Below are 457686 nucleotides of genomic sequence, written 5' to 3'. Positions count from 1 at the left end.
GTGACTCTGGTGTTCCAGCCCGAATCGGCAGTTGCACGCTTTGGCAAGTTGCCGCCGGAAGCAGTCAAGGCCTTCATGGCCGACCGCGCCGCGTTGTTCAGTGGCGGCAGCGCCAGCCGTCTGCCCCTGGAAGTGGCCAAGCATCAATGGCCAACCATCATGACGCGTCTGGAGCAGCAACTGCAGCGCGAGCCGGGGGACTTCCTGTTTGGCGAACCCTCGATTGCCGATATCGCCCTGGCTCACCCGCTGTGGTTTCTCAAGGGCACGCCGGTGACGGCGCCGCTGGTGGACGCGTATCCGGCGGTGGCCGCCTGGTTGGCGCGGGTGCTGGGCTTTGGTCACGGCTCTTTCACCGAAATGAGCGCCGAAGAGGCGCTTGAGGTGTCACGCAGCGCTACCCCGGCAGCCCTGCCTGATGAGCCGTTTGTCGATCCCAACGGCTTCGCGGCGGGGCAGCAGGTGGTGATTGCCGCCACCGATTATGGTGTTGATCCTGTAGCGGGAGAGTTGCTGTTCGCCGGCACTGAAGAGTTGATCCTGCGTCGCGAAGACTCCCGTGCCGGTGTGGTGCATGTGCACTTCCCGCGGTTGGGTTTCCGTATCCAGGCGCAGTGATCGAGGAGAAGCAGGCTGGTGTAGGAGCTGGCTTGCCAGCGAAGGCGCCCTCAAGATCGGTGCACGATCTGCTGGCCGCGCCGCCCAGCTCCTACTGACGTTGCAGCGCAGCCATGATGGCCTCGGGGTCGTAGGTGCGCAGCAGGGTTCCATTCACATCCAGGATCGGAATCCCGGCACCGCCCAGTTCGGTATAGGCCTTGCGCGCCTCGGCATCTTTCTCGATGTCGAACTCCTGATAGGGAATGCCCTTCTGATCGAGAAAACGCCGGGTGGCCTTGCAGTAGCCGCACCAGTCGGTGGCGTAGAGCACGACCCGGGCCTGGCTACGGATCTCTTCGCTGACCACCGCCGAAGGGTTGAACAGTCGTTCGATCTTGCCCCAGTTCTGATAGACCACCACCACCAGCAGGATCAGCAGGAACTTCTTCAGTACTCCCTGGAGCATCAGTTGCGGCGCTTGAGCTGGTCAGTCAGTTGGGTCGGCAGGCCCTTGATGATCAGGGTTCCGGCTTCTTCGTCGTACTCGATCTTCGAGCCCAGCAGGTGGGCCTCGAAGCTGATGGATAGGCCTTCGGCGCGACCGGTGAAGCGGCGGAACTGGTTGAGGGTGCGCTTGTCTGCGGGAATCTCCGGCGACAGGCCGTAATCCTTGTTGCGGATGTGATCGTAGAACGCCTTGGGACGGTCCTCGTCGATCAGTTCCGAGAGTTCTTCCAGGCCCATGGGTTCGCCGAGTTTGGCCTGGCTGCTGGCGTAGTCCACCAGGGTCTTGGTCTTTTCCCGGGCCGAATCTTCCGGCAGGTCTTCGCTTTCGACGAAGTCGCTGAAGGCCTTGAGCAGGGTACGGGTCTCGCCCGGGCCGTCGACGCCTTCCTGGCAGCCGATGAAGTCGCGGAAGTACTCCGAGACCTTCTTGCCGTTCTTGCCCTTGATAAAGGAGATGTACTGCTTGGACTGCTTGTTGTTCTGCCACTCGGAGATGTTGATCCGCGCGGCGAGGTGCAGTTGGCCCAGATCCAGGTGGCGGGACGGGGTCACGTCCAGCTGGTCGGTCACGGCCACACCTTCGCTGTGGTGCAGCAGGGCGATGGCCAGGTAATCGGTCATGCCTTGTTGGTAATGGGCAAACAGCACGTGCCCACCCACCGACAGGTTGGACTCTTCCATCAGCTTCTGCAGATGCTCCACCGCCACCCGACTGAAAGCGGTGAAGTCCTGGCCGCCGTCCAGGTACTCCTTCAGCCAGCCGCTGAAGGGGAAAGCGCCGGACTCGGGATGGAACAGGCCCCAGGCTTTGCCCTGTTTGGCGTTATAGCTTTCATTGAGATCGGCGAGCATGTTTTCGATGGCCGCGGACTCTGCCAGTTCGGAGTCTCGGGCATGAAGAACTGCGGGGCTGCCGTCGGGTTTTTTGTCGATCAGGTGGACGATGCAATGACGGATCGGCATGGGCTTCTCGGCTGATTGAAGGGGGAGGGCGGGCTCCCCGAAAAAGTGCCCAGTGTACCGCACCCGCTGGTTTTGGCGTGGTTTGCCAGGCGATGAACGGCCTGTGGGTAAGGCTTATGCATTTTTTTACCGATTTAGAGCAATAAAGCTGACCAAATGGCTAGGTAGAGGCGGATATTTCCCCGTCTGTGTGCTAGTTTTGCCCCGTCTTACGCGATGTCTCAGCGTTAAGCGTGCATTCAGCATTTGTCGGGTCGAACCAAACCCTGATTTCGGTATCTATAACCCCGATCTGTCGTGGTTGTAACCGGGGTGCCAGATTCACAAGATCTGGCTCGATGGCTGACACTGCACTCTGCAATCCAAATGAATTTGATAGGGAAGGAACACCACAATGGCTATTACTAAAGACCAACTGATCGCTGATATCGCTGAAGCTATCGACGCGCCGAAAACCACCGCGCGTAACGCCCTGGACCAACTGGCCCAGATCGTTGCTGATCAATTGGAAAATGGCGGCGAAATCACTCTGCCAGGTATCGGCAAACTGAAAGTGACCGAGCGTCCTGCCCGTACTGGCCGTAACCCATCGACTGGCGCTGCCATCGAAATCGCTGCCAAGAAAGTTATCAAGCTGGTTGTGGCTAAAGGCCTGACCGACGCTGTTAACAAGTAATACTTGCAGTGAAACCGTGCTCAGAAGTCTTCCGGGCACGGTTTGTGTGACACCGATTCACGCAAGGTGAATCGTCTTTGAATCCCCCGCCTCTTTAGCTCTTCCTAACCCAGCGTTCCTGACCCCAGGCCTGTTGCTGTGCCTTGTCCTTGAAGGTCCAGGCGACGAAGCGGCTCTGTTTCTGTCCCTGGGACATTTCCACCACTTGGCTTTCCAGTACTCCGGCTTTTTTCAGTGCGCTTTCAATGGCTGGCAGGTTTGAAGCCTTTGACACCAGGGTGCTGAACCACAGCACTTGCTGGCCGACGCCTGCGCTCTCGCTGATCAACTGACTGACGAAACGGATCTCACCGCCCTCGCACCAGAGTTCCCGTGCCTGGCCGCCGAAGTTCAGCACTGGCAGCTTGCGCTTGGGATCGGCCTTGCCCAGGGCTCGCCACTTGCGCTGGCTGCCGCGTGTCGCTTCGTCCAGGGAGGCATGGAAGGGTGGGTTGCACATCGTCAGGTCGAAGCGCTCGGTACTTTCCAGCAGGCCGGTGAGGATCTGCCTGGGATTGCCTTGCTGGCGCAGGCTGATGGCCTTGTTCAAGCCGTTGGCCTGGACGATGGCCTTGGCCGCAGCCAGGGCGGTGCTGTCGATGTCCGAACCGAGGAATTGCCAGCGGTAGTCGCTGTAGCCGATCAGGGGGTAGATGCAGTTGGCGCCGACGCCGACATCCAGCACCCGCACGGCCGCGCCACGAGGGATTTCACCCTGGTTGTGGCTGGCCAGCAGATCGGCGAGGAAATGCACATAGTCGGCGCGGCCGGGCACTGGGGGGCAGAGAAAGTCCGCCGGAATGTCCCAGTGGGCAATGCCGTAGAAGGCCTTGAGCAGGGCCCGGTTGAACACCCGCACGGCTGCCGGGTCGGCGAAGTCGATGCTTTCCTTGCCATAGGGGTTGAAGATCACGAATTGCCCCAGCTCCGGGGTGCTCTTGATCAGTTGTGGGAAGTCGTAGCGCCCCTGGTGGCGATTGCGCGGGTGCAGGCTGGCTTTTTCCCGGGGGGCGGCGGCTTTGGCTGGGGAGGCAGGCTTGGGTTTTTTGCGCGCAGGCTTGGGAGTGTTGGGGGCGGTCATGGGGGGATCGATTCGGGGCTGGTTCAAAGTGGCGGGCATTGTCCCATATCTTGCGGCATTGGGGCGGGAGGCTTCGCCGCCGGCAAGCCGGCCCCTGCCAAAGCACCGTCTACTGGTAGGAGCTGGCTGGCCAGCGAAAGCGATCTGCCGCCAATAAAAAAGGGAGGCCTTTGCGGGCCTCCCTCTTTCACGCTGCGCGAATCGCCGTTACAGGCTGGAGATCCGTGCGTGCTGCTCTGCCAGCTTGCCCAGAGCCTGTTCGGCTTCGGCCAGTTTGGCGCGCTCCTTCTCGATCACTTCGGCCGGAGCCTTGTCGACGAAGGAGGCGTTGGACAGCTTGCCGCCCACTCGCTGCACTTCGCCTTGCAGGCGCTGGATTTCCTTGTCCAGGCGCGCCAGTTCGGCGCCCTTGTCGATCAGGCCGGCCATGGGTACCAGCACTTCCATCTCGCCCACCAGAGCCGTGGCGGACAGCGGCGCTTCGTCGCCGGCACCCAGCACAGTGATGGATTCGAGTCGGGCCAGCTTCTTCAGCAAGGCTTCGTTCTCGGTCAGGCGACGCTGGTCTTCGGCGCTGACATTCTTCAGGAACAGGGCCAGGGGCTTGCCCGGGCCGATGTTCATCTCCGCGCGAATGTTGCGAGTGCCGAGCATCAGGCCTTTGAGCCATTCGATGTCGTCTTCGGCGGCCTGGTCGATGCGTGCTTCATTGGCCACCGGCCAAGGCTGCAGCATGATGGTCTTGCCTTCGGCGCCGGCCAACGGTGCCAGGCGCTGCCAGATTTCCTCGGTGATGAACGGCATGAACGGATGCGCCAGGCGCAGGGCCACTTCCAGCACGCGCACCAGGGTGCGACGGGTGCCGCGCTGGCGTTCAACCGGCGAGTTCTCGTCCCACAGCACGGGCTTGGACAGCTCCAGGTACCAGTCGCAGTACTGGTTCCAGATGAACTCGTACAGGGCCTGGGCGGCCAGGTCGAAACGGAACTGGTCGAGCTGACGGGTCACTTCAGCTTCGGTGCGCTGCAGTTGCGAGATGATCCAGCGGTCCGCCAGGGACAGCTCGTAAGCCTCGCCGTTCTGACCGCAGTCTTCGCCCTTGTCCAGTACGTAGCGCGCGGCGTTCCAGATCTTGTTGCAGAAGTTGCGGTAACCCTCGACGCGGCCCATGTCGAACTTGATGTCGCGACCGGTGGTGGCCAGGGAGCAGAAAGTGAAGCGCAGGGCGTCGGTGCCGTAGCTGGCGATGCCGTCGGCGAATTCGGCGCGGGTCTGTTTCTCGATGGCTTTCTGTAGTTTTGGCTGCATCAGGCCGGTGGTGCGTTTCTGTACCAGAGTTTCGAGGTCGATGCCGTCGATGATGTCCAGCGGGTCGAGGACGTTGCCCTTGGACTTGGACATCTTCTGGCCCTGGCCATCGCGGACCAGGCCATGGACGTACACCGTCTTGAACGGAACCTGCGGCGTGCCATCCTCGTTCTTCACCAGATGCATGGTGAGCATGATCATCCGGGCGACCCAGAAGAAAATGATGTCGAAGCCGGTGACCAGCACGTCGGTCGGGTGGAAGGTCTTGAGGAAGTCGGTCTGTTCCGGCCAGCCCAGGGTGGAGAAGGTCCACAGGCCCGAGCTGAACCAGGTGTCGAGCACGTCGTTGTCTTGTTGCAGGGCAACGTCCGGACCGAGGTTGTGCTTGGCGCGGACTTCGGCTTCATCGCGGCCGACATAGACCTTGCCCGACTCGTCGTACCAGGCCGGAATCCGGTGGCCCCACCACAGCTGGCGGCTGATGCACCAGTCCTGGATGTCGCGCATCCAGGAGAAGTACATGTTTTCGTACTGCTTGGGCACGAAGGCGATGCGACCGTCTTCCACGGCAGCAATGGCAGGTTCTGCCAGCGGCTTGGTGGAGACGTACCACTGGTCGGTAAGCCATGGCTCGATGATGGTGCCGGAGCGGTCGCCCTTCGGCACTTTCAGGGCGTGGTCGTCGACGCTGACCAGCAGGCCGGCGGCGTCGAAGGCGGCAACGATCTGCTTGCGCGCCTCGAAGCGATCCAGGCCCACGTACTCGGCCGGGATCTTGCCGTCGATGGTTTCGTTGAGGCTGCCGTCCAGGTTGAACACCTGGCAGGCCGGCAGTACGGCGGCGTTCTTGTCGAAGATGTTGAGCAGCGGCAGGTTGTGGCGCTTGCCGACTTCGTAGTCGTTGAAATCGTGGGCCGGGGTGATTTTCACGCAGCCGGTGCCGAACTCAGGGTCGCAGTAGTCATCGGCGATGATCGGGATGCGACGGCCGACCAGGGGCAGTTCGACGAACTTGCCGATCAGCGCCTTGTAGCGCTCGTCTTCAGGGTTCACCGCGACGGCGGAGTCGCCGAGCATGGTTTCCGGACGGGTGGTGGCGACGATCAGGTAGTCGTTGCCTTCAGCGGTCTTGGCGCCGTCGGCCAGCGGGTAGCGCAGGTTCCACAGGAAGCCTTTCTCGTCGTGGTTTTCCACTTCCAGATCGGAAATCGCTGTGTGCAGTTTGGTATCCCAGTTCACCAGGCGTTTGCCGCGGTAGATCAGGCCGTCTTCGTGCAGGCGGACGAAGGCTTCCTTCACCGCTTCCGACAGGCCGTCGTCCATGGTGAAGCGCTCGCGGCTCCAGTCCACGGAGGAGCCCAGGCGACGGATCTGGCGGCTGATGTTGCCCCCGGACTGATCCTTCCACTCCCAGACTTTTTCGAGGAATTTTTCCCGACCCAGATCGTGGCGATTCTGGCCCTGGGCTTCGATCTGACGCTCCACCAGCATCTGTGTGGCGATACCGGCGTGGTCGGTACCCGGCTGCCACAGGGTGTTGCGACCCTGCATGCGGCGGAAGCGGATCAGGGCGTCCATGATTGCGTTGTTGAAGCCATGGCCCATGTGCAGGCTGCCGGTGACGTTCGGCGGCGGGATCATGATGGTGTAGGAGTCGCCCGCGCCTTGCGGGGCGAAGTAGTTCTCGGACTCCCAGGTCTGGTACCAGGAAGTTTCAATGGCGTGCGGCTGGTAGGTCTTATCCATGCGCGGCGGGACCCTATTGGCATTTATTCAGGAAAAGCCGGGAAGTATAGCGGAGGGGGGCAGTTGCAAGCCACTGGACAGCAGTCCAAGTGGCAAGCTTTAAGTCGCAAGGAACGCCTGGCCGTATTTTTCCGGCAGCTTGGGGGGGGGAGGCGCAGCTTGTCGCTGCGGCTACGGCTTGCCGTTGGTGGCTGCTGCGAGCAGGCGTTCCAGGCGGGCGTCGAGGCGGCGCTTGATTTCGGTTTCGATGTGCGGAGCGAAATCGTCGATCACGTCTTGCATGATCAGCTGTGCGGCGGCGCGCAGTTCGGTATCCAGATGCAGCAGGGCATCGGCACTGTTGCTGGTAGGGGCGGATTTGGCTACGGGAGCCGGTGCTGGAGCAGGGGCTGGTGCCGCCACTTGAACTGGGGCAGGGGCCGGTGCAGCTTGCGGTTTGGCTTGCGCTGCGGGAGCGGCTTCGGTTTCGGCAGGTTGCTGGCTGCCCACCATGTCGAACAGCAGGGGGATTTGCACTTCGCCGCTCACAGTCTCGGTAAGCAGCGGCGGTTGCAGATTGTCATCGCCGAGCAGTTGGCGGATCGACTCGAGATCGTCCAGCAGATGCGCGGGCTTTTGCAGCGGGTTGGGAGTGTCCATCGGGTGCTCAGAGTCGCTGTAAACGGTGATCTTGCAGAGGATAGCCCTGTTCGCGATAGAAACGGAAACTCTCGCGGGCCGCCTGACGAATAGTCGGATCTTCCACCACCACTTCGGCAATTCGGGCAAAGCGCGGTGCGAAGGTCGGTACTTTCAGGTCCAGGTTCACCAGCAGGTCGTTGTGGTCGCCGGGGTCCTGGCCCAGGCCGAGCACGATCAGGCCGTCGGCTTCGCTTTCCGCCGGGCCGTGGGGAACAAAGGCTTCGCCCTTGAAGCGCCACAGGCGGGCATCGAGCTCGTCCCGTTGTTGCGCGTCGCTGCAATGCAGGTAGATGCGATGGCCCATGCGCCAGGCCTTGTCGGTGAGTTTGCAGGCAAAATCCAGGCGCGCAGCAGGGTCCGCGCTGGGAAGAATATAGAAGTCGACTTTGGTCATTGAGATTCCTGAGCCGGGGAGGGCGCTGCCTTCAAGCGACGCCCTCCGCAGTCATGGTTTTCAGGCTTTGGCGCGGTCCAGCAGGTATTGGGTCAGCAGGGGCACGGGACGGCCGGTGGCGCCCTTGTCCTTGCCGCCGCTGGTCCAGGCGGTGCCGGCGATATCCAGGTGCGCCCAGTTCAGGTTCTTGGTGAAGCGCGAGAGGAAGCACGCGGCAGTGATGGTCCCGGCTTTCGGCCCGCCAATGTTGGCGATGTCGGCGAACGGGCTGTCCAGTTGCTCCTGGTACTCATCGAACAGCGGCAATTGCCAGGCGCGGTCGTCGGCTTGCTGGCCGGCGCTGAGCAGTTGGCCGATCAACTCGTCGTTGTTGCCCAGCAGGCCGGACGTATGGGCGCCCAGGGCGACCACGCAGGCACCGGTCAGGGTGGCGATGTCGATCACGGCCTGGGGTTTGAAGCGTTCGGCGTAGGTCAGGGCGTCGCACAGCACCAGGCGGCCTTCGGCGTCGGTGTTGAGGATTTCCACGGTCTGGCCGCTCATGGTGGTGACGATATCGCCAGGCCGTGCAGCGCCGCCGCTGGGCATGTTCTCGGCGCAGGCCAGGATGCAGACCAGGTTGATCGGCAGTTGCAGTTCGAGCACGGCACGCAGGGTGCCGAACACGCTGGCGGCGCCGCCCATGTCGTATTTCATTTCGTCCATGCCGGCGCCCGGCTTGAGGCTGATGCCGCCGGTGTCGAAAGTGATGCCCTTGCCCACCAGGGCAAACGGCTTCTCGGACTTCTTGCCGCCGTTGTACTGCATGACGATCAGGCGTGGCGGCTGGTCGCTGCCCTGGCCTACGGCATAGAACGAGCCCATGCCCAGTTCCTTGATCTTCTTCTCGTCGAGGACTTCGACTTTCAGACCCTTGAACTCCTTGCCCAGGGCCTTGGCCTGTTCACCCAGGAACGTCGGGTGGCAGACGTTTGGCGGCTGGTTGCCTAGGTCGCGGGTAAAAGCCATGCCGTTGGCGATGGCCTGGGCGTGGGTCACGCCGCGCTCGACTTCAGCCTGGGCGGCCTTGATCGTCAGCAGGGTGATTTTCTTCAGGGCGCGGGGTTCTGCTTTCTGGCTCTTGTAGCGGTCGAATACGTAGCCGCCGTCCACCAGGGTTTCCGCCAGCAGACGGGTCTTGCCGTAGCTGTCGCGACCTTTGACCACGACTTCATCCAGAGCCAGCACGGCATCGCTGCCACCCAGCCCCTTGAGGGTGGCGAGTACACCACTGATGATCTTGCGGAACGGGCGGTCGCCCAGTTCCTCATCCTTGCCGACGCCCACCAGCAGCAGGCGTTCCGCCTTGAGCTTGGCCACACCGTGCAACAGCAGGCTCTGACCGACCTTGCCGGCCAGGTCGCCGCGCTTGAGCACGGCGCTGATGGCGCCGCCGCTGAGTTCGTCGAGTTGCTTGGCTACGTTGCCGAGTTTGCGGCCTTCGCCGACGGCGACCACCAGGGTGGCGGTCTTCAACGTTTCCGGGCTAGCGCTTTTTACAACCAGTTCCATGTCTGGGTCCCTGAATGAATGGTCAAAGAGCGCAGGAAAGACTCCGGCGCGGGGCTTATCTATATAGAAGAAGACGTCGCGTGCTGCCGACGACAAAGCCGCCAGTTTGAACCTCGCCGCTTGCGGCTGACAACCCTCGTCTTGGCCAAGTTCGCCGCTTTAGAGCGCCGGGTGAGCATCCTCCGTGACAGGCGCGCGCAATCACAGGATAATGCGCCATCTTTTTTCGGCGGCCCTGCATTTGGGGTCGGCTCGATACGTTTGCTTGTTCGGCCGCCTTAGCCTGACAACCCTGGAGTGTCTGGTTTGATCGTCTTTCGTTATCTATCCCGCGAAATCCTGCTGACCCTGAGTGCCGTGAGTGCGGTGCTGCTGGTCATCATCATGAGCGGGCGCTTCGTCAAGTTCCTCGCACAAGCCGCCTCGGGCGCCCTGGACCCGGGCTCGCTGTTCCTGATCATGGGCTTTCGCCTGCCGGGTTTTTTGCAGCTGATCCTGCCATTGGGGCTGTTCCTGGGCATTCTCCTGGCTTACGGCCGGCTCTATCTCGAAAGCGAGATGACCGTGTTGTCGGCTACCGGCATGAGCCAGCAGCGTCTGCTAGGCATGACCATGATCCCGGCGGCCCTGGTGGCCTTGCTGGTGGCCTGGTTGAGCCTGAGCCTGGCGCCGCAGGGGGCCAACCAGTTCCAGTTGCTGCTGAACAAGCAGGACGCCCTGACCGAGTTCGACACCCTGGTGGCCGGGCGCTTCCAGGCGCTCAATGATGGCACTCGGGTGACCTATACCGAGCAGCTGTCCGAGGATCGCACCAATCTTTCCGGGGTGTTCATCTCCGAAAAGCGTCTGAGCCGGGAGAAAAAGGACCAGGGCATTTCGGTGCTGGTGGCCGAGAAGGGGCACCAGGACATTCGTCCCGACGGTAATCGCTACCTGATCCTGGAAAACGGCTATCGCTATGACGGCAATCCAGGTGAGGCCAACTATCGGGTGATCAAGTACGACACCTACGGCGTGCTGCTGGAGCGACCGGATGTCAGCGACGAAGTCACCGATCGCGATGCCATGCCCACTGCTGACCTGATCGGCAAGAATGACCTGCGGGCCCGTGCCGAGCTGCAATGGCGTCTGTCCCTGCCGTTGCTGGTGTTTATCGTGACCTTGATGGCGGTGCCGTTGTCCCGGGTCAACCCGCGCCAGGGCCGCTTCCTCAAGCTGATCCCGGCCATCCTGCTGTATATGGCGTACCTGACCATCCTGATCGCGGTACGTGGCGCCATGGAGAAAGGCAAGATCTCGCCAACCCTGGGGCTGTGGTGGGTTCACCTGCTGTTCCTGGGCATTGGCCTGGGCTTGATGTACTGGGAACCGTTGCGTTTGAAAATGGCGAGTCGTCGCAGTATGAAGGAGATGGCTCGTGGTTAAGCTCGATCGCTACATCGGTAGCAGTGTGTTCATGGCTATTCTTGCGGTCCTGGGGATCATCCTCGGGCTGGCTTCGCTGTTTGCCTTCATCGATGAGATGGGCAGTGTCAGCGATACCTACACCGTGATGGACGTGATGAGCTACGTGGTCCTCACCGCCCCGCGCCGGGTTTATGAAATGTTGCCGATGGCCGGCCTCATCGGCTGCCTGATCGGTCTTGGCTCCCTGGCCAGCAACAGCGAACTGACCATCATGCGTGCTGCCGGCGTCTCTGTCGGTCGTATCGTCTGGGCGGTGATGAAACCGATGCTGGTGCTGATGCTGGTGGGCGTGCTGGTGGGTGAATACGTAGCGCCGGCCACCGAGACCCAAGCTCAGGCCAGTCGCGCCCTGGCCCAGGGTTCCGGTGATGCCCAGAGTTCCAAGCACGGCCTGTGGCACCGTCAGGGCGAGGAGTTCATCCATATCAACGCAGTGCAGCCCAATGGCCTGCTGTATGGCGTGACTCGCTACCACTTCGATGACAATCACCATATGTTGTCGTCGAGTTTTGCTCGTCAGGCACGTTTCCACGAAAACTACTGGCAGCTGACGGATGTCACCACCACCTATTTCCGTGAAGGTCACACCGAGGTCATCAGCGTTCCCGACGAGCGTTGGGACGTGGCTCTGAGCCCGCAACTGCTGAGCACCGTGGTCATGGCGCCGGAGTCTCTGTCTATCAGTGGTCTGTGGGGCTATATCCATTATCTGGCCGACCAGGGCTTGAACAATGGTCGTTACTGGCTGGCGTTCTGGGTCAAGGTGCTGCAGCCGCTGGTGACGGCGGCCCTGGTGCTGATGGCGATTTCCTTCATTTTCGGACCGCTGCGTTCGGTGACCCTGGGTCAGCGAGTGTTCACGGGCGTATTGGTGGGTTTCACCTTCCGCATCGCTCAGGACCTGCTGGGGCCTTCGAGCCTGGTGTTCGGTTTCTCGCCGCTGTTCGCGGTGCTGGTGCCGGCGGGTATCTGTGCCATTGCAGGCTTCTGGCTATTGCGCCGGGCCGGCTGATTCAGCGGCTCTGTCAGGTTTTTAGCGCAACGCCCCGGTCCCTGGATCGGGGCGTTTTTGCATTTGACAAACGCTGACAGGCGAGCGTGACGCTCGTGCCGAGTATCAGGTACAATTCCCGGCTATTTTTCGGCGGGCCCTGCCTGCAGCCTTTTTGAGTGTTCATCCGTGAGTGATTTGAGTCATATCCGCAATTTCTCCATCATCGCCCACATTGACCATGGCAAGTCGACTCTGGCCGATCGCTTCATCCAGATGTGCGGCGGCCTGGCCGAGCGCGAAATGGAAGCCCAGGTTCTGGACTCCATGGACCTTGAGCGTGAGCGCGGGATCACCATCAAGGCCCACAGCGTCACCCTCTATTACAAAGCCAAAGATGGCATTACCTACCAGCTGAACTTCATCGATACCCCGGGCCACGTGGACTTCACCTATGAAGTCAGTCGCTCCCTGGCGGCCTGTGAAGGTGCACTGCTGGTGGTGGACGCTGGCCAGGGCGTTGAAGCCCAGTCGGTTGCCAACTGCTACACCGCCATCGAGCAAGGTCTGGAAGTGATGCCGGTGCTGAACAAGATCGACCTGCCCCAGGCCGATCCTGAGCGGGTCAAGGAAGAGATCGAGAAAATCATCGGTATCGATGCCACTGACGCCGTGACTTGCAGCGCCAAGACCGGCCTGGGCGTGGACGAGGTGCTCGAGCGCCTGGTGACCACCATTCCGGCACCGACCGGCAATATCGAAGACCCGCTGCAAGCGCTGATCATCGACTCCTGGTTCGACAACTACCTGGGCGTTGTGTCCCTGGTGCGTGTGCGTCACGGCCGGGTGAAGAAGGGTGACAAGATCCTGGTGAAATCCACCGGCAAGATCCACCTGGTGGACAGCGTCGGCGTCTTCAACCCCAAACACACCGCCACCACTGACCTCAAGGCCGGTGAAGTGGGCTTCATCATCGCCGGCATCAAGGACATTCACGGTGCGCCGGTGGGTGACACCCTGACCCTGAGCTCGACCCCGGACGTGGAAGTGCTGCCAGGCTTCAAGCGCATCCAGCCGCAGGTCTACGCCGGCCTGTTCCCGGTCAGCTCCGACGACTTCGAGGATTTCCGCGAAGCGTTGCAGAAGCTCACCCTCAACGACTCGTCGCTGCAGTACACCCCGGAAAGCTCCGACGCCTTGGGCTTCGGTTTCCGTTGTGGCTTCCTCGGCATGCTGCACATGGAGATCATCCAGGAGCGCCTGGAGCGCGAATACGACCTGGACCTGATCACCACAGCGCCGACGGTGATCTTCGAGCTGCTGCTGAAGAACGGTGAAACGATTTATGTCGACAACCCGTCCAAACTTCCGGATCTGTCGGCGATTGAAGACATGCGCGAGCCGATCGTGCGGGCCAACATTCTTGTGCCGCAAGAGCACCTGGGCAACGTCATAACCCTGTGCATCGAGAAGCGCGGCGTGCAGCACGACATGCTGTTCCTCGGTAGCCAGGTCCAGGTGACCTACGATCTGCCGATGAACGAAGTGGTACTGGACTTCTTTGACCGCCTGAAATCCACCAGCCGCGGCTATGCTTCGCTGGACTACCATTTCGACCGTTATCAATCGGCTAATCTGGTCAAGTTGGATGTGCTGATCAACGGTGAGAAAGTCGACGCCCTGGCGTTGATCGTCCACCGTGACAACGCCCATTACAAAGGGCGTGCGTTGACCGAGAAGATGAAGGAACTGATTCCTCGGCAGATGTTTGACGTGGCAATTCAGGCCGCCATTGGCGGGCAGATTGTGGCGCGGACAACCGTCAAGGCTCTCAGAAAGAACGTACTGGCCAAATGCTACGGCGGCGACGTCAGCCGTAAGCGCAAGCTGTTGGAAAAGCAGAAGGCCGGTAAGAAACGCATGAAGCAAGTGGGCAACGTGGAAATTCCACAAGAAGCCTTCCTTGCTGTGCTCAGGTTGGATAGTTAGGTCCTATGTCACTAAATTTCCCGCTGTTGCTGGTCATCGCTGTCTTTGTCTGCGGTCTCTTGGCGTTGCTCGACCTGGTGTTTCTGGCACCGCGTCGGCGCTCGGCCATCGCCAACTATCAGGGCAGCGTCAGCCAGCCGGATGGGCTGGTGGTCGAAAAGCTGAGCAAGGAACCGCTGCTGGTTGAATACGGCAAGTCGTTCTTTCCGGTGCTGTTCATTGTCCTGGTGCTGCGTTCGTTCCTGGTGGAACCGTTCCAGATTCCATCGGGCTCGATGAAGCCGACCCTGGATGTGGGCGACTTTATCCTGGTGAACAAGTTTTCTTACGGGATCCGCCTGCCGGTGATCGACAAGAAAGTCATCGAAGTCGGTGATCCGCAGCGCGGCGATGTCATGGTGTTCCGCTATCCAAGCGACCCCAACGTCAACTACATCAAGCGTGTAGTCGGCCTGCCGGGTGATGAAGTGCGCTACACCAGCGACAAGCACCTGTTCGTCAACGGCCAGTCGGTGGCAGAGCAGTTGGTTGGGGCTGAACCCGGCACCTTGGGCAGCGCCGAGCTGTACAAGGAAAAGCTCGGTGCCGTCGAGCACTTGATCCGCAAGGAAATGAGTCGCTACCGGCCCGCGCCGGACGGGCGTTGGGTGGTGCCTGCCGGGCATTACTTCATGATGGGCGACAACCGCGACAACTCCAACGACAGTCGCTACTGGGACGATCCGAGTATTCCCAAAGACCTGCTGGGCATGGTTCCCGACAAGAATATCGTCGGCAAGGCCTTCGCAGTCTGGATGAGCTGGCCCGAACCGAAACTCAGCCACCTGCCGAATTTCTCGCGGGTTGGCCTGATCAAGTAATCACACACGGCGCTGTTGAACACAGCGCCGAATGCTTTTCTGGCTCTTGTATAAAACGCCCTTGCCCTCGGGCATCGCGTAACAGCCTTATGGCCAGAAGCATGCAGTCAACGATATTCAGGATGTGGATTTGAACACAGCGTTAATTGCCACCCGCACCTCGTGCGCGGCCCATAGGATGGCGAGTTTCGGCAACGAAATCAGCGTGGGTAAACCGTGAGCGTTTCTTTGAGCCGTCTCGAGCGTCAGCTCGGTTATACCTTCAAGGATCAGGAGCTGATGCTCCTGGCACTCACCCATCGCAGCTTTGCCGGGCGTAACAACGAACGCCTGGAGTTCCTCGGTGATGCCATTCTCAACTTCGTGGCCGGCGAGGCGTTGTTCGAGCGCTTCCCCCAGGCCCGCGAAGGCCAGCTGTCGCGTTTGCGCGCACGCCTGGTGAAAGGTGAAACACTGGCGGTACTGGCCCGTGGTTTCGACCTGGGTGAATACCTGCGCCTGGGCTCCGGCGAGTTGAAGAGCGGCGGTTTCCGTCGTGAATCGATCCTCGCCGATGCCCTGGAAGCCCTGATCGGTGCGATCTACCTGGACGCCGGCATGGAAACGGCCCGTGACCGCGTGTTGTCCTGGCTGGCCTCGGAGTTCGAGAGCCTGACCCTGGTAGACACCAACAAGGACCCCAAGACCCGGCTGCAGGAGTTCCTCCAGTCTCGTGCCTGTGAACTGCCGCGCTATGAAGTGGTGGATATCCAGGGCGAACCGCACTGCCGGACATTCTTCGTTGAATGTGAAGTCACCTTATTGAATGAAAAAAGCCGAGGTCAGGGTGTGAGCCGTCGTATTGCCGAACAGGTAGCGGCCGCCGCAGCACTGATTGCCCTGGGCGTGGAGAATGGCCATGACTGATTCAACCGCAACACGCTGTGGCTATGTCGCCATCGTCGGCCGCCCCAACGTGGGCAAGTCGACGCTGCTCAACCACATCCTCGGCCAGAAGCTGGCGATCACTTCGCGCAAGCCTCAGACCACACGCCACAACATGCTCGGGATCAAGACCGAAGGCGCCATCCAGGCGATCTACGTCGACACCCCCGGCATGCACAAGAGCAACGAAAAAGCCCTCAACCGCTACATGAACAAGACCGCTTCGGCGGCCTTGAAAGATGTGGACGTGGTGATCTTCGTGGTTGACCGCACCAAGTGGACCGACGAGGACCAGTTGGTCCTGGAGCGTGTCCAGTACGTGCAGGGTCCGGTGATCCTGGCGATCAACAAGACCGACCGCATCGAGGACAAGGCCGAGCTGATGCCGCACCTGACCTGGCTGCAGGAGCAACTGCCGAACGCCGAGATCGTGCCGGTTTCCGCGCAGCAGGGGCATAACCTCGAAGCCCTGGAAGGCCTGATCGCCAAGCACCTGCCGGAGAACGAGCACTTCTTCCCGGAAGATCAGATCACCGACCGCAGCTCGCGTTTCCTGGCTGCCGAACTGGTGCGCGAGAAGATCATGCGCCAGTTGGGTGCCGAGCTGCCGTACCAGATCACCGTGGAAATCGAAGAGTTCAAGCAGCAGGGCAAGACCCTGCATATTCACGCCTTGATCCTCGTCGAGCGCGACGGTCAGAAGAAAATCATCATTGGCGACAAGGGTGAGCGGATCAAGCGCATCGGCATGGAGGCGCGCAAGGACATGGAGCTGCTGTTCGACTCCAAGGTCATGCTCAACCTCTGGGTCAAGGTCAAGGGCGGCTGGTCCGACGACGAGCGCGCCTTGCGCTCCCTGGGCTACGGCGACCTCTGATGCACTTCGCCGGCAAGCCGGCTCCTACACCTTCCTGTAGGAGCCGGCTTGCCGGCGAACAGCTGCAACCCCTTCTCCGGACCCGGTTCCCTCTCTTCCCCTGAGATCCCCCGCAACCATGTCCAGCAACGCCCCAGTCGGCCAGCTCGCCTACGTCCTGCACAGCCGCGCCTACCGCGAAAGCAGTGCCCTGGTGGATTTCCTTACCCCCCAAGGTCGCCTGCGTGCTGTCCTGCGTAATGCACGGGGCAAGGCCGGTACCCTGGCGCGACCCTTCGTCCCTCTGGAAGTCGAGTTTCGCGGCCGTGGCGAGCTGAAGAACGTCGGACGTATGGAAAGTGCCGGCATTGCATCCTGGCTCAATGGCGAAGCGCTGTTCAGTGGTCTGTACCTGAATGAACTGCTGATCCGCCTGCTGCCGGCGGAAGATCCCCATCCGGCCGTATTCGACCACTACGCGGCAACCTTGCTGGCCCTGGCTGAAGGGCGGCCCCTGGAGCCGCTGCTGCGGGCCTTCGAGTGGCGTTTGCTGGATGATCTGGGTTACGGCTTCGCCCTGGACAGTGACATCCACGGGGCACCCATTGCTGCCGATGGCCTGTATCGCCTGCAGGTGGATGCCGGCCTGGAGCAGGTGTTCCTGCTGCAACCGGGTCTGTTCAACGGCACCGAGCTGTTGGCCATGGCCGAGGCCGACTGGAGTGCTCCTGGCGCGTTGTCGGCAGCCAAGCGCCTGATGCGCCAGGCCCTGGCAGTGCATCTGGGCGGGCGTCCTCTGGTCAGTCGCGAGCTGTTTCGCAAGCCCTAGGCGTGGCTGCCGTTTTGGCCGCTCGCCGCGATAGCCCAGCTGGCGCCGTCATTCTGCGTTCGAGCAAATGGCAACAGACCCTGTTCTCCCCGTATGCTGTGCGCCGAATCTTCATTCATTCAGGAGCGCTTTCGTGACCACCAGCAATCGCATTCTTCTTGGCGTGAACATTGATCACGTTGCCACCCTGCGCCAGGCCCGCGGCACTCGTTACCCTGATCCGGTCAAGGCCGCGCTGGACGCGGAAGAGGCGGGCGCCGACGGCATCACTGTGCACCTGCGCGAAGACCGTCGGCATATCCAGGAGCGCGACGTGTTGCTGCTCAAGGACGTGCTGCAGACCCGCATGAATTTCGAGATGGGCGTCACCGAAGAAATGATGGCTTTTGCCGAGCGCATCCGCCCGGCGCATATCTGCCTGGTGCCGGAAACCCGTCAGGAGCTGACCACCGAAGGCGGTCTGGATGTGGCGGGTCAGGAGGCGCGGATCAAGGCGGCGGTGGAGCGGCTGTCGAAAATCGGGTCCGAAGTGTCCCTGTTCATCGACGCCGACGAGCGTCAGATCGAGGCCTCCAAGCGCGTCGGAGCGCCGGCCATCGAGTTGCACACGGGCCGCTATGCCGACGCCCAGACGCCGAGTGAAGTGGCCGATGAGTTGCAGCGTATCGTCGACGGGGTTGCCGTGGGTCTGGCACAGGGGCTGATCGTCAATGCCGGTCATGGCCTGCATTACCACAACGTTGAAGCGGTGGCAGCGATCAAGGGCATCAATGAACTGAACATCGGCCATGCCCTGGTGGCTCATGCCCTGTTCGTCGGTTTCAAGGGCGCGGTGGCCGAGATGAAAGCGCTGATCCTGGCGGCTGCGGCCAAGGCCTGAATGGACTTCGCCGGCAGGCCGACGCCTACACAACCTCTGTAGGCGCCGGCCTGCCGGCGAATGCTTTTAGAGCGGCGGATTCTCTTCCGTCGGCTTGGTCTTGTTGACCCCCGGTACATGCAGGTTGCCCTCGGCAACCTGATCGCCTTCCAGCTGCGGCTGGGTCACCCAGGTCAGGATGTCGTAGTAGCGGCGGATGTTGGCCACGAAATGCACCGGCTCGCCGCCTCGGGCATAGCCGTAGCGGGTCTTGCTGTACCACTGCTTCTGTGACAGCCGCGGCAGCATCTTCTTCACATCCAGCCACTTGTTCGGGTTCAGGCCTTCCTTCTCCGCCAGCTTGCGGGCGTCGTCCAGGTGGCCGGTGCCGACGTTGTAGGCCGCGAGGGCGAACCAGGTGCGATCCGGCTCCTCGATCTTGTCGTCCAGTTGTTCCTTGATATAGGCCAGGTACTTGGCGCCGCCGCTGATGCTCTGCTTGGGGTCCAGACGGTTGGACACACCCATGGCCTGGGCGGTGTTCTGGGTCAGCATCATCAAACCGCGTACGCCGGTCTTGGAGGTCACCTCGGCCTGCCACATGGATTCCTGGTAACCCACGGCCGCCAGTAGTCGCCAGTCGACCTTTTCCTGCTTGGCCGAGGCCTTGAAGTGCTTTTCGTACTTGGGCAGGCGCTGCTGCAGGTGCTGGGCGAAGGTGTAGGCGCCGACATAGCCGAGCACGTCCACGTGACCGTAATAGCGGTCCTTGAGGCGTTGCAGGGTGCCGTTCTTCTCGACCTTGTCGAGGAAGCTATTGATCTCGTTGAGCAGGCTGTTGTCGTCGCCGGCGGCCACCGCCCAGCTCTGGCTGCGGGCGTCCCCAAGGTCGAAGGCCACCCGCACATTGGGGAAGTACACCTGGTTCATCGCCAATTCATTGGAGTCCACCAGGGTCAGGTCGATCTGTCCCTCGTCCACCATGCGCAGTAGGTCCACGACTTCCACGGCGTCGGACTCTTCGTATTCGATACCGGGGTACTTGAGCTTGAGCTCCGCCAGTTGCTCGGCGTGGCTGCTGCCCTTGAGCACCATGATGCGCTTGCCCAGCAGATTTTGTGCGCTGGTGGGGCGGGACTGGCCATTGCGATAGATGACTTGCGGGGTGACTTGCAGATACGGATGGGAAAACCGGACTTGCTGCTTGCGCTGTTCGCTGCTCACCAGGCCGGCGGCGGCCAGCACCGGACCCTTGGGTTGGCCCAGCTGGTTGAACAGATCGTCGAGGTTGTCGGCGGTCTCGATCTTCAGCTCCACCCCCAGATCGTCGGCGAAGCGCTTCACCAGCTCGTACTCGAAGCCGGTTTCGCCGTTGCGGTCCTGAAAGTAGGTGGCGGGGCTGTTACGGGTGATCACCCGCAGCACACCATCCTCCTTTACGCGCTCAAGGGTGCTGGGTTTCTCAACACAGGCGCCGAGCATCAGGAAGAGTCCGGTTACGATGAGCCACTTGGCGCAGCGCGGACGTAAAGCCATAGGGGAAAACATTGGCGCAGTATACGCAAAGGATAACGGCCGCCATATCTCGACAGCGAAGGGCTTGTCTGCTAGCGCTGGGCGGCCTGGGCTGGAGGCCTCAAGAATGGGGCTTCGGCCGTCAATGTGACGATTAAAATAACCCACGGTAATGACCTTGATGAGCCTTTGTTATAGGCCGTCGGGGCCGGACCGACGTCCGGGGGCGCCCCGGTTTGCGTTTCGAGTGCCGATGCCAACGGTTTACGTTAGAATGCACGGCCTCAAAGCACACCCCCTTCCCGAGGCTGTCCCGAAGATGTTGATCCTGCGCGGCGCTCCTGCCCTTTCTGCCTTTCGCCACAGCAAACTCCTTGAGCAACTGAGCCAGAAGGTTCCGGCTGTCAGTGGCTTGTATGCTGAATTCGCTCACTTCGCCGAAGTCACCGGCGTCCTGACCGGCGACGAACAGCAGGTGCTTGCGCGCCTTCTGAAGTACGGCCCCAGCGTTCCGGTACAAGAGCCGACTGGTCGTCTGTTCCTGGTCCTGCCACGTTTCGGCACCATTTCTCCGTGGTCGAGCAAGGCCAGTGATATCGCCCGCAACTGTGGCCTGGCGAAGATCCAGCGCCTGGAGCGCGGCATTGCTTTCTACGTCGCCGGTGAATTCAGCGACGCTGACGCACAGTTGATCGCCGAAGCGCTGCACGATCGCATGACCCAGATCGTCCTGGGTAACCTGGAGCAGGCTGCCGGCCTGTTCAGCCACGCCGAACCCAAGCCGCTGACGGCCATCGACATTCTCGGCGGCGGTCGCGCAGCGTTGGAAAATGCCAACAGTGAGCTGGGCCTGGCCCTGGCCGAAGACGAAATCGATTACCTGATGAGCGCCTTTCAGGGCCTCAAGCGCAATCCCCACGACATCGAACTGATGATGTTCGCCCAGGCCAACTCCGAGCATTGCCGCCACAAGATCTTCAACGCCAGTTGGGATATCGACGGCCAGAGCCAGGAAAAAAGCCTGTTCGGCATGATCAAGAACACCTACCAGATGCACAGCGAAGGTGTGCTGTCTGCTTATAAGGACAACGCGGCGGTCATCGTCGGTTCCGTTGCCGGGCGTTTCTACCCGAACCCTGATACCCGCCAATACGGTGCGGTGCAGGAGCCGGTGCACATCCTGATGAAGGTCGAGACCCACAACCACCCGACCGCCATTGCTCCATTCCCCGGCGCTTCCACCGGTTCCGGCGGCGAAATCCGTGACGAAGGCGCCACCGGTCGCGGCGCCAAGCCGAAAGCCGGCCTCACCGGCTTTACCGTGTCCAACCTGCAGATCCCGGGCTTCGAACAGCCTTGGGAAGTGCCGTATGGCAAGCCAGAGCGCATCGTCACCGCCCTCGACATCATGATCGAAGGCCCACTGGGTGGCGCGGCGTTCAACAACGAATTCGGCCGTCCGGCCCTGACCGGTTATTTCCGTACCTTCGAGCAATCCATTACCACGCCTCGTGGCGATGAAGTTCGTGGTTACCACAAGCCGATCATGCTGGCGGGCGGCATGGGCAACATCCGTGACGAGCACGTACAGAAAGGCGAGATCACCGTCGGCTCCAAGCTGATCGTTCTCGGCGGCCCGGCCATGCTCATCGGCCTGGGCGGCGGCGCCGCATCTTCCATGGCCACCGGCACCAGCTCGGCGGACCTGGATTTTGCTTCGGTACAACGTGAAAACCCGGAAATGGAACGCCGTTGCCAGGAAGTCATCGACCGTTGCTGGCAGCTGGGGGACAACAACCCCATCAGCTTCATCCACGACGTGGGCGCCGGAGGCCTGTCCAACGCCTTCCCGGAACTGGTCAACGACGGTGGCCGCGGCGGTCGCTTCGAACTGCGCAACATCCCCAACGACGAGCCGGGCATGGCCCCGCACGAAATCTGGTCCAACGAATCCCAGGAACGTTATGTTCTGGCGGTGGGCGCGGCAGACTTCGAACGCTTCAAGGCCATCTGCGAGCGCGAGCGCTGCCCATTTGCGGTGGTCGGCGAAGCCACTGCCGAGCCACAGCTGACCGTGACCGACAGCCACTTCGGCAACAGCCCGGTGGACATGCCTCTGGAAGTGCTGCTGGGCAAGGCCCCGCGCATGCACCGTTCGGCGGTTCGGGAAACCGAGTTGGGTGACGATTTCGATCCGAGCACCTTGGACATCGCCGAGAGCATCGAGCGCGTCCTGCATCACCCGGCCGTGGCCAGCAAGAGCTTCCTGATCACCATCGGTGACCGCACCATCACCGGCCTTGTGGCTCGCGACCAGATGGTCGGCCCGTGGCAGGTGCCGGTGGCTGACGTGGCCGTGACCGCCACCAGCTTCGACGTCTACACCGGTGAAGCCATGGCCATGGGTGAGCGCACTCCGCTGGCCCTGCTGGATGCCCCAGCGTCCGGCCGCATGGCCATCGGCGAGACCCTGACCAACATCGCGGCGTCGCGCATCAACAAGATCAGCGACATCAAGCTCTCGGCCAACTGGATGTCCGCTGCCGGCCACCCGGGTGAAGACGCGCGTCTGTACGACACCGTCAAGGCGGTGGGTATGGAGCTGTGCCCAGAGCTGGGCATCACCATCCCGGTGGGCAAGGACTCCATGTCCATGGCCACCCGCTGGAACGAAGAGGGCGTGGACAAGAGCGTCACCTCGCCGCTGTCGCTGATCGTCACTGGCTTCGCACCGGTCGCGGACATTCGTCAGACCCTGACCCCGCAACTGCGCATGGACAAGGGCACCACCGATCTGATCCTGATCGACCTCGGTCGCGGTCAGAACCGCATGGGCGCCTCGATCCTTGCCCAGACCCACGGCAAGCTCGGCAGCCAGGCGCCGGACGTTGATGACGCCGAGGACCTGAAAGCTTTCTTCGCCGTGATCCAGGGCCTCAATGCCGACGGTCACCTGCTGGCTTACCACGACCGTTCCGACGGTGGTCTGCTGGTCAGCGCCGTGGAAATGGCCTTCGCCGGTCACTGTGGCCTGAACCTGAGCCTCGACGCTGTAGCGGAAAACGCTGCGGAAATCGCCGCCATCCTGTTCAACGAAGAGCTGGGTGCGGTGATCCAGGTGCGCCAGGATGCCACTCCTGATGTGCTGGCCCAGTTCAGCGCCGCCGGTCTGGGCGACTGCGTGGCCGTGATCGGCCAGCCGATCAACAACGGTGAAGTGAGCATCTCCTACAACGGCGAAAGCGTATTCACCGGCCAGCGTCGTCTGCTGCAGCGTCAGTGGGCAGAAACCAGCTACCAGATTCAGCGCCTGCGGGACAACGCCGAGTGCGCCGAGCAGGAATTCGACGTCCTGCTGGAAGAAGACAACCCGGGCCTGAGCGTCAAGCTGGGCTTCGACGTCAACCAGGACATCGCCGCGCCTTACATCAAGAAGGGCGTGCGTCCACAGGTGGCGGTACTGCGTGAGCAGGGCGTCAACGGCCAGGTGGAAATGGCAGCGGCCTTTGACCGCGCCGGCTTCAACGCCATCGACGTGCACATGAGCGATATCCTCGCTGGTCGTGTCGACCTCAACGACTTCAAGGGCATGGTTGCCTGCGGCGGCTTCTCCTACGGCGACGTACTGGGCGCCGGTGAAGGCTGGGCCAAGTCGGCGCTGTTCAACAGCCGCGCACGGGATGCCTTCCAGGGCTTCTTCGAACGTACCGACAGCTTCACTCTGGGTGTGTGCAACGGTTGCCAGATGATGTCCAACCTGCACGAGCTGATCCCGGGTAGCGAGTTCTGGCCGCACTTCGTGCGCAACCGCTCCGAGCAGTTCGAAGCCCGGGTGGCCATGGTCCAGGTCCAGGAGTCGAACTCGATCTTCCTGCAGGGCATGGCGGGTTCGCGGATGCCGATCGCCATCGCCCACGGTGAAGGCCATGCGGAGTTCGAAAGCGAAGAAGCGCTGCTGGAAGCCGATCTGTCCGGTTGCGTGGCCCTGCGCTTCGTCGACAACCACGGCAAGGTCACCGAGCGTTACCCGGCCAACCCGAACGGTTCGCCGCGCGGGATCACCGGTCTTACCAGCCGCGACGGTCGCGTCACCATCATGATGCCGCACCCTGAGCGGGTATTCCGTGCCGTGCAGAACTCCTGGCGTCCGGATGACTGGAACGAAGATGCGGCGTGGATGCGCATGTTCCGCAACGCTCGCGCCTGGGTGAACTGAGGCTGATGTACAAGCTCAGCTTCTTCGTGCCTCCCAGCCATGTGGAGCCGGTCAAGAGCGCCGTATTTGCCGCCGGTGGCGGACGTATCGGCGCCTATGACCAGTGCGCCTGGCAGGTGCTCGGCCAAGGCCAGTTTCGCCCGTTGGATGGCAGCCAGCCGTTTCTCGGGCAGACCGGTCAGGTGGAGCGAGTGGAGGAATGGAAAGTCGAGCTGGTGGTGGCCGATGAACTGATTGCTGATGCAGTGGCGGCCCTCAAGCAGAGCCATCCCTACGAGACGCCGGCTTATGAAGTCTGGCGCCTGGAAGCGTTCTGAGGTTATCCACCGATAAAAAGCCCGCTGAACCGGAGACGGTCAGCGGGCTTTTTTGTGGGTCTTTGCCTGTAGGAGCCGGCTTGCCGGCGAAGGCGTCTTCAGGCTCCCGCCTCCACCTTCCTGTGCAACAGCGTTTGCAGAGCCGCTTGCAATCCCCCGGCCTTCTCGCCAATCACCACGTGCCAGATATCTCCCTCCATGCGCCGCATACCCTGGCAGCCCAGGCTCTTGAGCGCCGACTCCGACAGGCTGCGGCTGTCACTCAGTTGCACCCGCAACCGGGTCAGGGCCACGCAATCCATCTGTAGCAGGTTGTCCCGGCCTCCCAGAGCGCTGAGCCACTGCTGGGCTTCCTGGGTGGAAATGTCGATCTGCTGTGGTGCTTCTACGGGCGACGGCGTCACCGTGACGTTGGCCGAGGCTGGCAACGCCAGGCGGATCTGGTCGGCAATGCTGTCGGCCATCGGTCCCACCACCACCTGCAAACTGCCACCCTTGCCGGGGCGTACCACGGCCATGGCGCCCAAGGTTTTCAGTTCGGCGTCCACGGCCAGGTTGCGATCCGCCAGTTCCAGGCGCAGGCGAGTGGTGCAGGCGCCAACGGTGATCAGGTTGCGCGCACCGCCCAGGGCCTTGATGTAGGCCGCGGCGCGCTGATCGGCGTTGAGTTCGGACTTCTCGCCGGAGGGGCTGTCCTCGCGTCCCGGCGTTTTCAGGTTGAAGCGGCGGATACAGAAGTCGAACACCAGGTAGTACACCACCGCATACAGCAGCCCCACCGGAAACACCTTCCAGCCATTGGTGGAACGGCCCCAGCCCAGGGCCATGTCAATGGCGCCTCCGGAGAAGGTAAATCCCAGGTGGATGTTCAGCAGATTGGTCAGGGCCATGGCCAGCCCCGTCAGCAGTGCATGCACCAGGTACAACAGTGGTGCGAGGAACATGAAGGCGAATTCGATGGGCTCGGTGACCCCGGTGAGGAAGGAGGTCAGGGCCATGGACAGGAAGATCCCGCCCATCACCTTGCGCCGCTCCGGCACGGTGTTGCGGTACATCGCCAGGCAAGCGGCTGGCAGGCCGAACAGCATCATCGGGAACATCCCGGTCATGAACTGGCCGCCCTTGGGATCGCCGGCGAAATAGCGGGTCAGGTCGCCAGTGACCACCGCACCGGTGCTCGGGTCGGTGAAGCTGCCGAAGATGAACCAGGCCATGTTGTTGAGGATGTGGTGCAGGCCGGTGACGATCAGCAGGCGATTGAACACACCGAAGACAAAGGCACCGAAGCTGCCGCTTTCCAGCAGCAATTGGCCGAAGCTGTTGATGCCGTGCTGGATCGGCGGCCAGATCAGACCGAACGCCACCCCCAGGCCCACGGCGGTAAAGCCGGTGGCGATGGGCACGAAGCGGCGGCCGCCGAAGAACGCCAGGTACTCCGGCAGTTTGATGTCCTTGAAGCGGTTGTACAGCGCGCCGGCCATCAGCCCGCTGATGATCCCGGCGAGCATGCCCATGTTGATGCTGGCATCCAGCACCTTGAGGGTCGAGATCATCACCAGGTAGCCAATGGCCCCGGCGAGTCCGGCGGTGCCGTTGTTGTCCTTGGCAAAGCCCACGGCGATGCCGATGGCGAAGATCAGCGCCAGGTTGCCGAAGATCGATTGCCCGGCATCGTGAATGATGGCGATGTTCAGCAGGTCGGTATCACCCAGGCGCAGCAACAGGCCGGCAATGGGCAGGATGGCAATGGGTAGCATCAGCGCCCGGCCGAGGCGTTGCAGGCCCTCGATGAAATACTGGTACATGGCGTCTCTCCTGGAATTCTTGTTATGAGTGCAGAGGCCAAAGCCGTTCGCAGGCCTGACGGACTGCGGCGGCGCCGGGCAGGTTGAGCAGCGGTTGGCTGAGGTGGCGGCATTGGCCGGCGTCCAGTTGGCGCACCCGGTCCTTGATCTCGCCGACCTGAGGCGGGCTGACCGACAGCTCGCTGACCCCCAGGCCAATCAGGACGGGGGTGGCCAGCGGATCGGAAGCCAGTGCACCGCAAACCCCGACCCAGCGACCATGGCGCTTGGCGCCGGCACAGGTCTGGGCGATCAGCCGCAGCAGGGCGGGGTGCAGGGCGTCGACCCGCGCCGCCAACCCGGCATGATCGCGGTCCATGGCCAGGGTGTACTGGGACAGGTCGTTGGTGCCGATGGACAGGAAGTCGGCATGCTCCGCCAGTTGCTCGGCCATCAGCGCGGCAGCCGGTACTTCGATCATGACTCCCAGCTCCGGGCGCTGGCTCAGGCCCAGTTCCACCGCGAGCTGATCCAGGCGCTGACGGATATGCAGCAGTTCGGCCACTTCGGTGACCATCGGCAGCATGATCCGGCAGCGCTGCACGGGGCTGACCTGGAGCAGCGCCCGCAGTTGCTGGTCCAGCAGTTCTGGGCGGGCCTGGGCCAGGCGGATGCCCCGCAGGCCCAGCACCGGGTTGGCCTCCACTGGCAGTGGCAGGTAGTCCAGTTGCTTGTCGCCGCCGACATCGATGGTGCGGATGATCACTGGCTTGTCGCCCATGGCATCCAGTACCGCCTGATAGGCCTGTAGCTGTTCGGCTTCATCCGGAGCGGTCAGGCGATCGACGAACAGGAACTCGGTGCGCAGCAGGCCGACGCCATCGGCACCACCCTGGTGGGCGTCCCGGGCTTCATCGCTGGAAGCCACATTGGCCGCCACCTCGATCTGCTGGCCGTCCTGGGTCAGGGCGGACTCATGGGCATGTTGCTGTTGCAGTGCACGGCGCTGGCGCTGGGTTTCACCAGCCTGTTGCACCTGTGCGATGCGCTGCTGGCCGGGCGCCAGTTCCAGGCGCCCGCCGTTGGCATCCAGCACCACCTGGCGGCCAGCGTCGATGCACAGCACCTCCGGACCCAGGGCCACCAGGCAGGGCAGGCCTTTGCCCCGGGCGAGGATCGCCACATGGGAGGTGGCGCCGCCGGCGGCCATGCACAGTCCGGCCACGCCCTGGGCGCTAAGTTGCAGAAGATCGGAAGGGGTCAACTCCTCGGCGGCGACGATCGCCCCGGGCGGCAGATCGTAGTGCCAGGCCTCCCCCAGCAGGGCGCGCAGTACACGTTGCTGCAGATCCCGCAGGTCGTTGGCGCGTTCGGCCAGCAGTGCGCTGCCCAGTTGCTGGAGGATTTGGCATTGCTCGGCAATCGCCGCGCTCCAGGCATGGGTGGCTGCGCGCCCCCGGGCAATGGCGGCTTCGGCGGCGTCCAGCAGGGTTGGGTCTTCGAGCAGGGCCAGGTGGGCGCTGAAGATGTCCTGTTCCTGCTGGTCGCGGCGTTGTCGGGCCTGCTCCAGGGTGTGGCGGATTTCCTCGCGCACCTGGTGCAGGGCTGCGCTCAATGCTTGCCGTTGGGGCTCGGGCGGATGCTGACCGTGATCGTCAGCCAGGACCATGGCGTTGAGTCGCACCAATGGCCCGCACACCAGGCCTGGCGCGGCGCAGACGCCCGGCAGCACGCCATCTTCCACGGGGCGTTGGACGACTGGGGCCGGTGCCGGGATTTCGCCATGGGCATCTGCGGCCATCGCGGTACCGAGGGTCTGCAGCATTGCCTGCAAGGCATCCTGGCAATCGGCGCCCTGGCAATTGACCAGCACTTCATCCTGCTCACCGATGCCCAGGCTCATCAGGGCGATCAGGCTGGTGCAGGGGGCGCTCTTGTCCTTGAAGGTCAACTGCGAATGGCTGTTGAAACTCAGGGCGGTCTGGCGCACCAGGGCGGCTGGGCGGGCATGCAGGCCGCCGCGATGGGCAACCTTGATTCGGGCGCTGGCCTGCTGCTCGGATTGCTCTGGCGCCAGCGGTTGCGGGTCAGCGTTGGCACGGCGGCTGATGTGCAGCAACGGCTTGCCCACCTTGACCGCGGACAGGGTCAGCGGGCGCAGGTCGAAGCCCTCGCCGTTGGTCAGGATCAACAGGCTGATCAGGCTTCGGCAATGCTGCGCCACATGGTCCAGGTCAACCCGCAGCAGGGGCTGGCCGGCGCTGACCTGCTGGCCTTGCTCCACCAGCAGGGCAAACCCTTCACCTTGCAGTTCGACGGTGTCCAGGCCCAGGTGCAGCAGCAGTTCAGCGCCGTTGGCCGCCCGCAGGGTCACGGCGTGCCCGGTGCGAGCCACTTGGATCACTTCACCGGCGCAAGGCGCGTGCAGGGTGTCGTTGAGCGGGTCGATGGCAATCCCGTCGCCCATGGCGCCGCTGGCGAACACCGGGTCGGGGACGTTGCGCAAGGGCACTACAGGCCCGCTTAACGGGGCACTGAGCGTCAGGTCGTTATTGTTGTTGTGCATGGCGCAGTACTCATCGATCAAAGGGGCTTAGTGCGTGCGGGTCACTTTGCTCAGGTGCCGCGGCTGGTCCGGGTCCATGCTGCGGGCCTCGGCCAGGCCGGCGGCCATCACATAGAAACTCTGGATCGCCAGGATCGGGTCCAGCGCCGGGTGTTCGGCGCGGCTCAGGGTCAGGTCGCGTTCGCCGATGTCATCCGGTGCCGCCAGCAGCACCTTGGCGCCGCGCTGGCGCATGTCGGCAGCGAGGCTCAGCAAGCCGCCCTGTTCCGCGCCACGTGGGGCAAACACCAGCAACGGATAGTCGTGGTCGATCAAGGCCATCGGGCCGTGACGGACTTCGGCGCTGCTGAAGGCTTCGGCCTGAATCGCTGAGGTCTCCTTGAGCTTGAGCGCGGCTTCCTGGGCGATGGCAAAGCCGGCGCCGCGGCCGATGACCATCAGCCGCTGGCAATCGCGCAGGGCGTTGATCGCCAGGTCCCAGTCCTGGGTCGCGGCTTGCTGCAAACCTTCGGGCAATGCCAGGCCGGCTTCCAGCAACTGGTTGTCCTCGTTCCAGTGACCGATCAGGCGGGCGCTGGCGCTCAGGGTGGCGATGAAGCTCTTGGTGGCGGCCACGCTCTGCTCGGCACCGGCGTACAGCGGCAGGGAGAATTCGCTGGCGGCTTCCAGAGGGCTGTTTTGCGCATTGACCATGGCCACGCTCAGGGCGCCGCGTTTGCGCAGTAGGCGCACGCTGTTCACCAGGTCCGGGCTCTGTCCCGATTGCGAGAAGGCAAACACCGCCTGGCCGCTGACCCGCAGGGGCGCCTGTTGCATGGTCACCACCGACATCGGCAGCGAGGCCACCGGGATGCCCACCTGTTGCATGGTCAGGTAGGCAAAGTAGCTGGCGGCATGGTCGGAACTGCCCCGGGCCACGGTCATTGCCACTTGTGGTGGCTGGCGGCGCAGGCGGCCGGCGACTTCGATCAGCGACGGATCCAGGTGCTTCAATTGGCTGCTCACGGCAGCGTGTGAGGACAGCGCCTCTTCAAGCATTTTTGAAGTCAATGTCTTCTCCTTCGACCATGACGGCGGTCAGTGTGAGTGCGCGGTCCAGGCGCACGCTGTCGGCCCAGCTGCCAGGTTGCAGGCGGCCGCGTTCAGGGATGCCGAGGTAATCGGCGGGAAATTGCGACAGGCGCTGGGAGGCTTCGGCCAGGGGCAAACCGATTTTCACCAGATTGCGCAGGGCCTGGTCCATGGTCAGGGTGCTGCCGGCCAGGGTGCCGTCGGCCAGGCGTACACCCCCCAGGCACTTGGTCACGGTGTGGCTGCCCAGCTTGTACTCACCGTCGGGCATGCCGGCGGCCGCGGTGGAGTCGGTGACGCAGTACAGGCAGGGGATCGAGCGCAGGGCCACGCGCATGGCGCCGGGATGCACGTGCAGCAGGTCGGGGATCAGTTCGGCGTACTGGGCATGAGCCAGGGCCGCACCGACGATGCCCGGTTCGCGGTGATGCAGTGGGCTCATGGCGTTGTACAGGTGGGTGAAGCTGGTGGCACCGGCGGCAAGGGCGGCCACGCCTTCTTCGTAGCTGCCCAGGGTGTGGCCGATCTGCATGCGCACGCCGCGGGCGCTGAGGGCGCGGATCAGTGCGTCATGGCCGGCGATTTCCGGGGCGATGGTGATCACCCGGATGGGCGCCAGTTGCAGGTACTTCTCCACTTCCGCCATGAGCGCGGTGTGGGCGAAGTTGGGTTGTGCACCGAGCTTGCCGGGGTTGATGTAGGGGCCTTCCAGGTGCACCCCGAGGACCCGGGCACAGCCATGGGGGCGCTGCTCGGCGTAGGTTCCAAGCTCAGCCAGAACCTGGCTGATTTCTTCGCTGGGGGCGGTCATGGTGGTGGCCAGCAGCGAGGTGGTGCCGAAACGCACATGGGTACGGGTGATGGTCTCGAAGGCTGTGCGGCCTTGCATGACGTCCTTGCCGCCGCCGCCGTGTACGTGCAGGTCGATGAAGCCCGGCAGCAGGTAGGGCAGGTCGTTGTCCGCCGGGTCGCAGGGGCTGCCTTCGATGGCGCTGACCTTGCCGTCCCGATGAATCAGGCGGCCACGGACCCAGCCTTGGGGCGTGAGGATATTGTCTTCGGACATGGGCGTTTCTCTGGCTCCAGGGGGCGGATTCAGCGTCGCAGTTCAGCGACGAAGTCGTAGTAGTCGTTGCGGCAGTAGGTGTCGGTGACTTCGATCGGTGTGTTGTCTTCCAGGTAGCCGACCCGGGTCATCAGCAGCATCGCGGTGCCGGGGGCGATGCCCACCAGGGCGGCGAATTCGTCCGAGGCATTGATCGCCTGGATGTGCTGCAGGGCTCGGACCACGGGACGGCCGATGCTGTCGAGGTACTCGTAGAGCGAATCGCCGACGGCCTCGGGCTGGGCAATGATGCTGGCCGGCAAGGTACTCATCTCGATCGCCATGACCGCATCGTCGGCTTTGCGCAGGCGCTTGAGGCGCGCCACCTTGTCGTTGGGCGACAGGCCGAGGCGGATCAGCTCTTCGTGGGTCGGCGGGGTCAGTGTGCGTTCCAGCCATTGCGAGCCGGGGACGAAACCTTTCAGGCGCAGCATTTCGCTGAACCCGGAAAGGCGCGACAGCGGTTGCTCAAGGCGCGGGGTGATGAAAGTGCCGGAGCCCTGGCTGCGCCGAATCAGGCCCCGTTCGAAGAGGACTTCCAGGGCCTTGCGCGCAGTCACCCGGGAGATGCCCAGCAGTTCGCTGAGGTTGCGTTCCGAAGGCAGTGCCTGCTCGGCTTTCCATTGGCCGGAGTGAATCGCGGCTTCCAGGTTGCGCGCCAGTTGCAGGTACAGCGGGGTCGGCTGAGTGTCGTCGGGACGCAGGGTCAGGAGGTGGTTCATCTGTAGGTTTTCCGATGCGGTTATTAGGTTGTTGTCGCCCGGTAATGCCGAAAAACTAATACCACTTAAATACCATGTCAACGCCACTGATCGGGTGTGGGCGCCGTAAATCGGGCACTTTCGGGGTGCTTTAGAGGATAAAGGATTGAAGTGGTATTAGGCAGGTCTGGCAGCGATGGCCAAAACCTCAGGCGGCGACCCGCAGCGGATCGCCAAGTGGTATGCGCGCTCTCGGGGCGCGGCAGGGAGGAAAATATTTTTTGCGCAGGAGGGATTAAGGGCGGATTTCGATCATGGTGCCGTCTTTGACCAGGCCCCAGACTTCGCGCATGTCGACATTGCGCATGGCGATGCAGCCGTCGGTCCAGTCGAGAGTGTGAAAGTACTGCTCGGGAAACTCTTCGGTGTCCGGGGTGCCATGGATCATGATCATGCCACCGGGGTTGACCCCTTCACGGCGCGAGCGCGCGGAGTCGGTGATGTTCGGGTAGGAGATGTGCATGGCCAGGTTGTAGCGATCACTGGTCTTGCGCCAGTCGAGCCAGTAAAGGCCTTCCGGGGTGCGTTTATCGCCTTCCATGAGCTTGGGGCCCTTGGGTTTCTTGCCCAGGGAAATCCGGTAGGTTTTCAGTGGTTTGCCGCCATTGATCAATTGCAGTTGATGGGCGGATTTGAGCACCAGGACTTTTTCGATGACCTTGCCGTCCAGGGTTTCCACCGTGGAGGCTTGAGACAGAGCGACGAAGGAACAGCACAGCAGGGCAAGCAACCAGCGCATTGACACGATATCCCCAGGCGCGCACAGGTTCCGTGCACGTTTTTATTGTTTAACTGATGGCAGGCTGAGAGAGCGGCGGAATGGATTCGGAGCGCACGGCAAATGCCTGTGTCCGCCGGTCAGCGAAGAAGCATTCTAAGGTACGGCCGACGGTGCGGAAAGCCAGCTCGGACCAAGGGATATCGGCTTCGTCGAACAGCTGCACTTCCAGGCTCTCGGGGCCGGCGGCGAAGTCCAGGTCGGCCAGTTCCGCGCGAAAGAACACGTGCACCTGGCTGATGTGCGGTACGTCGATCAGGGTGTAGATGTTCAGGTTGCGTACCCGGGCGCAGGCCTCCTCGCAGGTTTCGCGGATGGCCGCCTGTTCCACGGTCTCGCCGTTCTCCATGAAGCCTGCCGGCAGGGTCCAGTAGCCCAGACGCGGCTCGATGGCGCGCCGGCAGAGCAATACCTTGCCCTCCCAGGTGGCCAGGCACCCGGCGACGATGTTGGGGTTCTGGTAGTGAATGGTCTGGCAGTGATCGCAGACGAAACGCAGGCGCGAGTCGCCTTCGGGAATGCGCTGGGTCACCGGGTTGCCGCACTGGCTGCAAAATTTCATGTGGGGTATCCGAAAAGGCTGGGGCTATCTTGGCGCGCCGCCCGGTTGTCGGCAAGTTGTCGTTACAGGTGCGGGGGTTGGGCCTCTGATTGGATTGGTGCATGATGCACGGTAGCCAACAGATCGAGATGCCTCATGCTGGACGAGCTACTTCATCGGGTAAGCCATTACACGCCAAGAACGCTGGAGACCGACCGTCGTTTTCCCGAGGCTGCGGTGCTGGTGCCCATCACCCGCAGCGATGAACCGGAGCTGGTGCTGACCCTTCGCGCCAGCGGGCTTTCGACCCATGGTGGTGAAGTGGCCTTTCCCGGTGGCCGGCGCGATCCGGAAGACCCGGACCTGATCTTCACCGCGCTACGGGAGGCCGAGGAAGAGATCGGCCTGCCGCCGGGATTGGTGGAAGTCATCGGGCCCTTGAGTCCGCTGATTTCCCTGCACGGGATCAAGGTCACGCCTTACGTCGGGGTGATTCCCGACTATGTCGAATACCAGGCCAATGATGCCGAGATCGCCGCCGTTTTCAGCGTCCCCCTGGAGTTCTTTCGCCAGGACCCCCGTGAACACACCCATCGCATCGACTATCAGGGTCGCAGTTGGTACGTCCCCAGCTACCGCTTCGGCGAGTACAAGATCTGGGGCCTGACCGCGATCATGGTCGTCGAACTGGTCAACCTGCTGTACGACGCCAAGATCAGCCTGCATCACCCGCCGAAAACCTTTATCGATACCTGAAGCCATCGCCTCGCATGGCATAAACCCGCGGCTGCCTGAGCCATGAGGACAATAAGATGAAATACCGCCTGGGCGATGCCCGAGTCGACACCCATCCACAGAGCTGGGTGGCCCCGAATGCCACACTGGTGGGCAAGGTCAAGCTGGAGGAGGGGGCCAGCGTGTGGTTCAACGCTGTGCTGCGTGGCGACAACGAGTTGATCCTGATCGGCAAGCACAGCAACGTCCAGGACGGCGCCGTGATGCATACCGACATGGGGTTTCCGCTGACTCTGGGCACCGGCGTGACCATTGGTCATAACGCCATGCTGCATGGCTGCACCGTGGGCGACTACAGCCTGATTGGCATCAACGCGGTGATTCTCAATGGCGCGAAGATCGGCAAGAACTGCATCATCGGCGCCAACTCGTTGATCGGCGAAGGCAAGGAAATACCTGACGGTTCGTTGGTCATGGGCTCGCCGGGCAAGGTGGTACGCGAACTGACCGAACCCCAGAAGAAAATGCTCGAAGCCAGCGCTGCCCACTACGTTCATAATGCTCAACGTTATGCCCGAGACCTGGTTGAGCAAGAACAATGACAACCCCTGAAAGACCCGTTGCCTCGCCTTGCGTGAGCATCTGCGCCCTGGATGAACAAGACATCTGTACCGGTTGCCAGCGCACCGTGGATGAAATCACCAGCTGGAGCCGCATGGACAATACCGAGCGCCGTGCGGTCCTGGCCCTGTGCCATGAACGGGCCAAGTCCAGCGGACTGCTGTGGATGGTCGGCTCCAGTTCGGCGAGCTGATCCGCCCTTGTCGCCGGCAAGCCTGGTGTGGGTGGCTTGCCGGCGAAAGGGTTTCTTGGCCCAAACCCGCGCCTGCAGTAACCTGTTCACCTTCCTGACAGGTACTTTTCGCCCTCATGCTCTTCCTGATCACCTATATCAGCAGTGTCGTGCTGATCAACTATGCCTTTTCCGTTGCCCCGCACCTGGACATCATCTGGTCGGCTTGGGGCGGGCTGGTCTTCGTCCTGCGCGACATGGTGCAGACCCGCTTTGGCCACGGCGCCATCATCGCCATGCTGGCGGCCCTGGTGCTGTCCTACGTGACCTCCGACCCCACCATCGCCCTGGCCAGTGCCACCGCCTTTGCCGTTTCGGAATGCATCGACTGGCTGGTGTTCAGCATCACCAAGCGACCCCTGCACGATCGTCTGTGGATAAGCTCGGCCCTGAGCATTCCCCTGGATACTTTCATCTTCTTCGGCATGATCGATGCCCTGACCCCGGGGGTGATCTTCACCGCCCTGGGTTCGAAATTCGCCGGGGTCACCGTGGTCTGGTTGGCCATGGCTTGGCGTTTGCGCAAAGCGGCGTGCGCCGGCTGAGCCAAAGGCTGCGGTTCATGTAAAATGCCGCGCTCTTTCCCCATGGGTCGCCCGCCTGGCGCTCGGCCCTCGATGATCCGCTCCTTTGAGGACCTTCAGATGACTCGTATCGGAACTCCATTGTCGCCAACCGCGACCCGCGTCTTGCTTTGTGGTTGTGGTGAGTTGGGCAAGGAAGTGGTGATCGAGCTGCAACGCCTGGGTGTCGAGGTGATTGCCGTGGACCGCTATGCCAATGCGCCGGCGATGCAGGTGGCCCATCGCAGCCACGTGATCAACATGCTCGACGGTGCGGCCCTGCGGGCGGTGATCGAGGCCGAGAAGCCGCACTTTATCGTTCCTGAAATCGAAGCCATCGCCACCGCGACCCTGGTGGAATTGGAGGCGGAAGGCTTCACCGTAATCCCCACCGCCCGGGCGACTTCGTTGACCATGAACCGTGAAGGCATTCGTCGTCTGGCGGCTGAAGAACTGGACCTGCCGACCTCGCCTTACCACTTCGCCGATACCTTCGAAGACTATCGCCAGGCTGTGCAAGACCTGGGTTTCCCTTGCGTGGTCAAGCCGGTCATGAGCTCCTCGGGCAAGGGCCAGAGCCTGCTGCGCAGTGTCGATGACGTACAGAAAGCCTGGGACTACGCCCAGGAAGGCGGGCGTGCCGGCAAGGGGCGGGTGATCATCGAGGGCTTTATCGACTTCGACTACGAAATCACTCTGCTGACCGTGCGCCACGTTGGCGGCACCACCTTCTGTGCCCCGGTCGGCCATCGTCAGGAAAAGGGCGACTACCAGGAATCCTGGCAGCCCCAGGCCATGAGCCCGAAAGCTCTGGCCGAGTCCGAGCGCGTGGCCAAGGCGGTGACCGAAGCCTTGGGCGGCCGTGGTCTGTTCGGCGTGGAGCTGTTCATCAAAGGTGATCAGGTGTGGTTCAGCGAAGTGTCACCGCGTCCCCATGACACCGGCCTGGTGACCCTGATTTCCCAGGATCTGTCGCAGTTCGCCCTGCATGCGCGGGCGATCCTCGGCTTGCCGATTCCGCTGATCCGCCAGTTCGGGCCATCGGCTTCGGCGGTGATTCTGGTGGAAGGCAAATCCACTCAGACCGCCTTCGCCAATCTGGGGGCTGCCCTGAGCGAGCCGGACACTGCGTTGCGTCTGTTCGGCAAGCCGGAAGTCAACGGTCAGCGGCGCATGGGCGTGGCCCTGGCCCGTGATGAGTCCATCGAAGCCGCCCGGGCCAAGGCGACCCGCGCTGCGCAAGCGGTAGTGGTCGAACTCTGAGAAGCATCGCGAGCGAGGTCGCTCCCACAAGGTTTGCATTGAACCTGTAGGAGCGAGCTCGCTCGCGAAGCGGCCGCTCAGGCAATCCGATTCAGATCGTTATTGCGCGTTTCCTTCAAGCACAGCACCGCGATCAAGCTCAGGATCGCCGCCCCCGAAACATAGCCACCCACCCAGCTCAACCCGCCCATCGCCACCAGTTTCTGGGCGAAGAAGGGTGCCGCCGAAGCACCGACAATGCCCCCCAGGTTATAAGCCGCCGAAGCGCCGGTATAACGCACGTGGGTCGGAAACAGTTCCGGCAGCAGCGCGCCCATCGGGGCGAAGGTCACCCCCATCAGGAACAGCTCGATGCACAGGAACAGCGCCACGCCGGCGGTGGAGCCCTGAGTCAGCAAGGGTTCCATGGTGAAGCCGGAGAGAATCGCCAGCACGGCACCGACAATCAGCACCGGTTTGCGCCCGAAGCGGTCACTGGCCCAGGCCGACAGTGGAGTGGCCGCAGCCATGAACAGCACTGCGAAACACAGTAGGCCGAGGAAGGTTTCCCGGCTGTAGCCCAGGGTCGAGACGCCGTAGCTCAGGGAAAATACCGTGGAGATGTAGAACAGCGCGTAGCACACCACCATCGACGCGGCGCCCAGCAGTACTGGCAGCCAGTACTGGCTGAAGAGCTCCACCAGCGGCATCTTTACCCGTTCCTGGCGTGCCACGGCGTTGGCGAATACCGGGGTTTCGTGCAGCTTCAGGCGCACATACAGGCCCACCATTACCAGCGCGGCACTGAGCAGAAACGGAATACGCCAGCCCCAGGAGCGGAACTGCTCGTCATCCAGGCCCATGGCCAGGGCCAGGAACAGGCCGTTGGCGGCGAGAAAGCCGATGGAGGGCCCCAGTTGCGGGAACATGCCGAACCAGGCGCGCTTGCCTTGCGGAGCGTTCTCGGTGGCCAGCAGGGCAGCCCCACCCCATTCGCCTCCCAGCCCCAGTCCCTGGCCGAAGCGCAGTACGCAGAGCAGGATCGGCGCCCAGGCGCCGATGCTGGCATAACCCGGTAGCACGCCGATCAGGGTGGTGCACACCCCCATCAGCAGAAGGGAGGCCACCAGGGTCGATTTGCGTCCGATCCGGTCGCCAAAGTGGCCGAACAACGCCGAACCCAGGGGGCGGGCGAGGAAGGCGATGCCAAAGGTCAGAAAGGCCGAGAGCATCTGCGCGGTGCCGGAGGTCTGGGGAAAGAATACCGGCCCTATCACCAGTGCGGCGGCGGTGGCGTAGACGTAGAAGTCGTAGAACTCGATGGCGGTGCCGATAAAGCTGGCAGTGGCCACCCGGGTTGTAGAGTTGCTCGGTTGAGCAGGCGCGCAAGCGCTGTAGGCGGTGTCGGTCGTCATGCGGATATCCCTGACAGTCTGTGCTCCAGTGGAGCGAATTATTATGGTCGAGTACCCAGGGATGTGGGTTTGGCGCGGTCGCTGCTCGGGATGGGAGCCGCGTCGAACAGTGGCGGATGATGGCTGCAGGATCTCGCTGAGTGCGGGTAGCACGCGGGGCTGCGGAGCTTGGGTAAGCCGCCCGATTATAGAAAGGCCCCTAACGATTCAACAAGGGCTTCAGGGACGGGGGAACGTCAGGCGATGACGGGGGTGCTGCTGGTGTGCCAGATCAGCACGCGGCTGACACGATTTTCCTCGGTTTCGAGGATCTCCAGGCGGTAGCGGCCGATCTTCAGGCACACGGCGCTGTCGGGGATGGTCTCCAGTGCTTCGGTGACCAGGCCGTTGAGGGTCTTGGGGCCGTCGCTGGGCAGGTGCCAGCCCAGGCTCTTGTTGAGTTCACGGATCGAGGCGGCGCCTTCCACCACATAGCGGCCGTCGGCCTGGGGGTGGATGTGGGGGTTGTCCAGGCTGTGCTCGCTTTCGAACTCGCCAACGATTTCTTCGAGGATGTCTTCCAGGGTGACGATGCCCAATACCTCACCGTATTCATCCACCACCATGCCCAGGCGCCGTTGCTGCTTGTGGAAGTTGAGCAGTTGCAACTGCAAAGGGGTGCTTTCGGGGACGAAGTAGGGTTCGTGGCAGGCCGCCAGCAGGGCTTCTTTGGTCAGGCTGGCGTCGGGCAGCAGGTGGCGGATCTGCCGGGTATTGAGTACCGCCTCCACCTGGTTGATATCGCTGTGGAACACTGGCAGGCGCGTACGTTTGTTCAGGCGCAACTGGGCGATGATCTCGTCGATGGAGTCGTCCAGGTTGATGCCGTCGACTTCGCTGCGAGGCACCAGGATGTCATTGACGGTGATGTTGTCCAGGGCATGGATGCCGGACAGCGGGTGATGTTCCTGGGGGGCGGGTTCTTCATCCTGCAGGGCCGGGTCGTCGTCGCTGTGTTTGACCGCGCCGGTCTTGGTGGCGAAAGGGCGCAATAGCAGTTGGCCGATGGCCTGGAGCAGCCAGGCCAGGGGATAGACGATCTTCATGGGGATGGCGAGCAGGCTGTTGCCAAAGCTCAGGGTGCTTTCCGGGTAGCGCAGTGCCAGGGTGCGGGGCAGGTATTCGGCCAGCACCAGCAAACCACAGGTGCTGATCAGGCAGGCCAGCCAGGGGCCGTTTTCCGCCCAGTAGAACAGTGCCACCAAGGTGCTGATGATCACTGCCAGGACTCGGCACAGGGTGTTGCACAGGATCAGGCTTTCCTTGGGAAAGGCCAGTCGCGCCGTCGGCTTGTCGCCCGGGCGCGAGCCGTTGCGTTGGGTCAGCAGGTGCTGCTGGGCGGCATCGATAGCGGTGAACAGGCCCGACCAGACGATGAGCAGGGCGATTACCGCAAGCATGGGCCCGGAGGGCAGGGAGTCGGTCATGGCCGGTCGTCAGATGTGCAGGATGTATTCACGAACCAGCTTGCTGCCGAAGTACGCCAGCATCAGCAGGCAGAAACCTGCCAGGGTCCAGCGAATCGCCTTGTGTCCGCGCCAGCCCAGACGGTTGCGGCCCCACAGCAGTACGCTGAACACCACCCAGGCCAGGCAGGCCAGCAGGGTCTTGTGCACCAGGTGCTGGGCGAACAGGTTCTCGACGAACAGCCAGCCGGAGATCAGCGACAGCGAGAGCAGGGTCCAGCCGGCCCAGAGAAAGCCGAACAGCAGGCTTTCCATGGTTTGCAGGGGTGGGAAGTTCCTGATCAGTCCGGAGGGGTGCTTGTTTTTCAGCTGATGGTCCTGCACCAGCAGTAACAGGGACTGGAACACCGCGATGGTGAACATGCCGTAGGCCAGGATCGACAGCAGGATATGGGCGAGAATCCCCGGTTCCTCATCGATCACAGGCACGGTGCCGGTAGGCACGAACTGCGCCAGTAGCGCAGTCAGGGCGCCGAGGGGGAACAGCAGTACCAGCAGGTTTTCCACGGGAATCCGCCAGCAGGCCAGCAGGGTCAGGGCGATGACCGCTGCGGCGATCAGGCTGGCGGCGCTGAAGAAGTCCAGGCCCAGGCCGACCGGGGTCAGCAAATGGGTCAGCAGGCTGATGCCGTGGGCGAGCAGGGCCAGGATGCCCAGCATAACCAGCAGGCGCTTGTTCGCCTTGGCGCCTGTGGCCAGGCGAGAGCCTTGATAGAAGGTCGCAGCGGCATAAAGGACGGCGGCGGCGAGAGTGGGTAGCAAACTGGGTGACAAGGGGAGCATAAATCCTGTTAGGCAGGCCCGAAAGTCGCTGAGTTTGGCATAGAACCCACAGCCCTGAAAGACCACGCAAGCAGACGGCGAGGTGTCCGCCACGCACAGTCTTCGCTATAATCCGCGACCTGCCCACGCCGCAGGCTCATCGAGCTCTTGTTTATTAAGCTCTGGGCCGCCATTACCCCGGTCTACCTTGGGCCTGAAAGGATCGAGCATGTTTGAAAACCTAACCGACCGTCTCTCGCAGACGCTGCGCCATGTCACTGGCAAGGCCAAGCTGACCGAGGACAACATCAAAGACACCTTGCGTGAAGTGCGCATGGCGTTGCTCGAGGCTGACGTCGCATTGCCGGTGGTCAAAGACTTCGTCAACTCGGTGAAGGAGCGTGCGGTCGGCACCGAAGTGTCCCGTAGCCTGACCCCGGGCCAGGCCTTTGTGAAGATTGTCCAGGCCGAGCTGGAAAGCCTGATGGGCGCGGCCAACGAAGACCTGAACCTCAGCGCCGTGCCTCCGGCAGTGGTGCTGATGGCCGGTCTGCAAGGTGCGGGTAAGACCACCACTGCCGGCAAGCTCGCGCGCTTCCTTAAAGAGCGCAAGAAAAAGAGCGTGATGGTGGTGTCTGCTGACGTATACCGTCCGGCAGCGATCAAACAGCTGGAAACCCTGGCCAATGATATTGGCGTGACCTTCTTTCCTTCTGATCTTAGCCAGAAGCCGGTGGCCATTGCCGAGGCGGCTATAAAGGAGGCGAAGCTCAAGTTCATCGACGTGGTGATTGTCGATACCGCCGGTCGCCTGCACGTCGACAGCGAGATGATGGACGAGATCCAGGCGTTGCACGCGGCCATCAAGCCGGTGGAAACCCTGTTCGTGGTCGACGCCATGACTGGCCAGGACGCCGCCAACACCGCCAAGGCCTTTGGCGACGCGCTGCCGCTGACCGGTGTGATCCTGACCAAGGTCGACGGTGACGCCCGCGGTGGTGCCGCGCTGTCGGTACGGGCCATCACCGGCAAACCGATCAAGTTCATCGGTATGGGTGAGAAGACCGAGGCCCTGGAGCCGTTCCACCCTGAGCGTATTGCTTCGCGAATTCTCGGCATGGGCGACGTGCTCAGCCTGATCGAGCAGGCCGAGCAGACTCTCGACAAGGAAAAGGCCGACAAACTGGCCAAGAAGCTGAAGAAGGGCAAGGGCTTCGACCTCGAAGACTTCCGCGATCAGTTGCAGCAGATGAAGAACATGGGCGGCCTTGGTGGTCTGATGGATAAGCTGCCGAATATCGGTGGGGTTAACCTGTCGCAGATGGGCAACGCACAGAACGCCGCTGAAAAGCAGTTCAAGCAGATGGAAGCCATCATCAACTCCATGACCCCGGCCGAGCGCCGCGACCCTGAGCTGATCAGCGGTTCGCGCAAGCGTCGGATCGCCATGGGCTCTGGCACCCAGGTGCAGGACATCGGTCGCTTGATCAAGCAGCACAAGCAGATGCAGAAGATGATGAAGAAGTTCTCCGCCAAGGGCGGGATGGCCAAAATGATGCGCGGCATGGGCGGAATGTTGCCCGGCGGCGGCATGCCGAAAATGTGAAGAATCCGCGCCGGCAGTCATGTCGGCGCTTTTCCACGGGGACGTGGAATCTCGAGCAAACCCTCGATTGGGGCGCGCTCACTCGCTGCCGCTTGCGGCGGCTCCATAGCAAATCTGAGTGGCAGCCGATAGGCGCCGGAAAAAGTCATTTGCAAAAGTCCGGATATTCCTTAGAATATGCGGCCTTTCGGGCACCCATGCCCGCTGTGCATTTAGATTTGCAGCACCGACTACAGGAACGATGTTCACATGCTAACAATCCGTCTTGCCCTTGGCGGCTCCAAAAAGCGCCCGTTTTACCACTTGACCGTGACCGACAGCCGTAACCCACGCGACGGTTCGCACAAAGAACAAGTTGGCTTCTTCAACCCGATCGCTCGTGGTCAAGAAGTCCGCCTGTCCGTGAACCAAGAGCGCGTAGCCTACTGGCTGAGCGTTGGTGCACAGCCTTCTGAGCGCGTTGCTCAGTTGCTGAAGGAATCGGCTAAGGCTGCAGCCTGAACCCTATGAACGCGACGCCAGCTCCTGCTGATGATTTGATCGTTATCGGCAAAATCTACTCTGTTCATGGCGTTCGCGGCGAAGTGAAGGTCTTTTCCTTTACTGATCCGATTAAAAACCTGTTGGACTACAAAACCTGGACGCTCAAGCGCGAAGGTAGCGTGAAACAGGTTGAGCTGGTCAGCGGACGCGGGAACGACAAGTTCCTGGTCGCAAAGCTCAAGGGTCTTGATGATCGCGAAGAAGCTCGTCTTCTGGCCGGTTACGAGATCTGCGTGCCGCGCAACCTGTTCCCTGAACTGACCGACGGCGAGTACTACTGGTACCAGCTACAAGGTCTCAAGGTTATCGACACCCTCGGGCAACTGCTCGGGCAGATCGATCACCTGCTGGAGACCGGCTCGAACGATGTAATGGTGGTCAAGCCTTGCGTTGGCAGCCTGGATGATCGTGAACGCTTGTTGCCCTATACCGAGCAATGTGTGTTGAGCGTCGACCTGGCGGCAGGCGAGATGAAGGTGGAATGGGATGCGGACTTCTAAGCGTGGCTAACTTGCGCGTAGAAGTGATCAGTTTGTTTCCCGAGATGTTTTCCGCCATCAGCGAATACGGCATAACCAGCCGCGCGGTGAAACAGGGGCTCTTGCAGCTCACCTGTTGGAATCCGCGGGACTACACCACGGATCGACATCACACTGTGGACGATCGCCCGTTTGGCGGTGGCCCTGGCATGGTGATGAAGATCAAGCCCCTGGAGGATGCACTGGTTCAGGCCAGAAACGCAGCCGGGGAGGGTGCGAAGGTGATTTACCTGTCGCCCCAAGGCCGTCAACTGAATCAGTCGGCGGTACGCGAGTTGGCGAATGAGGATGCATTGATCCTGATTGCTGGTCGTTATGAAGGCATTGACGAGCGTTTTATTGAAGCTCATGTCGATGAAGAGTGGTCGATTGGCGACTATGTACTCTCCGGTGGCGAGCTGCCGGCGATGGTCCTGATTGATGCGGTTACGCGACTGCTGCCCGGAGCTTTAGGGCATGTGGATTCCGCGGAGGAAGATTCCTTCACGGACGGTCTGCTGGATTGCCCGCACTACACCCGACCGGAGGTGTATGCGGATCAGCGTGTTCCCGACGTGTTGCTAAGTGGCAACCACGCACACATCCGGCGTTGGCGTTTACAGCAGTCCCTTGGTCGGACCTATGAACGACGCGCCGATCTTCTGGAAAGCCGCTCGCTTTCTGGAGAAGAGAAGAAGCTGCTCGAGGAATATCTCCGCGAGCGGGACGATAGTTAACAACGTATCGATGGTAGATCCGACGATTTACCTTAGGAGCACAGCATGACCAACAAAATCATCCTTGCACTCGAAGCAGAGCAGATGACCAAAGAGATCCCAGCCTTTGCCCCGGGCGACACCATTGTCGTTCAGGTGAAAGTGAAGGAAGGCGATCGTTCCCGTCTGCAGGCGTTCGAAGGCGTAGTTATCGCCAAGCGCAACCGCGGTGTGAACAGCGCGTTCACCGTACGTAAAATCTCCAACGGTGTTGGCGTAGAGCGTACTTTCCAGACCTACAGCCCGCAGATCGACAGCATGGCTGTTAAGCGTCGCGGTGACGTGCGTAAAGCCAAGCTGTACTACCTGCGCGACCTGTCGGGTAAAGCAGCTCGCATCAAGGAAAAACTGGTTTAAGTCCAGCTTCCGATGCAGAAAAAAGCAGCCTACGGGCTGCTTTTTTGTTGCCTGTCATTTAGTGCCCGGAGCGGTTCAGCAGGGCGCAGACGGTGTTGGCGATCCGTTCCAGCAGTACCTCGTCATAAGGCAGCCAGGGCAGGGCGGTCAATTTGCCACTTTGTGCCGCCAGGGCCACTTCCACGGGTTCTCCATCGCGCGTCACGCGCCCGGTGACCAGATGCACCGCATGCTCGCCGACGCGGACATGGCGCCCCTCCATCGACAACACCCCCTCCTCGATAAGCGTGGCGAAAGCCGTGCTCAGTACGTGTTGGCGCATCAGCGTCATCTGGGTGAGATTGTGCTCGGCCAACAGATTCAGGCGTTGCTCGCGCTTGGCCGCTGGCATTTGCGGCAAGGATTGGCCGGTGGCAGTCTGTGCCAGTTCTTCGATGGCGAAACTGCTGACGCTGACCAGTAGGTCGATGGCCCGGCAGGCCTCTGAAAACACCTGCGGCGGCACATCCAGCAGCAGTATTGGCTGCCAGTATTTATCGACGCGTCGAGCGAAGCTTGCGCTACCGGACAGGCAGTGCCCCTGCAGCCCCGGATAGAGTGCTGCGTCCACCGCAAAACTCACCCGGATATCACCCAGGTTGCGGCTCAGGCCGCTGTCCCTGTCGATCTTCCAGCCTTCGCGGCGGGCCAGGCCGATCAGTGGGCGGATGGACAGGCTGTAGCCGGCGAATGCCTGGCAGGTATGGCTTTCCCGCTCTTGCTGGGACGGCAGGTAGTACTCGCGAAACACCTGGCGCAGCGGCTGTTTGATCCGGCGTTCGCTGATCAGGTTTTGCCAGGCGTGGCGCTCTGCGGCGTTGGCTGACAGCGGGTGCCACAGTGAAATCCTGCACCCGGCATCCAGGCTTAGCGGCTGGCCCCAGGGGTCTACCGCTTGCGCATCCGCGTTCAGCAGGAAGCTGCGGCGTTGGCCATGCCCGCAATGGGCAACCCAGACCAATGAGCGGGCAAAGGGCGAGCCCACGGCGGAGTCCGCCAATTGCTTTCGCCAGTCGCTGAAAGACAGCTCAAAGGCTTGCCACAGTCCGGACTCCAGGCAACTGGCCAGAAGCCCGTGCTGGGCCTTGCTCGGCGTGCTGGTGGGGGCCAGACGCAGGGCGATTTCGGGGCGTTGGGCCAGGCCGCGTTCGGCAGGTTTGAGGTTGCGTGTGAGTTTTTTCTGGATACTGGCATGCCGCACCAGGCTCAGGGCGTTGCGCAGGGCCTGCACGCTTTCCGGGGTTGGCACCTGCTCGATGCAGTGCCCCAGTGCAATGGCCAGGGACTGTGACGGGGCGGTCTTGGCCTGGGTCGGGGCGACGCAGGCCTTGGGCAGCAAAATGTCCATTAGCGGTGGCAGCCAGGAGGCATCGCGCAGCAGGGCGACCCGGGCGGCGCGGGCGATCACCGGGGTGTCATGGGTGGTGAAGGCGCCATCGGCCACATAGGGTGTGGCGCCGCTGTGGATAGCGTCCAGGCGCTGGGCTGCGGTGCTGAGGATCTGCTGTGAGAATTCGACGTAGGCCGCGTCATCCACCAGCACCCTGGCCGGGTCAGCACTCAGGTGATGATGGCCGGTCCAGTACTCGCTGCCGGCCAGGACCTGCTGTGAGCGGGGTTCCAGTTGCCCAAGCCGTTCGAACTCCTGCCGGGCGTAGGGTGCATCGGCGTAGTGCTGTTCCACGCAACGCCGCAGCGCCGCCTGAGCCTCTTCATCCACCCATTGCGCCAGCACGTACGCCTGGTGGTAATTCGCCGCCCACTGTGTGCAGGGTTCATCGAGGATCCTGCGCAGTTCCTCGGCCAGGGCGGCGTTCGGTGTACCGCTGAAACAGGCGAGTTGCTCCACCGCCTCCTGCCAATTCAGGCAGGTGCGCAGCGCCTCTAGCAGGGTGGTTTGATCGAGGGCTGGGCTCAGTTCCAGTTGTGTGGCCTGCTGCACAATCGAGGTCGCCAGTTGCTGCGCAGCCGGGTTGGCAGGGTCGCGCAGGGCTCGGCGGATAGCCGGCCACAGGCTGCCCAGTTGAGCGGGTGTCAGTGGGCTGATGTCGAGCGGCGGGCCCAAGAAATTCGGATGATCCACTCTGTCGGCGTTCAGGCGTTGCTGCAGGTGCGCGACGAGCGAAGGCGTGGGCAGGGCATCCATGGCGGCGAGTCTCCGTTTTCAGTGCGCGGATGATCGCATTTTTTATCGCCGATCGTGGCCTCTGACCCCAGCCGGGTTCTTTCGGCCCCTGCCGGGCGGCGATATACTCGCCGACCCAATAAAGTGTGATCGCCCGCGCCGTGCAGCCAGCACGGGACACCTAGGGTGAGTCACGCACTCCCGGCGCTCCTGGTCTGTTGTTATCCACAGGCAGGCGGCCCCCGATTGTTCCCATCAAGCCTTTGGTCGCTGCCTTGCAGCGCTCATCGGTGTTCCATGCCCGCAGCGTGCCCCTGCGCGGATCTATCCATTCAGGCAGTAGTCCGATGACCCTTCGTGAGCAAGAAATTCAGCGCCGCACCGAGCTCTCGGTGACCCGCGTGACCAAGGCGGTATTCCCGTCCACCACCAATCACCACAACACCCTGTTCGGTGGCACTGCCCTGGCATGGATGGACGAAGTTTCGTTCATTGCTGCCACGCGTTTCTGTCGCTTGCCGCTGGTGACGGTGTCCACTGATCGGATCGACTTCAATCATCCGATTGCTGCTGGTTCGATCGTTGAGCTGGTAGGTCGGGTAGTAAAGGTGGGCAACACCAGCCTCAAGGTCGAGGTGGAGGTGTTTGTCGAGAGCATGAGCTGCGACGGAAGGGAGAAGGCCATTCATGGCCTGTTCAGTTTCGTCGCCATCGATGACGACAAGCGTCCGGTGCCGGTGCTTCCAGGATTCGCAGCGTAGGAGCCGGCTTGCCGGCGAAGGCGTTCTTGCGGGCCTCTTCGCTGGCAAGCCAGATCCTACAGGGGAGCTCGGTTACAGGGACTCGGGCAGGATCAGGGCCAGCAGGGTCCAGCCAGCCGTCGGCTTGAGGTCGCTTTCTGGGGTGACTACATGCACCCAGCCGTTGCTGTCGCGGGCGAACAGCAGGGTCGCGCGTTCGCCGTGCAAAGTCTGGTAGTCGCCCCAGCCAAAGGCTTCGGTCAGGTGCGTGCTGTATAGCTCGGCGCCCTGGCCCAGCAGGCTCGCCAGTTTGGTGTAGGTCAAGGCTTCGCTGCCCAGAAGCTGGCCGCGATGTTCGTGGCTGGCGCGGTGCTTGTCGGTGCGTCGGCTTTCCTGGCTGTTGGCCAGGGCGTAAAGGCGCTGATGGCCAAAGTCGTGACGAAAGCGCATGGCCGCCAGGGTGTTGAGTTCGCCTGAAGGTGAGAGCGCCAGCAAATGCCCCAATCCCACCAGATCCAGATGCGCGTCGGCGTGCTGCGAGGCCGGATTGCCGAAATAGGTGGGCAGGCCTTCCATGCGTGCTGCACGGATATTCTCCCAACTGGAGTCGGTCAGCAGCACTCGGCTGCCCAGCTGCTGCAAGGCCTTGCCAATGGTGCGTGCCGGGCCGTTGGCGCCGACAATCAGGAAGCCGCTGGGGGCCGGTTCGGCCACTTTCAACAGGCGCGCCAAGGGCCGGGCAGTAGCGCTTTGCAGGACCACGGTACCGATGATCACGGCAAAGGTCAGTGGCACCAGCAGCAACGCCCCCTCGTGACCGGCTTCATCCAGGCGGATGGCGAAGATGGCCGACACCGCTGCTGCGACAATCCCCCTTGGTGCAATCCAGGCCAGCAAGGCGCGTTCACGCCAGTTGAGGCTGGAACCGGCAGTGGACAGCAACACGTTCAGCGGGCGAGCGATGAACTGGATCACCAGCAGCAGTATCAGCACCAGCGGCCCCAGGGCGATCAGTGCCTTCAGATCCAGGCGCGCTGCCAGCAGGATGAATAGCCCGGAGATCAGCAGCACGCTGAGGTTTTCCTTGAAGTGCAGGATGTGTCGCACGTCCACGCCCTTCATATTGGCCATCCACATGCCCATCAGGGTCACCGCCAGCAGCCCGGATTCGTGCATCACCTGGTTGGAGGCGATGAAGATTCCCAGGACTGCGGCCAGGGTCGCCAGGTTGTGCAGGTACTCCGGTAGCCACTGGCGACGCATGATGGTGCCCAGGACCCAGCCGCCGGCGATGCCGAACAGGCTGCCGCACAGAATCACTCCGCCAAAGGTCAGCAGGCTGTGGCTCAGGCCCTCACCGGCGGCACTGGCGATGATGAAGCTGTAGACCACCACTGCCAGCAGGGCGCCGATAGGGTCGATGACGATGCCCTCCCAGCGCAGGATATTGGCGATCGAGGCCTTGGGCCGAACCACTCGCAACATGGGCACGATCACTGTTGGTCCGGTGACCAGCGTCAGGGTGCCGAACAGCAGCGCCAGCATCCAGTCGAAGCCCAGCAGCCAGTGAGTGGCGAGGGTGATCACCGCCCAGGTGGACAGCGCGCCGATGGTCACTAGCCGGTGCACCACGCTGCCGATTTCACGCCATTCCGAGAGGTGCAGGGTCAGGCTGCCTTCGAACAGGATCAGCGCCACCGCCAGGGATACCAGAGGCATCAACAGCGGGCCGAACATCTCCTGGGGGTCGAGCCAGCCCAGCACGGGGCCTGCGAGAATGCCGCTCAGCAGCAGGAACAGAATGGCCGGCAGTTTCAGTCTCCAGGCCAGCCATTGGCAACCCAGTGCCGCCGCGCCGATGCCGCCGAAGGCCAGCAGAATCTGTTGTTCACTCATCAATGCACCCTGTTCCTTGAAATGGCTGGCTATGAAAGACTAGCGACCCTCTGCGCAGTTCACTATTTTTTACGCGTGGCCCCTGGGCCGTGCCTTTCGAGTCTTTATGCCCGCCATCGACCACCCCCTGATCGACCGTTTTCTCGATGCCCTGTGGCTGGAGAAAGGCCTGTCCGACAACACCCGCCATGCCTATCGCAGTGACCTGGCGCTGTTCAACGGCTGGTTGCAGGAGCAGGGGCTGGAGTTGCCGCGGGCCGGACGCGAACTGATCCTCGATCATCTGGCCTGGCGCGTGGAGCAGGCCTACAAGCCCCGGTCCACGGCCAGATTCCTCTCGGGGGTGCGTGGCTTCTATCGCTATTTGCTGCGAGAAAAGCTGATCGAGATCGACCCGACTTTGCAGATCGACATGCCGCAACTGGGGCGTCCGCTGCCCAAGTCCCTGTCGGAGGCCGATGTCGAGGCGTTGCTGGCGGCGCCGGACTTGAGCGAGGCCATCGGCCAGCGCGACCGCGCCATGCTGGAGGTGCTCTACGCCTGCGGCCTGCGGGTGACCGAGCTGATCAGCCTGACCCTGGAGCAGGTGAACCTGCGCCAGGGTGTGTTGCGGGTCATGGGCAAGGGCAGCAAGGAGCGCCTGGTGCCCATGGGCGAGGAAGCGATTGTCTGGGTCGAGCGATACATGCGTGATGCCCGGGCCGAGCTGCTGGGCGGGCGGCCCAGCGATGTGCTGTTTCCCAGCTCGCGTGGCGAGCAGATGACGCGGCAGACCTTCTGGCACCGGATCAAGCACCAGGCCAAGGTGGCCGGGATCGGCAAGGCGCTGTCGCCTCACACCCTGCGCCACGCCTTCGCCACGCACTTGCTCAATCACGGTGCCGATCTGCGAGTGGTGCAGATGTTGCTGGGCCACAGTGATCTGTCCACCACCCAGATCTATACCCATGTGGCCCGTGCCCGTCTCCAGGATCTGCACGCCAAGCATCACCCGCGGGGTTGATTTGGCTCCCGGGCGGCGCTTTGCGTCGCCCGTAGTCGGTGCCGGCAAACAGATGTGGTAGGCTTTGCCGGTTTGCAAAACGGGTGTTTGCGGGCCGTTGCCATTGCGACCGCTCCAAGTTGCCCATTTGCCCGCCTTCAGGAGTTCCCATGCGTTTGACCCAGATTTTTGCCGCCGCCTCCCTGGCGTTGCTCAGCACCTTCGCCATGGCCGATGACAGTGCCGAGAAAGCCATTCGCAAAAGCCTCGAGACCCTGCAGCTCGAAGTGCCGGTGGAGAGCATTACCGCCAGTCCCCTGGCCGGTCTGTACGAGGTCAAGCTCAAGGGCAGTCGCGTACTCTATGCCAGTGCCGACGGCCAGTTCGTGGTCCAGGGCTATCTGTTCCAGCTCAAGGACGGCAAGCCGGTGAACCTGACGGAAAAAACCGAACGCCTGGGCATTTCCAAGTTGATCAACGGTATTCCGGTCGCTGAAACTGTGGTCTATCCGGCTATCGGCGAGACCAAGACCCACATCACCGTGTTCACCGACACCACCTGCCCGTATTGCCACAAGCTGCACGCTGAAATACCGGCGCTGAACAAGCTGGGTGTCGAAGTGCGCTACGTCGCCTTCCCGCGTCAGGGCCTGGGTTCGCCGGGTGATGAACAACTGCAAGCGGTCTGGTGCTCGGCGGACAAGAAAGCCGCCCTGGACAAAATGGTCGACGGCAAGGAAATCAAGGCCGCCAAGTGCGAGAACCCGGTTTCCAAGCAATTCGCCCTGGGCCAGTCGATCGGCGTCAATGGCACGCCGGCCATCGTCCTGGCTGATGGCCAAGTCATTCCCGGCTACCAGCCGGCACCACAGATCGCCAAACTGGCCCTGGGTGCGAAATAATCCTGCATCGTCACGCTAGCCTTTGACGATCATGGCCCGCCGGTGAATGCCGACGGGCCATTAATAGAGAGCCGCGCTGTTTGCGGCTGTTTTCCACGGCCGGCCTAGAGTCGGCCGTTTTATGGGGAGTTAAGAGTGAATCCGGTCAAAGTAGGCATCTGTGGGCTGGGTACTGTCGGTGGCGGTACCCTAAACGTACTTCAGCGCAACGCCGAGGAGATTGCCCGCCGTGCCGGGCGTGGAATCGAAGTAGCGCAGATTGCTACCCGTACGCCAAAGCCGCAGTTCCAGACGACCGGTATTGCGATTACCCACGATGTCTTCGCCGTCGCCACCAACCCTGAAATCGATATCGTCATCGAGCTGGTGGGCGGCTACACCGTGGCCCGTGAGCTGGTGCTCAAGGCCATCGAGAACGGCAAGCACGTGGTCACCGCAAACAAGGCGCTGATCGCCGTCCACGGTAACGAGATTTTCGCCAAGGCCCAGGAGAAGGGCGTGATCGTGGCCTTCGAAGCCGCTGTGGCCGGTGGCATTCCGGTGATCAAGGCGATCCGTGAAGGGCTGTCGGCCAACCGCATCAACTGGCTGGCGGGGATCATCAACGGCACCGGTAACTTCATCCTCTCGGAAATGCGCGAGAAGGGCCGCACCTTCGAAGACGTGCTGGCTGAAGCCCAGGCCCTGGGTTACGCCGAAGCCGATCCGACCTTCGACGTTGAAGGCATCGACGCTGCCCACAAGCTGACTATCCTGGCGTCCATCGCCTTTGGTATCCCGCTGCAGTTCGACAAGGCCTACACCGAAGGCATCACCAAGCTGACCACGGCCGACGTGAACTACGCCGAAGCCCTGGGCTACCGCATCAAGCACCTGGGTGTGGCGCGCCGCACCGAGGCCGGCATCGAGCTGCGGGTACACCCGACCCTGATCCCGGCTGACCGCCTGATCGCCAACGTCAACGGCGTGATGAACGCGGTGATGGTCAATGGCGATGCTGCCGGTTCGACTCTGTTCTACGGTGCTGGCGCGGGTATGGAGCCGACCGCTTCGTCGGTGGTGGCCGATCTGGTGGACGTGGTTCGCGCCATGACCAGCGACCCGGAAAACCGCGTGCCGCACCTGGCCTTCCAGCCTGATTCCCTGTCCGATCACCCGATCCTGCCGATCGAGTCCTGCGAGAGCGCCTACTACCTGCGCATCCAGGCCAAGGATCACCCGGGCGTACTGGCTCAGGTGGCGAGCATTCTTTCCGAGCGCGGCATCAACATCGAATCGATCATGCAGAAGGAAGTGGAAGAGCAGGATGGCCTGGTGCCGATGATCCTGCTGACCCACCGTGTTCTGGAGCAGCACATCAACGATGCGATTACCGCGCTGGAGGCCCTGCAGGGCGTCGTCGGCCCAGTGGTCCGTATCCGCGTCGAACATTTGAATTAATGAAGCAGCCGCAAGTGGCAAGCGGCAAGCGCCAAGTCAGAAGCTGATCGGCTTTGACTTGAGGCTTGAAGCTTGCGGCTTGAGGCTCAAACCGAAGGTTTGTCCCCATGCGCTATATCAGTACTCGTGGCCAGGCACCGGCCCTGAATTTCGAAGATGTGCTGCTGGCAGGTCTGGCCAGTGATGGCGGTCTCTATGTGCCAGAGAACCTGCCGCGCTTTACCCAGGAAGAAATCGCTTCCTGGGCCGGCCTGCCGTATCACGAGCTGGCGTTCCGTGTCATGCGCCCGTTCGTCACCGGCAGCATTCCGGATGCCGTATTCAAGAAAATCCTGGAAGAAACCTATGCGTCGTCAGAGCAGGGCGCCTTCTCCCACGGCGCCATTGCCCCGCTGCGTCAGCTCAACGGCAATGAGTGGGTGCTGGAGCTGTTCCACGGCCCGACCCTGGCGTTCAAGGACTTCGCCCTGCAACTGCTGGGTCGCCTGCTGGACTATGTGCTGGAGAAGCGCGGCGAGCGCGTGGTGATCATTGGTGCCACTTCCGGTGACACCGGTTCGGCGGCCATCGAAGGTTGCAAGCGTTGCGACAACGTCGACATCTTCATCCTGCATCCGCACAACCGCGTCTCGGAAGTGCAGCGCCGGCAGATGACCACCATCCTCGGCGAGAACATCCACAACATCGCCATCGACGGCAACTTCGACGACTGCCAGGAAATGGTCAAGGCCAGCTTCGCCGACCAGGGCTTCCTCAAGGGCACCCGTCTGGTGGCAGTGAACTCGATCAACTGGGCGCGGATCATGGCCCAGATCGTCTACTACTTCCACGCGGCCCTGCAGCTGGGTGGTCCGGCGCGCTCCATCGCGTTCTCGGTGCCCACCGGCAACTTCGGCGACATCTTCGCCGGTTACCTGGCACGCAACATGGGCCTGCCCATCAGCCAGCTGATCGTCGCCACCAACCGCAACGACATCCTGCACCGCTTCATGAGCGGTAATCAGTACGTCAAGGAAACCCTGCACGCGACCTTGTCGCCGTCCATGGACATCATGGTTTCGTCGAATTTCGAGCGCCTGCTGTTCGACCTCCACGGTCGCAATGGCGCGGCACTGGCCGGTCTGATGGACAGCTTCAAGCAGGGCGGCGGTTTCAGCGTCGAAGAAGATCGCTGGACCGAGGCGCGCAAGCTGTTCGACTCCCTGGCGGTGAACGACGAGCAGACCTGCGAGACCATCGCCGAAGTCTTCGAGCAGACCGGCGAGGTGCTCGACCCGCATACCGCGATTGGCGTCAAGGCCGCCCGTGAGTGCCGACGCAGCCTGGATACGCCGATGGTGATCCTGGGCACCGCGCACCCGGTCAAGTTCCCGGAAGCGGTGGAGAAGGCCGGTGTCGGCAAGGCTCTGGAGCTGCCGGCGCACCTGTCCGACCTGTTCCAGCGCGAAGAACGCTGCACGGTCCTGGCCAATGACCTGAAAGCGGTGCAGGCTTTTGTCAGCCAGCACGGCAATCGTGGCAAGCCACTCTGATCCCTTGGTCTTGTCGTCCACGAAGCCCGTCTCCTGACGGGCTTTGTTTTTTCATCTACAAGCTTGGCCCGTCAGGGGCAGGGAGGCCCGGATGATGCTTCGTCTAACTTACAGGGTACGGCGTGTCCTGGGCCTGCTCGTGGCGGGCCTGCTGAGCTGGGCCGTACTCTGGGGTGTCGCGCTGGCCGGCACGGCGAAGAACCTGCCTTTCAAACTGGTGCCGGCGTTCGTCGAGCTGGAACCCCTGACCCTGGCGCCCAACGAGCGCCAATGGCTGGCGACGCATCCACGCCTGAGGGTGGGGATTGCCATCGACGACTACCAGCCCATCGACATCACCCGGGACCGCAATCGCTATCAGGGCATCAGCGCCGATTACCTCAGCCTGGTGGGCGAGCGATTGGACGTGACAATGGAAGTCCTGGGGTTTTCCGAGCGTGAGCAGGCGGTTGAAGCGCTGCGCAACGGCACCATCGATGTGCTGACCAGTGCCAATGGCTATGAGCGCGGCCTCTCGGGGCTGCGCTTCACCAGCGACTACATGCCCGACAGGGCCGTGGTGGTGGTGCGCCGCGACGGGTCGAGCCCCAGTGATGATCTGGCCGGCAAGAAACTGGTGCTATTGGACGGCTATGCCAACGCCGAACAGGTTCATGCGGCGTATCCGAACAGTCAGATCATGCTCTCGCCTAACCTCTACAGTGGCCTGGAAGCATTGAACCAGGGGGACGCCGACGCCTTCATCGGCAATGAGATCATCGTCCGAGCCTACAAGGCCTTGCGCCCTTATCTGGCGGTGCATATTCAGGATGAAAGCCGCTTGCCGCCGACCGGCTTCGCCTTTGCCACCCGTGACGACAACGCCCTGTTGGCAGGCATGCTGGAGCAGGCGCTACAGAGCATCGACGAATCCTTGCAGCGGGAAATACAGGCCCGCTGGACCACCGGCCTGGGGGCGAACATCTCCGGCGAGCGTATCGAGCTCAGCGCCGAGGAGCAGGCCTGGATTCTCCAGCATCCCCATGTGATGGTGGCGTCCCAGCAGTACCCGCCCCATGTGTTCAAGGACAAGGAGGGGCGCTGGGCCGGCCTGAACATCGATCTGCTCAACCGCATTTCGCGCATGACCGGCCTGCATTTTGTGCACAAGGAGAGCCTGTCCACAGCGCAGACCCTGGAGTGGCTGGAGAGTGGACAGGCGCAGATGAACTCTACCCTCACGGCCAGTGAGGACCGGCGGTTGTTCCTGAATTTCTCCCATGCCTTTGGTGGTGCTGCCTGGGTCTTTGTCGTGCGCCCCGAGGATCGCCGCCTCAGCAGCCTGGAGCAGATGGCCGGTGAGGTACTGGCGTTGCCGGCGCGGCACACCCTTGAGAGCTACATCCGGCGCTACTATCCCGATATTCGGCTGCGCAGCGTTGCCAGCTATGAGGAGGCTCGGGCTCTGGTCAGCAGTGGTGAAGCCATGGCCACCATTCAGAACGAGGTCCAGGTCCAGGCGCTGGGGTTGGGGCCCGCTGACGATGGGTTGCGGGTGGGGCGCAGCGTTGAAGGTACCTGGTCCGCCGACGAGTTTTCCGTGCGCAAGGATCAGCCCGAGCTGCTGAGTATCCTCAACAAGTCGCTGGAGGCGCTGCCGGTGGCGGAGCTCAGTGCTATCCGTCTCAAATGGCTGGGGGCCACGCCGGTGCCGATGCCGGTCTGGCAGCGGGTGCCGACCTGGGTGTACTGGGCCATTTCCACCGCATTGCTGTTCGGTCTGATTTCCCTGGCCTGGAGCAGTCGGCTCAAGCTGCAGATTCAGCAGCGATTGCAAGCCGAGCAGCGGCTCAACGATCAGTTGGTGTTCATGCGGGCCCTGCTTGACGGCATTCCCAACCCGATCTTTGTCCGTGATCTGCAGGGGCGCCTGATCACCTGCAACAAGAGTTATGAACAGCAGTTGGGGACGAGCCTGGAGCTGATTCAGGGGCGCCAACTGACGGAGCTGGATCTGTTGCCCGCGGCCACCGCTCGCCAGCTGCATGGCGAGATCATGCAGTTGCTGGCGTCCGAGGAGTCGGTGTTTGCCGACCGTCAGGTGGAGACGCGCAACGGATCGATCCACGCCTATCAATGGACGGTCCCGTTCTACAGCGCCGAAGGCCGTCTGCAGGGCTTGCTGGGTGGCTGGATCGATATCACCGAGCGCAAGCGCCTGGAGAACCAGTTGGTGGAGGCACGTCAGTCCGCCGACCAGGCCAATGCCGCGAAGAGCGCTTTTCTCTCCACCATGAGTCATGAGATCCGCACGCCGATGACCGCCATCATTGGCTTGCTGGAGCTGGAGAAAGAGCAGGCCAGGGTGCGTGGCGCGCCATTCTCCGAGGCCCTGCGGGTGGCCTATCAGTCTGCCCAGGAATTGATCAGCCTGATGGGTGACAGCCTTGATCTGGCCAAGATCGAGGCCGGCCATATGCAGTTGGTGCCGCAGGTCACCGCCCTCAAGCCCTTTTTCGACAGTGTCCGGCAGCTCTTCGAGGTGACCGCGCGCAACCAGGGAGTGCACCTGCAACTGGTCTTCAACGAGGAAGCCCGGGGGCGTTACCTCTTTGATCCGTTGCGCCTGCGCCAGGTCCTGCACAACCTGTTGAGCAACGCCTTGAAGTTCACCGCTGAAGGTGAGGTACGGGTGACGGTGGAGCGCCAGCCCGATGAGTCCGGTGTCCCGTGTCTGCGTATCAGCGTCGCGGATACCGGCCCGGGGATCAGCGCCGAGCAGCAGGCGAAGATATTCACGCCCTTTGTCCAGGCGGATGCCATGACCTCTTCGACCTATGGCGGCACCGGGCTGGGGCTGAGCATCTGCCGGCAGTTGATCGAGTTGATGGGCGGGCGCATTCACCTGCTGAGTGAGCCTGGGGCCGGGACCGTTGTTGTCATCGAGCTGTATCTGGAACGGGTCAGCGAGGATCTCGATCCGCAAGTTTCGCCGCCTGCCGAGCGTCCGCCGAGCCGCAGCATCGAAGTGCTGGTGGTGGATGACTTGAGCGCCAATCGCATGGTCCTGAGCCAGCAACTGATGTTTCTCGGGCATCGGGTCGTGGCCTGTGGCGATGCCCGTGAGGCGCTGCAGCGGTGGCGCTCCGGGACCTTTGATGTGCTGATGACCGACTGCAACATGCCGGGCATGAGTGGCTACGCCCTGACCGAGGCCATCCGCCAGATCGAGGCGCAGGAAGGGCGCTTGCCCTGTCCGGTGATCGGTTGCACGGCCAATGCGTTCGAAGACGAGCGAGAGCGTTGCGAGCGTGCGGGGATGGACCAGTTACTGGTCAAGCCGGTGACCCTGGATCAGTTGGCCCAATCTCTGGCCCGATTCCTGCCGTCGCCGTCATTCAACATCCAGACCTTGCGCGGCATGACCCAGGCCGACGAACACGTGTTGCAGCGCATGTTGCAGGAGTTGTTGCGCAACCTTGGCGAAGAGCAGCAGGCGCTGGAAGAGGCCTTGGCGGTGCAGGATTGGGGGCGCCTGGGAGGCACCCTGCACCGGCTCAAGGGTGTGTGTTGCCTGATCGACGCCTTGCCCCTGGCCAAGGCCTGTATCGAGCTGGAGGTACTGGTCAAGGAGCGGCGAGAGCAGGCACTGGGCAGCCAATGGCCGCTGCTGCTTGAGGTCATTGGTATTTTGCGCAGCGATATTCAGACGGCTCTGGACGAATAAGACTTGTCCTATGTGTGATTGGGACTTGTCTGATTACCGTGTCGGCCCGTAGTGGACTGTTCCCACCTGCGCCGTATCGGAGGTTGCCCCCATGCATTCGCTTAAAGTGCTGATTCTCGAAGACAACTCGTTCCAGTTGATGGCCTTGCACCAGATGCTCAACGCCAATGGCGTTTTCAACGTGCTGACCGCCGAGAACCAGGAGTCCGCACGGCGTTCGCTGGACAGCAAGGGACCGGTGGATATCGCCATCTGCGATCTGTACCTGGAGCAGACCGATGGCCTGGAGCTGATCCGCGAACTGGCCCTGCAGCAGCAGGCCAAGGCCTTGATCATTCTCAGCGACGCAGAGCCGGATGTGCTCGAAGGCACGGCCGGCATGGCCCGTGAGCTGGGGTTGAAAGTGCTCGCGTGCCTGCCCAAGCCGGCTTCGGCGGCGGTGATCGGCGACTTGCTCTGTGCCTATCAGCAGCACTCCAGGTCAGACGGCCTCGAATTGAACCAGACATTGCTCCGGGACTTGCTGGGCCTTGAGCCTTTTGTCTTCGAGGCTGTGACTCAGGACGAGGGGCTGGCAGCGGTGCTGGGTTGTGGTGTTGCACATTTTCAGCCGGTCATTCACCAACACGGCGGTCTTCAAGGCGTCGAGGCGCTGGCTCGCTGGCAGCACCCCGAGCGGGGCTTGCTGATGCCTGGCGAATTTCTTCCGCTGATCGAGTTCGCCGGCCTGCAAGAGGTTTTCACCTGGCACATGCTGGAGCAGTCACTCGAGCTGGTGGCCGGAGTGAAACTGGTGCTGGGCTACTGGCTGCCGATTGCCGTGAACATTCCCATCGGCATCCTCGAGCGGCCGTTGTTCCCTCGTCAGTTGGAGGCATTGCTGAGGCGCTTCGAAGTGCCGGCGCGGATGCTGACCCTGGAAGTCATCGATACCACGCAACTGCAGACCGATACCGCCCATGTCGAGGCGCTGCTGCGCCTGCGGATGATCGGCTGCAAGTTGTCCATCGGCGATTTCGGTACCGGTGGAACCAGCCTGCAGCGCTTGCTGGAGCTGCCTTTCACCGAGCTGAAGATCCCTCCGGTGTTTGTCGCAGGCATGGCCGCCGATGAGCGCAAGCGGGCGCTGGTCGGCGGTGCGATGAGCATGGCGCGACGCATGTCCCTGGGGGTGGTGGTGACCGGTATCGAGACCGAGTCCGACTGTGTGGCGGCCAGGGGCTTGGGGGCGGCTCATCTGCAGGGGTGTTTTATCGCCCCGCCGATGGGCGCCGCCGAGATGCGCCAATGGCTGGCCGAGACCCCGGGGCTGGGCTGCAACGGCCTTGATGAGCAGACCACCGGTTTGTGTGCCTAGGACAGTCCGTGTTCCTGGACGTAGATATACAGCGCGGCTTCGCTGGCCAGGCCCAGTTTGCGCATGGCGCTGACTTTCTGCGCGCTGACAGTCTGTTTGCTGCGGTTGAGCTGAGCGGCGATGGTTCCCACCGCATGGCCGGCGGCCAACAGGCGGATCACTTCCAGCTCCCGGGGCGACAACTGATCCTTGGAGACCAGTCGATCCGGCCCCACTTCGCCGGCAAGGCTCAATGCCCGCTTGATGGCCTGGGCCACATAGCGTTTGTGCTGTCGCGCATGGGCAATGGCTGACGGCAGTTCATCGGCCAGGCTGGCCTTGCTCAGCAACCCCGTCACCCCCAGGTCGAGGATCGAACGAAACAGCCCGGCGTGGTTGAGCATGGTCACCACCACGATGGGCAGATCGGGATGATGCCGGCGCAGTTGTTCGATCAGGCGCAGGCCGTCGTTCTGCTGCTCCTCGGGCATCATGAAATCCGTGACCAACACATCGCATTCGGTCTCCTGCATCAGCTGGCTCAGGGCGGAAGGCGAACTGGCCTCGCCGACAATGGCCAGGCTGTCGTCCTGCTCCAGCACGGCGCGCAAGCCGATCAGGAAGATCGGGTGGTCGTCGGCAAGGATGATGCGCAATTTGTTGTTCGACATTGCTTTCAAAGCTTGGGCTCCAATGCAACGGCGGCGTGGTTTGCGCCTGGTCGGCCGTTTTATATCTGTCATGTTACCCGTGCATGCTCGAATGACTCAGGTCGGCAGCAGTAGGCGTGGCGAACTTTCTTCTCTGAGCGATGGTCACTTGAATGTCAGAAAGCTACCGGCATTTTTGTTTTCGAACCTCTAATTCGAGCTATTGAGTGGTGATCTAGATGGAAAGTATCAGTCTTTTGTTGAGTGAGTCGCTGAGTCCCTACCAGGTCACACTGACGCCTTGCGGCGCTTATGGCGAATGTCTGGTGAGCCTGAAGAACGCTGCAGGCGCGATCGTCGTGGAGCGTGAGGTCAATCAGGCCCAGCTCACCGACAAGCGTTTGCTCACCGATGTAGTCGATGGCTTGCACCGTGATGTGCTGATCGCCGAAGGCCGGCTGGAGCCTTGTGTGATCGCCGCGTTGCGCCATGTCGCTGAAGGCAAGGTGTTCGATCAGCGCAGTTGATGCAAATTTTTACGGAACCTTCCCGTCACCCGGTCAGTCAGACTCAGTATCAGCAGGATCAGGCATTGTGCTCCGGTGCTTGTAACCTGCTGGTACGGGTCGTAAAAGACCACGTTTAACCCCGAGTCGTCTCCCCACTTCTCGGGGTTTCTTTTTGCCCGGGATTTGTCAGTGGTCGTGCAGATCGTGGAAATAGGCCTGGGCGTCGGCACGGTACTGGTCACGCATCTCGGGCTCCAGCCAGGTGGCGTACAGCTCAACCAGTCGATCCTCACGCAACTTGAGCAGGGCCTGGTTGATCCGGGCGATGGCTTGTCGCCCTTGGGCGGTCTTGCTGCAGCCGATATGGATCTCCTGATACTTCTGGGTGCCCTGGATCGGATAGAACTCAAGCTCCTGCGGATCTATGCCTTGCTGCATCGCCTGGTAGCGAATCTCTGGCCAGTAGCCCAGCAACAAGCGCAGGCGACCCAGGCGTTGCATCTGCAACAGGCTGCCCAGGGCGTCGTTGCCGTGGTGGGCATTGACCGATTCCGCGGGTGCTTCTTGCAGCAGGTTGTCGACTTGCTGGCCATAGCTGCGCTCGGCGACCACTCCGACTTTTTCCTGGCCGCTGGCGAGCAGGGCGCGCAGATCGACCTTGCCCTGCTGGAGGAAGTGGGCCAGGTGTTCATGGTCGGCGCGGCGGATCACCAAGCCATTGCTCAGGACCCGGAAGCTGGTGATGGAGAAGATCACCCACTGTTCGCGTTCCTTGTTCATGATCAGCGACGGGTCGCAGACGAAGGTCGGCTCGCGCAGCATCTGCATGCCCCGGGCGCGATTGACCCGGACTATCTGTTGTTGGTACTCCGGCAGGCTGGCGATCAGTTGCGGCATCAGCAGGTCGATGACCCCGTGTCCTTTCTGTTCACCCTCGAAAATGCTCAGGGGCGGCAGGTCTCGCAGCAGCCAGAGCAGTGTCTCCTTGGGTTCGCTGGAGGCGTTCGGCAGCCACAGCAGGGCGAGCAGAAACATCACGCAGCGCCGAAAGCGACCGCGTAGCAAGGGGTGTTTTGCGCCGGACAGGGCGCTGATGGAGAACCGGTTTTTCAGCTTAGATCGCCCCAGAGTTGCGCAAGTGTTGAATCTGTTCGCTGCTGTAGCCCAGGCTCGCCAGGACTTCTGTCGAATGCTCACCGAGCTCGGGTCCGACCCAGTCCGCGGAGCCGGGCGTCTCAGAGAGTTTCGGCACGATGCCCGGCATCTTGAAGGCCTTGCCGTCGGGCAGCTTGGCCTGGAGGAACATTTCCCGAGCGAGGAACTGCGGGTCGTGGAACATGTCTTCGGCACTGAAGATCCGGCTCGCCGGGACGTCAGCCTGATTCAGCCGCTGCAGTACCTGGTCCAGGGGCAGGGATGCCACCCAGCGGTCGATCACGCCATAGAGTTCATCGCGGCGGGTATCCCGTCCATCGTTGCTGGCCAGGGCCGGATCGTTGGCCAGATCGTCGCGGCCAATGAGCAGCATGAAGCGCTTGAAGATCGCATCGCCGTTGGCGCCAATCTGCACATGCTTGCCGTCCAGGCTGGTATGGATCGAGGAGGGGGTGATGCCGGGCATGATATTGCCGCTGCGCTCGCGGATAAAACCGAACACATCGAACTCCGGGACCATGCTTTCCATCATGGCGAAGATCGCCTCGTACAGCGCCACGTCCACCACTTGTCCCTGGCCGCCGTTGACCTCGCGATGACGCAGGGCCATCAGCGCGCCGATCACGCCCCAGAGGGCAGCGATGGAGTCGCCAATGGAAATCCCGGTGCGTACCGGCGGACGATCCTCGAAGCCGGTGATGTAGCGCAGGCCGCCCATGGATTCGCCTACCGCACCGAAACCGGGCTGGTCCTTCATCGGTCCGGTCTGGCCGAATCCGGATAGGCGCACCATCACCAGTTTCGGGTTGAGGGCGTGCAACACGTCCCAGCCCAGGCCGAGCTTTTCCAGGACCCCGGGGCGGAAGTTTTCGATCAGGATGTCGGCCTCGGCCAGCAGCTGCTTGAGCACCGCCAGGCCGTCCGGGTGCTTGAGGTTCAGGGTCAGGGATTTTTTGTTGCGGGCCTGGACGAACCACCACAGCGAGGTGCCTTCATAGAGCTTGCGCCACTTGCGCAGCGGATCACCGCCGTCCGGAGACTCGACCTTGATCACCTCGGCACCGAACTCGGCGCAGATGCGCGAGGCGAAGGGGCCGGCGATCAGGGTGCCGAGTTCGATCACTTTCAATCCGGCGAGGGGCTTGCTGAGGCTATTCATGGGGCATCCGCTGGGCAGGAAAATCCGCCTAGCCTAGACCATTGGTTGCCATTAAGGCAGCGCTGGGCGGTGGCCTTCCTTCATTATTTCCAGGTCGATGCCGGGATAATTGTGCTTCTCATTCTCTTGGGTGGCGGGTTTAATGGCGCGGTTCATGAGAAAGGCGGTTGCAAATCGCTCAATGTGGTCTACGTCCCGTCACGGGGCCGGCGGTTTGTTTCGAGCGAATCGATAGAAAACTCTTGTTACAAATACCCCTTTAAAAAATTACATGTGATGAATTGAAAACCTTACATGTGATGCTCTAGTCTGTGCGCCATGGAAAACAAATCCTCAGCCCATTACCAACGTTTATTCCGCCAGCGCCTGCGTGATCAGGGTCTGGTGAAAAAGGAAGTCTGGATACTGCCCGAGAACGCCCAGGCGTTGCTGGCGGTTGAACGCAAACTGCGTCAGCCCTTCGAAGGGCTGGCTCCTGTGGAAAAGGATGGAGAAATGAGCATGCCGCAGATCTGGAATGCCCGATCGTTGTGCCAGGCCCTGGCAGCCACCGAGCTGTTCAATAGCGGCGAAGCCAGCGTTGAGCTGCTCGAGGGTGCCGAACCGAGCTTGCACGTGACCATGCGCGAATACGGTGACCTGCCGTTGTTCGTCGCCTTGTCCGGCGAGCAGATCCTGGTAGAGGGGCTGCTCTGGCCGCAAAGCGAAGTCACCGATGTGCAGGCCTTCAACGAAGAAGTGCTGCTCAGCCGACAGTTGTTCCCGCTGTCGAGCATCGGCCTGGAAACCCGTCTTGGCGGCGAGCGCTTCTACATGATGTTCGGTGCGCTCAGCGCCACCTCGATCCTCTCCAACGTGCTCTACGAGATCGAAACCCTGGCCAGCAACGTGATCAGGGCTACCGAGGCCTATGAAGGCTACTTGAAGGCTCAGGCCTGACCTGGAGGAATGCACATGAACGTATGGAGCAAGTTGCTTACCGCCCTGCGCGGTGGCGCCAATGAAGCGGGCGAAGCCCTGGTGGACAGCCAGGCCCTGAGGATTCTCGATCAGGAAATCCGCGACGCCGACCAGGAACTGCGCAAGTCCAAGGAAGCCCTGGCCGAGATCATGGCCCGGCAGAAACTCGCTGCCGAGCGTGCCAATGGCAGCGCGGCGAAGATCGCCGAGTATGAAAGCTATGCCCTCAAGGCCCTGGAAGCGGGTAATGAACATCTTGCCCAGGAAGTAGCGCAGAAGATCGCCAACCTGGAAAATGACCTGGCGGTCGAGCGTGAGCAGGCCGATGGTTTTGCCGCCAGCGTGGCCCAATTGCGCAAGGCCGTGACCCAGGCCGAAGGCAATATCAAACATTTGAAACAGCAGGTGGATACCGTCAAGGCCACCGAGAGCGTGCAGAAAGCCCAGCAGGCCGTGGCTCAGCGCTACGGTGGTTCCCAGAGCAAGCTGCACACCGCGGTGGAATCTCTGGAGCGGATCAAGCAGAAGCAGGCCGAGCGTGCGGCGAAGATGGAAGCCGCAGCCGAACTGGCCAGCACCAGCAACCCGGACGATGCCCTGGATGCCAAGTTGCGTGAAGCCGGGATCGTTGCCGGCAACACCAGCGCCGACAGCGTGCTGGCGCGCCTCAAGGACCGTAGCAAGTCCTGATTCACCGTTGTTGTAGGGGCGGGGCCGATTGGCCTTGCCCGGCTTTTTCAGGGATAGGAAAGCAATGGAAATCTTCCTGCAGACAGTGTTGTCGTTCCCCACAGTGCTGTTCAGCTTCATGCTCTGCCTGGCAGTGATCTACTGGGCCGTGGTGGCCATGGGCATGCTTGAGGTCGACCTGCTGGACTTCGAGGCCGACTCGCTGCTCGAAGGCGCTCACGCCACTGAAGGTCTGGCCGGGCTGCTGATCAAGTTCAAGCTCAACGGGGTGCCGGTCACCCTGGTGCTGACCCTGCTGATGTTCTTCAGCTGGTTCCTGACCTATTTCGCCGAACTCTATGTTCTCAGCCACCTGCCCCTGGGTTGGCTGCGTTATCCCCTGGGCTTGTTGCTGGCAGTGGTTGCACTGTTCCTGGCGGCGCCCATCAGCGCGGCAATCTGCAGCCCGCTGCGTCCGCTGTTTCACAAGATGGAAGCCACCAGCAGCCAGTCGGTGCTGGGGCAGACGGCTGTGGTGCGTAGCGGCAGAGTCACCCTGGAACACGGCGAAGCCGTGCTCGAGAACGGCGGCGCGGGCCTGATCCTGCGTGTGCGTGCCGATGAGGCGCGAGCTTTCAAACGCGGCGATCGCGTCGTGTTACTGGAGTATCTGGAGGCGCAACACGCCTATCGGGTCATTACCGAGGACGAGTTTCGCGGCCTCTGAGCCCGGACTTCCTCAGAATCAAAGGAGATTGATTGCATGAATTTACCGTCGCTGCTGCCCATCCTGCTCGGGATCGGCCTCGTCGTTCTGGTGGTCTTCGGCCTGCTGGCCCTGTTCAAGGCCTTCTACATCAAGGTCCCCCAAGGCACGGCGCTGATCGTCAACGACATGTCCTCGACCCCCAAGGTGCACTTCACTGGCGCCCTGGTGTACCCGGTCATCCACCTCAAGGAGTTCATGCGCATCTCGCTGATCACCCTGGAAGTCGACCGTCGGGCCAAGGATGGTCTGATCTGCCGCGACAACATGCGCGCCGACATCACCGTGGCCTTCTACCTGCGGGTCAATGAAACCCAGGAAGACGTGCTCAAGGTGGCCAAGGCCATCGGTGTCGACCGTGCCTCCGACCGCGCTGCGGTCAACGAGCTGTTCAACGCCAAGTTCTCCGAAGCGCTGAAGACCGTGGGCAAGCAGTTCGACTTCGTCCAGCTGTTCGAGAACCGCCAGGACTTCCGCGACCGCATCATCGAGATCATCGGCAACGACCTCAACGGCTATGTGCTGGAAGACGTAGCCATCGACTACCTGGAGCAGACCGCCAAGCACTCTCTGGACCCGAGCAACATTCTCGACGCTGAAGGTATCCGCAAGATCACCGAGTTGACTGCGGCGCAGAACGTAATCACCAACGAACTGGAGCGCAACCAGGAGCTGGCGATCCAGAAGAAGAACGTCGAGACCCGCGAAGCCTCGCTGTCCCTCGAACGCCAGCAGGCCGACGCCGAAGCCCGGCAGAAGCGCGAGATCGAAACCATCCGCGCCCGCGAGGAAGCCGAGACCGCCAAGGTCAAGGAAGAGGAACGCCTGAAGGCCGAGCAAGCACGTATTCAGTCCCAGCAGGAAATCGACGTTCGCACCGAGAACCATCATCGCGAAGTCGAAGTGGCCCAGCAGAACCGTCAGCGTGCGGTGGTCATCGAAGTTGAGAAAGTCACCCGCGCCAAGGACCTGGAAGTGGTGGCCCGCGAGCGTGAAGTGGAACTGCAACGCATCGAGAAAGAAAAGGCTCTGGAAGAGCAGCGCAAGAACATCGCCACAGTGATCCGTGAGCGGGTAGCGGTCGAGAAGACCGTGGCCCAGGAAGAAGAGCGGATCAAGGAAGTGCGCGAAGTGTCCGAAGCCGAGCGCGCCAAGCAAGTGGTGGTGATCCAGGCTCAGGCCGAAGCCGAGCAGGATCTGGTGCGCCAGGTCAAGCAGGCTGAAGCCGACGAGACCCGCTCCAAGCACAAGGCTGTGGAAATCAACAACCTGGCCCAAGCCGAACTGGAAGCGGCGGCCAAACAGGCCGAAGCCAAAAAGCGCCTGGCCGAAGGCCTGGAAGCCGAGCGCGCTGCGCCTGGCCTGGCGGATGCCCGCGTGCTGGAAATCACCGCAGCAGCCCAGGAAAAAGAAGGCCTGGCTCAAGCCCGCGTACGCACCGAGCAGTTGATTGCCGAAGCCCGTGGCGAGCAGGAAAAAGGCCTGGCCGATGCCCGCATCATGGAAGCCCAGGCGGCTGCCAAAGAGAAGGACGGCCTGGCAGAAGCCAAGGTCATGGAAGAGAAGCTCGGGGCTCAGGCCCGTGGCGAAGAGCAACTGGGCGCGGCCAAGGCCAAGGCCACCAAGGACCTGGGTTCGGCTGAAGCCGAAGTGCTGCTGCAGCGTCTGAACGCCGAAGCCGAAGGCCTGGGCAAGAAGTTCGGTGCCCTGGACTCCCTCAGCGACAGCGCACGTCAGCACGAAGAGTTCCGCATGCAATTGGAGAAGAACTTCGAGGAAGCGATGGCCGCCATCGCCGCCAACAAGGAAATCGCCAAGGACCAGGCCGAAGTGCTGTCCGCCGCCCTCAGCAAGGCCAAGATCGAGATCGTTGGTGGCGAAGGCGACTTCTTCAACTCCTTCGCCAAGTCGCTGTCGGTGGGCAAGGCCATCGAGGGCGTGGTGGGCAAGAGCCCGGTGGTCCAGGACGTCCTGGCACGCCTGCTCAATGGCAAGGGCGCTCCGGCCGTAGCCGCTGAGCTGGCCGCCGCTGCCGTTACGCGCAAGGCCGACGCTCCGTCTGCCGAAGCCTGAAATGCCTGACCACAGCTGATTCGCCAGCCCTCACCTGATCCTGTAGCTACCGTTTTTATCGACGGCTGCAGGGCGGGTGTCAGGCTGCGGGTTTCAGCTTGCTGGTTTCAGGTGCTGGGCTCCAGGTTTGAGGAGCCCGCTTTTTTGCACACCGCCGTAGATCCAGGAAGGCCACGATGTCGGACGCTCAAGTCGCAACTCCCCCACAGGACGTATTGGACAAGGCAGTCGCCGAAGGCGGCGCCTATGAGGTGCTGCAAAAGCGCCTGCTGGACCAGGGCCAGCGCCTGCGGGCCACCACTGACGACCTCAACCAGAGGCGTCTCGACGAGTTCGGCAACAGCCGCATGGAAGTGGTCGGGCGGGTGCGCATCCGTACCGAGAACAACTGCATCGCCCGGGACATCGTCCAGGTCGGCGACTGCCTGTTGTTTGGCTACAACGTCTTTATCGGCCTGAAGAAGGAAACCAGCGTCGCCGACGTGTTTTCCCTCTACCGCCTGGTGGAAGAGGGCGAAGGCTACGAAGCCGAGCCCGTGCCCCTGGAAGGCAGTTTCCTGGCGGCCCAGGGCTTCCTCAACGATTTCAACGAGCTCTACACCTATTACAAGAACACCCGCTTGCTGCAACTGGCGATCCGTGACGGCAAGTTGCTGGCGAGTTTCCAGATCGGCGAGCGCGTCACCGATGTGCGGGTGTTCCGTTGGTCGATCTCGGTGGACGGACGGGACGTCCGTTACATCGACAATCGCGGCGAGCGAGATATCGCCCTGCCGGCGCCCTTCGACTTCGAATGGAAGAAGGCCACCCGCGAGATGGTGGTCGAAGGCCGCTTCCCGCACCTGAACATCCTCGACACGGTGTTCGTCGAAACCATCGGCGGCGACCTGACCATCAAGGTCGAGAACAACACCGAGTCGGGTCTGGGCATCTACCGTGAAGAGGTGCTGGACAAGACCCAGTCCCTGGACGACTCGCAGATCGAATTCGCCCGCCTGGGCAGCCTGATCCTGCTCAAGGTTTTGCCGTACCGCGAAGAGCAGTGGCGCTATCTGGTGTTCAACAGCCTGACTCGCCAGGTGGAGCGCATCGACGCCATCGGCCTGGCCTGCGTGCAGCTGCCGGAAGACCACGGGATCATCTTCCCCGGCGGCTATTACCTGCAGAGCGGCGAGTACAAGACCTTCGAACAGTCCATGGAAGGCATGCGCTTCAAGCGCTCGGTGCGCTCGCCCAACGGTGAAGATGTGCAGTACATCTTCTACCACCCGGAGCAGGGCCGCTCGGTGCTGCTGACCTACAACATGATCAACCGCCAGTTGCAGAACCCGCTGTTCGGCCACGGCTACGCGCGCCTGGAAGACGGGCGCATGGTGATCTTCGCTGCCGAAGGCGACGAGCCGACCCGGGTGCATCCGATGCAGGTCTGGCAGACGCCGTTCTTCACCGAGGAATACGCCGCGCGGCAACCGACCCGCAGCGGTTTTCTCGGACGCATCGGCAATGCCGAACTGGTGCGCAGCGTGTCCGATCTCTACGACCTGTGCCGCGAGATCGATACCCCGGCGGTGTCGGTGCAGCGCTATTCGCTGCTGTGTCAGAACACCCGGCGCCTGTTCGACGTGTACCACTGGCTGGGCAGCGCCGAGCTCGACGGCCTGGCGCCGCTGCTGCGGGAAGTGGCCTCCACCTCGGAGCTGGTGCTCGACGAATACGAGAAAGTCGAAAGCATCCGTCGCCAGTCGGACCAGGCCATGGTGGCCGCCGAGGCCAAGCAGAAAGCCCTGCTGGACAGCCTGCTGGTGGACAGCTGGGATCAGGTGCAAAGCTTCGTCGATGCTCTGAACGGCATTACCGCCCAGCGCGGGCTGCTGCTGACCATTCGCGACTACCGCTACATCGACGTGGCGCGCATCGATGCCATGGAAGCCGACCTGCTCAAGGCCCAGGAGCGCACCGCCGCCGGCACTGCGACCTTCCTCGCCAGCGATCAGGCCTTGCAGCCTTTTGTGACCCAGCTCGAAGCCCTGGACGCCCAGGCGCAGAAAGCCGAAACCGTGGCCCAGCTCAGCGAGCCCTTGGGCGCCCTGCAAGCCATGGCCGGCGACCTGGACATGTTGTCGAGCCTGATGGCCTCGCTACAGATCGACGACGCCACCCAGCGCACCCGGATCATTGAATCCATCTCGCAGATCTACGCCCGCCTGAACCAGGCCAAGGCCCGTGCCGAACAGCGGCGCAAGGGGCTGGGTTCGACCGAGACCGTGGCGCAGTTCGGGGCCCAGTTCAAACTCTTCAGCCAGGGCATCACCAATGCCTTGGCCCAGGCCCAGGACCCCGAACGTTGCGACGAGCAGCTGTCGCGGTTGCTGGTGCAGCTGGAGGAGCTGGAAAGCCGCTTCGGCGATCACGAACAGTTCCTCGGCGACATCCTCGGCAAGCGCGAGGAGTTGCTGGAAACCTTCGAGGCCCACAAGCAATCCCTGCTCGACGAGCGTCAGCGCAAGGCCCAGGGCCTGCTGGACGCGGCGCGGCGGATTCTCGACAGCCTCGGCCGGCGCACCGCCAAGTTCACCCAGGCCGAGGAGCTCAATGCGTTCTTCGCCGCCGACCCGCTGATCCTCAAGCTGCGGGAACTGGCCGAGCGCCTGCGCGAGCTCAAGGACAGCGTCAAGGCCGACGATGTCGAGTCGCGCCTCAAGGGCGCCCGGGATCAGGCCGTGCGTGCCTTGCGCGACAAGACCGAGCTGTTCGAAGAGGGCGGCAACGTCATCAAGCTGGGGCCGCGCCACCGTTTCAGCGTCAACACCCAGGAGCTGGACCTGACCCTGATGCCCCGGGGCGACGAACTGCACCTGCACCTCACCGGCACGGACTTCCTCGAACCTCTGCGCGACCCCGAGCTGGAGGCCCTGCGCGACTTCTGGCAGGTGGCCCTGGAGTCGGAATCGGCCCAGTTGTACCGTGCCGAATACCTCGCCGGGCAAGTGCTGGACGCTGCCGATCGAGGCGTGGAAGGCCTGAGCCTGGAAAGCCTGAAACCCTTGCTGGCGCACCCTGAAGAACTGGCGCGGGTGATCCGCGACTTTGCCGCGCCGCGCTACAAGGAAGGCTACGAGAAGGGCATCCACGACCACGACGCCGCAGCGATCCTCCTGCAACTGCTGCCCCTGCGCGACAGTGCCGGCCTGTTGCGTTTCGGCGCCACGGCCCGTGCCTTTGCCAGCCTCTACTGGGATCGCCAGCAGGAACAGCCGCAACCCCGGCAATGGGTGGAACGTGCCCGTACCAGCCGGCATATCCAGCAACTGTTCGGGCGTCGCGAAGGCTTGCAGCAGTTGCAGGAGGAAATCCTCGTGGCACTGGGTGACTGGCATCAGCAGCACGCCTTCACCCTGGCCGTGGAGCTGCTGCCCGAGGCTGCCGAGTACCTGGTCCAGGAGCTGGCCGCCGAACGCATTGAATTCACCTTCAGCAAATACGCCAAGCAGCTGCAGGAAGCCCTGACCCTGCGCCTGCAGGGCGCGCGGATGTGGGACGACTACCAGCAGGCCCTGGCGCGGCTGGTGGAGCGCCCCGCTGCGCAGTGGGCACTGACCGAGAACTGGCTCTCGGCCCTGTGCGCCGAGGGCGAGTTCGCCGAGTGGGCCGACTACGTGCCTGAGGCGGTGGCCCTGTCGCTGCTGCGGGAAGACTTTGCCAAGCGCATCACCGAAGTCGATCTGCGGTTCAAGGTCGACAACCTGATGGGCGAACACCCGCGCATCCAGGAGCGCAGCCTGTCCCTCACCGTGGACGGCTTCTTCGCTCGCCTACGGGCCCACCGCGAACAATTCCTGCCTGGCCTGCAGCGTTACCAGAGTTTGCGCCAGGGCATCATCGGCCGTGAACGCTCGGCCCTGCGCCTGAGCGAATTCAAGCCGCGGCCGCTGAGCTCCTTCGTGCGCAACAAGCTGATCAACGATGTGTACCTGGGCTTTATCGGCGACAACCTGGCCAAGCAGATGGGCACTGTGGGCGAGAACAAGCGCACCGACCTGATGGGCCTGTTGATGCTGATTTCGCCACCGGGCTACGGCAAGACCACCTTGATGGAATACGTGGCGCACCGCCTGGGGCTGATCTTCATGAAGATTAACGGCCCGGCCCTGGGGCACCAGGTACGTTCCCTGGACCCGGCCCAGGCACCGGACGCCACTTCGCGCCAGGAACTGGAGAAACTCAACCTGGCCCTGGAGATGGGCAATAACGTGATGCTCTATGTCGACGACATCCAGCACACTCACCCGGAATTCCTGCAGAAATTCATCTCGCTGTGCGACGGCACCCGGCGCATCGAAGGCGTGTGGAAAGGCCGCACCAAGACCTACGACATGCGCGGCAAAAAGTTCTGCGTGGTGATGTCGGGCAACCCGTACACCGAGTCCGGCGAGGTGTTCAAGATCCCCGACATGCTGGCCAACCGGGCCGACATCTATAACCTCGGCGACACCCTGGGTGGCATGCAAGAGGCCTTCTCCCTGAGCTACATCGAGAACGGCCTGACCTCCAACCCGGTCCTGGCGCCATTGGCCACCCGCGACATGGCGGACGTCTACCGCTTCGTCGCCAAGGCCGAGGGCAAGGCCTTCTCCAGCAACGAACTGAGCCACAGCTACAGCGGTGCCGAGATCAACGAGATCACCACCACCCTGCAACGCCTGATGCAGGTGCGCGACGTGGTGCTGCGGGTCAACCAGCAGTACATCGCCAGCGCCGCCCAGGCCGACCAGTACCGCAGCGAGCCGCCGTTCAAGCTGCAAGGCAGCTACCGCAACATGAACAAGATGGCGGAGAAGATCTCGGCGGTGATGAACGACGCCGAGCTCCTGCAACTGCTGGCCGACCACTACCAGGGCGAATCCCAGTTGCTGACCACCGGCGCCGAGGAAAACCTGCTCAAGCTCGCCGAGCTGCGCGGTAACCAGACCCCGGAGCAGAGCGAGCGCTGGACCCAGATCAAGCGCGACTTCGTGCGCAACCGCTCCATGGGCGGCAGCGACAGCGATGTCGGTACCCGCGTGGTGGCCCAGCTCAACGATCTGGTGGAAGGCGTACGCGGCCTGGCCCGACCCGCGCAGCAGCACGAACTGCGCGACGTGCTGGAAAACCTCTCCGAGCACCTGGAGAACAGCTTCCTGCCGCTGATCAAGGTCATGCACAAGAAGATCGACGTCGACCTGCACAGCCACCAGCGCATCGGCGACATCGCCACGCGTGTGGATGAGTTGAGCCGCATGCTTAGCAACGGTGATGTGCCCACCCTCAAGGACCCCCAACCGTAGGAGCCGGCTTGCCGGCGAACAGCCAAGGATCACGACATGGATTTTGCCCACCTGGACCAGCAGCTGCGCGACAGCCTGCTGGACCTGAAACTGAGCAACGAAGAGCGCGACGAGCTGCGTCAACTGGGCAGCGAACTGGGCCAGGACCAGGTGCGCTACATGCGTAACCGCGCCTTTGATCTGGTGCGCGAACTGGCGCTGACAGACAGCGCCAATGTGCTGCCGGCGTTGAAATGGCTGGAGCAGGTGGTCAAGACCCTGGACGCCAACAGCGCCCCGGTGCGCGACATGGCCAGCGCCCACTTCAGCCCCGGTGAAGACTGCCGGCGCAAGATCCGCGACCTGTGCCGCCAGGCGCGAATCTCGGTGGATATCTGCGTGTTCACCATTTCCGACGATCAACTGAGCGACGAAATCCGCGCCTGCCACCAGCGCGGCGTGGCCGTGCGGGTGATCAGCGACAGTGAAAAGCAATTCGATGTCGGCAGCGATATCGCCGCGTTACGCGAGGCCGGCGTGCCGGTGCGGATCGACGACACGCCGTTCCACATGCACCACAAGTTCGCTGTGTTCGATGGCCGGACCCTGCTCAACGGCAGCTTCAACTGGACCCGCAGCGCCACCACCGGCAATGAGGAAAACCTGCTGGTGATCGACCACCCGCAACTGGTGGCCAGTTATCTCAAGGAGTTCAACGAGCTGTGGAGCCGCTACGCGCCGCGTTAAGGCGTGCAGCGGCGGGCCTCAATACGGCCTCAGGCGGCGTTCGGGTAACCCCAGGCGCTCTCGGCGGCCAGGCTGTCGATCAGCTTCTGGCGCAGCTCATGGGCTTTTTCCGGGGCACTCTGGCGCAGGGTTTCCAGGGCCAGGTGCAACTGCTGCACCGGGTTTTCGCCAATAAACAGGTTGCGCAGTTCCAGGCCGGCAATCGCCTCCTCGAAGCGTTGCTGGCGGATATGGTTCAGCACCATGGCCTGGCTCAATTGGCTGGCATAGGCCGCCCGCTGTTCCAGGCGACTCTTTAGCTCGGCGGCTTTTGCCTGATCGTCGATGTAGACGTAGCTCAGCGCCAGCTGTTCCAGGAAGAAGGCTTTTTCCGCTGGGTCCAGCGTCGCATTTTGACTGTCGTCGTCGAGCGCTTGCACAGCCTGATCCAGCAGTTCGCCGGCTTGCCGGGTTTGTTCCAGGTCGTGGAGCAGCTTGGCCTGCAACGCCAGTTTCATCGGACGATCGGCGTATTCGAGCTGGGTGTTGAGATGCGCCATTTCCTCCAGGTTATTGCGGATCAGCCAGCTGTCGCGGCGCAGGCGCGGCAGGGCGGCCTGCACCCGCAGTTGGGTTTCCAGGATCAGCAGGCGCAACCACGGCCATTGCTCATCGCCACGCAAGGTCTCCAGTGCCAGCAAGGCTTGCTCCAGCAGATGGGCGCACCATTGCGAGTGTTCCTCGACGTAGTTGCCCCACAGACAGATCAGGCACCAGATACGCTGCGGGGTCGAGACGGCGCCGGCCTGCAAGGCCGCCTCGGCCTCGGCCATCTCGTTGCGCGCGACATGCCAGTTCAACAGGCTCAACAGCAGCTCGCTGGCGTCCGACTCCGGCACCTGGGCGATCAGCTGTGTAGCCAGATCCGGGCGCTTGGCGTCCAGAATCAGCTTGAGTAACGGTGGGTAGCCGAAGTAGTCGTCGGGCTCGGGGTTTTGCGCCAGCAGTTCGAATCCGGCGTCGAATTCCCCGGCTTGCATCAGCAGGGTCACGACGATGATTTGGGCCGACTCGGGCAATTGCGCGGCCATGGCCGGGAACTGCGCGTCCTGCCCCTGGGCACGGTACTCGAGCAGGGTCTGTTCCAGTTCATGCAGGTCCAGTTTGTTGGCCGGCTGTTTGAGTAGCAGTTGCCAGGCCAGGCCGATGCTGATGGCGGCTTTGTCGGCCAGGCCCAAGCTGCGTTGCAGGGCAGCCAACTGCCGATGCTCGCTGGCGGAGTCCTGGCTCAACTGCTCGACACCGAAGGTCACCAGCAAGGCGCGGGCCTGCTCGTGTTCACCGCTGGCCACCAGCAGTGGGATGCGCAGCATGGGCGCTGAGGGCAGGGGTTGATGCAGGCGCTCCAACAGGCTTAGCACCGCCTGTGGGCCGTCCTTGTCGAGCAAGGTTTCGAGCAGTTGGTCCAGGGCCATGGGCTGGTAGGTTTCATCGAGTTCGGCCAGTACTTCCAGGGCCTGTTCCTGGTCGCCTTGTCGGTACAGCGCCGCAGGCATCTGCATCAGCCCCAGTTGCCGGGCTTTGCCCGTCAGGCGCTGGGCCAGTTGCAAGCCCACTTGCGGTTCGATGGCGCTCAGGTGCGCCGCGCGATTGATCTGCGCTGCCTCGTCCAGGGTGATACCCAGGTCATTGCCGCTGCTGCTCTTGTTGGCATACACCACCAGCAGCGAGATCACGCCGGTAATGACCAGCAGGATGATAAGCACTTCCATGATTCGGTTTTCCTTTGGTGCGGGTCGGGGCCTGGCGCGTTGCATGGGGGCGCCCTGGACAACGGGTTGCAGCCAGGCGGGTGTCGGTCCGGGAGGCGGTCAGTTCGCCTGAGAGGTGCGCCAGGCCATGCCGCTGCTAAAGCTCTCCATCAGTTGCTGCTGAAGTTCGCTGGCCCGCTCGGGGGCCCGTGTGTGCAGCTCCTCCAGGGCCTGATACAGACGCGACAGAGGCTTCTTGTCGCTGAGCAAGACGCTCAGGTTCAGGGCTTCGATGGCCTGGGCGAAGCGCTGGTGCTCGATGTGATTGAGCAGCAGGTCCTCTTCCAGGTCGCGACTGCCGGCCTCCAGGCTGTGCAATCGATCCTGCAGGACCTGGGCCTGCTGCGCCTCGTCGATGCTCAGGTAGGCGCTGGCGATGTCCTCCAGGTAGAAGGTTTTGTCCATCTCATCGACCTCCGGCAGGGTGTCGCTGTCCAGCAACGCCAGGGCCTGCTCCAGCAGGGTCCTGGCCTGGGCCGTCTGCCCCAGGTCGTGCAGTAGCTTGGTCTGCTCGCGAATGCACAGCAATTGCTGTTCGCCGTCCTCCTGCTGGTGCAGGCTGTGCAATTCCTCAAGGCCGCTGCGTACCAGCCAGCTGTCCCGGCGATGGGCCGGCAGCCGGCTTTGCAGCTGTAGCTGGGTTCGCAGGGCCTGCATGCGCATGCCGCTCCAGAACTCATGGTCATTCTTGTACCCGTCGATCTGTTGCAGCGCCTTGGCCAGCAGTGCCTCGGCCCATTGCGGGTGCGTGGCGTGGTGCTGTTCACAGAGGCTGAGCATCAGGCCCGGATGCTGGCTCGGTTCAGTTTCCAGGGTCAGTAACAGAGCCTCGGCTTCTGCGGTCTGCCCTTGTGTCGCCATGTGGCTCAGCAGGCTCAGCAGCAGGCTGTAGCGATGCATGTCGGGGGCCTTGTCCAGCAGGCGCAGGGCGTTATCGATCGGCGGCAGGGCCAGGGCCAGGTCCAGCAGTTCGCTGTGCGTTGTGTAGTAGAGGTCTTCGCTGATGGGGGCCAGCAGACTGAGGGCAGAGTCCAGTTGACCGGCCTTGATCAGGGCGGCGACTGCCTGGGCCTGTTCTTCTGCCGGCAGTGGCGCGGCCCGGGTGAGGATCGAGTCGAACTGACCCAGGGTCGCGCAGGCCTCGAACAGCCTGCGCAGAATCGACTGGCGATGGCTTTCCTCGGATGCCTCAAACGTCGACCAGGCGTGCTCGACGCTGGCCAGTGCCGCGTCCTGCATCCCGGCCTGATGTTGCAGGTGCGCCAGGATCAGCAGGTTGCCGATGCTCTGGCGTTCCTGGGCGGCCTGCTGTTGCGGGTCACTCAGTTCGCCCAGCACAGCCAGGGCCCGGTCCTGTTCGCCACGGGCCTGGAGGATACGCACTTGCAGCAGCGGCCAGCTGGGCAGGGATTGCCCCCAGTTCTCCAGGAGTTCCAGGCAGGCTTGGGTATCGTCGGTGTCGAGCAGTGTTTCGATCAGGGTATTGAGCACGTACTCCCGGGCGTGGGGCGGCAGTTGCTGGTAGATCGCCTGGGCCTGGGCCTTGTGTCCGGCCAGGTAGAGCTCGCTGGCCACCAGCTGCAAGGCCAGTTCCCGGGCCTCGCCGGGTAGCGTCTCTGCCAGTTTCAGCGCCAGCAGCGGCTCGGCCTTGCTCAGCAGCAGGGTCTGATTGATCTGGGCGGTGAGGTTGCTGGTCAGCTCCAGACCCTCGTTCCGATCGGCGGTTTTCTGGCGGGAGTACAAAATCAGTGCGATGAACACCAGCACGATGACAAGCAGGGTGACAAAGAGGGTCATGGACGTCCTTTTCTATTGCACAGCGGCTCTGGTGCGGTGCGCGCCAGCCGGTTTGCGCGGGGTTATAAAGCCATGGCTACAGGCTGGCAACCGACTTTACCCAGCCAATGCGTTTCAGCGGATGTCATCCAGGGCAGGGGTGGCCCGGTCAGTGGTCGGGCAGGGCGGCAGGTTTCGGGTTAGACTTGCCGCCTTTTCGCACACTCAAGAAGCCCGCACATGGCCCAGCCGTCCACCACCTACAAATTCGAACTGAACCTGACCGACCTCGACCGCGGGGTCTACGAAAGCGTCAAGCAGACCATCGCCCGTCACCCTTCGGAAACCGAAGAGCGCATGACAGTGCGACTGCTGGCCTACGCCTTCTGGTACAACGAGCACCTGTCGTTCGGTCGGGGTCTGTCGGATGTGGATGAACCGGCCCTGTGGGAAAAGAGCCTGGACGATCGCGTACTGCACTGGATCGAAGTCGGCCAGCCGGACGCTGATCGCCTGACCTGGTGCTCGCGCCGCACCGAGCGCACCAGCCTGCTGGCCTACGGCAGCCTGCGGGTCTGGCAGACCCGGGTGGTGGACGCGGTGAAGAACCTGAAGAACCTCAACATCGCCGGCGTGCCCCAGGACGTCCTCGAGACCCTGGCCAAGGACATGCCGCGCGTCATCAAGTGGGACGTGATGATCAGCGAAGGCACGATCTTCGTCACCGACGATCGCGGTCAGCACGAAGTCCAGTTGGAATGGCTGCTGGGCGAGCGCGGCTGATCGCCCGCTCCGCACCTGAACGATCCACCGTCCCCCAAGAGAAGTTGCTGTTAGCCCATGCGTATCGAACCCCGTGAGTTGCCCGCCGTCCTGCCCTTTCTCGGCGATCTGCCGCCACTGCTGACCCGCCTTTATGCCGCCCGTGGCGTGCAGTCGGTGGAGGAGCTGGACAAGAGCCTGGCGCGGCTGATCCCGTATCAGCAGCTCAAGGGCATCGACGCCGCGGTGGACCTGCTGGTGACCGCTCTGGACCAGCGCCAGCGCATCCTCATCGTCGGCGACTTCGACGCCGACGGCGCCACCGCCAGCACCGTGGGCTTGCTGGGCCTGCGCCTGCTGGGCGCGGCCCATGTCGATTATCTGGTGCCCAACCGTTTCGAATACGGCTACGGCCTGACCCCGGAAATCGTTGCCGTGGCCCTGCAGCGCGAGCCGCAGCTTTTGATCACCGTAGACAACGGCATCTCCAGCGTCGAAGGCGTGGCGGCGGCCAAGGCAGCAGGCTTGCAGGTATTGGTCACCGACCACCACTTGCCCGGCCATGAACTGCCGGCGGCGGACGCCATCGTCAACCCCAACCAGCCGGGCTGCGAGTTCCCCAGCAAGGCCCTGGCCGGGGTCGGGGTGATCTTCTATGTGCTGATGGCCCTGCGCGCACGCCTGCGCAGCCTGGGTCGCTATGAAACCCGGCCGCAGCCGAACATTGGCGAGCTGCTGGATCTGGTGGCCCTGGGCAGCGTGGCGGACGTGGTGCCCCTGGACGCCAACAACCGCATCCTGGTGCATCAGGGCCTGGAGCGGATTCGTGCCGGTCGCGCGCGGCCGGGGCTCAAGGCGATTCTCGAAGTGGCCAAGCGCGATCACTCGCGTATTACCTCCACCGACCTGGGTTTTATCCTTGGTCCACGGCTCAACGCCGCCGGACGCCTGGACGACATGAGCCTGGGTATCGAGTGCCTGCTCAGCGACGACGTTTCCGCCGCTCGGGCCATGGCCGCTCAGCTGGACGAACTGAACCAGGACCGCAAATCCATCGAGCAGGGCATGCAGCGCGAAGCCCTGGCCCAGCTCAAGGAATTGCCGGTGGAGTCGATGCCGTTCGGCCTGTGCCTGTTCGATGCCGACTGGCACCAGGGCGTGATCGGGATTCTCGCCTCGCGCCTGAAAGAGCGTTACCACCGCCCGACCATCGCCTTTGCCGATGCTGGCGACGGCATGCTCAAGGGCTCGGCCCGTTCGGTGCCGGGCTTCCATATACGTGACGCCCTGGACGCGGTGGCCGCGCGCCATCCGCAACTGATCAGCAAGTTCGGTGGCCACGCCATGGCCGCCGGTCTGTCCCTGCCGGAGCAGAACTTCCCGGCCTTCGCCGAGGCTTTCGACGAAGAAGTGCGGCGCCAGCTGCGCGAAGAAGACCTCACCGGGCGCCTGCTGTCGGACGGCAGCCTGGCCGTGGAAGAGTTCCACCTGGAACTGGCCCGCGCCCTGCGCCATGCCGGGCCCTGGGGCCAGCACTTCCCCGAGCCGATGTTCCATGGCGTGTTTGAACTGGTGGAGCAGCGCATCGTTGGCGAACGCCACCTGAAAGTGGTGCTGCGCAGCGAATGCGGCTCGCTGAAACTGGACGGCATCGCCTTCGGCATCGACCGCGAAGTCTGGCCCAACCCCACCATCCGCTGGGTGGAACTGGCCTACAAGCTCGACCTCAACGAGTTCCGGGGCCAGGAAACCGTGCAGTTGATGATTGCCCATATTGAACCGCGTTAAGGGACGCTGTGGCTGGTTTCGCCAGACTTTGGGGAAACGGGATGGCGGAATGTCTCTTTCTTTTGTAAGGGGTTTCCGAGCGCACTCCCGGGTGCTTGTGGCGATCTACTCAGCTGACTAGTCTCGGTTCATCACTGCCTATCAGTGATCGGGAATAGCAGCCCGGGTCGAACGCAAGCGATGCCATCAGCACTGCAATTCATATTTGCAGTGTGCTGTTATGGCGGCTGTGCGTGGGGGCGCTTTCGGGCGCACCGGTTCCTCGACCCGGTCTGCTAGCCCGCGTACAGCCGCCACCTTTTTAAACGTCTAGCAGCGTTAGGTGTGGAGGCTTCATCGTCGAGGAACTGCACCATGAAAAAGATCGTCCCGATCCGCCTGTTTCCCCTCCTTCTTCCCGTCGTAATCCTGCCCACGATCTGGCCAATGAAAGGGTTCGCCATGCCCTGGCCATTATCGGCGTAGAGGGTTCGCTGATCGCGACGCTGCAACCCACCGCCGCTGGTCCTGCGGGCCCCGATAACCCCTTCACTGTGCGCCCCGGTATCAGTGCCGAAGAAGCACTGCTCCACGTTTTCATGCTGCTCAAGTCCGCCGAGGAGGTGTCCGACGAGATCACCGAGCAGGCCAGTGGCGTAGAGCGCGGGTTGATCTGGTCGCTGGTGCATTCGGTGGAGATGGCCCGTGGCGTGGTGGAGGCCTTGCTCGATGGCAATCGCCGGGGCCCTGCGATTTGACGCTCCGCCAGCCGCTGTCCCGCCGCAGCGGCTGGCGTTTGTGCCGCCCGGGCGCAAGGTTTTTGCCCGGGCAATCATCAGGAACCCTGCTGGCGGCAGTGTTGTCGACTAGTCTCTAAGCACTGTCTGATTGGCCTTGTGACCTTTTGTCATTCTTCTACCCGCGGGGGCGGGCGCTTCACTTCGCAGTCACTCGTCGACCGTTCAAACAGAACCCTGGAGCCTGACCATTGACCGAGAGGTGCCCCATGAGTCTGCTGCTTGAACCCTATACCCTGCGTCAACTGACCCTTCTCAACCGCATCGCGGTGTCGCCCATGTGCCAGTACTCGTCGGTGGACGGGCTGGCCAACGACTGGCATCTGGTGCACCTGGGCAGCCGCGCCGTCGGCGGCGCCGGGTTGATCTTCACCGAGGCCACGGCGGTCACCGCCGAGGGCCGGATCACCGCCCAGGACCTGGGCTTGTGGAACGACGCGCAGATCGAACCCTTGCAACGCATCACCCGTTTCATCACCGCCCAAGGCGCCGTGGCTGGCATCCAGCTGGCCCATGCCGGGCGCAAGGCCAGTACTCATCGGCCCTGGCTGGGCAAGTCCGGCAGCGTCAAACCCGAGGACGGCGGCTGGGTGCCGGTGGGGCCGTCACGGATTGCCTTCGACCCGCAGCACACGCCGCCCACCCAGTTGGATGAGGGGCAGATTGGCGAGATCATCCAGGCCTTCGTTGCGGCCGCCAAACGTGCGCTGGAGGCCGGTTTCAAAGTGGTGGAAGTGCATGCCGCCCATGGCTATCTGCTGCATCAGTTCCTCTCGCCCTTGAGTAATCAGCGCCAGGATCAATACGGCGGTTCGTTCGAAAACCGCATTCGCCTGGTGTTGCAGGTGACCGAGGCGGTGCGCGCGGTGTGGCCCGAGGAACTGCCGCTGTTTGTGCGGGTGTCGGCCACCGACTGGGTGGAAGACGGCTGGAACCCGGACGAGACCGTGGAGCTGGCGCGGCGGCTTAAGGACCTGGGGGTGGATTTGATCGATGTGTCGTCCGGAGGCACCGCGGCCAATGCCGAGATTCCCACCGGGCCGGGTTATCAGACGCGCTTTGCCGAGCGAGTGCGCAAGGAGTCGGGGATTGCCACCGGGACCGTGGGGCTGATCACCGAACCGGCCCAGGCGGAGCATATTTTGCGTACCTGTCAGGCGGACATCATCTTTCTCGCCCGGGAGCTGTTGCGTGATCCTTACTGGCCGCTGCATGCCGATGATGACCTGGGCGGGCGCAAGGCGATCTGGCCGGCGCAGTATCAGCGGGCAACCCACAGGGATCAGCCGATTCATGAGTCGGACTTGCGTGATTAAGGTCCTGCCGATGTAAAAAAACCGGCCCGTGTGGGCCGGTTTTTTTTGTGCCTGGCTTCAGGACGCCTGCGCTGGCCAGCCAGCTCCTACGGAGGCGGTGCGGTCTGTAGGAGCCGGCTTGCCGGCGAAGAGGCCCTTGAGGCAGGCGCTGTAAGTACCGACGCCTGCGCTGGCCAGCCAGCTCCTACGGAGGCGGTGTGGTCTGTAGGAGCCGGCTTGCCGGCGAAGAGGCCCTTGAGGCAGGCGCTGTAAGTACCGGCGCCTGCGCTGGCAAGCCAGCTCCTACAGGGGCAGTGCGGTCTGTAGGCGCCGGCTCGCCGGCGAAGGGGCCCGTAGGGCGGGCCAGGGGCCGTCAGCCGATCACGGGTATTTGCGTTTGTCCGGTGCCGGCGGGAAGTACTGGTACAGCCAGGTCTCGCTCAGGGTGCGGTCGTGGGTGCGGATGAACAGCCGCAGTTCCACCGGTTCGACGCTGTCGTTGGTTGGGTACCAGTCGAAGAGAATGCGGTAGCCCTTGATCTCGTCCAGTACCAGGATGCTGAAATCCTTAACCTCACCGTTGGAGGCGCTGATTACCGGTTCGATGCCGGTGCCGGCTGGCAGGCGATCCAGGCCGCCACCGGTGAAGTCCACGGCAAAGCGCCGCGCCCAGACTTCCGGGTAGTGCTCGCCCGGGGCCCAGCCTTCGACGAAGCCGCCCATGCCGGAACGGGTGGCGTGTACTCGTGCCAGGGGCGTGCCTACCGGCGGCAGGGCGCTCCAGTAGAGCTTGTAGCCGTAGTTCAGGGAGTCGCCGGCGGCCACCGGTTTTTTCGGGGTCCAGAAGGCCACGATGTTGTCCATGGTTTCGCCGGTGGTGGGGATTTCCAGCAGGTCGACGCTGCCTTCGCCCCAGGCTGTGGTGGGTTCGACCCACAGGCTCGGGCGGCGGCTGTACCAGTCCACGGTGTCCTGGTAGCTGGCGAACTCGTGGTCGGTCTGCACCAGGCCGAAGCCTTTCGGGTCCTTGTCGGCGAAGGCGTTGAACTGCAGGTTCGCCGGGTTGTTCAACGGCCGGCAGATCCATTCGCCGTTGCCGCGCCACATGGCCAGGCGGTCGGAGTCGTGGATCTGCGGGTGGATGGTGTCGCACATGCGCCGTTCATGGGTGCCGCAGCTGAACATGCTGGTCATCGGTGCGATGCCCAGTTGTTCGATGGCGGTACGGGCATTGATGTGGGCGTCGACGTCCATCACCACGCGCTCGGCCTGACAGTCGATGTCGAAGCGGTAGGCACCGGTGGCGCTCGGTGAATCCAGCAGGGCGTAGACCACGAAGCGAGTGCTGTCCTTGTCCGGGGTCTCGAACCAAAACTGGGTGAAATCGGGGAACTCCTCGCGGCGTTTGGCGTAGGTGTCGATGGCCAGGCCCCGGGCCGACAGGCCGTACTGGCCGGTGGCGTCCACCGCACGGAAGTAGCTGGCGCCGAGGAAGGACACCACGTCATGCCTGTCCAGTTCCGGTGCCTTGAACAGCTTGAAGCCGGCAAAGCCCAGGTCGCCCTTGAGCTGGGCGGTGTCGACGCTGGTGTTCTGGTAGTTGAACAGCGCGGGACGGAAGTGCACTTCCCGCGCCTGGCGAGTCTTGGGATCGACGCTGTGCATGCGCACCGGCTGCTTGAAGCCCATGCCCACATGGAAGAACTGCACATCCAGCTGGCCGTTCAGGTCATTCCACAGCGAGTGCTGGCTGTCGTACTGGATGGCGTTGAAGTTCTGCGGCGTCATCTTCGCCAGGGTCGGTGGCAGCACCTGCTTGGTGTCTACGTACTTGCTGGCGGCCAGTTGCTTGGCCTGGGCCTTGAGCTGATCGAAGTCGAATGCCTGGGCTTGGCCGTCAGCGGCGCCGGCCCAGGCCCTGGCTGCCAGCAGACCGCTGGCCGAGAGGCCGGTGTAGGCCGCCAGGGCCATGGAGGCTTTGAGGAGATTCCTGCGGTGCATAGGTGAACCTTGTACGGGGAAAGATCCCCAGCCGTTCCTGGCTGCATGAGGGGATCGCGAGGTGAGGTTCGGTCATGCCATCGGCCAAACGCAACGGACTGTAAACAGACGCCGGATAGAATAAACGGTTCGCCAGGGGCAGAAAAATGATTAGCTTGTGTCCATTGGTAACCACCGATCAGCTCCAGGAACCCCGCCCATGCTGCACCCGCGCTTGCTCATCGAAGACGATATCCAACGGCTCAAATTGATCGACCGCTCAGAGGTCATCGATGAGTTCTACCGTCTTCAGGATGGCGTTCTGCTGCGCTATGCCCAGCATGAAGTGGTGGAGGGTTGGCCGCAGGGCGAGGCTGAGCATGACGCGCTGATCTTGCAGCAGTGTTACCAGCGCGGCGGCTGGTTGCATGGGGTGTTCGATGGCTCGGCGCTGGTGGCGGCAGCGGTGGTCGATTGCCTGCCCATCGAGGGCGCCGGGCTGGACTTGCGGCAGTTGAAGTTCCTGCATGTGAGCCGGGCATATCGCGGCCTTGGCCTGGGTCGGCAACTCTTCGCCCTGGCCCGGGAGCAGGCCCTGATCATGGGCGCCCAGGGCTTGTACGTGTCGGCCACGCCGTCGCGGCACACCGTGGATTTTTACACCAGCCTGGGCTGTGAGCCATTGGCCGTCCCGGACCCGGAGCTGCTGCGCCTCGAGCCCGAGGACATCCACCTCTATCTGCGTCTGGTTTAAGCCTGGAGGGGCTTGCGCCAGTTTGGCCAGGCACCGATGGTCACCGCCCGCAGCAGCCACTCGCAAGGACCGTACTGATGAGTGCGCAGCCACAGGGTGCTGAGCTGCATCTGCAGCAGGTAGATGGCGATCACCAGGACGGGCATCCACAGCGGCGACAGATGGTTGATCAGCCCCAGTCCGTAGCCGGTGAACAGCAGGCAGAGGATCAGCGATTGCAGCAGGTAGTTGCTCAGTGACATCCGTCCCAGAGGGGCCAGGCGTTGGCACAGGCGCTGGCCCAGAGGGGCGTGAAAGGCCCTGAGCAGTAGCATGGCGTAACTGGCCGAGAGCAGCGGCGCGGTCAGTTGGCTGATGCCGTAGCCGATGACTTCCAGACCGCCACCAGGGGCGTAGGCTGCCCAGTATCCGTAGAGCAGGGCGCTACCCAGGCCGAGGGGCAGGGTCACGGCCAGCAGCCCTGGCAGTTTGCGCTCAAAGCGGTAAGGCGCCACCAGCAGGCCTTTGCGCCCGGCTACATAGCCCAGCAGGAACATCGCCAGGGTGCTGGGGCCCTGCAGCAGCCACAGGGCAGAAGCGGTCTCCAGCAGATGAGAGGCGTTGTAGGCCAGGGTGTCCAGGGCATCGCCGCCCAGGGCCATGTCCTTGAGCACCGGTTCGCCGTCGGCGACGCCGGTGTAGAGGCCAGCGTTCAGCAGTTGCACACCGAACAGCAGGATCAGCACGGCGGTTCCCGTGATCAGCACTATCGCCAGGGTCGCCGCCCATCTTGCCGACAATCCGCGCAGCGCCAGCAGCACCAGGCCCAGCAGGGCGTACAGCGAGAGGATCTCGCCGTAGAACAACAGCGCCCCATGCGCCAGGCCGATGGCCAGCAAGGCCAGTTGCCGACGCAACATGCGCGGCACGAAGCGTTCCCCCGAGCGTTCGGCGGAGGCCATCTGCAGGGTGAAGCTGTAGCCGAACAGAAAGGAGAACAGCAGGTAGAACTTGGCCTCGAAGAGGACCGACACCAGCCAGCGGATCAGGTGATCGAGGCTGCCGGCATAGGCTGGATTGCTCACCGGCGAGGTGTAGTACGGGTCGGCGAAGGACCAGATGTTCACCGCCAGGATGCCCAGCAGAGCAAAGCCGCGCAGGGCGTCCACGTGCTGCAGGCGTGCTGCCTGGACGGGCACCAGCGCACTCATCTCCAGGGCCTTGGTAGCAGGGTGGGTTCTTGGGGGGCGGGAAGCATGGGACGGCCTTTGGGTACTTGAGTGAACGCTCAATTAACGCGATCAGGCCGTGTGCGGGCAATCAAACTCTTGTGAAAAAGAGTCAAAAAGCGTGATGCCCATCTTCCACGCCTTGGGGGCAGACCACAGGGGCCTTAGCTCCCCACTGGAGCCTGGGCATCCAGGCACTGGGCTTCGCCGGCGGGCGTTTCGCCTTTTTTTGTCCACCAGGTCAGGTGCCGGAGGCTGTTCAGGTCGCCACGCTTGATCGCTTCCCGGTAGCAGGCCAGGGCCCGCGGGCCATCGGTGGTGCCCCACTTGCCCTCGGCGTAGCCGCTGCCCAGGTAGTAGTAGGCGTTGGCCGAGTCCAGTTCCCGGGCAGTGCGCAGCACCAACTCTTCGGACTTGCGCGGTTGCTGGCATTGCGTGACGGAGCCATCGCCGAGCGGATCGCAGTAGTACATGGATAGCATCAACGCCGCCTCGGCATCGGTCTGGGCGTAAGGCAGCAGCAGTTCTTCCGGCTCCCCGGGCTTGAGCTCCGGCGCCATGCCCGAGTAACCCAGGCTCACCGCCTGCACCGCTGCCTTGGCCGAGCCATGCCGGGCGGCGTCCAGCAGAATCTGCTGACCCAGCTCGAAGAAGTACTTGGTCAACAGGTACTGCTCCCGACCGCCGTAGCCCAGGAACAGATCGGCCTTGCGCATCTGCCGCTGTAGTGCAGTTTCATCGGCCGGAGCGTCCTGATTGAGCAGGCCGTCCATGGACCACTGTTCCACCCGTACCAGCTGCCAGCAGGCGCCCTGTTGAAAGACGAAGGCCTGGACCACGTCGCCCAGTGGGTCATGCACCACCAGGGTCTGGCTCTCCCAGAAGGTTTGCAGCCCGGCCCGAGCCTGGGCCTCTGGATCGAGCAGGGTCAGCAGGTGGCGGGTATCGCCCGTCAGCTTGTGCCGGGTGGTGATCTCGCGTCCGTACTCGTCATGGGTCGGTCGCTGTTCGATCAACGGCGAGTCGCTGAACGCCTGCTGCAGCTCCGGGCTGCTGGCAAAGGCCTTGGCGAAGGTCGGCAGGTCGCTGGACGGGCAAGCGGGCGCAGCGGCCTGGGCCGCCTGGGTGGCGGCGCCGAGCAGCAGGACGGTGAACAGCGGGCGCAAGAGATGACGAAGGGCGGGCATCGGCGAACTCATTGAGGTTGGAGGCGGAGCGTCGGTCATGGTCTGCCCGGCGGAGGTGCCGGTACGAAGCAGCGGCACAGCCACTGCGCCAGCCAGATCGCCAGCAGCGGCGGTACGCTCATCAGGAAGCAATAGACGTAGCCGCGTATCGGATGGTCGGGAAACATCGCCCAGGCGGTGAACAGCACCAGGGCGCCGACCAGGCCCAGCTTGACCTTCAGGTTGGGCACCAGGGCCACTAGCACGCTGACGATGATCAGCAGATGGAGCAGGAGTTCGACCATCACTCCCATGCCGTAGCCCTTGGCGATGGAACCGAAGTGGCTGCGATACACCGATATGCCCCAGAAATGGGCCAGATAGAACAGCGGCGCCGGCAGCGAAAGGGGCACCAGGCCGGTGATGATGCGTATCAGGTGATAACGGCCTACGGCGTCCAGGCTCATGGGCGGCACTCGTGGGCGGTGGCGGGGTTCTGTCGGGGCATGGGCGCATCCTTGCTGCCGGAAGGTCTTCAGCGATTCCGGGCGATGGCGCCGGGGCTTTTTCTGGCGGCGGATAGTGCCGTAACTCGGGGCGCTAATCCAGTCTGGCGGCCTGGGTGGGGGCTGATGGAGGGCCTTTGATGCAGGCATTTCCGGCGCAGGGCCCCTTCGCTGGCAAGCCAGCTCCTACAAGGGGGGGGCTGCCCGTGGGAAAGCAACATTCAGAAGCACTATCGTCCCCCTGAACCTGGGCACTTCTCTCTAGGCTTACGGCCTTATGTGTCGATGTGACACCTAATTTTCCGGAGGCGGCAGATGAACACCCGTGGATTGCTCGATCAATTACTCAGGTCCGGTCAGGAGTTGCTGCAGAACAAGACCGGCGCGGCGCCAACGGACAAGCCCCGAGCCGATTCCGCTGGCCTCGGCGGCTTGCTCGGCGGCAAGGCCGGCGGGCTGGGCGGACTGCTGTCCGGAGCGGGCGGCGGGGCCCTGGCGGCCGGCGCCATGGGCTTGCTGCTGGGTAACAAGAAGGCCCGCAAGTTTGGCGGCAAGGCCCTGACCTATGGCGGCCTGGCAGCCCTCGGAGTGCTGGCCTACAAGGCCTATGGCAACTGGCAGGCACAACAGGGCAGCGCCCCAGGCAACGAGCCGCAGACCCTCGACCGGCTCCCGGCGCAGCAGGTGGAGCAGCACAGCCAGGCGATCCTCAAGGCCCTGGTGGCGGCGGCCAAGGCCGATGGTCATGTGGACGAGCGTGAGCGGGCGCTGATCGAGGGCGAGTTCCGCAAGCTGGACAACGACCCGCAATTGCAAAACTGGCTGCACAGCGAGTTGAACAAACCCCTGGACCCGGCGGATGTGGCCCGTGCCGCCAGCACCCCGGAGATGGCGGCCGAGATGTACCTGGCCAGCGTGATGCTGGTGGATGAAGAACACTTCATGGAAAAGGCCTATCTGGACGAGCTGGCGCGTCAGTTGCAGCTGGCGCCGGGGCTCAAGGCCGAATTGGAAAACCAGGTGCGCCAGAGCGGTCTCTGAAGCACCTGGGAGTTGCCCTTTGCCAAGGATGGCGGTTCTGCCGGAAGGAATTGCCGAAATGCCCTTCAGTGGCCTGGAAATGCCCGCTGAACCGCCATCCAGAGCGGGTGCACAAAGATGCCGAAAGTGCCATTCGGTTTGCTAAACCACCCATAAAACCTGCATCGTCCTCGGCTATACTCCTCCCATTTTTGAATGGCCTCGAGGACTGACTGTGAAGAACTGGACGTTGCGCCAACGCATTTTGGCGAGCTTTGCGGTGATTATCGCCATCATGTTGTTGATGGTCGTCGTCTCGTACTCGCGCCTGTTGAAGATCGAGGCCGGTGAAGAGCGCATGCGCAATGACGCGGTGCCCGGGGTCTATTTCAGCTCGATGATCCGCAGCGCCTGGGTCGACACCTACCTGCAGACCCAGGAAATCATCGGCCTCAAGCAGAATCAGGACATCAGCTCCGAAGACAAGGCGGACTTCAAGGCCTTCGAAGAGCGCCTGCAGACCCAGATGGGCAATTACAAACAGACCATCAACAGCCGCGAAGACCAGAGCGAGTTCGACGCGTTCGAGAAAGACCATCAGGAATTCAATCGCGTCCAGGCGGCGGTGCTCGACCTGCATCAACGTCGCCAGGAAGCCGAGGCGATCCGCCTGTTCAACGAACAGCTGACCCCGGCCTGGATTGCCGGCCGCATGAAACTCAATGACATCATCAGCGAGAACAAGGCCGTGGCCGATTCCGCCACCGCCGCCATCGATGATGCGGTGGCCGCGGCCAAGGTCAGCATGGGCGTGTCGCTGCTGCTGGCGGTGCTCGCCGCCGGCCTGTGTGGCCTGCTGCTGATGCGAGCGATCATGGCGCCGATGAACCGCATCGTGAGCATTCTCGAGATCATGCGCACCGGTGACCTCAGTGGCCGCTTGAACCTGGAGCGCAAGGACGAGTTCGGCGCGGTGGAAACCGGCTTCAACGACATGATGACCGAGCTCACCGCACTGGTATCGCAGGCCCAGCGTTCGTCGGTGCAGGTCACCACATCGGTGACCGAGATTGCCGCCACCTCCAAGCAGCAACAGGCCACCGCCACCGAGACCGCTGCCACCACCACGGAAATTGGCGCCACCTCGCGGGAAATCGCTGCCACCTCCCGGGATCTGGTGCGCACCATGACTGAAGTGTCCAGCGCGGCCGATCAGGCCTCGGTGCTGGCCGGTTCCGGCCAGCAGGGCCTGGCGCGCATGGAAGACACCATGCACTCGGTGATGGGCGCCGCAGATCTGGTGAACGCCAAGCTGGCGATCCTCAACGAGAAGGCCGGCAACATCAATCAGGTGGTGGTGACCATCGTCAAGGTTGCCGACCAGACCAACCTGCTGTCGCTGAACGCCGCCATCGAGGCGGAGAAAGCCGGTGAGTACGGTCGCGGCTTTGCCGTGGTGGCCACTGAAGTGCGACGTCTGGCGGACCAGACTGCCGTCGCCACCTACGACATCGAACAGATGGTCCGCGAGATCCAGTCGGCGGTGTCGGCAGGAGTCATGGGCATGGACAAGTTTTCCGAAGAGGTGCGTCGCGGCATGGCCGAGGTGCAGCAGGTGGGCGAGCAGCTGTCGCAGATCATTCATCAGGTCCAGGCCCTGGCGCCGCGGGTGCTGATGGTCAATGAGGGGATGCAGGCCCAGGCCACAGGCGCCGAGCAGATCAACCACGCCCTGGTGCAACTGGGGGACGCCAGCAGCCAGACCGTCGAGTCCCTGCGTCAGGCCAGCTTTGCTATCGATGAGCTGAGCCAGGTGGCCGTGGGCCTGCGCAGCGGCGTCTCGCGTTTCAAAGTCTGATGGATGAGCTCGCGCACAAGCGCGGCGCCGCAGCCGGGGCGCGCAGTGCTCTGTTCCTGGTGTTTCGCATCGGTCAGGAGCGCTATGCGCTACAGGCCACCGACGTGGTGGAAGTGTTGCCGCGCCTGCAGCTCAAGCCCATTGCCCAGGCACCGTCCTGGGTCGCTGGGGTCTTTGCCTATCGCGGGGTGGTAGTGCCGGTCATCGACCTGTGCGAGCTGACGTTTGGGCGCGCGGCGCAGCTGCGTACCAGTACCCGACTGGTGCTGGTGCACTACCGGGGCGACGTCGCCCAGCCGCCGCGGGTGCTTGGACTGCTGCTGGAGCAGGCCAACGACACGCTGCGCTGCGACCCCGAGGAGTTCCAGCCTTATGGCCTGGACAACCGCCAGGCGCCGTATCTGGGGCCGGTGCGTGAAGACGCCCAGGGGCTTTTGCAATGGGTGCGGGTCGATGACTTGCTGGGTGCTCAGGTGCGTGAGTTGCTGTTTCCTGCCGAGCCTCTGGACCCGGCGTCGCTTGAGGAGCCTCGATGAGCGACGAACAACGGTTTTTCGACTTTCTCAAGGAGCGAATCGGCCTGGATGTCGCTTCGGTGGGCCCGGCGATCATCGAGCGTGCGGTGCGCCAGCGTTGCAACGCCCTGGATGCCCTCAGCAGCGACGAATACTGGCAAAAGCTGCAAGGTTCCCGGGATGAGCAGCAGGCACTGATCGAGGCCGTGATCGTTCCGGAAACCTGGTTTTTCCGTTATCCGGAATCCTTCGCCACCCTGGTCAAGCTGGCCAAGGAACGTCTGTCACAGATCAAGGGCATGCGCGCCTTGCGCCTGTTGAGCCTGCCGTGCTCCACCGGCGAGGAGCCCTACTCGATTGCCATGGCCCTGCTGGATGGCGGCCTGGCTCCCCACCAGTTCAAGGTCGACGGCCTGGACGTCAGTCCGTTGTCGGTGGAGCGGGCCCGGGGGGCGGTCTATGGCAAGAATTCCTTTCGTGGCCAGAACACCGAGTTCCGTGAGCGGCACTTTTGTGCCGAGGGCGACCGTTATCGCTTGAGCGAGCGGGTTCGCGAGCAGGTCCGGCTGCAAGTGGGCAATGTCCTGGAACCGGGGTTGCTGGCCAGCGAGCCGCCTTTCGATTTCGTCTTCTGTCGCAACCTGCTGATCTATTTCGACCAGCCGACCCAGCACCAGGTGTTCGAGGTGCTCAAGCGCCTGACCCATGAAGAAGGGGTGCTGTTCATCGGGCCTGCCGAGGGCAGCCTGCTGGGGCGTCTGGGCATGCGTTCCATCGGTATTCCCCAGTCCTTTGCCTTCAGCCGGCACACTGAGCCCGAGCCTGCACCGGTTCCGGTGGCCTTGCCCCAGCCCTTGTCCTTGCCGCTGCCGCCGCGCAATCCGCTGCCTGCGGCACCGCGCCAGCGCCCCTTTGCCGCCCGCGCGGCCCAGGCCCCGGTGGCCGGGAACACGCCGGCGGTCAGCGATGCCGCGAGCCTGCTGGCCAGCATTGCCGCCTTGGCCAACGAGGGCAAGAGCGCGCAGGCCCGTGCCGCCTGCGAGCGTTATCTGCAACAGCACGAGCCTGTGGCCCAGGTGTTCTACTGGCTGGGGCTGCTCAGTGATGTGGCCGGCAACGCCATGGAAGCCCAGGGCTTCTATCGCAAGGCCCTGTACCTGGCTCCCCAGCACCCTGAAGCCCTGGCGCACCTGGCGGCGCTGTTGGCATCCCAGGGCGATGTCGCCGGAGCCCAACGATTGCAGGAGCGCGCTGCCCGCAGCACTCGCACTGCCGACAGTGAGTTGAAACGATGAGCCATTCCTACTCATTGGACGTGACCCGTGAAGATGCGCAGGCCATCGACGATTGCTGGAACCGTATCGGCATCCACGGCGACAAGTCCTGCCCATTGCTCGCCGAGCATATCCATTGCCGCAACTGCGCGGTCTACTCCGCCGCCGCCACGCGCCTGCTGGATCGCTATTCGTTGCGCCAGGAGGACCGGGAGCACGCGGTGGTCCTGGAGGCCGACAGCGATGTGGTAACCCGTTCGCTGCTGATGTTCCGTCTCGGCGAAGAGTGGCTGGGGCTGGCGACCCGCTGCCTGCTGGAAGTGGCACCGTTGCAAGAGATCCACTCCTTGCCTCACCAGCGTTCACGGGCATTGCTGGGGGTGGCCAACGTGCGCGGGGCCCTGGTGGCCTGCCTGTCATTGACTGAGCTGCTGGGCCTGGATGGCACACCGGTGGTCGCTGCTACGGGGCGGGTCATGCCGCGGATGTTGATCATTGGGGCCGAGGGCGGCCCGGTGGTGGTGCCGGTGGATGAGGTGCACGGTATCCATGCCATCGATGAACGCATTCTCAACGGTGCCTCGCTCTCCGGAGAACAGGCCAATGCCAAGTACACCCGTGGCGTGTTGCAATGGCAGGGACGCAGCCTGCGTTTGCTGGACGAAGAGCAACTGCTCTCGGCCGTGACCCGGAGCCTGACATGACCCCCGATCAAATGCGCGATGCCTCGTTGCTGGAGCTGTTCAGCCTGGAAGCCGAGGCCCAGACCCAGGTACTCAGTACCGGGCTGCTGGCCCTGGAGCGCAATCCAACCCAGGCCGATCAGTTGGAAGCCTGCATGCGCGCCGCCCACTCGCTCAAGGGCGCGGCGCGGATTGTCGGGGTCGATGCCGGGGTCAGCGTTGCCCACGTGATGGAGGATTGCCTGGTCAGTGCCCAGGAAGGGCGACTGTATCTGCAACCCGAGCATATCGACGCCCTGTTGCAGGGCACTGACCTGTTGATGCGTATTGCCAGTCCCGGGGGCGTCGAGACAGTGGCGCCGGATATTCCGGGCTATGTGGCGTTGATGGAGCAGTTGCTGGCGCATGGACCGGGAGCGCCAAGCGTGCCGGCCCAGGCAAGCGCCGCGCCAGAGCCGGAGTTCGAAGCACCAGTGGCGCCCATGGCGCAGTTGCCGAGGGAGCTGGAGCCCTTGTCGCCGCCGAGCGAACCGGCCCTGGAACCGGCAGTGAGCAACGGGCGCCCGGGCAAACGCATGACCGAAGGTGGCGAGCGGGTGCTGCGGGTGACCGCCGAGCGCCTCAACAGCTTGCTGGACCTTTCGAGCAAATCCCTGGTGGAAACCCAGCGGCTCAAGCCTTACCTGGCGACGATGCAGCGCCTCAAGCGGATCCAGAGCAACAGCCTGACCGCCCTGGAAAACCTCAACCTGCACCTCAAGGAACACGCGCTGAGCCTGGAGGCTCAGGAGGCCCTGGAGGATGCGCGGCGCTTGCTGGCCGAGTCCCAGCAATTGTTGGCGGAGAAGACCGCCGAGCTTGATGAGTTCGGCTGGCAGGCCAGCCAGCGGGCCCAGGTGCTTTATGACACGGCCCTGGCCTGTCGCATGCGGCCCTTTGCCGATGTCCTCACCGGTCAGGTCCGCATGGTCCGCGATCTGGGGCGCAGCCTGGGCAAACAGGTACGCCTGGAGATCGAGGGTGAGAAAACCCAGGTCGATCGCGATGTGTTGGAGAAACTCGAAGCACCGCTGACTCACCTGCTGCGCAATGCCGTCGACCACGGCATCGAGCTGCCCGAGCAGCGCCTGCTGGCGGGCAAGTCGGCGGAGGGGGTGATTCGTCTGCGGGCCTCGCACCAGGCCGGTCTTCTGGTGCTGGAGCTCAGTGATGACGGCAATGGCGTGGATCTTGAGCGCTTGCGCCAGAGCATTGTCGAGCGTCAGCTGTCGCCGGCCCAGACCGCCGCTCAGCTCAGCGAGGAAGAACTGCTGACTTTCCTGTTCCTGCCGGGCTTCAGTCTGCGGGACAAGGTCACCGAGGTTTCCGGACGCGGTGTCGGCCTGGATGCGGTGCAGCATATGGTGCGGCAACTGCGTGGTGCGGTAGTGCTGGAGCAGACCAGCGGCCAGGGCAGCCGTTTTCACCTGGAAGTGCCCTTGACCCTGTCGGTGGTGCGCAGCCTGGTGGTGGAGGTCGGCGACGAGGCCTACGCCTTCCCGTTGGCCCATATCGAACGTATGTGCGACTTGGAACCCGAGGCCATAGTCCAGGTGGAAGGGCGTCAGCATTTCTGGCACGAAGGGCGGCATGTGGGCCTGGTGGCGGCCAGTCAGCTGTTGCAGCGGCCGGCGACCGAGACCGACGCGCCAACCCTGAAGGTGGTGGTGATTCGCGAGCGCGACGCGGTGTACGGGATCGCCGTGGAGCGCTTTATCGGCGAGCGTACCCTGGTGGTGCTGCCGCTGGACGACCGCCTGGGCAAGATCCAGGATATTTCCGCCGGGGCCTTGCTCGATGACGGCCGGGTGGCACTGATCGTGGATGTCGAGGACATGCTGCGTTCGGTGGACAAGCTGCTCAATACCGGCCGCCTGGAGCGCATCGCACGCCATCACCAGCAGCATGCACAGGCCGCGCGCAAGCGTATTCTGGTGGTGGATGACTCACTCACGGTGCGTGAACTGCAGCGCAAGCTATTGATCAATCGCGGCTACGATGTGGCCGTTGCCGTGGACGGCATGGATGGCTGGAATGCCTTGCGTTCGGAAAGCTTCGACCTGCTGATCACCGATATCGACATGCCGCGAATGGATGGAATTGAATTGGTCACACTCTTGCGTCGCGACAATCGCCTGCAGTCCCTGCCGGTGATGGTGGTGTCCTACAAGGATCGTGAGGAAGACCGGCGCCGTGGACTGGATGCCGGTGCCGACTATTATCTAGCCAAAGCCAGTTTCCATGACGACGCCCTGCTCGATGCGGTGGTGGAGCTGATTGGAGGAGCGCGGGCATGAAGATAGCGATAGTCAACGACATGCCCATGGCTGTGGAGGCCTTGCGTCGGGCCCTGGCCTTCGATCCCAGCCATGAGGTGGTGTGGGTCGCCACCAATGGCGCCGAGGCGGTGAAATATTGCGCCGAACTGACGCCGGACCTGATTCTCATGGACCTGATCATGCCGGTCATGGATGGCGTCGAGGCCACGCGGCGGATCATGGCCGAGTCGCCTTGCGCCATTGTGATCGTCACCGTCGACCGCCAGCAGAATGTGCACAGAGTGTTCGAGGCCATGGGCCACGGCGCGCTGGACGTGGTGGACACCCCGGCGCTGGGCGCGGGCAATGCCCAGGAGGCGGCGGCGCCGCTGCTGCGCAAGATCCTCAATATCGGCTGGCTGATCGGCCAGCGTGGCAGTCGGGTGCGTTCGGCGCCGGTGCCGCTGCGCAGCGGGGCGCCACGCCAGAGCCTGGTGGCCATTGGCTCCTCCGCCGGTGGCCCAGCGGCCCTGGAAGTGCTGCTCAAGGGCTTGCCAAAGGACTTTCCCGCCGCCATCGTGCTGGTCCAGCATGTTGACCAGGTGTTCGCCGCGGGTATGGCCGAGTGGCTCAGCAGCGCCTCCGGCCTGCAGGTACGGCTGGCTCGGGAAGGTGAGCCGCCGCAAAGCGGCACGGTACTGCTGGCAGGCACCAACCACCATATCCGCTTGTTGAAGAACGGCACCCTGGCCTATACCGCCGAACCGGTGAATGAAATCTACCGGCCCTCCATCGACGTGTTTTTCGAGAGTGTCGCCAGCTATTGGAATGGCGATGCGGTGGGGGTGCTGCTGACCGGCATGGGCCGCGATGGTGCCCAGGGCTTGAAGTTGATGCGCGATCAGGGTTATTTGACCATCGCTCAAGACCAGAACAGTAGCGCGGTGTATGGCATGCCCAAGGCGGCCGCTGCCATCGGTGCCGCCGCAGAGATTCGCCCACTGGACAAGATCGCTCCACGTTTGCTGGAGATATTTGCCAAATGACTGATAAACGCAGCTGTCCTGGCCAGGTAGTAACTCAGGTGACAACCCATGAATGATTTACAGCTCGACGAATTCAAGACCGACGAAAACGCTGCGATGGTGTTGCTGGTGGATGACCAGGCCATGATCGGCGAGGCCGTGCGGCGTGGGTTGGCGAATGAGGAAAACATCGACTTCCACTTCTGCGCCGATCCTCACCAGGCCATCGCCCAGGCCATCCGCATCAAGCCCACGGTGATCCTCCAGGATCTGGTAATGCCGGGGCTGGACGGCCTGACCCTGGTGCGCGAATACCGTAACCATCCGGCGACCCAGAACATCCCGATCATTGTCCTCTCCACCAAGGAAGACCCGCTGATCAAGAGCGCGGCCTTTGCCGCCGGGGCCAACGACTACCTGGTCAAGCTGCCGGACAACATCGAGCTGGTGGCGCGCATCCGCTATCACTCCCGCTCCTACATGACCCTGTTGCAGCGCGATGCCGCCTACCGTGCGTTGCGGGTCAGTCAGCAGCAGTTGCTGGACACCAACCTGGTGCTGCAGCGGCTGATGAACTCCGACGGCCTGACTGGGCTGTCCAACCGCCGGCACTTCGACGAATACCTGGAGCTGGAATGGCGTCGGGCAATGCGTGAGCAGAGCCAGCTGTCGTTGCTGATGATCGACGTCGACTACTTCAAGACCTACAACGATACCTTCGGCCACCTGGAGGGGGATGAAGCCCTGCGCAAGGTGGCCACGGCGATTCGCGAGGCCAGCAGCCGGCCTTCCGACCTGCCGGCGCGTTACGGTGGCGAAGAGTTCGTGCTGGTGCTGCCCAACACTTCGCCGGGCGGGGCGCGACTGGTGGCGGAGAAGCTGCGCCAGACCGTGGAAGCCCTGAAAATCCCCCATATCGCGCCGGTGGAGGGCGCCAGCCTGACCATCAGCATCGGGCTCTCCACCATAACGCCGCAGCCCAACAGCCATTGCCGGCAGTTGATTTCGGCCGCGGACAAGGGGTTGTACCTGGCGAAAAACAATGGCCGCAATCAGGTCGGGATCGAGTAGGCGGGTTCGGCGTGCGCTCTAGGCGTCAGCCATTTGCGTGGCCGGCGCCTGATCCTGTGGGACCTCCACCAGGGTGTCTCTGAACAGGTAGTAGCTGTGGCTCGCGGTGTGCCGACAAGTGAGCTTTACCGCTTCGATGCGATAGGTGGTGTAGGTGTTGAGTGTCTTGTCGATGAACCAGTTGTTCAGCAGGTTGCCAGGGGCGATCGGGTAGTCGCCAAAGCGGTAGTCCATGTAGCCGCCCCTATGGACGTGGACCCAGCGACAGCTGAACCTGGCCTGCAGCCATTGGGTTCGCTCACCGACCTCATCCACCAGCATTCTCGTGCGGTAGTAGATCCACCACCACAAAAAGATCAGCCAGGGCACTACCAGGGCGCAGGCCAGCGCCGGTGAGACCATCAGCCAGATTCCCATCAATGGCATAAAGGCCAGTGCGCTGAAGAGCGCGGCGAAAAACGCCTGGACGCCTCTCCCGTTTCGGCGCTCCCTGCGCTGGATCTTTTCTATTTCTGCGCTGTTGAGTGTGCGTCCCATGAGCCTACTGCTTGCGTGTCATTTCAGGTGGGATTGTATAGCGTCGGCCGGTCTCAAGGGCGCCATGGTTGTACATCGCGGCCTGTGAGTATCGAAGGCGGTGTGCCTTGCCGAACAGGGCTTGCAGGTAAGGGAGGGCAATGAAATTCAGTGTGCACTTGGATTTCAGTGGGGCTGTCGCTGAAATTAGATGGCTGATTGGCCTCTAAAGCCGCTAAGCGGGCTGCCGTGATTCGGTGATTCCGTTATAATCTTCGGCTTTCAAAAGTTCGCCAACGAGTGCCGCCCCCCATGGAAATCAACCCGATCCTTAACACCATCAAGGACCTGTCCGAGCGCTCCGAAACTATTCGGGGGTATCTTTGACTACGATCAAAAGCATGAGCGTCTGACCGAGGTCAATCGCGAGCTTGAAGATCCGAGTGTCTGGAACAAACCCGAATACGCCCAGGAACTGGGCCGCGAGCGCGCTGCGCTGGCGCAGATCGTCGATACCCTGGACGAATTGAATGGTGGCCTGGCCGATTGCCGCGATCTGCTGGACATGGCCGTCGAAGAAAACGACGAAGGTGCAGTGGGCGATGTCGTCGCCGAGCTGGCCCGTCTCGAGGAAAACCTCGCCAAGCTAGAATTCCGCCGCATGTTCAGCCACGAAATGGACCCGAACAACGCCTACCTGGACATTCAGGCCGGCTCCGGCGGTACCGAGGCCCAGGACTGGGCCAACATCCTGCTGCGCATGTACCTGCGCTGGGCCGACAAACGCGGTTTCGACGCGACCATCATGGAGCTGTCGGCCGGTGAAGTGGCCGGGATCAAGGGCGCGACCGTGCACATCAAGGGCGAATACGCCTTCGGCTGGCTGCGCACCGAGATCGGCGTACACCGCCTGGTGCGCAAGAGCCCGTTCGACTCCGGCAACCGTCGCCACACCTCGTTCTCCGCGGTGTTCGTCTCGCCAGAAATCGACGACAAGGTGGAAATCGAAATCAACCCGGCAGACCTGCGGATCGATACCTATCGTTCTTCCGGTGCCGGTGGTCAGCACGTAAACACCACTGACTCGGCCGTGCGTATTACCCACGTACCGACCAACACCGTGGTCAGCTGCCAGAACGAACGTTCCCAGCACGCCAACAAGGACACCGCCATGAAAATGCTGCGGGCCAAGTTGTACGAGCAGGAAATGCAGAAGCGCAACGCGGCTTCCCAGGCCTTGGAAGACACCAAGTCGGACATCGGCTGGGGTCATCAGATTCGTTCGTACGTGCTCGACGCGTCGCGGATCAAGGACCTGCGCACCAACATCGAACGCAGCGACTGCGACAAGGTGCTCGACGGCGACATCGACGAGTACCTGGAAGCCAGCCTGAAATCCGGACTGTAAAAAGACGCGATACAGGATCGGCTGATTCAACGCGATCCCTGTAGGAGCCAGCTCTGCTGGCGATCCCCGGGCCGCAAGGCCCGGGGGCAACGAACCTGATGGAATATCTAAAGACATGAGCGACCAACAACTCGACCCGCAAGCCCTGCAACAGGAAGAAAACTCCCTGATCGCCCTGCGCAAGGAAAAGCTTGCTGCCGAGCGCGCCAAGGGCAATGCCTTCCCGAACGACTTCCGCCGCGAAAACTACTGCGAAGATCTGCAGAAGAAGTACGCCGACAAGACCAAGGAAGAGCTGGCAGAGGCGGCGATCCCGGTCAAGGTTGCTGGTCGCATCATGCTCAACCGTGGCTCGTTCATGGTCATCCAGGACATGACTGGGCGGATTCAGGTCTACGTCAACCGCAAGACCCTGTCCGAAGAAACCCTGGCCGCGGTGAAAACCTGGGACATGGGCGACATCATTGCCGCCGAAGGCACCCTGGCCCGTTCCGGCAAGGGTGACCTGTACGTTGAAATGACCCACGTGCGCCTGCTGACCAAATCCCTGCGCCCGCTGCCGGACAAGCACCACGGCCTGACCGACACCGAGCAGCGCTACCGCCAGCGCTACGTTGACCTGATCGTCAACGAAGACGTGCGTCAGACCTTCCGCGTACGTTCGCAAGTCATTGCCCACATCCGCAGCTTCCTGATGAAGCGCGACTTCCTCGAAGTCGAAACGCCGATGCTGCAGACCATTCCTGGCGGCGCCGCGGCCAAGCCGTTTGAAACCCACCACAACGCGCTGGACATGGAAATGTTCCTGCGTATCGCGCCTGAGCTGTACCTCAAGCGTCTGGTGGTTGGTGGTTTCGAGAAAGTGTTCGAGATCAACCGCAACTTCCGTAACGAAGGCGTTTCGACTCGTCACAACCCTGAATTCACCATGTTGGAGTTCTACCAGGCCTACGCCGACTACGAAGACAACATGGACCTGACCGAAGAACTGTTCCGTGAACTGGCGCAGCTGGTGCTGGGCAGCACCGACGTGCCGTACGGCGACAAGGTGTTCCACTTCGGTGAGCCGTTCGCCCGTCTGTCGGTGTTCGACTCGATCCTCAAGTACAACCCTGATCTGACTGCCGATGACCTGAACGACATCGACAAGGCGCGTGCCATCGCCAAGAAGGCCGGCGCCAAGGTGCTGGGCTTCGAAGGTCTGGGCAAGCTGCAGGTGATGATTTTCGAAGAGCTGGTCGAGCACAAGCTGGAGCAGCCGCACTTCATTACCCAGTACCCGTTCGAAGTGTCGCCGCTGGCCCGTCGCAACGACGAGAACCCCAACGTCACCGACCGTTTCGAGCTGTTCATCGGCGGCCGCGAGATCGCCAACGCCTATTCCGAGCTCAATGACGCGGAAGACCAGGCCGAGCGCTTCATGGCCCAGGTGGCGGACAAGGACGCCGGCGACGACGAAGCCATGCACTACGACGCCGACTTCGTCCGTGCCCTGGAATACGGCATGCCGCCAACGGCCGGTGAAGGTATCGGCATCGACCGTCTGGTGATGCTGCTGACCAACTCGCCGTCGATTCGCGACGTGATCCTGTTCCCGCACATGCGGCCACAAGCTTAAGCGTTGTGAATAAGAAGCCGCCTTCAACAGGCGGCTTTTTATTGTCTGGCTGCAACTGACGTACCGCTTCTAATTCTGTGTGATTTTTAAGAGGGAATACCTGTCGTGAACCGCGCAATTGCTCAAGAAGGTGCAGCCGGCATCGCCACTGCGGTGGCTGAAAGTGTCCAGTACCAGGGTCGCAAGGCCAGCCGGCAGGGCAGTGAGCAGCGTAGACAGGAGATTCTTGATGCCGCCATGCGCATTGTGGTGCGTGACGGTGTGCGGGCCGTGCGCCATCGTGCGGTGGCTGCCGAAGCCGGTGTGCCCTTGTCGGCCACCACCTATTACTTCAAGGATATCGATGACCTGCTCACCGATACCTTCGCCCAGTACGTGGAACGCAGCGCGGCGTTCATGGCCAAGCTGTGGGCCAGCAATGAAGGCCTGCTGCGGGAAATGGTGGCCTACGGCGACGGCAGCGCCGCGTCCCGTTCGCAGCTGGCCGATGATATCGCCCGACTGACCGCCGATTATGTGCAGCGCCAGTTGCACAATCGTCGCGAGCACCTGATGGCCGAACAGGCCTTCCGCCAAGAGGCACTGCTCAACCCGCGCCTGGCGCAGCTGGTGCGCTCGCACCAGCAGATCCTGCTCCAGGGCACCTGCCAGTTCTTCCAGGTCCTGGGCTCCCGGGAGCCGCAGCAGGATGCCAAAGTGTTGACGTCTATAATCGGCCGGATGGAATATCAGGGCCTGCTCAACGGCACCGAGCCGCTGGCCGAGGAAGAGATGCTCGGCATTCTCACGCGCTACATGCATCTGGTTCTGGCTTCGGTCTGATGCGCCTGGCACGGCTGACCGGCTGCGGCCTGTCGGTCGTAGCCCGCGCCAGCGGCTAGAGTCATTCTGGAGTTCATAGGAGAGTTGCATGCAAGCCTGGCGCATTCTGATTGCCCTGTCGTTCCTGCTGCTCAGTGGTTGCCTGGTTGCCTTCAAGGACCCGCTGCCGGCTGAACAGGCGGCGCCTGTCCAATTGCTGGGCAAGTGGGCCAGCAAGAATGCCTGGGGCGAGCCGCTGAATATCCAGCTCAGCCAGATCGGCGCCAACCGCTACCGCGCTTCGAGTTACCCCGGTGGCACGGCGCGCCCGCGCGACGCCTATGACTTCACCGTGTCCCGGCACGGTAACCGCTGGTACCTGTCGGCCGCAGTGCCCCAGGCTTTTGGCGGGCACTACAGCATTGCCGGGTTCGAGCTGACGGCAAAACACGAACTGGTGCTCTATACCCTGGATCTGGAACAGATTCGCCAGGCCCTGGGTCAAAAGGCCTTGAGCGGCGAAGCCATGACCACGGCCGAGGGGGATGGGGTGCTGATCAGCAGCCCGTTGCCCGAGGTCTTCGCCTACCTTGATAACCCCGCCAATTCCGACCTGTTCGTCGAGGCGGCGCGCTTCAAGCGCGTGGGCAAGTGACCCTGCGCTACAGACCCATTCAATAGGAGTTTCGGGTGGACGATTACCAGCAGACGATACGCACTTTGTCCGATCGCATAGTGCTGGCACAGACACCGATCCGTGTGCTGGATGCGGTGAAGTGGGACGAGAACATCCGCAAGGGCTTTCTCAAGGCCAAGGGCAAGGAAATGCCGGCGGTGGATCGCGCCTATTACGAAGGGCGGCCGCTGTCCTTCGATTCGGGCGCGGTGAAGCTGGAGTTCCAGAACATCGAGCGCGACATCACCCGCCAGTTGGGCCAGTTCAATCCGGTGGGCCAGATCATGCGCCGCATGTGCAAGGAATACCGCATGGTGGTGCGCATGCTCGAAGCGCGGGGGACCGCTGATTTCGGGCTGATTTCCCAAGAGCTTTACGGCGCCGCGTCCGATGCCTTCCACGCTGGTGATCCGACCCTGGCGGACCTCGGGCTGATGATGTCCGACTACCTGAACAACATCGACGGCCGCGGCGATCTCAAGGACGAACCCAAGGTTCTCAGTGCCAAGGAGGCGGTGAGCCTGCTGCAAAGCCGGTTGAACAAAGTGTTCGGCGAGGCCGAGGAAACCATCCGCGTATTCGAGTCCGACGGCATTGTCGCCGACGCGGCGGCGGGTGCCGACTACATCAAGATCCGCAGCGATGCGATGTTCAACGAACGTGATGTGCGGGCTTTGGAAGTCCATGAGGGGCTGGTGCATGTGGGCACCACCTTGAACGGTCTCAACCAGCCCATCTGCACCTTCCTGGCCAAGGGCCCGCCGTCGTCCACGGTGACCCAGGAAGGCCTGGCGATCCTGATGGAGATCATCACCTTCGCCTCCTACCCGAGCCGCCTGCGCAAGCTGACCAACCGCACCCGAGCCATTCACATGGTGGAGGAGGGCGCTGACTTTCTGCAGGTGTTCGAGTTCTTCCGCGAACAGGGTTTCGAGATGGCCGAGAGCTACGGCAACGCCAGCCGGGTGTTCCGCGGTTCGGTGCCCAACGGGCTGCCGTTTACCAAAGACTTGTCCTATCTCAAGGGCTTCATCATGGTTTACAACTACATTCAGCTGGCTGTGCGCAAGGGCAAGCTGGAGCAGATCCCCTTGCTGTTCTGCGGCAAGACCACCCTGGAAGACATGCGAACCTTGCGCCAACTGGTGGATGAAGGCCTGGTGGTGCCACCCAAGTACCTGCCCGACCAGTTCCGCGACATGAATGCGCTGTCGGCGTGGATGTGTTTCTCCAACTTCCTCAACCACCTGAGCCTGGACCGGATCGAGGCGGACTACTCCAATATCCTTTGAATTTTTCCGGGGGCGCACATGGACGTATTCATAGATACACGGAGTGGCCGATGATGCGTTTGTTGGCCGCACTGACGTTGCTGCTGTGCCTCACTGGCTGCAGCTCGCTGCTGTTCTATCCCGAGCCAGGACTGCCCTTCACCCCCGAACGGGCCAAGCTTGAATACCGTGACATTACCCTGACCACCGCCGACGGCCTCAAGCTGCATGGTTGGTGGCTGCCGGCCAAGCCGGGCGTGGCCGTCAAGGGCACGGTGCTGCACTTGCACGGCAACGGCGGCAACCTGGCCTGGCATCTGGGGGGCAGTTGGTGGCTGCCGGAGCAGGGCTATCAGGTATTGCTGCTGGACTACCGCGGATATGGCTTGTCCGAAGGTGCGCCGAGCCTGCCGGCGATCTACCAGGATGTCGACGCCGCGTTCAAATGGCTGGACCAGGCGCCGGAGGTTCAAGGCAAACCCTTGATCGTCCTCGGACAAAGCCTTGGGGGCGCCCTGGCCATTCACTATCTGGTTGAGCACCCCGAGCGTCAGGCCCAGCTCAAGGCCATCGTCCTTGACGGTGTGCCGGCCAGCTACCGTGATGTCGGGCGTTATGCCCTGAGCACGTCCTGGCTGACCTGGCCGTTGCAGGTGCCTTTGTCGTGGCTGGTGCCGGACGCCGACAGCGCGGTTCACCTCCTGCCGCGCCTGACTGGCGTGCCGAAACTGATCTATCACAGCATCGACGATCCGATCGTGCCCCTTTCCAATGGCATCCGGGTGTATCAAGCTGCGCCGCCACCGCGGGTCCTGCAGCTGACCCGCGGTGGCCACGTGCAAACCTTTGCCGATCCGACCTGGCGCCGCGTGATGCTGCGCTACCTCGACGATCCGCAGCATTTCGACGGGTTGCGCCGCCTGGGGGAAATCCCCAACTACCCGGCGACCCCGAATTCAGCAGTTGAACCTCCAGAGAGTCCGCAATGAGTGAAGAACGCAACGCCATTCCAATGATCATCACCGGTATCTGCAGCATCATCGTTACCGTGGGTAGCCTGTGGTACTACGGCTACCTGCACTTCGCCAAGCCGGAGGACGCGTTGTTGCTCAGCGACTTCACCATGCTCAAGACCGTGCCCGGCGAAGACTACAAGATCTCCCTGCAACCGGCCGATGAAGTGGCCCAGTGCATCGATGGCGTGCTGGTGCTGTTCGACACCCAGCAGAAGGGGCTGACCGGGGTGCTGGTGAACAAGAAGAAGCAAGCCGTGCGCTGCATGGGCCAGGAAACCCCGCAGTTGGAGCAGTGATCGGTTCGCCGGCAAGCCGGCTCCTACAGGGGTAATCGCATAAAAAAACGCCGCCGACCTGAAGAGGTCGGCGGCGTTTTGTTTGACCTGCCTATAAAGGCAGGGTGCCCCGTCAGTTGCGGCTGATGGCCGAACGTGGCGCTACCGGCTGGTTGTCGTTGGAAATGGTCACTTCCACGCGACGGTTCATGGCGCGGCCGGAAACACTGCCGTTATCGGCTACCGGATACTCCTTGCCATAACCCTGGCTGACGATACGCGCCGGGTCGACGCCCATGCGGATCAGGGCCATCTGCACCGAGCCGGCACGGCGCTCGGACAGAGACTGGTTGTAGGAATCGCTACCGGTGCTGTCGGTGTAGCCTTCGACGATCACCTTGCGGTCCGGGTTCTCCTGGAGGAATTGCGACAACTTGTTGATGTTCACCAGGCCGTTGGATTTCAAGTCGGACTTGTTGGTGGCGAACAGCACGTCACCGAAGGTCACCAGGGTGCCGCGATCGGTCTGCTTGGCGTTGAGGCTGTCCTGCAGTTGCTTGATCTGCGCGTTACGGGCATCGAGGATGGCGCGGGCGCGCTGGTCGCCGGCGTCCTTGAGCTTGGCTTCGGCGGTCCGCAGAGCGATGGTTTCCTTGGCCACTTCAACCCGCTGGTTGGTCAGGTAGGCCAGTTGGTCGACCTTCTTCTCGTCATCCTTGTTCAGGTACGCCTTGTCGGCCTTGTCCATCCAGTCGGCGGCGTCCTTGGTTTCCAGGGCCGCGACTTTGCTGGCCTGCGGGTTGGCCTGCAGGGCGGAGAAGTTGGTCCGGGCGTTTTCCAGGTTGGCGTTAGGCGGGGTGGAGCAGGCCGCCAGGGCTACGCTCATGGCCAACAGGGCAGGGATCATCAGTTGTTTGCGCATAATGGTTCGTCCTTTCAATCAAATACGAGTACGTGGGAATCGGCGGCGGCTTACTGCACGCTGCGCATACCTTCCTGACGCAGTTCCTGAACGCCTTTCTGCGAGTCTTTCAGCGCTTGCTCAGCCTTGGCTGCCTGGGCCTTGCGCTCTGCTACGCGGGCATCCCACTCGGCTTGTTCAGCCAGGCGACGGGCTTCGTCGTACTTCTTGTCGTGCATGGCAATCTCGGCTTGCTTGAGCTTGTCCTGGGCCGACTTCATTTCCACGGCGGCGAACTCGGTACCACCGGCGCTCACTGCGCTGTTGACCGCAGATTGCGTGACCGCGTACTGCTCGGAAGGCGGGTTACCGGCACAACCGGCCAGTACCATGCTGCTACCGAGGGCCAGCGCGGCCAGCTTCAGCCCGCGCAGAGAGGTGAACGAGGATTTGGCAGTGCTGATCTTCATGGTCTTCAACTCCATTGGGTAACTCCTGAAAACATCAATATCCATCCCGGTCCTGGCGCCGTGACGCTGAGCGACGACGAGCGCTGATGGCAAAATTTGAAACGGCCGTTCCAGTGATGGCTAATGGGTGTGACCCGAGGCTTTTTTGAATAGTTCAGAGAAAGATGGCGATTGGCCGGAAAAAAATCTGACGCCTTGGTCAAGGCTCTAAATCCGGAACTTTTGCCGTGCGCAGGGGTATCCCCGGCCCTTTTCAGGACCGGGAACGATGGTTTTCAACAGGGAAACGAGCGACGGCGGACTCAGTGTTTCGGCTTGTCGGTCTGGCTCGACATCAGTTGCAGATGCTGGCGTGACAAGGCCAGGAAGCGAGGGGTGGGGCCGATATCTTCGTACAGCGGATCGCCTTCCTCGTCGGTGGCCACCACGTGCTGACCCTGGATGTAGGGGAAGCTTGCCTCGAGCTCTTCCAGGGCGGCGCCGATCAGCTCGCCAAGGAGCTCTTCGGTATGGCGTTTGGGGTACATCTCGGAGAGGGCGGCCAGGCGTGCGGCGGCTTCCACATCCAGGTGAATCCGGTAGCCGGTCTTGGTCAGGCGACCCTTGGCGTTTTCTTCCCAATGTTGCGCGAGTTCACGGATTTTCATGATGACCTCAATGAACACCTGCTCGTGGCAGGTTGGGTTGAGTGACCGGCCCGGGCCGGTGCGTGGCCCTTGTGCGGCCTACTGTTGAGACTAGCTCCATCGCCGAAGGTTGGGCGCCGGTTTGCCACGTGCTTGCTAAGGGACGCGTGCAAGCGGCACTCTTGAGCCTTCCGTGCCGCCTTGAGTCTGCTGGAGAACACCTCGATGACCGATATTGATGCGCGCTTGCGCGAAGACGTTCACCTCTTGGGAGAACTGTTGGGCAATACCATCCGTGACCAGTACGGGGAGGCTTTCCTCGACAAGATCGAGCAGATTCGCAAGGGCGCCAAGGCCGATCGCCGGGGTTCACCGGGGGCCGAATTGAGCGCCAGCCTTGACCAGTTGAGCGAGGACGAACTGCTGCCGGTGGCCAGGGCCTTCAACCAGTTCCTCAACCTGGCGAACATCGCCGAGCAGTATCAGTTGATCCACCGTCGCGACGAGTCGCAGCCGGCGCCGTTCGAAGCCCGGGTGCTACCGGAGCTGCTGGCGCGTCTGCGGGCCGCAGGGCATTCCGCCGACGCCCTGGCCCGGCAGTTGGGGCGCCTGGAGATCGAGCTGGTGCTGACCGCTCACCCCACCGAAGTGGCGCGCCGTACCCTGATCCAGAAATACGATGCCATTGCCGGGCAACTGGCGGCCCAGGACCATCGCGATCTCACCAGCGCCGAGCGCGGGCAGATCCAGGAACGCCTGCAGCGCTTGATTGCCGAAGCCTGGCACACCGAGGAAATCCGCCGTACTCGGCCGACGCCCGTGGATGAGGCCAAATGGGGGTTCGCTGTGATCGAGCACTCCCTGTGGCAGGCCATTCCCAACTACCTGCGCAAGGCCGACAAGGCGCTGTTCGAGGCTACCGGGCTGCACCTGCCGCTGGAGTCGGCGCCGATCCGCTTCGCTTCGTGGATGGGCGGCGACCGTGACGGCAACCCCAATGTCACCGCCAGCGTGACCCGGGAGGTGTTGTTGCTGGCGCGCTGGATGGCTGCCGACCTGTATCTGCGGGACGTCGATCACCTGGCCGCCGAACTGTCCATGCAGCAGGCCAGCGCGGCCTTGCTGGCCAGGGCCGGGGACAGTGCCGAGCCGTATCGGGCACTGCTCAAGCAATTGCGCGAGCGTCTGCGGGCTACCCGTAACTGGGCGCATGCGGCGCTTGGCGCTCCGGTACCGGCGGGGCCCGAGGTCTTGCAGAACAACCGTGATCTGCTGGAGCCGCTGCAGCTGTGCTACCAGTCGCTGCATGAATGCGGAATGGGGGTGATCGCCGATGGTCCGTTGCTCGATTGCCTGCGGCGGGCAGTGACGTTCGGCCTGTTCCTGGTGCGTCTCGATGTGCGTCAGGACTCCAGTCGGCACACCTCGGCCATGACCGAGATCACCGACTATCTGGGCCTGGGCCGCTATGAAGACTGGAGCGAGGAAGACCGCATCACCTTCCTGATGCGTGAACTGAGCAGTCGCCGCCCCTTGCTGCCGGGTTATTTCAAACCCTCGGCAGACACGGCGGAGGTGCTCGCTACCTGTCGCGAGATCGCCGTCGCCCCAGCGGCTTCCCTGGGTTCCTACGTGATTTCCATGGCAGGCGCGGCCTCCGATGTGCTGGCGGTGCAGTTGCTGCTCAAGGAGTCCGGAGTGTTGCGGCCGATGCGTGTGGTGCCGCTGTTCGAGACCCTGGCGGACCTGGACAACGCCGGTCCCGTGATGGAGAAACTGTTGCACATGCCGGGCTATCGCTCACGCCTGCAAGGGCCCCAGGAAGTGATGATCGGCTATTCCGACTCGGCCAAGGATGCCGGGACCACCGCCGCGGCCTGGGCGCAGTACCGGGCTCAGGAACGGTTGGTGGATATCTGCCGTGAACAGCAGGTGGAACTGCTGTTGTTCCATGGTCGCGGCGGTACTGTCGGGCGCGGCGGCGGTCCGGCCCACGCGGCGATCCTGTCGCAGCCTCCGGGTTCGGTGGCCGGGCGCTTCCGCACCACCGAGCAGGGGGAAATGATCCGTTTCAAATTCGGCCTGCCGGACATCGCCGAGCAGAACCTCAACCTCTATCTGGCGGCGGTACTGGAAGCCACCTTGCTGCCGCCGCCCCCTCCGGAGCCGGCCTGGCGCCACCTGATGGACGAACTGGCCAGCGACGGGGTCCAGGCCTATCGCGCGGTGGTGCGGGACAACCCGCAGTTTGTCGAGTACTTCCGTCAGTCCACCCCGGAGCAGGAGCTGGGACGCCTGCCCCTGGGCAGTCGGCCGGCCAAGCGCCGCGCCGGTGGCATTGAAAGCCTGCGGGCCATTCCATGGATCTTCGGCTGGACCCAGACGCGCCTGATGCTGCCGGCGTGGCTTGGCTGGGAGGCGGCCTTGAGCAAGGCGCTGGCCCGGGGCGAGGGTGAGTTGCTGGGGCAGATGCGTGAGCAATGGCCGTTTTTCCGCACCCGTATCGACATGCTGGAGATGGTCCTGGCCAAGGCCGATGCTGACATTGCGCGCTCTTATGACGAGCGCTTGGTTGAGGCGGAACTGCTGCCATTGGGTGCGCATTTACGCGACCTATTGTCGCAGGCCTGCGCGGTGGTCCTGGGCCTGACCGGGCAGTCGCAACTGCTGGCCCACAGCCCCGACACCCTGGAGTTCATCCGCCTGCGCAATACCTACCTCGACCCGCTGCATCTGTTGCAGGCGGAGTTGCTGGCGCGCTCGCGCAAACAGGAGGCGCCGCAAGGAAGCCCCGTGGAACAGGCGCTGCTGGTCTCCGTGGCGGGTATTGCCGCCGGTTTGCGCAATACCGGCTGAGGCTGCAGAGGGCGGCGGGGCTGCTTTGGCACAGCCCTGGTCGGGACAATCCCAAGGTGTCGTGCAGATTCATCTGGCGACACTTTGTTATGGGGTTGCGACTTGTTCTACCGTGCCGATGGGGCACAAAAGGGCCGGGTTCCTCCGACTTTCGACTGCTTGTGTGCGCTGTGTCGGCTGTGTATCTTGATCAGCCTTTGGCCGTTTGGGCGGTCACTATCCTATTTTTGAGATTGGCCCCACGAGGCGAATCCGAGCGTTTCTAAATAAAAAATTGAGGAGCACATCGATGCGCGTAATTCTGCTGGGAGCTCCCGGGGCCGGTAAAGGTACTCAGGCAAAGTTCATCACCGAAAAGTTCGGCATTCCACAGATCTCCACCGGCGACATGCTGCGTGCTGCGGTCAAGGCCGGCACCGAGCTGGGCCTCAAGGCCAAGAGCGTGATGGACAGCGGTGGCCTGGTGTCTGATGACCTGATCATCAATCTGGTCAAGGAACGCATCAGCCAGGCCGACTGCGCCAATGGGTTCCTGTTCGACGGCTTCCCGCGCACCATTCCTCAGGCTGAAGCACTGGTCAAAGCCGGTGTGGAGCTGGACAACGTAGTGGAAATCGCTGTTGACGACGAAGAGATCGTCCAGCGTATCGCCGGTCGTCGTGTGCATGAGGCTTCGGGCCGGGTGTACCACACCGTCTATAACCCACCGAAGATCGCTGGCAAGGACGACATCACCGGTGAAGACCTGGTGCAGCGCAAGGACGACACCGAAGAAACTGTGCGTCATCGCCTGTCGGTCTACCATTCCCAGACCAAGCCACTGGTGGAGTTCTACCAGCAGCTGGCCGCCGCTCAGGGCAAGCCGAAGTACAGCCATATCCCTGGCGTAGGTTCGGTGGAAGTGATCACCGCCAAGGTGCTCGAAGCCCTGAGCTGAGTTGCCTGATCGTTTGATCGTTCAACGGCCCGCTTGCGGGCCGTTGCTGTTTATAATGCGTCACTTTTTTCAATGCCGATGGAACCCCCGATGAGCACCTTGCTGGCCCTGGACACCGCGACTGAAGCTTGCTCCGTTGCTTTGCTGCATGACGGCAAGGTTACGAGCCATTACGAGGTGATCCCCCGCCTGCATGCGCAGAAGCTGTTACCGATGATCAAGGAACTGCTGGCCAATGCCGGTACCACCTTGCAAGCGGTGGATGCCATTGCCTTTGGCCGTGGACCTGGCGCCTTCACCGGCGTGCGGATTGCCATTGGCGTGGTGCAGGGGCTGGCCTTCGCCCTGGAACGTCCGGTGCTGCCGGTGTCCAACCTGGCGGTGCTGGCCCAGCGCGCCTTGCGTGAGCACGGTGCGACCCAGGTTGCCTCGGCCATCGATGCGCGCATGGATGAGGTCTACTGGGGTTGCTATCGGGAAACGGCCGGCGAAATGCGTCTGGTGGGGGCCGAGGCGGTGTTGCCGCCAGAAGTCGCCGCCTTGCCGGAAGACGCCGCTGGAGACTGGTTTGGTGCGGGCACCGGCTGGGGTTATGGCGAGCGCATCGCGGTCACGCTCAGTGGTCAGGATGCGGGCATGCTGCCCCACGCTGAAGACCTGTTGACCCTGGCTAAATTCGCCTGGGAGCGGGGCGAGGCGATAGTCGCTGACGACGCGCAACCGGTCTATCTGCGCGACAAAGTGGCCACGCCCAAAGCCCGTTGAGGGTTGTCCAAGTGTCTGCGGGGGTTCAGATTTCTTCGGTGTAAAACGGCCAATCGTCTGGTTTTCAGAGTCGATCCTGCGCGGTTTTAAACCTTTTGGCTTTTCTGTGTTCTAGTTATCACTTGGGCATTTGCTAAGTCGAAGCAGTGCCGCTAAATTGCCATCATTGACCCCGGGCTTTTCAGTATGCGCATAGACGGCATCTCCTCTCAGTCCTACCCCATCAAGCGCAAGCCTCGTAAAGGCTTGGCGTTGGTAGATGAGTCTCTGGACGATGCCGAGGCCATTGAAGTCCAGTCCGAACCTTCGGCCCAAAGCCGTTCCCAGGCTTCTGCTCCCCGCACCGGTAATCTCCCCGCCCGTCCACAGGACATGGTCTTTCAGCGCGCGATGAAAAGGAGCGTGGCCAATGCCCTGGCCAGCTACCTGACCACCGCCGGTTTTGTCGATTGGGATCTGGAAGTGGTGGGGCTCGATCTGCATATCTGATGCTGCCTTATTTCCTGGGTTGTCCTTCCTGGAGCGAAAACGCCTGGCGTGAGTACCTGTACCCGGAGGACGCACGACCCAATGATTTCCTCGGCCTGTATTCCCAGGTCTTCAATGCCGTGGAAGGCAACACCACCTTCTATGCACGGCCCGCGCCCGGCACCGTGCAGCGCTGGGCCCAGATCATGCCCGAGCACTTTCGTTTCACCGCCAAGTTTCCCGGTGATATCAGCCACGGCGGTGACCTGCGGGAACAACTGAGCGCTGCCGAGACCTTTATCCAGTTGCTCAGTCCCCTTGGGGAACGCGTGTCGCCCTTGTGGCTGCAGTTGCCGGCCACCTTCTCCCCGCAGCGCCTGGCGGAATTGGCGGGCTTTATCGAGGGTCTGGAGCGGCCGCTGGCGGTGGAGGTCCGGCATCCGGAGTTCTTTGCCAAGGGCGATGCGGAGCGCATGCTCAACCGACTGTTGCGTGAGCGTGGCGTCGAGCGGATCTGCCTCGATCCGCGGGCCCTGTTCAGTTGCACATCCACCACTCCCGCAGTGCTGCACGCCCAATCGAAAAAGCCCAAGGTGCCACCGCGTCCTGCGGCGTTCACCCAATTTCCCCAGGTGCGCTTCATTGGCCATCCGGAGCTTGAGGCCAACGATCCGTTTCTCGTGCCCTGGATCGACAAGGTCGCCGGCTGGATCGAAGAGGGGCGTACCCCTTATGTCTTCCTGCACACCTCGGACAATCGACTGGCTGCTGAACTGGCCCGCCGTTTTCATGGCCAGCTGATGCAACGTTTGCCTGGCTTGCCCGCCTTGCCTGAGTTATACAGAGAGCCCGCCGCGGAGCAGCTCGGCTTGCTCTGAGGCGGTTTCATTGCCTTCTTCTGGAGCGAGCAAATGGACGCGCAAACCCTTCGAGCCAATGCCTTCAAGGCCCTGCATGAACGTGCCGGCGCCTTTGTCATTCCCAACCCCTGGGATGCCGGTTCCGCGAAGATGCTGGCCGGTCTCGGGTTCGAGGCTCTGGCCACCACCAGCGCCGGTTATGCCTTCTCCCTGGGGCGTCCGGATGCCGAGGGCGCCGTCAGCCTGGAAGACACCCTGGACAATGTGCGCGCAATAGTCGGTGCCAGCAGCCTGCCGGTGGCGGTGGACTTGGAAAACGGCTTTTCCGACAGCCCTGAAGGTTGCGCCCAGGCGCTGCTGTTGGCGGCAGCCAGTGGTGTGGTCGGAGGTTCGATCGAGGACGTCAGCGGTCGCGCCGACGACCCTATCTATGAATTCAACCTGGCCGTGGAGCGTATCGAGGCCTGTGCTGCCGCCGTGCGCAGCTTGCCATTTCCCTTCATCCTGACTGCCCGGGCGGAGAACCTGCTCCATGGCCGTGATGATCTGCCTGACACCATTCGCCGCTTGCAGGCCTTTGCCGAAGCCGGTGCCGATGTACTCTATGCGCCAGCCCTGCGCAGCGCCGAGGAGATTTTGCAGGTGGTGCGGGCTGTAGCGCCCAAGCCGGTAAACGTGCTGATGTCCGGTGGCCTCAACCTGAGCGTGGCGCAATTGGCGGAACTGGGGGTCAAGCGCATCAGTGTCGGTTCGGCCCTGGCCCGGGCCGCCTACGGGGCTTTCTACCGGGCTGCGGAAGATATCCGTGAGCACGGTCGCTTCGATTTTGCCGACCGCGCGATGCCGTTCCGGCAGATCAATCAATTATTCAAGCAGCCATAAAACGGGACATTCTGTGCGGGTGGTGAAAATTCTGGGCGTCCTGTTGTTGCTGGGCGCCTTGTTGTTGATCGGCATACGCCTGGGCTGGGTGCCGCTGGCGGATGCCTGGAACCCTTGGGCGCCGCTGGATCTAATGGCCAAGCCGAATCTGTTGACCCGCTTCAAGTTGGCGCGACTGCGGGACGATCCGCAGTTGTGCGACGAGGTGCTTGGCCGCTCCGGCCTGCGCACCAGCCGCCAGCCTGACAGTCGGGGCGATGTGGCCTGCCCATTGAGCAACACCTTGCGCGTGCAAGGTGGCGATGTTGCCTTGAGCAGCAGCTTTCTCGCCAGCTGCCCGCTGGCGGTGGCCTTTGCCCTGTATGAGCGCCATGGGCTGCAGCCCGCGGCGCAGGCGGTGTATGGACAGCGCGTGGCGCGGGTCGATCATCTGGGCAGTTTTGCCTGCCGCAATATGTACAGCCGTGAGAATGGTGCTCGCAGTCAGCACGCCAGTGCCAATGCCCTGGACATTGCCGGTTTTCGACTGGCGGACGGGCGCAGCATCAGCGTGCTCAGGGATTGGCCGAAGGACAGTGATGCGGGACGCTTTTTGCGGCTGGCCCGGGACGGTGCCTGCGGTGCATTCAATGTGGTGCTGGGGCCGGACTACAACAGTGCCCATCACAACCATTTTCATCTGGATGTAGGGCCTTGGTGGATATGTCGCTGAGGAGGGGGCTCAGGCGGCGATGCGCAGGTTCTGCAGAATCAGCGGACGCGCCCAGCCGATGTCGAAGTCCATCTGCCGTTGTTGTTCGATAAGCTCCTGCGCTGGGAATGGCTCGGCCGGTTTATCCAGCAGGTCCAGTTCGAATTCGGCGATGGGCAGGTGCAGTGGACGCGGTTCCGGCGCCGGGCCGGGAGTCGGTAGCGGTTGGCCGGCATTGAGCACGATCGGGCGAACCCAGCCACTCTCAAAGTCCTGCTGACGTTGCTGGGCAACGATTTCTTCTGGAGGGAAGGGCGGAGCCGGCTTGTCCAGCAGGTCCATTTCGAATTCGGCGATCGGCAGGAACAGCGGCTCAGGGGGGCGAACCTCGGTGTCCTGAACATCGCAATGGCGCTGGTTGACGATCTGCGTCAGTACATCGGTGCCGCCAACCGGCTCCACGGGACCATCGATGGCCACCGCAGGCAGCCCTTCAACGTTCGCGCCTTCCCCCTGTTGCTCGGCCAGGGCCTGGGCAAAGAAATCCTGCCACAGATGGCTGACGCCGCTCAGTGCCTGGGAATTGCGCAGGCCATAGTCGCCGTGGGGCGAGATATAACCTATCGATGTGCGTTGAATGTCTGACATTGCTCTCGGTCGACGCTGAGCTCTGGCAAAATGGCCGATAGTTCTGTTATCGGCAGTTTTTGCCGATCATTAATTTTTTGAGTGTGTTTTCAGATGAATGAGCAACCCGCGGCCTGCCGCATCAAAGTCGAGGCCTTGGACGCTGGATTCGCGCCGCAGGCTCAGCAATGGGCACAACGCCTGGGACTGCCGTTGCAGATCGAGGAGGCCGAGTTTGCCCTGCAGGTGGGCGAGCTGGGGCTGCAATTGCAGCAGCTGGGCGCCGATGCGCCAGGGCCGGTGCGGGTTGACTTCGTTGAAGGCGGCGCGGCCCATCGGCGGCTCTACGGTGGCGGCAGCGGGCAGATGATTGCCAAGGCGGTGGGCGTTGCTCAGGGCGTGCGGCCACGGGTGCTGGATGCCACGGCAGGCTTGGGCAAGGATGGGTTTGTCCTGGCGACCCTGGGCTGCGAGATGAGCCTGATCGAGCGCCAGCCATTAATTGGTGCGCTGCTGGAGGACGGGCTGGCCCGTGGTGCGCTGGACGCCGAGGTGGCGCCTATCGTTGCCCGCATGCACTTGCTCAAGGGCAATTCCATCGAACTGATGCGCAACTGGGAGGGCGAGCCGCCCCAGGTGATCTACCTCGATCCGATGTTTCCCCATCGGGAGAAAAGCGCCTTGGTGAAAAAGGAAATGCGTCTGTTCCGGCCGCTGGTGGGGGACGACAATGACGCTCCGGCACTGCTGGCCGCCGCCTTGGCCCTGGCCAGCCATCGGGTGGTGGTCAAGCGCCCGCGCAAGGCACCGTGCATTGAAGGGCCGAAGCCAAGCCATGGACTGGAAGGGAAATCCAGTCGCTACGACATCTACCCGAAGAAGGCCCTCAAGGCCTGAATCCGATGCAGGCGCCGGCTTGCTGGCAAAAGCGGTTTCAGGGGAGGGTTCCTGGTTGTAGGAGCCGGCTTGCCGGCGAAGGCGATCTCAGGGCCTCTTCGCTGGCAAGCCAGCTCCTGCACCAGCCAGTTCCCGCACAGGCCGGTTTCTATGGCCGATAGGCGCGCATGAACAGATCCACCACTTCCTGCACGTGCTCTTCTGCAGCCGCGCCTCTCAAGGGCTCGCCGCAACCATAGAGCAGGCGGAAGTTCGCCCCGCCCTTGAGCATGCAGAAGAAATGCTCGGCGGCATTGCGCGGCTTGTCGATGTGCAAGGTGCCCAGCTGATTGATTCGCCCCAGCAGCCGTTCCATACCCTGCAGAACGCGCTCGGGGCCGGCCTCAATGAACATTTGCGAGAGCTTGGGGTCCTGGTTGCCCAGGGCCATGATCAAGCGATGCAGGTTCACCGACTCATCGCTGTTGATCAACTGATGAAAGCCTCGTGCGATGTTCAACAGGACGCCTCGCACCGGTGTGTCGGGCGTCAGTTCGTAGATCAGCGTGGGCAGCTGCTCTTCGCACTTGGCCACCACGGCGGCAGTGAACAGGGTCTCTTTGTCGTTGAAATGGCTATAGACCGTGAGCTTTGAAACGCCGGCTTCGGCGGCGACCGCATCCATGCTGGTACTGGCGTAGCCATTGCTCAGAAACAGGGCTTTCGCTGCTTCGAGAATGGCCTGACGTTTGGCCAGATCCTTGGGCCTGCCTGGCCCAACGTTTGCGGAGTGATTGTCGGACATTTTTTTCGCTGTTAATACTGGACTGGTGAGTTTGCTATTAATAACATACCGGCCAGTATAATTATTCCAAGCACCATTAGCGAAAGGTCGCCGCCATGTTCCGCTATGCCTTGCCAGTCAGCCTGGCTTTTTTTCTGTCTGCTTGTGGGCACGAAGAGCCCGTTCAAATTGGCGTCCGACCGGCCATGGTGGTCCAGCCAGAGCCTTCGGCACGGGCCTCGGACAGTTATCCGGGCGAGGTGCGAGCCCGCTACGAACCCGACCTGGCGTTCCGTATCGGCGGCAAGGTCAGTCGACGACTGGTGGAGGAAGGCGAGCGGGTCAAGGCCAATCAGCCCCTGGCCGAACTCGATCCCCAGGATGTACGCCTGCAACTGGAGGCCACTCGGGCCCAGGTTACGGCGGCCACCGCCAACCTCAATCTGGTGCGTGCCGAGCGTGATCGCTACAAGACCCTGCTGGAGCGGCAGATGGTCAGCCATTCCCAGTACGACAACGCCGAAAACCTCTACCGTGCCGGTGAAGCCCGCCTGAAGCAGATCAAGGCCGAGTTCGACGTGGCCAACAACCAGGCCGGTTATGCCGTGCTGCGTGCCCCGCAGGATGGCGTGGTGGCCAAGCGCGCAGTGGAAGTGGGTCAAGTGGTGGCGGCCGGGCAGACAGTCTTTACGCTCGCCACTGACGGTGAGCGCGAGGTGCTGATCAGCTTCCCCGAGCAGAACTACGGTCGCTTCAAGGTCGGCCAGCCTGTCTCGGTTGAGCTCTGGACCCAGCCGGGCCAACGCTTCGATGGGCGCATCCGTGAGTTGTCCCCGGCTGCCGATCCCAAGTCCCGGACCTTTGCTGCACGCATTGCCTTCAGTGCCGGCAAGGTTCCGGCGGAATTGGGCCAGAGCGCCCGGGTGTTCATCCAGAGCGCTGATGCGCTGTCGCTGTCGGTGCCGTTGTCGGCGCTGACTGCCGAAGGTGGCGCGACATACGTTTGGCGAGTCGATGCCAACAACACCTTGCACAAGACGCCGGTACGGGTCGGTGCTTTCGGTGAGAAGACAGTGCCGGTGCTCGAAGGCTTGAGCGCCAGCGATTGGGTGGTGGCAGCCGGGGTGCATGTGCTCCATGAGGGCTTGCAGGTGCGCCCGGTGGATCGCTCCAACCGTGTGGTCAATCTGGCGGTCAAGGAGTAGTCCCCGATGGGTTTCAACCTTTCCGCATGGGCGTTGCGCAATCGTCAGATCGTCCTGTTCCTGATGCTGTTGCTGGCGATTGTCGGTGCGCTGTCCTACACCAAGCTGGGCCAGAGCGAAGACCCGCCTTTCACCTTCAAGGCCATGGTGATCCGCACCAACTGGCCGGGGGCCACGGCCCAGGAAGTCTCGCGCCAGGTCACCGAGCGCATTGAAAAGAAACTCATGGAAACCGGCGAGTACGATCGCATCGTTTCCTTCTCCCGCCCCGGGGAATCCCAGGTGACCTTCATTGCCCGGGATTCGATGCACTCCAACGAGATTCCCGAACTCTGGTATCAGGTTCGCAAGAAGATCAGCGACATCCGCCAGACCCTGCCGCCGGGTATCCAGGGGCCGTTCTTCAACGATGAGTTCGGCACTACCTTCGGCAATATCTATGCGCTGACCGGACAGGGCTTCGACTACGCCGTGCTCAAGGACTACGCCGACCGTATCCAGATCCAGCTGCAGCGGGTCAAGGACGTGGGCAAGGTCGATCTGCTGGGCCTGCAGGACGAAAAGATCTGGATCGAGCTGTCCAACGTCAAGCTGGCAACCCTGGGCCTGCCCCTGGCAGCGGTGCAAAAGGCGCTGGAGGAACAGAACGCGGTGTCCACTGCGGGGTTCTTCGAGACCCCCAGCGAGCGGGTGCAATTGCGGGTATCCGGCAATTTCCAGACGGTGGAGCAGATCCGCAATTTCCCGATTCGGGTCGCCGACCGCACCTTTCGCATCGGTGATGTGGCGGATGTGCGCCGGGGCTTCAATGATCCACCGGCACCGCGCATGCGCTTCATGGGTGATGACGCCATTGGCCTGGCTGTGGCGATGAAGGACGGCGGCGACATCCTGGTGTTGGGCAAGGCCCTGGAGGGCGAGTTCTCCCGCCTGCAGAAAAGCCTGCCGGCGGGGATGGAACTGCGCAAGGTGTCCGACCAGCCGGCGGCGGTGAAGACCGGGGTCGGCGAGTTTGTCCGGGTGCTGGCCGAGGCCCTGATTATCGTCCTGCTGGTGAGTTTCTTCTCCCTGGGCGTGCGTACCGGCATGGTGGTGGCCCTGGCGATTCCCCTGGTGCTGGCGATCACGTTCGCCACCATGTACTACCTGGGGATAGGCCTGCACAAGATTTCCCTGGGCGCCCTGGTGCTGGCGCTGGGCCTGTTGGTGGACGACGCGATCATTGCGGTGGAAATGATGGCGATCAAGATGGAGCAGGGTTTCGACCGGATCAAGGCCGCCAGCTTTGCCTGGACCAGCACCGCCTTTCCCATGCTCACCGGTACCCTGATTACCGCAGCGGGCTTTTTGCCGATTGCCACGGCCCAGTCCGGCACCGGCGAGTACACCCGCTCGATCTTCCAGGTGGTGACCATTGCCCTGGTGGCGTCGTGGATTGCTGCCGTGGTGTTTGTTCCCTATCTGGGGGAAAAGCTTCTGCCGGACCTGGCCAAGATCCACGCCGCCAAGCACGGCGCCGAGTCCAATCCCCATGGCACGCCTTTCTACCAGCGCGTGCGCCGGGTGGTGGGTTGGTGCGTGGAGCGGCGCAAGACCGTGATCGTCCTGACCATCCTGGCGTTCGTCGGCTCGGTGATGCTGTTCCGTTTTGTTCCGCAGCAGTTTTTCCCGGCCTCCGGCCGCCTGGAGTTGATGGTCGACCTGAAACTGGCGGAAGGCGCTTCCCTGAGCAACACCGCCGATGAGGTCAAGCGCCTGGAGGCGATGCTCAAGGATCACCCGGGCATCGATAACTATGTGGCCTACGTGGGTATCGGCTCGCCGCGTTTCTATCTGCCGCTGGACCAGCAACTGCCGGCCACCAGCTTTGCCCAGTTCGTGGTGCTGGCCAAGACCATCGAAGAGCGGGAGAGCCTGCGGGGTTGGCTGATCGCCACCCTCAATGAACAGTTCCCGGCCCTGCGCTCCCGGGTCACGCGCCTGGAGAACGGTCCGCCAGTGGGTTACCCGGTGCAGTTCCGGGTCACGGGTGAGCACATCGAAGAGGTTCGCGCCCTGGCGCGCAAGGTGGCGGCCAAGGTGCGGGAGAACCCCCACGTGGTCAACGTTCACCTGGACTGGGAGGAGCCGAGCAAGGTGGTCTACCTGAATATCGATCAGGACCGGGCCCGGGCGCTGGGTGTCAGCACCGCCAACCTGTCGAAGTTCCTGCAGAGCTCGCTGATCGGTTCCACCGTCAGTCAGTACCGTGAGGACAACGAACTGATCGAGATTCTCCTGCGTGGAACCCAGCAGGAGCGCACAGAGCTGGCACTGCTGCCAAGCCTGGCAGTGCCTACCGATAACGGTCAGAGCGTGTCGCTGTCCCAGGTCGCGACCCTGGAGTACGGCTTCGAGGAAGGGGTGATCTGGCACCGTAATCGCCTGCCCAACGTTACCGTGCGTGCCGATATCTACGGCAAGGAACAGCCGGCGACGTTGGTGCAGCAGATTCTGCCCACCCTGGAGCCGATCCGTGCCGAACTGCCGGACGGCTTCTTGCTGGAGGTGGGCGGCACTGTCGAGGACTCGACCCGTGGCCAGAACTCGGTGAAGGCTGGCGTACCCCTGTTCATCGTGGTGGTGCTGACCTTGCTGATGATTCAGCTGCGCAGCTTTTCGCGCACGGCCATGGTGTTTCTCACCGCGCCCCTGGGGCTGATCGGGGTCACCCTGTTCCTCCTGGTGTTCCGCCAGCCTTTCGGCTTTGTGGCCATGCTCGGCACCATTGCCCTGTCCGGGATGATCATGCGCAACTCGGTGATCCTGGTGGACCAGATCGAACAGGACATCAAGGCCGGCCTGCGTCCCTGGGATGCGATCATCGAAGCCACTGTGCGGCGTTTCCGTCCTATCGTGCTCACCGCCCTGGCGGCGGTACTGGCGATGATTCCGCTGTCGCGCAGTGTGTTCTTCGGGCCGATGGCGGTGGCCATCATGGGCGGCCTGATTGTTGCCACGGTCTTGACCCTGCTGTTCCTGCCGGCGCTGTATGCGGCCTGGTTCCGGGTCAGGAAGGACTGAGCCGGGCAACTCACAAGGCATCAACCAGGGCCGGGTAGAGATTGCCCGGCCTGGTTTTTGCGGGGCACAGGCTTCCCAGCCATTGGGTAACGCGCTTCTCGAACATCCGCTGCCAGGGTTCCAGGACCAGCAGGCTTGGGTCGCGGAGTCGTCAATGGACTGCAGGCCGTTGAGGGCACCATGATCGGAGCGCCAGCTCCGGCATTTCATCCAGGGGCCCTGGCCCCTTTCCAGGGAACCTGATCTCAGCAGGAGGCGCCCATGCAGCACGCGACCCAGGTACAGCTACTCAAGAAAGCCCTGGCGCTGGCCGAGCAGGGCATTTCCGATGGCGCCGAAGCGGCGAGTGCCTTGCCCGCCAGGATCTACCTCGATGAACAGCGTTATCAGCGCGAACGCCAGCTGCTGTTCCGGGAACCCCTGCTGGTGGCGCGCTCGACGGAAATTGCCGCCGGGCATTTTCTCACCCGCGACCTGCTGGCTCCCTTGTTGCTGAGCCGCGATCCCTCGGGGCGGCTGCGGGCCTTCCTGAATGTCTGCAAGCACCGTGGTACGCAATTGGTGAGCGATGTTGCCGGTGCCAATCGGGTGTTTGTCTGTCCTTATCATGGTTGGTCCTATAACCCCGACGGACAACTGCGAGGCATTCCCCATGCCTATGGTTTTGCCGATATCCAGAGGGCTTGCCTGAACCTGACCGAGGTGCCGGTAGCCGAGCGCTTCGGCACGGTCTGGGTGCGTCATTCAGCAGGACCGGCCCTGGACCTTGCGGCCTTCTTCGGTGAACAGATCCTGGCAGATTTCGACAGTTTCGCCATAGACCGCCATGTCCTGTTCGACCCCCAGGACATTCGCCGCCCGGTGAACTGGAAGCTGACCATCGACACCTTCCTGGAGAACTACCACGTCGCCAAGGCCCATCAGGCGACCATCGATCATCTGTTCTGGCCCAACCTGGGACTGTTCGAGCGCCATGGCCGGCATATCCGCAACTTCTATGTGAAGCGCAATCTGCAGGAACTGCGGGACTTGCCCGAGAGCCAGTGGGACCTGCGCCGCCACGGCAACCTGCTGTATTTTCTCTGGCCCAATACCCTGGTGCTGGTGGAGCCCGATCACCTGGATTTCTCCACGGTCTTTCCTGACGGGCCGCTGGCCACACGAGTCCTCGGGCATACCTTGTTGCAGCAGGAGCCGGCCAGTGACCAGGCGCTGCGCTATTTCCAGAAGAACAATCAGATTCTCTACAGCGCCCTGGAGGAAGACTTCGCCATGGCGGCACAGGTACAGGCAGGGATTCGCGCCGGAGCCAGCGAGCAGCTGTGGCACGGACGATTTGAAGTGGCGTTGAAGTGGTTTCACCAGGCGCTGGATGTTGCGCTGGACGATCCACAGGTGCGGGAAGGGGCGAGTCTGCAAGTACACGGCGAGCGCTGAGCGCTCGCCGGCAACTTGTGGCCTTGCCCGCTAGGCAGTGGGCAAGGCCGCAGGACGGATCAGAGGGTGCCGAAGACCTTCTTGGCCAGGCTGGTAGCTGCAGCCGCCGGGTTCTGGCGAATGGTCTCTTCCTGCTTGCCGATCATTTCGAACAGGCCATTGAGGGCCTGCTCGGTCACGTAACCCTCGATATTGGCGCTCTTGGCATCCAGCACACCCAGGGTCGCGGCCTGGCCGGCGAAGGAGTTGTATTGCTTGGCCAGGCCAACCTGATCGGTGGCTTGCTTGACGATAGGCAGGAACTTGGCGCGGATCTGCTCGCGGCTGCTCTTGTCCAGATACTGGGTGGCGGAGTCCTTGCCACCGGCGAGAATGCCCTTGGCGTCAGCCACGGTCATCTTCTTCACCGCATCCACCAGCAGTGCTTGCGCTTGCGGCACGGCAGCCTCTGCGGCCTTGTTCATGCTGGTTTCCAGTTGATCGACCTGATCACCCATGCCGAACTGTTTCATTTTCTTCGCGACTTTGCCGAGGTTGCCCGGCAGTTCGATGCGCACATCGGGGTTGTTGCTGAACCCACCGGGCGTCCCCAGCTGTTTGACGGCGATCTGTGCGCCTTGGGTCAGGGCATCCTTGAGGCCACCGCTGGCGTCACCCTGGGACAGGTCGCTCAGGGACAGGGCCAGGGCACTGGCGGAGATCAGCAGGCCAGCGCATAGGCTGGTGAAACGGAGCGAGGTACGGAGCATGGCGGCTTCCTTGGGCAATGAAAATTAACGTACAGCGTCGACACGGAGTTTCAACGGCTGGGGATCCTTGCCGTCGAGGTTGACCCCGTTGTGTTCGGTGGTGATGAACATCAGCTTGCCGTCCAGTTCGATCCGCGCGCTGACCGCATAGCGGTGGCCGGGCTTGACCTGGGCCGGGTCGTAGCTGAGGTGGAAGGGCAGCGGCACCTGGCCTTTGACCGGACCATTCTGCTCGGCCAGGACCACCGCCGGAGCGTCCGCCAGGGATACGTCCTGCAGGCTCACGCTCAAGGTGGCGGCAGGCGGCAGGGCGATGCGTTGCAGATAGAAGACTTCGCCGTCGAGGCTGGCTCTGGCTGCGGGGTGCATGGCTTGGCAGGCTCCAAGCAGCGCAGTGGCTGCCAGCAGGGTGAGTTTTTTCATGACGGATCTCCGTATCGAGGGCGCCGCAGGTTCTGCGGCGCCGATAAGAATCTAGTCGTTTTGCGCCGGTGCCGCGAGCTGGTCGGCGGCATCTTCGCTGCGGTGCAGGGCGACCTGGCGGATCGACAGGCGAATCTCCGCCGGCAGCACCCGTTTGGCTGCGCCTTCGGCCAGTTCCCCCAGCAGTGGGTGGTAGCTCAGCTTGCCGGCTTCGTCGCGGCGCAGCACGCCTTGATCCAGCAGGGTCTGGATGAAGTGGCGGAACAGGCTCTTGTCGAAGAACTCCGGGGCATTGAGGCCATGGAGGATCGACAGGCGCTGGGCCATGACGGTGCACAGGTCTTCCAGTTCTTCGGCGCTGATACTGTTCTGGCCGCTGTTGAGCAACAGGGAAATGGCCATGTAGAAGCGCTGCAGGGTCTGGGCGATGCTCTTGGAGAGCAGGGTCAGCAAAACAAAATGCCGCGAGCTGGGCGCCGGGCGCAGGTACAGGTCTTTCTCGAAGCGCAGCAGGCCCTGTTCGACGAAGGCCTCCAGCCATTGATCCACCACCGCATCCAGTTCTTCCAGGGGCCAGCGGATGAACAGCTCCGCCTGCAGGTAGGGATACAGCGCACGGGTGTAGCGCAGAATCTGTTCGCGGCTCATGCGCGATGAACTCTGGAAGAAGCTCGCCAGCAGCGCCGGCAGGGCGAAGATGTGCAGCACGTTGTTGCGGTAGTAGGTCATCAGGACGGCGTTCTGCTCGTCCAGGTAGAGGATCTTGCCCAGGGCGTCGCTCTGCTCGGCCAGCAGATTCATGTCCTTGACGTGCTGGATCAGCGCCTGGCCGTCGCCTTCCGGCAAGGTGGTGTGGGGCGAGTAGGGCACGCGCCGCAACAGTGCCAGGTACAGGTCCAGGACCCGGGCCATGGCCCGGTCGTCCAGGGCCAGGCGGCTGGTGGACAGCAGGGCCAGGGCTACCAGGTTTACCGGGTTGATCGCCGCAGCTTCATTGAGGTGCTGGGCCACCCGCTCGCCCAGACGGTTGGTGGTTTCGTTGAGCCAGGCCGGGCGGTATTGCGGGCCCAGTTCCTGGGTGCGCCAGTCCGGTTGTTCCTGGTCGAGGAATTCCGCCAGTTTGATCGGTTCGCCGAAGTTCACCGCCACCTGGCCAAAGCGCTGTTTGAGGGCACCGATGACTTTGAAGATGTCGAAGATCGACTCCTTCTTCTTGCTTGCGCCGCGCAGTTCGCCCAGGTAGGTGCGGCCTTCCAGAACCCGCTCGTAGCCGATGTACACCGGCACGAAAACGATGGGCATGCGTGAGGAACGCAGGAAGCTGCGCAGGGTGATGGCGAGCATCCCGGTCTTGGGCTGCAGCATGCGCCCGGTGCGCGAGCGGCCGCCCTCGACGAAGTACTCCACCGGGAAGCCCTTGGTGAACAGGGTGTGCAGGTACTCGTTGAACACCGAGGTGTACAACGGATTGCCCTTGAAGGTGCGGCGCATGAAGAAGGCCCCGCCGCGGCGCAGCAGGCTGCCGATCACCGGCATGTTGAGGTTGATCCCGGCGGCGATGTGCGGCGGGGTCAGGCCGTTGCGGAACAGCAGGTAGGACAGCAGCAGGTAGTCGATATGGCTGCGGTGGCAGGGCACGTAGATCACTTCGTGGCCCTGGGCGATTTTCTGCACGCCTTCGAGGTGGTTGACCTTGATCCCGTCGTAGATCTTGTTCCAGAACCAGCTCAGCACCACTTCCAGGAAGCGGATCGCGGTGTAGGTGTAGTCCGAGGCGATCTCGTTGCCGTAGCGCAGGGCCTGGGCCTTGGCCTTTTCCGGGGAGATCTTCTCGCGCTCGGCTTCGTCGAGGATCGCCTGTTTCACCAGAGGCTGGTTGAGCAGGCCCTTGACCAGGTTGCGCCTGTGGGAGATGTCCGGGCCGATGACCGCGGCCTTGAGGTTGCGAAAGTGCACCCGCAGGATGCGCTGGGCCATGCGCACGGTGCGCTCGTGACCCTTGTTGTGCTCGATCAGCTCCCGCAGGTTGATCGGGGCCGAGAACTGCACCCGGGTCTTGCGCCCCAGGATCATGATGCTCAGCAGCCGACGCAGGCGTCCGGTGACCGCCCAACTGTCGGCAAACAGCAGCTTCCAGGGGCTGGACTCGCTGTCCGGGGACTGGCCCCAGAACACGCTGACCGGAATGATCTGCGCATCTTCGGCTGCGTTCTGGGTCAGGGCGCTGACCAGCCGGGTCAGGGTCGGTGGTGCGCCGCGCTTGTCCTGGCGGCCGAGCCAGTCGGGTTCCGGGGTCAGGTAGAAGAACGCCGCGGGCTCCAGCAGGTTGCCCACCGACACCGGCAGCACCGGGCGTGGCAGCCCGGCCTTGGTGCATTCGGTATCGACCACGGCGAGGTCGGTCAGGGATGGGTTTTGCAGGACGTAGAACACCGGCCGGCTGCGGTCGAGGTCGAGGGTGAAGGACGACTGGTTGATGGTTTCCGAGCGGACCCAGAGGTACAGCAGTCGGCGCAAGGTGCCAAACACAAGACGGCGGATCGGGGAGCGGGTCATACGGCTTCTGCGTGAGTGAGTAGAAAACCGAGCAACTGCTCGGGAGCGGTAGTGTGCCGGATTCGTCGAAAATCGGCAAAAAAGCGCCGAAACAAGATTGAGTTGAGAGTTTTTACGCCTGTCATATACTCGGCCGACTCTCCCGCGGCCGTATTGCCTCCAGTCATAGAGAGGCAGGTTGAGGGAAAGTTCTCAAGGTTTGGTAGCAGTGCACCAATCCAATAATAAAAAAATGAGGTATGGATTCATGACTACTCGTGAGACCGGCAACGTGAAGTGGTTCAACGACGCCAAGGGCTACGGTTTTATCCAGCGTGAAGGTGGGGCGGACGTGTTTGTCCACTATCGGGCGATCCGTGGCGAAGGCCACCGCTCGCTGACCGAAGGCCAGCAGGTGGAATACGCCGTGGTCGAAGGCCAGAAAGGTCTGCAAGCCGAAGACGTCGTCGGCTTGTAACCAACCTTGTAGGAGCTGGCTTGCCAGCGAAGGCGCCCGTCTATCGAACGCAAGTCTTGAAGGCCTCTTCGCCGGCAAGCCGGCTCCTACGGGTATGCGGTGTTCAGGCGGTGCGCCAGGTAATCTCTTCTTCGCCGTCGGTGCTGATGCGAATCCAGCGATCGGCGGTCTCTTCACCTTCTTCCTCGACCCAACTGCCCGGTGCGCAGCGCACTTCCACATTCAGCGCGGCAAAGGCGGCGCGGGCACAGGCAATGTCGTCGTCCCACGGGGTCTGGTCGCTTTCCAGGTACAGGCTGTTCCACTTGCCAACGGCCTTGGGCAGCCAGGTCACGGGTACTGTGCCTGCTGTGCATTTGTAGGTCTGACCTTTCTGTACCCACTCGCTGCAAGGGCCGAGCACGGCGCCGAGCCAGGTGGCGATGGCCTTGTAGTCGACGTCGGCGTCTTTCAGGTAAATCTCGATATCGGGCTGGCGCATGGATGTCCTCATTGCCGGTCTGAAAAATCCATTCGCGGATTTCTTCGACCCCGGGCCCATGCCCGCGGTCGTTGGGTTAAGTGGGGTTATTGCAGCACGAAGTAATCGTAGCGCATCGACACGCTGACCTCGAAAGGCTCGGCCTGCTCGATCACTGCGGCCCGTCGTTCGGCGCTGGCGCGCCAGCCGTGGGGCGTCATGGCCAGTAGATTGGCGCGATCTTCCGGGCGTTCCAGGCGCAGCTTGAACTCCAGGGTTTCGCTGTGAGCCAGGGCCATGCCAGGCGGCACCAGGGCCAGGTGCTTGTCGTCGGTGTATTCGCGCACTTCGTCGTACAGGCGTTCACGCAGTTCCATCAGGTGGCCGCTGGTAGGACCGACTTTCATCAGGCCGCCGCCGGGGCTCAACAGGCGCTTGGCCTCCAGCCAGTCGAGGGGGCTGAAGACGCTGGCGAGAAACTGGCAGCTGGCATCGGCCAGGGGAATGCGCGCCATGCTGGCGACCATCCAGGTCAGTTGCGGGGCGCGACGGCAAGCGCGTTTCACTGCCTCCCGGGAAATATCCAGAGCGTAACCATCGGCACCGGGCAGGGACTCGGCCAGTTGCGCGGTGTAGTAACCCTCGCCACAGCCGATGTCGACCCAGCGCTGGGGCGCGCGTTCTGCCGCCAGTTCTGCCAGGCGTCTGGCCACCGGGGCGTAATGCCCGGCGTTGAGGAAATCGCGGCGGGCCTCGACCATGGCCTGGTTGTCGCCCGGGTCACGGCTGTTCTTGTGCTGCACCGGCAGCAGGTTCAGGTAACCCTGGCGAGCACGGTCGAAGCGATGCCCGGCCGGGCAGACCACGCCATTGTCCACGGCGTTCAGCGGGGCGCTGCAAAGAGGACAGGCAAGCATCAGGCAAGCAACTTGATCAGGGTCTGGTAGTAGATCTCGGTCAGCACATCCAGGTCACTGGCCAGGATGCGCTCATTGACCTGATGGATGGTGGCGTTGACCGGGCCCAACTCCACCACCTGGGTGCCCAGGGTGGCGATGAAACGCCCGTCGGAAGTGCCGCCGCTGGTGGACGCCTTAGTCTCGCGACCGGTGATCTGCTTGATGCTGGCCGAGACCGCGTCCAGCAGGGCGCCGGGTTCGGTGAGGAACGGCAGGCCGGACAGGGCCCAGTCCACGTGCCAGTCCAGGCCGTGCTTGTCGAGGATCGCAGCAACCCGTTGTTGCAGGCCTTCAACGGTGGATTCGGTGGAGAAGCGGAAGTTGAACACCGCCACCAGATCACCTGGGATCACGTTGGTGGCGCCGGTGCCGGAGTTGAGGTTGGAGATCTGGAAGCTGGTGGGCGGGAAGAACGCATTGCCGTCGTCCCAGTGCTCGGCCGCCAATTCCGCCAGGGCCGGCGCCGCCAGGTGGATCGGGTTCTTGGCCAGGTGCGGGTAGGCCACGTGGCCCTGTACCCCACGCACCGTGAGCTTGGCGCCAAGGGAGCCGCGGCGGCCGTTCTTGACCACGTCGCCCACCAGGCTGGTGCTCGAAGGCTCACCGACGATGCACCAGTCCAGGCGCTCCTTGCGTGCTGCCAGACGCTCCACCACCGCCTTGGTGCCGTGGTGCGCCGGGCCTTCTTCGTCGCTGGTGATCAGGAAGGCCACCGAGCCCTTGTGGTCTGGGTAGTCGGCGACGAAACGCTCGGCGGCCACCAGCATGGCGGCCAGGCTGCCTTTCATGTCCGCCGCGCCGCGACCGCAAAGCATGCCGTGTTCGTCGATCAGGGCTTCGAACGGGTCGTTCTGCCAGGCCTGGACCGGGCCGGTGGGCACCACGTCGGTGTGGCCGGCAAAACACAGCACTGGGCCTTCATGTTGGCCATGAGTGGCCCAGAAGTTGTCCACGTCCTCGATGCGCATCGGTTCCAGCTTGAAGCCGGCGTCGCCCAGGCGCTGCATCATCAGCTTCTGGCAGTCGGCGTCGATCGGCGTCACGGAAGGGCGGCGGATCAGATCACAGGCAAGTTGCAGGGTCGGCGAAAGCTCGGCATGGGCCGTCATGGGTCACTCCGGTGCAAGGCATTGTGTAGGAGCCGGCTGTGCGGCGATGGCGGTTGGGCAGAAATACCGTGGCGCTCTGTTCGCTGGCAAGCCAGCTCCTACAAGGGGTGGGCGGGGCGCGCAAAATGGCGGGTATCTTAAAGCAAAACGGCGGCCTGAGGCCGCCGTTTAGTGCTTTGGATCGATTTAGGCTGCAGGAGCCGGCTCGGGTTGTTCCGAAGGTTTTGGCAGTGACGACAGGAACGCCATGACCAGTGCCGCCACATAGGGCAGCGACTGCACCAGGAGCATGGTCACCCAGAAGCGCATGTCGTTGCTTGGTAGGCCCTTTTGTACCAGGAAGATCCCCAGTGCCGCGCCCCACAACAGCAGCATGATGAACAACTCTTCCCGTGCTTCCGAGATTGCCACCCAGAAACCGTGGTTGTCGGCGTTCTTCGGTGTGCGGAAGAACGGGATGCTGCTGGTGAAGAAGCCGTAAAGCACTGCCTTGGCAATGGTGTGGGACAAGGCCAGGCCCGCCAGGGCCGCGCAGAACGCGTCCTTGAGGTTGACCCCTACTGCTCGGCGGTAGAGGAAGATGATCTTGCCGACTTTGAACACGAACAGCGCCAGGGGCGGGATGGCGAAAATCAGCAGCGGCGGGTCGACCCGTTGCGGCACGATGATCATCGCCGCCGACCACAGCAGGGCGCCGAGGGTGAAGAAGATGTTCATGCCGTCCGCGACCCACGGCAGCCAGCCCGCGAGGAAGTGGTAACGCTGGCCACGGGTCAGCTCGGTGTCCTTGCCGCGCAGCAGGCTGGCGGTATGGCGCTTGATGATCTGGATCGCGCCGTAGGCCCAGCGGAAACGCTGCTTCTTGAAGTCGATGAAGGTATCGGGCATCAGGCCCTTGCCGTAGCTTTCGTGGTGGTACGCCGCCGACAGGCCTTTCTCGAACACCCGCAGACCCAGCTCGGCATCTTCGCAGATGCACCAGTCGGCCCAGCCCAGTTCTTCGAGCACCGAGCGCCGGGTCATGGTCATGGTGCCGTGCTGGATGATCGCGTCGCGGTCATTGCGAGTGACCATGCCGATATGGAAGAAGCCCTTGTATTCCGCATAGCAGAGCTTCTTGAAGGTGCTTTCGTTCTGGTCGCGATAGTCCTGGGGCGATTGCACGATGGCGATCTTCGGATCGGCGAAGTGCGGCACCATGTGCTTGAGCCAGTTGCGGTCGACGCAGTAGTCGGAGTCGATCACCGCGATCACTTCGGCATCCTTGGCGGTGTGCGGCAGCAGGTAGTTCAGCGCCCCGCCCTTGAAACCGGCCAATGGCGCGACGTGGAAGAACTTGAAGCGCGGGCCCAGGGTTTCGCAATAGGCCTGCACCGGCTCCCAGACCGCCGGGTCCTTGGTGTTGTTGTCGATGATCAGGACTTCGAAGTCCGGGTAATCGAGGTTGGCCAGGGCGTTGAGGGTCTGTTTGACCATCTCCGGCGGCTCGTTGTAGCAGGGCACGTGAATCGAGACTTTCGGCCGATAGTTGGAGTCGCCTTCCACCGGCAGGAACTCGCGCCGGCGCTTGTGGATCCACACCGCCTCGGCCAGTTCATGGGCTTCGGTGAGCAGTACGATAAATACCCCCAGCGCGCCGAGGGCCAGCAGGAAGCCCACCGTCAGGCTGAACCAGGTGCTGTATTGCTGGCTGTAGTCGTAGCCGATCCATACCAGCACCGAGCCGCAAAGGAAGGCGATGAAGGTCAGGAAGGTCCGGCCACGCTGGCGCAGGGCCGAGCCGTCGATCATCAGCAGGGTCAGAGACAGCAGCGCCAGTACCACCGAACCGATAGCCAGTACCCGCCATTGCGGGATCGCCACCACTGGGCCTTCGAAGTTGAACTTCTGCTGGCGCGCGGCGTTGAACACGCCCCAATAGGCGCCTACCGAACCTTCGTCACTGGCCTTCCACGGCTGGTCGAAGGCTTCGATGACGAAGTAGTTGTAGCCCTGGCGGTTGAGCTTGTTGACCAGGGTGCGCAGGTAGATCGCCTGGTCTGCCGGGCTGGCGTCAGCCCCACCGCGCATGCGGCCGTTGCTCGGCCAGCCCACTTCGGACAGCAGCAGCGGTTTTTTCGGAAACATCTTCTTCAGGTCACGGGCGCGGTCGAGGACGAACTGTCCGGCCTTGTCCACCGGGATGAACTCCCAGTAGGGCAGGATGTGCGCGGCGATCAGGTCGACGTGCTTGGCCAGTTCCGGGTGTTCTTCCCAGACGTGCCACTGCTCAGAAGTGGTGACCGGGACTTTCACCGCGGCGCGGACCCGGTCGAGAAGCACCGACAACTGGTCGGCGGTGATTTCCTTGCGGAAGATCGCTTCGTTGCCCACCACTACGCGGACTACGCTGCGGGAGCTGTTGGCCAGCTCGATGGCGCGCATGATTTCCCGCTCGTTGCGCTCCAGGTCCGGGCTGATCCAGATCCCCAGGGTGACCCGCAGGCCGAACTCTTCCGCCAGCTTGGGAATGTCTTGCAGGCTGCCGTCCACCGAATAGGTACGGATGTTGTCGGTCAGCTTGCTCATGATCTCCAGGTCGCGACGCATTTCATCGTCGGACGGGAACTGGTCCTTCTGCGGGAACTGGCCCTGCTGGAAAGGCGAGTAGGAAAAACCGGAGATCTGTTCCGGCCAGTCGGGGGCCGAGACCGGGCGATTGATCAGCGCCCAGAAACCGGTGAACAGGGCGGCAATGGCCAGCACTATCACCAGATTGAGTCCAAATTTACGCGATGACATAGCTATTTCGGGTTCCAAAAGGTGTGGAACGAGGGAAGGGTTGGCAGGCGCCAAACGGCGGGCATCCTACACCGGCCCTCAACTGAGCGTACAGCGCACAGAGGAAAGCCAGACCTTGGGCACTGTATTCGGGTTTAAGTTCTTTACTTGTAGCTTCAAGGTTAAAACTTGTCGCCTTGAGGCCCTATAATGCGCGCCGGTTTTTTAGGTGATGGTCATGAGTACAGAAGATCCACGGTTTGCCGGCGTCGCCCGTTTGTATGGCATTGAAGGCCTGGAGCGGCTGCGGGCGGCCCATGTGGCGATCGTCGGGGTCGGCGGGGTCGGTTCTTGGGCGGCGGAAGCCATCGCTCGTTGCGGGGTGGGCGAAATTTCGCTGTTCGACCTCGACGATGTCTGCGTCAGCAACAGCAACCGGCAACTGCATGCCCTGGACAGCACCGTGGGCAAGCCCAAGGTCGAAGTCATGGCCGAGCGCCTGCGGGGCATCAACCCGGACTGCACCGTGCACGCGGTGGCGGATTTCGTCACCCGGGACACCATGGCCGAGTACATCACCCCGGACATTGATTGCGTGATCGACTGCATCGACAGCGTGAATGCCAAGGCGGCGCTGATCGCCTGGTGCAAGCGGCGCAAGATCCAGATCATCACCACCGGCGGCGCCGGCGGGCAGATCGACCCGACCCTGATTCAAGTCTGCGACCTGAACCGCACCTTCAACGACCCATTGGCCTCCAAAGTGCGTTCCACCCTGCGTCGTGACTACGGTTTCTCGCGTACCGTGACCCGGCATTACAGCGTGCCCTGCGTGTTTTCCACCGAGCAGCTGCGTTATCCGAAGCCGGACGGCAGCATCTGCCTGCAAAAGAGTTTTGTCGGCGATGGGGTCAAGCTCGACTGCGCCGGTGGCTTTGGCGCGGTGATGATGGTCACCGCGACCTTCGGCATGGTGGCGGCGACCAAGGCGGTAGACAAGATCGTTGCCGGCGTGCGCCGCCCATCTGAACGCAGCAAGCCCGGCGCATAAGGCCGGATTGCACAGACGCTGGTTGTTGTAGGAGCTGGCTTGCCAGCGAAAGGGAACCAGAGGGCGATGCTCGGCTTGAGGCCCTGTTCGCCGGCAAGCCGGCTCCTGCGGTGCAGAGGGTGGGCGGCTCCTATAGAGCCAGTTCGCCCATGCGCTGCAGTACGGCATTCAAGCCGTTGCTGCGCGATGGCGAGAGTTGACGTGACAGGCCCAACTGGTTGAACCAGTCGGCCAGGTCCACTTCCTGCAACTGCTGCGCCGTCAGGCCATTGACCCGGGCCAGCAGCAAGGCCACCAAACCGCGAATCAGCCGCGCGTCGCTGGCGGCGGCGAACTGCCAGCGCCCCTCATGCAGGCTTGCCACCAGCCAGACCTGGCTCTCACAACCCAGCACCCGATTGGCTTCGATCTTGTCCGCTTCGTCCAGGGCCGGCAGGCGCTCGCCCCATTGCATCAGCAAGCGCGCACGCTGCTCCCAGCCTGGGGCTTGCTGAAAGACCTCCAGGGCGGCAACGGCATCGTCCGGCAGGCTCATCGCAGCAGCTCCAAGGCCTGATCCAGAGCCTCGAAGAAGCGCTCCAGGTCCTCGGAATCGTTGTACAGCGCCAGGGATACGCGAATCGCCCCGGCGAGGCCGAAGCTCTTCATCAGCGGCATGGCGCAATGGTGACCGGCACGTACGGCAATGCCCTGTTCGGTCAGCAGGTGCGCCAGGTCGGCGTTGTGCACGCCGTCCACGACGAAGCTGACCAGAGCCAGTTGCGGTGTGCCCAGCAGGCGGATGCCGTTGCGTGCCTGCAAGCCCTGCAACAGATAGGCGTGCAGCGCGGCTTCATGTGCGGTGACTGCTTGCTGATCCAGGGCGCCAAGATAGTCCAAGGTAGCCCCCAAGCCGATAACCCCGGCAATTGGTGGTGTGCCGGCCTCGAACCCCAGGGGCGCCGGTCGAAAGCTGGCGTGCTGGTAGTCGGCGTCCTGGACCATTTCTCCGCCGAACTGCCAATGACGCAGGCGCTTGAGCGCGGCATGGCGGCCGAACAGCACGCCGACGCCGTCCGGACCATAGAGTTTATGGCTGGAGAACACATAGAAGTCGCAGCCCAGGGCCTGCACATCGTGACGGCCATGAACCACGCCCTGGGCGCCGTCGATCACCGTCAGTGCGCCCTGGGCCTTGGCCATGGCCAGCAGTGGCGTCAAGGGTTGCCAGGCGCCAAGCACATTGGACAACTGGCTCACCGCCAGCAGGCGAGTGCGCGGGCCAATCAGGCGGCTTGCCGCATCGATGTCGATCAGACCGTCGGCATCCAGGGGCAGGATCAGCAGCTTGAGATCGCGACGTTGGGCCAACTGTTGCCAGGGCAGCAGGTTGGCATGGTGCTCAAGGGCGCTGATGACGATCTCATCGCCGCTTTCAAATTGATGCTCCAGGCCATAAGCCAGGAGGTTCAGCGCGCAAGTGGCGCCGTGGGTGAAGACGATCTGCCCGCTGTCACCGGCATTCAGCCATTGGCCGACCTTGCGGCGACTGTCCTCGAAAGCCTGGGTAGCGTGGGCACCGGGCAGGTGCTGCGCGCGATGCACGTTGGCCGCGCCATTGGCGTAGTAGTGGGCCAGGGCGTCCAGCAGGGCTTGGGGTTTTTGCGTGGTGGCGGCGTTGTCCAGGTACGTCTGGTCCTGGCGATGCAGGGCGGCGATGGCCGGGAAGTCGGCGCGCCAGGGGGAGGGTACAAGCATGGTGGCAGAACTCGTTTGAACAGGCCGGGCGCCGATGATAAGCGCCCGGCCGGTTCCAGTGAAACCGAATCGCTGCTTAGTTGTGAGCGTGCAGCGCTTCGTTCAGCTCGATGGCCGACTTGTGGGTCTTGCACTCCACGGCGCCGGTTTCCGAGTTGCGACGGAACAGCAGGTCCGGCTGGCCGGCCAATTCACGGGCCTTGAGCACTTTGACCAACTGGTTGTTCTCGTCCAGCAGCGCCACCTTGGTGCCGGCGGTCACGTACAGGCCCGACTCCACGGTGTTGCGGTCGCCCAACGGAATGCCGATACCGGCGTTGGCGCCGATCAGGCAGCCTTCGCCGACCTTGATCACGATGTTGCCGCCACCCGACAGGGTGCCCATGGTGGAGCAACCGCCGCCCAGGTCCGAACCTTTGCCGACGAACACGCCAGCCGATACGCGGCCTTCGATCATGCCCGGGCCTTCGGTGCCAGCGTTGAAGTTGACGAAGCCTTCGTGCATGACGGTGGTGCCTTCGCCGATGTAGGCGCCCAGGCGGATCCGCGCGCTGTCAGCGATACGCACGCCGCTCGGCACCACGTAGTCGGTCATTTTCGGGAACTTGTCCACGGAGAACACTTCCAGCAGCTCGCCGCGCAGGCGCGCTTCCAGTTGGCGCTCGGCCAACTCGCCCAGATCGATCGCGCCCTGGCTGGTCCAGGCCACGTTCGGCAGCAGCGGGAACACCCCAGCCAGGCTCAGGCCGTGCGGCTTGACCAGACGGTGGGACAGCAGATGCAGCTTCAGGTAGGCCTCTGGAGTGGAGGTCAGCTGGGCGTCTTCGGCCAGCAGGGTGGCGACCAGCGGCTTGTGGCTTTCGGCCAGGCGGGTCAGCAGGGCGGCCTGGGTGGCGTCGATGCTCTTCAGCGCGTCGGCCATTTGCGCGGCCTGGGCAGTGGTGAAGGTGATGGCCTGGTTGCCTTCGCTGTAACCGAGGATCGGTGCGACAGCGGCAACGATTTCGGCGGCAGGGTTGAGCAGTGGCGATGCGTAGAACACTTCCAGCCAGGCGCCTTGACGATTTTGGGTGCCGACACCGAATGCCAGGCTGAACAGAGTAGTGGACATGCAGTTACCTCTTGCGAAATAGAGTGAGCAGGCTTACTTGAGCGCCGCTGCGTAAAGGTCTGGCTTGAAGCCAACCAGGGTCTTGTCTCCGAGGTCGAGCACCGGGCGCTTGATCATCGAAGGTTGCGCGAGCATCAGTTCAACGGCTTTCGCCTGGTCGAGATCGGCTTTGCTTTCGTCATCGAGTTTGCGAAAGGTCGTGCCCGCGCGGTTCAACACCACCTGCCAGCCGTGCTCGTCGCACCACTGATTCAGGTGCTCACGGTCAATGCCGGAGGTTTTGTAATCATGGAAGTCATAGCTGACAGCGTGTTCATCGAGCCAGGTGCGCGCCTTTTTCATGGTGTCACAGGCTTTGATGCCGAAAAGGTGCAACGTTTTGCTTGAAGCGGTCAAGGAATTGCCCCCTTTGGAGATGCTGGAGATGAAAGGTCACGGATTATGCCACGACCGCAGCGCTTCGGCGTCGGCCTGAAATCGGCTTTGTCGCAGGTTGTTGCACAGCAGATCATGGGGGTTGCGACTTTTGTGCAGCGGTCAGTACCGAGTTTAAGCGGCTAATATGGCACTTCGTCGGCGATTCTCAGCTGAGATGAGTACGATTTTTCTTGTTGAGCCTTGGATTTTCGCTTTATGCAAACTGCCTATACCGTCCTCATCCTGCTGATGCTGGTGAGCCTCTCACGATTGGTCGGACGGGTGATTCCGCTGCCCTTGCCTCTGGTGCAGATTGCCGCCGGCGCCTTGCTGGCCTGGCCGACCCTGGGTTTGCACGTGGCCCTGGATCCGGAACTGTTCCTTTTCCTGTTCCTGCCGCCCCTGTTGTTTTCCGACGGTTGGCGCATGCCCAAGCGCGAGTTCTGGCGCTTGCGAGGCCCGATCCTGACCCTGGCGGTGGGCCTGGTGCTGTTCACCGTGGTCGGGGCCGGGTATTTCATTCACTGGCTGCTGCCGACCATCCCGTTGCCGGTGGCTTTCGCTCTGGCCGCGGTGCTGTCGCCCACCGACGCTGTAGCGGTGTCGGCCATCTCCCAGAACCGCCTGCCAACCCCGCTGATGCACATGCTCCAGGGCGAGGCCCTGATGAACGATGCCTCGGGCCTGGTGACTTTCAAGTTCGCCCTGGTGGCCGCCGTTACCGGAGTGTTTTCTCTGGCCAATGCCAGCCTGACCTTTGTGCTGGTGGCGGTGGGTGGCTTGGCGGTCGGTGTGGCCCTGAGCTGGCTGGTCGGGCGCCTGCGGGCCTGGATGATCGCCCGAGGCTGGGACGATCCGGCGACCCATGTGGTGTTCATGTTGCTATTGCCGTTTGCGGCTTATGTGCTGGCCGAGCGCCTGGGGGCCTCGGGCATTCTCTCGGCGGTGGCGGCGGGAATGATGCAGAGCTGGCTCGACCTGCTGCCGCGCCAGACCAGCACCCGACTGCTCAATCGCAGCGTCTGGTCGCTGCTGGAGTTCGCCTTCAATGGCCTGATCTTTCTACTGTTGGGGCTGCAGTTGCCTGACATCATCAAGGCTGTGGTCAGCCATGAGACTTCGCTCTGGCCGACCCTGTTCTATCGCTGCCTGGATGTGCTGGCGATCTTCCTGGTGCTGTTGGTGTTGCGCTTTATCTGGGTGCAGAGCATCTGGCGTCTGTCCGGGCTGCTGCGGCGCTGGCGCGGCAAGGGCGAGCTGACCCTGGTGCCCACGGCGCGCTCCTGCTGGTTGCTGACTGTGGGTGGGGTACGTGGGGCGGTGACCTTGGCCGGTGTGATGTCGGTGCCCTTGTTCCTGGGCGTCGGGGAGGCATTTCCCGAGCGTGACCTGCTGATCTTTATCGCCGCCGGAGTGATTCTGCTGTCCCTGGTGGCGGCCTGCATTGCCCTGCCGCTGCTGTTGCGCGGTATCGTCAAAAGCCCGGACGACAAACGCCGTGGGGAAGTCCGCGATGCCTGGCGCAAGACCGCCGAGGCGGCGATCCATGCCCTGGAAGCCGAGGAAGTGGCTGAAACCAATGAGGCCCCCGATGCGGCCCAGGCGGCACTGGCCACCGAGCTCAAGGGCCGTTTGATGGCTGAGTACCGGCATCAGTTGGAGGTCTACAACGATTCCGCGGAGGCTCAGGCCCTGGCATTGCAGATGGACTTGCTGGAACGGCGCCTGCGGCTCAAGGCCCTGCGGGCGCAACGGCTGGAGTTGTACCGCCTGAGCCGACATCACCAGATCGGTGACGATGTACTGCGCGAGGTGTTGGCGGACCTGGATTTGAGCGAGGCGAATCTGGGGCAGGTGAAGTGAGCGAATAACGCTTTCGCCGGCCAGCCGGCTCCTACCAGGAGGGGGTAGGAGCCGGCTGGCCGGCGAAGGGTCTCAAGCGCGACGCAGAACGAAATCGCGAATCCGTTCCGCTGCTTCCACGCACTCCGCCAGCGGCGCGACCAGCGCCATGCGCACACGCCCAGCGCCTGGGTTAGTACCGTCCACATCCCGCGACAGGTAGGAACCCGGGACCACGGTCACGTGCTCTTGCTCGAACAGGTCGCGGCAGAAGGCAGCGTCATCCCCGGCCACGTTCGGCCACAGATAGAAGCTGCCATCCGGGCGCTGTACGTCCATCACGGGCGAGAGAATCGCCAGCACTGCATCGAACTTCTCGCGGTACAAGGCGCGGTTGGCGCGTACGTGCACTTCATCGTTCCAGGCGGCGACGCTGGCCAACTGGGTTTGCACCGGCATGGCGCAGCCGTGGTAGGTGCGGTACAGCAGGAAACCCTTGAGGATGTCCGCGTCGCCGGCGACGAAACCGGAGCGCAGGCCCGGCAGGTTGGAGCGCTTGGACAGGCTGTGGAACACCACGCAGCGCTTGAAGTCCTTGCGGCCCAGCTCGACGCAGGCGCTGAGCAGGCCCGGCGGCGGGGTCTGTTCGTCGAAGTACAGCTCGCTGTAGCACTCGTCGGCGGCAATCACGAAGTCGTGCTCATCGGCCAGGGCGATCAGTTTCTTCAGGGTGTCCAGCGGGATCAGCGCGCCGGTGGGGTTGCCTGGGGAGCACAGGAAGAGGATCTGGCAGCGCTGCCAGATTTCGGCCGGCACGGCGTCGAAGTCCGGGTTGAAGCCGTTTTCGTCGAGGCACGGCAGGTAGTGCGGCTTGGCCCCGGCGAGGAAGGCTGCGCCTTCGTAGATCTGATAGAAGGGGTTGGGGCTGACCACCAGCGCGTCGTCGCCGCGGTTGACCACGGTCTGGGTGAAGGCGAACAGCGCTTCGCGGGTGCCGTTGACCGGCAGGACGTTACGCGTCGGGTCGATCCAGCCGGTCGGCACGCCGAAGCGTCGCTCGCACCAGCCGCCGATGGCTTCACGCAGGACGGGGATGCCCAGGGTGGTGGGGTAGACCGCCATCTGGTCGAGATTGCTGGCCAGGGCCTCGGCGACAAAGCTGGGCGAGCGATGTTTGGGTTCGCCGATGGACAGGGCGATGGGGCGCTTGTCCGGATTGGGGGTCACTGTGCCGAGCAAGGCGCGCAGCTTTTCGAACGGGTAGGGTTGCAGCTGGTTCAGAGCGTTGTTCATTGGTGCGTTTTCTCACTCAAAGCGGCGGTTCAGACCTGTCAGATGCTCAGGCGGGTCATTTCGATAGTCGGTTCGTGGCTGACACTCAACTGTTCGACGATCGCATCCTGCAAGCGGCTGCACAGCTGTGGGTCGGAAAGAGGCTGGTTGTGTGCGTCGGTAATGAAGAACACGTCTTCCACGCGCTCGCCCAAGGTGGCGATCTTGGCGTTTTGCAGCGACAGGTCGAACTCCAGGAAGATCTTGCCGATCCGCGCCAGCAGGCCCGGACGATCCGGGGCGCTGAGCTCCAGCACGGTGACCGGGCGCTGGGCGTCGTTGTGGATGGTCACCTCAGGGGCGAAGGCAAAATGCTTGAGCTGGCGCGGCACCCGGCGCTGGATGATGGTCGGGTAGTCGTCGGGGTTGCGCAGGGCGTCGGTCAGTCCCTTGCGGATCTGCTCGACCCGCTGCGGGTTGTTGCCGATGGACTCGCCGTCGTTGTCCAGGACGATGTAGGTGTCGAGGGTGAACTGGCTGCTGGAGGTAATGATGCGCGCGTCATGGATGTTCAGGTTGAGCTGGTCCATGGCGGCCACGGTCACGGCGAAGAAGTCGTGCTGGTCCGGGGCGTAGATGAAGATCTGGGTGCCACCCTCGAACTCGCGCTGGGTGATTTCCTTGATTAGCACCAGTGGCCCGCCATCGGCCGGTTGCTGGAGGATCGCGTCGCTATGCCAGGCCACATCGCCGGCGGTGTGACGCAGGAAGTAGTCGTCTCCCAGTTGCGACCAGAGCTGCTCGACTTCGTCCGGATCGGTGCCGTTGCGCACCAGAATGTCCAGGGCGGCGCTTTGGGTCTGGCGGATCTGCTCTTCGCGGTCCACCGGGTTTTCCAGGCCGCGCCGCAGGGCGCGCTTGGTTTCGGTGTAGAGCTGGCGCAACAGGCTGGCGCGCCAGGAGTTCCACAGGGTCGGGTTGGTGGCGTAGATGTCGGCGACCGTGAGTACGTAGAGGTAGTCGAGACGGGTCTGGTCGACCACGCTCTGGGCGAAGTCGTGGATCACCTGCGGGTCGGACAGGTCCTTGCGCTGGGCGGTGGTGGACATCACCAGGTGGTTCTGCACCAGCCAGACGATCAACCGGGTGTCCCAGAGAGGCAGCTGGTGGCGCACGCAGAAGGCTTCGGCATCCACTGCACCGATTTCCGAGTGGTCACCGTGGCGGCCCTTGCCGATGTCGTGGTACAGGCCGGCCAGATAGATCAGCTCGGGCTTGGGCAGCTTGCCCATGAGCTTGCTGGCCAGCGGGAATTTCTCGGAGATCGGCGTGTACTGCATCTTGCGCAGGTGCTTGATCAGATTCAGCGTGTGGGCGTCCACCGTATAGATGTGGAACAGATCGTGCTGCATCTGCCCGACGATGAAGCCGAATTCCGGCAGGTAACGCCCGAGGATGCCGTAGCGGTTCATCCGTCGCAGGTTCCTGTGAATCCCGATCTCGCATTTGAACAGTTCGATGAACAGGCTGGTGTTGCGGATATCGTGACGAAAATCGTCGTCGATCAGGTGCCGGTGTTCCCGCAGCAGGCGGATGGTGTCGGCCCGTACGCCCTTGATTTCCGGGTGCTGGGCCATCAGCACAAAGATTTCCAGCATGGCGAACGGCGTGCGCTTGAACACGTTGTCGTTGATCGCCTCGATGTAGCCGTCGTGCAGTTGGAAGCGGGCGTTGATCGGCTGCGGCGCAGCTTCGTCCTCGGGGGCGAGGATCACTTCTTCGAAGTGCTGGATGATCAGGTCGCTCAGCTGGGCGATGCTCATCACCACCCGGTAGTACTGCTGCATGAAGCTTTCGATGGATTGCTTGGCGTCTTCACCGCTGAAGCCCAGCAGTTCGGCGATGGAGCGCTGGTGGTCCAGCAGCAGGCGGTCTTCGGCGCGGCCGGCGAGCATGTGCAGGGCGTAGCGGACCTTCCACAGGAACTCTTGGGAGGAGGCCAGCAAGGCGTTCTCGCTTTCCACCAGGAAGCCTTCGCCGGCCAGGGCTCGCAGATTCAGGGTCCCGTACTGACGGCGGGCGACCCAGAGAATGGTCTGGATATCCCGCAGGCCGCCGGGGGAGCCTTTGACGTTTGGCTCCAGGTTGTATTCGGTGTCGTTGTACTTGTGGTGGCGGGCTTTCTGCTCGGTGTGCTTGGCCAGGAAGAAGTCCTTGCTCGGCCACATATGTGCGGTGCTGGTGACGTCCAGCATGCGCTGGCGCAGTTGCTCGGGGCCGGCAATGGTGCGGCTTTCCATCAGGTTGGTGATTACCGTCAGGTCGGCCCGGGCCTCTTCGGCGCATTCGTCCACCGAACGCACGCTTTGCCCGACTTCCAGGCCAATGTCCCAGAGGAGGGTAAGAAAGCGTTCGATGGAGTCGCGAAAGATCTCGTGATCGGCACTGTCCAGAAGGATCAGCAGGTCGATATCGGAATAGGGGTGAAGCTCGCCGCGGCCGTAGCCGCCGACCGCCACCAGGGCAATGTCGGCGTCTTCGCTCCAGCTGAACTGGTCCCAGGCCTTTTGCAGGATGTTATCGATGAACCAGGCGCGGTCTTCGATCAGCCGACGGATTTCCCGTCCGCTGCGAAAGCGGTTGTCGAGCACTTCTCGTGCCTGACGGATGGCTTTCTTGAAAGCGGCGATGGGGCTGGCCTTCAGTGCCAGTTCCGCCTGGAACTGGCCACGGTCGAAGAGTTCGGGGTCCACCTGCGGCATCGATTGGCTTTCCTGTCTATCTATAAGGTCGGGATGCGGCGTTGTGGATCAGGCAGACACCCGGGCGATGGTGTCATCGCTGCGCAGGGTGAAGATCTCATAGCCGGTTTCGGTGACCAGCAGGGTGTGCTCCCACTGTGCCGAGAGCTTGCGGTCCTTGGTGATGGCGGTCCAGCCGTCGCCCAGTACCTTGGTGTCAGCCTTGCCCTGGTTGATCATCGGCTCGATGGTGAAGGTCATGCCGGCCTTGAGTTCCATGCCGGTGCCCGCGCGACCGTAGTGCAGGATCTGCGGCTCTTCGTGGAACACCTTGCCGATGCCGTGGCCGCAGAACTCGCGAACCACCGAGAAGCCGTTCTTTTCCGCGTGTTTCTGGATCACTTCGCCGATGTCGCCCAGGCGGCAGCCCGGTTTCACCAGTTCGATGGCTTTGTACATGCATTCCTGGGTGATCTGCGACAGGCGCTCGGCCCAGACCGGGACGGTGCCGACGTGGAACATGCGGCTGGTGTCACCGTGGTAGCCATCCTTGATGACGGTGACGTCGATGTTCAGGGTGTCGCCATCCTTCAGCGGCTTCTCGTTGGGAATGCCGTGGCACACCACATGATTGATCGAGGTGCAGATGGACTTGGGGAAGCCCTTGTAGTTCAGCGGTGCCGGGATCGCACCCTGCACATTGACGATGTAGTCATGGCAGATGCGGTCCAGTTCTTCGGTGGTGACACCGGGTTTGACATGCTCGGCAATCATTTCCAGGACTTCGGCGGCCAGTTTGCCGGCGACACGCATTTTGGCGATGTCCTCGGGAGTTTTGAGGGTGACGGTCATACAGGCTCTCTTGACGCTCAATGGCGCGGTAAACACGGAATGGCTTGAAAACCTGCCCCTGCAAGGCTGGAACCGGGATGGAACCGGTGAGGTTTTCAGAAGCCGCAAAGGTGCGATTCTAACAGAGGCTCAGCGCAAATCTGAGGTTCTGCTGGCGCTTGTCTCTATACAATGGTGCATTCTGGGCTGAATCCAAGAGCAGGGCAAAAACTGCACGGAGCGGAGGATGTGAATCCGGGTTCCGTTTTGGCCCACGCTGTGGTATAAAATGCGCCGCTTTCCGGGGATGCCCCGAAAAGCTCAAACCCACACACGTGTCGACACGATGACCTGGGTGCCCTCAGCACATGCTGTTGGTTGGTCATTGGGATACGTGGAGGCCTAACCCGACTTATTAAGGAACTATCATGTCCCAAGTCAACATGCGCGATATGCTGAAGGCCGGTGTGCACTTCGGTCACCAAACTCGTTACTGGAACCCGAAAATGGGTAAGTACATTTTCGGTGCGCGCAACAAGATTCACATCATCAACCTTGAAAAAACCCTGCCAATGTTCAACGAAGCTCTGACTTTCGTAGAGCGTCTGGCCCAGGGCAAAAACAAGATTCTGTTCGTCGGCACCAAGCGTTCCGCTGGCAAGATCGTTGCTGAAGAAGCAGCACGTTGCGGTTCGCCGTACGTCGATCACCGCTGGTTGGGCGGCATGCTGACCAACTACAAAACCATCCGTGCTTCCATCAAGCGTCTGCGTGACCTTGAAGTGCAAGCAGAAGACGGCACCTTCGCCAAGCTGACCAAGAAAGAGGCGCTGATGCGCACTCGCGATCTGGAAAAGCTGGATCGTTCCCTGGGTGGTATCAAGGACATGGGCGGCCTGCCTGACGCACTGTTCGTGATCGACGTTGACCACGAGCGCATCGCGATCACCGAAGCCAACAAGCTGGGCATCCCGGTCATCGGCGTTGTCGATACCAACAGCAGCCCGGAAGGCGTTGACTACATCATCCCAGGCAACGATGACGCCATTCGCGCCATCCAGCTGTACATGGGTTCGATGGCTGACGCTGTGATCCGTGGTCGCAACAACGTTGCTGGCGGCACTGAAGTGTTCGAAGAAGCTGCAGCACCGGCGGCTGAAGCCTGAGTAACTGACGCTTAGCGTTTACTCAGTACGCAAAAAGGGGGCTTGGCCCCCTTTTTGCCAACTCGAAAATCATTTCGTCTTTGCGCCCTGACAGTTTCTGTAATGCGGGGCTGTTATGAAATGAGTTCGAGGTAGCGCCCAAGAATTGAACGCCCGTTCGATCGGGTGGAATGGTTGAAAACCTATCCAAGAGGATTTTGAAAATGGCAGAGATTACTGCAGCGTTGGTCAAAGAACTGCGCGAGCGTACCGGCGAAGGCATGATGGATTGCAAAAAGGCCTTGACCAAGGCTGGCGGCGACATCGAGAAAGCCATTGATGACATGCGTGCTTCCGGCGCCATCAAGGCTGCCAAGAAAGCAGGCAACGTAGCTGCTGAAGGCGCTATTGCCATCAAGGACGACGGTAAAGTCGCTGTCCTGCTGGAAGTGAACTCGCAGACCGACTTCCTGGCTCTGCAGGACGACTTCAAGGCATTCGTTGCTGCCAGCGTGGAAAAAGCTTTCGCTGACAAGCTGACCGACGCAGCTCCGCTGATCGAAGCTCAAGAAGCTGACCGTCTGATCCTGGTGGGCAAGACTGGCGAGAACGTCAACATCCGTCGTCTGGCTCGCGTTGAAGGTGACGTGGTCGGTACTTACCTGCACGGTAACAAGATCGGTGTTGCGGTTGTCCTGAAGGGCGGTTCCGTTGACCTGGCCAAAGACATCGCCATGCACGTAGCGGCAAGCAACCCTGAGTTCCTGCTGCCGTCGCAAGTTTCCGCCGAAGCCATCGAGCGCGAAAAAGCTGTGTTCCTGCAGCTGAACGAAGACAAGATGAAAGGCAAGCCAGCCGAAATCGTTGAAAAAATGATCGCTGGCCGTATCAGCAAGTTCCTGGCTGAAGCCAGTCTGGTTGAGCAGGCTTTCGTCAAGGATCCAGAAATCACCGTAGGTGCTCTGGCCAAGAAAGGCGGCGCTGAAATCGTTTCCTTCACCCGTTTCGCAGTAGGTGAAGGCATCGAGAAGAAAGAAGACAACTTCGCTGAAGAAGTTGCTGCACAACTGGCTGCTGCCAAGCAACAGTAAGACGGTTTTTCAACTGTCGCCCAGAAGAGGCTGCCCGCTCACGCGCGCAGCCTCTTTTCAAATGGGCAGGGTAATTTTGTTGTTTATCCTCGGAACCGGTTTACAAAGTCGTGTTCTGATGGCGCTGTGACAGCGTCAAGCTAGAGTGAACGCAGGCTGCAAACAGCCCGCAAAGAATTTTTAAAATACGCCGCAGGAGAGATTCGCAATGGCTCAGCAGGGCAGTGGTTATCAAGCTCGCTATAAACGCATTCTACTCAAGCTTAGCGGCGAGGCCCTGATGGGCTCGGAAGAGTTCGGGATCGACCCCAAGGTGCTGGACCGCATGGCGCTGGAAGTTGGCCAACTGGTCGGCATCGGTGTGCAGGTCGGTCTGGTGATCGGTGGCGGTAACCTGTTCCGCGGCGCAGCGCTGAGTGCTGCCGGGATGGACCGGGTCACAGGCGACCACATGGGCATGCTGGCCACTGTGATGAACGCCCTGGCCATGCGCGACGCGCTGGAACGTGCGAATATCTCGGCCATCGTGATGTCGGCTATTTCCATGGTGGGTGTGACCGATCACTATGACCGTCGCAAGGCAATGCGCCACCTGAACTCCAAAGAGGTGGTGATCTTCGCGGCCGGTACCGGTAATCCGTTCTTCACTACCGACTCCGCAGCCTGCCTGCGAGCCATCGAGATCGATGCCGATGTCGTGCTCAAGGCAACCAAGGTCGACGGTGTTTACACTGCAGACCCGTTCAAAGACCCGCATGCCGAGAAGTTCGATCATCTGACTTACGATGAAGTGCTGGATCGCAAGCTGGGAGTGATGGACCTGACGGCCATCTGCCTGTGTCGCGACCATAAGATGCCGCTGCGGGTATTCAACATGAACAAGCCCGGCGCCCTGCTGAACATCGTGCATGGTGGCGCTGAAGGAACCCTGATCGAGGAAGGCGAGCAATGATCAACGAAATCAAGAAAGACGCTCAAGAGCGCATGAAGAAATCCCTGGAGTCCCTGGCGCATGCATTCAGCCGCATTCGTACTGGCCAGGCTCACCCAAGCATCCTGGCGGGTGTGATGGTGCCTTACTACGGCGCTGATACGCCGATCAATCAGGTGGCAAACGTTACCGTGAAAGATGCCCGCACCCTGCAGGTCGTGGCTTTCGAACGCAACATGCTGGCGGCCGTGGACAAAGCGATCCAGAGCTCCGGCCTGGGCTTCAACCCGACCAACCTGGGCGAACTGCTGCTGATCACTATGCCGGCCCTGACTGAAGAGACCCGTAAGGGCTTCACCAAGCAGGCTCGTGAAGCGGCTGAAGACGCTCGCATTGCGGTGCGTAACGTGCGTCGTGACGCGTTGAGCCAGTTCAAGGATCTGGTCAAGGAAAAAGAGATCAGTGAAGACGACGAGCGTCGTGCTGCTGACGATATCCAGAAGCTGACCGACAAGTTCGTGGCGGAAATCGAAGTGGCCGTTAAGCAGAAAGAAGCGGACTTGATGGCCGTATAAGGGTCAGGCGTTTTCATGGAAAAGACCAAGCAGCCAGTATCGTCCTCGGTACCGCGACATGTCGCGATCATCATGGACGGTAACAACCGCTGGGCAAAAAAACGCTTTATGCCGGGTGTTGCCGGGCATAAAGCGGGTGTTGACGCGGTACGTGCAGTGATTGAAGTGTGTGCCGAGGCCAAGGTCGAAGTGCTGACCCTGTTTGCCTTTTCCAGTGAAAACTGGCAACGCCCGGCCGATGAAGTCAGTGCCTTGATGGATCTGTTCTTCAAGGCGCTGCGGCGTGAGGCCAAGCGTCTTAACGAGAACAACATCAGTCTGCGGATTATTGGCGACCGATCGCGCTTCCATCCCGAGCTACAGGCGGCGATGCGTGAGGCGGAGGCCATTACTGCGGGCAGTGATCGTTTCATTCTGCAGATTGCTGCCAACTACGGCGGCCAGTGGGATATCGCCCAGGCTGCCCAGCGCCTGGCGCGTGAGGTCCAGGCCGGGCATCTGCGTCCCGAGGACATTACTCCGGGCCTGTTGCAGACCTGTCTGGCAACCGGCGACTTGCCGTTGCCTGACCTGTGCATCCGTACCGGTGGCGAGCATCGCATCAGTAATTTCCTGCTGTGGCAGCTGGCTTATGCCGAGCTGTATTTCTCCGACCTGTTCTGGCCGGACTTCAAACACGAAGCCATGCGCAATGCGCTGGCCGATTACGCATCTCGACAGCGACGCTTCGGTAAAACGAGCGAGCAGGTCGAGGCTGGAGCCCGGGTTTAATGCTTAAACAACGAATCATTACTGCGCTGATCCTGCTGCCGATCGCCTTGTGTGGGTTTTTCCTGCTCGAGGGATCGGGTTTTGCCCTGTTCATCGGTTTAGTGGTGAGCCTGGGTGCCTGGGAGTGGGCGCGTCTGGCAGGTTTCGAGGCGCAGCCGGCTCGGGTGGCTTACGCGGTGGCGGTCGCGGCGCTGCTGTTCTTGATGCATCTGGTGCCGGGTGTTGCGCCTTGGGTGCTGGGTGCCGCGGTGCTGTGGTGGGGGCTGGCGACTTTCCTGGTGCTTACCTATCCGCGCACCAGTGAGCAATGGTCCGGGGCGGCCCCCAAGCTGCTGATCGGCCTGTTGATCCTGTTGCCGGCCTGGCAGGGCCTGGTGTTCATCAAGCAGTTGCCGCTGGGCAATTGGTTGATCATGGCGGTAATGGTGCTGGTTTGGGGGGCAGATATCGGTGCCTACTTCTCCGGCAAGGCCTTCGGCAAGCGCAAGCTGGCTCCTCAGGTGAGTCCTGGCAAGAGCTGGGAGGGCGTCTATGGCGGCCTTGCATTGAGCCTGGTGATCACCGCAGTGGTCGGGCTGGTGCGTGACTGGACCTTTGGGCAGATTCTGCTGGGGCTGTTGGGGGCTGCCATTGTGGTCTTTATTTCGGTGGTCGGTGACCTGACCGAGAGCATGTTCAAGCGTCAGTCCGGCATCAAGGACAGCAGCAATCTGTTGCCTGGGCACGGTGGTGTGCTTGATCGGATCGACAGTCTGACAGCGGCCATTCCGGTATTTGCGGTGCTGCTGTGGATGGCTGCACTGTGAGTCGTGTGCAACAGATCACGGTTCTGGGGGCTACAGGCTCCATTGGTCTGAGTACGCTGGATGTGATAGCTCGTCATCCGGACCGCTATCAGGTGTTTGCCCTTACCGGGTTCAGCCGTCTGGCTGAGCTGCTGGCATTGTGCGTGCGCCATGTGCCGCGTTTTGCGGTGGTGCCCGAGTTGGCGGCGGCGAGGGCTTTGCAGGACGATCTGCGAGCTGCTGGCCTGTCGACTCGAGTGCTGGTGGGGGAGCAGGGTTTATGTGAAGTCGCTTCGGCGCCTGAAGTCGATGCGGTAATGGCAGCAATTGTCGGGGCTGCGGGCCTGCGCCCGACCCTGGCGGCGGTGGAGGCCGGCAAAAAGATCCTCCTGGCCAATAAAGAAGCGCTGGTGATGTCCGGCGCACTATTCATGCAGGCGGTAGGCAAGAGCGGCTCGGTGCTGCTGCCTATCGACAGCGAGCACAACGCGATTTTCCAATGCATGCCCGGGGATTTTTCCCGGGGCTTGAGTCAGGTCGGGGTGCGACGGATTCTGTTGACCGCCTCGGGCGGTCCATTCCGTCAGACGCCTCTGGCCGAGCTCGAGCATGTTTCGCCGGAACAGGCTTGTGCCCATCCTAATTGGTCCATGGGGCGCAAGATCTCCGTGGATTCGGCGAGCATGATGAACAAGGGGCTGGAGCTGATCGAGGCCTGCTGGTTGTTCGATGCCAAGCCTTCCCAGGTCGAGGTGGTGGTGCATCCGCAGAGCGTGATTCATTCCCTGGTGGATTATGTCGACGGCTCAGTGCTTGCACAGTTGGGTAATCCGGATATGCGCACGCCTATCGCCAACGCCCTGGCCTGGCCGGAACGTATCGACTCCGGTGTGGCCCCGTTGGATCTGTTCGCGATTGCCCGTCTGGACTTCCAGGCGCCCGACGAGCAGCGGTTCCCTTGCCTGCGTCTGGCGCGTCAAGCTGCCGAGGCGGGTGACAGTGCTCCGGCGATGCTCAATGCGGCCAATGAAGTGGCTGTTTCGGCCTTTCTTGATCGGCGCATCCGTTACCCGGAGATCGCGAGTATCATCGACGAAGTTTTAGCCCTTGAGCCTGTAGTTGCAGTCAATGAGCTCGATGCAGTGTTTGCGGCAGATGCCAAGGCCCGAAGCCTGGCAGAACAATGGTTGCAGCGTAACGGGCGATAGGATTCGCGACCGGGCGAGTGGCGGCGAATAGGATTGCGGAGAAAGTAGATGAGCGCGCTCTATATGATTGTCGGCACCCTGGTAGCCCTGGGTGTGCTGGTCACCTTCCACGAATTCGGTCACTTCTGGGTCGCGCGTCGCTGTGGCGTCAAGGTGCTGCGTTTCTCCGTGGGCTTTGGCATGCCGTTGCTGCGCTGGCACGATCGCCGCGGTACCGAATTTGTAATCGCCGCCATCCCTCTGGGTGGCTATGTGAAAATGCTCGACGAGCGTGAAGGCGAAGTGGCCCTCGATGAGCTCGACCAGTCCTTCAATCGCAAGTCCGTACGCCAGCGTATTGCCATTGTTGCCGCTGGCCCGATCGCCAACTTCCTCCTCGCTCTGGTGTTCTTCTGGGCCCTGGCGATGCTGGGCAGCCAGCAGGTACGACCAGTCATCGGCGATGTTGAGGCGGGCAGTATCGCCGCCAAGGCTGGGCTCAGTGCCGGCGAGGAAATCGTTGCCATCGATGGTGAGCCGACTTCCGGCTGGGCGGCGGTGAATCTGCAGTTGGTGCGCCGTCTTGGTGAAAGTGGAACGCTGCAGGTGCAGGTGCGCGAGCGGGGTGCGACGGTTGATTCTCCTCGTCAATTGATGCTGGACAAGTGGCTCAAGGGCGCCGACGAGCCGGACCCGATCCGCTCTCTGGGGATTCGCCCATGGCGCCCGGCGCTGCCACCGGTGCTGGCTGAGCTCGATCCGAAAGGCCCGGCCCAGGCTGCCGGCCTGAAAACCGGCGATCGTCTGCTGGCGCTGGATGGGCAATCGCTCAATGACTGGCAGCAAGTGGTTGATTGGGTCCGTGTGCACCCTGATACGAAAATTGTGCTGCATGTCGAGCGCGATGGTGCTCAAATCGACGTCCCCGTGACCTTGGCCAGCCGCGGCGAAAGCAAAGCACCCAATGGCTACCTGGGGGCAGGGGTGAAAGCTGTCGACTGGCCAGCGGAGATGCTTCGCGAGGTCAGTTACGGCCCGCTGGAGGCGATTGGCGAAGGGGCCCGACGGACCTGGACCATGAGCGTCCTGACCCTCGAATCACTGAAGAAAATGTTGTTCGGCGAGCTCTCGGTAAAAAACTTGAGTGGACCGATAACCATTGCTAAAGTGGCGGGCGCTTCTGCCCAGTCGGGCATTGCTGATTTCTTGAATTTCCTTGCTTATCTGAGTATTAGCCTGGGTGTTCTGAATTTGTTGCCCATCCCGGTACTGGATGGGGGGCATTTGTTGTTTTATCTGATCGAGTGGGCGCGTGGTCGTCCCTTGTCGGATCGGGTGCAAGGTTGGGGGATACAGATCGGTATCAGCTTGGTGGTCGGAGTCATGCTGCTTGCTCTGGTCAACGATCTGGGTCGTCTGTAACGCTTCGCTGAATTGCGAATCTGCCGCATTTTGCGGCAGTTTGTTTATTGCCAGTTGGAATAAGAAAGGACTTCATGAAACGTCTGCTGCTAACTGCGGTTCTCACCGTATTGATGATCGCCGAAGTTCACGCCGAGTCCTTCACTATCTCCGATATCCGCGTCAACGGCCTTCAGCGCGTTTCCGCGGGTAGCGTCTTTGGTGCCTTGCCGTTGAACGTCGGCGAGCAGGCGGACGACCGTCGCCTGGTGGAATCCACTCGTGCGCTGTTCAAAACCGGTTTCTTTCAAGACATCCAGCTGGGCCGCGATGGCAACGTCCTGGTCATCACGGTAGTCGAACGGCCGTCGGTTGCCAGTATCGAGATCGAAGGCAACAAGGCGATCTCTACTGATGACCTGATGAAAGGACTCAAGCAGTCCGGCCTGGCGGAAGGTGAAATCTTCCAGCGTGCGACCCTTGAAGGCGTGCGTAACGAGCTGCAGCGTCAATATGTCGCTCAGGGCCGTTACTCGGCCACCGTTGAAACCGAAGTCGTGCCGCAGCCACGTAACCGGGTTGGCCTGAAGGTCAAGATCAACGAAGGCACAGTCGCAGCCATCCAGCACATCAACGTGGTAGGCAACACCGTCTTCCCCGATGAGGACCTGATCGGCCTGTTCGAACTCAAGACCACCAACTGGCTGTCGTTCTTCAAGAACGACGACAAGTACGCCCGTGAAAAACTCTCCGGTGACCTGGAGCGTCTGCGTTCCTACTATCTGGACCGTGGCTATATCAACATGGATATCGCTTCGACCCAGGTGTCCATCACTCCGGACAAGAAGCACGTCTACATTACCGTCAACGTCAACGAAGGCGAAAAATACAGCGTTCGTGACGTGAAGCTCAGCGGTGACCTGAAAGTCCCTGAAGATCAAGTCAAGGCGCTGTTGCTGGTGGAGAAGGGCCAGGTGTTCTCGCGCAAGCTGATGACCACCACTTCCGAACTGATCACTCGTCGTCTGGGTAACGAGGGCTACACCTTCGCCAACGTCAACGGCGTGCCTCAGCCTCATGATGAAGACCACACCGTGGACATCACCTTTGTGGTGGACCCGGGCAAGCGTGCCTACGTCAATCGCATCAACTTCCGCGGCAATACCAAGTCCGAAGACGAAGTGCTGCGTCGTGAGATGCGCCAGATGGAAGGCGGCTGGGCTTCGACCTACCTGATTGACCAATCCAAGACCCGTCTTGAGCGTCTGGGCTTCTTCAAGGAAGTCAACGTCGAGACCCCGGCTGTACCGGGTGTTGATGACCAGGTTGATGTGAACTACGCGGTTGAAGAGCAGGCTTCCGGTTCGATCACCGCCAGCGTTGGTTTTGCCCAGAGCGCCGGTCTGATCCTCGGTGGTTCGATCACCCAGAACAACTTCCTGGGTACCGGTAACAAGGTCAGCATTGGCCTGACCCGCAGTGAATACCAGAGTCGCTACAACTTCGGCTACGTTGACCCCTACTGGACCGCCGATGGCGTGAGCCTGGGTTACAACGCCTTCTATCGCACCACTGACTACAAAGACCTCGATGTCGACGTGGCCAGCTATGCGGTGGACAGCCTCGGTGCTGGCGTCAGCGTGGGCTATCCGATCAGTGAGACTTCGCGTCTGACCTTCGGCCTGACTGCGCAGCAGGACAAGATCAAGACCGGCCTGTACACCGTCGACGAAATTTTCGACTTCGTGAACAAGCAGGGCGACAGCTACCTCAACTTCAAGGCGTCGGCCGGCTGGTCCGAGTCGACTCTGAACAAAGGTGTACTGGCCACTCGTGGTCACTCGCAAAGCCTGGTTCTGGAAACCACTACTCCAGGTAGCGATCTGTCGTTCTTCAAGCTCGACTACCGTGGCCAGTTGTTCACTCCGCTGAGTGAGAACTACACCATGCGCTTCCATACCGAACTGGGTTATGGCGACGGCTTTGGTGATACCAAGGGCTTGCCGTTCTACGAGAACTACTATGCTGGTGGTTTCAACTCGGTACGTGGCTTCAAGGACAGTACGCTGGGGCCGCGCAGTACTCCTAGTCGTGGTGCTGGTGTAACCGGTAACGTCGGTACGGCTGCCGACCCAGACCAGGATCCACTGCCATTCGGCGGTAACGTATTGATCCAGGGTGGTGCCGAGTTGCTGTTCCCACTGCCTTTCGTCAAGGATCAACGCTCACTGCGTACCTCCTTGTTCTGGGATGTGGGTAACGTCTTCAACTCTCGCTGTGAAAGCACGTCCAACACCATTGCGGCGTCGAATGTGAAAACGCAGTGCAACGATATCAGCCTGAGCAATCTGGCCAGTTCGGTGGGTGTTGGTGTGACTTGGGTCACTGCTCTGGGGCCATTGAGCTTTGCCCTGGCGATGCCGATCAAGAAACCGGATGACGCTGAAACTCAGGTGTTCCAATTCTCTCTCGGTCAGACTTTCTAAGAGCTTGACCCAAGATAACGACAATGGATTTTGTAGGGGTGCATCGTGCGTAAGTTGACTCAATTGGTTCTCCTGGCCTCCGTACTGGTCGCGAGCCCGGCATTCGCCGAAATGAAAATCGCTGTTCTGAACTATCAGATGGCGCTGCTGGAATCCGATGCGGCCAAGAAGTACGCAGTGGATGCCGAGAAGAAATTCGGTCCGCAACTGACCAAGCTGAAAACCCTGGAAAGCAGTGCCAAGGGGATTCAGGACCGCCTGGTTGCCGGTGGCGACAAAATGCAGCAAGGCGAGCGTGAGCGTCTGGAGCTCGAGTTCAAGCAAAAGGCTCGGGATTTCCAGTTCCAGTCCAAGGAGCTGAACGAAGCCAAGGCTGTTGCTGACCGTGAAATGCTCAAGCAACTGAAGCCGAAGCTGGACAGCGCCGTTGAAGAAGTCATCAAGAAAGGTGCTTTCGACCTGGTTTTCGAGCGTGGCGCAGTGATCGATGTCAAGCCTCAGTACGACATCACCCGCCAGGTTATCGAGCGCATGAATCAGCTGAAGTAAGCCATGACCGCGACCATAAAACTCGGCCAGTTGGCCGAGTTCCTCGGCGCCACCCTGAGTGGTGACCCGGAGAAGGAAATCACTGGGCTAGCCACCTTGCAGGAGGCTGGCCCAGCTCAGTTGAGCTTTTTGGCAAATCCGCAATATCGCAAGTACCTGGTGGACTGCCAGGCCGGCGCGGTATTGCTGAAGGCCGCTGATGCCGAGGCTTATGCCGGCGATGCATTGGTGGTGGCCGATCCTTATCTGTCCTACGCCCGTATTTCCCATCTGTTCGATCCCAAGCCCAAGGCGCCAGTGGGTATTCATCCGTCTGCGGTGATTGCCGCCGATGCACTGGTGCACCCGGCGGCCAGCGTTGGCCCGTTTGCAGTGATCGAGAGCGGTGTGCGGATTGCGGCCGGAGTGACCATCGGTGCCCACTGCTTTATCGGTGCCCGCTGCGAAATCGGCGAAGGCGGCTGGCTGGCCCCGCGGGTGACCCTGTACCACGACGTGCGTATCGGCAAGCGGGTAGTCATCCAGTCGGGTGCGGTGCTCGGCGGTGAAGGCTTCGGCTTCGCCAATGAGAAAGGCATCTGGCAGAAGATCGCGCAGATTGGCGGTGTGACCATCGGTGACGATGTGGAAATCGGCGTCAATACGGCGATTGACCGCGGCGCCCTGGCCGATACCGTCATTGGTAACGGCGTGAAGCTGGATAACCAGATTCAGATTGCCCACAACGTCCAGGTCGGTGATCACACTGCCATGGCTGCTTGTGTGGGAATTTCCGGCAGCACCAAGATCGGCAAGCACTGTATGCTCGCCGGCGGTGTGGGCCTGGTAGGGCACATCGAGATTTGTGACAACGTATTCCTCACTGGAATGACCATGGTGACCCACTCGATTACCGAGCCGGGCGCTTACTCTTCCGGTACGGCCATGCAACCTGCTGCCGAGTGGCGCAAAAGCGCGGCACGCATCCGTCAGCTCGATGACCTTGCGCGGCGTTTGCGCCAGTTGGAAAAGCGCGTTGGGGACGTGACCCCTGACGGCAATGCTTCATCAGATGGCTGATACCATTTCCATATCAAGTGTGCACAGCCGCTAGACTGCCTCCTTGATTTGCTAGAGGGGCGTGCGTTAGTCGCGCGCTCCCACTCTTTACTACAGGCTTCCCCCCGAAATGATGGACATCAACGAGATTCGCGAATACTTGCCTCACCGTTACCCTTTCCTGTTGGTGGATCGGGTAGTGGATCTGGATGTCGAGGGCAAGTGCATTCGTGCCTACAAGAATGTCAGCATCAACGAACCATTCTTCAATGGTCACTTCCCAGCGCATCCGATCATGCCGGGCGTGCTGATTATCGAGGCCATGGCGCAGGCTGCGGGCATTCTCGGTTTCAAGATGCTCGACGTGAAGCCAGCCGACGGCACCCTTTATTACTTCGTCGGCTCCGACAAGCTGCGTTTCCGTCAGCCTGTGCTGCCGGGTGACCAGCTGATTCTTGAAGCCAAGTTCATCAGCTGCAAGCGCCAGATCTGGAAGTTCGAGTGCCAGGCGTCGGTAGACGGCAAGCCTGTCTGCTCCGCTGAAATCATCTGTGCGGAACGCAAACTATGAGTTTGATTGACCCTCGCGCAATCATCGATCCGACGGCCGTCCTGGCCGACGACGTTGAGGTTGGCCCGTGGTCGATCGTCGGCGCTGGTGTGGAAATCGGCGAGGGTACAGTGATCGGGCCCCATGTGATTCTCAAGGGCCCTACCCGGATCGGTAAGCACAACCGCATCTACCAGTTTTCCTCGGTAGGTGAGGACACGCCTGATCTCAAGTACAAGGGCGAGGAAACCCGCCTGGTTATCGGTGACCACAATGTGATCCGCGAAGGCGTGACCATTCACCGTGGCACTGTCCAGGACCGTGCCGAAACCACCCTGGGCGATCACAACCTGATCATGGCCTATGCCCACATTGGCCATGACAGTGTCATTGGCAACCACTGCATCCTGGTCAACAACACTGCGTTGGCCGGGCATGTGCACGTGGATGACTGGGCGATTCTCTCCGGCTTCACCCTGGTGCATCAGTACTGCCATATCGGCGCCCACAGCTTCTCCGGCATGGGCACGGCCATAGGCAAGGATGTGCCGGCATTCGTCACGGTGTTCGGCAACCCTGCCGAAGCCCGCAGCATGAACTTCGAAGGCATGCGCCGTCGTGGCTTCAGCGAAGATGCAATCCATGCACTGCGTCGCGCCTACAAGACGGTCTATCGTCAAGGGCTGACGGTGGAGCAGGCCTTGGCCGAGCTGGCCGAGCCAGCTGTACAGTTCCCCGAAGTCGCGGTCTTTCGTGACTCGATCCAGTCTTCGACTCGCGGCATCACCCGTTAATCATGAACACTCTGCGTATTGCGCTGGTGGCTGGCGAAGCCTCCGGCGACATTCTCGGCGCCGGTTTGATGCGGGCCCTCAAGGCTCAGCACCCGGCTGTCGAATTCATTGGCGTCGGCGGTCCGCTGATGGAGGCCGAAGGCCTCACTTCCTACTTTCCCATGGAGCGCCTGGCGGTCATGGGGCTGGTGGAGGTTCTCGGGCGCCTGCGTGAACTGTTGGCTCGGCGCAAGAAGCTGATCCAGACCCTGATCGCTGAAAAGCCGGATGTGTTCATCGGTATCGATGCCCCGGATTTCACCCTGAATATCGAACTCAAGCTGCGTCAGGCCGGGATCAAGACGGTGCACTACGTCAGCCCGTCGGTCTGGGCCTGGCGGCAGAAACGGGTACTGAAGATTCGCGAAGGCTGCGATCTGATGCTGACCCTGTTTCCCTTCGAGGCCCGCTTCTATGAAGAGAAGGGCGTACCGGTGAAGTTTGTCGGCCACTCGCTGGCCGATGCCATTCCGCTGCAAGCCGATCGCGCTGCAGCGCGTGTGGAGCTGGGCTTGCCTGATGGTCCGCTGGTGGCCTTGATGCCCGGCAGCCGTGGCGGCGAAGTAGGGCGCCTGGGTGCCTTGTTCCTCGATGCCGCCCAGCGGTTGCGAGCCATGCGCCCCGGTGTGCGCTTCATCATGCCGTGTGCCAGCGCGGAACGTCGGGTCCAGCTGGAAGAGTTGCTGGCCAGTCGTGACCTGCCGCTGACCTTGCTCGATGGTCAGTCCCACAAGGCCCTGGCCGCTTGTGATGCGGTGTTGATCGCCTCCGGTACCGCGACTCTGGAAGCCTTGCTCTACAAACGTCCTATGGTAGTGGCCTATCGCCTGGCGCCGCTGACCTTCTGGATTCTCAAGCGCATGGTCAAGAGTCCGTATATTTCCTTGCCGAACTTGCTGGCTCAGCGTTTGCTGGTGCCTGAGTTGCTGCAGGACGACGCCACTGCCGAGGCCCTGGCTCAGACGCTGTCGCCGCTGATCGATGGCGGTGAAGAGCAGACCCGCGGCTTTGACGAGATCCACCGAACCTTGCGCCGTGATGCGTCCAACCAGGCCGCACAAGCGGTGCTTGGGCTGATCGGCAAAACCCTGTGAGTAATTCAAAGATGCAGATGGGCCTGGATTTCACCCTGGTGGCGGATGCCGAGGACCTGGTGGCCGGTGTCGACGAAGTCGGCCGTGGCCCCTTGTGCGGGGCGGTTGTCACTGCTGCGGTGATTCTTGATCCACAACGGCCGATTCTCGGCCTCAACGACTCGAAGAAGCTCACTGAGGCCCGCCGCGAGAAGCTGTTCGACGAAATCTGCGAAAAGGCCCTGAGCTGGTGTATTGCTCGGGCTGAAGTCGAAGAGATCGACGAACTGAACATCCTCCATGCCACCATGCTGGCGATGCAGCGAGCGGTGGAGGGCCTGAGCGTGACGCCGAAGCTGGCGATGATCGATGGCAACCGTTGCCCGAAGCTGGCGATGCCGGCCGAAGCGGTGGTCAAGGGCGATAGCAAGGTTCCGGCGATCGCTGCAGCGTCGATTCTGGCCAAGGTCAGCCGCGACCGGGAAATGGCCGCTTTCGAGCTGATCTACCCGGGTTACGGTATTGGTGGCCACAAGGGTTATCCGACGCCGGTGCATCTGGAAGCCCTGGCCCGCCTGGGGCCGACGCCGATTCACCGGCGTTCCTTCGCCCCTGTGCGGCAAGCTTATGAAGCCCGTGAGGCGCAGGGCGAGATTCAGTCCTGAGGCTGATGTTTTAGTCGGGGCCCGGTACAATCCGGGCCTTGTTGTTTTCGCGCTTATTACAGGATCACTATGCCGGCTTCATTCGTTCACCTGCGCCTGCACACTGAGTACTCCCTGGTCGACGGTCTGGTGCGGATCAAGCCGCTGGTCAAGGCCCTCACCGGCATGGGCATGCCTGCGGTGGCGGTCACCGACCAGAACAACATGTGCTCTCTGGTCAAGTTCTACAAAAACAGCATGGGCGCCGGGATCAAGCCGATCTGCGGTGCCGACCTGTGGTTGTCGAACAAGGACCCGGATAACCCCCTGAGTCGCATCAGTCTGCTGGTGATGAACGCCATGGGTTATCGCAACCTCACCGAACTGATTTCCCGCGGCTTTATCGATGGTCAGCGCAACGGCCAGATCATCATCGAGCGTGAGTGGGTGGCGGAGGCCGCAGAAGGCCTGATCATGCTCTCGGCGGCCAAGGAGGGCGAGATCGGCATGGCCCTCATCGCCGGTGACCTTGAGGTCGCTGAAACCCTGGCTCGGGAGTGGATGGCAGTCTTCCCGGACCGTTTCTACCTCGAAGTGCAACGTACCAATCGGCCCAATGACGAAGAGCAACTGCACGCCGCGGTGGCCCTGGCAGACAAGATCGGTGCGCCGCTGGTGGCCACCAACGATGTGCGCTTTATCAAGCAGGAAGACTTCGAAGCCCACGAAACCCGAGTCTGCATCGGTGAAGGTCGGGCCCTGGACGATCCGCGTCGCTCGAAGAATTACAGCGACCAGCAGTACCTCAAGAGCGCCGAGGAAATGGCCGAGCTGTTCAGCGACCTGCCCGAGGCGCTGGAAAACACGGTCGAGATCGCCAAGCGCTGCAATATCGAGGTCAAGCTGGGCAAGCACTTCCTGCCCGACTATCCCATTCCCGATGGCATGACCATCGATGAGTACTTCCGCAAGGTTTCCTTCGACGGCCTGGACGAGCGCCTTAGCGTGCTGCTGCCCAAGGACACCACCGAAGACTACGAAGCCAAGCGCCAGGTCTACGTCGACCGGTTGAATTTCGAGCTGGATATCATCATCCAGATGGGGTTCCCCGGTTACTTCCTGATCGTTATGGACTTTATCCAGTGGGCCAAGAGCAACGGCGTTCCGGTAGGCCCTGGCCGGGGGTCGGGTGCCGGCTCCCTGGTGGCCTACGTGCAGAAGATCACCGACCTGGACCCGTTGGAATACGACCTGCTGTTCGAACGTTTCCTTAACCCGGAACGGGTTTCCATGCCCGACTTCGACGTCGACTTCTGCATGGACGGTCGCGACCGGGTGATCGACTACGTGGCCGAAAAGTACGGTCGCAATGCGGTAAGCCAGATCATCACCTTCGGTTCCATGGCGGCCAAGGCGGTGGTGCGCGACGTGGCGCGGGTTCAGGGCAAGTCCTACGGCCTGGCCGACCGTCTGTCGAAGATGATTCCCTTCGAAGTCGGCATGACCCTGGAAAAAGCCTACGAGCAGGAAGAGATCCTGCGGGACTTCATCAAGGTCGATGAAGAGGCGGCGGAAATCTGGGAGATGGCGCGCAAGCTTGAGGGCGTGGTGCGTAACGTCGGTAAACACGCCGGTGGTGTGGTAATTGCTCCGACCAAACTCACTGACTTCTCGCCGATCTATTGCGATGAAGAGGGCGGCGGCCTGGTTACCCAGTTCGACAAGGATGACGTCGAGGCTGCTGGCCTGGTGAAGTTCGACTTCCTCGGTCTGCGGACCCTGACCATCATCGACTGGGCACTGAAAACCATTAACCGCGACCGCGCCAAGGTCGGCGAGGAACCGCTGGATATCGCCTTTATCCCGCTGGACGACAAGCCGACCTATAGCCTGTTGCAGAAAGCTGAAACCACCGCGGTGTTCCAGCTTGAATCCCGGGGCATGAAGGAGCTGATCAAGAAGCTCAAGCCCGACTGTCTGGAAGACTTGATCGCACTGGTGGCCCTGTTCCGTCCGGGGCCGCTGCAATCGGGCATGGTGGATGACTTCATCAACCGTAAACACGGGCGCGCCGAGCTAGCCTACCCGCACCCGGACTATCAGTACGACGGCCTGCAGCCGGTATTGGCGCCGACCTACGGCATTATCCTGTACCAGGAACAGGTGATGCAGATCGCCCAGGTCATGGCCGGTTATACCCTCGGCGGTGCGGACATGCTGCGTCGAGCCATGGGTAAGAAAAAACCCGAGGAAATGGCCAAGCAGCGTGGCGGTTTCATTGAGGGTTGCGCCAGCAACAACATCGATGCCGACCTCGCGGGCAACATCTTCGACCTGGTGGAAAAGTTCGCCGGTTACGGTTTCAACAAATCTCACTCCGCCGCCTACGGCCTGGTGTCCTACCAGACCGCCTGGCTCAAGGCTCACTACCCGGCGCCATTCATGGCGGCGGTACTGTCTGCGGATATGCACAACACCGACAAGGTCGTGACCTTGATCGAGGAAGTGCGGACCATGAAGCTGCGCCTCGATGCGCCAGACGTGAACACTTCCGAGTTCAAGTTCACGGTGAACGATGAAGGTCGCATCGTGTATGGCCTGGGCGCGATCAAGGGCGTGGGCGAGGGACCGGTGGAAGCTATCACCGAAGCCCGTGAGGGAGGTCCCTTCAAGGATCTGTTTGATTTCTGCGCCCGAGTCGACCTCAAACGCATTAATAAACGTACCCTGGATGGTCTGATTCGCAGTGGTGCTCTGGACCGTCTTGGCCCGCATTTCTTCGATGAGCCCAAGGCGTATCAGGCCAACATCGACCAGAACCGCGCGGTGTTGCTGGCAGCCATGGAAGAGGCGATCAAGGCGGCGGAGCAAACTGCCCGTACCCACGACAGTGGCCACTCCGACCTGTTCGGTGGTGTGTTTGTCGAGGAAGACGCCGATGTTTATGCCAATCATCGCAAGGCCAAGGAACTGACCCTCAAGGAGCGCCTGAAGGGTGAGAAAGATACCCTCGGCCTGTACCTGACCGGGCACCCGATCGATGAATATGAAGGCGAGATCCGCCGCTTCGCCCGTCAGCGCATCATTGACCTGAAACCGGCCCGGGATACCCAGACGGTGGCGGGCATGATCATTGCCCTGCGGGTGATGAAGAACAAAAAGGGCGACAAGATGGGTTTCATCACCCTCGACGACCGTTCGGGACGGATCGAGGCCTCCTTGTTTGCCGACGCTTTCCACTCGGCGCAGTCGCTGTTGCAGACCGACGCCATGGTGGTAGTGGAGGGCGAGGTCAGCAACGATGACTTCTCCGGCGGCCTGCGCCTGCGGGTCAAGCGGGTAATGAGCATGGAGGATGCGCGGACCAACCTGGCGGAAAGTCTGCGCCTGAAAGTTCATACTGATGCCCTCAAGGGCGATCAGCTACGCTGGCTGGGGGACTTGTTCAAGCGCCACCGCGGTGCGTGCCCGATTACCATGGAGTACACCCGTAACGATGCCAAGGCCTTGCTGCAGTTTGGCGAGAACTGGCGGATCGACCCGGCAGACAGCTTGATTCAAGCACTGCGTGACCAGTTCGGGCGAGACAACGTCTTCCTCCAATACCGTTGACGGTGAGGTGCCATCATTGCGCCTCATCGTCACTTGAATTTTTAATCTCGACCTCAACGCGTCCGTCCCTTAAGGTAGGGCGCGAATAGACAACCGGCCGGCCCAAGCCCCCTTGGACGTCGAGCCCAGACGGACGCCTATGAACCCGAATTTTCTTGATTTCGAACAGCCGATCGCCGACCTGCAAGCCAAGATCGAAGAGTTGCGCTTGGTCGGTAATGACAATTCGCTGAATATCGGCGATGAGATTTCCCGCCTGCAGGACAAGAGCAATACCCTGACCGAAGACATCTTCGGCAAGCTCACCAGCTGGCAGATCGCACGTCTGGCGCGGCACCCGCGTCGTCCGTACACCCTGGATTACATCCAGCACATCTTCACCGAGTTCGACGAGCTGCATGGCGATCGCCACTTCTCTGACGACGCCGCGATCGTCGGCGGCGTTGCTCGCCTGGACGAGCAGCCGGTGATGATCATCGGTCACCAAAAGGGCCGCGAAGTGCGCGAGAAGGTCCGCCGCAACTTCGGCATGCCGCGTCCGGAAGGCTACCGCAAGGCCTGCCGCCTGATGGAAATGGCCGAGCGCTTCAAGATGCCGATCCTGACCTTCATCGACACCCCGGGCGCTTATCCGGGTATCGACGCTGAAGAGCGCAACCAGAGCGAAGCCATTGCCTGGAACCTGCGAGTCATGGCGCGCCTGAAGACTCCGATCATCGCCACCGTGATCGGTGAAGGTGGTTCTGGCGGTGCCTTGGCCATTGGCGTTTGCGACCAACTGAACATGCTGCAGTACTCCACTTACGCGGTGATCTCGCCGGAAGGCTGTGCCTCGATCCTGTGGAAAACCTCGGAAAAGGCCGCTGATGCCGCCGAAGCAATGGGTATCACCGCCGAGCGCCTGAAAGGCCTGGGGATTGTCGACAAGGTCATCGGCGAGCCATTGGGCGGCGCCCATCGTGATCCAGCCGCCGCGGCTGCCTCGATCCGTGCCGAACTCAGCTCGCAGCTGGCAATGCTCAAGGAAATGGACAACGACACCCTGTTGGCTCGTCGTTATGACCGCCTGATGAGCTACGGTCTCTGATCGAGCGCTGCTCCCCCTTGTAGGGGTACGCTTGCTCGCGACCCAGGCGCCGCAGTCTTTAAGATTGCGGCGTCGTCCTTTCTCGCGCACATGCTCCTACAGGGCTTGAAGCTCAATGAATTCTCTCTCCGCCAAACTTCTAAAAAGCCTGGCGCCCTGGCGTGAAGCCGCCCATTGGCGTATCGCCTTCTCCGGTGGACTTGATTCCACCGTCCTGCTGCATCTTCTTGTCGATCTGGCGCAACAACATCGCCTTCCACGGCTCACGGCTGTGCACGTTCATCACGGGCTGCAAACGGCGGCGGATGCTTGGCCGGCCCACTGTCGGGCGGTCTGCGATGCTCTGGGTGTGCCGTTGCAGGTGATTCATGTCCAGGTAAAGGCCGGTGCCAGTCTCGAAGGGGCTGCCCGGGAGGCACGTTATGGGGCGTTCGAGCGCTTGAACGCTGCCAACGAGTTGCTGCTGATGGCGCAGCATCGTGACGATCAGGCCGAAACCCTGTTGTTTCGACTGTTGCGCGGTGCCGGCGTCAGGGGGCTGTCGGCAATGCCGGAAAGCCGACCTTTGGGCGCAGGGCACCTGCTGCGGCCTTTGCTTGGCGTATCCCGTGCCGAACTTGAACGTTATGCCGCTGAGCATTGCCTGAGCTGGGTCCAGGACCCTTCAAATGCCGATCATCAATATTCGCGCAATTATCTGCGGCATCAGGTGATGCCGTCGCTGCTTGCTCGCTGGCCTCAGGCCGCGACCAGCATGAGCCGCAGCGCCGCCCACCTGAGAGAAGCGCAGGGCCTGCTCGATGAGTTGGCGATGATGGATCTGGCGACAGCCGAGGTGGAAAGCGACTTTCCCTGGCTGGACTTGCCGTCACTGGCTCTTGCTCCTCTGCAGCAGTTGTCCCCGGCCCGGCAGCGCAATGCCTTGAGCCACTGGTTGAGCAAACTTGGCCGTTTGCCGGATACCGATCATTGGACCGGCTGGGAGAACCTGCGGGATGCCAGCGCCGAGGCGCGCCCGCAATGGCGTCTGGCCGATGGCGAAGTGCATCGCGCGGGAGGGCGGATCTGGTGGCTGTCCGGCGCCTGGTTGCGGCCGGTGAAGAGTGGGATCGAATGGCCGGACCCGGGGAGCCCGTTGCAGTTGCCGGACAATGGCCAGGTGTTTTTCGTCGGACCGGCGCCACGGGGGCCGTTGCACATCCGTTACCGGCAGGGTGGGGAAGTCATGCAGGTGGCAGGACGTGGTCACCGTGACCTGAAGCGTCTGCTCAATGAAGCCGGACTACCAAGCTTCGTCCGTGGCAGATTGCCGCTGCTGTATCAGGATGAGCGGCTGCTGACGCTGGCAAACTTGCCGGAGCCCGGCGCAAAGCCCCAGGCAGGCTGGCAATTGTATTGGCGACCACTGACTAGCGATCAAGGTTTGAGCTGAAAGGGGCTTTCCGGTAGACTACGCTCCCTTCTTGATACAACTTCTGTGGATTCGCCTGAATTGCAGGAGTTGCCGATTACCAAGCAGTCTTTGCTGGGCGATTCCAAAAAATGTGTAGCGAGCAACCTACCGGTGTTTTTGCATCCGGTCTGTCACCACGCGGCGGTTTTTTTGAAAGGTGCACTGTGATTAATGCAGGTGATCGGGGGCTTCGGCCTTCCTTCGCTTTCCCCGGCGGCACTGACCGCTTTAACGCAGACTTCTAGGGTTTTTCATGACGCGCTACATATTCGTCACGGGCGGTGTTGTTTCTTCATTGGGGAAAGGCATTGCCTCGGCTTCATTGGCGGCCATCCTGGAGGCGCGGGGGCTTAAGGTCACCATGCTCAAGCTGGACCCGTACATCAACGTCGACCCGGGCACCATGAGCCCGTTCCAGCACGGTGAAGTGTTCGTCACCCACGACGGCGCCGAGACCGACCTGGACCTGGGCCACTACGAGCGGTTCATCCGCACGACCATGACCCAGAACAACAACTTCACCACCGGCCGCGTGTACGAGCACGTGCTGCGCAAGGAACGCCGTGGTGATTACCTGGGCGCCACCATCCAGGTGATTCCGCACATCACCGACGAGATCAAGCGTCGCATCATCAAGGGCGCTGGCGATGCCGACGTGGCCCTGGTGGAAATCGGCGGTACTGTGGGCGACATCGAGTCGCAACCGTTCCTCGAAGCCATCCGCCAACTGCGGGTCGAAGTCGGCTCCAAGCGCGCGATGCTGATGCACCTGACCCTGGTTCCGTACATCGCCACCGCTGGCGAGACCAAGACCAAGCCGACCCAGCACTCGGTGAAGGAACTGCGCTCCATCGGTCTGCAGCCTGACGTGCTGATCTGCCGCTCCGACCATCCGGTGGATGTGTCCTCGCGTCGCAAGATTGCCTTGTTCACCAACGTTGAAGAGCGTGCGGTGATCTCCCTGGAAGACGTCGACACCATCTACAAGATCCCAGCCGTGCTGCACGCTCAGGGTCTGGACGATTTCGTCGTCGAGCGTTTCGGCCTGCAATGCAACGGCGCCGATCTGTCCGAGTGGGAAAAGGTGGTGGACGCCAAGCTCAACCCTGAGCACGAAGTCACCATCGCCATGGTCGGCAAGTACATGGAGCTGCTGGACGCCTATAAGTCGCTGATCGAAGCGATGAGTCACGCCGGCATCACCAACCGCACCAAGGTCAACCTGCGCTACATCGATTCCGAAGACATCGAGAACCAGGGGACCGCGCTGCTGGAAGGCGTCGACGCGATCCTGGTTCCTGGCGGCTTCGGTCTGCGTGGCGTGGAAGGCAAGATCACCGCCGTGCAATACGCTCGCGAGAACAAGGTGCCGTACCTGGGTATCTGCCTGGGCATGCAAGTGGCGGTTATCGAGTTCGCCCGTAACGTCATGGGTTGGAAAGATGCCAACTCCACCGAGTTCGATCGCACCAGCGGTCATCCAGTGGTCGGCCTGATCACCGAGTGGGAAGACGCCACCGGCGCCGTCGAAGTGCGTACTGAAGCTTCCGACCTGGGCGGCACCATGCGCCTGGGCGCTCAGGACTGCCTTCTGGAGCCGGGCTCCAAGGTCCACGACTGCTACGCCAAGGACGTGATCATCGAACGTCACCGTCACCGTTATGAAGTGAACAACAAGCTGTTGCCGCAACTGATCGAGGCGGGCCTGAAGATTTCCGGTCGCTCCGGCGACGGCGCGCTGGTTGAAGTGGTCGAGGCTGCGGATCATCCATGGTTCGTCGCTTGCCAGTTCCACCCTGAGTTCACCTCGACGCCACGTGACGGTCACCCATTGTTCAGCGGTTTCGTCAAAGCTGCATTGGCTCAACACCAGAAGAAGGCTTGAACCTGATGGCGCAGAAGATCATCCGCGTAGGCAACATCGAGATCGCCAACGACAAGCCGATGGTGCTGTTCGGCGGTATGAACGTGCTGGAAAGCCGCGACATGGCGATGCAGGTCTGTGAAGAGTACGTACGGGTTACCGAGAAGCTCGGTATTCCTTACGTGTTCAAGGCCAGTTTCGACAAGGCCAACCGTTCGTCGGTGACCTCTTACCGTGGCCCCGGCCTGGAAGAGGGCATGCGGATTTTCGAAGATGTGAAGCAGGCCTTTGGCGTGCCGATCATCACCGACGTCCACGAGCCGGCCCAGGCCGCGGTGGTCGCCGAAGTCTGCGACATCATCCAACTGCCGGCGTTTCTCTCGCGGCAGACCGACCTGGTGGTGGCCATGGCCAAGACCGGCGCGGTGATCAACATCAAGAAGGCCCAGTTCCTCGCGCCTCAGGAAATGAAACACATCCTGAGCAAGTGCGAAGAGGCGGGTAATGATCAGTTGATTCTCTGCGAGCGCGGTTCCAGCTTCGGTTACAACAACCTGGTGGTGGACATGCTCGGCTTCGGCATCATGAAGCAGTTCGAATACCCGGTATTCTTCGACGTGACCCATGCCCTGCAAATGCCGGGCGGTCGCGCCGATTCTGCTGGCGGTCGCCGGGCCCAGGTCACTGACCTGGCCAAGGCCGGCATGAGCCAGTCCCTGGCTGGCCTGTTCCTGGAAGCCCACCCGGATCCGGACAACGCCAAGTGCGACGGCCCTTGCGCTCTGCGTCTGGACAAGCTCGAGCCGTTCCTGGCTCAGCTCAAGGCTCTGGACGAACTGGTCAAGAGTTTCCCCACGGTAGAAACCGCGTAAAACCGGCGACTTCCTCTGTAGGAGCCGGCTTGCCGGCGAAGGTGTCCTCGCGGACCCGTTCGCCGGCAAGCCGGCTCCTACAAGAATGCAATTTGACCCACAAGTTATAAATCGAGCGGTACTCAGCGTTTTCGTCAACTTTGGAGTGTTTACAACAATGGCAAAAATCGTCGACATCAAAGGTCGTGAAGTTCTCGACTCCCGTGGCAATCCCACCGTCGAAGCGGACGTGCTTCTCGATAACGGCATCATCGGCAGTGCTTGCGCGCCGTCCGGTGCTTCCACCGGCTCGCGCGAAGCGCTGGAGCTGCGTGATGGCGACAAGAGCCGTTACCTGGGCAAGGGTGTGCTCAAGGCGGTAGCCAACATCAACGGTCCGATCCGCGACCTGTTGCTGGGTAAAGACCCGATCGACCAGAAGGCGCTGGATCAGGCGATGATCAAGCTCGACGGTACCGAGAACAAGGCCACCCTGGGCGCCAACGCGATCCTCGCCGTGTCCCTGGCCGCTGCCAAGGCTGCCGCTCAGGACCAGGACCTGCCGCTGTATGCTCACATCGCCAACCTCAATGGCACCCCAGGCGTCTACTCGATGCCGGTTCCGATGATGAACATCATCAACGGTGGCGAGCACGCTGATAACAACGTCGACATCCAGGAGTTCATGGTGCAGCCGGTCGGCGCCAAGTCCTTCTCGGAAGGTCTGCGCATGGGCACCGAGATTTTCCATCACCTCAAAGCCGTGCTGAAGGCCCGTGGCCTGAACACCGCTGTGGGCGATGAAGGTGGTTTCGCACCCAACCTGGCTTCCAACGAAGACGCGCTGAAAGTCATCTCCGAAGCCGTGGCCAACGCCGGTTACACTCTGGGCACTGACGTGACGCTGGCCCTGGACTGCGCCGCCAGCGAGTTCTACGAAGACGGTAAATACAACCTGTCCGGCGAAGGCCAGGTGTTCACCGCCGAAGGTTTCGCCGAGTACCTGAAAGGTCTGACTCAGCGCTACCCGATCATCTCCATTGAAGATGGCCTGGACGAGTCCGACTGGGCTGGCTGGAAAATCCTTACCGACAAGATCGGCGAGAAAGTGCAACTGGTGGGTGACGACCTGTTCGTGACCAACACCAAGATCCTGAAAGAAGGCATCGACAAGAAGATCGCCAACTCGATCCTGATCAAGTTCAACCAGATCGGTACCCTGACCGAAACCCTGGAAGCCATCCAGATGGCCAAGGCTGCCGGTTACACTGCCGTGATCTCCCACCGCTCCGGTGAAACCGAAGATTCGACCATCGCCGACCTGGCTGTGGGCACCTCGGCTGGCCAGATCAAGACCGGCTCCCTGTGCCGTTCCGACCGCGTATCCAAGTACAACCAATTGCTGCGTATCGAAGAGCAATTGAATGGCAAGGCCAAGTACAACGGTCGCAGCGAGTTTCGCGGCTAAGCCGTAGATGGTAAAAAGACACCGGATTGTGTCGGGAAAATCGCTACAGCGAGTTTTTTGCCACTAATCTGATGCCTTAAGAGTACAAGCCTGGGTCTTCCAGGCTTCGTGCTATCAGTAGGTTCGAAGTTGTTGGCATGGCTGTCTTTTTTCACTGGATACCCGATATTCGATGCGCAGTCCCAATTGGTTGTTCCTGGTCTTGCTCTTGCTGCTAGCTGGCTTGCAGTACCGCCTGTGGGTGGGGAATGGCAGCTTGGCCCAGGTAGCTGACCTGACTCAGCAGATTGCCGACCAGCACGCTGAAAACGAGCGTTTGCTGGAGCGAAATCGCGTACTCGATGCGGAAGTCATGGAGTTGAAGAAGGGCATGGAGACCGTTGAAGAACGGGCTCGCCATGAGTTGGGCATGGTCAAGGAGGGTGAAACCCTCTACCAGTTGGCCCAATGAGCGATAGATTGCCGGCCTTCTGGGCCGTGATTCCTGCCGCGGGCGTCGGTGCCCGTATGGCCGCGGACCGTCCCAAGCAATACTTGCAATTGGGCGGACGCACTATTCTCGAACACAGCCTCGGCTGTTTCCTCGACCATCCTGGCCTCAAGGGGCTGGTGGTCAGCCTGGCGCTTGACGATCCTTACTGGCCAGCCCTGGCCTGTGCCCATGACTCGCGGATTCAGCGGGTCGAAGGTGGCGCCGAGCGTTCCGGGTCGGTACTCAATGCCTTGCTTCATCTGCATGCTCAGGGCGCGGCCGATGAGGATTGGGTTCTGGTCCACGATGCCGCACGACCGAACCTGTCTCGCGATGACTTGGACAAGCTGCTGGGCGAGCTGGCGGACGATCCTGTAGGCGGCCTGCTGGCGGTGCCGGCCCGTGACACCCTGAAGCGGATCGACAAGCACGGACGGGTGCTGGAAACCGTGGACCGCAGTCTGATCTGGCAGGCCTACACACCGCAGATGTTCCGCCTTGGCGCCTTGCATCGCGCCCTGGCCGACAGCCTGGTAGCGGATGTAGCCATCACCGATGAAGCATCGGCAATGGAATGGGCCGGCCAGGCACCACGCCTGATCGAAGGGCGCTCCGACAACCTCAAGGTCACTCGTCCCGAAGACCTGGAGTGGCTGCGTCAGCGCTGGTCCAATCGGCGCTGATCCGTACTGTGGCTACAGGCCCCGGTATTCCGGGCGTTCGGCCAGGCCTTGCTTTAGATAATCCACCAACTTGCGCACTTTTGGCGACAGGTGCCGTTGCTGCGGATACAGGGCCCAGACGGCGGTATTGGGCGGCTGATGGGCTTCCAGCAGGGAGATCAAGGTGCCGTTCTGTAGGTGCTCCAGAACGTAGTAGTCCGGCAGTTGGCACAGTCCGACGCCTTGCAAGGCCGCATCCAGTACGGCCTGACCGCTGTTGCAGCGCCAGTTGCCCTGTACCCGCTGTGAGAACTCGCGCCCATCCAGCTCCAATTGCCAGATATCCGAACTGCCGATCAGGCAATTATGACGGCTCAGTTCCGACAGGCTATGGGGGCGCCCGTAGCGCTCCAGATAGGAGGGCGAGGCGCACAGGTACATGCGTCGCGGTGCCAAGCGAGTGGCCACCAGGCGTGAGTCCTGCAGCCGCCCGAGCCGAATGGCCAGGTCGAGTCCTTCGTGCACCAGATCCAGAGGGCGGTTGCTCAACTCGATGTCCACCCGTAATTGCGGGTAAAGCCCCATGAAACGGGTCACCAGCGGCACGATAAAACGCTCGCCATAGGCCACGGCGCAGGTCATGCGCAGCATGCCCTTGGGCTCGCTGGCCAGGTCCCCTACGGCCCGCAGCGCTTCTTCGCGGCCGTCCTGCAGGCGTTGGCAATGCTGGAGAAAGGTCTGTCCGGCCTCGGTCAGGGTGACTCGGCGGGTACTGCGATACAGCAGACGCGTCTGCAGGCGCTCTTCGAGGCGCACCACCTGACGGCTGATATGGGAGGAGGACACTCCCAGGCGCTCGGCAGCGGCGGTGAACTGGCTGCATTCGGCTACTGCAACAAACTCGTCGATGCCTTCCCAACGGTTTTCACTCATTGATTATCCCTGTACGGCAATAATGTTTTGCTTTTACCTGGATTATTCATCGCATTGCGCTGTTTTACACTCACCTCCTCGTTTTTATTCGCTGGAGAGTCAGGATGATCAAGTCACGTGCTGCCGTAGCCTTCGAGGCCAAGAAGCCCCTGGAAATCGTCGAAGTGGATGTCGCCATGCCCAAGGCTGGCGAGGTACTGCTGCGGGTGGTTGCTTCCGGCGTCTGCCATACCGATGCCTACACCTTGTCCGGTGCTGACCCGGAAGGCATCTTTCCGGCGATTCTCGGCCATGAAGGTGGTGCAGTGGTGGAGGCGGTGGGCGAGGGTGTGACCTCGGTCGCCGTCGGTGATCATGTGATCCCGCTGTACACCCCGGAATGTGGCAAGTGCAAATTCTGTCTTTCTGGCAAGACCAACCTCTGTCAGGCAATTCGCGCTACCCAGGGCAAAGGCCTGATGCCTGATGGCACTAGCCGTTTTTCCTACAAGGGCCAGCCTATTTTCCACTACATGGGTACTTCGACGTTCTCCGAGTACACCGTGCTGCCGGAAATCTCCGTGGCCAAGATCCCCAAGGAAGCGCCTCTGGAGAAGGTCTGCCTGCTGGGTTGCGGCGTAACCACCGGTATCGGTGCGGTGATCAACACCGCCAAGGTCAAGGCGGGTGACACCGTGGCTATCTTTGGCCTGGGCGGTATTGGCCTGTCGGCGGTGATTGGTGCGGTCAAAGCCAAGGCTGGGCGCATCATTGCCATTGATATCAACCCGGCCAAGTTCGAGATCGCCAAGCAATTGGGCGCCACCGACTGCGTCAATCCGAAGGATTTCGACCGTCCGATCCAGGAGGTCATCGTCGACATGACTGACGGCGGCGTGGATTTCTCCTTCGAATGCATCGGCAACGTACAACTCATGCGCGCCGCGCTTGAGTGCTGCCACAAAGGCTGGGGCGAATCGGTGATCATCGGTGTGGCCGGTGCCGGCCAGGAAATTTCGACCCGTCCCTTCCAACTGGTGACCGGCCGCGTCTGGCGCGGTTCGGCATTCGGTGGCGTGCGTGGCCGCAGCGAGCTGCCAAGCTACGTGGAAATGTCCCAGACCGGCGAGATCCCTCTAGATACCTTCATTACCCACACCATGGGTCTGGAAGACATCAACAAGGCATTCGACTTGATGCACGAAGGCAAGAGCATTCGTTCCGTCATTCATTTCTAAGAGCAGCGGCAAGCCGTGAGTGACAAGCGGCAAACGGGAAGCACCTGTTTGTGGCTCGAAGCGTGCGGCTTGTGGCTGGGGAGATTGCCATGAGTCTGGAAAACCTTTCCTGCCAGAAGAGCTTCGGCGGCTGGCACAAACGGTACAAACATCATTCTCAGGTGTTGGGCTGCGACATGGTGTTCGCTGTGTACCTGCCGCCGCAGGCCGAACAGGGCGGCAAGCTGCCAGTGCTGTATTGGCTGTCCGGCCTGACCTGCACCGACGAGAACTTCATGCACAAGGCCGGTGCCCAGCGCATGGCTGCGGAACTCGGGCTGATTATCGTCGCTCCCGACACCAGCCCTCGTGGGGCCGGCGTCCCTGGCGATCCAGAGGGCGCCTGGGACTTCGGCCTGGGAGCGGGCTTCTACCTGAACGCCACCCAGGAGCCCTGGGCTCAGCACTACCGCATGCATGACTATGTGGTGGACGAGTTGCCAGCGTTGGTGGAAGCACACTTTCCTGCGTCGCAAAAACGCGGTATCAGCGGGCACTCCATGGGCGGGCACGGGGCATTGGTCTGTGCACTGCGTAATCCTGGTCGTTATCAGTCGGTGTCGGCTTTCGCTCCCATCAGTAATCCCATGGATTGTCCTTGGGGGCAGAAAGCCTTTTCCCGATATCTGGGAGAGGAGCGCTCTCGATGGCGCGAATGGGACGCGAGCGTGCTGCTTGCAGATGCTGGGGAGAAGCTTGCGTTGCTGGTGGACCAAGGGGATCGTGATGACTTCCTTGCGACCCAACTCAAGCCCGAAGTGTTACAGCAGGCGGCAAAGAATGCCGGTCATGAACTGACGTTGCGTTTGCAACCGGGTTACGACCATAGCTACTTTTTCATCGCCAGCTTCATAGACGACCACTTGCAGCACCATGCACGTGCTCTTAACGCCTAATGCCTGCCAAAGCAGGTAGAATCACGCCCTGACTTTTTCGGGGCGTTTTTTTATGCGTATTGGCCACGGCTACGATGTGCACCGTTTCGCTGAAGGCGACTTCATCACTTTGGGTGGTGTGCGTATCGCCCATCATTCTGGGTTGCTCGCCCATTCTGACGGTGACGTGTTGTTGCATGCACTCAGTGATGCCCTGCTGGGCGCCGCGGCGCTAGGGGATATCGGCAAGCATTTTCCGGACACCGATCCGCAATTCAAAGGTGCCGACAGCCGTGTTCTGCTGCGTCACGTTGTCGCGTTGATCCATGCCAAGGGCTGGAGGATCGGCAACGTCGACAATACCATCGTCGCCCAGGCACCGAAGATGGCGCCTCATATCGAAACCATGCGGGCCTTGATCGCCGAGGACCTGCAAGTCGAACTGGATCAAGTGAACGTGAAGGCAACCACCACCGAAAAACTCGGTTTCGTTGGCCGCGAGGAAGGTATTGCGGTGCATTCCGTGGCCTTGTTGCTGCGCCCATGAATGAACTGCAACTGTTAGGCCCGCGGGCCTATGGCGAGGCCTTGGGCAGCGCCGTACTCAAAGCTACTGCCGAAGACTTTCAAGTCGATGAGGTGCTGGATATCCCGCTGAGCGGTGAGGGCGAGCACCTGTGGCTGTGGGTGGAAAAGCGTGGCTTGAACACCGAGGAGGCGGCACGCCGGATCGCCAAGGCGGCCGGTGTGCCATTGCGCACCGTCAGTTACGCCGGGCTCAAGGATCGACAGGCGCTGACTCGTCAGTGGTTTAGTGTGCAGTTGCCCGGTAAGGCCGATCCCGATCTTGGCGCCGCGGAAAACCACACCCTGAAAATCCTCAAGGCCACCCGCCACAAGCGCAAATTGCAGCGTGGTGCCCATGCGGCCAATGGTTTTACCCTGCGTTTGACAGAGCTCAAGGCGGATCAGGCGGCTATCGATGAGCGTTTGAAACGGATCGCCCAGCAGGGGATCCCCAACTACTTCGGGGCTCAGCGTTTCGGTCATGGCGGTGGCAATCTGGTGGATGCCCGTGACTGGGCGTCCCGTCAGGCCCTGCCGGAGCAGCGCAATGTGCGTTCGCGGTTGTTGTCCACGGCCCGTAGCTACCTGTTCAATCAGGTGCTGGCGGCGCGAGTGGCGGACGGCAGCTGGCAGCAGGCGCAAGTGGGTGATCTGCTGGCGTTTACCGACAGTCGCAGCTTTTTCATGGCCGGGCAGGCCGAATGCTCGGACCCGCGCCTGGCGATTCTCGACTTGCATCCCACTGGTCCTTTGTGGGGCGAGGGCGAGTCTCCTGCGGCTGGTGCAACCCATGATCGCGAGCAAGAGCTTGCAGGCGCTGAGTCGGCACTGTGCGATTGGTTGATAAAAGCCGGCATGAGCCATGAACGACGCATTCTGCGGCTGCCCATTGGCGGTTTGACGTGGCATTATCCCGAGCCTGACATTCTGCAACTGGAATTCGTCCTGCCGGCCGGGTGTTTCGCCACCGCATTGGTGCGTGAACTCGTCGATCTGGTGCCGGTGGGGCAGACGGACAGCTCATGCGTATTCTGATTTCTAACGATGATGGGGTAACTGCACCCGGTATCGCTGCGCTGCATGCTGCGCTGGCGGATTACGCCGAGTGTGTGGTTATCGCACCGGATCAAGACAAAAGCGGCGCCAGCAGTTCGCTGACGCTCGACCGTCCGTTGCATCCGCATACCCTCGGCAATGGCTTCATCAGCATCAACGGCACACCGACCGACTGTGTTCACCTGGGGCTTAATGGCCTGTTGGAGCATGAGCCGGACATGGTGGTGTCGGGGATCAATCTGGGGGCCAACCTGGGTGATGACGTGCTGTATTCCGGAACGGTCGCCGCTGCGCTTGAAGGCCGTTTCCTGCAGCGCCCGGCGATTGCCTTTTCGCTGGTGTCGCGGCAGGTAGAAAACCTCGCCACCGCAGCCCATTTCGCGCGCAAGCTGGTGCAGGCTCAGGGCTTGCTGGATTTGCCACCACGGACGGTGTTGAACGTGAATATTCCCAACCTGCCGCTTGATCATATCCGTGGCATACAACTGACCCGCCTGGGCCATCGCGCGCGCGCGGCGGCACCCATGAAGGTCGTCGATCCCCGTGGCAAGTCGGGTTACTGGATTGCCGCCGCAGGGGACGCCGAAGATGGTGGTCCGGGTACTGACTTTCATGCGGTCATGCAAGGTTATGTGTCGATCACGCCGTTGCAGCTGGATCGCACCTTCAATGAAGCGTTCAGGAGTCTGGACGGCTGGTTGGAGGGGCTGCGCTGATGGCTCGTGAGCAAGACGATTTGCTGCGACGGGGAATCGGCATGACTTCCCAGCGTACCCGCGAGCGCCTGATCCAACGGCTTTACGATGAGGGCCTGTCCAATCCCCAGGTATTGGAGGTCATTCGTCGCACGCCACGGCATCTCTTCGTTGATGAAGCTCTGGCTCACCGTGCCTATGAAGACACGGCACTGCCCATCGGCCATAACCAGACTATCTCCCAGCCTTATATGGTGGCTCGCATGAGCGAGCTTCTGCTGGCGGCAGGTCCGCTGGACAAAGTGCTGGAGATCGGTACCGGCTCCGGCTACCAGACGGCGGTGCTGTCGCAGTTGGTGGAGCGCGTGTTTTCGGTGGAGCGGATCAAGGTCCTGCAGGATCGAGCCAAGGAGCGCCTGCAGGAACTGAACCTGCGTAATGTGGTGTTCCGCTGGGGCGATGGCTGGGAGGGCTGGCCAGCGTTGGCGCCTTACAACGGCATCATCGTCACTGCCGTTGCCACCGATATTCCTCAGGCACTGCTGGATCAACTGGCGCCTGGTGGGCGCCTGGTGATTCCTGTGGGAGCCGGAGAAGTGCAGCAGTTGATGCTGATCATTCGTGAAGAACATGGCTTTGCCCGACATGTCCTGGGCGCGGTACGGTTTGTGCCTTTGCTCAATGGGCCATTGGCCTGAGCATTTATCGACCCTGGGTGAATTCTGTCTGCTTGGCTGTGTCTTAGTGCCGTATTGATCGTCAATGAGTGGGACGGCGATCAATGGCAATCTCTTGCGACTGTGTGTTGCGCTTTGCCAGCAATAAAACGCCGGCCTCCAGTTATACTTGCGTCATTTCATGCCTGAGCCAGGTAATTAATATCGTCAACCACCATAAAGGGAGCGGCGGGTGAGTCTCACAGTCATTGCGCAGCGTATGGGTATAACAAGCTTTCAGCGACTGATGATTGGCCTTGTCTTGAGTTCCTTGTTGGTCGGCTGCTCCAGCACCAAGTCCAGCAGTGTGGGTGTGGTTGAACGCAGTAATAACGCGGCGCCTCAGCGCCCTACCGTGACCACGGGACAATATGTAGTACGTCGTGGGGATACACTGTTCTCCATCGCGTTTCGCTACGGCTGGGATTACAAGGCGCTGGCAGCGCGTAACAATATTGCCGAGCCCTATACCATCCATCCGGGGCAAACCATTCGCTTTGATGGTCGCACGGGTACTGCGCCGACAACTGTGGTTACCAGCACCCAGTCCGGTGCCTCGTCCTCCAGCAAAACCACGGTTATTCGTCGTCCGGCGGGGGCTGTCATTGCCCCGGCAACAAGTGCTGCAACGCCTCCTGCAAGCAAGCCGGCGCCCGCTCCGGTTGCGCCTGCGGGGCCTGCTCCGACGGGCTGGGGCTGGCCTTCCAACGGTGTTTTGATTGGAAAATTTTCTTCAAACGGTAGTTTGAATAAAGGCATTGATATCGCCGGAGATTTGGGACAGCCTGTTTTAGCTGCGTCTGATGGGACGGTGGTTTACGCCGGGAGTGGCTTAAGGGGCTACGGCGAATTAGTCATCATCAAACACAACGAAACCTACGTCAGTGCTTACGGCCACAACCGCAAGCTATTGGTTCGGGAGGGACAGCAGGTCAAAGTCGGACAGACAATTGCCGAGATGGGATCAACTGGTACAGACCGGGTGAAACTGCACTTTGAGATTCGCCGACAAGGTAAACCTGTAGATCCGCTGCAATTCCTGCCACGTCGTTGATCCGTTACCAGCCTGTTCCGCTCACGTAGAGGGAACAGGCTCCAGCGTTGCCAGGGATATAGGCGCCGCTTGAGCCTGAGGTCGAACTCACCAAAGGACTATAACAATGGCTCTCAGTAAAGAAGTGCCGGAGTTTGACATCGACGATGAGGTTCTCCTTATGGAGAGCAGTATCGATATGGATTCGATGTCGAATAATGAGGGGGCAACTCCACCTTCCGTTCGCGCCAAATCCAAAAGCTCCGCTTCACTTAAGCAACACAAGTACATTGATTACACGCGTGCGCTCGATGCGACGCAGTTGTACCTCAATGAAATCGGCTTTTCTCCATTGCTCTCTCCCGAAGAGGAAGTGCACTTTGCGCGTTTGTCGCAGAGTGGCGACCCAGCCGGGCGCAAGCGCATGATTGAAAGCAACTTGCGACTGGTGGTGAAAATCGCCCGGCGCTATGTCAATCGTGGGTTGTCGCTGCTGGACCTGATCGAAGAGGGCAACCTCGGCCTGATCCGGGCAGTGGAGAAGTTCGACCCGGAACGCGGCTTCCGCTTTTCGACCTACGCCACCTGGTGGATTCGCCAGACCATCGAACGGGCGATAATGAATCAGACCCGGACCATCCGGTTGCCGATTCATGTGGTCAAAGAGCTCAACGTCTACTTGCGCGCCGCCCGTGAGTTGACGCAAAAACTCGATCATGAACCCTCTCCCGAAGAAATCGCCAACCTGCTGGAGAAGCCGGTGGCTGAAGTCAAACGCATGCTCGGTCTGAATGAGCGGGTTTCTTCGGTTGATGTCTCGCTGGGACCGGATTCGGATAAAACCCTGCTGGATACCCTGACTGACGATCGTCCGACGGATCCTTGTGAACTGCTGCAGGACGATGATCTGTCGCAAAGCATCGATCAATGGCTTTCCGAACTGACCGAAAAGCAGCGTGAAGTGGTGGTTCGCCGCTTTGGCCTGCGAGGTCATGAGAGCAGCACTCTTGAGGATGTCGGCCTGGAGATTGGTCTGACCCGTGAGCGGGTTCGACAAATCCAGGTTGAAGGCCTCAAGCGCCTGCGGGAGATCCTTGAAAAGAATGGATTGTCCAGTGAGTCGTTATTTCAGTAACGTCTGGAACTGATCCGTAAGAGCCCCGATTTATTCGGGGCTTTTTATTGGGTGATTGTTTTGACTCTGAGTTCTCGGATTCTGCTCAGGGTTGGGATTACTCTCAACTTGCGTGTAAGCAATAGATTACGTTTTCGTAAGTGTTCGGTTCTCGGTTGCTTCAGACTTGCCTAAAATACTCTAGGCTGTTTTTTATATTGTTGATTTATAAGGTGTTTTTTAATTTAGTTATTCGTGTCCGACAAGTTTTTACGGGAATAGTGCGATTGCTCTTACCTGGGAACTCTCTAATATCAGCCCTGTGTCGACGGATAGACACAGCCATCAAGGACGATGGTCAGGACATCGCAGGAAGCGATTCATCAGGACGATGAAAAGGAACACAGGGACTAGGGAAAAATGTGGGCGGGTCATACCGCCCCTTTTTTTGCCTGTCGAAAAGTCCCGAGTGCAAGAACCCCGTTCCCAGAAATACAAAAAGGCCCGCAAGGGGCCTTTTCAGGAACGCGGGGGCAATCAGCGTTCGAGGTCTTTGATCTTGCCTTTGACGCCATCCCACTCTTCGGCATCCGGCAACGATTCTTTCTTTTCAGTGATGTTCGGCCAGATCTCTGCCAGCTCGACGTTCAGCTGAATGAACTCCTGCATCTCTTCCGGGACTTCATCCTCGGAGAAAATGGCTACAGCCGGGCATTCAGGCTCGCACAGCGCGCAGTCGATGCACTCATCCGGGTGAATCACCAGGAAGTTCGGCCCTTCGTAAAAGCAGTCCACCGGACAGACTTCTACGCAGTCGGTGTACTTGCACTTGATGCAGTTGTCGGTGACGACGAAGGTCATTTCTAATTCTCTCCTCAGGCGGCGGCAGCGGAGCCCCTACATGACGGGGTCGCCAGGTTTGGGAGCGATAGTCTGCGAACCAGGCTAATAGTCCGCAGCATCCCAAACCGCGCGAGATTCTAACAGCTTGAAGGCGTTCGCGTTAGATGCGTGTCTTCAATGTATAGAGCATTTCCAGTGCCCGGCGTGGCGTCAGGTCATCCAGATCCAGTTTGGCCAGTTCATCGAGGACTGGGTGCGGCAGGCTGGCAAACATATCGCTTTGCTGGGGAACCGAGGTTTTACCCGGCGCTGGAGGCGCCACTTCATGGGGCAAGCTGGTGGTTTCCAGACGGTTCAAGTGCTCCCTGGCGCGGGTGATGACAGCGCTGGGAACCCCCGCCAGCTGGGCTACCGCCAGGCCATAGCTCTGGCTGGCAGGGCCGGGCAACACATGGTGCAGGAAGACGATACGCTCGTTGTGTTCAGTGGCATTGAGGTGCACGTTCGCCACCAGCGGCTCGCTTTCCGGCAGTACGGTCAGTTCAAAATAGTGGGTGGCGAACAGGGTGTAGGCCCGCAGGTGGGCGAGACGTTCTGCCGCAGCCCAGGCCAGGGACAGTCCGTCAAAAGTACTGGTGCCACGACCCACTTCGTCCATCAGCACCAGGCTGCGTTCAGTGGCGTTGTGCAGGATGTTCGCGGTTTCACTCATTTCCACCATGAAGGTCGAGCGACCTCCGGCCAGGTCGTCACTGGAGCCGATCCGGGTAAAGATCCGATCCACCAGGGACAGCTCACAGCTCGCCGCCGGGACAAAACTGCCGATATGGGCCAGCAGTACGATCAACGCAGTCTGGCGCATATAGGTGGATTTACCGCCCATGTTCGGACCGGTGATCACCAGCATCCGGGTGTTGTCGTCCAGGTTCAGGTCGTTGGCCACAAAAGGCGTGGTCAGTACTTGCTCCACCACCGGGTGACGGCCCTGGGTGATGCGCATGCAAGGTTCGCTGACAAAACGCGGGCAATTGAGGTCCAGATTCAGCGCGCGCTCGGCCAGGTTGCTGAGCACGTCCAGCTCGGCCAGGGCGCCGGCAGTGTCCTGCAGCGGCGGCAGGTGGCTGATCAGGGTTTCCAGCAACGCGTCGTAGAGCATCTTTTCCCGGGCCAGGGCACGGCTCTTGGCCGATAGCGCCTTGTCTTCAAACTCCTTGAGTTCTGGAGTGATGAAGCGTTCGGCGCCCTTCAGGGTCTGACGACGAATGTAATCCGCCGGTGCCTGTTCGGCTTGCTTGCTTGGCAGCTCGATGAAGTAGCCATGAATACGGTTGTAGCCGACCTTGAGGTTGGCCAGACCGGTACGGGCTTTTTCCCGGGCTTCCAGGTCGATCAGGAACTGCCCGGCGTTCTCGCTCAAGGATTGCAGTTCGTCGAGCTCGGCGTCGTAGCCGGTCTTGAGCACGCCGCCGTCGCGGATCACCGCCGGCGGGTTGTCGATGATCGCCTTGGCCAGCAGCGCTGCCAGCTCCGGGTAGGTGCTGGTGGTGGCTGCCAGTTGCTTGAGGTGGTCCGCCTCCAGTTCAGTCATGGCTTCTTGCAGCTCCGGCAGCGCGGCCAGGGCATCACGCAAGCGAGCCAGGTCCCGCGGCCGGGCATTGCGCAAGCCGATTCGCGCGAGAATCCGTTCGATATCGCCGATTTCCTTCAACTGCGGCTGCAGCCGTTCGAAACGGTAGCCATCCAGCAGGCAGGTGATCGAGGACTGACGCGCCTGCAAGACCTTGAGATCCCGCAGCGGGCGGTTCAGCCAGCGAGTCAGCAGGCGGCTGCCCATGGCGGTCTGGCAGCGATCGACCACCGATTGCAGGGTGTTGTCGCGTCCGCCGGCCAGGTTGGTGTCCAGCTCCAGGTTGCGGCGACTGGCACCGTCCAGCACCACCGTGTCGTCCAGGCGTTCGTGCCGCAGGCTGCGCAAGTGGGGCAGGGCGGTGCGCTGGGTTTCCTTGGCGTAGCTCAACAGGCATCCGGCAGCGCCGATGGCCAGGGTCAGGGTCTCGCAACCAAAGCCCTTGAGGTCCTGGGTGGAGAATTGCTGGCAGAGGCTCTTGTGGGCCGAGTCGCGCTCAAAGTCCCAGGGAGCGCGACGTCGGACACCCCGGCGTTTTTCCGCCGGCAGGCCTTGTGGCCAGTCGTCGGGGATCAGCAGCTCCACTGGATTGATGCGTTCCAGCTCCGCCAGCAAATTCTCCCAGCCCTTGATTTCCAGGACGCTGAAATTGCCGCTGGTGATATCCAGCACCGCCAGGCCGAACAGGCGCTCATCGCCCAGCACGGCCGCGATCAGGTTGTCGCGGCGCTCGTCCAGCAAGGCTTCGTCACTGACAGTGCCCGGGGTGATGATGCGTACCACCTGACGTTCCACAGGGCCTTTGCTGGTGGCCGGGTCACCCACTTGCTCGCAGATGACCACCGACTCGCCGAGCTTGACCAGCTTGGCCAGGTAACCTTCGGCGGCGTGGTAGGGAATGCCACACATGGGAATCGCCTGCCCCGCCGACTGTCCGCGCGCCGTCAGGGTGATATCCAGCAGTTTGGCGGCCTTCTTCGCGTCTTCGTAGAAGATTTCGTAGAAGTCGCCCATGCGGTAGAACATCAACTGATCAGGGTGCTGGTTCTTGAGGCGCCAGTACTGCTGCATCATCGGCGTGTGGGAGGACAGATCGGAGGTATTTTTACTCATTGGTATTTAGGCGGATTCATTGAATGGGTGAAGCAAAGGAGCGCTGGGCTCGGCTTTTTGCAGATGGCGGCAAGGTTACCATGGGTGCCCTGGCCTCGCAGACACCAAGGCACTACTGTGTTTGTCCGGTAAATGCAGCACAAATATGCAAAACGGCATTTGTCATTGACTAAAAGTTCGAGCAATATGCGTTCTATGCAAATACGCAATGTTTCTACCGTCTTAAGAGAGCTGCTGGATCGCGACGGAATCTCCCCTACGGAGCTTCACCGTCGGACCGGTGTGCCTCAATCCACCCTCTCGCGGATTCTCAGCGGGAAGATCGTCGATCCTTCGGATAAACACATCTCGCGGATTGCCGAATACTTCCAGGTGAGCACCGACCAATTGCGCGGACGCGTGAATATCGCGCCAGCTCGGGCTGCTGCGCCCCGTGACGAGATTCATTCGGAACTCAAGGACATAAGCCTGTGGGACGACGATACCCCTGTCGATGACGACGAGGTGTCGGTTCCTTTTCTGCGTGAGGTTGAATTGGCTGCTGGATCAGGAAGATTCGTCATTGAGGAGAGCGAGCGCGCCAGCCTGCGGTTCGGCAAGCGCAGCCTGCGGCACAACGGCGTGCAGTTCGACCAGGCCAAGTGCGTCACGGTGCGGGGCAACAGTATGTTGCCGGTGCTGCGCGATGGCGCCACGGTCGGGGTCAATGCCGGCAAGTGCGCCATCGGCGATATCGTCGATGGCGACCTGTACGCGATCAACCACAATGGCCAACTGCGAGTGAAGCAGCTGTATCGCCTGCCCACCGGGATTCGCCTGCGCAGCTTCAACCGCGACGAGCATCCGGATGAGGACTACAGCTTCCAGGAGATCCAGGAGGAGCAGATCAGCATCCTCGGTCACGTCTTCTGGTGGGGCATGTACGCCCGCTAAGCCATCACCGTCAGACAAAGCCCGCCACTGAGCGGGCTTTTTTTCGCCCTCGAAAAATCCCCCGCCCTGCATTTATGCGGGCTCCATGCGCTCGCGCAATTCTTGCGCATAAATAAATGCAGCAACGCATTGACTGCATATGCATTAATGCATATTATCCATCTCAAGCCGTTCAACAACGGCTGCAACGACGCTCTTTAGTGGCAAAGCAAAGGCAGCGATGAACCGGCCTCGACGGTTCAGAGGGTTGGCAACTGACCCGGGTGTGCAGCGTAAAGCACCAGAAGCAGTTATCCGGCGGACAGGGTCGCGGTCGGAGGAACAATTTGAATGGGTCCGTACCGCACCAGTAGTGCCGAAAGACCAAGGTTTGCATTACTGAAAAGCCCGGGCGACCGGGCTTTTTGGAATGCCTGCCTAACGTGGGCCACCAACAGACAGGGACCCCTTGAAACATCGTTATCAGCCTTCTATCACCTGGCCATCTCGCTGGCCCCAATCCGCACGGGAGACGTGAATGACAAACGAGCAACAAGCGTTGCTGGACATGCCGATCTGGCTGGTCATCGTCCTGGCGCTGGTCGGTGGCGTTTCCGGCGAAATGTGGCGCGCCGACAAGGAGGGCGCCCGTGGCTGGTCGCTGCTGCGGCGCCTGGCGCTGCGCTCCGGAGCCTGCGTGGTCTGCGGGGTCTCGGCGATCATGCTGCTGTATGCCGCCGGCGTCTCGATCTGGACCGCCTGCGCCTTTGGCTGTCTGACCGCCATGGCCGGCGCCGACGTCGCCATCGGCCTCTATGAGCGTTGGGCGGCCAAGCGCATCGGGATTTGCGAACCGCCTTCCCGGGATTCGCATTCGGATCAGCCTTGAACCCTGATCGGCTCCGGCTCTCAACAAGGTCCACCGGCCCAGCCCTCAATGGCCGGGCCGCTTCGACCTTATTCTGGAACTAGACAATGAACGAACTGACCCAGCTAAAAGACGCCATCACGTCCACGATCAAGCTGGCGATGCCCCATCTGCATACGGTTGAGGCATTCCCCAAGGCGCTTCAGGACGCCACTGAGCCGGCGCTCTACTTTGCCGTCACGGCGCTGGACCAGGCAGCCGACCCGGGTGATGGCCGCTGCTGCATGCGTGCCACCTTGGAGGCCCGGTTGCGGGTTGATCCCGAACTTGCCCAGGCGCCGTTGCAGGCGGCCATTCTGGCGGCTCAGTTAATCGAGCTGCTGCGTTGCCAGCAGTGGGATCTGGAGTTTGTAGAAGGTGCAACGGCGGTGTGGGCCAAGCCTGCCGGCACGGTTGCGGAATCGGCTTACCGGGCCGAGTGGATCGTGCAGTGGCAGCAGCTTATCTACCTTGGCCAAGAGCAATGGTCCTGGCCGAATCAACCACCGGGCACGCTGGTGTTGGGGTTCAGCCCCGATACCGGCCCCGGTCACGAGGGCGGCTACCAGTCGCCGGAGCACATGGCGTGAGTTACGTGTCTGCAACCCACGACCGCATGATTGCCGGCCTGATCCTGCCTTGCAGCGTGGTCGGCGTGGATCTGGCTGCCGGACTGGTTCGGGTTTCCGATGGCGCCGGCTGGACTAGCGCCTGGGTGCGCTGGCACAGCCAGGCCGCGGGCAAGGCCCGACACTGGCGAGCACCGAGCCTGGGTGAGCAGGGCGTGCTGATCAGCCCCAGCGGCGAGCCGGCCCAGGGCACTTTTGTCCCCGGTCTGTATGGCAATGCCGGCCCCCAGCCGGACAACCGTGATCACGTTGAGGTCTGGCGTTTCGAGGATGGTGGTTCGCTGATCTATGACTGGCAGGCCAAGAGTTACAGCATCAGCCTGCCCAGCGGCACGGTGACCATTCAGGTCGGCGGCAGCTCGGCGGTGGTAACTGACAGCGCCCTGACCGGCAAGGCCGACAGCATCACCCTGACGGGTGCAATCACCTTGAATGGCGATGTGCAAATCAACGGTGGGAGCTTGAAGCACAACGGGGTCAATGTCGGTTCGACCCATACCCACCTGGGAGTGATGCCGGGTCCCGGTTCAACTGCAACACCGCAGTGATCCTCGCGGGTCGTCGCCCTCACGACTCCTCTCTCACCGAACACCCCATCCACCCGCCCAGAGCGGTTTTTTTGTACCCGGAGAAGCCTATGGCCACCCCTAAGAAAACTCCCGGTCGCCCTGCGGGCACCGGCACTGTGGTGTTTCGCGACACCTTGTACACCTCACGCCTGTTGATCCTGCCGGATGGTCGCCAGTTGCTGGTAGCCCAGGGGCAGTTGTCGGTAAAGGCCGGCGATCTTGCCGCCCTGGACTACCTGAACACCCACCCGGATCTGCAAGTGCAGGAGTGACGTGATGATCGGAATGGATCGCCGTACCGGCCTGTCGCTGTCCGGCATCGAACATGTGCGGCAGTCCATCGAAGACATCCTGACCACGCCGCTGGGCAGTCGGCGGATGCGCCCGGAGTACGGCAGCAACCTGCGCCGTTACGTCGACTTGCCGGTAACTGGCGGCTGGAAAAGTGCGGTGCAGGCCGAAGTGGCCCGAGCGCTGTTGCGCTGGGAGCCCCGGCTGAAGCTGGAGCGGGTCAGGGTGGTAGCGGTAGTGGGAGGTCAGATCAGCTTTCAACTGACCGGCCAGTACCTGGGCGATACCGCGGTTTTGGAGGTGACGGCATGAGTACGTTGGACTTGTCGGCGCTGCCGGCGCCGCAGGTGCTTGAGGCCCTGGATTTTGAGGCCTTGTACCAAGGCAAGCTGGACACCTTTCGCCGGCACATGGGCGACAACTGGACGGCCAGTCTTGAAAGCGATCCAGTCAGCAAACTGCTGGAACTGTCGGCTTATGGCGATATGCAGCTGCGGGCCCGGGTCAACGATGCGGCCAAGGCGCTGCTGCTGGCCCATGCCAAGGGCACGGACCTGGATCACCTGGCGGCCAACGTCAAACTGCAGCGCTTGGTGATCCAGCTCGCAGACCCGCAGGCGGTACCGCCGTTGGCAGAGGTCAAGGAGGCGGATGATGCGCTGCGCGAGCGGGTGCAGTTGGCCTACGAAGGCCTGACCACCGCCGGGCCGCGCAACAGCTACATTCTGCATGCCCGCAACGCTTCCGCGCTGGTAGCAGACGCCGAGGCCGAAAGCCCGTCGCCGGCGCGGGTGACGGTCACGGTGTTGAGCCTGGAAGGCAATGGCGCGGCCAGTCCTGACTTGCTGGCGACGGTTACCGCAGCCCTCAACGATGAGGACGTGCGACCGCTGGGGGATCGGGTCACGGTACAGAGTGCCCAGGTGTTGCCGTATCGCATCGATGCGGTGCTGCACATGAAGGGCCCCGGCCCGGAAGGTGACGTCGCCCTGGCTGAAGCCGAGCGCAAGCTGGCCGCCTGGGTCAACCCACGCCGGCGCCTGGGCATCGAGGTGGCCCGTTCGGCCATTGATGCGCAGTTGCATGTGGCCGGCGTGGCTCGGGTCGATCTGGCGAGTTGGCAAGACCTCACCCCGACCAAGGCTCAAGCGGCGTATTGCACCGGATACAGCGTCACGCTGGGGAGCTGAGATGAGCAGCCTACTGCCGATCAATAGCACGCCGCTGGAGCGCGCCCTTGAGGCGGCCAACGCCGGCGATAACGCCATCATGCTGCGCACCCTGTACAACCCGTCGACCTGCCCGGTGCATCTGTTACCGCAGCTGGCCTGGGCCTGGTCGGTTGATCGCTGGGACCCGCGCTGGTCCGAGACGGTCAAGCGCAACGCCATTCGTGCCTCGTACTTCATCCACGCTCGCAAAGGCACCGTCGGTGCGCTGCGCCGGGTGGTGGAACCGCTGGGCTACCTGATTGAAGTGGTCGAATGGTGGCAGACGGTCCCTGAAGGCGAACCGGCCACCTTTGCCCTGAAAGTCGGCGTTCTGGACTCCGGCATCACTGAAGAGATGTACCAGGAACTGACGCGCCTGATCGACGACGCCAGGCCCGTCAGCCGGCACATGACCGGCCTGGCCATCAGCCTGGAAAGCTCTGGAGTGATTGGTTTTGGTGCCTATGAATATCAGGGCGAAGAAATCGACGTTTACCCCCCGACACCCCGCGATATCGAAGTGATCGGCCGTTTTGGCCAGGTCATGTGTATTGATGAAACAGACACCCTGGATGTGTACTCATGATTGATTCCAACAGTCAGTTCTTCGCCATCCTCACGGCGGTGGGCGAGGCGAAACAGGCCAACGCCACGGCCCTGGGCACGCCCTGGACCTTCAAGGAAATGGCGGTCGGCGATGCCAACGGCACCGACCCCATCCCGAACAAGGCGCAGACCAAGCTGATCAACGAATGGCGCCGCGCCCCGGTCAACCAGGTGCGCACCGACCCGGCCAACCCCAACATCATCATCACCGAACAAGTGATCCCGCCTGATGTTGGCGGGCGCTGGATTCGTGAGATCGGCCTGTTCGATGCCGACGGCGATCTGGTGGCGGTGGCCAACTGCGCACCGAGCTTCAAGCCCCTGCTGGTTCAGGGCACCGGAAAGACCCAGGTCATCCGCATGAATTTCATCGTGGCCAATACCGCGCAGATCGTGTTGAAGATTGATCCGGCGGTGGTGCTTGCTACCCGTCAGTACGTGGACGACTCATTTGCGTCAGCACTCCCGGCGGATAAGGTGGGCGGCACTTATCGGCAAGTCACAATCGATAAGCGAGGCATAGTTGTTAGTGGTATCAACCCGACAACGCTGTCCGGCTATGGCATTACTGACGCATTTACCAAGGCAGAAACTAGTTCAGCCATACAGCTTTCGAAGGAGAGCCTCGTTGCTTCGGCGCCTGTTGCATTCGACACGCTAAAAAAGTTGGCCGACGCCTTAGGCAACGATCCTAAGTTTGCAACCACAATTGCCGCTGCCTTGGCAGAAAAGGCCAATAGTTCAACGACGCTTGTCGGGTACAGCATCAACGATGCGTATACGAAGATCGAGGTTAACGCGAAGTTACAGGCGAAGGCAGATAATGCCACCACACTCGCGGGATATGGCATAACTGACGCGTATGCCAAAACAGTGACCTACTCCAGGACTGAGGTGGATAACGCTCTTGCTAGAAAAGCTACTAGTGCGAGCACGCTAGCGGGCTATGGAATTGTTGATGCCTACAACAGATCTGAGACTAATGGGTTGTTGTTTGGGCAAGACCAGAGTTTGTACGACCTCACGGGTAGCCGCGCACTTGACACGACGTACATAAATACAACAGGTAAGCCAATCATTGTACGAGTAGCAGCTAAACAAACTACGAACTCAGGATCGGGGGTATTTATCGCAACAGTTGCGGGCAACGAATTGGGCGGTACATCAACCTTTGGCTCGGGTCAGCCTTTTTGTAACGAGTTCATCGTTGGCCCGGGTGAGACATATTCCGTCAAATTTGCAGGAACGACGTACTCGATGCTTTCTTGGAAGGAGAGACGCTAATGAAATACTTTCGTCATTTAACTACCGGTGAAGTGTTTGCTTACCATGCGGACGGCTCTCAAGATGCTTTTATCATGCCTGAACTGGTGAGGATGAACTCTCAAGAAGTCCAGGAACACCTGAGTTTTCCGCAAACCACCTTAACTCGCAACGATGTCGCTTCTCTGCGTCGTGCCGCATATGCTGATGCGCTGAACGGTAGCGATTCTCTGTTTGTTGAATACCAGCGCATGCTCGCATCTGATTCAACTCCTGAAAAAGCTAATGCGGCATGTAAGGCTTGGCTCGATAGGGCTGCTGAAATAGCAACGCAATACCCTTGGCCAGAATAACCGCATAGAGTAGGAGTAATTAGTTTTGCCTCGCTGTGTTATCAGTAGTTCGGAATGTCAAGCCTCGGTGCTAAATACGCAGCTAAGTATCTAGTGTTTAACGCCCCGCACCGCCGGGGCGTTTTCTTTCCCGCTCCCCATTAATCAAACATCCCTTACAGCCCCCTTCACCCGGGGCTTTTTCATGTCTGGAGTTTATCCATGAGTGGTTTTTTCCACGGCGTTACCGTGACTAACGTCGACACCGGCACGCGCACGATTTCGCTGCCGTCGTCTTCGATCATTGGCCTGGTGGACACCTTCACCGAAGGCCCGACCGCCGCTGCCAAGGTCAATGACCTGCTGCTGATCACCAACGAGCGCGAGGCCATTGCCGCCTGGGGGCCGGATGCGGCCATCACCAAGGCCTGCCAGGCCATCTACCAGCGGGCCAAGGCGGTGATCGTCGCTTGTGGCGTGGCCAAGATGACCGACGCGGCCGAGCAGACTTCGGCGATCATCGGCGGGGTGCTGGCCGACGGTAAGCGCACCGGCCTGCAGGCGCTGCTGGACGGCAAGAGCCGTTTCAACGCCCAGCCACGTTTGCTGGTCACCCCCAAGCACAGCGCGACCCAGGCGGTCGGTACTGCCCTGGTGGCCCTGGCTGACAAGCTGCGTGGCCTGGCCATTCTCGATGGCCCCAACACCACCGACGAAGCGGCCATGGCCTATGCCAAGAATTTCGGCGCCAAGCGCGCCTATATGGTCGACCCAGGCGTTCAGCACTGGGACAACGGCGCCAATGCCACCGTCGATGCGCCGGCCTCGGCCTGGGTCGCCGGTCTGTTCGCCTGGACCGACAACGAGTACGGCTTCTGGGCCTCGCCGTCGAACAAGGAGTTCGTCGGCATCACCGGCACCAAGCGGCCGATCGAGTTCCTCGACGGCGATGAAACCTGCCGCGCCAACCTGCTGAACAACGCCAATATCACCACCGTCATTCGTGACGCGGGCTTCCGCCTGTGGGGCAACCGCACGCTGTCCAGCGATCCGAAGTGGGCCTTCGTCACCCGAGTACGGACCATGGACATCGTCATGGACGCCATCCTCTTCGGTCACAAGTGGGCAGTGGACCGCTCGATCACCGCGACTTACGTCAAGGACGTCACCGAGGGCCTGCAGGCCTTCATGCGTGATCTGAAGAACCAGGGCGCGATCATCAATTTCGAGGTCTACGCCGACACCGAACTCAACACTGCCAGCCAGCTGGAGCAGGGCAAGGTGTACTGGAACATTCGCTTTACCGACGTCCCACCTGCCGAAAACCCCAACTTCCGGGTCGAGGTCACCAACCAGTGGTTGACCGAAGTCCTCGACCAAGCCGCTTAAGGAGCCGCAGCAATGGCAATGATTCCCGAAACCCTGGCGAACATGAACCTGTTCGTCGATGGCATCAGCTTTCAAGGCGACGTGCCGAGCCTGACCCTGCCCAAGTTGACCCTCAAGACCGAGGAGCATCGAGTCGGCGGCATGGATGTGCCGGTGGAACTGGACATGGGCATGGAGAAACAGGAAGCCGGCTTCACCACCACCGGCGTGCGCCGTGAGTCGCTGAAGCTCTTCGGCCTGGCCGATAGCAGCGGTTTCAACGGTGTGTTCCGTGGGGCGTTCAAAGGGCTCAAGGGCAAGGTCACTCCGGTGATCGTCACCCTGCGCGGCATGCTCAAGGAGGTCGACATGGGCGACTGGAAATCCGGCGACAAGGCCGAGATCAAGCACAACGTGGCCCTGACTTACTACAAGCTCGAAGTCGACGGTCGACTGATCTACGAGATCGATGCCCTGGGCATGAAACGCGTGATCAACGGCGTCGACCAGCTCGCCGCCCAACGTTCGGCCCTGGGCCTGTAAGGAAGACACCCCATGTCTCAAGCAATCGACAAGACCCCGAGCTGGATGACCCTGAGCAGCGACAGCGTGATGGTGGCGCTGAGCAAACCGGTGGAGATGAACGGCGTGGTCTGCGACAAGCTCACCCTGCGTGCGCCGACGGTTCGTGATGTGCGCGCCGCCAGTGCCGCCGGCGTTGGTGACGATGAACAGCGCGAGCTGATGCTGTTTGCCAGCCTCGCGCAAATCAGCACCAAGGACCTGGAGAGCATGGCGCTCAAGGACTATCAGCGCCTACAGGCCGGCTATTTTCGCCTGGTGCAAGACGACGAGCTTTGATCCTGCGGTGATGAAAATGGCGGCAAAGCGGCTCGCCAGCGAGCTGCATTTTTCCGCCGAGGAAATCATGACCATGGGCTTTTCCGACATGGTCTGGTGGCTCACGGATTGAGCCCGTCACCCAAGGAGCAGGAGAAACAGATGGCGAGCAAGCGGGTATCGGGGGCGGTGGTGATTGGTACAGCCCTCAGTTCGACGTGGGACGCCGCCTTCAAGACGGTGGAAGGCCGGATCAAGCAGCTGGAGCAGCAGGGCAGCAAGGCCAGGGTGCTGGAACAGACCATCGGCCAGACCCTGCGCCTACAGAAGGAATGGAAAAAGGCCCATGACACGGGCGATTCCTCGGCAGCCGGGCTGTTGCGTCGGTTGGAGAAGAGCCGGGAGGGGCTGCGCCAGCAAGGTGTTCAGGTGCACAAGCTGCGTCAGGAATATGAGGCGCTGGGTAATGTGGCCCGGGGCTCTGCTCTGCAGGCCCGGGGGCACCAGCAGATCGGCCAGGGCAAAGCCGACTTCAAGGCGGCTTATGGCTTGGCCAAGGACGGGATCGGCAAGCTGGCCATCCCGGTCAAGATCAGTGCCGATTATCAGGCACTGATCCGTGATATCGCGATCAAGGCCGGTGTGGCCAACCAGCCTCAGGAAGCGCAACTGAGCCGCACGGTCATTCAGACCTCGCGTGACACGGGAATGGCCCGCAACGAGGTGGCCGCTCTGGTGAGCCAGATGACTGCCAGCGGCATGTCACTGGCCAAGGCGCAAGGCTACGCAGGGCTGGCCGCCAAGTTCGCGGTGGGGCAGGGCGCGAGTGTCGATGACACGGCGAACCTGATGCGGGCCCTTGAGCGGCAGGCCGGTATCAGCGACCCCAAGGTCATGGAGCAGGCCCTGGAGGCCATCGCCCTGCAGGGACAGGCGGGCAACTTCGAGGCCGCCGACATGGCGCGCCTGCTCCCGGCACTGCTCAAGAGCGCGAGCCGGGAAGGACTCACCGGTATGGATGCGGTGAGTCAGTTGGGGTCGATGCTGCAAGTGCAGATGAACACCGCTGGCAGTGCTGATGAGGCCGCCGGCCAATTGCAGAACTGGATAGACAAAATTGGTTCCAGTGAGGCGGTCAAGGCTTATGAAGACGCCGGCATTGATTATCAGGCTTCGCTGAACACCGGTATCCAGAAGGGCATGTCGAGCCTGGAGGCGAGCTTTGCCCTGGCCATGCGTTACGTCAGGGCCATCGACCCGGCCAAGGCGGCGAAGATGGCCGAGGCTCAGGCGCAGATCAGCAAGGAAACGGACCCGGCGAAGGCCAAGGCCATGCTCGAGGCTTTGGAAGAGTCCCTGCGTACCGGTGATCTGTTCACCGATATGCAGATCAAGGCGGCCTTGTTGGCCCAGACCCAGGGCCGGCAGCAGTATGAGCAAGTGAAGAAGGATTCGTTGAGCGCTTCGGGGGTTCTCGCCAAGAACCTCGCCGAGCGTCGACAAGCCTCCGCGCAATTGTGGAGGGAGACCGAGCAGGCGGTCGACGATGGCATGCGTGCGGTGGGAGAGGCCCTGCGCCCGGCCACGGATCTGGTGGCCCAAAGCATCACGGTGGTGGTCGGCAAGCTGACCGAACTGGCGGAGAAGGCCCCGTCATTGGTGCTGGGGGTGACCGCCCTGGGCGCCGCTTATGTCGCGGTGAAAAAGCTGATGGCCGTCTACACCATGGGCAAGGGCCTGCTGAATGTCTTGCGGGGTGGGTTGCAGATCGATCCCAAGGTGGCGAAGCGAGTGCCTGGCCGCAACGCCGGGGGCATCGACTGTTTTGAGCCCATGGTTGACTGCGGCTTGGACAAAAAACGCCGCCAGGGCCGTGGCGGGCGCAGATCGCCCAGGCGTGAGCCTCGTTCCAGAAGCTCAGGTGGCAAAAGGTTCAAGAGCCCTCTGACGCCCAGTGGTCTGGAGAGACTGGCCAGAGGAGCGGCCGCGCCAGGCATGTCCAGCGCTGCGATGAAAGGTGCCGGCTCCTTGGCCAAGGGTTTTGCACCATTGCTCAAGGGCGGCGCGGTTCTCTCGGTGCTCGGTGCCGGTTTCCAGGTTGCGGACACCTATCTGAATGCCAAGACCCAGGATGAAAAAGCCGAAGGCTATGGCGAGGCGGCAGGCAATCTTGCAGGCGCCGCTGCCGGAGCAGCAGCAGGGGCCGCCATTGGTTCCGTGGTGCCGGTCATCGGTACTGTTATTGGTGGGCTGGTGGGCGGTGCACTGGGCGCCTGGGGCGGTTCGGCCGCTGGTGGAGCCTTGGGTAAAAAACTGTTCGGCTCCGACGACTCGCTCAAGCAAATGCCTGCAGCCGGTCCGCTGATGATGCGCAACGCCGGGCAGAACATCCCGCCGGTCATGGGCGATATCGCCAAATCCTTCCAGCCGGGGCAGACACCTCCGCTGATGGGGCAGGCCGTGCGTTCGATGGCCAGCCCGTCGCCGTCGGCATCGACCTCTTCGCTGCTCAAACCGGCGGAGCCGTTCACATCGGCAGCGCCCCCGGCGATCGAGCAGCAGTTCAGCTTCGCGCCTTACCTGTCGATCTCGGTCCAGGGTGATGTCAGAGATCCGGCGCAACTGGCCCGGGAGCTGGAACCCTATCTGCGCTTTCAGTTCGACGAATACAGCCGTCAGGCGGCGGGTCGTCAGTTGTTCGACGCGGCACACGTTTAAGGAGGTGGCATGGCCTATATGGAACAGCTGCAATCGGGGCTCACGTCCCTGGTGGCGGCAGCGGAGGCGGGGCGGCGCAGTGCCGATGAGATGCTGGGCCCCATGAATGGCGCTATCAGCGACATCACCGGCGCTGCTTCTGAGCTGGAGAACCTGCCCTGGGTCGGGCCGGTGCTGGGCGCCAAGCTGCAACGGACCCTGCGTGGCATCAGCGCTGCGCAATCGGTTGTCGGTGAAGTTGCCGCCAAGTACAGCCAGGCCGTGACCGTGGCGGGGCGGGTCCAGCAGCGTCTTGGTGCGCTGCAGGAACAAGTCGCCAAGGCCGGCGCGGCGATCAACCGCATCGGCGGGCAAATCAGCCCATCCCTGGGCAATATCTTCCCCAGCGCGGCATTTGCGGATCAGGACACGCCGGCGGCCGAGGCAGTGAAACCCTTCCCGCACCTGCTGATCCTGCAGCCTCTGGGGGCCGGTGCCGAGCCTTTCTACTTCAACCTCGACACCGCGGCCTTCGATGAGCTGCGCCGCCAGACCGGCTTTCGCTGGGCGGCCCAGGAGCGCTTGAGCCGCGGCATCGCGCAGCAGGCGGTGGGGCAGGGCGACGACAAGATCTCCCTCAAGGGCGCGATCTACCCCGGGTTCAAGGGCGGGCTGGGCCAATTGCAGACGTTGCGCAGCATTGGCCGGCGCTTGCTGCCCCTGAGCCTGACCACGGGCTACGGCGAAGTGCTGGGCACCTGGTGCCTCATCAGCATCGACGAGGACCAGAGCCACCTGCTGGCAGGCGGCATTCCCCGCAAACAAGGCTTTTCACTGGAGTTTGTCAGCTATGGCAACGACCTGCAGAACCTCTGACGGTGATCTGCTCGATACCCTGTGTCATCAGTATTACGGACACCTCAATGGCAGCGTCGAGGCGGTGCTGGACGCCAACCAGGGGCTGGCCGATGAGCCACAACCCTTTCGGGCCGGGGTACTGATCCTGTTACCGGATCTGCCGATTCGGGCCGAGGCGATGGTTCAGCTATGGGACTGACCTTGCATCCAATCAACAGACCCCGTCGTGTACGGGGTCTTCATTTTCTGGAGCACGGAGCATGACCCCAGTCTTTCGCATCCTGGCCGATGGCCGGGATATTACGGCGCAGATCAACGACCGGCTGCTGACGCTGCGCACCTCGGATAAACCGGGAATGGAGTCGGACGAGTTTGAACTGCGTATTGATGACCGTGACTCGGCGGTTGCGCTGCCCAGTCGTGGCGCCAGCATTGAAATCTTCCTCGGCTACGCCGGCCAGACACTGACCCGGCTGGGGCGCTACACGGTCGATGAAGTGGTGGTGAGCGGGCCGCCGGATTCGATCGAGATCCGCGGCAAGGCCAGCGACATGCGCGGCAGCGGCAAGACCACCCGCAGCGGCAGTTGGGAGAACGTGGCCTTGGCGCAGATTGTCCGCGACCTGGCGGCCCGCAACGGCTGGACGCCCATCTGCCCCGTCACCACCAAGGTGCTGCGGATCGATCAACTCAATGAGTCCGACTTCAACTTCATCACCCGTCTGGCCCGGCAGTACGACTGCACCGCCAAGGTGGCCGAAGGCAAGTTGCTGGTGCTGCCCCGCCAGGCCGGGTTGAGTGCCAGCGGCAAGGCTCTGGGCGTGGTCACCCTCAGCCGCAGCGACGTCAGCCGCTATCAGTTCCGCCTGAGTGACAGCAGCACCCACAAGGCGGTGCAGACCCGGCATCAGGACAAGAAGAGCGGCACGCTCAGGGTGATCGACCTGGGCAACAGCGACTCACCGGACAGCGTGCCGGCAGTGCACACCGATCGGCACCTGTACCCGAACAAGTCCGCCGCCGAGCAGGCGGCCAGTGCCCGTTTGGCCGCTTTCAATCGCAGCAATGCCAACGTCCGCCTGGAGATGCCGGGGCGCACCGACCTGTTCGCCGAGCGCCTGATCAATGCCCAGGGCTTCAAGCCCGGCCTGGATGGCCACTACCTGGTGGACTCGGTGGAGCAGATGTTCAACCCGTCCGGGTGGAGCACCACGGTCGAATGCAACGGCGGCAAGCAAGGCAAAGCCAACGCCAAGGCCAAGAAAAACAGCGCCAAAAAACCACTCAGAGTGGTGCAGCTTTAACCCTTCAACGGCGCCGCGAGCATCCTCGCGGGCGGCTCATTCGGATCGTCCCCGATCCAGCATTCACTTCCTTTCAAAGCACGCGGAAAATCCGCAGGAGTATTCATGAATCCAGGCATCAGCAGCCCGGCCTCGAAGCGAGGCATCCGGCATTTTTTTCAGGCATTGATCGCGGGCTGCACCCTGTTGCTGGCAACCGCAGCCCATGCCGAGCCCTTTGTTCTGGCCTACACCGACGGCCAGGTCGAAGCGTCCTACAGCAATCTGCAAACGTTCTACCGCAACCTTTCTGCCGTCGGTCTGGGCAGTACTTACGGGCTGACGGTCACCGGCCAGTTGCATCAGGAGGGGATGAACCAAACCACCGAAAACATCATCCGCTTCGCCCAGTCCAAGTCCCTGCCGCTGTATCCGACCGTCTCCGACTACAACGAAGGCATTGGTGATTTCGACCCGGCCATTTCCCACTCCATCGTCAACGACAAGACCTTGAGTGCCGGCAGCATCAAGCAACTGGTGACGTTGGCCAAGGACGGCGGTTTTGCCGGTATCAACCTGGACTTCGAAAAGGTCGAACCGAGGAATGCCAAGGCGTTTTCCGCCTATGTCAAAGCCCTGGGCAACGCCCTGCATGCCAGCAACAAGAAGCTGATCATCAGCATCCCGCCCAAATCCAGCGACCGCGAGCCCGAGTACCTCCAAGGCTACGACTACAAGGCCCTGGGCGCGGCGGTGGATTACTTCCAGGTCATGACCTATGACCAGGTCGGGCCTGGGTGGAGCAGCGGCGGTTTCCACGATGAAGTCTGGCCCGGCCCCGAGTCGGGCGCCGACTGGCAGCAGGCGATGCTCCGCTACGCCGTTTCGCGAGTCGCGCCGAGCAAGGTCCTGGCGGGGCTCCCGGCTTATGGTCAGGACTACAGCATTGGCAATCGGGTGCACTGGTCGGCTTACCAGGAAGTGATTACCGAGCATCGCGCCGCTACCCATCTGGACGCCGCTTCGGCAACGCCTTACGCCACCTGGGGCCCGGTCAAGCGCTTCGCCGATGGCGTGGAATGGACCCCGGAGCGGGCGCAACCGGTGCTCTGGTACGACGATGCCAAGAGCATCAAGACCAAGACTGCATTGGTCGCCAAGCTGGGGCTGGGCGGTACCAGTGTCTGGGCCATGGGCTATGAAAATGCCGAGTTCTGGACGGCGGTTCAGGCGGGGCTCAAAGGTGGTCAGGCGTTGTTGCCGGCGGGGCTGGAGTGATCCTGGCCGGTGTCCTTCGAGCTTGCATGCACCGAAAATCAGGAGCCTCTCTATGAAACTCACCGCTGTTCTCACTCAGTTGCAAACCCGGTGTCCCAGCCTTGCTGAGCGCATCATTGTCGGCATCAACCTCGACACCCTGAGCAGCACTTCGCCTGCTGTTCCCGCCGCCTACGTCGCTCCGCTGAACGATCTGGCCACCGCCAATACGGCCCAGAACGCCCACCGCCAGATCATCCGCGACCGCTTCGAAGTCGCCTTGCTCCTCGACGCCAGCAACCCACAACAAGCCCTCGACCAACTCCATGACCTGCGCGCCGAACTCTGGCGCGCCCTGGTCGGCTTCAAGCCCGGTGCTGAGTACAACCCGATCCAATACGACGGTGGCGAACTGGTGTCGCTCAACGCCACCCGACTGCTCTACCGCCTGCGCTTTTTCGCCGAGTTCCAGCTGGGCCGCAATCTGCCCAGTCAGCCGGCGGAGACCTGGCATGAACGTGAACTCGACGGCTTGCCGTCCTTTACCGGGGTCACGGTGCGGGTCGATGCCATCGATCCGGCGGACCTCAATCTGCAACGTCCAGGCCCCGACGGGCGCCTGGAGCTGACTTTTTCAGGAGAGCTGAAGCAATGAGCAAACGCATCACTGTGCTGCCGGTCGCCGGCCGCGCTGTACCGGACCCGGAAGCAGGCGATCTGCTGCCCACCTCCGGCCGTGAAGTGCCGGACAACGCCTGGTGGCGCCGACGTCTGGCCGATGGCGATATCACTAGCAAGGCCGTGAAAGCGGCGAAATCTCAAGGAGCCAAATAATGGCGATCGGTTTCAGCAATATCCCGGCGGACATCCGTGTTCCGCTGTTCTACGCCGAGATGGACAACTCGGCGGCCAATAGCGCGTCTTCGGCCATGCGCCGTCTGATCGTTGCCCAAGTCAATGACAACCAGACTGGCGATGACATCGGCAAGCTGGTGCTGGTGTCCAGCGTGGCCCTGGCCAAGAGTATCGGTGGGCAAGGTTCGATGCTCGCTTCGATGTATGAAACCTGGCGCAAGACCGACCCGGTGGGCGAGATCTGGTGCTTGGCGCTGCACAGCACTGAAGGCAGTGTGGCCAAGGCTGAGGTGAAGATCACTGGCGCCGCCAGCGAAAGCGGCCTGCTCAACCTTTACGTCGGTGGCGTGCGGGTGCAGGCATCCATCGTCAGCGGCGCCACTGCCGCTCAGGCGGCCAGCGCCCTGGCGTTGAAGGTCAATGCGGCGGTGGATCTGCCGGTGACCGCGGCAGCCGTCGACGGCACTGTGACCCTGAGCGCCAAGTGGACCGGCGACAGCGGCAACGACATCAGTCTGCAACTCAACCGTCTGGGCAAGAGCAATGGCGAACAGACCCCGGCGGGCCTGACCCTGGTGCTGGGCAAGATGGCCGGTGGCACCGGTGTGCCGGATCAGGTGGCTGCGCTGGCGGCCCTGGGCGACGAGCCTTTCGAGTTCATCTGCATGCCCTGGACCGATACGGCCAGCCTCAACACCTGGCAAGCCGTCATGGATGACAGCACCGGTCGCTGGTCCTGGGCCAAGCAGTTGTTCGGTCACGTCTACAGCGCCAAGCGCGGCACCGTCGGTACCCTGGTGGCGGCCGGTCAGGCGCGCAACGATCAGCACATCACCATCCAGGCCCTGGAAACCGGCGTGCCACAACCGGTCTGGGTTCAGGCCGCAGCCCTGGCGGCGCGGACTTCGGTGTTCATCTCCGCTGACGCCAGCCGTCCGACCCAGAGCGGCAGCCTGCCGGGGATCGATCCGGCGCCGGCCAGCGAACGCTTTACCCTGACCGAGCGCCAGTCGCTGCTGAGCTACGGCATCGCCACCGCCTACTACGAAGGCGGCTACATGCGCATTCAGCGGGCGATCACCACCTACCAGAAAAACGCCTACGGCCAGGCCGACAACTCCTACCTGGACAGCGAAACCATGCACCAGTCGGCGTTCATCGTGCGCCGCCTGCAAAGCGTGATCACCAGCAAGTACGGGCGCCACAAGCTGGCCGCCGACGGCACCCGCTTCGGCGCCGGCCAGCCGATCGTCACCCCGAGCACCATTCGCGGTGAGCTGATTGCCCAGTACGCCAAGCTGGAGCTGGAAGGCCATGTGGAGAACGCCGAACTGTTTGCCGAGCACCTGATCGTCGAACGCGACGTGCAGGACCCGAGCCGGGTCAACGTGCTGTTCCCGCCGGACTACATCAACGGCCTGCGAGTGTTCGCGCTGCTCAATCAATTCCGTCTGCAGTACGACGCCGCGGCCTGAGCCGGACCTGCATCACTGCGCTTTTTCAGCCCGCCTTGAGCGGGCTTATTTTTTGGGAGAAACATCATGGGTCAACTGATTGCGGGCACCTGCTACGTCAAAGTGGACGGCGCTCAACTGACCATCAGCGGCGGCTGCGAAGCACCGCTGATGGCCGTCAAGCGGGAAACCGTGGTTCCGGGTTTCTACAAGGAAACCGACCTCACCCCGTCGTTCAAAGTCACCGCGCTGCACACCCCGGACTTTCCGCTCAAGCAGCTGATTGCCGGTTCCGACATGACCGTCACCTGCGAGTTCGCCAACGGCAAGGTCTACGTGCTGGCCGGTGCCTACCTGGTGGACGAGCCTATTGCCAAGGGCGACGACGCCAGCATCGAACTGAACTTCGAAGGGCAGAAGGGGACCTGGCAATGAGCAATGCGGTGAAGCTGCAGGTGCCCATCGAGGCCCACGGCGAGCCTCTGGCCGAACTCACCCTGCGCCGTCCGACGGTGCAGGAAGTGCGAGCGATCAAGGCACTGCCGTACAAGATCGACAAGAGCGAAGAAGTCAGCCTCGACATGGATGTCGCGGCCAAGTACATCGCGGTCTGCGCCGGTATTCCACCGTCTTCGGTGAACCAGCTGGACCTGGTGGACCTCAACGCCCTGAGCTGGGCGGTGGCGAGTTTTTTCATGAGTGCGGCATCGCAGCCATCGCCGACCTGATCGCTGTCGTCTATGACCTGGCCTGGTTCTGGAAGGTCGACCCCGAACAGATGATGGCCAGGCCACTGGATGTGCTCCGGGAATCCCTGGAGCACGCGCAACGGATCAATGCGATGCAGCAGGTGCAGTGATGGCAGACACACAAACCGTAGAGAGGAAGTCGGTGCTGTTGACCGGCATCGACGAACTGTCACCCAAACTCGTCGCCCTTCAAGGCAAGGTCGACTCTTTCAAGAAAAACCTTGAACAGGCCGGGCTGGGCAAGCTGAACATCAGCGGCCTGTTCAAGGGCGGCAGCCTGATCACCCCGTTTCTGGATGGGATCAAGGCCTGCGACGCGTTCCAGGGCAAACTGGCCGAGGTCGGCGACTCCAGTGCGTCCGCCGATGCAGCCAAAGGCATGAATGTATTCAGTCAGTCCATGGCCAAGGTGTCCTCGGCCATTGATGCGGCGCTGGCGCCGGCGGTGGGGGCGCTGGTGGTCGGTCTGGAACCCATGCTCAACAGCGTTGGAACACTGCTCGATGACAACCCCAAGTTGGTTGAGGGGCTGGCGATGGGTGCCATTGCCTTCTCGGCGATGCAAACCGCCGTGACCGGGGCGACCCAGGTGCTTGACCTGATGGGCACGGTGGCCAAGGCCAACCCGGTGATGTTGATAGCCCTGGGCATCGCTCTGGCAGCCGGGGTAATCATTGCCAACTGGACGCCGATCTCGGCATTTTTCGTCAGCCTCTGGGAGGGCGCAAAGAGTCTTGCGGCGCAGGCGCTGGAGGGGCTGAAAACTCTGTTCAGCTGGACGCCTCTGGGCATGCTGATTGGCAATTGGGGGGCTGTCACGGCGTTCTTTGCCGGGCTCTGGGAAAGTATCAAGGCGATGACGGCCTCGGTGGTCGGCTTCCTCAAGGAGGTGTTCTCCTGGTCGCCTCTGGGACTGATCATCGATAACTGGGCTGGGCTGACGGGCCTGTTCGCGTCGATCTGGGAATCGCTCAAGGCGTTGACGGTGCCGGCGATGGCCTTTCTAAAAGGCCTGTTCGACTGGGTGCCGATGGACATGATCACCAAGAGTTGGGGCGCGGTCACCGGCTTCTTCGCGTCTATATGGGGAGCGTTGCAAACGGGTATTCAGGGGATCAAGACGGTGCTTCAGACGCTGTTCGACTTTTCTCCGTTGGTGATCCTCTACAACAACTGGGGCGCGGTCACGGGCTTTTTCGGCTCGATCTGGGCCGAGTTGCAACCGGGTATCGACTCGATCAGGAAGGCCATTGAGGCCCTGTTCGACTGGTCGCCGATGGAGCTGATCATGACGAATTGGGCCCCCATCGCCGATTGGTTTTCCGGGCTGTGGAGCCAGCTTCAAGCGCTGATGGTGCCGATCAAGGAGCTGTTCGAGGGCGGTTTCGGAGGGCTGATTGCCACGGTCACCGGCAAGGTCGAAGGCTTTACCGAGGCGCAAAGGCAAATCAACGCCGAGGGTAAAGGCGGGCTGGCATCACCCTTTGCCGCAACCCAGGGCAGCTCGCTGACCCACAACTCCCGTGCCCTGATCCAGCAGAACGCCGCCAACAACCGCACGCAACTCGAAGGCGGTTTGACCCTGCGTTTCGAAAACGCCCCGGCGGGCCTGCGTGCCGAACAGGCCAAGACCAATCAACCGGGGTTGAACGTGGCTTCGACCCTGGGCTATCGCTCACTTTCCCTAGGAGGTTCTGATGCCTGATTCCTGGCGTGATCGTTTGTTGCCCGCCTCGTTTCGCGGCGTGCCCTTCTGGGTCGACCAGGCGAAAACCCCGGTGGGGCAGAAAGGCCAGTTGCATGAGTACCCGCAGCGTGACCAGCCCTTCTTCGAGGGGCTGGGACAGCAGGCGAAAATCCACGATCTGACGGCCTTTATCGTCGGTGCCGATTGCCTGGAGCAGCGCGACAAACTGCTCAAGGCTCTGGAGGAGGGCAGCGGCGAGCTGGTGCACCCCTGGCTCGGGCGGATGCAGGTCAAGGTCGGTGAATGCGAGATGACCCAGAGCCGCCAGGACGGCGGTCTGGTGACCTTCAGCCTGAAGTTCTACCCGGACCAGCCGCTGCGCTTTCCCTCGGCGGTGGTCAATACCCAGCAGCAGGTGTTGGTGGCCAGCGATACCTTGCTGGGAGCGGCGGTGCTGCGGTTCGAGTTTGCCACCAACCTCATCAAGCAGGCGCGGATTGGCGTGGCGTCTTTGCGCCAGGGGTTGGCGGACGTGTATCAGGTCATCGAGCACGAGTTCAAACCGCTGATCGAGTTCTATGGCGACCTCAACACCCTGGTCAAGGCGGTCAAGGAAATACCCAAGGAGCTGAGCACGGAGTTCAAGGGGTTGCTGGAGGATGTGCGCGGGCTCAAGGACTTTGCCCGTACCGGCTATCGGCAGATGCTCGCCGATATTTCCCAGCAGGTGGAGGCGGCCAGGCGCATCGATGCGCCGAAGCTGACCACCGGCAAGGACACCACGGCGGCGGCCGAAGCCGTGGCGAACCTGGTCCAGGATGCGCTGCTGGTGCAGATCGCCCGGCTGGTGTCGGCGTTGCCGGTGGCCACACCAGTGGTGAAGCTCAAGAACACACCGCCCCTGGCGCAGCAGGCCAGCCGTCCGGTGCAGCGCCTGGAGGTGCCGGTGGCCGACGATGTGCTGGCGCTGCGCGATCAGTTCAATGAGCTGATCTGGCAAGCCGCGCTCAAGGCCGATGCGGTGCATTACCAGGCGCTTAACACCCTGCGCCAGCAGGTGCAGGGGCACCTCAATGCGGTGGCGTCCTCGGGGGTGTGGCTAGTCAGCCTCAGCCCCAAGAGCAGCCTGCCGGCGCTGGTGCTGGCCTATCAGCGGTTTGCCGATGCGACGCGGGTCGGCGAAGTGGTGCAGCGCAATCGGGTGGCCCATCCGGGCTTCCTGCCGCCGGCCAACCTGCAAATCGCTCGGGAGTGACCCATGGACGAACTGGCAAATATTGTCACTCTGACGGTGGACGGACTGGATTACAGCGGCTGGAAAAACGTCGAGATCAGTGCGGACCTGGAGCGTCAGTTCCGCACCTTCAGCCTCAACATCACCTGGCAATGGCCGGGGCAGGATGCGCAGGTGCGCATCCGCCCGGGCGCTCGCTGCCAGGTACGCATCGGCTGCGACCTGGTGCTCACCGGGCATGTCTACAAGGCGCCGATCAGTTACGACGGCAAGCAGATCAGCCTGAGCGTCCAGGGCAGCTCGCTGACCCAGGACCTGGTGGATTGCGCGGCCATCAACCGGCCGAGCCAGTGGCGCCAGCAGGATGTGCTGAGCATCGTCCGCGCCCTGGCCGGGTCCTACGGGGTTGGAGTCCGCAGCGAGATTGCCCCGACCAGCAAGCTGCACACCCACAGCATCGTGCCGGGGGAGACGGTGTTCGCCTCCATCGACCGTTTGCTGACCCTGTACCGGGTGTTCTCCACCGATGACGCCGACGGTTACCTGTTGTTGGCGGCGCCTGGAAGCGGCGGGCGCGCCAGCGATGCCCTGGAGCTGGGCAAGAACATCCTCTCGGCCAATGCCGCAATGGATTTTTCCGCAGTGTTTTCCGAGTACCGGGTGATCGGCCAGCACAAGGGCAGCGACCAAAGCAGCGGTGCTGCGGTCAGCGAGGTGTCGGGTCAGGCCAACGACGCCAGGGTGTCCCGCAAGCGCGTGACCGTGATCAACGAAGCCGCGCAACTGAGTGCCGAACTGGCTCAGCAGCGGGCCGACTGGGAGTGCGGTACCCGCACCGGCAAGGCCCTGACCACCACCTACCAGGTGCAGGGCTGGCGCCAGAGCAACGGCGACTTGTGGAGGCACAACACGTTGGTGCGGGTGATCGATCCGGTGCTGGATGTTGACCGGGACATGCTGATCTCCAAGGTCACCTGGTCGCTGTCCGAGCAGGGATCGATCACGACTTTGCAGGTGGCGCCGCCCCACACCTTCGATGCCAACCCGGCACCCGCGAAAACCTGATACCCGCGTCCATCCGTAGGAGCCGGCTTGCCGGCGAAAGCGCCCTCACAGACAACGCCGAAGACCTGTTCACCGGCAAGCCGGCTCCTACCTCCCAAGGAACTCAGCATGAGCCTACTGACACGCCTGTTGGCGCGGGGCACCGTGGTGCTCGCCAACTCGGCCAACAAACTGCAATCGCTGCAAATGCGCCTCACCGCCGGCGAGGTCAACGACGACATGGAGCATTTCGAGCCTTACGGGTTCACCAGCAATCCCCTGGCCGGCGCCGAAGGCATTGCCACCTTCCTCGGTGGCGACCGTTCCCACGCGGTGGTGCTGGTGGTGGCGGACCGGCGCTATCGCCTGCAGGCCCTGGCCGCCGGCGAAGTGGCGATCTACACCGACGAGGGCGACAAGATCCACTTCAAGCGCGGCCGCATCATCGACATCGACACCGCGACCCTGAATATCCGCGCCAGCAGCGGCGTCAACATCGATACACCGACCCTGACCCAGAGCGGCAAGATCGTCTCCCAAGGGGATCAGATTGCCGCCGGCATCAGCCAGATCAACCACGTCCACAGCGGCGTGCAACCCGGCCCGGGGCAGACCGGCGTACCGGTGGGAGGTTAAGCATGTTTGCCACCTATGACCTGAAGAACGCCCTGACCCGGGCCGTGGAAATCAGCCTGTTCACCTGGCGCCGTGCCGCCGATGACGACGCCCTGGACGACGACCAGCGCTATGGCTGGTGGGGCGACAGCTTTCCCACGGTGGCCGACGACCGCATCGGCTCGCGTCTGTGGCTGCTGCGGCGGGTCAAGCTCAGCCGGCAGACCCAGCTCGACGCCGAGTTCTATGCCCGCGAGGCCCTGCAATGGCTGATCGACGATGGCCACTGCAACGCCGTGGAGATCATTACCGAGCGCCTCGACGCCCAGCGCCTGAACCTGCGCACGGTGCTGATCCTGGCCGACGGTGAGCGCCTGGACATCAACCCCATTCACAGTTGGCAGGTGACCTATGCCGTTTGAAACCCCTTCGCTGCCGGTGCTGATTCAGCGCACCCAAAGCGACCTGGCCAGCGATTCGCTGCGCCAGTCCGATGCCCAAGTCCTGGCCCGGACCTTGAGCGGTGCCGCCTTTGGCCTGTATGGCTACCTGGACTGGATCGCTGAGCAGATCCTCCCGGACAAGGCCGATGAGTCGACCCTGGAGCGCATCGCTGCGCTGCGTCTGAACCAGCCACGCAAGGCGGCTCAGGCCGCCCGTGGCAGCGTCAGCTTCAACGCCGCGGCCGGTGCCGTGCTGGATGTCGACACCCTGTTGCAGAGCAGCGACGGTCGCAGCTACAAGGTGACCGCCGCCCGCACCACCAGCGCCGGGCTCAACAGCATCACGATCCAGGCCGTGGATGCTGGCACCCTGGGCAATGCCGATGCTGGTCTGAGCCTGATCGCGGTGCAGCCGGTGCAAGGCATCAGCAATCCCTTCACCGTTCTGGCCCCGGGTCTGAGCGGTGGTGTGGCCGAAGAAAGCCTCGAGTCGCTGCGGGCTCGAGTGATCCGTTCATACCGGATCATTCCCCACGGCGGCTCAGCGGACGACTACGAAACCTGGGCCCTGGAGTGCCCGGGGATCACCCGCGCCTGGTCCCGGCGCAATTACCTGGGGCCGGGCACTGTGGGCCTGTTTGTCATGCGTGACGACGACCCGCAGCCGATCCCCAATGCCGAGCAACTGGCGCTGGTTCAGGCCTATATCGAGCCGCTGCGCCCGGTCACCGCCGAGGTGCATGTACTGGCCCCGGTGATGCTGCCGGTGACCTACAAACTGCGCTTGACCCCCGACACCAGCGCGGTGCGCGCCGCCGTCGAGGACCAACTGCGCGACCTGCACAGCCGCGAGGCCGGCCTGGGCCAGACGCTGTTGCTGAGCCATATCCGCGAAGCCATCAGCAGCGCCACCGGTGAGCAGGATCACCGCCTGTTGGCGCCTTCGGCCGATGTCCCGGCGGCGAACAACCAACTGCTGGTCTTTGGAGGTTGTGAATGGCTGCCATAAGAAATGCCGCCCAGTACCAGGGCCAACTGCGCAGCTTGCTGCCCAGCGGCCCGGCCTGGGACCCGGAGCGGGTGCCGGAGCTCGAACGGGTACTGCAGGGCGTGTCCCAGGAGCTGGCGCGCATCGACGCCCGGGCCGTGGACCTGCAAAACGAAATGGACCCGGCCAGCGTCAGCGAACTGGTGACCGATTGGGAAAAGGTCATGAACCTGCCCGATCCCTGCCTGGGCCTGACCCCGCTGTTCGAAGACCGGCGCCTGGCCGTGCGCCGCCGTCTGTTGGCAGTGGGCAGCCAGCGCGCCGCCTACTTCGTCGAAATCGCCCGCAGCCAGGGCTACCCCAATGCCAGCGTCACCGAACTGAGCACCCCGCGCATGGGCCGCTCACGTTTTGGTCACGCCCATTTCGGCACCTGGCGGGCGAATTTCATGTGGACCCTCAATACCGGCGGCCGCCTGCAACTGGGCCGGCGCTTTGGCGCGAGCTATTGGGGCGAGCGTTTTGGCATGAACCCGGGCAGCGCCCTGGAATGCCTGATCCATCGCAGTACACCGGCGCATACCCAGGTGTACATCAACTATGACTAGAGAAGACAAGAACAAGTGGATTATCCGAAAAGTGTTCCCAGCGTAGGGCTGGTGAACGGCAAGTTTGTCGACGAGAACCCGGTGACCGGGCAAGTCGGCTCACTGATTTCCTCGGAATGGGGAAACGCGGTTACCGACGAATTGCTCAATGTGATTCGTGCGGGTGGGAAGGCGCCGGCCGAGGCCGAGCATGATCAGTTGCTGGCGGCGATCAAGGCGATCGTCCGGGATTCGATTCCGCCAGAAAAGATTCGCACCACTTTGGCCGAGTACGGCATCACCGACGCCTACACCAAATCGGTGACCTACACCAAGGTGGAGATCGAGGCGCTGCTGAAGAACATGTCGGCCTTGCCAGTGGGGGCCATGGTGCCGTTTCCCAAGGGTACGGTGCCGGCGGGGTTCCTGGAAGTGGATGGCAGTGTGCAGAGCGCTGCGACCTATCCGGATCTGGCGGCTTACCTGGGGACGACCTTTAACACCGGGGGCGAGGGCGCGGGCAATTTCCGTTTGCCGGAATCGCGGGGGGAGTTTCTGCGGGGTTGGGATCATGGGCGTGGGGTGGATGCGGGGCGGGCACTCGGTAGCGAACAGCAGGATGCGTTGCAGAACATCACGGGTGAATCGTCAACGTTTCCCACAGGAAACACCGCGCCGCTAAACAGTTCGGGGGTGTTCAAAACGAATGCTCGATCTGGTGTGCCTACTGGTATTGCAGGAGGCGGGGCTTGGAGTTCTGCATCCTTGGACTTTGATGCAAGCCGAGTGGCTAGAACTGCTGCAGAAACCCGTCCTCGCAACCTGGCGGTCATGTGGTGCCTCAAGGCTTGGAACGCACCGGTCAACCAGGGAAACATTGATGTCGCTGCTCTAGCTGCCGAAGTTCAGAAGCTCAAGGCGCTATCGGGTAGCAGCTATCAGGGACTCTACGTTTCTGCGTCAGGCACCAATGCATTGATTTCCGTGAAGGCACGCAGCCTGATTGTCGGCAAAGGGAGTGCGGCACAGGCATTGAGTGCAGTGGACCTGAGCATCAACCTGCAAACCACAGGTCTGAACGGCCTTGATAGCGGGGTGGTTGCGGCTTCCAGTTGGTATAGCGCTTGGGTTGTCTCCAATGGCACTCAGGTCGCCGGTAGTGCTGCGTTGATGCCGACAGTCCAGTGTTCGACCATCGTGGGTTCGGCAGTCGTGACCGGTATTACCAGCACTACGTCAATGCGTGTTGGAATGCCGTTTGGTGGGGCAAGCTTTCCGCCAGGAACCTTCATCAAGTCTGTCGACTCGTCGAGTCAGGTCACGGCGAGCGTGCCAGCGACCGTGACCGCCGTAGATACAACGCTGAGGTTTGTGTTTGAACCGATTATCCCCGCAGGTTTCATTGCGACGCGCGTGAGCGCATTTTTTACAGACGCTACGGCAAACAGATACCCACTGTCTTATGTACAGTTCGGCCGGAGCAGTCGTTACAAAGTTGCGTCAGGTTCGAATCTGGCATCCCTTCCAATGATGGCGTCGGGGGCGATGGGGGCAGCCACAGCTCTTGTTGGTGTTAGCATTTTTCAGTTTGTGCCACCAACGGCCACAGGTATCTGTCTTCAACTACTGGGGGCGACCAACAGCAACTCTTCAGCTGCACCAAACGCAAGTTACATCGGTGGTTATATTGGGCCCAATAGTCCACCGCTCAATAGTACCGGCTCTACTAATACGCAGCACAATACTCAGGGACGATTTCTGCTGGAAGAGCCAAGAGTTTACTACTGGGGAGCAGGCGCCGCAGGGCTGATGTGTTATGGCTGGGAGGACGATGTATGAGTTGGGCTGTACGAAATGATGGTGTTCAGGGATGGCGAGCGATAGGGACTGTTGATGAGCTATTTTCGAATGAAATTTATTCAGAGTTTGAGCCTGCACAGGTGATGCCTTCCCCACGCAGTATTGAAGAACTTTCTGTTCTAGCGAAGGTTCGACGAAGTGAATTGCTAATGTTTGCAACGCACAGAATGGGCCCATTACAGGATGCAATGGATATCGGTTGCATTACAGACGTAGAAGCCAAACAACTTTTATTGTGGAAAAACTATCGAATCAGCCTTAATCGAATTGAGGAGCAGGATTTCGTTTCGAGTGATTTTCAGTGGCCTCTGTCTCCAGATGAAATTTTGACTCAATAAACGCCCCGCCTCGCCGGGGCGTTTTCTTTTCCAGTTTTCTAACTATGTCCACACCGAACTCCGTCGGTGTGGATGAATGACAACGAGAGGACAGACGAGTGGATTATCCAAAGAGTGTGCCAAGTGTTGGGTTGGTTAATGGGAAGTTTGTCGACGAAAACCCGGTCACGGGGCAAGTGGGCTCACTGATTTCTTCCGATTGGGGAAATGCAGTGACCGACGAATTGCTCAACGTGATTCGTGCGGGTGGGAAGGAGCCGGCTGAGGCCGAGCATGATCAGTTGCTGGCGGCGATCAAGGCGATCGTTCGGGATTCGATTCCACCGGAGAGGATTCGCAGCACCTTGGCCGAGTATGGGATCACCGATGCGTATACCAAGTCGGTGACCTACACCAAGGCCGAGATCGAGGCGCTGCTGAAGAACATGTCGGCCTTGCCGGTGGGGGCCATGGTGCCGTTTCCCAAGGGTACGGTGCCGGCGGGGTTTCTGGAGGTGGATGGCAGTGTGCAGAGCGCTGCGACTTATCCGGATCTGGCGGCTTATTTGGGGCCGACGTTCAATACGGGGAGCGAAGGAGCAGGTAACTTCCGCTTGCCTGAGTCGCGAGGGGAGTTTTTGCGCGGGTGGGATCATGGGCGTGGTGCTGATAGCGGGCGGGTTCTAGGTAGCCTTCAACTTGATGCACTACAGAACATAGTCGGGGTGATACTAACTGATGGAGTAAACGGAAATCCTACAGGTGCTTTTCTATCTGAACCTGGAATTCCTCAGGCCGCAGCTCCTACGATTCCTGGAAACTCGAGTAAGCTCACATTCGATGCGTCTCGTGTTGTTCGTACGGCTGTCGAGACTCGTCCGCGCAACCTGGCAGTAATGTGGTGCATCAAAGCCTGGAGCGCCCCCGTGAATCAGGGAAACATCGACGTCGCTGGCTTGGCTGCAAACGTTTCAGCATTAGACGCCAGGCCCCGTGGTCTGGGTGATGGGCAGACCTGGCAGAACGTCACGGCTAACCGTGTTTCTGGCACTGTTTACACAAACACAACGGGTCGGCCAATTCAGGTACATGTGGCGATCTCGTCCAACAGCAGCAGCATTTATGCCAAGGTTGGTGCCATAGACTTATCTTTCTCGGCCTATCACGCAGCATTTGTAGTGCCTGCTGGAGCCACTTATACAGTCACACTTGTCAGTCCTATTAATTTGTGCTGGTCGGAGTTGCGCGCATGAAGTACTTCTACAACTCCGAAACGAACGAAGTCCATGCTTACGATGAGGACGCCCCTGAGCACTTCATCCCGAGCAGCTTATTGCCAATGTCCGAAACGCAGATAAAAGCCTATATCGACAGTGCGACATCTGCGTTGCCTACCAAAGAAGATACGGAGCGCAACTGGCGTGATATCGAACTGACTTCGTTGAAGTGGCTGCGCGAGCGTCATCGCGATCAGCTTGAAATTCAAACCCCGACCAGCATTGATAGGGAGCAATTCAACGAACTGCTGGTGTATATGCAGGCGCTGCGTGACTGGCCGCAATCGGCGAGCTTTCCCGATGCAAATTTCCGTCCGATGGCGCCGTCCTGGGTGACCCAGCAGATTCAATAAACGCCCCGCACCGCCGGGGCGTTTTCTTATCCGACTTACAAACACCGACCATGCCAATCACTGAACAACAACTGCAAAAAATCATGCCTAACGCCCGCCGCCAAGCGGGCGTTTTTGTTTCTCCACTCAACACCGCCATGGCCCATCGGCAGATCGATACACCGAAGCGCCAGGCGGCCTTTCTCGCCCAGATCGGTCACGAATCCGGGCAACTGCTATATGTGCGCGAGCTGGGCAGTGATCAATACCTGAGCAAGTACGACACCGGCACGCTCGCGGCACGCTTGGGCAACACACCGGAGGCTGACGGCGACGGCCAGCGTTATCGCGGGCGTGGTCTGATCCAGATCACCGGGCGCAGCAACTATCGCCAGTGCAGCCTCGGGCTGTTTGGCGATGAGCGCCTGTTGGAGTTGCCGCAGTTGCTGGAGCAACCGCAATGGGCCGCCGAGTCGGCGGCTTGGTTCTGGGAGCGCGGCGGGCTCAATGCCCTGGCTGATCGCGATGAGTTCAACAGCATTACCCGCCGCATCAATGGTGGTTTGAACGGCTTGCAGGATCGCCTGCAACTCTGGGCCAGGGCGCGGGCGGTGCTTTGCCTGCCCGTGGTCTGAATCCCCTGCCTGATTGGGGGCTGATGGCCGCGGATCGGCAGGCCCATTTCTTTCACGGATAGCAGGAGTGGTTTGATGAACTTCAGCGGTTGGCTGGCCGTAGCCCTGGCGGCTGCGTTGCTTTATGCCCTTGGTTTTGTCAGCGGCGCCGGCAGTGAACGCAGTAAACACCAGCGCCTCGACGAGGCTCGGCTGCAGCAATCCTTCGAACAAGGCCAGGCCCTGGGCACGGTCAAGGAGAAGGTGGTGGTCGAGTACGTCGATCGCGTAGTCAAGGTCTATCAGGCGGGCGCCACTCTCACCAAGGAGGTTCCTATCTATGTCTCGAAAGCGGCTGATAACGCCTGCGTTGTGCCTGATGGTTTTGTCCGGGTGCACGACGCCGGCGCCGCCAACCTGCCCGTGGCCGCAGGCCCCAGCGTCGCTGATGGCGCCGCCTCGGGCCTTGCACTCTCTACCGTTGCCGCCAGCGTCGTCGACAACTACAGCCAATGCCACGCCAACGCCGAGCAACTGAAGGCGTTGCAGCAGTGGGTGCGTGAGTCTCAGGCGTTGTTGCAAGGCGCCTCGGCGATGCACTGATGGCCTTGAGGCTGGTATGAAAAATGGATCGCTGCCGCGGTTTGTGTCGGCACGTGGTGTGACTGAAATCAAATGGACTTGTCGATGTTAAAAGAATGCAGATGCGGTCATTGCAAACGACTTCTCGCCCGTGTGGGTGAGTTTACCGAGCTCCAGATCAAATGTTCCCGCTGCGGAACCTTGAACCATGTGAAGGCCTCGAGCCTCGAGCAATCGCCTATGAGCGACATGAGAGCGGACTTTTCCGCGACTGATCATTCGACTCAATAGGTATCAACATGGCTTGGATTCGATACGACTTTACCGATAACGGTTCTTCTATACTGCCTGCGCGCTATTACATGGCGCCGAACCAGTATCTGCAGTCCCCCAATAAGCGCTTCAAGTTGCTCTTTCAGCCTGATGGCAACCTCGCGCTTTATGACGGTGCTCAGTTGGCGTGGGTCGCCGATCAGAACACGCCCTTCACTAATGTGAGCAAGGGCAACAAAAAAGACCCCATGATGGTCTTCATGAACTATGGCTTCGTACTGGATGACCCACTGCGTGGCCGTATCTGGTCGACGACACCCAGCGACCCCACCATGGGCTCTCGCGAAGATGCGTCCTTGCGAGCGTTCACTCAGGTTCAGGATGACGGGAACATCGTCACCGTCGACACCATCCCTCACTGGTATGCGCCCAACGGTCGCGTGTTCACTCCGGCTGTCGGGGCGGCCATGATCATTGGTGGTACTACGGAGTTGGTACCGGGGCAGTTCTACAGTGCGGGCGATCACTCCCTGGTTTTCCAGGGTGACGGCAATCTGGTGGTTTACGGCCCGAACTCCAGCGTCGTCTGGGCGACCTACACCCAGAACAAAGGCGGCGTGAGATGCGTGATGCAGGATGACGGTAACCTGGTGATCTACGCAGCGAACAATGCCGTCGTGTGGCAAAGCGGCACCGCCGGCCGTCCCGGCGCCACTATCCGCTTGCAGGCCAACGGCAGCTTCACGATCGTGACCGAGCGGCCGATCTGGGCTCGCTTCGGGTACACCCCGACCATCAAGCCGCCCCGTGTCTTCTACCCGGACCACAAGTGGAAAACCGGTAGCTACACCTGGGACAACGTGTTCTAAAAAACAGCAATGAGCCCCGTGATAAGGCGGGGCTTTTGCATCTCTTCTTCGAGACTTCAGTGGGTTTGCTTATGTAGCTCGCCCATTGAGAAAGCCATGAGCTTCGACCCCATCGCCTTTGAGCGACATGAAAGCGGCACTCTCCGTGACCGACCATTCCATTCAAAGGTGAAAAATATGAACGCAGTAACCATGGGCAAGCACTTCATTACCGTATTCCCAAAAGGGATTGTGGAGATCGTTTCGGCTGCTCAAAACACGGGTGGCCTGATCATCCAGACGGGTTTGATCAAGACCTCGACAGGTGTCGTCGATCTGTATGTGGGACCGACCGGTTCTTCCATCTCCAATGCGGCGATCATCTTCTCTGGCAATGGCTCTACCATTTCCGGCAGCGACTCCGAGATTGTCATGCCGTACCCGATCCGTATTCCCGCGGGCCAGGCATTGTGGGCATATGCATCCACTCCAGGCGGTGCAATCGCATTGACCTGGGACTTGCTGGCCTGACCTTTCTGCGCAGGGAAGGCTGGTGAATAGTCATCGGTGCTTTTGTTCATTCCGGCAGGCTTGGGTAGCGGGGTGCCAGCGCCAGCTTCGTGGCTGGCGCTGTTCCTGGCGCGGGGCGGGACTGTTCGAGACCACCTCATCTGAAGCAGTGTTCCAGAGCCGTCCGGTTTCCTGACAGCTTGTCACTTGCAAGCCATCTTGCCTGGTGTACGGTAGGTGCACGCCAGCCCCATCAGGAGAGGATCGTGAAAGAAATTACCCAGCTTGCCGCTGAACTCGGCCGGCGTTTGCAGGTTCTGAATACCCACGTCACCACTGCGGAGTCCTGCACCGGCGGTGGGATTGCCGAGGCGATCACGCGGATCCCGGGCAGCTCGGCCTGGTTTGAGGCCGGTTATGTCACCTACTCCAACCGCCAGAAGACCCTGCAATTGAATGTGCCGGCCGATTTGTTCAATTCGGTCGGTGCGGTCAGTCGAGAAGTAGTGGAGGCCATGGTCCGGGGCGCGCAGGCCAAGAGTCATGCGCATTTTGCGGTGGCGGTCAGTGGTATCGCCGGGCCGGATGGCGGTTCTGCGCAGAAGCCGGTAGGTACGGTGTGGCTGGCCTGGGGCGCGGGAGAGACGTTGACCACCGAGTGCCGACACTTCCCCGGGAATCGCGATGAGGTTCGCCGACAAACGGTGAAGGCCGCGCTAGAGGGGTTGCTGCAACACGCTGCAGCAGAAATCGCAAATCAGGGGTAGGCGATCCTCGAGCGCTGTGGAATAATACTGGCTACTTATACAGGTGTTGGCCGTCAGGCCTTATTGATTACGTGAGGACTTTAATGGACGACAACAAGAAGAAAGCCTTGGCTGCGGCCCTGGGTCAGATCGAACGTCAATTCGGCAAGGGTGCCGTAATGCGTATGGGCGATCACGACCGTCAGGCGATCCCGGCCATTTCCACTGGCTCTCTGGGTCTGGACATTGCTCTGGGCATTGGCGGTCTGCCAAAAGGCCGTATCGTTGAAATCTACGGCCCTGAGTCGTCCGGTAAGACCACTCTGACCCTGTCGGTCATTGCCCAGGCGCAGAAAGCCGGTGCCACTTGTGCCTTCGTCGACGCCGAGCACGCGCTGGATCCGGAATACGCCGGCAAGCTGGGTGTCAACGTCGATGACCTGCTGGTTTCTCAGCCGGATACCGGCGAGCAGGCCCTGGAAATCACCGACATGCTGGTGCGTTCCAACGCGGTTGACGTGATCATCGTCGACTCCGTGGCGGCCCTGGTGCCCAAGGCTGAAATCGAAGGCGAGATGGGCGACATGCACGTGGGCCTGCAAGCCCGCCTGATGTCCCAGGCGCTGCGTAAAATCACCGGTAACATCAAGAATGCCAACTGCCTGGTGATCTTCATCAACCAGATCCGTATGAAGATCGGTGTGATGTTCGGCAGCCCGGAAACCACCACCGGTGGTAACGCGCTGAAGTTCTACGCTTCGGTTCGTCTGGACATTCGTCGTACCGGCGCGGTGAAGGAAGGCGACGAAGTGGTCGGTAGCGAAACCCGAGTCAAGATCGTCAAGAACAAGGTGGCTCCGCCGTTCCGTCAGGCCGAGTTCCAGATTCTTTACGGCAAGGGTATCTACCTCAACGGCGAGATCATCGACCTGGGCGTGCTGCACGGCTTCCTGGAAAAATCCGGTGCCTGGTACAGCTATCAGGGCAACAAGATCGGTCAGGGCAAGGCCAACTCGGCCAAGTTCCTGCAGGACAACCCGGAAATCGGCAACGCGCTGGAGAAGCAGATCCGCGAGAAGCTGCTGACCGCTTCGCCAGACGTCAAAGCCAATCCGGTCAAAGAGACCGAAGACGATATGGCCGACGCTGATATCTGATTGATCCAATGACCGCCGTACTCGATACCCTCGTCGCGGTGCGGCGAACTGCAATGGACCTGCTCGCGCGACGCGAGCACGGTCGAGTCGAGCTGACGCGTAAACTGCGTCAGCGCGGCGCCTCTCCTGAAATGATCGAAGCCGCCCTGGACCGTTTGACGGAAGAGGGTCTGCTTTCCGAATCCCGTTATCTCGAAAGTTTTGTTTCCTATCGTGCCCGCTCAGGTTACGGGCCGATGCGTATTCGCGAAGAGCTCAGCCAGCGTGGCTTGCAGCGAGGTGATATCGATCTTGCTCTGCGTGAGTGCGGTATCGACTGGCAGGAGCAGTTGCGAGACGTCTGGCAGCGCAAGTTTGCCGGGCAGCTTCCTGTGGATGCCCGAGAACGGGCCAAGCAAGGGCGCTTTCTGAGTTACCGCGGGTATTCCATGGACATGATCGGCCGCCTGTTGAGCGGCCGAGGGGTGGATGACTGAGGTTATACCCGCTGCATGATGCAGCGGGCGACGGTGCTTATCAGCTGACTTTGCTGGTTTCTCGCACGCGTTGGCGGGTCTCGGTTTGTTGCTTGGTCCAGTTCTCGGGCAGGTTGATAAAGTCGATCAGTTCCCGCAGACGGCCGTTGTCACGAGCGTTGAAAACGAACGATAGCCGCGCCAGATGGCTGAACTGAACTTCGTCGTGCTCCTCTCCTCTGTAGGCATGTTGCTGAAACTGGCCGCTCAAGCACAGGTCGGCGAATGCTGTCTGCATGTGTTCCAGCGCCTGTTCATTGAGGCTGTGGTTCATGCGGATGACAAACTCCTGCTTCAGCCAACGGCTGGAGTGGAAGTTGGCGTAGAACTGCTGGATTTCCTTAACTGCCTCTTCTGTACTGTGTACCAGGCGCACCAGCTTCATGTCGCTGGGCAGGATGTAGCGATTGGCCTCCAACTGGTTATGGATGAAGTCCAGGGCGCCTTGCCAGAACTGTCCGCCAGGTGCGTCCAGTAACACCACCGGTACCAGAGGGCTTTTGCCGGTCTGGATCAGGGTCAGTACTTCCAGGGCTTCATCCAGGGTGCCGAAACCGCCTGGGCAGAGCACCAGGGCATCGGCTTCCTTGACGAAGAACAGCTTGCGGGTGAAGAAGAAGTGGAACGACAGCAGGTTCTCCGTACCGCCGACGGTGGGGTTGGCATGTTGCTCGAAGGGCAGGGTGATGTTGAAGCCCAGGCTGTGTTCCAGGCCCGCGCCGTCATGGGCCGCGGCCATGATGCCGCCACCGGCGCCGGTGATAACCATCAGGTCCGAACGGGCCAGAGCGGCTCCCAGTTCCTTGGCCATGGCATAAAGCGGATGCTCGCTGGGCGTTCGCGCCGAGCCGAATACCGTCACTTTGCGCCGGCCCTTGAACTGTTCCAGTACCCGGAAGGCATGTTCCAGCTCGCGTAGCGCTTGCAGGGTAATCTTGGCGTTCCAGCGGTTGAGGTCGTCCTCGGCCATGCGCAGGACGGTGAGAACCATGTCGCGATAGAGGGGGATATTCGGGCTGTTGGGGGCAATCTGGTTGAGTTGCGCTTCGACCTGGCTTGTGAGGTCGACGCCCTTGCTTTGGAAATGACGAGTTAACAGGTCATTCGATTGGTAAGGCATTCAGCTTCTCCTTCTGCGCAGAACCTTGTGCACGACCGAAGTATTCGAACGTGCCACGACACAGCCTGTGTCGCTGCCTGCTCAGCCCAGCGTGTGAGCAATTCTCCTGTCCCGATCACCGCTGACCGTCGCTGGGCCGCAATCGAGGTATCCACAGAGGTTCTGCTTTCCTTTATTAAGAAAAAATTGCACTGCAAGACGTACAAGAACGGCCTCCTGAACCGTCCTGGAACAATCGATGGGAACCTTCGGACATGACTTGATCATGTGCCCATAAAGTCTTGGCTGGCAACCGCTTCTTGGTGAATTTACCAGCCTTGGCACCATTGGTCAGGCGCCAAGGCAAGGGCTCGTGGCTCTGATTTACTAAAGTGCAGCGCTGGGTTCAGGAGCCGGGCCCAGGAAGGGGTCGCGGCCATTCGTCCGTGCAAGCCGAGGGCAGGGAGGCAAGGGATGACCACTGTCGTGCTGGAAGTCGATCCGCAGTTGTACCAGCTGTTGCAAGCTGCTGCGGCGGCCCATCATTTGAGCCTTGAGGAAGAATGCCGACGCCGGTTGGCGGGGGAGGAGCGGCCTTCGCGATATCTGCAGGCCCTGGTGGCGGAGTTGCGCGCCGATGATCAGCAGCGGCGCGCGTCCCGTTCTTGATTCACTTCTTCTTTGGCGCTTTCTGAGAAGGGCAATCCGATTCCTGGAAGCGCGCCGAGGCTACAGGGCGATTGGTGCGGTTTTCGGTGAACTCGTAGCGCATGACTGCGCCTTTGGCCATCAGCTTGCGGTAGTTGGGGTTGCGGCAGACGCTGGCGCCCAGTTGCAAGTAGACGGCCTTGGGGTTGGCACGCATCTGTTCGGCGTGGCCGGCCTGGACGCTGAGGTGGTTGATCAGTTCCTTGCCTTCAACGGTATAACCCTGATCGAGAATGTTCTCGTTGACTTCCCGGGGAGTGCCGACGTTGCTTTCCGCAGCGACCTTCTCCAGCATTTTGCTCAGTTCGAACTCTTGCAAGGACGCAGCCTGGACACCCAGGGGCAAGGCCAGCAGAAGGGCGACGGTAGGGATGGTAAAGCGCAACATGAAACTCTCCTGGTGCAGTGACTGATGCTTCGACCAGCCACTCGACTGTGCGTTCAGTGGCGACGAATTATAGGGGGAGAGCTAGGAAGGCGGTACAGGTTTGAACAGATAGCTCTGATAAACTTGTCCCACTTTTTACCCCTTCGAGTTATTTTCGTGTCGATTCCTGTCCTTTGCCGGTGTGCTCAGCGATGAGCCATGCGGTATCCCGTTTACGTGATCTGCGCATGGCTCGTGCGGTCAAACCCTTTTTTGCACGGGGCTCACGGGCTGAGCGCTGCCCGCGTTGCCGAGTGATTCCCAGTCATTGCCTGTGTGCCTGGCGGCCCAAGGTCAGCGCCGAGTCGGCCATGTGCCTGGTGATGCACGATGTGGAGCCGCTCAAACCGAGTAATACCGGCTGGTTGATCGCCGATGTGATTGCCGATACCTGGGCGTTTCACTGGTCTCGTACCGAGGTCGATCCGCAATTGCTGGCTTTGCTTGCCGATCCGCAGTGGCAACCCTATATCGTCTTTCCCGGAGAGTTCGTGGCCCCCGAGCGAGTGGTCAGCGAGGTCCGGCGGCAGGAAGGCAAGCGCCCGCTGTTCATTCTGCTGGATGCCACCTGGAGCGAAGCCCGCAAGATGTTTCGCAAGAGCCCCTATCTTGAGCACTTGCCGGTGCTGAGCCTGTCTTCCGAGAAGCTCTCGCGCTACAAGTTGCGGCGCTCCAAGCGTGATGATCATTTCTGTACCGCCGAGGTAGCCGCTCTATGCCTGGAGTTGGCGGGGGACGAGCAGGTCAGCCAGGTAATGGATGCCTATCTTGACGTATTCAGCACTCATTACCTGTCGGCGAAGTTCCAGAAGGCCATCGATCCGCAGGATGAAGTGCATTCCCGGCTCAAGCCCTTTGTGTAGTGGTAGCCGTTGCCTGGGATTTTTGCGGCCATAGTTGGGCCACTAGCATGCCGCTGAGCATGAGTGCACAGCCGAAGTAACCGCGCAGTTGCAGTGATTCATTCAGCAGCCAGGCACCGGCAATCGCGGCAAACACGGCTTCGAGGGACAGAATGATCGCCGCATGGGAGGCGATCGCGTCTTTCTGGGCAATCACTTGCAGGGTGTAGCCGACGCCGACAGCAATCACGCCCCCGTAAAGAATGGCCGGGCCGGCGGCGACAATCGCGTTCCAGTGAATCGGCTCCAGGCACAGCGCCAGGGCCAGGCTCACCACCGAACAGGTGGCAAATTGCAGGAAGGCCAGGCGAATCGGGTCGTGTCGGCTGGCGAATACTCCCACCAGGATTACGTGTGCGCCCCAGACAAAGGCGCCGATCAGTTGCAGCCAGTCGCCAGATGCAACGTGAAAGCTGTCGCTGACGCTCAACAGGAACATGCCCACCACGGCCAGCATCGCGCCGAGCCAAGTACCCAGGCCTGTCTTGTGGCCAATCAGCAGTCCCAGCAGCGGCACTACAATGACGTAGAGTCCGGTGATGAACCCGGCATTGGTTACGCTGGTAAACATCAGGCCGACCTGCTGCAGGTTGATCCCTAGGGCAAGGGCCAGGCCCATGAGCACGCCGCCCAACAACAGGCCACGATTGAGCAGGGGTTCGGCTTGGCGGTCAGCGGGCGTTTTGCGCAGTACCAGCGGTAGTAGGCAGAGTGAGCCCAGGGCGAAACGCAGGCCGGAATAGAGGAAGGGGCCGATATGATCCATGCCGGAGGTTTGTGCGACAAACGCTGAGCCCCAGATGACGGCGGTGATCAGCATCAGGACATCGGCACGCAATGCTTGGCTTCGCATGAGGGCTCTCTTATTAGTTAGCTGGCTAAGATGCCGCAAAGCTTCAAGCTTGACCACCCCAGCTTCGCTGGGCATGCTTGGCGCCGATTAGGGCGCCAGCGCTGTTTGAACCATCGTTTTGCTCAGGCTTTTCGCGGCGTTCGTGTTCTTTGGGTGTCGCACTCTGGCGAGCCCCCGTGTTGCTTGGGTGAGGGCTGAATGCATCAGTCCTGCCATGAAAAACAGGATCATTTGAAAAATGGCCACATACGAAATCCTGATTGCCGATGACCACCCGCTTTTTCGCAGTGCACTGCATCAAGCCGTCACTCTGGGCTTGGGCCCTGATGTGCGTCTGGTGGAAGTGGCGAGCATCGCCGAGCTGGAAACCCGCCTCACCGAAAAAGCTGACTGGGATCTGGTGCTGCTGGACCTGAACATGCCCGGTGCCTACGGTTTCTCAGGCCTGGTGTTGTTGCGCGGGCAGTATCCGCAGATTCCAGTGGTGATGGTTTCGGCGCAGGAAGAAGCGTCCGTCATGGTTCGTTCCCGCGAGTTCGGGGCCAGCGGTTTCATTCCCAAGTCCAGTTCTCTGGAAGTCATTCAGCAGGCGGTGCGCAGCGTCCTTGATGGCGACGTCTGGTGGCCGCCGCAAGCCTTTGAAGAAGTCAGTGTCTCGGCGGAAGCCAAGGCTGCCAGCGAAGGCCTGGCAAGCCTGACGCCTCAGCAGTTTCGGGTTCTGACCATGGTCTGCGAGGGGTTGCTGAACAAACAGATCGCTTATGAGCTGAGTGTTTCCGAGGCGACGATCAAGGCTCACGTGACGGCAATTTTCCGCAAACTCGGGGTTCGCACCCGCACCCAGGCGGCCTTGCTCTTGCAACAACTTGAGTCAATTTCCAGCCATTAACCGGCTGCTTGTTCACGCTTTTTTGACTTTGGTTGAACTAGCTTCCCCACTCCTTTTTCTTCAGTTGCTCAGCTTATGTCGCCTTTCAAAGGTCAAACCGGTCTTAAACGCATCCTCAACGCCGCGGGCTATTCGTTCGATGGCTTGCGCGCCGCCTTCACCGGCGAGGCAGCATTTCGTCAGTTGGTGTTGCTCAACGTGATCCTGATTCCCTTGAGCTTCCTGCTCAACGTCAGCCGGGTCGAGCGCGCGCTGCTGATTGCCGTGTGTCTGCTGGCGTTGATCGTCGAGTTGCTCAATTCGGCGGTGGAGGCAGCGATCGATCGCATTTCCCTGGATCGTCACCCGTTGTCGAAGAACGCCAAGGACATGGGCAGCGCAGCGCAGTTTATTGCCTTGAGCATGATCACTATCGTTTGGGCAGTGATCCTGATCTAAGGAATGCTCGGCAGGACGATTTCGTCGCTGCGCTGTACCCCGGCGGTAAAGGAACGGCACAGTTCGAGGAACTCGCGCATGGCTGAAGTCTGATACTTCTGTTTATGCCAGATGAAGTAGAACTGCCGGGCCAGATCCAGGCCCGGTGTTTCCACTGGCACCAGGCTGCCACGACGAAAGGCATCCCTCAGCGCCAGTCTGGAGATGCAACCAATCCCCAATCCCGACTCCACGGCACGCTTGATGGCTTCGGTGTGCTCCAGCTCCAGGCGGATATTCAGCGCGCTGCGGTGGTGACGCATGGCCTGGTCGAAGGTCAGTCGGGTTCCGGAACCCTGCTCGCGGAGGATCCAGGCTTCGTGGGTCAGCTCTTCCATGCTGGCGTGGCCGCGTTTGGCCATAGGGTGCTGGGGCGCGCAAAACACCACCAGCTCATCCTCGACCCAGGTTTGCACCTCGATATCCGGATGACTGCAGTCGCCTTCGATTAGACCCAGATCAATTTCGTAGTGGGCCACCTGTTGCACGATATGCGCAGTGTTTTGCACATGGAGCTTCACCTGGCTTTCCGGATGCACCTGCATGAAGCTGCCGATCAGCAGGGTCGCCAGGTAATTGCCAATGGTCAGGGTGGCGCCCACCGAGAGCGAGCCGAATCCGGACTTGCCATTGAGCAGGTCCTCGATCTCCTTGGCCTGGTCCAGCAGTGCCACCGCTTGTGGCAAAAGCTGTTTGCCCAGGGCGTTGAGGCTCAGGCGCTTGCCGGCGCGATCAAACAGCTGGCAACTGGATTGGCGCTCGAGTTCGGTGATCGAGGTGCTGGCCGCTGATTGCGACAGGGCCAGAAGCCCGGCAGCCCGAGAAACGCTCTCTTGCTGGGCGACGGCGACGAAGACTTGCAGTTGACGGAGAGTAAATCGCATATCGATATAACCGATAACCCTTATCTTAATAATCCAGTTAACAGATATTGTCGCCGCCATTAGAATGCTGTGCAATTGCGCTCATGGTCAGCGCAGGCAATTTCTAGGAGCCCCCGTACATGAGCAACATGAACCACGAGCGTGTCCTCAGTGTTCATCACTGGAATGACACTCTGTTCAGCTTCAAGTGCACCCGCGATCCGGGTTTGCGCTTCGAGAACGGTCAGTTCGTGATGATCGGCCTGCAACAGCCCAATGGCCGTCCGCTTATGCGTGCCTACTCCATTGCCAGCCCGAACTGGGAAGAGCATCTCGAATTTTTCAGCATCAAGGTTCCAGACGGTCCGTTGACTTCCCAATTGCAGCATTTGAAGGAAGGCGACGAGATCATCATCAGCAAGAAGCCAACCGGTACCCTGGTACTGGATGACTTGAAACCGGGCAAACATCTGTACCTGCTCAGCACTGGTACCGGCCTGGCGCCATTCATGAGCGTGATCCAGGATCCGGAAACCTACGAGCGTTTCGAAAAAGTGATCCTGTGCCACGGCGTACGCTACGTCAACGAAGTCGCCTACCGCGAATTCATCACCGAGCATCTGCCGCAGAACGAGTTCTTCGGCGAAGCACTGCGTGAGAAGTTGATCTACTACCCCACCGTGACCCGTGAGCCGTTCGAGAACGAAGGCCGCCTGACCGACCTGATGCGCAGCGGCAAACTGTTCCGCGACATCGGCCTGCCGCCGATCAACCCCCAGGACGACCGCGCCATGCTGTGCGGTAGCCCGAGCATGCTGGATGAAACCAGTGAAGTGCTCAACAGCTTCGGCCTGACCGTTTCGCCGCGCATGCGCGAACCGGGTGACTACCTGATCGAGCGCGCTTTCGTCGAAAAGTAGGAACGAGCTTGCTCGCGAAGACCGCCCAGGCAGCGCATCCGTGCTGACTGGGCGGGTGCTCCCAGACACAAAAAAGCCCGCGTTGCCTGAAAAGGCAACGCGGGCTTTTTCGTTTCCAGGGTTCAGCCGGCGAGGACCACTTCCAACACCCGGATCAGCCCAGGCTCGGGGTAATGCCAGCGCACATCCAAGTCCCAGAACTGCGCACCGTATTCCCGCTCGGCAGTGGGCACCTGATAGGCCGGGCGCGGGTCCTGGGCCAGACACTGCTCGATGAGTTCTACCAAGGGCTCCTGCAGACGCTGAGCTTGGGTCTTGGCCTGTTGCAGGGCATTGTCCTGCCACTGCACTGGAATCAACTGTGGTGCAGCACTAGCGATCTCATTGCTCGCCGTGGCAATGATGTCGGCGTAGGGCACGTAGGGTTTGATATCGAGGATTGGTGTGCCGTCCAGCAGGTCGATGCCAGAGATCCACAGGCGATTGGCCTCGACCTTGTCCAGCTTGACCACCGACTGGCCAATACCGTTGGGCCTGTGGGTAGCGCGTGTGGCGAAGACCCCCATGGACTTGTTGCCCCCCAGGCGCGGTGGGCGCACCTTGAGCCGGGGTTTCTCCTCCAGGGCCTGGTGAAACAGGAACAGCAGCCAGACATGACTGACTTGCTCCAGCCCCTGCACCGCATCGCCCTGATCGAAGGGCGCCACCAATTCCACTACCCCACGGGCGGCGGGTGCCAGTTGCGGCTGGCGCGGGATGGCGAACTTCTCCTTGAAACAGGAACGCACGAAACCGATGGGAGAAACGCTGTAGGTCATGTTCTGGGGTCGAGGCTGGGAGAGGAGGAGCCATGATAACCCGTTCGCTGGCAAGCCAGCTCCTACAACGCCCAGCGCCATCCGTAGGAGCCGGCTTGCCGGCGAAGCACACGACACCGATCAGAGACTGAACCCACCATCCAGAGGAATGACATTCCCGGTCATGTAAGCCCCCGCGGTGCTCGCCAGGCTGATAGCCAGGGCCGCCATTTCTTCTTCCCGGCCCCAGCGCTTCATCGGGATCAACGCCGTATCCTCGGCCAGGGCCTGTTCATCATTGCCGATGTGCTGGGTCATCTTGCTGGGGAAACGTCCCGGAGCGATGACATTGACGTTGATGTGCTGGCTCACTAGCTCCCGGGCCAGAATGCGCGACATCTGGTGCAGGGCCGCCTTGCTCGGACCATAGGCGTAGGCCTGTTCGCCAAAGGAGCTGATCCCGGCCACCGAGCCAATGTTGATGATGCGCGCCGGATTGGCCGCCGAGCCGGCCCCGCGCAGCAGCGGCAGCAGTTGCTGGATACAACTGAACACCGAGGTCACGTTCAACTGCATGACCTTCTCCCAGCCCTTGGCCGGGTAGCTTTCCAGGGGCGCGCCCCAAGTGGTGCCAGCGTTGTTCACCAGAATGTCCAGAGCGTCCAGTTGCTGGCCCAGTGCGGCGGCGAGTTGCTGCACGCCTTCTTCGCTGGCCAGGTTGGCGGCCAGTCCCCGGCAGGCGCCAAACGCTGCCAGTTCCTCGGCGGTTTGCCGGCAGGCCTCGGGATCACGGGCACAGATATAGACCCGGGCGCCGGCCTCGACGAAGGCCTTGGCGATCATCTTGCCGATGCCACGAGTGCCACCGGTCACCAGGGCGGTGCGGCCTTGCAGGGAAAAGTAGGGATGCATGACGAGTCCTGAGGGGATGTGGGTGTGTGCCTACCCTAGTCTTCAGGCGTTCGTCGCGGAGCCACTATTGTCTTGCGCAATAGTGGCTCATCAGAGGCGCTGACGGTGTGCGTCGACGCTCAGCCGCGTACTCGCAGGGTCAGGCCCTTGAGAAAGTTGCGCAGCAACTGGTCGCCGCAGGGACGGTAGTTGGTGTGGCCGAACTTGCGAAACAGCGCGCTGAGTTCGGGCTTGGACACTGGGAAGTCGGCGGCCTTGAGCACGGCGTGCATGTCGTCTTCCTTGAGTTCGAAGGCTACGCGCAGCTTCTTCAGGATGATGTTGTTGGTCACCGGCAGTTCGATCGGCAGCGGCGGACGGCTTTCATCCTTGCCGCGCTTGAAGATCACCAGGCCGTCGAGGAAATGCGCCATGACTTCGTCCGGGCAGTGCACGAAGCCTTCTTCCTCGTCCTTCTTCAGGTAGCTGACGATGTCGTCCAGGCTGACCTTGAAACCGGTGAGCTTGATGATTTCCACGACCTTCTTGTCGCTGATATCGAGCATGTAGCGCACGCTGCGCAGTACATCGTTATGAATCATGGTTACAGTCCTGATCAATGCGCGTGGAGCGCCGCGCCAGGGCACGGCGTCTGAATGGGGGAGGTTTTAGAACTTCTCTTTGGTCGACAGGTAACGCCACTGGCCCAGTGGCACTTTGCCGATGGACACGCCGCCGATCCGGATGCGGCGAATGGCGACGACCTTGAGGCCGACGGCTTGGCAAAACAGCGCGATCACGCCTGGCTGTGGATTCTTCATGGCGAAGCGCAGGCGGTTTTCGTTCTGCCAGCTGGCCTTGACCGGTGGCAGCTCGCGGCCTTTGTAGGTCAGGCCGTGGTTCAGGCGGTTGAGGCCGTGATCGATCATCTCGCCTGCGACCTCGACCACGTATTCCTGCTCGATCTTGGCCGCATCGGCCGTCAGTTTGCGCAGCACTTTCCAGTCCTGGGTGAACACCAGCAGGCCACTGGCGTTGGGCTGCAGGTCTTCACTGGCGGTCAGGCGCAGGAAGTGCCCGCGTAGCGGACGTTTGCCGTAGCGGTGCTCATCCGACAGGCTGTCGGCGCCGATGGATGCCAGGGCGCTGTCCAGGTCCTGGCCGGCGGGCATATTGAGCAGAATGGTCACCGGCTCCGGGGCAGTGGCCTTGGCCTCGGGGTCGAGGACGACCTTTTGCGCGCCGACCTTGAACTGCGGTTCGTCGATGACTTCGCCGTCTACGGTGACCCAGCCGCCCTCGATGAACAGCTCAGCCTCCCGGCGGGAGCAGCCGACCAGTTCGATGAGGCGTTTGGAGAGACGAATCGGGTCAGTCATGACAGGGGCCGTAACAAAAGAGGGCAGCTATTGTACCTGCCTGGCGCCGGTTAATCGCGGGTCCATTTGCCCGCTGTGGCTTTTAGCCGCGTCGGGCCTGCAGTTGTGGTTGTTTCAGGCGCATGTGCAACAACGGGTAAGGCTGGCCCATACCGTCCTGCTCAGAGCGGCCGACCACTTCGAAGCCTTGCTTGAAGTAGAAGCCCAGGGCCTGGGGGTTCTGTTCATTGACGTCCAGTTGCTGAGCATTCAGGTGTTCCACTGCGTAGTGCAGCAGGTGCCGGCCCAGGCCCTGGCCGCGATGGGCCGGGTCGATGAACAGCATCTCGATCTTGCCTGCCGCCACGCCTGCGAAACCGGTGATGCGTTGCCGCTGATCCCGGGTACAGATCAGCATTACCGCATCCAGGTAGCGGGTCAGCACCAGCTTTCTCAGCAGCTCTATATAGCTTTCCGGGAGAAAGTCGTGGGTGGCGCGCACCGAGTCTTCCCAGACGCGGACCAGTTCCGGGTAGTCGCTGAGTTTCGGTGTGTGGATGACCGAGTGGTGGCGCATGCCGCTGCCCCTGATGTGATTGGCAAGGGCTAACGATAGACCGAAAAAAGCCCCGCATCTCGTCGCGAGAGCGGGGCTTGGCAGTTTTTTTACGCCTTACAGGGTTTCGGCCCAGAGGTCGTATTCGTCGGCGTCGGTGACCCGGCACCAGACCTTGTCACCCGGCTTCAGGTCGCCTGCACCGTCGATGAACACGTTGCCGTCGATTTCCGGCGCATCGAAGAAGCAGCGGCCCACGGCGCCATTCTCGTCGACTTCATCGATCAGCACTTCGATTTCCTTGCCGATGCGCTGTTGCAGGCGTGCCGAGCTGATTTCCTGCTGGTGCGCCATGAAGCGCTCCCAGCGGTCCTGCTTGACCTCGTCCGGGACCACTTCCAGGTCCAGGTCGTTGGCCGGTGCGCCTTCCACCGGCGAGTACTGGAAGCAGCCGACGCGGTCCAGCTGGGCTTCGGTCAGCCAGTTCAGCAGGTACTGGAAGTCTTCCTCGGTTTCGCCAGGGAAGCCGACGATAAAGGTCGAACGGATGATCAGCTCGGGGCAGATCTCGCGCCAGTTCTTGATTCGCGCCAGGGTCTTGTCTTCGAAGGCCGGACGTTTCATGGCCTTGAGCACTTTCGGGCTGGCGTGCTGGAACGGGATATCCAGGTACGGCAGGATCTTGCCGGCGGCCATCAGCGGGATCAGCTCGTCAACGTGCGGGTACGGGTACACGTAGTGCAGGCGCACCCAGACGCCCAGGGTGCTCAGGGCCTCGCACAGTTCGGTCATGCGGGTCTTCACCGGCGCGCCGTTCCAGAACCCGGTGCGGTATTTGACGTCGACGCCGTAGGCGCTGGTGTCTTGGGAGATCACCAGCAGTTCCTTGACCCCGGATTTAACCAGACGCTGAGCCTCGTCGAGCACATCGCCCACTGGGCGGCTGACCAGCTTGCCGCGCATCGACGGGATGATGCAGAAGCTGCAGCTGTGGTTGCAGCCTTCGGAAATCTTCAGGTAGGCGTAGTGTCGCGGGGTCAGCTTGATGCCTTGTGGCGGCACCAGATCGATCAGCGGGTTGTGGTCCTGTTTCGGTGGCACCACTTCGTGCACGGCGTTGACCACCTGCTCGTACTGTTGCGGACCGGTGACCGCCAGCACGCTAGGGTGCACGTCACGGATATTGCCTTCTTCCACGCCCATGCAGCCGGTGACGATGACCTTTCCGTTTTCCTTGATGGCTTCGCCGATCACTTCCAGGGATTCGGCCTTGGCCGAGTCGATGAAACCGCAGGTGTTGACCACCACGACATCGGCGTCCTGGTAGGTGGACACAACGTCATAGCCTTCCATGCGCAGTTGAGTAAGGATGCGCTCGGAGTCGACCAGAGCTTTTGGGCAACCCAGGGATACGAAGCCGACTTTCGGGTTGGCCGGCGCGGAGGGGGTGGACATGTCTAACCTCGGTATTGGGTGTCGAGCCACTTGGGGGGCAAGTGCGACGGTTGGGCGCTGGCTGCGCCTCTGATCAAAAAGTGCGCAATTCTAGCGATGGTCGACGCGCTTGACCAGCTTTATGCAGGGGAAATACGACCAGCGCTGGACTATGCTTCGTCCCGTTATGCCCGGTTGCTTTCATACGGCGTTAGTTGGCGCCTTAGTGGTAATAAGAATCTGCAAATTACATGGCAAACTGCGCAACTTAAGAGAATAGCGCTTGTATAACCTTGCGCTTTCTATATAAGAAGCCCCGGTCTTGAGTAGTAGGAGTCATTGATGGGTCAGGCAAGTAGTCAGGCGGCGAGTGGCGAGCACTCCGGGGGCAAGCCTCTGGGAATGCTGGTGGCGGCGGTCGGGGTGGTGTATGGCGATATCGGCACCAGTCCGCTCTACACCCTCAAGGAGGTGTTTGCCGGCCATTATGGGGTTCAGGTCAATCATGACGGGGTGTTTGGCATCCTGGCCCTGATTTTCTGGTCGTTGGTCTGGGTCGTCTCGATCAAGTACGTACTGTTCGTCCTGCGGGCCGACAACCAGGGCGAGGGCGGCATCATGGCCCTGACCGCGCTGGCCAGGCGGGCTTCCGGTTCCTATCCACGCTTGCGTTCGATGCTGGTGATTCTGGGCCTGATCGGGGCGGCGCTGTTCTATGGCGACAGCATGATCACCCCGGCGATTTCCGTGCTGTCGGCGGTCGAGGGCCTGGAGCTGGCATTCAGCGGCCTGGAACACTGGGTGGTGCCAATGGCGCTGGTGGTACTGGTGGCCTTGTTCCTGATCCAGAAACACGGCACTGATCGCATCGGCAAGCTGTTTGGCCCGGTGATGGTGGCCTGGTTCGTGGTCCTGGGCGGGCTGGGGGTCAATGGCATTCTCCAGCACCCGGAAGTGTTGCAGGCGTTGAACCCGATGTGGGGCGTGCGCTTCTTCATTGTCCATCCGGGCATGGGGGTCGCCATCCTCGGGGCGGTGGTTCTGGCATTGACCGGTGCCGAAGCCTTGTATGCCGACATGGGGCACTTCGGGCGCAAGCCCATTGCTCGGGCCTGGTTTGCCCTGGTGCTGCCGGCGCTGGTGCTGAACTACTTTGGCCAGGGCGCGCTGCTGCTGGAGAACCCTGAAGCCGCCCGCAACCCCTTCTACCTGCTGGCGCCGAGCTGGGCCCTGATTCCGCTGGTGGTGCTGGCCACTTTGGCCACAGTGATCGCGTCCCAGGCGGTGATTTCCGGGGCCTTCTCCCTGACTCGTCAGGCGATCCAGTTGGGTTACATCCCGCGGATGCACATTCAGCACACTTCCAGCGCCGAGCAGGGGCAGATCTACATCGGCGCGGTGAACTGGGCGCTGATGGTGGGTGTGATCCTGCTGGTGCTCGGTTTCGAGTCCTCCGGTGCCCTGGCTTCGGCCTACGGCGTGGCGGTGACCGGGACCATGCTGATTACCAGCATCCTGGTGTCGGCAGTGATCCTGCTGCTGTGGAAGTGGCCGCCGATGCTGGTGGTGCCGCTTCTGGTGGGATTCCTCCTGGTGGACGGGCTGTTCTTCGCTGCCAACGTGCCGAAGATCTTCCAGGGCGGTGCCTTCCCGGTACTGGCGGGGATCGTGCTGTTCATCCTCATGACCACCTGGAAGCGCGGCAAGGAATTGCTGGTGGATCGCTTGGACGAAGGTGGGCTGCCGCTGCCAATCTTTATCGGCAGCATCCGCGTACAGCCGCCACATCGGGTACAAGGCACCGCCGTGTTCCTCACCGCCCGTCCGGACGCCGTGCCCCACGCCTTGCTGCACAACCTGCTGCATAACCAGGTGCTGCACGAACAAGTGGTGCTGTTGACGGTGGTTTACGAGGATATTCCGCGTGTGCCTGCACAGCGGCGCTTCGAGGTGGATTCCTACGGCGAAGGCTTCTTCCGGGTGATCCTGCACTTTGGTTTCACCGATGAACCGGACGTCCCGGAAGCACTGAAACTGTGCCACCTGGACGAGCTGGACTTCAGCCCCATGCGCACCACGTACTTCCTCAGTCGTGAGACCGTGATCGCCTCCAAACTGGTGGGCATGGCCCGCTGGCGCGAAGCGCTGTTCGCCTTCATGTTGAAGAACGCCAACGGCAACCTGCGCTTCTTCAAGCTGCCGGTGAACCGGGTGATCGAACTGGGTACTCAGGTCGAGATGTAATCCTGACCAGACAAAAGCCCCCGTTGCCTTGCGGCAGCGGGGGCTTTTTCGTTTCACGGCCCTGTAGGAGCGAGCTTGCTCGCGATGACGGACTGGGCATCGACATCGATACTGATGCCTGAACGGTTTCTTCCAGAGCCTACTGACCGCGCGACCGCCCCGGCCTTTACGCGGCTAGCGCCTGCACCACATCGTCCACCACCGCCTTGCCCATGGCGGTCAGGTAGTGCGCTGCCCAGGCGTGGCGGTCGCTGTCCTTGCTGTAGGCAGCGTCCTCGGCAAAGGCCTTGGCCAGGGACAGCAGGCCGGGGCTGACCTGGAACAGCGGGCGTTCCGAGCAGTAAAGGAAAGTGCTTAAGACGATAGTTTTCAGATCTGACAGTTGAGGCGGGTTCGCATTGTTCATGGTCCAACTCCTGAATTTGAGGAGCTACCACGTTCGTTTCCAAGCGAATGGGTGGCAGCTGTACGCAGGTTGGAAAACCGGGAATCCAGGAAACCGGCAGACCCGAAGGTCTCCCACGCACAGCCGCCATAACAGATGGATTGCAGGTGCCAAATTCGCCTGCAATCACTATGGGGTGCTAGTTGCCCAGACTCTTCGGGTTTCCAAGCCCGGCCGCTGAATGCTCAGCGACACCCGGAGCCTAGCCCGTCGAAGCGCAGGCCAGCAAGGCAGCAAAGTGCCCAAAACGCACCCCCTACACAACTCTCGGAGTTTGCCTACAAGCTGCGCGGGAGTCATCCGCCATTACGCGCGCTTCAACGAGGCAACTAGACAGCTGATGTAAAAAAGCCCCTGCAACCTGAGGCTGCGGGGGCTTTGTCGGGCTAGGCTCAGCTCACTCTTGAGCGGTGGCCTGATCCTTGGCCTGGCGCTTTTCGATGGCGTCCACCAGGCGCTTGGCCAGCGCCGGGTAGTTCTCATCGAAGTGATGGCCGCCTGGCAGTTTCATGGCTTCACCGACCGCAGTCTTGTCGGTGCAACCGCTTTCGTCGACTTCTTCCTCACCGTAGATGCACACCACCTTGGCGGCGGGGAGCTTGGCCATTTCCGGGCCGGTGGCGGCTTCCTTGCCGGCATTGCCCAGCCAGCCTTCGACTTCGATCTCGAAGCTGCCGGTACGGGCGAAGGCCAGCAGGATAATGGCGTCGATGCGCTGCTGTTCGGCTTCCGGCAGGCGGTTGTAGATCGCTGGCAGCACGTCGGCGCCGAAGGAGTAGCCGGTCAGCACGAAGCGCTTGGTGCCCCACTTCTGCCGGTAGTGTTGCATCAGCTCGGTGAGGTCGACGGCGCTTTGCTCAGGCGTCTTGTGCTGCCAGTAGTAGCGCAGGGTGTCGATGCCCACCACCGGGTAGCCGATCTTGGCCATTTCACCCGCCACGTCACGGTCCAGGTCGCGCCAGCCGCCGTCGCCGGAGAGGAACAGGGTCACGGTGTCCTTGGTCTGGCCGGCCGGGACTTCCACCACGGGAATGTTCAGGCCGCCGTTGTCCGAGCCTACCAGCAGTTTGCGCAGCTCATTGTTCAGCACTTGCGGCAGGTGAATGTCGTAGTCGCTGATGCTGGTGGTGGCGTTGGGGGTGTCGCGGACGAAACCGGCGCTTTCATCGTCGGGGTTGTCGTTCCAGGCCACCAGCCAATGGCCGTGGGCCAGGGTCTTGGGCAACGGATCGGTGCAGCCCGGGGCCGGGTTGATGGTGAAGCCAACTGACACTGCCTGGGCCTTGTCGTCGTTCTGGGAGGCGATCCAGCGCCAGGCCAGGGCGGCGCCCGGGCCAATGCCGCTGACCAGGGTGGCTGGGCCGTTGAGCTGGGGCAGGGCACTTTGCAGGGCTTGTTCCTGCAGTTTGCAATCGTCCTTGGGCAGGATCACCTGGACGATCTGCGCCGCGCCGCTGCGGCTCAGGGCCAGCAGTTGTTTGTCGGTCAGGGTCGAATCAGGCAGCACCGCCACCACCACCCGGGCCTTGGCCTTGGTGCCTGGGGTCACTCGGGTCAGGGTCGAACCGTCGGCCTGGGTCAGTTGTTCCAGGGTGGGTTCAGGGGCGGGACGGTTCCACCACCAGTAGCCGCCACCCGCAATCAAAGCCAGCACCACCAGTGTGGCCAGCAGATACCGCCAAGAGCGTTGAATCATCAGCGTTTCACCAATCCAGTCAGGCCGCCTGCGATCAGGGCGGCGGTGTCGGCCAGTGCCACCAGCGGGTCGAGCCCGGCCGGCACGGCCATGTAACGGGGTTCCCAGTCGGGCTGGAACTTGTCTTTGAAGCGGCGCAAGCCTTGGAAGTTATACAGTTGCTCGCCGCGACGGAAGACCATCGAGCCGAGGCGTTGGGTCAGCGGCGCGCCACGGCGGGGTTGCAGGCCGGACAGCGGCACCATGCCCAGGCTGAAGCGGGCGTATCCATGATTTTTATAATGCTGGATCAGGCCGACCATCATGAACTCCATGGTCAGCTTCGGCGCGTCCGGGTGCGCGCGCATCAAGTCGAGGCTGGCCAGGTCATGGCCGTAGGTCTCGAGCAGGTTGGCGAAGGCCACCGGGCGTCCTTCAAAACGAATGATGGCGATGCGGAAGTGCTTCAAGTAGTCGTCGCTGAAACGGCCCAGGGAGAAGCCTTTCTCGCGGACATTCTTGCCGGTCAGCCAGGCGTCGGAGATCACCTTCAGCTCGTCCATCGGTGCTTGCCCGGGTTCGTGGATCTCCAGCGACAGGCCGTCGCGGGTGCCGCGGTTCCAGGTGTAGCGCAGGTCCTTCATCTCTTTGCCCTTGGCTTCGAGATCAAAGCGTTTGAGGTCAACCCGGGCTTCTTCACCAAGCTTGATCGCGGTCAGGCCGATGTCCATGTAGTAGGGCAGGTTCTCCGCCCGTACCTGGTAGAACACCGGGCGCGCGTGGTGCAGGTCGCACAGGTCGCGGAACTGCCAGATCATTTCCGCGCGCTGCTGGGTCGGGCCGATGGGGTCGTACAGCGCCACCAGGCTGCGGCCGCGGCGAGCGTACATCAGGAAGGCGTCGTCGTTGGGGTGGAACAGCAGCGCCTTGTCCCCGGTCAGGGCCAGGCCACCATCGGGTTGAGAGGAGGCCATGAGGATCTTCGCGGCCTTGTCCAGCTCGTCGCTGGTGGGCAGGTGGATGACCGGGCGTGCGGTGCGCAGCAGCCAGGTCAGGGACACCACCAGCAACAGCACCGCGGCTCCCAACAGCGAGCGCAGGCCCCGGGGGGCGTCGGCGTCGAGGGTGAACTGCCACCACAGTTGGTGGCTGTAGGGCACGTCCTGATAGGCGAATAGCAGCAGCCAAATGGAGGCACCGAGCACGCAGACGCTGGCCACCAGGTACAGCGGCGAGAAGGGCAGTTCGGTGAGGCGGCTAGGGCGATAGAACGAGCGCCGGAACACGGCCAGCAGGCTGGCGGTGAGGGTCATCAGGCAGGCTTCTTCCCAGTCAAAGCCTTTAAGCAGAGAGAGCAGGGCGCCCACCAGCAACAGAATGGTGGTGAGCATCCAGGCGGCGGACAGGCGCCGGCGCAGGCCTTGGGCCAGCAGCAGGCAGAGCACGCCGATCAGGCTGGCGCCGAAGTGCGAAGCGTCCACCAGGCGGTGGGGAATCAGGAAACCGATGTGCTGCAGGCGGGTATCGATTTCCGGGGTGGCGCCGGAGAACAGCAGCACCACGCCGGAGAGGAACACCAGCACCGCCAGGATCGGCGCCGCCAAGCCGGAAGCTACCCGCAGGGATTGCCGGGTCTGGAACAGGCGCTGGGCTTCGTTGATCAGCAGCAGGACGCAGGCCACCAGCATCGGCAGCACCACGTAGATCAGGCGATACAGCAGCAATGCTGCCGCCAGGGGCGCGGCACCGAGCTTGTCGGCGAACGCCGCCAGCAGGATGGCTTCGAACACCCCGACGCCGCCGGGCACATGGCTGAGCACACCAGCGGCCAGGGCCAGCAGGTACACCAGCAGGAAGGCGCCGAACGGCGGTGCCTCCGGCAGCAGCAGGTAGAGCACGGTGGCGGCTGCGGCGACGTCCAGGGCGGTGATGATCAGTTGCAGGAAGGTCAGGCGGCGTCCAGGCAGGCGCAGGGTGCGGCGCCCGACCCGGACCAGCAGGTTGTCGCGCAGGGGCTGCTCCGGCAGGCGTCGGCGATAGATACCGACCGCCAGTACCGCGCCCAGCAGCAGGACGGCAATGGCAATGCCGGCCAGCAGGCTTTCAGGCAGGCGCAGGGCCGCCGAGGCTGCTGGCAAGTTGCTCAGGGTGGCCAGGGCCGCCAGCGGTGGCAAGGCACAACCCAGAGAGAGGCTGGCAAACAGGGTCATGTGTGCAACGTCGGAGGCCCCCAGCCCGTGACGTGCATACAGGCGATAACGTACCGAACCGCCGGACAGCAGCGACAGACCGATGGCGTTGCCGATGGCGAAAGCGGTGAAGCCGCCCAGGGCCAGGGTGCGGCCGGGCAGGTTGACCCCGGCGTAACGGCTGGCGGACCACTCGTACCCCAGCAGAATGATGAAGCCGACGATGGTCGCGCCCAAGGCGCCGAGCAGGGCCGGCTTGGGCACCTCGAGGATCGAATCGTGCAGGGCGTAGAAGTCCAGCTCGCTGAGCAGGTGACGGCAAGCGATCAGGGCAATGGCGAACAGCAGCAGGGTTATGGCCAGGCCCAGGGGTTGGCGGTACTTGCTCAACAGGTCCAGCCAGCGCAAGCGAGTGGCTGTCACAGGTTGAGTGGCGGTAGTGGTATCGCTGTCTTGTGAATCAGACGTGTTGGCGCGCATCAATCACCTCGTGGATTGTGCGCGACAGGATGGGGGTATCCAGCCAAGTTACCAATCCCTGTAGAAAAAATAGTTTCAAATATTAACGCGTCTCACCGTGGCCCGGCGACCCTGGGCAATGGCCACCGGGTGGTCGCTCGAGACAGAGCATAGCTCGCATCTTGAAGGGTCGAAGCATCGCTAACGGCTCGCAACACTTTGCCAGGTCATTGTTGCGAAAGGACTTTTTCAACAGATACAAAAAAGGCCACTCTTTCGAGCAGCCTTTTTTGATGTTTGGTTGCGGGAGCCGGATTTGAACCGACGACCTTCGGGTTATGAGCCCGACGAGCTACCAGACTGCTCCATCCCGCGTCTGTGTGGCGGCATTCTACAGGCGAACGACTGAGTGTCAACCGTTAATGGTCCAATAGGTCAAATAAACGTCGAATGGCCAGTTCTGTCTCTTAAGTCATCGACAGCTAAAGAGTTTTGCTTGTGCCATGTTTGAGAGGGCGCAGTACAAAACAGCCACGCACAAAAAAGGCCACTCTTTCGAGTAGCCTTTTTTGATGTTTGGTTGCGGGAGCCGGATTTGAACCGACGACCTTCGGGTTATGAGCCCGACGAGCTACCAGACTGCTCCATCCCGCGTCTGTGTGGGCGAATTCTACAGCGTCGCGAGATGCTGTCAATCAATAAATTTTAAAAAAGGCTTCCGGTTCAATCGCTTAGCGTCCGGCCTGAGGTGTTTTAGGAGGCTTCGACCTAGGTAAAACGTGGCTTGTAGCTCTATTGATGAGTTTGTGGTCATTGAGAAAATAAATTCACTCCGCCGCTGTGCTCGTTGATCTGAGATGCAAGGTACTGGTGCTATATACAGGTGTCGGTAGATACTGGCTGCCCGCTTTGATTTCAACGTCGGCCTTTAATGATCTCTGCCTTTATATGATGCAGCGCAAAATCATCCACATTGACTGTGATTGCTTCTACGCCGCCATCGAAATGCGCGACGACCCGCAACTGGCCGGCAAGCCGCTGGCAGTGGGTGGTTCCGCAGATCGACGCGGGGTGATCGCCACCTGCAACTACGAGGCGCGGGCCTATGGCGTGCGCTCGGCCATGTCGTCGCGGCATGCGCTGACGCTGTGCCCGGACCTGGAGATCGTCAAGCCGCGCATGGATGCCTATCGCGAGGCATCGAAAGAGATTCATACGATCTTTCGTGACTACACCGACCTGATCGAACCCTTGTCCCTGGATGAGGCCTATCTGGATGTCTCCGATAGCCCGAACTTCGCCGGTAGCGCCACGCGCATTGCCCAGGACATTCGTCGGCGGGTCTCCAATCAGCTGCATATCACGGTGTCGGCCGGCGTCGCGCCCAACAAGTTCCTGGCCAAGATCGCCAGTGACTGGAAAAAGCCCAACGGATTGTTCGTGATTACCCCGGATCAGGTGGAGGATTTTGTCTCCGAACTGCCGGTGAGCAAATTGCATGGGGTGGGCAAGGTCACGGCGGACAAACTGGGGCGCCTGGGTATCGTCGACTGCCTGCAGTTGCGTGATTGGAACAAGCTGGCCCTGGTGCGCGAGTTTGGCAGTTTCGGCGAGCGGCTGTGGAGCCTGGCACGAGGGATCGATGATCGGCCGGTGCAGAATGACAGCCGGCGGCAGTCCATCAGCGTGGAAAACACTTACGACGTGGACCTGCCCGATCTGGATAGCTGCCTGCAGAAACTACCGGAGCTGATGGAGACTCTGGCAGGGCGCATTGCACGTATCGACAGCAGTTATCGGCCGGGCAAACCCTTCGTCAAAGTGAAGTTCCACGACTTTACCCAGACCACTCTTGAGCAGGCGGGGGCCGGACGGGATCTGGAGAGTTATCGGCAGCTGCTGACCCAGGCCTTCAAGCGTGGCGGCAAGCCAGTGCGGCTGTTGGGGATTGGAGTGCGACTGCAGGATCTACGTGGTGGTCACGAACAGCTGGAGCTGTTTCGGGGCGTGTTGTAGGCGCTGGCTGGCTGGCGAATTGGGCGTCGCGATTGATCCGCGGCGTGGTATTCGCCGGCAAGCCGGCTCCTAGTGAATCAGTGACCGGGATCGGCGACCAGACGGCCGGCGTTCTTGGTCAGGGACTTGAGAAACTCGCTCTGCAGTTCCGGATCGTTGCGGGTCAGCTCGATCAGGCTCTGCTCCAGCTCGCTGGCTTCTTCTTCCAGCCCCAGCTCCGACAGGCGCTTGACCCGGTGTACCCACTGGCTCACTTCGTCATCTTCCAGGTCGTCGTAAATCAGTGCGTGGGCTTCCAGTAGCTTGCCGCGAAGGCTGCTGCTGAGACTCAGGGATGAGTCGGAATGCACTTCGTCCTGAGCATCCTCGACGCTGATCTGCAACTTGCCGATGTGGTTCAGGTCCTGTTCGGAGAACGGGTTGTCCAGCAGGTTCAACCGCAGCACACCATTGCGATCGGTACTCAAATCGTAGGTTTGCTTGCCGGCTTTGACCTGCACTGGACGCTCGCTCCAGGGCAGGCTCGAATACTCCAGGCGCTTGTCACGCTGGACTTCATCGATGGCCGCCAGGTTCTGCTGGGCGCGACCGTGGGACGGCATGTTCATGAACGGGTTGAGCCCGGACACGCCATAGCTGACCCAGTCCTTGGTGACGCTGTCTGGCAGGTTGCCCAGAGCAAACACGTTGACCACATTGGCGCCGACGCCGGCCACCAGGGCCACCGCGCCCAGCGGGATCTCGTAGATTTCCCGCCAGGGTTGGTAGGGCGTATAGCGATCGTAGCGGCGAGTGACCTCGAACTCAGTCACTTCGAAGGTCTTCTGCTCGTGGATGCGTACCCGGCGTTGCGGCAGCTCAAGCACCTTAGGCTCACCGACATCGATCTGCAGGCTATGGTCGAGCAATTTGCGCTCGACCCGCTCCTCGTGCTCGCTGCGTTGTGACATCTGGTTGGCACAGCCGCTGACCAGCAGGGCGCCGCACAAGGCGGCGCCACCGAGGCTTAAGGTGTTTCGCTTGAACATGACTTCTCTATCTGGTTTCAGCGACGGATACGGGCTTGGAGGAAGGACAGGACATCGGCCACTGGCAGCGCTTGCGCCTGGGCTTCGGTACGGCTCTTGTATTCCAGGTTGCCTTCGGCGAGGCCGCGGTCGCTGACCACGATCCGGTGAGGAATGCCGATCAGCTCCATGTCCGCGAACTTGATGCCCGGGCTGGTCTTTTTGTCGCGATCGTCCAGCAGCACTTCGAAACCGGCGGCAGTCAGTTCTGCGTAGAGTTTGTCGGTGGCTTCGCGAACCTGCTCGGTTTCGTAGCGCAGTGGCACCAGGGCGATCTGGAACGGCGCCAGGGTGTCGCTCCAGATGATGCCGTTTTCATCGTTGTTCTGCTCGATGGCAGCGGCCACCACGCGGGACACGCCAATGCCATAGCAGCCCATTTCCAGGGTGACCGGCTTGCCGTTCTCGCCCAGCACTTCGCACTTCATCGCCTTGCTGTACTTGTTGCCCAGCTGGAAGATGTGCCCGACTTCGATGCCGCGCTTGATTTCCAGGGTGCCTTTGCCGTCCGGGCTCGGGTCGCCGGCCACCACGTTGCGCAGGTCGGCAACAGTTGGTACGGGCAGGTCACGTTCCCAGTTGACGCCGAAGTAGTGCTTGTCGTCGATGTTGGCACCGATACCGAAGTCGCTCATCAGCTCCACCGAACGGTCGATGATGATCGGCAATGGCAGGTTCAGCGGACCCAGGGAACCAGCGCCGGCACCAATGGCGTCGCGCAGTTCGGAGTCCGTGGCCATGACCAGCGGGCTGGCTACGCCAGGTTGCTGGGCGGCTTTGATTTCATTGAGCTCGTGGTCGCCACGGATCACCAGGGCGATCAGCTTGCCTTCTTCCTCGGCGCGCACGATCAGGGTCTTGATGGTCTTTTCAATCGGCAGATTGAATTTTTCCACCAGGGCCGAGATGGTCTTGGTTTCTGGGGTGTCCACCAGGCGCAGATCTTCAGTCGGCGCCGGACGGGAGGTTTCCCGTGGCACGGCTTCGGCTTTCTCGATGTTCGCCGCGTAGTCGGAACCGTTGCTGAAGACGATATCGTCTTCGCCGGACTCGGCCAGCACATGGAACTCGTGGGAGCCGGCACCGCCAATCGAGCCGTTATCGGCTTCCACCGGGCGGAAGTTCAGGCCCAGGCGGCTGAACACGTTGCAGTAGGCCTGGTGCATGCGGTCGTAGGTGACCTGCAGCGATGCCTGGTCGGCGTGGAAGGAGTAGGCGTCCTTCATGATGAACTCGCGACCGCGCATCAGACCGAAGCGTGGGCGGATCTCATCACGGAATTTGGTCTGGATCTGGTACAGGTTGAGCGGCAGTTGCTTGTAGCTGCTCAGCTCGTTGCGGGCCAGGTCGGTGATCACTTCTTCGTGGGTCGGGCCGGCGCAGAAATCGCGACCGTGACGGTCTTTGAAGCGCAGCAGCTCAGGGCCGTATTCTTCCCAGCGACCGGATTCCTGCCACAGCTCAGCCGGTTGAGTGCTCGGCATCAACACTTCAAGCGCGCCCGCGGCGTTCATTTCTTCGCGAACGATGGCTTCAACCTTGCGCATTACCCGCAAGCCCATCGGCAGCCAGGTGTACAGGCCGGAAGCCAGTTTACGGATCATGCCGGCGCGCAGCATCAGCTGATGGCTGATCACGACCGCGTCGGAAGGCGTTTCTTTCTGTGTGGCGAGCAAATATTGACTGGTGCGCATGGTAGGCCGTTGTCGGTTGCTGAAGACTGGAAGTGACGGAGCATTGTACGGGCGAGTTCCGCTGGCGTACAGGATTGCGCTTTGAGGGGGCGGGAGCCGCGGAGAAAAGCCTGCAACTCCCGGGATTTTCTAGGATTCTTCGCCCGCGACAGCGCCCTTGGCGGGCTGCTCCGACGGGTCTTTCGGTCCGGCGCGACGGCTCTCCTGGAACCAGTGAATTGCGATCAGAATCAGCGTCGGCACCCCGAGTATCGAAGTGATGAGGAAGAAGTCGTGATAGCCGAATTTTTCCACCATGACCCCGGAATAGCCGCCGATCAGGCGTGGAAGCAGCAGCATGATGGAGCTGAGCAGGGCGTATTGAGTGGCGGAGAACTTGAGGTTGGTCAGGCTCGAGAGGTACGCGACGAAGGCGGAAGTGGCCATTCCTGAACTGAAGTTGTCCAGGGAAATGGTGACAATCAGCATTTTCAGGTTCGGGCCCATGTCGGCGAGCATGAGGAACAGCAGGTTGGTGCCGGCGGACGCGGCACCACCGATGAACAGGATCGGCAGGATGCCGAAGCGCACGATCAGCAGGCCGCCCATGCCGGCACCGAGCAGGGTCATGATCAGGCCGAAGATCTTGCTGACTCCGGCAATCTGGTCCTTGGTGAAACCCTGGTCGATATAGAACACATTGGCCATCACGCCCATGACGGTATCCGACATGCGATAGGTGGCGATCAGACCGAGCAACAGAAAGGCTTGCCAGCGGTAGCGCAGGATGAAGTCGTTTACCGGGGTCAGCACCGGCGCCAGGCCCCGACGGCCCATGGCTGACAGGCACAGGGTGCTGAGCGTGATGTAGAGGATCGCCCGCAGGAAGGCCCGGTCTTCCAGCAGCAGGTCCAGCAGGCTCACGCCGTCGAAGATCACACTGGCGAAGTCGGTGTTGTAGAGCTGGGTAAAGGTGGCTGGCACCGAAACCAGGAGCACGATCAGGACGAATACCGAGATCAACTGGTGGGCGAAGCTGTAGCGCCCTGCCGACAGTTGGGTGCGCAATGGCACCGCAGGTTCACGCATCAGCAGGGTAGTGATCAGTGCTGGAATCATCAGTACGCCGAACAGCACATAGGTACCGGTCCAGGCTGAGTGCTTGTAGCTGAAGCCGGTTGAGCCAAAGCCTTCGGCGAAAAACAGGGCGCCGGCGGTGGCCAGCAGTACCGCGACCCGGTAACCGGACATATAGCTGGCGGCCAGGGCGGCCTGTCGACTGTCGTCGGCGATTTCCAGGCGGTAGGCGTCGATGGCGATGTCCTGGGTCGCCGAAGCAAAGGCAACGACCACCGCAATGGCAATCAGCCAGGAAAGGTGTTTTTGCGGGTCGCAAAAGCCCATGCCGATCAGGCCGAGAATCACCAGGACTTGGGCCAGTACCAGCCAGGAGCGACGTCGGCCGAGCTTGCCCAATAGAGGCAGGCGCCATTGGTCGAGCAGCGGCGACCACACCCATTTAAAGGCATAGGCCAAACCGATCAGGCTGGCGTAACCGATGGTTTCACGGGCCACACCGGCCTCGCGCAACCACACCGAAAGAGTCGAGAACACCAGCATGTAAGGCATGCCGGCAGCGAAACCAAGCAGCAACAGCACGAGCGTCGAGGGGCTGGCATAGGCGGCAAGTGCGGCTCGCCAGGTTTTACGGGGCATGGGCTGAAGTCTGCCTCAGATTACGGAAACAAAGCGCGCACTCTAACCGCTGTGCTCTACCGGGCGCCAGCCATGGCACTGAATATCCACGCGATTGTTCAGGATAGAGACACCTTCGTCGCGCAGTCTGGCGCGTTGCTCGTCGCCTGATGGGCTGCCGACGGGCAGGCTGATGCGGCCCCCGGCGCCGAGTACCCGGTGCCAGGGCAGGCTGGTATCGGCGGGTAACTGACTGAGGGTGCGTCCAACCCAGCGTGCGGCCCGGCCCAGACCGGCCATTTCCGCCAGTTGGCCATAGCTGACGACCTTGCCTTCGGGGACTTGGGCCAGGGTCAGGTACAGCGCCGTGCGTCGGATTTGCGCGGGGTTTTGCGAGTCTTCGCCGTGTTCGGTCACTTTCGCGGTTCCAGATAGAGGAAGGGGCGCTGGTCGGTTGTGAGGGTGAAATCTGGATGAGTATTGAACTCACTCTCGATACTCGGGTCACTCCTGACTAAGGCTTGTTCAGCAGGAATAATGCCGTTTTTTTTCGCAAGATCGAGTCCTGTATTGCTTATGTTGCCTAGAACGTTGCTGTGTTTCGCGGTGCTCAGCGCCTCCATGCCTGCCCTGGCCGATACCGTCTGGTTGAAGAATGGTGATCGGTTGAGCGGCAAGATCAAGGTTTTCGACGGCGGTAAGCTGTTGATCCAGACCGATTACGGTGGTGCTATTTCCATCGACTGGAAGCAGGTCAAGACCCTGGAAAGCGATCAGGAGTTGCTGGTCAAGCAAGATGCTTACATCGGGGAAAAGGCCAAGTCGTTGCAGGCGGCGGAGGAGGGCAAGGTCGTCCTGGCCAACGGCGAGGCGCCCAAGACCGTGGAGCTGGCCAGCATTCAGCAGATCATGAAGCCCAAGCCGCTGGTAGAGGACATGGTGTGGAAGGGTAATGTCGACGTGGCCATGGACTACAAGCGTGCAGAGAAGGACACCGATGACTATGACATTGACTTCAAGACCTCGGCGCGCCATGGCGCTTGGCGCCACAACGCCCAGGGCGAGTACAACCGCGAGTTCCAGAATCATGTGGTGACCACCGACAACTGGAGTGCCGAGTACGCTCTGGACCGCTTCATCACTGAGAAGTGGTTCTGGGAAGGACGCCTGACCTATAAGCGCGACAAGGTCGAGGATCTGGCACGGCAACGGGTGGTGGGTACGGGTCCCGGTTACCAGTTCTGGGACGATGAGCTGGGGGCATTTTCCTTGGGCTCGCTGCTCAACCGCACGGATTACGAGTACGCCGATGGCGGCAAGGACAGCTTCTATTCACTCGCGATGAAGTGGGATTACAACCGCTACCTGATCGGCAAGCGGGTGGAGTTCTTCACCAATGGTGAAGTGGGCAGGCCGCTTTCCGGGGTCGCCGACTACGCGCTGGATGCGGAGATGGGGCTGCGCTACAAGGTTACGGACTGGGCATCGCTCAACCTCAAGGCGGAAAAGGATCTGATCCGCGGTACCGAGGACAGCGACCTGGACAAGACCCGCTATACCGTGGGCTTCGGCGTGACTTGGTAACTTGGTGCTGGCCAGGTGCATTCGTCAGGATGCGCCTTGGCTGCTGGTAGCAAAAAAAATCTGCGGGCACAAAAAAGCCCCGCTGTTGAGGGCGGGGCTTTTTACTGGATCAGTACAAGTTAGATAACTTGAACTTCTTCAGCTTGCATGCCTTTCTGACCGCGGGTAGCGATGAAAGAAACCTGTTGGCCTTCTTTCAGGCTTTTGAAGCCGTCGGATTGGATAGCTTTGAAGTGTACGAACAGGTCGTCACCGGATTGTGGAGTGATGAAGCCGAAGCCTTTTTCATCGTTGAACCACTTAACGGTACCGGTTTGGCGATTAGACATGGTGTATCTCCTTGGACAAAGTTAACTGCGACTCAGGAAAAGCCCTGGCCGAGACTGAGTGCAAAGAGCAGGAAAAATTCTTGGAGATGGTTGGATCGAAATTCAACATCGTGTAGAGATTCTCAGTGACACAAGCAACACAGTGGCGCCACCTTAACCCTTTTTCCTGAACGTGCCAATGGTCAGTGCGAAGGTTTCTCGGTTTTCGTGACTGACGGCGGGTCGCTCGTCGCCGAGCCTTTGAAAAATGCGGGGTGAGGCGAGAAAAACGCCCCAGACTTTGAACCCGACCCCGCGCCCCGGTAAGATGCCGGACAGAATTTTTTCACCTCGTTATTTCAGGACACCCGCCATGAGCATCAAATCGGACAAGTGGATTCGCCGCATGGCGCAAGAGCACGGCATGATCGAGCCCTTCGTAGAGCGCCAGATGCGTGGCGAAGGCCCGGATCGGCTGATCTCCTTCGGGGTGTCGAGCTACGGCTACGACGTGCGTTGCGCCGATGAATTCAAGGTGTTCACCAACATCAATTCGGCCACTGTCGACCCCAAGAACTTCGATGAAAAGAGCTTTGTCGACATCAAGAGCGACGTCTGCATCATCCCGCCAAACTCCTTCGCCCTGGCCCGCACCGTCGAGTACTTCCGCATTCCGCGCAACGTGCTGACCATCTGCCTGGGCAAAAGCACCTATGCCCGTTGCGGCATCATCGTCAACGTGACTCCGCTGGAGCCCGAGTGGGAAGGTCACGTGACTCTGGAATTTTCCAACACCACCACCTTGCCGGCCAAGATCTACGCCAATGAAGGCGTGGCGCAGATGCTGTTCCTGGAGTCGGATGAAGAGTGCGAAGTGTCCTACAAGGACCGTGGCGGAAAATACCAGGGCCAGCGTGGTGTGACTCTGCCGCGTACCTGAGTGCGTCCGTCTGACAAATAGCGGGAATTCCTGAGCGCACCCACACTCTATTGGGTGTACTTCCGGTATGCGCAAGGCGTACCGGGCATAGCTCAGGAGTGCCCCATGAAGATAGATCCGCGAATCAGCGCCACCTTGGCCAGGCTGGAACCCAATCAGGTTGGGGTATTGGCTTGGAGCCTGCTGGCACATCCGCCTGTCAACATGGCAGGCGGCATTCCCGGTCAGCCCGACCCGGACTCTCCGCAACCCCCAGAACCCACCGAACCTGGCGAGCCCACTTTGCCGGACGAGCCGCCGCCCGCGCCTGTGGCGTGATCTCACTGGATGCCGACAGTCGCCCCGTCCGCGGCAATCCTGCGCGGACGGTGGCGTACCACGCGGGCGCTACTTCAGATTGCCACTGAGAAACTGCTGCAGGCGCTCGCTTTTCGGGTTGCCCAGCACCTCCTCAGGAGCACCTTCCTCCTCCACCAGGCCCTTGTGCAGAAACAGCACTTGACTCGACACCTTGCGGGCGAAGTTCATCTCGTGGGTGACCATGATCATGGTCCGGCCTTCCTCGGCCAGGCCCTGAATCACCTTGAGCACCTCGCCCACCAGCTCCGGGTCCAGGGCTGAAGTGGGTTCGTCGAACAACATGACTTCCGGCTCCATGGCCAATGCCCGGGCGATGGCCACCCGCTGCTGCTGACCGCCGGAGAGGAACGCCGGGTACTGACCGGCGACCCGGGCCGGCAGGCCGACCTTGTCCAGATAGCGCCGAGCGCGCTCCTCGGCGTCCCTGGTACTGACCCCCAGCACTCGGCGCGGGGCCATGGTGATGTTTTCCAGCACAGTCATGTGGCTCCACAGGTTGAAATGCTGGAACACCATCGCCAGGCGCGTACGAATCCGCTGCAGCTCGGCAGGATCGGCCACGTGCATGCCGTGGCGATCGCTGACCATGCGGATCGGCTGGCCATCCAGGCTCATGGCGCCGTTGTCCGGGGTTTCGAGAAAGTTGATGCACCGCAGGAAGGTGCTTTTGCCCGAACCGCTGGCGCCGATCAGGCTGATCACGTCACCGGTCTTGGCCTTGAGAGACACACCTTTGAGCACTTCATTGTCGCCATAGCATTTATGCAGGCCTTCAACGGTCAGTTTGTACATGGGGCTTGCATCCTCAAGGCGAAAGTAGATAGCCGCTGCGATAGGCCTCGCGGCCGGCGACATGGGCGATCACCATGCCGGCGGTGGCCATGCGCCGCAGCGAGCGGGCATACAGGAGCCCGGCATTGTTGCAATGGATAGGGGTAACCCGGTCATTGATCGGATCGATGATTTCAGCCACCAACTGCCCGGCCTCCAGGTATTCCCCCGGTAGCGCAGCGAACACCAGCAGACCGCCCACCGCTGTCGTCACCGGTTCGACCGCCGCCAGCGGCGTGGCTGGGAAGGGCAGCTCCGGCAGCGGTGGAATCTGGCCGGCGATGGCACCGAAGCGGGTCAGGTAGTCCAGCATGGCCTGGCAGTCGAGGCTGGCCAGGCCGTGGTTGACGTCACCCTGGCCACGCAGCTCGACGGTGACCGCAAAACTGCCCGCGGGAATGGCGAAGTGTTCGCCGAAGCGCTGTTGCAGTTGCCACCACAGCAGGCTGAAGCACTCGTCGAACGACCAGGCCGCGGAATCGGTGGCCAGGAGGCAGGCCTCGGCACCGAGGTAGCGGGCCAAGGGCTCTACCTGCGGCCAGGCTTCGGGGGTGGTGTACAGGTGCGCCACAGCTTCGAAATCGCAATGCAGGTCCAGCACCATGTCGGCATCGCAGGCCAGCCGTTGCAGGGTCAGTTGCAGCGACTGCAATTGCGTCTGTGGTGAGTGACGGGCCAGGGCATCGGCCAGGTGTCGGCGGATCAGGTCGAGGTTGTGCTGCGGATCGTGATTGAGCAGCCCTTCGATGGCGTTGCCGACCTCTTCACTGAGGTCGACGAAGCCGCGATTGAAGTTCTGCCCGCTTTCCAGCTGGTAGCGGCCCAGGGGCACGTCCATCAGTACCTGTTCCAGGCCCACCGGGTTGGCCACCGGCACCAGGACTATTTCATGCAACAGGCGACCGGCGGCCTCCAGTTCCGTCAGGCGCTGCTTGAGGTGCCAGGCCACCAGCATGCCGGGCATTTCATCGGCATGCAGGGAGGACTGGATGTAGACCTTGCCTTGGGCCTGGGCGGGGCCGAAATGAAAACTGTGGACCTGACGCGCGGTGCCCGGCAGCGGAGCGAGCAGGTCGTGGATCTCGTGGCGCATTGATGATTTCCCGGCAGCAAGTCCTAGTGGGTCGGTCCGAGGAAGGCCAGCCAGCGGCGTTCGGCAAGACGGAACAAGCCCACCAGGGTGAAGGTCACGCACAGGTAGATGATGGCGGCGATACCGAACGACTGAAAAGTCAGGAAGGTCGCCGAGTTGGCGTCCCGGGCGATTTTCAGGATGTCGGGAATGGTCGCGGTGAAGGCTACCGTGGTGGAGTGCAGCATCAGGATCACTTCGTTGCTGTAGTAGGGCAGCGAGCGGCGCAGGGCCGAGGGCATGATCACGTAGGCATACAGCTTCCAGCCGCTCAAACCATAGGCCTTGGCTGCCTCCACTTCGCCGTGGGCCATGCTGCGGATCGCCCCGGCGAAAATCTCCGTGGTGTAGGCGCAGGTATTCAGGGCGAAGGCGAGGATGGTGCAGTTCATCGCATCACGGAAGAACGAGTCCAGCAGCGGTTGTGCGCGGATCGCGGCGATGCTGTAGATCCCGGTGTAGCAGATCAGCAACTGGATATAGAGCGGCGTACCCCGGAACAGGTAGGTGTAGAACTGCACCGGCCAGCGGACGTAGCGCTTGGGCGAGACCCGGGCGATGGACAGCGGGATCGACACCAGGAAACCGATGCAGATTGAGGCGCTGAGCAGCCACATGGTCATGGCCAGCCCGGTCATGTGGTACCCGTCGCTGTAAAGGAAGGGACGCCAGTATTCCTGCAGGAGTTCGATCATCGCACGGCCTCCCGGGCGCCAGCGGCGTAGCGCCGTTCAAGCTTGCGCAGTACGAAGTTGGAGGCGCTGGTGATCAACAGGTAGATCAATGCTGCCAGGACCAGGAAGTAGAACAGCTGATAGGTGCTCTTGCCGGCATCCTGGGCCGCCTTGACCAGATCGGCCAGGCCGATGATCGACACCAGGGCCGTGGCCTTGAGCATCACCATCCAGTTGTTGCCGATACCCGGCAGGGCGAAGCGCATCATCTGCGGGAAGACCACGAAGCGAAAGCGCTGGCCGCGCTTGAGGCCGTAGGCGGTGGCCGCTTCCACCTGGCCCCGGGGCACGGCGAGGATCGCCCCGCGAAAGGTTTCGGTGAAATAGGCGCCATAGATGAAACCCAGGGTGATCACCCCGGCGCTGAAAGGGTTGATCTCGATGTATTCCCACTCCATGAAATCGGTGAAGGAGGTCAGCCAGGTTTGCAGGCTGTAGAAAATCAGCAGCATCAGTACCAGGTCCGGCACTCCGCGGATCAGGGTGGTGTAGAGCTGGGCCGGGACCCGCAGCAGGGCGAGGCTGGACAGTTTGGCGCTGGCGCCGAGCAGGCCGAGCAAGACGCTGACCAGAAGCGACAACACCGACAACTTGATGGTCATCCAGGTACCTTCCAGCAGCAGAGGGCCGAAACCCTTCAGGCTGAAGGCGGAAAGCCCCAGGTTTTTTAGAAGTTCTTCGAGCATTGATCAATGACCCGTGGCGATAAAAAAGGCGCCCATCGAGGATGGGCGCCGGCAGGTTATTTACCGCTGTAGAGGTTCAGGTCACCGAAGTGTTTTTTCTGGATGGTGGCGTAGGTGCCATCATCGTGTAACGCTTTGATACCTTTATCCAGGAGCGCTTTCAGCTCTTTGTTACCTTTCGAGATACCGACTGCGGTCTTCGCTGGCAGCAGTGGGTCTTCCACCGGCTTGCTGACTTCGTAGTCCGCGCCCTGCGGCGATTTGAGGAAGCCCAATTCGGCTTGGAGCATGTCCTGGATCGAGGCGTCCAGGCGCCCGGAAGTCAGGTCGGCATAGACCTGATCCTGGTTCTGATAGGCCTGGGTCTTGACCCCGGCCTTGTCCAGCACGGCCTTGGCATAGGCTTCCTGAATGGTGCCTTGCTCATAGCCCACGGTCTTGCCCTTGAGCGAGGCGGTGTCTTCGCTCAGACCCGAGCCTTTCTTGAATACGAACGAGGTGGGGCCGGAGAACAGCTCGTTGGAGAAGTCGATGACTTTTTCACGGGCCGGGGTAACGGTCATGGAAGAGATCACACCGTCGAATTTATTGGCCTTGAGGCCGGGAATCATGCCGTCGAAGTCACTTTCGACCCATTTGCACTTGACCTTCAGCTCGGCGCAGATGGCGTTGCCCAGATCAATATCGAAGCCCACCAGGCTGCCGTCGGCGGCCTTGGACTCGAAGGGGGCGTAGGACGGATCGACGCCAAAGCGCAGTTCCTTGTATTCCTTGGCCAGCGCGGAGCCGGCGGCCATGCAGAGAGCCAGTGCAGAAAGGGTCAGCAATGCTTTTTTCATTATTCAATCCCTAAGAACCAATATGAGCGCTTGTGGCGCATGAGTACTGTTACTGGAACGCATAAGACTTATTGAAAGTAGCAATTTCCGAACCAGAGTCCCGAACAGGTGTTTTAAAAGCTGCTGATCGCGCTTGCACAATGCCTGTCGTGCACTGAAAGGGGGCGTGTTGGTGGTGTGGCGCCAAGAGGGGGCGCGATGGCCGCAAGTGGGCCGCAGGCCGGAGCAGAGCGGATGTCTGCCGACTTGATCGCAACTGGAGGGATTGAACAGTGATCGTTATGGGGCAAACCCGCTGACGCAGAATGCGCCGGCGGGTTCGGTCGTGAAGGCTACTTGCCCGGGACCAGGGTCAGGCGGGTCTTGCCGTAGCTGCGCTCGAAGTTCTGCGGCTGCATCGGGAAACTCAGGTACTGGGCCTTGAGCCAGCCGTCGATGCCGTTGGCGTAGTTCGGGCTCACCGGGTTGCTGGATTGGCCACTGCTGTTGAGACCCATCAGCGGCTCGCTCAGCGCGAAGTCGACGACGAAACGCAGGGCCGGGGTCGTGGTAATGGCAAAGTCCTGTCCCCAGCGATAGCCGGCGCTGTTGACGGTGTTCTGGTCGCCACCGGCCTGCAACGGGCCGCGCATTGTCTGGCCATTGTTGTGGGTCCAGTGGTAGCTGTGCAACTTGCCCCACTGCCAGGCCTTGCGGTCCGTGCCCAGCAGTTGCTCGCCCGAACTGACGGCCGCCGCCAGGCTGCGGGCGAGAATGGCCGGCTTGTCCTCTTTTTGCCCGTTACGCGAGTCGCCCCAGAACGGGCTGTCTTCCCGGCTCAGAAGATGGTCGGCCTGGGCCGAATAGGACAGGCCCGCGTTGGCAACGAAGGCCTGCCAGGCGACGCCGGGCTCTGGGCCGAGCTGTTTGAGGAAGGTCTGCTTGGCGCTTTCCTGGAGGAACAGTTCGTAGAGTGCGGCGTCGGCGGAGCCGGCACTGAGCTTGCCGTCGAACGCCATCAGCCGGCTGTAGGCTTCCCGGGCCTTGGCGCGGTCTGCATCGGGCAGGGTGTCGATGGCGTTTTTCAGCGGCTGGGCCATGCCCGGCGCCTCGAACATCTTTTTCAACTTGGCCGCGAACAGGGTGGTCTGGTCGTACTGCAGGGCAATCAGGCTGCGGTTGTCCTGCTTGCCGCCCGACAGCCATTGGCCGATGCGCTCGGCCCGCTCCGGAGCCTCCCAGGAGTTGGAGAGCTGCATGCCATAACCGCGGGAGATCACCCGCTGGTTGGCGGTGGCGATCCAGCCTTGCGCCGGGTCCTGGTCATAAGGGTGGAGCATCGGGTCGGCGTAGCCATCCCAGTCATAGCGTCCGTCCCAGCCGGGAGAGGGCAGCAGGCCTTCGCCCTCGCGGCGGTTGGGGAAGCGCCCGGTGACCTGCCAGCCGATGTTGCTGGCATCGGCATAGACCATATTCAGGGCAATGGCGCGGATCTCGCGGCTGGCGTCGGAGGCCTTCTCCACATTCTGTGCCCGTGACAGATCGAAGAAAGCATCCAGGCTCTTGTCGTCCTTGAGCTCCGGCATTTGCAGCGCCAGGCCGTAGCCACTGGCCAGGGCATTGTTGGCGTTGATCCCCAGGGTGCTGTTGAGCAATGGGCCGTGGCGGGTTTCGTACACGGCTTCGCGAATCGGCCGCTGGCCTTTGACGAAGTAGGTCTCGTTGCGAACGATGACCGGCTGCCATTTTCCGTTGTTCTGGTAGTACAGGGCATTGCCCTGGCGCTTGAGTTTTTCCAGGAACAGGTCCTGGTTGTCGCCCATCGCCGAGCTCATGCTCCAGGCCAGCTTGCCGTTGAATCCTTGCACAATGGTCGGTAAACCGGCGATCGAGGCCCCAGCTGCCTGATATTTCGGTGCGCGGATCTGTACGTAGTACCAGGCGCTGATCTGGCTGTCGCTGGCCAGCAGGCTGCGACCGCTGCGAGTGCGCTGCGGGGCGACAGCCAGGTTGCTGCCGGCGGTGACGCCCAGTGAATTGAGGGCTGACATCTGCTTGGCAGCCAGGCTCAGTTCGCTCAAACCCGGCACATGCAGTGTCAGCCCCTTGAGCTTGTCGGCCTCGGCCATGGGCAGCGGCTCATCGGGGTAGCTCGGGGTCAGCCAGGGCAGTTTGTCGCTGCCGACCTTTTGCGCCAGTACCAGGCTGTTGATCTCTTCCAGCAGATTGGCGGACTGGCCGAAATTCAGCAGGCAGAAGATCAGTGCCGAGTCCTCGGCCTTCCAGTATTCAGGAATGTAGCCACGAGCGGCGAGGTCTGGCGGCAGCTTGTCGCGGTAGCGGAACAGATAGGCGTTGACGCCCCGTGCGTAGACCTCGAAGAAACGTTTGATCCGTGGCGACGAGGCCTTGTACAGCTCGTCGGCGCTTTTCTTCAGGTTCACCGCACGCATCAGGCGGTCGACTTCCAGCACCTCGGCGCCGGACATCTCCGCCAGGCGGCCCTGGGCCAGCAGGCGCAGGGTGACCATCTGCTCGATACGATCACTGGCGTGTACATAGCCCAGGGTGAAGAGCGCGTCGTGGAAGCTGTTGCTTTCGATCAGCGGTACACCGACGGCGCTACGTCTGACCGAAACGTTCTGCGCCAGGCCCTTGAGGGGCTGTACGCCCGAGGTGGGTGGCAGGCTGTTTTGGGTGTTCCAGGACTGGCAACCGGCCAGGCTGAGAGCACCGGCCACTGCCGCGGCAACGCCGAACCGGGGAAGAAAATGTGAGAGGGCTGGCGAGGCCATGGCAAAGCTCCTGCGGGGGGTAGCGTCGATAAAGGCGCTACGTTAGTGAGCAGGCGAGTGCCGCGCAAGCGGGGGCAGGAGGTATTTCTCGAGCGCGCCACAAATAGTTATCGCCGGCGCGTCGGTAGCTGGCCAAACCCGTAGGAGCCGGCTCGCCGGCGAAGAGGCCTTGGAGCCCGGCCTGGCCTTTGCAGGCCATTCGCTGGCAAGCCAGCACCTACAGGAGCTGGCCGGTGCAAGGCTCAAGAGGCGGGATTGACCTGCTCGACCAGAGCGTAGGCGCGCTCGGTAGCCGGCCGCCCCTGGATGCTGTTGAACCAGCGCTGCAGATGAGGGAAGTCCTCGAGTTTCTGGCTCTGTTTCTTGTACGACGCGATCCACGGATAGATCGCCATATCGGCAATGCTGTAGTCACTGCCGGCGACGAACGCCCGGTCTGCCAGGCGCCGGTCCAGCACGCCGTACAGCCGCGCCGTTTCGTCCACATAGCGTTTGATGGCGTAGGGGATCTTTTCCGGGGCGGACTGGCTGAAGTGATGGTTCTGTCCGGCCATCGGCCCCAGCCCACCCATTTGCCAGAACAGCCATTGCAGGGCTTCCTGACGCCCCCGCAGGTCCTGGGGCAGGAACTGTCCGGTTTTTTCCGCCAGGTACAAAAGGATCGCCCCGGACTCGAACAGCGACAGCGGTGCGCCGCCATCTGCCGGTTCATGGTCGACGATGGCCGGAATGCGGTTGTTGGGAGCGATCTTCAGGAATTGCGGCTTGAACTGTTCGCCCAGGCCAATGTTGACCGGGTACAGGGTGTAGGGCAGGCCGGCTTCTTCCAGGAACAGGGAGATCTTGTGGCCGTTGGGGGTGGTCCAGTAGTACAGGTCGATCATGCAGCGCTCCAAAAGGAATGGGTCCTTGTTAAACGACAGCAAACTCCGGCATTAGGTCGTCCTGTGTGCAATGGGTGGCTTGCCTGAAACAGAAGGTGATGTTGAAGTCGGCAAAATTCAATGATGCTCCAACGGAGAATGCTCAATGCCCATTCCGGCCGACACGGCGCTGATACTCATCGATCAACAGCAAGGCATCCTGCACCCCCGGCTCGGTCCACGAAACAATCCTGAGGCAGAAGAGCGGATGCTCGAGTTGCTGGCCCATTGGCGCACCCGGGGTTGGCCGGTGATCCATGTGCAGCATCTGTCGCGCTCGACGGATTCGGTGTTCTGGCCCGGGCAGTCCGGTGTGGAGTTTCAGCCGCGCTTTCGCCCGCAAACGGGGGAGGGGCTGATTCAGAAACAGGTGCCGGATGCTTTTTGTGGCACCTCGCTGGAGGCGGATCTGCGCCGACAGGGGATCGGACAGTTGGTGATAGTCGGTGTTGCCACCAACAACTCGGTGGAGTCGACGGCGAGAACCGCCGGTAACCTGGGCTTTGCGGTATGGGTAGTGGCCGACGCCTGCTTTACCTTCGACAAGCTCGACTTCGCCGGTCGCGCCCGTTCTGCCGAGGAAGTGCATGACATGTCGCTGGCCAACCTGCACGGCGAGTACGCCACGGTGTTGAACCTGGCGCAGCTTTTTTAGGAGAGGTCGGACGGCGAAGTCGCGCGGACAAGCCTCTCCCGCGATCAGATCAAGCGCCGTGGCACTTCTTGAACTTCTTGCTGCTGCCGCATGGGCAAGGATCGTTGCGGCCAACGTCTTTCAGCGCGTTGCGTACCGGCTCCTGGTGGGCGTGGTTGCAGTGCGGACCGTGAACATGGCCATGGTCATGATCATGGTCGTGGTGGTCATGATCGTGGTTGCAGTCAGGGCCATGGACATGAGGTTGCTGGGTCATTGCGGGTTACTCCGGGATAAAATCACCGGGAATTATCACGCCATTGCGCTTCAGGTGCACGTCCTGGCCGATGAATAATCCGATTTCCAGCTCGCCTTCGAGGCGATAGGGGATCGGCCGTTCGGGCTTGCGCAACAGTTTCACCACATCGCGAATCTGCGGCCACAGGTTGGTCCGCACCGGGACTTTGAAGAAGCGGCTGCTGTGGGGCGAGACGGTGAACCAGTGTTCGTGCTCGCCCTCGCTGAGCAGAAAGCGCTCCAGGTAGACCCGGTAGGTCAGGCGGCGCACCGTCAGGTCGCTGTCATTGGGGTTGTCGACCCGCAGGTGCAGGGTGAAGCGCTGCTCCAGCAGGTTGGCCTTGACCACCTCGACCTCGACCAGGTGTACCGCAGGGTCCAGGTTCTCATCGGTGAACCAGGACACGCACCCCGACAGGCTCAGCAGTCCGAGCAGGCAGACGGCCCGTAATGCGCGCAGCTCACCGATCATTGCAAGACTCCCTTTGAACCCCCTGTACCCGTCCTGGGCTTGGGGTGCCTGGCCTGCAAAGGCTCAGCGTGTGAAATAGCCGGCGCAGCACTTCTTGAATTTTTGCCCGCTGCCACAGGGGCAGGCGTCATTGCGCCCGGCATTCAGGGGCACCGTGGGGTCGATGAAGTACCAGCGTCCCTGATTCTGCACGAAGGACGAGCGTTCGCGATGGCTGTGTTCGCCCTGGCTGTCATGCCAGCGAGCAGTGAAGGTGACGAAGGCATGTTCCGGCTGACCGCCGAAGACCTCCGAGCTTTCCACCTCCAGCCCCAGCCAGGTGCTTTGTGCGCTCCAGTCACTGATGGATTGGCGATCCAGGCCTGCCTGTTGTATCGGCAGTGTGGTGGCCAGCAGGTAATCCACCTGCCCCAGTACATAGGCGCTGTAGCGCGAGCGCATCAGGGCTTCGGCGCAAGGGGCGGGATGGCCGGCATGGTAGTGGCCGCAGCAGGCATCCAGGAGGTTGCCGCTGCCACAAGGACAAATCGAGGCGCTCATTGTGTTACCACCAATACTTTCCAAAGTTTTCCGGGTTCGCCCAGAAGCGAGAGTTGAGCCAGTCGGGCACTTGTTTGTATTCAAGCAGATCGTAGGTAAACAGGGTCAGTACCTGTTCGTCCCGCTGGAAGCGTTCACTGGCCTGCAGGGCCAGGGAGAAAAAGTCGGTCTCCTGCCAGCCGCAGGCACACAGGTCGGCCAGCACGGCAATCCGGCTGGCATTGAGGTTGCGAATGCCCCCAAGCAGGTTCAGACCATCGCGCTTGGGCAGATGCTCCAGGCAGTCCACTGCCAGAGCCAGGTCGAAACGCCGAGCAGCCAGCTCCGCAGGCAAGGGGCCGGGGGCCGCCTGCGCCACCTCGGTACCGGGGTGAGCCTCCTTGAATGCGGCCAGGGCGGGGAAGTCGCTGGCGCCGATCAGCAGCAATTGTTGGGGGGCGTAACGGTCCAGTAAGGCCGCCAGAGCCTGCTGGGGAGTACGGGTAGAAATTCCGGCGCTCATTTTAGCTCCTCGATCAGAACGCCCAAGACTAGCGTGCCGGCACCCTTGGGCCTAGAGCGGTTCGCCACTAAATCGGCGAACCTCCCGTATTTACGGGGCGAAATCAGTGATAGCCCGGTGCTGGCGCAGTTGAAATGCGCAGTCTTTACTCCGTGAATCGGCCTCGAGCCGATCCCTCAGGAGAAATCAGATGAGCATCATTCGGACGGCAGTACCCTTGGTTCTGTTAACCAGTGTGTTGACTGGTTGTGCAGGTTTGCAGAAAACCGACTGGCCAATCTGCGCCGCAGTCGGCGGCGTCACGGGCGCGGCGTTGGGCGCCACCGAAAGCGCCTCGTGGGCGGGCGGTGGCGCATTGGTGGTCGGTGGTCTGGCAGGTGCCTACTGCTGGGTAAAAGGTGATGGCGATGAAGACGGCGATGGCGTGCCGGACAGCCGTGACAAGTGTCCACATACCCCCAAAGGCGTGCAGGTCGATGCCAATGGTTGCCCACCGCCGCCACCAGTGGTGGAAGAAGTCGTGGTGGTCAAGGAAGAAACCATCGTCATTCGCGATGTGTACTTCCATTTCGACTCAGCCAAGTTGACCGACGCCGACAAGACCAAGCTCAACACCGTAGTGAGCCGCCTGAAACAGGAAGCGCCGACTGCACAATTGCGCGTGACCGGCCACACCGACAGCGTCGGCAGCGATGCCTACAACCAGAAACTCTCGGACAAGCGTGCCCACTCGGTCGTGGACTACCTGATCAGCAACGGTATTCCTCGCAACAGTTTCGTGTCAGTGACCGGAGCCGGTGAAAGCAAGCCGGTGGCGGACAACAAGACTGCCGAAGGCCGGGCGATGAACCGTCGTACGGAGATCCAGATCAACCGTTGAAAGCCTATGCCTGCGCGGCTTGTGTCGCCGTCGATGGCAGTCTTTACTCCTGTGTGACCGGTCTTGCCGGTGACACAGGAGTATTCATGATGAACCTTCTCCCTCGGACCGTGTTCCCGGTCCTGTTGCTCGGCGGCCTGCTGACAGGTTGCGCAACCCACAGTGATGGTACTGCCCCCCTCAACCAACGCACCTGGCCCATCTGCAGCCTGCTCGGTGGCCTGGCCGGCGGTGGCTTGGGAGCGATCGAGAGTGGTAGCTGGGCGGCTGGAGGTGCGGCCCTGGGGCTGATCGGTGGTGGCTTGATCTGTTACGCCCAGGATGGTGATGAGGATGGCGATGGGGTATTCGATCGTCGTGATCATTGCCCGGACACCCCGTCCAACACCGCGGTGGACGATCGCGGGTGCCCGCTGCCCCAGTATCCGGCGGTGGTCAAGGCGCCGGAGCCCGAGGCTGCAGCCCCTGCGGAAGTGATCACCCTCAGTGATCAGGGCAATGTGCTGTTCGCCTTCGACTCCGCGGAGTTGACTGCCGAGGCCCGCAACCAGTTGCAGGGGCTGATGGCCAAGCTGGCCAATGCCGATGTGGTGAGCATCAAGGTGCTCGGGCATACCGACAGCCAGGGTTCCGATGCCTACAACCAGAAACTTTCGGAACGTCGAGCCAGCAGTGTCGTGGCCTTTCTTGTTGGACAGGGCTTGGCGTCGGACAAGATCAGCAGCCAGGGCCTGGGAGAAAGTCAGCCGGTAGCGGATAACGACAGTGAGCAGGGGCGAGCAAAGAATCGCCGCGTGGAACTGCATATCCAACGTTGAAACCAGGCGGCTCGGGTCGGCGATCCTCGCCGATCGGGCCGCTAAACAGACGCTTCGGGAAGAATTTTCATCGCCCTCTGGCGTATCCCCAGGGTAAGTCGTTACTGTGCGCGCAAAGAATAATTCACAAGGGGAGCGTATGAAGGTCTTATGGGGGATGGGAAAATTTCTGACCTTGGTCTTTTGGCTGGTGGTGCTGATCAATATGGTCAAGCCATTGGTCAATCCGTTGCACCTGCTGGTCAACCTGGCGGGTAGCCTGTTGCTTTTGACCCATTTGCTGGAACTGTTGCTGTTCAACGGCAGCCTCAAGGATCGTCCATATCCCTGGCGTGATCGTTTACAAATCCTGTTGGTGGGGATCTTCCACCTGCAAACCCTTCCCGCTGTTGCTCCTGTTGTCGAGACCGACCATGCGTAAGTTTTGCCTGCTGGCCCTGTTCTGCAGTCCTCTAGCCGTGGCCCAGGTGGTCCAGGTCGAAACCAACTCCTTCATGCGCCTGCCCAATACCGCCAGCACCCTGCAGCTGGAGCGTCTGGACGTGGCGGATTACGGCACCCTGCTGATCCCGGCCAATGTCACCGAGCTCAAGGTCGACGAACTGCGCCTGGGGCGTGACGCGCGGATTGCCATCGTGCCTACCGGGCAAAGCCTGCAACTGATTATCCGGCATGCGCAGTTGGAGAACGGCAGTCAGATCAGTTCCCGTGGTGCGCCGGGCACCTATGAGAAAGTGGCCAAGCCGGGGCGCAATCTGAACTTGCGAATCGAGTCCTTGAAGGCCGAGCAACTGTCCGTGGACGCCCGTGGTGGCACGGGTGCTCCCGGTTATGTCGGCCTCGACGGAGCCAATGGCCAGGAGCCGGGTTGCACCTGGGGGCAGGCCGGGCGCGGCGCCGACGGTGACAACGGCGGTGACGGCCGGCCGGGGGCTTCGGGCGCCCAGGTCCGGGTGGAGTTGCCCCGTGATTACCCCAGCGAGCAAATCAAGGTCCTGGTCGATGGCGGCGCGGGCGGCCTGGCCGGTGCCGGCGGCAAGCCGGGGGCCGGGGGCAAGTCCAAGGGCTGCCTGGTCTACCGAACCGACGGCGGCAAAAGCGGGCGTCCCGGTGCTCAGGGGCAGCCAGGGCCCGCAGGCGAGGCGGGGTCGCTGACGGTCCAGCGTTTGTAGTCAGCCTCGAAAGATGGATGCTTCCAGCCGCCCGCTCCTGTAGCGGGCGGTTGCTTTCAGAAGGTTGGCCGTGCCGCAGCCAGGGCGACCAGCAGCAGACCAATGATCAGATTGATGCCCACCAGGCGACGGATCTTCCCCAACGCCGCCGCAGCGATCGGCCAGTCCTGGGCCGCTACCGCCTTGTGCAACTCCGGCAGTTGCAGGGATTGGATACGGATGAACAGGGCGGTCATCACCAGGTAAACCCCCATCATCACTTGCACATAACGCGGTGCGGTTTCAAAACCGCTGAAGCGCAGGTGCAGCAGGCCGATACCGCTGATCGGCAACAGCACCACCGCTGCCCAGACCCAGACGAAAAAACGCGGAAACACTTGCGCCCAGAGCTGTAGTCGCGCCGGTCCCTCTAGGGCCGCCACGGCTGCCGGGCGCAGGACCATCCAGGCGAAAAACATGCCGCCCACCCAGACCAGGGCGGCCAGTACATGCAGGGTGTAGGCAAGGGCGAAAGCGGTCATTCGGGTACTCCGTTCTGCGCGACATGAATTAGCGGGGTATGATAGCGGCCGATTCGAACCACTGAAAATTTATCCAGCGTTTTGTGCGCCCGAAAAACCATGATCAGCAACGAACTCAAAACCACGATCCAGGGCGCCTACTCGCGTTTTCTCGAAGCCAAGAGCCTCAAGCCGCGTTACGGCCAGCGCCTGATGATCGCCGAAGTGGCCAAGGTCCTGGGTGATATCGACACCGACGACGAGGGCCGGCGCAGTGGCGACCCGGCGGTGGTCGCGGTGGAGGCCGGGACCGGTACCGGCAAGACCGTGGCCTACAGTCTGGCGGCCATTCCCACGGCCAAGGCCGCCGGCAAGCGCCTGGTAATCGCCACCGCCACCGTCGCCCTGCAGGAACAGATCGTCTACAAGGACCTGCCGGACCTGATGCGCAACAGCGGGCTGAACTTCAGCTTCTCCCTGGCCAAGGGCCGCGGGCGCTATATGTGCCTGTCCAAGCTCGACATGTTGCTTCAGGAAGGTCACGCCCAGACCGCCACCGCCCAGCTGTTCGAGGAAGAAGGCTTCAAGATCGAGGTCGATGAAGCCAGCCAGAAGCTGTTCACCAGCATGATCGAGAAGCTCGCCGGGAATAAATGGGACGGTGACCGCGACAGCTGGCCCACCGCCCTGGAAGATGCCGATTGGGCACGTCTGACCACCGACCACAGCCAGTGCACCAATCGACATTGCCCGAACTTCGGCCAGTGCGCCTTCTACAAGGCCCGGGAAGGCATGGGCAAGGTGGACGTGATCGTCACCAACCACGACATGGTCCTGGCCGACCTGGCCCTGGGCGGCGGCGCGGTACTGCCGGACCCGCGCGACACTCTCTATGTGTTCGACGAAGGCCACCACCTGCCGGACAAGGCCATCGGCCACTTCGCCCATTACACCCGGTTGCGCTCCACCGCCGACTGGCTGGAGCAGACCGCCAAGAACCTCACCAAGTTGCTGGCCCAGCACCCGCTGCCGGGGGACCTGGGGCGCTTGATCGAGCAAGTGCCGGAGCTGGCGCGGGAGATCAAGACCCAGCAGCAGTTCATGTTCAGCGCCTGCGAGCAGATCGCCGACTTCAAGACCGGCGAAGACATGGAAGGCCGTGAGCGGCCACGCCATCGCTTCGTCGGCGGGCTGATCCCCGACCACATGCGCGAGATGGGCATCGAGTTGAAGAAGGGGTTCTCCCGTCTCACCGATCTGTTCACCCGCCTCACCGAGCTGCTCAAGGAAGGCATGGATGGTGAGGTCAATATCGGCATCGCCAGCAACCAGGCCGAAGAGTGGTATCCGCTGTTCGGTAGCCTGCTGGCGCGGGCTTCGGGCAACTGGGAGCTGTGGACCGCGTTCACCATCGAAGACCCCGAAGACAACCCGCCCATGGCCCGTTGGCTGACCCTGGCCGAGAGCGGTTCGCTGTTCGACATCGAGGTCAATGCCAGCCCGATCCTTGCGGCGGAGATGCTCCGGCGCAATCTGTGGAACGTGGCCTACGGCGCCCTGGTGACTTCGGCGACCCTGACCGCCCTGGGCACCTTCGACCGCTTCCGCATGCGTGCCGGACTGCCGAAGAAAGCCGTGACGGCGGTGGTCCCCAGCCCGTTCCATCACGCCGATGCCGGGGTGTTGCGCGTTCCCGACCTGCGCGCCGACCCGCGGGATGCACCAGCGCATACCGCAGCAATCATCCGCGACCTGCCGGAACTGGTGGAGGGCTCCCGGGGCACCCTGGTGCTGTTCTCCTCGCGCAAGCAGATGCAGGACGTGTTCGACGGCCTGGACCGTGACTGGCGCAAGCAAGTGTTCATCCAGGGCAACCTGTCCAAGCAGGAAACCCTCAACAAGCACAAGGCCCGGGTCGACGGTGGCGATTCCAGCGTGCTGTTTGGCTTGGCGAGCTTTGCCGAAGGGGTGGACTTGCCCGGTGCCTATTGTGAACACGTGGTGATCGCCAAGATTCCGTTCTCGGTACCGGATGATCCGGTGGAAGCGGCGCTGGCGGAGTGGATCGAGGCCCGGGGCGGCAATCCATTCATGGAGATCTCGGTGCCGGATGCTTCTCTCAAGCTGGTTCAGGCCTGCGGCCGTCTGCTGCGTACCGAGCAGGACCGCGGCACCATCACCCTGCTGGACCGCCGACTGGTCACCCAGCGCTACGGCAAGGCTATCCTCAATGCCTTGCCGCCATTTCGCCGAGAAATATCTTAAGCAAGGCGCGCACCTTTGCGCGCCGTGCTGTCTATTTCATGTCACCGCTTCAGCACCGGCCGTTTATCGGTCTTTAGGGAGAGCCAGGTTCATATGATTCGCCGTTCGTTGCCCGCTGTACTTGCCCTGTTGTTTGCCGCCCCCGTCCTGGCGGCCCCTGCCGGCCAACAGACGCTGTTCAACTTTGTCCGGCCTGCCGCTGTGGTGCAGGTGGCGACACAAGATGCCAGCCTGCCACAGTCCAATGCGGAGCAAACGGCCGAAGGTGAAGTGCTGCGGCGAATCACCTTCAACCCGACCAGCCGGCCCAGCCTGAGTCTGAGCCCACAAAGCGGCGCCTGGGACTGGTCGCAGTCGGGGATGATGAGCCTACGCATCCAGAGCGCGATGAACTGGGCCTTGACCCTCTATGTGACCATTCAAAGCAACGACGGCAAGACCCTGGTCAGCCGCGTCGATCTGCCGGCGGGTCCGGCGCAGACCCTGCTGGTGCCGCTGGTGGCCAGTACTCCTCTGAGCCAGGGCATGAAGGCCGCACCGCCGATGCCGATGACCGTGGACGGCCAGCGCATCCTGCTGGCCAGCAGCGAAGGGCAATTGGACCGCAGCCAGGTGGTGTCGGTGACCTTGTCTCTGGATAGCCCCAAAGCCGCCCAGAGTATCCTCCTCGAACGCTTTGGCGTGCAGGATGGCGAGGGCGTGGTCAAGGCGGTCTACGGTTCTCTGGTGGATGGCTACGGCCAGTCGACCCGGGCCCGCTGGCCGGAAAAGATCGCCAGCGACGATCAGCTCAAGGCGGCCGATGCCAAGGAGCAGCAGCAACTCAAGGCGTGGCTTGGCGAGCGCGAGAAGACTTCCCTGGACAAGTTTGGCGGCTGGGACAAGGGCCCGAGCTTCAAGGCCAGCGGCTTCTTCCGCACGGAAAAACGTGATGGCCGCTGGTTCCTGGTAACTCCGCAAGGTCACCCGTTCTACTCCCTGGGCGTCAACACCGTGGCCCCGGACAACAGCCAGACCTATGTCGCCGGGCGTGAGTGGATGTTCAGCGCCTTGCCCAAGGACGGCGAGCCTCTGGCGAGCTACTACGGTGAGGGCGACAACCGTGGCGGCAACGGCGCCGACCAGGGACGTGGTTATAACGCCGGCCGCTGGTACGACTTCTATCGGGCCAACCTGCAACGCACCTACAGCGCCCCCTGTGCGATGGGCAGCGAAGCCCCGGCCGAAGCCTCCAGTAACGAGCCCAAGCCAGCGGCGCCTGAAGCCGCCGCAGTCCCATGTGCGACACCGGCCTTCGATGAGCGACGCTGGGTCAGCCACACCCTGGACCGCTTGCAGGCCTGGGGATTCAACACCATCGGCAACTGGAGCGCGCCGGCGCTGGGGTTGGCTGACCGGGTGCCCTACACTTTGCCGTTGTCCATCGTTGGTGACTACGCCAGCATCAGCACGGGCAGTGATTGGTGGGGCGGCATGCCGGACCCTTTCGATCCGCGCTTTGCCATGGCCACTGAACGGGCCGTGGCCATCGCCGCCCGCGACCATCGGGACGATCCCTGGCTGATCGGCTACTTTGCCGACAACGAGCTGGCCTGGGCCGGCCCCGGTGACGATCCGAAAGCCCGCTATGCCCTGGCTTACGGCACCCTGCGCCTGACCACCGATGTGCCGGCCAAACGGGCCTTCCTCAAGCAATTGCGGGACAAATACCGCAATCAAGCGGGCCTGTCGAAAGCCTGGGGCATCGATCTGCCGGCCTGGGAGTTGATGGAAGACCCGGGGTTCGTACCGCCGCAGCCAAGTCCCGAGCACCCGGAGATCGAGGCTGACTTCAAGTATTTCCAGAAAGTCTTTGCCGAGACCTATTTCAAGACCATCGCCGACTCGCTGAAGTGGCATGCCCCCAACCATCTGCTGCTGGGCGGGCGCTTTGCCGTCAGCAACCCCGAAGCGGTGGCGGCCTGTGCCCAGTACTGCGATGTGCTGAGCTTCAACATGTACACCCTCAAGCCTCAGGACGGTCAGGACTTTGCGTACCTGCGCAGCCTGGACAAGCCGGTGCTGGTGACCGAGTTCAATTTCGGCTCTCGGGACCGTGGCCCGTTCTGGGGCGGCGTGACCGAACTGGCCCGGGAGGAAGATCGTGGACCGGCCTACGTCAATTTCCTCAAGCAGGCTGTGAGCGAGCCATCGATTGTCGGTGTGCACTGGTTCCAGTATCTCGACCAGCCTGTAACCGGGCGTCTGCTGGATGGTGAAAACGGCCATTTTGGTCTGGTGGGGATTACCGATGTGCCCTTCCAGGGGTTTGTCGACAGCGTGCGCAAGAGCAACCTGCAGGCTGTGGATCAATTGGGCAAGGAGGCGCAAAAGGCCCGAGTCCAGGCACAACAGGCAGCGGCTGCCGAACACGGCTCCGGGGATGAGGGCAAGGGCCGCGGAGCCAAGGAAGCGGGCGCGCGCGCCGGTGGCCACTCCGGCAACGGCCACTGATCTGTCCAGGGCTCTGGATCAATGAGCGGAGCCCTGTCGGTTGTTCCCAAATCGGTTCAGGGCTGGAACAATGCGCGCCACGTTGTCGAGCATTGTCGTGGGGAGAGTCAGGGTGCAGATTCAAGGTCATTACGAACTTAAATTCGAGGCGGTACGCGAAGCCTTCGCGGCGCTTTTCGAAGATCCCCAGGAGCGCGGCGCGGCGCTGTGCATCCAGATCGGCGGGGAAACGGTCATTGATCTGTGGGCCGGCACCGCCGACAAGGACGGTGCCGAGGCGTGGCACAGCGATACCATTGCCAACCTGTTCTCCTGCACCAAGACGTTCACTGCGGTCACCGCCCTGCAATTGGTGGCCGAAGGCAAGCTCAAGCTGGATGCGCCGGTAGCCAATTACTGGCCGGAGTTCGCCGCGGCAGGCAAAGCCGCCATTACCCTGCGCCAATTGCTCTGTCATCAGGCGGGCTTGCCGGCCCTGCGCGAATTGCTGCCTGCCGAGGCCCTCTACGACTGGCAGACCATGGTCGATGCCCTGGCCGCCGAGCAGCCCTGGTGGACGCCGGGAGAGGGCCACGGCTACGCGGCCATCACTTATGGCTGGCTGGTCGGCGAGTTGATCCGGCGTGCCGATGGGCGCGGGGCGGGAGACTCCATCGTGGCCCGGGTCGCCACGCCTCTGGGGCTGGACTTCCATGTCGGCCTGGCTGACGAGGAATTCCATCGGGTGGCACATATCGCCCGTGGCAAAGGCAATGTCGGTGACGCCGCGGCGCAGCGCCTGCTGCAAGTGACCATGCGCGAGCCGGATGCGATGACTACCCGGGCGTTTACCAATCCACCGTCTATCCTGACCAGCACCAATAAACCCGAGTGGCGGCGCATGCAGCAACCGGCGGCCAATGGTCACGGCAATGCCCGCAGCCTCGCCGGGTTCTACAGCGGCCTGCTCGATGGCAGCTTGCTGGAAGCCGATATGCTCGAAGAGCTGACCCGAGAGCACAGCCTGGGCATGGACAAGACGTTGTTGACCCAGACCCGCTTCGGCCTGGGTTGCATGCTCGACCAGCCTCAGGTGGCCAATGCCACTTTTGGCTTGGGCGCGCGGGCATTTGGGCATCCGGGGGCCGGGGGCTCCATCGGTTTTGCTGACCCTGAGCATGATGTGGCATTCGGTTTTGTGACAAATACCCTGGGGCCTTATGTATTGATGGACCCCCGGGCACAGAAGCTGGTGCGGGTTTTGTCGGATTGTCTGTAAAAAGGTTGCTGTTAAGAACTTTTTTGCTTAAACATGCTTGGAAAGCTGCAGGACGGAACCCTGTGGCTTTTATAATTTCCAAGCGTCTGTTTGTACCGGTCATGTAGACCGAATTTTTTATCTCATTTTGTGGATATCCCATGTCGTCGAACAAGTCTCTAGCCTTGGCCATCTGCCTGACCGTCACTGGTTGTGCACAAACCCCACAAAATGAAGCGGATGGCGGCCATTGGTGGTCGTTCGGGTCCGATAAGGCCAGCAGCAAGGAAGCCCCGCAGGCCGCTGAAAAACCCGTCACAGCCGAAGCGCCAGCTCCTGCCGCTCCTGCGGGCAAGCCGGCAGTGGCGGCCAAGCCCGCTGCTCCTGCGGCCGCTGCCGGTAAAACCACCGCTTCCGCGAAGCAGGCGGCGCCGGCTGGCAAAGCTCCGGTTGCCGCCAAGCCGGCAGCAGCCGAGCCAGCTCCTGCTCCTGCCCCTGTAGCCGCAGCACCTGCCGCTCCTGCCGCCAAGGCCGAGAGCAGCAACTGGTGGTGGCCGTTCTCTTCCAAGGATTCCGCCGACAAGCCTGTGGCTGAGGCCAAAAAGGCCGAGCCGGCTCCGGCTCCAGAAGTTGCCAAGGCCGCAGACTCCGAGACCCACTGGTGGTGGCCGTTTGCCAAGAGCCAACCCAAGCCACTGAGCAAGGTCAACGTGGCGGACATCCCGATGCCCGACCCGAAAATCACCCAGGCCTGGCTGGACGACTACGAGCCACGCCTGCGTGAAGCGGTTAAGGACAGCAAGCTGCAAATAGAGCGTCGTGAAAATGTGCTGGTAGTGACTGCGCTGGTCGACGCGTCCTTCAACCCGGACCGTCCAGCCATGCTGCTGCCGGTGACCCTGGGCCCATTCACTCGCGTGGCCAAGGCCGTTGAAGGCGATCCCAAGACTGCCGTACTGATTCTCGGCCACGCCGATGCGACTGGCCCGACCCTGGCCAACCAGAAGCTGAGCCGTGATCGCGCCCAGTCTGTTGCTGCCATCTTCAGCCTCAGTGGCTTGAAACAGGACCGCCTGATGCTGCGTGGCATGGGTTCGGTCATGCCGCGTGCAGCCAATGACAGTCCTCAAGGCCGTTCGCTGAACCGTCGAGTGGAAATCATGCTGACCCAGCGCAGCACCATGCTGGGCCTGCTGAGCAAATACAACCAGCCGACGCCGTCCGAAACCGAAATGGTCGCCGTGCAGGACGCCAAGCCGCCCGTTCCTGCCGCCACCGGCAAAAAGGCCGCAGCGTCAGCGAAGAAGTCCACCGTTGCCAAGAAGCCGGCAGCCAAGAAGGCTCCAGCGAAGAAAGCCGCAGCTCCAGCGAAGAAAACTACGGCTACCGCTCAGGCTAAAAACTGATTCTCAAGGATAAGGAAGCAGGCATGACTCAGTCTCTGGCTGATATGCGCCGGGATTACACCCGCGATGGTTTGTCCGAGGCCCAGGCCCCGGGCGAACCTTTTGCGCTGTTTCACCAGTGGTTTGCCGATGCGGTGAAAACCGAGCAACCACCGGTAGAGGCCAATGCCATGACGCTGGCGACTGTCGATACCGACGGTCGTCCCCATTGCCGCATCTTGTTGCTCAAGGGGCTGGATGAACAGGGTTTCACCTTCTTCACCAACTACGAAAGCGCCAAGGGCGAGCAACTGGCCGCGCGCCCTTTTGCCGCCATGACCTTCTTCTGGCCGACCCTGGAGCGTCAGGTTCGGATCGAAGGAAGGGTGGTCAAGGTCACTCCCCAGGAGTCTGATGCCTACTATCAGGTGCGCCCTCTGGGGAGTCGGTTGGGGGCCTGGGCTTCACCGCAAAGCCGGGTGATCGCCGATCGCGACCAGTTGCAGGAGTTGCTCAAGGCCACTGAGGCGCGCTTCAGCGATAGCCAGCCCGATTGCCCGGAACATTGGGGTGGTTATCGCCTGCTGCCCGAGCGCATCGAGTTCTGGCAGGGGCGTCCCAGCCGTCTGCATGACCGTTTGAACTATCGCCTGCAGGCGGGGCAGTGGAGCCGGGAACGTTTGGCCCCCTGAAACGCGCAGATCACTCGCCGGGATAACCGGCCGCGGCGGCTTCCAGCCATTGCGGCAGGTCCCGGCGTTTTACTTTCTGGCGTTGGGCCTCGGCCAGCTGTTGCAGCATGAATTGCTTCTTCTGTTCATCGGTTCCGGCCAGGGACAAGGCCAGGTCCCGGTCCACCCAGCGCTTGATGCGCACGTAGAGCCACCAGTGAAAATACAGGCCGGCGATGGTGGTCACGATGATGATGAAGTAATCCATGAAAAATCCTTTGCTCGGTGGCGCTATGCTGGAAACCGGCGTTACCGTATTGAGAAGGTTCAGCGTTCATACAGTCTGTACTTTGGCTGAATGAAACCAATTTTATCCGGGCTGCGCCGTGACAGGCGTCAAGCTGCGGAGTCTAATGTCCATCTGTCCTTTGGAGTTGATCCTATGCGTAAGTCTGTTTTGCTGGTTGCGTCTTTCACCACGATGGCAATGTTGCTCGGCGGCTGTGCCTCAAACCTGACCGGTGACTCTTACTCCCGTGATGAAGCGCGTCGTGTGCAAACCGTACGCATGGGCACCATCGAGTCCCTGCGTCCAGTGAAAATCGAAGGTACCAAGACCCCGATCGGCGGTGCTGCCGGTGCTGTTATCGGCGGTGTGGGCGGCAGCGCCATCGGCGGCGGCCGTGGCAGCATCGTCACTGCGGTGATCGGTGCGGTAGCTGGTGGCCTGCTGGGTTCGGCCACTGAAGAAGGTCTGACCCGTACCCAGGGCGTGGAGATCACTGTCCGTGAAGACGACGGCAGCATGCGTGCCTATGTACAGCAGGTACAGGAAAACGAAGTGTTCCGTGTTGGTGATCGCGTGCGCATCATGAGTGTCAACGGCACCAGCCGCGTTACCCGCTGATATTTCTGCTACAAAACAAAACCCCGACCAGGCAACTGGTCGGGGTTTTGTGTTTTCAGGCTGGCTGATCCTGCTTGATCAGGAGGTCAGCGCCGTGTTCTTGCGGCTGGCGGCGGCGGTAACCGCATAACCGATCAGTGCGGCCAGCAACGAGCCGGTGAGAATCCCCATGCGGTCCATGCCGGCGTATTCGCTGCTACCGGGCACGAAGGCCAGGGAGCCGACGAACAGGCTCATGGTGAAGCCGATCCCGCACAGAATCGCCACACCGAGCACCTGTCCCCAGTTGGCGCCGGCAGGCAGGGAGGTGAGCCCGGTCTTGATCGCCAGCCAACTCAGGCCGAACACGCCGATGGTCTTGCCCAGCAACAGGCCGATGGCGATCCCCATAGGTACATGGTGGGTGAAGCTCTCAAGCGTTACGCCGCTCAGGGACAAGCCGGCGTTGGCGAAGGCGAACAGCGGCAAGATGCCAAACGCCACCCAAGGATGCAGTGCATGTTCCAGTGCCTGGGCCGGCGAGGGTTCGGCATTGCGGGTACGCAGGGGAATACAGAAGGCCAGGGTCACGCCGGCCAGCGTCGCGTGGACCCCGCTCTTGAGCACGCAGACCCAGAGGATCAGGCCGATGATCATGTAGGGCCCAAGTTTCACCACCCCCATTCGGTTCATCGCCACCAACGCAGCGATACAGGCGGCCGCCAGCATCAGCGACAGGGTCGACAGGGCGCCGGAGTAGAAGATCGCGATGATCACGATGGCTCCCAGGTCATCGATGATCGCCAGGGTCATCAGAAACAGCTTCAGCGACGTGGGGACACGCTTGCCCAGCAGGGCCAGAACCCCCAGGGCGAAGGCAATGTCAGTGGCCGTCGGAATCGCCCAGCCATTGAGTGCCGCCGGGTTGTCACGGTTGAGAAACCAGTAGATCAGGGCCGGTACCAGCATGCCGCCAATGGCTGCCAGGCCTGGCAGGACGATCTGCGAAGGCTTGGACAACTGGCCTTCCAGGACTTCGCGCTTGACCTCAAGGCCGATCAGCAGGAAGAACAGGGCCATCAGGCCGTCGTTGATCCACAGCAACAGCGGCTTGGCAATCTTCAAGGCACCGATCTGGGCCACTACCGGGGTTTCCAGCAAGCCGTTGTACAGCCAGGACAGTGGTGAGTTGTTGATGATGAGAGCCAGGATGGCAGCGGCGATCAATAACAGACCGCTGGCAGCTTCCATGGCAAAGAAACGAGTGAAAGTGCTACGCAGAGGCAAGGTCGCTCTCCATCTAAATCTAAAAAAGGTGGCACACCCTAACCCGTACAGTTAGTTGTTAAAACAAAAGTTATATTCTTTTTTGTTATATGTAGCAGGCAAGCGGCCTGCTGAAAAAGCTCCCTTGCAGTTGTGTTTCCAATTGCTTCCCAGCTGTACCTGTCAGGGGCTGGAGATATTTCCTAACATGTCCGTCGCCAGGGGCTTACAGATGGTTTTCCTCCAGGGAACAATCACCTGATTGCGCCGAACCCGGATCACCTAAGCTGGGTGCATTTCATTTTCTTGCGCCGGTACGGCGTTCGATCCGACGAGAATAGAACATGAGCGACAATCGCCAGTGGGCCCGTGAGGCCATCCGCATCATCGAAGCCGACTTCCAGCGCAGTGCCGACACCCATCTGATTCCGCTGGCGCTTCCAGGCCAGCCGGGTATCGAACTGTATTTCAAGGATGAATCCAGCCATCCCACCGGCAGCCTCAAGCACCGCCTGGCCCGCTCGTTATTTCTCTATGCCCTGTGCAATGGCTGGCTCAAGCCCGGCGCGCCAGTGATCGAGGCCTCCAGTGGGTCCACGGCGATTTCCGAAGCCTATTTCGCCCGTCTCCTGGGGCTGCCTTTCATTGCCGTGATGCCAGCCACTACCTCCCAGGAAAAGATCGCGCAGATCGCCTTCTATGGCGGCAAGAGCCATCTGGTGCAGGACCCGACGCAGATCTATGCCGAATCCGAGCGCCTGGCTCGGGAGAGCGGCGGCCACTTCATGGACCAGTTCACCTACGCCGAGCGGGCCACCGACTGGCGGGCCAACAACAACATCGCCGAGTCGATCTTCCAGCAGTTGCGTTTCGAGCGTTACCCGGAGCCTAGCTGGCTGATCTCCAGTCCGGGCACCGGCGGCACTACTGCGACCCTGGGCCGCTACGTGCGCTATCGCCAGCACAGCACCCGGGTGCTGTGTGCCGACGCCGAACGCTCGGTGTTCTTTGATTTCTACCAGAGCGGCGATGCCAGTCTGCGTCTGGATTGCGGTTCGCGGATTGAAGGCATTGGCCGGCCACGGGTCGAGGCTTCCTTCCTGCCCAAGGTGATCGACGCCATGGTCAAGGTGCCGGATGCCTTGTCCCTGGCGGCCATGCACTACCTGGCCCAGCGCCTGGGTCGCCGGGTCGGCGGCTCCAGCGGCACCAACCTGATCGGCGCATTGATGGCCGCGCAGCAGATGGCCGCCGCGGGCGAGACGGGTTCGATCGTGGCGATTCTCTGTGACGGTGGCGAGCGCTATGCGACCACTTACTACGATAAGCAGTGGCTGGCGGAGCAGGGGTATGAGTTGAATGCCTTGATCGATGCGGTAGCGGCCAGTGTCGAACGTGGCGAGGCACTACCCGCCAGCGTATTGCGCGCCGGCATCTGAAGCTGTCGTAGGAGCCGGCTTGCCGGCGAAGGGGCCCTTGAGCCGTGCGTTGTTCTGGATGACGCCTTCGCTGGCAAGCCAGCTCCTACGGTAGACGGTAGGAGCCGGCTTGCCGGCGAAAGGGCCCGTCCGTCAGGCCTGAATCCCGAGGATGTCCCGGGCCACGGCTTCGGCAATGCGAATCCCGTCCACACCGGCGGAAAGAATCCCCCCGGCATAACCGGCGCCTTCACCGGCTGGATACAACCCCTTCACATTCAGGCTCTGCATCGATGCGTCACGAGTGATACGCAGCGGCGATGAGGTGCGGGTCTCGATCCCGGTCAACACCGCGTCGTGCAGGGAGTAGCCCTTGATCTGCCGCTCGAAGGCCGGCAAGGCTTCGCGAATGGCTTCGATGGCAAAGTCCGGCAGGGCCAGGGCCAGATCGCCCAGGCTCACCCCCGGCTTGTAGGACGGCTCGACGCTGCCCAGAGCGGTAGTGGGTTTGCCGGCGATGAAGTCGCCCACCAGCTGCGCCGGAGCCTGATAGTTGCTGCCACCCAGGACAAAGGCGTGGGACTCCAGGCGTTCCTGGAGTTCGATGCCCGCCAATGGGCCGCCCGGGTAGTCCACTTCAGGAGTGATGCCTACCACGATGCCCGAGTTGGCATTGCGCTCGTTGCGCGAGTACTGGCTCATGCCGTTGGTCACCACCCGGTTCGGCTCGGAGGTGGCCGCGACCACGGTGCCGCCCGGACACATGCAGAAGCTGTAGACCGAACGGCCGTTCTTGGCGTGGTGCACCAGCTTGTAGTCGGCGGCGCCGAGTTTCGGGTGGCCGGCGTACTTGCCCAGGCGCGCGCTGTCGATCAGCGATTGCGGGTGTTCGATACGGAAGCCCACCGAGAACGGCTTGGCTTCCATGTACACGCCACGGCTGTGGAGCATGCGGAAGGTGTCGCGGGCGCTGTGGCCCAGGGCCAGGATCACGTGCCGGGAGTGCAGTTGTTCGCCGCTGGCCAGTTCCACGCCCCGCAGTTGGCCGTCTTCGATCAGCACGTCGGTGACCCGCTGCTCGAAGCGCACCTCACCGCCCAGGGCGATGATCTGCTGGCGCATGTTTTCCACCACGCCGGTGAGGCGGAAGGTGCCGATGTGCGGCTTGCTGACGTAGAGGATTTCGTCCGGCGCACCGGCCTTGACGAACTCGTGGAGCACCTTGCGGCCGTGGTGTTGCGGGTCCTTGATCTGGCTGTAGAGCTTGCCGTCGGAGAAGGTCCCGGCGCCGCCTTCGCCGAACTGCACGTTGGACTCGGGGTTGAGCACGCTTTTACGCCACAGGCCCCAGGTGTCCTTGGTGCGCTGGCGCACTTCCTTGCCGCGCTCGAGGACGATCGGCTTGAAGCCCATCTGGGCCAGCAACAGGCCGGCAAAGATGCCGCAAGGGCCGAAACCCACCACGATCGGTCGTTCGTTCAGGTCTGCCGGAGCCTGGCCCACCACCTTGTAGCTGACATCCGGCGCCGGGTTGACGTTCCGGTCGTCGGCGAACTTGAGCAGCAGCGCCGCTTCGTCGCGCACGTTGAGGTCGATGGTGTAGATGAAGCACAGCTCGGAAGACTTCTTGCGCGCATCGTAGCTGCGTTTGAACAAGGTGAAATCGAGCAGGTCATCGCTGGCGATCCCCAAGCGCTGCACGATAGCGGCGCGCAGGTCTTCATCGGGATGGTCGATCGGCAACTTGAGTTCGGTGATTCGTAACATGACAGGATCCGGGTAGGCGGTGCGCAACAGTGCGCCGGCTTGCTTTGCACAAACCGGCGATTATAAGCCGCAATCCACCGTCGCCGTGAGGCTAAAACCGCTGCTCGTCGAATCAGTCGTTGCGCGAGCCGCCGAAATAGCCGCAACCGCGCTGGACCTGACCATCCACCCGCAGCTCGGCGCTCAGGTGCTGGACGCTGCCGGTAACGGGGTCGACGCAGCGTTGCGGTGCGACCCAAAGCTCCACGCGCTGGTGATTGGCCTCGCTGGTGAGGTTGAAACGACCGTCGCCCAGTTGCTCTTCCAGATAGGGCAGGGCCAGGGTTGGTTGGCCGGCGCGCTCGATCATCATGCCCTTGGCACTGACATCGACATTCCAGGCCGGGTTCTTGCTGCCGGCCCGCAGGATCAGACGCTGGAAATTCGGGTCGTTGCAGGCACTGCCGGAACGTTCGATGCGATACAGCTGGCGCAGGTTCAACTGCCCGTCGCTACTGCCGCTGGCGGAAAACTTGCCTCGCAGGTCGGCGAACAGCTTGCCCTGTTTCTCAGCCAGGGTAGCGGCCTCTTGCAGCACACTGGTATCGCCGCCGTCGCGGACCACATAACGGCGATCTTCGGTGCAGGGCTTGAACAGCAACTTGCCGTCTGCCGCACTGAGTTCCCCCTGCATCCGGGTCAGCCCGGCCATGGATGGCGCCTCGGGTTGTGAGTTGAACATCGGCAACATCTGGCAGCCGGCAAACAGCGGCAACAGGGCGAAACAAAGCAGTGAACGGGCGGTGCGCATCATTGGGCCTCCAAGCGGAAGCCGACACGTTACGCAGCCCGCCCGGTCACCACAACCCCGGATTGAACGCGGCAGCGCCATCAACCGTAGGAGCCGGCTTGCCGGCGAAGAGGCCCTGAAGCCTTGTGTGGTTCGGGAGGACGCCTTCGCTGGCGAGCCCTACACAAGCCGGATCAGCCGACGTGGTAGGTCTGGCCGGTCTGCAGGCCTTCCACGCTCTTGGCGTAGGCCAGGGCCACGTCGGCCGCCGGCACCGGCTTGAAGCCGCGGAAGTAGGGGGCGTAGCTGCCCATGGCTTCCTGCAGCACGTTGGGGCTGATGGAGTTGACTCGCAGGCCCCGGGGCAGCTCGATGGCGGCGGCCCGCACGAAGCTGTCGATGGCGCCGTTGACCAGGGCGGCCGAGGCGCCGCTGCGGATCGGGTCGTGGCTCAGCACGCCGGTGGTGAAGGTGAAGGAGGCGCCGTCGTTGGCGTATTCGCGGCCGATCAGCAGCAGGTTGACCTGGCCCATCAGTTTGTCCTTGAGGCCCAGGCTGAAGTGCTCGGCGGTCATTTCCCCCAGTGGTGCGAAGGTGACGTTACCGGCGGCGCACACCAGCGCATCGAAGCGCCCGGTCTTTTCGAACAGCGCGCGGATCGACTGGCTGTCGCTGATATCCACCTGGAAGTCACCGCTGGTGCGGCCGATACGGATCACTTCGTGACGCTGGGACAGTTCCCGGTCTACCGCCGAGCCAATGGTGCCGTTGGCACCGATCAAGAGAATTTTCATGGGCTGTTCCTCAAAGGGGGGGACGAGGTTGCAGTCTAGAGTGGTTTTTTCTGTGGATTAACGCGCTAATAGGCAACCTTTGGTTTTCAAATGGAAACAATCCATGAGCGAGATGGATGACCTGGCGGCATTTGCAGTATTGGTGGAGGCGGGCAGCTTTACCCTGGCTGCCCAGCAACTGGGGTGCAGCAAGGGTCAGTTGTCCAAGCGCATCAGCGCCCTGGAAGCCCGCTACGCCGTGGTACTGCTGCAACGTACTACCCGTCGCCTGGACCTGACCGCCGCCGGCGCGGCGCTTCTGCCTCAGGCCCAGGCGCTGGTGGTCCAAGTGGAGCGGGCCCATCAGGCCCTGGCCCGGCTCAAGGACGATATGGCCGGCCCGGTGCGCCTGACGGTTCCGGTGTCCCTGGGAGAGACCTTTTTCGATGGCCTGCTGCTGGAGTTCTCCCGGCACTACCCCCAGGTGCAGATCGAGCTGGACCTGAGCAACAGTTACCGCGACCTGGCCCGGGAGGGGTTTGACCTGGCGGTGCGTTCGGAGGTGGCCAATGATCAGCGCCTGGTCGCCCGGCCGCTGCTGGCCTGGCATGAGATGACCTGTGCCAGCCCGGCTTACCTTGAGCAATACGGCGAGCCGCAGACTCCCCGGGAGCTGGCCGAACATCGCTGTCTGCTCAACAGTCATTACAGCGGACGGGAGGAATGGTTGTATCACCAGCGCCACGAGCTGTTGCGAGTGCGCGTCAGCGGGCCCTTCGCCAGCAACCACTACAACCTGCTGAAGAAAGCCGCCCTGGCGGGAGCAGGCATCGCCCGGCTGCCTTCCTATGTGCTGCACAGCGATCTGGCCGACGGTCGCCTGCGCTGGCTGCTGCGGGATTACCAGACCCGCAGCATGCCGATGTATCTGGTGCATCCCTATCAGGGCGGCCTGCCCAAGCGTACCCAGGTGTTGGCCGATTACCTGATGGACTGGTTCCGCCGCAGCGGCGAGGCCCTGGATCGCCTCTAGGGCCGCTCGTCGTTACAGCGCGCGGCGATAGCGACGGGCGAGCAGTTGATCGAGAGAGAACACGCCCGGGCCTTTGGCCATCAGCAGTAGAAGGATGGCCGCCCAGGTGCCGTGGGTCGGGTAGGCATCCGGGTAGACGAACAACTGGATGGTCAGGGTCATCCCCAGCAGCGCCAGGGCGGAAAAGCGCGTGGCCAGGCCCAGCAGGATCAGCATCGGGAAACAATGCTCGGCAAAGGCCGCCAGGTGCGCCGCTACTTCCGGCGTCAGTAGCGGCACGTGGTATTCGCTCTGGAACAGGGGAATGGTCGAATCCGCCAGACGCGGCCAGCCCAGCTGGAAGGTGCCGTCGATCAGGTCGATGGCCAGCCCCTCGACCTTGGTCTGGCCGGATTTCCAGAACACCGCGGCGATGGAGAACCGCGCGATAAAGGCAATCAGGCTGTAGGGAATACGCTCGAACCCTTGAATGATTCGGTTCAGCAGTCCACTAACGGGGGCAGGATTCTGGGTGTTCATGGTCAAGCCTTTTGGTGAGGTTGCAGGTCGATAACGGCGCCGTGGCCCAGCAGCAGGCCCAGGCACTGGCCCAGGTCGAAATCGGCTTGGGCATCCAGGGCATAGGCGGCAGCGATTTCCAGCGGCCAGTGGTTGTGCAGACTGTCGATGAAGGTGGCGCTGCCGGCGTCCAGCGCGATGACCTCCACCTCCAGGGCATTGCGCAGCACCAGGGCGTACTGGCCCTGATACAGGTCGAACGCAGGCCACGCCGCCTCGCTCTGGTGAGCGGCCCACAAGCTGACGACGGCGAAGTGTGAGTGCAGGGTGCGCAGCGACGGATGCAACAGCAGGCGCACCTGCCCGAGGCTGTCTGGCCGGCTCATCGCCGCCGCCAGGTGCGCCGGGTCCAGGGGGCGTGCGTCGGCGGCGTGATAGGCCTCGACCCGCAGCCGTTCCAGGCGCGCCACATCGGCCAGATAGGGCAGGGCGGCGGCGGGAGCAAAGCCCTGGATAAAGTCGCCCAGGTCCTGGCCGTAGTCGCTGAGCAAGGGGCTGTGGGGCGCGAAGTCCTGCACATAGTGACGGGCCATGGCGTCGAAGAAGGCCTGGCCCACCAGTTGCGCCACCACCGGGTAGGTCGCCGAAAGGGCGTTGATCAACGAGCTCTGCACATTGTTGCGATAGACCGCGAAGCGGCTGGCCGGATCGGCGCCGTTGCTGCTGCACAGCCCCGCAGGACAGATCGCCTCGCTGCTCAGCAGGGCGTTGGCAAAGGCGGCTTGGCTGCTCATGGCTGCACCCGGGCACGCTGCAGCAACGCCTGGGCCTGATCGGCCTCGACCACCAGGGTCGCCAGGCTCGGCACCTGATTGTCCCGCTCGATCAGGGTGGCCATGGGGCCGATCCTCTTCAGCGTTTGCCGATACAGGGCCCAGACTTCCTGGTCCACCGGAGCGCCGTGATCGTCGATCAACAGACGGTCACCGAGGTTGTCTCGGTCTTCGGCGAACCCGGCCAGATGAATCTCGCCCACGGCGTGCAGCGGCAGTGCCTGCAGATAGGCCAGGGGATCGCGTTGGTGATTGATACAGGAAACGTAGAGGTTGTTGACGTCCAGCAGCAGGCCGCAGCCGCTGCGCTGGATCACCTCCTGGATGAAGTCCGTTTCGTCCAGGGTCGAGCGCTGGAATTGCAGGTAGGTGGCCGGATTCTCCAGCAGCATGGTTCGCCCCAGATGGTTCTGCAGCTGATCGATGTGTTCGCAGACCCGCCGCAGGGTCGGCACGTCGTAGGCCAGGGGCAGCAGGTCATTGAGAAACACCGGGCCGTGGCTGGACCAGGCCAGGTGTTCGGAAAAGGACTGGGGTTGATAGCGCTCGATCAAGACCGCCAGGCGCTGCAGATGCTCGGTGTCCAGGGGCCCTTCGCCGCCAATGGACAGGCCGACACCGTGCAACGACAGCGAATAGTCTTCGCGGATCAACCCCAGGTAATGATGGAAGGGCCCGCCCGCCACCATGTAGTTCTCGGCGTGCACCTCGAAAAAACCGACATCGGGTCGCTGTTCGAGGACATCCTTGAAGTGTTCGCTCTTGAGCCCCAGGCCTGCACGGGGCGGCAGGCACGAGGCGGACGCCTGAATGTCGTGGCGGGGACGCTGGATCAGGGCTGTGTTCATCATCGACACTCAGGCAGGCGCGGGATCAGGACTTGGCTTTGAAGGCTTCGAGCTGGCCGAAACCGGTGGGCGAGGTGCTGCTGGCGGTTTTTTCGCAAGTGCCTTTTGGCACCAGTTTCCAGGCGTTGGCCTGGTCATTGAGCTTGGAGGTCCCGGCGCAGGTGGTGCCGGCGCCCGCGGCACAGTCGTTCTTGCCCTTCATGGCCACGCCGAAGCATTTCTCCATGTCGCCGGCCGCCTGGGCGGTGGTGGAGACGGCAGCGATGCTCAGGGCGGAGCCCAGAGCCAGGACCAGGGCGGTAGCGGACAGGGTGCGAGTGTTGCTCATGGTGTTTCTCCAGATCGGGGTGGGTTAAGGAAGCATTCGTGCTTGCTTACCCCTCTAGAGAAGGCTCATCGGCATTCGTTACAGGTGGGGACAGTTTTTTATTCCGGGATAAAAAAAACGGCCCCGAAGGGCCGTTTTCATTGACGCAGGTGCTTAGCCGCCCAGGTAGGCTTCACGCACCTTCGGATCGGTCAGCAGCGACTCGCCGGTACCTTGCATCACCACCCGGCCATTCTCCAGCACATAGGCGCGGTCGGCGATCTTCAATGCCTGGTTGGCGTTCTGCTCCACCAGGAACACCGTCACGCCGTCGCGGCGCAGCTGTTCGATGATGTCGAAGATCTGCTGGATGATGATCGGCGCCAGGCCCAGGGACGGTTCGTCCAGCAGCAGCAGCTTGGGCTTGCTCATCAGCGCACGGCCGATGGCGAGCATCTGCTGCTCGCCGCCGGACATGGTGCCGCCGCGCTGAGTGAAGCGCTCCTTGAGCCGTGGGAACAGCTCCAGGACCTTGTCCATCTGCTCCTGGTAGTCGCCCTTGTCGGTGAAGAAGCCGCCCATGGCGAGGTTCTCTTCCACGGTCAGGCGGGCGAACACCCGGCGGCCTTCCGGCACCACGGCAATGCTCTTGCGCATGATCTGCGCCGAGCTTTGTCCCACCAGCTCTTCACCCAGGTAACGGATGCTGCCGCTGTGAGCCTGAGGCGAGCCGCAGAGGGTCATCAAGAGGGTGGATTTGCCGGCACCGTTGGCGCCGATCAGGGTGACGATTTCGCCCTGGCGGATCTCGACGTTGACGCTGTGCAACGCCTGGATCTTGCCGTAGTAGGTGGAAACGTTTTCGAACTGCAGCATTTACGCTTCCCCCAGGTAGGCTTTGATCACTTCGGGATTGTCGCGGATCTGTTCCGGCGTACCGTCGGCCAAGGGGGTGCCCTGGTTGATCACGACGATATGGTCGGAAATGCTCATGACCAGCTTCATGTCGTGCTCGATCAGCAGCACCGTGACGTTGTGCTCCTCGCGCAACACGCTGATCAGCGCTTTGAGGTCCTCGGTTTCCTTGGGGTTGAGGCCGGCGGCCGGCTCGTCGAGCATGAGAATTCGCGGGCGGGTCATCATGCAGCGGGCGATTTCCAGACGCCGTTGCTGACCGTAGGCCAGGGTGCCGGCGGGACGGTTGGCAAACTCCCGCAGGTTGACCTTGTCCAGCCAGTAGCCGGCGTACTCCATGGCTTCGCGCTCGCTCTTGCGGAACGCCGGGGTCTTGAACAGACCGGCCAGGAAGTTGGTGTTCAGGTGACGGTGCTGGGCGATCAACAGGTTCTCGACCGCGGTCATGTCCTTGAACAGCCGTACGTTCTGGAAGGTTCGCACCACGCCCTTGCGGGCGATCTTGTGGCCCGGCAGGCCTTCGATCGGCTCACCGTCCAGGAGGATGCTGCCGGCGCTTGGCTGGTAGAAACCGGTCAGGCAGTTGAACACCGTGGTCTTGCCGGCCCCGTTCGGGCCGATCAATGCCACCACTTGTTTTTCCTTGACGGTCAGGGCCACACCGTTGACCGCCAGCAGGCCGCCGAAGCGCATCGACAGGCCCGTTACTTTGAGGATCTCACGGCTCATTTGCGCAGCTCCATGTGAGGACGTTGCATGGGCAGCAGACCTTGAGGACGCCAGATCATCATCAGCACCATCATGGCGCCGAACATCAACATCCGGTATTCGCTGAATTCACGCATCATTTCAGGCAAGAGGATCATCACGATTGCCGCCAGGATCACACCCAGCTGCGAGCCCATGCCACCCAGCACGACGATGGCGAGGATGATCGCCGACTCGATGAAGGTGAAGGACTCCGGGGTTACCAGGCCTTGGCGCGCGGCGAAGAAGCTGCCGGCGAAACCGGCGAACGCGGCGCCCAGGGTAAAGGCCGAGAGCTTGATCACGGTGGGGTTCAGGCCCAGGGCGCGGCAGGCAATCTCGTCTTCACGCAGAGCTTCCCAGGCACGACCGATAGGCATGCGCAGCAGGCGGTTGATGACGAACAGCGCCGCCAGCGCCAGCAACAGGGCCACCAGGTAGAGGAAGATCACCTTGTTGATCGAGTTGTACTGCAGGCCGAAGAACTCGTGGAAGGTCTGCAGGCCTTCCGCTGCCTTGCGCTCGAAGGTCAGGCCGAAGAAGGTCGGCTTCTCGATGTTGCTGATGCCGTTCGGACCACCAGTGAGATCGGTCATGTTGCGCAGCAGCAGACGGATGATTTCACCAAAGCCCAGGGTCACGATTGCCAGGTAGTCACCTCGCAGGCGCAGCACCGGGAAGCCCAGCAGGAAGCCGAAGGTGGCCGCCATCAGGCCGGCGATCGGCAGGCAGATCCAGAAGCTCAGGCCGAAGTAGTGCGACAGCAGCGCGTAGCTGTAGGCGCCGACGGCGTAGAAGCCCACGTAACCCAGGTCCAGCAGGCCGGCCAGACCGACGACGATGTTCAGGCCCAGGCCCAGCATCACGTAGATCAGGATCAGCGTGGCAATGTCCACCGCGCCGCGAGAGCCGAAGAACGGCCAGACCAGAGCGCCGAGGATCAACGCCAGGATGATCCAGCGCTGGGTGCTGGGCAGGGTCAGGAAGTTGCTGGCCTTGGCCGGGATCAGCGGCATGCTGGGAGAAGACTTCCAGGCGGCGCTGATCTGGCTATGGAACAGCACCCGCAGGAACATCAGCACCGAGCACAGCGCGATGGTGGCGAGGATGGTCGGGCTGGTGTTGTGGACTTCCAGGTTGATGCCGACGATGGTCAGTTTCAGGCCCAGCACCGGGTAGGCGACGGCCCAGACCAACAGGGCGCTGAACAGCGCCGATTTAAGATTCCTAGTCATACTTTCTCAACCTCCGGACGGCCCAGAATGCCGGTCGGACGGAACAACAGCACCAGAACCAACAGGCCGAATGCCACAACGTCCTTGTACTGGTCGCCGAACACGTCGGCACCAAAGGCTTCAGCCACCCCCAGCACCAGCCCGCCGAGCATCGCGCCCGGAATGCTGCCGATGCCGCCCAAGACCGCCGCGGTGAAGGCCTTCAAGCCCACCAGGAAACCGGCGTTGGGGTTGATCACACCGTATTGCATGCTCAGCAGCACGGCGGCGATGGCCGCCAGTGCGGCGCCGATCACGAAGGTCAGGGCGATGATGTTGTTGGTATTGATCCCCAGGAGGTTGGCCATCTTGATGTCCTCGGCGCAGGCACGGCAGGCGCGACCCAGGCGAGAACGGGAGATGAACAGCGTCAGGCCGAGCATGGCGACCAGAGTCACCACGAATACCACGATCTGCATGTAGGAAATCAGCACTTCATGTGCGCCACCTGGCCCGATGGAGATGTTGCCCGGGATCAGGTTAGGGATGGATTTGTCCTTGGAGTCTTGCGCCAGCAGAACGGTGTTCTGCAGGAAGATCGACATGCCGATGGCGGAGATCAGCGGGATCAGGCGGTTACTGCCACGCAAGGGGCGGTAGGCGATCCGTTCGATGCTGTAGCCGTAGGCACTGGTGACGACGATGCTCGCGATAAAGGCTGCGGTCATCAACAGCGGGACGCTGTCGAGTCCCATCATGGCCAGCCCGGCGATGGCGATGAACGCCACATAGGAGCCGATCATGTACACCTCGCCGTGGGCGAAGTTGATCATTCCAATGATGCCGTAAACCATCGTATAGCCGATGGCGATCAGGGCATACGTGCTGCCAACGGTGAGACCGTTAACCAGCTGTTGGAAAAAGTGATAGATGTCAGGCATTACAACGCTCCTAAAAACCTGATACGCATTTCACTGGTGGAGTCATTTTCCCGCCCAGGCCCCGTGGATCTGCACCCACTTCGGGCTGGGTTTTGCCAGCGAACCGCTGATGACGGTTTTGAGATTTTCAGGTGGGCGGGATTCCGGATCACGGAACACAGGCCCATACATTCGTAAAACAAAGCCCACGGCGAGCCGTGGGCTTTATTGGCAGTCAGTCAGGGCACGCCTTACTGAGGAGAGACTTCGGTTTTAGGTTTGCCGAAGTGCCACTCGTAGACCACGAATTTGAAGTCTTTCAAGTCGCCCTTGGCGTCGAAGCTCAGGTCGCCAGTGGGGGTCTTGAAGGTGCCGGCGTGGATGGCTTCAGCCACCTTGGCCGCGTCTTCGCTCTTGGCGTTGGTGATGGCCCCCGCGATAACTTCAACGGCGGAGTAGGAAGGGAATACGAAAGGACCGCTCGGGTCTTCTTTCTTGGCCTTGAATGCGTCAGCCAGGGCGACGTTGGCCGGGTCCTGATCGAAGGATTTGGGCAGGGTGACCAGCAGGCCTTCGGACGCGTCCTTGGCGATCTGCGAGATGGAGTCGTTACCCACGCCTTCCGGACCCATGAACTTGGCCTTCAGGCCTTTTTCCTGGGATTGGCGCAGGATCAGGCCCAGCTCCGGGTGGTAGCCGCCGTAGTAGACAAAGTCGACGTTGGCTTGCTTGAGCTTGGCGATCAGCGAAGAGAAGTCCTTGTCGCCGGCGTTGATGCCTTCGAACACGGCAACCTTGGTGTTTTTCTTCTCCAGGGTCTGCTTCACGGCAGTGGCGATGCCTTCACCGTACTGCTGTTTGTCGTGGAGTACGGCCACGACTTTTGGCTTCACGTGGTCGGCGATGTAGTTACCGGCGGCGGGGCCTTGGGCGCTGTCCAGGCCGATGGTGCGGAACACCATTTTGTAACCACGGGCGGTGATGTCCGGGCTGGTGGCAGCCGGGGTGATCATGATCACGCCTTCGTCTTCGTAGATGTCGGAAGCGGGTTGAGTGGAGCTGGAGCACAGGTGGCCGACCACGAACTTGACGCCATCGTTGACCACTTTGTTGGCCACCGCCACGGCTTGTTTTGGATCACAGGCGTCATCGTATTCAACGGCTTCGAGCTTCTTGCCGTTGACGCCGCCCTTGGCGTTGATCTGTTCGATGGCCATTTTGGCGCCACTGAACTGCATGTCGCCGTATTGGGCTACAGGGCCGGTCTTGGGGCCGGCGATACCGATCTTGATGGTGTCAGCTGCGAACGAATGGCTGGCAACCCCGGCCAGGACCATAGCGGCAAACAGTTTGGAAATCTGCTTAGTAGCCTTATTCATAGTGCTCCACTCTTACTGTTGTAATTTTTATAGTTCCGGCGGCCTTGGTCGCAGAACCGAATCAGATATATCGCGATATCCGTCGGAAATGCCCCTGGCAACTGTACCGGTACAGTGTAGAGCGCCGGTTGTTCGCTTGAAAAGCTGGCGGCTGGGGGCAAAAACGCGGAGTGTCGCTTAATTGAAAGAAAAAGACAGATTTGCGGCGTGGCTTGCGCCCGGTTCGGCGTCAGTCCCTGGCGCTTCTGAGCTTCTCGATCGGTGACGCGTTTGCTTCTGGGTTTTTCTGCCAGAGCACCGACGTTATGATTGCGCCGATTTCATTTCTGGACAGTCCCATGACTCAAGAACCTAGCACCCTCTATGCCAAGCTGCTTGGTGAGACCGCATCTATCAGCTGGAAGGAACTGGAGCCGTTCTTTGCCAAGGGCGCCCTATTGTGGGTCGATGCCGACCTGGATCTGATCGAGGCGGCCCAGGCGGTGGCGGAGAATCAGGCGCAAAAAGTCGCGGCCTGGCTGGCCGAAGGGAAGGTTGAAAAGCTGTCTGCGACGCGGGCGTCCGATCTGTTGGAGCGTGATCCGCAGCTGTGGGCAGTGGTGGTCTCACCCTGGATTCTGACCCAGGAGAGGGCGTCGCGCTGAAGGCGTGCGCCGATTTGGTGCGCTGTTTTGTCGGACAAAAGTGTGTAGCCGAGTAACCGTGAATCCAGTGATGGCATCTTGCCGTGGAGAAAGGCCCCACAAGGGTTTCAGCCAAGGTGACGTTCACGGAAGGGGCACAGTTTCAAGCCCGTCCGACGAGCTGCTTAATTGTTTCGTGGTGTAAGCAAATTGACCCTTCGCCGGCGAGCCGGCTCCTACACCTTGCAGGAGCCGGCTCGCCGGCGAAGCTCTTCTTAATAGGCCGTCTTGCCCGTGTGGCTATTGAGGGAGATGACCCGAGTCTTGCCGATGCGGTGACGGTAGATCTCGCGCAGGTACTTGATGGCCTTCTTCACGCAATCGCGCGACAGACGGATGTCGTTGATCGAGACGAACTTGTCCTTGTCGTTGATCAGCTCGCGGTATTTCTTCTCGTACATCGGCTTGATCGCGTACCAGTTGGTGTCGAGGATCTTCGCCGGGTTCTCGAATTCGTTGAGCAGATCGTCGATGCGGTCTTCGTCGAACTGGTCGCTGACGATGAAATCCAGCACCGAGTTGTCCAGGGTGTCGTCGAAGCGGTACGGATTGCGCGCAAAGCAACGCTTGATAAAGGCCACGATCAGGGTCAGGAAGTCATCCGACAGGCACGGGCTCTTGGCGATCAGGGTGGTCAGCGACAGGTTGGCCGAGGCGCCGATCACCAACGCGTAGCGCTTGAGGGTGGTGTTGGGGAACAGGCTGTTGAGGTGGGTCTTGAGCCGGTTCAGGTCCATGTAGGACAGCTTGTAGTCCTTGGGCAAGGACACGATCGAGACCACCGACGAGCAGTTCTTGAAGAAGTGCAGGTCGTGCAGCGCCGCAGCGTCATAACCCGAGGCCTTGTACTGCTCCAGGGCTGCGCGATAGCGCTTGGACTCGATAGGCAGCAGGCTGATGCCTTCGATGGCCTGGGTCACCTTGTTGAAGTGCGGCAGGTCGATGGAGCGGAAGAACAGGTCGTCGATGTTCAGGCGCTGCGGCTCTTTCTCGAACACCTTGAACTTGTCGCCGGTGGGCACCGGTTGCTCCGGCACCACGGATTCGGCGTAGGCGATCGCCACCGGGCCCGCCAGGCTCATGAACAGGTCGTTGGCGTCCAGGCGGATGGTCTCGCCGATGTCGATGCCGGCCCGACGGAAGTAGTTCTGGTCGTAGTCGGTGGTCACTGCCTGAGCGGTGAGGATGTTGAAGATCTGTTGGGAGATGTACTGGTTGGCGTGCTTCTCCATGGCGTTGACGTCAATGTTCTGGATGTTGCCGTCATCGCTTTCTTCGGCGTAGCGCATGATGTCGTTGGAGATCAGCATCATCGCGTTCCATGGGCGGATACGCCCCATGACGCTGGCTTCACTGCTGTCTTCATTGTCGAAGTTGTAGGAGAAGTCCCACTCTTCCGAAAGGTATTTGCACAGCAGGCGGCCGGCGTTGATGTGCAGTGCCTCGGACATTTCGCTGCGATGGTCCGAAATGTTCGGCAGCACGCAGATGCCGCTGGTGAAGATCGGCTCGAAGACGAAGGAGTGCCCGCTCTTGCTGTCGTGCTCGTCCATCGGCTTGGTGTCGAAGGTCTTGTTCATGTACGAGTACTGCTGGGCCAGGCCGAACTCCGAGGCCATGCCCGAACCGGTACCGCCGCCGGCGCTGAAGATCGAGAAGTACAGGCGCGACTGGTTGGCCTTGATCCCGCAGGAATCGATCAGGTACGAGTGGATCATTTTCCAGTCGGGGCTGGAGAAGCGCTGGGTGTCCTTGTTGAGGATGATCTTGGCCAGGTACTGGCCAAGGATCGGCGCGTTACCGGCGCCACCGGCGTGGACTTCCGAGAGGTCCATGATCTTCATTTTGCTGTAGTCGCGGATGAAGCCGCTCTTTTCGCCCTTGCGCGAGAAGCGGATGCGTCCGGCGATGTCCTTGTCCAGGTCGCCGAGCATCACCAAAGGCTCCACCAGGAATACCGGTTTGCTGGCTTTGTTCTGGCCCAGGCGCAGGTTCTGGCGGATCCACTGGCCGGGGCTGTAGCCACCGCCTTCGTAGGACTTGTCTTCGTTGTTGAATTCGTTGAGGTAGAACTTGCGGGCGTTGTACACCAGCTCCGCCACGTCCAGGGCAATGTTGGAGCCGCAGCGACCCAGGCCGATCAGGCACACCGACGGGAATTCCTGGTCGCGGCGATTTTCCTGCTCGTCTTCCAGGTGCGGCGGGCGCGGGAACACGGAGTCGCGCAGGCCATCGAGGTTGTCGAGGATGCGGTCGGTGTTGGTTTCGGTGAAATACAGGTACTGCTGGGTCGACAGGGGGCGTGAACTGGACAATGGCTTCGTATCTGAGTGGCTTGATGTGGGGGAGGTCAGCGTCATCTCGGAGACTGCGTTGGCAGGATTGTTTTTAGAAGTCATTGTGCGCCATATGCCTGGTCTGGTTGGCTCGAGGACGAGGTGTCAGCGAACCATCACGGAATGGGACCTCGCCGCTGCGTGGAGCGCGAATTTTGCCCAAGGCGTCAGGGTATTTTCTGAGCGTCGCTCGGGGGAATCCTTTCCTGAATCATGATGAATCGGCCAGTATTCGATGATCTTTAATCAAATGAGGGCAATATGATGTCAGCGTTACCTTCACTCGGGTTTGCCGGGATCGGCCTGATGGGGCTGCCCATGTGCCGGCGCCTGCTGGCTGCGGGCTATGGGCTGACGGTGTGGAACCGCAACCCGGAGAAATGCGCGCCCCTGGTGGCTGCCGGGGCGCGACAAGTGGCCACACCGGCGCAGCTCTGCGAGCACGCGGATCTGCTGCTGCTGTGCCTGGCCAACACCGAGGTGGTGCGCGAGGTGGTGTTTGCTGCCGATGGCATCGCCCAGGGCGCCCGGGACGGGCAACTGCTGCTGGAGCTGTCCAGCCTGGAACCCACCGCCACCCGGGAGATGGCTGCGGCGCTGGCCCGCGACACCGGCATGGCCTGGGTCGATGCCCCGGTTTCCGGTGGAACCCCCGGCGCCGAGTCCGGCAGCCTGGCGATCATGGTGGGTGGCGAGGCGGCGGATATCGAACGGGTTCGCCCGGTGTTGCTGGCCCTGGGGCAGCGGGTGACGCACATGGGCGCTGTGGGTGCTGGTCAGGTCACCAAGGCCTGCAACCAGATGATTGTCGCCTGCAATGCCCTGGTGATTGCCGAAGTGGTGGCCCTGGCGGAGCGTTCCGGCGTGGATGCACGATTGATTGCCGAGGCCCTGGCCGGCGGTTTCGCCGACTCCAAACCCTTGCAGATCCTGGCCCCGCAGATGGCCGAGAGTCGTTTCGAACCGGTGAAATGGCATGTGCGGACCCTGCTCAAGGATCTGGACGGGGCGGTGAAGTTTTCCCGGGAGCAGGGTTCGGCTACGCCGATCAGCGGATTAGCTGCGCAGTTGATGCGTCTGCATGGTGGCCAGGGCTATCTGGAGCAGGACCCGGCGACCCTGGTTCGCCTCTATCGAGACCCGGCATCCGCGGATTGAGCCCATCGTGGCGCTGGTTCAGTTCATCCAGTACCCGGCCCAGGTCCTGCAGCGGCACCGGGCGACTGAGCAGGTAGCCCTGCAGGTAGTCGCAGCCGTAGTGTTCGAGGAACTGCTGCTGCTCCAGGGTCTCGACCCCTTCGGTGACCACCTGCAGGTGCAGGGTGTGGGCCATGACGATGATTGCCTGGACTATCTCCCTGTCCTGGGTCGACTTGGGGATGTCCTGGATGAACGAGCGATCGATCTTCAGGGTATTGAGCGGCAGGCGCTTGAGGTAGGCCAGGGATGAGTAACCGGTGCCGAAGTCGTCGATCGACAGCGATACGCCCAGGCCGCGGATCTGGTTGAGCAGCGCCAGGGTGCTGGCGATGTTGCCCATCAGGGCGTTTTCCGTGACCTCCAGTTCCAGGCGTTGCGGGGCTACCTGGGCTTCTCGCAGGGCGGTTTCGATTTCCCCGGCCAAGGTTTCACGGGTCAGGTTCAGGGCCGAGCAGTTGACCGCGATCTTCAGCTCGCCACCGCCGTTTTGGGACAGGTAGGCCAGGTCCTCGCAAGCCTTGCGCAATACCCAATTGTCCAGCTCGGCGATCATGCCGTTGGTTTCGGCAATTTCGATGAAGCGATCCGGGGGCAGCAGTCCGTGCTGGGGATGTTGCCAGCGGATCAGGGCTTCGAGCTTGGTGACCTTGCGCAGCTTGAGGTCGTAGATCGGCTGGTAATACAGCAGCAGCCCTTGATCGTCGCGCAGGGCATTACGCAACTCTTCTTCCAGTTGCAGCTCCAGGGTGGCGCGAGTCTTCAGCTTGGAACTGAAGAAGTGCAGGCTGTTGCGCCCGGCATCCTTGGACTGATAGAGCGCCAGGTCGGCGTTCTTCAGCAGCTCCTCGCACGTCTTGCCGTCGTCGGGGAAGACACTGATGCCGATGCTGGTGGTCATCACCATGCGCCGGCCCCCCAGTTCGATCGGTTCCTTCATCTTCTGCATGATGCGCTGGGCCATGTGCCGTGCCTCATCGCGCTCATAGAGGTTGATGAGAATGCAGAATTCATCGCCACCCAGGCGTGCTACCACGTCTTCATGGCTGCGGGTGGAGCTCTTGATGTGTCCGGCGATGACCTTGAGCAACTCGTCGCCGGCATCGTGGCCCAGGCTGTCGTTGATTCGCTTGAAGTGGTCGATGTCGAGGAACATCACCGCCAGCATGCCGCCGAAGGTGTTTTTCTCCATGAGTTTTTCTGCGAACAGCTGGTTGAAGCCACGGCGATTGATCAGGTTGGTCAGGGCGTCGTAATGAGCCACCTGCTGCAGAGAGACCCGGGCCTGGTCCAGTTGCGAGAGCAGGGCGTTGACCCGGCGCAGGTCGCGTTCCTTGTGCTGCAATTTCTTGTCCGCCAGGGCTGCACTGATACCGCTGGCGATGATCAGGAGGGTGATCACGCTGAGGGTCAGACCCAGTTGCATGTGGCCGTTGGGTGCCACGGAGGTGGGCAGGCTGCCCGCAGGCAGCACCAGGGTCATGGACCAGATGCCGGTGAAATGCATCAGCACGATGGCGCCCCCCAGCACCAGGCTGCTGGTGTACTTGAGCAGTTGATGGAACATCCCGCTGCCATCGCGCAGGTGCCGGGACAGCAGCAGCGCGGCCAGGCTGCAGCCGATCGCCACCAGCAGCGACAGCCCCATGAGCAGCGGCTGGTAGTACAGGCTGGCGCTTGAACGCATGGCGGCCATGCCCACGTAGTGCATGCAGCAGATGCCCAGGCCGATCCACACCGAGGCCACGCCGTAGCGCCATAGCGGCAACTGGACGTGGCTCAGGATGTTCATCGCCAGCCAGGCGGCGACCAGGGCGATAAACAGCGAGACCAGGGTCAGTGGCAGGTCGTAGTGGATCTCCAGGGGCACTTCGAACGCCAGCATGGCGATGAAGTGCATGGCCCAGATGCCGCCCGCCAGGCAGCAGGCACCGACCCAGCGCCACAGGCGTTGGCTGGTTGCTTGCTCGACGTGGCTGACACGTTCTGCCATATCCAGGGTAGCGAAGCTGGCGGCACAGGCCACCAGGTAAGCCAGCAGCACCAGGACCGGGTTGTGGCTGCATTGCAGAACCACTTGCCCGTTATCTGGAAGCTCGGTGATGAAATGCAGACCCAGCCAATCCATAGCATGCCCATCTCTGAGTCATCTGGTGTCGGCGGACCCGCACGCCAACAAGTGCTTGCAGTATAGAGGGCACCCGTTGGCTGCAATGGGAGGTGGCAATCTGGCTCTAATGATTTGCTTATGAGCCCTATCGCCAATGGTGCTAAGCGCTTTTCTCGAACCAGGGTTCGTGGTCCACGGGTTCCAGGGGCGCCAGGCCGAAGGCGGCCCGGGCGGCGTCGCAGTCGCTGTTGTGCTGGCCGTCGGCCCAGGAGGCTTCGAACTCCCGGCAGGGGCTGGAGCGCTGCTCGTAAATGGAGCAGCTCACGCCCTGGCCGACCTCGCCTTCAAGGGAGATGCAGCGCGGCGACTTGCAGTCGGTGCCCAGCATGGCTACCCGAGTGGGACTGATGCTCTGCACCAGATCGTCGGGGACCGTGCCGCCGGATGAGGCGCATTCGCCCCAGAAAAAAGACACACGAAAGTATGAACAGCAGGCACCGCAATTCAGACACGGACTGGCTTCGGACATAGGCGTATTCAAAGGGAGAGGGAAGGGTAAGGGGGGCAGGCAAGGCGGCTATTCTAGGCTTCCCATCGGCCTTGGGAAGGGGGGGCGCAAGGTATTTTTTCAGCCTTGGCCAAGCCCTTGAAAAGACTGGGAAAGCCCCGGGTACCGCGGGCTGTGGCGGATTCGCCGCGCCGCGCCGCAAGGACTTCGAAGGCCGCAGCCGGGGCCAGCATGCGATGGTTTGATATCAGGCTGACGAATGATCACAGACAGCTACGCCCAGCCTGACTAGATTGCAGCTTCCAGGCTCGCTCGCGTCTGGCCGAATAACAATAAAGAGATCGACCCATGGATAATTCGACTCAAGCGGCAAATGCCTGGCGCATTCTGTTCCTGTTGTTTTTGGCAAACCTGTTCAACTTCTTCGATCGCACCATTCCCGCCATCATCATCGAGCCGATCCGCATGGAATGGCACTTGAGTGACTTTCAGCTGGGGATCATCGGCACCGCCTTTACCCTCGTCTATGCCATCGCCGGCCTGCCCCTCGGGCGCCTGGCCGATACTGGCTCGCGGAGCAAGCTGATGGGCTGGGGCCTGGCGGTGTGGAGCGGGCTGACTGCGGTCAACGGCATGGTCGGCAGCTTCTGGAGTTTCCTGCTGGTGCGCATGGGGGTGGGCATTGGCGAGGCGAGCTACGCACCGGCGGCCAACTCGCTGATCGGCGACCTGTTCCCTGCGCACCGCAGGGCCCGGGCCATGGGCATCTTCATGCTCGGGCTGCCCCTGGGGCTGGTGCTGGCCTTCTTCACCATAGGGGCGATGGTCAAGGCGTTCGACAGCTGGCGGGCGCCGTTCTTTATCGCCGCGGTGCCAGGCTTGGTGTTGGCGGTGTTCATGTTCTTCATCAAGGAGCCCAAGCGCGGAGCGGCGGAAGCGGTGAAGGTGGCGCAGGTGCCTATCGACCGACCGATTCGCCGGGTGCTGGCGATTCCGACCTTTCTCTGGCTGACCCTGGCCGGGCTGACCTTCAACTTCGCCACTTACGCCTGCAACTCGTTCCTGGTGCCGATGCTGCAGCGTTACTTCCTCATGCCCTTGCAGGAGGCGGCAATGGCGACGGGGCTGATTGTCGGTGTGACCGGGTTGGTGGGTTTGACCCTGGGCGGCTGGTTCGCTGACAAGATTCATCAGCGGATTGCCAACGGCCGCCTGCTGTTCGCGGCCTGCAGCCTGATCATTTCGACCTTGGCCACCGGCTGGGCGTTGCATGCCGGGCGCGTCGAGATCGGGGTATTTGTCGCGGTGTTCAGTGTCGGCTGGCTGTTTGCCTACAACTTCTACACCTGCGTCTATACCGCCTTGCAGGACGTGGTCGAACCCCGTTTGCGGGCCACTGCCATGGCCTTGTTTTTCGCCGGTCTGTATCTATTGGGCGGCGGATTGGGGCCGGTGGTGGTCGGCGCGCTGTCGGATCACTTCGCCCACTCGGCGATGTATGCCGCCGGTGCCGAGCTGATGACCGAGGAATTCAAGGCCATCGGCCTGCACGACGCCATGTACCTGATTCCGGTGGCGTTATTCCTGACCCTGCTGTTTCTGTTCCAGGCTGCGCGTTGCTTTGTGCGCGATGCCCAGCGCATGAAGGAGGGATTGGCACTGGCCGAGCCTGCGGCGACGGCGTTGGCGGTTTGATCTGGCAGATGAAAAAAGGCCCGCATGATGCGGGCCTTTTGTTTAGCGCTTGGAGCCGGGCAATCAGCCTGCCACCAGCACCCGGATCGCTTCCAGGCGCAAGGCGGCTTTTTCCAGCATCGCCAGACCCTGTTCCCGTTGCTTGCGCAGGGCTATCAGCTCGCTGTCACGGACGGTCGGGTTGACCGCCTGCAACGCGGTCAGGCGCGCCAGCTCTTCTTCGGTATCGGCCGCCAGCCGGCGTTGCGCCTCGGCCACGCGCTCGGCGTGACGCGGTGCGACCTTGGCTTCACCGGCGTTGATCTTCGGCGCCAGTTGGTCGCGCTGGGCCTGGATGAACTTGTTGGCGCTGGCCTTGGGCACGCTTTCCAACTGGTCGTTGAGGGTCTCGAAGGCCACCCGTGCCGACAGGTCGTTGCCATTGGCATCCAGCAGGCAGCGCAGGGCGGCCGGTGGCAGGTAGCGACCCAGTTGCAACGAACGTGGAGCGACCACCTCACTGACGTAGAGCAGCTCAAGCAGCACGGTGCCGGGTTTCAGCGCCTTGTTCTTGATCAGTGCCACGGCGGTGTTGCCCATGGAGCCGGACAGCACCAGGTCCATGCCGCCCTGCACCATCGGGTGCTCCCAGGTGATGAACTGCATGTCTTCGCGGGACAGCGCCTGGTTGCGGTCGTAGGTGATGGTCACGCCTTCGTCGTCACCCAGAGGGAAGCTGGCATCGAGCATCTTCTCGCTGGGCTTGAGGATCAGGGCGTTTTCCGAGTGGTCTTCGCTGTCGATGCCGAAGGCGTCGAACAGGGTTTCCATGTAGATCGGCAGGGCGAACTGGTCGTCCTGTTCGAGGATCGCTTCCACCAGCGCATCGCCTTCACCGGCGCCGCCGGAGTTGAGTTCCAGCAGACGGTCGCGGCCGGTATGCAGCTCGGCTTCCAGGCGTTCACGCTCGCCGCGGGCTTCGTCGATCAGCGCTTGCCACTCGCCGTCGTCGGCGTTTTCCAGCAGTGGCAGCAGGCGTGGGCCGAACTGGTGCTGCAGGGCGTTGCCGGTCGGGCAGGTGTTGAGGAAAGCGTTCAGCGCTTCGTGATACCACTGGAACAGACGCTCTTGCGGGCTGGTTTCCAGGTACGGCACGTGCAGTTCGATTACGTGTTTCTGGCCGATCCGGTCGAGACGGCCGATGCGCTGCTCCAGCAGGTCCGGGTGCGACGGCAGATCGAACAGCACCAGATGGTGGGCGAACTGAAAGTTGCGGCCTTCACTGCCGATTTCCGAGCAGATCAGCACCTGGGCGCCGAACTCTTCATCGGCGAAGTAGGCGGCAGCCCGGTCGCGTTCGAGGATGTTCATGCCTTCGTGGAACACCGTGGCCGGGATGCCGGAACGCACGCGCAGAGCGTCTTCCAGGTCCATGGCGGTTTCCGCGTGGGCGCAGATCACCAGGACCTTGGTGCGCTTGAGCATCTTCAACTGGTCGATCAGCCATTCGACCCGCGGGTCGAATTTCCACCAGCGCTGTTCTTCGTCGGCGGCATCGGGCTGGGCCTGGAAGCTGACTTCCGGATACAGCTCGGCGTGTTCACCCAGGGGCAGTTCCAGGTATTCGTCCGGGCACGGCAGCGGGTAGGCGTGCAGCTTGCGCTCCGGGAAACCCTGCACGGCGGCGCGGGTGTTGCGGAACAGCACGCGGCCGGTGCCATGGCGGTCCAGCAACTCGCGCACCAGGCGTGCGCTGGCTTCGCTGTCGCCATCGTTGACCGCGGCCAGCAGGGCTTCGCCTTCGTTGCCGAGGAAACCGTGGATGGTCTTGTGCGCCTCGGGAGACAGGCGGCCTTTATCCATCAGTTCCTGCACCGCTTCGGCCACCGGGCGGTAGTTCTCGCTCTCGGCGCGGAAGGCCGCGAGGTCGTGGAAGCGATTCGGGTCCAGCAGGCGCAGGCGGGCAAAGTGGCTGTCCTGGCCCAGTTGTTCCGGGGTCGCGGTCAGCAGCAGCACGCCAGGGATGGTCTCGGCCAGCTGTTCCACCAGGGCGTATTCCGGGCTGACCTGATCTTCGTGCCACACCAGGTGGTGGGCTTCGTCCACCACCATCAGGTCCCAACCGGCGGCGAACAGCGCGTCCTGGGCCTTCTCGTCATCCACCAGCCATTCCAGGGCCACCAGGGCCAGCTGGGTGTCTTCGAATGGGTTGCTGGCATCGCTTTCGATAAAGCGTTCTTCGTCGAACAGCGCCACTTGCAGGTTGAAGCGACGACGCATTTCCACCAGCCACTGGTGCTGGAGGTTTTCCGGAACCAGGATCAGCACCCGGCTGGCGCGACCCGAGAGCAGTTGGCGATGGATCACCAGGCCGGCCTCGATGGTCTTGCCCAGGCCCACTTCGTCCGCCAGCAGGACCCGTGGCGCGATGCGGTCGGCGACTTCACGGGCAATGTGCAACTGGTGGGCGATAGGTTGGGCGCGCACGCCACCCAGGCCCCAGAGCGAGGACTGCAGTTGGCGGCTGGTGTGTTCCAGGGTGTGGTAGCGCAGGGAGAACCAGGCCAGCGGGTCGATCTGCCCGGCGAACAGACGGTCGCTGGCCAGACGGAACTGGATGAAGTTCGAGAGTTGGGTTTCCGGCAGGGTAACGGCTTCGTTCTGCCCGTTGAGGCCGTGATAGACCAGCAGGCCGTCGACGTCGTCGACTTCCTGAACAGTCATTTTCCAGCCTTCGAAGTGGGTGATGCTGTCCCCTGGAGAGAACCTCACGCGAGTGAGGGGCGCATTCCGTAGCGCATACTGGCGGGTGTCGCCAGTGGCCGGATAGAGCACGGTCAGCAAGCGACCGTCCTGTGCCAGAACGGTGCCTAGGCCTAGCTCGGCTTCGCTGTCACTAATCCAGCGTTGCCCCGGTTGATACTGCTGCGCCATGCTGCCTGACTCCCGCTTTGAAAAAGCCGACTATCTTAACGGAACGACGCTTCCAGTCCAAAGAACTCTGATAAAAACCCCTGGAATAAAAGGTAGCGTACAGCGGCGTTCGTCGGCCCCGAGGGCACTATCGGCTGACGACTGGGTCACAGTTTTGCGACCGATGGCTCAAGTCGCCCATGCCGCAGCCGACAGACTGCCGACAGGAGACCAATAACATGCTGCCACCGATGCTCCCCTTGAGTGCCGTGCCCATCACCGCCCAGCAGGACCCGATCCGGCAGCGTCCGGATATCCCGCCAGTGGTGCCGGTGCAGGAAAGCTCCAATGAAAGCACCATCGACTTGCAAAAGCGCGATGCCGAGCAGTCGGCCCTGCTCTTGCGCGAGGAGCAGCAGCGCCAACAGGAAAAGCAGCGGCGCAAGCGTGAGGCCGATGAGGATCCGGAGCAGCATCTGGCCGTACCCGGCGACGAGTTGAATGCCGACAACACCGTACCGGTGGCTCCGTTGATCGAGGATGCCCCGCGCCAGGGGCTGTGGGTGGACGTGCAGGTCTAGCTTGTGGGGCCGCGTTCGGCCAGTTCCGTCAGCGCCTCCAGCAGGCACTGGATTTCCGCTTCGGTATTCAAATAGCTCAAGGCGATCCGGGCAATCTGGGTCAGGCCCCGGGCCTGCATGTCCAGCGGGGTGTAGGCCACGCCGTTGGCACCGATATTGATGCCCCGGCGAGCCAACTCTTCCTTTAGTTCAAAACCGTCCCAGCCCTTGAGCGTGAAGGCAATCAAGCCTGACTGCTGACCGGCGGCGCCCAGGTCCTGGCGCTGCAGGCCGGGCAGGCGGTCGAGGTCCTGGCGGAGCCTGTCGGCGAGGCTCCTGATCCGCTGGTGAATGGCTTCGATGCCGATGCTGTTCAGTTCCTGCAAGGCATTGGCCAGTCCCGCCAGCAGCACCAGCGAAACTTCGCTGGTTTCGAAGCGCCGCGCATCGTCTCGCAAGCTGAAGCCCTGGCCGTTCCAGGGGGCTGACAAGACATCCCGCGGCAGTGGTTGCAACTGTTCCAGGAAGCCCGGCCTGACATAGAGCAGGGCCGTGCCCCGTGGCCCGCGCAGGTATTTGCGTCCTGCGCCTTTGAGCACATCGCACCCCAGCGCCTGTACATCACAGGGCAGTTGCCCCAGGGCCTGGCCGGCGTCGATGAAATAGGGAATGCGCCAATCCCGCGCCAGTTGGCCAACGGCGGCGGCCGGATTGATCAAGCCGCCGTTGGCCGGCAGCCAGGTCAGGGCGATCAGACGCACGCGCGAGTCGAGCATGGATTCCAGTGCCTCCACCGAAACCGCACCATTGTGATCGCAGGGGATGACTTCCAACTGGGCCCCGGCGCCCACGGCTTGGGCCAGGCACGCCAGATTGCCACCCCATTCGTGGCGCCCCACCAGAATCCGGTCGCCCGCTTGCCACGGCGGCAGGGCACTGAAGGCCATGCCCCAGGCTGCCGAGCCGCTGCTGGCAAAGGCGATTGCGGCGGGGCAGGTATTGAGCAGCCGGGCCGCGGCCTCACGGGCCTGTTCCTGCAGCTGTGCGCCGGTGATGGCGGCTTCCATCGGCCCTTCACGGGCTTCCCGTTGCAACTGCCCGAGCATGGCGTCGAGGGTGCCCTGGCTGGGCAATGAAGCACCCGCGTGGTTGAAGTGGCAGACCTGGGCGCAGCCGGGTGTGGCCAGGCGCAGACGGGCGAGGTGCTGTGGGTCCAGGGGGGTCATGGCTTGAGTTCGAAGATCGCGTCGACCTCCACGGCGACCCCAGCGGGCAGGCTGGCCACGCCCACCGCCGTGCGTGCGTGCCGGCCTTTCTCGCCCAGGGCGTTGACCAGCAGGTTGGAAGCGCCATTGGCCACGCTGCCATGGCTCTGGAAATCGGCACTGGCGGCAATGAATACACCGAGCCGGCTGATGCGCTGCAGCCGCGACAGGTCGTCGTCCAGCGCCGCGCTCAACTGGGCCAGCAAGGCCAGGGCCGCGAGCTCGGCGGCCTGGGTGCCTTGCTCCACCGTCAGACTCTCGCCGAGACGGCCCAGCAGGGTCGGTTGGCCCTGTAACAAGGGAATCTGTCCGGAGATGAACAGCAGGTTCTGGCTGCGTACATGGTTGACGTAGTTGGCGATCGGCTGGCTGGGGGCGGGCAGTTCAAGCCCCAGTTGCTTAACGCGGTGTTTCAGGGAATCGCTCATGGGCAGTCCTCGGATGCAAGGCCTGCAGCATCGGCGTTCAGTCCAGGAGCGACAAACGGATAGATCTAATTCGATGTATCTGAATTTCTCATGGGTCGAGCCCTTGCTCCAGCAGCCATTGTGCAAAGCAGTCCAGTGCCGGGTTCGACGGTCCTTCAGCGGTCACCAGCCAGTAGCCGATCTGACTGCACAAGGGCGGCAGGTCGAAGGCATCCACCAGGCTGCCCTGGGCCAGGTGGCGTTGGATCAACTGGCGACGCCCCATGGCGATGCCCTGGCCGGCCACGGCGGCCTCTACCACGATGTTGTAGTCGTGCAGCATCACGCTGGGGAGGGAGGCAAGGTCCATAGCCTGTTGCCTGCTCCAATCATCCCATTCGAAGGGTTGATGGGAGCGAGCCATCAGCAAGGGACCGCTGGCCAGGGAGGTGGCTTTGAAGCCAGGGCTGCAGACCGGTGACAGCTGCTCGGCGAGAAAGCGCGTGGCCCGCACCTTCGGCCAGTTGCCCTTGCCGTAGCGAATGGCCAGGTCGACTTCGGCGCCGGCGACATCCGCCAGGTCGATGGCCGGTTGCAACTCCAACTGGATCTCCGGATGGCGGCGGGTGAAGTCCGCCAGGCGAGGCGCCAGCCACAAGGTGGCGAAGGACGCCAGCAGACCGATGCGCAGTACTGGCTGGCGAGGTGGGGCAAGCAGCGCTTGGGTGGCTTGGGCGATCTGTTCCAGGGCCGGGCGAATCTGTCGGTAATAGGTGTCACCGGTGGCGGTCAGGTCGATGGCGCGGGTCCGGCGTATGAACAAGCGTTGGCCCAGGTGCTGTTCGAGTTTCTGCACTTGATGGCTGACCGCGCTCTGGCTCACGCACAGTTCCCGAGCCGCCTTGATAAAGCTCAGGTGGCGGGCCACGGCCTCGAATGCGCGCAGGGCCAGTAGCGGCGGCAGGTGCTTGGGCATTTCCACATCAGGCTCCGGGGGGCGTTTCGCAAAGGGCCATTGTGCGGATAAAAACTCTTCGCGGCAGCGACTTTATTACCGGAGTGTCGGTCTGATCACTGGTCAGGTGCGGCGGCACGTCGCATTATTGGCACATCCGCCAGGGCCGCTCTGCATCCTGTAGCAGTGCGGTTGATATTGACTTCCCAGTGATGCCAGCCAAGCCATGAATCAAGACGACAAGCTGATCGACCTGAATGCCGAACGCGCCAAGCGCGTACATGACCTGAACGAGAAGCGCCTGAATGAAGTGCGCCAGGCATTCGAGCAGGCCATGCCTTTGGGCAAAGCCAAGAAAAAGTCGAAAAACAAACCGAAAAAGCGCTGAACTGGGCGCTTTCTGTTGATACAGGTCAGTTATTCCCCCTTCCTCGCGCCCAGTCTTGGGCGACATTGACCCCGGTCAATTTTCCCCGCCGCCTCTTTGGTTAACTTAGCCCCATCGCAACAGGGCAAGAGCAGGAGGCCAGTCATGTTTTTCGACAATGTGGTGATCGCCGGAGTGCTGACTGTCGGCCTCATGGTTCTGTTTTTCGCAGGGTTTGGATTCTTCATCTGGAAAGACGCGAATAAGCGTAAAAAACCTTAAGTCTCTCCAGAGCAACGAGCACGCAAGGCATTTTGGGCAACTTCGGTTGCCCTTTTTTTTGCCTGTCGAAAAGCTCAAGGCATAAAAAAAGGTGCGTCCTGAAGGGCGCACCTTTTTTGTTGGCGCTGGGGTATCAGGTCCCGAGGACTTTCGAGGCCGCCCAGAACAGACCGGCGGACAGGGCCACGGTCGCCGGCAGGGTCAGGACCCACGCCAGGAGGATGGTCTTCACCGTACCGCCTTGCAGGCCGCTCTTGTTGGCGACCATGGTCCCGGCCACGCCGGAGGAGAGTACGTGGGTGGTGGAGACCGGCAGGCTGAAGATGTTCGCCAGGCCGATCAGGCCCGCCGCGGTGATCTGTGCCGACATGCCCTGGGCGTAGGTCATGCCTTGCTTGCCGATCTTCTCGCCAATGGTCAGCACTACACGCTTCCAGCCGATCATGGTGCCCAGGCCCAGGGCCAGGGCGACAGCCAGGATCACCCAGAACGGCGCGTACTCGGTGGTGGCGGTCAGGTCCTTGCGCAGCTTGTCCAGGTCAGCCTTTTCACGGGCCGACAGGTTCGGCAGTTTGCCCACTTTCTTCGCCGTGTCGTCCAGGCACAGCAGGTAGCGGCGCACTTCGATGCGGCTTTCCGGCGACAGCGAGTGGTAGTCGGCGACACCCTTGAGGCTGCTCAGCAGGGCGCTGATGGTGGGCTCGGTCTGTTGCGGGTTGCAGCGGAACTTGCCCGGCAGGTCGTCTTTCACGCTCTTGCCCAAGGCCAGGAATTCGCCCAGTGAGTCGTGGTTGCGCTCATAGAACTGACTCAGGTGCAGGGTCGCGTCGCGGGTACGCTCGATCTGGTAGGTGGTGCTGTTGAGGTCCAGCACGAACTGCGCGGGCACGATGCCGATCAGCACCAGCATGATCAGGCCAATGCCCTTCTGACCATCGTTGGAGCCGTGGACGAAGCTCACGGCCATGGCCGAGATCACCAGTACCAGTCGGTTCCAGAACGGTGGGTGCTTCTTGTCATCGACTTTGCGGCGTTGTTCCGGGGTCTTGTGCATCTTCGAGATCGGACGCCACCATTTCAGGCCGATCAGTACCAGCGCAGCAATAAGGAAGCCGGCCATCGGCGAGAACACCAGGGAGGCCCCGATATCGATCGCTTTCTGCCAGTTCACGCCGTCCCCCAGGGGGATGTCGTTGAGCAGGGCGTTGGCCAGGCCGACACCGAGGATCGAGCCGATCAGGGTGTGGGAGCTGGAGGCCGGGATGCCGAAGTACCAGGTGCCCAGGTTCCAGGCGATGGCCGCGGCCAGCAACGAGAAGACCATGGCCAGACCGTGACCGGTGTTGACATTGATCAGCAGCTCGACCGGCAGCAGGTGAACAATGGCATAGGCTACGCCGACGCCGCCCAGCAGCACACCGAGGAAATTGAAGACACCGGAAAAGAACACGGCCAGGTGTGGCGGCATGGCTTTGGTGTAGATGACAGTGGCAACCGCGTTTGCGGTGTCATGAAAGCCGTTGATGAACTCGTAGGCGAGGACAAAAGCCAGGGCGAGCAAGAGGCTCACAAGCACCCAAGCATCCAGTCCGCTGAATAAATCGATCATGAAGGTTTTCTGACCCGGTCATAAGGGGGCGCGATTATGCCAGAAAACCCTGCTAATCAATGCACAAGGTGCTCACCGGTAACATTCTTCAACGAAAAAACTGACCGGGAGCAGAGTTTTCGCCGATTCCCGCCCAGCGCGGCAAGTCATTGAGTTTATTGGCCCAAAGCGCGACGCCGGGGCTTCTAGCCCGGGGATGAAAGGGTTCAAACGCTTGTATGAAATTTCAACGAAAGGGCCTGCCGGGTACCGTTTCTCGCTGTGGGTGGGGCGAGGCGGTGAAGGGCCCGGGGTAGCGAGCATCAATGGTCTGCCTGGCCGCTGGGGTGATCGAGCGGACAAGAGAGCAAGCCCTGAAAAACTCAGGCCGTCAGCATTATGGCTGTTCGGCCTTGAGCTCTTTTTCCATCTTTTGCAGTTCTTGGGTGAACGCCTGATCGCGAATACTTGCGCGTTTGCGCCAAGGTTTGCGTTCAGGTTCCGGTTGGGCGGCATAACGGGTGATCTCGCCGCCGTAAACTTCCTTGTAACGTTGTTCCTGGCGCTCAAGTTCCGCGCGCAGTTCGTCTTTCGTCACAGTGTTACCTAATTGAGTAAGGGTCCATTCCGGTGCAACGCATTGCCTGTGGGTGACTATCAAGAAAGCGGACTGTTTGCCTGCTCAGGCCTTGGGTCCTGTTCTTTCCAGCCAGCCTTTTGTTGCATGCGGCCACGTCACCGGATGAAAACGACTGTCGTAGCAACAGTGTTGTTTGTTGCAAGCGGATTGGCCGAATCTGGTTTGGGGTCAAGCGCTTGCGGCAGGTGACCGATTGCAGCCTGAATCACCTGAGCGAGGTACGAGCGGGACTGATTCCGCGCTACTCACTCCGGCAGTATAGCTTCGGCGAAGAATAACTCTATGGTTAGAAAGTTTAAAACAGCCAACTTTATTGTGAGCGTTTTGTGACACGAAAGTTCTAATGAATTCCTACACGGCGCTTCCCGTCTTCGCACTCCGCTGGCTGAATTCTATATGGGGCGAGTCCGCTCTTGATACAAGTGGCAGGCCTGAAGATAGCCACTGAGTCCGCCTCCTGCTGGCGATTATTACTATGAGTTTTTGCAATAAAAGAGTGGGTGGGTGGTCGGCAACGGCCAGCATCGTTGATTGCGATTATCGGTCGACGGTTCGATAATCGCCCAATCTTGCAGGGGCCGGCTTGTGCTGCCTCTCCAATACGGCTTGTAATACGGAAGAATTTCATCGCAGAGACCCTGAAATGAACGATCAGATGCGTAATTCCTTTACCTCAGTAGCGCCGCCCATCGTGGCTTCGGCGGCGAAGAGGATTCAGGCGTTGACCGGTGACCCGGATTTCATGACGTCTCTGGCCCGAGGCCTGGCGGTGGTGCAGGCGTTTCAGGAGCGCAAGCGCCACCTGACCATTGCCCAGATCAGCCACCGCACGGAGATTCCTCGGGCGGCAGTGCGCCGCTGCCTGCATACCCTGATCAAGCTGGGATACGCCACCACCGATGGGCGTACCTATTCGCTGCTGCCCAAGGTGCTGACCCTGGGTCATGCCTACCTGTCGTCGACGCCCCTGGCGGTTTCCGCGCAGCCTTATCTGGACCGCATGAGCGAGCAACTCCACGAAGCCTGCAACATGGCCACCCTGGAAGGTGACGACATCCTGTATATCGCCCGTTCGGCCACTACCCAGCGGTTGATTTCCGTCGATCTTTCGGTGGGCGGCCGGCTACCGGCCTATTGCACCTCCATGGGGCGGATTCTGTTGGCCGCGCTGGATGATTCTTCGCTGCATGAATATCTGGAACATGCCGATCTACAGGCCAAGACCAGTCGCACCCTGCACACCCCGGAGGCGTTGCTGGAGTGCCTGCAGCAAGTGCGTCAGCAGGGCTGGTGCATCGTCGATCAGGAACTGGAGCAAGGGCTGCGTTCGATTGCCGTGCCGGTCTACGATGCTTCGGGCCAGGTACTGGCGGCGTTGAACGTAAGCACCCACGCGGGCCGGGTCAGCCGCGCCGAATTGGAACAGCGTTTTCTACCCGGCCTGCTGAGCGCCAGCCGTGATCTGAGCGCCCAGCTGTTTGCTTAAGCTGTTCGATAAACGCACAGATCCGCCTTTGACGAATTGACGCTCTTTCCCCTGGCTCATTAATGTCGCGGCAGCGTCATCGGCGGCCAGCCGGCATTGCCAGGCTGCCGCCGCCGACCCGTCCAATAATAATGAAGAGGCCAACTCATGAGCATGCTCTCCCTGCGTCGTTGCCGTGACCGTTCCTGCCGTCCCGCTCGAATCGCCTGATTTTCGCCACCCTTTCTACGTGACCTGATCAGCCCTTGGCGGCCTGTGCTCGCCTGCGTTTTAGTGTGGAAATAAAAACAATGAATCAACCCCAATCCGCTGTAGGGAACTGCCTCGATGTGCAGTCCTTCATCAATTCCCAGCCGCTGTCCCGTTACCAGTGGCGAGTAGTGATCCTGTGTTTCCTGATTGTCTTTCTCGATGGCCTGGACACTGCGGCCATGGGCTTCATCGCCCCGGCGCTGTCCCAGGACTGGGGCATCGACCGTGCCAGCCTCGGCCCGGTGATGAGTGCAGCGCTGATCGGCATGGTCTTCGGTGCCCTGGGTTCCGGGCCCCTGGCTGACCGTTTTGGCCGCAAGGTGGTGCTGGTAGGGGCGGTGCTGCTGTTTGGCGCCTTCAGCCTGGCTTCGGCCTACAGCACCAACGTCGACCAGTTGCTGGTGCTGCGCTTTCTTACCGGCCTGGGCCTGGGGGCGGGGATGCCCAATGCCACCACGCTACTCTCGGAGTACACCCCCGAGCGCCACAAGTCGCTGCTGGTGACCAGCATGTTCTGCGGGTTCAACCTGGGCATGGCGGGCGGTGGTTTCATTTCCGCCAAGCTGATCCCGGCCTTTGGTTGGCACAGCCTGCTGCTGATCGGCGGTGTCCTGCCGCTGATCCTGGCCCTGGTGCTGGTGGTCTGGCTGCCGGAGTCGGCGCGTTATCTGGTGGTGCGCAATCGCGGCACCGACAAGGTGCGCAAGACCCTGGCTCCCATCGCTCCGGCCATCGTCGGCGAGGCCGGCAGTTTCAGCGTGCCGGAACAGAAGACGGTGAAGGCGCGCAACGTTTTTGCCGTGATCTTCTCCGGCACTTACAGCGTCGGCACTCTGCTGCTGTGGCTCACCTATTTCATGGGCCTGGTGATTGTCTACCTGCTGACCAGCTGGCTGCCGACCCTGATGCGCGACAGTGGCGCCAGTATGGAGCAGGCGGCCTTTATCGGCGCCTTGTTCCAGTTCGGTGGGGTGCTCAGCGCGGTCGCCGTGGGATGGGCCATGGACCGTTTCAATCCGCACAAAGTGATTGGCTGCTTCTACCTGTTGGCCGGGGTCTTCGCCTATGCCGTGGGACAAAGCCTGGGCAACATCACCGTGCTCGCCACCCTGGTGCTGATCGCCGGCATGTGCGTCAACGGTGCGCAATCGGCGATGCCTTCCCTGGCGGCGCGTTTCTATCCGACCCAGGGACGGGCCACCGGGGTGTCCTGGATGCTCGGCATCGGTCGATTCGGCGCCATTCTCGGTGCCTGGATGGGCGCCACCCTGTTGGGCCTGGGCTGGAACTTCGAACAGGTGCTGACCGCGCTGGTGATCCCGGCGGCGCTGGCCACCACAGCGGTAGTGATCAAGGGCATGGTCAGCCATGCGGACGCCACCTGACAGGCAATAAAGGCCAGGATTGAGTGCGGGGCCGAGGATCGATAGCCCTGCAACAATCCGTTCGATAATCGAACGCTCAGTCGATTATCGGATTGTTTGGGGTAGTGCTCCGGCTTAATCTTCAGTCACTGCGGCGCGCCCAGAGCGCCTTTTTCTCCAGTCGCTGAATAACAATCGGGAGACCCCATCCATGGCTGAAATCCTTTCGCTGCACGACGCGGTGAAGCAATTCGTCAACGACGGTGACACCGTCGCACTCGAAGGCTTCACCCACCTGATCCCTACGGCCGCAGGTCATGAAATCATCCGCCAGGGCAAGAAAGACCTGACCCTGGTGCGGATGACGCCTGACCTGATCTACGACCAGTTGATCGGTGCCGGTTGCGCTCGCAAGCTGATTTTCTCCTGGGGCGGCAACCCGGGTGTTGGCTCCTTGCATCGTCTGCGGGACGCCGTGGAAAAGCAGTGGCCACAGCCCCTGGAAATTGAAGAGCACAGCCACGCCGACCTGGCCAACGCCTATGTGGCCGGAGCCTCCGGACTGCCATTCGCGGTACTGCGCGCCTATGCCGGTTCCGATCTGCCCAAGGTCAACCCATTGATCAAGACCGTGACCTGTCCCTTCACCGGTGAAGTGCTGGCGGCGGTGCCTTCGGTGCGTCCCGACGTTACGGTGATTCACGCGCAGAAAGCCGATCGCAAGGGCAACGTCCTGCTGTGGGGCATCCTTGGGGTGCAGAAAGAGGCCGCCCTGGCCGCCAAGCGCTGCATTGTCACCGTCGAGGAAATCGTCGACGACCTGAATGCGCCGATGAACGCCTGTGTACTGCCGACCTGGGCCCTGAGCGCGGTCTGCCACGTGCCCGGCGGTGCCCATCCGTCCTATGCGCACGGCTACTCCGAGCGTGACAACCGCTTCTACCAGGCCTGGGACCCGATCGCCCGCGACCGTGAGACCTTCACCGCGTGGATCAACGAATACATCCACGGCAGTGCCGACTTCAGCGAATTCCAGGCCAAGCTGGCCGCAGCTTCGGAGGCCCAGTAATGACCTACTCCACCAATGAAATGATGACCGTGGCCGCGGCCCGTCGCCTGCAGAACGGTTCGGTATGCTTCGTCGGCATCGGCCTGCCGTCCAAGGCCGCCAACCTGGCGCGCCTGACCTCGTCGCCGGACGTGGTGCTGATCTACGAGTCCGGCCCCATCGGTGCCAAGCCCAGCGTGCTGCCGCTGTCCATCGGTGACGGTGAACTGGCGGAAACTGCCGACACCGTAGTCCCCACCGGAGAGATTTTCCGCTACTGGCTGCAGGGCGGACGCATCGATGTGGGGTTCCTCGGCGCGGCCCAGGTCGACCGTTTCGGCAATATCAACACCACGGTGGTGGGTGATTATCACCGGCCCAAGGTGCGCCTGCCGGGCGCTGGCGGTGCGCCGGAGATCGCCGGTTCGGCGAAGAGCGTGCTGATCATCCTCAAGCAGTCTTCCCGCTCCTTTGTCGACAAGCTGGACTTCATCACCTCCGTCGGCCATGGCGAAGGCGGCGACTCGCGCAAGCGCCTGGGCCTGCCCGGGGCTGGTCCGGTGGGGATCATCACCGACCTGTGCATCATGGAGCCGGAAGCCGGTACCCACGAATTCGTCGTCACCTCCCTGCACCCGGGCGTGACCCGCGAGCAGGTCGTGGCCGCCACCGGCTGGGCGATCCGTTTTGCCGAGCAGGTGGCCGAGACGGCCGCGCCTACCGAAGTCGAACTGACCGCCCTGCGTGACCTGGAAGCACGCACGGCCGCGGCCCATGGCCAAGCCCCCGGAGAAGCCTGATGCGCGACGTATTCATCTGTGATGCCATTCGTACCCCCATCGGCCGCTTTGGCGGCGGCCTGTCGGCGGTGCGCGCCGATGACCTGGCGGCGGTACCGATCAAGGCGCTGATGGAGCGCAACCCGACGGTGGACTGGAATGCCGTGGACGAGGTGTTCCTCGGCTGCGCCAACCAGGCCGGTGAAGACAACCGCAACGTGGCGCGCATGGCACTACTGTTGGCGGGCCTGCCGGACAGCGTGCCGGGCGTCACCCTCAACCGCCTCTGCGCCTCGGGCATGGATGCCATCGGCACCGCCTTCCGCGCCATTGCCAGTGGCGAGATGGAACTGGCCATCGCCGGCGGCGTCGAGTCCATGTCCCGTGCGCCCTTTGTCATGGGCAAGGCCGATGCCGCCTTCTCGCGCAACATGAAGCTGGAAGACACCACCATCGGCTGGCGCTTCATCAACCCGCTGATGAAAGCCCAGTACGGTGTGGATGCCATGCCCCAGACCGCCGACAACGTGGCGGACGACTATAAAGTGTCCCGCGCCGACCAGGACGCCTTCGCCCTGCGCAGCCAACAGCGCACCGCCGCGGCCCAGGCCGCGGGTTTCTTCGCAGAGGAAATCGTCCCGGTGCGCATTGCCCACAAGAAGGGCGAGAGCGTGGTGGAGCAGGACGAACATCCACGGGCCGACACTACCCTGGAAGCCCTGGGCAAACTCAAGCCGGTCAACGGCCCGGACAAGACCGTCACCGCCGGCAATGCGTCCGGGGTCAACGACGGCGCTGCCGCACTGATCCTGGCTTCGGCCGAGGCGGTCAAGAAACACGGCCTGACTCCACGTGCGCGAGTGCTGGGCATGGCCAGTGCCGGTGTGGCGCCGCGGGTCATGGGCATTGGCCCGGTGCCGGCGGTGCGCAAATTGATCGAGCGCTTGGGTGTGGCCGTCAGCGACTTCGATGTGATCGAACTCAACGAAGCCTTCGCCAGCCAGGGCTTGGCGGTCCTGCGGGAACTGGGGCTGGCGGACGATGCGCCGCAAGTCAATCCCAATGGCGGCGCCATTGCCTTGGGTCACCCGTTGGGCATGAGCGGCGCACGCCTGGTACTGACGGCCTTGCACCAGTTGGAAAAGAGCGGCGGCAAGAAAGGCCTGGCCACCATGTGCGTGGGTGTCGGCCAAGGGCTGGCACTGGCCATCGAGCGGGTTTGAATGCCTGCCCTATATAAGAAGAGAACGAGGAACCACCATGAGTGACAAGCCCGGTTACCGGCGCCCGCAAGCGGGTACTCAGCCTGATTATCTGCACCCGGCCTACCAGTCGACCAACACCCGTTCGCCGTCCAAGCCGCTGGTGTTCCTGCCGCATTCGCTTTCGGAAATCACCGGCCCGAGCATCGGTGCCGAGTCGATCCAGGAGCGGGACAACGACCTGACGGCCCAGCACGAAGGCCAGCCTCAGGGCGAGCGCATCATCATCCACGGTCGGGTTCTGGACGAGAACGGCCTGCCGGTGCCGGGCATCCTGGTGGAGATCTGGCAGGCCAACGCCGCCGGTCGCTACAACCACGACCGCGACTTGCACGACGCGCCCCTGGACCCGAACTTCACCGGCACCGGGCGTACCGTGACCGACGCCGACGGCTGGTACCAGTTCCAGACCATCAAGCCCGGCGCCTACCCCTGGGGCAACCACCACAATGCCTGGCGTCCGGCGCATATCCATTTCTCGCTGTTCGGCCCGAGCATTCTTACCCGCCTGGTGACCCAGATGTATTTCCCCGGCGACCCGCTGCTGGAATATGACCCGATCTACAACTGCGTGCCGGACACCCGTGCCAAGGAACGCCTGATCGCCAGCTTCGACCTGGAGAAAACCATTCCTTCCTACGCCCTCGGTTACCGTTGGGACATCGTCCTGCGCGGCCGCGATGCCACGCCGATGGAGAAATAACATGAACCTGACCGCGACCACGTCCCACACCGTCGGCCCCTACTATCACATCGGCCTGACCTGGCTGAACCGCGAAGACCTGACCGAGGAAGGCACCCTGGGCGAGCGGGTGGCAATCACCGGCCAGGTGGTGGACGGCAACGGCAACTTCGTCAACGACGCCATGCTGGAAGTCTGGCAAGCCAACGCTGCCGGCAAGTACCGCCACTGCGAGGATGAGCAGGCCAAACCCCTGGACCCGAACTTCCAGGGGTTTGGCCGAGTCCCGGTGGACGCTGAAGGGCGCTTTCGTTTCACCACCATCAAGCCGGGCACGGTGCCAGGTCTCAAGGGCGCGACCCAGGCCCCGCACCTGGTGGTGCTGGTGTTCGCCCGTGGCCTGGTCAAGCACCTGCTGACCCGGATCTATTTCGAGGGTGAACCGGCCAACGCCGCCGACCCCTTGTTGGCCTGCGTACCCGAGGAGCGTCGCACCACCTTGCTGGCCAAGGCCGATGCCGAGGGCCGCTACCAGTGGAACGTGATCCTCCAGGGCACCGACGCCGAAACCGTGTTCTTCGACTACTGACCTGGGGCACCGCTGCCTGCATGGCAGCGGTGACAGGGAACGGGAATGTTGCCAAGTGTGTCTAGACTCACACTGTCCCCCACGAGTGAAAAACCATGACTACAACGACAAGTCACTACACCGCAGAGGAGCGCAGCAAAAGGATCTTTGCCATTGTCGGTGCCTCCTCCGGCAACCTGGTGGAATGGTTCGACTTCTACGTCTATGCCTTTTGCGCCATCTACTTCGCTCCGGCCTTCTTCCCCTCTGACGACCCCACCGTGCAACTGCTCAACACCGCTGGGGTATTCGCCGCAGGGTTCCTGATGCGCCCCATCGGCGGCTGGCTGTTCGGCCGGGTCGCCGATCGTCATGGGCGCAAGAACTCGATGATGATCTCGGTGCTGATGATGTGCGCCGGCTCCCTGGTCATCGCCTTCCTGCCGACCTATGCCAGCATCGGTGCCTGGGCGCCGTTCCTGCTGTTGGTGGCGCGCCTGTTCCAGGGCTTGTCGGTGGGCGGCGAGTACGGCACCACCGCGACCTACATGAGCGAAGTGGCGCTCAAGGGCCAGCGTGGTTTCTTCGCTTCCTTCCAGTACGTGACCCTGATCGGCGGACAACTGCTGGCGGTGTCGGTGCTGGTGATCCTCCAGCAGTTCCTCGATGAGGCCGAGCTCAAGGCCTGGGGCTGGCGCATTCCCTTCGTGATCGGCGCCATTGCGGCGGTGATCTCGTTGCTGCTGCGTCGCTCGCTGAAAGAAACCACCAGCAAGGAAATGCGCGAGAACAAGGATGCCGGCAGCATCGCCGCGTTGTTCAAGAATCACTCGGCGGCCTTTATCACGGTGCTGGGCTACACCGCCGGCGGCTCGCTGATTTTCTACACCTTCACCACCTACATGCAGAAGTACCTGGTGAACACTGCGGGCATGCACGCCAAGACGGCCAGCTACATCATGACCGGCGCGCTGTTCCTTTATATGTGCATGCAGCCGCTGTTCGGCATGCTCGCGGACAGGATCGGCCGGCGTAACTCGATGCTCTGGTTCGGCGCCCTGGGCACCCTGTTCACGGTGCCGATCCTGATGACCCTGAAGACCGTCACCAGTCCGTTCCTGGCCTTCGTGCTGATCACCCTGGCTCTGTCCATCGTCAGTTTCTACACCTCCATCAGCGGCCTGGTGAAGGCCGAGATGTTTCCGCCCCAAGTGCGGGCGCTGGGGGTGGGCTTGGCTTATGCGGTGGCCAATGCGATCTTCGGTGGCTCGGCGGAATGGGTAGCCCTGAACTTCAAGAACATGGGCATGGAAAACACCTTCTACTGGTACGTCACGGCGATGATGGCGATTGCTTTCCTGTTCAGCCTGCGTCTGCCGAAACAGGCGGCGTACCTGCACCACGACCTTTGACCCATGCACCTGCGCCCGACCAGGACGCAGGTGCAGCAAGGACTGTTTATGACCCTACCTGCGAGCAATCAGCTGTTCGATGCCTACTTTACTGCCCGGGAAATGCGCGGAGTGTTCTGCGACCAGGGGCGGGTTCAGGCCATGCTCGACTTCGAGGCCGCCCTGGCCCGGGCCGAGGCGCGGACCGGGTTGATTCCCAGCGCAGCGGTTGCCCCCATCGAGGCAGCCTGCCGCGCCGAACTCTATGACTTCCAGGCCCTGGGCGAAGCGATCGCCACGGCCGGCAATTCGGCGATTCCACTGGTCAAGGCCCTGGGCAAGCAGATCGCCCGGAGCGATGCCGAGGCCGAGCGCTATGTGCACCTGGGCGCCACCAGCCAGGACGTGATGGACAGCGGGCTGGTGCTGCAATTGCGGCGCGCCGTGCACTTGCTGGAGCAGGACCTGAACCGTCTGGGCGGCATACTTGCGGCCCAGGCCAAGCGCTATGCCGACACGCCTCTGGCCGGCCGAACCTGGCTGCAACATGCTACGCCGGTGACCCTGGGCATGAAGATTGCCGGTTGGCTGGGGGCCGTGACCCGCAGCCGCGAACGGCTGCAGCAACTCAAGCCGCGCCTGCTGGTGCTGCAGTTCGGTGGTGCTTCCGGAACCCTGGCGGCCCTGGGCGAACAAGCCCTGCCGATTGCCCAGGCCCTGGCGCAAGAGCTGCAGTTGAGCCTGCCGGAACAGCCCTGGCACACCCAGCGCGACCGTCTGGTGGAGTTCGCCTCGGTGCTGGGCCTGCTGGCCGGCAGCCTGGGCAAGCTGGGGCGGGACATCAGCCTGTTGATGCAGACCGAAGCGGCGGAAGTCTTCGAGCCTTCGGCGCCGGGCAAGGGCGGTTCGTCCACCATGCCCCACAAGCGCAATCCGGTGGGCGCGGCGGTATTGATCAGCGCCGCGACCCGGGTTCCGGGGCTCTTGGCCACGATGTTCGCCGCCATGCCCCAGGAGCACGAGCGCAGCCTCGGCTTGTGGCACGCCGAATGGGAAACCCTGCCGGAGATTTGCTGCCTGGTGTCGGGGGCCCTGCAACAAGCCTTGCTGGTAGCCGAGGGCCTGGAGGTCGACAGCGCACGCATGGCGCGCAACCTTGACCTGACCCAGGGCCTGGTCCTGGCGGAAGCGGTGAGCATTGAACTGGCCCAGCGCCTGGGGCGGGAGACTGCCCATCACCTGTTGGAACAATGCTGCAAGCGTGCGGTGGCCGAACGACGCCATCTGCGCGAGGTATTGGCGGACGATGCCCAGGTCAGCGCCGAGCTTTCGGCGCCAGAGCTGGATCGTCTGATGGACCCGGCGCAGTACCTCGGTCAGGCCCAGGCCTGGGTCGAGCGCGCCGTGGCTGAACATTTTGCCTTGAAGGCCTGAAGGAGACTGCTGTGGGATTCGTGAAACTCGCCGAGGGCGATCTGCACTATCAACTCGAAGGGCCAGAAGGCGCGCCGGTACTGGTGCTGTCCAACTCCCTGGGCACCGATCTGCACATGTGGGACAAGCAGATCGCGGCGTTCACCCGGCACTTTCGGGTGTTGCGCATGGACACTCGCGGCCATGGCCTTTCGCTGGTGACCGAGGGGCCCTACAGCATCCAGCAACTGGGCCAGGATGTGCTGGCGCTGCTGGACGCCCTGGATATCCAGCGTGCGCATTTCTGCGGTCTTTCCATGGGTGGCCTGATCGGCCAGTGGCTGGGGATCAATGCCGGCGAGCGCCTGCACAAGCTGGTGGTGTGCAACACCGCGGCGAAGATCGGCGAGCCGTCTGTGTGGAACCCGCGGATCGAGACGGTTCTACGTGACGGTCAGGCGGCCATGGTGGCGCTGCGCGATGCCTCCATTGCCCGCTGGTTCACCGAAGATTTTGCCGCCGCGCGTCCTGACCAGGCCAAGCTGATTACCGACATGCTCGCTGCCACTTCGCCCCAAGGCTATGCCGCCAACTGCGCAGCGGTGCGGGATGCGGATTTCCGTGAGCAACTGGCAGCGATCAAGGTGCCGACCCTGGTGATCGCCGGCAGCGAAGACGCGGTGACGCCGCCTTCCGGCGGGCACTTTATCCAGCAGCACGTGGCCGGCGCCGAGTACGCCGAGTTTTATGCCGCGCACCTGTCCAACGTCCAGGCCGGTGACGCGTTCAGCGACCGTGTCGTGGAATTCCTGCTGGCCTGACCCCGGATTCAAGGAGCCCTTTGTGGACGAGAAACAACGTTATGACGAAGGCATGCAGGTACGCCGCGCCGTACTGGGCGATGCCCATGTGGACCGCAGCCTGAATGCCCTGAACGAGTTCAACTCGGAATTCCAGGAAATGATCACCCGCCATGCCTGGGGTGATATCTGGACCCGTCCGGGCCTGCCGCGGCACACCCGCAGCCTGATCACCATCGCCATGCTGATCGGCATGAACCGCAACGAAGAACTCAAGCTGCACTTGCGGGCCGCGGCCAACAACGGCGTGAGCCGCGCCGAGATCAAGGAAGTGATCATGCAGAGCGCGATCTACTGCGGCATCCCGGCGGCCAATGCCACCTTCCACCTGGCCGAATCGGTGTGGGACGAACTGGGCATCGAATCCCGCAGTTGAGGCGCCGGAGCTGCACCGCATGGTTTCAGACGGTGGCCAGAATGAACACCCGCTTGAACGGGAACAGCGTCCGGCCATCGCCTTCGGGCGGATAGTAGCGATGTACCCGTGCCAGGTAATGGTTGAGGAAGCATTGTCGTTGTCGGTCGTCCAGGCTCAGGAGTACGGGGCGCAAGGCCGAGACCTTGACCCAGTCGAAGATCGGCGACTGGCCTTCCACGACCTGCAGGTGTTCGGTTTCCCAGATGTCCAGTTCCCGAGTCAGGGGCGCCAGCAAACGGTAGTAGCCATCCAGCGACAGTACCCGGCGCTCGGCCATGAACGCCCGCAGCTCCGGGGTGCCCAGCGGCTTGCCGTCCGGTCCTGCCTGCTCCAGGCTTTCGAGTATCAACTGATACCACAGGGCATCGCGCCAATTGGGCATATGCGCCGCCAGGCAGCCGCCGGGGGTGAGCTGGTTCAACAGGCGCGGCAGCAGGTGTTCGTGGTCACTCATGAAGTGCAGCACTGCGGCAGCGAACAACAGGTCTGCAGGCTGTTTGGCTTTCCATTGCAGCAGATCGCACCTGCGCCACAGCGCCTTGATCGGCAGGCAGCTGGCTTCGGCAAGCATTTCCGAGGAACTGTCCACGCCTGTCAGCTCCGCGTAGGGCCAGCGCTGCGCCAGCAGTTGAGTGGCGATACCTGTTCCGCAACCCAGGTCGTAGATGTGATGGGGGTGCTGCAGGGCGACATGATCCAGTAGTTCGACCGCAGGTCGTTCTCGCAGGCGCACGAACTGCTGATAGGCCTGGGGATCCCATTGGGTACTGAGGTTCCTGGCCGTGGTCGGCTGAGGCTTGGTACTCATGTAAACATCCTTTTTAAAGTTGTCGTCCAATGACATTCAGAGTTCTGAGGAGCAGGGCTGCGCCACGTCGTGTGTCCTCTTCACGCAGCAGCGAGAGCAGCCCGTACAGGCTGGGAGCGGTACCGTGCGCTGAGGTTTCGGCCTTGGCCATGCGCAGTGCATTGCCCAGTATCCAGCTGGCAGCGGTGGCTTCTTCGAACTGTTGCGCAAGTTTTTCGATCATTGCCTGATCGAGCATGTCGATCAGGTCGCAAAGCAGTGACAACAGGTCGACCAGGTTGTCCAGGCGAGCGCTGTCCAGCAGCGGCTGGAGCTTTTTCATCAGGGCTTCCAGGCCTGGCGTGCCGGCAAGTTCAGGCTTGGTCGCCCTTGGACCAGGCATGCTTGGATCAAAGCTATCCATGGCGTTGTCTCCTCCCTGTGCAGGGTCATAGCATTCCGCGGGCTACGGCCCAGTACAGGCCGCGATTGAATCCAGTGCGCAGCAGGCCACCCAACTTGCTCGATGGGGTGGGCAGAACGTCGTGGGCGTAGTCGTACCAAAGGGGCATGCCGGCATTGAGGCCCATTTGCGCGACCGCCTGGACCCTGCCGTCATAAACCGCCTCGGGAGAGCCCAGGCGGATTTCTCCGGCAATGTTGTTGGCAATCACCGGGGCCTGGTTGTGGCAGGCGCCGCCGGCCTTGCTGATCGGCAGGTCGACGGTATCGCCAATTACATAGACCCGCTCCAGGCCATAGACTTGCAGGGTTTCGTGATGGGTCGGCAGCCAGCCCTCGTGGTCCTGTGCCTGAGACGCGCCGGATTCGAGCACGGCGTCTACGGCCCGAATCGGTGGGGTGGCCATGAGAATGTCGAAAGGCTGTTCAGCGCCTTCCTCCGAGTAGGCGATACGCCGATCCGGGTCGACCCTGGCCAGGGTGAAGCCGCGCTGGAAGCGGATGTTCCTCTGTTCGAAGAGATCCGGCAGCACCTCGCCGACCGGGCGTTGCAGGAACAGGCAATTGCGCAGTAGCTGGGCCGTGCTGGGGTAGGTGTAGATGATCTCGACCCGATCCCGTACTCCACGCCGCCGCAGGAAGTCATCGAGCATCAGGGTCGTTTCTACCGGCGCGATGCCGCATTGATGAGGAACATTGGGTGTTTGCGGAAACGACACGGTGATGAACACCCGGCCCTTTTCGATCCGGCTCAGGCGCTGTGCCAGTTGCCGGGCAGGCTGGTATTGGTAGAAGTGGTCGCCGGCTTCCTTGAGCCCCTCGATCCGTTCCGGTGCCGGCACGCAGCCGGTGGCGACCACCAGGAAATCGTAGCCAAGGCGCTTGCCGCTGCGAGTGTGCAGGCTCTGGCCGGCAAAATCGAAGCGGGTGACGGGGTCGACCTCGAAGGTTATTTCGGGGCGTAGCAGGGAGCGTTCGGGCCGCTTGAGTTCTTCGTGGAAGAACAGGTTGAACGCCACATACATGAAGGCGGGCTTGTAGAAATGATCCGGCGATTCGGACAGCAGGGTGATTTTGACCTCGTTCCTGAGTATCTCCGGGTAGAGCTTGCTGACCAGTTGATTGGCCAGGATGGTACCGCCTACACCACCTCCGACAATGACGATGTGCTTGCTCACAACGCAGACCCTCCAGGGCTACGTCAGCTTCACGTATGACATCCGATGGATAACGGAACTGAATCGATAGATTTCGTTCATGGAAGCGAGCGTTGCCCGCCGAGAGTAAATACCCCTTCACTTTATCTGTGTATCGGAGTGCTTTTTACTAAGCCCGACCAGCGGACCTTTTCTCGGACGCCGCGGTTCAATGCCGGCAACTGCGGGGGGCCGGCCCATTGGTTCGGCCGGCCCCTTGGTAGAAGGGGCTTACAGCAGGCTGATGGGATAGCTGACAATCAGGCGGTTCTCGTCGAACTCGTTGTTGCTGAAGTCCCGACGCATGGTGGAGTTGCGCCATTTCAGGTTGAGGTTCTTCAAGGTGCCGCTCTGTACGGTGTAGGCCAACTCACTTTCTCTACCCCATTCCTTGCCGTCGCTGACCGTGGCGGTGTGCACGTTGCTGCCGCTGATATAGCGGTTCATCAGGGTCAGGCCGGGAACACCCAGCGCGGCGAAGTTGTAGTCATGGCGCACTTGCCAGGACTTTTCCTTGGCGTTGTCGTAGCTGGCGTTGTAGCTGTCGTTGGCCAGGGTGCCGCCGCTGGTGCCGTTGACCCGCATCCAGGCACTGTCGCCGGTGAGTTTCTGCAGGCCGACGTAGAAGGTGTTGCCGCCGTACTTGGCCGAGAACAGGCCGGACCAGGTGCGGTTTTCCATGTCGCCGGCCCGGGCGCTGCCGTCTTCCTTGCCGTAGAAGAAGCCCAGGTTGGCCCCCAGGGTCCAGTCACCCAGGGGTTGGGTATGGGTCAGGTTGACGAACTGCTGACTGTAGATGTCCTTGAGCTCGGCATTCCACAGGCCGATCTGGGTGCGCTTGTCGTTGAAGGCGTATTCCGCCCCTTGGAAGTTGAAGCGATCCGAGGTGAAGGCCGCTTTGCCGAACATCGTCATGTCGCTCATGCTGCTGTCATCGCGGGGGCTGTTGCCGCGGAACTGGCCGCCGTAGAGCGTCAGGCCGGCGATTTCCTTCGAGGTGATCTGGCCGCCGCGGAAGGTTTGCGGCAGCGAGCGACCGTCATCCGAGCGCAGGATCGGCAGCACCGGCATCCATTCGCCAACCTTGACCTCGGTCTGCGACAGCCGGGCCTTGAAGGCCACTCCCAGGCGCCCGAAGTTGTTCGCCGGGCGCCCGTCGTGGTCCAGAGGCAGCAGCTGGGTGCCGCCGGTGCCCCTGCCGCCGTCGAGCTTCAGCGAGTACAGGCCCAATACGTCCATGCCGAAACCGACAGTGCCCTGGGTAAACCCGGACTTGGCGTCGAGGATGAAGCTCTGGGTCCACTCTTCAGCTTTGCCCTGGGCCTTGGTCGGGTTGGTGAAGTTGCGGTTGATGTAGAAGTTGCGCAGGTTCAGGTTGGCCTGGGCGTCTTCGAGAAAGCCCGACTCTTCGGCCATGACCGGCAGTGCGGTGCTGGTCAGCGCCAGGGCCAGAAGGCTGGGCAGCAGGTGTTGCGGCGGGGTGATTGGCTTCATTCGTCGGTCTCTCTAATTGTTAGGGGTGCAACGATCCACTGCCGCAAAAAGCCCATGCGGACAGCTTTCAAGGTTTGGGAGGTGGTGCTTGCAGGATCAGCCGGAGCGGGCAGGACGTGAGGGCATAGCATCGAACCTGTTGTTATTGGTGTGTTCGGGTGCCGGGAATGGTGCGTCGCGGATCAGGGCCGATCAATTGGCGAACGCGGGTTCTGGGCGATTAACGAACACTTATCAAGTCGGGTGTGGCGGGGCGTCCAAGGGACATATCCCTGATTAATCCTGAGGTTGTCCACGCCGATCGATCAATGTTGGAAGTTACGCTGTTTCCATGACGTTGCGGGCAGCATCGGATTTTTCAATACAAGGGCTTATTGCTTTGGTTGTAAGTCATTGTCCTTGAGTGTTGCTCTTGTATAAAAGATATATGGGTAATCGCCAGTAATACTTGATATTCGGTGTTATCGATTATCGTAAAAAGGTTTAAGTGAAAGGTTTGTGCTCGCTGGAAAAGCAGGGTTGCCTTGCTATATTGAAGTTCCTCAGGGCGGATAGGGATAAGTTTTAAGTTTCGTCAGGAGAAGGATTGTTATTGTGATTTGAATATATAAGGAGAAATACCATGGGTACTAAAGTCAATCAGGAACGCTTGGCATCGGTAGTAGGTCGCGCACTTCTGGATAAGGAGTTCGCGGCGCAGTTGCATCAGGATCCTGAAGCGGCAGCCAAAGGCATCGGTGTGCACCTGAGTGCTACCGAAGTGGGCGCAGTGAAAAGTATCGATACGGCAAAACTGACCAGCGCCGGTTCGGCGATTCGCGACAAGATTGGCGTTGCAGCAATCTTTGACACTCAACAGCAACAGGCACGCATGGACTGAGCGAGGCGTGTGCAGTCCGGTGTGTCGCACTCAAGCGTTCATGAATGCGGCACACCGGAACCGGGATTCAAGGTCATAGTGGAGTGCCTGTCCGTGTCCATCACCTTGGTGTCGATGCAGGAAGCCGACTTCAGTCGTTTCGCCCAGCGAGCCCTGGATGAGTATGCCGCCGGCATGGTGGCTGCCGGTGAGTGGCTACCGGAGCAGGCATCGTTCCAGGCTGCAGAGGTGTTCCGCCAGTTGCTTCCGCAGGGTCGTCTGAGCACGCACAACCACTTGTGGCGGGCGCTTTATGCGGGGCGGGCGGTGGGCGAGTTGTGGATCGCCGAGCGCCAGGTGGGCCCTCGACGGATTGCCTTCATCCTCGATCTCTATATCGAACCGATCGAACGTCGCCGGGGTTACGCCAGGCAGACGCTGCTGGCCGGTGAGTCGGCGGCGCGTGAGTGGGGGTGTGACGAGATGCGTTTGCATGTCTTCGGCCACAACCAAGGGGCGCGTCGTCTTTATGAACTGCTGGGCTATGAAGTCGCCAGCCTGACGATGAACAAGCCCTTGCCGTGACCTTAAGGGAAGGTTGAACCATGGACAGTGCTAACAGTAAGCAAGCAGAACTTTCCATCGATGAACTATTTCAGGGCACTACTTTTCTCCCGGACAGTGAGCCGGAGCGATTTCTGCAGTTACAGGAACAAGTTGCAAAAAATCGATATACGATGTTTGTCGCGTTATATGCCGAACTGTCAAAGTTGTTTGCCGCTGATGCTGCGTTGAGTCCATTTTTTAAGCAGGCGCTGGATATTATTCTGTCTGCGCCAAGTGCTCGCTCCAAACTTGTTGGACATCCAGTGTTTCAGATCTGGAGTATTCTGACATTTCGCGATGTCAACTATCTGTTGACTGGAAAGACGCAGGATGAGGGTGAAGTTAAAGCCAGGCTCCTGGAGTTTGCGCCAGTACTGCAACGGATCGAAGCTTCGCAGGATGCACAGGTCGATGAGCAATACCCGCCGGTTTATCGATTCGATGTCGACCCGTTGATCACCCAGGTCACGCCGCCCAGTTATGACTATCCGCCAGATGAACTGACCCAGCGTCAGCTGGAGAAGGCGGGTTACTCCAAAGCCTTTTTCAAGGACGTCATGCAGCTTGCCCTGCAGCGGATCAAGCATACCTGGCCGGCCTGTCATGAACAGTGGCAGGTGCTGGTCAAGGCCGTGTGCTATTTACCCGACGGCAGTTTTCGCAGTTGCTCGGCGTCCCGTTATACCGGGGTGATCCTGCTGTCGAGCCGGGACAACTCGATACTCGACATGGAAGAGTCGCTGGTGCATGAAGCGACCCACCAGTTGCTGTACAACATCGTCGAAGTCGCCGCGGTGGTTGAGCCCCACGCCTCCAAGGAGGCCCTGTACACCTTGCCCTGGTCGGGGCAGCAGCGTGACTTGTATGGCTACTTCCATGCCTTTTACGTCTACATCGCCCTGGTCAAGTACCTGGAGCGGGTCCAGGCCCGTCCGGCGGAGGAAATGCGCCGGGCCGAGCAGCGCATGCTGTTTATCCTGCGGGGGTTGAGCAAGGCGCTGGCGGATTTCGAAACCGCGCCGGGTTTCACCGCGCAAGGGCGAGAACTGCTGGGCAACCTGATGCAAGAGGTGCATCGGCTGGAGCGGCGTCATGCCGGATTGCTGAGTCGGGGCGCGGGGGCCAGCACCGTTGCGGCGTCCCTGCACATGACGGCCTGAGCCGGGGAGGCGGACATGCAAAACTTCGATTCTTCGCGTTTCCCGGAAGCCGGGGTAGGGCTGGAATACCATTTGCCGCAGGCTGCCGGGGCTGAACCAGGCGGGCTCGATCCCACCATCGAGCGGATCCTGGGTGAAGGGCTGCCGTACTTCGATTACCTGGAATTCCAGCCCACCCACTGCATTCTGCAGCCGCGGCTGAACGAGCTGGGCGGACGGGTGCCGGTGCTGCTGCACTCCTCCAGCCTATCCCTGGGCAGCGTCGGCATCGAGATGGACCGGGAGTTTTTGCACATGACTCGCCGTCTGTGCGACCGGACCTCATCCCCCTGGCTGGCGGAGCATATTTCCTGGTCACGGTTTCAGGGGGGCGATACCCAGCATTTCATTTTGCCGAGCCTGGCCCGTGAAGTGGCCGATACGGTGGTGGCCAACGCCATCGAGCTACAGGCCTTCACCCGGACCCCCCTGGTGCTTGAGAACGCCCCTCGGCTGTTTTCCATGGACATTGGCCAGGAACTTTCCGAAGGCGGGTTCATTTGCAGTGTGGTCGAGCGCAGTGACAGTGGCTTTCTCCTGGACCTGGACAGTGCCATCAGCACCGCCAGGGCCCTGGGCTACGACTTGCGCGATTACCTGCGGTCGTTGCCGCTGCAGCGTTTGATCGAGGTGCATATCGGCGATCCGCGGCGCGACTGGGACATCCTGCGCCAACTCTTGCAGTGTGCGCCGCTCAAGGCCGTCACCATCGAGTGGGACATTGCCGATCGAGCCGAGGACCCGCAGTTGTCGGCGCTGATCAAGGAGATCAAGGCCCTGCGGCCCGAGCCTCTGTTCTGGCAGGCCGCGTCTGTATCCAGTGCGCCGGCTCCGGCAGCCGCTGCGGTGGATGGCCGGACCTTGTTCCAACTGCGGCCGGGGACCTGGCTCGGTTTTGCCCATCAGTCCTTTTCCCTGCGCGATCGCCGGCGCGACCTGGACCTGGAGTTGTCGACGGAGTTTCTGCCATTGGTGCGGCACTTTCTCTGCCCACGGTCCCTGGACAGCGCACTCTTGCTACCCGGCGCGTTGCAGGACGAGAGCCTGGCGGTGCTCCAGGAACTGATTGATTTGGGGCTGTTGCAGCCCGGGCAGTCCCAGGGCCTCGCCGAGCCCGAGGAGGCCGGCGATATCTGGGCCCACTGGCAGGACGCCCTGGATTTCTACCTGGGGACTCGCACCCAAACCGCTACGCCCTACATCAGCGTGGCGCAGATGGAAGAGCAACTGGTGGGCAAGGCTTTGCAGCAGCGTCAGCCGTCGGCCTTCAAGGACTACTTTTCACACCCGTTCCTTGCCCTGGACAATCCTCTGCTGGCACCTGCACAGGTGCTTGGCCAGCGGAACCTGCTGGATGCCCTGAACGATCGCGAGACTTGCCGGACCTTCGACGGTTCGCCCTTGAGCGCCCGGCAGTTGTCCCAGCTGCTGTATTACACCTGGGGTGCCAGCCAGATGCGTCGCAACCCCATGGGCGACTTCTTCCTGAAGAAAACCTCGGCTTCCGGCGGCTCCCTGCATGCCATCGAGGTCTATCCGATCCTGCTCAATGTGCAGGGCTTCGAGGCGGGCTTGTATCACTATTCGGTGCGCCGGCACGGGCTCGAACTGCTGTCGCGAGAGGACCCGAGGGCGTGGATTGGCGCGGCTTGTGGTGAGCAGGACTGGATCAGCAAGGCCGCCGTGGTGTTTCTGTCCACCGCGCGGCTCGAGCGCCTGGCCTGGAAGTACCCGGGCAGCCGGGCCTTGCGCGTGGCGTTGATGGACTGTGGCCACCTGAGCCAGAGCTTCGCCCTGGTGGCCACGGCACTGGGGCTCAAGAGCTGCACCACGGCGGCCTTGCGCGACGAGACTTTCGAAAACCGACTGGGCCTGGATTACCTGCGCGAGCCGGTGTTCCTGCTCAATGGTGCCGGCGGTTGAGGGGAGGGCGCGGCGAGGCATAAAAAAACCCACCGTCAGGTGGGTTTTTCATACAGACAGGCTGTGCTTCAGAACAGGTGCAGCGCCGGGGCCTTTTCAGCCAGTGGCTCGTTCTTCGCGGTCTGTTCGCTCCAGCCGCCGCCGAGGGCCTTGTACAGGTTGACCTCGCTGGTCAACTGCGACAGGCGATCGGTGATCAAGGCCTGCTGGGCACTGAACAGCGAGCGCTGGGCGTCGAGGAAGGTCAGGTTGCTGTCGACCCCGATGCGATAGCGACGCTCGGCCAGGCGGTAGTAGTCCTGGTTGGCGTTGACGAAGTCACGCTGGGCCTGCAACTGCTGGTTGTAGGTCTGGCGTGCGGCCAAGCCATCGGAGACTTCCTGGAAGGCCGTCTGGATGGACTTCTCGTACTGCGCGACGGTGATGTCTTTCTGGATCTTCGAGTAGTCCAGGCTGGCTCGCAGGCTGCCGGCGTTGAAGATCGGCAGATTGATCTGCGGCTGGAACAGCCAGGTCCCCGAACCGCCCTTGAACAGGCCGGACAGATCCGGGCTCAAGGTGCCGGCGTTGGCCGTCAGGCTGATGCTCGGGAAGAACGCCGCCCGCGCCGCGCCGATATTGGCGTTGGCCGCTTTCAGCTTGTACTCGGCTTCGAGGATGTCCGGACGCCGTTGCAGCAGCTCCGACGGCAAGCCCGCCGGCAGATCGCTCAGCAGGTCGGCCGCCAGCGGCTGGGCCTTCGGCAGATTGGCCGGAATCGCCGCACCCAGCAGCAGGGTCAGGCTGTTTTCGTCCTGGGCCACCTGGCGGGTGTAACGGGCCAGTTGCACCCGGGCGTTTTCCACCGAGGTCCGCGACTGGCTCAGGTCCAGGGCCGACGCCACGCCCACTTCGTTGCTGCGCGAGGTCAGCCGGTAGCTTTCCTCGTAGGCACCGAGGGTGTCCTGGGTCAGTTTCAGCAGCTCCTTGTCGGCCTGCCAGGTCATGTAGGCATTGGCCACGCTGGCCACCAGGCTGATCTGCGTGCTGCGCCGGGCCTCTTCGCTGGAGAAGTAGGTCTGCAGGGCTTGCTCGCTCAGGCTGCGAACCCGGCCGAACAGGTCCAGCTCGTAGGCGCTGACGCCCACGGTGGCCGAGTACTGGCTGGTGATCCCGGCTTCGCCGGTCTGCGACATGCGTGCCGGAGTACGCTGGCGGCTGCCGCTGGCGTTGGCCGACACCGCAGGGAATAGGTCAGCCCGCTGGATCTGGTACTGCGCAGCGTAGGCGTCGATGTTCAGCGCCGCGACCCTGAGGTCGCGGTTGTTTTCCAGAGCGGTCTGGATCAGCTGCTGCAGCGCCGGGTCATGGAAGAACTGCCGCCAGCCCTGTTCGGCGGCCGCCACGTTGGCGGCCTCCTTGGGCGAGTAGGCAGGGCCTTGGGGGAATTGCGCCGCCACCGGCGCTTGCGGTCGCTGATAATCCGGTATCAGCGAGCAACCACTTAGCGCAATGGCGGTGATTGCCAGGGAGAGTAGCGACTTGCTCATTGGCCAGCCTCATTAGGAGTTGCAGTAGTTTCTGATTGGTCCGCTTTCCTGCGGCCCATGGACGACACGGTGACGAAGAACAATGGCACCCAGAAGATCGCCAGGATCGTCGCGGTGAGCATACCGCCGATGACCCCGGTACCGATCGCATGCTGGCTGCCCGAGCCGGCGCCGGTGGAGATGGCCAGTGGCACAACCCCGAGAACGAAGGCCAGGGAGGTCATGATGATCGGCCGCAGACGCATGCGGCAGGCTTCCACCGCGGCGTCCACCAGGGAGCGGCCCTGCTCGTGCAGTTCCTTGGCGAACTCGACGATCAGAATGGCGTTTTTCGCCGCCAGGCCGATGGTCACCAACAGCCCCACCTGGAAGTACACGTCGTTGGACAGACCCCGCAGGCTGGTGGCCATCAGTGCACCGATGATCCCCAGAGGTACCACCAGCATGACCGCGATCGGAATCGACCAGCTTTCATACAAGGCGGCCAGACACAGGAACACCATCAGCAGGGACAAGGCATACAGCGCAGGTGCCTGGGAGCCCGACAGACGTTCCTCGTAGGACAGGCCGGTCCAGGAAATGCCCACACCCGGCGGCAGCTTGGCGGCAATGGCTTCGACTTCGGCCATGGCCTCACCGGTACTGTAGCCAGGGGCTGGAGCACCGAGGACTTCCATGGCTTCCACGCCGTTGTAACGGGCCAGTTTCGGCGAACCGTAGATCCACTCGCCCTTGGCGAAGGAGGAGAACGGCACCATGGTCCCGGCACTGTTGCGTACGTACCACTTCTTCAGGTCTTCAGGGCTCATGCGAGCACCGGCCTGACCCTGGATGTAGACCTTCTTCACTCGACCGCGGTCGATGAAGTCGTTGACGTAGCTACTGCCCAGGGCAATCGACAGGGTGTTGTTGATATCGGTGAGGGTCACGCCCAGGGCACTGGCGCGCTCGTCATCGATGGTCAACTGATACTGCGGTTCATCGTTCAGGCCGTTCGGACGCACCTGGGACAGCACTTTGCTCTGGGCGGCCATGCCGAGGAACTGGTTGCGTGCAGCCATGAGTTTCTCGTGGCCGATACCGGCGCGGTCCTGGAGGAACACGTCGAAACCGGTGGCGTTACCCAACTCCAGTACGGCCGGAGGGGCGAAGGCGAACACCATCGCGTCACGGAAGCTGAAGAAGTGCTGCTGGGCGCGGTTCGCCAGGTTGAACACGCTGTTTTCCGCGGAACGCTCGCCCCAGGGCTTGAGCATGATGAAGGCCATGCCCGAGCTCTGGCCGCGACCGGCAAAGTTGAAGCCGTTTACGGTGAACACCGAGGCAACGGTGTCCTTTTCCTTGTCCAGCAGGTAGGCGCGCATTTCATCGACTACCACCTGGGTCCGTTCGGCACTGGAACCGGCTGGGGTCTGCACCTGGGCGAACAGAACGCCCTGGTCTTCTTCCGGCAGGAACGCGGTCGGGATGCGGGTGAACAGCCAGATCATGCCCAGGACGATCAATACGTAGGCCAGCAGGTACGGGACCTTGTGGCGCAGCATGTTGCCGACGCCGCGCTCGTAGCTTTTCACGCTGCGATCGAAGGTACGGTTGAACCAGCCGAAGAAGCCCCGCTTCTCGTGATTCTGCCCCGCAACCACGGGCTTGAGCATGGTGGCGCACAGGGCCGGGGTGAAGATCAGGGCCACCAGCACCGACAGGGCCATGGCCGAAACCACGGTGATCGAGAACTGCTTGTAGATCACGCCCGTGGAGCCGCTGAAGAAGGCCATCGGCAGCAGTACCGCGGACAGCACCAGGGCGATACCCACCAGGGCTCCCTGGATCTGGCCCATGGATTTCTTCGTTGCTTCCTTGGGTGACAGGCCTTCCTCGTGCATCACCCGTTCGACGTTTTCCACCACGACGATGGCGTCGTCCACCAGCAAGCCGATGGCCAGCACCATGCCGAACATGGTCAGGGTGTTGATGCTGAAACCGGCCGCCGCGAGGATGCCGAAGGTCCCCAGCAACACCACCGGTACCGTCATGGTGGTGATCACCGTGGCGCGGAAGTTCTGCAGGAACAGGAACATCACCAGGAACACCAGGACGATCGCTTCCACCAGGGTTTCAACCACACCCTTGATGGATTCGGTCACCACTGGCGTGGTGTCGTACGGGAACACCACCTTCATGCCTTGCGGGAAGAAGGGTTCCAGGTCGCTGATGGTCTTGCGCAGCGCCTTGGCGGTGTCCAGGGCGTTGGCGCCGTTGGCCAGTTTCACCGCCAGACCGGAAGCCGGCTTGCCGTTGAACTGGGCGCTGATGGCGTAGTTCTCGCCGCCAAGCGCGACGTCGGCGACGTCACCCAGACGTACTTGCGAACCGTCCTTGTTGACCTTCAGCAGGATTGCCTTGAACTGCTCGGCAGTCTGCAGGCGGGTCTTGCCGATGATGGTGGCGTTCAACTGCTGGCCGGGCAGGGCGGGCAGGCCGCCGAGCTGGCCGGAGGAAACCTGAACGTTCTGCGCGGCAACCGCGGTCTTCACGTCCACCGGGGTCATGTTGAAGTTGTTCAGCTTGGCCGGGTCGAGCCAGATCCGCATGGCGTACTGGGCACCGAACACCTGGAAGTCACCCACACCCGCGGTCCGCGAGATCGGGTCCTGCATGTTCGACACGATGTAGTTCGACAGGTCGTCCTTGGACATGCTGCCGTCCTCGGAAACCACGCCGATCACCAGCAGGAAGTTCTTCACCGCCTTGGTCACGCGGATACCCTGTTGCTGCACTTCTTGAGGCAGCAGCGGGGTGGCCAGGTTGAGCTTGTTCTGCACCTGTACCTGCGCGGTGTCCGAGTTGGTGCCCTGCTCGAAGGTCGCGGTGATGGTCATGCTGCCGTCGGAGTTACTCTCCGAGGACACGTAACGCAGGTTGTCGATACCGTTGAGCTGCTGTTCGATCACCTGGACCACAGTGTCCTGCACGGTCTGTGCAGAAGCGCCTGGGTAGGTCACGGAGATCGCAATCGCCGGAGGGGCGATGCTCGGGTACTGGTTGATCGGCAATTTGAGGATCGATAGAGCCCCGACCAACATGATCACCAGGGCAATTACCCAGGCGAAAATCGGACGGTCGATAAAAAATTTCGACATGGTTTACTCCCCTTTGCCGCCTGCAGCTTTGTCAGTTGCCTGTGCAGGGGCCGGGTTCTTCGCTGCTACGTTGGTTGCTTCGCTGGCCTTGACTTCAATGCCTGGCTTGACGAATTGCAGACCTTCGGTGATCAGACGGTCACCGGCTTTCAGGCCATCTTCCACCAGCCACTGGCTACCGACGGTGCGGCTGGCCTTGAGCTGGCGCAGCTCGACCTTGTTGTCCGGGCCAACCACCAGAGCGGTCGGGGTGCCTTTCAGGTCGCGGGTCACGCCTTGTTGTGGCGCCAGGATCGCTGCACTGTTCACCCCGGCTTGCAGCTGGGCGTGGACGAACATGCCCGGCAGCAGAGTGTGCTGAGGGTTGGGGAACACGGCGCGCAGGGTCACCGAGCCGGTGCTTTCATCCACCGAGACTTCGGAGAACTCCAGCTTGCCTTCGAGCTTGTACTGGCTGCCGTCTTCCAGAGTCAGTTTGACCTTGGCGGCGTTGTCGCCAACTTTTTGCAGGCGACCGCTTTCCAGCTCGCGGCGCAGCTCCAGCAACTCAACCGAGGACTGGGTGACGTCGACGTAGATCGGGTCCAACTGCTGGATCACCGCCATGGCATCGGCCTGGCCGTTGCTGACCAGAGCACCTTCGGTCACCGAGGAGCGGCCAATGCGGCCGGTCAAAGGCGACAGCACCTTGGTGTAGCGCAGGTTGATCTGGGCGCTTTGCAGTGAGGCTTCCGATTGCAGACGGTTGGCCACGGCGGTGTCGTATTCCTGACGGCTTACGGCTTGCTCGTTGACCAATTGCTTGTAGCGATCGGAAATCGACTGTGTGGACTGCAGATTAGCCTGAGCACTCTTCAGCGTTGCCTCGTAGATCGACGGATCGATCTGATAAAGCTGCTGACCCTCCTTAACATCTCCGCCTTCTTTGAACAGACGCTTGAGAATGATCCCGTTTACCTGTGGGCGAACTTCGGCGATGCGGAACGCGGTGGTCCGGCCCGGGAGTTCGGAAGTCAAGGTAAAGGCTTGTGGTTGCAGGGTGACGACGCCGACCTGAGGGGCTTGAGGGGCTGGCGCCGCCTCTTCCTTTTTACATCCGCTGAGCAGCGATGCCAGGGCGACGGCAGTGACCAGAGCGGTAACAGCTGGCTTGAGTTGCATGAAGATCCTCGGGTCAGGCACGCAAGATGCGCACAAGAAAAGTGGAAGGGTAAAAAGAGTTGGCTGAGTGGATTAGTAGCTTGCTAAGGAATATACTTACGTTCATGGTTGTTTGTAAATACCCTGGCGGCGTACCCATCCGGTTACAAAAGCCCCTGTAGGTGTTGAATTGTAGGCTGGGCAAACGGCACTCGAGATGCCGTTCCATATTTATTCAGAAGGTCTTCACGCATCGCTGAAAGATCCTGATCGAGGTTTTACTGCCATGGTCCGTCGTACCAAAGAGGAAGCTCAAGAAACCCGCAGCCAGATACTCGAGGCCGCCGAAAAGGCCTTTTACGAGCGTGGCGTGGCGCGTACCACCCTGGCCGATATCGCGGCACTGGCGGGGGTGACGCGGGGTGCCATTTATTGGCACTTCAGCAATAAGGCCGATCTGGTGCAGGCCATGCTCGACAGCCTGCGTGAACCCTTGGATGAGATGGCTGCCGCCAGTGAAAATGTAGATGAAATGGATCCGTTGGGCTGGATGCGCAAGCTGCTCATTCATTTGTTTCATCAAGTTGCCCTGGACCCGAAAACCCGACGCATTAATGAAATTCTGTTTCATAAGTGCGAATTCACCGATGAAATGTGCGATCTGCGTCGCCAACGTCGCGCCGCCAGCCTGGACTGCAACCTGCGTATCGAGCTGGCGCTGACCAATGCAGTGAATCGTGGGCAATTGCCCGAAAACCTCGACACGATGCGGGCGGCTATCAGCATGCGCGCCTTTATCGATGGCATCCTTTATCAATGGCTGCTGGCCCCTGACAGCTTCGCTCTGCACACCGAGGCAGAGCGCTGGATCGACATCGGGCTGGATATGCTGCGCTTGAGCCCGAGCCTCCGTCATTAAGACAAAATGCGTAATTGAGTCCAGTTGTGTCAAGATTTACGGCGAGGGAGATTCATTCCAGCGCTCGCCAGATCGCGATGGGGTGCTTTTATATACGGGCTGGCTGCATCTTGATAGATAGCGAGCTACGTATTTTGTAGGGATTTTGTTGCGGGTGTGTGAATGAGTGTGAACCCTTCACCGTTCAAAGGCGCAGAACAGCCAATCAAGGGTATCGCCCTGATTTGTCTGGCGGTTCTGCTCTTCGCCAGTCATGACACGCTGTCCAAATACCTCTCGGCCTTTTACCCCATCGTCATGGTGGTCTGGGCGCGTTATGTGGTTCATACGCTGCTGATGCTGGTGGTGTTCGTCCCCCGCAGCGGCTTTTCCGCGGTGGTGCGAACCAAGCGTCCCGGCCTGCAACTGCTCCGGGCCTTGTGTCTGATCGGCACCAGCCTGCTGTTCACCACCGGCCTGCGCTATATCCCCCTGGCGGAAGCCACCGCGGTCAACTTCCTTGCGCCCTTGCTGGTCACGGCCTTGTCCGTGCCGTTCCTGGGCGAGCGGGTCAGCCGCGGGCAATGGCTGGCGGTGCTCGCGGGCTTCGTCGGGGTGCTGATCGTGGTGCGTCCCGGTGGCGTACTCTTCACTCCGGCGATCCTGCTGCCCCTGGGCTCGGCGCTGTGCTTCGGCTTTTATCAGTTGCTCACCCGCAAGCTCAGCGGCATCGACAGCCCCACCACCAGCAACTTCCTGACCGGGATCTTCAACAGCCTGATCATGAGTGCGTTGTTGCCGTTCTTCTGGAGCACGCCGAGCTTTGTCCACGGCTTGTTCATGATCGGCCTTGGCACCTGCGGCATGCTTGGCCATATGCTGCTGACCCAGGCCTTCCGCCATGCCGCGCCGGCAATGCTGGCGCCGTTCAGCTACGGGCAGATTCTGTTCGCCGGCCTGTATGGCTACCTGATCTTCGGTCATACCCCAGACAGCTATGGCCTGATCGGCATCGCGGTGATCTGCCTGAGCGGCCTGGCGGTGGCCTGGACGCAACGCAAGCGCTGATCCCGGCGCTCACAAAAAAGCCCCGGCTCGCGAGAGTCGGGGCTTTTTATTTACCGATCCAGGCTTACAGCGTCGGATAGTCGATGTAACCGACCGGGCCCTTGCCGTAGAAAGTTTGCGGATGCGCCTCGTTCAACGGGGCGTCGGCCTTCAGGCGGGCCGGCAGGTCCGGGTTGGCAATGAAGGGCACGCCGAACGCCACGGCGTCAGCCTTGCCGGCGGCCAGCCAGGCATTGGCACTGTCCTTGGTGAAACGCTCGTTGGCGATGTAGGGGCCGCCGAAGGCCGCTTTCAGCTGCGGACCCAGGCTGTCAGCGCCTTCTTTCTCGCGGGAGCAGATAAAGGCGATGCCGCGTTTGCCCAGCTCGTGGGCTACATAAGTGAAGGTCTCCGCCAGGTTGTCGTCGCCCATATCATGGGAGTCGGCACGGGGTGCCAGGTGCACGCCCACTCGGCCGGCGCCCCAGATGTCGATGGCGGCGTCGGTGACTTCCAGCAGCAGGCGGGCACGGTTCTCCAGGGAGCCACCGTACTGGTCGGTGCGCTGGTTGGTGCTGCTTTGCAGGAACTGGTCCAGCAGGTAGCCGTTGGCGCCGTGGATTTCCACACCGTCAAAACCGGCGGCCTTGGCGTTTTCCGCACCGACCCGGTAAGCGTCGACGATGTCGGCGATCTCAGCGGTTTCCAGGGCGCGCGGGGTTGGGTAGTCGGCCAGTGGACGCACCAGGCTGACATGGCCCTTGGGCTGGATGGCGCTTGGCGCCACTGGCGTTTCACCGTCCAGGTAGGACGGGTGGGAAATCCGGCCCACGTGCCACAGCTGCAGGAAGATCTTGCCGCCGGCGCCGTGCACCGCCTTGGTCACGTTGGACCAGCCACGCACCTGGTCGTTGGACCAGATGCCGGGAGTGTCCGGGTAGCCCACGCCCATTGGGGTCACCGAGGTGGCCTCGCTGAGGATCAGGCCAGCGGAAGCCCGCTGCACGTAGTACTCGGCCATCAGTGCATTGGGTACGCGGCCAGCGTCGGCGCGGCAGCGGGTCAGCGGCGCCATGATGATGCGGTTGGACAGCTCGAGGTCGCCGATCTTGATCGGATCAAAGATAGTGGTCATGGAATGCAGCCTTCTATATAGGAAAGAAACGGGTCAGTGGGTCGCAGGGGCCAGTTCGGCGTTGCCGCCCTGGCGAAAGGTAATCAACGTCACCAGCAGGGCCAGGATCGCCAGGACCGCCGCCGCCAGTGGCACGCTGGTCAGGCCGAAACCGTGGGCGATGACGCTGCCGCCGACCCAGGCGCCCAGGGCGTTGCCGATGTTGAAGGCGCCGATGTTCAGGGTCGAAACCAGGTTGGGGGCAGCCTTGCCGAAGGTCACCACATTGACCTGCAGCGCCGGTACCGCGGCAAACGAAGCGGTGGCCCAGAGGAACAGGGTGATCTCGGTGGGAATCAGCGCCACGCTGGTCCAGGTCAGCACGGTGGAGACCACGGCCATGGCCGCGAACACGCCGATCAAGGTGGCCCCCAGGCGCTTGTCCGCCAGCTTGCCGCCGATGATGTTGCCCAGGGTCAGGCCCAGGCCGATCAGCAGCAGGGTCCAGGTCACGCCCTGGGGCGAGACGCCGGTGACGTCGCCGAGCAGCGGCGCAACGTAGGTGAAGAGGGTGAACATCGACGCGGCAAACAGTGCGGTCATGCTCAGGGACAGCCAGATCCCCGCGCCCTTGAGGGCTGCCAGTTCCGCACGCATGTCGAGTTTTTCCTCATCGCGCTTGGCCGGCAGGAAGCGCAGCAGGCCGATCAGCGCCACTACACCGATTACCGTCACCGCCCAGAAGGTCGAACGCCAGCCGGCTGCCTGACCCAGGGCGGTACCCAGGGGCACGCCGAGTACATTGGCCAGGGTCAGGCCGGTAAACATCAGGGCCACGGCCGAGGCGCGCTTGTTGGCGGGCACCAGGCCGGCAGCCACCACTGAACCAATACCGAAGAAGGCACCGTGGCACAGCGCAGTGATCACCCGGGCGAACATCAGCACGTTGTAATCACTGGCCAGTGCACACAGCAGGTTGCCGACAATGAAGATCCCCATCAGCGCCACCAGGGCTGCCTTGCGCGGCAGGCGTGCGGTGGCCAGGGCCATGAACGGCGCGCCGATGGCCACGCCCAGGGCGTAGCCGGTAACCAGCCAGCCGGCGCCGGGAATCGACACCCCGAGGTCCGCCGCCACATCGGGCAAAAGCCCCATGATGACGAACTCGGTGGTGCCGATGGCGAAGGCACTCAAGGCCAGGATGATGAGTGAAAGGGGCATTGTCGGGTCCTTGTCAGATCAGAGCTGTTGGCTCATTTGCGTGAGGAACTGCTGGATGACTTCCTCATTGCGTTTGAAAAAATGCCATTGGCCGACTTTCCGGCTGCTGATCAGGCCTGCACGTTGCAAGGTGGCGAGGTGGGCGGAGACGGTCGACTGCGACAGGCCGCAGCGTTGATCGATCTGTCCGGCACAGACGCCGTGCTCATTGCTGTGAGCCTGATCGGGAAATTCGACTGTCGGGTCTTTCAGCCAGTGCAGGATTTCCCTGCGAACCGGATGTGCCAGGGCTTTTATTATTTCGTCGAGGTCGAGGGACATGGCGGTGCTCGTTTTCCATAAAACGTTGTATCGCGATGAGGCGAAATTTAAATCGTTATTTCGCGATATACCAATATGATTTTGATCTTAAATCATTACTTATCGGTATATCGAGTTATAACGATATGCGAGGCGCAGTGCTAAGCTGCGCAAATGAATTATCTCGCACATCTGCACCTTGGCGGCCAGCGCCCGGGTCAATTACTCGGCAGCCTGTATGGCGATTTCGTCAAAGGGCGCCTGCAAGGGCAGTTCGCCCCGGAGGTCGAGGCGGCGATCCAGCTGCATCGGCGCATCGATACCTACACCGACAGCCATCCTCTGGTGACCGCGGCACTGTCGCGTTTCTCCCTGACCCGACGGCGTTACGCCGGCATCGTCATCGACGTGTTTTTCGACCACTGCCTGGCCCGGGATTGGCAGCATTACGCCGATCGCCCCTTGCCGCTGTTCACTGCCGAGGTGTATCGGGTGCTGGCGGCCGAACCGCAGTTGCCAGCGCGCCTGGCGCAGATTGCGCCCTATATGGCGGCGGATGACTGGCTGGGTTCCTATCGCGAATTCGCGGTGCTGGAGCAGGTGTTGCGAGGGATTGCCCGGCGCCTGTCACGGCCAGAGGAACTGACCGCGGCGATGGGCGAGTTGGAGCGGCTGTATCAGCCGTTGAGCGAAGATTTTCGTGCCTTCTACCCGCAGTTGCAGGCATTCGCCGCGCAGCACACCCAGTTACCCTGACGAACGTTCCCCCGGTAGGAGCTGGCTTGCCAGCGAAGGCGCCTTCATGAATGACGCCAGGCTTGAAGGCCTTTTCGCCGGCAAGCCGGCTCCTACAGGGCGTTTCAGGCGGCAACCAGTTCGCCGTTGCGGCGTGGTTCGGCGGGCTGTACGACATCACCGAACAGGGCTTTGTGCACCGCTTGCTGGGCCTGGAAGGCCAGCGCCGCACGTTCCTGGCCCTGGCAGGCAATGGGCTTGAGCACATGGATTTCCACTCGGCCCTGATCGTTGGCAAATAGCCGCATCAGGTGCGAGAGCAGGTCGTCGTCGCCAATGAAGGGGGCCAGGGTGTCGATCTGGCCATCGCGCAAATAACGGATCGCCACGGGTTGCAGGGATACTTCGGCATCGATGGCGCTGGCCAGCAGGCGTCCGTGGAAGGTGCGCAGGCCACGGCCGTCGGTGGTGGTGCCTTCGGGAAACAGCAGCAGCGGGTGCTGCTCCTGCAAGTGGCGGGTCATTTGCTTGCGGATCAACTGGCTGTCACCGGCCCCACGACGGATGAACAGGCTACCGGCCTTGGCCGCCAGCCAGCCCGCCACCGGCCAGGTGCGCACTTCGGCCTTGGACAGAAAGGACAGCGGCGTGAGCATGCCCAGCAGCGGAATATCGGTCCAGGACACGTGATTGCTGACCCAGAGCATCGGCTGGCGAGGCAACTCGCCGTGCACCGTGACCCGGAACGGCAGGGCATTGCTCAGGCGTGCCATGAAGAACCGCGACCAGCGCTGGCGCCGGACCATGGAATTGGCAACACCCAGGCGCTCCAGCAGGCCAAAGATGCTGGCCATGCTCAGGCCCAGCGCCACCACCAGCAGTACCCGGGCGATGCGCCCGTAGACCCGCAACCGGCGCATCAGACCGCCGCCTTGAAGTGCCGGGCATACCGCGGGCACAGCTCGTCGCGCTTGAGCAGGATGAACACGTCGGCCACCTGGAAGTCCTGGTCCCAGCAGGGTTCGCCGCAGATCTTCGCCCCCAGGCGCATGTAGGCTTTGAGCAATGGCGGCATCTCGGCGATGACATTGGAAGGGATGTCCAGGCTGGGCAGCGGGTTCTTCGGCTCGGCCCGCAGGTGTTCGGTACTCAGGTAACGCTCCCGCAGTCGCTGCATGATGGCCTGGGCCTGGATGCCGCCGTCCTGCATCGGAATGCTCGCGCACCCCATCAGGTAGCTGTAGCCGCCCTGGTTGAGCACTTCCGCCAGCTCGCCCCAGAGCACGGCGATGGTGCCGCCGTTGCGATAGGCCGGGTCGACACAGGTGCGGCCGATTTCCAGGATGGGGCCCTTGAGGTGCGTCAGGCCGTGCAGGCTGAACTCTTCCTCGCTGTAGAAACGTCCCAGGCTGCTGGCGGCCTGATGGTCCAGCAGGCGGGTGGTGGCTACCAGGCGCCCGGTGTTCAGGTCGCGGACACCGATATGGCTGCAGTGAACGTCATAGTCATCCATGTCCAGACCCAGTTCCGCGCCCTTGAGCTTGGCGTTGAACTCGCCGCTGAAGACGTTGAAACGCAGGGCCTGGGCTTCCTGCAGGGCCTGGGCGCCGATCAGGCGTTCGGCTTGCAGGCGGCGTTCAGTGCCGGTGTCGCTGATGCGGGCGATCTGAGTCATTGTGAATCTCCGTGCGGGCTACCGACCCGCCTTGGGTTGCAGCCAATCGACTTTGTTGTGCAAAGTCAGGCTATGTAGCCCCGGTGTCATCGCCATGAAGCTTTGGTGATGCTTATATGACAGCCCCTGAGGATCTTCGAATGCCCTGGCAAGCCCTGCTCGAGAGCCGTGAACGACTGCCCGTCAACCCCGATCTGGCCGAGGGCTACGGGGCTTTGCTGGCCCATTTGGGCAGCGTTACGCCCTTCGAACTGGCGGTGCTCGGGGGCCGCCTGATGGAGACTCCGGGGCTGGCGTTCCTGGTGGGCTACCAGGCGGCATTGCGCATGTTGTGGCCCAGTGCGCCGCAAAGCCTGGGGGCTTTGTGCGCGACCGAACGCCGCAGCCTGCGCCCGGCGGACATGCAGACCCGGCTGGAGGATCTGCGCCTGCAAGGGCGCAAGGATTTCGTGACCGCCGGCGATGCCGCCGACTGGCTGTTGGTGGCGGCGCGCAGCGAGGCCCCGGGTGAGCGGGCAGCATTGCGCCTGACCGTGGTCTATGCCGGAGAGCCTGGGGTCAAGGTCCAGACCCTGCCGGCCATCGCCCTGATGCCGGAGATCAGCCACGGCTGCCTGTTGCTGGAAAACGCTGCCTGCGAACTGCTGGCCGGCGATGGCTGGGACGCCTATGTCAAACCCTTCCGCACCCTGGAGGACATCTATGTCCTGAGCGCCATGCTCGCCTGGCTGTATGGCGTGGGGCAGGACAGTGGCTGGCCGCAGCCCTTGCAACTGCAGTTGCTGGGATTGCTTGCGGGCTGTGCCGAAGTCAGTCGGCAGAATCCTTCCTTGAGTGGCGGGCACATTCTATTGGGTGGTTTGTTCACGCAGTTCCAGGTATTGCGGCCTGAAATCGACGCCGCCTTCGCCAATGGCCCTGAGCGTTGGCGCAGCCAATGGTCCCGGGACCAGGCCCTGCTGGACCTGGCTGCCAGCGCCCGGGAGCAACGCCTGGCCAAAGCCCTGGCCTCGTTTTAGCAACGGCGCCCCCTTGCGTAGGAGCCGGCTTGCCAGCGAAGGGGCCGGATGGTTTTGCACAAGGCTTGATGCTCCCTACGCCAGCCAGTGCCAACAAACGAGGGCGCTTGCAGTGAAACTGTCATCCGCCTCAACTAGGCTCGGCCACTGACGTCATTCGAGGCTCATCCATGGTCAAAGGTCCGATCCTGCTGGCGTTGCTTGTATGCCTCAGCCTGCCGGCCTGGGCCGAGGAGTGGCCGGCGCAGCAATGGAGTCGAGGCCCGGTCGTCGATAGCCCGGCGCTCAAGGCTCTGGAGGACTACGCCTTCGTGCCCAGGGACGACCAGTCCCACAAAGGCATTCGTACTGATGCCTTGCTAGTGATCCGCGATGGCCAGGTGCTTTACGAGCGCTACGCCGGCGCCACCGGACCCCAGACGCCCCATCTCATCTGGTCGGCCAGCAAAAGTCTGTTGGCGGTAGTGTTGGGCGTTGCCTACGGTGAAGGCCGCTTCCAGCTCCAGGACCCCGCGGCACAATATTACCCGGCGCTACAGGCGCATCCGGCCATCACCCTGGGTGACTTGTTGCACTGGGCCTCGGGTCTGGACTGGCAGGAAGACTACGAATACGCCCCCCTCAATTCCTCAGTGGTGGCCATGCTCTACACCCGCGGGCATCGGGACATGGCGGCATTTGCTGCACAGCAGGCGCGCTCCACTCCACCGGGGCAGGCCTTCCGTTACTCCAGCGGCGATAGCAACCTGCTGGCGGCCAGCCTGCGGGGGATGGTGGGGGCGGACCAGTATGCGGACTATCCCTGGCGTGCCCTGTTCGAACCGCTGGGCATCACCCAGGCGGTGTGGGAACGCGACGCCGTCGGCACCTTCGTGGCGTCTTCCTACCTCTACCTGACGGCCCGCGATCTGGCCCGTGTCGGCCTGTTGATGCAGCGCGAGGGTCGCTGGCGTGATCGGCAGTTGCTGCCCAGGGCCTGGGTCGAGTTCAGCCGCACGCCCTTCGCTGGCTATCGGGCCAACCAGGATGAGGCGGTGGCGGGCGGGCACTGGTGGCTCAACCGCTCGGTGGACGGCGCGCCCCAGCCCTGGCCCGATGCTCCAGCGGATACCTATGCGGCCCTGGGGCACTGGGGACAGGCGCTGTATGTCCTGCCTGCACAGCGCCTGGTGATCGTGCGTTACGGCGACGACCGCGATGGCAGCTATCGGCACAATGAGCTGCTCAAGCGAGTCCTGGCGGCTTTCTCCAGCAAGGGGCAGCCATGAGACGCCGGGCCTTTTTCCGCCGTCATCCGCTGTTCGGCCTGGTGCTGGTGGCGCTGCTCCTGTTGCTGGGCTGGAGCTGGCAGCAACGGGAGGCCCTGCAAGCCTTCCCGGATATCCTCGGTGCCTATACCGCCAAGGAGTACTGCTCCTGCCGCTACGTGATGCAACACCCCGCCGACTACTGCCGGGCCTATGTGCGCCAGTACCTGCCCATCAGCGGTTTTAGCGATGAACCGCTGAGCCGACGTGTCACCGCCAGCGCCCTGGGGCGTACCCATAGCGCGCTCTGGCTGGGCCCCCGGGAAGGCTGTCGCCTCGATCCCTGATCCTGGATCAGGCATCGCTGCAGATTATGTGTTCCATCCAGTGGAACCACATTTGATTGTCCTGTGCTCCGGCTCGCGGTTATCTGACGCAGAGCTTCGAGCACGCTCCTGCGCCTCGTGCAACGCTCCGAAAAAAAGAACGGGAAGCCACCCGGCCCAGAGGAGATACGCCATGACCCGACACCAGCACATCCTTGCCTGGCTCAACGACATTGCCAGCGATCTGCGGGCCATCCGCCAGGATATTCATGCCCACCCGGAACTGGGGTTCGAAGAGCAACGCACTTCGGCGCTGGTGGCTCGTTGTCTGGAGGAATGGGGTTATGAAGTGCACACCGGCGTCGGTCGAACCGGTGTCGTGGGCGTTCTGCGCAACGGCACGGGCACGCGCACCCTGGGCCTGCGGGCGGACATGGACGCCTTGCCGATCATCGAGAACACCGGGGCTTCCTACAGCAGCCGCCATGGCGGTTGCATGCACGCCTGCGGGCATGACGGCCACACCACGATCCTGCTGGGAGCGGCGCGCTACCTGGCGGCGACCCGAGCGTTCGACGGCACCCTGAACCTGATCTTCCAGCCCGCGGAAGAGGGGCAGGGCGGTGCCGAGGCGATGCTTGCCGATGGCCTGCTGGAGCGCTTCCCCTGTGATGCGCTGTTCGGCCTGCACAACATGCCCGGGCTGCCGGCCGGTCACCTGGGCTTTCGCGAGGGGCCGATGATGGCGTCCCAGGACTTGCTCGAGGTGATTGTCGAAGGTGTTGGCGGCCACGGCTCCATGCCGCACCTGGCGGTGGACCCCTTGGTAGCCGCGGCCAGCATGGTCATGGCGTTGCAGACGGTGGTGGCGCGCAATATCGATGCCCAGGAAGCGGCGGTGGTGACGGTCGGCGCCCTGCAGGCCGGCGAGGCGGCCAACGTGATTCCCCAGCAGGCGTTGTTGCGCCTGAGCCTGAGGGCCCTCAATGCACCGGTGCGCGAGCAGATGCTGGAGCGGGTCAAGGCGATCATCCAGACCCAGGCCGAGAGCTTTGGCTGCAGCGTCAGCATCGACCATCGCCCGGCTTATCCGGTGCTGATCAACAGCCCGGAAGAAACCGAGTTTGCCCGGCGGGTCGGTGTCGAGCTAGTGGGGGCCGAAGCGGTCAATGGCAACACGCCGAAGCTGATGGGCAGCGAAGACTTCGGCTGGATGCTGCAGCGCTGCCCCGGCAGCTACCTGTTCATCGGCAATGGCGTAGCGCAACCGATGGTGCATAACCCGGGTTACGACTTCAACGACGACATCCTGCTCACCGGTGCGGCCTATTGGGGTGCCCTGGCGGAGAGCTGGCTCAAGCCCGTCTGAGCCTTCCTGTTCCTGTAGCGCTGTTCGGTCCGGGCGTTCCATGCGCCCGGCACTTTTCCGAGCCCGCAAGAAGGCTCAAAAGTTTCAAGGAACCTCCCATGAGCGTCTCGATACCCTCTGTTTCCAAGACCCGGCAGGTGGTTGCCGCCGTGGTTGGCAACGCCCTGGAATGGTATGACTTCATCGTCTATGGCTTTCTCGCCAGCTTTATCGCTCGCCAGTTTTTTCCGGCTGAAGATGAGTACACCTCGCTGCTGATGGCCCTGGCCACCTTCGGCGTGGGCTTTTTCATGCGCCCGGTGGGCGGCGTGCTGCTGGGCATGTATTCCGACCGCAAAGGCCGCAAGGCGGCCATGTTGGTGATCATCCAGCTGATGACCCTGGCCATTGCGATGATCGTCTTTGCCCCCAACTACGCGGCCATCGGCCTGGGCGCGCCGTTGCTGATCGTGGTGGCGCGGATGCTTCAGGGCTTTGCCACTGGGGGGGAGTACGCCAGCGCCACGGCCTACCTGGTGGAAAGTGCCCCGGCGGACAAGAAAGGCCTGTATGGCTCCTGGCAACTGGTAGGACAGTGCCTGGCGGTGTTCAGCGGAGCCGCGATGGTGGCGGCGGTGACCCACTTCTTTTCACCACAGACCCTGGATCTCTGGGGCTGGCGCCTGCCGTTCGTGATCGGTCTGCTGATCGGTCCGGTGGGGCTGTGGATTCGCAAGTACATGGAGGAGCCGGAGGCCTTCATCGAGGCGCGCAAGCAGGTGCGTGGCAAGGGGCCGGGGCTGTGGCAGGTGGTGTCGGCCTACCGCCGGGCAATCCTGGTGTCCATGGGCCTGTGCTGCGGCGGCACCGTGTCTTTCTATGTGGTGCTGGTGAACATGCCGACCTTCGCCCACACCAACCTCGGCCTGCCTCTGGATCAGGTACTGCTGGTGCAGATGTTGGCCGTGGCCCTGATGACCGTGGTGATTCCCTTTGCCGGAGCACTGTCGGACCGCATCGGCCGGCGCCCGGTGCTGATGGCCTTCACCCTGGCGTTTTTCGTCATGGTCTATCCCTTGTATGTGTGGGTCGCCGCGGCGCCGTCCATTGAGCGTCTGCTGGTGATGCAGATGTTGCTGTGCGGTGCCATTGGCGGTTTTTTCGGTCCCGGTCCTACGGCCCTGGCCGAGCAGTTTCCCATCGAGGTGCGCTCCACTGGGGTATCGGTGGCGTATAACGTTACGGTGATGCTGTTCGGTGGCTTTGCGCCCTTGATCGTGACCTGGCTGAGCAAGGTCATGGCCACGCCGGTGGCGCCATCCTTCTATGTCTTGCTGACCTCGATCCTCAGTCTGCTGGGTATCTACTGCATGTACGACGCGGTCAGAGACGACAAACCCGATGCCGTGACCCTGGGAGGCGAGTCTTGATCAAGCACAGCGAACCAATGGCCAACGAATCCATCGTCGAGCTGGACGCCCTGGCGCTTTCCCGGGCGATCCATGCCCGCGAGCTGTCCTGTCGCGAGGTGATGCAGGCTTATCTGCAGCAGATCGAGCGTTACAACCCCGGCGTCAATGCCCTGGTCTCCCTGTGCGATCCGCAGGACCTGCTGGCCCAGGCCGATGAGCGTGACCGGCAACTGGATCGGGGACAGTCCATGGGCTGGATGCATGGCATGCCCCAGGCGATCAAGGATCTGGCAGCCACTGCGGGGCTGACCACCAGCATGGGGTCGCCACTGTTCGCCGATCAGGTACCCCAGGTGGATGCCATCAGCGTGGCCCGGGTCCGGGCCAGCGGCGCGATCATTGTCGGCAAGAGCAACGTGCCGGAGTTTGGCCTGGGCTCTCATACCTACAACCAGTTGTTCGGCACCACCGGCAATGCCTACGACAGCAGCCTGAGCGCCGGCGGCAGCAGCGGCGGTGCGGCGGTGGCCCTGGCCTTGCGCATGCTTCCAGTGGCCGATGGCAGCGACATGATGGGCTCGCTGCGCAATCCGGCGGCCTTCAACAACGTGTTCGGCATGCGCCCCTCCCAGGGGCGGGTGCCATTCGGCCCGACCCCTGAGCTGTTCGTGCAACAACTGGCTACCGAAGGACCGATGGGCCGCACGGTGGCTGATGTGGCACGACTGTTGAGCACCCAGGCCGGTTACGACCCGCGGGTGCCCTTGTCCCTCAAGGAAGATCCGGCGTTGCTGCAGGCGCCTCTGCAACGGGATGTACGCGGACTGCGCCTGGGCTGGCTGGGGGACTACAACGGGTACCTGGCCATGGAGCAGGGAGTCCTGAGCCTGTGCGAAAAGGCCCTGGCCGACTTCACCCGTCTGGGCTGTGAAGTGGAAAGCTGCCAGCCGGAGTTTTCCATGGCACAACTGTGGGACTGCTGGCTGGTGCACCGGCACTGGCTGGTCCAGGGCTCCCTGGGGCTGTTGCACAACGACCCGGACCAGCGCCGCTGGCTCAAGCCCGAGGCACGGTGGGAAGTAGAGGGCGCGGCCAACCTCAGTGCCGCGGACGTGTATCGCGCTTCCCAGAGTCGCAGCGATTGGTATCGCGCCTTGCTGCGACTGTTCGAGCGTTACGATTTTCTGCTGCTGCCTACGGCCCAGGTGTTCCCTTTCGATGCACGGCAGGCCTGGCCAAGGCAGATCGATGGGCAGGAAATGGACACTTATCACCGCTGGATGGAAGTGGTGATCGGTCCGACCCTGGCCGGTCTGCCCAGTATCAGCATTCCGGTGGGGTTCAATCTGTCGGGCCTGCCCATGGGCTTGCAGATCATCGGGCCGGCCCAGGCCGACCACGCTGTGCTGCAACTGGCCTATGCCCACGAACAACTGACGCAATGGGTGCGGCAACACCCTCCGGGTAATCTGCTGTAACCAGGCAAATGCCGTTGATAGGGTTCTGAGGCCCGCATCTTGCTGGGTAAAACCTTTACCCATCTTCAGTCAGGGAGTTCGGACTATGGCCAGCAAGGTAGAAACCGGCAGCGTGCGTTCCGTGGAACGGGCCCTGGCCATCGTCGAGTTGCTGGGTCAGCACCAGGCCTTGGGCCTGGAGGAGCTGCACTACCTGACGGGCCTAGCCAAGGCCACGGTGTCGCGCATGTTGCTGACCCTGCAGGAGCAGGGCTGGATCTACCGTGGCCTCAGCGATCGGCGTTATCGCCTGAGCGCTCGCAGCCTGTTCGGTGACAGCCGGCAACGTTTCAAGCGCCATCTGGTGGAGCAGGCAGCGCCCTGGATGCTGGAGTTGAGTGCACGCACCGGACTGGTCAGTGACCTGTCGAGTTTTGACGGCGAGCACCTTGAGGTCCTGGAAAGTGCGGTGCCTTCGGTGTTGCGCAAGCGTTACCCGACCAACAGCCGGATTGTCGGCCAGCACGCCAGCCTGTTTCATTCGGCCATGGGCAAGGCTTGCCTGGGGGCCCTGGCCAGTGATGAAGTCGCGCGTCTGGCCGAGCGTGAGCGAGTGCCGGCCGAAGACCGGCAACAGGCTTGCGCTCAGTCCCAGCATCTGGGGTTCGGCCAGCGTACCGAGGGGCACTGGGAGTATCCGGTGCGCCTGCCCTTTCTGATTCGCGCGGTGGCCTTGCCGTTGCAGGCCGAAGGTCGGGTGATCGGCAGCATCGCCCTGCATTGGCCGATGGACCTGAGCTGTGTCGAACTGGTGCGCAATCGCCACTTGGGATTGCTGGCCGACACCATCGAGCAATTGCAGAAGTCCATTGCCTGAGCCATTCCCCGTCTGCAACGGCTGAGCCCCACTTGAGCGCGGTGTTTGCCAGCCCCCTGGCAGCCGGTTAAGGTGGCGCCTTCTGTTCACGGGAGCTTGCATGCGTACGCCGATCCGCCTTCTTCTCAGCCTGCTCGGGGTACTGGCCCTGCCGGCCCAGGCCAACTGGTACCTGGACAACGAGTCTTCCCGGGTGTCCTTCGTGACCACCAAGAACGCCAGCATTTCCGAGGTCCAGCGCTTTCTGGTGTTGCACGGCAAGGTCGACGCCAAGGGCCAGGCCCAGTTGCAGATCGAGCTGGACTCGGTCAGCAGCGGCATTCCTCTGCGGGATGAACGCATGCGCCAGGAGCTGTTCCAGGTCCAGCAGTTTCCCGAGGCGCAGATCACGGCGCAGATCAACCTGCGGCCGATCAACGACCTGGCCCCCGGGGCGCAGATCGAGTTGCTGCTGCCGGTCACCGTGGCCCTGCACGGCCAGGAACACACCTACAACGCCGAACTGCTGGCCACTCGCCTGGATGAGCGGCGTTTCCAGGTGGTGACCTTGGAACCCCTGGTCCTCAATGCCGAAGACTTCAACCTGGCGCCGGGCCTCGACAGCCTGCGCAAGGTGGCTGGCTTGTCGGCCATCAGTTTCTCGGTACCGGTGGGTGCGGTACTGATCTTCACGGCGCGCTGAAATGCGCGGAGCGGTGTTCCCCTGGCGTGAAGGCAACCGCTTCGAGCTGCTGATCGACGGTCCCCAGTTCTTTCCGCGCATGCTGGTGGCCATTGCTCGCGCCCAGCAACAGGTGGAGCTGGAGCTGTATCTGGTGGAAGCCGGTTCATGTGCCGAGGCTTTGGTCCGGGCCCTGGTCCAGGCTGCCGAGCGCGGGGTACGGGTGCGCTGTCTGTTCGATGACTATGGCAGCCTGGCCTTTACCCAGGCCTTGCGCCTGCGCTTGACCAAGGCCGGTGTCGAGTTGCGTTTCTACAACCGCCTGAAGTGGCGCCAGGGCTTTCTCAACCTTTACCGCGACCATCGAAAACTGCTGTTGGTGGACCAGTCCCTGGCCGTGGTGGGCGGTACTGGGGTTACCGATGAGTTCTGGCAGCCCGAGGACAACAGCTGCGATTGGCATGAAGTGATGGTGGAGATCGCCGGGCCCACGGTGCAGGACTGGCAGAGGCTGTTCGATCGCCAGTGGAGCGCCAACCTGCGCAGGGGCGCCTGGCGGCCCAACGTCGATTTTGGCCTGCCCCATCTGCCCCGTGTACCTGACTCGGGGGAAGGCATGGGCCGTGTGGCTTATGCCGACTCGCGTCAGCATCGCGACATCCTGCATTCACTGATTCGTGCCCTGCACAGCGGCCAGCAACGCATCTGGCTGGCCACGCCTTATTTCTTGCCCACCTGGTCGGTGCGGCGCTCATTGCGCAAGGCGGCCGCCCGGGGCGTCGACGTACGCCTGCTGCTGACCGGGCCGCACACCGATCATCCGGCCGTGCGCTATGCCGGGCACCGTTACTACCCGCGCCTGCTCAAGGCCGGCGTGCGGATTTTCGAGTATCAGCCGCGTTTCCTGCATTTGAAGATGGCGCTGGTGGACGACTGGGTCAGTGTGGGCTCGTGCAATTTCGACCACTGGAACCTGCGCTTCAACCTGGAAGCCAACCTGGAAGCCCTGGACCCGCCACTGACGCGCTCCGTGGCGGCGAGCTTCGAGGCGGACTTTGCCCAGAGTGAAGAGATCAGCCTGGCGCAGTGGCGCAACCGGCCGTTGTGGCGGCGGATCAAGCAGCGGATCTGGGGCTGGGTCGACCGCCTGGTGGTCAACCTGCTGGATCGTCGCGGTTAGGCGCCAAGGGCAGAGGCGTAACCGGCCGGCGCTGTTTCAGCGCCGACCCGTCACAGGGGATCAGAGCAGTTCGAAGCTCTGTTGCTTGACGTCCTGGGAATCCAGGCCGATCTGTACATTGAAGTCGCCCGGTTCCGCGGCGTACTTGAGCTGCGCGTTGTAGAACTTCAGGTCGTCCTCGGTGATGGTGAAGTGGATGGATTTCTCTTCACCGGCCTTGAGCATGACTTTCTGGAAGTTCTTCAATTCCTTGATCGGGCGGATCATCGAGCCGGCCACGTCCTGGATATACAGCTGCACCACGGTTTCGCCGTCACGCTTGCCGGTGTTCTTCACGGTCACGCTGGCATCGAGCTTGCCGCTCTTGTTCAGGGTGGTGGAGGACAGCGCCATGTCTGAAAGGCTGAAGCTGGTGTAGCTCAAGCCATAGCCGAACGGAAACAGGGGGCCGGTGGTGTCGTCGAAGTACTGCGAGGTGTAGTTGCCTGGCTTGCCCGGCGTGAACGGCCGGCCAATGGTCAGGTGGTTGTAGTAGGTGGGAATCTGGCCCACGGAACGGGGGAAGGTGATCGGCAGCTTGCCCGACGGGTTGTAGTCGCCGAACAGTACGTCGGCAATGGCGTTGCCGCCTTCGGTGCCGCTGAACCAGGTTTCCAGGATGGCGTCGGCTTGCTGGTTTTCTTCCAGCAGTGACAGCGGACGGCCATTCATCAGCACCAGCACCAGAGGCTTGCCGGTGGCCTTGAGGGCCTTGATCAGCTCCCGCTGGCTGGCGGGAATATGCAGATCGGTGCGGCTCGAAGACTCGTGGGACATGCCACGGGACTCGCCCACCGCGGCCACGATCACATCCGACTGCTTGGCCGCCTTGACCGCTTCGTCGATCATCTGCTGCGCAGAGCGTGGGTCGTCCACCACTTCCGGGGCATCGAAGTTGAGGAAGTTCAGGTAATCCACCACCTTTTTGTCGGCGGTGATGTTGGAACCCCGGGCGTAGACCAATTGGGCCTTGTCGCCCAGAACGTTGCGCATGCCGTCATACAGCGTCACCGACTGTGCCGGAACGCCGGCGGCGGCCCAACTGCCCATCATGTCGATCGGCGCCTTGGCCAGGGGGCCTACCAGGGCGATCTTCGCGGTTTTCTTCAGCGGCAGGGTGTCGTTCTGGTTCTTCAGCAGCACCAGGCTGCGGCGGGCAATGTCCCGGGCGTCGCTGCGGTGCAGGCGGCTTTCGGCGTTGGTGTCGGCCGGGTCGTCCTCGGCCTTGCCGATACGTACATAAGGATCCTTGAACAGGCCCATGTCGTACTTGGCCGCCAGCACTTCACGCACGGCGTTGTCGATGTCCTTCTGCTCGATCTCCCCGGACTTGAGCAGCCCCGGCAGTTCCTTGCCGTACAGCGAGTCGTTCATGCTCATGTCGATGCCGGCCTTGATCGCCAGCTTGGCCGCTTCGCGACCGTCCTTGGCGACGCCGTGGCGGATCAGCTCGATGATCGCCCCGTGGTCGCTCACCGCCAGGCCCTTGAAGCCCCACTCCTTGCGCAGCAGGTCGTTCATCAGCCAGGTGTTGGAGGTGGCCGGCACGCCGTTGATGGAGTTCAGGGCCACCATCACTCCGCCGGCACCGGCGTCGATGGCCGCGCGGTAGGGCGGCAGGTAGTCCTGGTACATCTTCACCGGGCTCATGTCGACGATGTTGTAGTCGCGACCGCCTTCCACGGCGCCGTACAGGGCGAAATGCTTGACGCTGGCCATGATGCTGTCCGGCAAGGCCGGGCTCTGGCCCTGGTAGGCCTTGACCATCACCTTGGCAATCCGCGAGACCAGATAGGTGTCTTCACCGAAGCCTTCGGAGGTACGGCCCCAGCGTGGATCGCGGGAGATGTCGACCATGGGTGCGAAGGTGATGTCCAGGCTGTCGGCGCTGGCTTCCTTGGCGGCGATGCGCCCGGAGCGGCCGATGGCGTCCATGTCCCAGCTGGACGCCAGGGCCAGGCTGATGGGGAAGATGGTCCGGTGGCCGTGGATCACGTCATAGGCGAAGAACATCGGGATCTTCAGCCGGCTGCGCATGGCCGCGTCCTGCATCGGCCGGTTTTCCGGGCGGGTGATGGAGTTGAAGGTGCCGCCGATGTTGCCTGCGGCGATTTCCTTGCGGATCAGCTCGCGAGGCATTTCCGGGCCGATGCTGATCAGGCGCAACTGGCCGATCTTCTCTTCCAGGGTCATGCGCTGGAGCAGATCGCTGATAAAGGCTTCTTTGTTTTCCAGGGGGACCGGGGCAGATTCGGCCAACACAGGGTGACTGGCCAGGCTGACCAGCAGGCCCAGCAAACACAGCTTATTCATGAATAGTGTTCTCAGGGGCTCAAGACCGACGCATGAGTGACGCGTCGAACAGCCAAAATTTAGGGAGCGACTATTGTTGTTCAGATAATTCCCGCACACTTCTGAACTCTTTTTCGCGCTGGGCATCTTTTAGCCCATCAGCCCGATGCATTCCAGTGGCGCAGGCAGATTTTGCCCCACAGGATGTGTGAAACCGGGCAAAAGATTCTTTTCCATCAGGTTGTGCAAGGAGCCCCACCCATGAACATCACCCAAAGCCTGCGCTCGAGCTGGCCCGTTGCCGCCCTGTTGCTGTTCACCAGCCTGCTCAGTGGTTGTGGCATCAACAACATTCCGACCCTCGATGAGCAGGTCAAGGCCGATTGGGGCCAGGTGCAGAACCAGTACCAGCGTCGTGCCGATCTGATTCCCAACCTGGTGGAGACCGTCAAGGGCTACGCCAAGCATGAAGAGGAAACCCTCACTGCGGTGATCGAGGCCCGGGCCAAGGCCACTTCGATCCAGGTGGACGCCAGTACCCTGGACAACCCGGAAAAACTCAAGCAGTTCCAGCAGGCCCAGGATCAGTTGAGCGGTGCCCTGAGCCGCCTGATGGTGGTCTCCGAGCGCTACCCGGATTTGAAGGCCAACCAGAACTTCCTGGCCCTGCAATCCCAGCTTGAAGGCACCGAGAACCGCATCGCCGTGGCCCGCCGCGACTTCATCCTCGCGGTGCAGAAGTACAACACCGAGATCCGCACTTTCCCCGGTCGCCTGTGGCACAGCCTGATGTACAGCGACTTGCCGGTGCGTGCGTCCTTCGAGGCCACCAGCCCTGACGCCGACAAAGCGCCGCAAGTGAAATTCTGATGAGCCTCGGGCAGCGCGTGCTGCAAAGCGCGCTGCTGTCGCTATGCCTGGTGAGTGGCGCCGTTTCGGCGCAACAGCCGTTCCAGTTCCAGTTCCGACTCCGACAGCAGCCGGAGCGGTGGTGGCAGTTTTGGCGGAGGCGGGGCGTCCGGCACTGGGTAGCGCAAGCGGACAATCATTGAGGATGAGGTGCTGATGCGACTCTATAAAATCGGCCTGGTGCTGTTGCTCTGGGTCTTTGCGGTCACGGCCCAGGCCGAGCTGAAGTTCCCGGCTCTGAGTGGGCGGGTGGTGGACAACGCCCAGTTGATCGAACCAACCATCAGCGCCCAGCTGACTCGGCAGTTGCAAGCCCACGAACAGGCCACCGGCGAGCAGTTGGTGGTGGTGACCCTACCTGACTTGCAAGGTGCCAGCATTGAGGACTACGGCTATCAGCTGGGGCGTTACTGGGGCATTGGCCAGAAGGACAAGAACAACGGCGCGCTGCTGATCGTCGCCCGGGACGAGCGCAAGCTGCGCATTGAAGTGGGTTATGGTCTGGAGGATCGCCTGACCGATGCCCAGGCCTCGGTGATCATCAATCAGGTGATTACCCCGGCGTTCAAGACTGGACAATTCAGCAAGGGCATCAGCGACGGCGTCTCGGCCATGCTGCTGGTGCTCGGTGGCACGCCGCTGGACCAACCGGACCCGGTGTATGACAGCGTCGAGAGCAGCGACCAGGACGATTTTGTCCAGCGTCATCCGTTGCTGTTCATCTTCCTGGTGCTGCTGTTCATCCTGGTGGTGATAGTGGCGCAGGCGCTCGGGTTCATCACCACCACCAGCGGGCGCGGCGGTGACGGAGGCGGTGGCTTCGGCGGTTTCGGCGGTGGCGGTTTTGGTGGCGGGTCCGGCGGTGGTGGCGGCTTCAGCGGGGGCGGTGGCAGTTTTGGCGGCGGCGGTTCCTCCGGCGGCTGGTAACTGAAAATAAAAAGAGGGTATCCAACGACATGGCATTACTGAGTGAGTACGAACAACGGCAGGTGGCCGAAGCCATCGCCCGAGTCGAACGCCAGACCGACGCCGAGCTGGTGACGGTGCTGGCCGCCCGGGCCGACGACTATGCCTACATCCCGTTGCTCTGGGCCAGTCTGCTGGCGCTGGTGGTGCCGGGGCTGGTGCACTACGCCACCGGCTGGCTGAACATGCACCTGTTGCTGCTGGCGCAATGGGCGACCTTCATCGTGCTGTGCCTGGTGTTCCGCCTGCCCAAGATCACCACCCGGCTGATCCCGCGGTCGGTGCGCCACTGGCGCGCCTCGAACCTGGCCCGACGGCAGTTTCTCGAACAGAACCTGCATCACACTGTGGGCGGCACCGGGGTGCTGATCTTTGTCAGCGAAGCCGAGCGTTACGTGGAAATCCTCGTGGACGAGGGCATTTCCAAGCGTCTGGATAACAAGCAGTGGAACGACATCGTGCGCAACTTTACCCAGCAAGTGCGACAGGGCCAGACCCTGCAGGGCTTCCTCGACTGTATTGAAGCCAGCGGCGAGTTGCTCAAGACCCATGTGCCCCTGACCCAGGAGCGCAACGAATTGCCCAACCGCCTGGTGGTGCTCAACTGAGCCCGCCGCCGTAGGAACCGGCTTGCCGGCGAACAGGCCCCTGAGTCTTGCACCGCCCTTGAGGACGCCTTCGCTGGCAAGCCAGCTCCTACGGCGGTGCGATATCGGTGTTGTTCATGCAGGAGCCGGCTTGCCGGCGAATGGCCCCTGAGCCTTGCACCGCCCTCGGGCGAGGATTTTTTACCGTCGGGTGAATAACTTCGTGCCCCGACGGGGCTAGCTCCCTAAAATACCTGCCACTCCCTGATTCACACCCCGCATTGCCCGAGGCACCTGCCCCCATGTCTGTCACCGCACCTTCCGCCCGTCCCGCGCCGGATCATCACGCCCAGTTCCTGCAATTGCTCGACACCAGCCTTGCGCAAAACGCCTTTATCAAGCTGGTACTGGCCAAGCACGTGGGCCCGGAGGCGGACCTGCAACGGCTGATCATCAAGCAACTGACGGTCAAGGAGCAGCCGTGCCTGTCCTTCGTCTATCGCTACAAGACCCGTGACATCACCAAGAACTTCCCCCTGGACGAGGGCGTGGCCACCATCGCCGGGCTGCTGCCGGTCTCGTTCAAGAATGCCCATCTGCTGACCCTGACCGACGAAGTGCAGCTGGAATACAGCAAGAAGGGCAAGAGCTCGCTGTTCAAGGGCAAGCCGCAAACCCAGCGCGATGTGCCGTCCGCCGAGCACAACCGCGAGAAGAACCGCTTTCTCGACCTGAGCCGACCTTTCCTGGCCGATCTTGGAGTGACCAACAAGCAGCACGAACTGATCCCGGCCATGTCGCGCAAGTGGAAGCAGATCAACAAGTTCATCGAGGTCTTCAGCCACGCCCTGGGCAGCTCGCCGATCAAGCTCGACCAGCCGGTGCGGGTCGCGGACTTCGGCTCCGGCAAGGGCTATCTGACGTTCGCCATCCACGATTACCTGCGCAACACCTTGCAGGCCCAGGGTGAAGTCACCGGTGTCGAATTGCGTGAGGACATGGTGACCCTGTGCAACACCGCCGCCGCGCGTCTGGAGCATCCGGGCCTGGTGTTCAAGTGTGGCGATGTGCGCAGTGTGGCCCCCAGCGAACTGGACGTGATGATTGCTCTGCATGCCTGTGATATCGCCACCGACTACGCGATCCACACCGGCATCCGCTCCGGCGCGGCGATCATCATGTGCTCGCCGTGCTGTCACAAGCAGATCCGCCTGCAGATCCAGAGCCCGGCGCTGCTCAAGCCGATGCTGCAATACGGCCTGCACCTGGGGCAGCAGGCGGAGATGGTCACCGACAGCCTGCGGGCCCTGTTCCTCGAAGCCTGCGGTTATGAAACCAAGGTCTTTGAATTCATCTCCCTGGAACACACCAACAAGAACAAGATGATCCTTGCGGTCAAGCGTGCCGAGCCGGTTGACCCGACCCAACTGCTGGCCAGGATCGAAGAGCTCAAGGCCTTCTACCAGATCAGCGAACACTGCCTGGAAACCCTGCTCAAGGCCGACGGCTATCTACAGAGCAGCAGCGCCAAGCAGTAAGCTGCAAGCCACCAGTCTGGAGTTCCACGCCAGCAGCTTGCAGCTTGCCGCTGTAGTAAGTGGCTATTACCCGGGCTGGCGGATTGGGACTACCTTGAGTACTCATTCCGCTCACGTCTTTCCCTGAAAGGAGTCCACTCCATGGCCGCGAAAAAGATCCTCATGCTGGTTGGCGATTACGTCGAAGACTACGAAGTGATGGTGCCGTTCCAGGCACTGCTGATGGTCGGTCATACGGTGCACGCCGTGTGCCCGGACAAGAGCGCCGGGCAGACCGTGCGTACGGCGATCCACGACTTCGAGGGCGACCAGACCTACAGCGAGAAACCGGGTCACCTGTTTGCCCTCAACTTCGATTTTGCCCAGGTCAGCTCCGCTGATTACGACGCCCTGCTGATCCCCGGCGGACGTGCACCGGAATACCTGCGCCTGAACGAAAAAGTCCTGCAACTGGTCAAGGAATTCGACCAGGCCGGCAAGCCGATTGCTGCGGTGTGCCATGGCGCGCAACTGCTGGCGGCAGCGGGCATCCTCGAAGGTCGTGAATGCAGTGCCTATCCGGCCTGTGCCCCGGAAGTGCGTCTGGCCGGTGGCACTTACATCGATATCCCGGTGACTGAAGGTCACGTCCAGGGCAATCTGGTCACCGCCCCAGCGTGGCCGGCGCACCCCAGCTGGCTGGCGGGTTTCCTGGGCCTGCTGGGCACCCGCATCACCCTTTAAGCGAGGACCACGTCATGTGCGAGCTGTACGTCAAGGCCGACCCGATTCTTTATGAATCCCGTTCCCGCTCGTTGCGTATCTGTGGCGTGGTCACCACCTTGCGCCTGGAAAACCAGTTCTGGGACATCCTCAGCGAAATTGCCGAAGTGGACGGCATGACCACCAACCAGCTGATTGCCAAGCTGTATGAAGAGGTCATGGACTATCGCGGCGAAGTGGTGAATTTCGCCTCCTTCCTGCGGGTCAGTTGCACCCGCTACCTGAGCCAGCGCCGCAGCGCCCCCGATCTCAGCCTGGTACGCCGCAACGCTTTGTAAGTCCTCGTGTCGTGCATCGCACTTGGCGGCGCTTTCGCTGGCAAGCCAGCTCCTACGAGGCTTACGGCGTTACATCTTGTAGGCGCCGGCTTGCCGGTGAAGAGGCAGGCCATCGTGGCATGCCTTCACTGGCGCCGGGGGGATTGGTTGCAGGCGGGCAGGGCGCCCGGACGAGGCGCGGGCTGAGCGGTTACAGGCCCAGGCGCGCCAGTTGGCGCAGGTCGGCGATCACCGCCGGGTTGCCGCCCTCCAGCACATCCAGGCGAATCTGTGCGATCAGCGATTTCAGCAGTTCGGTCTGGGTCATCCGGGTTGCCTCCAGCAGACGCGCGAGATCCTCAGCCACATAGTGGTTGACCTTCAGCGACAGGCGCTTCATTGCCGGCACGGCAGGCAACTGGCGGGCCTTGGCCTGTTCCGCCAGGTACGTGGCGAAACCCTCGTGTACCTGCTCCAGGCCAGGCTCGGCGGGGGCGCTGAAGTAGTAGCTGAAGAACAATTTGCGCATCTGTACCCCGGCGTCCTCGGCCACCGAGTGCATCGCGGCATCCAGCACGTCGAGGTAGACCGCCGGCAGCCGCGCCTCGATGGAGGTCAGTTGCTGGCGGCGCGCTTCCTTGATCGCCGGCGTCGACTGGGGCGGGATGGCTACCACCGTGGCGCACAGGTCGCAGACCCCCACCAGGATCTCCCGGGCCTGGCCGTTGCCGTCGCTGAACGGTACGTCGCGGCGGGTGTAGGTGATGCCCACGACCTGCTGGCAATGCTCACAAAGCGCCTTGCCCCGGTCGCCCTGCAGATAGAGTTTCATGGGTTGCCCTCATCGGTGAACGCTGATGAACCACACATCTGGCTCGATAAAGTAGAACTTGATGTACCAGCCCGCCTTATTCAGCACATGGACGGCAAGGTCTGGGGCGCTGTGGTGGGCACTGCACTGGTGGTCGGTGCCCTTGCAGGCGCCGATGACCTCGATCAGTTGGCCGGCCGAAACCTCACCGGTGGCCAGCAGGTTCTTGACCTCGATCGAGCCGCGCGCGGCATGCACATAGTTGCCGCTCTGTAGTGCATCGATCAGGTCCCGCCTGACCTTCCTGAAGCCTCTGTCCATGATGCTTTCTCGTTTGTACGACGAATGTCGTACATAATCAATGGGAAGTCGGCTGAAAGCGCCCAAAGGCATTTCAGCGGTTTTCAGGGGGGAGTCGATCTTAGCCCGGCAGGCGCGGGCGGCAGGGCTTGGCTAAAGGCTTGCAATACATCCGTGATGGCCAACGGCTGGCCTGCTGCGGTGCATCCGATGCACCGCAGCCAGTTGCCGTCAGAAGAAGCGGGTCACGCTGATCTTGGCGTTGCGTCCGACGCTGTAGGCGTTGTCGCCGCTGAGGGCCGGACGGTAGTCGCGGTTGAACATGTTATCCAGGGTGAAGTTGACTTCAGTGCCCTTGAGATAGGCTTGTTGGGGCTTCCAGTTGGCAAACAGGCCCTGCACGTTGTAGCGATCATTGCCGTACTGGTCCCAGTAGGAATCACCCAGGCTACTGGCCGGGCCGCTGGGGTATTTGTCGCTGGGCAGGCGGTCGGTCTGGCGTACCCACTGGCCCTGCCAGCCAACCTGGGCATCCCATTGGGGAATCTTCAGCCCCAGGGTCGCCACCCACTTGCGTGGCGGAATGTCCCGGGCCCAGACGTTCGGTCCCCAAGGGTTGGTATAGGCGCCTTGGTGCTTGCCGGTGATCCATGAGTAAGACAGGGCGCCGAACAGGTAGGTGGAGTCGTAGTAGCTCTCGACTTCAAAGCCTTTGATGGTCAGGTCGCCGATGTTGCGATACACCGACATCGGCGATTCCTTGCACACCTGAGAGATGCTCTTGCCAGTGCTCAACTGCTCCGCACAGCCGATGCCGGTGGCCTTGAGGATCTCGTTGGTGATCTTGTTCTGGAACACCGTGGTGCGGATCTGCGCGTTGTCGTTGTCGGTCAGCACCTTGGAGAAATTATGGATGGTCCCTGCTCGCAGTGCGGTGATGCGCTCCGGGTCCAGGTTACGGCTGGTGGCCGAGCGCGTGCTGCCGGGGGCCTGAACTTCGTACTGCTCGTCGATTACCGGTGCGCGCCAGGTCTTGCTGTAGTCGGCGAACAGCGCCAGGTTCGGATTGACGTTCCAGAACGCCGAGAGGCGCGGCGACCAGCCGGTGTAGGTCTTGTCACCATAGTCATGGCCGTCCTTGGGGCTGGTGCTGTTGTACAGCGGCGCATCGTTTTGCTCGCCACGGTTGCGTACATGGTCGTAGCGCAGCGATGGGGTCAGGGTGAAGTCCCCCAGAGTTACCGCGTCCTGGATGTAGAAGGCGTTGTTGTCGACCTTGCCATGGGGCATGAAGCCCGGCTGGTAGTGGCCGTAGTTGTATTTGGGCACTTCATAGGTCTTGCCCGGCATCCACATGTCCACCTCGCGAGTGTGCTTGCGGATCTGCGCACCTGTGGTGAAGGCGTGTTCCAGAGGGCCGGTGCTGAAGCGGCTGGTATTGGTCACTTCGAGGATCTTGTCCTCGTAGCCCACGGTGATCTTGCGGCCGCCAGTGACCGGTTGATAGAAAGCGGTCGGGCCGCGCTCGTCGGTCTGGTCGGTCTTGGAGTTGGAGTATTGGACCTTGAGGTCGACCCAGGGGTTGTCTACCGGCTGATACTCGTACTTGGTCAGCCAGGTGGTGTCGACGGTATTGCGCTGAGCCAGGTAGCGCTTGGTGGCGCCGTCATAACCGTACTTGTCGATGTTGGCCTTGCTGGGCGGCGCCGGGTAGGTCTTGGCCGAGAAGGGCGCCCAGATGTCACTGTTGGAGCGCATGTAGCTCAAGCCCAGGCGATGCTCGTCGGTCAGTTGCATGTTGAACTTATAGAGCTCGCCGTCCAGGTCCTGAGCTGTGTTGGGCTGGCGCTTGGGGTTGATCAGGTATTCATTGCGCGGGTCGGGAATGGAACTGGCCAGCTTCATGTCGTCGCCGTCGCGCTTGGTCCAGTAAGCCAGGGCATCGAAGCGATGGTCATCGGAACGGCCATAGACGGCAGAGGTGTAGGCCTGTTGATGGTCGTTGCTGCTGTAGCCGTACTTGACCATGGCGCCGACATTGCGTCCGTCCTGCAGCAGGTCCGGGGCATCCTTGGTCTCGGTGTGCACGGTGCCGCCGAAGCCGCCGTTCCCGGTCTTCGGCGAGTGCGGGCCTTTCTCCACTTCCACCCGACGGATCAGTTCCGGCTCGATGAAGATCACTCCCTGCTGGTAGCGCTCGAAGCCGCTCTTGGTGGCGCCGTCGACGGTGATCGGTACGTCTTCGGCGTCTCCCAGGCCCCAGATGTTGATGGTCTGGCCGCCGGGTTTGAGCGAGCCGCCCAGGCTCACGCCGGGCAGGGTGTCGATCAGGCTGACCACGTTGTTGGACTGGTGGCGATCGATTTCCGTCTGGTTCAGGGTCGAGCGGCCAACACTGGCGGCGTCCACCTCGGTGCCGTTGCCGATCACGCTCATGGCCCCCAGTTGCAAGGCCGAACCACCGCTGAGGCTGGTCTCGGCAGGGCGCACGATGTAGGTGTTGTCGACCTTCATCAGGTTGAACTGGCCGTTCTGCAGCAGGGCGCGGATCGCCTCTTCCGGGCTGTAGTCGCCTTGCAGGGCCGGGGCCTTGGCATTGCGCAGCAGTTGCTCATCGAACAGCAGCTGGATCTTTGCCTGCTGGGCGATCTGGCTCAGGGAGGCGGCCAGAGGCTGCGCCGGCAGCTGGAAATGCAGCGGCCCGGCATGGGCCTGCAGGCTGAATGCCAGGCAGGCGGCGAGCAGGGTCGGGCGGGTACGGACTAACGGAACAGGCAAGAACGCGCGAAACATGACTTCCCCCAGAGCGGCTTAAAGGCCAAAAAGGCGCTGCGGACAGATCGCAGACAGGAGGAAGACGCGGCAGTGAAAAAAAACCTCATATGCGAATGCAAAATATTCTCATATAAAATTCAGCGGGCTTCGATCTTCAGCTGACCGTTGGCCTGTACCCGGGTTTTTACCGGGATCAGGGCCGGTAGAGCCTTGACCAAGGCATCCGGATCGTTGACGTCGAGGTTGCCGGAAACCTTGTAGGCGCTCAGCGGGCCCTCGGCCAGTTGTACCGGCTGGTGGCGGTACAGGTTCAGCTCGTCCACCAGGCTCGCCAGGTCGCGGTTGCGAAAGGCCAGGCGCCCGCTGCGCCAGTCGGCCACCTCGTCGCGGTCCAGGGTCTGCTGGCGCAGGGTGCCTTTTTGCAGGTCATAGGTGGCCTGTTGTCGAGCGCTCAGCAGGGTCAACTCCCCGGGCTTGCCGTCCGGGCTGAAGGCCACCTGGCCGTGGGCCACGCTGACCACCAGTTGGCGCTGGCCGCGACGCACGTCGAAGGCGGTGCCCACCACCCGCACCTTGGCCTCGCCGCTGTGCACCCACAGCGGACGTTCCTTGTCGGCGGCGACTTCCAGGTACAGCTGGCCCAACTGCAGGTAGATGTTGCGCTGATGGGCGCTGAAATCGATGGTCACCTGGGTATTGGCGTTGACGTACAAGGTGCTACCGTCCGGCAGCTTGAAGGCCCGTGCCCCCTGTTCCTGGGCCGCGATCTGCTGCCGGTAGGGGGCCTGGGGCGTGCCCAGGTTGACCGCCAGCACCGCGCACAGCAAGGCGGCGGCCACTGCCAGGGCCGGCCGCCAGAGTGGCGTCTTGCGCCGGGGGAGCGGCACCGGGCGGCTCAGTTGCTGCAACTGCGCCAGGTCGTCCCACAGCGCCTCGAATTCGGCGTAGGCCCGGGCATGGGCCGGTTCACTGATCCAGCTATCGAAGGCCTTGCGCGTGGCGCGATCCGGATCATTGCGGTTACGGGCGAACCAGCTGGCGGCCTGAGCATCGATCTGTTCGCTGTCGAGGTCGTCGTGGGTGCCGGGAAAGCGGGTCATTCAGGCTGCTCCTTGCCATTTTCTCGTTGTAGGTGCTGCTTGCAGTGCAGCAGGGCAAAGGCGATGTGTTTCTCCACCATGCTCACGGAAATCCCCATGCGTTCGGCGATCTGCGCCTGGCTCAGCCCTTCGAAGCGGTGCAGCATAAGGGCTTCGCGGCGGCGCGGCGAGAGTTGGGCGAGGACTTCTTTCAATTGCTCCAGGCGTTGCAGGCGCTGGATGGCGGGCAGCGGCTCATGCTGTTCGTCGGCCAGGGGTTCGCTGTCGAAGTTTTCTTCGAGGTGGGGCTCGTGGTGCACCTTGGAACGCACTTGCTGGCGTCGCCAATGATCGCGCAGCAGATTGCGCGCCATCTGGAACAGAAAGGCCCGGGGCTGCTCGACCTGGGCCCGATCACGGTAATCGAGCCATTGGGTGAACACGTCCTGGGTCATGTCCGCCGCGTCGCTGGCGTTGTCCGTGCGTTTACGCAGGAAATGCAGGATGTCCGCATAGAACCCGCGAACAGAGTCCGCCGACGCAGAGTCGGTCTTGGAGCGAGACATGGATATCCTTCTTGACGACGCGGTGAGCACAAGGTCGCGAATGATATCGAGAATTATTGCTATTTGTCACTTGCGCAAATTGACGATCAGCCAGCACCGCCTTCGCGCTCTAAATACCCCTCTTCGCGGGAACGGGCTTGCCAGCGAAGGCGCCCTTGCAGGCGATGCCAGGCTGCGCCCTCTTCGCCGGCAAGCCGGCTCCTACAAGGGGGAAGCACGGCATGTCGGCGCTGGCTTGCCAGCGAAAGCCCCCATAAAGGCTCAGATCACGAAAAAGCCGTGGGTGCCGTCGCGCCGTAGTTGTTCCACCAGGCCAAACTCCCAGTCCAGGTAACCCTGCATGGCTTCCCTGGGGTTGTCGGTGCCTTCATAGGGGCGGCGGTAGCGGTCGATCCGTGGCGCGGCCAGTTGCTGGCGGCTTTCCTCCAGGGGCAGGCCGGCTTCGATCCAGGCTGCGGTGCCACCGCTCAGGAGAAACACCGGACGCTGGGTCAGGGCCTGCAATTGCGGCACTACAAAGCGTGCCAGCAGGCTGCTGCCGCAGGTCAGGACAAACCGCTCGGGCTGGGGCAGTTGGGCCAGGGATTCCTCCAGTTGGCTGGGCAGGGCCCACCAGGCACCGGGGATATGGCGTTGCACGTAGTTGGCGCTGGCGGTGAAATCCAGAACCAGGGTGCCGGGTTCCTGCAGCCAGTCGGCCAGGGTGCGCGGGCTGATCTCCTCGGCCGGGGCCACATCCGGCAAGGGCGCCTGCCAGGGACCGCGCACGCTGAAGTCGCTGTCGCGCAGACCGTCGAGCACCGCCACCTGCCAGCCCATCTGGGCCAGCCAGGACGCGCTCATGTTGGCGCGCACGCCGTCGTTGTCCACCAGCACCAGGCGCGCACCGCGAACGCTGGCGAAGTGATCGGTTTCCTGCACCAGTTGCCCCCCGGGCGTGGAGCGGGCTGCGGGCAGGTGGCCGGCGGCGAATTCCTCCGGAGTACGTACATCGAACAGATAGCTGGTGCGCTTGGGATCGGCTTGCCAGCGCCGCCACTGGGCGAGATCGATGCGCGCCACGTCAGCCTGATCCGCTACCGCCCGTGCCGCCGTTTGCGCCTGCGCCCGCTGGGCCTCATTCACCGCCTTGAACCGGCGGTTCTGGCCGTGCTCCAGTTTCTGCCCGGCCAGGGTCCAGCCGATGGTGCCGTTGCGCAGGGCCGCCACCGGATTGGGAATGCCGGCGTTTACCAGGGACTGGGTGCCGATGATGCTGCGGGTGCGTCCGGCACAGTTGACCACCACCTGTGTCCGCGGATCGGGGGCCAGTTCACGCACCCGCAGCACCAGTTCGGCGCCGGGCACGCTGGTGCTGCCGGGGATGCTCATGGTCTGGTATTCGTCGAAGCGTCTTGCATCCAGCACCACCAGATCGGCCTGCTGGTCGAGCAGCGCCTGGAGTTCTTCGGCGGCCAGGGATGGGGTATGACGCTCCGCCTCCACCAGTTCGCCAAAGGATTTGCTGGGGACGTTGACGTCCTTGAACAACTCGCCACCGGCGGTGCGCCAGCCATCCAGGCCGCCCTCAAGCAGGGCGACATCGCTGTAGCCCAGTTGCCGCAGGCGGGTCGCCGCACGTTGGGCCAGCCCTTCGCCCTGGTCATAGAGGGTAATCGGGGTGTCGCGCCGGGGGATGCGCGCATAGACCTCCAGCTCCAGTTTCGACAGCGGGATATTGGCGGCGAACAGCGGGTGGGCTTCGGCGAAGGGCGCCTCTTCACGGACATCGATCAGCGCCAGTTCCTGGCGGTCTAGCAGAGCCTGACGGATGTGCGCCGGGCTGCGGGTAGGGAAATCGGTCATTGCAGGGGCTCCTTCGACAAGTCCCAGAGGTTAGGCAGCAAGCGGTTGGAATAACCGGAGACAAAGGGCTTCTCGTGACCGTCCGGATCGTATACGGCACGGCGTACCGCACCGATGTTGGCGCCATACACATGGATGCTGATGGACACCCGGTCGGCGTAGGCGTTGCTCACCTGATGGATGTCGCCAATGCGCGGCGACACTGCCTCCACTTGCCCCGGCACCAGGCGTATCGGAGCCCCCGCAGGTTGCAGGCGGCCGTCCGCCAGGCGTTCGAAACCCTGGGAGTCTTCGGCGCCGCGGAGCATGCCGATCAGCCCCCAGACCCGGTGATCGTGGATTGGCGTGCGCTGCCCCGGCCCCCAGACAAAGCTGACGATGGAGAAGCGCTGGCGCGAGTCGGCATGCAGCAGGAATTGCTGGTAGCGCTGTGGGTCCGGCTGGGCGAACTCATCGGGCAGCCAATCGTCCCGGCTCACCAGGCGCTGCAGCAGCGTGGCCCCTTGATCCAGCACCCGGGCCTCATCGGGGGCGCTGTCCAGCAGCTCGGCCAGGGCGGCGATGAAGTCCCGCAGGCGGGCGAAGTTGGGTGAAGCAATGGCGATTGTTTCGGCGTTGTGGGGCATGGGCTCCCTCCGTGGACACAAGGCAAATGACGCGAACTACACGGGCGAGCTAAAAGGTATTATTCTTATCGAACATTTTTCCAGTCATTTATTATGCGAAAAAAGAATGAAGATAGATGATCTGAATGCGTTCGTTGCGGTGATCCGTTGCCAGACCATCAGCCAGGCGGCCGATGCCCTGCAATTGACCCAGCCGGCCATCACCCGCCGGGTGCAGAATTTCGAGGAAGCCCTGGGGGTGGAGTTGCTGGATCGCAACACCAAGCCACTCAAGCCCACCAGCATGGGCCTGCGGGTTTATGGCCAGTGCCTGGAAGTGCTGCGCAGCATCGATGCCCTGAACGAGTTGGTGGCCAATGACGGCGCCCCCAGCGGCGCCTTGCGCATCGGCGTGCCGCAGACCATTGGCGATGTGGTGCTGCTGGATGCCCTGAGCCAGCTGAAGACGCTCTATCCGCAATTGCAGACGTCGGTGGCCACGGGGTGGGGTAGCCATCTGCTGAGTAAGGTCGAGAACGGTGAGCTGGACGTGGTGGCTGCGCTGTTTCCTGCCGGCAAGGTATTCCCCGAAGGCGTAGTGGGGCGCTCCCTGGGCAGCATGAATCTGGTGGTGGTAGCGGCCAAGGGCGAGGTGCGCAAGCGTTCCTGCAAGCTGGCCGACTGTTACCAGCGCGGCTGGGTGTTGAATCCCGATGGCTGCGGTTTCCGTGCGGGCCTGCAACGAGCGTTGAGTGCCCAGGGCCTGACTTTACAGATCAACCTGGAAACCTTCGGCACCGAGCTGCAACTGGGGCTGATCGCCAATGGCCTGGGGTACGGCCTGGTGCCGCTGCCGTTGCTGGAGAACAGCAGCCACCGCGACAAACTGGAGATAGTGCCGGTGAGCGACTTCAAGCCGGTGATCGACCTGTGGTTGGTACACCCGCGCTTCCTCGGCAACCTGCAAGAACCGGTGAGCCTGTTTGGCGAGATGGTCGCCGCCCGCGTCGGCTAGTCACGGGTGCGGCGCAACGGGTGCTTGCAGGTGCTGGCTTGTTGCAAGAGCGGGCTAGACGGCGAAGGCTTCGGCAGGGGCAGCGCAACCCGCAACGGCCCCTTCGCCGGCAAGCCGGCTCCTTCAGGGGGGGGGTGGTTTATCCTTTGTTTGCATATATATCTATTTGCTGAATGCATTTTTTGTATATTAAGTTAGAACCAAAACGAATTTCACGGACGTTTTTTATGTAGTTAGCATGGGGCTCGAACGCGCTGAAATAGGGATGTTGAAATGCCTGCGCAAGCCCCGCTGACCTTGTCCTCCCGCTGGACCGAGCGCCCCGGATTGAAGCTCCTGGGCAACCTGTTGTTACGCCTGATCAGCCCGCTGTTACTCCTGCTGCTCTGGGAACTGGCCTCCCGCACCGGGCTCTTGCCGACACGGATCATCGCCGCCCCCAGCACCATCGGCGACACCCTGTGGCAGATGCTCGGCAGTGGCGAGTTGGGCGGACATCTGTGGGTGTCCCTCAAGCGCGCCCTCAGCGGACTGGCCATCGGTGTCAGCCTGGGCACTGTCCTGGCCCTGCTGGCGGGCCTGTCCCGGCGTGGCGAGATCGCCATCGACTCGCCGATGCAGATGCTGCGCACCCTGCCATTCCTGGCCATAGTGCCGCTGTTCATTCTCTGGTTCGGGGTTGGCGAGACGCCAAAGATCGCCCTCATTGCCCTGGGCACCACCTTTCCCATCTACCTCACCCTGTTCTCCGGTATCCGCAGCCTCGATCCCAAGCTGGTGGAAGCGGCGACGCTGCTGGGCCTCAAGCGCTGGGAGCTGATCGTCCACGTGATCCTGCCCGGTGCGTTGCCGGCCTTTTTCGTCGGCCTGCGCTACGCCTTCGGCATCAGTTGGCTGGGGCTGGTGGTGGTGGAGCAGATCAACGCCAGCGCCGGTATCGGCTATCTGGTCAATGACGCCCGGGATTTCATGCGCACCGACGTGATCGTCATCTGCCTCTTGGTCTACAGCGTATTGGGCCTGGGCATCGACAGCCTGGTGCGCGGCCTTGAACGTTTTGCCCTGGCCTGGCGGCCGACCTTCATCAGGAACTGACCATGACTGTATTACTGCCCCAGCCGGGCCGCGTGCGCGCCGCCGTCGAATGCCGCGGCGTCAGCCGACGCTTTGCCGGGCAAGCGGTCCTGGATGGCCTGGACCTGGAGATCGCCCCGGGGGAGTTCGTCGCCCTGTTGGGCAGCAGCGGTTCGGGCAAGACCACCTTGCTCCGGGCCCTGGCCGGGCTGGAACCGGTAGATGAGGGGCAGTTGCAGGTGCCCACTGCCATGGCCGCAGTCTTCCAGGAACCACGGCTGATGCCTTGGAAGCGCGTATGGCGCAATGTCGCCCTCGGTGTGCGCGGGGCCCAGGTGCGTGAGCGGGTGCTGGCGGCATTGGCCGAAGTGGGACTGGGTCATCGCCTCGGTGCCTGGCCCGGCACCCTGTCCGGCGGCGAAGCCCAGCGCGTGGCCCTGGCCCGGGCCCTGGTGCGCGAGCCGCAGTTATTGCTGCTGGACGAGCCCTTTGCCGCCCTCGACGCACTGACCCGAATTCGCATGCATCAGCTGATCATCCGCCTGTGGCGGGTGCATACCCCGGCCGTGTTGCTGGTGACCCACGATGTCGATGAGGCATTGCTGCTGGCCGACCGAGTGCTGGTACTGGCCAACGGGCAGATAGCCGAACAGCTACCGATTCGCCTGCCGCGTCCGCGTCAGGCGTCCACCCCGGGGTTCCAGCAACTGCGTGCGCGGCTGCTGCAACTGCTGGGGGTCGAAACCGAGGCCGAGCCGGCCGTCAGCGTCTCCCACCCCTTGAGCAGGACTGCCAGCCGATGAGCCTTTCCACTGTGCAACCGTCCCCGTCCGTAGCCCGTTCCTCGCTGGATGCGGACTCTGCCGAGTTCGCCGATCTGCTGCAGCAGTTGAGCGAGGAGTTCGCCGCCACTGCGGCCTATTACGATCGTCATAGCGAGTTTCCCCACGCCAACCTGCAACGCCTGCACGAGCATGGCCTGCTGGCCTTGACGGTGCCCCGGGCCCTGGGGGGCAGTGAGGCGACCCTGGCCCAGGCGCGCCGAGTGATCGGCGCCGTGGCCCAGGGTGAGCCCTCCACTGCGCTGGTGCTGGTGATGCAGTATCTGCAGCACACGCGGCTGCAACAGAACAACGCCTGGCCCCTGCATCTGCGTCAGCAAGTGGCCCGTGAAGCGGTACAGGACGGCGCCTTGATCAACGCCCTGCGGGTCGAGCCGGACCTGGGCACCCCGGCCCGTGGCGGGTTGCCCGCGACCTTGGCGCGGCGGGTCGAAGGCGGTTGGCGGCTGAGCGGGCGCAAGATCTACTCCACCGGCATTCCCGGGCTGACCTGGCTGGCGGTCTGGGCCCGCAGCGATGATGCCGAGCCGCAGGTGGGCACCTGGCTGGTGCACCGCGACAGCCCCGGCATCAGCGTCGAGGAAACCTGGGACCACCTGGGCATGCGCGCCACCGGCAGTCACGACGTGATCTTCGACGAAGTGTTCGTGCCCCTGGAACAAGCGGTGGACATCCAGCCGGCCAACGTTCCGCGCCCCTCGGAGTTGGACAGCAAGGGTGTGCTCTGGCTGGCGGTGCTGCTGTCGGCGATCTATGACGGCGTGGCCCGGGCCGCCCGCGACTGGCTGCTGAGCTGGCTGGCCCAGCGCACCCCGGCCAACCTTGGCGCGCCACTGTCGAGCCTGCCGCGTTTCCAGGAACTGATCGGGCGCATCGATGCCTTGCTGTTCAACAATCGGGTGCTGCTGGATGCGGCCGCCGAAGGGCGGATCGCCCCGGGGGAGGCGACCCAGATCAAGTACCTGGTGACCAGCAACGCCATCAGCGCCGTGGAGCTGGGCATCGAAGCCATCGGCAACCCCGGGCTGGCCCGGGGCAATCCCATCGAGCGGCATTACCGCGACGTGCTCTGCAGCCGGATTCACACGCCGCAGAACGACGCGATCCTTGGCGCTGTCGGGCGTGCCGCCTTTGCCTTGCCCAGCCGAGGAGCCCAGGTGTGACGCGGATTGCCAGCCAGCTCGACGAGGGCTTCAACCAGCAATTGCGCCAGTGGCTGCCAGGCGTCGAGGTACTGAGCCTGCCCCGCGGGCTGCCCAGCGATCTGCCCGGGGATATCCAGGTGCTGCTGGCGGCGCCCCATGCCGATTTTCGTGATGCTCCAGAGCCGCCTGCGGGTTGGCCCTTCGGCCTGCAGTTTGTGCAACTGGTGACCTCGGGCCTGGACTATTTTCCGCGCTGGCTGTTCGCCCGGTTGCCGGTGGCCAGCGCCCGTGGCAGCACCGCCGAGAGCATCGCCGAGTTTGCCCTGGCGGCGATTTTCGCGGCCGCCAAAGACCTGCCCCAGGTGTGGATCGATGATGCCGAGCACTGGCGGCAACGGCCGCTGGCCTCGGTGGCCGGCAGCACCTTGGGCCTGTTCGGTTTTGGCAGCATCGCCCGGGAGCTGGCGCCCAAGGCCCAGGCCCTGGGCATGCAGGTGCTGGCCCTGCGGCGTTCGCAACGGCCCTTTGATGTGCCCGGAGTCGAGCCTGTGGCCAACCTGCATGAGTTGTTTGCCCGGGCCGACCACCTGCTGCTGGCGGTGCCGCTGACCGAACAGACCCGGCAGGTCATCGACGCCGAGGTACTGGCGGCGGCCAAGCCCGGTCTGCACCTGATCAATATTGCCCGGGGTGCCCTGGTGGATCAGACCGCCCTGTTACGGGCCCTGGACGTGGGGCAGATCGCTCGCGCCAGCCTGGACGTGGCCGATCCCGAGCCGCTGCCCGCAGGCCATCCGTTCTACCGTCATCAACGCATTCGCCTGTCGCCTCACACCTCGGCCAACTCGCCTCGGGTCTACCTGAATATCGCTCGTTTGCTGGAGCGCAACCTCCAGCGCTGGCGTGCGGGGCTGGCCCTGGAAAACCCGGTGGAGATCGAACGTGGCTACTAGCCTCGCCAGCCATTGGCCCCCACAACCCCTCTGAAGGAGAGCCGCCATGACGGCGCATTTTCGTCCCGCGGTGTATGACTTGCCCCGCGACGGCCACACGGTTTTGCGCTGGGAGCATCCGCCCCAGCAAGCCACCGTCGAGCTTGAGCGCCAGCAGCGCAAACAGAGCCTTGCCGCCGCCTTCCGGGTGTTCGCCCGGCTGGGTTTCGACATGGGTGGCGCCGGGCATATCACCGTGCGTGATCCGCAGCGCCCGGACCATTTCTGGGTGAATCCGGTGGGGGTGTATTTCGGCCATATCCGGGTCAGTGACCTGTTGCTGGTCGATCCCCAGGGCGCCATTGTCGAAGGCGAGGGCGCCTTGAACCTGGCGGCCTTCGCCATCCATGCAGCACTCCACGAAGCCCACCCGCAAGTGGTGGCCGCCGCCCATGCCCATTCCCTGTACGGCAAGGCCTGGTCGAGCCTGGGCCGCCTGTTGGACCCGCTGACCCAGGACGCTTGCGCCTTCTATGAACAGCACGGGCTGTTCGACAACTTTTCCGGGGTGGTGCTGGAGGCCAGCGAGGGCGCGCGGATCGCCGCCGCGTTGCAGGGACGCAAGGCGTTGATCCTGCAGAACCACGGGCTGCTCACCGTTGGCGAAACCGTCGAGGCGGCCGTCTGGCGCTTCATTGCCATGGACAACGCCGCCCAGACTCAGCTGTTGGCGGAAGCCGCCGGCACACCCAGGCCCATTCCCCATGATGTGGCGCGCCACACCGCGCGTCAGGTCGGCACCGAGTTTGGTGGCTGGTTCAGCTTCCAGCCTTACCGCGAGCGGATCGTGCGCGAAGAACCGGATTTTCTCGATTAAGGACAAGCTCATGCAGCGTCGTCGATTTCTGCAACTCTCGGCCCTTGCCGGCCTGGCCGGTGCTTTGCCGCGTCTGGGCCTGGGGGCCCCGGCGGACCTGTCCGGGGTCACCCTGAATGTCGCCACCTACAAGGGCGCAGCGCCGAGCTTCTTCCCCGAGGCGGGCATCGAATCGCCGCCCTACAAGGTCAAGTACGCCGAGTTCACCGGCGGTAACCTGAGCTTCGAAGCCCTGGTCAGCGGCACCCTGGATATCTCGCCGATGAGTGAGATCCCGCCGATTTTCGGGATCAAGAACCACGCCCCGGTGAAACTGATCGCGGTGCTGACCGGCGACGTCAACAACCAGGCGTTTATCGTGCCCAAGGGCTCCAGGGTGCAGTCGGTGGCCGAACTCAAGGGCAAGCGCGTTGGCTATATCCGCTCCACCAGTTCCCACTACTTCCTGCTCAAGGCGTTGAAGGAACAGGGGCTGGGCTTTGCCGACATCGTGCCCATGGCGCTGACTCCGCAAGATGGCTTCGCCGCTTTTCAGAACGGCGCGCTGGATGCCTGGGTCAGCTTCGGCTACTTCATCCAGCTGGCGGAACTGCGGGCCGGGGCCCGGGTACTGAAGACCGGCCAGGGCTACCTGTCCGGCAACTACGTGATTGCCGCCAACCAGCAGAGCATTGCCGATCCGCTCAAGCACGCGGCGATCACCGACTACATCTTGCGCGAATACCGTGCCTGGCAATGGATCGCCAGCCATCCCGAGGAATGGGCCACCAAGAGCGCGAAGATCCTCGGCATGCCCCGGGAAGTGTTCCTGGCCCAATACCGTGCCCAGAGCGGCCCACGGCTGCTGCAACCGGTGGACGACGCGGCGGTGAAATCCCAGCAGGACGTGGCCGATCTGTTCTTTGAAGCTGGTGTTCTGCCCCAGCAGCTGGATGTTTCCGGCCTGTGGGACCGCAGCTTCCACTGGAGCTGACCCCCTTGTAGGAGCCGGCTTGCCGGCGAATAGGCCCTTGAGCCCTGCATCGATCTCGGGACCGCCTTCGCTGGCAAGCCAGCGCCTACGGTCCGATGGGGGCGATGTCTTTGATTGGCCAGGAGGCCTCATGTTCACCCGATCCTTGCTGTTGCTGGCGCTGGTCAGTCCCTGGGCGCTTGCCGCCAGCCCTGCCGCTTCACTGCACCAGCGCCTTACGGTGCTCGACAGCCACCTCGATACCCCCATGCAACTGGCTCGCCCCGGCTGGGATATCACCCAGCGCCATCGTTATCAGGACGACCTGTCCCAGGTGGATCTGCCGCGCATGAAGGAGGGCGGCCTGGATGGCGGTTTCTGGGCCATCTTCACCCCCCAGGGCCCGCTCAATGCCGAAGGCCGGACCCTGGCCAGTGAGCATGGCCTGGCAGTGCTCACGCGGATTCGCGACCTGATCGCCGCCCACCGCGAGGACTTTGCCCTGGCCCTGAGCGCCGCCGATGTGCCGGCGATCATCGCCCGTGGCCAGCGAGTGGTGTTTATCAGCATGGAGAATGCCGAGCCTCTGGCAGCCGATCCCGGGCGTTTGCTCACCTACCATCGCCAGGGCTTGCGCATGCTCGGCCTGGTGCACTCGGCCAATAACGACTTCGCCGACTCGGCCACTGCCCTGCCGCAGTGGCAGGGCCTGAGTCCTGCGGGCCGCGATCTGGTGGTCGCGGCCAATCGCCTGGGCATCCTGCTGGATGTGTCCCACGCCTCGGATCAGGTGTTCGACCAAGTGCTGGCGCTGTCCACGGCGCCGATCATTGCCTCCCACTCCAGCAGCCGGGCCATCACCCACCATCCCCGCAATCTGGATGATCGGCGCCTGCGGCAACTGGCGGCCAAGGGGGGTGTGGTGCAGGTCAATAGCTTTGCCAGTGACCTGATCAACCTCGTGCCCAATCCCGAGCGTGACAAGGCCTTGGGGCCGCTGTACCGCGAGTTCCGCCTGGCCGCCAGCCTGAGCCCCGGGCAGGTGGCGGACCTGGCCGAGCGGATTCGTCAGGTGGAGATGCGCTACCCACAGCCCAGGGCAACCCTGGACGACTACCTGCAGCACCTGTTGCACATCCTTGAGGTGGTGGGGCCGGACCATGTGGGCATCGGCGCCGACTGGGATGGCGGTGGAGGGGTGCAGGGACTGGAGGATGTGGCGCAGCTGCCGCGAATCACCGAGCGCTTGCTGGCGGCGGGGTACGGCGAAGCGGACCTGGCGAAGATCTGGGGCGGCAATCTGCTGCGAGTCCTCGACGCCGCCCAACGGGTAGGAGCCGGCTTGCCGGCGAATGGACCCTGAGGCTTGCGGGGCGCTGGAGATGGCCTTCGCTGGCAAGCCAGCTCCTACCGGGAGAGGAGGCCTGTTTGTTTTTTTGGGCTATGCGCGGGGCGCAGAATCTTCTGGCTTGAATATGAAACAAAGTAATATTTGCATATGCTTAAAATGTATTTCTCTTATTAAATGAGCGCCCCTAGGATGGCTTCCCATAGACCCAAGTGACTGCATAAGTCCACGGGCTATAACCGAACGCACTATCCATCCGCAGCAGGGAGCGCTGGCATGCCACTGACCAGAAGACAATTGATCGCCCGTATCGCCGCTGTCGGCGGGGTCCAGGCGGCGAGTGCGGTCATGGGCCTGTTCGGCGGTCCGGGCAACGCCGAGGCCTACGAGGAGAACTATGCGTCGCTGCCCACAGCCGCCCTGGGCAAGGGGGCTTCGGTGGTGGTAATCGGCGCCGGAATCGGCGGTCTGGTCAGTGCCTATGAACTGAACAAGGCCGGGTTCAAGGTCACGCTGCTGGAAGCCCGGGACCGGGTCGGCGGGCGCAACTGGACCGTGCGCCGCGGTGATCGGGTGGAATACAGCGACGGCAGTGCGCAAGTCGCCGAGTTCGATGACGGTTTCTATCTCAATGCCGGGGCCGGTCGCTTGCCCAGTCACCATCAACTGATGCTCGGCTACTGCCGCGAGCTGGGGGTCGAACTGGAGGTACTGGTCAACACCAGTCGCAATGCCCTGGTGCGGCCGGACCTGAACCAGCCGGCCCTGCAGATCCGCCAGGCGGTCAATGACAGCCGCGGGCATTTTTCCGAGCTGCTGGCCAAGGCGGTCAATCGGCATGCCCTGGACCAGGAGTTGACGGCGGCCGATCGCAGCAACCTGCTGAGCTTCCTGAAAACCTGGGGCGATCTCTCGGACAAGCTGGAATACCTGGGATCGGCCCGCTCCGGCTACAAGGTCTGGCCCGGTGCCGGTGACCAGCTGGCGCAGAAGAATGATCCGCTGCCATTGCAGTCCCTGCTCAACCCGGCGCTGACCACGGCGCTGATGATCGATGAATACCCGGAATTCTCGCCCACCATGTTCCAGCCCGTGGGCGGCATGGACCGCATTCCCCAGGCCTTTGCCCGACGCTTGCAGGGGCAGTTGCGGCTGCACAGTGAGGTGCGTTCCATCACCAATCACAGTGACAGCGTCGAGGTGCTCTACCTGGACCGGCGCAGCGGTCGCACCCAGAGCCTGAAGGCCGACTACGTGATCAGTTCCTTGCCCTTGCCGCTGCTGGCCAAGGTGCAGAACAACTTCAGTGCCCCGGTACGCCAGGCCATCGCTGCGGTGCAGTTCGGCTACGCCAACAAGGTGGCCTGGCAGTCCCGGCGCTTCTGGGAAAGCCAGTACCAGATCTATGGCGGGCTGTCGTTCATCAATCAGGAAGCGTCCGGGCTGTGGTACCCCAGCGGTGGGTTCAACCAGGCCGAAGGGGTGTTGGTGGCGGCGTACAACAACGGTGAAACCGCGCGCAAGTTCGGTGAGAAAACCCTGGCCCAGCAGATCGAGATCTCCCGTCAGGCGGTGGAACTGCTGCACCCCGGTCACAGCCATGAACTGCGCAATCCTCTGGTGATTGCCTGGAGCAAGATCCCCTACAACTTCGGGCCCTGGATCAGCCATGAAGTGGCCGAACCGGACTACAGCCTGCTCAACCAGCCCCAAGGCCGGGTCTACCTGACCAGCGACGGCCTGGCCCACAGCGGCGTGGGCATCTGGCAGGAAGCCGCCGCCGGTGCAGCGCGGCGCGTGGTGCGCCACCTTTTTGAACGGGCGCAAGGCTCGTCGCTACAGCAAACGGCCTGAAAAAGCCGAGCATTTACCTTGTTCTGCACAAAAAATTACCTGATCGAAATGCAGGCAGTTTTCGTACAGAACAGCAGTAACCCATGCCGGGTAGCGGACCTCCGAGGCTGGCACACACAACCTTGGAGCGTCTTTGCATGTCTGTAAAACATACCGTCGTAGGGCTGGGGCTGTTGCTTGCCGCCAGCAGCAGCTGGGCCGCGGGTATCCAGCGCGTGCCGTCCACCTATCCCAATTCACCGATCCTGCAGTCGGTGACTTTGCCCGCCAACAGCGAGGTGACCTACCTCTCCGGCCTGTTGCCGGACCCGGTGGACCCCAAGGCGCCCAAGGAGCAGATCCATGCCGCCGGCAACACTGAGGCCCAGGCCCGGGTGGTGCTGCGCAAGGTGCAAACCCTACTCGCCAGCCAGGGCTTGACCCTGGGGGATGTGGTGCAACTGCGGATCTACCTGGTGGGCGACCCGGCCCTGGGTGGCAAGCTGGATTTCGATGGCCTGCAAGTGGCTTTTCGCGAGTTCTTCGGCACCGAGAAACAACCGCTGAAACCGGCCCGGACCACGGTGCAAGTGGCAGGGCTGGTGTTGCCCGGGGCCCTGATCGAAGTCGAAACCGTCGCCGCCCGGTCGCGCTGAGCGCCATTCAAAAGGATCTGAAGTCATGGGTATTTCCTTGCATAAAATCGTTCGCGGCGCCGCGCCCCTGAGCCTTGGCCTGTTGAGCCTGACAACCCCTGTGGAGTTGCTGGCCGCTGACGAAACCCTGGGCACGGTGGTGGTCACCGGGGTCCGTGGCAGCCAGCAGCGCACCGTCACCAACAGCCCGGCGCCTATCGATGTGATCGACAGCGAGCAGTTGCGCAGCATCGGTCAGAACGGTCTGAAAGAAATGCTCGGGCGCCTGCTGCCGTCGTTCAACGTGCCCACCATCAACGGCGGCGGTACGGCGTTCCTGGTGCGTGGGGTGAGCATGCGCGGCCTGGGCGGTGATCAGGTGCTGGTGCTGATCAACGGCAAGCGCCGGCACAACTCGGCGCTGATCAACAACGGTGCCCGGGTCGGCAACGCCTCGGTTCCGGTGGACCTGGACCTGATTCCCACGGCCGCCATCGAGCGTATCGAAGTGCTGCGCGACGGCGCCGCAGCGCAATACGGCTCCGACGCCATCGCCGGGGTGATCAATATCATCCTCAAGCGCAATGCCGAAGGCCTGACCTCGGACACCACCCTGGGCCAGTACTACGACGGTGACGGCACCACCGGCCACGAAGCCTTCAACTGGGGCAGCAAGCTGGGGGAGGACGGCGGCTTCGTCAACCTGTCCTGGGACGCCAAGCTCCAGGAGCCTTACGAGCGCTCCAGTGCGGCCAGCGGCCAGCTGTACTTCAATCAGCCCAATGGCTCGCCGGACCCTCGGGAAAGCAATCGTCAGGGCTGGGGCACCGAGTACGGCCTGGGCCGCGACCGCACCACCAGCCTGGCCTACAACGCCGAGCTGCCCCTGGCCGACGACCTCAAGCTGTACTCGTTTTCCACCTTGAGCTACCGCAACAGCAACAAGAACCTGGGGCACCGCAAGCCCACCGACATCACCAGTCTGGCGGGGGTACCCAACGCACCGTATCCCAATGGCGGCCAGGCGCGGCGGGAGATCCGCGAGACCGACTTCCAGGTCGCCGGTGGTGCCAAGGGTTTGGCGGGCGGTTGGGACTGGGACCTGTCCAGCACCTACGGCAAGGACCGCGGGGTACTGGATACCGCCAACAACTTGAACATTTCCAACGGCCCTTACGGCCAGCACGACTTCCACCTGGGCAATCTGGTATTTGACCAGTGGACCAACAACCTGGACTTCTCCCGGGCCCTGGACATCGGCTGGAGCAGCCCGCTGGAAACCTCCTTTGGCGTGGAATACCGCTGGGAGAAATACGCGCTGGAAGAGGGCGAGCCCAACTCCTACAACCAGGGCAGCTACGTCCCGGCCACCGGTCCCTTTGCCGGCGTGGTACCGGACCCGGGGCTGTTCTCGGTCAACGGCACCACGCCGGAAGACGCCTACAGCCTCAAGCGCCACAGCGAAGCCGCCTATGTGGATTTCGGCCTGAACATCACCCCCAACTGGTACGTCGGCGCAGCGGCGCGTTATGAGAAATACAACCTCGGCGTGGGCGATACCACCAGCGGCAAGCTCACCACCCGTTATGAGTTCATTCCCGGCTATGCGGTACGGGCGGCGGTGAGCAACGGCTTCCGCGCACCGTCCCTGGCCCAGAGCGTGTTCTCCACCACCAGCACCGTGACCCAGTTCGGCGCCGGCGGCACCACCAGCTCGGTGCGGACCAAACAGATGCGCCCCAACTCGCCGGAAGCCATTGCCCTGGGGGCCAAGGACCTGGAGCCGGAAACCTCGCGCAACTACAGCCTGGGCTTCACCGCCGAACCCACCGAGCGCCTGCGCCTGACCGCCGACTTCTACCTGATCGACATCGACAAGCGCATCCTCCAGACCGGCATCCTCAAGGGCCCGGCGGTGTCGCAGATCCTGGTGGAGAACGGCCTGTCGCCGAACCTCGCCGGGCAGTACTACACCAACGCCGCCGACACCCGGACCAAGGGCGTGGACCTGGTGGCGGACTACAGCCAGTCGTTCGGCGAGTACGGCACGGCCAAGTGGAGCGTTGCCTACAACCACAACAAGACCACCATCCGCGACCTGGCGCAGACCCCGGAGGCCCTGTCGCGCCTGGGGGCCGGCTATGTGCTGTTCGACCGCCAGCAGCAGATCGACCTGACCAAGTCGACGCCCAAGGACAAGTGGATTCTGTCCAGCAACTACAAGGTGGGCGACTGGACCACCAACCTGCAGTTGACCCGCTTTGGCGAGTACACCGAAGGCTCGAACCTTGCGGCCAACGACCGTACCTACAGTGCCAAGTGGATCACCGACCTGGACGTGGCCTACGACGTGACCCAGAACCTCACCGTCGCGGTGGGGGCCAATAACCTGTTTGACGTGTACCCGGACAAGATCGGCCTCAAGGCCTGGGCGGGGACTTATGAATACGGGATGTTCTCGCCTTATGGCCTGGGCGGTGGTTATTACTACAGCCGCGTCAGCCTGGCGTTCTAGGCATGGTCAGCATCGATCTCGTAGGAGCTGGCTTGCCAGCGAAGGTGGCCGCATGACTGGCGCAGGGTTCCGAGGCCATTCGCCAGCAAGCTGGCTCCTACAGCAGCCGCGTCAGCCTGGCGTTTTAGGCATGGTCAGCATCGATCTTGTAGGAGCTGGCTTGCCAGCGAAGGCGGCCGCATGACTGGCGCAGGGTTCCGGGGCCATTCGCCAGCAAGCTGGCTCCTACAGCAGCCGCGTCAGCCTGGCGTTCTAGGCATGGTCGGCATCGATCTCGTAGGAGCTGGCTTGCCAGCGAAGGCGGCCGCATGACGGGTGAAGGGTTCCGAGGCCATTCGCCAGCAAGCTGGCTCCTACAGCAGCCGCGTCAGCCTGGCGTTCTAGGCATGGTCGGCAGCGATCTTGTAGGAGCTGGCTTGCCAGCGAAGGCGGCCGCATGACGGGTGCAAGGTTCAGGGGCCAGTCGCGGCTCCTACAAAGGGTGGTGTTGTGTTTGTGGGTGGGCACTGCGCAGGCGCAGCCGGCGTTGCGGGTTTCCAGCCAGAAGCAGTCGCTGAAGATTCTGCTGCAGGCCGCCGGCGAGCTGGAGCAGGTGCCGTATCCCATCGAGTTCGCGTCCTTTGCCGCCGCCGCGCCCACCGCCGAAGCTCTGGCGGCCGGGGCGGTGGACATCGGCAGCCTGGGGGATGCGCCGTTCGTGTTCGCTGCCGCCGCCGGGGCGCCGATCAAGACCGTGGGGGTGATCAAACTCAAGGTCACGCCCACGGCAGTGGCGATTGTGGTCAATAACGACTCGCCGCTGCAGGATGCCGCCAGCCTCAAGGGCCAGCGCATCACCACCACTCGCGGCTCCATCGGCCATTTCCTGGCCCTCGCCGCCCTGCGTTCGGCGGGGCTGCACGGCGCGGATGCGCAGTTCATCTTCCTGCAGCCCGCCGAGTCCCGCAGCCTGCTGAGCAATGGTCAGGCCGATGCCTGGTCGACCTGGGACCCCTACACCAGCATGGTGCAGATGGAAGGTGGAACCCGGGTGCTGGTCAGTGGCGAGGGCCTGTTCGCCGGGCACATGTTACTGGTGGCCAATGATCAGGCGATCCATGACAAGCCGGCACAGATTGCCGATTTCCTCCGGCGCCTGGATCGCGCCTATGCCTGGGCCAATCAACATCAGGCCGAGTTTTCCCGCATCCAGGCCGGCTACAGCGGCCTGCCGGTAGAGGTCCATGAACGCTCCAACCGCTACTCCGTGCCCCGACGCATTGCCGTGGGGCCGTCGGTGGTGGCGGACGTGCAGCACACCGCCGATCTGTATCGCGAGGAAGGCATCATCCGCCAGTCTTTCGATGCCTCGGCTTACATGGACGAACAGTTCAATGAAGTTGAATGAATAGATGGCATTTTTATTAATTAAGCTCGGGAGGAATGAATAAATATCCCTTCAATAATGTCCGCTGTTTAACTTAACTATCAGCAAATTTCATAGTGTCCGCGCAGGCCGTTAAAGTTGTCGGTGATGGCCGCTATTTGCCTGATTTTCTATACATTTTTAAGTTTGGATATTAGAGATAAAGGGTATTTCACAAGGCATTGGCAACTGCCTAAGGTGGCCTTGAAATAAATTATTACGTTCTGCCAAAGATGTACTTCGTCGCTACTTCCAGGGAATAAGGGAGCTTGCATGTTCACAGTCACTACTGCCGACAAACTTGAAGCGCGGCATATCCTCGATGTCGTTGAAAAACGTTCTTATGGCGTCCAGCTCAAAGGTTTCTGTCCGCCGGACACCTTGCAGGTGGCGCGGGATCATCTGTACCAGCAGGAGCTGCGCAGCGCCTTCAGCCAGCAGCAGGAATTCGTCCGCGTCGGCAAGGCCTATATCGAGATCCAGGATGAGCAGAGCCGCGCCGAATACCATGCCCTGGCACTGCCCAATATCCGCAAGATCCGCAACCTGTTCCGGCCCCTGGCCTCGCCCATCGACGAGCTGCGCCTGCTGCTGGATGAGGTCTGGCCTCAGGGCGCCCACCTGCTGCAGGTAGGCGGGCAGAAGTGCTTTGTCGGTATCGCCCGCTTCCAGGGCTCGGGGGTCGATCTCACGCCCCATACCGACAAGCTCGAACGCAACGCGCCGCAGGGCCACAGCCCGCCACTGCTGACCCAGCTGTCCACCAACATCTACCTGGAAATCCCCGAGGACGGCGGAGAGTTGGAGATCTGGGGCATCGAGCCGGACGAGGAGGAGTACAACCGCCTGCGCGGCGAACGAGCCTACGGCATCGAGCGCCATCTGCTGCCGCCGCCGGATTTCGTGATCAAGCCCGAGCCGGGCGACCTGATCCTGCTCAACCCGCGGCTGATCCACGCGGTACGCCCCTCGGCCAGCAGCACCCGGGTCACCCTCGGGGTCTTTATCGGTTACTACGGCGAACAACAGCCTTTGGCCTACTGGAGCTGAACTCATGAGCAAGGTGCAGGAAATCAATCTCAAGGCCTACTTCAACAAGGGCGGCGAAGAGCACGAATTCGATGGCAAGCGCGTGGTCCTGGCGGTCAGCGTTGGCCAGGAATATCACGAAGACCAGAAGCTGCGTTCCACCATTCACCTGATCAACCAGTCCGGCTTCAGCCACGTCAAGGTGGTGGTGGCCGACACCCTGCAACGCCACAACAAGCACGGCAAATCTCCGGGGGAGGCGTTGTCGGCGTCGATCCGCGACGGCGATGCCTGGCTGGCGCGCAACCAGGACATCCTCGATGGCCTGCGGGTGCCCTATCACATCACCCGCTGGAACCAGGAACTGGCCAGCGACCGCTATGCCGAGTTGCGCCAGCAGTTGGACCGCATCTATCAGCAGCGCGAGGAATTGCGCGACGCCATCGACAGCACCATCGGCGTGTTCACCGAGCGTTTGCGCCTGCGTGACGAGCACGCGGACATCGAACGCGCGGCGGCCCAGTGCCGCGAATACATCCTGGAAGAGATCCCCATCATCCTGCCGCTGTGGGCCGATGAGGGTTATCACTACGTGCTCTACCCGCAGCAGATGACCACGGCCATGGCCACCAGTCGCGAGCTGTTGATCGAACCCCACAGTCCGGATCGGGTGCGCTGGCTGCCCCTGAAGTTCAAGAAGCGCGGGATTCCGATTCCGTTCACCTTGCCTGGGGCCATTCACCCGAACTGGACCAGTGGCGCGATCGCCATCTGATCCGCCGCGATCAATGTAGGAGCTGGCTTGCCAGCGAAGACGTCCTTGCGGGCGGTGCAGGGCTCAAGGGCCTGTTCGCCGGCAAGCGGGCTCCTGCAGAGCGGTTTTTTTATGACTGACAAGGAGTTTCCATGGGCGTTTTTGCGCAACAGCAACGCAAATGGTGGGCATTGCTCGGAGTGAGCATTGCCAGTTTTCTCGGCTGTGTGGATTTCACCATCGTCAACACGGCGCTGCCGGCATTGCAGACCGATCTGGGGACCTCGGTGGACAGTCTGCAGTGGGTCATCAATGGCTTCATCCTGGCGCTGTCGAGTTTCATGGTGCTGGTGGGGCGCCTAGCTGACTTGCATGGACGCAAGCGGGTGCTGTTCATCGGCTTGACGGTGTTCGGTCTGGCGTCGCTGGCGGCTGGGCTGGCGACGCAGATCGACACCCTGATCGCTGCCCGGGTGATCCAGGGGCTGGCCTGCGCCGTGCTCTACACCGCGTCGGGGGCCATTGTCTCCAGCACCTTCGACAGCGCCGAACAGGGCAAGGCCTTCGGCGTGCTGTTCGGCGTCAATGGCGTGGGGCTGGCAATCGGGCCGGTACTGGGGGGGCTGATCACCAGTGGCTTTGGCTGGCAGTGGATTTTCCTGATCAACGTGCCCTTCGTGCTGCTGAGCCTGGGCATCTGCAGTTTCAGCGTGAAGGAGTCCCGCTCGGCAGAGGCCGGTGCACGACTGGATGTATGGGGCGCGTTGCTGTTGCTGATCGGCTTGCCGAGCCTGGTGCTGGTGATCGTTCAGGGTGGAACCTGGGGCTGGGGCTCGCACCTGACTCTGCGTCTGATCGCCCTGGCGACCCTGGCCCTGGTGGCCTTCCTGGCGGTGGAGAAACGGGTTGCGGCGCCGATCATCGATCTCAAGCTGTTCGCCAACCGACGCTTTGTCGCCGGGGTCGCGGCAAGTTTCGGTCTGGCGCTGTTCTACTGCGTGGCGTTTTTCGTCATGCCGCTGTATCTGGCGCAGATCCGTGGTGAGTCGGTGCAGGCCAGCGGCTTGCTGTTATTGCCCACCACCTTGGGGGTGGCGCTGCTGTCGCCGCTGGTGGGACGGCTGGTGGACCGCAAGGGCCCGGCGCTGCTGATCAAGACCGGGCTGCTGCTGTTCGTGCTGTCGGCGCTGTTGCAGGCCGGGTTCGACCGCCAGACGTCGCTGGCGTATCTGCTCGGCGCCTTCGTCATCATGGGCCTGGGTTGGGCCAGTATTCTCGGGCCGTCGACGGTGCTGGGGATTTCCTCGGTGCCTCAGGAAGTGGGCTCGGTGGCCATGGGTTCGCTGATGACCCTGCACAACGTCGGCGGTGGCGTGGGGCTGGCGGTGGGGGTGGGCTTGTTCCACTACTTTTCCGCGACGCCGCTGGACGATGCCCAGGGCGCCTTTCTCAACGGTTATCGCGGGGTGATGGGGTTTCTGGCCGTGGCGACGCTGTTGGTCTGGGCCACGGTGAGCCTGTTGCTGCGTACCGCCCCGGCTACCCTGGCGGCGGCCGAGGAGGGCGCCGGTCATGGCTGAGCGCAGCGGGCAGATGGGGCTGGGGGCCTTTCTCTCCGGCTCCGGCGCCCACGGCGGCAGTTGGCGCCATCCCCGGGCGGATGCCGATGCCTCGTTGAATTTCCAGCGCTACCGACACTACGCCCAGACCCTGGAGCGCGGCTGTTTCGACGCGCTGTTTCTCAACGACAACGTGGCTGTGGGGGATCTCGATCCCCGGGTGCTGGCCCGCAGTTCCTACAGCTTGCGCTGGGACCCCTTGACCCTGCTGCCGGCGCTGGCCGTGGTGACCCGGCATATCGGCCTGATCGCTACCGCCAGCACCACCTACAACGAGCCCTACAACCTGGCGCGCAAGTTCGCGTCCCTGGACCACCTGAGTGAGGGGCGTGCCGGTTGGAACCTGGTGACGGGGTTGATCGGCGCAGAGAACTTCAATCACCCCGAACCCCCCAGCCATGCCGAACGTTACGCCCGGGCCGAGGAGTTTTTCACGGTGGTCAGCGGCCTGTGGGACAGCTGGGCCGATGACGCCTTCCCCCGGGACAAGGCCAGCGGCCAGTGGTTGCAGCCGCACAGGATGCACTTGCTGGAGCATCGTGGCCGGCACTTCCAGGTACAGGGCCCGTTGAATGCGCCGCGTCCGCTGCAGGGCTGGCCGGTGATCGCCCAGGCCGGGTCTTCGGGCCCGGGCTGCGAGCTGGCGGCCCGCTGTGCCGAGCTGGTGTTCACCGCCCAGAGCGACCTGCAACAGGCCAAGGATTTCTACGTCGGGCTCAAGGAACGACTTCCCCATTACGGTCGCCATGCCCGGCAGTTGAAGATCTTCCCGGGGATTGCGCCGACGGTCGGCCGGACCCTCAGCGAGGCCGAGGAGAAGTATCAGCAATTGCAGGAGCTGCAGGACCCGCAGGCCCAGCTCAGGGCGCTGTCCTACTTGCTGGACCTGGGCATCGACCTGTCGACACTGCCCCTGGATGCCCCAGTGCCGCTGTTGGCAGACGCGGCGCCCACCGAGCGGCACAAGAGCCGTCGGCAACTGGTGGTGGAACTGGTCCGCCGGGAGCGGCCAACGCTGGCGCAGCTGCTGCGCAGCCTGTCCGCCAGCGGGCACAAGGTACTGGTGGGGACGCCAGGGCAGATCGTTGATGAACTGGCGACCTGGTACGAGGAGTACGCCGCCGATGGCTTCAATGTGCTGTTTACCCATTTGCCGGGAGCCATCGAGGATTTCGTGCAATTGATCACCCCGGAGCTGCAACGCCGGGGCCTGTTTCGCCAGCGCTACACGGGGCACACCCTGCGCGAACACCTGGGGCTTGCGCGAGTGGAAAACCGATTTTTCAGTCAACGGGGCAATGGCTGAATCGCTTAAAGAGTCTTTACTCTCAAGGCGCAACGCCCATCGATCAACGCAAGGAGCCACAGCATGTCCGGATGGTATGAGTTGAAGAAAAGCAGCAACGGTCAGTTTCGTTTCGTGCTCAAGGCGGCCAACGCCGAGACCATTCTCACCAGCGAGCAATACACCACTCGCGCCGCCGCGGAGAACGGCATTGCCTCGGTGCAGACCAACAGTCCCCTGGAGGAGCGCTACGAGCGCAAGAGCGCCAAGGACGGCAAACCCTATTTCACGCTGAAGGCGGCCAATCACCAGATCATCGGCAGCAGTGAAACCTATTCATCGGAGGCGGCCCGGGACAAGGGCATCGCCAGCGTCAAGGCCAACGGTCCGAGCCACAACATCAAGGACCTGACTGGCGTTTAAACCCGGTTCGGCAAAGCCCCGGCCGCTTGGCCTGATCAGGGGCAAGGCCGCATGGCTGCGCCGCCATCTGCCCGGCTGAAACTCGTCGCCCGCGATGGCGGCGAGCTTTGGTTCGAGCTCCTGGCGGACGCCAGCCGCTTGGCGACTGAATTCTGGCGAAATGCCATCACTTGCATTATCCTCCGCGCCCGTCACCGGGCGGTCGGCATGCCTGGCGCACTGGTTGACGTTATCGATCATTGTCCAAGGGATTTGCGACCTCATGATTCGCCCTCTCGTATTACTCGCCGCGCTGCTGGCGCTGAGCGGTTGCTACAGCTTGTCTTCCACGAAAATCGCCGAGAGCATGCGCCCCGATTCGCAGTCGGGGGTGGCCTATGTGGTGGGCGTGGTCGGCATCTGGCCGAAGGCGGTGCACACCGCCAACGAACAGATGCTGCTGATTCGCCCACGGGGCGGTGAGGGGTTCGCCTCGGCGCGCTTGTACAACCAGGTCTACGGTCGCACCCCGCGCGATGTGCGCGAGACCTGGCACGGTATCGGCAGCCTGTTCGTGATGCCGCTCAAACCCGGGCGCTACGAGATCTACAACCTGCACTTCGACCGCGGCAACGCCACTTCCTGGAGCCGCGAAGACTTCTCCATCCCCTTGGAACTGGAAGCCGGCAAGGCCTATTACGTCGGTGATTTCCGCGCCGGCTGCCTGTCGGCGGCGGGGGCCAAGTGCGTGTTTCTGCACAGTGACCACCTGGAGCGCGACGCCGCTCTGGTGCGCGCCAAGTACCCGCAGGTGCCGAGCCTGCAACGGGTCGATCTGCAGAAGATGGAAGACGTCACGTCGCTGATCGTCAAGGAGCAGGGGCCCAAGGCGTCAATGCTCAAGGCCATGCTGTCGGGGGATCTGTAATGCGCAGTGGTTGGTGGTTGTTGATGGTGTTGATGCTGGGGCTTGGCGGTTGCCAGACCAGCCATAGTCTCAAGCCGGCCGAGGTGGATTATCAGCAGAGGTTGCCGGCCATCAGCGTCAGTGTGATCGGGCCCATTCCCGGCGGCCTGATCCGTGACGAACTGCGTCGTCGCGGCACCTTCGAGCAGGTGCAGTCGGGGTTCAGTGCCGATGGTTACAACGTGATCGTGATGGCGAACAGTGATTACTTTGGCTGGCAGAACATTCCCATGGGGCTGCTCAGCGCGATGACCTTTTTTATCGTGCCGGCCCGGGCCACCTGGGACAGTCAGGTGATGTTCCATGTCAGCCGTGGTGACCAGCCGCTGGCCAAGTATCGGGTCAGTAATCAGACCCGGTCCTGGCGCGGCTGGGCCAATCTCGATGGCGGCCAATACCAGCATGTGCAGCGCATCACCGACGACTTCATCGCGCAGATGCTGCAGGACCCGCTGTTCAAGGCCAAGGCCCCGGTGGCGCTGAACAGCCACTGAGCGACCGTTGAACGTGGCCCATGCCAAAGCCCGGACGGTGTCAGCCGTCCGGGCTTTTTTGTCAGGGATTCAACCCAGGGTATGCAGCAGCGTCTGCAACTGTTGGCGACCGCCCGCGTTCAGGGCAAACACCGGCCGGCGTGGCTCGCCGGCGTTCAGTCCGGCCAGTTCCAGTCCGGCCTTGACCGTGGCCGGCAAGCCGCCCTTGAGGATGAAGTCCAGCAGCGGCAACTGACGGTAGAACAGTTCCCGGGCCCGTTGCAGGTCATGGTTCAGCACGGCCTGGTACAGATCGAGATTGAGCTGGGGGATCAGGTTCGCCGCCGCCGTGCACCAGCCGCGGGCACCGGCAGCGAAGGCTTCCAGGGCCAGGGGGTTGCAGCCGTTGTAGAACGGCACCTGGCCTTCGCCCAGCAGTTGCAGCTTGTGCATGCGCTGGATATCGCCGGTGCTTTCCTTGACCAGGGTGACGTTCTCCACGGCGTGGAAAATCTTCAGGATCAGCTCCACCGACATGTCGGTGCCGCTGGTGGCCGGGTTGTTGTAGAGCATGATCGGCACGCCGATGCTGGCGCCTATGGCCTGGTAGTGGGCGAGGATCTCGGCTTCGCTGAGCTTCCAGTAGGAGGCCGGCAGTACCATCACCACGTCGGCGCCCTGGGCTTCGGCAAAACGCGCGCGGCGGATGGCCTTGGCGGTGGTCAGGTCGGAAACGCTGACGATGGTCGGCACGCGTTTGGCCACGTGGCGGATGCTGAACTCGGCGACCTGATCCCATTCCGCATCGCTGAGGTAGGCACCTTCGCCGGTGCTGCCCAGGGGGGCGATGGCGTGGACGCCGGCGTCGATCATGCGGTCGATGGAGTGCCCGAGGGCGTCCAGGTCCAGGCCCTCGCCGTGGGGGCCGAAGGGGGTGACGGTGTAGCCGATGATGCCGTGGATATCGGGTGTAGACATGGTGCAACTCCTAGCAAGGCATAAGGGTGTGGATCAGTTCAGGCAGTCGGCGTGTTTTTTCAGGTTTTGCCGAGCGTAGTAGTTGAAGGCGGCGCCATGGCGCTTGGGCTTGGAGATCCAGTCGTGGGCTTCACGACCCAGCTCAGGGAGGATCGGCTTGATGGTGCCGGCGGCCATGGCCAGCAGTTGCAGCTTGGCTGCGCGCTCGATCAGTTGGGCGATGACACAGGCTTCCTCGATGCTGGCCCCGGTGGACAGCTGACCGTGGTGGGAAAGCAGGATCGCGCGCTTGTCTCCCAGGGCTGCGGAGATGATTTCGCCTTCTTCGTTGCCCACTGGCACCCCGGGCCAGGGTTCGAGAAAGGCACAGTCCTCATACAGCGGGCAGAGGTCCATGTGCGATACCTCGAGGGGCACTTCCAGCATCGACAGCGCGGCAACGTGGGTCGGATGGGTGTGGATGATGCAGTTCACGTCCGGGCGGGCGCGGTACACCCAGCTGTGGAAGCGGTTGGCCGGGTTGGGCATGCCGTGGCCTTCCAGGACTTCCAGGTCTTCGTTGACCAGCAGCAGGTTGCTGGCGCTGATTTCATCGAAACCCAGGCCCAATTGCTGGGTGTAGTAGGTGCCTGGCTGCGGACCGCGGGCGGTGATCTGCCCGGCGAGGCCCGAGTCGTGACCGTTCTCGAACAGAATGCGGCAGGTCAGGGCCAGCTTTTGCCGGTCGGTCCACGTATTATCCGCCAGTGTATTTTGCATCTGGGTCAGGGCTTGCTTGATCAGTTGGTCCTTGGGCAATGCTAATGTCTTGGCCATATCGGGGTCCTTGGTGAGGGTGCAATGGACGTCGGGTCTGCACTTCACCTGCTACTTGCAAGGTCGTTGGGTGAATGCTGATGACACTAAAGAGGCTATATGACACTTTGTGTCATTGGCAAGCGCCAATCGTTGTTTTCTAGATGGATTAATCGCTTCACATGTCTATCCGTTTGAAATTATTGAGAAAAAAACTTGGCGTGACCCTGGAGGCCCTGGCTGAAAAATCCGGGATGACCAAGAGCTACCTGTCGAAAGTCGAGCGCGGGTTGAACACGCCGTCGATTGCAGCCGCCTTGAAGCTGGCCAAGGCGCTGAACGTCAAGGTCGAGGAGCTGTTCGCCGAGGACAGCATCAGCCTGGACAGCTACAGCCTGGTGCGCAGCGACGAGCGCCAGTCATTGGCAGCCAACGGGCAGACGCCGGGATATGCGGTGCTGGCCCATCAGGTCAGTGAACGCAATCTGCTGCCGTTCATCATCTACCCGGCCAAAGAGTTCAGTGACAAGACCTTCAAGGAACACCTGGGGGAGGAGTTCCTGTTTGTTCATGAAGGCCAGGTGGAAGTGGACTTCATGAACGAGCGGGTGATTCTCAACCGTGGCGACGCGCTGCACTTCAATGCCCAAAAGCCCCATCGCATCCGCTCCCTGGGGGACGAGCAGGCGCAGTTGCTGGTGGTGGTGCACAGCAGCGAGGACTGAGGGCGCTCATCCGCCAGGAGCCAGCCGGGCGGTGGAGCCTTGTGTTGCTTCTGCGGCCGCCTTCGCTGGCAAGCCAGTTCCTTGCGCCAGTCGTGAGATCTGCGGGGCTGATCAGCGTTCTACGGGGACTGACAGCGCCGGGTTGCCCAGGGCGTGGGTCTTGGAATCGAAGAAGCGCAGGCTCAGTTCCAGGCCCTCGAACAGCTTGGCGTAGTGGCGCTTCTGGTGCTGGATGAAGGCTGCGCTGCGTGGGTAGATGGAGATGGCCAGGGTCTTGGTGGCCGACTGGCGGATCGCCTGCACCAGATGCTGGTCCTGGGGGCCGAGGTTGTGGCCGAAGATGCACAGGGCGCCGCTGTGGTCCAGCAGCTGCTGGTAGCAGAACGACAGGTAGTCCGAGCTGCGGATGGTCTTGAGCTTGTCCGCCAGGGGCCCTTCGCTGACAAACAGCGGCACGTCGTCCAGGGTCTTGAGGGTGTTGTTGATGGCGAAGCTGCCCAGCAGGGTGCCTTCGGTGGAGCTCAGCTTGCGTGCGCTGCCGTCCAGGTTGCGCACCAGGTGCAGGCCGCCGTGGAGGTAGAGCAAGCGGGTAGCGGTGCTGGAGGTGGTGCCCAGTGCGAAGGCCGGATCGGCGCCGTGGAACAGGTCGTCGATGCCTTGGCTGTCATGCTGTACCGCCCAGTAGTTGAGCAGGTCGTAGTTGCTGGTGAACACCGTGGGATAGCGTCGCAACTCCTGGTTGATCGCCGCCAGGCTTTGCGGCTGCACCAGGCGCCAGGGGATGTGCACCGCATGCACGGTGTTGATCAGGGCTTCCTTGATGGCGTAGTAGCGGTTGCGCGGCGCCGCCGAGCTGACCGCCAGGGCCTTGTTGACCCGGCTGGTGGTTTTCAGGGCGCCCAATACCTGTTCGAAGCTGCGGGTCTGCAGGGCTTCGAAGACGCTGAGCTCGGACTGGCTCAGGGGCTTTTCTTCCACTGTGCGAGCGTTTTCGAACAGCGAGTCGTAGGCAAAATCCTCCCACACGGCACGGCTGGCACCGTTGCCGATCAGCAGGCCACTGAACGGCGTGCTGGTGACCAGGGCGTTCCAGTCTTCAAGTTTGGCGTCAAATTCCTGGAAATCCGTCATCGCGGTCATTGGTCTCAAGGCAGAAGGTAATCAGGGCGCCGACTTTATCACGACCGACCCTTGAGCCAGATCAAGATCGCCCGTGACCGATGAGTCGATCCTGTCGGGCAGACATGAATCGACACCCGCATTGGGCATTCGCCTGGAGACCTCCTCATGAGCAGCACCTTCTTTATCCCAGCCGTCAACATCATGGGCATCGATTGCCTGGACGAGGCCATGAGCGCCATTCGCAATTATGGGTTTCGCAAGGCGCTGATCGTCACCGACGTCGGGCTGGCCAAGGCCGGGGTGGCGGGCATGATCGCCGAGAAGCTGGCCATGCAGGACATCGACTCGGTGATCTTCGATGGCGCCAAGCCCAATCCGAGCATCGCCAACGTCGAGCAGGGGCTGGCGCAGTTGCAGCAGTCCCAGTGCGATTTCGTGATTTCCCTGGGGGGCGGCTCGCCCCATGACTGCGCCAAGGGCATTGCCCTGTGCGCCACCAACGGCGGGCATATTCGCGATTACGAAGGCGTCGATCAGTCGAGCAAGCCGCAACTGCCGCTGATTGCCATCAACACCACCGCCGGCACCGCCAGCGAGATGACCCGTTTCTGCATCATCACCGACGAGTCGCGCCACGTGAAAATGGCCATTGTCGACCGCAACGTTACGCCCCTGCTGTCGGTCAACGATCCGGCGCTGATGGTGGCGATGCCCAAGGGCCTGACCGCCGCCACCGGCATGGACGCCTTGACCCACGCAGTGGAGGCTTATGTGTCCACCGCCGCCAACCCGATCACCGACGCCTGTGCGTTGAAAGCCATCAGCATGATCAGCGCGAACTTGCGCCAGGCGGTGCACGACGGCAGCGATTTGCTGGCCCGGGAGAACATGGCCTATGCGCAGTTCCTCGCCGGCATGGCCTTCAACAACGCTTCCCTGGGCTTCGTGCATGCCATGGCCCACCAACTGGGCGGTTTCTATGATCTGCCCCATGGAGTGTGCAACGCGGTACTGCTGCCCCATGTGCAGAGCTTCAACGCCAGTGTCTGTGCCGAGCGCCTGACCGATGTGGCCCACGCCCTGGGCGCGGACATTCGTGGCTTCAGCCCGGAGGAGGGTGCCCAGGCTGCAATTGCGGCGATTCGTGTTTTGGCTCGGGATGTGGAAATTCCTGCCGGGCTGCGCGAGCTGGGTGCCAAGTTGCAGGACATTCCGGTGCTGGCGGCCAATGCCCTGAAAGACGCCTGTGGCCTGACCAACCCGCGTCCGGCGGAGCAGCGGCAGATCGAAGAGATTTTCCGTAGCGCGTTTTGAGGAACGAGTAAGTCCGTTTCGCTGGCAAGCCAGCTCCTACAAGTGAAGCGTTCACCAACGTGCCAGGGGCTGCCGGCGGGTATGGAAAATTCGCAGAATCTGGAGCCGGTCCCCGCGCACCCGGTAGGGAATCAGGTAAGGCCAGCCGGATATCACCCACCCCCGGGTGCCGGGTAGCCGGCCTGAGGATCGGCCTGAGCAATATGGCGGCCTTATTCCCGGACCCGTGCTCCCAGCGTTGAAAGCGTCGGCGGGGCAGAGGATAGTGCGACCTGAAACCGCGCTGTATCCGCCTGTCACAAGGAGTCGTGAATGTTCCGTCGCTCTTCTCTGATCCCGCTTCTGGGCAGCCTCGCGCTGCTGGCCGGCACCACATCCGTAGCGGCCCAGTGCCTGCCGCCGCCACGCAACGCCGAGGTTCCGGGCTTTTCCTTGTGCAAGGACTGGCCGGCCTTTGACGACCAGAGCATCAGCCTGCTGTCAGAACAGGTCCCGGACCCCAGCGACACCGGCGACGGGGACGGCACTTACAATCTGCAACTGGCAGTGCTGGAGCGCAACAGCGGCAAGCCCCTGGCCAGTTACAGACAGCCTGTGGCTTTCGTCTCCGACGCCTTCCGCCTGGAAAGCGTGACGCTCGACACCGGGCGCTTCCAACTGGCGCCAGAAGTGCGGGCCTTTGGGGTTCGAGCGGCGTTCGAGGGCTCCTCCCGGGTCAACCCCTTCAATCAGATCTGGCTCAGTCTCTACGTGCGCGAAGGCAGCACCCTGCGCCCGGTGCTGGAGAAGTTCCTGGCCCGCTCCTACAACGGCGAGTGGGATGGCCAGTGCACCGGCGAGGGCACTGAAACCACTCGCACCCTGGATATCGCCAAGACCCGCAGCCATGGCTATGCCGACCTGATCGTGCGTTCGGTCAGCGTCAGTACCCGGAGCGAAAAAGTGGGGGAGGAGTGCCAGTCCAAGTCCGTGACCGCCAAGCCGGTGCTCATCACGCTGCATTACGATGGCCAGCGTTACGTCCTGCCCAATGGTTACAGCGGTATCTGAAGGAGTTTTGATGAAGTGGCTTGAACCATGGGGTCTGGGCCTGGTGCTCTGTGCCTGGTTGGGGGGTGTCACGGCGGCGCAGGCGCACTGTGACAACACGACGGATATCCCCGGAGAGCTCTATGTCTGCAAGCCCTGGCCCGCGGAGCCGGAACTGAGCATCAGTGCCCGGGCGACGCCCATGCCCGGGAGCCAGGCTGGCGACGTCAGCAGCTACAGCCTGGACGTATCGCTGCAGGACATCGACTCCGGTTGGACCCTGGCCAGCAACTACAAGGATTCCGCTCTGTTCTCCGATGCCGTGGCCCTGCAAGGGCTGCAGATCGACACCGGGCGCTACCGCTTGAACGAAGAGCAGCGGGCCTTTGGCCTGCGGGTTCTCTATCACCACAGCTCCAGTGCCATGCCCTACGAGAAAAGCGTGCTGACGTTGTATCGACGTGAAGACAAGGAGGTCCTGCCGCTGCTGGAAGGATTGGTGGTGGATGAAAGCACCGGCGAGTTTGGTTGGGGCAGCGAATGCGTGGGCCGCTCCCGGACCCTGCACCGGACCCTGGAAGTCGGCAGCGGCCAGCGCAACGGTTACGCCGATCTGATCGTGCGTACCCGTGAAGTCAGTACCGAGCATTTCAAGGGCCGCGACGGCTGTGAAAGCCGTGACCTGGCGCCCAGGAACACGCTGGCGACCCTGCACTATGACGGCCGGCGCTACGTGTTGAGCAAAGCCCTGAAAGGACAGTAATCGATGCTCACCGGCCTCAATCACCTGACCCTGGCGGTCAGCGACTTGCCCCGCAGCCTGGCCTTCTATCACTCGCAGTTGCAACTGCGTCTGGAGACTCATGTCGGTGATTTGGCTTCGCGATTACGGGCCTGTCGCGAACATCCTTACGCTGGGATGCGCTTTTACCCCGCCGACTGAGGCGCCGCTAGCGGAAGCAGCTGACGAAAGCCGCTGGTGGCAAGGTGCCTTGATCGTGCAGAATCCGGCAGATTCATTCTGTGCCTGGCGTTTCCGTGAGGTGCATCCGTTCTGGAGTCTTGTTGATGACCTCATCGCTGTTACTGGCCGTTATCGCCTCGGGTTTCATTTACGCGATCACCCCCGGACCAGGAGTCCTGGCGGTCTTCGGTATTGGCGCCTCCCGTGGTCGGCAGGCCGGCGCCGGGTTTCTCTGCGGGCACCTGCTGGGCGATGTGGTCTGGTGCAGTACGGCGCTGATCGCCATTGTCGGCGCCCGGGAAATCGGCAGCGACGCCTTCAATATCCTCGGGGTGCTCAGCGGTCTGTACCTGTTCTGGCTGGGGCTGCGGGCTATTCGCAGTCGTGGTAGCAATGGCGATGAACCTCAGGGCGCTGCGCGCAATCCGTTCTGGCACGGGATCATCTTCGGCCTGACCAATCCCAAGGCCTATCCGGTGGCGGTGGCGACGTTCACCGCGCTGCTGTCCAGCCGTGCGGAGCTGCTCAGCTGGTCAATGCTTCCCGGCCTGATTGCCCTGAGCTTCCTTGGCGGCCTCGGCGCTTACGCTATTCTCATCGGCGTGGTCGGTGCGCGTCAGGTACGCAGTTGGTATCAGCGTCACGAGCTGGCGATCACCCGGGTCTGCGGGGTGATGTTCATCGGTTTTGCGATCAATGCCCTGTTGCATGCGGTGCCGGGGTTGATCGGTAACAAGGCATAACGTACCGCGCGGGTTGCGACGGTGCGCAGTCGGTGGCGATCCCACCTGACCGGGCTCAAGGGATGGGTACTCAGTGCATTTTTCATGGGTAGTAGCTTTCTCTGATGGCAACCAACAATTCCGCGCCTCTGGCGAGCTTTATCGATCTGCTTCTGGACGCTGTGTGCGCAGTGGATATCGATGGGCACTTCGTGTTTGTCAGTGCCGCCTGCGAGCGGGTCTTCGGCTACACCGCCGATGAACTGATCGGCCGGCCGATGATCGAGCTGGTGCACCCGGCCGATCGTGAGCGCACCTTGCAGGCCGCCCGGGAAATCATGGGGGGCGTGCCCAAACCGAATTTCGAGAACCGTTACCTGCGCAAGGACGGGCGGGTGGCACACATCCTCTGGTCGGCGCGCTGGTCGGAAGTGGACCAGTTGCGCATCGCCGTGGCTCGGGACATTACCGAGCGTAAACAAGCCGAATCGAAACAGGCGGCGTTGTATGCCATTTCCGAAGCGGCCCATGCCACCGAGGACCTGCTGGTGCTGTTCAAGCATGTGCATCGGATCATCGGCGAGTGGCTGCCGGCGCTCAATTTCGTTCTGGCGCTGTACGACGAGCGCAGCGATAGCCTGAACTTTCCCTACCACGTCGATGATTGCGAAAGCAGCCCGGAGCAGCCCGGGACCTTGATCGGGCGTTTCTGCACGCAAGTGCTGCGGCACGGCCAGTCCTTGCTGCTGGCACCGGAGTGTCCGTTGAGCCGGGATTTGTGGAACGAGTTCGCCGTCGCTCAAGGTCCTCGCTGCTGGCTGGGCGTACCACTGAATTCGCAGAAGGGCACCATCGGTGTGCTCATGGTCAAAAGTGCACCCGGCGCACAAGGCTACGGTGATGCAGAGCTGGAATTGCTGCAGTACGTCAGTGCCCAGCTCGCCGCTGCCATCGAACGCGCGCAATTGCATGCGCGCCTGCATTACATGGCCGAGTACGATCAACTGACCCATCTGCCTAACCGCGAGCTGCTGCGCGAGCGCTTGCGTTCAGCCCTGGCTCGGGCCCGGCGCGAGTCGGGACGCATGGCCTTGCTGTATGTCGACCTGGACAAGTTCAAGGAGGTCAACGACACCTGCGGGCATGCTGTGGGCGACATGCTGCTGCAAGCAGTGGCCAATCGCCTCAAGGGCTGCGTGCGGGAAACCGACACCGTGGCGCGCATGGGCGGCGATGAGTTCGTGGTGCTGCTCGAGAGCGTGCAGCACAGTGACGATGCCCAGCATGTAGCCGAGAAGATTCGCCGCGCGCTAAACGAGCCCCTGCGCCTGGATGGCCATTCCCTGCGTATCCTGCCGAGTATCGGCATTGGCCTGTACCCCGAACATGGCCTGGAAGAAAAGCAGCTGTTCAAGCACGCCGATGAGGCGATGTACGCGGTCAAGCGCGAGCGCAAAAGCCGCTCCAGCGCCTGAAGTCATGGCCAGGGGCAGGGCTCTGGTCCAGGCCTGAAAGAGTCGCCGTTCGTCGTACCGGCGGCGATTGTTGTAAACCTTTGTGGCTCCGGGTTTTCCCAATGCAGGCGGGTGCTGTGGCTCCCGCCGTATTGATTTGCAAGAGGAGACTCCCCGCATGAACCCCATGGCCACAATCCTCGGTCGTGCCGGCCTGGCCTTGTTGCTCGGCCTCGGCGCCAGCAACGCCCTGGCCCAGTCCCCCGCGGCCTTTATCGACGACGCTTCGGCCAAGGGCATGGCCGATATCGAAGCCAGTCGCCTGGCGCATCAGCAAACCTCGTCCCGGGCGGTCAAGGAATACACCATTCAGGTGATCAACGATCGCACCACCGCCAATCAGCACCTGGCAAAAATCGCCAGGCAACTGGACCTGCCGGTGGCCCCCCGAGAGCAGGTAGTGGACCAGGCCAAGCGCCTGATGCCACAGGTGCCCGAGGGTGCGGATTTCGACCGCGCCTATGCCGCGAGCCAGATCAAGGCCACTGAAGCGGCGATCCGGCAGATCCAGCAACAGGCGCAAGCCAGTGAAGTGCCGGAGCTCAAGGCCTTCGCCGAGGAAACCTTGCCCAAGCTGGAGAACCACCTGCAAATGGCCAAGGCCATCCAGGCCGGACGCCCCGGCGATCGCCTGGATGGTTGAGTGGTGATCAACCAACGCTGTCTGCTTACACCTCAGAACATTCCTTCGCACAATAAAACAGGATTGTGCTGGAGCCGCCGGGCCTGTGGGCTTAACGTGGCTCGGATCAGGCGACGCATGGCGCGCCGCGAGGCTCAAGGAGGTAGCAGATGGCGCAGGTACCCAGCGCGTCGATCATCGATCTGTATCATCAGGCGGAAGACTATTTCTTCGTTTCCATCTCCCAGTTCTATCGGCGCTTCGGCTCCGATCTCAGTGCCTATTGCACTGGGGTCGAAGCCAGCAGCCTGAATCTGTTGATGATGACGGACCAGGCTGGCGACAACAGCGAGCAACTGGCCGAGGGCGTGGCGTTCCTGCAGCGCACCGGCATGCCGTTCTGTGTGGTGATCCCTCAGGCGCAGGTGTCGCGGGTCAGTCTGCAGTTGCAACAGCAGAACCTGATGCCCGCGGACAAGACCACTTGCATGGTGCTGGATCTGGCGACCTATGAAGCGCAGGAGGTACTGGTGCCACTGGCGGATGTGCGTTGCACCGATGAGCATCTGGACGATTGGGGGCTACCGGTGGAGAGTGCGTTCGAGCCCAATGGTGGGGGCATCGAGCAGTACCTGGAACGGCATCGGGCGGCGTTGCAGGCCGGCAGGGCGCTGCGCCATTTCACTCTGTATGTCGACCAGCGTCCGGTGAGCGCCCTGACGCTGTCCCTGGGGCCGGGGGTGGCGCGGCTGGATGATATCGGCACTTTGCAGGAGTGCCAGGGGCGGGGCTATGCCACGGCGCTGATTCACTCGGTGCTGCGCCTGATCCAGGCCCAGGGCGCGAAAATCTGTGTGCTCGAAGCCTCCCTCGACGGCCTGTCGATCTACCGCAAGGTCGGCTTCACGGGCTTGTTCGACTACTGCACCTTCTGCCAGGAGTAAGTCCTGGCTAAGTCGTGGCGTTGAGCCGGAACTGCCGTGGACTGAGTCCGGTCAGGGACTTGAATTGCCGGCTGAAGGCGCTGTGGTCGGTGTAGCCGCATTGCAATGCCACCTCGGTGATGGGCTCCTGGGTCAGCAGCAGCCGTGAGGCGTGTTCCAGGCGTGCCTTGTGGATCATCTGCCGGGGCGTGAGGTGGAAGATGCGCTTGCAGTAGCGCTCCAGCTGCGCCGTGGACAGGTTGGCGATGCGGGTCAGGTCCTGCAGGCGGATGGCTTCGCTGTAGTGCTCGCGGATATGCCGGTCCACGGCCGCCAAACGCTCGTAGGCCGGATGGGTGTCACGGGCTGCCTGCAGGTCCAGGGAGATGCCGGCCATGCCGATGATCTGTCCGTCGCGTCCATACAGCGGCAGTTTGTGGGTCAGGCACCAGCCGGGTTCACGGCTGCCGTACAGGTGCAATTCCAGTTGGCCCTTGATGGTGATGCCCTGGCGCAGCACGCGCTGGTCCTGCTCGGTGTAGACCGGGCCGAGCACCGCCGGAAAGACTTCTGCGGAGGTCTTGCCGAGCAATGGCCGGATGTTCTTGAAGCCGCAGCGCTGGGCCAGGGTCAGGTTGGCGATCAGGTACCGGGCCTGCAGGTCCTTGATGAAGAACACCGCGCTGGGAATGCAGTCCAGCAGGGGCGTGATCGGAGCCATGCTGGCCAGCAGGCTGTTGATGTCCCCGAGGGATTGGGCGGCGATGGCCCTGGGCAAGTGGTGGAGCTGTGCGCTATCGATCATCGTCGGCCTCTCTCTAGGGGGCTTGGGGGATGGATCTGTGTCGATAAAGCCAGGGGGTACAAAAGGGCTGTGCAAGCTGGCCGGGTATTCCCGGCCAGGGTGGGTTCAGGGGCTCAGTCTGCGGCGTCGTGGCAGGTCTCGTCGAGCATCAGGGTGGCGACCCGGGCCGGGACCAGCGGCGTTCGCGGGGCCACTATGGGCCAGTTGAACAGGCGCTGGGCAGCGCTGGCGCAGACCCGGCCCTGGCAGGCCCCCATGCCGCATCGGCTGTGCAACTTGGCGCTGGGCCAATCGGCTGCCGCCGCCACCGCAGCGTAGGGCACATCTTCGCAACGGCACAGCAGCGTCTCGGGGCGGGCCAGTTCGAGGATCTGCGGTTGCAGCTCGAAGTGACGCTGCAACTGCCTGGCAAAGGCCTGCCAGTGTTGGCGCTGGCGGATCAAGCTGGCCGCTCGGACGCTCTGGCCGCTGGCGACGCAGCCGGCAATCTCGCCTTCGATCAGGGCCAGTTCGCTGCCACCGATGCCGGTGCATTCACCGGCGGCAAGGACCTGGGGCAGGCTGCTGCGCTGCTGGTGGTCGACCACGATGGCGCCGTGTTCCAGGTGACAGCCCAGATGGCTGGCCAGACGGGTATTGGGCACCAGGCCGAAGCCGCAGGCCAGGTAGTCGCAGGGGATTTCTTCGCTGCGTCGACCCTGGCGGATGCGCACCCCTTGCAGGTGCCGGTCCCCCAGGGCTTCCACCACATGGGCGTTGCAACGGTAGGCCGGGGTAGCCAGCTTCAGGGCCTGGGCCAGCTTGCTTGGCCAGCGCCACAGCTGGCCGGCGAAACCCAGCACGGAGGCTGCGGGGGTCTGTTCCAGCACCCGCACCACGCGGGCGCCGGCCTGGCGCGCGGTGGCGGCGCTGGCCAGCAGCAAGGGGCCGCTGCCGGCGATCACCAGGGTTTTTCCATTCACTTGCAGGCCATTCTTCAGCAGCGCCTGCAGGCCTCCGGCGCCGGTGACCCCGGGCAGGGTCCAGCCGGGAAAGGGCAGCAGCAATTCCTGGGCGCCGCAGCACAGGATCAGGTGTTCAAAGTCCACCTGCCAGGCCTGCTGTGCATCCTCCAGCAACAGGCGTTGCGGGCCCAGGGCGGCGATGATGCGGGTGGCGCTGAGGTAGCGCAGCGCCGGGTGCTGCAGGACCTTGAAACGCTCGGCCTGGAGGGCTGTGGGCGGGTGCCCGGGGCCATTGCGCCAGATCTGTCCGCCGGGCCGCGGGTTGTCATCGACCATCAGGATCGAGGTCGCGCTGTGGCTGGCGGCCTGGGCGGCGGCGAGCCCCGCCGGGCCGCTGCCGACTATGACTATCTGGCAGTGCAGGCGTTGGGCGCTCATTGGCTGCGCTCCACTTGCATGCCATCCCGGCACAGGGTCTGGCAGGCCAGTTGACGGCGACCGTCGATGGTCATTCGACATTCCTGGCACATGCCCATGCCACAGAACGGCGCTCGTGGAGCACCGCTGCAGGCGGTGCGGGTATAGGGCATGCCGCTGTTGGCCACGGCGGCGGCCACCGTGAGGCCGGAGCGGATCTCCAGCGCTTGCTGATCCAGGTAGATGATCACGGGCGTTCTCCTGTCAGGGTGGCGAAGCGTCCGGGCCGATAGGGGCGGGGGTCGATCGCCGGGCATTCGCAGAGCATCAGGTCCACCAGCAGCCGCGCGCTGCCGGGGGCGGTTGTCACGCCCAGGCCTTCATGGCCGACGGCCAGCCACAGGCCCGGCTGTTGCGGGTGTTCACCCAGGATCGGCAGGCCGTCCGGAGTGGCGGCGCGAAAGCCGGTCCAGGCGCGGATACCGTTGAGCGTTGCCAGCTCCGGCAGGTATTCCACTGCCCGTTGCAGCATGGGCGCCAGTACGGCCGGTTCGACTTGAGGATCGAGGGTGTCGAACTGCCGGGACGAGCCGATCAGCAACTGGCCGGTTGGACGCGGCTGGACGTTGAAGGCCACCGAGGTACCGTCACTGGCATGGGCGCTGGCGGCGTAGCCCAGTTCTACCAGTTGATGCTGGACCTGTTGCGGGTAGCGGTCGGTGATCAGCAGGTGGCCCTTCTTTGGCCGCAGGGGCAGGGCCGGCAGCAGTTCCCGGGCGGCGAGACCGTTGGCCAGCAGCACCCGGGGCGCGCGCAGGACCCGGCCGTCGTCCAGCTCCAGCTGATCGCCGGCAACCCGGCGCACGTGGCCGTACTGGCGCTGGATCAGTGGATGGCTGCTGAGCATCCAGTGGGCGGTGGCCGGGGCATAGAGAATGCCGTCCCCGGGGATCTTCAGGGCGCCTCCCAGGCCCTGGCGCAGCATCGGCTCCAGCGCCGCCAGTTGCCGGCCGTCGAGCAGTTGGCCGGTGACGCCGTGGTCTGCCAGGGTCTGCTGCTTGGCGCGCGCCAGGTCCATTTCCTCGCGGTCGGCGGCCAGCCACAGGGTGCCGCAGTTGCGATAGGCACAGGCCTCGGGCAGACGTTCCCGCAGTTGCCGCCACAGGCCGATGGAGTAATGACTCAGGGCCAGCTCCGCCGGGTTGTCGTCCATGGCCACCAGATGCCCCATACCGGCCCCGGTGGCGCCGCCACGGGCGTCGTCCAGCACCTGCACCCGCAGGCCGCGGCCGGCCAGTTCATGGGCGCAGGCGGCACCGATGATGCCGGCGCCGACCACGATCACGTCGGCCTCGCCCTGGGAACTCACGAGCCGATGCCCCAGGCGAACGGGTCGCTGTCATCGAGCAGCAGGGTCGCTTCGGCGCTGATGTGGGCGCTACCACGCAGGGTGGGAATGATCCGCTCGCCGGCCTGCTCGTAGTGGGCGCTGAACTGGCTGCCGATGACGCTGGCCTGGCGCCAGGTCTGGCCCGGAGCGAGCTTGCCGTCCGCGGCCAGACAGGCCAGCTTGGCGCTGGTGCCGGTGCCGCAGGGGGAGCGGTCGTAGGCCTTGCCGGGACAGAGCACGAAGTTGCGGCTGTCGGCCTGTGGGTCGTCGGCGAACAGTTCGATGTGGTCGATGACCCCGCCCTCGGCCCCGGTCACCCCGGCGGCTTCCAGGGCCTCGCGCACGCGCCAGGTGTATTGGGTCAGGGCTTCGACATTGTCGAGGGCAATGTCCTGGCCGTGATCGCTGATCAGGAAGAACCAGTTGCCGCCCCAGGCGATGTCGCCATGCACCGTGCCGTGCCCCGGCACTTGCAGCGCCACCTGGGTGCGGTAGCGATAGGCGGGGACATTGCGCACGCTCACTGACAGGTCGTCATGCAAGGTGGCCTCCACCGTGCCCACCGGGGTTTCGATGCGGTGCACGCCGTAGTCGATGCGGCCCAGGTGGTACAGCGAGCGCACCAGGCCGATGGTGCCGTGGCCGCACATGCCCAGGTAGCCGCTGTTGTTGAAAAAGATCACGCCGGCACAGGCATCCCCGGCCTGCGGTTCGCAGAGCAGGGCCCCCACCAGCACGTCGCTGCCCCGGGGTTCGAGGACGCAGGCGCGGCGCCAGTGATCGTGCTGACTGCGCAGGGTCTGGAGGCGCTCGGCCATGGAGCCACGGCCCAGCTCGGGAAAGCCGTCGATCACCAGGCGAGTGGGTTCACCCCCGGTGTGTGAGTCGATCACGGTTATTTTTTTCATGGCGGCACCTGACGGGAAAGAGCTACAGAGTGGCCTTGGCGGGGGCGGCGTTGCTTGTGGGTTTTCGCTGTTGCAGATGACGAAATCGGCACAGTCACGCCATGGCTCCTGTGGCGCTGGAGCCACAGTGGGGCGAGGGGCGAGTGTGCCGATTTCGTCTCTTGCAGGGACGAAAAGCCTCAAGCTGCGAGGGGGATAAAAGGCGACTCTGGTCTGGGTTTTCAACGTCAGTCGGCCCCGCCGACCTCACACAAGGACAAGACCATGAGCCGTAAAGCCATCCAATGGAGCGGTGTGTTCCCCGCTGTGACCACTCAATTCAAAGCCGATTTCTCCCTCGACCTGCAGGCCACCCACAAGGTCATGCGCAACCTGGTGGACGATGGCGTATCCGGCCTGGTGGTGTGCGGCACCGTGGGGGAGAACACCTCCTTGAGCACCGCGGAAAAACTGTCAGTGATCGAAGTCGCCAAGGACGCCGCCGGCGGCCGGGTGCCGGTGATCGCCGGGGTGGCCGAATTCACCACCGAGTTCGCCCGCCATACGGTGCGCGAAGCGGCCAGGGTCGGAGTCGACGGGGTGATGGTGATGCCGGCCCTGGTGTACTCGGCCAAGCCCCATGAAACCGCGGCGCATTTTCGTGCGGTGGCCACCGGTACCGACCTGCCGGTGATGGTCTACAACAACCCGCCGATCTACAAGAATGACGTCACCCCCGAAGTGCTGATCGCCCTGCAGGACTGCGAGAACATCGTCTGCTTCAAGGATTCTTCCGGCGATACCCGGCGTTTCATCGATCTGCGCAACGCGGTCGGCGATCGCTTCGTGCTGTTCGCCGGCCTTGATGATGTGGTGGTCGAGAGCGTGGCGGTGGGGGCCGAGGGCTGGGTCTCGGGCATGTCCGTGGCCTTCCCCAAGGAAGGCGAGACCCTGTTCCGCCTGGCCAAGGAAAAGCGTTTCGAGGAGGCCCTGGCCTTGTACCGCTGGTTCATGCCGCTGCTGCACCTGGACGCTCGTCCGGACCTGGTGCAGTGCATCAAGCTCTGCGAAGAACTGGTGGGCCGTGGCTCGTCCATCACCCGGCCGCCGCGTCTGGCACTGCAGGGTGAAACCCTGGCCGAAGTCAAAGCCATAGTCGCCAAGGCCCTGGCCACGCGCCCGAGCCTGCCGGACGTCGGCCTGTAGAAACTGGCCTGTAGGAGTGGGTCGGGCGCCCTGGGTGGGGGCGCCCGCTTTTGGAACATCACACGTGCTGCAAGCGTCGAGCGGTTCCGCCGACGTGACATTCGACCTGCCTATTCCAATAACCTCAAAAAGGCGCAGCCCCATGTCAGGCAAAGGTAAATTCAAGAAACAACTCTCTCTGGTGGACCTGACCTTTATCGGTCTGGGTGCGATCTTCGGTTCCGGCTGGCTGTTCGCTGCCAGCCACGTTTCGGCGATTGCCGGGCCGGCGGGGATCTTTTCCTGGCTGCTGGGCGGGTTCGCCGTGCTGCTGTTGGGCATCGTCTATTGCGAGCTGGGAGCCGCCCTGCCGCGGGCCGGTGGCGTGGTGCGTTACCCGGTGTTCTCCCATGGCCCGCTGCTGGGCTACTTGATGGGGTTCATCACCCTGATCGCCTTTTCCAGCCTGGTGGCGATTGAAGTGGTGGCGGCCCGGCAATACGCCGCGGCCTGGTTCCCGGCATTGACCCACGAAGGCTCCAGCAACCCGACCATCATCGGCTGGCTGGTGCAGTTTGCCCTGTTGTGCCTGTTCTTCTGGCTCAACTACTACAGCGTCAAGACCTTCGCCAAATCCAACAATTTCATCAGCCTGTTCAAGTTCATCGTGCCGCTGCTGGTGATCGCGGTGCTGTTCACCTTCTTCAAGCCCGACAACTTCCACGTCCAGGGTTTTGCCCCGTTCGGCCTGTCGGGAATCGAGATGGCGGTCTCGGCGGGGGGCATCATCTTCGCCTACCTGGGGCTGACGCCGATCATCTCCGTGGCCAGTGAAGTGCGTAATCCCCAGCGCACCATTCCCATCGCGCTGATTCTCTCGGTGCTGCTTTCGACCTTGATCTACGGCCTGTTGCAACTGGCCTTTCTGGGGAGCATTCCCACGGAAATGCTGGCCAACGGCTGGAGCGGCATCAGCAAGGAATTCTCCCTGCCGTACCGCGACATTGCCCTGACCCTCGGGGTCGGCTGGCTGGCCTATCTGGTGGTGGCCGATGCGGTGATCTCCCCCAGCGGCTGCGGCAACATCTACATGAACGCCACGCCACGGGTGGTGTACGGCTGGGCGCGGACCGGGACCTTTTTCAAGATCTTCACCCGCATCGATGAACAGTCCGGCATCCCGCGTCCGGCGTTATGGCTGACCTTCGGCCTATCGGTGTTCTGGACCCTGCCGTTCCCCTCGTGGGAGGCACTGATCAACGTGGTTTCGGCGGCCCTGGTGCTCAGTTATGCGGTGGCCCCCATCAGCGTCGCGGCGTTGCGCAAGAGTGCACCGCAGATGCCGCGGCCGTTCCGGGTCAGGGCGTTTGCCTTGCTCGGCCCGGTGTCCTTCGTGATCGCGGCGTTGATTGTCTACTGGTCCGGCTGGGGCACGGTGTCCTGGCTGCTGGGGCTGCAGATCCTGATGTTCGTGATCTACCTGCTGTGCAAGCGCCTGGTACCCACCGATCACCTGAGCCTGGGGGAACAGGTCCGCTCGTCCCTGTGGCTGATCGCCTTCTACGCGTTGACCATCCTCATTTCCTACCTGGGCAGCTTCGGCGGCATCGGCGCCCTGAGTCACCCCTACGACACCCTCACCGTCACTCTCATGGCCCTGTGCATCTATTACTGGGGGGCCAATACCGGGGTGCCCAGCGCCAAGCTGGTGCTCGATGGCGATGAGGTGGAATGACCACGATCACGATCACGATCACTTTCACGCAGACGAGGTAATCCATGACTGTTACGGGACAGATGCTGATAGGTCACACCGCCGTGCTTGGCGGCAATGGCTCGGTTCATGGGCTGGCCGCCGCCAGTGGCGAGGTGTTGCAACCGGCTTTCGGTGGCGCTTCGGCAGCAGAGCTCGAGCGCGCCTGTGCCTTGGCCCAGGCGGCCTTCGATCCTTATCGCCAGCTGCCGCTTGCACAGCGGGCGGCATTTCTGGAGAGCATTGCCAGCCATATTCTGGCGTTGGGCGAGGAGCTGATTGAGCGCTGTCAGTTGGAAACCGGCTTGTCCCGGGCCCGCCTGGAAGGTGAGCGGGGGCGCACCGTCGGCCAGTTGCGCCTGTTTGCCCAGGTGGTCCGTGACGGCGGTTTTCTCGGGGTCAGGATCGACCCGGCGCAACCTGAGCGTCAGCCTCTGCCCCGGGTCGAGCTGCGCCTGCGGCATATCGGCCTGGGCCCGGTGGCGGTGTTTGGCGCGTCGAACTTTCCCCTGGCGTTTTCCGTGGCCGGCGGCGACACCGCCTCGGCCTTGGCGGCGGGTTGCCCGGTGATCGTCAAGGCCCACTCGGCGCACCCCGGTACATCAGAGCTGGTGGGGCAGGCCATTGTCCGGGCCGCGCAGAGCCTGGGGTTGCCCGAGGGGGTGTTTTCGCTGCTGTTCGACAGTGGCCGGGCCATCGGCCAGGGGCTGGTGGCGGACCCGCGGATCAAGGCGGTGGGGTTCACCGGCTCGCGCACGGGCGGGGTCGCGCTGATGCAGATCGCCGCCTTGCGCCCTGAGCCGATTCCCGTGTACGCCGAGATGAGCTCCATCAACCCGGTGCTGTTGTTGCCCCAAGCCCTGGAGGCACGGGCGGAGCAGATTGCCCCGGCGTTCGTTGCCTCGCTGACCCAGGGCGCCGGGCAGTTCTGTACCAACCCGGGCTTGATCCTGGCCCTGGAAGGCTCGGCATTGCAGCGCTTTGAACACGCTGCCGCAGCAGCCCTAGATACACAGGCGGCGCAGACCATGCTCACTCCAGGCATTCACCGCAGTTACTGCCAGGGCGTTGCCGCCCTGGCGGCCCATCCCCAGGTGCAGGTCTTGGCCCAGGGCCTGGCGGGGCAGGGCAGCCAGGCCCGAGGCGCGTTGCTCGCCACCTCGGCCGAGGCCTTCATGGGCTGCGCAGCATTGCGCGAGGAGGTCTTTGGCCCGGCCTCGTTGATCGTGCGTTGCCCGGACTTTGCTGCCTTGCAACAGGTGCTGCAAAGCCTGGAGGGCCAGTTGACCATTGCGCTGCACCTGAGCGATGGCGACCACCCCCAGGTCCGGACGCTGCTGCCGCTATTGGAGCGCAAGGCCGGACGCCTGTTGGTCAACGGCTTCGGCACCGGGGTCGAAGTGGGCCACGCCATGGTTCATGGCGGTCCGTTCCCGGCCACCTCCGACAGTCGCAGCACCTCGGTGGGCAGCCTGGCGATCCAGCGTTTTCTGCGTCCAGTGTCTTACCAGGATCTGCCGGAGGTGTTGCTGCCTGTCGAACTGTCCAGCGGCAATCGGTTGCAGGTGCCGCAACTGATCGATGGCCAGGGGCCGATCAGCCCCACAACAAACTCTCCCACAGGAGCTTTCACTCACTGCTCATAGAGGTTCCACCATGTCTGAATACATCACCCTGTCACTGGACGAAGTCCGCCGCCTGTCTTTCCAGGTGCTCAGCCGACATGGCCTGTCCGACGCTCACAGTCGGGCGATCGCCGAGGTCATCACCCAGGGCCAGCGTGACGAATGCCATTCCCACGGGGTGTATCGCCTGCTGGGCTGCGTGCGCTCGGTGCGCGAAGGCAAGATCGACCCCCGGGCCGAGCCCAGCTTGCGGCATGTCTCGCCCGGGGTGCTGGAAGTGGATGCCCATTACGGCTATTCCTTGCTGGGTTTCCACACTGGCTTGCCGGTCCTGGCGGAAAAGGCCCGCAGCCAGGGGATCGCCGCCATGGTGATCAAGCGCTGTTTCCACTTTTCCGCCCTGTGGCCCGAGGTCGAGGCGATTGCCGCCACCGGGCTGGTGGGCCTGGCGATGAACCCCAGTCACAGCTGGGTGGCTCCGGCCGGTGGCCGGCACCCGGTATTCGGCACCAACCCCCTGGCCTTTGCCTGGCCGCGACCGGGGGGCGATCCTTTTGTTTTCGACTTCGCCACCAGCGCCATCGCCCGCGGCGACATCGAGTTGCATGCACGCCAGGGCAAGCCGATTCCCGGGCACTGGGCCATCGATGCCGACGGCGAGCCCACCACGGATGCCAAGGCTGCATTGCGCGGTGCCATGCAGACCTTTGGCGGACACAAGGGCTCGGCCTTGGCAGCGATGATCGAATTGTTGGCCGGGGCCCTGATTGGCGACCTCACCAGTGTGGAATCCATGGCCTTCGATGAGGGCGTCGGGGCTACGCCTTGTCATGGTGAGCTGGTGCTGGCGTTCGATCCCCAGGTGTTTCTGGGGCAGGGGTATCAAGCGGGACTGGAGCGGGCGGAGGGCTTGTTCGCAGGGATTGCCCGGGATGGTGCGCGGTTGCCGTCCCAGCGCAGGTTCGAGGCGCGGGCGCGCAGCCTGGAGCACGGGGTGCAGATTCCTCGGGAGTTGCTGGAGGAGATCCGGCGTTTGCTTTAGGGGGTGTTTGCCGGCGGGCAGGGACTGGGTTCATGTGACGCCTTCGCTGGCAAGCCGGCTCCTACAACCTCCGTAGGAGCCGGATTGCCGGCGAAGAGGGCAAGCCCTTAGAAACGCAGGTTGGCCGCCAGCTCGGCAGAACGGCCCGGAGCGACGATGGCGAACATGCCGACGTGGGAGGCGTCGTAGTAGGTCGCGTCGGTGAGGTTGAGGACGTTGAACTGCAGGTCCAGGTTCTTGTTCACCCGATAGGCCAGCATGGCGTCGTAGCGCCAGTAGGCATCGAGGCTGCGGGTGTTTTCGTCGTTGGTGTAGCGCTCGCCCACATAGTTGGCGCCGGCACCGACTTTCAGGCGGTCGGTGAGCATGTAGGTGCTCCAGACCGAGGCGCTATTGGGGGCGATGAACTTCATCTGGTTGCCGTTGAAGTTGGATTTTTCACCCGAGGCGTACTTGACGGTCTTGGCATCCAGGTAGGTGTAGCCCGCCACCACTTCCCAGAGGTCGGTCAGGTGACCGGTGGCGCTCACTTCAAACCCTTTCACTTCGACATCGCCATCCAGGGTCACTTCGTTGCTGATCGGGTCGTAGGTCCGGGCGTTGGTCTTCTCGGTCTTGAACACGGCTGCGGTCAGGGCCAGGCGCTCGTTGAGCAGGTCCCATTTGGTGCCCAGTTCGAGGCTGCGGCTCTTTTCCGGGTCCAGGTTGCTGAGCCGGCCGCCCGCTGCGCCATCGGCGCCGCCCGACTGCCCGGCGGTTTCGCCCGAAGGGTTGAACGAGGTGCCGTAGGACAGGTAGATGCTGCCGTAGGGCAGGGGCTTGAAGACGATGCCACTTTGGTAGGTCCACATATTGCTGCGGTTGCTTTGGCTGGGGTCCCTGACGTGATAGGCGTCATAGCGCACACCCAGGTTCAGGTCCCATTGTTCGTGCAGGGCCAGGGTGTCCATCACGTAGACGGCACGGTTGTTGTGTTTGGTGGCGGTGTGCTGGCCGTTGCCCCGTGGTATCGGGGTGAACGGGTCCTTGGGGTTGGGCTGGTTCAGGTCGCCGAGATCGGCACTGCGGGAGTTGCCGTAGCGATTCTTGACGTCGATCCGTTCCCGGGAAAACTCCAGGCCGGCGCTGTAGCTGTGGCCGATGGTTCCTGTGTCGAACTTGCCGAAGATATCGGTCTGGTTGATCAGCGAGGCGTTGGTCACGTTGCGCCCGCGAGCGGTACGTTGCACGGTGTTCGCCCGCTCCTGCGCCGCCGAGGCGATCGGCCGGCTCATGATGTAGTCCTGCATGCTGCGGCCCTGGCGGGTGGTGTTGCGCAGGGTCAGGTGCTCATTGAAATCATGTTCCAGCTGCAAGGTCGCGAGGTCTGCCGAGGTCTTGCGGAAGTCGCGCTTGGTGAGGCCGTAGAAGTTGTCCCGATCGACCTTGACCGGCTTGCCGCTGATTTCCGACACCGGAATGCCCTGGTCGGGCATGTCGTCGGTCTGCATGTGGTAGTAGCTCAAGGTGCCGCGGGTCGCGGTGCCCAGGCCGAAGGAGAAGCTCGGTGCCAGGCCCCAGCGGCTGACTTCGACGTTGTCTCGCCCCGGGGTGTCGGCTTCGTGCTTCATGGCGTTCAGACGCAGGGCCATGTTCTGTTCGGGCAGGTACTGGTTGAGGTCGAGGGTGCTGCGGCGCTGATGATCGGTGCCCAGGGTCAGGCTGCCGGTGGCGAAGTTTTCCTGTTGCGGCACCTTGCTGATCAGGTTGATGGTGCCACCGGTGGAACCGCGTCCCGAGTAGGCCGAACCCGGGCCTTTGACGATCTCGATCTGCTCGTAGTTGAAGACTTCATGGTTCATCCGGCCGACATCGCGGATGCCGTCGATCATGATGTCGGTGCTGGCCTCGAAGCCGCGGATGAAGGGGCGATCCCCCAGCGGCGTTCCGCCTTCCCCGGCGCCGAAGGTGATGCCCGGGGTGGTGCGCAAGGCGTCGGTCAGGGTCGACACCGCACGTTCCTGCATCAGGGTGTCGGTGATGATGGTCACCGACTTCGGCGTTTCCCGCAGTGGCGCGGTGAACTTCACCGAGTCCGAGGCATCGCGCTTGTAGCCAGGCTGATGCACCCCCTGTACATGGGTCGGGGCCAGGGTGACAGGAGTCGCCTCGGTGGGACGCTTGGTGTCTTCAGGAGTGGCTCCCAGGCTGGCTTCGCTGAGGGCCATCAGACCGAGAGAGGTGGACCACAACTTCCAGGGTTGTGGGCGGGCGGGACTGGACATTGAGATAGAGCCTCCGTTTTATTTGGAAGCGATTCTCATTAGATAATTATTATCATTCAATCAGATAGTTCTGAACAATGGTGTCGAAAAGTGTATGCGTGGCTGTATACGAGGTGAGGGGGCTTGATCGGGTCTGCTGTGCGGAGCGACGTGTTTCTTGCGGCGGGCTGTTTTATTTTTCCGCCCACCGCTGTTTCATGGTCGACCATCAACCCAGGAGATCACGGATGAATCTGCACTTCGACACCCCCAACCTGATATTGCGTCCACGCACGCTCGAACACTTCGAGGCCTGCTTGCGCATGGACCTGGACCCTGAAGTCACGCGCTTCACTCCGGGGATCTGGGACGGTGGGCAATGGCATCGGGATTTCCTGCAGTCGCGCATGACCCAGAACTTTGGTGAGCGATGCGGTTATTGGGCGATCTTCGCCAAGGAGGCCCCGAACGATTTTCTGGGCTGGGTCTCGTTCATTCCGTTCGACGCCGTGGGCCCCGAGCTGGAGATGGGCTGGCGTCTGGTGCGGCGTGCCTGGGGCCGGGGGGTTGCCTCTGAGGCCGCCAGGCGCATTGTCGAGCACGCCTTTGCCGACCCGGAGGTCGAGCGGATTGTCGCTGATGCTCACATCGACAATGGCGCCTCGTTGGCGGTGGCTCGTAAGATAGGTTTTCGTTTCACTCACGACGGCGAATTTGAAGGGCTGCCAAGCCGTTTTTTCGAAATGACCCGTGAGGATTTTCTTCAGCTGTCTGCCACCGGTTGAAGGGCTGCTAGCGATGGGGAGACGGGGCGCCGTCCTGTGGCACCCCGCAATGAAGGCCGTTGCCGGTCAGTTGCCGGTCAAAGGTGACGGCTGACCCACCACAGCACCAGGAAGGCGATGACTGCGGCCAGGGCTGACAGCTGGAACAGATTGATCAGCCATTTCAGGCCCAGGGGGAAGTTCTTGTAGTCCCGTACATCCATGCCGCCATTGCGCAGAAAGAGGTGGGGCATGGCGAACATCCCGCCAATGCACACCAGCATGCACAGACGGCTGAGGGGGTCCTTGCCCAGCAGCGGCATGCGAATGGCGATGACCCGGCAGCGGGCCAGGTACTTGACCATGTCATCGATCTTGAAATAACCCAGGTAAACCTGGATCACCAGGGACACCAGTCCGGACATGACCACCAGAATCCAACCCGCGGTATAAATATCTTTGGCGTTGCACATATCTATTCAGTGACCTCCTCAAGCTTCACGACCAGGCGTTCAGCGTCGCACTCCTCCAGTGAGCCCTGGCACGCAGGGCAGCCGACCACCATAGCACCCCTGGACCAAGGGCGGGCGCAGGGCTCCCCGGGGCCTTGGGCAGGGGTGTTGTTGCGACCATAGCCAGGGGCTGGCCCGGTCGACATGAGACGAGTACCAAAGAACGGGGGGGGGCGTGCAGAAGGGGAGGGGTCAGAGCTTTGCGCAACGCTCCACGTCGGCCTGGGTAGTGACTTGGGTATCGATGCCCAAACGGTACTTGCAGTAGTCGATGATCATCTGCCGGTACTCGGGGGTGAGTTTTTCCACGCGCCGGTAATCGCCGTCATTGGCGTGGATATTGAAGAACTCCAGGCGCAGAGTCGGGGACTGTTTGATAAACCAGCGGGTGTGGGTCTCAGCTTCTTCCAGCTCGGTGTAGTAGCCGACGTTGAGCACCACCAGCAGGCCGACGAACAGCAGGAAGACGAGTTTTTTCATGGTACGGCTCCATCCGTGGGCAGGGCGGCGCATGGTTCCGGCTTTGCTTCTGCTTGGCAAGGGCCTGGTCATGAATTGTCACGCTTGTCGCCGGCAGGTTCAGCCAGCAGACAGTCGCAGACTGTTAAAAGATTCGGACGCCCGGCAGGAGCAGGGTAGTGACAAGGGGGCAAGGAGGTCGGGACGCTGGAACCGGCCTTGTGATGCAGTAACAAAGAAAGCGATCTGCGGATCGCTTTTTTTGTCCTCGCAAGGTGCGCACCTGCCGATCTGCCAGGGGTTGCAGAGGGCGGCTGGAACAGGGTGCAATAGCCGGCAAGGTCTCTTTGTCATTGGGCGCAAGCGCTCTGGACCGGTCCTTTCAAGGTCGCGATAAATTTTCCAGGGAAATACCGTTCGTCCGACGGATGGAATTGGCAAGCACTAGTCACTGCGTCATGCTGTCGATGGATGTCGTAATGCCACTACTTTGGGCGCGGCCCGTTCCCAGGTGGCGTTTTCCCCCTGCGATGCTGAGATAGGTTTTCTGATGAGTGTGTTGATCCTGCCTGAGGCGCGGTATGCCCGATAAGGCGTTGGCCGAGGAGCAGCGCCTGGCTGCCCTGTATGCCCTGGAGCTGCTGGACACGGCTCGTTGCGAGCGTTTCGATCGTATTTGTCGTCTGGCGGCGGAATACTTCAAGGTACCCACGGCCCTGATCACCCTGGTGGATCGGGACCGCCAGTGGTTCATGTCGCGAGTGGGTTTTGTCGCCGAGCAGACCCCTATCGATCAATCGTTCTGCGCCTACACCATCAAGTCCGGTGATGTGTTTGAAGTGGAAAACGCCCGCCGGGATGTGCGCTTTCATGCCAATCCGCTGGTTACCGAAGATCCTTGCATCGGCTTTTATGCCGGCGCGCCGCTGATCACGTCCACTGGCCACGCCATCGGCAGTTTGTGCGTCATCGATAAACAGCCCCAGCGCTTGAATGCCATTGAACGCCAGCAACTGCGGGATCTGGCGTCCCTGGTGATGGAGCAGATCGAACAGCGTCAGCGCCAGACCCGTCGCGATCCAGTCAGCAGTCTGCCCAATCGGGAACAATTCCAGAGCGACCTGTACGACCTGGCGGAACAGCATCCTGGCGAAAAGCGCGTGCTGGTGCTGGTGGATGCGGTGGACATGACCGTGGCTCACGAGCTGACCCTGGCCATGGGCATGGCTCCGTTCGAAATCATCGTGCGCTTTCTGGCCCAGCAACTGCTCGCCTACCTGGGACGGCATGTGCGGGTGTATCACGTCTCGGTCAAGCGTTTTGGCTTCCTGCTACCGGCAGCGCCGGGCATCGAACGTTTTCTCGAAGGGCTGGTGCGGCGTTTGCGGCGCCAGCCGCCGGGCCTTGAGCTGCCGATGATTCCGGGGGTATGTGCGGGCACCGTGGAGTTCTCCACGGACCGCGATGCGGTGCCGGACGTGCTGCGCAAAGCCATGTTCGCCCTGGAGCTGGCGGCCTTGAAGCGCAGCACCTGGGCGCCCTATGACGTGGTGCGGGATCAGGCCTATCGACGTGCCTTCAACTTGGCCTCGGACATCAGCGAAGCCCTCGACAGCGGACAGATCTACCTGATGTTCCAACCGCGCTTTGCCCTGCCCGACGGTGCCCAGGTCAGCGCCGAGGCACTGATCCGCTGGGATCATCCCTGGCTGGGACCGGTTTCCCCGGCGGAATTCATTCCGGTCATGGAGCGTAACGCCTTGATCCACCGGGTGACCCATTGGGTGATCAACGCGGTGCTTGAGAGGCTGCACAGCTGGGGCTCCAGCGATGTACAGCGCCTGTCGATCAACCTGTCCCCCCAGGATTTCGAGGACCAGGACATTGCCGATGTGCTCAGGGATGCCTGCCTGCGTCACCGTATCGATCCTCGGCGCCTGGAGGTGGAGATCACTGAGGGTGCCTGGCTGCGTTCCAACCCAAGGGTGCTGGATCAGTTGAGCAAGATACGTGGCCTGGGCATGGACGTGGCCATCGATGATTTCGGTACCGGCTACAGTAACTTCGCCTACCTGCATCAGATTCCCGCCAATGTGGTGAAACTCGACAAGTCCATGGTCACGGACCTTGAGAGCAGCGCCCAGCACCAGAAGATCACCCGTTCGGTCATCGCCCTGGCCAGGGAGTTGGGCTATCGCACCGTGGCCGAGGGTATCGAGAGTTTCAAATGCCTGCAGATGCTGCGGGCCTTTGGCTGCGACGAAGCCCAGGGCTATTTCCTGGCCCGGCCCATGGCCCAGGAAAAATTCCTCGCTCGCAGCGGGGCCCGGCGTTTTCCGTTGCAGGGTGGCATCTAGACGCCTGCTAAGGGCGATGGCTGCCTCAACGCTGGGCAGCCACCAGCAGCATCATTGGCCGTTCCCGCTCTTCTTCCAGCGCCGGTTGCTGAAGCACCTGCTGCGCCGTGGGGCCCCACTCTTCGACATGACGAATGCTGAACCCTGTGTCGATCAGAGTGTTGAGCAGGGTGCCCAGGGTCCGGTGCTGCTTGATCACGCCTTCCGCCAGCCAATGGGTTACCCGCTCGCCTTCCTGCTGGTAGCTGTCCAGCGGCCAGGACTTGCGGCCCTGGTCATCCACCCGCCAACCCGGGTTGCGCGGAGCCATGAAGATCGGGTGCTCGATGGAGAACACCAGACGCGCCCCGGGTACCAGGGCGGCATGGACCTGGGTGAACAACCCGCGCAAGTCCTTGATGTAGTGCAGGGCCAGGGAGCTGTAGGCCAGGTCGAAGCGGCAGGTGGGCAGGCTCAGGTGTTCCAGGTCGGCCCGCTGATAATCGATGTTGGGTGCCGAGGTGCTGGCGCGAGCGGTCGCCAGCATCTTTTGCGAAACGTCCAGGCCCAGTACCTGCTGGGCTCCCTGTTCGCTGGCCCAGCGGCTGAACCAGCCATAACCGCAGCCCAGGTCCACCACCTTGAGCCCGTTCATGGCAGGCAGTAGTGCCTGCAGGGCCGGCCATTCCGGTGCCGCATCCAGGCCGCCGAGGGAGCGGCCCATCTGGCTGTAGCCCTGAAAAAAGGTCGGATCGTCGTAAATGTTCTGGGTCATGTAGCGTTTCCTTCAGGTTCGTGTGCAGCCGTGGTGTCGGGCGGACCATGCAAAAGATGCGGCTGAGGGTTTTCCTCTAACCCTGTCACGGCGGATTTTCACTCAGTGTGGGTTATGCATTATCGTGCGCCACGCCTCAAACGATCAGCGTCGTCATCGACACCAACCCAACCGATACCGGTGGGTGATCGTCTGTAAGGGCCAATCGAATCCCCCGAACCCGGGTCTGTACCCTAAGCGAGGAATCTTGGGCAAAGCGAGAGTGATAGGCACGACAGTAGAGGCTATTCATGCTGCCGAGATGGCATTGGGGCGAACCTTGCCCAGGTCGTTCGTGGACTGGCTTCTGGAGCACAACGGCAAGGCGCAGGGGGGGCTGGAAGTATTTCCTGTCTTTGATGCGCGTGATCCCCGCAAGACCTGGGAGTCGATAGTCCGGCATTTCGAGCAGGGCTGGCAGGCCTGGCAAGACACCTTCTCCGACATCGCGCTCGACTTCTCCAGCCTGCTGCCGTTCGCTCAATTTGGCACGGGCGACTATTACTGCTTCGATTACGCCGTACTGGGTGATACCGGTGAGCCGGTCGTGGTGCTCTGGTCCCATGAGACGGGCCGAACCTGCGTCGTTGCGGATGGCTATGCGGCCTTCTTGGCCAATCCTGATCGGCAGTGCCAGGCATCAGGCTGATGCGCTCTTGGCAAAGGTCGGTGCTTAAACAGCGGCGCCCCAATCATCTGCACGAGGCTTGGGCTTGATTCGCCAGGTTTGCTGCTGGGGGGGAGGAGATCGTTTGAGTTAACGACTTGAGAAGCTACTACAGATATCTGCGCGAGCCCGCAGATTGGGGAAGTGGAGCGGGTGAAGGGAATCGAACCCTCGTTATCAGCTTGGGAAGCTGGAGTAATGCCATTATACGACACCCGCTCGAACGGCTGACTTTGTACCAGATGTGGCCGGGGATTTGAAGTTTTTCTTTATCTGACTTGTGCTTGCGTGTCGGTTGAGGTCGCCACAGGTGCGTCACGCGCCAGGAAAAACAGGGTTTTTCAAGACGGGGTGACGGCCTGTGGCGACGGGGTTTCAGATGGCTCGTGCATGCTGATCCTGAACATAGTGTGGACGCGAGCGGTTGTCGTACTGAGTTGGCTTGAGGAAACCCATGAGTGCCTGGCGACTGTCGCGGCAGGCTGCCTTGTGTTCCATATCGAGAAAATGCCCGGTGGCCTGGATGGTGCTGAAGCTTGAATGCTGCACGTGGTTGGCGAACAGACGGGCGTCGTGGGCCGAGGTGTATTCGTCCCATTCACCGTTGATGAACAGCACCGGTACTTGGATGTTCTTCGCCGCCCGCAAGTAGCACTGGCGATCGCCGTTGAGCACATGGCTGATGTGAAAGTGCATCTGCCCGTACTCGTGCTCCGCCAGGCTGCTGACGTGGCGATAGTTGAAACGCTTGAACAGCGATGGCAGGTGCTTGCCGATGGTGTCGTTGACCAGGTGACCGACGCGATGGCGGTCGAGGCTGCCAAGGTAGTCGACGCCGCGCTCCAGGTAGTCGCGCATGGGTTCGTTGATCACCGGCGAGAACGAGCTGATCACCGCCTTTTCGATGCGTCGTGGACACTGGGACAGGGCCTGCAAGGCCGCGGCGCCGCCCCACGAGAACGACAGCACATGCTCGGCGGCGAAGTGCTCGATCAACTCCAGCAGGATCTGCCCCTCCACTTCCTTGGTGAGCATCCGTTCGTGCCTGTTGTGGGCCTTGGACCGTCCCGCGTAGGGCTGGTCGTAGAGCACCACGTTGAATTGCGGGTGCAGGTTCTTCACGGTCTGGGCAAATGACGCAGTGGTGGCCATCGAGCCGTTGACCAGAATGATGGTCTTGTCTGCGGCATCTGCGCGATAGAACTCCGTGTAAACCCGATACTGACCCTGTATATCCAGCACAGCGATTTCTGGCCTCATGTCATAAGACTCCTGGCAAGCGGGTATGCGCGCAACATTGAGTGTGCACGGGCAATGTGACAGGTAGGCATACGCCTGGAATGGGAGCCCATGTCGATCCGGTAATGCAGGTCGACGGGTGTTGTTATAGGCGGGCGATTTACCGGGTTGAATGCAGAGCAGGCAGGGCTCAGGCCGGCAAAAGGTTTCTTAGATATGTGTTGGTGACTCATCGGTCACATTTCGGCCGACGGACTGATTCAAGCAGGGCAACCGGGAACCTGCAAGTGCATTGGACAAATTGTTCGACAGCTTCTGCCCAGCGGTCATTCAGAGGGCAGGGGGCATCAGATCAGGCGGATTTCGTCTGCGCTGAGGGGGCGGTATTCGCCGGGGGCAAGGCATTCATCCAGCACCAGTGGTCCCATGCGTTCGCGGTGCAGGCGCACAACCTTGTTGTTGAAGTGACCGAACATCCGTTTGACCTGGTGATAGCGCCCCTCGACGATGCTCAGTCTGGCGCTGCGGGGGCCGAGGATCTGCAACTGCGCGGGCAGGGTGGTGAGGTCCTCGAAGGCGAAATACAGGCCCTGGGCGAAGGTCTCGATGTACTCGGGGCCAATCTGCGCTTCGGTCTCCACGTAGTACAGCTTGGGCAACTTGGTCTGCGGCTGGGTCAAGCGTCGCGACCAACTGCCGTCGTTGGTGATCAGCATCAGTCCGGTGGTGTTGTAGTCCAGGCGCCCGGCGATGTGCAGTTCCTGAGGGTCCGGCTCGTGGATCAGCTCCAGCACGGTTTTGTGCTCGGGGTCTCGGGTGGCGCTGACGCAGCCCATGGGTTTGTGCAGCATGAAATAGCGCGCCGGCTTGCCGCTCTGGAGCACTTCCTCATCCAGCTCGACACGACTGAACTCCCGAACCTCGGCCTTGGGGTCGCTCACTGGCTGGCCGTCGATGCGGATGCGTCGTTGCACCAGCAACAGGCGCACCTGCTGACGGTTGAAGCGGGGCAGGTTGCTGAGGAAACGGTCAATGCGCATGGTGATCGGCGGCTGGGGGCAAGGTGAGGAGGTTCAGGAGCGCGGTAAGGTGCCGGCGCGCAACTGCGCCTCGACCCCGGCACAGCGGGGGCACAGGCAGGAGCGGTCGCGCAGTTGTGGCGGCAAGGCTTCGATGATTGCCGGGTCGATGCTCACGCTGTAGCACCAGCAGGCTTGGTCCGCCGTCCGCGGGTCGGCCAGGGTGCAGTCGTTGCGGGCACCGCAGGCCGGGCAAAGGTCAGGTTCATTCATGGCTGGAGTGAGGCATTTCCACACAGGTTCGATTGCGTCCGCTCTGCTTGGCGCGGTACATCGCATGGTCGGCACGGGACAGCAGGCTGTGCAGGGTGTCTTCCGATTGCAGAGCGGTCAAGCCGATACTGACGGTTAGTTGCAGAGGCTGCCCTTCATAGTAGTAGCGCTGTTGTTCGGTCTGCAGGCGGATCTTCTCGGCGATTACCAGGGCGGCGCTGCTCTCGGTGTCCTTGAGCAGGACGATGAACTCCTCGCCGCCCCAGCGGCAGACGATGTCGGACTGGCGCAGGCAATCCTGCAGGTCCCGGGCAAAACCGCTGAGCACCAGATCCCCGGCCAGGTGGCCGTAGGTATCGTTCAGGCGCTTGAAGTGATCCAGGTCCAGCAGCAGGGCGCACAGTGGGGTCAGGTCCCGTCGCGCCTCTTGCAGGGCCTGGGCTGCCAACAGGTCGAAGCCGCGACGGTTGGGCAGGCGGGTGAGGCTGTCGAGGGTGGCCTGGGCCTCGATCTTGCGCTGGTAGCGGCGCACCACGCCGCTGAGCAGGATCAGCACGATGCTGGTAATCACCAGACAGATCAGCAGGTTCAGGTACAGCGACTGGCGGATGCTGTTGAGGGCGCCGTCTTCGCGCTTGTCGACGAACAGGTACCAGTTCAACTCGGGAATGAAGCGAACATTGAGAAAGTGCCCCTGGCCCTGGGTCGAGTACTCATAGCTGCCGCTGTGAGGCTTGGGCTGCTGGTTCATCAGTTCCTTGAGGCTGTCCAGGTCATGCAGGGACTGGCCGCTGCGGGCGCCCTGGGGCCCGCCGTCGGCGCCGGTGAGGACGATGCGGCCGAAGGTGTCGACGAAGTACACACTGCGCTGGTAGCGCTGCTGGTACTTGTCGATCAGCTTGATCACCGCGTCCACCGTCAAGCCCACTCCGGCCGCCCCGATGAAGCGGTCCTGGTAGTCGTAGACCTTGTAGTTGATGAAGAAGGTCAGTTTGTCCTGGTTGGCCAGGTCCGGATCGACGTTGATTTCGTAGGGCGTGGCCATGTCGCGTACGCGAAAGTACCAGGCGTCTCGGGGCTCATCGACCTTGACCTTCTTCAGCACGCCCTTGGCCTGGTAATAGGTGAGGCTGGTGTTGGAGACGAAGAACGCGGTGTAGGCCTCATAGTGGGTCATGACCTCGTTGAGGTAACGGGTCATCTGGGTGGGGTTGTGTTCACCGGCCACCACCCAGTCACGCATGAAGGTATCGCGGGCCATCATCGAGGAGATCAGGACCGGACGTACCAGGTCCTTCTGGATTTCCGAGTACACGGTGTCGGAGGTCAGGGGCAGTTCGGTGTTGACGATGCTGTCGCGGATCGAGTCTCGGGAAGCGTAGTAGCTGAGCAGGGAGGTGGCGAGGAAACCACTGCCCAGCAAGGTGATCAGTGCCAGTACCAGCGAACGTTGCGAATACAAGGGAGAACGAAGCGGCATGGCGATTCCGTGATAGTGGCCCGATGACTCATTCTAGTGGCACGGCTTGGAAATAACTCGTTCATCAGCGCACTGAATTGTCTCGGAATCGATACACGGCATGGGGCTTTTCCGGTGCCGGAAGCGCAGGTCCCGAGTCGTCCTGATTAGGCGGTTACCGGCGGTCGAAGGACTTGTATCAATGTGTTGCCAAAATCGCACCAGAAGGGGTTTTCGCGGTCAGATATTTCGTCAGTCGGCCTGTTGTCGGCTGCCGCCTGCCAGCGTCGCTGGCGTGGCTTCTTCGCGGTCCAGGAGGCCGCCATGTATCGTCGACTTCTGCTTGTTGCATTACTGGGTCTGAGTCTTAGCGCGTGTGTCCCTTATTACGGTGGAGGTTCAAGCTATTACAGCTCCGAAGTCTACAGTTCCCCCGCGCCTGCCTATTACTACGGTGGCGGGTCTTCCTATTACTCCACTGGCCGCAGTTACTACGCACCACGCTACTACCAGCCGGCGCCCCGTTATTACCAACCGGCTCCGCGCTACTACCAGCCACCTCGGGCGGTGTACCGGCCTTATCCGAACCAGGGCTGGGGCGGGCATGATCGCCACAGCAACTGGGGCAACAACAATTGGGGCAACAACGGTGGCAACCGGGATTGGGGCGGTCACGGCGGACGTGGCGATCGTGACCGTGGCGACCATGGGCGAGGCGGTCGCGGTCATTGATTCCCAGTGGGCCACAAGCCTGTAGCCGCTGCCGGCGGCTACAGGCTTTTTAGTAATCCGTCAGGTCCGCCAGGGGATGGCGGCCTTCCCAGGCCTTGTGGAAATGCGCTTCCACCACCGCTTCGGGCACGCTGTTGATATCCGACCAATGCCAATGGGGCTGATGATCCTTGTCGATCAGGCGGGCACGCACCCCTTCGGCGAATTCCGGGTGCCGGCAGCAGTTCAGGCTCAGGGTGTATTCCATCTGGAATACCTCGGCCAGGGACAGGTAGCGGGCACGGCGGATCTGCTCCCATATCAGGTGCGCGGTCAGCGGGCAGCCCTCGACCAGCGTCTTGGCCGCTCGGCTGTAGAGAGCATCGCTGTGGTTCTGCAACTGGCTGATAGCACGCCAGGCACAGGCCACGTCACTGACGTCCAGCCAGGCATCGATCTGCTGCCGACGCGGCAGCCATTGGGCGTCGGGCAGTTGAGCCAATGCTTCCTGCTGCAAGGCCTTGAGCAAGCTGTTGAGTTGCCTTGGTGTCTGTTCCTGCCAGTTCAACTGCAACAGCCCCTCGATCAGTGCTTCCTGTTGTTCGTCCAGCAGGAAGCGGTCGGCGAGGTTCAGGTCCAGGGCATCGCGGCCATTCATGTGGGCGCCGGTCAGCCCCAGGAACAAGCCGAGCTTGCCGGGCATCCGCGAGAGGAACCAACTGGCGCCGACGTCGGGATACAGGCCGATGCTGATTTCCGGCATTGCCAGGCGACTGCTGGGGGTGACGATACGAATCCCGGCGCCTTGCAGCAGGCCCATGCCGCCGCCGAGCACATAGCCGTGGCCCCAGCAGATCACGGGTTTGGGGTAGGTGTGCAGGCGATAGTCGAGACGGTATTCCGCTGCGAAAAAATGCCCGGCCAAGGCCGGCACTTCGCCGGGGTGATCGAGGCAAGCCTGGGCCAGGCTGCGTACCTCGCCGCCGGCACAGAAGGCCTTGGTGCCGTTACCCCGCAGTAGCACACAGACCACTTGCGGATCCTTGGCCCAAGCGTCGAGGCGCTCGCTCAACTGCTGGATCATGGGCAGCGACAGGGCATTCAGGGATTTTTCCGCGTCCAGGGTGGCAATGGCGATGCGTGCGCCATCGGTGCCGGTGAGTTCTTCGACGTGCAGGTTCATCGTGACCTCGAGGGGAAATAGGAGCGATCAGTATGATCGCTGGTAGGGAAAGTGCCGGTTCTGTGTCAGATCAATTGACAAGCGAAGTCGGCTTTCCTAGGGTGCGGCCATTGTTTTTTTCACGGGCCAGGCCATGACTGCTGACGATCGTATCAAACTCGAACCGAGCTGGAAGGAGGCGCTGCGTGCCGAATTCGAGCAGCCCTACATGGGCGAACTGCGCGAATTCCTGCGCCAGGAACATGCCGCCGGCAAGGAAATCTATCCACCGGGTCCGATGATCTTCAATGCCTTGAACTCGACGCCGCTGGACAAGGTCAAGGTGGTGATCCTCGGCCAGGACCCGTACCACGGACCGGGTCAGGCCCACGGTTTGTGCTTCTCGGTACAGCCCGGGGTGCCAGCGCCACCCTCGCTGGTGAACATCTATAAAGAGCTCAAGCGTGACCTCAACATCGACATTCCTAACCACGGCTACCTGCAAAGCTGGGCCGACCAGGGCGTGCTGATGCTCAACACCACCATGACCGTGGAGCGGGCCAACGCGGCGTCCCATGCGGGCAAGGGTTGGCAGTTCTTCACCGATCGGATCATCGAAGTGGTCAGCGAGCACCAGCCGCACCTGGTGTTCCTGTTGTGGGGGGCTCACGCCCAGAGCAAGCAGAAGCTGATCGACGCCACCAAGCATCTGGTGCTGACCTCGGTGCATCCTTCGCCGCTGTCGGCCTACCGCGGCTTTCTCGGTTGCGGGCATTTCAGCCGCACCAACAAATACCTTGAGCAGAACGGCGAGACGCCCATCGAGTGGCGCCTGCCGCCGGTATGATCAAGGCCCTTTCGCCGGCAAGCCGGCTCCTGCATTCCCTGTAGGAGCCGGCTTGCCGGCGAACAAGGTTCTCAGTCCCTGTTCCAATGCCGAAACAACGGCTCCGCGAGAAACAGCACGAACAACAACCTCATCACCTGCATGGCGGTCACCAGTGGCACCGACAGTTGCAGGGTCTCGGCCGTGAGGCTCATTTCCGCGATACCGCCGGGCATCATGCCCAATGTCAACGAGCGTAGATCCAGGTGGGTCAACACACTCAGGCCCAGTGCCGCGAGGCCGGCGATCAGCATGGTCAGGGCGGTGCCGATCAAGGTCCGTCCCATGAACGACGGCGCACGGCGAAAGAACTGTCGATTGAAGTGACAGCCCAGGCCGCTGCCAATCAGCCATTGGCCCACCTGACTGCCGCCCTCGGGCAGGCCAATGTGCAGGTCCCAGGCGATGCTCACCGTAGCGCTGAGCAGCAAGGGGCCGAACAGCCAGGGGTTGGGTTGACGCAGACGCTGCCAGATCCAGGCCAGTAGTGCGCCCGCCGGAAACAACAGGGCCAGCCACTGCCAGTCCACAGTGGTGGCATGCAGGGCGGGGGTACCTTCTCCTAGCAGATATTTGAAGGCCGCTGGCACGCAGAGCACCACGGTCAGTACTCGCAGGCTCTGTCCAGCCGCCACGCGGCTGAGCACCGCGCCATTGCGCGCGCCCAGATTGACCATCTCCCCGGAGCCACCGGGCATGCTGGAGAAAAATGCAGTGGCCCGGTCCTCTCCGGTACGCCGCAGCAACCAGACTCCGACCACGCTGGACAGGCTGGTCACCAGGGCACCGAAGAAGATCAGGCCAAAGTGGCTCATGACCTGCGCCATCACCAGTGGGGTGAAGTGCAGGCCAATGCCGATGCCGACGACCCATTGCCCACATTTGCGGCCGCCGGGAATTTCCGCCAATTGCCAGGGCGTCAGGCAGCGCACCAGGATGATCGCCAGCAGCGAGCCGACCATCCAGGGCAGCGGCCAGCCGATCTGGCTGGCGAGATAACCGCCAGCCAGGCCCACCAGGGGCGTGCCCCACCATTGTCTGAAGCGGGCTTCAGACATCGGCCACGGCACGTTGCTGGGCCGAACGCTTGCGCCAGATACGCAGCAGCGGCATGAACAGCATGATGAGGGTCAACACCCAGACCCCGACCGTGATCGGGCTCGACCAGAGGATCTCTAGCGCGCCATTGGAGATCGACAGCGCCCGGCGCAGGTTCTGTTCCATCAAACCGCCGAGGATGAAACCCAGCAATACCGGGGACAACGGGAAGTCGAGCTTGCGCAGGATGTAGCCGAAGATGCCGATGCCCACCATCAGGAACAGGTCGAAGGTGGTGGCGTGCACTGCGTAGACACCAATCCCGGTAATGATCGCGATCACCGGCACCAGGGCCCAGTTCGGTACGGCGAGGATGCGGGTGAAGATGCGGATCATCGGGATGTTGAGGATCACCAGCATGATGTTGGCGATGAACAGGGAGGCGATCAGGCCCCAGACGATATCCGGCTGCTGCTGGAACAACAGCGGACCGGGGGTGATGTTGTACAGCGACAGGGCGCCGATCATCACCGCCGTGGTGCCGGAGCCGGGAACGCCGAGGGTCAGCATCGGCACCAGGGCACCGCAGGCCGAGGCGCCGATGGCGGTTTCAGGGGCCGCCAGGCCGCGCTTGTCACCTTCACCAAAGGTGCCGCTGGCGCCGGCGATGCGCTTCTCGGTCATGTAGGCCACGGCGCTGGCCAGGGTTGCGCCGGCACCGGGCAGTACGCCCATGATGAAGCCCAGCAGGCCGCAGCGGATGTTCACCACGAACACCGAGGCCGCTTCCTTGAAGTTGAACATCATGCGTCCGGTGGCTTTCACCGCTTCCTGGCCGCGATGGGTCTTCTCCAGCAGCAACAGGATCTCGCTGATGGAGAACAGGCCCAGCACCAGCACCACGAACTGGATGCCGTCGGTGAGGTGGATGTTGTCCCCGGTGAAGCGGTACACGCCGCTGTTGGCGTCGATGCCCACCGCCGACAGGAACAGGCCGATCAACGCGGCAATGAAGGTTTTCAGCGGTCGATCGCCGGCCATGCCGCCGAGGCAGACGATGGCGAACACCATCAGTACGAAGTATTCCGCCGGACCGAAGGCGATCGCCCACTTGGCCAGCAGCGGGGCGAACAGCACCATGCCGCAGGTGGCGATGAAGGCGCCGATGAACGAACTCCAGGCCGAGAGTGACAAGGCCACGCCCGCCAGGCCTTTGCGTGCCATGGGGTAGCCGTCCAGGGTGGTCATCACGGTGGAGGCTTCGCCAGGAATGTTCAGCAGGATCGAGCTGATGCGGCCGCCGTATTCGCAACCCAGGTACACCGCCGCCAGGAGGATCAGCGCCGACTCCGGCGGCAGGCCCAGGGCGAAGGCAATGGGGATCAACAGGGCCACGCCGTTGATCGGGCCCAGGCCCGGGAGCAGGCCGACCACGGTGCCGATCAGGGTGCCGGACAGGGCGGTGACCAGGTTGTAGGGGGTCAGCGCAACGCCGAAGCCCTGGCCCAGATAACTGAGGTTATCCATATCAATTCTCCAGAACGTCGAGCAGGCCGAGGGGCAGTGGTACGTCCATGACCCGGTCGAACAACCAGTAGAGGCCGACACTGAGCAGGCTGATGATCACCAGGCTCGGTAGCCAGCGGCCGCCGTAGAGCCGTGCCATTGGTACACCGATGAGGATGCTGGCGACGATGAAGCCCAGGGGTTCGAAGGTTCCGGCGAACACCAGCAGCAAGGCGACGCAGACTGCGATCTTGCTCAGGGTTGCACGGTCCAGGGGCGGTTCTTCTTCACTGTGCTTGATGGGGGCCGGACGCAGCAGCATGTACAGCAGGGCCAGGCCCATCAGGCCGAGCATCAGCAAGGGGAAGGCCCGCGGGCCCACGGGTTCGTAGGAAAAGGCCGCCTGATACGGCCAGGCCATCAGTGCCAGGCCGGCACAGGCCAGCAGCAACACCGCAGCGAAGAGACGTTGAACGAGCATGGCTAACTCCCGGGCGCGGCCCTCGATGCGCGAGGGCCGGGCCGTCAGAAAGGGTCGGTCACTGGATCAGGCCGAACTCTTTGGCCAGGGTCTTGTAGTCGGCCACCTGTTTTTTCACATAGGTGTCCAACTCGGGGCCGGTGAGGGCGAAGGGGAAGAGTTCGCGCTGATCACGCAGCTTGGCGAACTCTTCGGAGGCCAGCAGCTTGTCGAAGGCATTTTTCCACCAGGCGTATTCCTCGTCGGTGACTTTCGGCCCGAGGTAGAAACCGCGTACCACTGGCCAGACGATGTCGTAGCCCTGCTCCTTGGCAGTGGGGATGTCTTTCATTTCCGGCTCGTCCAGACGCTGTTCGGAGAACACCGCCAGCAGGCGCATGTCGCCAGCCTGGATATGGGGCATGGAGTCGGAGATGTCGGTGCTGCCGACCTGAATGTGTCCACCCAGCAGGGCGGTGGCGATTTCACCGCCGCCTTCCAGGGCGACGTAGCGCAGGTCCCGGGGGTTGATCCCGGCGGCCTTGGCGATCAGTGCGGTCTGCATCCAGTCCTGGCTGCCCACGGTGCCGCCGGAACCTATCACTACCTTGCTTGGATCTTTCTTAAGAGCCTGGACCAGATCGTCGAGGGTCTTGTAGGGCGAGTCGCTTTTCACGGCGATGGCCCCGTAGCTGGTGCCGACCGCTGCCAGCCAGCGCACTGCGCTTTCATCGAAACGGCCGAACTTGCCCTGGGCCAGGTTCAGCAGCGAGCCGCTGGACCAGGCCACCAGGGTTCCGGCGTCGGCGGGACGCTGGGCCACCACGGCGTTGTAGGCCACGGCACCGACACCGCCAGGCATGTAGGTCACGCGCATCGGCTTGGTGAGGAGTTTTTCGTTGACCAGGGCGCTTTGCGCCAGCTTGCAGGTCAGGTCGAAACCGCCGCCGGGGGAGGCCGGTGCGATGCATTCCGGGCGCTTGGGCTCGGCGGTCGCGGCCAGCAGTTGGCCGGCGAACAGCAGGCAGCCGGCGGCGAGGGCTAGTTTGCGCAGTGAAAGGTCCATGAACGTCTCCACAGGAGTTGTTGTTATCGGTATGTCCGGGTCATCCCCGACCCTTTTTCCGCAGGAGCCGGCTTGCCGGCGAAGGAGGCCTTGGTTTTGTACAGGGCTTGCGGGCCTCTTCGCTGGCAAGCCAGCTCCTACGACGCAGCGTGATACGGGTGGCTTACCACAGGGCCACGCTGTAGCTCACCAGCAGGCGCACTTCATCCGCGTCGCGAGCCGAGTAGTTGGAGCGGTAGGTGGCGTTGCGCAGGCGCACGGCGACGTCCTTGAAGGTGCCGCTTTGCACTACGTATTTGACCTCGGTGTTGCGTTCCCACTCTTTGCCGGTGTCGCCGTTTTTCAGGGCGATGTTGTCGCCGCTGAGGTAGCGGGTCATGAAGCTCAGACCGGGAATTCCCAGCTTGGCGAAGTCGTAGTCGTAGCGGGCCTGCCAGGAGCGTTCCTCGGCCCCGGCGAAGTCGTTGATCTGCACGAAGTTCACCAGGTACGGATCGCTGCCATCCACGTAGGGGAAGGCGCTGTCGCCGGACATGTGCTGGTAGCCGGCGCTGAGTTTATGCCCGTTCAGGGCATAGCTCACCAGGCCGTTGAGGGATTTGTTGTCGATCTTGCCGCCCCGGGCCTGGCCCTGGTCGTCGCTGATGGCCAGGCGCAGGTCGGTGCCGAAGGTGCCCGGCCCCATGGGCTGGGAGGCTACCAGGCCGAGGAAGTGCTGGTTGTAGACATCGTCCAGTTGAGCGAAGTGGTAGCTGCCGGCGATCTTGTCGGTGAACTTGTAATCCAGGCCGCCGAAATTGAAGTGCTTGCCGGCCACGGTGCCGGCGAAGCGGCTGTTCTTGTTGTTGAGGCGGATGTCCTCGTAGTTGCTGTCGTCGCGGTCCTTGGCCTTGTCCAGGCGGCCGCCGGTGAAGGTCAGGTTCTTGATTTCCTTGGAAGTCAGCAGGCCGCCTTCGAAGGTCTGCGGCAGGATGCGCCCGTCGTTGGGCTTGAGGATCGGTAGCTCGGGGATCAGGCTGCCGATTTTCAGTTCGGTGGCGGAGATCTTCACTTTGCCGGTCAGGCCGAGCTTGGAGTACTGGTTGGCCGCGCGTCCGTCGTCGTGGGTCGGCAGCAGGCCGGTACCGGTGCGGTCGGGGCTGGAGTCGAGCTTGACCCCGAGCATGCCCAGGGCGTCCAGGCCGAAACCCACGGTGCCTTCGGTGTAGCCCGACTGCAGGTTGAGCATGAAACCCTGAGCCCATTCATCGCGCTTGGATTGCTGGGCGCTGGTGCCGTCGCGAAAGTCGCGATTGAAGTACATGTTGCGGGTTTCGAAGGTGGCGCTGCTGTCTTCGAAGAAGGCGGCCTGGCTGAGTGGGGCGAAACCGGCGAGGGCGGCGGCGCTGGCCAGGGCGGTCGGGGTCAAACGGGAAAAACGCGCGGGCTGGACAGCCTGAGGGTGCGAGGATGGCATCCTGGAGTACTCCGTTATTGTTCTTATTTTGACGAAAACGCTTCGAGGCGTTTTGCGTATCAGCGGCCGTCAAGGCCAGGGCAGTCGAGACTGTCCGTAGTCGGACTCTAAAGGGCCAACCTTTCGCTAACCTTTCAGCGTACTTTCACGGTTTTCGGGCTTCACAGCGGCGGTTGCGGCGGTACACTCCGCGCCAAAGAGTGGCGTCGATCCCCCCGGAACGAGGTAAGAAAACATGCGAGTCCTGCTCGTCGAAGACCATCTGCAACTGGCCGAAAGTGTCGCCCAGGCGCTCAAGAGCACCGGCCTGACCGTGGATGTGCTGCACGATGGCGTGGCCGCCGACCTGGCCCTGGGCAGTGAGGAATACGCCATGGCGATCCTCGACGTCGGCCTGCCGCGCATGGACGGTTTCGAGGTGCTGGCGCGCCTGCGGGCCCGGGGCAAGAACTTGCCGGTGCTGATGCTCACTGCCCGCAGCGACGTCAAGGATCGGGTCCATGGTCTGAATCTGGGGGCCGACGATTACCTGGCCAAACCGTTCGAACTGACCGAGCTCGAAGCTCGGGTCAAGGCGCTGTTGCGCCGTAGCGTGCTGGGGGGCGAGCGCCAGCAGCGTTGCGGCGTGCTGGCTTATGACCTGGATACCCGGCGCTTCACCCTGGGTGAGGAATTGCTGACCCTGACGTCCCGCGAGCAGGCCGTGCTCGAGGCATTGATTGCCCGTCCTGGCCGGGTGATGAGCAAGGAGCAATTGGCCTCTCAGGTGTTCGGCCTGGATGAGGAGGCCAGCCCGGATGCCATCGAGATTTATGTCCACCGTCTGCGCAAGAAGCTCGATGGCCATGCGGTGGCCATCGTGACGTTCCGTGGCTTGGGTTATCTGTTGGAAAGCCGCGATGCATAGGCCCAGCAGCCTGCGCTGGCGGTTGTTGTGGAACCTGGCTCTGCTGCTGGTGGTGCTGATGCTAGCCAGCGGCTTGAGTGCCTACTGGAACGGCCGTGAGGCCGCTGACACCGCCTATGACCGCACCTTGCTGGCCTCGGCACGGACCATTGCCGCCGGGTTGTCCCAGCGTGACGGCAGCCTGAGCGCCAATGTGCCCTATGTGGCCCTGGATACCTTTGCCTACGACAGCGCCGGGCGCATCTATTACCAGGTCAACGATATTCACCAGCAACTGATCTCCGGTTACGAAAACTTGCCCGGTCCGCCACCGGGTACTCCGCGTACCGATGACTATCCGGCTCTGGCGCGTTTCTACGACGCCACCTACCAGGGCCAGAACGTGCGGGTGGTGAGCCTGCTCAAGGCGGTCAGCGAGCCGAACATGAACGGCATGGCGGAAATCCGCGTGGCGGAGACCGACGAGGCGCGGGTCGCCATGGCTCGCAGTTTGATGGCCGACACCTTGCTGCGCCTGGGCATGCTGGCCATTGGGGCGTTGCTGCTGGTGTGGTTTGCGGTGAGTGCCGCCTTACGCCCGCTGGAACGTTTGCGCGGTGCGGTGGAGGAGCGCCAGCCCGATGACTTGCGGCCACTGCCGCTGGTTTCGGTACAGCGTGAGTTGTGGCCTCTGGTGCGGGCCTTGAACCATTTTACCGAACGCCTGCGGGGGCAGTTCGAGCGCCAGGCACAGTTCATTGCCGAGGCCGCCCATGAATTGCGTACACCGCTGGCGGCACTCAAGGCCCGCCTGGAGCTGGGACTGCGCTCCAGTGAGCCGGACACCTGGCGCACGACCCTGGAAAGCGCGGCCCAGGGCACCGATCGCCTGACCCACCTGGCCAATCAGTTGCTGTCCCTGGCCCGGGTGGAAAATGGCGCCCGGGCCATCGCCGAGGGGGGCGCACAGTTGCTCGATCTCAGCCAGCTGGCCCGGGAGCTTGGCATGGCCATGGCGCCCCTGGCCCATGCCAGAGGGGTGGCCCTGGCCTTGGAAGCCGACGAGCCGGTGTGGCTCAAGGGCGAGCCCACCCTGCTCAATGAACTGCTGAGCAACCTGGTGGACAACGCCCTGGCCCACACGCCGTCGGGCGGCAATGTGGTGCTGCGGGTATCGGCGCCGGGGGTGCTGGAGGTGGAGGACGACGGGCCGGGAATTCCCCTGGAGGATCGCGACCGGGTCTTCGAGCGTTTTTACCGGCGTAATCAGCAGGTGGCCGGTTCGGGGTTGGGGCTGGCGATCGTGGGGGAAATCTGTCGCGCCCATCTGGCACAGATCAGTCTGCACGATGGCGAGCCTTCGGGGCTGAAGGTGCGGGTGAGTTTTATCGCCGGATGAGGATCAGTAGAGCATTGAGCGGGATTCTTGCAGATCGTTGCACATGGCCTTGTTGTCCGGGTCGATCCCCAGCTTCTTGAACGCCGGCACGCTGAAGGCGTCGATACGCGAGAGAGGGTGGTCAGTGTCTTTGTGGCAGTACAGGGTCGCCACCTGGACCAGGTCGACGTAGTCGATCCCGGTGGTCTGGCGGTTGAATTCCAGGTAGTGCCCGGGGATTTCCACCAGTTGCTCGGGGAACTCCCAGACCCGTAGCAGCTTGTCCCCCAGCAGCGGGTGAATGCGTTCGATCACGTGATTGAGGCTGACCGGGTCGGAAAGCAGTTCGTAGTGGTCTTCGGCGTAGGTCAGGATCGGCAGCACGCCGATCTGGTGTACCAGGCCGCCGAGGGCCGCCTGGTCGGGCTTGAGCTGGGTGTAGCTGCGGCACAGGGCATAGCTGACCCCGGCCACTTCCAGGCTGCGGCGCCAGACATCGTGCATTTTCTGTGCAACCACCTCGGAGCGGGCATTGAAGATCTGCTCCATCACCAGGCCGATGGCCAGGTTGCTGCTGTAGTTGACTCCCAGACGAGTGATTGCGGTGTGCAGGTCGGTGACTTCCTGGGCCGCCCGCAACAGTGGGCTGTTGACCACCTTGATCAGTCGCGCCGACAACGCGGTGTCGCGGCCTATCACTTTGCTCAGGGTGCTGACGCTGATTTCCGGGTCTTCGGCGGCCTGGCGAATCTGCATGGCCACCTCCGGTAGGGTTGGCAGAACCAGGTCATCATTGTCGATGGCCTCCACCAAATCCTGTTGGACCTTTTCCGCCAGCTCAGTCATTTCAGTTCTCTAGGGTGTTGCAGGAAAGGGGGAGTCGGTCAGCGCTGGATTTCGCGATCGCGGTCCAGTTGGTACGGCAGGTCAAGCAATTGCAGACCGGGCCCTTCGAGTGCGCCCAGGTGCAGGTTGCCATCTTCTACCGCTTCGGCCTGCAACACGGCCAGCAGTTCCACTTGATCGGGTGCCTGGGCAGCCAGGACCACTTCGCCGATGGAGCTGTTGTGGGTCGGGGAGAACAGCGAGGTGCCTGGGACGGGGAGCTCGCCGGCGGGCAATGCGAGTCGGTAGAGGCGGCGCTTGAGCTTGCCCAGGTATTGCATGCGGGCGACGATTTCCTGACCGGTATAGCAGCCTTTCTTGAAGCTGACGCCGCCTACGGCCTGGAGGTTGAGCATCTGTGGAATGAACAGTTCACGGGTCTGTGCCATGACCTGGCCGAGGCCCGCGCGGATCTGGCCCAGCAGCCACTGATTGAGCTCGCCCTGGGGTAGTTGCGCAGCCAGTTGCTGGCCCAGGCTCTCGGCGCGTTCCGCCGGGACCCAGAGTTCGACGCGCTTGCTTGAGGCGCGCACGGCAATCAGGCCATCGGCGCGGACTACGGCGCCGTCTTCCTGGGGCAGTTCAAGGCCCAGGCCGCTCAGGCTGGAGTCGGCATTGCTGAGGCCGAAGCGCGCCCAATTGGCGCTTTCATCGGTGAGCTTGGCCTTGGAGAAGACTGCGTATTTCTTCAGGTCTGCCAGTTGCGGCTCAAGCAGTTCGCTGGCCATGGCCAGCAGGCAGCCGTCACCCTCCAGGAGGATACGAAAACTCGACTGCATGCGGCCTTTCTGGTTGCAACGGGCGCCCAGGCTGGACTGGCTGTCGCTGAGGTAACTGAGGTTGCAGGTCAACTGACCCTGAAGGAATTTGCTGGCATCAGGGCCGCGGACGGCGAGGACGCCTTCGTGGGACAGGGGGCAGAAAAAAGCGGAGTCAGCCATGGTTCATCGCAGGGTAAAAAGTCTGGGGCACATCATAAGGGGGCGCCCCTGAAATGGATAGTTCACAAAGGACGGGTGGTGACCGACCAAAGCCGACTGTTCTCGTGTTCCCCGGGCTGTATACTTGCGCTCTATTTGAGGAGCGCTCCATGGTTGAAGATGTTGAACTGAATCGCCTCTACTGGCACAGCCGTCGCGGCATGCTTGAGCTGGACGTATTGCTGGTGCCGTTCGTCAGGGAGGTGTACCCGCATCTCAATGAGACTGATCGCGAGTGCTACCGCAAGTTGCTGGAGTGTGAGGATCAGGACATGTTCGGCTGGTTCATGGAGCGCAGCGAATCCGAGGATCCTGAGCTGCAGCGCATGGTTCGCATGATTTTGGACCGTGTCCAGCCCAAGTAGGCTGTTCGAGTGCCGCTGGCGTGCTTCACGGCAACTGCTGGCGGCCTACCTCCTGGCCCAGGCATTCGCCCTGGTCGCCATTTTTCTGCTGGATATCCCGTCTGTGGCCAAGGGGCTGGGCATCCTGCTGTGCCTGGTGCATAGCGGTTGGGTGCTGCCTCGACAGATTTTGTTGACCCATTCCCGCGCATTCAGCCGCTTGCGGCACTCGCCTGAGGGCTGGCAGTTGTGGAGTCCGGCCACGGGGTGGCAGGTGGTGCAGTTGCGGCCGGACAGCCTGGCGTTACCGCTGATCGTGGTGTTGCGCTTTCGTCTGCAGGGCGAGCGCTGGGTGCGCTCCCTTTGTGTTCCCAGGGACGCGCAGACAGCCGATGAGCACCGGCGTCTGCGGGTGCGGCTCAAGTTCGGCCGGCGTAGGTGGGCGGCAGCAGAATAGTGTCGCGTGCCTCGGGCAGCAGCTGCGGGTAGTCGAGGGTGTAGTGCAGACCTCGGCTTTCCTTGCGCTCCATGGCCGAGAGAATCATCAGCTCGGCCACCTGGGCAAGGTTGCGCAACTCGATCAGGTCACGGCTGACCTTGTAGTTGCTGTAGAACTCGTCGATCTCGTCCAGTAGCAGGCGTACCCGGTGTTGAGCCCGTTGCAGGCGTTTGTTGGTCCGCACGATACCGACGTAGTCCCACATGAATCGCCGCAGTTCGTCCCAGTTGTGCGCAATGATCACGTCTTCGTCGGAGTCGGTGACCTGGCTGGCATCCCAGGCCGGCAGGGCGATGGGAATCGAGATCTGGGGCAACTGCTGGAGAATGTCGGCTGCTGCCGAACGGGCGTAGACGAAACACTCCAGCAACGAATTGCTGGCCATGCGGTTGGCTCCGTGGAGGCCGGTAAAACTGGTTTCGCCGATGGCATACAGGCCTGGCACATCAGTGCGCCCCTGTTGATCGACCATCACGCCGCCGCATGTGTAGTGAGCGGCCGGCACCACCGGGATCGGCTGTTGGGTGATGTCGATGGAAAATTCCAGGCAGCGTTCATACACGGTGGGAAAGTGGGTCTTGATGAAGGCTTCTGGTTTGTGGCTGATATCCAGGTAGACGCAGTCGATCCCCAGGCGCTTCATTTCATGGTCAATGGCCCGGGCGACGATATCCCGGGGAGCCAGCTCGGCCCGGGGGTCGAACCGCTGCATGAAGCGTTCACCGTTGGGCAGCTTGAGGTGGGCGCCTTCACCGCGCAGGGCCTCGGTGATCAGGAAGCTCTTGGCCAGGGGGTGATACAGGCAGGTGGGGTGGAACTGGTTGAACTCCAGGTTGGCCACCCGGCAGCCCGAGCGCCATGCCATGGCGATGCCGTCGCCACAGGCACTGTCGGGGTTGCTGGTATAGAGGTAGACCTTGGCCGCACCGCCGGAGGCGAGGATTACGAAGCGGGCGCCAAAGGTATCCACTTCACCGGTGCCGCGGTTGAGCACGTAGGCGCCCAGGCAGCGATCACCTTCCAGGCCCAGGCGTTTCTCGGTGATCAGGTCGACGGCAACCCGTTGCTCCAGCAGTTCGATATTGGGGTGTTGTCGGGCCTGTGCCAGTAGTGTCTTGAAGATGGCCGCGCCGGTGGCGTCTGCGGCATGAATGATCCGTCGGTGGCTGTGACCGCCTTCTCGAGTCAGGTGGAACTCGAAGCCATTGTCGTCGCTGCTGGCGTCTTCATCACGGGTAAAGGGAACCCCCTGGTCGATCAACCATTGGATGGCCTCACGGCTGTGTTCCACGGTAAATCGCACTGCATCCTCGTGGCACAGGCCGCCACCGGCGTTGAGGGTGTCATCGACATGGGATTCGACAGTATCGGTATCGTCCAGCACGGCAGCGACGCCGCCTTGGGCCCTGTAGGTCGAGCCATTGGCCAGATCGCCCTTGCTCAGGACGGCAATACGCAGGTGGCGGGGCAGTGTCAGGGCCAGGCTCAAGCCGGCGGCGCCGCTGCCAATCACCAGAACATCGTGTTGAAACTGTTGGCTCATTTGAAGGATTCCGCTCAAAGCGACCCAGGACGGGGTTGGCGCAAGACGCCTGAATCGGCGAGTCATGGCAGCCACACAGCCCACTAGTATATAGAGGGGGGGATCGGCACAATAGTCGCGCCTTCAGGGCATTGTGCGACTTCGCTGAGCAGAAGCGTTGCTCTCGATCACCCAGGTATTCGAAGCATTCCAGGTTGCGAAACCGAGTGTTCGAAGAAGTAGGGCGGTTTTTCTCTTCACCGTTACACAATCTTCGTTCAGCACAGCTATAAAGATTGGGAACTTTTGCCAAGGCCCCAAACTCAATAGAAGGTTGCCTGAAAGAAGGGACAGCGTCGGTTCTGGCCAAGGTTTGCAATCTGGCCCTTGTGACAGAAATCGACGACAGGATTATTCGCGCAGCCGGCCTTGCCCGCGCTGCGTTTTTCGTGCGTGCCGGATCAGAGCCCGCAGGAAACTTGCTTGGAGGGGGAGAACTTTTGCGAAAAGCCCGAGTCTATGTTTGCAAGCCTGATCAATTAGTGATGCAAACCTCCTCCGAGCTTATCGAGGAGTGTTCATGCTAACCCAGGAAGAGGATCAGCAGCTGGTCGAACGCGTTCAACGCGGCGACAAGCGAGCGTTCGATCTGCTCGTGCTGAAATACCAGCACAAAATTCTCGGGTTGATCGTGCGTTTCGTGCACGACACCCATGAAGCCCAGGATGTCGCACAAGAAGCCTTTATCAAGGCTTACCGTGCACTAGGTAATTTTCGAGGGGACAGCGCGTTTTACACGTGGCTGTACCGTATCGCCATCAACACGGCGAAAAACTATCTGGTTTCACGCGGCCGTCGGCCGCCGGATAGCGATGTGAGTTCTGAGGATGCTGAGTTCTATGACGGCGATCATGGCCTTAAGGATCTCGAGTCGCCGGAACGTGCATTGCTGCGGGATGAGATCGAGGGCACCGTCCATCGAACCATCCAGCAACTGCCTGAAGATTTGCGTACAGCCTTAACTTTACGTGAATTCGATGGTCTGAGTTACGAGGACATTGCCAGCGTCATGCAGTGTCCGGTGGGTACCGTGCGCTCCCGGATTTTCCGCGCTCGGGAAGCCATCGATAAAGCCCTGCAGCCGTTGTTGCAGGAAACCTGAGACAGCGGCGACAGCCAAGAGAGGAACCGCCATGAGTCGTGAAGCCCTGCAGGAATCGCTGTCCGCGGTGATGGATAACGAAGCGGACGAACTGGAATTGCGTCGGGTATTGAATGCCGTCGACGAAGTAGAAACCCGTGAGACTTGGGCCCGTTATCAAATCGCCCGGGCAGCTATGCACAAGGAGTTGCTGCTTCCACGTCTGGACATTGCCGCTGCCGTTTCTGCAGCTCTGGCTGATGAGGCCGTACCGGCCAAAGTGTCCCGCGGACCTTGGCGCAGCCTGGGCCGCCTGGCGGTAGCTGCGTCGGTGACTGTGGCGGTCTTGGCCGGTGTGCGTCTGTACAACCAAGACGAGATCGCGGGCGTTGAACTGGCTCAGCAAGCCGGTCAGCCAACCCTGGCGACTCCACAAGTAAAAGGCCCTGCTGTATTGGCCGGCTACAATGAAAGCTCGGAAGCCACTGGCCCTATGGCTAATGGTGTATTGCAAGGGCAGCCAGGCTGGCACGATCAGCGTCTGCCGAGCTACCTGCGTCAGCATGCTCAGCAAGCTGCACTAAAAGGTACTGAAAGCGCACTGCCTTATGCCCGTGCGGCAAGCTTGGAAAACCGCTAAGGAGGATCATGCGCGCCATACCTCTACTCTCGCTTCTGCTTAGTGGCTGGTTTGTGGTTCCAGCCCACGCCGATGAAGCCCAGGACTGGTTGCAACGTCTTGGGCAAGCGGAACAACAGCAAAGCTTTCAGGGCACTTTCGTTTACGAGCGTAACGGTAGTTTTTCTACCCATAACATCTGGCATCGCGTCCAGGATGGAAAGGTCCGTGAGCGTCTGATTCAGCTCGATGGATCCGCTCAAGAGGTGGTGCGTGTCGATGGTCGCACCCAGTGCGTCAGCGGTACGTTGGTGGCAGGGTTGGGGGATGCTCCGGACTCTGCGGCCCGTGCGCTGGACCCGCAAAAGCTCAAGAATTGGTACGACCTTGCCGTTATCGGCAAGTCTCGTGTGGCTGGGCGTCAGGCAGTGATCGTTTCGGTTACGCCCAAAGATCAGCATCGCTACGGCTTTGAGTTGCATCTGGATCGGGAGACCGGCCTGCCGCTCAAATCCCTGTTGTTGAATGACAAGGGACAGCTGCTGGAGCGCTTCCAGTTCACTCGTCTGGATACTACAGATGTACCCGAAGACGCCGAGTTGCAAGCTGGTGCTGACTGCAAGCCGGTGAGCCTGGACAGCAACAAGGCTTCGGCCATCAAAACTGCGCAAACCTGGCATTCCGACTGGCTGCCTCCAGGTTTCGAGCTGACCAGTAGCTCCGCCCGCAAGGATCCGGAAACCAAGACCCTGGTCAACAGCTTGCTGTATGACGACGGCTTGGCGCGGTTCTCGGTATTCCTCGAGCCGCTCAACGGTGCGACGGTTACCGATACCCGGACTCAGCTCGGTCCGACTGTCGCCGTATCGCGTCGCTTGACCACGCCCGATGGCGAAATGATGGTCACCGTGGTCGGGGAAATCCCTATCGGTACCGCTGAACGAATCGCACTGTCGATGCGTTCCGATGCCACCGCCAAGCAATGAGCCTTTATTGGTTGTGTAAGAGGTCGGTAATGCCTACTCCACAATTGAGAAGATGAAATGTTTGGTGAGCAATTTCATTTGCAAAATCCCCAGAGTTTTTTTATAGGTCAGAACCCCTCGGTTCTGACCTTATTTGTCGTTCCTGGAACAAAAGTACCGCCCCTGTCTGTTCGGTACTGCTTGCTCCATATCGCTTAACCACGCTCGTCGTAACGGGAGCCGTATGTCGATACCACGCTTGAAGTCTTACTTCACCATTCTTGCCACCGTGCTGGTGCTGGGACAGGCCGTGTCTGCCCAGGCAGCCGAGTTGCCTGATTTCACCCAACTGGTCGAACAGGCCTCGCCTGCAGTGGTGAACATCAGTACCACACAGAAACTGCCTGATCGCCGGGTCTCCAACTCGGCGCAGATGCCCGATCTGGAAGGCCTGCCGCCAATGTTGCGGGAGTTCTTCGAGCGCGGCATGCCGCAGCAGCGCTCTCCGCGAGGGGATCGCCAGCGTGAAGCCCAGTCCCTGGGCTCGGGTTTCATCATTTCCCCGGATGGCTACATCCTCACCAACAATCACGTGATCGCCGATGCGGACGAGATTCTCGTGCGCCTGGCCGACCGCAGCGAATTGAAAGCCAAGCTGATCGGCACCGACCCACGCTCCGACGTGGCACTGTTGAAGATCGATGGCAAGGACCTGCCTGTGCTGAAGCTGGGTAAATCCCAGGACCTGAAAGCCGGGCAATGGGTCGTGGCTATTGGGTCGCCATTTGGCTTCGACCACACAGTGACCCAAGGCATCGTCAGCGCTATTGGTCGCAGTCTGCCAAACGAAAACTACGTACCTTTCATCCAGACCGACGTGCCGATCAACCCGGGTAACTCGGGGGGGCCGCTGTTCAACCTGGCGGGGGAAGTGGTGGGGATCAACTCGCAGATCTATACCCGTTCCGGCGGCTTCATGGGGGTGTCCTTCGCGATCCCTATCGACGTTGCCATGGACGTTTCCAATCAGCTCAAAACCGGGGGCAAGGTCAGTCGTGGCTGGCTGGGCGTAGTGATTCAGGAGGTCAATAAAGACCTGGCTGAATCCTTTGGCCTGGAAAAACCTGCCGGTGCACTGGTTGCGCAGGTTCAGGACGGCGGACCAGCGGCCAAGGGCGGCCTGCAAGTGGGTGACGTGATTCTCAGTCTTAATGGCCAGCCAATCGTGATGTCGGCGGACCTGCCGCATCTGGTAGGGGCGCTGAAGGCCGGAGCCAAGGCCAACCTGGAAGTGATCCGTGAAGGCAAGCGCAAGAATGTCGAACTCACCGTGGGCGCCATTCCTGAAGAAGACAAGGATCTGAGCATGCTGCCCAAGTCCGGTGTCGAGCGCAGCAGCAACCGTCTCGGCGTAGCCGTGGTCGAGCTCAATGATGAGCAGAAGAAGACTTTTGACCTCAAGGGCGGCGTAGTCATCAAGGAAGTCCAGGACGGCCCAGCGGCGCTGATCGGTCTGCAGCCGGGTGACGTGATCACCCATCTGAACAACCAGGCGATTACCACCGCCAAGGAGTTCACCGAAATTGCCAAGGCGCTGCCGAAGAACCGTTCGGTGTCCATGCGCGTACTGCGTCAGGGGCGAGCCAGTTTCATTACCTTTAAACTGGCCGAGTAATCCGTCTGACGGAATGCTCGCGCAATAAAAAGCCCGCCTCGTAAGAGGCGGGCTTTTTTATGCTGCCTGGAAACATCAGCGCATCATGTCCTTGACCATCTGCTCCTGATCCATCATCTCCCGCTGGCGAGCGTCGATTCTCGATGACAGTGGGAAGTTGCTGCCGGCCCGCCGTTTGGCGAAGTCCAGCTGCTGGATGGCCTGGCGGTAGTCGCCGACCAGGGCGAAGTACTCGGCCCGGGCCTGGTGCAGGCCAATGATGTTGCCCGACAGGCCGCGAGTTTCCGCCACCAGATACCAGACATCCGGATCGTCCGGACGACTTTTCAGCAAGCCCTCCAGGGCCTTTTCCGCATCCGCCGGGCGGTTCTGCTTGAGCAGCAGGTCCACCCGGATCTGGTTCAGCGGGTAATTGCCCGGGTACAGATTGAGCATTCGCTCCACCCGGGCCTGAGCATCCGGCAGGCGGTTGTTGGCCATGTCCAGTTCGATCTGGGCCAGGTTGTAGGTGACGTCATTGGGGGATTTGGCCAGCAGCGGCTTGAGGTTTTCCCGGGCTTCGTTCCACTGGCTGCCCTTGATCTGGGCGATGGCCAGACCGTAGCGGGCAATGTCGTTCTTCGGGTTTTCATCGAGCTGTGCGCGAAAGCGCTTCGCAGCCAGCCCTGGAGATTCTTCGTAGTTCAACTGCACCCGGGCACGGATCAGTTGATAGCGCAGGCTGTCCTCGGTGCCTCCAAGCTTGGCCTGTTCCGCGCGGTTGCGGGTGTCGGCGATCCGCGATTCGGTGACCGGGTGCGTCAGGAGAAATTCCGGTGGCTTGGCGTCGAAGCGGTATTGACGCATCAGACGCTCGAACATGGTGGGCATCGAGCGCGGATCGTAGCCAGCCTTCTCCAGGTTGAGAATGCCGATGCGGTCGGCTTCCTGTTCGTTTTGCCGGGAAAAGCGTCGCTGTTCCTGGATGGCCGCGGCCTGGGTGCCGGCGATGGTGGCGATCCCTGCATCCCCGGCGCCGGCGGCGGCGATCACGATCCCAGCCAGCAAGGCGGCCATCATTGGTACCTGCATGCGCTGCTGGGCTTCGACACCGCGGGCAAAGTGGCGTTGGGAAAGGTGCGCCAGTTCGTGAGCCAGCACCGAGGCGTATTCACCCTCGGTCTGGGCATTGAGAAACAGGCCGCCGTTGACCCCGACAATCCCACCTGGGGCGGCGAAGGCGTTGAGCTGCGGGCTGTTGATCAGGATGAACTCCAGGCGCCGGTCGTTGACCTGGCTGGTCTCCACCAGTTTGTAGACGCTGGTTTCGACATAGTCCTTGAGTTGCGGGTCGTTGAGCTGCGAGACCTGGCTGCGCAGCAACGCCAGCCAGGCACGGCCCAGCTGGTATTCCTGTTGTGGAGAGACGATGGATGAACTGGCATCACCGAGTGACGGCAGGTCGTCGGCGAAGCCCGGTGAGGCGAGCAGGCAAGCGAGCGTCAGCAGGGTAGGGCGCAATAAATTCATGCACAAAGCCTTAATCGACAAAGGCTCTACTGTAGCTGGACACCTGGCCGGGGACCAGACAAAGCCAGTGAAAACTCTGAGGATAAAAAAGTGCTTTCAGGCAAATTCCGACGTCTACCTTATCGAGCCTTTACCTCGGCGCAACAGCGCTCTGGTTTCAGGCTTGTTTATTGCCGACGGCTTTGCCTTGCAGGGTATTCTAGGCGTCTTGAATTGATGATCGGAGTAAGCCCATGACCGATGTTGTCGCCCATGACGCCGTGCTGGATGCCAGTGGGCTCAACTGCCCGCTGCCACTGCTCAAGGCCAAGATGGAACTCAATCGCCTGGCCAGTGGCGCGGTGCTCAAGGTCATTGCCACCGATGCCGGGTCCCAGCGTGACTTCCGCACCTTCGCTCGCCTGGCCGGTCATACCCTGTTGCGCGAAGAGGACGAGGCCGGAGTCTATCGTTACTGGCTGAAAAAGGCCTGACGGCCCATCACCGCTTTCATCTAAGGATCATTGATGTTCAAAGTGCTACGTGACTGGATACAGCGCTACTTCTCGGATGAAGAAGCGGTGGTGCTGGCTGTGCTGCTGTTCCTGGCCTTTACCGCTGTCCTGACCTTGGGCGGGATGCTGGCGCCTGTACTGGCGGGCATGGTCCTGGCTTACCTGATGCAGGGGCTGGTGGTGAGCCTGGAGCGCCTGCACCTGCCCGGTGGGGCGGCGGTGGGGCTGGTGTTCGCCCTGTTCATGGGGCTGCTGCTGGTGTTCATCCTGGTGGTGGTGCCGTTGCTTTGGCACCAGTTCGTCACCCTGTTCAACGAGTTGCCGGGCATGCTTGCCAAGTGGCAGTCGCTGTTGCTGCTGTTGCCAGAGCGCTATCCGCATCTGGTATCGGACGAGCAGGTACTGCAGGCCATCGAAGTGGCTCGGGGCGAGATCGGCAAGTTCGGGCAATGGGCGCTGACCTTCTCCCTGTCCAGCCTGCCCTTGCTGGTGAACATCATGATCTACCTGGTACTGGTGCCGATCCTGGTGTTCTTCTTCCTCAAGGACCGGGCGATGATCAGCCGTTGGGTCATTGGCTATCTGCCCCAGGAACGGACCCTGATCACCCGGGTCGCCCATGAAATGAACCGACAGATCGCCAACTATATCCGCGGCAAGGTGATCGAGATCGTCATTTGCGGTGGTGTGACTTACATCGCCTTCGTCGCCCTGGGCCTGAACTACGCGGCCCTGCTGGCCCTGCTGGTGGGGATTTCGGTGGTGGTGCCCTATGTCGGCGCAGTAGTGGTAACCGTGCCGGTGGCGCTGATCGCGCTGTTCCAGTGGGGCTGGAGCGACCAGTTCATTTATCTGATGGCGGTCTACGGGATTATCCAGACCCTGGATGGCAACGTGCTGGTACCGCTGCTGTTCTCCGGCGCGGTGAATCTGCATCCGGTGGCGATCATCTGTGCGGTGCTGCTGTTTGGCGGGTTGTGGGGCTTCTGGGGGATTTTCTTTGCCATTCCCCTGGCCACCTTGTTCAAGGCTGTGCTGGATGCCTGGCCGAGGAAGGACCCGGTGGTGGCGCCTTTACTCTAGATAACGCGGGGCGGCTGATTCAGCCGCCCCGTTGGTTTCAGGCCTTGTTCAGTGCCTGGGCTGCAGCCAGTACAGCGTCGACGTGGCCCGGAACCTTGACCCCGCGCCATTCCTGGCGCAATACGCCGTCCTTGTCGATCAGGAAGGTGCTGCGGTCAACCCCCAGGTATTCCTTGCCATAGAGCTTCTTCAACTTGATCACGTCGAACAGCTGGCAGACGGCTTCGTCCTTGTCGCTGATCAGCTCGAAGGGGAACTCCTGTTTGCACTTGAAGTTCTCGTGGGACTTCAGGCTGTCGCGGGAGATGCCGAAGATCTCGGTGTTGGCGGCCTGGAAGGCGGCGTACTGATCACGAAAGCCCTGGCCCTCGGTGGTGCAGCCTGGGGTGCTGTCCTTGGGGTAGAAGTAGATCACCACTTGCTTGCCCTTGAGGCCGGACAGGCTGACGGTCTGGCCGCTGGTGGCAGGGGCCTGGAAATCGGCAATAGGTTGATCGATAGCAACGGCCATGGGGCTTCCTTACATAGGGTTCTGTGGGCGCCAGGGTTCGATCAGCGCATCGAGGTTCATGGCATCGGCAAAATCCAGGAACTGGTCGCGCAACCAGCTGATCTGGGTGCCGGCGGGCAGGGTCACGGTAAAGGTGGCGTTGAGCATGGTGCCGCCTGTTTGCGGAGCCTGGTAGGTATCGCAGGTGAGGTTTTCCAGCTCGACATGGTGGTCGATGAAGAACTGGCACAGCTCATTGACGATGTCAGAGCGGTACGCCGCGCTGACGTAGGCGACATAAGGCAAGGCCTGGGGGCGGCTTTCCAGGGCGGCGCTGCGCACCACGTTGACCGTGAAGGCGTGCTTCTTGGCCAGGGATGACAGGCTGCTTTCCAGGCGCGCCAGGGCGTCCCAGCTGCCGGAAATCTCCAGCACCAGGGCGCTGCACTCGCCATGCCGGGTCAGGCGCGAGGTCACTACGGCGCAGCGGTTTTCATGGCTGGCGCGGCACAGGACGTTGGTCAGCTCCATGGGGTTGGCGCCAAGGGCACTGATGACAAGGAATTGTTCGCGAACTGTGGGGGTGGACATGCAGCATTCCTAAAGCGATGAGCGGTCGATACTTTTGACAAGCCAGTGCCGGGCAAGTGTTGCAAGCGGATCTTCTGGGCCTTGAACCACAAGCCGGCGACAGGTCCCGATACGTCCGGAACACAGGCTGGCAATGCAGGAATGGGGCTTTGGAGAAGCGACAGGCAGGCGATAACCCGGTTTACACGCTTATCGGTAGCGATCAAAGCCTGAAGGGTAGCGAAAACCATCGCTCAGGGGAATGCTCACGGCGCGGGACTTCGCTTGTGCAAGGAACTTGGCGCCAGTACCATTACCGCTCTCTTTTTCCGGCAGGAGCGGTTGCATGATTGCGGGCAGTATGGTGGCACTGGTCACACCCATGGATGCACAGGGAAATCTCGACTGGGACAGCCTGAGCAAACTGGTGGACTTCCACCTGCAAGAGGGCACCAACGCCATCGTGGCGGTCGGCACCACAGGTGAATCGGCCACACTGGATGTCAACGAGCACATCGAGGTGATTCGTCGGGTGGTGGCCCAGGTTGCAGGGCGCATCCCGGTGATTGCCGGTACCGGCGCCAACTCGACGCGTGAAGCGATCGAACTGACCACCAACGCGAAGATTGCCGGCGCCGATGCATGCCTGCTGGTGACCCCGTATTACAACAAGCCGACTCAAGAAGGCCTGTACCAGCATTTCCGCGCCATTGCCGAGGCCGTGGACATCCCGCAGATCCTCTACAACGTTCCAGGCCGCACCGCATGCGACATGCAGGCCGAGACCGTGATCCGCCTGTCCTCCGTGAAAAACATCATCGGGATCAAGGAAGCCACCGGCGACCTGCAGCGCGCCAAGGCCATCCTGGCCGGTGTGCCCGACGATTTCCTGGTGTACTCCGGCGATGACGCCACTGCCGTCGAGCTGATCCTGCTGGGCGGCAAGGGCAATATCTCGGTGACTGCCAACGTCGCGCCTCGGGCCATGAGCCAGATGTGCGCCGCGGCCATGGCCGGCGATGCCGCCAAGGCCCGCGAGATCCACGAAACCCTGATGCCGCTGAACAAGACTCTGTTCATCGAATCCAACCCTATTCCCGTGAAATGGGCCCTGCACGAAATGGGTTTGATGCCGGACGGTATCCGTCTGCCGCTCACCTGGCTCAGTGCCGCCTGTCACGAACCGCTGCGGCAGGCCATGCGCCAGTCCGGCGTCTTGGTTTAATTGAGGAAGTACAACGCATGAAGCGAATGGCCGGACTTTCCGCACTTGCCTTGATTATCTCCAGCACCAGTGGCTGCGGTTGGATCTGGGGCCCGGAAGGCTACTTCCGTGACCGGGGTAGCGATTACCTGCAAGCGCAACAAACAGCACCGATGCAACTGCCGCCGGATGTCCAGACCTCCAAGCGTCTGGATCCGCTGCTGCCGATCCCGCGCAACGTGGCCGACGACAACGTCAAGGGCGAGTACCAAGTACCTCGTCCGCAGCCGCTGTCGGCCATTGCCGACGCCAGCGACTACACCCTGCAGAAGAGCGGCGATTCGCGCTGGGTCATGGCCCAGCATCCACCGGCCGAAGTCTGGCCAGTGGCGGTGCAGTTCTTCCAGGACAACGGGTTCCGTCTGGATCAGCAACGTCCGCAAACCGGCGAGTTCAGCACCCGCTGGCAGCGTTCCGACGAGCTTTCCGCTGCCGTGGCCAAGCGCCTGAGCAGCGCCGGCGTCGCCGCCGACAGCGAAACCCGCGTACGGGTCCGTATCGAACCGGGCGTGCAGCGCAATACCAGTGAAGTCTACGTGGTCAGTGCCGAGCGTCCCGCCGGCAGCACCGCTGACGTGGAGTTCACCAATCGCTCGGTCAACACCGGCCTGGACGCCGCGCTGGTGGACGATATGCTGGCCAGCATGAGCCGTACCTCCGAGAAGGGCGGTTCAGTGTCCCTGCTGGCGGCCCGTGATTTCGATACCCCAAGCCGGGTCAGCCTCAGCGAAGACGGCAGCGGCAATCCGGTGCTGAACCTGGGTGCCGACCTCGATCGCGCCTGGTCCAGCGTAGGCCGCGCCCTGGAGCAGGGCGAGTGGCGGGTTGAGGACATCAACCGCAGCTTGGGCCTGTACTACATCAACCTGGCGGAAAAAGCCGAGAAGAAGAACGACGAGCCGGGCTTCTTCGGCAAGTTGTTCGGCAGCAAGCCGGCCAAGGAAGAGATCGAAGCCCGTGCCGAGCGCTATCAGGTTCGCCTGAGCAAGGTGGGCGACAACGTCCAGGTGACCGTCGAGAAGAACATCAACACCGTGGCGCCGGCCGATGTGGCGCGCAAAGTGTTGGGCGTGATTCAGGACAACCTGGGCTGATCAGATGCGTTTTGCCGTTCTCGGCAGTGGTAGCCAAGGGAATGGCACGCTGATCGCCAGTGCTGACACTTACATCCTGGTGGATTGTGGTTTCTCCCTGCGGGAAACCGAGCGGCGCCTGCTGCGCCTGGGCGTTCATCCCTCGCAGTTGAGCGCCATCCTGGTGACCCACGAACATGCCGACCACGTGCATGGCGTGGGTTTGCTGTCTCGGCGCTACAATTTACCGGTCTACCTCAGCCAGGGCACGTTGCGCGGGATGCGCAAGCCGGTGGAGGCTGCGGGTTTTGTCCGCGGTGGCGAGCAACTGCAGATCGGCGCCTTGTGCATTGACGTGATTGCCGTCGCTCATGACGCCCAGGAACCTACGCAGTTTGTCTTCAGCGACGGTCAGCGGCGTTTTGGCCTGCTGACCGACCTGGGTTCCTACTGTGCCGGCGTACTGGAAGGCTACCGTGGCCTGGATGCCTTGATGATCGAGGCCAACCATTGCCGGGACCTGTTGGCGCGCGGCTATTACCCGTACTTTCTCAAGCAGCGGGTTGGCGGCGACGAAGGGCATTTGAACAACCATCAGGCCGCAAGCCTGGTGGCCGAATTGGGATGGCAGGACCTGCAGCATCTGGTCCTTGCTCATCTGAGCAGCAAGAACAACCTGCCGCAGCTGGCCCGGCAATGTTTTGTCGACACCCTCGGGTGCGACCCGGACTGGCTGCAACTGGCCGATCAAGATTCAGGGCTCGACTGGCGCCACATCGCCTAGCCCACCTACTTAGCAAGCGGAGCCCATCATGGAAAAACGTGAAGAACTCTACCGCGGCAAAGCCAAATCGGTTTACAAGACCGACGACGCCGACCGCTTGATCCTGCTGTTTCGCAACGACACCTCGGCGTTCGACGGCAAGCGCATCGAGCAACTGGACCGCAAGGGGATGGTGAACAACAAGTTCAACGCCTTCATCATGCAGAAACTCGAAGCCGCCGGCGTGCCGACCCAGTTCGACAAGCTGCTGGGCGACAACGAGTGCCTGGTGAAGAAGCTCGACATGATCCCGGTGGAGTGCGTGGTGCGTAACTACGCGGCCGGCAGCCTGGTCAAGCGCCTGGGTGTGGAAGAGGGCATGAAGCTCAATCCTTACACGTTCGAGCTGTTCCTGAAGGACGACGCCAAGGGCGACCCGTTCATCAACGAATCCCACGTTGTGGCGTTCGGCTGGGGCACCGTCGAGCAACTGGCGCGCATGAAAGAACTGTCGCTCAAGGTCAACGAAGTCCTGAGCAAGCTATTCGATGACGCTGGCCTGCTGCTGGTGGACTTCAAGCTGGAATTCGGTGTGTTCAGCGACGGCTCCATCGTCCTGGGCGACGAGTTCAGCCCGGACGGCTGCCGCCTGTGGGACAAGGACACCAAGAAGAAGATGGACAAGGACCGCTTCCGCCAGGGCCTCGGTGACGTGATCGAAGCCTACGAAGAAGTCGCTCAGCGCCTGGGCGTACCGCTGTAATCGACGCAAGCATCTGATAGCACGGAAAAAATTTGCTCGGGGGCTTCGCATCCGGCAAAGGTGCTGTTATGATGCGCGCCGTTGGAGAGATGCCAGAGTGGCCGAATGGGACGGATTCGAAATCCGTTGTACCTTCACCGGTACCTAGGGTTCGAATCCCTATCTCTCCGCCATACAAATGAAAGCCCCGGAAATCGTCGATTTCCGGGGCTTTTTTGTTGCCCGCTGTTTTTTCCGAAACCGCTTTCCCGCCGCGCTCCAAGCCATCACCCAGTCCTCTCGGACGTTCCTTGTTCGGCCTGACTTTATTCTGCCGTTGTGGCTTCCTTCTCGCCCAACTCCTGTTGTCGATCTCAATAGCTCCAGTGGCCAAGTTTATTCGTGGTCGTTGGAGTTGTATTCATCTACGGCCTTATTAATAAACTATTAAATTCAAATGCTGTTGTCCGGTATCCAATGGATTTATCTGGATGTTGACTCGTGGGTGCTGTTTTTAAGGCTGTAGGAAATTTCTTATAGAGCTCTGGGACTGTTCCTGTAATTCGAGTCGGCGTGGTCTTGATCTAAAACAATCGGCTATTCGATATGGTGGCTTCCTGCTGGCAAGCCTGGCCCGCTTGTGTGACTGAAGTGGGTCATCGAACTGGAGGTCAGCAGTATTCATAAACGTTTGAAGGCAGAGCAGGTCTTTTCTTCTATTGCGGTGGCAAGAGTGTTTGTCGACCTCTTTCAGATAGGGAAGATCTTTGTGCTTACTCTATTGAGCTATTGGGAAAAGGAAATCAGATGAAACGCAACTCTCTCTTGTCCATGGCAACTTCCGGTTTGATGCTGGCTGCATTGATCCCGACATTTGCCCAGGCTACCGACGGTGTAGTGAACTTTAGTGGCAGCATCACTGACGTGACCTGCGAGATCAACGGCAAGGCGCCCGGCGAAAACAACGTGACCAACGTTGAGTTGGGCACTTTCTTGCCTACGCACTTTGCAAAAATCGGTACCACGTCCGACTTGAAACCCTTCGAGCTGAAACTCTCGGGTACTAACTGCAAGAACGACTCCAAGGTGTCCATCGAGTTCGATCAGGTCAATAACATTGACCCTGCTACAGGCAACCTGAAGCTGATCGGCAGTGCACCGGCAACCGGTGTACAGATCCAGATCTACAACGACAACGCCGCTCAACCGCAGAAGATTGTCCTGGGCCAGGCCGAGACCACGCCGCAAGTGGCAACGGTTTCCGGCAACGCCGCGACCCTCAAGTACAAGGCCGCTTACGTCTCTACGGCAGCTTCGGTCGGTGCCGGTTCGGGTGTTTCCTTCATTCGCTACACCCTGGCTTATCAGTAACAGTCGTTAGTTATTAAGGGGCAGGTCATGACGCCGACAGCGCGTTTTGTACATTCTCTCGTTATCGGTGTCATGTTCCTGGGGCTGTTTTCGGGAGCTGCGCATGCAGGGATAGTTCTACAAGGGACTCGGTTGATTTATCCGGCCGAAGCCCGAGAGGTTACATTGAAAATAAGTAACTCCGGTCCTGTTCCTCTTTTGGCGCAAAGTTGGATCGATAGAGGGGAAGCCAATAAGGCCCCTGAAGAAATACAAGTACCTTTCCTGCTGGCGCCGGCTGTCAGTCGTTTGGAGTCTGGAGACTCGGCAGTGCTGCGCCTGTCTTATTCGAAAGAGCCGTTGGCGACCGATCGCGAATCATTGTTCTGGCTGAATGTATTGGAAACTCCGCCCCGCAAGGAGAAGGATGAAAACGTACTGCAGTTTGCATTTAGAACGCGTATCAAGATTTTCTTTCGGCCGCCCAATCTTGACGGTGTTGTTGACTCGGCCGCTGAAAAACTCAAGTGGGAGTTCAATCGGGCCGGTCACTTGAGTTCCGCCCCGACAGGTCCGCAAGTGCCTGTTGTCAAGGTATCCAACCCAACGCCTTACTACGTGTCTTTCGGTCGTATAGAGGTTGAACTGGGAGGTCGTCAGTTTGCCCTTAAACCGGGAATGGTCGCGCCGTTTGCCAATGAGTCGTTCGCTTGGCCGGCGACAGCTCCGAAAGACCCGGCCAAGGCCTCCATCAACTATGAAGTGATCAACGATTTCGGTGGCCGCCGATCGCTGAAGAGTTCGCTGCTCTAGTTGGTTTCTTAATTCAACTTCGCTCGTTTGTCCGCTTGCTCAGTCTTGAGCGCGTTGGGATCTCGTTATGTTGAGTGTTCAGTGCCATAGGCGCGATGTATCTGCGCGCCCCGGTGTTCGGTGTGGTCGGGGTTCTGCTCCGGTTGTGCAGAGGCTGTGTCTGGCGGCGCTGATGGGGCACTCGACGGTCCTGGTCGCGAGCGAGGAGGGGCCCCAGCAGGACAGTGGCGAACGCGTGCTGTTCGACAGCCAGATGTTGTTTCAAGGCAAGGAGACACCCATCGATACTTCGCGCTTTGAGCAATTGGGCTATATCGCGCCCGGCAAATACCTGCTTGATCTGCTGGTGAGTGGCCAATGGCGGGCGTTGCTGGAGGTCGAGTTCCGTGCCAGCGACGAGCCTCAGGGTAGCCGGCCGTGCTTCGATCGCGCGTCACTGCAGCAGTTGGGGATCGACCTGCACAAGGCCGATGCCGCGCTGGGGGCCGGGGCGTCCCACCCGCTCATGAGCGAGGGGTTGTTCTGTGGCGACCTGGGCAGCTACATCCCCGGTGTAACCAGCCGCATCAATATCGCCGAGCAGAAGATCGACCTGTCCGTGCCGCAGTTCTTCCTCCAGCCGAACCAGTCGAAGACCTACGTCGATCCGGCGAGCTGGGATTCCGGCGTGTCCGCGGCGGTGCTCAATTACAACACCAGCCTGTTCAGCTCCCAGAGTCGTGGACAAAGCCAGACCCATGGCTACGCCGGACTCAACATGGGGCTCAATATCGGCGCTTTGCGCTTGCGCCACAGTGGTACCGCGACCTGGTCGCCGGAATTGGGCAGCCGCTATCAGCGTGGCTACATCTATGCCCAGACCGACCTGCCGGACTGGAGCTCACAGTTGCTGGTGGGGGAAAGCGTGACCGATGCCGATCTGTTCGATTCGGTGTCGTTTCGCGGCGTCCAGTTGGCCAGCGACTCGCGCATGTTGCCCGACACCCAGCGTTACTACGCACCGCAAGTGCGAGGCACCGCCAGCACCAACGCCAAGGTCTCGGTGTATCAGCGCGGCTATCTGATCTACGAGACGGCGGTCGCCCCGGGCCCCTTCGAAATCTCCGATTTGCAGGCGGCCAGCTTTGGCGGTGACCTGGAGGTAACAGTCACCGAGGCCAATGGACAAACCAGCCGTTTTACCGTGCCTTTTGCCACCACCGTGCAATTGCTGCGTCCGGGTACCTCACGCTACAGCCTGACCGCCGGCCAGGTCACCGACCCGGGGCTCGGTGGCGAGCAGTATGTGGCCCAGGGCACCCTGCATTACGGGCTGGATAACCAACTGACCGGCTACGCCGGTACGGCAGTGACCGGCAGCTACATGTCGGCCCTGATCGGCAGTGCGTTGAATACCTCCGTGGGCGCATTCGCTCTGGACCTGACTCAGGCCAAGACCGAACTGCCCCGCGAAGGCAGTCTGCAGGGGTCGAGCCTGCGCCTTTCCTACAGCAAGAACCTGCCCATCAGCGGTACGCAGTTTTCCCTGTTGGCGTATCGCTATTCCACCCGTGGCTATCTGGGGCTGCATGACGCCATTGCCTTGCAGGACTACGTGGAGCGTGGCGCCGGGGCCGAGTCGTTTTCCCGCGTGCGGGACCGCCTGGATGTGAACATCAACCAGCAACTGGGCGAGGGTGGCGGTCAGCTTTACGTCACTGGCTCCAGCCTCAAGTACTGGAATCGCCAGGGCCAGACCCTGAACTTCTCCCTGGGCTACAGCAATCAGTGGCGGGGCAACAGCTACTCCTTCATGGCCCAGCGCATGCGCGCGTCCAGCAATGGCTCTGGAGGTGGAGTCGGGGCGGACAACACCTATTTCAGCTTCAGTCTGTCGATCCCCCTGGGACGCGAGGGTCGCCGAGCAACCACGGTCAACGCCTACGCCAGTCATGACAAGAACTCCGGTGCGCACTACACCAGCGGTGTTTCCGGAGCCCTGGGCGAGCGCGGCGATGCCACCTATGCCGTGTCCGCGTCCCATGATCAGCGCCAGCGCGAGACCTCGACCAACGCCAGCTTCAACTACTTCATGCCCGAGGTCTCCCTGAGTTCGAGTTTTTCCCAGGGCAGCGACTATCGCCAGGAGTCCCTGGGGGCTTCCGGAGGCATGGTCCTGCACTCGGGCGGCCTGACGTTCTCCCAGACCCTGAGTGAAACCTCAGGCCTGGTGTATGCCCCCCATGCCAAGGGTGCCAGGGTTGGCTATGCCCAGACGCGGGTGGATGGACGCGGCTACGCCGTGGTGCCGAGCCTGAGTCCCTATCAATTGAACACCGTGGACATCGACCCCAGCGGCATGGCCGACGATGTCGAACTGCAGGTCAGTTCACGCAACGTCGCGCCGGTAGCGGGCGCGGTGGTGATGCTCTCTTATCCCACCCGCAGGGCCAGGGCGTTCCTGATCGATAGCCGGCAGCCCAATGGCCAGCAATTGCCGTTTGCCGCGGTCGCCGTCGATGACCAGAGCGGTGCCGAACTGGGCGCCGTCGGCCAAGGCAGTCGTCTGGTACTGCGTTCCGAGCAGGACCAGGGAACCCTCCGTGTGGAATGGGGCCACGAACCGGATCAGCGCTGCCTGATCGACTACCAGTTGCCGCCTCGTGATCCGGCGTCCGCCACCGGTTATGACCTGCTCCAGCTTCCTTGTCGGGCAGTGCCCGCTGGCGACGCGAGCCCAAGCCAGGGGGGGCAGTCTTGATGCGCTTTCTGGAGGGACGTGAGATCCCATGCCGAGCCGGTCTTGGCCGCTGGCTGCTGGCGGCGCTACTGCTCTGGTTCAGTGCCTGGGCCCAGGCCGATCTGTCGATCGCCGGCACCCGGTTCATCTTCCCCGCAGATACGTCCGTCATGAGCATCCGGGTCGGCAACATCGGCCAGGCGCCGATCCTGTTACAGGCCTGGTTGGACAAGGGCGATGCCAAGGCCAGTCCCAGTGGGTTGGCAGTGCCGTTCGTGCTGTCGCCGCCGATCTCCAGGCTGGAACCGCAACAGCGGGCGGCCCTGATGCTGCGTTACAGCGGCGAGCCTTTGCCCACCGATCGCGAGTCAGTGTTCTGGGTCAATTTTCTGGAAGTGCCATCTCGGCTGCCGGTGACCGAGAACGTCTTGCGCCTGGCCTATCGCATGCGCATGAAGCTGCTGTATCGCCCCCAGGGCCTGGCCGGTAGTGCCGACCAAGCCGTGCGCCAACTGCGCTGGAGCTTCGCCGCTGCGGGCAAATCCGATGCGGCGCTGCTGGTCGGCAACCCGACGCCGTATTACGTGTCCTTCGCCGAATTGACGCTGGGCAGCAGCGCTCGAGCCAACACCTTGCAGGGCATCACCGTGGAGCCTTTTGGTTCGGCGCGGATCGCCCTGCCTGAAGTACCAGGAATTACCCCGGATCAGGCGGTGGTTCATTACCAAGTGGCAACAGACAGCGGGGAGACGCTGAGTGGAAGTGCGCGGATACAAGACTGAAGTTGCCTTGGGCAAGTCTTTGAGTGGGTCGGTTTTCGGGGGCCTTGAAGGCGCTCGACAACATTTTTCCAGAGGCTGTTTGAGCCTGCTCCTGCTGCTGCCGGGGCTGGCGACTGCCGCTGGGTATGTGCCCAACGCGGGACAGGCGATGCGTGATATCGAGTCCACCCAACCGGCTTTGCCGGAACCGGCGGAGCCGGAGTTGGACCTGCCTGCGGTCAAGCCGCCGAGCGCTCCTGCCCCGGATACCTCGGGTATCCGCCTAGAGGTCAACGACTTTGTGCTTGTGGGCAACCAGGCGTTCTCCAATCAGACCCTGCTGCCGTTGCTGGCGGACCTCAAGGGCCAGGAGCTGGACCTGAATCAGTTGCGTGCGGCTGCCGAACGCCTGACCACCTATTACCAGGGCCAGGGCTACATGTTGGCCCGGGCCTTCCTGCCGGCCCAGGACATCGAGGACGGCGTGGTGCGCATCGAGGTCATCGAGGGCCGTTACGGCCGTATTGAACTGCACAACCAATCCCGGGCCCTGGACTCGGTGATTCGTGGCCCTTTGTCGTCACTCAAGAGCGAAGCCCCCGTGTTCAGCGATGACCTCGAGCGCAGTCTGCTGTTGTTGAGCGACCTGCCTGGAGTACGGGTCAAGGGCACCTTGCGCGCCGGTGAGCAGCGCGGCACCACCGACCTGCTGATCAATGCGCAGCCCGGTCCCTGGGCCAGCGGCAGCCTGGAGGCCGACAACTATGGCGGCTACTACACCGGCGAATATCGACTGGGGGGCAGCCTCAACCTCAACAACCCCTTGCGCCTGGGCGACCAGCTCAACCTGCGGGTATTGGGCAGCGATGAGGATCAGCGTTATTACCGCGCCGCCTACAAGCTTCCGGTAGGCCCCTGGTCCACCAGCCTGGGCGTGGCTTATTCGCAGATGAACTACGAGTTGGGCAAGGTCTTCGAACTGCTGGAGGCCCACGGCCAAGCCAGCATCGGCAGCGTCTTTGTCACCCAGCCGCTGATCCGCAGCCGCACCTTCGATCTCAGCGCCCAGCTGCAATACGAGGACAAGCGTCTGCGCGATGACATCGACCTGTTCGAAGTCAGCAGCAAGAAACACGTGGAACTCTGGAGCCTGGGTCTCAACGGCAATTTTCAGGACAGCCTGCTCGGCGGCGGCCAGACCTTCTTCTACCTCACTTATGGCAGCGGGCGGCTGAGCCTCGACGATCCAGGGGATCAATGGCGTGATCACTTCACGGCCGGTACGGCCGGCGGTTTTCAGAAGTTCAACCTCAATGCCGCGCGCCTGCAGTACCTGAGCCCGCGCTTTCAGCTCTACACCCAGTTCAACGCGCAATGGGCTTCAGCCAACCTGGACAGCTCGGAAAAGTTCGGCGTGGGCGGTCCTTTTGATGTGCGTGCCTATCCCCAGGGCACCGGCAGTGGCGACCAGGGTTGGCAGGCCAGCCTGGAGTTGCGCTACGCCCTGGCCCCTCGCTGGCAGCTCAAGACGTTTGTCGACCACGGAGCGGTGGAGGTCAACAAACGTCCCTGGACCCGCGAAGAGAACCGCCGCCAGCTCTCGGGCGCCGGTGTGGGCGCCAGTTGGAGTGGGCCATCGCAACAGATCAGCGTGACCAGCGCCTGGCCCCTGGACAACAGCAAGGAAGGCAGCGGGCCCGAGCGCACACCGCGGGTCTGGGCCAGCGCCACACAGTATTTCTGAAGGCCTGCGTGCACTTCGGATGCAGTGCCGTCCTGCAAATGTTGCAGGGCGTTAATTGATAGATGAGGAGTCAACGTGAACAAGGTTTATGCATTGGTATGGAATCAGGCCCAGGGCTGCTGGAGTGTGACCGACGAAGGCGCCCGTCGTCGCCGTCGTTCCGGAACCCGCAAAGGCCTGGTGGTAATGGTCGCCGGTTTGTTGGGCCTGGGCGGTTTGCCCGCGGCTTTCGCCTTGCCGACTGGGGGAACAGTGGTCTCCGGGACGGCGGATATTCTGACGTTCGATAACGGCAAGCAGATGTCGATCAACCAGCACACCGACAAGTTGATCACCAACTGGAACGACTTCAGTGTGCGAAACGGTCAGACCGTGACCTTCAGCCAGCCGACCAAGACCTCTATCGCCCTGAACCGGGTGATCGGCGTCAACGGCAGTGACATCCAGGGGCAAATCAAGGCTAACGGCCAGGTGTTCCTGATCAACCCCAACGGGGTGGTCTTCGGCCAGGGCGCGCAAGTGAATGTCGGCGGCCTGGTGGCCTCGACCCAGAACATCACCGATGCCAACTTCACTGCCGGCAACTACAAGTTTGCCGGCACCTCATCGGCGCGGATCGTCAACAACGGCACCATCACCGCTGCTGACGGCGGCAACGTGGCGCTGCTCGGCAAGACCGTGATCAACGACGGCACCATCAAGGCCCAGAAGGGCCGGGTAGCCCTGGGCGGTGGCAATGAATTCACCGTCAGTTTCGACGGCAGCAACTTGCTGGACCTGCAAGTGGACGCCGCGGCGATCAATGCGCTGGTGAGCAACGGCGGCCTGCTCAAGGCCGACGGTGGACAGGTGCTGATGACCGCCAAGAGCGCTGGCTCCATGCTGCAGACCGTGGTCAACAACCAGGGCGCCATCGAAGCCAACACCCTGTCACGCAAGGCCGGCAAGATCACCCTGGACGGTGGCGACATAGGTGTAGTCAACGTCGGCGGCTCGATGAGCGCCAGTGCGCTGACCTCGGTGGGTGATGGTGGTGTGGTCGAGACCAAGGGCGCCAATACCAAGGTGCAACTGGCCGCGCGGGTCAACACCCTGGCCAACAATGGCAAGGCCGGCACCTGGAAGATCAGCTCCGACGAGGTCAAGGTCAGCCCTACCGCCACGGCCGGTAGCAACACCGTGTATGCCGATACCCTGGCGCACAACCTGGCCACTACCAATGTCGAGCTCAACAGCAAGAGCGGTGACGTTTCGGTGGATGGAGCCATTGCCTGGACCAGCGGCAATCAACTGAGCGTCAACTCGGCCCAGGACATCCATATCAATAGCGGCCTGAAAGGCAGCGGCGGCGGTACTCGCATCGAGCTCAATGCCGAGCGGGACATCAAGCTCAATGGCGCGGTGGAGCTCACCGGGATCAACAGCAGTCTGGGTCTGGACTATGGCAACGCCTATGCCCTGGGCACGGATGGCCGGGTCACGCTGTCCGGCAGCGGCGCCTGGTTCGACGCCAATGGCGATCTGTACAACGTGATCCAGAACGCCGCGCAGTTGCAGGCGATCGGTACCAGCCTCGATGGCCTGTACGTACTGGGCAATAACATCGCCGGCAGCGGGATCATCAAGTCCATTGGTGGCAGCAACACGTTCACCGGGACCTTCGATGGCCTGGGCAACACGATCAGCGGTTTCACCGTCAACACCGACGGCCCTTACGGTGGTCTGTTCGGCAAGTCGTCGGGTGACATCAGCAACCTCAAACTGGCCTCCATGACCATCAACGGTACGACCTCCAACGCCGGCTTCGGCAATATCGGTGGGCTGGTGGGCTTGAACAGCGGCCGGATCAACAACGTCAGTGCCACCAATCTGCGGGTAGTTGCCAACAGCAATCAGAACAACTACCTCGGTGGCCTGGTGGGGATCAACTCCGGTGGCACCATCGATCGTGGAACCATGGCCGGCACTGTTACCGGTAATGGCTACACCCTCGCTGTCGGCGGGCTGGTAGGGGAAAACCGCAACAGTTTCGCCGGTGCGGGCTCCATCACCAACAGCAGCACCAACGTGCAGGTCCTGGGCACCATGCAGATCAGTCCCGTTGGCGGTATGGGCGGCCTGGTGGGGGTCAACAAGGGCGGGTCGATTGCCGACTCTTCCAGTGCCGGCACCGTCGGCACCGGTTTCAACCGTTACGTCCAGGACCCGAACCTGGGTGGGTTGGTGGGCTACAACCAGGGCGGCACCATCGAGCGCGCAAGCTCCTCGGTCAACGTCTGGGGTTATGCCGCCAGCAACATCGGTGGCCTGGTGGGCTTCAACAACAACGGCACCGTCACTGACTCCAGCGCCAGCGGTGCGATCACCGGCACGGGGTCAGCGGCAGCAGGCGGCCTGGTTGGCTTGAACCAGAACAGCGTGCTGAACAACGTCAGCGCTTCCGGCAGGGTTGCCGACTCGACCGGTGCCAATGTTGGCGGTCTGGTGGGCAAGAACGACCGGAGTGAAATCCACACGGCTGAAGCCACCGGTGAGGTTCTGGGTGGTGGCAGCGGCAACATCGGCGGCCTCATCGGGCACAACTTTGCCGGCACTACCGAATATGCAGTGGCTCGCGGCAAGGTCACCGGCGGCACCCTGAGCCATATCGGCGGGTTGGTGGGGTTCAACGATGGCGACCTGAGTTCAGTCGAGGCCAGCGGTAATGTCAGCGGCGGCGCCAGCAGCTTTATCGGCGGCCTGGTGGGGACCAACGGCGATTATGTGGATCACCGCATTGATACCGCGTCGGCCAAAGGCAACGTCGTGGGCGGTGCCCAGAGTACCGTTGGTGGCCTGGTCGGGCAGAACAATTCGCGGATCGCCAACTCCTTGGCCAATGGTGAGGTGAGTGGTGGCAGCTATGCCCGCCTGGGTGGATTGGCCGGCTTGAACATGGGGGATATTCGTCAGTCCGTGGCCTACGGCAACGTCAAGGTCCTCGCGAACGGCAAGCAGACCTATGGTGGTCTGGCCGGTGTCAACTACGGAATCCTGGCCTACAACACCGCGTTGGGGCAGGCGACCCAGGTACCGCTGGTTGGCCTCAATCAGGGCGATATCCGCAACTGATGAGGTAGTACAGGGGAAACGCAGTCTCTCGATACGCCGTGCGGGTGCAGGGCGTATCGAGGCTGCTGGCGGGTACCTGCTTGTCCCGTCCCTTGTCTGTTCTTTGCCGATGGCCGGAAGCAGCCGGCCATCGCTGTGCAATCCATCTCGCTTGTGCATCACGCAGCCGTTTTCAGGGGCCGTGGCACACAGGCGCAGACTGGGAGAATGACAGATGATTCGCCAATGGCTCAGGCTTGTAGCTGATCGGAAACGACGTTCCCTGTGGGTGAACGCAATACTGCTGACAGGGCTGTCTTCAGGCGTGTCCAGCGGTGCTGCGCAGGCGGCCACGGTGAATGGCTTTGCGCTGAACTGTGAGTTCAGCAACGGTGATGGCACGCCGTGGGTGGCGGTTACGCCGTTGGACGGCAGGGCCAAGGAGGGCGACGTGTTGTGGCAGCGCGCGGTCAGCCTCTATACCAACTTCCGCTACTCACCCTCGGGGAACCGGGTACGAGAGTTGGTGACGGTTGGCAACTGGAGTGGCGGTACGCCACAGCGCTTTCAATCCGCACCGACCAACGTCGAAGGCATAGGCTTTCGCGTAGCAGTGAACCCTCAGGATGGCGGGCCTCTTACCCTGACACAAACCCCCAAGCTGATCGCCCTGGAAAAGAGCGATTTGAGCTATGACACCGGCGGACGTCCCTTTGGGACCATGATTACTCGCTTCACTCAATCACTGATCCTGACAGTACCTCCGGATCAGTTGCCCAGCGGCAAACTGACCGTCGACAGTGTGGTCGGCAGTTCCAACCTGATGCTCTATGCATTCGACTTGCCTGCCAACCTGGCGAGTCTGGGTGCCGAGGTGGCCTGGCCCACCGATAGCAATCCCCCAGGCATCTGCCGGCACAATTATCCATTGATGGGTCCCGAGCTGATCAGCATGGGCGGCGGCGGACCGATCGTGATTCCCAATACCTGTGTGGTTGAGGGCTACAAGACCATCCCTGTTCCTTTGGGGCGCTTTGCCCTGACGGACTTTCCCAAGGTCAACGACACCTCGCCACAGGTGCCTTTTCGCATTGAGCTGAGTCGTTGTGCAGCCAATGCCAAACCGCGCATCAGTTTCACCGACAAGTCCGCTGCCTCAATGGCCCCGGGAATTCTCGGTCTGAGTTCCTCGACCCAGTCCCGGCCCGCCAAGGGCTTCGGCATTGTGGTGATCAACGACCTGACCCGGCTCCCGATCCAATACAGCGGCGAGAGCTACGAGATGCAGCGCGTGGGTGATGGCGCAAGCATTCCCTTGCGGGCCAGCTACATCCGCACCGGCAATGACAGTGAAATCGAAGCCGGCCAGGCCAATGGCGCTGCGGAGTTCACCTTTACCTTCCCCTGACCACGACAGGCACCGAGCAAGCCCTGTTGCGCCATGGATTGCCTTGGCGCAGGCGCGCCTGTGCCCTGCGTGCCCCCTAAACAACGCTTCAACGGTCCCACTGGATCTTTGGATGTTGTGCCGCCCTGCAAAGGTTTGCAGGGCGTTGTTCAACCGATAAGGAGTATTTGCATGAACAAGATTTACGCGTTGGTCTGGAACCAGGCCCAGGGTTGCTGGAACGTGACCCATGAAGGGGCGCGCCGTCGGCGCCGCTCGGGCCCGAGCAAGGGCCTGGTGGTGGCGGCCGCCAGTCTCCTGGCATTGGTCGGCTTGCCCTCGGCCTTCGCCTTGCCGACAGGCGCTGAAGTGGTGTCCGGGAGCGCTGATATGCAGACCCAGGGTCAGCACCTGTCCATCAATCAGCACAGCGACAAACTCATCACCCACTGGAAGGATTTCAACGTGGGGGCCGAGCAGTCGGTGACCTTCAACCAGCCCAGCAGCACCTCGATCGCCTTGAACCGGGTGATTGGCGTCAATGGCAGTCAGATCCAGGGACAGATCAATGCCAACGGCCGGGTGTTCCTGATCAACCCCAACGGGGTGGTCTTCGGCCAGGGCGCGCAGGTGAATGTCGGCGGCCTGGTGGCTTCGACCCAGAATCTCAGCGATGCCGATTTCAAGGCGGGCAACTACAAGTTCGCCGGGACTTCAGAGGCGCAAATCGTCAACCGCGGCTCCATCACCGCCGCTGACGGTGGCGCTATCGCGCTATTGGGGGCGAATGTGCGCAACGAGGGCACGATCAAGGCCCAGGGCGGGAGCGTGGCATTGGGGGCGGGCAATGGCTTCACCGTCAGTTTCGACAACAACCAACTGCTGGACCTGCAAGTGGATGCCGCAGCGGTCAATGCGCTAGTGAGCAATGGTGGCCTGCTCAAGGCTGACGGCGGACAGGTGTTGATGACCGCCAAGAGCGCCGGCTCCATGCTGCAGACCGTGGTCAATAATCAGGGCACCATCGAAGCCAATACCCTGTCGCAAAAAGCCGGGCGGATCACCCTGGATGGCGGCGATGTGGGGGTGGTCAGTGTTGACGGTACGCTGCAGGCCAGTGCGCTGGGTGGCGAGGGCGATGGCGGGGTGATCGAGACCCGGGGCGCGACCACTCGGGTACAGTTGCCGACCAAGGTCAACACCCAGTCCAGGGATGGCCAGACCGGAACCTGGAAGATCGCCAGTAACACCGTCAAGGTCGGCTCGTTCATCAGCGCCAAAAGCAATACCGTCCATGCCGATACCTTGTCGCGCAACCTGGCCACGACCGATATCGAACTGGCCAGTGGCAAGGGCGATGTGGCGGTGGACAACGGGATCTTCTGGTTCAGCGGCAACCGCTTGACCCTCTCTTCGGCCAAGGACATCCGCCTGGATGACAGCCTGTTTGCCGGCGGCGCCAATGCCCGGGTCGAGCTCAATGCCCAGGGTGATATCAAGCTCAACCGTCAGCTTGTGCTGAGCGGCAGCAACAGCAGTCTGGGTATGAACCACGGTGGTGATGTTGCCCTGGGCCAGAACGGACGCGTCACGCTGTCCGGCAACGGTGCCCGCTTTGACGCCAATGGCGCCGCCTACAGCGTCATTCAAAATGCCACGCAGTTGCAGGCGATCGACAAAGACCTGGCGGGCCGCTACGTCCTCGGCAACTCCATCAACAGTAGCAACCACCTCACCTCAATAGGTGGACAGCAGGGCTTTAGCGGCATCTTCGATGGCCTGGGCAACACCCTCAGCGGTTTGACAATCAACAGCAACGGCACCGATGGCGGGCTGTTCGCCCGTTCATCCGGCAGCCTCAGCAACCTCAATCTGGCCTCGATGACCATCAACGGAGCCGCCTCCGGTTCCGGTGCGGTCGGTGGTCTGGTCGGGCGCAACAGCGGGAGCATTGCCAACGTCAGCGCCAGCGATCTGCGGGTGAATGCCAAGAGCCGGCAGGACAACGTGGTCGGCGGGCTGGTGGGGAGCAACTCCGGCGGTTCCATCGATGCGTCGTCCATGAGCGGCGTGGTGCTTGGCAATGCCTACACCTCGGCGGCCGGTGGCTTGGTGGGCGAGAACCGTCAGGGAGCGGCCGGTGGTGGCACCGTGACCAACAGCCGTGCCGATGCCCGGCTTACCGCCAGCATCGCCAGCAATCCCCAGGGCGGAGTCGGTGGATTGGTGGGCATCAACGATCAAGGACTGATTGCCAATTCCGCAAGCTCGGGAGTGGTCTCCAGTGGTGCCAGCTACAGCTACAAGGGCACGAACCTGGGCGGTCTGGTGGGTTACAACCAGGGCGGCCGTATCGAGGGTTCCCACTCCTCGGTTGCGGTATCCGGCAACGGCGCGAGCAACGTTGGAGGCCTGGTCGGTCGCAACGAATCGGGCCGGATCAGTGACTCCGTCGCCAGCGGCGCGCTGAAGGGTACAGGCTTTGCCACGGCCGGCGGCCTGGTGGGACTCAACCACGACGGTGTGCTGCGCAACGTCAATGCCAGCGGCTCGGTCAATGCGGTCAATGGCCTGCATGTCGGTGGCCTGGTCGGGCAGAACATTGATAGCGACATCCGCCTTGCCGAAGCGTCCGGCAAGGTTCAGGGCGCCAGCAACAGTCATGTGGGCGGACTGATCGGCTACAACGCTGGCGGGCTTGTCGCCAATGCGCTGGCCTTGGGCGATGTCGAGGCCAAGGATCAAAGCCATGTAGGCGGGCTCATCGGTTACAACGCAGGGAACCTGAAAGCGGTCGAGGCCCGCGGTGAAGTCAGTGCCGGCGCCAAGAGCATGGTCGGCGGCCTGGTGGGGACCCATGGCGTTGACAAGGGTGACAGCCTGATCGACACGGCCTCGGCCAAGGGCAAGGTCACAGGGGGCAGCTACAGCAGGGTCGGCGGTCTGGTGGGGCAGAACAACGCCCGGATCGTCAATACGCTCGCCAGCGGCGAGGTCACGGGCAACCGGGATGCTCAGCTGGGTGGCCTGGTGGGCCTGGACCTGGGTGACATTCGTCAGTCCGCAGCCTTCGGCAATATCCAGGTGGTTGCTGGCTACGATAGGTGGGGTGACCAGTAACTGATGGGACGTCCCCGCTAATACCGGGGCCGGTTTCGGGTACGTCATGGCAAACCATGGCGTACCCGATGGACCCCTGCTGATTGCAATAACTGAAAATTTGCCCTGGCGTCTGCTTCAGACGCCGAGGCTTTCCAGATCCCGGGCCAGCATCACCAACTGGTGGGCCAGGGAGCTTTCGAGTTTTTCGCTGGATAGCTGGAAGCTCGGGGCGCCGCAGGTCAGGGCCATGATGCTGCCGTCGGCCAGGCGCAGCGGTACTCCGGCACCATTGACGTTGCGGTCCCATTCTCCCAGTGACAGGCAGAAGCCAAAGGCTTCGTATTCACGGAAGGAGTCCTCCAGGGACTTTTCCAGGGCCGGCCATTCATCGCCGACTTTTTTCGCCACTTCCCGCAGCAGATGGTCACGCTCGATTTTCGGCGTGGCCGCCAGATAGGCACGTCCCGCGGCGCTGGTGGCCAGGGGCAGGCGCAGTCCGGGTTCCATGCGCAGACTGGCCACTTCCGGCGGGCGGCTGCTGTCCACGTGAATCATCGACAGGCGATCGCGGCAGGTCAGGCTGACCGTGGTGTTGGTGCGCCGGGAGAACTCGTCCATGAAGGGTTTGCCCAACTGGCGAACCCGCAGGCTGGCGGAGTAGGCGTAACCCAGGGCCAGTACCGCCGAATCCAGCTGGTACTTCTCCAGGTCCTGGTTGTACTTGAGATAGCCCAGCTGCGTCAGGGTGTAGGTCAGGCGCGATACGGTGGGTTTGGGCAGGCCGGTGATGCGGGCGATGTCCTGGTTGCCGCGCACCGCGTGACCGTGGGTAAAGGCCCGCAGGACTTCCAGGCCACGGGCCAGGGCTTCGACGAACTTGCGGTCTTTGGGCGCTTGTTCCGGGGAGTCGTTCGGGTCGTGCATGGGGTCTTCCGGTAGGGGCTGGTGCCGGGCGCAATGCCAGTTGACCACACAGCGGGTTCTTGGAAACAAGGGAAAAATGTTATCCCGGAACCGCTTGAATTGAAATCGACGATTCCTTCTCGGAACCCTGTTGCGCCAGGCAGGCACTTGTCTCGTCAGGCGGTCGTACCCTGGTCGATCCGCAGTCGGCAGCGTGCCGCCTCAGCGACTATCGAGGCGCAGGCGGCCACGCTTGAATACGCCCTCGGCGCTGGCCAGCAGCCGATCCTCGGCATCCAGCAGGTCGCAACTGGCCATGAAGATCTTCACGCCGCCGCCCCGGGTGCGGGCCACGGCGCGGACCTCGGTCCCCGGTGGCGTGCTCGCCATGTAGTTGATGTTCAGCGACAGGGTCAGCGCCAGCCGCCATTGCTCGGGGTCGGCGTGCCAGGTTCCGCTCATGCCCATGGCGGTGTCGGCCAGGGACGCGATGACGCCGCCGTGCAGATTGCCGGCCTGGTTGAGGTGATGGGGCTGGACGGTGACTGCGATGACGGTCTGCGCCTGCTGGTATTCCTGCAGGTCCAGGCCGAGGTGGGCGGCGAAGCCGCTGAACAGACCTTGCAGTATCGGCGCGTCAGGTACGGCACTCATAGGCGATGGCCCTTGGGGTCAGGTCCTGGTCCGTGTCGTGGGAGGCGGGTGTTGCCCATGACCGGCAGACAGTGATTTTTCTGATTGTGTTTCGCACAGGCATTTGCACGTTGAAATGCAGAATGTCAGCGAATAATCTACCGGTCAATACGGAATGATATTCCGCACAGCGAAATATAAGTGATTGAAATGAACCGGGCGCATGGGGCAGGATCGACCCGGTCCGGTGGCAACACCCCGATCAATCCAGGGCTTTGAAGGAGGCTCCATGTCCACTCCCCGTACTCAGCGTCCCCATCACCGTGTCTGGCCCAAACGCTTGCCCCTGGCGCTGACGGTGCCGGCCACGTCGCTGTGGTTCAACCTGGAAGTGGCCGCCCAACGTTACCCGGACAAAGTGGCGTATCGCTTCTTCGGTCGGGAACTGAGTTTTTCGGCCTTGCGCGCCCAGGCCCAGGCCCTGGCCGGCTGGTTGCAGAGCGTGGGTGTCGAGTCCGGGGATCGGGTGGCGCTGTACCTGCAGAACTGCCCGCAATTCATCGTCGCCTACTACGCCATCCTGCGAGCGAACGCGGTGGTGGTACCGGTCAACCCGATGAACAAGGTGGAGGAGTTGAGCTATCAGCTCGGTGATTCTCAGGCGCGGGTGCTGATCTGCGCGGCGGACCTGGCGCCGATTGCCCAGGCGGCCAATGCCACCCTGGCTCCCGAGCAGCAGTTGCGCGAACTGCTGGTGACCCGCTACAGCGATGCCATGCCGGCGCCTGCGGACCTGCATCCGGCGGAAGCCCCCAGCCCCGAGATCGATGCCTGGTTGCGCAGCGAGCCGCCCTTGACCACGGGCTACCGGCACTGGTGTGAAGTGCTCGACCTTTCCTTGAGCCCCGGGGCCCATAGTGCCCAGGCCGACGACCTGGCCATGCTGCAATACACCTCGGGCACCACCGGCCATCCCAAGGGGTGCATGCACAGCCATCGCAGCCTGATGAGCAATGCTGTCAGCGGCAGTTGGACCCAGTCCACCGTCGAGTCGGTGGGCCTGGGGGTGGTGCCGTTCTTCCACATCACCGGCCTGGTGTGTTTTGTCCTGCGGGCGGTGTTCGACGCCACCAGCACGGTGATCATGCCGCGCTGGGACCGGGAGCTGGCCGGGCGCCTGATTTCCCGTTATCGGGTGACTCACTGGACCTGCATCCCGACCATGATCATCGACCTGTTCGCCAGCCCCAACTACCAGGGGTTCGAGCTGTCCAGCCTGGTGCATATCAACGGCGGCGGAGCAGCGATGCCGGAGGCGGTGGCGCAGCGCCTGAGGGAGGAGTTCGGCCTGACCTTTCTCGAAGGCTACGGGCTTACGGAAACCGCCGCCGCCAGCCATGGCAACCCGCCTGAGCGGGCCAAGCTGCAATGCCTGGGCATGCCGTTCTTTGGTGTGGACTCGCGGGTGGTCGATCCACTGACCCTCAAGGAACTGGAGCCGGGCCAGGTGGGGGAAATCATCACCTTTGGTCCGATGCTGTTCAAAGGCTACTGGCGCAACCCCGAAGCGACCGCGGCGGCTTTCGTCGAGTTCGAGGGCAAGCGCTTCCTGCGCACCGGCGACCTTGGCCACATGGACGAGGAGGGGTACTTCTTTCTCACCGATCGCCTCAAGCGAATGATCAATAGCAGCGGTTTCAAGGTCTGGCCGGCGGAGGTGGAAGCCCTGCTGTTCAAGCACCCGGCGGTGCATGAAGCCTGTGTCATCGCGGCCCAGGATGCCTACCGCGGAGAAACCGTCAAAGCCCTGGTGGTCCTGCGCAGCGAGGCCGTTGGCCGCACCAGCCCAGAGCAGATCATCGACTGGGCGCGCGAGCACATGGCCGCCTACAAAGTGCCGCGGTTGCTGGAGTTCGTCGACAGCCTGCCCAAGTCCGGCTCCGGCAAAGTCATGTGGCGCGTGCTCCAGGAGCGCGAGGCCATCAACCCCTGAACAGCGATTCCCTTGATGCAGTAACCAACGACTGCGCCGGAGACGACAATGACTACAAAAATAATAACTGTCCAAGATCCGCACGCTTCACCCGACCCAGCCCGGCAGCTCGACTCGCTGTACGCGAAGATTCGCTGGCGCCTGCTGCCGCTGCTGATGCTCTGCTACATGATCGCCTTCCTCGATCGGGTCAATATCGGCTATGCCCAACTGCAGATGAAACAGACACTGCCGTTTGGCGACGCGGTCTATGGCCTGGGTGCCGGGATCTTCTTCATCGGCTACTTCCTCTTCGAAGTCCCCAGCAACCTCATGCTCAAGCGCAGTGGTGTGCGCAGGACCCTGTTGCGCATCATGTTCTGCTGGGGGCTGGTGGCCGCGGCGATGATGTTCGTCTCCACACCGTTGCAGTTCTACATCCTGCGCTTTCTTCTGGGGGCCTTCGAGGCAGGGTTCTTTCCGGGGGTGATCCTGTATTTCACCTACTGGTTTCCGGCGCCGCGCCGCGGGCAGGTGATCGCCATCTTCATGACGGCCGCCGCCGTCGCCGGACTGATCGCCGGCCCCGTCTCGGGGAGCATCCTCAAGTACCTCAATGGCGTGGCCGGCTTCAATGGCTGGCAATGGATGTTCGTGATCCAGGGCCTGCCGGCCAGTGTGCTGGGGGTGGTGGCTTTTCTGTACCTGCAGGACAGCCCGGAACAGGCCAGGTGGCTCAGTTCAAGGGAGCAGCGATTGCTCAAGGAGGACATGGCCCAGGACCTGAAAAATGCCCGGCACAAGTCCCAGGACAGCCTGGCGCAGATGTTTCGCGACCCCAAGATCTATCTGTTGTCCATGGCCTATTTCATGTTCCTCGGCGCGACTTACATGCTGGTGTTCTGGATGCCGAGCCTGATCCAGAGCTGGGGCTCCCAGGACCTGTTGCAGGTCGGGCTGATTACCGCGATCCCCAATATCGTGGGCATCGTCGGTACGGTGCTGATCGGCTGGCACTCCGACAAACACCGGGAACGCCGCTGGCATTTCGTCGGCTGCATGGCCATTGCCGTCTTCGGCCTGGCCATCACCACCTTGCTCAACGGCCATCTGCTGCTGTCGGTGACGGCCTTGTGCGTGGCCTACATAGGGATCAAGGCCGGTACTCCGATCTTCTTCGCTCTGGTCAGCGAGTACCTGTCGGTGGCGGCCACCGCCGGGGGCATCGCCTTTATCAGCAGCCTGGGCAACCTCGGGCCGGCTGTTACGCCCTGGCTCAACGGAGTGATCAACAGCCATACCGGCGGGCATGTCTCCAGCATGTACCTGGGGATCGTGATGTACCTGCTGGCCGGCGCGCTGGTACTGATCACCGCGCGTACCGCCAGAGCCCCTCGAACTGCAGCGGCCCTGGCCGAATCATGAACCCCCTCGCCATTGGCACAGGAGCCAGAGCATGAGCTTGCCCAACATCCTTTCCCAGCGTTTGCGCTTGCCGGTGGTGGCGGCGCCGCTGTTCATCATTTCCACCCCTGAACTGGTGATCGCCCAGTGCAAGGCCGGCATCGTCGGCTCGTTTCCGGCCTTGAATGCCCGGCCCGCCGAGCGCCTCTCGGAGTGGATCGAACAGATCACCCAGGCCCTGGCCGAGCACGATCGGCTGCACCCGGACCGGCCCGCGGCGCCTTTCGCGGTGAACCAGATCGTGCATCGTTCCAACGACCGGCTGGAGCAGGACATGGCGGTCTGCGTGGAGCACAAGGTGCCGATCATCATCACCTCCCTGGGGGCTCGTCCCGAGATCAACCAGGCGGTGCACAGCTACGGTGGCATCGTGCTGCACGACGTGATCAACAACCGCTTTGCCCGCAAGGCCATCGACAAGGGAGCCGATGGCCTGATTGCGGTGGCGGCCGGTGCCGGAGGCCATGCCGGCACCCAGTCGCCCTTTGCCCTGGTACAGGAAATCCGCCAGTGGTTCGACGGCCCGCTGCTGCTCTCGGGGGCCATTGCCTCGGGCCGTTCGATCCTCGCGGCCCAGGCCCTGGGAGCCGATCTGGCCTATATCGGCTCGGCCTTTATCGCCACCCAGGAAGCCAACGCCGTAGCGGCCTACAAAGAGATGATCCGCCAGTCGGGGGCGGAGGACATTGTCTACACCAACCTCATCACCGGGGTGCATGGCAACTACCTGAAAGCCTCGCTGACCGCGGCCGGCCTGGACCCCGAGGCGCTGCCCAGCAGTGATCCCTCACAGATGAACTTCGGTGCGGATCGGCAGCGCCCCAAGGCCTGGAAGGAGATCTGGGGCTGCGGCCAGGGCATCGGCGTGCTGGACGCGGTGCCGGCCGCCGAAGCGCTGGTGGAGCGTCTGGCCGCGGAGTATCGAGAGGCTTGCCAACGGCTTGGCCGCCAGGTGTTCTGAGTCGCTGCGGCTTGATAGCGCTGCCGGCACTTGCCGGCAGCGTCGTTTCCGGGGCCGCTGTTCCCGGCTACCAGAGCTTGAGGCTGTATTCGAGGATCAGCCGGTTCTCATCCACATTGGCGGCATGCTTGGCGCGATACACCACGTTGCGCCAGCGCAGCCCCAGGTCCTTGAGCGGGCCGTTCTGGATCACATAGGCCAGGTCGGTATCCAGCTCCCGCTCCCGGGCCTGCTGCTGGTCGAGGGTGAATTCATTGCTGCGCACATAGCGGCTCATCAGGCTCAGGCCGGGCAGGCCCAGGGCGGCGAAATCATAGCGGTAGCGCACTTGCCAGGAGTCCTCCCCGGCATGGACGAAGGACTTGTAGGTCGAGGTGTTGAAGCCGTAGGGGTCGGTGCCGCTGATAAAGGGCATGCCGCTGCGGCCGCTCTGGTCCTGATAGATCAGGCTCAGGGCGTGGCCGCGATAGGACAGGGTTTGCATCAGCCCCAGGTTGCGGTTGTCGACCTCGGTCCGACCCAGGCCGGCGCTCTGGAAGTAGCGCAGCTCGGATTTCAGCGAGAGGCTTTTACCCAGGGCTGCCGTGTGGGTCAGATTGCCGTAGTGCTGCCGGTAGTTGTCCTTGAGTTGGGCATGAAAATAACCGGCCTTGAGCTCGGGGCGGATGCTGTAGCTGGCTCCGCTGTAGGTGAACCTGTCACTGGCGACCCCACCGGCGACCTGCCGGCCGTTGCGGGCCAGGGCGACCATCTGCAGGTCTTCATGGTCCGTGGAGTTGCGCTGGCGCACGCTGTCGAAGCGCCCCAGGGTCAGGGTCAGATCCTGGATATCGTTGGACACCAGTTGCGTGCCCTTGAAGGTTTGCGGCAGCAGGCGGGTGTCATTGCGAAAGGCGACCGGCAGCAGCGGTTCGTGGATGCCGGTGCTCAAGACGCTGCTGGCGAC

Annotated in this window: 422 protein-coding genes, 4 tRNA genes and 2 pseudogenes (2 of these 428 cut by a window edge); 268 read left to right on the top strand and 160 right to left on the bottom strand. The window is 62.0% G+C overall.

Translation table 11 applies throughout. From position 1 onward, the window contains the following. On the top strand, positions 1–618 hold the 3' portion of the coding sequence (locus FW796_RS03410) for a glutathione S-transferase family protein (RefSeq protein ID WP_446439015.1). 318 nt of this gene lie to the left of the window's left edge; 618 of the gene's 936 nt are visible here — the last part of the coding sequence; the start codon falls outside the window, past its left edge; the stop codon is at positions 616–618. Positions 619–709: 91 nt separating this feature from the next. Here FW796_RS03410 and FW796_RS03405 read toward each other — a convergent pair whose 3' ends face one another. Further along, complete coding sequence (locus FW796_RS03405) at positions 710–1066, bottom strand: glutaredoxin family protein (RefSeq protein ID WP_346633515.1); 357 nt, start codon at positions 1064–1066, stop codon at positions 710–712. Next, a complete protein-coding gene (gene yejK, locus FW796_RS03400) occupies positions 1066–2070 on the bottom strand; it encodes a nucleoid-associated protein YejK (protein ID WP_011059411.1) in 1005 nt (334 codons plus the stop codon). The genes FW796_RS03405 and yejK overlap by 1 nt, the downstream gene beginning before the upstream one ends. 394 nt (positions 2071–2464) lie before the next feature. Here yejK and FW796_RS03395 point away from each other — a divergent pair, with 394 nt between their 5' ends. Further along, positions 2465–2746 (top strand): HU family DNA-binding protein, encoded by a 282-nt coding sequence (locus tag FW796_RS03395; protein ID WP_003440137.1) that lies wholly within the window; start codon positions 2465–2467, stop codon positions 2744–2746. 94 nt (positions 2747–2840) lie between these two features. Here FW796_RS03395 and rlmF read toward each other — a convergent pair whose 3' ends face one another. From rlmF to FW796_RS03370, 5 genes are all read right to left on the bottom strand, one after another. Further along, positions 2841–3866, bottom strand: a complete 1026-nt coding sequence (gene rlmF / locus FW796_RS03390; protein ID WP_446439014.1) for a 23S rRNA (adenine(1618)-N(6))-methyltransferase RlmF — start codon at positions 3864–3866, stop codon at positions 2841–2843. A gap of 207 nt (positions 3867–4073) precedes the next feature. Then, the gene (locus FW796_RS03385; protein ID WP_402890376.1) at positions 4074–6920 is read right to left on the bottom strand and encodes a valine--tRNA ligase; all 2847 of its coding nucleotides are present in this window, start codon (positions 6918–6920) and stop codon (positions 4074–4076) included. Positions 6921–7091: 171 nt separating this feature from the next. After that, positions 7092–7559: a DNA polymerase III subunit chi gene (locus tag FW796_RS03380; protein WP_446439013.1), complete on the bottom strand. Its 468-nt coding sequence runs from the start codon at positions 7557–7559 to the stop codon at positions 7092–7094. Between the two features lie 7 nt (positions 7560–7566). Then, complete coding sequence (locus FW796_RS03375; RefSeq protein WP_346633511.1) at positions 7567–7995, bottom strand: DNA polymerase III subunit chi; 429 nt, start codon at positions 7993–7995, stop codon at positions 7567–7569. 60 nt (positions 7996–8055) lie between these two features. Then, complete coding sequence (locus FW796_RS03370) at positions 8056–9546, bottom strand: leucyl aminopeptidase (RefSeq protein WP_404938290.1); 1491 nt, start codon at positions 9544–9546, stop codon at positions 8056–8058. Between the two features lie 306 nt (positions 9547–9852). Here FW796_RS03370 and lptF point away from each other — a divergent pair, with 306 nt between their 5' ends. From lptF to pdxJ, 8 genes are all read left to right on the top strand, one after another. Then, complete coding sequence (gene lptF, locus FW796_RS03365; protein WP_346633509.1) at positions 9853–10971, top strand: LPS export ABC transporter permease LptF; 1119 nt, start codon at positions 9853–9855, stop codon at positions 10969–10971. Beyond that, a complete protein-coding gene (lptG, locus tag FW796_RS03360) occupies positions 10964–12025 on the top strand; it encodes an LPS export ABC transporter permease LptG (protein ID WP_404938292.1) in 1062 nt (353 codons plus the stop codon). Before lptF ends, lptG begins: the two co-directional genes overlap by 8 nt. Before the next feature lie 168 nt (positions 12026–12193). Continuing rightward, complete coding sequence (gene lepA / locus FW796_RS03355; RefSeq protein ID WP_123727581.1) at positions 12194–13993, top strand: translation elongation factor 4; 1800 nt, start codon at positions 12194–12196, stop codon at positions 13991–13993. Between the two features lie 5 nt (positions 13994–13998). Then, on the top strand, positions 13999–14853 hold the full coding sequence (gene lepB / locus FW796_RS03350) for a signal peptidase I (RefSeq protein ID WP_346633507.1): 855 nt from the start codon (positions 13999–14001) through the stop codon (positions 14851–14853). A gap of 216 nt (positions 14854–15069) precedes the next feature. Continuing rightward, positions 15070–15759 (top strand): ribonuclease III, encoded by a 690-nt coding sequence (gene rnc, locus FW796_RS03345; protein ID WP_102861278.1) that lies wholly within the window; start codon positions 15070–15072, stop codon positions 15757–15759. After that, positions 15752–16654 carry a GTPase Era gene (era, locus tag FW796_RS03340; protein ID WP_404938293.1) on the top strand — a complete coding sequence of 301 codons (903 nt, stop codon included), beginning with the start codon at positions 15752–15754 and terminating at the stop codon, positions 16652–16654. The genes rnc and era overlap by 8 nt, the downstream gene beginning before the upstream one ends. A 118-nt stretch (positions 16655–16772) precedes the next feature. Further along, positions 16773–17462, top strand: coding sequence for a DNA repair protein RecO (gene recO, locus FW796_RS03335; RefSeq protein WP_047301927.1), 690 nt, complete (start codon positions 16773–16775; stop codon positions 17460–17462). 133 nt (positions 17463–17595) lie between these two features. After that, complete coding sequence (pdxJ, locus tag FW796_RS03330; protein WP_060842554.1) at positions 17596–18342, top strand: pyridoxine 5'-phosphate synthase; 747 nt, start codon at positions 17596–17598, stop codon at positions 18340–18342. A 66-nt stretch (positions 18343–18408) separates the two neighbouring features. Here pdxJ and mltF read toward each other — a convergent pair whose 3' ends face one another. Further along, entirely contained in the window at positions 18409–19869 is a 1461-nt protein-coding gene (mltF, locus tag FW796_RS03325) for a membrane-bound lytic murein transglycosylase MltF (RefSeq protein WP_404938294.1), read from the bottom strand. Between the two features lie 286 nt (positions 19870–20155). Between mltF and purL the strand changes: the two genes are divergently transcribed. Further along, entirely contained in the window at positions 20156–24052 is a 3897-nt protein-coding gene (purL, locus tag FW796_RS03320; RefSeq protein WP_446439012.1) for a phosphoribosylformylglycinamidine synthase, read from the top strand. A gap of 5 nt (positions 24053–24057) precedes the next feature. Further along, entirely contained in the window at positions 24058–24369 is a 312-nt protein-coding gene (locus tag FW796_RS03315) for a YqfO family protein (RefSeq protein ID WP_346633735.1), read from the top strand. Positions 24370–24467: 98 nt separating this feature from the next. On the opposite strand, the gene nagE is transcribed toward FW796_RS03315, so the two are convergent. From nagE to FW796_RS03280, 7 genes are all read right to left on the bottom strand, one after another. After that, a complete protein-coding gene (gene nagE, locus FW796_RS03310) occupies positions 24468–26174 on the bottom strand; it encodes an N-acetylglucosamine-specific PTS transporter subunit IIBC (RefSeq protein ID WP_346633504.1) in 1707 nt (568 codons plus the stop codon). Between the two features lie 22 nt (positions 26175–26196). Then, positions 26197–28719, bottom strand: coding sequence for a phosphoenolpyruvate--protein phosphotransferase (gene ptsP / locus FW796_RS03305; protein WP_446439011.1), 2523 nt, complete (start codon positions 28717–28719; stop codon positions 26197–26199). 27 nt (positions 28720–28746) lie between these two features. Continuing rightward, a complete protein-coding gene (locus tag FW796_RS03300) occupies positions 28747–29769 on the bottom strand; it encodes an SIS domain-containing protein (protein WP_346633502.1) in 1023 nt (340 codons plus the stop codon). Beyond that, on the bottom strand, positions 29750–30856 hold the full coding sequence (gene nagA / locus FW796_RS03295; protein WP_346633501.1) for an N-acetylglucosamine-6-phosphate deacetylase: 1107 nt from the start codon (positions 30854–30856) through the stop codon (positions 29750–29752). Before nagA ends, FW796_RS03300 begins: the two co-directional genes overlap by 20 nt. A gap of 29 nt (positions 30857–30885) precedes the next feature. Next, positions 30886–31617, bottom strand: a complete 732-nt coding sequence (locus FW796_RS03290; RefSeq protein ID WP_102861287.1) for a GntR family transcriptional regulator — start codon at positions 31615–31617, stop codon at positions 30886–30888. Between the two features lie 274 nt (positions 31618–31891). Then, on the bottom strand, positions 31892–32395 hold the full coding sequence (locus tag FW796_RS03285; protein WP_346633500.1) for a L,D-transpeptidase family protein: 504 nt from the start codon (positions 32393–32395) through the stop codon (positions 31892–31894). Between the two features lie 49 nt (positions 32396–32444). Then, positions 32445–32996, bottom strand: a complete 552-nt coding sequence (locus FW796_RS03280; protein ID WP_446439010.1) for an NUDIX hydrolase — start codon at positions 32994–32996, stop codon at positions 32445–32447. Positions 32997–33131: 135 nt separating this feature from the next. On the opposite strand from FW796_RS03280, the gene FW796_RS03275 reads away from it, so the two are divergent. The 5 genes from FW796_RS03275 (at position 33132) to purT (ending at position 36389) form a co-directional block, all read left to right on the top strand. Further along, positions 33132–33731, top strand: a complete 600-nt coding sequence (locus FW796_RS03275) for a CoA pyrophosphatase (RefSeq protein WP_102878492.1) — start codon at positions 33132–33134, stop codon at positions 33729–33731. Between the two features lie 56 nt (positions 33732–33787). Further along, positions 33788–34312 carry a gamma carbonic anhydrase family protein gene (locus FW796_RS03270; protein ID WP_346633498.1) on the top strand — a complete coding sequence of 175 codons (525 nt, stop codon included), beginning with the start codon at positions 33788–33790 and terminating at the stop codon, positions 34310–34312. After that, on the top strand, positions 34309–34524 hold the full coding sequence (locus tag FW796_RS03265) for a DUF1289 domain-containing protein (RefSeq protein ID WP_446439009.1): 216 nt from the start codon (positions 34309–34311) through the stop codon (positions 34522–34524). Before FW796_RS03270 ends, FW796_RS03265 begins: the two co-directional genes overlap by 4 nt. Positions 34525–34640: 116 nt before the next feature. Continuing rightward, positions 34641–35108, top strand: coding sequence for a preQ0 transporter (locus FW796_RS03260; protein WP_346633497.1), 468 nt, complete (start codon positions 34641–34643; stop codon positions 35106–35108). Positions 35109–35207: 99 nt separating this feature from the next. Continuing rightward, on the top strand, positions 35208–36389 hold the full coding sequence (gene purT / locus FW796_RS03255) for a formate-dependent phosphoribosylglycinamide formyltransferase (protein WP_346633496.1): 1182 nt from the start codon (positions 35208–35210) through the stop codon (positions 36387–36389). A 77-nt stretch (positions 36390–36466) separates the two neighbouring features. Here purT and FW796_RS03250 read toward each other — a convergent pair whose 3' ends face one another. From FW796_RS03250 to FW796_RS03240, 3 genes are all read right to left on the bottom strand, one after another. Further along, positions 36467–37783 carry an MFS transporter gene (locus FW796_RS03250; protein ID WP_346633495.1) on the bottom strand — a complete coding sequence of 439 codons (1317 nt, stop codon included), beginning with the start codon at positions 37781–37783 and terminating at the stop codon, positions 36467–36469. Between the two features lie 236 nt (positions 37784–38019). After that, a complete protein-coding gene (locus tag FW796_RS03245) occupies positions 38020–39249 on the bottom strand; it encodes an HlyC/CorC family transporter (protein WP_346633494.1) in 1230 nt (409 codons plus the stop codon). A gap of 9 nt (positions 39250–39258) precedes the next feature. Continuing rightward, complete coding sequence (locus FW796_RS03240) at positions 39259–40071, bottom strand: cytochrome C assembly family protein (RefSeq protein WP_123727600.1); 813 nt, start codon at positions 40069–40071, stop codon at positions 39259–39261. Between the two features lie 208 nt (positions 40072–40279). On the opposite strand from FW796_RS03240, the gene ffh reads away from it, so the two are divergent. The 5 genes from ffh (at position 40280) to rplS (ending at position 43850) form a co-directional block, all read left to right on the top strand. Continuing rightward, positions 40280–41656 carry a signal recognition particle protein gene (ffh, locus tag FW796_RS03235; protein WP_346633493.1) on the top strand — a complete coding sequence of 459 codons (1377 nt, stop codon included), beginning with the start codon at positions 40280–40282 and terminating at the stop codon, positions 41654–41656. A 249-nt stretch (positions 41657–41905) separates the two neighbouring features. Next, positions 41906–42157 carry a 30S ribosomal protein S16 gene (gene rpsP / locus FW796_RS03230; RefSeq protein ID WP_007927680.1) on the top strand — a complete coding sequence of 84 codons (252 nt, stop codon included), beginning with the start codon at positions 41906–41908 and terminating at the stop codon, positions 42155–42157. 5 nt (positions 42158–42162) lie between these two features. Then, a complete protein-coding gene (gene rimM, locus FW796_RS03225) occupies positions 42163–42699 on the top strand; it encodes a ribosome maturation factor RimM (RefSeq protein WP_346633492.1) in 537 nt (178 codons plus the stop codon). After that, complete coding sequence (gene trmD, locus FW796_RS03220) at positions 42681–43454, top strand: tRNA (guanosine(37)-N1)-methyltransferase TrmD (protein WP_170001093.1); 774 nt, start codon at positions 42681–42683, stop codon at positions 43452–43454. Before rimM ends, trmD begins: the two co-directional genes overlap by 19 nt. Positions 43455–43499: 45 nt before the next feature. Continuing rightward, positions 43500–43850, top strand: coding sequence for a 50S ribosomal protein L19 (gene rplS / locus FW796_RS03215; RefSeq protein ID WP_007927677.1), 351 nt, complete (start codon positions 43500–43502; stop codon positions 43848–43850). 58 nt (positions 43851–43908) lie between these two features. Here the strand turns inward: rplS and FW796_RS03210 are convergent, their stop codons facing one another. Next, positions 43909–46035, bottom strand: coding sequence for a DUF4132 domain-containing protein (locus FW796_RS03210; RefSeq protein ID WP_446439008.1), 2127 nt, complete (start codon positions 46033–46035; stop codon positions 43909–43911). 326 nt (positions 46036–46361) lie between these two features. Between FW796_RS03210 and FW796_RS03205 the strand changes: the two genes are divergently transcribed. Further along, positions 46362–46775 carry an acyl-CoA thioesterase gene (locus tag FW796_RS03205; protein ID WP_102861301.1) on the top strand — a complete coding sequence of 138 codons (414 nt, stop codon included), beginning with the start codon at positions 46362–46364 and terminating at the stop codon, positions 46773–46775. A 72-nt stretch (positions 46776–46847) separates the two neighbouring features. On the opposite strand, the gene FW796_RS03200 is transcribed toward FW796_RS03205, so the two are convergent. Beyond that, positions 46848–48650: a cation:proton antiporter gene (locus tag FW796_RS03200; RefSeq protein WP_404938304.1), complete on the bottom strand. Its 1803-nt coding sequence runs from the start codon at positions 48648–48650 to the stop codon at positions 46848–46850. Between the two features lie 106 nt (positions 48651–48756). Between FW796_RS03200 and xerD the strand changes: the two genes are divergently transcribed. The 6 genes from xerD (at position 48757) to FW796_RS03170 (ending at position 58569) form a co-directional block, all read left to right on the top strand. Further along, on the top strand, positions 48757–49653 hold the full coding sequence (gene xerD, locus FW796_RS03195; protein WP_346633489.1) for a site-specific tyrosine recombinase XerD: 897 nt from the start codon (positions 48757–48759) through the stop codon (positions 49651–49653). A 149-nt stretch (positions 49654–49802) separates the two neighbouring features. After that, positions 49803–50534 (top strand): thioredoxin fold domain-containing protein, encoded by a 732-nt coding sequence (locus tag FW796_RS03190; protein WP_123727604.1) that lies wholly within the window; start codon positions 49803–49805, stop codon positions 50532–50534. A gap of 135 nt (positions 50535–50669) precedes the next feature. After that, positions 50670–51974 carry a homoserine dehydrogenase gene (locus FW796_RS03185; protein WP_346633488.1) on the top strand — a complete coding sequence of 435 codons (1305 nt, stop codon included), beginning with the start codon at positions 50670–50672 and terminating at the stop codon, positions 51972–51974. 107 nt (positions 51975–52081) lie between these two features. Continuing rightward, entirely contained in the window at positions 52082–53506 is a 1425-nt protein-coding gene (gene thrC, locus FW796_RS03180; protein WP_446439007.1) for a threonine synthase, read from the top strand. Positions 53507–53597: 91 nt separating this feature from the next. Further along, the gene (locus FW796_RS03175; RefSeq protein ID WP_446439006.1) at positions 53598–57212 is read left to right on the top strand and encodes an ATP-binding protein; all 3615 of its coding nucleotides are present in this window, start codon (positions 53598–53600) and stop codon (positions 57210–57212) included. A gap of 91 nt (positions 57213–57303) precedes the next feature. Further along, positions 57304–58569, top strand: a complete 1266-nt coding sequence (locus FW796_RS03170; RefSeq protein WP_446439005.1) for an EAL domain-containing response regulator — start codon at positions 57304–57306, stop codon at positions 58567–58569. Here the strand turns inward: FW796_RS03170 and FW796_RS03165 are convergent. Next, positions 58566–59219 carry a response regulator transcription factor gene (locus FW796_RS03165; RefSeq protein ID WP_346633485.1) on the bottom strand — a complete coding sequence of 218 codons (654 nt, stop codon included), beginning with the start codon at positions 59217–59219 and terminating at the stop codon, positions 58566–58568. The genes FW796_RS03170 and FW796_RS03165 overlap by 4 nt on opposite strands. Before the next feature lie 218 nt (positions 59220–59437). On the opposite strand from FW796_RS03165, the gene FW796_RS03160 reads away from it, so the two are divergent. Next, complete coding sequence (locus FW796_RS03160) at positions 59438–59725, top strand: DUF3509 domain-containing protein (RefSeq protein ID WP_346633484.1); 288 nt, start codon at positions 59438–59440, stop codon at positions 59723–59725. A 168-nt stretch (positions 59726–59893) separates the two neighbouring features. Here the strand turns inward: FW796_RS03160 and FW796_RS03155 are convergent, their stop codons facing one another. Continuing rightward, positions 59894–60742 (bottom strand): TIGR02285 family protein, encoded by an 849-nt coding sequence (locus FW796_RS03155; RefSeq protein ID WP_446439004.1) that lies wholly within the window; start codon positions 60740–60742, stop codon positions 59894–59896. A 79-nt stretch (positions 60743–60821) separates the two neighbouring features. After that, complete coding sequence (locus FW796_RS03150) at positions 60822–62021, bottom strand: CaiB/BaiF CoA transferase family protein (RefSeq protein ID WP_346633482.1); 1200 nt, start codon at positions 62019–62021, stop codon at positions 60822–60824. Positions 62022–62339: 318 nt separating this feature from the next. Here FW796_RS03150 and bacA point away from each other — a divergent pair, with 318 nt between their 5' ends. From bacA to FW796_RS03120, 6 genes are all read left to right on the top strand, one after another. After that, positions 62340–62960 (top strand): biofilm formation regulator BacA, encoded by a 621-nt coding sequence (gene bacA / locus FW796_RS03145; RefSeq protein WP_346633481.1) that lies wholly within the window; start codon positions 62340–62342, stop codon positions 62958–62960. Positions 62961–62975: 15 nt separating this feature from the next. Next, complete coding sequence (locus FW796_RS03140; RefSeq protein WP_194237948.1) at positions 62976–63671, top strand: PspA/IM30 family protein; 696 nt, start codon at positions 62976–62978, stop codon at positions 63669–63671. Between the two features lie 64 nt (positions 63672–63735). Beyond that, positions 63736–64377 (top strand): OB-fold-containig protein, encoded by a 642-nt coding sequence (locus tag FW796_RS03135; RefSeq protein ID WP_194237949.1) that lies wholly within the window; start codon positions 63736–63738, stop codon positions 64375–64377. A 36-nt stretch (positions 64378–64413) separates the two neighbouring features. Further along, on the top strand, positions 64414–66489 hold the full coding sequence (locus FW796_RS03130; protein WP_346633480.1) for a flotillin family protein: 2076 nt from the start codon (positions 64414–64416) through the stop codon (positions 66487–66489). A 176-nt stretch (positions 66490–66665) separates the two neighbouring features. Then, positions 66666–71813 carry a DNA repair ATPase gene (locus tag FW796_RS03125; protein WP_346633479.1) on the top strand — a complete coding sequence of 1716 codons (5148 nt, stop codon included), beginning with the start codon at positions 66666–66668 and terminating at the stop codon, positions 71811–71813. A gap of 36 nt (positions 71814–71849) precedes the next feature. After that, a complete protein-coding gene (locus FW796_RS03120; protein WP_346633478.1) occupies positions 71850–72539 on the top strand; it encodes a phospholipase D-like domain-containing protein in 690 nt (229 codons plus the stop codon). Positions 72540–72568: 29 nt separating this feature from the next. On the opposite strand, the gene FW796_RS03115 is transcribed toward FW796_RS03120, so the two are convergent. Both FW796_RS03115 and FW796_RS03110 read right to left on the bottom strand, forming a co-directional pair. Continuing rightward, positions 72569–74290 (bottom strand): hypothetical protein, encoded by a 1722-nt coding sequence (locus tag FW796_RS03115; protein WP_404938309.1) that lies wholly within the window; start codon positions 74288–74290, stop codon positions 72569–72571. A 99-nt stretch (positions 74291–74389) separates the two neighbouring features. Beyond that, the gene (locus FW796_RS03110; protein ID WP_446439003.1) at positions 74390–76126 is read right to left on the bottom strand and encodes a hypothetical protein; all 1737 of its coding nucleotides are present in this window, start codon (positions 76124–76126) and stop codon (positions 74390–74392) included. Between the two features lie 219 nt (positions 76127–76345). Here FW796_RS03110 and FW796_RS03105 point away from each other — a divergent pair, with 219 nt between their 5' ends. The 4 genes from FW796_RS03105 (at position 76346) to FW796_RS03090 (ending at position 80747) form a co-directional block, all read left to right on the top strand. Further along, positions 76346–76888: a YaeQ family protein gene (locus tag FW796_RS03105; protein WP_346633475.1), complete on the top strand. Its 543-nt coding sequence runs from the start codon at positions 76346–76348 to the stop codon at positions 76886–76888. 57 nt (positions 76889–76945) lie between these two features. Next, positions 76946–78655, top strand: coding sequence for a single-stranded-DNA-specific exonuclease RecJ (recJ, locus tag FW796_RS03100; RefSeq protein WP_053156512.1), 1710 nt, complete (start codon positions 76946–76948; stop codon positions 78653–78655). 419 nt (positions 78656–79074) lie between these two features. Then, complete coding sequence (locus FW796_RS03095) at positions 79075–79392, top strand: DUF6124 family protein (RefSeq protein WP_346633733.1); 318 nt, start codon at positions 79075–79077, stop codon at positions 79390–79392. Positions 79393–79640: 248 nt separating this feature from the next. Next, positions 79641–80747: an NADH:flavin oxidoreductase/NADH oxidase gene (locus FW796_RS03090; RefSeq protein WP_346633473.1), complete on the top strand. Its 1107-nt coding sequence runs from the start codon at positions 79641–79643 to the stop codon at positions 80745–80747. A 360-nt stretch (positions 80748–81107) separates the two neighbouring features. Here FW796_RS03090 and FW796_RS03085 read toward each other — a convergent pair whose 3' ends face one another. Further along, positions 81108–82727: a glucan biosynthesis protein D gene (locus FW796_RS03085; RefSeq protein ID WP_346633472.1), complete on the bottom strand. Its 1620-nt coding sequence runs from the start codon at positions 82725–82727 to the stop codon at positions 81108–81110. Between the two features lie 199 nt (positions 82728–82926). Here FW796_RS03085 and FW796_RS03080 point away from each other — a divergent pair, with 199 nt between their 5' ends. Then, positions 82927–83460: a GNAT family N-acetyltransferase gene (locus tag FW796_RS03080; protein ID WP_346633471.1), complete on the top strand. Its 534-nt coding sequence runs from the start codon at positions 82927–82929 to the stop codon at positions 83458–83460. On the opposite strand, the gene FW796_RS03075 is transcribed toward FW796_RS03080, so the two are convergent. The 3 genes from FW796_RS03075 to FW796_RS03065 all read right to left on the bottom strand — a co-directional run bounded on the left by FW796_RS03075 (position 83457) and on the right by FW796_RS03065 (position 86301). Continuing rightward, positions 83457–84650, bottom strand: a complete 1194-nt coding sequence (locus FW796_RS03075) for a DUF418 domain-containing protein (RefSeq protein WP_346633470.1) — start codon at positions 84648–84650, stop codon at positions 83457–83459. The two genes, FW796_RS03080 and FW796_RS03075, sit on opposite strands and share 4 nt — an antisense overlap. A 182-nt stretch (positions 84651–84832) precedes the next feature. Further along, positions 84833–85855, bottom strand: a complete 1023-nt coding sequence (locus FW796_RS03070; RefSeq protein ID WP_446439002.1) for a hypothetical protein — start codon at positions 85853–85855, stop codon at positions 84833–84835. A 35-nt stretch (positions 85856–85890) separates the two neighbouring features. Continuing rightward, positions 85891–86301: a hypothetical protein gene (locus tag FW796_RS03065; protein WP_446439001.1), complete on the bottom strand. Its 411-nt coding sequence runs from the start codon at positions 86299–86301 to the stop codon at positions 85891–85893. Between the two features lie 354 nt (positions 86302–86655). Between FW796_RS03065 and FW796_RS03060 the strand changes: the two genes are divergently transcribed. The 8 genes from FW796_RS03060 (at position 86656) to FW796_RS03025 (ending at position 96083) form a co-directional block, all read left to right on the top strand. Then, positions 86656–87381, top strand: a complete 726-nt coding sequence (locus FW796_RS03060; protein WP_346633467.1) for a tellurite resistance TerB family protein — start codon at positions 86656–86658, stop codon at positions 87379–87381. A gap of 214 nt (positions 87382–87595) precedes the next feature. Continuing rightward, complete coding sequence (locus tag FW796_RS03055) at positions 87596–89218, top strand: methyl-accepting chemotaxis protein (RefSeq protein ID WP_346633466.1); 1623 nt, start codon at positions 87596–87598, stop codon at positions 89216–89218. Continuing rightward, entirely contained in the window at positions 89218–89754 is a 537-nt protein-coding gene (locus FW796_RS03050; protein WP_346633465.1) for a chemotaxis protein CheW, read from the top strand. Before FW796_RS03055 ends, FW796_RS03050 begins: the two co-directional genes overlap by 1 nt. Next, on the top strand, positions 89751–91028 hold the full coding sequence (locus tag FW796_RS03045) for a CheR family methyltransferase (protein ID WP_446439000.1): 1278 nt from the start codon (positions 89751–89753) through the stop codon (positions 91026–91028). The genes FW796_RS03050 and FW796_RS03045 overlap by 4 nt, the downstream gene beginning before the upstream one ends. Further along, positions 91025–91711 carry a chemotaxis protein CheW gene (locus FW796_RS03040; RefSeq protein WP_346633463.1) on the top strand — a complete coding sequence of 229 codons (687 nt, stop codon included), beginning with the start codon at positions 91025–91027 and terminating at the stop codon, positions 91709–91711. Before FW796_RS03045 ends, FW796_RS03040 begins: the two co-directional genes overlap by 4 nt. Continuing rightward, positions 91708–94026, top strand: coding sequence for a response regulator (locus FW796_RS03035; protein WP_446438999.1), 2319 nt, complete (start codon positions 91708–91710; stop codon positions 94024–94026). The genes FW796_RS03040 and FW796_RS03035 overlap by 4 nt, the downstream gene beginning before the upstream one ends. Beyond that, positions 94023–95033 (top strand): chemotaxis response regulator protein-glutamate methylesterase, encoded by a 1011-nt coding sequence (gene cheB / locus FW796_RS03030; RefSeq protein ID WP_110652336.1) that lies wholly within the window; start codon positions 94023–94025, stop codon positions 95031–95033. The genes FW796_RS03035 and cheB overlap by 4 nt, the downstream gene beginning before the upstream one ends. 48 nt (positions 95034–95081) lie before the next feature. Beyond that, positions 95082–96083, top strand: coding sequence for a response regulator (locus FW796_RS03025; RefSeq protein WP_025127597.1), 1002 nt, complete (start codon positions 95082–95084; stop codon positions 96081–96083). Positions 96084–96101: 18 nt separating this feature from the next. On the opposite strand, the gene FW796_RS03020 is transcribed toward FW796_RS03025, so the two are convergent. Next, on the bottom strand, positions 96102–96509 hold the full coding sequence (locus tag FW796_RS03020; protein WP_346633461.1) for a hypothetical protein: 408 nt from the start codon (positions 96507–96509) through the stop codon (positions 96102–96104). 402 nt (positions 96510–96911) lie between these two features. Here FW796_RS03020 and prfB point away from each other — a divergent pair. The 7 genes from prfB to FW796_RS02985 all read left to right on the top strand — a co-directional run bounded on the left by prfB (position 96912) and on the right by FW796_RS02985 (position 103685). Next, positions 96912–98007 (top strand): peptide chain release factor 2 gene (gene prfB / locus FW796_RS03015; protein WP_099758102.1). Its coding sequence is split into 2 segments (ribosomal slippage): positions 96912–96983 and positions 96985–98007, totalling 1095 coding nucleotides; the frame shifts between segments, so codons are not numbered across the junction. Positions 98008–98122: 115 nt separating this feature from the next. Continuing rightward, complete coding sequence (gene lysS / locus FW796_RS03010; protein ID WP_446438998.1) at positions 98123–99625, top strand: lysine--tRNA ligase; 1503 nt, start codon at positions 98123–98125, stop codon at positions 99623–99625. A 105-nt stretch (positions 99626–99730) separates the two neighbouring features. Beyond that, on the top strand, positions 99731–100447 hold the full coding sequence (locus FW796_RS03005) for a TetR/AcrR family transcriptional regulator (RefSeq protein ID WP_346633460.1): 717 nt from the start codon (positions 99731–99733) through the stop codon (positions 100445–100447). Positions 100448–100535: 88 nt separating this feature from the next. Next, positions 100536–101081, top strand: coding sequence for a hypothetical protein (locus FW796_RS03000; RefSeq protein ID WP_446438997.1), 546 nt, complete (start codon positions 100536–100538; stop codon positions 101079–101081). A gap of 35 nt (positions 101082–101116) precedes the next feature. Next, the gene (locus tag FW796_RS02995) at positions 101117–102394 is read left to right on the top strand and encodes a flavohemoglobin expression-modulating QEGLA motif protein (protein WP_346633458.1); all 1278 of its coding nucleotides are present in this window, start codon (positions 101117–101119) and stop codon (positions 102392–102394) included. 53 nt (positions 102395–102447) lie between these two features. Further along, on the top strand, positions 102448–103362 hold the full coding sequence (locus FW796_RS02990) for an alpha/beta hydrolase (RefSeq protein WP_346633732.1): 915 nt from the start codon (positions 102448–102450) through the stop codon (positions 103360–103362). After that, positions 103359–103685 carry a hypothetical protein gene (locus FW796_RS02985; protein WP_011059491.1) on the top strand — a complete coding sequence of 109 codons (327 nt, stop codon included), beginning with the start codon at positions 103359–103361 and terminating at the stop codon, positions 103683–103685. The genes FW796_RS02990 and FW796_RS02985 overlap by 4 nt, the downstream gene beginning before the upstream one ends. 112 nt (positions 103686–103797) lie before the next feature. Here the strand turns inward: FW796_RS02985 and FW796_RS02980 are convergent, their stop codons facing one another. From FW796_RS02980 to FW796_RS02970, 3 genes are all read right to left on the bottom strand, one after another. Then, positions 103798–104586 (bottom strand): OmpA family protein, encoded by a 789-nt coding sequence (locus tag FW796_RS02980; protein WP_346633457.1) that lies wholly within the window; start codon positions 104584–104586, stop codon positions 103798–103800. A 50-nt stretch (positions 104587–104636) separates the two neighbouring features. Beyond that, positions 104637–105050 (bottom strand): DUF4398 domain-containing protein, encoded by a 414-nt coding sequence (locus tag FW796_RS02975; protein ID WP_016967758.1) that lies wholly within the window; start codon positions 105048–105050, stop codon positions 104637–104639. Positions 105051–105337: 287 nt separating this feature from the next. Beyond that, positions 105338–105682 carry a pilin assembly protein gene (locus FW796_RS02970; RefSeq protein WP_346633456.1) on the bottom strand — a complete coding sequence of 115 codons (345 nt, stop codon included), beginning with the start codon at positions 105680–105682 and terminating at the stop codon, positions 105338–105340. A 204-nt stretch (positions 105683–105886) separates the two neighbouring features. Here FW796_RS02970 and ppc point away from each other — a divergent pair, with 204 nt between their 5' ends. The 7 genes from ppc to FW796_RS02935 all read left to right on the top strand — a co-directional run bounded on the left by ppc (position 105887) and on the right by FW796_RS02935 (position 113141). Beyond that, positions 105887–108517 carry a phosphoenolpyruvate carboxylase gene (ppc, locus tag FW796_RS02965; protein WP_404938320.1) on the top strand — a complete coding sequence of 877 codons (2631 nt, stop codon included), beginning with the start codon at positions 105887–105889 and terminating at the stop codon, positions 108515–108517. A 289-nt stretch (positions 108518–108806) separates the two neighbouring features. Next, positions 108807–109454, top strand: a complete 648-nt coding sequence (gene adk / locus FW796_RS02960; RefSeq protein ID WP_346633454.1) for an adenylate kinase — start codon at positions 108807–108809, stop codon at positions 109452–109454. A 90-nt stretch (positions 109455–109544) separates the two neighbouring features. Beyond that, positions 109545–110219, top strand: coding sequence for a tRNA (adenosine(37)-N6)-threonylcarbamoyltransferase complex dimerization subunit type 1 TsaB (gene tsaB / locus FW796_RS02955; RefSeq protein ID WP_346633453.1), 675 nt, complete (start codon positions 109545–109547; stop codon positions 110217–110219). Positions 110220–110405: 186 nt separating this feature from the next. Continuing rightward, positions 110406–110708 carry a hypothetical protein gene (locus FW796_RS02950; RefSeq protein WP_346633452.1) on the top strand — a complete coding sequence of 101 codons (303 nt, stop codon included), beginning with the start codon at positions 110406–110408 and terminating at the stop codon, positions 110706–110708. After that, positions 110705–111565: a DUF72 domain-containing protein gene (locus FW796_RS02945; RefSeq protein ID WP_346633731.1), complete on the top strand. Its 861-nt coding sequence runs from the start codon at positions 110705–110707 to the stop codon at positions 111563–111565. The genes FW796_RS02950 and FW796_RS02945 overlap by 4 nt, the downstream gene beginning before the upstream one ends. A 33-nt stretch (positions 111566–111598) precedes the next feature. Then, a complete protein-coding gene (locus FW796_RS02940; RefSeq protein WP_446438996.1) occupies positions 111599–112429 on the top strand; it encodes an isocitrate lyase/PEP mutase family protein in 831 nt (276 codons plus the stop codon). 13 nt (positions 112430–112442) lie between these two features. Further along, positions 112443–113141 (top strand): extensin-like domain-containing protein, encoded by a 699-nt coding sequence (locus FW796_RS02935; protein WP_446438995.1) that lies wholly within the window; start codon positions 112443–112445, stop codon positions 113139–113141. A gap of 9 nt (positions 113142–113150) precedes the next feature. Here FW796_RS02935 and FW796_RS02930 read toward each other — a convergent pair whose 3' ends face one another. Beyond that, complete coding sequence (locus tag FW796_RS02930; RefSeq protein ID WP_346633449.1) at positions 113151–113768, bottom strand: energy transducer TonB; 618 nt, start codon at positions 113766–113768, stop codon at positions 113151–113153. A gap of 93 nt (positions 113769–113861) precedes the next feature. Here FW796_RS02930 and FW796_RS02925 point away from each other — a divergent pair, with 93 nt between their 5' ends. After that, positions 113862–114644 (top strand): class I SAM-dependent methyltransferase, encoded by a 783-nt coding sequence (locus tag FW796_RS02925; protein ID WP_346633448.1) that lies wholly within the window; start codon positions 113862–113864, stop codon positions 114642–114644. 148 nt (positions 114645–114792) lie between these two features. Here FW796_RS02925 and FW796_RS02920 read toward each other — a convergent pair whose 3' ends face one another. After that, positions 114793–115428 (bottom strand): TetR/AcrR family transcriptional regulator, encoded by a 636-nt coding sequence (locus FW796_RS02920; RefSeq protein WP_346633447.1) that lies wholly within the window; start codon positions 115426–115428, stop codon positions 114793–114795. Positions 115429–115523: 95 nt separating this feature from the next. Here FW796_RS02920 and FW796_RS02915 point away from each other — a divergent pair, with 95 nt between their 5' ends. The 3 genes from FW796_RS02915 to FW796_RS02905 all read left to right on the top strand — a co-directional run bounded on the left by FW796_RS02915 (position 115524) and on the right by FW796_RS02905 (position 121112). Next, positions 115524–116612 (top strand): efflux RND transporter periplasmic adaptor subunit, encoded by a 1089-nt coding sequence (locus tag FW796_RS02915; protein WP_346633446.1) that lies wholly within the window; start codon positions 115524–115526, stop codon positions 116610–116612. Positions 116613–116618: 6 nt separating this feature from the next. Further along, a complete protein-coding gene (locus FW796_RS02910) occupies positions 116619–119675 on the top strand; it encodes an efflux RND transporter permease subunit (RefSeq protein ID WP_346633445.1) in 3057 nt (1018 codons plus the stop codon). Positions 119676–119936: 261 nt separating this feature from the next. Further along, on the top strand, positions 119937–121112 hold the full coding sequence (locus FW796_RS02905; protein WP_446438994.1) for an aromatic ring-hydroxylating oxygenase subunit alpha: 1176 nt from the start codon (positions 119937–119939) through the stop codon (positions 121110–121112). Between the two features lie 59 nt (positions 121113–121171). Here FW796_RS02905 and FW796_RS02900 read toward each other — a convergent pair whose 3' ends face one another. Genes FW796_RS02900 through plsB form a run of 3 tightly spaced genes read right to left on the bottom strand, consistent with a single transcriptional unit; the run spans position 121172 to position 124840 of the window. Then, on the bottom strand, positions 121172–121861 hold the full coding sequence (locus FW796_RS02900; protein ID WP_102878539.1) for a DUF4197 domain-containing protein: 690 nt from the start codon (positions 121859–121861) through the stop codon (positions 121172–121174). Positions 121862–121885: 24 nt separating this feature from the next. After that, the gene (locus tag FW796_RS02895; protein WP_346633443.1) at positions 121886–122284 is read right to left on the bottom strand and encodes a YbaY family lipoprotein; all 399 of its coding nucleotides are present in this window, start codon (positions 122282–122284) and stop codon (positions 121886–121888) included. A gap of 51 nt (positions 122285–122335) precedes the next feature. Continuing rightward, positions 122336–124840 (bottom strand): glycerol-3-phosphate 1-O-acyltransferase PlsB, encoded by a 2505-nt coding sequence (plsB, locus tag FW796_RS02890; RefSeq protein WP_346633442.1) that lies wholly within the window; start codon positions 124838–124840, stop codon positions 122336–122338. 247 nt (positions 124841–125087) lie between these two features. On the opposite strand from plsB, the gene FW796_RS02885 reads away from it, so the two are divergent. After that, positions 125088–125297, top strand: a complete 210-nt coding sequence (locus FW796_RS02885; RefSeq protein WP_011059510.1) for a cold-shock protein — start codon at positions 125088–125090, stop codon at positions 125295–125297. A gap of 103 nt (positions 125298–125400) precedes the next feature. On the opposite strand, the gene FW796_RS02880 is transcribed toward FW796_RS02885, so the two are convergent. From FW796_RS02880 to FW796_RS02865, 4 genes are all read right to left on the bottom strand, one after another. Then, positions 125401–125778, bottom strand: coding sequence for a hypothetical protein (locus tag FW796_RS02880; RefSeq protein WP_346633441.1), 378 nt, complete (start codon positions 125776–125778; stop codon positions 125401–125403). 86 nt (positions 125779–125864) lie between these two features. Beyond that, positions 125865–126674: a putative RNA methyltransferase gene (locus tag FW796_RS02875; RefSeq protein WP_404938325.1), complete on the bottom strand. Its 810-nt coding sequence runs from the start codon at positions 126672–126674 to the stop codon at positions 125865–125867. Next, positions 126674–127825: a succinyl-diaminopimelate desuccinylase gene (gene dapE, locus FW796_RS02870; protein WP_346633439.1), complete on the bottom strand. Its 1152-nt coding sequence runs from the start codon at positions 127823–127825 to the stop codon at positions 126674–126676. Before dapE ends, FW796_RS02875 begins: the two co-directional genes overlap by 1 nt. A gap of 186 nt (positions 127826–128011) precedes the next feature. Beyond that, positions 128012–130606: a glycosyltransferase gene (locus tag FW796_RS02865; protein ID WP_346633438.1), complete on the bottom strand. Its 2595-nt coding sequence runs from the start codon at positions 130604–130606 to the stop codon at positions 128012–128014. Positions 130607–130823: 217 nt separating this feature from the next. On the opposite strand from FW796_RS02865, the gene tcdA reads away from it, so the two are divergent. After that, positions 130824–131636 carry a tRNA cyclic N6-threonylcarbamoyladenosine(37) synthase TcdA gene (gene tcdA, locus FW796_RS02860; RefSeq protein ID WP_430962721.1) on the top strand — a complete coding sequence of 271 codons (813 nt, stop codon included), beginning with the start codon at positions 130824–130826 and terminating at the stop codon, positions 131634–131636. A gap of 130 nt (positions 131637–131766) precedes the next feature. Here tcdA and FW796_RS02855 read toward each other — a convergent pair whose 3' ends face one another. The 4 genes from FW796_RS02855 to FW796_RS02840 all read right to left on the bottom strand — a co-directional run bounded on the left by FW796_RS02855 (position 131767) and on the right by FW796_RS02840 (position 134880). Continuing rightward, positions 131767–132171, bottom strand: a complete 405-nt coding sequence (locus tag FW796_RS02855; protein WP_404938329.1) for a SufE family protein — start codon at positions 132169–132171, stop codon at positions 131767–131769. Beyond that, the gene (locus FW796_RS02850; protein WP_346633436.1) at positions 132168–133373 is read right to left on the bottom strand and encodes an aminotransferase class V-fold PLP-dependent enzyme; all 1206 of its coding nucleotides are present in this window, start codon (positions 133371–133373) and stop codon (positions 132168–132170) included. The genes FW796_RS02855 and FW796_RS02850 overlap by 4 nt, the downstream gene beginning before the upstream one ends. 76 nt (positions 133374–133449) lie before the next feature. Continuing rightward, complete coding sequence (dapD, locus tag FW796_RS02845; RefSeq protein ID WP_015634328.1) at positions 133450–134484, bottom strand: 2,3,4,5-tetrahydropyridine-2,6-dicarboxylate N-succinyltransferase; 1035 nt, start codon at positions 134482–134484, stop codon at positions 133450–133452. A 33-nt stretch (positions 134485–134517) separates the two neighbouring features. Continuing rightward, positions 134518–134880: an ArsC family reductase gene (locus FW796_RS02840; RefSeq protein ID WP_346633435.1), complete on the bottom strand. Its 363-nt coding sequence runs from the start codon at positions 134878–134880 to the stop codon at positions 134518–134520. A 237-nt stretch (positions 134881–135117) separates the two neighbouring features. Here FW796_RS02840 and FW796_RS02835 point away from each other — a divergent pair, with 237 nt between their 5' ends. Continuing rightward, the gene (locus FW796_RS02835; protein ID WP_446438993.1) at positions 135118–136764 is read left to right on the top strand and encodes a Na+/H+ antiporter; all 1647 of its coding nucleotides are present in this window, start codon (positions 135118–135120) and stop codon (positions 136762–136764) included. 72 nt (positions 136765–136836) lie between these two features. Here FW796_RS02835 and dapC read toward each other — a convergent pair whose 3' ends face one another. Genes dapC through map form a run of 3 tightly spaced genes read right to left on the bottom strand, consistent with a single transcriptional unit; the run spans position 136837 to position 141608 of the window. Beyond that, positions 136837–138036, bottom strand: a complete 1200-nt coding sequence (dapC, locus tag FW796_RS02830; protein WP_404938333.1) for a succinyldiaminopimelate transaminase — start codon at positions 138034–138036, stop codon at positions 136837–136839. 38 nt (positions 138037–138074) lie between these two features. Beyond that, positions 138075–140777: a [protein-PII] uridylyltransferase gene (locus FW796_RS02825; RefSeq protein WP_446438992.1), complete on the bottom strand. Its 2703-nt coding sequence runs from the start codon at positions 140775–140777 to the stop codon at positions 138075–138077. 48 nt (positions 140778–140825) lie between these two features. Further along, complete coding sequence (map, locus tag FW796_RS02820) at positions 140826–141608, bottom strand: type I methionyl aminopeptidase (protein ID WP_068580424.1); 783 nt, start codon at positions 141606–141608, stop codon at positions 140826–140828. Between the two features lie 407 nt (positions 141609–142015). Between map and rpsB the strand changes: the two genes are divergently transcribed. From rpsB to ispD, 23 genes are all read left to right on the top strand, one after another. Further along, positions 142016–142753, top strand: a complete 738-nt coding sequence (rpsB, locus tag FW796_RS02815; RefSeq protein WP_011059524.1) for a 30S ribosomal protein S2 — start codon at positions 142016–142018, stop codon at positions 142751–142753. 203 nt (positions 142754–142956) lie between these two features. Then, positions 142957–143823, top strand: coding sequence for a translation elongation factor Ts (tsf, locus tag FW796_RS02810; RefSeq protein ID WP_346635931.1), 867 nt, complete (start codon positions 142957–142959; stop codon positions 143821–143823). 208 nt (positions 143824–144031) lie between these two features. Continuing rightward, complete coding sequence (pyrH, locus tag FW796_RS02805) at positions 144032–144775, top strand: UMP kinase (protein WP_011059526.1); 744 nt, start codon at positions 144032–144034, stop codon at positions 144773–144775. After that, on the top strand, positions 144772–145329 hold the full coding sequence (gene frr, locus FW796_RS02800) for a ribosome recycling factor (protein ID WP_123727653.1): 558 nt from the start codon (positions 144772–144774) through the stop codon (positions 145327–145329). Before pyrH ends, frr begins: the two co-directional genes overlap by 4 nt. Positions 145330–145344: 15 nt before the next feature. Next, on the top strand, positions 145345–146100 hold the full coding sequence (gene uppS / locus FW796_RS02795) for a polyprenyl diphosphate synthase (protein WP_317071628.1): 756 nt from the start codon (positions 145345–145347) through the stop codon (positions 146098–146100). Then, entirely contained in the window at positions 146100–146906 is an 807-nt protein-coding gene (locus tag FW796_RS02790; protein WP_346635923.1) for a phosphatidate cytidylyltransferase, read from the top strand. Before uppS ends, FW796_RS02790 begins: the two co-directional genes overlap by 1 nt. Next, entirely contained in the window at positions 146903–148093 is a 1191-nt protein-coding gene (ispC, locus tag FW796_RS02785) for a 1-deoxy-D-xylulose-5-phosphate reductoisomerase (protein WP_446438991.1), read from the top strand. The genes FW796_RS02790 and ispC overlap by 4 nt, the downstream gene beginning before the upstream one ends. Before the next feature lie 48 nt (positions 148094–148141). After that, positions 148142–149494 carry a sigma E protease regulator RseP gene (gene rseP, locus FW796_RS02780; RefSeq protein WP_446438990.1) on the top strand — a complete coding sequence of 451 codons (1353 nt, stop codon included), beginning with the start codon at positions 148142–148144 and terminating at the stop codon, positions 149492–149494. Between the two features lie 74 nt (positions 149495–149568). After that, on the top strand, positions 149569–151959 hold the full coding sequence (gene bamA, locus FW796_RS02775; protein ID WP_125062631.1) for an outer membrane protein assembly factor BamA: 2391 nt from the start codon (positions 149569–149571) through the stop codon (positions 151957–151959). A 45-nt stretch (positions 151960–152004) separates the two neighbouring features. Continuing rightward, complete coding sequence (locus tag FW796_RS02770) at positions 152005–152508, top strand: OmpH family outer membrane protein (protein ID WP_102861373.1); 504 nt, start codon at positions 152005–152007, stop codon at positions 152506–152508. 3 nt (positions 152509–152511) lie between these two features. Then, on the top strand, positions 152512–153567 hold the full coding sequence (gene lpxD, locus FW796_RS02765; RefSeq protein WP_446438989.1) for a UDP-3-O-(3-hydroxymyristoyl)glucosamine N-acyltransferase: 1056 nt from the start codon (positions 152512–152514) through the stop codon (positions 153565–153567). Positions 153568–153676: 109 nt separating this feature from the next. Next, positions 153677–154117 (top strand): 3-hydroxyacyl-ACP dehydratase FabZ, encoded by a 441-nt coding sequence (gene fabZ / locus FW796_RS02760; RefSeq protein ID WP_007924058.1) that lies wholly within the window; start codon positions 153677–153679, stop codon positions 154115–154117. After that, complete coding sequence (gene lpxA, locus FW796_RS02755; protein ID WP_346635918.1) at positions 154114–154890, top strand: acyl-ACP--UDP-N-acetylglucosamine O-acyltransferase; 777 nt, start codon at positions 154114–154116, stop codon at positions 154888–154890. Before fabZ ends, lpxA begins: the two co-directional genes overlap by 4 nt. Positions 154891–154892: 2 nt before the next feature. Beyond that, positions 154893–156023 (top strand): lipid-A-disaccharide synthase, encoded by a 1131-nt coding sequence (gene lpxB, locus FW796_RS02750; RefSeq protein ID WP_446438988.1) that lies wholly within the window; start codon positions 154893–154895, stop codon positions 156021–156023. Between the two features lie 11 nt (positions 156024–156034). Next, entirely contained in the window at positions 156035–156667 is a 633-nt protein-coding gene (gene rnhB / locus FW796_RS02745) for a ribonuclease HII (RefSeq protein WP_102861377.1), read from the top strand. Positions 156668–156736: 69 nt separating this feature from the next. After that, positions 156737–160258 (top strand): DNA polymerase III subunit alpha, encoded by a 3522-nt coding sequence (gene dnaE, locus FW796_RS02740; protein WP_346635917.1) that lies wholly within the window; start codon positions 156737–156739, stop codon positions 160256–160258. Positions 160259–160397: 139 nt separating this feature from the next. After that, positions 160398–161345, top strand: a complete 948-nt coding sequence (locus tag FW796_RS02735) for an acetyl-CoA carboxylase carboxyltransferase subunit alpha (RefSeq protein WP_015634338.1) — start codon at positions 160398–160400, stop codon at positions 161343–161345. Positions 161346–161460: 115 nt separating this feature from the next. After that, the gene (gene tilS, locus FW796_RS02730) at positions 161461–162777 is read left to right on the top strand and encodes a tRNA lysidine(34) synthetase TilS (RefSeq protein ID WP_446438987.1); all 1317 of its coding nucleotides are present in this window, start codon (positions 161461–161463) and stop codon (positions 162775–162777) included. A gap of 274 nt (positions 162778–163051) precedes the next feature. Beyond that, positions 163052–164683, top strand: coding sequence for a CTP synthase (locus tag FW796_RS02725; RefSeq protein ID WP_123727663.1), 1632 nt, complete (start codon positions 163052–163054; stop codon positions 164681–164683). Between the two features lie 5 nt (positions 164684–164688). Further along, positions 164689–165534 carry a 3-deoxy-8-phosphooctulonate synthase gene (gene kdsA / locus FW796_RS02720; RefSeq protein ID WP_011059542.1) on the top strand — a complete coding sequence of 282 codons (846 nt, stop codon included), beginning with the start codon at positions 164689–164691 and terminating at the stop codon, positions 165532–165534. Between the two features lie 157 nt (positions 165535–165691). Continuing rightward, a complete protein-coding gene (gene eno, locus FW796_RS02715) occupies positions 165692–166981 on the top strand; it encodes a phosphopyruvate hydratase (protein WP_123727664.1) in 1290 nt (429 codons plus the stop codon). 172 nt (positions 166982–167153) lie between these two features. Next, positions 167154–167432: a cell division protein FtsB gene (gene ftsB / locus FW796_RS02710; RefSeq protein ID WP_011059544.1), complete on the top strand. Its 279-nt coding sequence runs from the start codon at positions 167154–167156 to the stop codon at positions 167430–167432. Further along, positions 167429–168136 carry a 2-C-methyl-D-erythritol 4-phosphate cytidylyltransferase gene (ispD, locus tag FW796_RS02705; protein WP_346635915.1) on the top strand — a complete coding sequence of 236 codons (708 nt, stop codon included), beginning with the start codon at positions 167429–167431 and terminating at the stop codon, positions 168134–168136. The genes ftsB and ispD overlap by 4 nt, the downstream gene beginning before the upstream one ends. Before the next feature lie 12 nt (positions 168137–168148). Here ispD and FW796_RS02700 read toward each other — a convergent pair whose 3' ends face one another. Further along, positions 168149–169048 carry a LysR substrate-binding domain-containing protein gene (locus FW796_RS02700; RefSeq protein WP_346635914.1) on the bottom strand — a complete coding sequence of 300 codons (900 nt, stop codon included), beginning with the start codon at positions 169046–169048 and terminating at the stop codon, positions 168149–168151. 104 nt (positions 169049–169152) lie between these two features. Between FW796_RS02700 and FW796_RS02695 the strand changes: the two genes are divergently transcribed. The 8 genes from FW796_RS02695 (at position 169153) to rpoS (ending at position 176381) form a co-directional block, all read left to right on the top strand. Continuing rightward, positions 169153–170265 (top strand): S-(hydroxymethyl)glutathione dehydrogenase/class III alcohol dehydrogenase, encoded by a 1113-nt coding sequence (locus tag FW796_RS02695; RefSeq protein ID WP_404938345.1) that lies wholly within the window; start codon positions 169153–169155, stop codon positions 170263–170265. An 83-nt stretch (positions 170266–170348) separates the two neighbouring features. Continuing rightward, complete coding sequence (gene fghA / locus FW796_RS02690; protein WP_346635929.1) at positions 170349–171200, top strand: S-formylglutathione hydrolase; 852 nt, start codon at positions 170349–170351, stop codon at positions 171198–171200. 52 nt (positions 171201–171252) lie between these two features. Continuing rightward, on the top strand, positions 171253–171726 hold the full coding sequence (ispF, locus tag FW796_RS02685) for a 2-C-methyl-D-erythritol 2,4-cyclodiphosphate synthase (protein WP_123727669.1): 474 nt from the start codon (positions 171253–171255) through the stop codon (positions 171724–171726). Beyond that, complete coding sequence (gene truD, locus FW796_RS02680) at positions 171723–172781, top strand: tRNA pseudouridine(13) synthase TruD (RefSeq protein ID WP_346635912.1); 1059 nt, start codon at positions 171723–171725, stop codon at positions 172779–172781. The genes ispF and truD overlap by 4 nt, the downstream gene beginning before the upstream one ends. Continuing rightward, the gene (gene surE / locus FW796_RS02675) at positions 172769–173518 is read left to right on the top strand and encodes a 5'/3'-nucleotidase SurE (protein WP_102861388.1); all 750 of its coding nucleotides are present in this window, start codon (positions 172769–172771) and stop codon (positions 173516–173518) included. Before truD ends, surE begins: the two co-directional genes overlap by 13 nt. A gap of 41 nt (positions 173519–173559) precedes the next feature. Further along, entirely contained in the window at positions 173560–174195 is a 636-nt protein-coding gene (locus FW796_RS02670; protein ID WP_170001073.1) for a protein-L-isoaspartate(D-aspartate) O-methyltransferase, read from the top strand. A 211-nt stretch (positions 174196–174406) separates the two neighbouring features. Then, positions 174407–175267: a peptidoglycan DD-metalloendopeptidase family protein gene (locus tag FW796_RS02665; RefSeq protein WP_346635911.1), complete on the top strand. Its 861-nt coding sequence runs from the start codon at positions 174407–174409 to the stop codon at positions 175265–175267. Positions 175268–175373: 106 nt separating this feature from the next. Then, positions 175374–176381, top strand: a complete 1008-nt coding sequence (gene rpoS / locus FW796_RS02660) for an RNA polymerase sigma factor RpoS (protein ID WP_016964675.1) — start codon at positions 175374–175376, stop codon at positions 176379–176381. Between the two features lie 516 nt (positions 176382–176897). Here the strand turns inward: rpoS and fdxA are convergent. Together fdxA and mutS are read right to left on the bottom strand one after the other, a co-directional pair. Beyond that, a complete protein-coding gene (gene fdxA, locus FW796_RS02655; RefSeq protein ID WP_007908827.1) occupies positions 176898–177221 on the bottom strand; it encodes a ferredoxin FdxA in 324 nt (107 codons plus the stop codon). A gap of 142 nt (positions 177222–177363) precedes the next feature. Then, positions 177364–179943: a DNA mismatch repair protein MutS gene (gene mutS / locus FW796_RS02650; RefSeq protein WP_446438986.1), complete on the bottom strand. Its 2580-nt coding sequence runs from the start codon at positions 179941–179943 to the stop codon at positions 177364–177366. Positions 179944–180129: 186 nt separating this feature from the next. Here mutS and FW796_RS02645 point away from each other — a divergent pair, with 186 nt between their 5' ends. The 42 genes and pseudogenes from FW796_RS02645 to recX all read left to right on the top strand — a co-directional run bounded on the left by FW796_RS02645 (position 180130) and on the right by recX (position 213614). Then, entirely contained in the window at positions 180130–180876 is a 747-nt protein-coding gene (locus FW796_RS02645; protein WP_123727674.1) for a LexA family transcriptional regulator, read from the top strand. A gap of 517 nt (positions 180877–181393) precedes the next feature. Next, on the top strand, positions 181394–181744 hold the full coding sequence (locus FW796_RS02640; protein WP_123727675.1) for a phage holin family protein: 351 nt from the start codon (positions 181394–181396) through the stop codon (positions 181742–181744). An 86-nt stretch (positions 181745–181830) separates the two neighbouring features. Continuing rightward, on the top strand, positions 181831–182352 hold the full coding sequence (locus tag FW796_RS02635) for a hypothetical protein (protein WP_346635909.1): 522 nt from the start codon (positions 181831–181833) through the stop codon (positions 182350–182352). Beyond that, complete coding sequence (locus tag FW796_RS02630; RefSeq protein ID WP_346635908.1) at positions 182349–182939, top strand: phage baseplate assembly protein V; 591 nt, start codon at positions 182349–182351, stop codon at positions 182937–182939. Before FW796_RS02635 ends, FW796_RS02630 begins: the two co-directional genes overlap by 4 nt. Positions 182940–183028: 89 nt before the next feature. Beyond that, positions 183029–183232 carry a hypothetical protein gene (locus tag FW796_RS02625; RefSeq protein WP_123727678.1) on the top strand — a complete coding sequence of 68 codons (204 nt, stop codon included), beginning with the start codon at positions 183029–183031 and terminating at the stop codon, positions 183230–183232. A gap of 4 nt (positions 183233–183236) precedes the next feature. Beyond that, positions 183237–183563, top strand: coding sequence for a GPW/gp25 family protein (locus tag FW796_RS02620; protein ID WP_446438985.1), 327 nt, complete (start codon positions 183237–183239; stop codon positions 183561–183563). Continuing rightward, the gene (locus FW796_RS02615) at positions 183560–184441 is read left to right on the top strand and encodes a baseplate assembly protein (protein WP_446438984.1); all 882 of its coding nucleotides are present in this window, start codon (positions 183560–183562) and stop codon (positions 184439–184441) included. Before FW796_RS02620 ends, FW796_RS02615 begins: the two co-directional genes overlap by 4 nt. A 1-nt stretch (position 184442) precedes the next feature. After that, complete coding sequence (locus FW796_RS02610; protein WP_446438983.1) at positions 184443–185048, top strand: phage tail protein I; 606 nt, start codon at positions 184443–184445, stop codon at positions 185046–185048. Continuing rightward, positions 185045–186352, top strand: coding sequence for a phage tail protein (locus FW796_RS02605; protein WP_446438982.1), 1308 nt, complete (start codon positions 185045–185047; stop codon positions 186350–186352). Before FW796_RS02610 ends, FW796_RS02605 begins: the two co-directional genes overlap by 4 nt. After that, a complete protein-coding gene (locus FW796_RS02600) occupies positions 186352–186684 on the top strand; it encodes a hypothetical protein (RefSeq protein ID WP_446438981.1) in 333 nt (110 codons plus the stop codon). Before FW796_RS02605 ends, FW796_RS02600 begins: the two co-directional genes overlap by 1 nt. 201 nt (positions 186685–186885) lie before the next feature. Continuing rightward, a complete protein-coding gene (locus tag FW796_RS02595; protein ID WP_346635902.1) occupies positions 186886–188052 on the top strand; it encodes a phage tail sheath family protein in 1167 nt (388 codons plus the stop codon). A gap of 12 nt (positions 188053–188064) precedes the next feature. After that, positions 188065–188574, top strand: coding sequence for a phage major tail tube protein (locus FW796_RS02590; RefSeq protein ID WP_123727684.1), 510 nt, complete (start codon positions 188065–188067; stop codon positions 188572–188574). A gap of 12 nt (positions 188575–188586) precedes the next feature. Next, positions 188587–188892 carry a phage tail assembly protein gene (locus tag FW796_RS02585; RefSeq protein ID WP_404938359.1) on the top strand — a complete coding sequence of 102 codons (306 nt, stop codon included), beginning with the start codon at positions 188587–188589 and terminating at the stop codon, positions 188890–188892. Positions 188893–189033: 141 nt separating this feature from the next. After that, complete coding sequence (locus tag FW796_RS02580; RefSeq protein WP_446438980.1) at positions 189034–191589, top strand: phage tail tape measure protein; 2556 nt, start codon at positions 189034–189036, stop codon at positions 191587–191589. A 9-nt stretch (positions 191590–191598) separates the two neighbouring features. Beyond that, positions 191599–192444: a phage tail protein gene (locus FW796_RS02575; protein ID WP_446438979.1), complete on the top strand. Its 846-nt coding sequence runs from the start codon at positions 191599–191601 to the stop codon at positions 192442–192444. After that, the gene (locus tag FW796_RS02570; protein ID WP_123473858.1) at positions 192419–192625 is read left to right on the top strand and encodes a tail protein X; all 207 of its coding nucleotides are present in this window, start codon (positions 192419–192421) and stop codon (positions 192623–192625) included. The genes FW796_RS02575 and FW796_RS02570 overlap by 26 nt, the downstream gene beginning before the upstream one ends. Before the next feature lie 61 nt (positions 192626–192686). After that, positions 192687–193730: a phage late control D family protein gene (locus FW796_RS02565; RefSeq protein WP_446438978.1), complete on the top strand. Its 1044-nt coding sequence runs from the start codon at positions 192687–192689 to the stop codon at positions 193728–193730. Between the two features lie 105 nt (positions 193731–193835). Continuing rightward, positions 193836–194987 (top strand): glycosyl hydrolase family 18 protein, encoded by a 1152-nt coding sequence (locus FW796_RS02560; RefSeq protein ID WP_446438977.1) that lies wholly within the window; start codon positions 193836–193838, stop codon positions 194985–194987. A 52-nt stretch (positions 194988–195039) separates the two neighbouring features. Beyond that, positions 195040–195621 (top strand): phage tail terminator protein, encoded by a 582-nt coding sequence (locus FW796_RS02555; protein ID WP_446438976.1) that lies wholly within the window; start codon positions 195040–195042, stop codon positions 195619–195621. After that, a complete protein-coding gene (locus FW796_RS02550; protein ID WP_446438975.1) occupies positions 195618–195800 on the top strand; it encodes a DUF2635 domain-containing protein in 183 nt (60 codons plus the stop codon). Before FW796_RS02555 ends, FW796_RS02550 begins: the two co-directional genes overlap by 4 nt. Then, entirely contained in the window at positions 195800–197296 is a 1497-nt protein-coding gene (locus FW796_RS02545; RefSeq protein WP_346635895.1) for a phage tail sheath subtilisin-like domain-containing protein, read from the top strand. The genes FW796_RS02550 and FW796_RS02545 overlap by 1 nt, the downstream gene beginning before the upstream one ends. A 66-nt stretch (positions 197297–197362) precedes the next feature. Next, the gene (locus FW796_RS02540; protein WP_016965085.1) at positions 197363–197710 is read left to right on the top strand and encodes a phage tail tube protein; all 348 of its coding nucleotides are present in this window, start codon (positions 197363–197365) and stop codon (positions 197708–197710) included. Continuing rightward, complete coding sequence (locus FW796_RS02535) at positions 197707–198003, top strand: phage tail assembly protein (protein WP_041116251.1); 297 nt, start codon at positions 197707–197709, stop codon at positions 198001–198003. Before FW796_RS02540 ends, FW796_RS02535 begins: the two co-directional genes overlap by 4 nt. A gap of 130 nt (positions 198004–198133) precedes the next feature. Beyond that, the gene (locus tag FW796_RS02530; protein WP_446438974.1) at positions 198134–199729 is read left to right on the top strand and encodes a phage tail protein; all 1596 of its coding nucleotides are present in this window, start codon (positions 198134–198136) and stop codon (positions 199727–199729) included. Beyond that, positions 199722–200966 carry a DNA circularization protein gene (locus FW796_RS02525; RefSeq protein ID WP_446438973.1) on the top strand — a complete coding sequence of 415 codons (1245 nt, stop codon included), beginning with the start codon at positions 199722–199724 and terminating at the stop codon, positions 200964–200966. The genes FW796_RS02530 and FW796_RS02525 overlap by 8 nt, the downstream gene beginning before the upstream one ends. A gap of 3 nt (positions 200967–200969) precedes the next feature. Further along, positions 200970–202010: a phage baseplate assembly protein gene (locus FW796_RS02520; RefSeq protein ID WP_346635892.1), complete on the top strand. Its 1041-nt coding sequence runs from the start codon at positions 200970–200972 to the stop codon at positions 202008–202010. Between the two features lie 108 nt (positions 202011–202118). Then, positions 202119–202625 carry a phage baseplate assembly protein V gene (locus tag FW796_RS02515; protein WP_123727696.1) on the top strand — a complete coding sequence of 169 codons (507 nt, stop codon included), beginning with the start codon at positions 202119–202121 and terminating at the stop codon, positions 202623–202625. 2 nt (positions 202626–202627) lie between these two features. Continuing rightward, complete coding sequence (locus FW796_RS02510) at positions 202628–203026, top strand: phage GP46 family protein (protein ID WP_346635891.1); 399 nt, start codon at positions 202628–202630, stop codon at positions 203024–203026. Then, a complete protein-coding gene (locus FW796_RS02505) occupies positions 203016–204056 on the top strand; it encodes a baseplate J/gp47 family protein (RefSeq protein WP_404938409.1) in 1041 nt (346 codons plus the stop codon). The genes FW796_RS02510 and FW796_RS02505 overlap by 11 nt, the downstream gene beginning before the upstream one ends. Continuing rightward, the gene (locus tag FW796_RS02500; protein WP_446438972.1) at positions 204044–204643 is read left to right on the top strand and encodes a YmfQ family protein; all 600 of its coding nucleotides are present in this window, start codon (positions 204044–204046) and stop codon (positions 204641–204643) included. Before FW796_RS02505 ends, FW796_RS02500 begins: the two co-directional genes overlap by 13 nt. A gap of 15 nt (positions 204644–204658) precedes the next feature. After that, on the top strand, positions 204659–206461 hold the full coding sequence (locus FW796_RS02495) for a phage tail protein (RefSeq protein WP_446438971.1): 1803 nt from the start codon (positions 204659–204661) through the stop codon (positions 206459–206461). Then, positions 206458–206820, top strand: a complete 363-nt coding sequence (locus FW796_RS02490) for a tail fiber assembly protein (RefSeq protein ID WP_404938413.1) — start codon at positions 206458–206460, stop codon at positions 206818–206820. The genes FW796_RS02495 and FW796_RS02490 overlap by 4 nt, the downstream gene beginning before the upstream one ends. A 98-nt stretch (positions 206821–206918) precedes the next feature. Then, positions 206919–207759 (top strand): annotated as a pseudogene (locus FW796_RS02485) (phage tail protein); the annotation flags it as partial. Positions 207760–208048: 289 nt separating this feature from the next. Beyond that, a complete protein-coding gene (locus tag FW796_RS02480; protein WP_346635885.1) occupies positions 208049–208429 on the top strand; it encodes a phage tail assembly chaperone in 381 nt (126 codons plus the stop codon). Positions 208430–208479: 50 nt separating this feature from the next. Further along, entirely contained in the window at positions 208480–209043 is a 564-nt protein-coding gene (locus FW796_RS02475; RefSeq protein ID WP_446438970.1) for a glycoside hydrolase family 19 protein, read from the top strand. A gap of 75 nt (positions 209044–209118) precedes the next feature. Next, positions 209119–209625 carry a hypothetical protein gene (locus FW796_RS02470; RefSeq protein WP_404938415.1) on the top strand — a complete coding sequence of 169 codons (507 nt, stop codon included), beginning with the start codon at positions 209119–209121 and terminating at the stop codon, positions 209623–209625. A gap of 84 nt (positions 209626–209709) precedes the next feature. Continuing rightward, positions 209710–209895, top strand: coding sequence for a Com family DNA-binding transcriptional regulator (locus FW796_RS02465; protein ID WP_404939925.1), 186 nt, complete (start codon positions 209710–209712; stop codon positions 209893–209895). Positions 209896–209903: 8 nt separating this feature from the next. Next, on the top strand, positions 209904–210746 hold the full coding sequence (locus FW796_RS02460; RefSeq protein WP_346635882.1) for a putidacin L1 family lectin-like bacteriocin: 843 nt from the start codon (positions 209904–209906) through the stop codon (positions 210744–210746). A gap of 96 nt (positions 210747–210842) precedes the next feature. Then, complete coding sequence (locus FW796_RS02455) at positions 210843–211256, top strand: hypothetical protein (RefSeq protein ID WP_346635881.1); 414 nt, start codon at positions 210843–210845, stop codon at positions 211254–211256. A 245-nt stretch (positions 211257–211501) separates the two neighbouring features. Beyond that, on the top strand, positions 211502–212002 hold the full coding sequence (locus tag FW796_RS02450) for a CinA family protein (RefSeq protein WP_346635880.1): 501 nt from the start codon (positions 211502–211504) through the stop codon (positions 212000–212002). Between the two features lie 83 nt (positions 212003–212085). After that, the gene (gene recA / locus FW796_RS02445; RefSeq protein WP_011059579.1) at positions 212086–213138 is read left to right on the top strand and encodes a recombinase RecA; all 1053 of its coding nucleotides are present in this window, start codon (positions 212086–212088) and stop codon (positions 213136–213138) included. An 8-nt stretch (positions 213139–213146) separates the two neighbouring features. Continuing rightward, on the top strand, positions 213147–213614 hold the full coding sequence (recX, locus tag FW796_RS02440) for a recombination regulator RecX (RefSeq protein ID WP_194237500.1): 468 nt from the start codon (positions 213147–213149) through the stop codon (positions 213612–213614). 40 nt (positions 213615–213654) lie between these two features. On the opposite strand, the gene FW796_RS02435 is transcribed toward recX, so the two are convergent. After that, positions 213655–214773, bottom strand: a complete 1119-nt coding sequence (locus FW796_RS02435; protein WP_346635879.1) for an LOG family protein — start codon at positions 214771–214773, stop codon at positions 213655–213657. Between the two features lie 453 nt (positions 214774–215226). Here FW796_RS02435 and FW796_RS02430 point away from each other — a divergent pair, with 453 nt between their 5' ends. Next, complete coding sequence (locus FW796_RS02430; protein ID WP_110594975.1) at positions 215227–215421, top strand: hypothetical protein; 195 nt, start codon at positions 215227–215229, stop codon at positions 215419–215421. Between the two features lies 1 nt (position 215422). On the opposite strand, the gene FW796_RS02425 is transcribed toward FW796_RS02430, so the two are convergent. Next, positions 215423–215848, bottom strand: coding sequence for a quorum-sensing-regulated virulence factor family protein (locus tag FW796_RS02425; RefSeq protein WP_194237498.1), 426 nt, complete (start codon positions 215846–215848; stop codon positions 215423–215425). Between the two features lie 191 nt (positions 215849–216039). Between FW796_RS02425 and FW796_RS02420 the strand changes: the two genes are divergently transcribed. Continuing rightward, a complete protein-coding gene (locus FW796_RS02420; protein WP_446438969.1) occupies positions 216040–216750 on the top strand; it encodes a tRNA-uridine aminocarboxypropyltransferase in 711 nt (236 codons plus the stop codon). Here the strand turns inward: FW796_RS02420 and FW796_RS02415 are convergent. Further along, complete coding sequence (locus FW796_RS02415) at positions 216734–217642, bottom strand: DMT family transporter (RefSeq protein ID WP_346635878.1); 909 nt, start codon at positions 217640–217642, stop codon at positions 216734–216736. The genes FW796_RS02420 and FW796_RS02415 overlap by 17 nt on opposite strands. 238 nt (positions 217643–217880) lie before the next feature. On the opposite strand from FW796_RS02415, the gene erdR reads away from it, so the two are divergent. Beyond that, positions 217881–218531: a response regulator transcription factor ErdR gene (gene erdR, locus FW796_RS02410; protein WP_060837817.1), complete on the top strand. Its 651-nt coding sequence runs from the start codon at positions 217881–217883 to the stop codon at positions 218529–218531. Between the two features lie 75 nt (positions 218532–218606). Further along, positions 218607–218969, top strand: a complete 363-nt coding sequence (locus FW796_RS02405) for a diacylglycerol kinase (RefSeq protein ID WP_123727711.1) — start codon at positions 218607–218609, stop codon at positions 218967–218969. Here the strand turns inward: FW796_RS02405 and FW796_RS02400 are convergent. Then, positions 218966–219892 (bottom strand): LysR family transcriptional regulator, encoded by a 927-nt coding sequence (locus FW796_RS02400; RefSeq protein WP_446438968.1) that lies wholly within the window; start codon positions 219890–219892, stop codon positions 218966–218968. The genes FW796_RS02405 and FW796_RS02400 overlap by 4 nt on opposite strands. A gap of 119 nt (positions 219893–220011) precedes the next feature. Here FW796_RS02400 and fpr point away from each other — a divergent pair, with 119 nt between their 5' ends. Further along, positions 220012–220791 (top strand): ferredoxin-NADP reductase, encoded by a 780-nt coding sequence (fpr, locus tag FW796_RS02395; protein ID WP_003198368.1) that lies wholly within the window; start codon positions 220012–220014, stop codon positions 220789–220791. Between the two features lie 122 nt (positions 220792–220913). On the opposite strand, the gene tsaA is transcribed toward fpr, so the two are convergent. The 6 genes from tsaA to rimO all read right to left on the bottom strand — a co-directional run bounded on the left by tsaA (position 220914) and on the right by rimO (position 225848). Further along, on the bottom strand, positions 220914–221609 hold the full coding sequence (tsaA, locus tag FW796_RS02390; protein WP_446438967.1) for a tRNA (N6-threonylcarbamoyladenosine(37)-N6)-methyltransferase TrmO: 696 nt from the start codon (positions 221607–221609) through the stop codon (positions 220914–220916). 120 nt (positions 221610–221729) lie between these two features. Next, positions 221730–222500, bottom strand: coding sequence for an SDR family oxidoreductase (locus tag FW796_RS02385; protein WP_194237495.1), 771 nt, complete (start codon positions 222498–222500; stop codon positions 221730–221732). Between the two features lie 119 nt (positions 222501–222619). Then, positions 222620–223081 (bottom strand): DUF1456 family protein, encoded by a 462-nt coding sequence (locus FW796_RS02380; protein WP_194237494.1) that lies wholly within the window; start codon positions 223079–223081, stop codon positions 222620–222622. A 66-nt stretch (positions 223082–223147) separates the two neighbouring features. Beyond that, on the bottom strand, positions 223148–223858 hold the full coding sequence (locus FW796_RS02375) for an rRNA pseudouridine synthase (RefSeq protein ID WP_446438966.1): 711 nt from the start codon (positions 223856–223858) through the stop codon (positions 223148–223150). 82 nt (positions 223859–223940) lie between these two features. Then, entirely contained in the window at positions 223941–224414 is a 474-nt protein-coding gene (locus tag FW796_RS02370; RefSeq protein WP_446438965.1) for a GNAT family N-acetyltransferase, read from the bottom strand. 96 nt (positions 224415–224510) lie between these two features. Next, positions 224511–225848, bottom strand: a complete 1338-nt coding sequence (rimO, locus tag FW796_RS02365; protein WP_011059594.1) for a 30S ribosomal protein S12 methylthiotransferase RimO — start codon at positions 225846–225848, stop codon at positions 224511–224513. A 381-nt stretch (positions 225849–226229) separates the two neighbouring features. Here rimO and FW796_RS02360 point away from each other — a divergent pair, with 381 nt between their 5' ends. Then, positions 226230–228071: a potassium transporter Kup gene (locus FW796_RS02360; protein ID WP_373873504.1), complete on the top strand. Its 1842-nt coding sequence runs from the start codon at positions 226230–226232 to the stop codon at positions 228069–228071. Positions 228072–228237: 166 nt separating this feature from the next. On the opposite strand, the gene FW796_RS02355 is transcribed toward FW796_RS02360, so the two are convergent. From FW796_RS02355 to FW796_RS02335, 5 genes are all read right to left on the bottom strand, one after another. Further along, positions 228238–228477 (bottom strand): DUF3077 domain-containing protein, encoded by a 240-nt coding sequence (locus FW796_RS02355; protein ID WP_446438964.1) that lies wholly within the window; start codon positions 228475–228477, stop codon positions 228238–228240. Positions 228478–228913: 436 nt separating this feature from the next. Further along, entirely contained in the window at positions 228914–230212 is a 1299-nt protein-coding gene (locus FW796_RS02350) for a virulence factor family protein (RefSeq protein ID WP_446438963.1), read from the bottom strand. Further along, positions 230212–232860: a bifunctional lysylphosphatidylglycerol flippase/synthetase MprF gene (gene mprF / locus FW796_RS02345; RefSeq protein ID WP_041116286.1), complete on the bottom strand. Its 2649-nt coding sequence runs from the start codon at positions 232858–232860 to the stop codon at positions 230212–230214. Before mprF ends, FW796_RS02350 begins: the two co-directional genes overlap by 1 nt. Positions 232861–233137: 277 nt before the next feature. Next, positions 233138–233214: transfer RNA gene (locus FW796_RS02340), tRNA-Met, on the bottom strand. 202 nt (positions 233215–233416) lie between these two features. Beyond that, positions 233417–233493, bottom strand: a tRNA-Met gene (locus tag FW796_RS02335). A gap of 294 nt (positions 233494–233787) precedes the next feature. Between FW796_RS02335 and dinB the strand changes: the two genes are divergently transcribed. Beyond that, on the top strand, positions 233788–234855 hold the full coding sequence (gene dinB, locus FW796_RS02330) for a DNA polymerase IV (RefSeq protein ID WP_346635874.1): 1068 nt from the start codon (positions 233788–233790) through the stop codon (positions 234853–234855). Positions 234856–234932: 77 nt separating this feature from the next. Here the strand turns inward: dinB and FW796_RS02325 are convergent, their stop codons facing one another. From FW796_RS02325 to FW796_RS02310, 4 genes are all read right to left on the bottom strand, one after another. Beyond that, positions 234933–235883, bottom strand: coding sequence for a hypothetical protein (locus FW796_RS02325; RefSeq protein ID WP_123727721.1), 951 nt, complete (start codon positions 235881–235883; stop codon positions 234933–234935). 17 nt (positions 235884–235900) lie between these two features. After that, positions 235901–237616, bottom strand: a complete 1716-nt coding sequence (locus tag FW796_RS02320; RefSeq protein ID WP_346635873.1) for a proline--tRNA ligase — start codon at positions 237614–237616, stop codon at positions 235901–235903. 129 nt (positions 237617–237745) lie between these two features. Continuing rightward, positions 237746–239311 (bottom strand): AmpG family muropeptide MFS transporter, encoded by a 1566-nt coding sequence (locus FW796_RS02315; RefSeq protein ID WP_346635872.1) that lies wholly within the window; start codon positions 239309–239311, stop codon positions 237746–237748. A gap of 42 nt (positions 239312–239353) precedes the next feature. Further along, positions 239354–239707: an MGMT family protein gene (locus FW796_RS02310; protein WP_346635871.1), complete on the bottom strand. Its 354-nt coding sequence runs from the start codon at positions 239705–239707 to the stop codon at positions 239354–239356. Between the two features lie 159 nt (positions 239708–239866). Between FW796_RS02310 and FW796_RS02305 the strand changes: the two genes are divergently transcribed. Further along, positions 239867–240874, top strand: coding sequence for a DUF481 domain-containing protein (locus FW796_RS02305; RefSeq protein ID WP_346635870.1), 1008 nt, complete (start codon positions 239867–239869; stop codon positions 240872–240874). A 119-nt stretch (positions 240875–240993) separates the two neighbouring features. On the opposite strand, the gene FW796_RS02300 is transcribed toward FW796_RS02305, so the two are convergent. Then, complete coding sequence (locus FW796_RS02300; RefSeq protein WP_002554837.1) at positions 240994–241203, bottom strand: cold-shock protein; 210 nt, start codon at positions 241201–241203, stop codon at positions 240994–240996. Between the two features lie 352 nt (positions 241204–241555). Here FW796_RS02300 and dcd point away from each other — a divergent pair, with 352 nt between their 5' ends. Together dcd and FW796_RS02290 are read left to right on the top strand one after the other, a co-directional pair. Beyond that, on the top strand, positions 241556–242122 hold the full coding sequence (gene dcd, locus FW796_RS02295) for a dCTP deaminase (protein WP_016965530.1): 567 nt from the start codon (positions 241556–241558) through the stop codon (positions 242120–242122). Positions 242123–242227: 105 nt separating this feature from the next. Continuing rightward, positions 242228–242440 carry a hypothetical protein gene (locus FW796_RS02290; protein WP_404938434.1) on the top strand — a complete coding sequence of 71 codons (213 nt, stop codon included), beginning with the start codon at positions 242228–242230 and terminating at the stop codon, positions 242438–242440. A 69-nt stretch (positions 242441–242509) separates the two neighbouring features. On the opposite strand, the gene FW796_RS02285 is transcribed toward FW796_RS02290, so the two are convergent. From FW796_RS02285 to FW796_RS02255, 7 genes are all read right to left on the bottom strand, one after another. Next, complete coding sequence (locus tag FW796_RS02285) at positions 242510–243274, bottom strand: ABC transporter ATP-binding protein (protein WP_446438962.1); 765 nt, start codon at positions 243272–243274, stop codon at positions 242510–242512. A gap of 13 nt (positions 243275–243287) precedes the next feature. Continuing rightward, positions 243288–244406, bottom strand: coding sequence for a succinylglutamate desuccinylase/aspartoacylase family protein (locus tag FW796_RS02280; protein WP_404938436.1), 1119 nt, complete (start codon positions 244404–244406; stop codon positions 243288–243290). Positions 244407–244429: 23 nt separating this feature from the next. Next, positions 244430–245140 carry an ABC transporter permease gene (locus FW796_RS02275; RefSeq protein ID WP_346635867.1) on the bottom strand — a complete coding sequence of 237 codons (711 nt, stop codon included), beginning with the start codon at positions 245138–245140 and terminating at the stop codon, positions 244430–244432. After that, the gene (locus FW796_RS02270) at positions 245137–245865 is read right to left on the bottom strand and encodes an ABC transporter permease (protein WP_346635866.1); all 729 of its coding nucleotides are present in this window, start codon (positions 245863–245865) and stop codon (positions 245137–245139) included. The genes FW796_RS02275 and FW796_RS02270 overlap by 4 nt, the downstream gene beginning before the upstream one ends. Before the next feature lie 56 nt (positions 245866–245921). Continuing rightward, positions 245922–246704, bottom strand: coding sequence for a transporter substrate-binding domain-containing protein (locus tag FW796_RS02265; protein WP_346635865.1), 783 nt, complete (start codon positions 246702–246704; stop codon positions 245922–245924). A gap of 332 nt (positions 246705–247036) precedes the next feature. Continuing rightward, on the bottom strand, positions 247037–249478 hold the full coding sequence (locus FW796_RS02260; RefSeq protein ID WP_446438961.1) for a penicillin acylase family protein: 2442 nt from the start codon (positions 249476–249478) through the stop codon (positions 247037–247039). Positions 249479–249720: 242 nt separating this feature from the next. Continuing rightward, positions 249721–250362: a glutathione binding-like protein gene (locus tag FW796_RS02255; RefSeq protein WP_404938440.1), complete on the bottom strand. Its 642-nt coding sequence runs from the start codon at positions 250360–250362 to the stop codon at positions 249721–249723. Between the two features lie 145 nt (positions 250363–250507). On the opposite strand from FW796_RS02255, the gene FW796_RS02250 reads away from it, so the two are divergent. After that, complete coding sequence (locus tag FW796_RS02250; RefSeq protein WP_346635862.1) at positions 250508–251056, top strand: cysteine hydrolase family protein; 549 nt, start codon at positions 250508–250510, stop codon at positions 251054–251056. Between the two features lie 49 nt (positions 251057–251105). On the opposite strand, the gene FW796_RS02245 is transcribed toward FW796_RS02250, so the two are convergent. From FW796_RS02245 to FW796_RS02230, 4 genes are all read right to left on the bottom strand, one after another. Next, positions 251106–251312, bottom strand: coding sequence for an SEC-C metal-binding domain-containing protein (locus FW796_RS02245; RefSeq protein ID WP_016965285.1), 207 nt, complete (start codon positions 251310–251312; stop codon positions 251106–251108). A 6-nt stretch (positions 251313–251318) separates the two neighbouring features. Next, positions 251319–251804, bottom strand: coding sequence for an LEA type 2 family protein (locus FW796_RS02240; RefSeq protein ID WP_346635861.1), 486 nt, complete (start codon positions 251802–251804; stop codon positions 251319–251321). A 63-nt stretch (positions 251805–251867) separates the two neighbouring features. Next, the gene (locus tag FW796_RS02235; protein WP_346635860.1) at positions 251868–252344 is read right to left on the bottom strand and encodes a YchJ family protein; all 477 of its coding nucleotides are present in this window, start codon (positions 252342–252344) and stop codon (positions 251868–251870) included. Between the two features lie 4 nt (positions 252345–252348). Continuing rightward, complete coding sequence (locus FW796_RS02230; protein WP_404938444.1) at positions 252349–252846, bottom strand: DUF6231 family protein; 498 nt, start codon at positions 252844–252846, stop codon at positions 252349–252351. 190 nt (positions 252847–253036) lie between these two features. Here FW796_RS02230 and FW796_RS02225 point away from each other — a divergent pair, with 190 nt between their 5' ends. The 4 genes from FW796_RS02225 (at position 253037) to FW796_RS02210 (ending at position 255716) form a co-directional block, all read left to right on the top strand. Continuing rightward, the gene (locus FW796_RS02225) at positions 253037–253726 is read left to right on the top strand and encodes an OmpA family protein (protein ID WP_346635858.1); all 690 of its coding nucleotides are present in this window, start codon (positions 253037–253039) and stop codon (positions 253724–253726) included. An 89-nt stretch (positions 253727–253815) separates the two neighbouring features. Continuing rightward, entirely contained in the window at positions 253816–254544 is a 729-nt protein-coding gene (locus FW796_RS02220) for an OmpA family protein (RefSeq protein WP_346635927.1), read from the top strand. A gap of 139 nt (positions 254545–254683) precedes the next feature. Continuing rightward, positions 254684–254965 (top strand): DUF1145 domain-containing protein, encoded by a 282-nt coding sequence (locus FW796_RS02215; RefSeq protein ID WP_346635857.1) that lies wholly within the window; start codon positions 254684–254686, stop codon positions 254963–254965. Continuing rightward, positions 254958–255716 (top strand): collagen-like protein, encoded by a 759-nt coding sequence (locus FW796_RS02210; protein WP_346635856.1) that lies wholly within the window; start codon positions 254958–254960, stop codon positions 255714–255716. Before FW796_RS02215 ends, FW796_RS02210 begins: the two co-directional genes overlap by 8 nt. Positions 255717–255772: 56 nt before the next feature. On the opposite strand, the gene FW796_RS02205 is transcribed toward FW796_RS02210, so the two are convergent. Further along, positions 255773–256237: a CopD family protein gene (locus FW796_RS02205; RefSeq protein WP_346635855.1), complete on the bottom strand. Its 465-nt coding sequence runs from the start codon at positions 256235–256237 to the stop codon at positions 255773–255775. 99 nt (positions 256238–256336) lie between these two features. Between FW796_RS02205 and dinG the strand changes: the two genes are divergently transcribed. The 5 genes from dinG to pdxH all read left to right on the top strand — a co-directional run bounded on the left by dinG (position 256337) and on the right by pdxH (position 264288). Next, positions 256337–258481, top strand: a complete 2145-nt coding sequence (gene dinG / locus FW796_RS02200; RefSeq protein WP_102878618.1) for an ATP-dependent DNA helicase DinG — start codon at positions 256337–256339, stop codon at positions 258479–258481. Between the two features lie 93 nt (positions 258482–258574). Further along, a complete protein-coding gene (locus FW796_RS02195; protein ID WP_446438960.1) occupies positions 258575–260974 on the top strand; it encodes a beta-galactosidase in 2400 nt (799 codons plus the stop codon). A gap of 112 nt (positions 260975–261086) precedes the next feature. After that, on the top strand, positions 261087–262232 hold the full coding sequence (locus FW796_RS02190; protein WP_346635853.1) for a serine hydrolase domain-containing protein: 1146 nt from the start codon (positions 261087–261089) through the stop codon (positions 262230–262232). Positions 262233–262372: 140 nt separating this feature from the next. Then, entirely contained in the window at positions 262373–263617 is a 1245-nt protein-coding gene (locus tag FW796_RS02185; RefSeq protein WP_404938450.1) for an OmpA family protein, read from the top strand. 23 nt (positions 263618–263640) lie between these two features. Further along, the gene (gene pdxH / locus FW796_RS02180; protein WP_346635851.1) at positions 263641–264288 is read left to right on the top strand and encodes a pyridoxamine 5'-phosphate oxidase; all 648 of its coding nucleotides are present in this window, start codon (positions 263641–263643) and stop codon (positions 264286–264288) included. A 10-nt stretch (positions 264289–264298) separates the two neighbouring features. Here pdxH and FW796_RS02175 read toward each other — a convergent pair whose 3' ends face one another. Next, on the bottom strand, positions 264299–264535 hold the full coding sequence (locus tag FW796_RS02175; protein WP_123727741.1) for a hypothetical protein: 237 nt from the start codon (positions 264533–264535) through the stop codon (positions 264299–264301). A 174-nt stretch (positions 264536–264709) separates the two neighbouring features. On the opposite strand from FW796_RS02175, the gene FW796_RS02170 reads away from it, so the two are divergent. After that, positions 264710–265174 (top strand): glycine zipper 2TM domain-containing protein, encoded by a 465-nt coding sequence (locus tag FW796_RS02170; protein ID WP_025127763.1) that lies wholly within the window; start codon positions 264710–264712, stop codon positions 265172–265174. Between the two features lie 78 nt (positions 265175–265252). Here FW796_RS02170 and nhaA read toward each other — a convergent pair whose 3' ends face one another. Beyond that, entirely contained in the window at positions 265253–266440 is a 1188-nt protein-coding gene (nhaA, locus tag FW796_RS02165; RefSeq protein ID WP_346635850.1) for a Na+/H+ antiporter NhaA, read from the bottom strand. A gap of 323 nt (positions 266441–266763) precedes the next feature. Between nhaA and FW796_RS02160 the strand changes: the two genes are divergently transcribed. After that, positions 266764–267858: a PLP-dependent cysteine synthase family protein gene (locus tag FW796_RS02160; protein WP_446438959.1), complete on the top strand. Its 1095-nt coding sequence runs from the start codon at positions 266764–266766 to the stop codon at positions 267856–267858. A gap of 132 nt (positions 267859–267990) precedes the next feature. Here the strand turns inward: FW796_RS02160 and FW796_RS02155 are convergent, their stop codons facing one another. The 3 genes from FW796_RS02155 to FW796_RS02145 form a co-directional block, all read right to left on the bottom strand. Continuing rightward, the gene (locus FW796_RS02155; protein ID WP_402889490.1) at positions 267991–269604 is read right to left on the bottom strand and encodes an NAD(P)/FAD-dependent oxidoreductase; all 1614 of its coding nucleotides are present in this window, start codon (positions 269602–269604) and stop codon (positions 267991–267993) included. A 112-nt stretch (positions 269605–269716) separates the two neighbouring features. After that, complete coding sequence (locus FW796_RS02150) at positions 269717–270394, bottom strand: COG3650 family protein (RefSeq protein WP_346635926.1); 678 nt, start codon at positions 270392–270394, stop codon at positions 269717–269719. A gap of 173 nt (positions 270395–270567) precedes the next feature. Beyond that, complete coding sequence (locus FW796_RS02145; RefSeq protein WP_346635847.1) at positions 270568–271167, bottom strand: short chain dehydrogenase; 600 nt, start codon at positions 271165–271167, stop codon at positions 270568–270570. Positions 271168–271270: 103 nt separating this feature from the next. Between FW796_RS02145 and FW796_RS02140 the strand changes: the two genes are divergently transcribed. Further along, positions 271271–272179, top strand: a complete 909-nt coding sequence (locus FW796_RS02140) for a LysR family transcriptional regulator (protein ID WP_346635846.1) — start codon at positions 271271–271273, stop codon at positions 272177–272179. Positions 272180–272191: 12 nt separating this feature from the next. On the opposite strand, the gene FW796_RS02135 is transcribed toward FW796_RS02140, so the two are convergent. From FW796_RS02135 to FW796_RS02095, 9 genes are all read right to left on the bottom strand, one after another. Next, on the bottom strand, positions 272192–272698 hold the full coding sequence (locus tag FW796_RS02135; protein WP_346635845.1) for a DoxX family protein: 507 nt from the start codon (positions 272696–272698) through the stop codon (positions 272192–272194). Between the two features lie 2 nt (positions 272699–272700). Continuing rightward, on the bottom strand, positions 272701–273471 hold the full coding sequence (locus tag FW796_RS02130) for a DNA-binding domain-containing protein (RefSeq protein ID WP_346635844.1): 771 nt from the start codon (positions 273469–273471) through the stop codon (positions 272701–272703). Next, a complete protein-coding gene (bufB, locus tag FW796_RS02125; protein ID WP_346635843.1) occupies positions 273468–274358 on the bottom strand; it encodes an MNIO family bufferin maturase in 891 nt (296 codons plus the stop codon). Before bufB ends, FW796_RS02130 begins: the two co-directional genes overlap by 4 nt. 25 nt (positions 274359–274383) lie before the next feature. Beyond that, complete coding sequence (locus FW796_RS02120) at positions 274384–274686, bottom strand: BufA1 family periplasmic bufferin-type metallophore (protein ID WP_346635842.1); 303 nt, start codon at positions 274684–274686, stop codon at positions 274384–274386. 153 nt (positions 274687–274839) lie between these two features. Beyond that, complete coding sequence (locus FW796_RS02115) at positions 274840–275541, bottom strand: ABC transporter ATP-binding protein (protein WP_123727752.1); 702 nt, start codon at positions 275539–275541, stop codon at positions 274840–274842. After that, positions 275542–276309, bottom strand: coding sequence for a high-affinity branched-chain amino acid ABC transporter ATP-binding protein LivG (livG, locus tag FW796_RS02110; protein WP_060837861.1), 768 nt, complete (start codon positions 276307–276309; stop codon positions 275542–275544). Continuing rightward, positions 276306–277562, bottom strand: a complete 1257-nt coding sequence (locus FW796_RS02105) for a high-affinity branched-chain amino acid ABC transporter permease LivM (RefSeq protein ID WP_346635841.1) — start codon at positions 277560–277562, stop codon at positions 276306–276308. The genes livG and FW796_RS02105 overlap by 4 nt, the downstream gene beginning before the upstream one ends. After that, the gene (livH, locus tag FW796_RS02100) at positions 277559–278482 is read right to left on the bottom strand and encodes a high-affinity branched-chain amino acid ABC transporter permease LivH (RefSeq protein ID WP_346635840.1); all 924 of its coding nucleotides are present in this window, start codon (positions 278480–278482) and stop codon (positions 277559–277561) included. The genes FW796_RS02105 and livH overlap by 4 nt, the downstream gene beginning before the upstream one ends. A gap of 230 nt (positions 278483–278712) precedes the next feature. Continuing rightward, positions 278713–279840, bottom strand: a complete 1128-nt coding sequence (locus FW796_RS02095; protein WP_346635839.1) for a branched-chain amino acid ABC transporter substrate-binding protein — start codon at positions 279838–279840, stop codon at positions 278713–278715. Between the two features lie 338 nt (positions 279841–280178). Here FW796_RS02095 and FW796_RS02090 point away from each other — a divergent pair, with 338 nt between their 5' ends. Further along, entirely contained in the window at positions 280179–280484 is a 306-nt protein-coding gene (locus tag FW796_RS02090) for a DUF2288 domain-containing protein (protein ID WP_102878633.1), read from the top strand. Positions 280485–280738: 254 nt separating this feature from the next. Here the strand turns inward: FW796_RS02090 and FW796_RS02085 are convergent, their stop codons facing one another. Further along, positions 280739–282922 carry a hypothetical protein gene (locus tag FW796_RS02085; RefSeq protein WP_346635018.1) on the bottom strand — a complete coding sequence of 728 codons (2184 nt, stop codon included), beginning with the start codon at positions 282920–282922 and terminating at the stop codon, positions 280739–280741. A 198-nt stretch (positions 282923–283120) separates the two neighbouring features. Here FW796_RS02085 and FW796_RS02080 point away from each other — a divergent pair, with 198 nt between their 5' ends. Then, complete coding sequence (locus tag FW796_RS02080) at positions 283121–284017, top strand: NAD(P)-dependent oxidoreductase (protein ID WP_446438958.1); 897 nt, start codon at positions 283121–283123, stop codon at positions 284015–284017. Here FW796_RS02080 and FW796_RS02075 read toward each other — a convergent pair. Both FW796_RS02075 and FW796_RS02070 read right to left on the bottom strand, forming a co-directional pair. Then, positions 283908–286184: a putative bifunctional diguanylate cyclase/phosphodiesterase gene (locus FW796_RS02075; protein ID WP_346635016.1), complete on the bottom strand. Its 2277-nt coding sequence runs from the start codon at positions 286182–286184 to the stop codon at positions 283908–283910. The genes FW796_RS02080 and FW796_RS02075 overlap by 110 nt on opposite strands. 142 nt (positions 286185–286326) lie before the next feature. Then, the gene (locus tag FW796_RS02070) at positions 286327–286695 is read right to left on the bottom strand and encodes a YkgJ family cysteine cluster protein (protein ID WP_346635015.1); all 369 of its coding nucleotides are present in this window, start codon (positions 286693–286695) and stop codon (positions 286327–286329) included. A 327-nt stretch (positions 286696–287022) separates the two neighbouring features. On the opposite strand from FW796_RS02070, the gene FW796_RS02065 reads away from it, so the two are divergent. Continuing rightward, entirely contained in the window at positions 287023–288369 is a 1347-nt protein-coding gene (locus tag FW796_RS02065; protein WP_404938462.1) for a spinster family MFS transporter, read from the top strand. Positions 288370–288432: 63 nt separating this feature from the next. On the opposite strand, the gene rapA is transcribed toward FW796_RS02065, so the two are convergent. Then, positions 288433–291282 carry an RNA polymerase-associated protein RapA gene (rapA, locus tag FW796_RS02060; protein ID WP_446438957.1) on the bottom strand — a complete coding sequence of 950 codons (2850 nt, stop codon included), beginning with the start codon at positions 291280–291282 and terminating at the stop codon, positions 288433–288435. A gap of 218 nt (positions 291283–291500) precedes the next feature. Here rapA and FW796_RS02055 point away from each other — a divergent pair, with 218 nt between their 5' ends. Next, a complete protein-coding gene (locus tag FW796_RS02055; RefSeq protein ID WP_346635012.1) occupies positions 291501–291842 on the top strand; it encodes an aspartate-semialdehyde dehydrogenase in 342 nt (113 codons plus the stop codon). Here the strand turns inward: FW796_RS02055 and FW796_RS02050 are convergent. The 3 genes from FW796_RS02050 to FW796_RS02040 all read right to left on the bottom strand — a co-directional run bounded on the left by FW796_RS02050 (position 291839) and on the right by FW796_RS02040 (position 294469). Further along, positions 291839–293047 carry an aminotransferase class V-fold PLP-dependent enzyme gene (locus tag FW796_RS02050; protein ID WP_346635011.1) on the bottom strand — a complete coding sequence of 403 codons (1209 nt, stop codon included), beginning with the start codon at positions 293045–293047 and terminating at the stop codon, positions 291839–291841. The genes FW796_RS02055 and FW796_RS02050 overlap by 4 nt on opposite strands. After that, on the bottom strand, positions 293044–293514 hold the full coding sequence (locus FW796_RS02045; protein ID WP_346635010.1) for a RidA family protein: 471 nt from the start codon (positions 293512–293514) through the stop codon (positions 293044–293046). The genes FW796_RS02050 and FW796_RS02045 overlap by 4 nt, the downstream gene beginning before the upstream one ends. A gap of 88 nt (positions 293515–293602) precedes the next feature. Continuing rightward, positions 293603–294469 (bottom strand): LysR substrate-binding domain-containing protein, encoded by an 867-nt coding sequence (locus FW796_RS02040; RefSeq protein ID WP_404939927.1) that lies wholly within the window; start codon positions 294467–294469, stop codon positions 293603–293605. Positions 294470–294674: 205 nt separating this feature from the next. On the opposite strand from FW796_RS02040, the gene FW796_RS02035 reads away from it, so the two are divergent. Together FW796_RS02035 and ccoM are read left to right on the top strand one after the other, a co-directional pair. Continuing rightward, positions 294675–294836, top strand: a complete 162-nt coding sequence (locus tag FW796_RS02035; RefSeq protein ID WP_177435099.1) for a hypothetical protein — start codon at positions 294675–294677, stop codon at positions 294834–294836. Positions 294837–294980: 144 nt separating this feature from the next. Then, positions 294981–295097 carry a cytochrome c oxidase subunit CcoM gene (ccoM, locus tag FW796_RS02030; protein ID WP_015634423.1) on the top strand — a complete coding sequence of 39 codons (117 nt, stop codon included), beginning with the start codon at positions 294981–294983 and terminating at the stop codon, positions 295095–295097. A 133-nt stretch (positions 295098–295230) separates the two neighbouring features. On the opposite strand, the gene FW796_RS02025 is transcribed toward ccoM, so the two are convergent. Together FW796_RS02025 and FW796_RS02020 are read right to left on the bottom strand one after the other, a co-directional pair. Further along, positions 295231–296706, bottom strand: coding sequence for an inorganic phosphate transporter (locus tag FW796_RS02025; RefSeq protein ID WP_102861490.1), 1476 nt, complete (start codon positions 296704–296706; stop codon positions 295231–295233). A gap of 376 nt (positions 296707–297082) precedes the next feature. Then, positions 297083–297283 (bottom strand): hypothetical protein, encoded by a 201-nt coding sequence (locus FW796_RS02020; RefSeq protein WP_102861491.1) that lies wholly within the window; start codon positions 297281–297283, stop codon positions 297083–297085. A 685-nt stretch (positions 297284–297968) separates the two neighbouring features. Between FW796_RS02020 and pcaR the strand changes: the two genes are divergently transcribed. The 11 genes from pcaR to pcaC all read left to right on the top strand — a co-directional run bounded on the left by pcaR (position 297969) and on the right by pcaC (position 308806). After that, positions 297969–298811: a pca regulon transcriptional regulator PcaR gene (gene pcaR / locus FW796_RS02015; RefSeq protein WP_016962563.1), complete on the top strand. Its 843-nt coding sequence runs from the start codon at positions 297969–297971 to the stop codon at positions 298809–298811. A gap of 290 nt (positions 298812–299101) precedes the next feature. Further along, a complete protein-coding gene (locus FW796_RS02010) occupies positions 299102–300448 on the top strand; it encodes an MFS transporter (protein ID WP_346635008.1) in 1347 nt (448 codons plus the stop codon). Positions 300449–300638: 190 nt separating this feature from the next. After that, the gene (locus FW796_RS02005; protein WP_102861493.1) at positions 300639–301496 is read left to right on the top strand and encodes a CoA transferase subunit A; all 858 of its coding nucleotides are present in this window, start codon (positions 300639–300641) and stop codon (positions 301494–301496) included. Then, on the top strand, positions 301496–302275 hold the full coding sequence (locus tag FW796_RS02000) for a CoA-transferase subunit beta (protein WP_346635007.1): 780 nt from the start codon (positions 301496–301498) through the stop codon (positions 302273–302275). The genes FW796_RS02005 and FW796_RS02000 overlap by 1 nt, the downstream gene beginning before the upstream one ends. Continuing rightward, entirely contained in the window at positions 302272–303477 is a 1206-nt protein-coding gene (gene pcaF / locus FW796_RS01995; protein ID WP_180988376.1) for a 3-oxoadipyl-CoA thiolase, read from the top strand. Before FW796_RS02000 ends, pcaF begins: the two co-directional genes overlap by 4 nt. Before the next feature lie 37 nt (positions 303478–303514). Next, positions 303515–304219 (top strand): protocatechuate 3,4-dioxygenase subunit beta, encoded by a 705-nt coding sequence (pcaH, locus tag FW796_RS01990; protein ID WP_123727765.1) that lies wholly within the window; start codon positions 303515–303517, stop codon positions 304217–304219. A 1-nt stretch (position 304220) separates the two neighbouring features. Next, complete coding sequence (gene pcaG, locus FW796_RS01985) at positions 304221–304787, top strand: protocatechuate 3,4-dioxygenase subunit alpha (protein WP_404938468.1); 567 nt, start codon at positions 304221–304223, stop codon at positions 304785–304787. Positions 304788–304882: 95 nt separating this feature from the next. Next, positions 304883–306178 (top strand): MFS family transporter, encoded by a 1296-nt coding sequence (locus FW796_RS01980; RefSeq protein WP_346635005.1) that lies wholly within the window; start codon positions 304883–304885, stop codon positions 306176–306178. A gap of 48 nt (positions 306179–306226) precedes the next feature. Continuing rightward, complete coding sequence (locus FW796_RS01975; protein ID WP_446438956.1) at positions 306227–307591, top strand: 3-carboxy-cis,cis-muconate cycloisomerase; 1365 nt, start codon at positions 306227–306229, stop codon at positions 307589–307591. Positions 307592–307602: 11 nt separating this feature from the next. Beyond that, a complete protein-coding gene (gene pcaD, locus FW796_RS01970; RefSeq protein WP_446438955.1) occupies positions 307603–308391 on the top strand; it encodes a 3-oxoadipate enol-lactonase in 789 nt (262 codons plus the stop codon). Between the two features lie 22 nt (positions 308392–308413). Continuing rightward, complete coding sequence (pcaC, locus tag FW796_RS01965) at positions 308414–308806, top strand: 4-carboxymuconolactone decarboxylase (RefSeq protein ID WP_346635002.1); 393 nt, start codon at positions 308414–308416, stop codon at positions 308804–308806. A gap of 25 nt (positions 308807–308831) precedes the next feature. Here pcaC and FW796_RS01960 read toward each other — a convergent pair whose 3' ends face one another. From FW796_RS01960 to FW796_RS01945, 4 genes are all read right to left on the bottom strand, one after another. Further along, positions 308832–309656 (bottom strand): methyltransferase domain-containing protein, encoded by an 825-nt coding sequence (locus FW796_RS01960; protein WP_346635001.1) that lies wholly within the window; start codon positions 309654–309656, stop codon positions 308832–308834. A 13-nt stretch (positions 309657–309669) separates the two neighbouring features. Continuing rightward, positions 309670–310059: a hypothetical protein gene (locus FW796_RS01955; RefSeq protein ID WP_346635000.1), complete on the bottom strand. Its 390-nt coding sequence runs from the start codon at positions 310057–310059 to the stop codon at positions 309670–309672. A 25-nt stretch (positions 310060–310084) separates the two neighbouring features. After that, the gene (locus tag FW796_RS01950) at positions 310085–311275 is read right to left on the bottom strand and encodes an NAD(P)/FAD-dependent oxidoreductase (RefSeq protein ID WP_346634999.1); all 1191 of its coding nucleotides are present in this window, start codon (positions 311273–311275) and stop codon (positions 310085–310087) included. Between the two features lie 249 nt (positions 311276–311524). Next, positions 311525–312787, bottom strand: coding sequence for an OprD family porin (locus FW796_RS01945; RefSeq protein WP_346634998.1), 1263 nt, complete (start codon positions 312785–312787; stop codon positions 311525–311527). A 622-nt stretch (positions 312788–313409) separates the two neighbouring features. On the opposite strand from FW796_RS01945, the gene FW796_RS01940 reads away from it, so the two are divergent. The 4 genes from FW796_RS01940 (at position 313410) to FW796_RS01925 (ending at position 317374) form a co-directional block, all read left to right on the top strand. Then, entirely contained in the window at positions 313410–313667 is a 258-nt protein-coding gene (locus FW796_RS01940) for an Os1348 family RiPP precursor (protein ID WP_346634997.1), read from the top strand. A gap of 93 nt (positions 313668–313760) precedes the next feature. Next, the gene (locus FW796_RS01935; RefSeq protein WP_346634996.1) at positions 313761–314231 is read left to right on the top strand and encodes a GNAT family N-acetyltransferase; all 471 of its coding nucleotides are present in this window, start codon (positions 313761–313763) and stop codon (positions 314229–314231) included. 20 nt (positions 314232–314251) lie between these two features. Continuing rightward, complete coding sequence (locus tag FW796_RS01930) at positions 314252–315412, top strand: aKG-HExxH-type peptide beta-hydroxylase (protein WP_446438954.1); 1161 nt, start codon at positions 314252–314254, stop codon at positions 315410–315412. Positions 315413–315427: 15 nt separating this feature from the next. After that, positions 315428–317374: a multinuclear nonheme iron-dependent oxidase gene (locus FW796_RS01925; RefSeq protein WP_446438953.1), complete on the top strand. Its 1947-nt coding sequence runs from the start codon at positions 315428–315430 to the stop codon at positions 317372–317374. A gap of 68 nt (positions 317375–317442) precedes the next feature. Here the strand turns inward: FW796_RS01925 and adeC are convergent, their stop codons facing one another. The 3 genes from adeC to emhA are packed head-to-tail and all read right to left on the bottom strand — an operon-like array spanning position 317443 to position 323204. Continuing rightward, positions 317443–318903 carry an AdeC/AdeK/OprM family multidrug efflux complex outer membrane factor gene (gene adeC / locus FW796_RS01920; RefSeq protein WP_346634993.1) on the bottom strand — a complete coding sequence of 487 codons (1461 nt, stop codon included), beginning with the start codon at positions 318901–318903 and terminating at the stop codon, positions 317443–317445. Continuing rightward, entirely contained in the window at positions 318900–322043 is a 3144-nt protein-coding gene (locus FW796_RS01915) for an efflux RND transporter permease subunit (RefSeq protein ID WP_346634992.1), read from the bottom strand. The genes adeC and FW796_RS01915 overlap by 4 nt, the downstream gene beginning before the upstream one ends. 3 nt (positions 322044–322046) lie before the next feature. Continuing rightward, positions 322047–323204, bottom strand: a complete 1158-nt coding sequence (gene emhA / locus FW796_RS01910) for an efflux RND transporter periplasmic adaptor subunit EmhA (RefSeq protein WP_346634991.1) — start codon at positions 323202–323204, stop codon at positions 322047–322049. Between the two features lie 265 nt (positions 323205–323469). Between emhA and emhR the strand changes: the two genes are divergently transcribed. Then, the gene (gene emhR / locus FW796_RS01905; protein WP_346635024.1) at positions 323470–324102 is read left to right on the top strand and encodes an efflux system transcriptional repressor EmhR; all 633 of its coding nucleotides are present in this window, start codon (positions 323470–323472) and stop codon (positions 324100–324102) included. Between the two features lie 162 nt (positions 324103–324264). Next, positions 324265–325149, top strand: a complete 885-nt coding sequence (locus tag FW796_RS01900; RefSeq protein WP_346634990.1) for a DMT family transporter — start codon at positions 324265–324267, stop codon at positions 325147–325149. Between the two features lie 64 nt (positions 325150–325213). Here FW796_RS01900 and FW796_RS01895 read toward each other — a convergent pair whose 3' ends face one another. From FW796_RS01895 to FW796_RS01885, 3 genes are read right to left on the bottom strand one after another with little or no spacing between them, the layout of a single operon-like run. Beyond that, the gene (locus FW796_RS01895; RefSeq protein ID WP_404938474.1) at positions 325214–326263 is read right to left on the bottom strand and encodes an alkene reductase; all 1050 of its coding nucleotides are present in this window, start codon (positions 326261–326263) and stop codon (positions 325214–325216) included. 33 nt (positions 326264–326296) lie between these two features. Continuing rightward, positions 326297–327463: an MFS transporter gene (locus tag FW796_RS01890; protein WP_346634988.1), complete on the bottom strand. Its 1167-nt coding sequence runs from the start codon at positions 327461–327463 to the stop codon at positions 326297–326299. 18 nt (positions 327464–327481) lie between these two features. Further along, positions 327482–327784, bottom strand: coding sequence for an ArsR/SmtB family transcription factor (locus tag FW796_RS01885; RefSeq protein WP_016965050.1), 303 nt, complete (start codon positions 327782–327784; stop codon positions 327482–327484). Positions 327785–327937: 153 nt separating this feature from the next. On the opposite strand from FW796_RS01885, the gene FW796_RS01880 reads away from it, so the two are divergent. Beyond that, positions 327938–328519, top strand: coding sequence for an acyl carrier protein phosphodiesterase (locus FW796_RS01880; protein WP_346634987.1), 582 nt, complete (start codon positions 327938–327940; stop codon positions 328517–328519). A gap of 104 nt (positions 328520–328623) precedes the next feature. Here FW796_RS01880 and FW796_RS01875 read toward each other — a convergent pair whose 3' ends face one another. After that, positions 328624–329418 carry a lysophospholipid acyltransferase family protein gene (locus FW796_RS01875; protein ID WP_346634986.1) on the bottom strand — a complete coding sequence of 265 codons (795 nt, stop codon included), beginning with the start codon at positions 329416–329418 and terminating at the stop codon, positions 328624–328626. Continuing rightward, positions 329418–330173: an L-ornithine N(alpha)-acyltransferase gene (olsB, locus tag FW796_RS01870; RefSeq protein WP_346634985.1), complete on the bottom strand. Its 756-nt coding sequence runs from the start codon at positions 330171–330173 to the stop codon at positions 329418–329420. Before olsB ends, FW796_RS01875 begins: the two co-directional genes overlap by 1 nt. Before the next feature lie 140 nt (positions 330174–330313). On the opposite strand from olsB, the gene FW796_RS01865 reads away from it, so the two are divergent. The 9 genes from FW796_RS01865 (at position 330314) to FW796_RS01825 (ending at position 339700) form a co-directional block, all read left to right on the top strand. After that, positions 330314–331192 carry an acyl-CoA dehydrogenase gene (locus tag FW796_RS01865; RefSeq protein ID WP_346634984.1) on the top strand — a complete coding sequence of 293 codons (879 nt, stop codon included), beginning with the start codon at positions 330314–330316 and terminating at the stop codon, positions 331190–331192. Between the two features lie 170 nt (positions 331193–331362). After that, entirely contained in the window at positions 331363–332460 is a 1098-nt protein-coding gene (locus FW796_RS01860; protein WP_404938484.1) for a serine hydrolase domain-containing protein, read from the top strand. Continuing rightward, positions 332457–332786 (top strand): amidase, encoded by a 330-nt coding sequence (locus tag FW796_RS01855; protein ID WP_446438952.1) that lies wholly within the window; start codon positions 332457–332459, stop codon positions 332784–332786. The genes FW796_RS01860 and FW796_RS01855 overlap by 4 nt, the downstream gene beginning before the upstream one ends. A 172-nt stretch (positions 332787–332958) precedes the next feature. Continuing rightward, positions 332959–334134 (top strand): M20 aminoacylase family protein, encoded by a 1176-nt coding sequence (locus tag FW796_RS01850; protein WP_446438951.1) that lies wholly within the window; start codon positions 332959–332961, stop codon positions 334132–334134. 98 nt (positions 334135–334232) lie between these two features. Continuing rightward, positions 334233–335543, top strand: a complete 1311-nt coding sequence (locus FW796_RS01845; RefSeq protein WP_346634980.1) for an MFS transporter — start codon at positions 334233–334235, stop codon at positions 335541–335543. A 17-nt stretch (positions 335544–335560) separates the two neighbouring features. Continuing rightward, positions 335561–337003 (top strand): amidase, encoded by a 1443-nt coding sequence (locus tag FW796_RS01840; RefSeq protein ID WP_346635023.1) that lies wholly within the window; start codon positions 335561–335563, stop codon positions 337001–337003. 85 nt (positions 337004–337088) lie between these two features. Beyond that, positions 337089–337859 carry an IclR family transcriptional regulator gene (locus FW796_RS01835; RefSeq protein ID WP_404938488.1) on the top strand — a complete coding sequence of 257 codons (771 nt, stop codon included), beginning with the start codon at positions 337089–337091 and terminating at the stop codon, positions 337857–337859. 100 nt (positions 337860–337959) lie between these two features. Then, entirely contained in the window at positions 337960–338541 is a 582-nt protein-coding gene (locus FW796_RS01830) for a YceI family protein (protein ID WP_402889407.1), read from the top strand. A gap of 1 nt (position 338542) precedes the next feature. Then, the gene (locus FW796_RS01825) at positions 338543–339700 is read left to right on the top strand and encodes a phospholipase D-like domain-containing protein (protein ID WP_404938490.1); all 1158 of its coding nucleotides are present in this window, start codon (positions 338543–338545) and stop codon (positions 339698–339700) included. 60 nt (positions 339701–339760) lie between these two features. On the opposite strand, the gene bglX is transcribed toward FW796_RS01825, so the two are convergent. Continuing rightward, entirely contained in the window at positions 339761–342052 is a 2292-nt protein-coding gene (bglX, locus tag FW796_RS01820) for a beta-glucosidase BglX (RefSeq protein WP_346634976.1), read from the bottom strand. 240 nt (positions 342053–342292) lie between these two features. Here bglX and FW796_RS01815 point away from each other — a divergent pair, with 240 nt between their 5' ends. The 6 genes from FW796_RS01815 to FW796_RS01790 all read left to right on the top strand — a co-directional run bounded on the left by FW796_RS01815 (position 342293) and on the right by FW796_RS01790 (position 347071). Then, complete coding sequence (locus FW796_RS01815) at positions 342293–342901, top strand: LemA family protein (RefSeq protein WP_446438950.1); 609 nt, start codon at positions 342293–342295, stop codon at positions 342899–342901. Positions 342902–343096: 195 nt separating this feature from the next. Continuing rightward, positions 343097–343867 carry a TPM domain-containing protein gene (locus FW796_RS01810; protein ID WP_346634974.1) on the top strand — a complete coding sequence of 257 codons (771 nt, stop codon included), beginning with the start codon at positions 343097–343099 and terminating at the stop codon, positions 343865–343867. 29 nt (positions 343868–343896) lie between these two features. Next, positions 343897–344514, top strand: a complete 618-nt coding sequence (locus tag FW796_RS01805) for a TPM domain-containing protein (RefSeq protein WP_346634973.1) — start codon at positions 343897–343899, stop codon at positions 344512–344514. A 281-nt stretch (positions 344515–344795) separates the two neighbouring features. Then, complete coding sequence (locus tag FW796_RS01800) at positions 344796–346031, top strand: class I SAM-dependent methyltransferase (protein ID WP_446438949.1); 1236 nt, start codon at positions 344796–344798, stop codon at positions 346029–346031. Between the two features lie 141 nt (positions 346032–346172). After that, positions 346173–346754, top strand: a complete 582-nt coding sequence (locus FW796_RS01795; protein WP_346634971.1) for a DJ-1/PfpI family protein — start codon at positions 346173–346175, stop codon at positions 346752–346754. Positions 346755–346768: 14 nt separating this feature from the next. Beyond that, a complete protein-coding gene (locus FW796_RS01790) occupies positions 346769–347071 on the top strand; it encodes a ribbon-helix-helix domain-containing protein (protein ID WP_346634970.1) in 303 nt (100 codons plus the stop codon). A 190-nt stretch (positions 347072–347261) separates the two neighbouring features. Here the strand turns inward: FW796_RS01790 and FW796_RS01785 are convergent, their stop codons facing one another. The 7 genes from FW796_RS01785 to FW796_RS01755 form a co-directional block, all read right to left on the bottom strand. Then, on the bottom strand, positions 347262–347882 hold the full coding sequence (locus FW796_RS01785; RefSeq protein WP_346634969.1) for a hypothetical protein: 621 nt from the start codon (positions 347880–347882) through the stop codon (positions 347262–347264). Between the two features lie 9 nt (positions 347883–347891). After that, positions 347892–348182, bottom strand: a complete 291-nt coding sequence (locus FW796_RS01780; protein ID WP_446438948.1) for a hypothetical protein — start codon at positions 348180–348182, stop codon at positions 347892–347894. Positions 348183–348392: 210 nt separating this feature from the next. Next, on the bottom strand, positions 348393–350954 hold the full coding sequence (locus tag FW796_RS01775) for a TonB-dependent hemoglobin/transferrin/lactoferrin family receptor (RefSeq protein WP_446438947.1): 2562 nt from the start codon (positions 350952–350954) through the stop codon (positions 348393–348395). A 119-nt stretch (positions 350955–351073) separates the two neighbouring features. Next, positions 351074–352036 carry a FecR family protein gene (locus FW796_RS01770; protein WP_346634967.1) on the bottom strand — a complete coding sequence of 321 codons (963 nt, stop codon included), beginning with the start codon at positions 352034–352036 and terminating at the stop codon, positions 351074–351076. Beyond that, positions 352033–352581 carry an RNA polymerase sigma factor gene (locus tag FW796_RS01765; RefSeq protein WP_346634966.1) on the bottom strand — a complete coding sequence of 183 codons (549 nt, stop codon included), beginning with the start codon at positions 352579–352581 and terminating at the stop codon, positions 352033–352035. Before FW796_RS01765 ends, FW796_RS01770 begins: the two co-directional genes overlap by 4 nt. A 261-nt stretch (positions 352582–352842) precedes the next feature. Further along, complete coding sequence (locus FW796_RS01760; protein ID WP_404938505.1) at positions 352843–354426, bottom strand: rhodanese-related sulfurtransferase; 1584 nt, start codon at positions 354424–354426, stop codon at positions 352843–352845. Then, positions 354423–355052: a cysteine dioxygenase gene (locus FW796_RS01755; RefSeq protein ID WP_446438946.1), complete on the bottom strand. Its 630-nt coding sequence runs from the start codon at positions 355050–355052 to the stop codon at positions 354423–354425. The genes FW796_RS01760 and FW796_RS01755 overlap by 4 nt, the downstream gene beginning before the upstream one ends. Before the next feature lie 106 nt (positions 355053–355158). On the opposite strand from FW796_RS01755, the gene FW796_RS01750 reads away from it, so the two are divergent. The 19 genes from FW796_RS01750 to FW796_RS01660 all read left to right on the top strand — a co-directional run bounded on the left by FW796_RS01750 (position 355159) and on the right by FW796_RS01660 (position 376154). Further along, positions 355159–356046: a LysR family transcriptional regulator gene (locus FW796_RS01750; RefSeq protein ID WP_123723323.1), complete on the top strand. Its 888-nt coding sequence runs from the start codon at positions 355159–355161 to the stop codon at positions 356044–356046. Positions 356047–356319: 273 nt separating this feature from the next. Continuing rightward, entirely contained in the window at positions 356320–357141 is an 822-nt protein-coding gene (locus FW796_RS01745; protein WP_346634963.1) for an ABC transporter permease, read from the top strand. A 2-nt stretch (positions 357142–357143) separates the two neighbouring features. Next, entirely contained in the window at positions 357144–357923 is a 780-nt protein-coding gene (locus FW796_RS01740) for an ABC transporter ATP-binding protein (protein ID WP_346634962.1), read from the top strand. Continuing rightward, on the top strand, positions 357920–359125 hold the full coding sequence (locus FW796_RS01735) for an acyl-CoA dehydrogenase family protein (RefSeq protein WP_346634961.1): 1206 nt from the start codon (positions 357920–357922) through the stop codon (positions 359123–359125). The genes FW796_RS01740 and FW796_RS01735 overlap by 4 nt, the downstream gene beginning before the upstream one ends. Then, positions 359122–360060: a D-isomer specific 2-hydroxyacid dehydrogenase family protein gene (locus FW796_RS01730; protein WP_404938513.1), complete on the top strand. Its 939-nt coding sequence runs from the start codon at positions 359122–359124 to the stop codon at positions 360058–360060. The genes FW796_RS01735 and FW796_RS01730 overlap by 4 nt, the downstream gene beginning before the upstream one ends. Before the next feature lie 46 nt (positions 360061–360106). Beyond that, positions 360107–360916 (top strand): class II aldolase/adducin family protein, encoded by an 810-nt coding sequence (locus tag FW796_RS01725; RefSeq protein ID WP_346634959.1) that lies wholly within the window; start codon positions 360107–360109, stop codon positions 360914–360916. Between the two features lie 10 nt (positions 360917–360926). Continuing rightward, the gene (locus FW796_RS01720; RefSeq protein WP_404938517.1) at positions 360927–361889 is read left to right on the top strand and encodes an ABC transporter substrate-binding protein; all 963 of its coding nucleotides are present in this window, start codon (positions 360927–360929) and stop codon (positions 361887–361889) included. Positions 361890–362019: 130 nt separating this feature from the next. Next, positions 362020–363231, top strand: a complete 1212-nt coding sequence (locus FW796_RS01715) for a dipeptidase (RefSeq protein WP_346634957.1) — start codon at positions 362020–362022, stop codon at positions 363229–363231. A gap of 261 nt (positions 363232–363492) precedes the next feature. After that, complete coding sequence (locus FW796_RS01710) at positions 363493–365070, top strand: flavin monoamine oxidase family protein (RefSeq protein WP_446438945.1); 1578 nt, start codon at positions 363493–363495, stop codon at positions 365068–365070. A 137-nt stretch (positions 365071–365207) separates the two neighbouring features. Continuing rightward, positions 365208–365705 (top strand): RidA family protein, encoded by a 498-nt coding sequence (locus tag FW796_RS01705; protein WP_404938523.1) that lies wholly within the window; start codon positions 365208–365210, stop codon positions 365703–365705. Positions 365706–365730: 25 nt separating this feature from the next. Further along, the gene (locus tag FW796_RS01700) at positions 365731–368199 is read left to right on the top strand and encodes a TonB-dependent receptor plug domain-containing protein (protein ID WP_446438944.1); all 2469 of its coding nucleotides are present in this window, start codon (positions 365731–365733) and stop codon (positions 368197–368199) included. A gap of 436 nt (positions 368200–368635) precedes the next feature. Continuing rightward, positions 368636–369586 (top strand): aliphatic sulfonate ABC transporter substrate-binding protein, encoded by a 951-nt coding sequence (locus tag FW796_RS01695; RefSeq protein ID WP_446438943.1) that lies wholly within the window; start codon positions 368636–368638, stop codon positions 369584–369586. A 291-nt stretch (positions 369587–369877) separates the two neighbouring features. Next, a complete protein-coding gene (locus tag FW796_RS01690; RefSeq protein WP_404938529.1) occupies positions 369878–370654 on the top strand; it encodes a 2OG-Fe(II) oxygenase in 777 nt (258 codons plus the stop codon). Between the two features lie 4 nt (positions 370655–370658). Beyond that, complete coding sequence (locus FW796_RS01685; protein WP_346634953.1) at positions 370659–371408, top strand: tRNA-dependent cyclodipeptide synthase; 750 nt, start codon at positions 370659–370661, stop codon at positions 371406–371408. A gap of 131 nt (positions 371409–371539) precedes the next feature. After that, entirely contained in the window at positions 371540–372967 is a 1428-nt protein-coding gene (locus tag FW796_RS01680; RefSeq protein ID WP_446438942.1) for an MFS transporter, read from the top strand. Continuing rightward, positions 372960–374312: an LLM class flavin-dependent oxidoreductase gene (locus FW796_RS01675; protein WP_446438941.1), complete on the top strand. Its 1353-nt coding sequence runs from the start codon at positions 372960–372962 to the stop codon at positions 374310–374312. The genes FW796_RS01680 and FW796_RS01675 overlap by 8 nt, the downstream gene beginning before the upstream one ends. A gap of 63 nt (positions 374313–374375) precedes the next feature. Further along, positions 374376–374714, top strand: coding sequence for a YegP family protein (locus FW796_RS01670; protein WP_404938534.1), 339 nt, complete (start codon positions 374376–374378; stop codon positions 374712–374714). Positions 374715–374976: 262 nt separating this feature from the next. Continuing rightward, on the top strand, positions 374977–375621 hold the full coding sequence (locus FW796_RS01665) for a hypothetical protein (RefSeq protein ID WP_346634949.1): 645 nt from the start codon (positions 374977–374979) through the stop codon (positions 375619–375621). After that, positions 375621–376154, top strand: a complete 534-nt coding sequence (locus tag FW796_RS01660) for a hypothetical protein (protein WP_446438940.1) — start codon at positions 375621–375623, stop codon at positions 376152–376154. Before FW796_RS01665 ends, FW796_RS01660 begins: the two co-directional genes overlap by 1 nt. A gap of 69 nt (positions 376155–376223) precedes the next feature. Here the strand turns inward: FW796_RS01660 and FW796_RS01655 are convergent, their stop codons facing one another. Together FW796_RS01655 and FW796_RS01650 are read right to left on the bottom strand one after the other, a co-directional pair. After that, on the bottom strand, positions 376224–377111 hold the full coding sequence (locus FW796_RS01655; protein WP_346634947.1) for a dihydrodipicolinate synthase family protein: 888 nt from the start codon (positions 377109–377111) through the stop codon (positions 376224–376226). A gap of 33 nt (positions 377112–377144) precedes the next feature. Further along, positions 377145–377927, bottom strand: a complete 783-nt coding sequence (locus FW796_RS01650; protein WP_346634946.1) for an aldolase — start codon at positions 377925–377927, stop codon at positions 377145–377147. Positions 377928–378088: 161 nt separating this feature from the next. Between FW796_RS01650 and FW796_RS01645 the strand changes: the two genes are divergently transcribed. Then, positions 378089–378631, top strand: coding sequence for a helix-turn-helix domain-containing protein (locus FW796_RS01645; RefSeq protein ID WP_123726337.1), 543 nt, complete (start codon positions 378089–378091; stop codon positions 378629–378631). 111 nt (positions 378632–378742) lie between these two features. Here FW796_RS01645 and FW796_RS01640 read toward each other — a convergent pair whose 3' ends face one another. Next, entirely contained in the window at positions 378743–379762 is a 1020-nt protein-coding gene (locus FW796_RS01640) for a DUF4917 family protein (protein ID WP_404939931.1), read from the bottom strand. A gap of 156 nt (positions 379763–379918) precedes the next feature. Between FW796_RS01640 and yiaY the strand changes: the two genes are divergently transcribed. Further along, positions 379919–381067, top strand: coding sequence for an L-threonine dehydrogenase (gene yiaY, locus FW796_RS01635; RefSeq protein WP_346634945.1), 1149 nt, complete (start codon positions 379919–379921; stop codon positions 381065–381067). 51 nt (positions 381068–381118) lie between these two features. Here the strand turns inward: yiaY and FW796_RS01630 are convergent. Further along, positions 381119–381250 (bottom strand): annotated as a pseudogene (locus FW796_RS01630) (type II toxin-antitoxin system RelE/ParE family toxin); the annotation flags it as partial. Between the two features lie 129 nt (positions 381251–381379). Between FW796_RS01630 and FW796_RS01625 the strand changes: the two are divergent. The 7 genes from FW796_RS01625 to FW796_RS01595 all read left to right on the top strand — a co-directional run bounded on the left by FW796_RS01625 (position 381380) and on the right by FW796_RS01595 (position 386862). Further along, a complete protein-coding gene (locus tag FW796_RS01625; protein WP_346634944.1) occupies positions 381380–382117 on the top strand; it encodes a hypothetical protein in 738 nt (245 codons plus the stop codon). Between the two features lie 10 nt (positions 382118–382127). Continuing rightward, positions 382128–382859, top strand: a complete 732-nt coding sequence (locus FW796_RS01620) for a hypothetical protein (protein ID WP_446438939.1) — start codon at positions 382128–382130, stop codon at positions 382857–382859. Between the two features lie 3 nt (positions 382860–382862). Next, positions 382863–383039 (top strand): VOC family protein, encoded by a 177-nt coding sequence (locus FW796_RS01615; protein ID WP_346634942.1) that lies wholly within the window; start codon positions 382863–382865, stop codon positions 383037–383039. 125 nt (positions 383040–383164) lie between these two features. After that, positions 383165–383803, top strand: coding sequence for a LysE family translocator (locus FW796_RS01610; RefSeq protein ID WP_346634941.1), 639 nt, complete (start codon positions 383165–383167; stop codon positions 383801–383803). A gap of 104 nt (positions 383804–383907) precedes the next feature. Next, a complete protein-coding gene (locus FW796_RS01605; RefSeq protein ID WP_446438938.1) occupies positions 383908–385257 on the top strand; it encodes a diguanylate cyclase domain-containing protein in 1350 nt (449 codons plus the stop codon). 157 nt (positions 385258–385414) lie between these two features. After that, positions 385415–385939 carry a DUF4142 domain-containing protein gene (locus tag FW796_RS01600; RefSeq protein ID WP_446438937.1) on the top strand — a complete coding sequence of 175 codons (525 nt, stop codon included), beginning with the start codon at positions 385415–385417 and terminating at the stop codon, positions 385937–385939. Between the two features lie 149 nt (positions 385940–386088). After that, positions 386089–386862 carry a GNAT family N-acetyltransferase gene (locus FW796_RS01595; RefSeq protein WP_346634938.1) on the top strand — a complete coding sequence of 258 codons (774 nt, stop codon included), beginning with the start codon at positions 386089–386091 and terminating at the stop codon, positions 386860–386862. A gap of 7 nt (positions 386863–386869) precedes the next feature. On the opposite strand, the gene FW796_RS01590 is transcribed toward FW796_RS01595, so the two are convergent. The 5 genes from FW796_RS01590 to FW796_RS01570 all read right to left on the bottom strand — a co-directional run bounded on the left by FW796_RS01590 (position 386870) and on the right by FW796_RS01570 (position 391305). After that, positions 386870–387646, bottom strand: a complete 777-nt coding sequence (locus FW796_RS01590) for an AraC family transcriptional regulator (protein WP_346634937.1) — start codon at positions 387644–387646, stop codon at positions 386870–386872. Between the two features lie 113 nt (positions 387647–387759). Continuing rightward, positions 387760–389028: an FAD-dependent oxidoreductase gene (locus FW796_RS01585; RefSeq protein WP_446438936.1), complete on the bottom strand. Its 1269-nt coding sequence runs from the start codon at positions 389026–389028 to the stop codon at positions 387760–387762. Beyond that, entirely contained in the window at positions 389025–389258 is a 234-nt protein-coding gene (locus FW796_RS01580; RefSeq protein ID WP_346634935.1) for a (2Fe-2S)-binding protein, read from the bottom strand. Before FW796_RS01580 ends, FW796_RS01585 begins: the two co-directional genes overlap by 4 nt. Next, positions 389255–390376 (bottom strand): NAD(P)/FAD-dependent oxidoreductase, encoded by a 1122-nt coding sequence (locus FW796_RS01575; RefSeq protein WP_446438935.1) that lies wholly within the window; start codon positions 390374–390376, stop codon positions 389255–389257. Before FW796_RS01575 ends, FW796_RS01580 begins: the two co-directional genes overlap by 4 nt. Then, entirely contained in the window at positions 390373–391305 is a 933-nt protein-coding gene (locus tag FW796_RS01570) for a 4-hydroxyproline epimerase (protein ID WP_346634933.1), read from the bottom strand. Before FW796_RS01570 ends, FW796_RS01575 begins: the two co-directional genes overlap by 4 nt. A 264-nt stretch (positions 391306–391569) precedes the next feature. Between FW796_RS01570 and FW796_RS01565 the strand changes: the two genes are divergently transcribed. From FW796_RS01565 to FW796_RS01550, 4 genes are all read left to right on the top strand, one after another. After that, positions 391570–392490, top strand: coding sequence for a dihydrodipicolinate synthase family protein (locus FW796_RS01565; RefSeq protein ID WP_110595058.1), 921 nt, complete (start codon positions 391570–391572; stop codon positions 392488–392490). A gap of 142 nt (positions 392491–392632) precedes the next feature. Then, a complete protein-coding gene (locus tag FW796_RS01560; RefSeq protein ID WP_346634932.1) occupies positions 392633–394204 on the top strand; it encodes an APC family permease in 1572 nt (523 codons plus the stop codon). 44 nt (positions 394205–394248) lie between these two features. Then, the gene (locus FW796_RS01555; RefSeq protein WP_446438934.1) at positions 394249–395868 is read left to right on the top strand and encodes an aldehyde dehydrogenase (NADP(+)); all 1620 of its coding nucleotides are present in this window, start codon (positions 394249–394251) and stop codon (positions 395866–395868) included. 10 nt (positions 395869–395878) lie between these two features. Continuing rightward, complete coding sequence (locus FW796_RS01550) at positions 395879–396889, top strand: Ldh family oxidoreductase (protein WP_346634930.1); 1011 nt, start codon at positions 395879–395881, stop codon at positions 396887–396889. Positions 396890–396996: 107 nt separating this feature from the next. On the opposite strand, the gene FW796_RS01545 is transcribed toward FW796_RS01550, so the two are convergent. Then, positions 396997–399153, bottom strand: coding sequence for a TonB-dependent receptor (locus FW796_RS01545; RefSeq protein WP_346634929.1), 2157 nt, complete (start codon positions 399151–399153; stop codon positions 396997–396999). A gap of 227 nt (positions 399154–399380) precedes the next feature. Here FW796_RS01545 and FW796_RS01540 point away from each other — a divergent pair, with 227 nt between their 5' ends. Beyond that, positions 399381–399917: a GNAT family N-acetyltransferase gene (locus FW796_RS01540; RefSeq protein WP_346634928.1), complete on the top strand. Its 537-nt coding sequence runs from the start codon at positions 399381–399383 to the stop codon at positions 399915–399917. 77 nt (positions 399918–399994) lie between these two features. Here FW796_RS01540 and FW796_RS01535 read toward each other — a convergent pair whose 3' ends face one another. Further along, positions 399995–400369, bottom strand: a complete 375-nt coding sequence (locus FW796_RS01535; protein WP_110595061.1) for a hypothetical protein — start codon at positions 400367–400369, stop codon at positions 399995–399997. 231 nt (positions 400370–400600) lie between these two features. Further along, a complete protein-coding gene (locus FW796_RS01530) occupies positions 400601–400888 on the bottom strand; it encodes a hypothetical protein (protein ID WP_346634926.1) in 288 nt (95 codons plus the stop codon). A 560-nt stretch (positions 400889–401448) separates the two neighbouring features. Between FW796_RS01530 and FW796_RS01525 the strand changes: the two genes are divergently transcribed. Continuing rightward, on the top strand, positions 401449–403224 hold the full coding sequence (locus FW796_RS01525) for a putative bifunctional diguanylate cyclase/phosphodiesterase (protein WP_346634925.1): 1776 nt from the start codon (positions 401449–401451) through the stop codon (positions 403222–403224). A gap of 25 nt (positions 403225–403249) precedes the next feature. Here FW796_RS01525 and FW796_RS01520 read toward each other — a convergent pair whose 3' ends face one another. Beyond that, positions 403250–403978, bottom strand: coding sequence for a class I SAM-dependent methyltransferase (locus FW796_RS01520; RefSeq protein WP_346634924.1), 729 nt, complete (start codon positions 403976–403978; stop codon positions 403250–403252). A gap of 262 nt (positions 403979–404240) precedes the next feature. Here FW796_RS01520 and FW796_RS01515 point away from each other — a divergent pair, with 262 nt between their 5' ends. Next, the gene (locus FW796_RS01515) at positions 404241–404666 is read left to right on the top strand and encodes an SMI1/KNR4 family protein (protein ID WP_446439097.1); all 426 of its coding nucleotides are present in this window, start codon (positions 404241–404243) and stop codon (positions 404664–404666) included. A gap of 163 nt (positions 404667–404829) precedes the next feature. On the opposite strand, the gene FW796_RS01510 is transcribed toward FW796_RS01515, so the two are convergent. The 5 genes from FW796_RS01510 to FW796_RS01490 form a co-directional block, all read right to left on the bottom strand. Further along, positions 404830–404903 (bottom strand) — tRNA-Gly (locus tag FW796_RS01510). A gap of 156 nt (positions 404904–405059) precedes the next feature. Continuing rightward, positions 405060–405944: an alpha/beta fold hydrolase gene (locus FW796_RS01505; protein ID WP_346634923.1), complete on the bottom strand. Its 885-nt coding sequence runs from the start codon at positions 405942–405944 to the stop codon at positions 405060–405062. A 326-nt stretch (positions 405945–406270) separates the two neighbouring features. Further along, positions 406271–406963, bottom strand: coding sequence for a 16S rRNA pseudouridine(516) synthase (locus FW796_RS01500; RefSeq protein WP_446438933.1), 693 nt, complete (start codon positions 406961–406963; stop codon positions 406271–406273). Positions 406964–406996: 33 nt separating this feature from the next. Then, positions 406997–407215 (bottom strand): cysteine-rich CWC family protein, encoded by a 219-nt coding sequence (locus FW796_RS01495; RefSeq protein ID WP_102861583.1) that lies wholly within the window; start codon positions 407213–407215, stop codon positions 406997–406999. Continuing rightward, positions 407208–408695 (bottom strand): sensor domain-containing diguanylate cyclase, encoded by a 1488-nt coding sequence (locus FW796_RS01490; protein ID WP_346634921.1) that lies wholly within the window; start codon positions 408693–408695, stop codon positions 407208–407210. Before FW796_RS01490 ends, FW796_RS01495 begins: the two co-directional genes overlap by 8 nt. A gap of 303 nt (positions 408696–408998) precedes the next feature. On the opposite strand from FW796_RS01490, the gene FW796_RS01485 reads away from it, so the two are divergent. Continuing rightward, positions 408999–409406, top strand: a complete 408-nt coding sequence (locus FW796_RS01485) for a hypothetical protein (protein ID WP_346634920.1) — start codon at positions 408999–409001, stop codon at positions 409404–409406. Positions 409407–409455: 49 nt separating this feature from the next. Here the strand turns inward: FW796_RS01485 and FW796_RS01480 are convergent, their stop codons facing one another. Further along, entirely contained in the window at positions 409456–410568 is a 1113-nt protein-coding gene (locus FW796_RS01480; RefSeq protein ID WP_404938565.1) for an enoyl-CoA hydratase/isomerase family protein, read from the bottom strand. Positions 410569–410701: 133 nt separating this feature from the next. Here FW796_RS01480 and ung point away from each other — a divergent pair, with 133 nt between their 5' ends. Continuing rightward, positions 410702–411394: a uracil-DNA glycosylase gene (gene ung, locus FW796_RS01475; protein WP_346634918.1), complete on the top strand. Its 693-nt coding sequence runs from the start codon at positions 410702–410704 to the stop codon at positions 411392–411394. A 71-nt stretch (positions 411395–411465) separates the two neighbouring features. On the opposite strand, the gene FW796_RS01470 is transcribed toward ung, so the two are convergent. The 5 genes from FW796_RS01470 to FW796_RS01450 form a co-directional block, all read right to left on the bottom strand. Beyond that, a complete protein-coding gene (locus FW796_RS01470) occupies positions 411466–412491 on the bottom strand; it encodes an AbrB family transcriptional regulator (RefSeq protein WP_346634917.1) in 1026 nt (341 codons plus the stop codon). Beyond that, the gene (locus FW796_RS01465; protein ID WP_446438932.1) at positions 412484–413998 is read right to left on the bottom strand and encodes a tripartite tricarboxylate transporter permease; all 1515 of its coding nucleotides are present in this window, start codon (positions 413996–413998) and stop codon (positions 412484–412486) included. The genes FW796_RS01470 and FW796_RS01465 overlap by 8 nt, the downstream gene beginning before the upstream one ends. 1 nt (position 413999) lies before the next feature. Beyond that, positions 414000–414458 carry a tripartite tricarboxylate transporter TctB family protein gene (locus FW796_RS01460; RefSeq protein WP_404938571.1) on the bottom strand — a complete coding sequence of 153 codons (459 nt, stop codon included), beginning with the start codon at positions 414456–414458 and terminating at the stop codon, positions 414000–414002. Positions 414459–414516: 58 nt separating this feature from the next. Next, the gene (locus tag FW796_RS01455) at positions 414517–415503 is read right to left on the bottom strand and encodes a Bug family tripartite tricarboxylate transporter substrate binding protein (protein WP_346634914.1); all 987 of its coding nucleotides are present in this window, start codon (positions 415501–415503) and stop codon (positions 414517–414519) included. Between the two features lie 163 nt (positions 415504–415666). Further along, positions 415667–416959, bottom strand: coding sequence for an OprD family porin (locus tag FW796_RS01450; protein WP_404938574.1), 1293 nt, complete (start codon positions 416957–416959; stop codon positions 415667–415669). 235 nt (positions 416960–417194) lie between these two features. Between FW796_RS01450 and FW796_RS01445 the strand changes: the two genes are divergently transcribed. Together FW796_RS01445 and FW796_RS01440 are read left to right on the top strand one after the other, a co-directional pair. Then, on the top strand, positions 417195–417866 hold the full coding sequence (locus FW796_RS01445) for a response regulator (RefSeq protein WP_346634912.1): 672 nt from the start codon (positions 417195–417197) through the stop codon (positions 417864–417866). Further along, complete coding sequence (locus tag FW796_RS01440; RefSeq protein WP_346634911.1) at positions 417859–419244, top strand: sensor histidine kinase; 1386 nt, start codon at positions 417859–417861, stop codon at positions 419242–419244. The genes FW796_RS01445 and FW796_RS01440 overlap by 8 nt, the downstream gene beginning before the upstream one ends. A 3-nt stretch (positions 419245–419247) precedes the next feature. Here FW796_RS01440 and FW796_RS01435 read toward each other — a convergent pair whose 3' ends face one another. After that, positions 419248–420069, bottom strand: a complete 822-nt coding sequence (locus tag FW796_RS01435; protein ID WP_346634910.1) for an HDOD domain-containing protein — start codon at positions 420067–420069, stop codon at positions 419248–419250. A gap of 38 nt (positions 420070–420107) precedes the next feature. Next, on the bottom strand, positions 420108–421049 hold the full coding sequence (gene ygfZ / locus FW796_RS01430) for a CAF17-like 4Fe-4S cluster assembly/insertion protein YgfZ (RefSeq protein ID WP_446438931.1): 942 nt from the start codon (positions 421047–421049) through the stop codon (positions 420108–420110). Between the two features lie 149 nt (positions 421050–421198). On the opposite strand from ygfZ, the gene FW796_RS01425 reads away from it, so the two are divergent. Next, a complete protein-coding gene (locus tag FW796_RS01425; protein ID WP_011059785.1) occupies positions 421199–421453 on the top strand; it encodes an FAD assembly factor SdhE in 255 nt (84 codons plus the stop codon). Beyond that, positions 421437–421889, top strand: a complete 453-nt coding sequence (locus FW796_RS01420) for a protein YgfX (RefSeq protein ID WP_346634908.1) — start codon at positions 421437–421439, stop codon at positions 421887–421889. The genes FW796_RS01425 and FW796_RS01420 overlap by 17 nt, the downstream gene beginning before the upstream one ends. Here FW796_RS01420 and nadB read toward each other — a convergent pair. Continuing rightward, positions 421852–423474 carry an L-aspartate oxidase gene (nadB, locus tag FW796_RS01415; RefSeq protein WP_346634907.1) on the bottom strand — a complete coding sequence of 541 codons (1623 nt, stop codon included), beginning with the start codon at positions 423472–423474 and terminating at the stop codon, positions 421852–421854. The two genes, FW796_RS01420 and nadB, sit on opposite strands and share 38 nt — an antisense overlap. 559 nt (positions 423475–424033) lie before the next feature. Here nadB and rpoE point away from each other — a divergent pair. From rpoE to FW796_RS01395, 4 genes are all read left to right on the top strand, one after another. Beyond that, positions 424034–424615, top strand: coding sequence for an RNA polymerase sigma factor RpoE (rpoE, locus tag FW796_RS01410; protein ID WP_007930230.1), 582 nt, complete (start codon positions 424034–424036; stop codon positions 424613–424615). A 31-nt stretch (positions 424616–424646) separates the two neighbouring features. After that, complete coding sequence (locus FW796_RS01405) at positions 424647–425234, top strand: sigma-E factor negative regulatory protein (RefSeq protein ID WP_346634906.1); 588 nt, start codon at positions 424647–424649, stop codon at positions 425232–425234. 8 nt (positions 425235–425242) lie between these two features. Then, positions 425243–426199 (top strand): MucB/RseB C-terminal domain-containing protein, encoded by a 957-nt coding sequence (locus FW796_RS01400; RefSeq protein WP_404938578.1) that lies wholly within the window; start codon positions 425243–425245, stop codon positions 426197–426199. 223 nt (positions 426200–426422) lie between these two features. Beyond that, entirely contained in the window at positions 426423–427853 is a 1431-nt protein-coding gene (locus tag FW796_RS01395) for a DegQ family serine endoprotease (protein WP_123726268.1), read from the top strand. Between the two features lie 75 nt (positions 427854–427928). Here the strand turns inward: FW796_RS01395 and FW796_RS01390 are convergent, their stop codons facing one another. Next, entirely contained in the window at positions 427929–429362 is a 1434-nt protein-coding gene (locus FW796_RS01390; RefSeq protein WP_346634904.1) for a M48 family metalloprotease, read from the bottom strand. A 233-nt stretch (positions 429363–429595) separates the two neighbouring features. Between FW796_RS01390 and FW796_RS01385 the strand changes: the two genes are divergently transcribed. Continuing rightward, positions 429596–429835, top strand: coding sequence for a sulfurtransferase TusA family protein (locus tag FW796_RS01385; protein WP_346634903.1), 240 nt, complete (start codon positions 429596–429598; stop codon positions 429833–429835). A 33-nt stretch (positions 429836–429868) separates the two neighbouring features. After that, on the top strand, positions 429869–430939 hold the full coding sequence (locus FW796_RS01380) for an AI-2E family transporter (RefSeq protein ID WP_346634902.1): 1071 nt from the start codon (positions 429869–429871) through the stop codon (positions 430937–430939). 37 nt (positions 430940–430976) lie between these two features. Here FW796_RS01380 and FW796_RS01375 read toward each other — a convergent pair whose 3' ends face one another. Both FW796_RS01375 and FW796_RS01370 read right to left on the bottom strand, forming a co-directional pair. Beyond that, positions 430977–431450: a peroxiredoxin gene (locus FW796_RS01375; protein WP_346634901.1), complete on the bottom strand. Its 474-nt coding sequence runs from the start codon at positions 431448–431450 to the stop codon at positions 430977–430979. 9 nt (positions 431451–431459) lie between these two features. Continuing rightward, positions 431460–432020 carry a glycine cleavage system protein R gene (locus FW796_RS01370; protein ID WP_346634900.1) on the bottom strand — a complete coding sequence of 187 codons (561 nt, stop codon included), beginning with the start codon at positions 432018–432020 and terminating at the stop codon, positions 431460–431462. Positions 432021–432345: 325 nt separating this feature from the next. Here FW796_RS01370 and dapA point away from each other — a divergent pair, with 325 nt between their 5' ends. The 13 genes from dapA to FW796_RS01305 all read left to right on the top strand — a co-directional run bounded on the left by dapA (position 432346) and on the right by FW796_RS01305 (position 450825). Then, complete coding sequence (gene dapA, locus FW796_RS01365; RefSeq protein ID WP_102878721.1) at positions 432346–433224, top strand: 4-hydroxy-tetrahydrodipicolinate synthase; 879 nt, start codon at positions 432346–432348, stop codon at positions 433222–433224. Positions 433225–433241: 17 nt separating this feature from the next. After that, positions 433242–434357 (top strand): outer membrane protein assembly factor BamC, encoded by a 1116-nt coding sequence (gene bamC, locus FW796_RS01360; protein ID WP_346634899.1) that lies wholly within the window; start codon positions 433242–433244, stop codon positions 434355–434357. 4 nt (positions 434358–434361) lie between these two features. Further along, a complete protein-coding gene (locus FW796_RS01355) occupies positions 434362–435120 on the top strand; it encodes an MBL fold metallo-hydrolase (protein WP_123726262.1) in 759 nt (252 codons plus the stop codon). A 28-nt stretch (positions 435121–435148) separates the two neighbouring features. Next, positions 435149–435862 (top strand): phosphoribosylaminoimidazolesuccinocarboxamide synthase, encoded by a 714-nt coding sequence (gene purC / locus FW796_RS01350; protein ID WP_058433542.1) that lies wholly within the window; start codon positions 435149–435151, stop codon positions 435860–435862. A gap of 83 nt (positions 435863–435945) precedes the next feature. After that, a tRNA-Ser gene (locus FW796_RS01345) sits at positions 435946–436035 on the top strand. A 613-nt stretch (positions 436036–436648) separates the two neighbouring features. Continuing rightward, positions 436649–437212 (top strand): fimbrial protein, encoded by a 564-nt coding sequence (locus FW796_RS01340; RefSeq protein WP_346634898.1) that lies wholly within the window; start codon positions 436649–436651, stop codon positions 437210–437212. 27 nt (positions 437213–437239) lie between these two features. Continuing rightward, on the top strand, positions 437240–438004 hold the full coding sequence (locus FW796_RS01335) for a fimbrial biogenesis chaperone (RefSeq protein ID WP_404938580.1): 765 nt from the start codon (positions 437240–437242) through the stop codon (positions 438002–438004). A 172-nt stretch (positions 438005–438176) separates the two neighbouring features. Then, a complete protein-coding gene (locus FW796_RS01330; RefSeq protein WP_446438930.1) occupies positions 438177–440744 on the top strand; it encodes a fimbria/pilus outer membrane usher protein in 2568 nt (855 codons plus the stop codon). Continuing rightward, on the top strand, positions 440744–441505 hold the full coding sequence (locus tag FW796_RS01325; protein ID WP_446439096.1) for a fimbria/pilus periplasmic chaperone: 762 nt from the start codon (positions 440744–440746) through the stop codon (positions 441503–441505). Before FW796_RS01330 ends, FW796_RS01325 begins: the two co-directional genes overlap by 1 nt. 79 nt (positions 441506–441584) lie before the next feature. Further along, complete coding sequence (locus FW796_RS01320; RefSeq protein ID WP_446438929.1) at positions 441585–443228, top strand: ShlB/FhaC/HecB family hemolysin secretion/activation protein; 1644 nt, start codon at positions 441585–441587, stop codon at positions 443226–443228. A 75-nt stretch (positions 443229–443303) separates the two neighbouring features. Next, on the top strand, positions 443304–446339 hold the full coding sequence (locus FW796_RS01315; protein WP_346634894.1) for a two-partner secretion domain-containing protein: 3036 nt from the start codon (positions 443304–443306) through the stop codon (positions 446337–446339). A 268-nt stretch (positions 446340–446607) separates the two neighbouring features. After that, positions 446608–447726, top strand: coding sequence for a fimbrial protein (locus tag FW796_RS01310; protein WP_446438928.1), 1119 nt, complete (start codon positions 446608–446610; stop codon positions 447724–447726). 171 nt (positions 447727–447897) lie between these two features. After that, positions 447898–450825 (top strand): two-partner secretion domain-containing protein, encoded by a 2928-nt coding sequence (locus FW796_RS01305; RefSeq protein WP_446438927.1) that lies wholly within the window; start codon positions 447898–447900, stop codon positions 450823–450825. 117 nt (positions 450826–450942) lie between these two features. Here FW796_RS01305 and FW796_RS01300 read toward each other — a convergent pair whose 3' ends face one another. Together FW796_RS01300 and FW796_RS01295 are read right to left on the bottom strand one after the other, a co-directional pair. Next, positions 450943–451731 (bottom strand): IclR family transcriptional regulator, encoded by a 789-nt coding sequence (locus FW796_RS01300; protein ID WP_123726470.1) that lies wholly within the window; start codon positions 451729–451731, stop codon positions 450943–450945. Positions 451732–451932: 201 nt separating this feature from the next. Beyond that, entirely contained in the window at positions 451933–452364 is a 432-nt protein-coding gene (locus FW796_RS01295; RefSeq protein WP_221809106.1) for a PaaI family thioesterase, read from the bottom strand. A gap of 268 nt (positions 452365–452632) precedes the next feature. On the opposite strand from FW796_RS01295, the gene FW796_RS01290 reads away from it, so the two are divergent. The 3 genes from FW796_RS01290 to FW796_RS01280 are packed head-to-tail and all read left to right on the top strand — an operon-like array spanning position 452633 to position 456740. After that, positions 452633–454336: a long-chain fatty acid--CoA ligase gene (locus FW796_RS01290; protein ID WP_446438926.1), complete on the top strand. Its 1704-nt coding sequence runs from the start codon at positions 452633–452635 to the stop codon at positions 454334–454336. A gap of 48 nt (positions 454337–454384) precedes the next feature. Further along, positions 454385–455740, top strand: coding sequence for an MFS transporter (locus tag FW796_RS01285; protein ID WP_446438925.1), 1356 nt, complete (start codon positions 454385–454387; stop codon positions 455738–455740). A 31-nt stretch (positions 455741–455771) separates the two neighbouring features. After that, complete coding sequence (locus FW796_RS01280; protein WP_346634889.1) at positions 455772–456740, top strand: NAD(P)H-dependent flavin oxidoreductase; 969 nt, start codon at positions 455772–455774, stop codon at positions 456738–456740. 67 nt (positions 456741–456807) lie between these two features. On the opposite strand, the gene FW796_RS01275 is transcribed toward FW796_RS01280, so the two are convergent. Continuing rightward, positions 456808–457686 carry the 3' portion of an OprD family porin gene (locus FW796_RS01275; protein WP_346634888.1) on the bottom strand. 375 nt of this gene lie beyond the right edge of the window, so only the last 879 of its 1254 coding nucleotides appear in the window; its start codon lies beyond the right edge, outside the window; its stop codon occupies positions 456808–456810.

Source organism: Pseudomonas sp. 910_21 (assembly GCF_052850735.1).
This window is presented reverse-complemented; position numbering and strand designations above follow the sequence as displayed.

Coding starts and splice junctions, on each gene's coding strand:
- FW796_RS03405 (WP_346633515.1), bottom strand. CDS start 1,066: ATGCTCCAGGGAGTACTGAAGAAGTTCCTGCTGATCCTGCTGGTGGTG.
- yejK (WP_011059411.1), bottom strand. CDS start 2,070: ATGCCGATCCGTCATTGCATCGTCCACCTGATCGACAAAAAACCCGAC.
- FW796_RS03395 (WP_003440137.1), top strand. CDS start 2,465: ATGGCTATTACTAAAGACCAACTGATCGCTGATATCGCTGAAGCTATC.
- rlmF (WP_446439014.1), bottom strand. CDS start 3,866: ATGACCGCCCCCAACACTCCCAAGCCTGCGCGCAAAAAACCCAAGCCT.
- FW796_RS03385 (WP_402890376.1), bottom strand. CDS start 6,920: ATGGATAAGACCTACCAGCCGCACGCCATTGAAACTTCCTGGTACCAG.
- FW796_RS03380 (WP_446439013.1), bottom strand. CDS start 7,559: ATGGACACTCCCAACCCGCTGCAAAAGCCCGCGCATCTGCTGGACGAT.
- FW796_RS03375 (WP_346633511.1), bottom strand. CDS start 7,995: ATGACCAAAGTCGACTTCTATATTCTTCCCAGCGCGGACCCTGCTGCG.
- FW796_RS03370 (WP_404938290.1), bottom strand. CDS start 9,546: ATGGAACTGGTTGTAAAAAGCGCTAGCCCGGAAACGTTGAAGACCGCC.
- lepB (WP_346633507.1), top strand. CDS start 13,999: ATGTCACTAAATTTCCCGCTGTTGCTGGTCATCGCTGTCTTTGTCTGC.
- era (WP_404938293.1), top strand. CDS start 15,752: ATGACTGATTCAACCGCAACACGCTGTGGCTATGTCGCCATCGTCGGC.
- recO (WP_047301927.1), top strand. CDS start 16,773: ATGTCCAGCAACGCCCCAGTCGGCCAGCTCGCCTACGTCCTGCACAGC.
- mltF (WP_404938294.1), bottom strand. CDS start 19,869: ATGTTTTCCCCTATGGCTTTACGTCCGCGCTGCGCCAAGTGGCTCATC.
- purL (WP_446439012.1), top strand. CDS start 20,156: ATGTTGATCCTGCGCGGCGCTCCTGCCCTTTCTGCCTTTCGCCACAGC.
- FW796_RS03315 (WP_346633735.1), top strand. CDS start 24,058: ATGTACAAGCTCAGCTTCTTCGTGCCTCCCAGCCATGTGGAGCCGGTC.
- nagE (WP_346633504.1), bottom strand. CDS start 26,174: ATGTACCAGTATTTCATCGAGGGCCTGCAACGCCTCGGCCGGGCGCTG.
- ptsP (WP_446439011.1), bottom strand. CDS start 28,719: ATGCACAACAACAATAACGACCTGACGCTCAGTGCCCCGTTAAGCGGG.
- nagA (WP_346633501.1), bottom strand. CDS start 30,856: ATGTCCGAAGACAATATCCTCACGCCCCAAGGCTGGGTCCGTGGCCGC.
- FW796_RS03290 (WP_102861287.1), bottom strand. CDS start 31,617: ATGAACCACCTCCTGACCCTGCGTCCCGACGACACTCAGCCGACCCCG.
- FW796_RS03285 (WP_346633500.1), bottom strand. CDS start 32,395: ATGCGCTGGTTGCTTGCCCTGCTGTGCTGTTCCTTCGTCGCTCTGTCT.
- FW796_RS03280 (WP_446439010.1), bottom strand. CDS start 32,996: ATGAAATTTTGCAGCCAGTGCGGCAACCCGGTGACCCAGCGCATTCCC.
- FW796_RS03275 (WP_102878492.1), top strand. CDS start 33,132: ATGCTGGACGAGCTACTTCATCGGGTAAGCCATTACACGCCAAGAACG.
- FW796_RS03270 (WP_346633498.1), top strand. CDS start 33,788: ATGAAATACCGCCTGGGCGATGCCCGAGTCGACACCCATCCACAGAGC.
- FW796_RS03265 (WP_446439009.1), top strand. CDS start 34,309: ATGACAACCCCTGAAAGACCCGTTGCCTCGCCTTGCGTGAGCATCTGC.
- FW796_RS03260 (WP_346633497.1), top strand. CDS start 34,641: ATGCTCTTCCTGATCACCTATATCAGCAGTGTCGTGCTGATCAACTAT.
- purT (WP_346633496.1), top strand. CDS start 35,208: ATGACTCGTATCGGAACTCCATTGTCGCCAACCGCGACCCGCGTCTTG.
- FW796_RS03250 (WP_346633495.1), bottom strand. CDS start 37,783: ATGACGACCGACACCGCCTACAGCGCTTGCGCGCCTGCTCAACCGAGC.
- FW796_RS03245 (WP_346633494.1), bottom strand. CDS start 39,249: ATGACCGACTCCCTGCCCTCCGGGCCCATGCTTGCGGTAATCGCCCTG.
- FW796_RS03240 (WP_123727600.1), bottom strand. CDS start 40,071: ATGCTCCCCTTGTCACCCAGTTTGCTACCCACTCTCGCCGCCGCCGTC.
- ffh (WP_346633493.1), top strand. CDS start 40,280: ATGTTTGAAAACCTAACCGACCGTCTCTCGCAGACGCTGCGCCATGTC.
- rpsP (WP_007927680.1), top strand. CDS start 41,906: ATGCTAACAATCCGTCTTGCCCTTGGCGGCTCCAAAAAGCGCCCGTTT.
- rimM (WP_346633492.1), top strand. CDS start 42,163: ATGAACGCGACGCCAGCTCCTGCTGATGATTTGATCGTTATCGGCAAA.
- trmD (WP_170001093.1), top strand. CDS start 42,681: ATGGGATGCGGACTTCTAAGCGTGGCTAACTTGCGCGTAGAAGTGATC.
- rplS (WP_007927677.1), top strand. CDS start 43,500: ATGACCAACAAAATCATCCTTGCACTCGAAGCAGAGCAGATGACCAAA.
- FW796_RS03210 (WP_446439008.1), bottom strand. CDS start 46,035: ATGGATGCCCTGCCCACGCCTTCGCTCGTCGCGCACCTGCAGCAACGC.
- FW796_RS03205 (WP_102861301.1), top strand. CDS start 46,362: ATGACCCTTCGTGAGCAAGAAATTCAGCGCCGCACCGAGCTCTCGGTG.
- FW796_RS03200 (WP_404938304.1), bottom strand. CDS start 48,650: ATGAGTGAACAACAGATTCTGCTGGCCTTCGGCGGCATCGGCGCGGCG.
- xerD (WP_346633489.1), top strand. CDS start 48,757: ATGCCCGCCATCGACCACCCCCTGATCGACCGTTTTCTCGATGCCCTG.
- FW796_RS03190 (WP_123727604.1), top strand. CDS start 49,803: ATGCGTTTGACCCAGATTTTTGCCGCCGCCTCCCTGGCGTTGCTCAGC.
- thrC (WP_446439007.1), top strand. CDS start 52,082: ATGCGCTATATCAGTACTCGTGGCCAGGCACCGGCCCTGAATTTCGAA.
- FW796_RS03175 (WP_446439006.1), top strand. CDS start 53,598: ATGATGCTTCGTCTAACTTACAGGGTACGGCGTGTCCTGGGCCTGCTC.
- FW796_RS03170 (WP_446439005.1), top strand. CDS start 57,304: ATGCATTCGCTTAAAGTGCTGATTCTCGAAGACAACTCGTTCCAGTTG.
- FW796_RS03165 (WP_346633485.1), bottom strand. CDS start 59,219: ATGTCGAACAACAAATTGCGCATCATCCTTGCCGACGACCACCCGATC.
- FW796_RS03160 (WP_346633484.1), top strand. CDS start 59,438: ATGGAAAGTATCAGTCTTTTGTTGAGTGAGTCGCTGAGTCCCTACCAG.
- FW796_RS03155 (WP_446439004.1), bottom strand. CDS start 60,742: ATGTTTCTGCTCGCCCTGCTGTGGCTGCCGAACGCCTCCAGCGAACCC.
- FW796_RS03150 (WP_346633482.1), bottom strand. CDS start 62,021: ATGAATAGCCTCAGCAAGCCCCTCGCCGGATTGAAAGTGATCGAACTC.
- bacA (WP_346633481.1), top strand. CDS start 62,340: ATGGAAAACAAATCCTCAGCCCATTACCAACGTTTATTCCGCCAGCGC.
- FW796_RS03140 (WP_194237948.1), top strand. CDS start 62,976: ATGAACGTATGGAGCAAGTTGCTTACCGCCCTGCGCGGTGGCGCCAAT.
- FW796_RS03135 (WP_194237949.1), top strand. CDS start 63,736: ATGGAAATCTTCCTGCAGACAGTGTTGTCGTTCCCCACAGTGCTGTTC.
- FW796_RS03130 (WP_346633480.1), top strand. CDS start 64,414: ATGAATTTACCGTCGCTGCTGCCCATCCTGCTCGGGATCGGCCTCGTC.
- FW796_RS03125 (WP_346633479.1), top strand. CDS start 66,666: ATGTCGGACGCTCAAGTCGCAACTCCCCCACAGGACGTATTGGACAAG.
- FW796_RS03120 (WP_346633478.1), top strand. CDS start 71,850: ATGGATTTTGCCCACCTGGACCAGCAGCTGCGCGACAGCCTGCTGGAC.
- FW796_RS03115 (WP_404938309.1), bottom strand. CDS start 74,290: ATGGAAGTGCTTATCATCCTGCTGGTCATTACCGGCGTGATCTCGCTG.
- FW796_RS03110 (WP_446439003.1), bottom strand. CDS start 76,126: ATGACCCTCTTTGTCACCCTGCTTGTCATCGTGCTGGTGTTCATCGCA.
- FW796_RS03105 (WP_346633475.1), top strand. CDS start 76,346: ATGGCCCAGCCGTCCACCACCTACAAATTCGAACTGAACCTGACCGAC.
- recJ (WP_053156512.1), top strand. CDS start 76,946: ATGCGTATCGAACCCCGTGAGTTGCCCGCCGTCCTGCCCTTTCTCGGC.
- FW796_RS03090 (WP_346633473.1), top strand. CDS start 79,641: ATGAGTCTGCTGCTTGAACCCTATACCCTGCGTCAACTGACCCTTCTC.
- FW796_RS03085 (WP_346633472.1), bottom strand. CDS start 82,727: ATGCACCGCAGGAATCTCCTCAAAGCCTCCATGGCCCTGGCGGCCTAC.
- FW796_RS03080 (WP_346633471.1), top strand. CDS start 82,927: ATGCTGCACCCGCGCTTGCTCATCGAAGACGATATCCAACGGCTCAAA.
- FW796_RS03075 (WP_346633470.1), bottom strand. CDS start 84,650: ATGAGTGCGCTGGTGCCCGTCCAGGCAGCACGCCTGCAGCACGTGGAC.
- FW796_RS03070 (WP_446439002.1), bottom strand. CDS start 85,855: ATGCCCGCCCTTCGTCATCTCTTGCGCCCGCTGTTCACCGTCCTGCTG.
- FW796_RS03065 (WP_446439001.1), bottom strand. CDS start 86,301: ATGAGCCTGGACGCCGTAGGCCGTTATCACCTGATACGCATCATCACC.
- FW796_RS03060 (WP_346633467.1), top strand. CDS start 86,656: ATGAACACCCGTGGATTGCTCGATCAATTACTCAGGTCCGGTCAGGAG.
- FW796_RS03050 (WP_346633465.1), top strand. CDS start 89,218: ATGGATGAGCTCGCGCACAAGCGCGGCGCCGCAGCCGGGGCGCGCAGT.
- FW796_RS03045 (WP_446439000.1), top strand. CDS start 89,751: ATGAGCGACGAACAACGGTTTTTCGACTTTCTCAAGGAGCGAATCGGC.
- FW796_RS03040 (WP_346633463.1), top strand. CDS start 91,025: ATGAGCCATTCCTACTCATTGGACGTGACCCGTGAAGATGCGCAGGCC.
- FW796_RS03035 (WP_446438999.1), top strand. CDS start 91,708: ATGACCCCCGATCAAATGCGCGATGCCTCGTTGCTGGAGCTGTTCAGC.
- cheB (WP_110652336.1), top strand. CDS start 94,023: ATGAAGATAGCGATAGTCAACGACATGCCCATGGCTGTGGAGGCCTTG.
- FW796_RS03025 (WP_025127597.1), top strand. CDS start 95,082: ATGAATGATTTACAGCTCGACGAATTCAAGACCGACGAAAACGCTGCG.
- FW796_RS03020 (WP_346633461.1), bottom strand. CDS start 96,509: ATGCCATTGATGGGAATCTGGCTGATGGTCTCACCGGCGCTGGCCTGC.
- lysS (WP_446438998.1), top strand. CDS start 98,123: ATGAGCGACCAACAACTCGACCCGCAAGCCCTGCAACAGGAAGAAAAC.
- FW796_RS03000 (WP_446438997.1), top strand. CDS start 100,536: ATGCAAGCCTGGCGCATTCTGATTGCCCTGTCGTTCCTGCTGCTCAGT.
- FW796_RS02990 (WP_346633732.1), top strand. CDS start 102,448: ATGCGTTTGTTGGCCGCACTGACGTTGCTGCTGTGCCTCACTGGCTGC.
- FW796_RS02985 (WP_011059491.1), top strand. CDS start 103,359: ATGAGTGAAGAACGCAACGCCATTCCAATGATCATCACCGGTATCTGC.
- FW796_RS02980 (WP_346633457.1), bottom strand. CDS start 104,586: ATGCGCAAACAACTGATGATCCCTGCCCTGTTGGCCATGAGCGTAGCC.
- FW796_RS02975 (WP_016967758.1), bottom strand. CDS start 105,050: ATGGAGTTGAAGACCATGAAGATCAGCACTGCCAAATCCTCGTTCACC.
- FW796_RS02970 (WP_346633456.1), bottom strand. CDS start 105,682: ATGAAAATCCGTGAACTCGCGCAACATTGGGAAGAAAACGCCAAGGGT.
- ppc (WP_404938320.1), top strand. CDS start 105,887: ATGACCGATATTGATGCGCGCTTGCGCGAAGACGTTCACCTCTTGGGA.
- adk (WP_346633454.1), top strand. CDS start 108,807: ATGCGCGTAATTCTGCTGGGAGCTCCCGGGGCCGGTAAAGGTACTCAG.
- tsaB (WP_346633453.1), top strand. CDS start 109,545: ATGAGCACCTTGCTGGCCCTGGACACCGCGACTGAAGCTTGCTCCGTT.
- FW796_RS02950 (WP_346633452.1), top strand. CDS start 110,406: ATGCGCATAGACGGCATCTCCTCTCAGTCCTACCCCATCAAGCGCAAG.
- FW796_RS02940 (WP_446438996.1), top strand. CDS start 111,599: ATGGACGCGCAAACCCTTCGAGCCAATGCCTTCAAGGCCCTGCATGAA.
- FW796_RS02930 (WP_346633449.1), bottom strand. CDS start 113,768: ATGTCAGACATTCAACGCACATCGATAGGTTATATCTCGCCCCACGGC.
- FW796_RS02925 (WP_346633448.1), top strand. CDS start 113,862: ATGAATGAGCAACCCGCGGCCTGCCGCATCAAAGTCGAGGCCTTGGAC.
- FW796_RS02920 (WP_346633447.1), bottom strand. CDS start 115,428: ATGTCCGACAATCACTCCGCAAACGTTGGGCCAGGCAGGCCCAAGGAT.
- FW796_RS02915 (WP_346633446.1), top strand. CDS start 115,524: ATGTTCCGCTATGCCTTGCCAGTCAGCCTGGCTTTTTTTCTGTCTGCT.
- FW796_RS02910 (WP_346633445.1), top strand. CDS start 116,619: ATGGGTTTCAACCTTTCCGCATGGGCGTTGCGCAATCGTCAGATCGTC.
- FW796_RS02905 (WP_446438994.1), top strand. CDS start 119,937: ATGCAGCACGCGACCCAGGTACAGCTACTCAAGAAAGCCCTGGCGCTG.
- FW796_RS02900 (WP_102878539.1), bottom strand. CDS start 121,861: ATGCTCCGTACCTCGCTCCGTTTCACCAGCCTATGCGCTGGCCTGCTG.
- FW796_RS02895 (WP_346633443.1), bottom strand. CDS start 122,284: ATGAAAAAACTCACCCTGCTGGCAGCCACTGCGCTGCTTGGAGCCTGC.
- plsB (WP_346633442.1), bottom strand. CDS start 124,840: ATGACCCGCTCCCCGATCCGCCGTCTTGTGTTTGGCACCTTGCGCCGA.
- FW796_RS02885 (WP_011059510.1), top strand. CDS start 125,088: ATGACTACTCGTGAGACCGGCAACGTGAAGTGGTTCAACGACGCCAAG.
- FW796_RS02880 (WP_346633441.1), bottom strand. CDS start 125,778: ATGCGCCAGCCCGATATCGAGATTTACCTGAAAGACGCCGACGTCGAC.
- FW796_RS02875 (WP_404938325.1), bottom strand. CDS start 126,674: ATGCTTGCCTGTCCTCTTTGCAGCGCCCCGCTGAACGCCGTGGACAAT.
- dapE (WP_346633439.1), bottom strand. CDS start 127,825: ATGACGGCCCATGCCGAGCTTTCGCCGACCCTGCAACTTGCCTGTGAT.
- FW796_RS02865 (WP_346633438.1), bottom strand. CDS start 130,606: ATGTCATCGCGTAAATTTGGACTCAATCTGGTGATAGTGCTGGCCATT.
- tcdA (WP_430962721.1), top strand. CDS start 130,824: ATGAGTACAGAAGATCCACGGTTTGCCGGCGTCGCCCGTTTGTATGGC.
- FW796_RS02855 (WP_404938329.1), bottom strand. CDS start 132,171: ATGAGCCTGCCGGACGATGCCGTTGCCGCCCTGGAGGTCTTTCAGCAA.
- FW796_RS02850 (WP_346633436.1), bottom strand. CDS start 133,373: ATGCTTGTACCCTCCCCCTGGCGCGCCGACTTCCCGGCCATCGCCGCC.
- dapD (WP_015634328.1), bottom strand. CDS start 134,484: ATGTCCACTACTCTGTTCAGCCTGGCATTCGGTGTCGGCACCCAAAAT.
- FW796_RS02835 (WP_446438993.1), top strand. CDS start 135,118: ATGCAAACTGCCTATACCGTCCTCATCCTGCTGATGCTGGTGAGCCTC.
- dapC (WP_404938333.1), bottom strand. CDS start 138,036: ATGAACAACGCTCTGAACCAGCTGCAACCCTACCCGTTCGAAAAGCTG.
- FW796_RS02825 (WP_446438992.1), bottom strand. CDS start 140,777: ATGCCGCAGGTGGACCCCGAACTCTTCGACCGTGGCCAGTTCCAGGCG.
- map (WP_068580424.1), bottom strand. CDS start 141,608: ATGACCGTCACCCTCAAAACTCCCGAGGACATCGCCAAAATGCGTGTC.
- rpsB (WP_011059524.1), top strand. CDS start 142,016: ATGTCCCAAGTCAACATGCGCGATATGCTGAAGGCCGGTGTGCACTTC.
- tsf (WP_346635931.1), top strand. CDS start 142,957: ATGGCAGAGATTACTGCAGCGTTGGTCAAAGAACTGCGCGAGCGTACC.
- pyrH (WP_011059526.1), top strand. CDS start 144,032: ATGGCTCAGCAGGGCAGTGGTTATCAAGCTCGCTATAAACGCATTCTA.
- frr (WP_123727653.1), top strand. CDS start 144,772: ATGATCAACGAAATCAAGAAAGACGCTCAAGAGCGCATGAAGAAATCC.
- uppS (WP_317071628.1), top strand. CDS start 145,345: ATGGAAAAGACCAAGCAGCCAGTATCGTCCTCGGTACCGCGACATGTC.
- FW796_RS02790 (WP_346635923.1), top strand. CDS start 146,100: ATGCTTAAACAACGAATCATTACTGCGCTGATCCTGCTGCCGATCGCC.
- rseP (WP_446438990.1), top strand. CDS start 148,142: ATGAGCGCGCTCTATATGATTGTCGGCACCCTGGTAGCCCTGGGTGTG.
- bamA (WP_125062631.1), top strand. CDS start 149,569: ATGAAACGTCTGCTGCTAACTGCGGTTCTCACCGTATTGATGATCGCC.
- lpxD (WP_446438989.1), top strand. CDS start 152,512: ATGACCGCGACCATAAAACTCGGCCAGTTGGCCGAGTTCCTCGGCGCC.
- fabZ (WP_007924058.1), top strand. CDS start 153,677: ATGATGGACATCAACGAGATTCGCGAATACTTGCCTCACCGTTACCCT.
- lpxA (WP_346635918.1), top strand. CDS start 154,114: ATGAGTTTGATTGACCCTCGCGCAATCATCGATCCGACGGCCGTCCTG.
- lpxB (WP_446438988.1), top strand. CDS start 154,893: ATGAACACTCTGCGTATTGCGCTGGTGGCTGGCGAAGCCTCCGGCGAC.
- rnhB (WP_102861377.1), top strand. CDS start 156,035: ATGCAGATGGGCCTGGATTTCACCCTGGTGGCGGATGCCGAGGACCTG.
- dnaE (WP_346635917.1), top strand. CDS start 156,737: ATGCCGGCTTCATTCGTTCACCTGCGCCTGCACACTGAGTACTCCCTG.
- FW796_RS02735 (WP_015634338.1), top strand. CDS start 160,398: ATGAACCCGAATTTTCTTGATTTCGAACAGCCGATCGCCGACCTGCAA.
- tilS (WP_446438987.1), top strand. CDS start 161,461: ATGAATTCTCTCTCCGCCAAACTTCTAAAAAGCCTGGCGCCCTGGCGT.
- FW796_RS02725 (WP_123727663.1), top strand. CDS start 163,052: ATGACGCGCTACATATTCGTCACGGGCGGTGTTGTTTCTTCATTGGGG.
- kdsA (WP_011059542.1), top strand. CDS start 164,689: ATGGCGCAGAAGATCATCCGCGTAGGCAACATCGAGATCGCCAACGAC.
- eno (WP_123727664.1), top strand. CDS start 165,692: ATGGCAAAAATCGTCGACATCAAAGGTCGTGAAGTTCTCGACTCCCGT.
- ftsB (WP_011059544.1), top strand. CDS start 167,154: ATGCGCAGTCCCAATTGGTTGTTCCTGGTCTTGCTCTTGCTGCTAGCT.
- ispD (WP_346635915.1), top strand. CDS start 167,429: ATGAGCGATAGATTGCCGGCCTTCTGGGCCGTGATTCCTGCCGCGGGC.
- FW796_RS02700 (WP_346635914.1), bottom strand. CDS start 169,048: ATGAGTGAAAACCGTTGGGAAGGCATCGACGAGTTTGTTGCAGTAGCC.
- FW796_RS02695 (WP_404938345.1), top strand. CDS start 169,153: ATGATCAAGTCACGTGCTGCCGTAGCCTTCGAGGCCAAGAAGCCCCTG.
- ispF (WP_123727669.1), top strand. CDS start 171,253: ATGCGTATTGGCCACGGCTACGATGTGCACCGTTTCGCTGAAGGCGAC.
- truD (WP_346635912.1), top strand. CDS start 171,723: ATGAATGAACTGCAACTGTTAGGCCCGCGGGCCTATGGCGAGGCCTTG.
- surE (WP_102861388.1), top strand. CDS start 172,769: ATGCGTATTCTGATTTCTAACGATGATGGGGTAACTGCACCCGGTATC.
- FW796_RS02670 (WP_170001073.1), top strand. CDS start 173,560: ATGACTTCCCAGCGTACCCGCGAGCGCCTGATCCAACGGCTTTACGAT.
- rpoS (WP_016964675.1), top strand. CDS start 175,374: ATGGCTCTCAGTAAAGAAGTGCCGGAGTTTGACATCGACGATGAGGTT.
- fdxA (WP_007908827.1), bottom strand. CDS start 177,221: ATGACCTTCGTCGTCACCGACAACTGCATCAAGTGCAAGTACACCGAC.
- mutS (WP_446438986.1), bottom strand. CDS start 179,943: ATGAGTAAAAATACCTCCGATCTGTCCTCCCACACGCCGATGATGCAG.
- FW796_RS02645 (WP_123727674.1), top strand. CDS start 180,130: ATGCGTTCTATGCAAATACGCAATGTTTCTACCGTCTTAAGAGAGCTG.
- FW796_RS02640 (WP_123727675.1), top strand. CDS start 181,394: ATGACAAACGAGCAACAAGCGTTGCTGGACATGCCGATCTGGCTGGTC.
- FW796_RS02635 (WP_346635909.1), top strand. CDS start 181,831: ATGAACGAACTGACCCAGCTAAAAGACGCCATCACGTCCACGATCAAG.
- FW796_RS02625 (WP_123727678.1), top strand. CDS start 183,029: ATGGCCACCCCTAAGAAAACTCCCGGTCGCCCTGCGGGCACCGGCACT.
- FW796_RS02620 (WP_446438985.1), top strand. CDS start 183,237: ATGATCGGAATGGATCGCCGTACCGGCCTGTCGCTGTCCGGCATCGAA.
- FW796_RS02615 (WP_446438984.1), top strand. CDS start 183,560: ATGAGTACGTTGGACTTGTCGGCGCTGCCGGCGCCGCAGGTGCTTGAG.
- FW796_RS02610 (WP_446438983.1), top strand. CDS start 184,443: ATGAGCAGCCTACTGCCGATCAATAGCACGCCGCTGGAGCGCGCCCTT.
- FW796_RS02605 (WP_446438982.1), top strand. CDS start 185,045: ATGATTGATTCCAACAGTCAGTTCTTCGCCATCCTCACGGCGGTGGGC.
- FW796_RS02600 (WP_446438981.1), top strand. CDS start 186,352: ATGAAATACTTTCGTCATTTAACTACCGGTGAAGTGTTTGCTTACCAT.
- FW796_RS02595 (WP_346635902.1), top strand. CDS start 186,886: ATGAGTGGTTTTTTCCACGGCGTTACCGTGACTAACGTCGACACCGGC.
- FW796_RS02590 (WP_123727684.1), top strand. CDS start 188,065: ATGGCAATGATTCCCGAAACCCTGGCGAACATGAACCTGTTCGTCGAT.
- FW796_RS02585 (WP_404938359.1), top strand. CDS start 188,587: ATGTCTCAAGCAATCGACAAGACCCCGAGCTGGATGACCCTGAGCAGC.
- FW796_RS02580 (WP_446438980.1), top strand. CDS start 189,034: ATGGCGAGCAAGCGGGTATCGGGGGCGGTGGTGATTGGTACAGCCCTC.
- FW796_RS02575 (WP_446438979.1), top strand. CDS start 191,599: ATGGCCTATATGGAACAGCTGCAATCGGGGCTCACGTCCCTGGTGGCG.
- FW796_RS02570 (WP_123473858.1), top strand. CDS start 192,419: ATGGCAACGACCTGCAGAACCTCTGACGGTGATCTGCTCGATACCCTG.
- FW796_RS02565 (WP_446438978.1), top strand. CDS start 192,687: ATGACCCCAGTCTTTCGCATCCTGGCCGATGGCCGGGATATTACGGCG.
- FW796_RS02560 (WP_446438977.1), top strand. CDS start 193,836: ATGAATCCAGGCATCAGCAGCCCGGCCTCGAAGCGAGGCATCCGGCAT.
- FW796_RS02555 (WP_446438976.1), top strand. CDS start 195,040: ATGAAACTCACCGCTGTTCTCACTCAGTTGCAAACCCGGTGTCCCAGC.
- FW796_RS02550 (WP_446438975.1), top strand. CDS start 195,618: ATGAGCAAACGCATCACTGTGCTGCCGGTCGCCGGCCGCGCTGTACCG.
- FW796_RS02545 (WP_346635895.1), top strand. CDS start 195,800: ATGGCGATCGGTTTCAGCAATATCCCGGCGGACATCCGTGTTCCGCTG.
- FW796_RS02540 (WP_016965085.1), top strand. CDS start 197,363: ATGGGTCAACTGATTGCGGGCACCTGCTACGTCAAAGTGGACGGCGCT.
- FW796_RS02535 (WP_041116251.1), top strand. CDS start 197,707: ATGAGCAATGCGGTGAAGCTGCAGGTGCCCATCGAGGCCCACGGCGAG.
- FW796_RS02530 (WP_446438974.1), top strand. CDS start 198,134: ATGGCAGACACACAAACCGTAGAGAGGAAGTCGGTGCTGTTGACCGGC.
- FW796_RS02525 (WP_446438973.1), top strand. CDS start 199,722: ATGCCTGATTCCTGGCGTGATCGTTTGTTGCCCGCCTCGTTTCGCGGC.
- FW796_RS02520 (WP_346635892.1), top strand. CDS start 200,970: ATGGACGAACTGGCAAATATTGTCACTCTGACGGTGGACGGACTGGAT.
- FW796_RS02515 (WP_123727696.1), top strand. CDS start 202,119: ATGAGCCTACTGACACGCCTGTTGGCGCGGGGCACCGTGGTGCTCGCC.
- FW796_RS02510 (WP_346635891.1), top strand. CDS start 202,628: ATGTTTGCCACCTATGACCTGAAGAACGCCCTGACCCGGGCCGTGGAA.
- FW796_RS02505 (WP_404938409.1), top strand. CDS start 203,016: ATGCCGTTTGAAACCCCTTCGCTGCCGGTGCTGATTCAGCGCACCCAA.
- FW796_RS02500 (WP_446438972.1), top strand. CDS start 204,044: ATGGCTGCCATAAGAAATGCCGCCCAGTACCAGGGCCAACTGCGCAGC.
- FW796_RS02490 (WP_404938413.1), top strand. CDS start 206,458: ATGAGTTGGGCTGTACGAAATGATGGTGTTCAGGGATGGCGAGCGATA.
- FW796_RS02480 (WP_346635885.1), top strand. CDS start 208,049: ATGAAGTACTTCTACAACTCCGAAACGAACGAAGTCCATGCTTACGAT.
- FW796_RS02475 (WP_446438970.1), top strand. CDS start 208,480: ATGCCAATCACTGAACAACAACTGCAAAAAATCATGCCTAACGCCCGC.
- FW796_RS02470 (WP_404938415.1), top strand. CDS start 209,119: ATGAACTTCAGCGGTTGGCTGGCCGTAGCCCTGGCGGCTGCGTTGCTT.
- FW796_RS02465 (WP_404939925.1), top strand. CDS start 209,710: ATGTTAAAAGAATGCAGATGCGGTCATTGCAAACGACTTCTCGCCCGT.
- FW796_RS02460 (WP_346635882.1), top strand. CDS start 209,904: ATGGCTTGGATTCGATACGACTTTACCGATAACGGTTCTTCTATACTG.
- FW796_RS02455 (WP_346635881.1), top strand. CDS start 210,843: ATGAGCTTCGACCCCATCGCCTTTGAGCGACATGAAAGCGGCACTCTC.
- recA (WP_011059579.1), top strand. CDS start 212,086: ATGGACGACAACAAGAAGAAAGCCTTGGCTGCGGCCCTGGGTCAGATC.
- recX (WP_194237500.1), top strand. CDS start 213,147: ATGACCGCCGTACTCGATACCCTCGTCGCGGTGCGGCGAACTGCAATG.
- FW796_RS02435 (WP_346635879.1), bottom strand. CDS start 214,773: ATGCCTTACCAATCGAATGACCTGTTAACTCGTCATTTCCAAAGCAAG.
- FW796_RS02430 (WP_110594975.1), top strand. CDS start 215,227: ATGACCACTGTCGTGCTGGAAGTCGATCCGCAGTTGTACCAGCTGTTG.
- FW796_RS02425 (WP_194237498.1), bottom strand. CDS start 215,848: ATGTTGCGCTTTACCATCCCTACCGTCGCCCTTCTGCTGGCCTTGCCC.
- FW796_RS02420 (WP_446438969.1), top strand. CDS start 216,040: ATGAGCCATGCGGTATCCCGTTTACGTGATCTGCGCATGGCTCGTGCG.
- FW796_RS02415 (WP_346635878.1), bottom strand. CDS start 217,642: ATGCGAAGCCAAGCATTGCGTGCCGATGTCCTGATGCTGATCACCGCC.
- erdR (WP_060837817.1), top strand. CDS start 217,881: ATGGCCACATACGAAATCCTGATTGCCGATGACCACCCGCTTTTTCGC.
- FW796_RS02405 (WP_123727711.1), top strand. CDS start 218,607: ATGTCGCCTTTCAAAGGTCAAACCGGTCTTAAACGCATCCTCAACGCC.
- FW796_RS02400 (WP_446438968.1), bottom strand. CDS start 219,892: ATGCGATTTACTCTCCGTCAACTGCAAGTCTTCGTCGCCGTCGCCCAG.
- fpr (WP_003198368.1), top strand. CDS start 220,012: ATGAGCAACATGAACCACGAGCGTGTCCTCAGTGTTCATCACTGGAAT.
- tsaA (WP_446438967.1), bottom strand. CDS start 221,609: ATGACCTACAGCGTTTCTCCCATCGGTTTCGTGCGTTCCTGTTTCAAG.
- FW796_RS02385 (WP_194237495.1), bottom strand. CDS start 222,500: ATGCATCCCTACTTTTCCCTGCAAGGCCGCACCGCCCTGGTGACCGGT.
- FW796_RS02380 (WP_194237494.1), bottom strand. CDS start 223,081: ATGATTCATAACGATGTACTGCGCAGCGTGCGCTACATGCTCGATATC.
- FW796_RS02375 (WP_446438966.1), bottom strand. CDS start 223,858: ATGACTGACCCGATTCGTCTCTCCAAACGCCTCATCGAACTGGTCGGC.
- FW796_RS02370 (WP_446438965.1), bottom strand. CDS start 224,414: ATGCGCCACCACTCGGTCATCCACACACCGAAACTCAGCGACTACCCG.
- rimO (WP_011059594.1), bottom strand. CDS start 225,848: ATGTCCACCCCCTCCGCGCCGGCCAACCCGAAAGTCGGCTTCGTATCC.
- FW796_RS02360 (WP_373873504.1), top strand. CDS start 226,230: ATGCTGGTGGCGGCGGTCGGGGTGGTGTATGGCGATATCGGCACCAGT.
- FW796_RS02355 (WP_446438964.1), bottom strand. CDS start 228,477: ATGAACAATGCGAACCCGCCTCAACTGTCAGATCTGAAAACTATCGTC.
- FW796_RS02350 (WP_446438963.1), bottom strand. CDS start 230,212: ATGATTCAACGCTCTTGGCGGTATCTGCTGGCCACACTGGTGGTGCTG.
- mprF (WP_041116286.1), bottom strand. CDS start 232,860: ATGCGCGCCAACACGTCTGATTCACAAGACAGCGATACCACTACCGCC.
- dinB (WP_346635874.1), top strand. CDS start 233,788: ATGATGCAGCGCAAAATCATCCACATTGACTGTGATTGCTTCTACGCC.
- FW796_RS02325 (WP_123727721.1), bottom strand. CDS start 235,883: ATGTTCAAGCGAAACACCTTAAGCCTCGGTGGCGCCGCCTTGTGCGGC.
- FW796_RS02320 (WP_346635873.1), bottom strand. CDS start 237,616: ATGCGCACCAGTCAATATTTGCTCGCCACACAGAAAGAAACGCCTTCC.
- FW796_RS02315 (WP_346635872.1), bottom strand. CDS start 239,311: ATGCCCCGTAAAACCTGGCGAGCCGCACTTGCCGCCTATGCCAGCCCC.
- FW796_RS02305 (WP_346635870.1), top strand. CDS start 239,867: ATGTTGCCTAGAACGTTGCTGTGTTTCGCGGTGCTCAGCGCCTCCATG.
- FW796_RS02300 (WP_002554837.1), bottom strand. CDS start 241,203: ATGTCTAATCGCCAAACCGGTACCGTTAAGTGGTTCAACGATGAAAAA.
- dcd (WP_016965530.1), top strand. CDS start 241,556: ATGAGCATCAAATCGGACAAGTGGATTCGCCGCATGGCGCAAGAGCAC.
- FW796_RS02290 (WP_404938434.1), top strand. CDS start 242,228: ATGAAGATAGATCCGCGAATCAGCGCCACCTTGGCCAGGCTGGAACCC.
- FW796_RS02285 (WP_446438962.1), bottom strand. CDS start 243,274: ATGTACAAACTGACCGTTGAAGGCCTGCATAAATGCTATGGCGACAAT.
- FW796_RS02280 (WP_404938436.1), bottom strand. CDS start 244,406: ATGCGCCACGAGATCCACGACCTGCTCGCTCCGCTGCCGGGCACCGCG.
- FW796_RS02275 (WP_346635867.1), bottom strand. CDS start 245,140: ATGATCGAACTCCTGCAGGAATACTGGCGTCCCTTCCTTTACAGCGAC.
- FW796_RS02270 (WP_346635866.1), bottom strand. CDS start 245,865: ATGCTCGAAGAACTTCTAAAAAACCTGGGGCTTTCCGCCTTCAGCCTG.
- FW796_RS02265 (WP_346635865.1), bottom strand. CDS start 246,704: ATGAAAAAAGCATTGCTGACCCTTTCTGCACTGGCTCTCTGCATGGCC.
- FW796_RS02260 (WP_446438961.1), bottom strand. CDS start 249,478: ATGGCCTCGCCAGCCCTCTCACATTTTCTTCCCCGGTTCGGCGTTGCC.
- FW796_RS02255 (WP_404938440.1), bottom strand. CDS start 250,362: ATGATCGACCTGTACTACTGGACCACCCCCAACGGCCACAAGATCTCC.
- FW796_RS02250 (WP_346635862.1), top strand. CDS start 250,508: ATGCCCATTCCGGCCGACACGGCGCTGATACTCATCGATCAACAGCAA.
- FW796_RS02245 (WP_016965285.1), bottom strand. CDS start 251,312: ATGACCCAGCAACCTCATGTCCATGGCCCTGACTGCAACCACGATCAT.
- FW796_RS02240 (WP_346635861.1), bottom strand. CDS start 251,804: ATGATCGGTGAGCTGCGCGCATTACGGGCCGTCTGCCTGCTCGGACTG.
- FW796_RS02235 (WP_346635860.1), bottom strand. CDS start 252,344: ATGAGCGCCTCGATTTGTCCTTGTGGCAGCGGCAACCTCCTGGATGCC.
- FW796_RS02230 (WP_404938444.1), bottom strand. CDS start 252,846: ATGAGCGCCGGAATTTCTACCCGTACTCCCCAGCAGGCTCTGGCGGCC.
- FW796_RS02225 (WP_346635858.1), top strand. CDS start 253,037: ATGAGCATCATTCGGACGGCAGTACCCTTGGTTCTGTTAACCAGTGTG.
- FW796_RS02220 (WP_346635927.1), top strand. CDS start 253,816: ATGAACCTTCTCCCTCGGACCGTGTTCCCGGTCCTGTTGCTCGGCGGC.
- FW796_RS02215 (WP_346635857.1), top strand. CDS start 254,684: ATGAAGGTCTTATGGGGGATGGGAAAATTTCTGACCTTGGTCTTTTGG.
- FW796_RS02210 (WP_346635856.1), top strand. CDS start 254,958: ATGCGTAAGTTTTGCCTGCTGGCCCTGTTCTGCAGTCCTCTAGCCGTG.
- FW796_RS02205 (WP_346635855.1), bottom strand. CDS start 256,237: ATGACCGCTTTCGCCCTTGCCTACACCCTGCATGTACTGGCCGCCCTG.
- dinG (WP_102878618.1), top strand. CDS start 256,337: ATGATCAGCAACGAACTCAAAACCACGATCCAGGGCGCCTACTCGCGT.
- FW796_RS02195 (WP_446438960.1), top strand. CDS start 258,575: ATGATTCGCCGTTCGTTGCCCGCTGTACTTGCCCTGTTGTTTGCCGCC.
- FW796_RS02185 (WP_404938450.1), top strand. CDS start 262,373: ATGTCGTCGAACAAGTCTCTAGCCTTGGCCATCTGCCTGACCGTCACT.
- pdxH (WP_346635851.1), top strand. CDS start 263,641: ATGACTCAGTCTCTGGCTGATATGCGCCGGGATTACACCCGCGATGGT.
- FW796_RS02175 (WP_123727741.1), bottom strand. CDS start 264,535: ATGGATTACTTCATCATCATCGTGACCACCATCGCCGGCCTGTATTTT.
- FW796_RS02170 (WP_025127763.1), top strand. CDS start 264,710: ATGCGTAAGTCTGTTTTGCTGGTTGCGTCTTTCACCACGATGGCAATG.
- FW796_RS02160 (WP_446438959.1), top strand. CDS start 266,764: ATGAGCGACAATCGCCAGTGGGCCCGTGAGGCCATCCGCATCATCGAA.
- FW796_RS02155 (WP_402889490.1), bottom strand. CDS start 269,604: ATGTTACGAATCACCGAACTCAAGTTGCCGATCGACCATCCCGATGAA.
- FW796_RS02150 (WP_346635926.1), bottom strand. CDS start 270,394: ATGCGCACCGCCCGTTCACTGCTTTGTTTCGCCCTGTTGCCGCTGTTT.
- FW796_RS02145 (WP_346635847.1), bottom strand. CDS start 271,167: ATGAAAATTCTCTTGATCGGTGCCAACGGCACCATTGGCTCGGCGGTA.
- FW796_RS02140 (WP_346635846.1), top strand. CDS start 271,271: ATGAGCGAGATGGATGACCTGGCGGCATTTGCAGTATTGGTGGAGGCG.
- FW796_RS02135 (WP_346635845.1), bottom strand. CDS start 272,698: ATGAACACCCAGAATCCTGCCCCCGTTAGTGGACTGCTGAACCGAATC.
- FW796_RS02130 (WP_346635844.1), bottom strand. CDS start 273,471: ATGAGCAGCCAAGCCGCCTTTGCCAACGCCCTGCTGAGCAGCGAGGCG.
- bufB (WP_346635843.1), bottom strand. CDS start 274,358: ATGAACACAGCCCTGATCCAGCGTCCCCGCCACGACATTCAGGCGTCC.
- FW796_RS02120 (WP_346635842.1), bottom strand. CDS start 274,686: ATGAGCAACACTCGCACCCTGTCCGCTACCGCCCTGGTCCTGGCTCTG.
- FW796_RS02115 (WP_123727752.1), bottom strand. CDS start 275,541: ATGCTGCAGTTCGAAAACGTTTCCACCTACTACGGCAAGATCCAGGCG.
- livG (WP_060837861.1), bottom strand. CDS start 276,309: ATGAGCCGTGAGATCCTCAAAGTAACGGGCCTGTCGATGCGCTTCGGC.
- FW796_RS02105 (WP_346635841.1), bottom strand. CDS start 277,562: ATGACTAGGAATCTTAAATCGGCGCTGTTCAGCGCCCTGTTGGTCTGG.
- livH (WP_346635840.1), bottom strand. CDS start 278,482: ATGCCTGACATCTATCACTTTTTCCAACAGCTGGTTAACGGTCTCACC.
- FW796_RS02095 (WP_346635839.1), bottom strand. CDS start 279,840: ATGAATAAGGCTACTAAGCAGATTTCCAAACTGTTTGCCGCTATGGTC.
- FW796_RS02090 (WP_102878633.1), top strand. CDS start 280,179: ATGACTCAAGAACCTAGCACCCTCTATGCCAAGCTGCTTGGTGAGACC.
- FW796_RS02085 (WP_346635018.1), bottom strand. CDS start 282,922: ATGACTTCTAAAAACAATCCTGCCAACGCAGTCTCCGAGATGACGCTG.
- FW796_RS02080 (WP_446438958.1), top strand. CDS start 283,121: ATGATGTCAGCGTTACCTTCACTCGGGTTTGCCGGGATCGGCCTGATG.
- FW796_RS02075 (WP_346635016.1), bottom strand. CDS start 286,184: ATGGATTGGCTGGGTCTGCATTTCATCACCGAGCTTCCAGATAACGGG.
- FW796_RS02070 (WP_346635015.1), bottom strand. CDS start 286,695: ATGTCCGAAGCCAGTCCGTGTCTGAATTGCGGTGCCTGCTGTTCATAC.
- FW796_RS02065 (WP_404938462.1), top strand. CDS start 287,023: ATGGATAATTCGACTCAAGCGGCAAATGCCTGGCGCATTCTGTTCCTG.
- rapA (WP_446438957.1), bottom strand. CDS start 291,282: ATGGCGCAGCAGTATCAACCGGGGCAACGCTGGATTAGTGACAGCGAA.
- FW796_RS02055 (WP_346635012.1), top strand. CDS start 291,501: ATGCTGCCACCGATGCTCCCCTTGAGTGCCGTGCCCATCACCGCCCAG.
- FW796_RS02050 (WP_346635011.1), bottom strand. CDS start 293,047: ATGACCCCCCTGGACCCACAGCACCTCGCCCGTCTGCGCCTGGCCACA.
- FW796_RS02045 (WP_346635010.1), bottom strand. CDS start 293,514: ATGAGCGATTCCCTGAAACACCGCGTTAAGCAACTGGGGCTTGAACTG.
- FW796_RS02040 (WP_404939927.1), bottom strand. CDS start 294,469: ATGCCCAAGCACCTGCCGCCGCTACTGGCCCTGCGCGCATTCGAGGCC.
- FW796_RS02035 (WP_177435099.1), top strand. CDS start 294,675: ATGAATCAAGACGACAAGCTGATCGACCTGAATGCCGAACGCGCCAAG.
- ccoM (WP_015634423.1), top strand. CDS start 294,981: ATGTTTTTCGACAATGTGGTGATCGCCGGAGTGCTGACTGTCGGCCTC.
- FW796_RS02025 (WP_102861490.1), bottom strand. CDS start 296,706: ATGATCGATTTATTCAGCGGACTGGATGCTTGGGTGCTTGTGAGCCTC.
- pcaR (WP_016962563.1), top strand. CDS start 297,969: ATGAACGATCAGATGCGTAATTCCTTTACCTCAGTAGCGCCGCCCATC.
- FW796_RS02010 (WP_346635008.1), top strand. CDS start 299,102: ATGAATCAACCCCAATCCGCTGTAGGGAACTGCCTCGATGTGCAGTCC.
- FW796_RS02005 (WP_102861493.1), top strand. CDS start 300,639: ATGGCTGAAATCCTTTCGCTGCACGACGCGGTGAAGCAATTCGTCAAC.
- FW796_RS02000 (WP_346635007.1), top strand. CDS start 301,496: ATGACCTACTCCACCAATGAAATGATGACCGTGGCCGCGGCCCGTCGC.
- pcaH (WP_123727765.1), top strand. CDS start 303,515: ATGAGTGACAAGCCCGGTTACCGGCGCCCGCAAGCGGGTACTCAGCCT.
- pcaG (WP_404938468.1), top strand. CDS start 304,221: ATGAACCTGACCGCGACCACGTCCCACACCGTCGGCCCCTACTATCAC.
- FW796_RS01980 (WP_346635005.1), top strand. CDS start 304,883: ATGACTACAACGACAAGTCACTACACCGCAGAGGAGCGCAGCAAAAGG.
- FW796_RS01975 (WP_446438956.1), top strand. CDS start 306,227: ATGACCCTACCTGCGAGCAATCAGCTGTTCGATGCCTACTTTACTGCC.
- FW796_RS01960 (WP_346635001.1), bottom strand. CDS start 309,656: ATGAGTACCAAGCCTCAGCCGACCACGGCCAGGAACCTCAGTACCCAA.
- FW796_RS01955 (WP_346635000.1), bottom strand. CDS start 310,059: ATGGATAGCTTTGATCCAAGCATGCCTGGTCCAAGGGCGACCAAGCCT.
- FW796_RS01945 (WP_346634998.1), bottom strand. CDS start 312,787: ATGAAGCCAATCACCCCGCCGCAACACCTGCTGCCCAGCCTTCTGGCC.
- FW796_RS01940 (WP_346634997.1), top strand. CDS start 313,410: ATGGGTACTAAAGTCAATCAGGAACGCTTGGCATCGGTAGTAGGTCGC.
- FW796_RS01930 (WP_446438954.1), top strand. CDS start 314,252: ATGGACAGTGCTAACAGTAAGCAAGCAGAACTTTCCATCGATGAACTA.
- FW796_RS01925 (WP_446438953.1), top strand. CDS start 315,428: ATGCAAAACTTCGATTCTTCGCGTTTCCCGGAAGCCGGGGTAGGGCTG.
- adeC (WP_346634993.1), bottom strand. CDS start 318,903: ATGAGCAAGTCGCTACTCTCCCTGGCAATCACCGCCATTGCGCTAAGT.
- FW796_RS01915 (WP_346634992.1), bottom strand. CDS start 322,043: ATGTCGAAATTTTTTATCGACCGTCCGATTTTCGCCTGGGTAATTGCC.
- emhA (WP_346634991.1), bottom strand. CDS start 323,204: ATGCAACTCAAGCCAGCTGTTACCGCTCTGGTCACTGCCGTCGCCCTG.
- emhR (WP_346635024.1), top strand. CDS start 323,470: ATGGTCCGTCGTACCAAAGAGGAAGCTCAAGAAACCCGCAGCCAGATA.
- FW796_RS01900 (WP_346634990.1), top strand. CDS start 324,265: ATGAGTGTGAACCCTTCACCGTTCAAAGGCGCAGAACAGCCAATCAAG.
- FW796_RS01895 (WP_404938474.1), bottom strand. CDS start 326,263: ATGACCACTATCTTTGATCCGATCAAGATCGGCGACCTCGAGCTGTCC.
- FW796_RS01890 (WP_346634988.1), bottom strand. CDS start 327,463: ATGCCCCTTTCACTCATCATCCTGGCCTTGAGTGCCTTCGCCATCGGC.
- FW796_RS01885 (WP_016965050.1), bottom strand. CDS start 327,784: ATGTCCCTCGACCTCGACGAAATAATAAAAGCCCTGGCACATCCGGTT.
- FW796_RS01880 (WP_346634987.1), top strand. CDS start 327,938: ATGAATTATCTCGCACATCTGCACCTTGGCGGCCAGCGCCCGGGTCAA.
- FW796_RS01875 (WP_346634986.1), bottom strand. CDS start 329,418: ATGCGCCGGTTGCGGGTCTACGGGCGCATCGCCCGGGTACTGCTGGTG.
- olsB (WP_346634985.1), bottom strand. CDS start 330,173: ATGACTCAGATCGCCCGCATCAGCGACACCGGCACTGAACGCCGCCTG.
- FW796_RS01865 (WP_346634984.1), top strand. CDS start 330,314: ATGCCCTGGCAAGCCCTGCTCGAGAGCCGTGAACGACTGCCCGTCAAC.
- FW796_RS01860 (WP_404938484.1), top strand. CDS start 331,363: ATGGTCAAAGGTCCGATCCTGCTGGCGTTGCTTGTATGCCTCAGCCTG.
- FW796_RS01855 (WP_446438952.1), top strand. CDS start 332,457: ATGAGACGCCGGGCCTTTTTCCGCCGTCATCCGCTGTTCGGCCTGGTG.
- FW796_RS01850 (WP_446438951.1), top strand. CDS start 332,959: ATGACCCGACACCAGCACATCCTTGCCTGGCTCAACGACATTGCCAGC.
- FW796_RS01845 (WP_346634980.1), top strand. CDS start 334,233: ATGAGCGTCTCGATACCCTCTGTTTCCAAGACCCGGCAGGTGGTTGCC.
- FW796_RS01840 (WP_346635023.1), top strand. CDS start 335,561: ATGGCCAACGAATCCATCGTCGAGCTGGACGCCCTGGCGCTTTCCCGG.
- FW796_RS01835 (WP_404938488.1), top strand. CDS start 337,089: ATGGCCAGCAAGGTAGAAACCGGCAGCGTGCGTTCCGTGGAACGGGCC.
- FW796_RS01830 (WP_402889407.1), top strand. CDS start 337,960: ATGCGTACGCCGATCCGCCTTCTTCTCAGCCTGCTCGGGGTACTGGCC.
- FW796_RS01825 (WP_404938490.1), top strand. CDS start 338,543: ATGCGCGGAGCGGTGTTCCCCTGGCGTGAAGGCAACCGCTTCGAGCTG.
- bglX (WP_346634976.1), bottom strand. CDS start 342,052: ATGAATAAGCTGTGTTTGCTGGGCCTGCTGGTCAGCCTGGCCAGTCAC.
- FW796_RS01815 (WP_446438950.1), top strand. CDS start 342,293: ATGAACATCACCCAAAGCCTGCGCTCGAGCTGGCCCGTTGCCGCCCTG.
- FW796_RS01810 (WP_346634974.1), top strand. CDS start 343,097: ATGCGACTCTATAAAATCGGCCTGGTGCTGTTGCTCTGGGTCTTTGCG.
- FW796_RS01805 (WP_346634973.1), top strand. CDS start 343,897: ATGGCATTACTGAGTGAGTACGAACAACGGCAGGTGGCCGAAGCCATC.
- FW796_RS01800 (WP_446438949.1), top strand. CDS start 344,796: ATGTCTGTCACCGCACCTTCCGCCCGTCCCGCGCCGGATCATCACGCC.
- FW796_RS01795 (WP_346634971.1), top strand. CDS start 346,173: ATGGCCGCGAAAAAGATCCTCATGCTGGTTGGCGATTACGTCGAAGAC.
- FW796_RS01790 (WP_346634970.1), top strand. CDS start 346,769: ATGTGCGAGCTGTACGTCAAGGCCGACCCGATTCTTTATGAATCCCGT.
- FW796_RS01785 (WP_346634969.1), bottom strand. CDS start 347,882: ATGAAACTCTATCTGCAGGGCGACCGGGGCAAGGCGCTTTGTGAGCAT.
- FW796_RS01780 (WP_446438948.1), bottom strand. CDS start 348,182: ATGGACAGAGGCTTCAGGAAGGTCAGGCGGGACCTGATCGATGCACTA.
- FW796_RS01775 (WP_446438947.1), bottom strand. CDS start 350,954: ATGTTTCGCGCGTTCTTGCCTGTTCCGTTAGTCCGTACCCGCCCGACC.
- FW796_RS01770 (WP_346634967.1), bottom strand. CDS start 352,036: ATGACCCGCTTTCCCGGCACCCACGACGACCTCGACAGCGAACAGATC.
- FW796_RS01765 (WP_346634966.1), bottom strand. CDS start 352,581: ATGTCTCGCTCCAAGACCGACTCTGCGTCGGCGGACTCTGTTCGCGGG.
- FW796_RS01760 (WP_404938505.1), bottom strand. CDS start 354,426: ATGACCGATTTCCCTACCCGCAGCCCGGCGCACATCCGTCAGGCTCTG.
- FW796_RS01755 (WP_446438946.1), bottom strand. CDS start 355,052: ATGCCCCACAACGCCGAAACAATCGCCATTGCTTCACCCAACTTCGCC.
- FW796_RS01750 (WP_123723323.1), top strand. CDS start 355,159: ATGAAGATAGATGATCTGAATGCGTTCGTTGCGGTGATCCGTTGCCAG.
- FW796_RS01745 (WP_346634963.1), top strand. CDS start 356,320: ATGCCTGCGCAAGCCCCGCTGACCTTGTCCTCCCGCTGGACCGAGCGC.
- FW796_RS01740 (WP_346634962.1), top strand. CDS start 357,144: ATGACTGTATTACTGCCCCAGCCGGGCCGCGTGCGCGCCGCCGTCGAA.
- FW796_RS01735 (WP_346634961.1), top strand. CDS start 357,920: ATGAGCCTTTCCACTGTGCAACCGTCCCCGTCCGTAGCCCGTTCCTCG.
- FW796_RS01725 (WP_346634959.1), top strand. CDS start 360,107: ATGACGGCGCATTTTCGTCCCGCGGTGTATGACTTGCCCCGCGACGGC.
- FW796_RS01720 (WP_404938517.1), top strand. CDS start 360,927: ATGCAGCGTCGTCGATTTCTGCAACTCTCGGCCCTTGCCGGCCTGGCC.
- FW796_RS01715 (WP_346634957.1), top strand. CDS start 362,020: ATGTTCACCCGATCCTTGCTGTTGCTGGCGCTGGTCAGTCCCTGGGCG.
- FW796_RS01710 (WP_446438945.1), top strand. CDS start 363,493: ATGCCACTGACCAGAAGACAATTGATCGCCCGTATCGCCGCTGTCGGC.
- FW796_RS01705 (WP_404938523.1), top strand. CDS start 365,208: ATGTCTGTAAAACATACCGTCGTAGGGCTGGGGCTGTTGCTTGCCGCC.
- FW796_RS01700 (WP_446438944.1), top strand. CDS start 365,731: ATGGGTATTTCCTTGCATAAAATCGTTCGCGGCGCCGCGCCCCTGAGC.
- FW796_RS01695 (WP_446438943.1), top strand. CDS start 368,636: ATGACGGGTGCAAGGTTCAGGGGCCAGTCGCGGCTCCTACAAAGGGTG.
- FW796_RS01690 (WP_404938529.1), top strand. CDS start 369,878: ATGTTCACAGTCACTACTGCCGACAAACTTGAAGCGCGGCATATCCTC.
- FW796_RS01685 (WP_346634953.1), top strand. CDS start 370,659: ATGAGCAAGGTGCAGGAAATCAATCTCAAGGCCTACTTCAACAAGGGC.
- FW796_RS01680 (WP_446438942.1), top strand. CDS start 371,540: ATGGGCGTTTTTGCGCAACAGCAACGCAAATGGTGGGCATTGCTCGGA.
- FW796_RS01675 (WP_446438941.1), top strand. CDS start 372,960: ATGGCTGAGCGCAGCGGGCAGATGGGGCTGGGGGCCTTTCTCTCCGGC.
- FW796_RS01670 (WP_404938534.1), top strand. CDS start 374,376: ATGTCCGGATGGTATGAGTTGAAGAAAAGCAGCAACGGTCAGTTTCGT.
- FW796_RS01665 (WP_346634949.1), top strand. CDS start 374,977: ATGATTCGCCCTCTCGTATTACTCGCCGCGCTGCTGGCGCTGAGCGGT.
- FW796_RS01660 (WP_446438940.1), top strand. CDS start 375,621: ATGCGCAGTGGTTGGTGGTTGTTGATGGTGTTGATGCTGGGGCTTGGC.
- FW796_RS01655 (WP_346634947.1), bottom strand. CDS start 377,111: ATGTCTACACCCGATATCCACGGCATCATCGGCTACACCGTCACCCCC.
- FW796_RS01650 (WP_346634946.1), bottom strand. CDS start 377,927: ATGGCCAAGACATTAGCATTGCCCAAGGACCAACTGATCAAGCAAGCC.
- FW796_RS01645 (WP_123726337.1), top strand. CDS start 378,089: ATGTCTATCCGTTTGAAATTATTGAGAAAAAAACTTGGCGTGACCCTG.
- FW796_RS01640 (WP_404939931.1), bottom strand. CDS start 379,762: ATGACGGATTTCCAGGAATTTGACGCCAAACTTGAAGACTGGAACGCC.
- yiaY (WP_346634945.1), top strand. CDS start 379,919: ATGAGCAGCACCTTCTTTATCCCAGCCGTCAACATCATGGGCATCGAT.
- FW796_RS01625 (WP_346634944.1), top strand. CDS start 381,380: ATGTTCCGTCGCTCTTCTCTGATCCCGCTTCTGGGCAGCCTCGCGCTG.
- FW796_RS01620 (WP_446438939.1), top strand. CDS start 382,128: ATGAAGTGGCTTGAACCATGGGGTCTGGGCCTGGTGCTCTGTGCCTGG.
- FW796_RS01615 (WP_346634942.1), top strand. CDS start 382,863: ATGCTCACCGGCCTCAATCACCTGACCCTGGCGGTCAGCGACTTGCCC.
- FW796_RS01610 (WP_346634941.1), top strand. CDS start 383,165: ATGACCTCATCGCTGTTACTGGCCGTTATCGCCTCGGGTTTCATTTAC.
- FW796_RS01605 (WP_446438938.1), top strand. CDS start 383,908: ATGGCAACCAACAATTCCGCGCCTCTGGCGAGCTTTATCGATCTGCTT.
- FW796_RS01600 (WP_446438937.1), top strand. CDS start 385,415: ATGAACCCCATGGCCACAATCCTCGGTCGTGCCGGCCTGGCCTTGTTG.
- FW796_RS01595 (WP_346634938.1), top strand. CDS start 386,089: ATGGCGCAGGTACCCAGCGCGTCGATCATCGATCTGTATCATCAGGCG.
- FW796_RS01590 (WP_346634937.1), bottom strand. CDS start 387,646: ATGATCGATAGCGCACAGCTCCACCACTTGCCCAGGGCCATCGCCGCC.
- FW796_RS01585 (WP_446438936.1), bottom strand. CDS start 389,028: ATGAGCGCCCAACGCCTGCACTGCCAGATAGTCATAGTCGGCAGCGGC.
- FW796_RS01570 (WP_346634933.1), bottom strand. CDS start 391,305: ATGAAAAAAATAACCGTGATCGACTCACACACCGGGGGTGAACCCACT.
- FW796_RS01565 (WP_110595058.1), top strand. CDS start 391,570: ATGAGCCGTAAAGCCATCCAATGGAGCGGTGTGTTCCCCGCTGTGACC.
- FW796_RS01560 (WP_346634932.1), top strand. CDS start 392,633: ATGTCAGGCAAAGGTAAATTCAAGAAACAACTCTCTCTGGTGGACCTG.
- FW796_RS01555 (WP_446438934.1), top strand. CDS start 394,249: ATGACTGTTACGGGACAGATGCTGATAGGTCACACCGCCGTGCTTGGC.
- FW796_RS01550 (WP_346634930.1), top strand. CDS start 395,879: ATGTCTGAATACATCACCCTGTCACTGGACGAAGTCCGCCGCCTGTCT.
- FW796_RS01545 (WP_346634929.1), bottom strand. CDS start 399,153: ATGTCCAGTCCCGCCCGCCCACAACCCTGGAAGTTGTGGTCCACCTCT.
- FW796_RS01540 (WP_346634928.1), top strand. CDS start 399,381: ATGAATCTGCACTTCGACACCCCCAACCTGATATTGCGTCCACGCACG.
- FW796_RS01535 (WP_110595061.1), bottom strand. CDS start 400,369: ATGTGCAACGCCAAAGATATTTATACCGCGGGTTGGATTCTGGTGGTC.
- FW796_RS01530 (WP_346634926.1), bottom strand. CDS start 400,888: ATGAAAAAACTCGTCTTCCTGCTGTTCGTCGGCCTGCTGGTGGTGCTC.
- FW796_RS01525 (WP_346634925.1), top strand. CDS start 401,449: ATGCCCGATAAGGCGTTGGCCGAGGAGCAGCGCCTGGCTGCCCTGTAT.
- FW796_RS01520 (WP_346634924.1), bottom strand. CDS start 403,978: ATGACCCAGAACATTTACGACGATCCGACCTTTTTTCAGGGCTACAGC.
- FW796_RS01505 (WP_346634923.1), bottom strand. CDS start 405,944: ATGAGGCCAGAAATCGCTGTGCTGGATATACAGGGTCAGTATCGGGTT.
- FW796_RS01500 (WP_446438933.1), bottom strand. CDS start 406,963: ATGCGCATTGACCGTTTCCTCAGCAACCTGCCCCGCTTCAACCGTCAG.
- FW796_RS01495 (WP_102861583.1), bottom strand. CDS start 407,215: ATGAATGAACCTGACCTTTGCCCGGCCTGCGGTGCCCGCAACGACTGC.
- FW796_RS01490 (WP_346634921.1), bottom strand. CDS start 408,695: ATGCCGCTTCGTTCTCCCTTGTATTCGCAACGTTCGCTGGTACTGGCA.
- FW796_RS01485 (WP_346634920.1), top strand. CDS start 408,999: ATGTATCGTCGACTTCTGCTTGTTGCATTACTGGGTCTGAGTCTTAGC.
- FW796_RS01480 (WP_404938565.1), bottom strand. CDS start 410,568: ATGAACCTGCACGTCGAAGAACTCACCGGCACCGATGGCGCACGCATC.
- ung (WP_346634918.1), top strand. CDS start 410,702: ATGACTGCTGACGATCGTATCAAACTCGAACCGAGCTGGAAGGAGGCG.
- FW796_RS01470 (WP_346634917.1), bottom strand. CDS start 412,491: ATGTCTGAAGCCCGCTTCAGACAATGGTGGGGCACGCCCCTGGTGGGC.
- FW796_RS01465 (WP_446438932.1), bottom strand. CDS start 413,998: ATGGATAACCTCAGTTATCTGGGCCAGGGCTTCGGCGTTGCGCTGACC.
- FW796_RS01460 (WP_404938571.1), bottom strand. CDS start 414,458: ATGCTCGTTCAACGTCTCTTCGCTGCGGTGTTGCTGCTGGCCTGTGCC.
- FW796_RS01455 (WP_346634914.1), bottom strand. CDS start 415,503: ATGGACCTTTCACTGCGCAAACTAGCCCTCGCCGCCGGCTGCCTGCTG.
- FW796_RS01450 (WP_404938574.1), bottom strand. CDS start 416,959: ATGCCATCCTCGCACCCTCAGGCTGTCCAGCCCGCGCGTTTTTCCCGT.
- FW796_RS01445 (WP_346634912.1), top strand. CDS start 417,195: ATGCGAGTCCTGCTCGTCGAAGACCATCTGCAACTGGCCGAAAGTGTC.
- FW796_RS01440 (WP_346634911.1), top strand. CDS start 417,859: ATGCATAGGCCCAGCAGCCTGCGCTGGCGGTTGTTGTGGAACCTGGCT.
- FW796_RS01435 (WP_346634910.1), bottom strand. CDS start 420,069: ATGACTGAGCTGGCGGAAAAGGTCCAACAGGATTTGGTGGAGGCCATC.
- ygfZ (WP_446438931.1), bottom strand. CDS start 421,049: ATGGCTGACTCCGCTTTTTTCTGCCCCCTGTCCCACGAAGGCGTCCTC.
- FW796_RS01425 (WP_011059785.1), top strand. CDS start 421,199: ATGGTTGAAGATGTTGAACTGAATCGCCTCTACTGGCACAGCCGTCGC.
- nadB (WP_346634907.1), bottom strand. CDS start 423,474: ATGAGCCAACAGTTTCAACACGATGTTCTGGTGATTGGCAGCGGCGCC.
- rpoE (WP_007930230.1), top strand. CDS start 424,034: ATGCTAACCCAGGAAGAGGATCAGCAGCTGGTCGAACGCGTTCAACGC.
- FW796_RS01405 (WP_346634906.1), top strand. CDS start 424,647: ATGAGTCGTGAAGCCCTGCAGGAATCGCTGTCCGCGGTGATGGATAAC.
- FW796_RS01400 (WP_404938578.1), top strand. CDS start 425,243: ATGCGCGCCATACCTCTACTCTCGCTTCTGCTTAGTGGCTGGTTTGTG.
- FW796_RS01395 (WP_123726268.1), top strand. CDS start 426,423: ATGTCGATACCACGCTTGAAGTCTTACTTCACCATTCTTGCCACCGTG.
- FW796_RS01390 (WP_346634904.1), bottom strand. CDS start 429,362: ATGAATTTATTGCGCCCTACCCTGCTGACGCTCGCTTGCCTGCTCGCC.
- FW796_RS01385 (WP_346634903.1), top strand. CDS start 429,596: ATGACCGATGTTGTCGCCCATGACGCCGTGCTGGATGCCAGTGGGCTC.
- FW796_RS01380 (WP_346634902.1), top strand. CDS start 429,869: ATGTTCAAAGTGCTACGTGACTGGATACAGCGCTACTTCTCGGATGAA.
- FW796_RS01375 (WP_346634901.1), bottom strand. CDS start 431,450: ATGGCCGTTGCTATCGATCAACCTATTGCCGATTTCCAGGCCCCTGCC.
- FW796_RS01370 (WP_346634900.1), bottom strand. CDS start 432,020: ATGTCCACCCCCACAGTTCGCGAACAATTCCTTGTCATCAGTGCCCTT.
- dapA (WP_102878721.1), top strand. CDS start 432,346: ATGATTGCGGGCAGTATGGTGGCACTGGTCACACCCATGGATGCACAG.
- bamC (WP_346634899.1), top strand. CDS start 433,242: ATGAAGCGAATGGCCGGACTTTCCGCACTTGCCTTGATTATCTCCAGC.
- FW796_RS01355 (WP_123726262.1), top strand. CDS start 434,362: ATGCGTTTTGCCGTTCTCGGCAGTGGTAGCCAAGGGAATGGCACGCTG.
- purC (WP_058433542.1), top strand. CDS start 435,149: ATGGAAAAACGTGAAGAACTCTACCGCGGCAAAGCCAAATCGGTTTAC.
- FW796_RS01340 (WP_346634898.1), top strand. CDS start 436,649: ATGAAACGCAACTCTCTCTTGTCCATGGCAACTTCCGGTTTGATGCTG.
- FW796_RS01335 (WP_404938580.1), top strand. CDS start 437,240: ATGACGCCGACAGCGCGTTTTGTACATTCTCTCGTTATCGGTGTCATG.
- FW796_RS01330 (WP_446438930.1), top strand. CDS start 438,177: ATGGGGCACTCGACGGTCCTGGTCGCGAGCGAGGAGGGGCCCCAGCAG.
- FW796_RS01325 (WP_446439096.1), top strand. CDS start 440,744: ATGCGCTTTCTGGAGGGACGTGAGATCCCATGCCGAGCCGGTCTTGGC.
- FW796_RS01305 (WP_446438927.1), top strand. CDS start 447,898: ATGAACAAGATTTACGCGTTGGTCTGGAACCAGGCCCAGGGTTGCTGG.
- FW796_RS01300 (WP_123726470.1), bottom strand. CDS start 451,731: ATGCACGACCCGAACGACTCCCCGGAACAAGCGCCCAAAGACCGCAAG.
- FW796_RS01295 (WP_221809106.1), bottom strand. CDS start 452,364: ATGAGTGCCGTACCTGACGCGCCGATACTGCAAGGTCTGTTCAGCGGC.
- FW796_RS01290 (WP_446438926.1), top strand. CDS start 452,633: ATGTCCACTCCCCGTACTCAGCGTCCCCATCACCGTGTCTGGCCCAAA.
- FW796_RS01285 (WP_446438925.1), top strand. CDS start 454,385: ATGACTACAAAAATAATAACTGTCCAAGATCCGCACGCTTCACCCGAC.
- FW796_RS01280 (WP_346634889.1), top strand. CDS start 455,772: ATGAGCTTGCCCAACATCCTTTCCCAGCGTTTGCGCTTGCCGGTGGTG.